Below are 461,373 nucleotides of genomic sequence, written 5' to 3'. Positions count from 1 at the left end.
ATGAATTAGCCGAACGTATTTTAGCATTGGAAGGTAAGCCACTAGCGACAATGAAAGAATATCTTGCTACTTCTAGTGTTAGTGAAGGGACAAGCAAGGAATCTGCAGAAGAAATGGTGCAAACATTAGTAAATGATTATTCTGCACTTATTCAAGAATTAAAAGAAGGTATGGAAGTTGCGGGTGAAGCTGGCGATGAAACATCAGCGGACATGTTGTTAGCAATTCATACAACATTAGAACAACACGTATGGATGTTAAGTGCGTTCTTAAAATAAATATTAGTTTATAAAGAATAAAGTCATTGAAAAATTCTTTCAATGACTTTTTTTGTAATTTTTCAGTTTTCTTTTATGCTATAATATAGTAAAAAGGAGGCGATGCGATGTTTCGCTTTTTCAGAACTGGAAAAGAAGAGCGTGAAATTACGAAAGATGAATTAGAACAATCGATGGCTAAGTTTCTAGAAACGAATGCTAATATCGTTTATACGGTATTAGTAAATGATGATTATACAGTAAATTATGATTTGTTAAAGCCGTATTTACCTGCATTTCCAACAAATAGTTTTCTTATTACGAAGGAAACGCTTGAGGTATTTGAACATACAGAAGAAAATCTAAACCTAGTTAAAGAAATTGATATCGTACAAAAAGCAGTAGATCAATACGTAACAGAAAAAGAAATGTTTCCAATTGTTGAAGGTAGTGAAGAGCGTCTTATATGCGGGATGAAATTAGGACCGTATTTAAATCGTATATTAAAAAGAGACTTATATATTTCAGAAAAACATTATTTAGTTTCAAGTAAACCAGACAGAAAAAAACAAAAGAGTGGGTAGATGTATTGAAAACAACAATAAATATATTGTTGTCTTTTTTTGTTTATTAAAATATTGATTTTTCAGTCTATTCAACTGTATACTAAGCTCATTGGACAAAGAGAAGTAATGGTTAAGTATCGTTTTAAGAATAAAGTATTGTTAGCGTGAGATGTATACAGTGATTACAGTATGGTATAAAGGTTTGAGAAATAAATATTATACAAGGTTATGGGGGAATGGGTGTATGAAAAATAGTATGACTTACATTCAATTATTAAATGAAACGTTACATTGTTATGCAAATAAAGGAAGTTTGGAAGCGTTCACTTATATAATGGAGCATGCTAATGGTGTAGTGGGGAATAAAGCACAAATATATAATTTTAAATATGCGCTAGCGAGTGCAGCGGGGCTTGAAGAAGAAGCGTTACAGTTAATGAAGGAAGCTATTATAGACAATGGATTTTGGTACGGAAATGAGTATTTAATTTCGGACGATGATTTAACACCACTACATAAATTTGAAGAGTTTCATAAAATGGTTCAATTATGTAAAGAAAGAGAAGAATTAGCAAAGAAAACAGAACGAGCAGACGTGAAATTTATAGATGGTAAGAAAAAAGAAAAACTATTTATTGCAATGCACGGAGATCAAGAAAATATAGCAATAGTAGAACCATATTGGAAATCTGTTTTGGATCAAGATTATACGTTAGCTTTACCACAGTCTTCGCAAATTCAGTTTTCAGATGGGTTTGTTTGGGATGATATACATAGAGGGAAAGAAGAATTAAAAGAGCATTACGTTACGTTTATAGAAAATCATACAGTAGAAAGGGTAATAATTGGTGGTTTTTCTGCTGGTGCCAGAGTAGCTTTGTATACAATTTTACAAAAAGATTTAGATGTAGATGGTTTTATTTTTATGGCGCCGTGGCTTCCAGGGATTGAAGAATGGAGTGAATTGTTGGAAGTGCTACAAGATAAAAAAATAAAGGGATATATAGTGTGCGGGGATCAAGATGAAGATTGTTTCGAAAGTACGCAGCAATTTGTACAATTATTAAGAGATAAAAATATAGAACATGAGTATAAAGTTGTGCCGAAATTAAATCACGATTATCCTGAGAATTTTGAAGTATTATTAGAAGAAGCTATTAAATATATAGACGGCAAAAGTAATAAGTAGTAAGAAAGGGAGATCCATCATAATTGATGGATCTCCCTTTTATCATTATAAATGAAAAGCATTTGCTAGTAAGCGATAAGAATTTAATTTATCTTCAAATCGATGAGTAATTGTGACAATCATAAATTCATCAGTATTGTACGCTTTGCTTAAGTTTACGATTTTTTCTTTCACAGAAGATGGATCACCGACGATCATACGTTGACGATTTTCTTTTATACGGAATAAATCATAAGCGCTGTATGAATAATTTTGTGCAGTTTCGATAGAAGGAGTACCAGTTGTGCGCTTTCCTTGCTCTAGTAATAAGATTGATAAATCTAAACTAGAAGCAATTTTTTCCGCCTCTTCATTTGTTTCTCCGCAAATAACAAAAATAGCGACGATTGATTTTGGTTTGTCTCCTAAATAGGAAGGCTGGAATTGTTCTTGATAAGCTTCCATTACTTCGGTACCGCCGTATCCGTTAATGAACTGTGCGAATGCAAAAGAAGTACCTTGTTTTGCGGCAATCATGGCACTCTCTCCACTAGAACCAAGCATCCACATCTCGGGAGATGTTGGAATTACAGGAGTAGCTTTTAAATTTGCATAATGATGATTTTCTGGTATTTGATCATGTAAGTACATTGCAACATCTGCAATTTGTTCTGGATATTGATCAAGGGAGACCATTTTGCCCTCCTGTAGTGCTCGAGTAGCTATTGGCATTCCACCAGGTGCTCTGCCGACACCAAGGTCAATACGATTTGGATAAAGTGCTTCTAAAACACGGAAATTCTCAGCAACTTTATACGGGCTATAGTGAGGTAACATAACACCACCCGAACCAACTCTCATACGCTCCGTTTTTGCTGCAATATGAGAAATAAGTATTTCTGGACTTGAACCAGCAAGGCTTACAGAATTGTGATGCTCTGATACCCAAAAGCGTGTATATCCGAGTTTTTCAACTTCTTGTGCAAGCGTAACTGTATGTGAAAAAGCTTGGGCTGCTGTACTACCATCTGAAATAGGGGATTGGTCTAATACACTTAATTTGATCATAGAATATACCTCTCAATCTTAATGTACATCCTATTATATATTTACTTACGAAAAATGCGTAATAAAATGCTCAAAATAAAAAGTGGATAAACCACCTATCCACTTTTAACGAGGAAAGCCTCGTTCATAATGATTCATTTCGACTAAATTTAATATATATTCGTAGTTATCAATCTCAAGTTTTAGTTGTTCACGCTCTTTTTTAGATAGTTGTTTACTACTAAGTTTGTTGCATAGTTGTTGTTTCTTTCCTTCTAAATACTTCTTTGTAGCGTTGTAGTCGTAAGTTTGTTTCATTTTCAACCACTCCTTCTTTACCGTTGCTATATTATACGTAGCGTGATGAGGTGTGAAAGCTAACTCTTATGTACTTTTAGTGAATATTCCACTTGCTATGTTGTTATGTTTATAGGAATTTATGAATAAAATGCACTAAACCACTAATGCCCATTTTATGAAGTAAGGGGTGGAATTGTGCAGAAAGATATAATGTATAACACTGAGATGGATGAAGTGTTGAAAGTTATAAATAAAGGGTTAAAGAAGACGACACGTTCGAAACAAATTATAGTAGTAGGGGCCGGTATGGCTGGGTTGGTTTCGGCATCTTTATTAAAAGATGCAGGACATGATGTGAAAATTTTTGAAGCAAACAACCGGGTAGGTGGCCGCATAGAGACGGTTAGAATGGAAGATACCGGATTATATTTAGATGTTGGGGCAATGAGAATTCCGTATTCGCACACATTAACGATGGCATATATAAGAAAATTTGGGCTACAGGTGAGCCCGTTTATTAATAGGAATGAGACTGATATTATTTACGTAAATGGCCGAAAAACGACATTAAAACAATACGAAAAAGATCCAAGTATATTAAAGTATCCTGTAGAAATGAATGAGGTCGGGAAAACGTCTGAAGAGCTATTATTGTTAGCGGTACAGCCCATTATAAATTTTATAAAAAAGAACCCAGAGAAAAATTGGGATGTTGTAGTAAAGGATTTTGGGAGATACTCTACAGGACAATTTTTAAAGTATCATCCTTATCAATATAATACGTATTTCTCGCCAGTAACAATTGAGATGATCGGTGTTCTATTAGATTTAGAAGGTTTTTTGGAAAGGTCATTTGTTGAGACACTACGCTTTTTATACATTATGCAGGAGGAGAGTGGATTTTGTGAAATAGTAGGCGGAAATGATAGATTACCAAAGTCTTTCTTACCACAATTAGAAGAAAATATTATATATAATCAAAAATTAATGAAGCTACATCAACATGATAACGGTGTGACAGCTTTTTATCGAAACGAGGAAACTTTTGAGTATAGTAGTATTACAGGGGATTTAATTATTATTACAATTCCATTTTCGACAATGCGTTTTGTGGAAGTAGATCCATTTGATTCTATATCTCATGAAAAATGGAAAGCAATTCGTGAATTGCATTATATGCCAGCAACGAAAATAGGAATTCAATTTAAAAGTCGATTTTGGGAAGAACAAGGACAGTTAGGTGGCAGGATTATAACGGATTTGCCAATTCGTTACGCCTATTATCCAAGTCACGGAATTGGAGAAAAAGGACCTGCTATGATGCTAGGCAGCTATACATGGTCTTATGATGCGTTGTTATGGGATGGGTTATCGAAGGGAGATCGTATTTATTACACATTACACAACTTGGCAACAATATTAGGTGGTCAAGTATATGATGAGTTCATGTCTGGAGTATCAAAAAGTTGGACATTGGATCCATATGCACTTGGAGGATTTGCGCTATTTCAGGCAGGTCAAGAATCCGAACTACAACCAGTAATTATAAAGCCAGAGGGGAGATTATACTTTGCAGGTGATCATACAACTTTATATCACGGATGGATACAAGGTGCAATTGAATCTGGAGTTCGTGTAGCGGTAGAGGTAAATGATTAAAATGTGTAAAATTCAGAAATTTCTTTACTGTATAGTTTGAGATGGATATTATTATATATAAAAGAATTAAAAGGGGTGTTGAAAGTGAATCCGTTATTATTCGATTTTCCTTCTGAATTTTATACTGAAAGGCTATTTATTCGAATGCCGAAACCAGGTGACGGTAAAGTTGTATACGATGCAATTCAAGCTTCTATGCAAGAATTAAGACCGTGGATGGTTTTTGCACAAAAAGAGCAAACAGAGGAAGAAGTAGAAGTGAGCATTAGAAAATCGCATATTCAATTTTTGCAGCGTGAGGATTTAAGATTACTAGTTTTTTCGAAAGAAACCGGTGAATTTATTGCATCAGCTGGATTGCATCGTATTAATTGGGATATACCTCAATTTGAAATTGGGTATTGGATTGATTCAAGGTTTAGTGGAAAGGGCTATATGGTAGAGGCTGCAAAGGGTATAACGGATTATGCTTTTTCTGAGCTGAAAGCAAACCGCGTAGAAATTCGATGTGATTCTTTAAATAAGAAGAGTAGAGCGATACCTGAGAAATTAGGCTTTAAGTTAGAAGGTACATTAGAAAGTGCGAGTGTAGCGGTAGATGGAAATGGATTAAGGGATATGTGTGTATTTGCCATGACTAGAAATACATATGAAAAAGAAGAGCTGTAAAGCAACAGCTCTTCTTTTTGTGTATTATGGTACAGGATGTCCATTAGAGCTTTCGAAAATTGTAAACCATTGTTGACGATCTAAATTAACTTTTGTAGCAAGAGCGGCTGTTTTAACACGATCTAATTTACCAGATCCAACGATTGGCATCATGTTAGCTGGATGAGCAAGCAGCCAAGCATACATAACTGTATCGATGCTAGTAACACCTAGTTCAGTAGCAACCTTCTGTAAAGTTTCACGTACACGTACGGCACGTTCTGATTGACCAGTAAAGATTTCTCCGCCAGCAAGAGGCGACCATATCATAGGATTGATTCGTTTTTCTTGGCATAAATCAATTGTCCCTTTTTCAAAATGCTCAAGCTGCATCGCAGATACTTCAATTTGATTTGTAATGAGCGGGAAATCCAAATAGGAATTTAGCATATTAAACTGTGACGGTAAAAAGTTAGATACACCGAAGTGACGGACTTTTCCTTCTTGCTTTAAGCGTGAGAACGCTTCTGCTACTTCATTTGGATCCATAAATGGATCAGGGCGATGAATGAGAAGTACATCAATATAATCTGTATGTAAGTTTTGTAATGAGTCTTCCGCGCTTTTTATTATATGTTCAGCACTTGTATTGTAGTGCGCAACATATCGCTCTGGAAATTTTGGTGATGGGGGAGCGATTCCACATTTTGTGATGATTTGCATGTTTTCACGTAAGGAAGGCTTTAATTGTAATGCCTCTCCGAACAGTCCTTCACACGTATAACCGCCATAAATATCAGCGTGATCGAAAGTAGTAATCCCCATATCCATGCATTCTTCAATAAAAGAAAGTAATTCTTGTTTCGTCATATTCCATTCTGCTAAACGCCAAAAACCTTGAATAATACGAGAAAATTCTAGCTTTTCGGCCATTTGAACTCGTTCCATTATAAGTGCCCCCTTGATGAATGAGTAATGTTTTGAAAAGGCTTTCTTGCTACATATTATTATATAGTTTCAGTGTCGTACATACAATAAATATGTTTTGCTACAAAAACGATTTTCTCTATATGCTATAATGTAGAAACATAATAGGTATAAGGAGATGTAGGAAATGATTCCAGTAACAATATTAACTGGTTTTCTTGGATCTGGGAAAACAACATTATTAAATCGTATTTTAACAGAGAATCACGGTAAGAAATTAGCGGTAATTGTAAATGAAATAGGGCAAATTGGTATCGATAATCAGTTGATTATGAATGTGGAAGAAGAAATTATGGAAATGACAAACGGTTGTCTATGCTGTACTGTACGGGAAGATTTACTTGTTGCTTTAAAACAATTACTAGACGTAAAAGCAGAAGGGGAAATGGATTTTGATGGATTAGTAATTGAAACGACTGGTCTTGCAAATCCAGGTCCGATTATTCAAACATTCTTTTTAGATCCTGTGATTCAATCTGCATACCAAATTAACGGTGTTGTAACAGTAGTAGATAGTTACCATATACATAAACATTTTGAAAAAGGACTAGAAGCAAAGGAACAAATTGCATTTGCTGATGTCGTTTTAGTAAATAAATTAGATTTAGTGGATGAAAGTGAAAAGGAAAATCTATTGCAGGAACTGCAAGGTATTAACCCAACTGCAAAGTTAATCGAGGCGACTAACTGTGATGTAGATATTCCATCGTTACTACAAATTCAAACGTTTAAAACGAAAGATACGTTACAAATTTATCCTCATAAAGAGCATAATCATCTAGAAGGCGTAAAGTCGTTTGTACTACGCGAAGAGCGACCGTTAGATTTACAAAAACTAAATGAGTGGATGTCAGCTGTCGTTCAAGAGCTAGGGGAGTATTTATATCGCTACAAAGGAATTTTATCGATTGATGGAGTAGATAAACGTATCGTTTTCCAAGGTGTACATACACTGTTTGCTGCATCATATGATAGAGAGTGGCAAGAGGGCGAAGAACGAGTAAGTGAAGTTGTGTTTATCGGAAAAGATATTAATAAAGAATGGTTCCAAGAACATTTTGAAGAGTGTGTGAAATAAGCCTGCGTATATTGCAGGCTTATTTGTTTACTAAAATTGGAATTTGTAGTAAAGTATTCTAAAAATACTAAACATTTAGTATTTTATTAGGGTAGGGGGATAAAAGGTGCGTTTAATGATTCTTGGATTGCTTACTAAAAGGGAGTCGCTATCTGGTTATGAAATACAGCAGGCTCTACATATGGTGCAAAGTAGTAAATGGGCAGAGGTGTTCCCGGCTTCTATTTATCACGCGTTAAAAAAAATGACAAATGAGGAATTAATTCAAGTAAAAGCAATTGAAATGACTGGTAGACGTTCAAAAACGATATATTGTATTACAGAAAAGGGAAGTCAAGAATTTAAAAGACTATTAAAGGAGTCGTTTCAAAAGTCATCAGTTGTGTTTCCGAAACATTTATATACAGCATTAACTTTTCTTTCAGAAGAAAAGGGTATGAGAGAAGAGATTTTAGAAGCTTTAGATGAACAAAAAAGAGAAATATTAGCTACTTATGAAGAAATGAGGGAAGGAGAAAGACTGAAAGATCATGCACCAGAGTATGTGAAACTTATTTTCGAAAATATGTATGAACAATGTGAGATGCAACTTCGATTTATTCATAAGTTAGAAAAGCTATTAAAAAAATAAAAATATGGTGGGAAGAATATGAAAATTGATCATCTTGTTGTAAATGTAAATAAAGAGATACAAGAAAATAAGGAAATGATAAAAAACGTACATTCTATCGGACTTCCATATGCTCCGAAATGGGGAAAGGGAACGAAAGGCTTTAAAGTATCTAACGTATGGATTGGAAAAGAATATTTAGAATTAGTAAGAGTAAAAACAAAAGATGGTGGTGGCTGGGTACAAGAGTGGGTTCAGAAATATTATGCTGGCCATCGAGGGTTAATCGGACTAGCGATTGATGTTGAAAATATAGATAAAGTGTATGAAAAAATGATAGAAGGTGGAATTGAAATTACAAAACCAGAACCATTACAATATAAGTGGTTTTTTAATTTGTTTAAGAAAACTATGCCGTGGAAAAATGCATACATACAGCCTATGAAGGGGATGCCGTTTCAATTCTTTCTACAACAAATGGATGATCAAAAGAGCAGAGAATATATGGAGAAATATATGTATCCCAATAGTGTGGAACAGGGCATTTTAGGAATAATTGCGGTAAAGCTATATGGAGAAATAACAAAAGAAGATAGAGAAATAATTAGTTGTCTATTTTCAGATGTTACAAATGAGGGAGGTGAAATAATAATCCATTTAAACAATCAAGTAATTCATTTAATTCAATCGAATGAGCATTTTACAGAGGTAATACTAGATTGTAAAAGCGAAGCAAATAGGGAGAAGAAATTAGATATAGAAAATGTGACATTGATAAATAAATAATAAAAAGCCTGTTTTCACAGGCTTGTATGTTCATCTAATAGTAACTCCATTACAACACCTACAACTGGGCCTTCGTCATCAATATCGCCATTTAAGCGGAAGCCAAATGACTCGTATAGTCCCATTGCGAGTTTGTTTTCTGGATGTAAACTTAAATAAATTATTTTACATTCAAATTTATCTTGTAAAAATTGAATGAGTATGCGAAGGAAACGTTTTGCGTATCCTTTTCCTTGATATTGTTGGTCAATCATAAATCGATCTAACCATACGCTTTTACGTTTTTCCCAATACCATCCATACATTGCATACCCTACAAGTGTTTCTCCATCATATAAACCTACTGACGTTCCGTTTCCTTCATATAATGATTCTGCTAAAGAAAACGCATTGCTTTCAATAAATTGCTGCTGGTCTTTCGCGACGTTTAAGGCAGCTACTGAACGCCAATTTTTTGCTGTTACTTCACAAATGTGAAGAGCCATAATTCCAACTCACCTTCTAAATTAATATAGCCTAAAAGCTAATATGGATAATTTTACTTGTTATTTCGGTCAAGTCAAGTAAGAACAAACAAAAAAGAAGCTGAATGGTCAGCTTCTTTTAAAAATTTGATTAGTTCGTAGCTTCTTTCAATGTGTTTACGTTTTCTTCCATTAAAGTGAAGTAATCTTTATTGCTCTTCGCATCATCTTCAGAAATAGTAGCAAGATGATTTAAGCGTAAAACTTTTGTACCCGTTTCTTTTTGAATAACGGATGCGACTTTTGGCGTAGAGAATGTTTCAAATAAAATATATTTTAGATTATGTTCTTTTACTGTTTTTGTAATGTCAGCAAGTTGTTTTTGAGATGGTTCATCAGAAGCTGAAATACCAGCGATAGGGATTTGTTTTAAGCCATAGCGCTGTTCCCAGTATCCATAAGCGGCGTGAGAAACTAAAATTTCTTTCGTTTTCGCATTTGCTACAGCTGCTTTAAATTGATCATCTAAATCAGTGAATTTCGTTTGAAGTGCTGCGAAGTTTTTTTCGAACTCTTGTTTATGGTCAGGTTGTAACTCTACAAGTGCATTTTTAATTTTTTCTGCCTGTTTCATTGCTAGAGTAGGGTCTAACCAAATGTGTGGGTCTTTATCGTGATGATGTTCGTCCTCTTTATGGCCGTCTCCGTGATCATGATGCTCTTCTTCAGTAGAAGTACGCAGTTCGATACCTTTTGATGCATTTACAATTTTAACATTTTCTTTTTGTAATGCTTTTTCCATTTTTTCAGCAAATGGTTCTAATTCAGCGCCGTTGTAAACGAATAAATCGGCTTTTGCAACTTGTACTGTTTGTTTTTGACTTGGTTCAAATGTATGAGAATCGGCACCAGGTGGGTAAATCGCTTCAACAGTTACATAGTCGCCACCAATTTTTTTTGCGAAATCTGCAAGAGGAAAAATAGTTGTATAAACAGTTAGCTTTCCGTCTTTCTTGGCATTACCTTCTTTTTTATTTGAGCAGCCAGTAAAAATTAAAGTGAAAATAAGTAAGAATGAAAATATAGTCAATCTTTTAGGCATGAAGTTCTCCTCTTTTCTTTTTTTACGGATATATTTTCCCCAATTATAGAAGAAAAATATCATTTTAATACAAAACGGAATAATTACGTTTTAGTTTGCGAACTTAGTATAATACATCTTTTATAAAGTTGCAATAAATAATAATCATTCCGATTTGATTTTGTAATAAAGTTGTCAAATATAGATGTGTTATTTTTGCGAATACATGCATATGTGACAACGCCGTGTTCATATATATGAAAGGAGGGTGTAGGGGGGGATGAGTGTTTGGGTTACTTAATGGAATCTATATTCTTGATATTAGCGGTAGTATTGCCATTATCATTTGTTTTAATTTTTTTAAGAAGATTAATAAGTAATTTAGGAGACGCATCAACAGTAACAAAATTACGTGAGAAAGATGAGAAAAAAGAGTGAGTAAAGCACTATGCGTACGCATAGTGCTTTACTTGTGGTAAAATGAGAGAAGGAAACTCCTAAAAGTTGTATTTTACTGAAGGAGAGAAAAGTAAAATAAGAGGTATATGCATATATGAATAAGCGAACAGCGTTAGTACTTGGTGCAAGTGGTTTAGTTGGACAAGAGATAACGCGTCTATTACTTGAATCAGATTACTACGATTCGGTTACTATTTTTGTAAGAGAACCAATGCAATGGCAACATGAAAAGTTACAGCAAAAGCAAATAGATTTTTCGATGCTAGAGGAATATAAAGAGTTTTTTGCTGTAGATGACGTATTTAGTTGTCTAGGAACAACAATCAAAAAAGCAAAAACAAAGGTGAATTTCAAAAAAGTAGATTATGAATATACGTTACGAGCTGCTTGTTTAGCTGAGAAACAAGGGGTGCAAAACTTCCTTGTTGTGTCCTCAATGGGAGCAAATCCTAAATCTTTTTTCTTTTATTCACAAGTCAAAGGGAAAATGGAAGAGGAATTACAAAAGTTAGTCATTGGTGGTATTCACATCTTTAGGCCATCTTTATTAGTAGGGAATCGACAAGAATTTCGTTTCGGTGAACGAATGGCTGAAAAGTTATCTCGTATTATTCCTTTTATATTTAAAGGGGCTTTCAAAAAGTATAAACCTATTTCAGCTAAAGATGTGGCGAAAGGAATGTATATAACTGCATTGCGAGAAGAATCGGGTATCCATATTTATAATTCAAATGAAATTACAACGATAGAATAAATAAAACCGAGAAGAATGACTTCTCGGTTTTATTTATTTGTAATGATTTTCCCCGGTGCTCTCTTGTATTGATACGGTTCTTGTAACTCAAAGCCAAGTTCATTGGCGGCTATTCTTGGAAAGTATGGATTGCGAAGTAACTCACGTCCGATAAAAATTAAATCTGCTTCATTATTATTTAAAATTTGTTCTGCTTGAGACCCAGTCGTAATCAATCCAACTGCACCAGTTGCAATGTTAGCATGCTCTTTAATACGTTTAGCGTATTGTACTTGATACCCGGGATATACATCGATGTGTGCCGGTACAACAGCTCCAGAACTACAATCGATTAAATCTACCCCTTGTTCTTTCATCCATTTTGTATACTGAACGTAATCTTGAACTGTTAACCCATTAGGATGATAATCATTTGCTGAAATTCGAACAAATAACGGTCCGTTCCAAACTTCATTTATCGAGTCAATGATTTCACGTAAGAAACGATAGCGATTTTCAGATGAGCCCCCATATTCATCAGTTCGTTTATTAGAAAGTGGAGAAAGAAATTCATTTATAAGATAACCGTGGGCACCATGTATTTCAATAACATCAAATCCAGCTTGTTTAGATCGTATTGCAGCCTTCTGAAAAGCTAATATGGCATTTTTTATTTGCTGAATACTCATTTCTAATGGTATTTTCATAGTTTCATTAAACGGAATTGCTGATGGAGCAAAAGCACTTGTTTCTAATTCAGCTTTTCTTCCGGCGTGAGCGAGTTGAATGGCTGCTTTTGCACCGTTATCATGTATAAAACTTGTCGTTTTATGTAAGCCTTCAATTAGACAGTCATCCCAAATACCTAAGTCTTTATTAGAAATTCGCCCTTCAGGTAACACGGCTGTTGCTTCAATCATTACTAAACCAACTTGACCGGCAGCTCTTGTTCCATAATGAATGAGATGGAAATTCGTTACTTGGCCATCCTCATTCTCTGATGAATACATGCACATAGGTGACATAACGATACGGTTTTTTAGCGTAACGTCCTTAATTGTATAAGGTGAAAAAAGTTTGGAATTCATCAAAAAGCCTCCTTGATTGAATTTTCTTACATTGTAGCATTCTCTTTTTTATTTCTCTAATAAAACGCTTATACGAAAAATTTTGTCTATTCGTGTTACAATAACTAATATGAATTGAATTGGAGGATGACATATGTACCAGGCTTATTATGAAAGTGAATTAGGCTTGCTGGAAATTACAGCGAATGATAATGGAATTACGTCTGTTATATTTGTTGATGAGAGAAAAGAAGAACATAAAAATGAAATGATAGATCAATGTATAAATGAGCTAGATGAATATTTTAAGGGGAAAAGAAAAGAGTTCACGGTCCCGCTGTCTGCTGAGGGAACATCATTTCAAAAGAATGTATGGGATGCGCTCTATACTATTCCTTATGGCGTAAGTGCTTCATATTTAGATATTGCAGAGAAGGTCGGAAATACGAAAGCTGTACGTGCGATAGGAGGAGCAAATAGTCGTAATCCGATTTCAATTATCGTTCCGTGTCATCGTGTAATAGGGAAAAGCGGGAAGCTTGTTGGATATGCGGGTGGTTTATGGAGGAAAGAGTGGTTATTAAAACACGAAGGTATTTTGAAATGACGTATGGATGGGAAGAGGGATTGTTTTGAACTGTATAAATTGTGGGCAACTTTGCGATGGAAATCAGTTGAATTGTGAAAGTTGCCAGCGGACTTTGCATAATGAACAAGGCGATGGAAGCTCGTTAATCGACAAAGAGTTAGAAGTATATGTAGGGAGACAATATCCGTATTACAAAAGGAAATGGGAGCTTGAGGATAAACGGATTGCTAGGTGGAGCTGGAATGGTTGGGCTGCTATTTTCAATGTGGGTTGGCTTGGATATCGTAAGTACTATTTACCTGCAGCTTTATTTTTACTGTTATTAGTAGCGTGTGATGCATTTTCTTATTATATGGGCTTCAACGTAGCATTACCAATCATTAATATGGTGCCTCTTACGTTTCTGTTACTCATTTTTATTCTGTTTGGGATGGGGATTTTTGCAAATGGATTATATTATCAATTTGCAGAAAGACGTATATATCGAATAAAAGCACGGGGAATTCAAGATGCATCGGTTGAAAACTATCTCATTCGTGATAGTGGTGGAACGAGTAAAGTAGGAGCGACAATCGTTACGATTTTAGCGATTGCTAGTATTTTTTTCAGCCATTTCTTTTTCCCGACTGATCGAGATATTATTCAAAAAGTTCGTACAAGCTCGCTTTATGAATATCCGTTCTTTTCCATTGGTGAATCGTTTGAAAGTTACTTTAGAAATCCAGGTTGGGTATATTATCGTGGAACGGAAGGATTAGAATTGGTAGAATTCGAAGGATATAGTCCTGATATGCCAAGGGAAAAGGTGACAATCCAATTTGTTGTTGATTATAAATTAGGTGAGATTGAGCCGTACTCACTTATGATTAATGGAGAATCTAAAAATGAGGAAGAATTTTTGAAGATAATGGACGAAATATTTAAAGTTCAAAACCCATTTGATATAGAGGATGGATTACAAGTAAAAGAAAAAGAAGTGGATAGAAGGGCTCTCTATCCACTTCTTTTTTTAGTGTACAAAAATAGTATTTGAAATAATCTGAATCTTTTGTATAATAATATATATTATACTGGCTTTCATTTATACATATAGATTGGGGGAAGGAAGAATGAAGAGAAAGGTAACAACGATTGCTGCAGTTGCATTATCGACTAGTGTATTAGTTGCAGGTTGCGGAAATGGGGAGAAGGCATCTACAACGAAGAAAGAAGCAGGTAAGGGAGCAGCAGATAAGCAAGTATTAAACTTACTAGAAACAGCAGAAATCCCTTCAATGGATACATCAAAATCAACAGACTCTGTATCATTCCGTGCCTTTGTAAATGCAATGGAAGGGTTATATCGTTTAGATAAGGATAATAAACCAACACCAGGCATGGCAAAAGATGTGAAGATTAGTGAAGATAAAAAGACATATACATTTGAATTACGTGATGCGAAATGGTCAAATGGTGATCCAGTTCGAGCACAAGATTTTGTATATGCATGGCAACGTACATTAGATAAAGCAATAGCGGCAGAATATGCATTTATTTTATTTGATGTGAAAAATGCACAGAAAGTAAATAAAGGAGAATTACCATCAGATCAATTGGGTGTTAAAGCGAAGGATGATAAAACGTTGGTAGTAGAATTAGAGCAACCAGCACCTTATTTTCTTGAACTTACGTCATTCCCTACATTTTTCCCATTAAATGAAAAATATGTGAAAGAGCAAGGGGATAAATATGCATTAGAAGCAGATAAACTATTATATAATGGACCATTTACGATGAGTGAATGGAAACATGAACGAAGTTATCAGTTAAAGAAAAACCCTAATTATTGGGATAAAGATACTGTGAAGTTAGAAGAAATTAATGTAAATATTGTGAAGGAAACGAGCACGGGAGTAAACTTATATGATAGTGATCAAGCGGACCGTGTTATTTTAAGTTCTGAATTTGTTGATAAGTATAAAAAGAATAAGCCGGATGAATTTAAAACGAAGTTAGATCCACGTATGTATTTCTTACGTTTTAACCAGAAAAATGCAACGTTTAAAAATCAAAAAGTTCGTGAAGCGATTGATCTGGCATACGATAAAAAAGGAATTGCAAATGTTATTTTAAATGACGGATCATTACCAGCATATTTCTTAGTACCTGAGAAATTTACGACAGGACCAGATGGGAAAGATTTCCGTACTGTAAATAAAAATTTCCGTGACAGCAAAGATAATGCTGAAAAAGCAAAAAAATTATGGGAAGAAGCGAAGAAAGAGCTTGGCCAAGATACAATTACAGTAGAATTTCTAAATGATGATAACGGTAGCCGTAAAAAAGTGGGTGACTTTATTAAAGAAGAGTTAGAGAAAAATTTACCTGGTATTAAAGTGAATTTGAAACAACAACCATATAAGCAAAAGCTAGAGTTAGAAAAGAAATTTGAATATGAATTCTCATTATCTGCATGGAGTCCGGACTATCCAGATCCAATGACTTATATTGATATGTTTGTTACTGGAAGCTCATTTAATGAAATGGATTATTCTAATCCGAAGTATGATGATTTAGTAGCGAAATCAAAAGGAGAGCTATTAAAAGATGATAAAGCACGCTGGAATGCCCTTGCAGAAGCTGAAAAAATCTTAATTGGTCAAGATGCTGCCATTTCTCCTACGTACCAACAAAGTACGGCTTACTTAGAGAAGCCATACGTAAAAGGTATTGCGAATCATACGTTTGGTGGGGACTTCAGTTATAAATGGGCATATATTACAAAGAAATAGTATAATAAAAGATGAGTGAATTTTCGCTCATCTTTTATTTGTATAGGAGGAATTAGAGTTGTTAAAGGGAATCAATCATCTTTGTTTTTCAGTGTCTAATTTAGAAAAATCTATTATATTTTACGAAAAAGTACTAGAAGGAGAATTATTAGTTAAAGGGAGAAAACTTGCGTATTTTCATATATGTGGGGTATGGGTAGCACTTAATGAAGAAACACATATTCCGAGAAATGAGATTCATCAATCTTATACGCATATTGCGTTTTCAGTTGAACAGAAAGACTTTGAACGCCTACTGCAACGATTAGAAGAAAACGATGTTCATATTTTACAAGGAAGAGAACGCGATGTAAGGGATTGTAAGTCCATATATTTTGTTGATCCTGACGGCCACAAATTTGAGTTTCATTCAGGGACATTGCAAGACCGACTTAATTATTATAGGGAAGATAAACCTCATATGACATTTTACTAAGGAGGGGGAAGAAGTTGCATGCGCTAGTAATTGGTGGAACAGGGATGCTAAAGAGAGTTTCTATGTGGCTTTGTGAGCAAGGATTTCATGTTTCTATTATTGGACGAGATGAAGTGAAATTAGAAAATGTTAAGCGAGAGAGTGCTGCGCCAGAAAGTATCACATGTCTTCCGTTAGATTATCATAATGATGACGATGTAAAGCTAGCTATTAAAAGCACAATTATGCAGAATGGCCCAATAACATTAGTTGTCGCATGGGTACACGCAAGTGCGAAGGATACGTTGTCATTCATTTGTAGAGAATTGGATTTGTCGTCTGAAACATACAACGTTTTTCATATTTTAGGTAGTAAAGCGTCGCGTATACCCGCACAAAAAATAGGTGGTACGCGATGTAGCTACCATAGAATAATATTAGGTTTTATATTAGAAGATACATACGGGAGATGGCTTACCCATGAAGAAATATCGGATGGGGTAATAAAAGGAATTGAGAGTAAATGTGATGAATGGATTGTAGGACGAGTAGAACCGTGGGAATTGCGGCCAACATGGTAAGGGGGGAATGAGAAATGAAGACAACTGTATATGTAACAAGGCACGGTGAGACGGAATGGAATGTAGCGAAACGAATGCAAGGACGGAAAAATTCTGCTTTAACTGAAAATGGTATGTTACAAGCAAAGCAATTAGGAGACCGAATGAAAGATTTATCTATCCATGCGATCTATAGTAGTCCGAGTGAAAGAACCCTTCATACTGCAGAGTTAATAAAGGGCGATCGTGATATACCGATAATAGCGGATGAGCATTTTTATGAAATTAACATGGGTGAATGGGAAGGACAGACAATCGATGATATAGAAAGGCAATATCCAGAGGAAATACAATTGTTTTGGTATGAGCCACATCTTTTTCAGTCAACATCAGGAGAAGATTTTGAGGCCGTTCATAAAAGGGTAATTGAGGGGATACAGCTTCTTTTAGAAAAGCATAAAGGAGAAAGTATATTAATTGTTTCTCATGCGGCAGCGGCAAAATTACTTGTAGGACATTTTGCGGGTATTGAAATAGAAAATGTGTGGGATGATCCATTTATGCATAGTGCTAGTCTAAGTATAATAGAATTTGAAGAAGATAAAGGTGAAGTGAAGCAATTTGCAGATATAAGTCATTTTCAATGAACGTAAAAAAGGCCGCAAAACGGCCTTTTTTTGTAGGCATAAAAACTAGCAATTACGTTTTTTATACCAGAAGTGATCGAATTTCTTGTTTTTGCAAGATGGGAATTTATGTCCGCCTTTGCAATCATTCCATTTGTGTCCATTATCGTGACAGTCTCTGCCATGATCACATGAATCATCGCATGAGTGACCGTCTCTATGCGGGAAGAATTCGCACTTTTTACAGAAGCTTCGTTTTGTCCAGAAAAATTTCTTTTCAAAGCGTATGCATTTTGTAACGAACGTACAATGTTTCCTACGCGTCACTTTCGTAACTAAAACGCATTCTTTTCTACGCGTTACTTTCGTAACAAACGTCCATTTTTGAACGCGTACACGAGTGCATTTCGTAACAAATGTCCATTTTTTTACATGCGTACATTTTGTAACGAACGTACAATGTTTCACACGAGTACATCTTGTTCTTGGACATTTACCCCCAGTTGTACATTTACATCCTGTTGTACATCGATGATGAGAGAATTTATCATCATCGCACTCAAAAGCACTTGGATCTTGATGTAAAAAATCCTCCATCCCAGCACTTTTGATTTCTTCAACCGCTTTTCTAATATCACGTTTCATAGAAATCCTCCTTATCATGTATTAAGTTGAAAAGGTATTCTTTTTCCTTAACATGATATGAGATATGAAGTCTTTCTGAACAGGACAAGAGTGTAATTTTATATAAATAGATGATAGCGGATGTATGGACAAGGCAAGGTGCATACATTGAATGAAGAGAACTGAGAAGGGATGAGAAAATATGCTACCTTCATATGATTTTTTTATTCATCCAATGAACCTAGTGGAATTGAAAAAAGAAATTTGGTCAGACAGTCCAGTGCCAGCAAAATTAACTTATGGAAAAAAGAAGTATGACATTGATATCGTATACCGGGGGGCTCATATTCGTGAGTTTGAGAAAAAGTCTTATCATGTTATGTTTTATAAACCGAAAAAATTTCAAGGTGCGAAAGAAATTCATTTAAATTCTGAGTTTATGGATCCGTCTCTCATACGAAACAAATTATCTTTAGACTTTTTTCATGATATTGGTGTACTTTCACCAAAATCACAACATGTGTTTATAAAAATTAATGGTCAAATTCAAGGTGTATATTTACAGTTAGAATCAGTTGATGAAAACTTTTTGAAAAATAGAGGATTACCGAGTGGTTCTATTTATTATGCGATAGATGATGATGCGAATTTTTCTTTAATGAGTGAGAGAGATAAAGATGTTAAGACCGAGCTATTTGCGGGTTATGAATTTAAATATTCGAATGAAAATAGTGAAGAACAATTGAGTGAATTTGTATTCCAAGCGAATACTTTGTCGAGGGAATCTTATGAAAAAGAAATTGGGAAGTTTTTGCATGTTGATAAATATTTACGATGGTTAGCTGGCGTTATTTTCACACAAAACTTTGATGGTTTCGTTCATAACTATGCACTATATCATAACGATGAAACGAATTTATTTGAAGTGATACCGTGGGATTATGATGCGACTTGGGGGCGAGATGTCCAAGGGAGACCACTTAATCATGAATATATTCGTATTCAAGGTTATAACACGTTAAGTGCAAGATTGTTAGATATACCTGTATTTAGAAAACAATACCGAAGTATTTTGGAAGAAATATTAGAAGAACAATTTACCGTTTCATTTATGATGCCGAAAGTAGAAGGTTTGTGTGAGTCGATTCGTCCTTATTTACTACAAGATCCATATATGAAAGAAAAATTAGAAACATTTGATCAAGAAGCTAATATGATTGAGGAATATATAAATAAAAGAAGAAAGTATATACAAGATCATTTACATGAATTGGATTAATTTTGAAGGAGATTGGAACATTATCAATCTCTTTTTTTGTATAATAAAGAGGTATCAATGGAATTGACGTAATATTTACTTAATAATGAATGGGGATGTGGAAACATGAAGGTAAAATGGATTGATTGGGTAAAACAAATACAATCTATAGCTCAAGCGGGTTTAACGTATTCTAAGGATGTGTATGATATAGAGCGTTTCCAACAATTACGGGATATTTCCATTTCGATGATGTCACATTACACAAAGACAGATTGGGAAGTTGTAGAGAAGTTATTTGCAAGTGAGACAGGCTATCAAACACCAAAAATTGATATAAGAGCAGTTGTTTTTCAAAATGAAAAGTTATTATTTGTGAAAGAAAAAAGCGATGGGAAATGGGCATTGCCAGGTGGATGGGCTGACATCGGTTATACGCCGACAGAAGTAGCAGCAAAAGAAGTTTTAGAAGAGACAGGTTATGAAGTTGATCATTTTAAGCTACTCGCTATATTTGATAAAGAAAAACATCAACCTTCGCCTTCAGCAACACACGTATATAAAATTTTTATTGGCTGTAAGATTATTGGTGGTGAAAAGAAAATTAGTATTGAAACAGAAGATGTGGAGTTTTTTGGTGAGAATGAATTGCCTAATTTATCGATTGCTAGAAATACAGAAGAGCAAATTAAAGAAATGTTTGCCTACATGAAAGAACCACTGAAAGAAATAGTAATAGATTAATAATGTTTATGCCGATGATATTGTTGGAATGAAGATATTGGCAGAATGCAACCTTTATGTAATAATGGGATGGTATGTGAAGAAAAAAGGAGATAGAAAATAAAATGTTAGCAAGCATAATAGATCAGTTATTGCAATTTTTTGCAAGCTTAGGTTACTTTGGAGTAGCGCTAGCTTTAATGATTGAAATTATCCCGAGTGAAATTGTACTTTCGTATGCTGGCTTTTTAGTCGCAGATGGTAAAATTAGCTTTGTCGGTGCAGTTATTGCTGGAACAATCGGTGGTACTTTAGCTCAAATCTTTTTATATTGGCTTGGATACTATGGAGGACGTCCAGTTGTAGAGAAATATGGAAAATATCTACTTATTAATAAACACCATTTAGACATAGCAGAAAATTGGTTTAAGCGTTACGGAGCAGGAGTAATCTTTTCTGCACGCTTTATCCCAGTCGTACGTCATGCAATCTCTATTCCAGCAGGACTAGCTAAAATGCCATTAAAACTATTTACACTGTATACAGTAGTTGCGATTATTCCATGGTCAATACTATTTATATACTTAGGTGAAAAGCTTGGTGGAAATTGGCGACATATTAAAGAGTATGCATCTGATTACACACATTACATAATTATAGGAGCTGTTCTCTTTGTTGCCTTATATTTTGGTTTAAAGTATTTCAAAAAGAAAAAAGCAGCGCGTTAAAGTCAATGATTTTTCATTGGCTTTTTTTATTTGTTTCGGTTCTAAAGAAAAGGAGTTGTCCATAATGTGTAATAATAAAGCGTAGCGGAGGAATGTGATGAAAGGGTCACCGTTTATACGTGGAACGATATTTTTAACGATGGCAACGATGATATCAAAAATGTTAGGGTTTATATATGTTATACCATTTACAGCAATGGTCGGTACGAGTGGATATGTTTTATACACGTATGCATATCGTCCATATACGATTATGCTCAGCATTGCGACGATGGGACTACCACTTGCAGTTTCAAAAATGGTATCAAAATATGATCAACTGAATGATTATCATACGGTTAAGAGAGTGTTGAAAAGTGGAATCGTGTTTATGTTTATAATGGGAATTATTTCGTGTTTTGCTTTATATATGCTAGCTCCACATTTGGCTAAACTTGTAATCGATGGAAATGATCAAACGGGGAATAGTGTAGGGGCAGTCACTACTAATATTCGAATTGTGAGTTTTGCGTTAATACTTGTGCCAGTAATGAGTTTATTAAGGGGTTTCTTTCAAGGATTCCAATCGATGGGGCCTTCTGCTTTAAGTGTAGTTGTAGAACAATTTTTTCGGGTCTTAACTATTTTAATAGGAAGTTTTGTCGTTTTATATATTTTAAAAGCTTCTGTCTCGTTGGCTGTTGGTATTTCAACGTTTGGTGCCTTTATGGGAGCGATAGGTGGATTAACAGTTTTAAGTGCGTATTACATAAGAAGGAGAAAGCACTTAAAGAAAAAAGAGATGGCAAGTATACCGCAAACAACGAAATCTTTTTTCTCACTGTATAAGGAGCTCTTTACATATTCAATACCGTTTGTTGTGGTAGGTTTAGCAATTCCGTTGTATCAGACGATTGATACATTTACAATTAATAAACTACTTATACAAATAGGGTATATGCAAGGAGAAGCGGAGAAGATTAATGCAATAATTGGTCTTGTCCAGATGGTTGTACTTATCCCGGTTTCCGTTGCGACCGCTTTTAGTATGTCTCTCGTACCTGAGATGACAAAAGCATATACAGCAGGGAATGTGAAGTTACTGTACAAACATTTTACGAGGACGAATGCATTAGTAGTAGGTATTACGGTGCCAGCGGCAATTGGAATGATGGTGTTAGCAAAACCAGTATATACGCTTTTATTTGGTGCCGGAAATGATCCAGAGATGGGGAGAGTTATATTACAGTATTATGCTCCTGCCTGTATACTATTTTCGCTTTTTACAGTAACAGCTGCGATGTTACAAGGAATTAATCAACAACAGAAAACAGTGCTAGGATTAGGTATTGGCATTATTGTGAAGATATTTTTAAATATTGTGCTGCTTCCGTATTTCGATTATGTAAGTTTTATTATTTCAACATACGCTGGTTATACGATTTCAGTTGGCTTTAACTTGTGGATGCTTTCTAAATATGTTATAAAGGCAACATAAGCTTTTAAGGCAGAGAGCACTCTGTCTTTTTCTTTGTTTAGAATATTTTTCTTATAAAAACGTTTTCAAAATAATTTTTCTATTGAAATTTAAACGTATGTTTCATATGCTGAGAATGGCGGTTCAAAAACTGTTATGTAAGAGAGGTAGATTCCTACATGTAAAAAGAATCGGGGTGATAGTATGTTAAATATTTATTTAACAGACCGAAACGGAAAACTACAAGAGGTTGAGGAAATGCAAAAGGGTTGCTGGATTAATGTACTTCATCCAACGGAAGAAGAAATTCAATATCTAGTACAAACTTTAAATGTAGACTTAGATTTCATTAAAGACCCTTTGGATGATGAAGAACGCTCTCGTATTGAAAAGGAAGATAATAATACTTTAATTATCGTGGATATTCCAACAGTTAGACATGATGAAGAAGGAAATTCGATTTATGACACGATTCCAATAGGTATGATTGTAATGCCAGATTGTTTTGTTACAATTTGCTTAGAAGAAAACCCAATTTTTGAACGTTTTATTAATCAACGTATTAAAGAATTTTATACGTTTAAAAAGACACGCTTTGCACTTCAGCTCTTATATACGATTTCTACTTATTATTTAAGATACTTAAAGCAAATTAACAGAAAAACAATCGATTTAGAGCATCAATTAAATAAGTCGATGAAAAATAAAGAGATTTTCACATTGCTAGGCCTTGAAAAAAGTTTAGTTTACTTTACAACATCATTAAAGGCGAATAAAATTGTAATTCAAAAATTAATGCGTAACAGTACATTTTTAAAAATGTATGAAGACGATCAAGATTTATTAGAAGATGTATTAATTGAAAATAAACAGGCTATTGAAATGGCGGAAATATATAGTCACATTTTAAGTGGAATGATGAATACTTTTAGCTCCGTTATATCAAATAATTTAAATAGTGTTATGAAACTGTTAACGTCTATTACAATCATTTTATCGTTACCAACGATGGTTTCTAGTTTCTTTGGAATGAACGTAAAGGTTCCGTTTGAAGGGGAAGCACATGGTTTTGTAATTGTACTCATCATATGTGTAACACTATCTTTCACATTAGCATTTGTTTTTTGGAAGAAACGTTACTTTTAACGAGAAGAAAGCTGCTCTAGCATAGTTGTGTAACTGCGCTAGAGCAGCTTTTTTGCTATGAAATCCCAAATTTTGAATAGAATATAACTTATAAAATGTAATGTATATGAAAGGGTTGAATTCCGTATAAGTCTTGTCCAATTCATAAAATGAGGTTAAAATTACATATTGTTAATGAAAAGTTGGAGGAAATACATCATGGAATTGTTTCAATTACCGAAAGCATTCCTGCAAATGAATACAATTTTTATCTCCATATTGATCGAAGCACTTCCTTTTGTGCTCATTGGTGTATTTATTTCAGGATTCATTCAAATGTTTGTAACAGAAGATATGGTAGCAAAATGGATGCCGAAAAACCGTTTCCTGTCTGTTTTAATGGCTACTTTTTTAGGTATGATGTTTCCGGGCTGTGAATGTGGAATCGTTCCGATTGTAAGGCGATTAATCGGAAAAGGGGTTCCGCCATATGCCGGGATTGCATTTATGTTAACTGGACCAATTATTAATCCAGTCGTATTATTTGCAACATACGTTGCCTTTGGAAGTAGTATGCACATGGTATGGTATCGTTCTATCGTAGCGATTATCGTAGCAATTATCGTTGGAATTATATTATCATTTATGTTTAAAGAACATCAATTACGAGATGATCACTTCCCAGAAGTGAATCATAAGCGTCCATTACGTAAAAAAATGTGGGATGTATGTACGCATGCTGTTGAGGAATTTTTCTCGATGGGAAAATATTTAGTATTAGGTGCGTTAATTGCAGCGGCAGTTCAAACGTTCGTACAAACTTCAACACTTCTTGCTATAGGACAAGGGCCGTTCTCTTCACCAGCTGTTATGATGGGACTTGCTTACATTTTATCACTGTGTTCAGAAGCGGATGCGTTTATTGCTTCGTCATTCCAAAGTACTTTTTCAACAGCATCACTTGTCGCGTTCCTCGTATATGGACCGATGGTGGATATTAAAAATATGTTTATGATGCTTGCGACGTTTAAAACGAAATTTGTAATTGTCGTTACTGTTACAGTTACACTTGTTGTTTATGCAAGCTCACTACTCATTTATGCGATGGGGTGGTAGGTTATGTTTCGAGCATATATATTATTAGGTTTTACAATCTTAATCGCGCAGCTTCATATTTCCGGTAATATTACGAAGTATATCAATATGAAGTATGCCTATTTATCAACAACAGCAGCTATTATTTTAGGTTTTTTAACGATCGTTCAAATTATTATCGTATTCCAAAAAGAACACCAAAAAGAAAAAGAACAGCACAATTGTGGGTGTGATCATAGTCATTGTGGGCACGACCATTCAAAAGATGAAAATACATGGTGGAAACGAACATTTTCTTATACTTTGTTCTGTTTCCCAATTATTTCTGGATTATTTTTCCCGATTGCGACACTAGATTCGGATATTGTAAAAGCAAAGGGATTTCATTTTCCAGTAGCACAGGCGGAAAGTAAAGATCCATTTATGACAAGGCAATTCCTAAGACCAGACACGAGTATTTATTATGGGAAAGAAGGATACCGCGGTGTAATGGAAAAAGGGAAGAAAGAGTTTGTTACGAAAGACAATATTGCTTTAAAAGATGAGGATTTCTTAAAAGGAATGGAAACAATTTATAATTATCCTGGCGAGTTTACTGGGAAAAAGTTATCTTTTAAAGGGTTTGTTTTCAAAGATGATTCTTCTAAAAAAGAACAATATTTCTTATTCCGTTTTGGTATTATACATTGTGTAGCGGATTCTGGTGTATATGGTATGTTAGTGAAAAAGCCAGAAGGTGTAGAATGGAAAAATGATGATTGGATTCAAATAGAGGGAGAAATTTCTACTGAATTTTATCAACCGTTCCATGCAAATATCCCTGTTTTAGAAGTAACGAAATGGAATAAAGTTGAACAGCCGAAAGAACAATATGTATTTAGAGGAGCCGATTGATAACATCGGTTCTTTTTTTATAGACTAAAAGTTCGGAATGTTGTTAATATTAAACGTGTAGTTCATTTAGTATAGTGATGGTTGAAATATCAGGGATAAATAATTAAAAGGGTGATAACAATGACTGAAGTAAAGGGAAAAACAGCAAATGAATCCAGAGTGTTTAAAACGAGCCGAGTATTTCCAACAGATTTAAATGATCACAATACGCTATTTGGTGGAAAGATATTAGCCGAGATGGATATGGTTGCTTCTATTTCAGCAACAAGGCATGCAAGAAAAGAATGTGTCACAGCATCTATGGATTGGGTAGATTTCTTACATCCTGTTCGCTCTTCAGATTGTGTTAGTTATGAATCCTTTGTAATTTGGACGGGTAGAACTTCTATGGAAGTGTTTGTGAAGGTAGTAGCGGAAGATTTAATTTCAGGTGAGAAGCGTATCGCAGCAACGTCTTTTGTTACTTTTGTTGCACTTAGTAAGGAAAATAATCCAGTTCCTGTGCCGCGAGTAATCCCTGAAACAGAAGAAGAGAAAGAATTACATCGTATTGCAGTGTTACGTGCAGAACAACGTCATATACGTAAGGCAGAGAGTAAGAAAGTAGCCACATTATTAACTTTTTGAGTTGAATATGTAGTCGTTAAAGGTATTATAACAGACCGAAGTGTTTTTTATATGAAAAGCGGACACCTAAAAATAGGTGTCCGCTTTTATAGTTTTTTCATCCACATATCATATGACGATAACTACTTAGCAGAAGCAAGCAGCACCGACGATGATTAAGAGGATAAATAATACGACTAATAGCGCGAATCCATTACCATGTGCGAAGCCCATTGTTATTTCCTCCTTTTATTTTAAGATACAACATACTATATGCAAATGAGCTATTGTTTGATATGGACATATATCATGTAATGACATATTTTCTTGAATGATAATGTATTAAAAAAGGGAAGATATAGAAATAACAGTAAGTGGAGAGAAAGGAAAATATCCATGAAGCACTTTTTCGCTGTAATCCTTTGTTTAATAGGTGTATTCATATGGATGAACATCGATGTGGAAATGGGGAAAAAAATGGTTAGTGAATATGAATTAGGACAATTTCGATTAGGTGAATTTCAACTATATACGAACGGTGAAGAGTTATATAAGAAATTATTTGAGGATATACATAATGCAGAAAAGTACATATATGTCCATTTTTACATTGTAGGTAAAGATGAAATAAGCCAAGAGTTTTTGCAGTTACTCAAGAAAAAGGCATCGAGCGGAGTAGAAGTGAAATTGTCAGTCGATCGAATAGGTGGATATAAGCTGAAGAAAAAAATAATTCGTCAACTAAAAAGAAATGGTGTTCAGTTTACGTTTAGTAAAAAGCTTAAACTGAAAAATATATTCTATTCGTTGCATCAACGGAATCATAGACGCATCGTTACGATAGATGGAAAAGTATCATATATCGGCGGCTTTAACATCGGAAAGGAGTATCTTGGACAAGATCCGAAATTTGGGCCGTGGCGTGATTATCATGTACGAGTCAATGGGAATGGTGCCACGGATATGGAAAGAAAATTTGCTGATGATTGGAAAGAAGATACAGGAGAAAAAATGCCTGTACATGAAAGCTTACCTGCGATAGGGAATGTAAAATATCAATATTTATTTTCAGATGGAAAAGGGTTATGGGAAAAATATGGAGCGCTTTTAAAGCAGGCTAAAAAGTATTTAATAATTGCTACACCATATTTTGTACCAAGTAAAGAAATGATGAAAGAGTTAAAAGATGCATTAAACCGCGGTGTCAATGTGAAAATTCTCGTACCATTTAAAAGTGATGCGGTATTGTTGAAACAAGCTGCCTATCCGCATTTGAAAGAGATGAAACATGCTGGAGCAGAAATTTATCAATATCGGAATGGTTTTTTTCACGGGAAAGTAACAATCATTGATGGAGAGATTGTTGATATAGGTACAGCGAATTTTGATAATAGAAGTTTTTATTTAAATTGTGAATCTAACTGTGTCATATATGATAAAACAGTTGTTGCTGATGTATGGAACCGATTAAAAGAAGACTTTCATAAATCAAAAAGATTTTCAGAAGAAGATTTTGAGAAAATTAGTAAATGGGATTGGTTTTTAGCAAGAATAGCAAATGTTATAGCATCATATTTATAGTATATAGACAAAAGAGATGGGAGGCACTTTCATGGATTGTATGAAAGAATTAATGAGGTATAGTTATATGCTTATATATAAGGTTGGGGAGTATACAGGAGAGGTAAGAGACGAAGAATTAAAGGAGCTATTACAGCATCATTTACCATATATGTTGCAAGCATATAATGAACAAGTTAATTTTCAAGAAGGAGAGAATGTACAGCAAATAACTTGTGAACCAATTTCATTTCATTTTCATGAAATGGAAAAGGAAACTAATAGTAAGTATACAGGGGATATTTATATTGCAACTTGCTATATTTCGCATTTAAAACGGCTAGCATTAAAGTTTGCTCAAGTGGCAGTTGAAGTTGCAAATCCAGAATTCCGTTCATTTTTAGAAAATTGCTTCTTGAAAATGAACCGTTATGCCTATAGTGTATGGCAATATGTTGTGAAGAAAGAGTATAAGATTGAACATGTATATGAAAATGAGAAGTTTGCATAAGAAACTAAGGTGGAAAGATAGGCGCCTTAGTTTTTTTTCATGGAGAAAAAAGACTAAGTGTCTATGTTTATTATCAGAAAATTTACAAATATTTACCGTTTATTTACTATTTTTCAATCTTTCCTTTAAAAATAGAGAGTAATATGGGGTTGTACATATTCTATCACAAGGAGGAAACGCAAATGAACAAATGGGTTAAATCAATAACTGCTATGGCACTTGCAAGTTCTTTATTAATGGTAGGTTGTAGTAAAGATGAGGACAAGAAGAAAGAAGACGGTACAACAACACAACAAGAGGACAAAAAGGATAAAGAAACAAGCAAAACTGAGAAGTCTACAGATTCTAAAGAAAAGAAATAAAGTAATAATAGAGCTTCCTCTTATACATGAGGAAGCTTTTTTGTTGTAAATTGATTAAGATTATTGAAAAATAGAGAAAGAGGGAAAGAGAGAAAGAGGGGATAACAAATGAAAGTATGTATATTGGGAGCAACAGGTCGAGTAGGTTCAAAAATTATAAAATTGGCATTAAAAGATTCAGCTGAAGTGACTGCGTTAGCGCGTGATTTAAATAGAGTAGAAATAAATCATGAAAGGTTACGAGTAATAGAAGGTAATGTACTGAATGAAAATGATATAAAGAACGCGATAGAAGGAAGCGATATAGTAATTAGTGCACTTGGAACTGATCAAAATGGAACGTTAGCGAAGAGTATGCCACAAATTATAAAGCAAATGGAAGAAGAAGGGGTTCATAAGATTATTACAATAGGAACAGCAGGTATTTTACAAGCAAGGACAAATCTAAATTTATATCGTTTTCAATCAACGGAATCAAAAAGGAAAACGACAACAGCAGCAGAAGATCATTTAGCTGCATACAAGATACTTAGTAGTAGTAATTTATGTTGGACAGTCGTTTGTCCGACGCATTTAATAGACGGTGATGTGACAGGGGTATATCGAGCTGAAAAAGATGTATTACCAGAAGGTGGAGCAAAAATAACAGTTGGTGATACAGCGCAATTTACGTGGAATCTGTGCAGTAAAAACAAATATGAGAATAGTCGAGTAGGTATTTCATATTAAAAAACCATCCCGAAAATGGGATGGTTAAAAGATAATATAACATACAAATATGATAATCATAATGATTTGGAGAATGGCTTTCGCTACTGTACTGCTTAAAAAACCAACTACAGTAGCAACTCCTACTAGAAAAGCGTCTTTTGGCGCTTTTTTATGCATTAGTTCTGTTATAAATACCGATAAGAACGGGATGATAATAAGACCAAATGGTGGGAAGAAGAACGATCCGACAATGATTGAAATCATCCCGACACGCTCGCCCCATTTAGAACTCCCGTATTTCTTTAAGAAATATCCATTTGCAATAAAATCAGCAACGAAAATGAATAGTGTGAAAATGACTTGAATAATCCAAAAGGAAGTTGTTAGTTCTCCGCCATTTATGCCAAAATGATAAATTAAATATCCAGCCCAGACAGCAAGGATTCCTGGGATTATAGGATAAATAAAGGCGAGAAATGAAACAATGAAACAGGCAATGATACAGATTGTTAATAATACTGTCACTTTATAACTCCTTCTTCGTGTCTAATTTATGTACCGCAATTTTTTTCACTTGATGTCCATCAAGTTCTAGTGCTTTAAATTGAAAACCAGCAAATTCAATAGAATAACCAGCCTCAATATTTAAGTCAACTGCTTGAGAGAGTAGCCAGCCGCCAATTGTATCTAAATCACTATCATCAATATGTAGGCCAAACATATCATTTACTTCAGAAATGAGCACCTTCCCATCTAAAACAGTAAGCTTCGGCGTGCGTTTTTCAATCATAGGTGATTCATCCGCATCGAACTCATCTTGAATTTCTCCAATAATCTCTTCAAGAATATCTTCCATTGTTAAGAGTCCAGCAGTACCACCGTATTCATCCATAACGATTGCCATCTGAACACGATTTTTTTGTAGATGTACTAACGTTTTGCGAATTGGAACGGTTTCAAATACAGTTAGTACTGGATGTATGTATGATTCAAGCGGCTTATGAATGCCCTTCGTTTGATCGTGAAATACTTCTTTCGTATTGATCATACCGATAATATCATCTTTATCTTTTTCGATAATAGGATAGCGTGTATACTTTTCAGTTGCGACGATATCCATATTTTCTTCTAACGTATTTTCAGTAGATAAGCAAATCATTTCTGTACGAGGGACCATAATTTCTTTCGCGACCCGGTCGTCAAATTCAAAAATATTATTTACATATTTATATTCGGTTTGGTTTATTTCGCCGCTTTTGAAACTTTCACCTAAAATGAGTCTTAGTTCCTCTTCAGAATGGGCAAGTTCATTTTCTTTCGCAGGCTCTAAACCGAGTAGTTTTGTGAAAAAGATAGCTGTACTATTAAGTAGCCAAATAAATGGATACATAATTTTATCAAATAAAATAAGTGGTCGTGCAAACTTAAGTGTGATTGCTTCTGCCCTTTGAATTGCGAAAGACTTTGGAACTAATTCACCTAATACAACATGGAAAAATGTAATAACACTAAAAGCGATAATAAAGGATAAAGTATTCGCCATTGTTCCAGTAATATTAATCTTTTCAAAGAGCGGTCGTAGTAAATGTTCCACAGTCGGTTCACCAAGCCAACCAAGCCCTAAAGAAGTAATCGTAATCCCGAGCTGACAAGCTGATAAATAAACATCTAAATTAGATATGACACTTCTTGCAGCTAAAGCTTGTTTATTGCCTTCATTTGCAAGCTGGTCAATTCGACTTTTTCGTACTTTTACAACAGCGAATTCTGATGCAACGAAAAAGCCGGAAATAAGGATAAGTACAAAGATGAGAAAAATATTTAATATGTCCAAGTGTGTTCTCTATTCCGTAGTTTGGAATAAAGATGTCACCTCCTGCAATTATGTTATACTTTTATAATAAATCCAAACGAAAAGAATAGTCAAAGAAAAAGGGTAAATATTGGTATGTTTCTGCAATAGTTTTTGAATTTGCTATTATTTTGTCCGCTATACAAAAGGAATAACCCCCTACTTTCAGATTCTAGAGGGCTATTTCAAATTAAGGTTTTGGAATACTTCTCGTTAAAGCGTATGATTGTTGTTTAAAGTGGTTTGTTGTCCATAGTGTTTGAAGGAATGAGAGTATGCAATACGGGATATACAAAAGCAATAAGCTAATTGTAACAATAATAGGTGCATTTCCGCCGAATTGAACGATAAATTGCAATAGTCCGCTTGCGTGAAAAACGCATTCCATAAAAATGAATGAAAGAATAATGGAACCTAGAATAGATTTATGATTCGAAGTAAGCGCCAAAAACAATGTGTCTACAAGGAAAGAAGATTGTTTTATTTCATATTCATTTGTGTTACTTAAGAAAGGAATCCATTTTTTTATTGCTTGCATAACGATAATCATGGAAGTGCTACAAACGATGATAAAAGATGAGTAGTAAGGAAGCTTTATAAATTTTGTGATGTATAGGAGTAGTAGTAGGACTGAGCATTGTAATAATACAGTACAAAAAGAGTAAGGAATCCATTTTAATAAAGAAGTGAACTTTTTAACCGAATGAGGTGCTTTAAAAAATAAATGGCCGATTCCTAAACTGATGAAGAATCCGATCGCAAGAGTAAAGGTAAAACGAACAATCGATAAAAAATATATTTCCCATATGTAAGGGAATAACGGTGTAGAATGATTAGAAGTATGTACCGACTGATTTGCTGAGAAAAAGATAGATTCGTGCATCCAATCAATTTTTGGAATTGTCATAGAAGAAAGTTGTGCGAAGTTATGAAAAATGCTTATAAAGCCAGTTAAGTATGTGTATTTATGTGTAATGAATAATGCTGGAATAGGACTAATAATAAATATAATGAGAACACCAACTATAAATTTACATATATGTGAGCGCAATAAAGACATGTAATCACCTACTCTTAGAATATTCAGAAAATTCTTATTCTTATTTTAGCTTTTTTCAGTGTAAGTTACAATATATTTTTCTTAAAGAAATTTAGAGAGAATGTTTGAGGTTGTATGAGATAAGTGAATGAATCATGAATAAATTATGACAAGAAAATGAATAATTTTCAGAAAAATAAAATAAATCATTTATTTTTTTCTGAAAATATAATATAGTTATGGCACAGAAAGTATTTTAACATAAGGAGGCTGTTTATGAGGATTAAAGGGAATTATGTGCCGAAAAGGGAAGTTTTCTTTTGCTCAAGTTCAATTACAATAGGGGAAGCACTGGAGCATTTAAATAAAACTGGCTATCGTTGTGTACCAGTTTTAGATGGAAAAAAAGAGAAATATTTAGGTAATATATATAAAGTAGATATTTTAGAATATAAAGGTTCGCTGGAAGAGAGTGTGTTACAATTATTAAACGATAAAGAAGGATATGTCAGAGAAGATTCTTCGTTCTTTAAAGTATTTTTTACAATAAAAAAATTACCTTATTTATCAGTAGTGGATGAAAAAGGAATCTTTCTTGGAATTTTAACGCATAAAAAAGTTTTTGAGTTATTAGAAGATGCTTGGGGCGTTCATTCTAGTAAATATTCTGTCATGATTGGGACACAAGATTATAATGGGGCCATTCAAAAATTATCGACAGTGTTAAAAAAATATACAGGTATCCAAAGTTTAATGACTTTTGATAATGACGCCTTATTAGTTCGTAGAATTATGTTTACATTAGGAGAAGAGTTTAACGACGGTGAATTAGAGATGTTATTGAAAGATTTAGAAGATCACGGATTTAGAGTTGTGTATGTGGAAGAGATGAATAATCCACGTGAAGTTGAAACGATAGACTAACATGCAAAAGCCATCTAATTATGTTGGATGGCTTTTGTTATGTTACGTGCATAAAGTTATTTGAAAATAATGATAGAGTAAAAGGTGAGGTTGTAACAATATTTGTGTAAAAGAATAAAAAAATGTAGATAATTTTGATTTTCAAAAAAATCAATTTGAAAATATGTTTTTATTTTTTAAATAAATATGTTACTATATGTGTGATAAAAACAAAGAGGTCTGACAACTACACTCCACGCAATACCACTCTAATGAGTTAAATATTCAAAAAAATCAAAAATCAGTAATTAGAGTAAAAATAGGGGGAATGGAGAAATTATGGAGAAAGACACTGCTTTGTAAGGGGCATATTTTATCAGCTTGAGCAGAGAGGAGGATGCATAGCATATTGTGAAAATACAGATAAACAATGAAAAAGTGCTATGCAAATGAAAAGTATGAAGGGACGTTTAAGGCCAGGTGATACGGTAGCAATAGGTTTAATGTTATTTGCACTATTTTTAGGAGCAGGAAATTTAATTTTCCCACCAGTTTTAGGGCAACAAGCTGGAGAGAATGTTTGGGTTGCTACAATTGGATTCCTTGTAACGGGAGTCGGATTACCCCTATTAGCTGTAACAGCTGTCGCGTTTGTAGAGGGGGACTTGAAAGCGCTATCTTATAGAGTTCACCCTATATTTGCGTTTATTTTCCCATTGATTAGTTATTTAGCGATTGGACCATTTTTCGCGATTCCGCGTACGGGAGCCGTTTCATTTGAAATGGGTATGAAGCCATTTCTATCAGAGGCATTGGTTTCAGAATGGTACATGCTATTTCTATTCACAATAGTTTTCTTCGGAATAACGTGGTATCTATCATTAAATCCATCTAAATTAGTGGATTGGTTCGGAAAATTTCTTACACCATTGTTAGTATTGATTGTTGCTGTTATTGTCGGAAAGGCAATTATTGATCCAATTGGAGAACCAGCTGCGCCGCTAGCGGCATATCAAGAAAATGCTTTCTTTGGTGGATTTATACAAGGATATTTAACGATGGATGCAATTAGTGCTCTCGTATTTGGAATTGTCGTTGTACAAGTTATCCGCTCTAAAGGGATAAAAGAGAGTAGTCAAATTGCAAAAATAACAGTTGTATCAGGTATTATTGCTGTACTTGGTTTAACGTTAATCTATTTATCACTTGCTTATCTTGGTTCAACAAGTACATCACTTGGTGTCTCAGAGAATGGTGGACTTATTTTAACGAATGTTGTAAATGAGTTATATGGAACAAGTGGTAAAATTTTATTAGGGCTTGTTATTATACTAGCTTGTTTAACAACTTCTGTTGGATTAACATCAGCTTGTGCTGGCTTCTTTACAAACTTATTCCCAAAACTTTCGCATAAAACGATTGTAACAATGGTATGTGTGTTTAGTTTAATTGTATCTAACTTAGGTTTAACACAATTAATTGCAGTCACATTACCAGTGTTAATGATCATTTATCCAGTTGCAATTGTATTAATCGTACTTTCTTACTTCCATAAATGGATTGGAAAGCGTAATACCATTTATATTGGAGCTATTTTAGGAGCATTGTTAATTAGTTTCTTTAACGGTTTAGAAAGTGCGAAGATTAAAATTGACGCGATTTCTAACGTACTACAAATGCTACCTTTATATAAAGAAGGAATAGGATGGTTAATCCCATCATGTATCGGCGGGATTCTCGGTTTCTTCTTCTATAAATCAAATGAATCAAGTGAACTACAAAAGAAAGGTGCTTAGGCGCCTTTCTTTTTTTTGAAGGGAATTTTTGTATTATGTCTAAGTAATAATTGGGAGGAATGATAAAATGGCTAATTTTGAAGATTTTTTAACTTTGGATTTACGTATTGGGACTGTAAGAAAGGCAGAGGAATTTAAAGAAGCGAGAGTTCCAGCGATTAAATTAGAAATTGATTTTGGAGAGCTTGGAATCAAGCAGTCAAGTGCTCAAATTACGAGAAGATATAGTCCGGAAGGGTTAATTGGTCAGCAAATCGTTGCTGTTGTGAATTTCCCGCCAAAACGTATAGCTGGATTCAAATCAGAAGTGCTTGTTTTAGGAGGAGTACCTGAAGCTGACGATGTTGTTTTACTTCAGCCTAATATGGAACTACCGAATGGAACGAAAATTAGTTAGTGTGAAGGAAGGTGTTAATTTGGATATTGGACGAGAATATTTAAAATGTGCAATTTCGAATTTTAAAGCAACACAAAACCAAGGAGAACGAGTACTCTCTCAATTATCTTATGAACAGATAATGTGGTCTTCTCATGAGGAGACGAATAGTATTGCAATTATTATTAAGCATTTACATGGTAATATGCGTTCTAGATGGACGGATTTTTTAACATCTGATGGTGAAAAAATAGATCGTAACCGAGATGCTGAATTTGAAGGCGGTTATCATTCTAAGGAAGAGGTTCTCGCAGCATGGAGTGGAGGATGGGAATATGTTTTTAAAACGATGAATGTGCTAACGCCCGAACATTTATTAAAGACGGTATATATTCGCGGTGAAGCACATACTGTCATGCAAGCAATTGAAAGACAAATTTCTCATTATGCTTTGCATATTGGACAGATTATTTACATCGGTAAAATGTTAAAAGAAAATGAGTGGGAATGTTTAAGTATTCCTAGAGGACATTCTGCACGTTATGTAGAGAAAAAACGTTCAACATAATAATAGGAAAGAAACCGATATAAAATGGGGAATAAAAAAATAAACCAAATGATAGATGGTTCTGTAATCATAAGAATGCCGCCAAAAATAAGTCCATATATAATAAGAAAGAAATTAAAAAGTGTATTCACAGGGATAAATCGTGAGATGAACACTTGCTGCCTTTTAAAACAATCACTGTGAAATAAATAAAAGCGGAAGTACCATGTGGCAGTAATAAGATCTTTCTTTCGTGCAATTCTTTTTTTACATGTATGACAGATAAATGGTGGTTGCATTTCATTACACTCCATTTTTCATTTTTGTAATAATGTAAGACATGATTAGGTACAAAGTGTATATTCCTATATACGCTCCTGATATAAGAAAAAATGGATTTAGTAAAATTCCATGAATGCTTGTCATAAAAACTAAATCTTGTATTAAAACATCATATATATTAATAGAAATAATTGTACCGAGTACATAAAGTGCTAAGTACGCTGAAATATGTAACGCAACACGGATTGTAGGATGCTTAGCAAGCCAATAAAAAATAAATGATAGTACAATGGGTAATGTTCCTATTAGTAGCTTCAATTCATTTCACCTCAGCAACAATATAGCCGAAATTTAGACGGTCTATTCTCTAGAGCTTGTACATAACTTGAAATAGAGAGGGTGATAGTATGAATCGAGGCTTTTTTTATGTGAAGTTCACAAGTGTACGTAAGTTAGTTTTATTTATTATTGCTACAGTACTTGCGACTTTTTTTCTTATTAGTATGATGGTAACTTCTATGAAAGAGACAAAGTCCACGTATTTATATAATTGGTTAAATGAGTTATCAATGAATGGTTACATGTATGTTCTTGGGAAAGAGAATCATTATTTTACACAAGAGTATCGAAATTTAAATCAGGATTTTTCGATTTCTTCGTTTCTCTTTTCGATGGCTACGAATATTCGTTTTAATGATGTACGCAGTTTTGTCGGCAAAGAGCTACCTGGTTTTGGTAAGTACGATACAGAAATTGTTATTGCGGGTGAAGGGACCAATTATTCTAACTTACCGATTGAGTCGAGCGTTCCGCTTGAAGAAGTAGTAAAAGAACGGACTGGAGAAGGTGGACAGGCTCCAAAGCCGGATACGAACAAAGAGAAAAAGCAACCAGATCAAACGACAGGAAAACGACAAGTTGCGTTTATTTATCATTCGCATAGCTGGGAATCTTATTTGCCGTTACTCAATTTAACAAACGATCCAAATCCGAATAAAGCGACAAGTTCCGTCACGAATATTTCAATAGTCGGCGACCGATTTCGTGAACAATTAGCAAGTGAAGGGATCGGAGCTACTAACGACAAGACTGATGTCGGTCAAAAGTTGATTAGTAAAGGGTTAAATAGTAATAGTTCTTACAAAATGTCACGGGAAATTGTACAAGAAGCAATGGCCGGCAATAAAGAACTACAATACTTTTTTGATTTACATCGTGATAGTGCTCGGAAAAATGTCACGACAAAAGCAATTGGTGATAAATCATATGCGAAGCTTGCGTTTGTAGTAGGGAAAGGCAATAAAAATTACGAAAAGAACTTACAATTAGCAACGGCTTTACATGAGACGATTAGTAAGAAGTACCCAGGAGTGAGTCGTGGTGTCATTCAAAAAGGATTCCAAACAGGAAATGGTGTCTACAATCAAGACTTATCAGGACAAGCGATATTAATTGAAGTTGGTGGCGTAGATAATACAGAGGAAGAACTAAATCGATCGATTGATGCACTTGCTAAAGCGTTTGGTGAATATTTCTGGCAGGCGGAAAAGGTGAATGGATAAAGTGAAACTTAAATGAGTGGGGAGTCTGCTGATGAGTATGAGTTCACATTCATTTTGAAAAAGCGTGAGTGTAATGCTTGCGTTTTTTTTTGTAATGATGAGACTTCACAGAATAGACATATTTTGTCGTTGTTATAGTAATATCGAAATTTGTCAAATTGTACTGCGAGATTTACAAAGGGATTTTCGAGAAAGTAGAGAAAATCTTTTTATAAGGAAAGCTTTTTATTATGAAATTGGTAGGGTGATTGAAGTGATTAGGGAGATCAAAATAGAAGATGCAGCACCATTTTTGCAATTAAGTAAGCAACTAGACGAAGAAACGAAATTTATGTTATACGAACCAGGAGAAAGAAAATTTACAGCCGAGCAACAAGAACAAATGATTCATCGCTTTATAGAAAATGAATATGCAACAATATTTGTAGCAGTTGAAGAAGAGAGAATAGTAGGGTTTATTTTAGTGAATGGAAATCATATTCAAAGAAAGAGACATGTAGCAGGTATTGTAATTGGTATTTTGCAAGAGTATAGCGGGCGAGGTATTGGGACGAGATTGTTTAAAGAGGTTGAGAAGTGGGCAAGATTACATGATGTATGGCGTTTAGAATTAACGGTAATGGCCCACAATACAAGAGCTCAGGCACTATATAAAAAAGCTGGATTTGAGAAAGAAGGTGTCAAAAGAGCTGCTCTTATTATCGATGGAGAGAACATCGATGAGTATGAAATGGCCAAATTATTAAAATAAGAGGTCGTTATATGAAAAAAAGATGGATACTACTTGGTATCGTAGCGATGATACTCATTGTTGGAGTAGCAGGAATCAATTATAAAATGTATAAGGATAAGCAGGCGCGCGAGGTAAATGTAAATAACATATTTCCGAAAGCGAAAGAAACGATTGCGAATATGGATGGTGATATTGCGGTCATTAGTAATCCGAATTCGATGCTTGTGCTTGTGAATAAAAGTAGGCGTTTGCCAGATGGGTATAGACCGCCAGATTTAGTTATTCCGAAAGTACGTTACTCAAGTGAAGGTGATCAAGAAAAGAAAAAAATGAGGAAAGAGGCAGCAGGGGCACTTGAGGAAATGTTTCAGCAAGCTGATAAGGAGCGTATTTTCCTTTTTGCAGTCTCTGGATTTAGATCTTTTGATCGACAAAAAGCATTAAATACGATGTATAAAAAACAAGATGGAGAAGCAAAAACAGCAATGTCGAGTGCAGTTCCTGGAACGAGTGAACATCAAACTGGACTAGCTATGGATATTACATCGCAATCTGCTAAGTTTCAGTTAGAGACAATTTTTGGTGAAACGAAAGAAGGGCAGTGGCTTTCTGAAAATGCCCATAAATTTGGTTTTGTCATTCGATATACAAAAGAGAAAGAATCGCTTACGGGCTATCGATTTGAACCATGGCACGTGAGGTATGTGGGAAATCCACAAGCTACATATTTATATGAAAATCAACTGACACTTGAAGAAGTAACAGAGTGAACAATTGAGGGGAGAGAAGGATTATGACGGTGTTATATAAGAAAAAGGTCCACGTGTATGTAACAAGAGAAAAAGAGGGAGTTATGCAACTGCTTGTTTTTAAACATCGTGATATACCTGAAGCTGGTATACAAGTACCAGGGGGAACAGTTGACGAAGGGGAAACGTTAGAAACAGCAGTGTTACGTGAAGTACAAGAAGAGTCTGGATTACGTCATTTATGCATAGAACGATTCCTAGCCGACTACATCATACATGTAAAGGAGAAAAAGGAATATCAAAAACGTCATTTTTTCCACGTAACGTTACCAACAGATGTAAAGGATAATTGGGAACATACTGTAAGTGCCGGTGAGGAAGATGAAGGTTTAGTATTTTGCTACGAATGGATTGATATTGCAAAATGCCCTGAATTAGCGGGGAAACAAGGTGAGTTTTTACATTTGTTAGATGAAGTATATGTAAAGTAATAAAAGGGTCTGAAGCGGAAGTTCATTCGTTTCAGACTTTTTTTATTTTTCAGGAAATAAAAGGTTTTTATATTGGTAAGTTGAATTCTTTTAAAGGATTGTAGTTGTATATGCGAGGAGCGGAGAAAATGAAAAACTAATAGGTAAATGTAATCAATAAAAGGCTTTATAGAAGGAGAATGATGATGGAGGTTCAGTTCAATACACTGTTACAAAAAGAATTAACAATTCATGATATACAAAAAGCAATGGCAGCTGGGCAATTAACTTCAAAAGAATTAGTTATGTATTACCTTCATAGAATCGCAAAGTATGATCAAGACGGACCAAAAATCAATTCTATTTTAGAAATCAACCCGGACGCTATCTTTATTGCAGAAGCGCTAGATCATGAAAGAAAAACAAAAGGTGTAAGAGGTCCATTACACGGTATACCTGTTTTACTTAAAGACAATATTGAAACGAACGACTCTATGCATACAAGTGCAGGTACGATTGCTCTAGAACAAAATATAAGTATTGAAGATGCATTTCTCGTAACAAAGCTGCGAGAAGCAGGAGTAGTGATAATAGGAAAAACAAATATGACAGAATTAGCAAATGGAATGTCTTTTGATATGTGGGCTGGATATAGTGCAAGAGGTGGACAAACAATAAACCCTTATGGTACAGGTGAGGATGATATGTTTGTTGGAGGCTCAAGTACAGGATCTGCCATAGCAGTTGCTGCTAATTTTACAGTAGTATCTGTTGGAACGGAAACAGATGGTTCTATATTGAGTCCAGCTGTTCAAAACTCTGTAGTCGGTATTAAACCGACTGTTGGTCTAATTAGTCGTAGGGGAATTATTCCGCTTACTTATTCACAGGATACAGCGGGACCATTTGCTAGAACGGTAACAGATGCTTCTATTTTGCTAGGGAGTTTAACTGGGGTAGATGAGAAAGATATAGCTACTCATAAAAGTGAAGGTATGGCAGAGCAGGATTATACAAAATATCTTGATGTTAATGGCTTACATGGAGCGAAGATTGGTGTATTTAGAAATGCACCAAAAGATTATTATGAAACTGGTGAGTATGATGAAAAGTTGTTTAAGGAGACGATTGAAGTGTTGCGTAGTGGGGGTGCGACAGTAGTAGAGGATATTAATATTCCGTCTTTTCATAGAGAATGGAGCTGGGGTGTATCGCTTTATGAATTAAAGCATAGTTTAGATAACTATCTTTCAAAATTACCTTCTGCTATTCCAGTGCATTCTATTTCAGAGTTAATGGCGTTTAATGAAAATATAGCAGAAAGAGCTTTGAAATATGGACAAACTAAGTTGGAGAGAAGAAAAGATGTTCCTAATACGTTAAGAAATCCAGAATATTTAAATGCCAGATTAGAAGATATATATTTTTCTCAAGAACAAGGCATTGATTTTGCACTGGAAAAATATAATCTTGATGCGATTCTGTTCCCTTCTTATATAGGCTCCACTATATGTGCGAAAGCAGGTTATCCGTCTATAGCAATGCCTGCGGGATATATGGATAACGGGAGACCGTTTGGAATTACGCTTGCAAGCACTGCTTTTTCTGAGGGGACCTTGATTAAACTAGCATACGCTTTTGAACAAGCGACAAAGCATCGAAAAATCCCTAACTTATCATGAATAAAATAAATAGGACAGGAATTCCTGTCCTATTTATTTTGTTCATTAAAGTGAAATATCTTTTTTCTCTGTTTTATCATATTTTAATAAGTTAAATGATAAACAAGCAGAGCACAATATAAGGAAAGAAGCGAGAATATAAATCGTACGAACACCGAACAGGTCGGTAATAATTCCAACGCTAAGCATAGAAAGACCAGAAGCTGCGGAAAGGAGTGCGCCATGAGCTGTATACATTTTTGATAATAAAGTAGGGGCTACACTAGATTGTAGTACTGTCGTTTGAGAAATATCTCTAATTTGATAACATGGCCCCATTAGAACGCATAGAAAAAGCGCAATAAACCCGCTACTTGTCATACCATATAAAAATGTAAGAATACTAAACATAAGAGAGCCTATCGCCATGGAGCGTATTAAATTGTTTTGAATGTATGTACTCATTTTCCATGCTAATATCCCGCCAATTAACGTCCCTACATAATAACTTGTATTAATATATCCCCACCATTCTTCTCCTTTATGAAGAACAGTCGTTACATAAGCCATTGTAATAGCACCGATCCATATTGTCCCTGCGAAAGTTTCAATTAAGTCCATGCATGTAACGATACGGAGAGAAGGGTTTTGAAATAAGAGTCTCCAACCTTCCAATAAAGCAGCGCCTTTTGAAGAAGAAGGCTCTATTACTCGTTCAGTATGTATGGAACGTAATGAAAGGTGTAGTGCAAAACATCCAAAAATCATCAAAATGTTATTCATCATGAGTGTAGAAGTAGCACCGATAAGAAGAACTATAACACTTGTAAATGAATAAGCAGCGGCTTGAGCAATTTGTGTGGAAAAGGAAAAAATACTATTTACTTTTACTAATTGTTCTTTTCGTGTAAGGCGAGGAAGGATACCGTATAATAACGGTGCGCTCCAGCCGCTACATAAAGAAATGAAAAAAATGAAAATGAATAGTGTTACAACGTTTGAGGAAAGGGCCGGGAATACTATCATTAATAAAAATAAGAGAGCAGTTTTTGTCCATTGTAGTGTGAAAAGTAATGAATAAGATGAAAAACGATTCATTATAAGTGGTGCAGATGTATTTGCTATAAGATTAGTTATGACCTGGAGTAATGGAAACAGAGCAGTTAATGTAGCTGATTTCGTTGTGATATACATATGGGTTGTAATAATCATGATGTATACGATATCAGCAAGAGTAATGCATATTTTAGAGCCTAAATAGTAAATTAGTGAACGATTTTGCAATAAGCACACCACCTTCCTAAAAAATAATATTTCAGTAGTTAGAATAATTATAATTTGAAAATTAAATTTTCGAAAGAATTTAATTTTTTGTCACTTTTTGAAAGGGATTTTCATGTATAATGAAGAATATATTAATATAGTATTTTAATAATACTCATTATAACAGTGAATATGTACAATAGCTTGTAGTAAGCGCCCACGTACAAGAAAGGGCGGATAAACCATTCTTTTCTTCATATACATATAGAAAATGAGAAAGAAAGTGAGGGTTGTATATGGCTGCTTGGGTAATTTGGTTTATAATAGCTGGTATTTTATTTATTGCGGAAATGTTGTCGATTACGTTTTACATGCTGTGGCTTGGAATTGGAGCTGTTGTCGGAGGTCTTATTGCTTTGTTTGTTCCTGAAGCATTACTGTTACAAGTCATTGCTGGTGCGATTGTCAGTTTAACATTGACTTTCTTCACGAAAAGAATTTCAAAAAACTTTCGAGAAGCAAAAGGTTTTACTGATACAGTAGATATGCTTGTTGGTAAAAAAGGTATCATTATGCAAGCGATTACAAATGAGACAAATGGTATTGTGAAGGTGGATGGAGATACTTGGACAGCTATTGCAGATGATCCAATTGATGCTGGAGAAAAGGTTATTGTTATAAAGAGGAATAGTACTATATTACAAGTGAAAAAGGAGAGTGAATAAATATGGCAGTAGCATTGACATTAACGATTATTTTCGCACTAATTGTTGTTACATTTATCGCATTAACAATTAAAATTATTCCACAGCAAAAAGTTGGGGTTGTTGAAAGATTTGGTAAGTTTCAACGTATTATGCAGCCGGGATTAAATTTATTAATACCAATTGTGGATCGCGTTCGTGTATATCATGACTTGCGTATTCAGCAAACGAATGTACCGCCGCAGAAGGTAATTACGAAAGATAATGTACAAGTAGAAATTGATACAATTATTTTCTATCAAATTGTGGAACCAGAACTTGCGACATATGGTATTTCGAACTATGAATATGGTGTTCGTAACATTACTTCTGCAACGATGCGCCAAATTATTGGTAAAATGGAACTGGATGAAACGTTATCTGGTCGTGAAAAAATTTCAACAGAAATTCGCTTAGCACTTGATGAAGCAACAGAAAAATGGGGCGTACGTATTGAACGTGTTGAAGTTGTCGATATTAATCCGCCAAAAGATGTGCAAGCATCGATGGAAAAACAAATGAAAGCAGAACGTAATAAACGTGCGATTATTTTAGAAGCTGAAGCTGCAAAACAAGATAAAGTTCTTCGTGCTGAAGGTGAAAAGCAAAGTAAAATCTTAATGGCTGAAGGTGATAAAGAAGCACGTATTCGAGAAGCTGAAGGTATAAAGGAAGCAAAAGAACTAGAAGCGCAAGGGGAAGCAAGAGCGATTGAGGAAATTGCAAAAGCAGAACAAAATCGAATTGAATTACTTCGTGCAGCAGATTTAGATGAACGCGTACTTGCTTACAAATCATTTGAATCATTGATTGAGGTTGCGAAAGGACCAGCAAATAAAGTCTTTATTCCGTCTAATGCAATTGAAACACTTGGTACTCTTGGGGCAATTGGAGAAATCTTTAAAGAAAAACAAGCGAAGAAATTGCCTTCTTCAGATACACCAAAAGAACAATAAGAATGAAAAAGAGAAATGGGATGCCATTTCTCTTTTTATTTTTTATCATTGTTTTAATTTATAAATTAAATGAGTAAGGGACGGGAAACCCTTCCTTTTTCATATGCACTAAAAAATTTTTAAGATTTCATAATATGAAATAAAGGAGAATCTGTAAAAAATAAAATTGGTATAATAATTGAAAATTCAGTCATCTAGTGAAGTTTCTAAACTTTTTAGTATATTATTATTGGAAATCGGAGGGGAAAGAATGGCAATTAAAACAGGGGAACAGTATATTGAAGGATTGAGAAAAAGAAATCCTGAAATTTGGATTGGAGGAAGAAAAGTAACGGATGTAGTAAATGAAGATGTTTTTCGTGAACCAATTTTACAAATTGCGAACTTATATGATATGCAGCACAATCCAGAATATCAAGATAAGATTACTCATATATGCGAAGAGACAGGAGAAAGGGTATCAAATGCATTTTTAGTACCGAAAAATTATGAGGATTTAAAAGTACGCCGTGAATTATTTGAAGTGTGGGCAAAAGCTACTTATGGTTTAATGGGTAGAACACCTGATTTTTTAAATGTAACGGTTACTTCGATGGCAAGTAATTCGTGGTTTTTTGAGAAGTTTAATCCAGAATGGGGAGCGAATATAAAAAATTATTATAAACATATAAGGGATAATGATTTGTTTTTAACACACGCAATTATTAATCCACAAAATGATCGGAGTAAGGCTTCCCATCAACAAGAAGATGAAACAATGCATTTAGGGGTAGTAAGTGAAACAGCGGAAGGGATGTATGTTAGTGGTGCTAAAATGTTAGCGACACTGGCGCCGATTACGGATGAGGTAATAATATATTCCTATCCAAGCTTTAAGCCAGGTGATGAACGTCATGCAATTTCTTTTGCAGTTCCAATTGACGCACCAGGTCTAAGAATTCTATGTCGTGAGCCAATGCAAGATGGAAAACGATCTTTATTTGATCACCCACTTGCATCAAGATTTGAGGAAATGGATGCATTACTAGTATTTCATAATGTGTTTATCCCGTGGGATAAAGTATTTATTTATCAAAGTGTGGAAGCTGGGAATCAATTGTATCCTAAAACCGGAATTGGTCATCAACCAGCCCATCAATCTGGGGTAAGAGGGTTAGTAAAACTATCTTTTGCAGCTGAAGTAGCTATGAAATTAGCAGATTCGATTGGAGTAGATGGATTTTTAAATGTACAAAACCAGTTAGCAGAGCTTATGCAAGATGTTGAAACGATACGCGCTCTCCTGCAAGTAGCTGAATATGAGTATGAAACGAATTCATATGGAGAAGTTATTCCTGCGAGGTTGCCGCTTGATACAATACGCAGTTTATTACCTAAGATGTATCCGCGTGCTATTGAGATTATTCAAACAATAGGTGCTGGTGGATTATTAATGTCACCGACAGGTGCTGATTTTATGAACCCCGAGATTCAAGATGATATGCAAAAATATTATATTGGGCGTGAAGGAGTATCTTCTGAGGAACGGGTTCGTTTATTTAAATTAGCATGGGACTTATGTGGTGAGGCTTTTGGACAACGGTTATTACAATATGAGCGTTATTATTCTGGAGATCCGGTGCGTAAAATGGGAATGTTTTATAATGCGTACAAAAAACAACAAACTTTTTCACTTGTGAACAATGCATTGCAATCGAGTTCATCTGAAGGAGCCTTAAGTTAAACAAAAATGTTCGCGCTTACATTTTTGATTAAAAAGGAAGGAGCAATAGAGGAAACCAAGAATTTTACTGTTAGGATGTAAATCTTCTTATATTTTTAACAATATCTAAAACTTGAGAACTGTAACTGGAATAGGGGAGGTAAATGATTTGATCGCTTCTATCGGTAAAATTTGCAAAATTCTAAATTGTTTTACGAGTGATGAACCAGTTCTAGGTAATTCGGAAATAGCGGAAAAGCTAAATATGAATGCAAGTACGGTTCACCATCTTGTTCGTACGTTGTGTGCAGAAGGAATGCTCATACAAGATGAGCAAAGAAAATATAGATTAGGTTGGAAATTGTTAGAGTGGGGAAATCAAGTCATGTTTCAGCAAGAGATTTATAGTGGAGCCATTCCACTTGTTGAAGAGCTTGTAAGAAATTTTAGTGGTACTGTGCATATCGGTATGTTTGATCGTGGTGATGTTGTATTTATATTGAAAGTTTCGTCAAAGGAGTCCGTTCAAATTTCAACACATGTTGGATCAAGAGAACCTGCATATTGTACAAGCACAGGGAAAGTACTGCTTTCATTTAATTCATCTTCCTTAGAATATACTTCAGAGAAAGGACTTTTACCAAGAGCGCCTAATACAATTACTTGTGTCAAACAATTCCAGACAGAGTTACAGAAGATTCGTAAACAAGGTTATTCAATTAGTGATAACGAAAATGAGCATGGACTGTATGGGATTGCAGCGCCTATTCGATCTTATACTGGGAGAACCATTGCGGCGCTTAATATTGTTGGACCTATATCGTATATGCAAGGAAGTAACCGTGAAATCATAATTCAAAGTGTGATGAATACGGCAAATTTGATTTCCAAGGAATTTGGTTATTTGGAAATTTAACTTTAGAAGAAAAGAGATGAGTATCATTTATATACATGAGCAGTGTATACCTGAATTTACGAAATCTATTGTTTCAATTGGAGCATTTGATGGTGTGCATAAAGGTCATCAAGCTGTAATTAAAAATGCGGTTGAGAAGGCAACGGCATTAAAGATAACAAATGTTGTGTATACATTTGATCCACCACCACGCTCATATTTTCAAGGAGCGCAAGTATTAACGCCTATTGATGAGAAGGTGAAACGTATTCAAAACCTTGGTGTTGAACATGTGATTGTAATTCGGTTTGATGAGTCTTATATAACAAAAAGCGCGAGTTGCTTTATTCAAGATATAAAAAGGTTAAGCCCCGTAGAAATTTTTATTGGTCAAGATTTTAAGTTTGGAAAAAATCGTGAGGGAGATATTGAGTTGCTAAGAGAACACTTCAACATTTCTCTAGTGAAAGATGTTTGCTGTGATGAAGGTGAGCGAATATCTTCAACGAGAATTAGAGATTATGTCTATCGTGGGGATTTGCAAAAGTCTAGCTCTTTACTCGGTTGGTCTTTTAAAACGATATAAATAAAAAGGAATCATGAGGAGGAAATAATATGTCTAAAACATTGCAATCTTTTAATTTACTAAAATGGATTGATGAGAATAAGGAGTTATTGAAGCCACCAGTAAATAACAAAGTGATTTGGCAAGATTCAGAATTTATTGCCATGATATTAGGTGGTCCAAATAGAAGACGTGATTTCCACGTAGATCCTTCAGATGAATTTTTCTATCAAATTAAAGGTGAATGTTATGTGGAATGTATTACAGAGGAAGGTAAGCGGGAAGTTGTCACAGTAAAAGAAGGGGATGTATTTATGCTGCCAGCTATGGTACCACATTCACCACACCGCGTTGCTAACACATTTGGGCTAGTAATTGAAAGAAAACGTAGCCAAGGAGAACTTGAAGATTTCGTTTGGTTCTGTGACGAGTGTAATCATGAAATGCATCGTGTACGTGTTCAATTAAATGATATTGAAAAACAAGTAAAAGAAGCAATTCATAGTTTTAATTCAAATAAGGAAATTCGAGCATGTAAAAACTGTGGTTACATTATGCCAGAAGAAGTGGAGGAATGGAAGTGCGAATAGATTTTCATACACATATTATTCCTGAAACTTTTCCGGATTTTGAAGAGAAGTTTGGTGGCGGTCGCTGGCCAATATTAAATCGGACTTGTACATGTGGTGCAAGTATTATGGTTGGAGGGAAAAATTTTCGTGATGTGACAGACCAAGTATGGTGCCCTAAGAAAAGAATTGAAGATATGGACCGGGAAGGTGTAGATATTCAAGTTTTATCGCCAATCCCTGTTACATTTTCGTATTGGGCAAAACCAGAGGAAGCCGAAAGTATGGCACGTATTCAAAATGATTTTATTGCAGAAACAGTTTCAGCACATACAGATCGTTTTGTAGGATTAGGAACGGTTCCGATGCAAGATGGAGAAACTGCAATTCGTGAAATGGAACGTTGCATAACGGAATTAAATTTACATGGTATTGAAATTGGTACAAACGTAAATGGTAAAAATTTAGATGATCCATCGTTTATTGAATTCTTTCGAATGGCTGAAAAGTGGCAAGTTCCAATTTTTATCCATCCGTGGGAAACGTTAGGACGCGATAGAATGCCACACCATAATTTTATGTATACAGTCGGTATGCCAAGTGAAACGGCGCTTGCAGCAGCTACACTTATATGTAGTGGAATAATGGAAAAGTTTCCACGGTTAAAAGTTTGTTTTGCGCATGGCGGCGGATCTTTTCCATATATTTTGCCAAGATTAGATCAAGGCTGGAAAGTATGGCCTCATTTACGTTTGACTACACATCCTCCTAGTTATTACGCAAAGAAATTTTATTTTGACTCTTTAAATTATGATCCTATGAATTTGAAATATATGATTGAAAGATTTGGGCATGAAAAGATTTTCATGGGTTCGGATTATCCATTTTTATTGCGAGAAATTGATCCGGGTAGAGTGATTGATGAAACATCTGGTTTATCCGAGGAACAAAAAGCAGCAATGCTTGGGGGAAATGCAGCAGAATTTTTAAATATTGATATAAAAAAACGAGGTGTAGCATATGCAGAGAGTACAAACACCTGAGGATAAATTAGGAGAGTTGGGAATTATACTACCAGCTATTCGCCCAGTAGTTGGAAATTATGTTAGTTGTGTAAGGGTAGGTAACTTATTATTTACTGCTGGACAAGGTGTAGATGAGTATCACGGGAAATTAGGAAAGGATATATCGATTGATGATGGATATAAAGCAGCGAGACAATCCATGTTGAATTTATTAAGTGTTGTAAGAAATGAACTAGGTGATTTAAATAAGGTGAAACGAGTTGTAAAGTTGCTTGGCTTTGTAAATAGTACGGAGGATTTTATCAATCAGCCAAAAGTAATGAACGGGGCATCGGATGTATTAGTAGAGATTTTTGGAGAAAAGGGAAAACACGCCCGCTCTGCAGTCGGTATGGCTCAATTACCTAATAACACAACAATTGAAATTGAGATGGTTTTAGAAATTGAGGAGTAGGGGGGAAAGACGGTGAACAAAGAATTATTAGCTGACAAAATGAAAGTAAAAGATGCGAAATTGTTTATTGATGGACAATATGTGGATTCTGTATGTGGTGAAACGTTTGATACGTTCAATCCAGCGACGAATAGAAAGTTAGCTTCTGTAGTGAAGGCAAATGAAGAGGATACAAAAAGAGCAATTGATGTAGCAGAACGAACATTTAAAAGTGGCATTTGGAGTAAAATGCCTGTTGAAGAACGATCGGATATTTTATGCAAAATGTCGGATTTAATTATGGAACGTGTGGATGAACTAGCGTATATAGAAACTCTGGATGTTGGAAAACCAATTAAGGAAAGTAAAGGATTCGATATACCACGCGCGGCTCATAACTTTCGCTTCTTTGCTGAAATGGCTAAATATATGGTGCACGAGCACTATGACAAACATAATTTTATGTCATATGCAAAGTACGCTCCAGCGGGAGTGACAAGTTTAATCATTCCTTGGAATTTGCCATTTATGCAAATGACGTGGAAAGCATCAGCCGCGCTTGCTTCTGGTAATACAGTTGTTGTCAAACCGGCCTCTTATACTCCATTAAGTGCAGTTATGCTTGGTGAAATTGCTAATGATGCAGGATTACCACCAGGTGTACTTAATATTATTACAGGTCCAGGGAGTACTGTTGGGACAACAATGACTACACATCCAGCTGTAAGAAGAATTTCATTTGTTGGAGAAAGTAATACAGGAAAAACAATTATGCGTAATGCAGCAGAGAATTTAATCCCTGTTTCATTAGAATTAGGAGGAAAATCAGCAAATATCGTATTTGAAGATGCGGATTTAGATGAAGCGGTACAAGGATCGATTGAAGCTATATATCGGAACCAAGGAGAAATTTGTTTAGCTGGTTCGAGATTACTTGTGCAAGAAAGTGTATATGAACAGTTTTTAGAAAAATTTGTAGCAGCTGTACAAAGAATAAAAGTTGGAAACCCTCTTTCTGAAGATACAGATATGGGAGCACTAGTATCAAAATCTCATTTAGAAACGGTTGATCGCTATGTAGAAATAGGAATTTCGGAAGGTGCAAAATTAGCCTATGGTGGAAAAAGAGTTAAGAGTTTAGTAGAAGGGAATTTTTATGAACCTACTATTCTATATGATGTTGATAATAGTATGCGTGTAGCGCAAGAAGAGATATTTGGTCCAGTTCTAGTTGTTATTCCGTTTAAAACGGAAGAGGATGCAATTCGCATTGCGAATGATTCCATTTATGGACTAGCTGGAGTTGTTTGGACCAATGATCTTAGAAGAGCGCAACGAGTGGTTTCACAAATTGATTCAGGCTTACTATGGATTAATTGTTGGTATGTTCGGGATTTACGTACTCCATTTGGAGGTTCGAAGGCAAGCGGGATTGGTAGAGAAGGTGGACGTCATAGTTTTGAATTTTATACGGAAGCTAAGACAGTAACGATGAAATTATAAAGGTGATGTTTAAACTTAAAGTACAAAGAGCTCCCATCTAATATTTATGGAAATAAAGTAGATAGATGGGGGTTAGTTACAATGGGAATACTTAGGGATATATAAATTTAAAAATGAGGTGAGAGCAATTGTTAATTAGAGAATTAGCCGATGAACTAGTACAAGCTGAAAATTCACGTGTAGGGATACTTCCTTTTACTGAGAGATATGATAATTTATCTGTTGAGGATGCTTATAATATTCAACTTGAAGTTGTAGGGAGAAAGTTAGAGAGTGGACGTAGCATAATTGGCAAGAAAGTTGGTCTTACAAGTGTTGCAATGCAACAAATGCTTGGAGTAAATGAGCCGGATTATGGACATTTACTAGATGATATGAAGATAGAAAGTGGTAGTGAAGTTTCAATGAGGTCCTTTGTATCCCCAAAAATAGAGGCAGAAATAGGGTTTGTGTTAGAGCAAGATTTAAATGGGCCTAATATTACATACATTGATGTACTGATGGCAACAAAGTATGTTGTACCTACACTTGAAATAATTGATAGTCGCATTGTTGATTGGAAAATTAAACTGGCTGATACAGTAGCGGATAATGGCTCATCAGCGAAGGTTGTAATTGGTCATACATTCTCTAGCATCGATAAAGTAGATTTACGTACAACTGGAATGACACTTTATAAAAATAATAGTTTAATTGCAACGGGTGCTGGCGCGGCTGCATTAGGCCATCCAGCACAAGCTATTGCTTGGTTAGCTAATAAGCTTTATGAATTTAATATTGGATTGAAAGCAGGGGAACTAATTTTACCTGGCGCATTATCTGGTGCTGTTTCAGTTCAAAGTGAAGACAACATTCGAGCTGATTTCGGTTTACTTGGATCGGTTTCTGTAACATTCATATAGTTTAAAGCGTTGAAAAAAGGGGGGATAAATGTGGAGAAAGTAAAGGCGGCTATTATCGGATCGGGTAATATTGGTACGGATTTAATGTATAAATTAAGAAAAAGTGAAGTCATAGAGCTAAATGCCATAATTGGAATAGATTCAAAATCGGATGGTTTAAAGCGAGCAAAAGAAGCAGGATACGAGGTTTTTGATAATGGAATACAAGCAATGATTGATAATCCAAGTTTAGCTGATATTGTATTTGATGCAACTTCAGCTAAAGCGCATAGTTATCATGCAAAAGTATTAGGAGAGCTTGGGAAAATAGTAATTGACTTAACTCCGGCTGCATGCGGACCGTTCGTTTGTCCTGCTATCCGAAATAATCATTTTGTAGATAAGCAAAACGTTAATATGATTACGTGCGGAGGACAAGCAACGATTCCAATTGTTCATGCGATTAATGAAGTGGCAAATGTTACATATGCAGAGATAGTTGCAACTATTTCAAGTTTAAGTGCAGGTCCAGGTACAAGGGCAAATATTGATGAATTTACAATTACGACGAGGCGTGGAATTGAAGAAATTGGCGGAGCAGATTATGGGAAAGCACTTATTATATTAAATCCTGCGGAGCCTCCTATTTTAATGAGAGATACAGTATATTGTGAAGTTAAGTATATGGATAAGGATTCTATTCGTGAAGCAATTCATAAGATGGTTGAAGTAGTTAGGGCATACGTTCCAGGTTATTCTCTAAAACAAGAGCCGATGTTTGATGGGAATCGTGTGACTGTATTTTTAGAGGTTGAAGGAGCTGGAGACTACTTTCCTCCTTATGCTGGTAATTTAGATATTATGACGGCAGCGGCATTAAAAGTAGGTGAAGAATTTGCAATGCGGATCATTTCAGAGAAGAAAAGAGGTGTAATGAATGAGGCGAAATAGTGAAAGGCCAGTGAAAATAACGGAAGTTTGTTTACGTGATGGAAGTCATGTAATGAAACATCAATTTACAGAAGAACAAGTTCGATCTGTAACTAGAGCATTAGATGAGGCTGGTATGCATTATATTGAAGTGAGTCATGGAGATGGTTTAGGAGGCTCCACATTACAATATGGAAAGTCATTAGTTAATGAAATGAAGTTGATTGAAGCAGCGGTAGATGAGTGTAAGCAAGCTAAAGTAGCTGTTTTGTTAATTCCTGGTATTGGAACGATTCATGAGTTAAAGCAAGCTGCAAATATTGGCGCGAAACTTGTTCGTGTAGCGACGCATGTAACAGAAGCAGATGTTTCAGCACAACATATCCAATTTGCGCGTGAGTTAGGTATGGAAGCGTGTGGCTTTTTAATGATGGCACACTCTGCACCGGTTGAAAAGTTAGTAGAACAAGCAAAGCTTATGGAGGACTATGGTGCTGAGGCGATTTATGTAACGGATTCAGCGGGTGCTTTATTGCCTCACGAAGTACGTGAACGTATTCGAGCATTACGTCAATCTTTAAATGTCGAAATTGGTTTCCATGGTCATAATAATCTGTCTGTTGCAGTAGCGAATACAGTGGTGGCAATTGAAGAAGGTGCGACACGTATTGATGGAAGCGCGCGGTGCCTTGGCGCAGGAGCTGGAAATGCCCAAACAGAGGTATTACTCGCTGTTTTAGATCGTATGGGATATAAGCTAGATATAGATTTATATAAGATGATGGACTTAGCTGAGGATGTTGTTGCACCTTTATTGCCAGCACCGCAAGAAATTCAAAAAGGAAGTCTTGTAATGGGATATGCTGGTGTATATTCTAGCTTTTTATTACATGCTGAAAGAGCGGCAAAGCGTTTTGGTGTAGACGCCCGTGATATTTTAATAGAACTTGGGAAAAGAAAAGTAGTTGGTGGACAAGAGGATATGATTTTAGATGTCGCGGCAGAATTAGCAAAGATAAAAATGGGGGTGTAAAAGATGGCTTTAGTAAAAGGAGCAGATCTAGAAATTGTTGACTATTTACTTCAGGCTGAAAAAGATAGAAAAGAAGTAGTGAAAGTAACAGATAAGCATCCGGATTTAACGGTGGATGACGCATATAGATTGCAAAAATGTTTAATTGAACAAAAAATGAACGAAGGTTCTAAAAGAGTTGGGGTAAAACTTGGATTAACAAGTAAGGCAAAACAACAAATGATGGGTATTGATGAAGCGATATACGGATATTTGTTGGAAGATATGTTAGCGTTTGAATGGGAGCCATTACAATACGAAACATTCATTCATCCAAAAGTAGAACCAGAGATTGCCTTTTTAATGGATGAGGATTTACAAGGGACGAATGTGACAGCTGAGGATGTATTAAAGGCAACAAAATATGTTGCGCCAGCTTTAGAGATTATTGATAGTAGGTATTTAAATTTCAAATTTACATTACCTGACGTAATAGCAGATAATTGCTCATCTTCAAAATTTTTGTTAGGAAGTAAGTGGATTGATGTTAAAGATATAGATTTAGCTAATGTAGGGATGGTTATGTCGAAGAATGGTAAGATTGCTACAACTGGAACGGGGGCAGCTGTACTGGGACATCCAGCAGAGGCGATTGCTTGGGCGGTAAACAAACTTGGTTTACAAAATGAAGGGTTAAAGAAAGGTGATATTGTATTAAGTGGAGCATTATCAGAAGCGATTGCTTTCAAAGCAGGAGATTCTATTATTGCACAATTTGATGATTTAGGAAGTATAGCGATGTTTTGTGAATAAAAGGTAAAGCGAGAGATAAAAATGCCCATTATACAAATTCAAATAATAGAAGGTAGAAAGAAGGAGCAAATTCAAAATCTAATATTTGATGTTACAGAGGCGGTTGCGAAAAACTTAGATGTAGATGTTGAAAGAGTGCGTGTTCTGGTGAATGAAATCCCGAGTTCGCATTGGGGAGTAGGAGGAAAGTCTAAAGCTAGTTTAAAAGAAAGTTAGTTAGTAATAAAAGCAATTTTCATTCTTATATGAATGAAAATTGCTTTTATTGTTTTGAAAAGTTTTAATAATATGTTAAAATTTAGTCTTGGTTTTAAGGAGATAAGGGGGAATAAACATGCAAATACTACTAATACGCCACGGAGAATCAGAAGCTGATATCTTAAACGTACATGAAGGACGAGCTGACTTTGAATTAACAGAAAAGGGAAGGCAGCAAGTGCAAAGACTTGTACAGAAAGTGAAAGCAGATTTTCCGCCAGATTTCATTTGGGCAAGTACATTAAAACGTGCTCGCGAAACTGGTGAAACGTTAGCAGAAGGAATTGGATGCCCAATTCAATTAGAAGAGGAACTAATGGAGTTTAATAATGGGGTACAAGCTGGCTTATCATTTGAAGAGGCAAAAAAATATCCAGAGCCAAAGTTTCTTCATGATCGATTTGAAAACGGGGAATCATTTATTGAATTTAGAATGAGAATAGAAGGCATCTTTTCTAAAATCGTGACAGACAATACATATGACCGAATTGCAATCGTTGCACATGGTGGTGTAATAAATAGTCTATTACGTGCGTTTTTCAAAATGCCAATTTCAATGGATTATTATTTTAAAATGGGAGATACGGGAATAAGTTTAATTGAAATTGATGGTGAACAAAAAACGATACATTTCATTAATGATACGAATCATTTGGACGGGATGTAAAAACCTATGTATAAAGTAGTGCTTTTTGATGTTGACGGTACGCTTTTAAGTGAGATTGACAGAAGTATGCACGATAGTACAAAAGAAGCGATACAAAGATTAATAGATAAAGGGATTCATGTAGTTGTTACTACAGGGAGACCATATAGCTTATGCTCGCAATTTAAGGAACTAGGTATAAATACGTTTATTTCTGCAAATGGTGCACATATCAAGCGTGGAGAAACAGTTATACATAAATCAGTACTTTCAAGTGAAATCATTCATGATATATCGGGGTTTGCTGAATTACATGGTCACGGTATTTCTTATTTCACAGAGGAATTTGTAATGAATGGAATAGCCAGGGATAATGAGCGCGTAATGCAAGCGCTTAGCGAGACGTTACATTTAGGGAAGTATCCTGAAAAAAGCAGGGATTTGTCAGAAGACGTCTATTGTTTATGTCTGTATGCGGATGAAATAGAATCGCAAAAGTTTATTGAAAAATACCCAATGCTTACATTTGACCGTTTTCATGGTTATGTCATAAATGTATTGGAAGATAATAAAGTATCGAAGCTAACTGCAATTCAAAAAGTATTGGAGCATTTAAACATTAGTAAATCAGAAGCAATTGCTTTTGGCGATGGTGGAAACGATATTGAGATGTTGCAATATGTAGGATTAGGAATTGCGATGGGGAATGGCGGAGAAGTACTAAAAACAAAAGCTGATTTCGTTACAAAGAAGGCGAGTGAAGGTGGTATTTCCTTTGCCTTAAAGGAGTTTCGTATTATTTAAAGATAATAGCTAGTCAGTTTGAAAAATCCTGTTTTAATGACAGGATTTTTTGTTTAACAATATTCTTGCAATAAAAGGAAAAATGCGAGTATAATGAAAAGTAATTAGGTAAGCTAATTAACTAAAAGGAAAGGAGAGTGAAGATGAATGAATTCGAAAAATGATTCTCTTCCTTTAGGGATTGGGCCGTATGCAGAGCTAATAAAAAAGACAGCATCAGCGGATACGGATCCAATCGCGGCAAAACTTGGTTTGTTAATGTTATGGACGTCTGATAATGTTCTTGATGCTGTTGACGTAGATTTAGCTCCGCTTGGTATTTCGGAAAGTAAACTAGATTTTTTACTGTTGTTTATTTTGCGTGAAATGGAATCAAATGGGGAAGAAGTGAATATGAGTCCTTCGGATATTGCGAGTCGATTAGGGATAACACGTGCTTCTGTCACTGGTTTATTAGATTGGATGGAGAAACGAGAGTTAATTGTAAGATTCCATCATTCTGAAGATCGAAGAAGATTAAAAGTGAAAATTACCCCGAAAGGAAAAGAACTAGTTACGCAATCTTTACCAACTTTTTGGTTATCTTGCGCTTCGTTAGTTGAAGACTTTAATCAAGAAGAGCGTCAAGTTTTAGAGAAGCTATTAAATAAAATGCAAGTAACTATGCAGGTGAAATTAGGAGAAGGTAGGTAAATAAGTTGATTATGAGGATCAACTTATTTATTTGAGAATATAATTAGCTTGCCTTATTATATGTTTAACTAACTTTAGAGGTTTTAAGTGGATAAAAAAATTATAATAAGGGAGAGATATTATGATGGAAATAGGAAAGGAAATAAATAGTGAAAAGAATTACACAATAATGACCGTTGTATTATGTTGGTCGGGTATGGTAGTTATGTCTAGCTTATATGTAACAATCCCTTTAATTGCTCTATTTTCAGACCTTTTTAATGCTTCACTAGCACAATCTGCAGCTACAGGCAGTATATTTTCTGTTGGCTTTGCTATAGGTTGTTTGTTATTTGGGGCAATCTCTGATAAATATGGGCGAAAAAAAGTGATCTTCATTGGATTACTTGCTCTGTCGATTATTTCTTTTTCCTTAGGGTTTGTAGGGAGTTTATTTTGGCTTGTTATTCTTAGAGGATTACAGGGTATCGCAGCAGCTACATTTTCTCCGGTAGCGTTAGCCTACGTTGTAGAAATGTTTCCAGTAGAAAAAAAGGTTACAACAATAGGATTTGTTAGTACCGGTTTTTTAGTAGCTGGAATTGTAGGGCAGGTAATCAGTACGGTTGTTAGTCAGCATTTTGGATGGCATATGGTGTTCTTTCTTCTTAGCATTGTCTATATGATTACTGCTGTATGGGTTCATTATTCTCTTCCGAAAGGAGAGACATCTCAATCCTATACTGATATTTTGGGACCAATTAAACAAATGGGTAAAGTTTTTACACATAAAAGCTTAGTAATGAGCTATATGATTGCATTTGTTTTATTAATGGCTTTTGTTAATATGTATACTGTTTTAGGGAATTATTTGAGCTCTCCTATTTACACTTTAACTGCAGAACAAATCCTTTATTTTCGCTTAGCGGGGCTGTTTGGTATGTTGCTGTCACCGATTGCGGGTCGTTTAACAAAGAGGTTCGAAGTAAGGAAAGTTCTTCAGGGGGGATTGTTGGTCGCTATTATTAGTCTAAGTGCAATGGGTTTTGTTTCATACCTGCCTCTACTTGTCATAATGAGTGTCTGTTTTGTAATAGGTATTGCTATATCAGTTCCGTCTTTAGTTTCTCTTGTAGGTCAATTAGGAGGAAAAGCAAGGGGAATAGCAGTTTCCATTTATACTTTTATTTTATTTTTAGGTACTAGTATAGGACCCATCATTTCTATTTATCTTATGAAAATAGGAAGTTATGCTCAAACGTTTATTTTATTAGGAATGATACTTTTTATTGGTTTTATAGCTTCTCTATTTATAAATAATGAACACGTATTTGATGATATGTAGATTGGATAATGAATGAGTGGAAAATCACTCAAATAAAGGAATGCGAGGATCTTTCGTATGCTCACATAATAAAATATGAATTTGCCCACGATGATGATAAAAATGCGAAAGAATTTCAAGTAACCATTCAAATCGAGAATAAGAAACACCCCAATAGGCAGTCATAACTTCTGCTAATTCTTCTTGGGAATAGGAAAGAAATGTTTTAGAGAGAAGATTGTATCCTTCAATCATTATTTGTTGCATGTACGCAATTGTTTCCGGTGTATGTTCGAAATAAAAGGTATGTAACTCTTTTTCCGTAATACCATTTAAAATGAGTAAATCTGCATGGCAAATAAGAGAAAGATGTGCACACATTTCAAATACTGATCGCTTCGAGTGAATGGGGTATATTTTTAAATCTTCTTCATTGTATTGGTTAAGCATTTGAATAGAAGTATCAACAGCAATTTGTAGTTGATGCAAGGCAGAGTGAACAAACATTGTAATTCTCCTCATCTCCGTATATAATAATTTCTTAAGAGTATTATATCATACTCAAAATTCCGAAAATTCTAGTAGTTTGACTAGCATATTGAAAAGTATTATATTGTAAAAGGTCATATGAAACGTGAAATAGAATGGAATGCAATTATTGAGTTAGGAGTTAGACCAATGAGTTTGAAATATGGAAGAGATACAATTGTTGAAGTGGACTTAAATGCAGTAAAACATAATGTAAAAGAATTTAAAAAACGTGTGAATGATGAAAATATTGCAATGATGGCTGCTGTAAAAGCGAATGGGTATGGTCACGGGGCAGTTGAAGTTGCGAAAGCTGCTATTGAAGCAGGAATAAATCAGCTTGCAGTTGCATTTGTAGATGAAGCGATAGAGTTAAGAGAAGCAGGAATAAACGTGCCGATTTTAATTTTAGGCTATACATCAGTAGCGGCTGCTGAAGAGGCAATTCAATATGACGTTATGATGACCGTTTATAGAAGTGAAGATTTAAAAGGTATAAATGAAATCGCAAACCGTCTTCAAAAGAAAGCGCACATTCAGGTGAAAATTGACACAGGAATGAGTCGTATCGGTTTACAAGAAGAAGAGGTTAAACCATTTTTAGAAGAATTAAACCGTATGGAGTATGTAGAGGTAGTAGGAATGTTTACACATTACTCTACGGCAGATGAAATTGATAAATCATATACGAATATGCAAACAAGTTTATTTGAGAAAGCTGTCAATGCAGCAAAAAAATTAGGAATTCATATTCCATATATTCATAGTTCAAATAGTGCAGGTTCAATGGAACTTAGCAATACATTTCAAAATATGGTCCGTGTAGGTATTGGAATATATGGAATGTATCCTTCAAAAGAGGTAGATCATGCAGTTGTTTCTTTACAGCCTGCGTTGTCGTTAAAATCAAAAGTAGCTCATATTAAACATGCGAAGAAGAATCGCGGTGTAAGTTATGGGAATACGTATGTAACGACTGGTGAAGAATGGATTGCAACTGTACCGATTGGTTATGCTGATGGCTATAATCGCCAGTTATCTAATAAAGGGCATGCATTAATAAATGGAGTTCGAGTACCTGTTATTGGCCGTGTTTGTATGGATCAGCTCATGTTAGACGTTTCAAAAGCAATGCCAGTACAAGTTGGCGACGAAGTAGTATTCTACGGTAAACAAGGCGAAGAAGAAATTGCGGTAGAAGAAGTAGCGGATATGTTAGGTACAATTAACTATGAAGTTACATGTATGTTAGACAGAAGAATCCCGCGAGTTTATAAAGAAAATAATGAAACGACTGCTGTTGTAAATATATTAAGAAAAAACTGAATCGTTATGATTCAGTTTTTTTATTTTTGACAAATGAAAAATGCTCTATTTGTACCGTGTAATTGAATGTTTTTAAAACCTACGGATTCTAGCGAAGAAATTATTTCTTCATTGGAATAACAAGCTTCTTCAAAAGAAAAGTTACTTCTTGTCCAATTATTATCTATGTCATGTTGAAATAGTATAAAGTTCATGTCTGCTTTTTTATTTTCATTATCATATGTTGAATCAATCGTACAAACATATTCATTCGCTGAAATATGAAATGAAGCACTCCAATTTTCAAGAAAGCCTTTTTCCATATTCATATCAAATACGAATGTACCTTTGCTATGTAATACGGAGTAAACATTATGAAAAACAATTTTTAATTCATCTAATTTCAAAATATGGTTTAAGCTATCGCCAGTAGAGATAACATATTGAAATTGCTCATTTATATTGAAATAGCGAGCATCATCAACGATAAAGGCTGCGTCTGGCGCGTTTTGACGTGCGTATTCAATCATTTGAGCAGAACCATCTATACCAGTTACTACAAAATTATTATCAATTAATTTCTTAGTAAGGTGACCAGTCCCGCAGCAAAGATCTAAAATATGAGAATGTGGTGGTGCATATTGTAAAACGAGTTTTTCCAAAAGTAGATAGGCGTGTTCAGCATAATGCCCCCAATGCTTATTATAAATGGATGCAAAAATATCATAATTAGAATAAATTAGTTTTTTAGACATATGTATTCACCTCAAAATTCATTACATTATAATAGTCATGCTTCGTTTTAATTTCAAAACCACATTGTGTATATAGTTTTAAAGCATTATTATTTTTCGTTTCGACGTCTAATTCAATTGTTGATACTCCTTCTGTAATAAGGGTATGTACCATATAACTAAGAATATCTTTTCCGTATCCTTTACCTTGATAAGAAGGGTGAACGGCGAATCCTGATAGTGTAGTAGATTGCTCTTGCTCAGAAACTGTAATCGTTCCTATCACTTTTTCATCGATAAGTGCACTGTAAACTTGATGGAAAGGCGAATTCATCATCTTTTGTAACCATGTAGCGGTATTTTCTGCTGAATCTCCAAAGGCTTTACTGGAAATTTCAATAAGATCAAGAAGTGACTCTGAAGATGCAAAAGTAAGCTGTATAGTATTCTCTTTTGTTTTTTGCACTTCTTTTGCTTTGAACACCATACTATATTCACTATATAAATAGGGTAACTTCATATGTTTTGCAAATTCTTTCCCAGAAGCAGAATCCCCATTCATAATAAGAAGAGATTCATCGGCCTCTCTTATTCGTATTTCTTTCATTGCGGTTTGTAAAAGAGTAGTGCCTATATGTTGTTTCCTATAGTTCGGATGAACAAACCCTATTAACTCCAGTTTTGTCGGTCTTTCAAAGTCATACATACTTAATGCACCGATTAATTGAGTATCGTCATAAAGTAGAAAATCATTTATCTCTTCTTTATTACGGGTAGTTAAAAAGTTTATATGTAAATCTGACGAGTATTCAATTTGATCGTGTTGCCCGCAATTATGAGCTAAATCTTTCATTTGCTGAATTTCGTTTGCTGTTAAAGATTTCTTTTGTTCAATATACATTTCATAATCCCTCACATTCATATTTAAAAATAGGATGGATGACTTAGCCACTTTTCTAACTCAACACTGCCCTGAACAGATAATAATCGATACAAATATCGATAGGGAGGTCTACATTCTTCAAGACGAGGAATGGGCATAATGGTTTCGTAACCTTGTTTAAAAGCATGAGCTTCCTTTTCTGTAAATACATATTCTAAGCCGATAAAATCAAATTCTCGAGGAGCAACTGCATAGGCTTCTGTATCTACTAAACCCGTAATAGTTGTACCATCTGATAAAAACTGAGTAGGGTCCATATCAATTAAAACGAGCGTCGCTTCCTTTGGTGCTGGTAAGGAAGAAAGTTGTTGTTCAAAAGTAGGAAATGCATTTTGTATGCTTTCATTATCAGAATAAAACATATTCACAAGCTCTTTACTCACATTTAAAATGTGTGATTGGAATTCCTCAAGTGTAATTTGGAATGAGCCTGACACATTTCCTATGTAATCGGCTTTAAATTTATGTATTTCTGCAAGCCCTTTTCCTAGACTGAATAAAGTAGTATCTGGTTGCCTGATAAAAGATTGAACTGTGTTACCTACTAACTTTTCGACCACAACGAATTCGCGGCCATTTAAAATATGTTTTTCCAATATTGTTGGGATGGGAAGAGTAGTATGTTCTTGCAGCAATGTATGTACAGTTTCTAGATGATATACGTTCCGTGGATCAATTCCAAAAAGGTTTTTGCATCCCCACCAAAAATCATTATTTGGTTCTTCATTCATTTTAGAAGAACGAACGATGACTTCTGCATCTTCTGTTCGGACGAGAAACACATCGCTTGCATGGTCTTTATAACCTGGGTGTAAAGCCTGAATAGATAAAATAGGTGAAGTGAATAGTTGTTGTAGCATGAAGTTGCTCCTTTTTCTGTAAATTCTATAAATTCATTATATAACAGAATTTGTTCCAAGTGGATAATGATGAGGACAACATAGAACTTAAATAAATTTATAGTGAGAAATCAGTGTGAAAATTATATTTTTCTACTTTTGTATGAATTATCAAAATAATATTTCTGATGATAAATCTGTAAAAACACCCGAATGTAAATCTCTTATTTTCAGTAAATGAAGAGTTAAGCGTTCTTTTATAAGTATCATAAAGTTGGTTATGAAAAATATTTCTCAATAATAAAATGAAGAGAAAAATATAAAGAAGTAGAATAGATTCCTTTATAATAGTTTTAAATTAATTAATATAATTAATTATTAATAATATTAGATAGGAGAGAATATGATGGCAAATGTACTCGTAATAAATTTCCCTGGAGAAGGTCATATAAATCCGACTTTAGCTATTGTAAGTGAGTTAATTCAGCGAGGGGAGACAGTTGTTTCGTATTGTATTGAAGATTATAGAAAGAAGATTGAAGCAACAGGTGCAGAACTCCGAGTGTTTGAGAATTTCCTCTCTCAAATCAATATTATGGAACGAGTAAATGAAGGTGGGAGTCCTTTGACGATGCTATCTCATATGATTGAAGCATCAGAGCGTATTGTGACTCAAATTGTAGAAGAAACAAAAGGGGAAAAGTACGATTACTTGATATACGATAATCATTTTCCCGTAGGACGTATTATAGCCAATGTTTTAAAATTACCTAGCGTTTCTTCTTGTACAACATTTGCTTTTAATCAGTACATTACTTTTAATGATGAACAAGAATCAAGACAAGTAGACGAAACGAATCCATTATATCAATCTTGTTTAGCGGGAATGGAAAAATGGAATAGGCAGTATGGAATGAAATGTAATAGTATGTATGATATTATGAATCATCCTGGTGATATTACTATCGTATATACTTCAAAAGAATACCAGCCCCGTTCAGATGTATTCGATGAATCGTATAAGTTCGTCGGCCCATCAATTGCTACGCGTAAAGAAGTAGGTAGCTTTCCTATGGTAGATTTAAAAGATAAAAAATTGATTTTCATTTCTATGGGAACAGTTTTTAATGAACAACCTGAACTATATGGAAAATGTTTTGAAGCGTTTAAAGATGTAGAAGCGACAGTCGTATTAGTTGTTGGTAAGAAGATAAATATAAATCAATTTGAAAACATTCCGAATAACTTTAAGTTGTATAATTACGTGCCGCAATTAGAAATATTACAGCATGCTGATGTATTCGTGACACACGGTGGTATGAATAGTTCGAGCGAAGCACTATATTACGGTGTCCCGTTAGTTGTAATTCCAGTAACAGGAGATCAGCCTTTAGTTGCGAAACGAGTGAGTGAAGTAGGAGCTGGAATAAGGCTTAATCGTAAAGAATTAACTTCTGAATCGTTACGTGAAGCTGTAGAGAAAGTAACGTATGATGTAACGTTTAAGGAAAATAGTCGTAAAGTTGGAGAGTCACTTCGAAATGCTGGTGGGTATAATAGGGCAGTTGATGAAATATTAAAAATGAAAATGAATTCATACTCAAAACTTAAATAAATGTTTGGAGCACACTTACTGTAATATGTAAGTGTGTTTCTATAAATAAATTACATAAAAAATCACTGTAAAGGTGAAACTTTTGTGTATATAAACTCATATCTTTGAATTAGTAGTAAAATTACGTTAAAATAATACTAAGAAAATACATAAGTTTTGGGGGTAATGAATGAAAAGAGTATTTGAATACGTATTATTAACAATTGGATCAATTATTGTAGCGGGTTCATTAGAACTTATTTTAGCACCTAATGGATTAGTAGATGGCGGTGTAACGGCCATTGCTATTATGGCAAATAAAGTTGCTGGATTACCGCTTTACGGAGTGTTTTTAGGACTTAATATTCCTATCCTGCTTTTTACTGCAAAAGTAATGGGGAAGAAGTTCTTCATCCGTACATCTTATGCAAATGTTGTTACAACACTCGGCTTAATCTATTTAAAACCATTTCCGGCGATTACAACTTCTGAACTATTAATTGTACTTTATGGCGGAGTACTGTTTGGAATAGGCGTTGGGATTGTTGTTAAAATGGGCGGAGCAATAGACGGATCAGAAATGTTAGCAGTTTGGATGAACAAACATTTTAAAGTACCGATTAGTACATTTTTACTTGCTGTAAATGCAGTTATTTTCACATTTGTAGCGATTTTATTTTCAATCGAACAAGCGATGTTCTCATTAGCAATCTTCTATATTGTTACGAAGATGATTGATTTCATATTAGATGGTATTAATCAAGGAAAGAGCGTTATGATTATTTCTGGTAAAAATAAAGAAATAGGCGATCTACTTATGAAAGAATTGCAATTATCCGTTACGTATCTACATGGAGAAGGTGGTTTTTTAGGAGAACATAAGAGAATCATTTATTGTATTACAAACCGTTTCATTTATCCGAAAATGAAAGATCTCGTTCTCTCTGTAGATCCAACTGCTATAATTGAAGCTTCCTATTCAACAGAAACAACTGGTGTCAAACGTCCGGGAAGGGCAGCGAGATCAGAAAAATAGTGAATAAAAATAGCTCCACGTAAGTATAACTTGCGTGGAGCTATTCTTATTTAGCGAACCAGGCCTGTTTCAGTAATTTGACAACAATTTCGATACGATCCTCTGGAATACTGCCAAAACCGAACAATACATACGACTCCTCCCTTACATTATGAACAGAATCGTATGTGGAGAGAGGGTATAACTTAATACGTTCTTTTGCAGCTGCATGAATAAGTTCTTGTTCGTTCATCCCATTATGAACGTGAAGTACAATATGAAGTCCGGATTGTTCACCGAGTATATGGACGTTATTCCCCATTTCGTTTGTAATAGATTTAATTAAAGAAATATGTTTTCTTTTATATAACGTACGACTTCGGTTAATATGACGTTCCCAATCACCATTTTGAATAAAGGTGGCAAAGGTAAGTTGTTGCAGCGTAGAAACAGTTTGTTTAAACATACCACCAAGTTCTTCATAGACGCTTAAAAGGTGAGGGGGTAAAACGATATATCCCATTCGTAAAGAAGGTAAAAAAGACTTCGAGAAAGTTCCCATATAAATAACACGTTCATTTGTATCTAGTCCTTGTAAAGAAGGAATAGGTTTTCCTATATAACGGAATTCCCCGTCGTAATCATCTTCAATAATATAGCCCTTACAATCATTCGCCCATTTTAATAACTCGAGTCTTCTAGATAACGGCATAATGATTCCAAGTGGAAATTGGTGAGATGGAGTGACATACGCTACATTGCAACCCGATTCACGTAAAGCGGAAATATGAATCCCTTTATCATCTAAAGGGATGGGGTGGACGGTAAGACCAGAACTTTGAATCATAGCAGGGATACGGTGAAATCCAGGATTTTCGATTCCGTATTCTTTTTTTTGACCAAGTAGTTGAAGGAGTAACCAAAGAAGAGGCTGCGTACCTGCTCCGATAATAATTTGATCAGGTGAAGAATGTACCCCGCGAGCATGATATAAATACTTTGAAATATGTTCTCGTAGAACGAGCTCACCTTGTGGATCTTCTTTAGCAAATAATTCATTTTCATACTGAAATAAAGTTTCGTGTATTGCTCTTTTCCAGTTTGTTATCGGAAAAGCTTTTTGATCAATAAGCCCTTGACTACAATCATAATCATATTGTTCGTTTTCTTTATTGTTAGCACTGTTTGACGCAATTTGCTGTTTCTTTTGAATGACATCAATATCAACTTCTGCAACAAAAATCCCGCGTTTCGGTTTGCTTTCTACATACCCTTCAGCTAGTAATTGTTGATAAGCAGATTCAACTGTAATACGGCTCACATTAAGTTGCATAGCTAAATTTCTGTGAGAAGGAAGGCGTGTACCGGCACATAGTGATCCATGAGAGATTTCTCGTTTCACATATTCGCAAATCTGTATGTAAATGGGTGTTTTACTTTGTAATACTAATGGGATAGTAAGATTCATTCGTAGACGCTCCTCTTTACACTGGCCTTATAAAAAAGAATAGAACTGTCACTTAAGCTAAGGGCAGTCGCTTTCTATAATGATGATATAACATTTAGAAAATTTTATAAATAGTAAGGGGAGAATCATAATGAATATTAAAGTAGTAGTAACAGAAGAGGATTTACATGATGTATTTCCCGTATTACAGCAATTACGAACGAAACTTTCAAGAGAAGAAGCGAGTTCTTTATTTCAAAAAATGAAAGAAGAAAATTATAAACTACTCTCGTTACGGGATGAAGATGAAGAAGTTGTGAGTCTAGCCGGTGTAGCGATTTGTACGAACTTTTATAATGAGAAACATGTTTTCGTGTATGACCTTGTAACGGCAGAAGCTCACAGATCAAAAGGATATGGTAAAGTTCTGCTGTCATATGTAGAAAAATGGGGGAAAGAAAAAGGGTGCAGCTCTATCGTTCTTACATCTGCGTTTCCGAGAATGGATGCACATCGTTTTTATGAAAGAGAGGGCTATGATAAAGTAAGCTATTCTTTTTATAAAGAGTTATAATACTAAGTAGGTTCCGTGTGTGAAAATATATGGAACCTACTTTCTTTTCCAGATTTGAGCTAGGAACAGGCCTAGTAATATAATTTGTCGAATATTAGAATTTAACAAGGAAATGTTGAATTTGGAGAATGTTAGGGGCGTTTATATTTGGAAAAAATAAAGAAATTATCGATACCAAATGATGTAAGAGTCATCATTATTTCTGATATTCATGGGGAATTAGATCTTTTTAAAGAACTACTACATAAAGTTAATTTTAAAGATGAGGATTATTTAATTATTAATGGTGATCTTTGTGAGAAAGGAAGAAATAGTATTGGCGTCGTAAACTATGTGATGGATCTAGTAGTTAGTAAGCCAAATGTTTATGTAATAGAAGGGAATTGTGAAGTTGTAGTTGAAGCACTTGTAAATGAAAACCCTGCGCTAATACATTATTTGTGTACGCGAAAGAATACAATTTTTAATGAGTGGCTAGGGCAATTGAACGTTACCGTTAATGAAGAAAGTGATATTCGTGAAGTGAAAAACATATTGATGGGCCATTTTTCAAAAGAAATAAAGTGGCTAACAGAATTGCCAACAGCGATTGAAACAGAAGATTATATCTTTGTACATGCTGGCCTTGAAGATAGAGAGGATTGGAAAGAAACAGAACGAAAAAATGCGATAGCAATGCCGGAGTTTTTCAATAAATTACATAGATCAAATAAGTATGTAGTTGTCGGTCATTGGCCTGTTGTGAACTATTCTGATGAAGCCCCATCTAACAATCCAGTTATTGATCAGGAGAAAAAGATTATTGCAATTGATGGGGGAAATGCGATTAAAGAGGCAGGGCAATTAAACGCATTTATCATTCAGAGGAAGCTAACAGGTGATACGTTTTCTTATACATATGTAGACTATTTTCCAGAGTATGAAGTAATAGCAGATTTTCATGCTGATGCAACAATGCAGGGCGGGGTAACATATCCGTACTATTACATAGAGCCGCTGGAGAAGATGCAAGATTACACAATGTGTAAGCAAAAGGAAACGAATACATTACTCTCTGTGAAAAATGAATATATTAGGCAACTTGATTCAGGTGAATACACAGTGAAAACTGATATTTCTTGTGCACAAATAAGCGTAAGCATAGGGGACATTGTTTCTCTCATTGATAACAGCTGCTCGGGATATGATTTAGTTAAAAGAGATGGAGTAGAAGGCTGGATAGAGAAAGGTATTTTAGTTGAGATAGAAAAGATGAAATAGGAGGTATGGAGCCTCCTATTTTTTTATTATCTTTTTATATGAGTAGATTGCTTGCTGTCTTTCATAAGTAAGTAAATCGTACTCGGTAAAATGACAAGCGTCATTCCTAAAAAAATTGTGAGTATAGCATAACCTCTATACGGAGCAGGAACGATAAATGGAAGCCCGGCTAGAAAAATACCTGCTATCATCATTGAAATACTACAAATATTCGAAGCTCTTTTTTCGAGGTGCTTATCATTCCATTCCAATGAAACTGTTGATTTAGTCGTATCAATTTTGGAACTGAAATAGCCTATTAATATAAATAAAAGCCCTAATGCTAAAAATATTAAATGATCAAGAGGAAGTGAGAAGCCAAGAGCGAGGAGGGCAATGACCATATCGACAAAAAATAAAAATAGTAAAATTGTGTTGCTGATCCAATGGAGGAATTTCTGGTTACTCACTGCTTTAGATAAAGCTAAAAATAAAAAGAATAAGAAGGAACATATAATTATATTTACGATAACAAAGGTGCTTTTATCCATTGTTGATGTAGGCGTTCCATTGAAGTCCCATTTCGTAACAATACTTAATGGTAAGAAGAAATAGAGAATAATATTTGTCGTAATAATAGTGAGAAATAAAGCAATACTAAATCGATTATTCATTGAATCACCAGCTTTCTACATGAATAATTGGTATCTTATAACAAAATTATACAATACAATAAACGATATTTGTTTTGATTTTTCTGAAAAAACATTATAATTATATATGAAATAAAGAGGATTGTAGGAGGAAATTATGCAAAACGTAATAGTAAAAGGGGATAAAGTTACAATTCGTACAATTGAAGAATCAGATATAAAACCATTATGGAATCTCGTATTTAAAGAAGAAAATCCAGAATGGAAGAAATGGGATGCACCATATTTCCCGTTCTCAATGCAAGAATACCCGTCTTATAAAGAGAAGATGGAAACTCGTTTAAAAGAAGAACCACTATCAAATTTAATTATAGAACATAACGGTCAAATCATTGGGACAGTCGGGTTTTATTGGGAGTATAAGCCGACGCGTTGGTTAGAGATGGGGCTTGTAATTTATAATCCAAATTATTGGAATGGTGGCTACGGTACAGATGCGTTAACGTTATATCGAGATTTACTATTTGAAAAGATGGAGATTGGTAGAGTAGGAATCACGACTTGGTCTGGTAATGAACGAATGATGAAAGTAGCTGAGAAAATAGGAATGAGTTTAGAAGGTAGAATGCGCAAATGCCGATACTATAACGGAACGTACTATGATTCTATTCGAATGGGAATGATTCGTGAAGAATGGGAAGCGCTATGTGTAACGAAGGGGTGAGGAAGTATATACGTTATTATTGCTACATTTGATTGCGAATTTACTAATAAAATTACAGAATTGCAAAATGAAATAACAAATATCATTGGCACAAATCAATTAGCCGGAGTAGAACCTCATATTACATTAGCTGATTACAATGAATTAGATGTTCATTTATATACGGAGAAATTAGAGGAGTTTGTAGCTGTTCAAGAGAATATGGCTGCAATAACTTTTCCTTCTGTTGGAATTTTTCCTACTAACGGAACGATCTTTCTGGCACCGACCATTACCGATGAATTGTTAAGACTTCATCATTCTTATCATGATTATTTTAAAACTTTTCATGATAATTTAAATTCATATTACGTACCAGAAAAATGGGTTCCGCATTGTACGATTGCAAATAGGTTACATGCAAATCAGTTTTTAAGTGTAATGGAATATATATATGAAAAATTTGATGTTACAACAGCTTCAATTGAGAAATTAAAATTAATTAAAGTGAATTATGAAAATGGTTCTGCCATTTCTTCTAGTATATTAGCAGAATATAATTTAAAGAGAATGGAGACAACGAGATGACATATGTAATTAGAGAAATGAAGCAAGAAGATATTCATGCTGTACAATCAGTAGCGAAAATAGCTTGGCATGATACATACGAAGGCATTATTCCGAGAGAGATTCAAGACAGTTTTTTAGACGAGGCTTATTCTGATGAAAAAATGCAATATCGTCTTGAAAATACACATTTATTCGTTGCGGAAGAAGAGGGAGAAGTAATTGGCTTTGTGAATTTCTCACCTGTTAGACTGCAAAATGAAGCAGAATTAGGTGCGATTTATTTGTTACCAGATCAGCAAGGGAAAGGAATAGGAAGTGCTTTATTACAAAAAGGGCTAACGGCATTAAAAGGAATTCGGAAATTATACATTCATGTAGAAGCAGCGAATGAAAAAGGAAAACGTTTTTATGAAGCGAAAGGTTTTGCACAATTAGAGGAATTTGAAGAAGATTTTGAAGGACATATGATGAAGACAGTAAGGATGGTTTTATACGTATAAGGAGGTCTAGTAATGAAAATTTTTGATTTTAGTGAAAAAGTGGGAAAACAAATCTCAGCATTTCAATCTAATTTCATAATGTCGAAAATATTAAACCATAAAGGAAATGTACATATCGGTGCTATGCATTTACAAGAGAATGGAGTAATCGGATATCATGAAGCAGTTGTATCGCAACTGCTTCTTATTGTGGACGGAGAAGGGTATGTATGCGGAGTAGATAAAGAAAAAGTGAAGGTGGAAGCGGGACAAGCGGTATTTTGGGAGAAGGGCGAATTTCATGAGACGAGTACGGAAAATGGATTGATGGGAATTGTTATAGAGGCGGAGAGTCTTGAACTAGCTATATTAATGCCTATTAATAAGGAGAGTTGTGAAAAATGATAGAGAAGGCGAATCGGGAAGAAACGGACGAAATAATACAATATGCAGCTCAATCGCTTTTTGAAGGAACGAGGGGTAATTGTCAGTTAAGTACAGAGAAAGCAATTGAGATTACAAGGCCGATTGTAGAAAAGGGATCATATTATTTAGTCGTTAAAGAAGAAAACAATGTAATGGGGTGGATATTAATAGGGGAAAATACGGACTATTTTTCTCATGAAAAACTAGGGTTTATATACGAATTGTATGTTTTTCCAGAGTACCGCGGGAAAGGGTTGTCAAGAAAGTTAATGGGGGCTGGTATTAAGGAATTACAAAAGAATTATTCAGAAATTCGCTTAAATGTATTTGCAGGAAACTTTGCGAAAGAGATGTACGAAGAATTTGGTTTTGTTGAAAGACAGGTAATTATGACTTTGAAGTGAGCAAAATATTGTGAGTGGGAGAAGGGAAAAATGAAAAGAGAAAGAGAATATGTTGCGTATTTGCAAATGGTGTATCCGGCATTACAAATAGAATCAACTTACATAAATGAGATAGGACAAAATAATGATGTATTAATTGTAAATGATGAAATAGTATTTCGTTTTCCTAAATATGAAAAAGGCATTGAAAAACTTCGACTAGAAACAAAGTTGTTAGAGCGATTACAATCCTTTATTACACTTCCGATTCCTTATCCGTTTTGGGGTGACTAATAATGACAAGAAAGCTTTTAGAGCTGGAATAGCCCAATATGTTTAAAAATTAGATTGGTGAAAATGAAAAGTCAGTGGAGAAGGGGAAAGATTGATTTAGTGAACACTTTATTGCTGGGATTTAAAATGGATAAGTCCTTAAAGACATATGGAATAAAAGGTTTTCTTTAAATTTATAGTAGATTTATAGAGTATGCCTAAAAAACACTAAATTAGTATTATATAATATAATGTTATTATAGTAAAAGAGAAATTTTGGAAAAATATCATTTTTTTGTTTAGAAATTTTTAAATTATTGATATAATCAATTTGTAGAATTGATTTTTGGTTAATTTTACTATTTTTAAATTTTAAGGGGGATTTATTTATGGCAGGACAAATTCGCATGTCACCAGAGGAGCTTAAATCGAAAGCGACTCGATATGGACAAGGTGCAAATCAAATTGAGGACATTTTACGTCAACTACAAAACTTACAAAATGAATTAAGAGGAGAATGGGAAGGTCGTGCTTTCGAAGGTTTTGATCAACAGTTCAATCAATTAAAGCCAAAAGTACAAAACTTCGCACAGCTATTACAAGAAATTAATATGCAGCTTAATAAAACTGCAGAAGCTGTTGCAAGACATGACGAAGATCTTTCTCGTAATTTCGGTCTACAATAAGACAGATAAAAAGAACTATATAATTTAGCCATGCAACCATACGTTGTATGGCTAAATTACTTTAAAACTAGAGTAAGATACGAAGTCTTTAACTTAATAGACTCGCAGTCGCAGGAGTGATAAGTAGTGAAAAAGTTCAAGTGGAGCATCTTGTTGTTTATTATTTTAGCTCTTGTGTTATCAACAGGGGTCTCCTATTTAGCGTTAAATCAAAATGTTAAGAAAGCAAATGAGAATACCACGCAAAAAATGACAGTTGCATTGGTAAATGAAGATCAAGGTACTGTATTTGAAGGTAATAAAATAGCGTTTGGAGATCAATTTGTTAAAAATGTAAATAAAAATACGAAACAAGAATGGTACGTAGTAAGTCGTGGTGTAGCAGAAAGTGGTTTAAAAAATAATAATTACAATATGATGATTGTAATACCTAACGATTTTTCTAGAAAAGCTGTTGCGATTGATTCAGAACTTCCAGAAAAATTAACATTAAATTACAAAGTAAATGCAACTGGGAATAAAGATTTGAAAGCTGAGGCAGAAAATACAGCTTCTGCTATTTTAGAAGATTTTAATAAGCAAATCATCGACGTTTATTTTGCAAGTGTTATCGGTAAGTTGCAAGGTGCACAAGATAATATAGGTAAAATAATTGAAAAAGGGACCAATCAAACGACTATGTATAAAAAAGATGTACATAGCCCGTTGGCAAATTACACAAACCAATTTAAAACGGTACAAGATTACACTGGTATTTCTGTTAATAGTTTTAAAGGATTCCAAGATGTTTTAAAAGGCTTTGGTCAAGCTTTAGATGAAGGGAATAAATCTAATAATACGTATTTAGAAGGATTTAATAACTTTCAAAAAATACAAACGGATAATAATCTGTTAGCGAATAATTTTACAAATCAATTTAATCAGTATATGAGTGATATGAATTCAGGCGATGTTTTAAAGCAGTTAAGCGCATTAGAATCTGCGAATAAAATTATCGCAAATCAATTTACGCTTTCAGAGAAAGATCCTAATATTTTAGCTGATGCTTCAACAATTCAAAAGTATTTAACAGATGTAAAAAAACAAGTGTCAGAATATGATACAGAACTTGCAGGGAAGTTAGAAAGTGACATGCAAGCGACGATCCTTAAACGATTACAAAAGTCTATTTCAAATGATGGACAACATGAAGTAGTTATCAATTCGTTAATGAAACAACCAGATATTCGAATCAAGCAACAAATTGAAAATTTAATTACGAAGTTGCCTAGTTTGAACATGGAAGAAATCGTTCAAAGTGATTTGCCTGATGTAACGAAGTTACAACTGAAAAACGTAATCCAATTTACGAATAAATATAATAAAGAAAATAATTTTAATTATGACCCAGTCAATAAAATATCTTTAGGAAATTCAATTAAAGAAGTAAAAGAAAGTTTGGCTAAAGATGGAATTACATTCAGTGATACAGCGAAAGTAATTGGAATGGATTCTTCGCAAACTATGAATATAACTATTCCTAGTGGCTTTGAGTTATATGGTAGTACAGATTCACTATTAATTGATGGTGTGGACCGTACAAGTGAATTTAAACAAAACGGATCAATTGTAATATCAGCACGTAATGAAGGAGATTTGAAAATTAGCCTTCATGTGAAGTTAATAGATCCAAGTATCAATATAGATGTTTTCTCTCCAGTAACGTGGGAATGGAAATTGAATGGTAATTATGAGAAAGAAACTAGTACTGGAAAAGAAGAACCTAAAAAAGAAGAACCAAATAAAGAGAATGAAGGAACAAAAACAGAAAATAGCAAGGTAGAAAATGTAGTTAATCAAACGCAGTATGGAATAATGCCACTAGTAAACACTGTTAAAAAGCCTATCATTCAAAAGACAGAACAGAGTAATAACAACCCAGAAGGCGGAACGGGAACAGATAACGGAGGAAACCCAGGAGGCGGAACAGGGACAGATAACGGAGGAAACCCAGGAGGCGGAACGGGAACAGATAACGGAGGAAACCCAGGAGGCGGAACGGGAACAGATAACGGAGGAAACCCAGGAGGCGGAACAGGGACAGATAACGGAGGAAACCCAGGAGGCGGAACGGGAACAGATAACGGAGGAAACCCAGGAGGCGGAACAGGGACAGATAACGGAGGAAACCCAGGAGGCGGAACGGGAACAGATAACGGAGGAAACCCAGGAGGCGGAACAGGGACAGATAACGGAGGAAACCCAGGAGGCGGAACAGGGACAGATAACGGAGGAAACCCAGGAGGCGGAACGGGAACAGATAACGGGGGAAACCAAAATCAAGGTGGTGGCTCAACAGTTATTGAACGTACAAATAATTATATTGTACATCAAAAAACTGAGAAGTTAACAGATAATACCTCTAATGTATTAATTAAAGAAGCAGTCGAGACCGTTCAAAGTTATCAAGGATTATTGAGTCTTTATCAAATGTATTATGGGATTGATTTAAGAACAAATGATGTAGGCCCTAAGCTTGAAGAGGGAAGTTTAGATACGATTGCGACTGATCATTCATTGTATTATATGTTAAATAAACAAAGTGTAATTGATTTAATTTCAAATCTTGTTTCAGCTAGTATTACGAGTGAAGTAAAGCAAGATATGATGGGTTTAAAGCAAAAAATAGACTCTTACCAACAACTCATTACTAGTGCAGATCAAAATTCAATGCTATTAGCGGAGAAATTAAATGAAACGATGCAGCAAGCAACTAGTATGAATCAAAATTTAGGGGAATATGTAAAAGGTTTAGCAAAATGGCGTGAGAGTAGTTTAAAGCTAGTAGAAGAGCAACAAGTATTAACGACTAATAATGCAGGTGAACAAACAGCTGTACTATCGTTAGACTCTGGTATTAAATCTTTAACGATGCAAACTCAGTCATTAGTAGAAAGTTCGAAGCATAGTTTAGCGACATCAGATGATGTGTATAAAACATTTGATCAAATTAATGGACAAGCAAAAGAAATTCAAGAAAGCGGAACGACAATTGTTTCGAAAGCAGATTCTTTATTAAATGATTTTACGAAGAAAATGGAAGATGATAAAGCATTCTCGAAAAACTTTACGAAGATTTTGGCGAATAGTCGTATTGGAGATCGTCAAAATGAGATGCTATATGAGTTTTTATCTAGTCCAGTTCAGAAACAAAATGATGGGGTAATTGTAGCTGGAAATGCTTTTACACCATACTTAATCGTATTAACTTGCTTCATTGTTGCGTTATTTACGGCATATGCAATTGCGAATCAAGAAAAGAAACGAACACAATCAGATCATTTTGAAGAGAGATTCTCTTTAATTGATATGAATGTACCAACTACAGTAGTAGCATTTGGAATATCGATTGTGGAAGGGATCAGTATAGGAGTCATCTCAGGCCGTCTTTTAAAATTCGGTCAGGATCAAAGTTTACTATGGATTGCGTTTATCACAATCATAATGATGGCGTTCGTATTAGTTTCAACATACTTACTACGACAAATAAAAATGGTAGGGATGTTTATCTTATTAGTATTTTTAAGTATGTATCTATTTTTAACTGAAGCAGTTGGAAGTAAAGTAGACCAAATGTCTTCTGTAGGTAAATTGCGTCAATTTTCACCGCTTCAATATATAGAAGGTTTTCTAAATGATTTTATTAGCGGTAAAGATACAGGGAAAGTTATTTTTATCGTATTGTTTGTAATTGCCATTATAGGATTAGTTAGTAATCTATTTGTATGGCACAAGAAATGGGAGGAAAAAGAAGTAAATGATCAAACAATGGAGCATAGTGGTTAGGTTATCATTTATTTGTTTCCTTTTACTGTTTGTCGCGCTACCGATTAGGAGCGCGGCGGACAGTTATCTTGGTGATGATGGGAAAATTCAGTTTAAAGTAGACCGCTTTGAAGATAAAGACCAAGAAAAAAATAAAAAGGAACATAAGGAAACAGAATTAGATAAAGCATCGATTGAGTTGTTTAACGAAGAAGTAGAAGAAGAAATTCAGAAAAAGAAAAAGAAAGAACAAAAAGAGATGGAATCCTTAAGAGATTCTCTTTTTATAAAACAAAAAGAAAATAATCGTGTTAAAGATACGAAAAATAGTTTGTTTAGCAGTGAATACGTTGTAAGAAAAAGCGCTGATGAAGTAGCAAGTAATCAAACAATGAATGAAAAGCCAATCAGTACAACAATAATCATATTGTTAGGCGGCAGTGTTTTACTTATTTGCATCGGTATTTATACGGTTCTTCGGAAAAGTTGGAGGTAAAGTGATGGCAATACAAACGCATATTAATGTAACGGTAGATTTTAGTAAATGGAATGGAAATACATATGATTTGCGTATTCCGAATCATCAATCTATTAAATATTTATTGAAAAACTTATTAGATACGCTAAAGATTGATAATCATGAAGGTTCACATTTTGTAATGAAAGTGAGAAATAAGTCAATTGTTTTAACAGATAATGATCGTTTAATTGATCATCAAATAACAGACGGAGATATTTTACAAGTTTTATAAAGAATATTTCTTACTTTTAGTTTTTTGAAAATAAGTTATTACTGGTTATAAAGAAAAGGAGAAGAGGATAAACATGACGGAAAAAACAATTCAAATTGATGCAATGAACTATCAATTTCAAATAGAAAAAGAAAATTGGAAATTGGAGATGACAAAATCTCAAACACGTATAAAAGATTTCCGTCAATTCGATATAATTACGGGCGCATCATCTGACTTTGTACCATTAACGATAGAAGAAATGGATGATATGTTTACGTTTCTATTTCAAGTGGACAAAAATTTATATAAGTGGGACGATCTTAGCCGTTTTGGAAGAAATGAGAAATTAAGACTGCTTCGAAATGTTGCGCAATTTCGTAAATATTTAAATAAACGAATTACGTTCTTTTTACATCCAGACAATATAGTTTTTAATGCGAATTTAATGCCAAGTATTATACATAGAGGAATTCGAGATATTGTTCCACCAACCCCGTTGTTAGAAGAGCAATTTTTAACGCAATACAAGTGTCTAATTATTGCTTTATTCTCCGAAAAGCACAATTTTGATGATTTATATGCTGGGTTACTAAAAGATGCAAAAGAAACAACATTTGAACAGACAGTTGCTCAAATGGAAAGTTTAGATGCATTACTGCAGTTTCTTGATGACAGCTTTGAGAAGGAACAAACAAAAACAGAAAAAAATATGCAGTTAGTATCTAAAAAGAGCTATAAATCATTTAAATACTTAGCTTTTTCCTTCATAGCGGCGACAGTTATTTTAGCTGCTCCTTTAATATATTTCACTTTTATAAAATTTCCTTATCAAAATAAGTTAATAGAAGCAAATGCGAGTTTCATAGCAACTGATTATGACAAAGTAATTACGCAATTAAATGAAGAGGAATTTGAATCATTACCGATTGCATCTAAATATGAGTTAGCATTTGCATACATTACGGCTGAAAAACTAGGTGAAGATCAAAAGAAAATGATTATGAAAAATATTAGTTTGAAAAGTGATGAAAAGTATTTGCTGTATTGGATGTATAACGGAAAAGGTAATTTTGATAAATCATTAGATTTAGCTAAGACACTTGATGATCCTCAGCTTATTATATACGGCCTTGTTAAACAAATTGAATCGCTGAAAAATAATCCGGATTTATCAGGAGAAGAGCGTGATCAAAAATTAAAAACATATGAGCAACAATTAGATGAATATGAAAAGAAATATGGCAAATCATCAAACGATAAAGACTCGTCAAGCACAGAGAAGAAAGAGTAAGCAAGGACTTGATGAGACAGTTGAAAAGGAGCAGTGAACACGGATGGAGCAACTATTAGTATTGACTTATGGAGACAAAATATATAAGTGCACATTACATCCAAATGAGCAATCAATAGTGTCGATTGGAAAAGAGTGGACAAATGATATTACGAATCCAAGTTTAGAACAAGAAGTAGAGTTAAAGTGGAATAATGAAGTAAATGCTTGGATGGTACAAAATCAATTAATAGAGTTCAATAAGGAATTTGAGATTGGAAAAACTAAAGATGTGAGCTTGAAAATCTTTATCTCTATTATTGGTACAACTAAAGTGTTTGATATCGGAACGAAACATTCTCTTACATTAAGTCAAAACAGTTATGATGATATTTCTATTACCGGGACAAATGTAGATTTAATGCTATCTCGTGAAACGTTGTACGATTCTTTTAAAGTAAACGTATATGAAGGGGATGTATTTCATAATTATACGAAGCTAAAAGATAGCGCTATGTTAGAAGCAGGAGACGTATTATATTTTGATGGTGCTTTAGTAGAGATAGGCAGTGAAGATATTCAAGTATTGTCTTCAGAAGAGAACGTTAAATCTACGTTACCTATTTTAGTAGAATCCGAAACGAATTATCAAAGTGGTTATCCAGACTATCATCGTTCACCACGTATTATTTACCGTGAACCAGAAGAGAAAATGACAATTGCAAAACCTTCAAGTATGCCGTCAAAACCGACTGAGCATTTGGCGAGAATTATTGCACCTTCTCTTGTCATGATTGTCGTAACAGTATTACTTGCAATCTTTATGAAATATGGGATGTTTATTATTGCATCGATTGCGATGACATTAGTAACGATTATTGTATCTGTCACATCTTATATAAAAAATTTAAAGCAATATAAAATCGACATTGTTGAACGTGATAAAAGTTATAGAGCGTATATCAAACAAAAAACGAAAGATTTACATGCAGAAAGTGAAAAGCAGCGTCATGCATTACAATATCATAATCCAAATGTTGAAGTTATACGTAATATGGCTATGCAAGTAAATCCACGTATATATGAAAAAACAATGCTACATCATGATTTCTTAACATTTAGCGTTGGAACAGGACAAGCTAATACAAGTTTTGAAATCCAATTTAATGAAGAAGAATTTAGTCAAACGAAAGATGAATTAATTGATATAGCACGTGAACTAAGACAGCGTTATCTATCATTGGAAGATGTACCTGTTGTAACAGATTTGATAAATGGACCGGTTGGCTATATTGGACAACGCTCTTTAGTGTTAGAGCAATTACAATTATTAGTTGTACAAACCGCATTATTCCATAGTTATTATGACTTGCAGTTTATTACTATTTTTCCTGAAGAAGAAAAAGAAAAATGGGATTGGATGCGCTGGTTACCTCATGGAAGTGTTCGCGATATAAATGTACGCGGATTTGTATATCATGATCGTAGCCGTGATCAAGTGTTAAATAGTTTGTATCAAATATTAAAAGAACGAAAATTAAAACTAGATGAAAAAAGTTCAACGAATGAAAAAATGTACTTTGCACCGCACTATGTCGTTCTCATTACAGATGAAAAACTAATACTAGACCATGTTGTTATGGAATTCTTTAATGATGATCCGAGTCAATTAGGTGTATCACTTGTATTTGTACAAGATGTTATGCAAAGTTTACCGGAGCATGTGAAAACGGTAATAGACATAAGAGATGCAAAACAAGGGAACATCATCTTAGAACAGGGAGAGCTTGTAAACCGTCAATTTAAATTAAATCACGTACCGAAAGGGTTCAATTTAGAAGATGTTTCACGAGCATTAGCACCGTTAAATCATTTGCAAAACTTAAAAAATAGTATCCCAGAAAGTGTAACATTTTTAGAAATGTACGGTGTTGAGAAAGTAAAAGAACTGAATATCACAAGTCGCTGGGAGAAAAATGCTGCACATAAATCTTTAGCTGTACCACTTGGATTACGTGGTAAAGAAGATATCGTAAACTTAAACTTACACGAAAAAGCACACGGACCACACGGGTTAATAGCAGGTACAACAGGTTCAGGTAAGTCGGAAATTATACAATCGTATATATTATCTCTAGCGGTCAATTTCCATCCTTACGAAGTAGCCTTTCTACTAATTGACTATAAAGGCGGCGGTATGGCGAATTTATTCAAAAACTTACCGCATTTATTAGGAACAATTACGAACTTAGATGGAGCACAAAGTATGAGAGCGCTCGCATCAATTAAAGCTGAATTACAAAAAAGACAACGATTATTTGGAGAAAATGATGTAAACCATATTAATCAGTATCAAAAACTGTATAAAGAAGGCTTAGTAAGTGAACCGATGCCGCATCTATTTTTAATTAGTGATGAATTCGCGGAATTGAAGTCAGAACAGCCAGAATTTATGAAAGAGTTAGTTTCAACAGCGCGTATCGGACGTTCACTCGGAATTCATTTAATATTAGCTACGCAAAAACCGAGCGGTGTTGTAGATGATCAAATTTGGAGTAACTCGAAATTCAAACTAGCATTGAAAGTTCAAAATACGTCAGATAGTAATGAAATTTTAAAAACACCAGATGCTGCTGAAATTACATTGCCAGGACGTGCCTATTTACAAGTTGGGAATAATGAAATTTATGAACTATTCCAATCAGCTTGGAGCGGAGCAGACTATGTAGAAAACAAAGAGGATAAAGAACATTTAGACGCAACAATCTATGCAATAAATGATCTAGGACAATATGAAATATTAAGTGAAGACTTAAGTGGACTTGGTAGTAGTAAAGAAGTAATAAGCGTACCATCTGAACTGGATGCTGTTATTGACTACATTCACGATTACGCAGAAATAAATGAAATTGAAGCGTTAGCTAGACCGTGGTTACCACCACTTCCAGAAAGCGTATATTTACAAGACTTACACGCTATTCAGTTCAAAGAAGCATGGACGAAAGAAAAGAAACCATTAAAAGCAACAGTTGGTCTACTAGATCAGCCTGAATTACAATCACAAACACCATTAACACTAGATATTAGTAAAGATGGACACGTAGCAGTCTTCTCAAGTCCAGGCTACGGAAAATCAACATTCTTACAATCAGTCATTATGGATGTAGCTCGTCAGCATAGTCCGGAGCATTTGCATGTGTATTTATTAGACTTCGGAACGAACGGTTTAATGCCATTAAAATCTTTACCGCATGTGGCAGACATCATTACATTAGACCAAGTTGAAAAATGCGAGAAATTTCTTCGTCGCATAGAAGACTTATTAAAAGATAGAAAGCAATTGCTAAGTAAATATGGAGTTGCGAGTCTTGAAATGTATGAGAGAGCTAGTAAAGAAGTATTACCAACAGTATTAATTACGTTAGATAACTATGATTCTGTTAGAGAAGCTGGATTTGTCGAAGACTTTGAACGCATTATTGCACAAATTGTACGTGAAGGGGCAGCAGTAGGAATTCATTTAATGCTTACGGCTACACGTCAAAATGCATTGAGAGTACAAGTAAATACAAATATTAAACTACAAATTGCTCTATATATGATAGATGAGGCAGAATCTAGAGCTATTGTAGGAAGAACAGAGTTAAAAATTGAAGAATTAGCAGGACGTGGTTTAGTTAAAATTGAAGAACCAACAATCTTCCAAACAGCTTTACCAACTGATGGAGAAGATGTACTTACTCGAATTGAAAACATACAAGCAGAAGGAAAAGAGATGGATTCCTTCTGGGATGGAGAAAGACCGAAAGCGATTCCTATGGTACCTGAAGTTCTGGAATACAAGGAATTCATTGCATGGCCAGAAACAAGAAAAATTATTGAAGCAGGCAAACTAACATTTGGTGTAGAAACAGAAAGCGTTACACCTCTCGAATTAGATTTAACGGAAGCGTCTAATATTGTTGTAGGGGGAATCAAGAAAGATGAAGTTGAAAATGTAGTTCATCAATTCCTTCAACAGTTAGCTGAAAGTGGACACTTTGACTTAGGCTTAATCGATACAAGAACACGTAATTTCTCAAACTATAGAGAGAGCGCTGCTTTATATGTAGCTGAAAAAACAGGAATTGAGAAAACGATTAAACAAGTTACAAATGCTTATAAATCGAGAGAAGCGGCGTTTAAAGAGGAGCAGGAAGCATCAAGTGAAACAGTGAACCCTGCAGAATTTATTAAGAAATTTAAGCCGATTGTAATCGTAATTGCAGATGTAAATGATATTTTAAGTAATTTAGAAGATAGCGATATATATAGTTTAGCGGAATTAATAACAAATGGTGCATTTATGGGCATCCACTTCATAATTGGCTGTGATGTCGATTCAATTGACAGCCGATACGACTTAGTTTCAAAAACAATAAAAACGCAATCTCATGTTATTTTACTTAGAAAATCATCAGGCCAAATGGTCTTCGATGTATCTAATAAAGATTTAAGTAGTACAAAATTAAATCCATTTGAAGGGTATTTTGTTGAAAATCGTTTTGCTACTAGAATTAAAGTGCCAACTATTTAAGGGGGGATTTGCATGGGGATAGAGGAATTAAATAGTCAAAAATCTGGTTTATTAAGTAGTATAAGTCATCAACAAGGGCAATTGGCTGAATTACAAATGAAACTACGAAGGCTAATAACTGCTAAGGGGAAATTTGTAAATAATCTTGAAGCAATTAAACAAAATCAAGAGCAGTTTAAGTCTTTAGAAATAAACGAGAGTAGTTGGAAAGGGCAAAGAGCAACTACTTTTAAAGAAACGTATGAACAACAAGTCATTTCGAATTTAGGGAAGTTTATCGGAGAACTAGGGAGAGTGCAAGAAGACATCGATCAAGCCATACGGCGGCTTGAAAGAGAAATCGCTGCATGTGAGTCTAGTATTCTTTCTTTAAGTAGAAGTGTTTCAATAGTTGACGCTAGTATTCAAGTAGAAGTACAGAAGGCGGGGAAATGATAAATGGGGGAAATTAAATTAAATAAAGGGGTATTTGACGCGAAAGTAAGTGAATTGAAAAGTGGTGCTAGTGATTTAGGTAAGACTAAATTTAATGGTATGCAGTTGAGTCGTACGAATTTGACTAGGCTGATTCAGTATTGTGAAGCAATTGAAAAGTTATCTCAAAAGGTGCAGCAATACGAACAGATATTAGAAAATGACTTAAATAAAATACAACAAACTGGGGAGAAAATAGTCGAAAAAGACGAACAACTTGAGAAGCAATTAAGGATCGGTTCAATTCATCATGCTATGAAAAATTAAAATAGGGTGGGAGAAGCGTGGATAAAAATATAGAGTTACAAGAAGTAAAAGAACTTCAAAATAGATTTCAAGCAAGTGCCACTGAGTTGAATCAACAGTTTGAATCATTATTAGGAAAGATAGCGGATTTTAGTGAGATTAATTCATTTCAAGGTGCTGCTGCTGATGGAATTAAAGGCCATTTATCTAGAGTTCATGGAAGTGTTATTTCAGGGTTTATGGTCGCAGTAGAAAGCTTAAGTATGCAATTTGAAAAAGCAATAGAAGATTTTAATAGTTCTGTTGATAGTGATGCAGGTACGAAAATTTATGGGAGTTATTTAGATAATGTAAAGCAAAAAATTAATGGGTATAGTAACAGTTTTAATCAATCAAATGAATTAGCCCAACAGACTATCAGTTCAATTAGTGATATTGTTCCGATCCATTATCCCTCATCATCAGGAATTTCTGAAGGGGTAGAAAAAAGCCAAAAGGAAATCAGCGATACGTTAGAAAAACTAGAGGCTTACAATAGTCAACAAAATGAACTTCAAAATTTTGATGACATGTTGCGCGGATTAGATGGTGCTATGAGACAAATACAAGAGACTAAAGGGAACTTTTCTAGTGATACAACCGAAAAACTTCTGTCTGAAGGAACCTTTGCATCTATAGTTGGAGTAGCTAAAATGATTGCGGGATATACGGGTAAAGCGAAAAAAGGAGTAGTCGGATTATTTTCTGGTTATTTACGCCTTGTTTACATGAAAAAAAATTTGGGATTTGGTGTTGATTTTGATGTTAATGCTCGAAAAGGAAAAGGAGCATATATATTTAAAACTTTAAACGATGCCGATATCGTAGCGGCTTCCAAACTTTTTGCTACAGATGCAAATGAAGATGCTATTTTTAAATTTATTTTTCAAGATAAATTTAAAGTCAAGTACAACAACGCAACAAAAAATGTAATAAAACAAGCAAAAAAAGATATTTATAAATTGCCTGAATTTAAAGCGGTTGAAGATTTTATGATGACTCGGAATGAAGAAGGGTTTTTAAAAGCATTTAAAAATAGATGGACAGATTCATTTGGGACCGAATTTCAAAAGAGCATTGACGAATTCAATTTTAAGAAATGGCCAGAGACATTTAAAAAACTCAAAGGTACTGGGACGCTCTTCAAAAGTGTGGCAATTATTGGAACGGGGCTGACAGTTGTAGATAATACTATAAAGTCACTAGATGATGGATTTCAGCTACAGGATGTAAGAGATGTTGCATTAGATACAGGTGTGGACTTAGCATATGCAGCGGGAGCAGCAGCAACTGGAGCAGCGATTGGGACTGCTTTGGGGCCACTTGGAACCTTGGCAGGAGGAGCGGTAGGAGCAGTGGCTGGTGTTCTAATCTCAGTAGGCTTAAACACAAAATCTGATAGATTGGGAGGCGAAAGTGTAGTTGGTGGAACGAAGAAATTGGTAAAATGGGCGGTAAATACGAACGATAATTTAAAGTCTGGAAATTATAAAGAATTTATGAAAGAAAATGCAACAGTTATAAAAAAATTGAAGTCAATATTTTGGTGATGAATATAAAATTTGAAAGTAGGATAAGTGAATGTGGAACATAAAAGAAGAAGATTTAGACTTTTTCAAAGTTACAAATAAAAACCGATTAAGTCCTGATGGTGTAATGGCATTTTTAGTTGGAGTCTTTGTATATGCTTCATTACCGATGTTTTTTATTATTTTGGGTTTTTTACAACTTGGTTGGGAGGCTTATCCAAAATCTTTTGAACGAATAATTGTTTCTGTAGAATTAGTATTATATATTCTGCAAATCCTTTTTTTGATTATCTATTCATTTCCGAAATTAAGATTTAAATTACAAAAGTTACAAGCCGTTGTAATTGTTTTTAACTCGTTTCAGGTTGCAACGGTAGGTTATGCGTATGTATTAATTGAAGCAATATTTGGATATTCTTGTGAAAATCTAACGGTATTTTATGTAGGTCTATTATTATTAGGAGCGATAATTACTCATATTGTAATAACAATCCATACTTTTAAAAAAGCAAAATATGGAGGCTATAAGTTGGAAGGGGGGACGGCTTCATTTTTTAATAATACAAAACTATGGATGTTCATTGGGATAGTTATTTATGTAGTTGTCCTTTTGATATTAATCTTTGCAAGTATTCATTTTGCGCTAGGGCCAATGGTGTTCTATTTTTTACAAACAATAATATTATATGTATTCGCAGTTGCATCAGCAGAATTCGTCCTATTGGTGTATTGTCGCTTTAAATTTCCATCATTTAATATTACATGGGAACAACATGAAAAGGAACGTCAAGAATTTATAGCAAATAGAAAAAGAATAAGAGAAAAAGAACAAAAGCGAAACAAAAATTGAAATGAGATTTGTAAATGATAGTCATAAACTGGTTTTTTATGTGTGTGGAAGGATCTATTTGTGAAGAATTAAAACACTGTATAAGGGGTAGAGGTTATGAAAGTTCAGTATAAAGCATTATCGCTTTTAAATTTAATAAGCATCACTCAAATAGTAAAAAAGGATGATTGGTTGTTACCAGCTATCGCACTTAGAAATCAAGTAGTTCATAACGATATATACCCAATAGGACCTGTTCTTTTTACGTATTCACCATTAGAGAATGAACCGGAATATGGTGAATATATGTATTGTGTTCCAGTGAATGGACGGGTAAATATGGAAGAGGGTTCATCGTATGAGTATATTGATGCAATTCTTATTGAAGAAGCACTTTGTGTTAGATTCTCAGATGAAGATGGTGATATTGAAGACGCTTATCGTGTTTTAAATGAATTTGCTGAAAAAAATCATATGAAATTAGATAGTAGCTTTTATCACGTATGCTTAGATGTATATGGTGATATGTGGTTGGATATTTATGCTCCTATTATTGAAGTAGGTGAATTAGTACGATGATAGTTGAGGAACAAAGCATTGCTTTTCAAAATGTTGTATCGAGAGAATATTTTTTTCACTATACTGATATGGAAAAAGTAATAGAAGATTTGTTGGCAGAAATTGCGCAAGCGAATTTAACGGTCAAAGGCCCAATGTTTTATGCATTGAAAAATGTACCATCAGATGGAGATATGTTTATTGAATTATTTATGCCAGTACATGAGAGTAGTATTCCTATATCAGAAACAATGAAGTTTCGAAGTTATTATTATGTTGATAACATGCTAATGAAAAGATACGCAGGAGATTTTGAAAGATTAACAGAGTATGCGTATGCTGAGATGCTTCAGTATATGGAAGATAATGAGCTTGATATGATTTCGCCTATTTATCATATATTTAGCGGTGATGAAGAGCTACAGTATGTTGAAGTGAAAATTGCGGTGGATACACAATAATAATTTAACGTATTTTTAGTTCTGGAAAATGAAAAGTAAAAGCCTAATTGTTGTTTTTAGTGGGAAGAGGGCTACATATGTGGTTATTTTCAAAAGAAAAAACTTTGTACTTTCAACAAGAGTGTGAGGATAAAACTGGGGAATTAATTAATCTGCAAATCTTGGAGAAAGTACCAGTAGATGATTGCATAATAGCTGCTGAAATGATTGATGTATTGTTTATATACTCTGAACTTGCAAGGATTTTATATATGAGCAATAAAGAATTATTCCGAATGGTTGCTATTTTTATTGGTGCATTTGAAATTTTCGTACAAATTTCAAATACAACGAAAGTGATTATTTAATGTATTCCAGTAGATGAAGAAATGGAAGAAAAAGTGTTTTCGGATATGAAAGTAATTGGTTTTAAATATAAGAAAAAATCCACTGATGAAGATATAGAAGAAATAGCAGAGTGGATGCTGGAATATAAAAAGATGTGTAAAAAAATAGCAGAGCACTATGAAACAGCTCAAAAAGAATCATTATTATAATTTAAGAATATCTGAGATTAATAAAACCTTCTCTTTTCATCAAAATGAGAAGGTTTTTATTTTTAATCTACATGATTTAAGTGAATGTGGTTAAAGGTGGGCACTTGGATGTGGAAAATAAAAGAAGAAAATTTAGAAAAGTTTAGGATGATATGTAGAAGGCGTTTAAGTCCAGAAGGTGCTTTAGGTTTTATGATAGGAACAATAGTGTATGTTTCAGTTATGATGTTTTTTCTTATTGGTACTTTAGTAACCTTTGGTTGGGACTACTATACTACTTTATTCGAAAAAACAATTGTTACAATTGAACTTGTGCTATATAGCTTGCAAATAATTTTTTTAATTCTATATTCATTTCCAAAAGCTCGATTTAAATTTCAAAAGTTTCAAACGATTGGCGTGTTATTATATGCATTTCAATTAGGTACGATATTATTCACGGCTTTAATTCTTCCTGGAATGTCTGATTATACAATCGACGGAATTACATTGGTATATGTAGGTTTCTTATTTATAGGAGCAGTGATTGTTCATATTGTGACAACGATTGATACGTTTAAACAGGCAAGTGAAGGTGCATTTAGTATGGATGAAAGATCTGCTTCCTTTTTTAGTAAAACAAAAGAAACTATGATGAAAGTGGCTTCAATATACGCATTAATCCTACTTATTTTGATTTATTTTCATAATGATTATGCGATTGATACTTTGATTGGATATGTAATAGGTACTGTTTTACTGTACACTGTAGCCGTTGGTGCAGCAGAATTCCAGCTATTGGTGTACTGTAGATTCAAATTTAAATCATTTAATATGACTTGGGAAGAAAATGAGAGAATGCGTGGGAGAACTCGAAAACAAAATGAAAAATTCAAAACGAAAAGTAAATAATGGTGAAATAGAATTTAAGTGTATGAGAATTATTTAAACTATATAGAAGGTGAAAAAGCTGAATGTGGAATATAACAGAAGAAGATATGGGTCTTTTTGAAATTGAAAATAGAAATCGATTAAGTCCGGATTATATAAGAATCTTTTATGGGGGAGTTTTTGCATATACTTCTATACCAATGCTCATCATGTTTTTAGGTATTTTGCTGAACGGTGATAAGATTTCTTTAACACCATTTGAAACATTTTTGGTACGATCTGAGGTAAAGTTATACATTTTGGAGTTGATTTTTTTAATAATTTACATGTCTTCAAAGGTTGCTTTTAAATTACAGAAACTCCAAGCCATCGTGACTTTATTTTATTCTTTTCAGTTAGCAACATTACCATTTATCGTTATGATGGTTGAAGGAATGTTTGATTTTCCTAGTAATAATAAAACGTTAGTTTATATTGGTTTAATAATGTTAGGAGCGCTTTGTACTCACATTGTAACTACAATTGATGTTTTTAAAAAGGCAAAACATGGAGGATATAAATCGGAAGGACCAACTGTCTCATTTTTTACTAACGCAAAATTATATTTATCGATTGGAATGACAATTGGTGTAATGGTTCTACTTATATTAATTTTTCTAAATCTTAATTATACATTTAGCCAAATGGCAATTTATGTTGTACAAACAATAATATTATATATATTCGCTGTAGTATCAGCAGAATTCGTCCTATTGGTGTATTGTCGCTTTAAATTTCCATCATTTAATATTACGTGGGAACAACATGAAAAGGAACGCCAAGAATTTATAGCAAATAGAAAAAGAATAAGAGAGAAAGAACAAAAGCGAAACAAAAACTGAAAAGAAAGTTATAAATGATACTCGTAAACTTATATTGAAGATAGAATGAATACATTATTCATAAATTAACTAGTAAAGGGAGGAATGTAATATCTTGAATAAAGATTCTAAAGCTGTAAAAAAAGAAAAAGGTTTATTTGAAAGTGTAATAGCACCTATTATTGTCGGGATTATGTTTATTTTTTTAATTCTATATAAAATAGCAGAGTTTCTGGGGAAGTGGCTCATTATTTTGTCAATACCGGGCTATATTGTTACTATGTTTATTTTTTTATACCAGAAAGAATATGGAGGTGTATTGGTTTGTGGAATAGGCTTAATACTAATGCTATCGTTGTATTTTGTGTTTGTTAAAAAAAGTAAAAAAGGCTAGTTTAATATGAAATACTAAAAACATTTATTTACTTTCAGTTTGTCTACAAAAATAGAGTTATTACATGATTTTAGAAAAGATGGTGTAATTATATGTGGAATATAAAAGAAGAAGATTTAAATGAATTTAAAAGTACTTGCAAGAATCGCTTAAGTCCCGATGGGGCTACAGGATTTATGTTTGGAACGATGTTTTTTATTTCTTTAATAATGTTTTTTCTTATTGGAGGGTTAATAAAGTTTGGTTGGAGTTATTACCCGACTCTCTTTGATAAAATAATTGTTAGCCTTGAGTTAGTGCTTTATAGTCTTCAAGTAATTTTTTTAATTATTTATTTGTTTCCTAAGATGCCATTTAAATTTCAGAAACTACAAACACTCGTGGTACTATTATATGCGTTTCAGCTAGGCACTATAACATTTACAATGTTGATAATTCCAGGAGCGTCAAATTATTCAATTGATCAAGTTACATTAATGTATGTCGGGTTATTATTTTTAGGTGCAGTCATTTTACATATTTTAGCGACTATTGATACTTTTAGACAGGCAAGTAAAGGGGCATTTAATACGGGAGAAGAATCCTCTTCATTTTTTAGTAAAACAAAGAGGACTGCAATTAAGTGTGCTCTAATTTATGTGTTAACTCTGCTCATTTTAATTTATGTGCATAATGATTATACACATAATATTTTAGGATTGTATGCGGGAGGAACTCTAATCATGTACGCGGTAGCCATAGGTGCAGCAGAGTTCCAATTATTAGCCTATTGTAGATTTAAATTCCCTTCATTTTATATTTCGTGGGAGGAACATGAAAGAGAACGTCAGGAATTCTTAAAACGTTATAAAGAGAGGGAGGAAAAGAAAGCGAAAGAAATAAAATAAGTTTTGAATTCTGAAAATTCGAATAGAATATATAAGCAATTAAGGATTGTATATAAATCAATGCTATTAAAAATTAAAGTATCTTCAATATAATCTGTATGAGTAAATAAACACCGGTAAGTAAAGGTGAACTATATTACTATCAAAATGGGAATGTAATGAACCTAAAAATGCCTAGAGAAATCAACGGGGTGTCAGTATGAAGTTAAAGAAGAAATCTAAGATGATGATAGTTCTGTCAATAGTAGCAAGTTTATTAAGTGGATGTAGTTTTGGAGAGACAAAGATAGAGTATGAGAGATTAGTAAAGGCATTGGATGAAGGTGATATGAAGACAGTTATGTCTGCGAGTGACGATGGTTATGCTTATGTGACCCAAAGAGGTATTTATAGTACGTTTGAGCAAAAAGAAGATGGGGAGCACAGTAAAACAATTCGTCAAACTACGGAAGGTGTATATAATACAAAAGATAAAAGTTTATACGGAGAGGCGATACAAACAGTTGCGACTGATATAGAAAAAGACAAGGGAAAAAGGACAAATGAAAATTATAAAAAAGAAACTATTTATAGTACTCATGTTAAGTACGAAAATGGACAGGTGAAAAGTCCGGATTCAAATCTAGATGTTTCATACGTGAACTTAATTGTAGATTGTTTAAATGGGATAGGGAAACTAAAGATGAAGCCCGAAGATGATATAAAAAAGTTTGATCAGCCTAATTCAGTGGGATATCGACTAACTGAATCTGAATTTAAAGATATTATTAATAATAAATTAAAGATACAATACGATGAATTTGATGGAGCAACAATCGTATTGCACCTAGATGCCCCAAAAAATCCAAAACAAATTTTGCAAATGAGGATAGATCTAGACTTTAAAGAAAAGAATGAGGATGGAAGATTAGTAGAAAATATGTTCCAAATAATAACGTATTTTAATAGAAAACAGGATAATAACCAAGATGCGAGGCAGGAATATTTAAAATATAAGGCGCAGTACAACAAAAGAGATGGTTAAGAGTGGCGATGAAAATAAAAAGGTGTGAAATTAGTGACTAATAAAATTGCATCTTTATTTTGGTAATATACTATAGTTCGGGGAAAGGTGGAGTTAACAAATGTGGAACATAAAAGAAGAAGATTTAGATGAATTTAGAATTACATGTAGAAATCGTTTAAGCCCTGAAGGAGCTATGTTGTTTATGTTTGGTGGAATGCTTTATAGTTCGTTATTGATGCTTTTTATTTTTGGAGCATTAATTAGATTTGGCTGGGATTACTATCCGACTCTTTTTGACACAGTAATAGTCAGAATGGAATTGTTGTTATATAGCCTACAAGTAATCTTTTTTATTATATATCTGATCCCTAAGGTACGTTTTAAATTTCAAAAGCTCCAGACATTGGTGATATTATTATATGCGTTTCAGTTAGGTACTATAGGTCTTACGGCATTTGTTCTTCCAGGGATGAGTAATTATTCTATTAATTTTATTACGCTTATTTATGTAGGTTTACTAGTATTAGGAGCAATACTTGTTCATGGTGTAACAACAGTTGATACTTTTAAACAAGCAAGTAAAGGTGCATTTAGTATGGGAGAAAGATCTACTTCATTTTTTAATAAGGCAAAGAAAAATGTAATGTTTGGTGTGGCAATTTATGTACTAATTCTTCTTGTTTTAATTTATATACAAAATAATTACTCATTGAGCATAATGTTTGGTTACTTTATATTTACGTTCATCATGTACGCGGTAGCCATAGGCGCAGCAGAGTTCCAATTATTAGCCTATTGTAGATTTAAATTTCCATCATTTTATATTTCATGGGAGGAACACGAAAGGGAACGTCAGAAAAGACTAAAGCTTTATGAAGAAAAGGAAAAAAAGCAAGCCAAAGAAATAAAATAAAATAAAATAAGTTTTGGTTTCTGAAAATTCGAATAGAATATATAAGCAATAAAGGATTGTATATAAATCGATGCTATTAAAAATTAAAGTATCTTCAATATAATCTGTATGAGTAAATAAATACCAATAAGTAAAGGTGAAATATATTACTATCCAAAAAGGAACATAATGAACTTAAAAATGCCTAGAGAAATCAACGGGGTGTCAGTATGAAGTTAAAGAAGAAAGCTAAGATGATGATAGTTCTGTCAGAAGTAGCAAGTTTATTAAGTGGGATATACCTAAAAGATTATCTGAATTTAGTTGTACAAAGATCTATGTACTTAAAAATATTAAGAATGTAATAGAATTTTAGTGCACGAAAATTATTTAAACTGTATAGAAGGGGAAATGTCAGGGTGTGGAATATAAAAGAAGAAGATTTAGATAAATTTCGAATAACATGTCAAGGACGTTTAAGTCCTGAAGGTGCTACGGGTTTTATGCTTGGAACAATATTTTATATTTCAATATTTATGTTTATTATTTTTGTAGGTGATTTGAATTACTACAACAATTTTTTTGATAGAACAATTGTTAAAACTGAAATTGTGTTATTTAGTATTCAAATTATATTTTTAATTATATATCTATTTCCGAAAGCATGTTTTACATTTCAAAAGTTACAAACGCTAATCGTATTACTATATGCGTTTCAACTTGGAACGATATTATTTGTAGTTTCGATTGTTTCTGAAATGGCTGATAATTCAATTGGTAGGATGTATACCGGGCTACTAGTTGTAGGAGCAGTTATTATCCATATTGCAGCAACGCTAGATACATTTAAACAAGCAAGTGAAGGTGCATTTAGTAGTGATGAAAGATCCACCTCGTTTTTTAGTAAGACAAAAGGAGCTGTGATAAAGGGGGCTATAATATATATATTAATACTACTTCTTCTGATGTATTTTCAAAATGATTATTCAATTGATTTTTTTGTTATGTATGGAGTAGGAACTGTTTTAATGTATGCGGTTGCAATCGGAGCGGCAGAATTCCAATTATTGGCGTACTGTAGATTTAAATTCAAGTCATTTAATATGTCATGGGAAGAGAATGAGAGAATGCGTGGGAGAATTCGAAAGCGAAATACAAAATCCAAATCGAAAAGTAAATAAGAGGGAAATAGAATTGAAGTGAATGAAAATTATTTAAACTGTATAGAAGGTGAAGAGCCAGGATGTGGGATATAAAAGAAGAAGATTTATATAAGTTTAGGATGACATGTAATGATCGTTTAAGTCCTGAGGGTGCTATGGTTTTCTTTATTGGAGGGATAGTTTATACTTCAGTATTTATGTTTTTTATTTTTATGGGGGGATTGGATTATTATCATACTTATTTTGATAAAACAATTGTTAAAGCTGAAATTGTTTTATATAGCTTACAATTCATCTTTTTAATTCTATATTCATTTCCAAAAGCACGTTATACATTTCAAAAGTTACAAACGCTCGTTGTATTATTATATGCATTTCAATTAGGTACAATAACATTTACAGCGTTAGTTCTTCCTGGAATATCTGATTATTCAATTGATCGAATGACTTTAATTTGTGTAGGGTTATTATTTATAGGAGCAGTTATCGTTCATATTGTGACAACAATTGATACATTTAAACAAGCGAGTGAAGGTGCGTTTAGTAAGGATGAAAGATCCATCTCATTTTTTAGTAAAAGAAAAGGAGATGTGATGAAGTGGGCTACAATATATGCGCTAATCCTGTTTATTTTGATATATTTTCATAATGGTTATGGAATTGATGTTTTAGTTCTTTATGCGGTAGGTATTGTTTTACTGTATACAGTAGCCATTGGAGCGGCAGAATTTCAACTATTGGTGTACTGTAGATTTAAATTCAAGTCATTTAATATGTCATGGGAAGAGAATGAGAGAATGCGTGGGAGAATTCGAAAGCGAAATACAAAATCCAAATCGAAAAGTAAATAATATATTAATATAATTTTAGTGTTCGAAAAATAATTGAAACGTATAGAAGGTGAAGAGCCAAGATGTGGAATATAGAAGAGGAAGATTTAGATAAGTTTAGGATGACATGTAATGATCGTTTAAGTCCTGAGGGTGCTACAGGATTTATGTTTGGAGGAATACTTTATAGTTCAATAGCCGTTTTTTCTATTATTGTATCAGGTGATTGGGATTACTGTATGGTTCTCCTTAATATAGGAATTGTTAAGCTGGAAGTGTTGTTATATGCTCTGCAAGTAATTTTTTTCATTCTATATTTATTTCCAAAAGCTCAATTTAAATTTCAAAAGCTACAAACAATTGTTGTATTATTAAATGCATTTCAAATGGCAATAATATTACTCGTAGTTTTGATTGGTACTAAAATGGCTAATAATTCAATTGATCAGATTACATTACTGTATGCAGGATTATTATTTTTAGGAGCAGTAATTTTTCATATTTTGACAACAATTGATACGTTTAAACAGGCAAGTGAAGGTGCATTTAGTATGGATGAAAGATCCGCTTCCTTTTTTAGTAAAGCAAAAGGAAAGATGATGAAGTGGGCTACATTATACGCAGTAACTATTCTTATTTTGCTATATTTTCATAACGATTATGGATTTGATACTTTAGGTATGTATGTAGTAGGGACCTTTTTAATGTATACGATAGCCATAGGTGCAGCTGAATTTCAGTTATTAGCGTATTGCAGATTTAAATTTCCGTCATTTAATAAAACGTGGGAGCAACATAAAAGAGAAACTCCAAGATATCAAAAGAAAAATAAAAAAAGTAAATCGAAACGTAAGGCATAAAGGGAAATGGCAGAATAAATTTAAATGTCCGCCATTTAATATAACGTGGGAAGAGAATGAGAGAATGCGTGGGAGATTTTGAAGGCAAAATACAAAATCCCAATCGAAAAGTAAATAAGAGTGAAATAGAATTGAAGTGAATGAAAATTATTTAAACTGTATAGAGGGTGAAGAGTCAGGATGTGGAATATAAAAGAAAAAGATTTAGATAAGTTTCGGATGATATGTAATGATCGTTTAAGTCCAGAAGGTGCTACAGGATTTATGTTTGGAGGAATACTATTTAGTTCAATAACTATTTTTTCTATTGTTTTATCAGCTGGGTGGGATTACTGTATGCTTCTCTTTAATATAGGAATTGTTAAGTTAGAAGTGTTATTGTACAGCCTACAAATAATTCTTTTCATTATTTATTCATTTCCGAAAGCTCAATTTAAATTACAAAAACTACAAACCCTTGTCGTATTATTATATGCATTCCAAATAGCAACAATAGCTCCTACTGCGTTGACTGTTACTAAAATGGCTAATAATTCAATTGATTGGATTACAATAATGTATGCGGGTTTATTGCTTTTAGGAGCAGTGATTTTTCATATCGTGACAACAATTGATACGTTTAAACAAGCGAGTGAAGGTGCGTTTAGTATGGATGAGAGGTCTGCTTCTTTCTTTAGTAAAACAAAAGGAAAGATGATGAAGTGGGCTACACTATACGCAGTAACTATTCTTATTTTGATATATTTTCATAACGATTATGGATTTGATGATTTATTTATGTATGTAGTAGGGACCTTTTTAATGTATACGATAGCAATCGGAGCAGCTGAATTTCAGCTATTAGCATATTGCAGGTTTAAATTTCCGTCATTTAATATTTCATGGGAGCAACATAAAAGAGAGACTCCAAGATATCGAAAGAAAAATAAAAAAGGTAAATCGAAACGTAAGGCATAAAGAAAGTGTGTATTGTAAGTTTTGATGGTGAAAAAGTGATAATTTATAGGAGAGTATTTGAACTACAAAAAGAAAATTTACTTATGTAAGGTGATTAAAGTGATTAGAAGATAATCTGATCGAAAATATAGAGAGTGTAGTGTGATGATGAAATGAACACAAAAAAGGTTTCTAAAATGATTACTATCATAATAACAATCAGCCTACTACAAGCATGTAGTTTTTTTGAAGAAAAGATAGAGTATGAGCCATTTGTTAAGGCATTGGATGAAGGTGACATGAAAAAGGTTATGTCTGCGAGTGATGATGGGTATGCTTTTGTGGAACAAAGAGGTATATATAGTACATATGAACAAAAGGAAGATGGAGAACACAGTAAAACAATCTATCAAACTTCGGAAGGCATATATAATACGAAAGATAAAAGTTTATATGGAAATACAACACAAGAAATTACCTCGGAAGTAGATAATAAAAATTATAAAGAAGAAGTTAATTATAGTACCAATATTATGTATCAAAATGGACAGGTACAAAGTCCGGATTCAAACCTGGATGTTTCATACGTGAACTTAATTGTAGATCGTTTAAAAGGGATAGGGAAACTAAAGATGAAGCCCGGGGATGATATAAAAAAGTTTGATCAGCCTAGTACTGTTGGATACAAACTAACTGAATTAGAGTTTCAGAGTATCATAAATGATAAGTTGAAAATACAATTTGATGAATATGGTGGTGGATCAATCGCATTGCATATTGATTCTAAAAATGGTTCAAAGCAGATATTGGAAGTAAGTATTGTAGTGAATTATAAGAAGAGAAATGATGAGGGCAAGTTAGTAAAATATATATCACAAATACATACATCTTTTGATAGTCACCAAGGTAATAATCAGGATGCGAGACAGGAATATATTGATTTTAAAGCACAGTATAATAAGAAGCAGTAATATTAAGAAGGGCATTTGCACGTAAAGATAATAGCGACATAAGTGTGATAAATGTTTCATAAATATTTCTATTTGTAGTGGAAAGAATTTGAGGATAAACGCCCCAATTGTTGGAGGAAATGCAACAATTGGGGCGTTTATCTGTCTAAATTTAGTTTGAATGCATAACATTTTTTAGTTAGAGTCCTCACTCCTCAAGTAGTTTCTTCATAATAACGGTGTGAAGTTTTTGTGTAATCGGCTTTTATTGCAAAGTTACAACTATTTCCGCTTATAGAGTACCTCTTATTATCGATACATCGTCCACATCCCAATGTCTTTAAACCCTAGACGTTTATAAATTCGTCCAGCAGCTGGATTGTTATAAAATAAACAAAGTGTTCGGCTTTCTTTCGTAAAGTCTTGAATCATTTTTTGTAATATGAGTGAAGCATATCCATTTCCGCGGTAGTTCGGATGCGTACATACGCCAACCACCATTGCGGATAATGAATTTTCAGCGGAAGTTGAGGCGGATGCGATGATTGCACCGTCTTTTTCAATATAATATGTACGTCCTGTATTGGTTTCGATAGCTTGCCTTAAAATTTTTTCTGATTCATGAGCAGTCGGGAATTCATCGATGCTACTTCTTAATTGCATAATTCGCTCTACATCATCTAGTGTGGCAAGTTTAATTGTTTCTTGGGCAGGCGTACTAGGTAAGTGGTCGGCATCTAGACATTCGCAAAAATACATTTCATTTTTGGAGCCTAATTGTAGACTTGGAGCAGTTTCAAACCTTTCTACAATAGTTGACTTACCAGAGAGTTTAAGCGGCTTATATGCGGAAAGAAGTGTCTCATAATCAGTGGTAACAAGTTCTTCTTTACTATAGGGTATAAATGAATCGTGGAATCGGAGTAGAATTGATTTTAATGTTCCATTCTCTTTAAATACGCCCCATAATTCTTGAAAATCTGTGTCATAACCGAAAGCTTCAATATCTCCAATAATAAACAAGTTAAGGGCTGCTTCTTCTTTTAGGTAAGCGAATACTTGTTCATGATCTTTCTTTGTTAATTTTCGCATCATAACGAATCGACCTCTTTTTTTATTTTTCTAAATATTACAACTTAAGTTTTTTGAAATCAATATAAAATTTTATGTTTAGTTCACCAACTTTCGGAAAAACTAGGAAAGATATGACAAAGGAGGTTATGAACGGTGGATCATCCAATTCAAGGGTTAATGAAAGCGGCAATGGAAAATTTAAAAGAAATGGTCGATGTAAATACGATTGTTGGAGAGCCTGTTCAAACGGCTGACGGTGGTGTGGTGTTAACGGTTTCTAAAGTAGCGTTCGGGTTTGGAGCAGGAGGTTCTGATTTCCAAACGAATGATGGACAAAGAACGAACGGTAACCCTGCATTTGGTGGCGGTAGCGCGGGTGGTGTTTCTATTACACCAGTAGCATTTCTTGTGGTGAATAAAGATGGAGTAAATATTCTGCATCTACAAAATGCGACACATTTAGCGGAAAAAATGATTGAATTAGCTCCACAAACAATTGATAAAATTCAATCGATGTTCCAAAAAGATGATAAGAAAGAGGGAGATCATCATCCTCAAAACCCAGATGATATCCTTTAAAAACGCCTGCTTACGAGCAGGCGTTTTTTCTTGTAATCACTATGTAATAAAACACATGAAATTGTAAATAGTTTTTGAATTTTTTTCTATGTTTCTAAAATTTTTCATGTTAAAATATGCTATAGAATTGAAACATATAAAACGAAGGTGGCTAGGTGCTTTGTCTGGAGGATCTGACCAAGTAAAGAATATGATATATATTAATGGTAATCGTCGGGGTCATTGTTTTATTACATCAGGAATTACATTTAAAGAGTTTGCAAGTAACATCCCTTCACCGCTTCATCAAGTGTTGCTTTTGAAGCATAACTTTGAATGGACAGATTTTCATTATCATACTTTATTTGAATATGTTGAGGAAGAAAATATACATAAGCTAATTCAAGCAGAGATTGATGAATTTGATGAATTTTGTTGGGTAGATTTTGATGATGCAAGCGATTTAGATGAATTAGAGCCAAAAGAAATTGCAGAGCTTTTATATTTGGCTCACAAAAAAGAACCACTTGCAAGAACATTCTTTCCGTTGTTGAAAAATAGATTTGTTTATTTTTCACATGATGACGGGTGGTACAACAAAGTGTATTATCGTAGAATTGCTGACTTTGTAGGAATGTTAAGTAAAGTCATTCCTTATAAACTCGGTGCTTTCGGTAAGAAACGTTTTTCTTTCTTCCAAAAATCGAAAATTTTCCCAGCAATTTCGAAAGAAGTGATCATGGGACTTCTTCCATTAATGGAAGATGGTCTTTATATTGATCTAGCAGGGAAAATTGAGTCAAGAAGAGGTCTTGAAATTCCGGTATATGTAGTTGGTTCGTATGAAAGTACGGATGAGGTGCTAGATAATATCGATGAATTAAAAGAAGAAGCAACAGAGACTGGTTGGCTCATTTTTGATAAGAAAGAACAAGAATGGCAATGGGTTGTGGACTAAGAAAACTTGGCGCATGAAGTCAAGTTTTCTTGTCATTTGAAAGGAGTACAAATGAAGAAATATTATACAATTGTGGGTGTTATAAGTATTATTCTCGTGGCGATTTTACTTATTACTTGTCCGAAAGAATCAGATTTTAAAGTGTATGTAGAGGATAAGTATGCATTGAAATGTAATGAGAGTAGTTTTGAATGCACACAAAATGTAGACGATAAAAAAGAAAAACTACAATTTGAAAGTACAGATGCACGAAATGGTGTGTTTTTTATGACTGTAAAGCAAACATATAAAACAGAAGCTGGTGTTACGAAAGAATATAGCGGAGTAGGAATGTTTGGTACATTTCTTTTTGTTTCAGAAAAGACTTTCTAGTAATAGAAGGTCTTTTTTTTATGCTTATGTTCATATAGATGAAGTAAGACAAGCATAGGAGGGGTAGTGATGAAAAATACATGTATCGTTTGCGGTGGTGAGGAGTTCTTTTCCTCAACTTTATATGCACGTACGAAACAAGATTGGGCATATGCACCAAATATGTATCGATTTGAAAAGGTGTTTATTGAGCATCGGGATGAAGAGAATTATCCGGTGTTTCAAGAAATTACAGCGAAACATTGTTGTGGATGCGGTCATATCATGTTGTATCACGAATGAACACACCAAGTATAACTTGGTGTGTTTTTTTAAAACGCTGACAAAGCAAGCGGATAAAGTAAAGTAAATAAAACAGAAAAACTACCAAAACCAATTGCTGTATATCCAAGTGTTCTTGCTCCGAAATTGACAGCTAATAAGCCGACTAAAATCGCAAGAGAGCCGAGTGTAACCGGATAAAATGCAATTGAGAAAAGCGAAAGAAATAAAGCGACATAGCCTACCATTGCACCGGTATTTGTACCTTCTATTTCATTTGCAATTTCTTTACGCTTATGTCTAATTGGTATGCCAGCTGGTGATATTTCAGCTGCATACTCTTCGTTTTTTTCACCACTTTTAAAATGATGATTTCTCTTTCTTCGCATGTACATCCCTCTCTTTCAATTGGGTGTACCTATAGTATCTTTCATAAAGAGAAGAACATGTGTATGAGTTAAACCCAAGTAAAGCAAAAATTGGAGAATAAAGATTCCATCATTAGCATGTACATCTCCTAATGAAGATAAACAGGAATTTTGGAAAATGATGTAGAATGAAATGAATGATAATAACTGAAGGTAGGGGAATGTATGACGAAGTTTAATTGGCATGAATCGGCAGAGAAAAAATGGGATAATAATGCAGATTTTTGGAATCAAAATAGTCAAGAAATGTGGGATAGTGGGAGCAGGAGTACAATCATTCCATTTTTTGAGCAGTACGTGGAAAAGGAAGTACAAGTGTTAGATGTTGGCTGTGGTGATGGGTATGGTACATATAAATTAAGTCTTACTGGGTACAAAGCGGTTGGGGTGGACTTATCGGAAGTTATGATTCAAAAGGGTAAAGAACGCGGAGAAGGCCCAAACTTATCTTTTATAAAAGGTGATCTTTCTTCATTACCATTTGAAAATGAGAAATTTGAAGCAATTATGGCAATTAATTCTTTAGAATGGACCGAGGAGCCATTGCGAGCATTAAATGAAATAAAGCGTGTTTTAAAGAAAGATGGATACGCATGTATTGCAATTTTAGGACCGACAGCAAAGCCTCGAGAGAACAGTTATCCTCGTTTATATGGCAAAGACGTTGTTTGTAATACGATGATGCCTTGGGAATTTGAGCAGCTAGCGAAAGAACAAGGTTTTGAAGTTGTGGATGGTATCGGTGTATATAAGCGTGGAGTAAATGAGAAGATGTTAGGTCAACTACCTACAGAGTTACAACAATCGTTAACATTCTTATGGGTATTTATGTTAAAAAACGTATAAAGAAATGAAAGAATTTTTAGGAGGTAAATAAGTGCAGAAAATACAAAAAACTGATACAATATCATCAGAACCAATTAAAGGGGGACTAGGGTATATGACAACTACTACAACAGTTAAATCCGATATTGAAATCGCACAAGAAGCGAGTATGAAGAAGATTCAAGAAATTGCAGCTGATTTAAATATTTTAGAAGATGAATTAGAGCCATACGGGCATTATAAAGGTAAGTTATCTCTTGATATTTTTAAGCGCTTACAGAATGAGAAAGACGGTAAAGTTGTTTTAGTAACAGCGATTAACCCAACTCCAGCTGGAGAAGGTAAATCAACAGTAACAGTTGGTTTAGGTCAAGCTTTTAATAAAATTGGTAAGAAAACAGTAATCGCACTTCGAGAACCATCTCTTGGACCAACGATGGGACTAAAAGGCGGAGCAGCAGGCGGTGGTTTTTCACAGGTTGTACCTATGGAAGACATTAACCTTCACTTTACTGGAGATATCCATGCGATTACAACTGCTAATAACGCGTTAGCAGCGTTTATTGATAATCATATCCAACAAGGAAACACACTTGGGATTGATACGCGTAAAATCGTTTGGAAACGCTGTGTTGACTTAAATGATCGTGCCCTACGTAACGTAGTAATTGGTCTTGGTGGACCAGTTCAAGGTGTACCACGTGAAGATGGTTTCGATATTACAGTGGCATCTGAAATTATGGCTGTATTCTGCCTTGCAACAGATATTCAAGACTTAAAAGCGCGTCTATCTCGCATCGTGGTTGCATATAACTTTGCAAATCAACCTGTAACGGTTAAAGATTTAGGTGTAGAAGGTGCGTTAACATTATTATTAAAAGACGCATTAAAACCGAACTTAGTACAAACGTTAGAAAATACACCAGCTATCATTCACGGTGGACCATTTGCAAATATCGCTCACGGTTGTAACAGTGTTATCGCTACAACAATGGCAGCAAAATTAGGTGACTATGTTATTACAGAAGCTGGATTTGGTGCTGATTTAGGTGCAGAGAAGTTTTTAGATATTAAAGCTCGAGCAGCTGGTATTAAACCAGAAGCAGTTGTTATTGTTGCGACTATTCGTGCGCTTAAAATGCATGGTGGCGTAGCAAAAGATCAATTAAAAGAAGAAAATGTAGATGCATTAGCAAAAGGTATGGAAAACTTACAGAAGCATGTTGAAACAATTCAAAGCTTCGGTGTGCCTTTCGTAATTGCAATTAATAAATTCATTACAGATACAGATGCAGAAGTTACATACTTACAAGAGTGGTGTAATGAGCGTGGCTATGCAGTATCCTTAACAGAAGTTTGGGAGAAAGGTGGCCAAGGCGGAGTTGACCTTGCTGAAAAAGTACTAAAAGAAATCGAAAAAGGTGAGAATAACTACGCACCACTTTATGAATTAGAATTACCATTAGAAGAAAAAATTCGTACAATTGCCCAAAAAGTGTATGGCGCAAAAGATATTGAATTTGCTCCAAAAGCACGTAAGCAATTAGCTCAATATGAAGGAGAAGGTTGGAGTAACCTACCAGTTTGTATGGCGAAAACACAATACTCTCTTTCTGACGATGCAACGAAATTAGGTCGTCCATCTGACTTTATCGTTACAATTCGTGAGCTAAAACCATCTATCGGTGCAGGTTTTATCGTTGCGTTAACGGGAACAATGTTAACAATGCCAGGCCTTCCAAAACAGCCAGCAGCACTACAAATGGATGTAAATGAAGATGGAAAAGCAGTAGGTTTATTCTAAAAGGTTGTAATTCATCTCGTTTATCTGTAAACTATATATACATCAAGTGGCGCCTTTCCATCGAAAGGCGCCTGTTTTTTGGAGGAAATTATGTTTGATCCAACTGCTTTTGATAATTTAAAAGTAATCGTAGAAGGTGCTGTTTATGATTTTGATTTACATGGAGATATTCTTGTAACAAATCGAAAAGATATGATGGACCTTGCTTCATTAAGTCGTATATATCGTATTTCATTTCAATTAACAGAACCGTTCGAACCACTAGTAGAAGCAACATTTTCATTATCTGTGGATGCAAAGAACTTGTCTGGTGAAATATTGGAAGTACCACAATTTACACCAGGTTGTGAAATGAAGTTAGCATTTTCATTCCCGATAGAAAAGCCAGAGGTAGTGTGCGAAGAAATTGAAACTTTCATGCATTCTATATGGGGAAAAGAAAGAATGATTACGCAAAAACTTTCATACGAATATAATAAGCAAGCGATTTCATATCATAATAAGGTAGAGGTTCTATTTCAAAAAGCGATTACAGAAGACCATGTTGATGATTTAATAGCTGTTATTTCACACATGATAGAAACGGTGCGAACAATACAACATTTTCTTCAAAAATAGAGATAAAGGAGAAAAACAAATGATAAAAGATATGCAACCATTTTTACAACAAGCTTGGGAAAAGGCTGGTTTTAAAGAATTAACCGAAATTCAAAAACAAGCGATTCCAACTATTTTAGAAGGACAAGACGTTATAGCTGAATCTCCAACTGGAACAGGAAAAACATTAGCGTACTTATTACCCCTTTTACATAAAATTAATCCTGAAGTAAAACAACCACAAGTTGTTGTTTTAGCACCAACACGTGAGCTTGTCATGCAAATTCACGAAGAGGTTCAAAAGTTTACAGCAGGGACTGAAATTTCAGGTGCATCTTTAATTGGTGGTGCAGATATTAAGCGCCAAGTTGAAAAATTAAAGAAACACCCGAGAGTAATTGTCGGTTCACCAGGACGTATTTTAGAATTAATTCGTATGAAAAAACTAAAGATGCATGAAGTGAAAACAATTGTATTTGATGAGTTTGATCAAATTGTAAAACAAAAGATGATGGGCGCTGTACAAGATGTAATTAAATCTACAATGCGCGATCGTCAATTAGTATTCTTCTCTGCGACAATGACAAAAGCGGCAGAAGATGCTGCACGTGATTTGACAGTTGAACCACAATTAGTACGTGTAACTCGTGCTGAGTCAAAAAGCTTAGTTGAGCATACGTATATCATTTGTGAGCGACGCGAAAAAAATGATTACGTAAGAAGAATTATGCATATGGGCGATGTAAAAGCAGTTGCTTTCTTAAATGACCCATTCCGTTTAGATGAAATTACTCAGAAATTGAAATTCCGTAAAATGAAAGCAGCAGCTCTTCATGCAGAAGCAAGTAAGCAAGAACGTGAAGCAACGATGCGAGCTTTCCGCGGCGGGAAATTAGAAATTCTACTTGCTACTGATATTGCAGCACGCGGTATTGATATTGATGATTTAACACATGTAATCCACTTGGAGTTACCAGACACAGTAGACCAATATATTCACCGCTCAGGACGTACAGGACGTATGGGTAAAGAAGGAACAGTCGTTTCTCTTGTAACACAACAAGAAGAGCGTAAATTACTTCAATTTGCAAAAAAACTAGGTATCGTATTTACGAAGCAAGAAATGTTCAACGGATCATTTGTAGAAACGAAACCGAAAGCACCAAAGAAAAAGAAACCAGCGTTTACTGGGAAGAAGAAGCCTAGATAAAGTGAAAAAATAATCAGTGGGGATTCCCCCACTGATTATTATCCCTCATCAATCGGACGTTTACGGGATAAATAATAGGGAAGACGTAACTATTTATAGTTGCGTCTTTTTTATTTGAGTCAATATGCTCATTTTAGGTAACTAATTATTTCCTCTTAAAAATATATAGAAAGATTATTCACTAATTTAAATTTTTTCTAAGTCAATGTAAGGATGTATTAGTATAATTAAAGATGTGTTCCATTTTATGGATTACCTTATTGGTATAGGGTCTATGTTTTGGGGTATATGAAAATACTACATATTCCCTGTTAAATATCATTAATATAAAAACTACATAGGCTCTTCTTTTGTAATTTAAAAAATATATTAAAGTAAGGAGTTAAATTATAATGGCAATCTTTCAAAGTAATGTTCAGAAAGCTGAAAAAATTGCTACGCAAATGAGTTCTGATTCTGACACAGTTCAAAAACAATACCACATGCAATACGTACGACAGTAACTGTTAATTCCAAAGCGTGAGAAGCAAATAATAATAAGATTGAAGTCGATACAGTTAGATATGTAAGACAAACCTCTCTCAGATTTAAAATAGAAAAAATATACAGAATAATGAGATGATAAATGTATAATCTATTTATATTAGGAGGTGAAAAATGGAATACATATACGAATTTTACCGTGATGGACTCGGCGGATTAAGAATACGTTTGCCCAAAGAGATTTCTATAATTTCTCATTTTTTAGAAGATATTTTAGATGATGAAGCAGATGAGTATATACAGATTTTAGATACTGTAGTGAAGCAAGAAGTTCCGCAATATGAAATAGAAGGGAACGTAGCAGCAGTCTACATTGAACCTAATTATACTAGTGCTATTAACTTATTTATGAGTGCCCCAAATAACCAATGTAAAATTGAGACCTCTGAATTTAGAAAACTACTTGTGTTGTGGCGAGATACAGTGGTAGCAGAAGGGAAAGATATTGAAGCGTAAAAAACACTAGAAAGTGTGGTCTTTTTTCACTTAAATTTAATTACTCCATATTTTATAGTTGTTTTCCATAGAGAACTATCAGTAGAATAAAGTGGACATATCCGAAGTAATACAAATATATTTAAAGGGATTTATCTCTCCCCCATAAAACGTGGTGTTTTAGAATCGAAGTTTTAAATATTACACAGATTTTGCGAACCCCTGGCGAACGAAAATGCCGAAAACCTTCCCTGACCTTAAGATAGAATTGGATTATTATGAAAAAATATTATTGAGCGTGGAATACATAGTGGGTCTACAACAGCTCGTGAAAGGAAGATACCATCCATAATTGTCTTGAAAAAAGACAGGATTTTTATGAAGAAAAGATATTTGAACATTTCAGGCTTAATAACGATCATCATACTTATTATAATAAATGAGAGGCGTATAGATTATGATATATCAAAATGATAGGATTTGTAGGAAGAAGGCGTTAATTAGTGCTGAAAAAATCATTAGCCTATTTTCAAATTTAAAATTTATTGAATTTGAAAATCCTGATTCTGCATGGATAGAACTATTCGATATAGCATTGAAAAAATTTCGTAAGATTGATTCTAAGCCAAAGTTTTGTATTCCAATTGGTAATGTTAAAAGTAAGTATATTTTATGGATTGAAAATTCTTTAGCTTCTTTAAATTTTTCAAATCATAAAACAGAATATTTTATATTAGTTCCTAATTGTTTAGAACCGATGTGGGCAAATGTTAGGATATTGAACTTTACAAAATTTATTGAGGAACTTTGGGACATTTCTGAAACTAACGAATTTACAATTGCTGATAAGGACACGGGACAAATTGTACAAGTATTCTCTGAGGAAGAATATTATGAAATTCATTTTGAGTGTTGCAACATTAATCCCATTGACTCTTCGAAAAATGGATACTAAATGATAAAAAACAGCCTATTATGACTCAGGAATTCACATATGAAGTCGATGAACAAAAAATTATAATTCTAGATCACTTAGCCGGTCATATCTTCGGGAAACGTGGCATTGGAGATCAACCAACTCATTAAAATGAAAGACCTGAGTACAATACAGGAATGGGACAAGTCGATGGAATGGAGGATCATTATTATTTTGAAAAGAGAAATAAAAAATAGAAGGTATAAAAATGATTGATCAATTAAAAATTTTAAATCCCCAGGCGTTAATTAGCATTTTTGGAAAAGTACCAAAATTTGAAGACGCAGAGTTATTAGAAGTGTGTCTTAAAAGGGATGGCCCTACCCTAGTTATCCAATTGATGACAAATGAAAACGTTGAACATAAACCTAAACGCTGGAATAAGTTGGATGTAATCTATGTAGAAATCTCTTTTTTTACTATTCGAAATTTAATAATAGAAAATTTAGGAACAGAAAATATCATTGAGCATTTTGAAATAAGTACGACGTCAGAAGGAAGTTTATTAAAAATTAAATGTAAGAATCAAATGATAGTTGAATCTTTATTTGACTGGGCGAGAATAGAAGGAGTTAATCCAGGTTTAATAGGATTACCTTAAGTGAACTAACGGGTGTTTTAGTTGAACAACATTTAAACAACTTTATTATTACTTTACATTCTGATGGATATTCTTGAAAAGGAGTAGTGTTGTATGAAATCTATAAATGTAAATGGAGCTATATATCATATTGAATCAGTTCCTTTTGAAGATAAGAGTGAACAGGATGAAGAGGGATACTATGAATATTTTTACAAAGGAGTCAATGTATCGTTTCACTCTGACAAAGAAGTAATTAAAGCCCGAATTTATGACGAGGAAGAAATAATATATTTCTCAAAAAATCCAATTCTTGCTTTTGGGAAAGATTTTGAAGCGATAAAGAAATATATAATTAAAGAATATGATGTAAATAAATTTAAGATTCCAGGTGGGGAAAAAGCTTATATAGAGTTATAGCCATAATCTACCTTTAACTTTACCATGATTTATTAAATGCAAAAGGTAGATAGTTATATGATTCGTGAAGCTGAACCGAAGGATGGCAATACAATTGAAAATCTATATTAAAAAATTATTTGTTCTCCAAAACGACAAAAATGAGCTGAATGATTATAAATAATTGTAAAGAGATAAAAAATTTGTTTAGGGGGTACTTCATAACCGTAGCTTGATATCGATGAGATACAACCACATTATTGCTACTAAGCAAAAGCTATTAAGTTCCCCTAAGCAAAAAGACAACTTTTTATGACTAGCGATTTATAAGTATTCAACTGAATGAAAAAGGATTAACAATAGTACCTGTAGAAACCTACATAGAATATTAAAACCATTAGGGGGAAAAACAATGATTCATAAAGTCGGACAAATTATGTTATATGTAAACAATCAAGATGAGGCGGTCAATTTTTGGACAGAAAAAGTAGGGTTTCATGTAGTAGCAGAAGAAGATAACAAGCAAGGAATGAGATGGATTGAAATCGCTCCGAAAAGCGGTGCAGAAACGAGCATTATATTACATAATAAAGAAGTGATTTCTAAAATGAGCCCAGAATTGAATCTTGGTACACCGTCTTTAATGTTCTTCTCAGAAAATCTGGATCAATTATATACAGATTTAAAAAATAAAAATGTTACTGTTGGCGAAATGGTAACTATGCCTTCTGGTAAAGTGTTTAACTTTGCTGATAGTGAAGGGAATTATTTTGCGGTTATGGAAAAGAACCGATAATAATATTGAGATGTGAAAATCCCCCTCAAACATATTGAGGGGGATTAAATCTTTGAAATGAATTTTTCATGAGAGAGTTGTTTAATAAAAAATGCACCTTTTTCAATAGCAGTTTCCATATAACCGACAATTTGATTAAACGTAAATACCTGTAAGTCTTCATGCAAATGTTGCTCGGGATACAACATATCTTCAAAAAGATACTTTCGAAATTCTAAAACATTTTCTTTAGAAACTTCTTCAATATCCACAATGTGAGCCTCTTGGTTGAGAAGAGAGAAGAGCTGCTGTTCTGTATCGTAATGATGAAGCAACTTTGCATTTAACAATTTAAAATCGTTATAGTACATAGGTGCGATCGTTTCGTCATTTTCTATTCTATTTTTTAGCCAAGGTAGAAAGAAGCCGCTTAGCCAATTATCATCGGCAATGAGGTGAGTGTAATAGCCAAGGAGAAAAGGGGAATCCATATGAGCTTTATATTTTTGAAAAAAAGAATTGAAATCTATCCTTCTCGTATAGTTTTTCGTTGTGCCAGCGTAAAAGTGTGAAGCTCCTTTTTCTTCTGCTGAATGAACCGCATCAGGGGCTACACCTCCAAGTATGAAAGAAGTTTTATCTTGGATATATAGTTTTTCGGCAATCTTGTTGGCGATAATAGCATGCATAATTCGTGATCCCATGAATGACACCTCGGTTTCAAGTATTCATTTCAGGAAGAGGACTGAACAGTTAGCATTACTTTCCCTGTACTTTTTCTACTTTCGACCCATTCATGTGCTTTCCCTGCATCTTGAAGTGGAAAAGATTTCGTAGCCTTAATTTGCAAACGTCCGTCACGCAAATAACGGAAAACTTCATTTGCAGTTTCTTGGAGCAGTTCAGGACGTTTTTTTCGTGTGGTTCCAAAGCTGAATCCGAGTATAGAGCGGCAACTTGCATGTAAATCTTTCGTTTCAAAATTACCAATTTCACCGCTAGCATTACCGAAATGAACGAGGCGACCATAATAAGCAAGACAGTTTAAACTTCTTTCCGAAACCGTTCCAGAAATAGAGTCTAAAATGATATTAACGCCTTCTCCGTTTGTCAGTTCATTGACTTTCTCTACAAAATCTTCATCTTGATGGCAAATAACATAATCAGCTCCAACATCTAAAGCAATTTCTTTTTTTGCTTCACTTCCGACAGTGCCGATAACTTTTCCAGCCCCTAATAGTTTAGCAAGTTGAATCGCTGTAGTACCAATTCCACCAGCAGCCGCATGAATGAGTACAGATTCACCTTGTTGAAGCCTTGCAACATTTGCGAGTAAATTATAACTTGTAAAAGATACGATCGGGCAAGCAGCTGCCGTTTGAAAATCGACTTTATCAGGTAAAACGAAAGTAAGGTTTTCGTTTGCGACAACGTATTCTGCGTAAGATCCATTTTGAGGAAAAGCAATGACACGCTGTCCAGGATGAATATTTTTCACATGAGAACCGACACGTTCTACAATACCAGCGACATCTATACCTGGAATAAAAGGGAGTGCTTTATTTCCTTTTTTTCCATACCGTGATTTAATATCGGCGAAATTTACACTGGTAGCAACAACACGAATTAAAACTTGATCTTCTGAAATAACCGGTATATCCACATCTGTATATTGCATCACTTCAGGACCACCGAACGACGTTACAACGATAGCTTTCATCATATATCCTCCTAAATTTGACTATACAAATCATTTTAAAGCGTCATTAGCAATTGGGAAATTATATAATAGTTATGCGGCTTTATAAGTGAAGCTTATGAACTCATTGGATCATTATATTAATGTATATAAAAAACTGTTTGAAAAAATCGAACGAAACATCAATTACTTGCCAATATAAAGTGTAAGACAAAGGAGGGATGGAATATGAAGGATGAAACGGTGTATATAGATTTAATCCAATTAACTTTATCAGGCAATAAAGAAGCATATAGCGAATTGTATGATAAAACGATTCAAGAAGTATATAAGACAGCACATTTTTTAATAGAAGATAAAACGGATGTAGATGATGTCGTTCAAGAAATATACATACAGCTATATGAATCGCTTCGTAAGTATGATAGCGAGAAGCCATTTCGCCCTTGGCTAATTGGACTTACGATTAAACAAATTCACTCCTATAGAAGAAAGAGGTGGATGCGACTACGAATTATAAAAAAAGCAGAAGAGCAAAGAAAACCAGTACAAATTGATTTTTCTAACGATGTTATAAGTAAAATATCAAATCAAAAATTAATCGAACTCATTCATAAGTTACCGTATAAATTGAAACAAGTTATTATCTTAAGATACTTACACGATTATTCACAAGAAGAAGTAGCACAAATATTACATATTCCAATCGGTACAGTTAAGTCTAGAATTCATGCGGCATTAAAGAAACTACGCCAAAAAGAACAAATAGAAGAAATCTTTTTAGGAGAGGTAGGGAATGTGAAATGAGCTTAGATTGTAGAGTTAGAGAATCTATACAAGAAGAAGCGAAGGGGATTGTTGCCCCGCCGGAGTTAAAAGAAAAAGTAATTGTTCAGATTAAAATGAATCGCGGCGGTAACAAAAGGAAGAAGCGACTTATTGCAGGATTGCTTGCAGCAGTATTTTTAATCCCAACGACTGGTTTTGCTTACCAATCTATTATGGCGGATGGTATATACGGATCTTTTGAGAACTTAAAAAAACATGCTGGAGCTATGACATTAGAAGCGTATATGCGTTTTAATGCAAAATTATCAGAAGCGAAAGATGAAATGGGTGCGAAGGAATATGAAGAGTTTACAACAGAACTAAAGAAATTAACAAATGCAAAACTTGAGTACGGGGATTCGAACGGTAATATTGATTATGATCAATTATCACCAGCTAAAAAAGAGGAAATGAAAAAGGTAGAAATGGAACTTCAGCCATATTTTGATAAATTAAATGGCCATAAATCTAGTAAAGAAGTATTAACTTCGGAAGAGTATGAACAATATATGGAAGCGTTAATGTCATATCAAACTGTATTAGTAAAAGCGAAATCGAGTGGTGGGATAACAGTAGAAGAAGTACCTGAAGCGTATAAAGAAAGGTTTATTAAAGCAGAACAGTTTATGGAGTATGTAGATGAAAAGGTGAGATAAGTAAAAAAGCTCATAGATTAAGCTGTGAGCTTTTCTTATTGAAACGTAAATATATTAACCACCTATTCCTTTTGCTAGCAATAAGAAATATACAAATACTAATATTACGCCATTTAATGCAGTACCAACTATTCCGAATAACCAATTTTTTGATGCTATCGCAGAAATAATACCGAGTAATGAAAGTATTCCTAGAATCGCAATAATCAAAGTTAAATTTGCATTAGGTCCTCTTAAAACAAAGAAAGAACATATACTTGCGAGAAACATTAGACACGAAAATCCGAAAAATCTATACATAATAATTCTCCCTTGATTGAAATGTATTTTGACTTAGTGCAAGATTTTCTATAGTTTAACATAAATGTCCTAGTACATATTGAATATATAAACAATAAAAAACGAGTATAAAATCTATGCGATTTCACACTCGTTTTGTTATTACTTAAAATTCCTTACCGCATGTATAGCAAATCTTACAAGGAGTATTGCGCTTATAAATAAACCACCATAACCAACGACACTTGAAAATTGAACATTAGGTTCTTTTGCATACAAGTCAGGGGCAGAATTATCTTGATTTGCTTAATAAAGTGAAAGTGGGAAATTACTTAGTTATATTCCTTACTATTCTCCTTGTCTTTTTGTATCAAACAATCTAAAAGTGAGTAACCAGCTATTAAACTAATAATGGTAACGAAAGTCGTATTCACAAGAATAATATTAGTTAAATAAGGTAGGTATTCACCAACTGGTGAAAAGAGTAGGGCTGGAGAAAAGGAAATGAATAGCGTAGGCACAGTAATAGCGATAAATTTATCCGGTTGAAAGCGCCAGTTTTGTTTATTTGTTTCGCGATTAATGGACTGAAGGAATCGTAATAAAATGCCAACTATAAGAGGGAAGAGTGTATAGTAGAATAACCTTGGATAAAATTTAAAGTTCACCTGCGCGTCTGTATCTAAATAAAATTGAATTTTCACTCCGACAAATAATAATAAGACGATAAATAAGGTGAAGCAGAGATATAGCATCACTTTTTGCATTACATTCCACCATCCTTTACTCAAAATATATTCAAAAAAAGAAGAGATATACAATAACTACTGTTGTATATCTCTTCTTTTACGGTTATTTAATAGTGGAGTTTGCTTTTTCTTGCTTCGTGAAATAATCAATAATGCCCATAGCGCTAATTTCTATATCTAGATGTAAAATGTTATAAACGGAATGATCTGATGGAACGTTTACCTTTGTAAGGTGAGAAGAGATCTTATCCATTAATATAGTTTGTAAAGCTTTAGTCGCTTCATCGAAATCATTATACTGTTCAAAGACCTCTTTACCAGTATGGACGAAAATAGGTAACCAATGTTCCAGTTGGTTATATACTTCTGTAACATTGGATGATGCACCGTAATGGCCGAAATAAATAGTATCTACATTCATACTTTGAATGTGATTTTTAGAAGCAATCATCGCATCTGGTTGGAATTGTGAAGGGGACGTTGATGGTAGATATAGTTCTACACCAAGGTCTGTGAGTTCTCTATAGTAAATTCCTATTGTATCGCCAGTAAAAATGCCATTTGTTAATGAATCGTGAATGCTAATATGGTGCTTAGCATGTCCCGGTGTATCATAAAATGTCAGGATACGGTCTTCTGAAATTTTTAAAGTATCACCATTTTGTACAATATGAACACGTTCTTCTTCTATAGGAAGAATTGGATCAAATAGTTTATCGAAATCTTCTTTGTATACAGCTTTTGCGCCTAAAATGAGTTTTGTTGGATCAATCATATGACGAGCGCCGCGAGAATGCACATATAAAGTAGCATTTGGGCATTTTTCCATCATTAAACCAGCAGCCCCGGCGTGATCTAAATGAACATGTGTAACGATAATGTTTTTAACATCGTTTAAATCAATATGTAATTGTTGTAAGCCATCTAAAATATATGGAAGAGAAGGGGCTGCACAAGTTTCAACTAAAGTAATATCGTCACCTAATAAAACATACGTACCTGTACGTTCAGTATGTTGTAAATCAAAATCATCAATAAGATATAGGTGCGAAGATAATTGCTCTACTTTTTTCATCTTTACCACTCCTTATATACGGTATGTAACTATTATACGCTAAAAATACAAAAAGGCAGAAAACGAAAGTTTCGTCTTCTGCCTTTTTGTAATGTATTTATTTCGTTTGTTCTTTATTGATAGACATAACGAACAACCCAACAATGCCACCAACTAATGGAAGCATAATCTCTCCTGCTAAATTAAAGTAGGAGCTTAAAAATAAACCATTTACATCGATTACCCAGCCAATCACATACAATAACATCATATATAGTACGAAATAAAACTCGCGATTTGAAATCGTTTCATGTTGTGCAGTTTTCATAATGAACACCATCCTTTTCTTTTATAATGGAATATAAACTGTCACATTTTGTTCACAATTCAATTGTAAAACTTTCCAACATAAAAGTCTAGTAGTTTGTGTCGAATTTTCGAACGAAAATAAAGCGCTATCATTTCAGCCTGTAAGTACGTAATAAGAGCTGTATATTCATGAATGTAGTATAGTATAAACATAGAATGATAGTGAAGAGAGGGGTAAGGACAATGACAGTTTATGATTTTTCAGCTAAAACGATAACAGGAGAAGATAAATCGTTAAAAGATTACGAAGGAAAAGCACTTCTTATTGTAAATGTAGCTAGCAAGTGTGGTTTTACACCGCAATATAAAGGGTTACAAGAAGTATATGATAAATATAAAGACCAAGGACTAGAAATACTCGGTTTTCCTTGTCACCAATTCGGAGGACAAGAACCAGGTACAGAAGCAGATATTACTAGTTTTTGTGAGTTAAACTACGGTGTAAATTTCCCGATGTTTGCAAAGATTGATGTGAAAGGTGACAAGGCTCATCCACTATATACATACATGACAGAACAAGCACCAGGTTTACTCGGTATGAAAGCAGTGAAATGGAATTTTACTAAGTTTTTAATTGGAAAAGATGGGAAAGTAGTAGGGCGTTTTGCGCCGCAGACGAAGCCGGTGGATTTAGAGGTTGAGATTGAGAAGGTACTTGGGGAATAACTAGAAGTTTCACTTTATTAAAAAAGCCTCAAAGAATGAAGTGACCCCTAAAAGTTAGGCACGGTTAGTTCATTAGGCAGCTTGATAAAAGTGAGTCCGGTATTGTACCGGACTCATTTTTAATTTTGCCTTTATCCGTTTGGTATTATAATAATCTATATATTTTTCTAATTCTATTTCGAAATGCTCTACACTTTCAAACTCTTTTATGTAGAGAAATTCAGACTTCATGATTCCAAAGAAATTCTCCATTACTGCGTTGTCGTAACAGTTGCCTTTACGAGACATACTTTGTACGATATCTCTTTCTTGTAATGCGTGACGGTACTGTTTCATTTGATAATGCCAACCTTGATCTGAATGCATCAATAGTTGGTGACTTTCAGGTAAACATTCTAATGCTGTCTCTAACATTTCTGAAACAAGTGAGTATGTTGGTCTAGAGCCAATTGTATAAGTAATGATTTCACCATTATACAAGTCCAATACAGGGGATACATAAAGTTTCTCACCGAATAATTTAAATTCCGTAATATCGGTTACCCATTTTTCATTTGGCGCATCTGCCGTAAAATTACGCTCTAAAATATGGGGTGCAATTTTACCAACCGTTCCTTTATAAGATTTATATTTTTTCATACGTACAAGGCATTTTAAACCTAACTCTTTCATAATTCGTTGCACCTTTTTATGATTCACTATTTGATTACGGTTGGCTAATTCATCACGAATACGACGATATCCATAACGACCTTCGTGTTCATCATAAATCGCTTTAATTTCTACTTTTAAATCCGCATCTGGATCGATTCTATCCATTTGTTTTACATAAAAGTAATATGTGCTTCGAGGGATACCCGCTAACTTTACTAATTCTTTCACTTGAAACTCATGCCTTAATTCATAGACTACTTGTGCCTTATCTTGTTTGGTGATTTTTCCTTGTTTTGAACTAAGGCATTCAACTTTTTTAAATACGCGTTTTCCATACGTAAGCGTTCTAATTCAGCTTGTAACGCTTCAACTGAACCTTCTGCCGGAATTTTTTTCGTATCCTGTTTTGTGTTTTTATTTTTCATGGATGGACGCCCCTTTTTCTTTGGTTCAAGGGCATCTAAGCCACCTAATTCAAATTGCTTCTTCCATTGATAAACCGTTGTAAAAGAAGGAATCATGAATATAGCCGCTGTATCCATTAACGATATACCCGATTGAGCCATAAAATTTAGTACGTTTAGTTTAAACTCTACGGTGTAATTTGTATAGACCTCGTGTAAACCTTCTTCTCCATGGAGTTCGTATAAGCGCAACCAGTATTGAAATTGCGCCTTTGTAATATGCATCTGTTTTGCATATTCTGCTTGAGAAATTGTTTTTGGATTAAATCCTTGAACGAGCTTTAACCTTGAATCCTTCGTAAATTTTGTCATAAAAAAACTGCACCTCCAATTGTTAGACTGTGTCTAACAATTGGGGTGCAGTTCAGAACAAGGTAGTTCTTTGAGGCTTTTTCCTTTAACGCACATTATCAAGATTAAATCGCTGAATGGAAGTCATTTGATTTGGGCGGAGAAGCTGCTTTTTTCATAAGCACTTCCCATAAGTGTGCGGATTTTTTCCATTCTACTGCAGCCTGTCCCTTTTGATACATAGCGTTCTCATAACTGAAAGTAAGTTGTTGCATATCGGCTGAGTTGTAAAGCGTATCGATGTGGAGTGCATATTCGCGGAATGTTTGACTTTCACCTCGTGGTATACCGATTCGCGCAAATTGTTTTAAAAGTGCACCGTAAGCTTTGCTATAAACAGCATCATCTTTTCGGTATTTATAGAAAAGAATGATAAAAAATGTAATCCATTTCATTCTAGTAGCGAAGAGAATGTATCCTATAATACTAATTAGCATCGAAGAGAGGAATACGTACCACCAAGAAAATCTATTTTTAGCATTTGTAATCTTTTTAGTAGAAGCTTCCTCTGTATCTTCTATTAAACTTTTGAGCTTTGCTTCATTATTTCTTTGGTGCATTTGCGCATTTTGAGAATTAGTTTCTTCGCTATTTTGTAAAGTAGGAGCAGGAGTATTATTTGTAAAATTATAGGGATTGGTAAATCCTTTTGTTGGTTCGAACGGAATCCATCCATATCCTGGGAAATATACTTCGACCCAAGAGTGTGCGTTATCGTTCGCGATTTTATAAACATCTTCACCTTCTGCAGAGGCAAGTGTATTATCAAGAGTTCCTTCTGTATAACCTTTTACCCAGCGAGCGGGAATCCCGGCAGAACGAAGTAATACAATCATAGACGTCGAAAAATTATTACAGTAGCCGCTTTTTGTATCGAAAAGGAATTGATCTACATAATCTTGGTTTTTAGCAGGGAATGAAACATTCGTTGTTTCATATACAAAAGAATGGTCGGTGAAGTAATTTTCAATAGCTAATACTTTATCATATCGGTTGTCTTTATCATTTGTTAGATTAACAGCTAAGTCTTTTATTCGTTGCGGTAATGATTTGGGAAGTTGGGTGTACTTTGTCATAAAATAAGGACTTGTTTCATGACCTTCATTTGCTTTTACAGCTTTCAAATTTTCTATGGAAAACTCCGGGACCTCATATGTTACTTTATATGAATTTAAAGTAGTAGAAGAGTCTCCGTGCATCGTATAGATTTTTTCTGAAAATGGGTCAACGCTGTATGATACATCAGAAGAAGCCTCAACTGATACTAATCCTGCTGGATAGGTAAGGTGAGGATAACTTTTTTGCATGGTGATTGTTGCCTCGGTTGCCTCCGTTTTTGTATCTTGTTCGTACCAGCTCACGACGTCGTTTTTATTTTTAAAAGAAACCTTTTTTTGATTTTCAGAAACTTCCCAGCCTTTTCCGGTATAAAAATCTTTCGTTTCGACTCTCCAATATTGTTTGTTTTGCGTTTGTGCTGTGAAAACAATTGTAGGATCCGCCTTAAAAGGACCGCCTAATCGCGAGTCATCTAAACCATACCCAATTTTAGAAACTTCTTGTTTTTTACTTGCTTCGGATGTGTTGAGTTTTAAAAAATCCATTGGGTTTGGCCATTGAGGTCCAAATTTTGGAGCAAAGTATGCGATGGTTACTGAAAATACAATAAATAGTGTAAGTGGTCTAAGTAATTTTGAGATTTCTCTAGCATAATTTTGTAAGTGTTCCATCTCTTTTATTCGTTCTATGTGGAGATGACTAAGCATAAAAAAACCGATGACAACAGTACGAATAATAGCGTAGTTTGCATTGTATAAATGTAAGTCGTGAAAAATTGTGATATAAATAATAGTCAATATAAGAAATAACAACCCACGTTTTTTATGAATCATCCAAAAAGAGATAAAAGCACTCAAAAACCAAAATGATAAAAAAAATAAAAGTGTTGGAAAAACTGGAGAAATATCTAGTAAATTCCCTTGAAATAACAGGGAGGAATTTCGAGAAATATCAGTAAAAAATTTTGTTAGCCAAGATGGATTGATAAAAGCATTTTTATAATATAGGAAATGAATGATGAATAAAATCGTGACGATCTTTATTGGAATCTGCCAACTTGTTTGAAAAAAAGAGAGTGTGAAGCAAATTCCTATAAATATTATAAAAATATCTAATCTACCTACGTTTGTAATACCTATAAGGGGTCTTAGCCATTCTAGTAAAAGTAGAAATGCACATACATGTATGAAGAATCTGCTCATATCCCATTGTTTTTTTGTCTGTAATGTTATCATTTGCTCACCTCAAAAAACACGTTTGTATACCGGTTTTCATAAACTGCATTTACAAATATTTTTCGTTTTTGTAGATTTTCTAGAATACTTAGTTCTCGATGTGAGAGTTGATTCGCTTTTTCTTTCACGACAAACACCATTAATTTCCTATTTTTTATAGCAGCATAGTCAGCTGCCTTTTGAATATCGGGAGAAAGATCGCTTGTCACGAGTATAATCGTTACGGGCTCAAAAATTTTTCTTAATTCGATTTCTACACTCTGGGAGAGCGGGAATACACTGTCAGCTTGTACTTTCGCTAAATGACAAAAGATTTGCTGCAACTGGCTATCTCCATTGTCTAAAGGAAAAAAAGTACGTTCTTTTCCGACAGACACGAATGAGGCTGATGAATTTTGCTTCAAGACAGCCCTCACAATAGAGGCAGTAAACGTTACGACTGATTCGAATAGAGGAGACTCGGTTCTGTCCATAAATATCATGATATTGTGGCTACGTTGTTGTTCAAACTCTTTCGTCATAATATTGTTTGTTCGTGCAGTTGCTTTCCAATCAATCCATGAAAAGCGGTCGCCAGGTTTATATTCTCTGACACCGACAGAAATTGTAGAGTCTTTTGCTAAATTTATATTTGCTGAAAGCGCTCCTTGTTCGAAATGATTTTCCAATTGTCGATACGTTATATCTACATACTGGGGATAGACTAAAAATGTATCTGGAACTGAAAAAGTTACATCTTTCTTTATCATACCGAATAGATCGCCAGTTTTGACACGTACGCTTGAAAATGTGTGTTCTCCTCGAGGGATTGTGTCAATAGCATATTGAAACGAAATATTTCGTTTGAATCCTGGAAAGAGTATGACCTTATTCGCCTTCGTTTGTCTACAATTTGTAAATTGTGATGGCAGTTCATCTTCTATAATTAAATAGAGTAAGGGAAAAGGAAATTTTCTTTTTATTGTAATGGTGCTTACAAATGGTACTCCTGCTACATATTCGCCTTGGTTTGTTATTCGTTTTACTTCGGCGTTCCGTAAAGCATAGAAAGGGAGTAATAGTGAATAAAGGCCAATAGGAATCGTACTGTAAAACAAAAACCAACTAACAAATCCTCCTTGAAGCATAGCGTATACAAAGGTTAAGACTAGGCATAAAGGAATGAGTGATAACTTAGTAACATGATATAGTGCTCGTAGCATGCGTTTCATCAAAGGTTCATCGTCCTTTGAGTCGGCACGGCAGTTCGTGCAACGATTTTTGAAATAACTTGTTCCCCTGTTACTCCTTCAAATTTTGCTTCCATTTTTAGAATGAGTCTGTGAGCTAACACGTAAGGAGCTAAAAATTTAACATCGTCTGGAATAACATAATTTCTACCATGGATGAATGCATAAGCTTGTGAAGCTTTCATTAAAGCAATTGAGCCACGTGGACTTGCACCTAGCTGTATAGAACTATAAGAACGAGTCTGACTAACAAGCTTTACAATGTAATGCTTGATTGCTTTGTCCATGCTTACTTCTCGTACGCTTTGTTGTAAATAAAGTAACTCTTTTATTGTAGTAATAGCTTGTAGATGGGAGAGTGGATTTGTTTTTTTCATCCGGTTTAAAATTTCAAATTCTTCTTCTGGTGTAGGATATCCCATTTTTAGTTTCAATAAGAATCGATCGAGCTGGGCTTCTGGTAAAGGGTATGTTCCCTCATATTCGACCGGATTTTGTGTAGCCATTACAAAGAACGGTTTTGGTAACGGTCTTGTCATGCCATCTATTGTAATATTGCCTTCTTCCATACTTTCAAGTAAGGCAGATTGTGTTTTGGGAGATGTACGATTAATTTCATCAGCAAGTATAAAATTCCCCATGATTGGTCCAGGCTTGAACTCAAATTGGAGCTCTTTTGGATTGTAAATAGAAACACCTGTTACATCTGACGGCAGTAAATCAGGTGTGAATTGAATTCGCTTGTAATCAGCATCAATGGATTTAGAAAGAGCACGTACTAACATTGTTTTCCCGACACCAGGAACATCTTCTAATAGTACATGACCTTCAGCTAAGAGAGCTGTCAAGGATAAGATCGTTTCTTTTCGTTTTCCGACCATTAATTTTTCAATATTGTTTATTATTTTTTCTACAATAGGATGTAATGAATCAAGCTGGGGCATCGTAACCCTCCTCATTTTATTAACGTTTTCTAGTCTATTTAGTGGAAAATAGAATTTACGCCTCTATTTGCGGGAAGTAAAAATCTTATCTTTAATTCTGAGAATATTCAGATTATTTATCTCGATTATATCTAGTATAATTGTTTCCGTAACTTAGGGCAATATGGTAAATAATGATTTGTAGTTTTATGTGCAATATGTCTTGATATAAACTAGTATTATCGGTAAAACATAGAGGAGGGGAAGGAAAGAGTGACTTCGATGAGCAAAATAAATAGCATAGGGAACCCTACGCGTAAAGTTGGAAGCCTATATCATACGCCTTGTGATTAAAATTTATATGAGTAATAAATAAAGCCGACTTCATTAAGAGGCCAGCTATGTAAATTATTACAATCCTTTATTTTTATCTTTCTTATATTCTTTTTGTTTATCTAACCAAATATGAATTAATTCTACCAAGTCCATGGTTTCAATTTCACAATATTCGCCTTTACCATCTTCGGCTAAATTGTCTAACACAGTAGTTGTATCGTTCCGAATTTCTAAACCGCAAATGTTGCCATTTACTACTACATAATTTTTTTCTCCGTTTAAAACACTTTGTATTTCTTCTAGAATCCAATCTCCAAAAGCTGAAACTTCAATTCCTAAAAAAGTTTCAACAAGTTTAATTTCTTGAGGAAGTCTCATAACTAAATTTCTACTGTTAAGTACTTCAAAACTATATGGATATTTCATGACTATTTTACTCCTTTATTTCTGGATTTAGGGACTCTATTTACTTCTCCATTAATCTCATAAGCTCTATTAAGGTAAGAAGTTCTTATACTATCATCACTCTTGTCCTACTTTATAGTAAAAGTAGATTATTATTAAACTTATCTATCCAATATTTCTCTGATGTAGGTATGAATTCAGTGAAATCTTCATATGTACCAATCCAATCTTTTGGTACATAGTTTTCGTATGATGCCGGTTCTGGAAACATTGAATATAGTATTTTATTATCAAAGTTAATTAATAAGACTGGACTAAAATCTAATAGATCTTCTCCTGCATTTTTCCTTTTAATATTTTCAAGTAGTAAATAATTTATTTCCTCTTTAGTTGTTTTATATTGATTAATCCTTAGTAAAAATACTTCTACATTTTCATTATTTAATACTTGTATTCCATTTCTTTCTTCCGTTTCCTCATTATCTTCAATGCTTACACCTAAATTTTTATATGCATGATCTAATTTATCATAATCTAAAAACCATAGTTCTTTATCTGTTACATACCATCTAAACTCATTTTTATATATAACGGCTACTATAATGTTTTCTGCATAAAGCGGTTCTAATATCATAATATCCTCCTTTTATTATTATCTTATAATCCTGCCATTCTGGGTGTATTTTTCTATTCATTCAATTCAACTTGCTGACAATTCATATGGATTCCCTGGCGTTTTTTGTTCAACTATTTTCAGGATAGTTGCCCTTGGTAGGGTGGAATTAAAGTATTGTATTTTTATTTATAAACCCATCTAACGATTTAGGCATATCAAATTTAACTACTCCCAAATTACTTCCTCTATTATATAAGAAATTTTTTGCACGCTCATTATTATCAGTACTTCATCTTAAACTATTCTAGAAGCAAGGAAGTAATTTAACAGTCAGTGAAGGATGTGATCCCTCCACAATGATTAGATATTCACTTTTTTATATTTTTTTCGGAATTTTTGACAATCTCTTGAACTGTGCGAAATGTCACATCTGTATTTTACAACCTCTCTTATAGTAAGGGTATGTAAGAGAGACGTATTAAAGGAGTGAACAGTATGAAGAAGAAACCTTCAGCACTAATGAGACGTTTAAAATATTTTTCACCAATAGATCGTTATAACGATAATCATACACAAGAAACATATGAAGATCGAGAATGGGAGAATGTGTACAGAAAGCGTTGGCAGCATGATAAAGTAATTCGTTCTACACATGGCGTGAACTGTACTGGTTCATGTAGTTGGAACATTTATGTGAAAGATGGAATTGTAACTTGGGAAGGGCAGGAGCTTAATTATCCAACAACAGGTCCAGATATGCCTGACTTTGAACCACGAGGATGTCCACGTGGAGCGAGTTTTTCTTGGTACATTTATAGTCCACTTCGTGTGAAATATCCGTATGTACGTGGTGTTCTTTGGAGTATGTGGCAAGAGGAATTACAAAATAATGAGTCACCATTAGATGCTTGGAAAAGCATTGTGGAAAACCCTGAAAAAGCACGCAAGTATAAGCAGGCACGTGGTAAAGGGGGATTCGTTCGTGCGAATTGGGATGAAGTATTACAACTCGTTTCAGCTTCTTTACTTTATACAGTAATAAAATACGGTCCAGACCGAAATGTTGGTTTCTCACCAATTCCAGCTATGTCGATGTTAAGTCATGCTGCAGGTAGCCGCTTTATGCAACTTATGGGCGGGCCGATGCTTAGCTTCTATGATTGGTATGCTGATTTACCACCAGCTTCTCCGCAAATTTGGGGTGATCAAACAGATGTACCAGAAAGTAGTGACTGGTATAACTCTGGCTACATTATGACATGGGGTTCAAATGTACCGATGACAAGAACACCAGATGCACACTTTTTAGCGGAGGTTCGATATAAAGGAACGAAAGTAGTTTCAGTAAGTCCTGATTTCGCTGAGTCAACAAAGTTTGCGGATGATTGGATTAGTGTGAAACAAGGTACAGACGGTGCACTTGCGATGGCAATGGGGCATGTGATCTTACAAGAATTTTACGTAGATAATCAAGTGGAATACTTCACAAAGTATGCGAAGCAATATACTGATTTTCCTTTCTTTGTCACATTGAAACAAAAAGGAGATCAATTCGTTGCTGATCGTTTCTTAAATGCTTCTGATATTGGACGCGAAACAAAGTTAGGAGAATGGAAACCTGTTCTTTGGAACGAAAATACGAATGATTTTGCAACACCTCATGGCACAATGGGGTCACGTTGGGATAATGAAAAGAAATGGAACTTACGTTTAGAAGATGAAGAAACAGGTGAAAAGATTGATCCACGTCTTTCTTTATTTGGAATGGAAGATGCTGTTGAAACGGTGCAAATTCCGTACTTTTCTGATGATGGAAATGCAATATTAGAACGTACAATTCCAGTGAAAAAGGTTATGACAGAAGAAGGCGAAGTGTTCGTTACAACTGTATATGACTTAACATTAGCAAATTACGGCGTGAATCGAGGGCTTGGCGGACAAGAGCCGAAAGATTTCAATGATGATGTACCGTTTACGCCTGCATGGCAAGAGAAAATGACAGGAGTGAAACGAGAGCTTATTATTCAAATCGCTCGTGAGTTCGCACAAAATGCTGTTGATACGAATGGCCGCTCGATGATTATTATGGGAGCTGGTATTAACCATTGGTTTAATTCTGATACGATTTATCGCGCAGTTTTAAATCTTGTTCTTCTCGTCGGAGCGCAAGGTGTAAACGGCGGTGGTTGGGCGCACTATGTTGGGCAAGAAAAATTGCGACCAGCAGAAGGATGGCAAACAATTGCAATGGCAAAAGATTGGCAAGGGCCACCGAAATTACAAAACGGTACATCTTTCTTCTATTTCGTAACAGACCAATGGCGTTATGAAGATACACCTGTTGGCCATTTAGCATCACCAATTGAAGGTAACTCACGTTATCAACATCACGGTGATTACAACGTATTAGCAGCACGACTGGGCTGGTTACCTTCGTATCCGACATTCGAGAAAAATGGAATTGAATTATATAAAGAAGCTGTTGCTGCTGGTGCAACAACGCAAGAAGAAATCGGTAAATACGTTGCACAAAAATTAAAAGAAAAAGAACTAAAATTTGCGATTGAAGATCCAGATAACAAAAACAACTTCCCGCGTAATTTATTCGTATGGCGTGCAAACTTAATTTCAAGTTCTGGTAAAGGACACGAATATTTCTTAAAACATTTATTAGGTACAACAAACGGATTGATGAATGACGATAGTGATTCGTTACGACCAGAAGAAATTAAGTGGCATGAGGACGCACCAGAAGGGAAGCTTGATTTACTCATTAATTTAGATTTCCGCATGGCTGGAACAGCACTTTATTCTGATATCGTCTTACCAGCTTCAACTTGGTATGAAAAACACGATTTAAGCAGTACAGATATGCATCCATTTGTACATCCGTTTAATCCGGCAATCGGTTCACCATGGGAAGCACGTTCTGACTGGGATATTTTCACTTCTCTTTCTAAAGCTGTGTCTGATTTAGCGAAGAAAATCGATCTTGAACCAATGAAAGAAGTTGTTGCAACACCACTTCTTCACGATACACCGCAAGAACTAGCGCAACCACTCGGCAAGATTAAAGACTGGAGCAAAGGTGAGTGTGAACCAATACCAGGTAAAACAATGCCACAAATTCATGTTGTCGAAAGGGATTATAAAACGATTTATGACAAAATGACTGCGCTAGGACCGAATGCAGGGAAACAACCGATTGGTACAAAAGGGATTTCTTGGTCTGCAGAAAAAGAATATGAGCAACTAAAGAGTCGATTAGGAGTTGTTCGAACAGATTCTATTGCGCAAGGTTGCCCAGACATAAAAGAAGCAATCAATGCTGCTGAAGCGGTATTAACGCTTTCTTCTACAACAAACGGTCATATGGCAGTAAAAGCATGGGAAGCACTTGAAAAACAAACCGATTTAAAACTACGTGATTTAGCAGAAGAACGTGAAGAAGAATGCTTCACTTTTGAACAAATTACAGCACAACCGAAAACAGTAATCACTTCTCCAGCCTTCACAGGTTCTGAAAAAGGTGGACGACGTTATTCACCATTTACAACAAATGTGGAACGTCTTATTCCTTGGAGAACGATAACTGGTCGACAATCTTTCTACTTAGATCATGACATGATGAAAGAATTTGGTGAAACGATGGCAACATTTAAACCAATTCTGCAACATAAACCGTTCCGTAAATCACGACCTGAAGTAGAAGGGAAAGAAATTACATTAAACTATTTAACGCCGCATAATAAGTGGTCGATTCATAGTATGTACTTCGATTCATTACCGATGTTAACGCTGTTTAGAGGTGGTCCAACTGTTTGGATGAATAAAGAGGACGCTGCAGAAGCTGGCGTAGCAGATAATGATTGGATTGAGTGCTTTAACCGTAACGGTGTTGTTGTAGCGCGTGCTGTTGTAACGCACCGTATACCGAGAGGAATGGCATTTATGCATCATGCACAAGATCGCCACATTAACGTACCTGGTACGAAATTAACAAGTAACCGCGGGGGAACGCATAATAGTCCAACTCGAATTCACGTGAAACCGACACATATGATTGGTGGATATGGTCAATTAAGTTATGGATTTAACTATTATGGTCCGACTGGGAATCAGCGTGACTTAAACGTTGTAATTCGCAAATTGAAGGAGGTAGATTGGCTTGAAGATTAAAGCACAAGTCGGAATGGTAATGAACCTAGATAAATGCATCGGCTGCCATACTTGTAGCGTAACATGCAAAAACACCTGGACGAACCGTCCAGGTGCTGAATATATGTACTTCAATAACGTAGAAACGAAACCTGGTATTGGTTATCCGAAGCAATGGGAAGATCAAGAGAAATATAAAGGCGGCTGGGAATTAAAAAATGGTGAAATTCAGCTGAAATCCGGTTCGAAAATGAAACGCCTTATGAATATTTTCCACAATCCAGATCAACCAACAATCGAATATTTTCCACAATCCAGATCAACCAACAATCGATGATTACTTTGAACCTTGGAACTATGATTATGAAACGTTAACAAATAGTCCGCAGCGTAAGCATCAGCCAGTTGCACGTCCGAAATCAGCAATTACAGGCGAATTTATCGACAAAATTGAATGGGGTCCAAACTGGGAAGATGATTTAGCTGGTGGACATATAACAGGATTGCAAGATCCGAACGTAAAGAAAATGGAAGAAGAAATTAAAACAGATTTTGAAAATGTCTTTATGATGTATTTACCACGCATATGCGAACACTGTATGAATCCATCTTGCGTATCATCTTGTCCATCTGGTGCGATGTATAAACGTGAAGAAGATGGGATTGTTCTTGTAGATCAAAACGCATGTCGTGCATGGAGATTCTGCGTATCATCTTGTCCATATAAAAAAGTGTACTTTAACTGGCAAACGAATAAAGCTGAAAAATGTACAATGTGTTTCCCACGTATTGAAGCTGGTATGCCAACAATTTGTTCAGAAACATGTGTAGGACGTATTCGATATATTGGGGTAATGCTATATGACGCTGACAAAGTAAAAGAAGCGGCTTCTGTTGAAAATGAAAAAGATTTATATGAATCTCAGCTTACTGTTTTCCTAGATCCAAATGATCCAGAAGTAGCAGCTGAAGCGAAAAAACAAGGCATTCCTGAAGAATGGATTAAAGCAGCACAACAGTCGCCAATTTATAAAATGATTATCGATTGGAAAATTGCTCTACCTCTTCATCCAGAGTATCGTACAATGCCAATGGTTTGGTATATACCACCGCTTAGCCCAATTATGAATATGGTGGAGGGGAAAGGTAGTAACTGGCAAGCAGAAGAGATTTTCCCTGCTATCGATAATATGCGTATTCCAATTCAATATTTAGCGAACTTACTCACTGCAGGAGATGAATCACACATTCGTCTTACATTAAAAAAAATGGCTGTCATGCGAACGCATATGAGAGCACTGCAAATTAATAAAGAACCAAATGAAGCTGTATTAAAAGAACTTGGTTTAACGAAACAGGATGTAGAAGATATGTATCGTCTTCTTGCTATCGCAAAATATAAAGATCGCTTCGTCATCCCAACGTCTCACCGCGAACAAGTTGCAGATTTATATAACGAACAAGGAAGCTGTGGTTTATCATTCGCAGGTGGCCCAGGCTCTTGTATGACAATTTCTTAAATAAAGGAGGCGGAAAAATATGAAACAAAGTTTACAAACTGCTTTTTCCTGTTCTTCATTCCTTCTCTCCTACCCGGAACTAGGGTGGAGAGAAGATGTAACTGAATTACAAGAAGAGATTGCAGCAATTGAACAGGAAGACGTTAAAGCATCACTTACAGCATTTGTAAAACAGGTGCTAGATAAAACGAATGATCAACTCATTGATAGTTACGTATATACATTCGATTTTGGTAAGAAAACAAATATGTATCTTACTTATATGAACACTGGTGAACAAAGAGAAAGAGGTATTGAATTACTAGAGTTAAAACAACATTATAAAAAATCTGGTTTTGAAGTAACAGATAAAGAACTCCCTGATTATTTACCGCTATTACTCGAGTTTTTTGCAAATGCAAATGAGCAAGACAGTGAACCAATTATGAGTAAATACAAGGGGAACATACAAGCATTACACGTTCAGTTAAAAGAAGCAGATAGTATGTATGAACCAATTCTTGCGGCTGTTCTACTCGCTATCGATACATGGGGTGTACAGACAAATTAGAAAGGAGAGTTGTCAAAATGATGGATCAATTTCTATGGGTATTGTTTCCCTATATCATTTTTGCAATCTTTATCGGTGGACATATTTTCAGATACAACTATGATCAATTTGGATGGACATCAAAATCTAGTGAACTATTAGAAAAGAAAATGCTCCGAATCGGAAGTATATTATTCCACTTTGGGATCATGTTCGTAATTGGCGGTCATGTTATGGGGATTTTAATTCCAGAAGCTGTATATCGTTCAATAGGTATTTCTGAGCATATGTATCATGTAGTAGCAATTAGTTTCGGGCTTCCGGCAGGTGTTGCTTCTATCATCGGTTTAATTATATTAACATACCGCCGTGTAACGGTAAAACGCATCATTGCAACGAGTACAAAGGGAGATTATATTGCGCTTATTTTATTACTTATCGTTATGATGGCAGGGCTTTCTTCAACATTTTTAAACATCGACTCAAAAGGATTTGATTATCGTACAACGATAGGTCCTTGGTTCCGAAGTCTCTTTATTTTCCAACCGAAAGTTGAATATATGACGGAAGTACCTGTATGGTTTAAAATTCATATTCTGGCAGGCTTAGGACTTTTCGCAGTATGGCCATTTACAAGACTGGTACATGTATTTAGTGCCCCAATTAAATACTTAAGCCGTAGTTATGTAATTTACAGAAGACGTATCCCTAATGAATTGAAAAAATAATACTGCTGTAAACGGATAGGAGCTAATTGCTATAACGAAACGAGGTCTAATATGGAAGGCCTCGTTTTTTATATAGGGGAGATAAACCATGCCCATAAACTTAAGAATTTAATAAAATACCACTAGTCAGAAAAAAATGTGTATTACAAAGAAGGAGGTATGACTGTAAATCAAGTTTATTTAGTACCTTATTATATAAAAAGCTTTCGGAGGGGAAAATATATTTGTTCCTTATTCCGTTAAAGGACCAGAACAAATCGGATGCGAAGTATACACTACATTATGAAGTGGAATGTGATGAAAAATGAAAAAAATTCTTAGTATATGTGTCTTGTTTGTAGTCAGTATGGTATTAACTAAGCAAAGAGAGACAATGGCTCAATCAGAAATCTCCAAAAATGAAAAGAAGTTTAAGGAAACAAACGATGCTATCATGTTCAAAGACAGCTTTCAATCTGGACTACAAAAATGGAAAATAGCTATTAACCCGGAAGACCGCGTCAACCTAGATAATAATACGATCACACAACGTGTACGTGTAGTAGATGCGCCCCACATGATGAGTAATCACAAAGCAGTTCAGTTCGTTGTTGCGCATTCACAAGGACAGTTCCGTTCAGAAATTGCACAGCCATACGAAGAAGGGTTTCACGAACGTTGGTATACGGCACAGATTTATATCCCGCAGGATTGGATGTTTGACACTGACAGTGGGGCCGATATCGTCATGCAATGGCACGCTGTACTCGGCAGTGAGCGAGTGAATAGGGATTTTCCGGAATTGGCTATCGCAGTGAAAGGCGATAGATGGAGTATACAACGCGCATTTGGTCCTACTACGAATATACAACGCGATTTTAAGACATTGGATGAAGTTGTGCAAAAAGGAATCTGGTCTTCTTGGATAATCCATGCAAAGTGGTCATCAGGGAATAACGGATTGTTACAAATATGGAAAGATGGAAAAATTGTATGGGAAGTGCAAGGTCCTAATGCCTATGCTACACGAGCGCGTACACCTTACTTAAAGACAGGGATTTACCACCCACAGTGGAAACCGAAGTACGGCCAAACGAAACCTGGTCCTGTAAAAGAACGAAAGATTTTTATTACTGATGTCAAAATCGGAAACGAACAGGCAACCTATCAGGACATGGTAACTAAATTCATGCCTTCAAGAAAGGAAAAAACACATCTGGAATAAGTGAGTGATGCAGAAAATTTACGATTTTAACAATATTTTATATTCATATAAAGTTGTTTAAATGAGATCTATATAACGAAGAAATTAGGCTTTTTAATACTGGAAATTCCTTAACGTTGTAAATCTGCATTTTTCTGACGCTATGCTATACCCATCAACTTAAGAAGTTTATAACACCCCCAGGCTGAAAATTCGTGTGTTTTTGACAGGAAACGGTTTGTTTTTCGTTTTGGGGCATTTCCTTTACTTAGCTTGATGGTGATAGGGAGAGAAACGTATACGTGAAAATTAACAAGTAGCGTAATATGAAAAAAGATTAGCATCTAAATAAGATGCTAATCAATACTACAAACAGAAGCGGAGCAATCTTCACAAGCAATTTCACATTTTAAAAATTGTAAATCATGAATTGTAATCTTTCCTTTATGAATAGAAATTGTACCCTTTTTTTTCAAATCATTTAACATTCGATTTACACTTTCACGCGAAGTTGCACAGAAATTAGCAAGTTCTTGATTCGTTAATGGTAAATCGATGAGAATTCCATTTTCTTTTAAAACACCATAACTATTTGTCATTCGTATGAGAGTAGAATATAGGGCACCTTTTTTGCCGTGTAATACTAAATCTCGAAACTTCGTTTGCATTCTTCTTAAATGTTCACTAATCCATTTCATAAATTCAAATACAAGTGCGGGCTTTTGGAGTAATGCTTTTTCTAACGCTTCACGCTTTATAACGCCTACTTCAACATCTTCAAGGCATTTTGAATTTAATAAATACTTCGCATTGTCCGTGAACAATGTTAATTCTCCGATAATGTCATATTCCGAACAAATCCGAAGTGTTAATTCTTGCCCGTCAGCACTTAGTTTACTAATTTGTACTTTTCCTGAGTGGACGATATAGAGTTCTGTCGCGTCCATACCTTCTTGAAAAATAAAACTTCCTTTTTTAATCTGCATTTTATATTCAACAGATGCAAGTAATTCCTTTAAATCTTGAGATAATGTCATACTGTTTGTCACAGCAATCACCTTTCTTCTTATAAGCAATACATTTCCTATTTTGAGTGTAAATATGCTGAAAATGCAAGAGCTATTTTAAAAATAATGTAAAATTTCAATGACCGTAAGGAGTAAGGGGATGGAGATGTGAACAAAATTCGAACAGATTTGTGAAGAATTTTTGAATGGGGAAAGTAATGTGAGAAAAGTCACATTGAATATGTCGCTTCTTTTTTATAATGAAGGCAAATAAAAAAATCGAAAGCTTACTAAGGATTTGAGCAGAAAAGAAGGGATATAGATGCACGAGAAAATGAAAGATTCTTTAGAACGGCCACTTCAAGATTTACGTATTTCAGTTATTGATCGTTGTAATTTTAGGTGCACATATTGTATGCCTGCTAAAGTGTTCGGACCTGATTACGCTTTTTTACAGGAAGAGTTTTTATTAACGTTCGATGAAATAGAAAGATTAGTAAGATTGTTTATAAGTATGGGAGCCCACAAAATAAGGCTTACTGGCGGTGAACCTTTATTGCGTAAAGACTTACCGAAGTTAATTGCAAGGCTTGCAAAGCTAGAAGGCCTAAAAGAAATTGGACTCACAACAAACGGAATTCATTTAGCAAAACAAGCTAAGGCGCTAAAAGACGCGGGATTAAAACGTGTAAATATTAGTTTAGATGCGATAGAGGACCACTTCTTCAAAAAAATTAACGGAAGAAACGTAAGTACAAAACCTGTACTGAAAGGAATTGAAGCAGCAAAGGCTGCTGGATTAGAAGTAAAAGTAAATATGGTCGTAAAAAAAGGAATGAATGATAGTCAAATTCTTCCTATGGCTCAGTATTTTAAAGAACAAGAAATACAGTTACGTTTCATTGAGTTTATGGATGTAGGCAGTACGAACGGATGGAACTTTGAACAAGTCATTACGAAGGAACAATTAATAGAGACGATTAATCGTGTATATCCGATAGAGCCCGTTAAGCCTAATTATTTTGGAGAAGTTGCGAAATTGTATCGATATATAGGGAGTGATGCCGAAGTTGGATTTATTACTTCAGTATCTGAGTCATTTTGTTCTTCTTGTACGCGAGCTCGTATTTCGGCAGATGGTAAGTTTTTTACGTGCCTATTTGGAACGGAAGGAACGGATTTGCGAACGCTTCTTCGAGAAAACATTTCTGATGCCTCACTACTAAAAATTCTCCAACATACATGGGAGTTTAGAACAGATCGATATTCAGATGAAAGAACTGCTGAAAGTACAAATAAACGTCCAAAAGTTGAAATGTCTTACATTGGTGGATAACGAAAGGAGGATTCCCTATGCAAGAGCGATATTCAAGGCAAGTATTGTTTTCTGGAATTGGTGAAAAGGGACAAAGAAAAATAAGAGAAAAACATGTGCTCTTAATCGGTGCGGGTGCACTAGGGGCTGCGAATGCAGAAGCGCTCGTTAGGATGGGAATTGGGAAATTGACAATTGTCGATCGTGACTATGTGGAATGGAGTAATTTACAGCGGCAACAGTTATATAGAGAAGAAGATGCACAGCAGTCTAAACCAAAAGCAATTGCAGCAGCAGAACATGTAAGAAAGATTAATTCTGAAGTGAAAATTATACCAGTTGTAACGGATGTCACAATGCAAGAAATAGAAGAGTTAACAAAAGGAGTGGATCTTATAATAGATGCGACTGACAATTTCGATACGCGCCTACTTATAAATGACATTTCACAAAAAGAAAATATAACTTGGATATATGGTGGCTGCATTGGAAGTTACGGTGTAACGTATACAATTTTTCCTGGGAAAACACCATGTTTTCGCTGTCTGATGGATCATCCTATGGGCGGTGCAACATGCGATACAGCCGGAATTATTCAGCCAGCTGTACAGATGGTTGTTGCTCACCAAGTAACAGAGGCGATAAAAATATTGGTGGATGATTTTGAGGCGCTGCGAGGAACAATGTTATCATTTGATATTTGGAACAATCAATATCTCTCATTAAAAGTAAATAGACAGAGAAAAAGTACATGTCCATCTTGCGGGGAATCACGAACGTATCCAAGTTTAACATTTGAAGCACAGATGAAAACGGAAGTGTTATGCGGACGGAATACCGTTCAAATACGTCCAGGAATAGAGGGAACTCTTAATTTAGAAGAAATACAAAAGCGCTTACAAAAAAATTTGGATGTCAAAAAAACACCATATTTATTATCGTTTCTTGTTGATGAATATCGTTTTGTTTTATTTACAGACGGTAGGGCATTTATTCATGGGACAAATGATGTGAAAATAGCAAAACGATTATATGCAAAATATATAGGATGAACAGAAAGAGAGTTGCTCCTTATTAAAACGAGGTGAAAAAGAATGTTAGAAAAACGTATACCAATTCCAGTGGCAGAAGCAGTTGCACGTGTAATGGAATATGCTCATCAAGGTGAAATAGAAAAGGTTTCTCTTATAGAAAGCTACGGTAGAACGCTTGGAGAAGATATTATTGCAGATCATGATGTTCCCCATTTTGATCGCTCTCCGTACGATGGATTTGCGATTCGAGCAGAAGATACAAAAGAAGCAAGTAGCAGTAACCCTGTTCAGTTTGAAGTGATTGGTGAAATTGGAGCCGGCTTTGTTTTTACAGAAGAAGTGAAACCATTTCAAGCTGTCCGTATTATGACAGGAGCGGCAATTCCAGCTGGGTGTAATGCTGTTGTTATGTTAGAGCTTACGGAAGGATTTGAAGAAAACGAAAAGACTTATATGGTATTAAAACGCTCTTTCTCTTCTGGTGATAACATTTCTTTTAAAGGAGAAGATGTAAAGGAAAATGCCATCCTTGTGAAAAAAGGGACTGTTATTAATCCTGGAGTAGTAGCTCTTCTTGCTACATTTGGTTATAGTACCGTACACGTTGTAAAACAGCCGGTTATTGGAATTGTAACGACAGGAAGCGAACTGCTTGAAGTACATGAACAATTAAAGCTAGGGAAGATTCGAAATAGTAACTCCTATATGATAGCTGCACAAATTGAACGAGCGGGCGGAGTTGTACAGTATTATGGACAATTCGCTGACGATTTTGAGACGTGTTATAACACTGTAAAAAAAGCGATAAAAGAAGTCGATATTTTAATTACAACTGGTGGTGTTTCAGTAGGAGACTATGACTATTTACCTGCTATTTATGAGAGATTACAAGCTAATGTACTTTTCAATAAAATAGCAATGCGACCAGGAAGTGTGACAACTGTAGCTGAGTTAGAAGGAAAACTATTATTTGGTCTATCTGGTAATCCTTCAGCTTGTTATGTCGGATGTGAATTATATGTTCGACCAGTCATTGGAACATACTTGCATAGGAAAAATCCGCACGTATATCGTGCAGAAGCAATTTTACAGAAAGACTTTCCGAAAGCAAATCCATTTACTCGTTTTGTAAGAGGGAGAGTAGAGATTGTAGATGGTCAATTACAAGTTACACCAGTTGGTTTAGATAAATCTAGCGCAATTTCTTCACTTGCAGAAGCGAATACATTTATCGTTCTGCCGGGAGGGACGAGAGGATTTGAAGCAGGAATAACTGTTTCGGTACTTTTATTAGAATCAAACGTCGGAAGTGAGTGGCCGTGGGAAGAACCACTTCGATCATACAAATAATAGAAAAATAGATTGCTAACTTATACGAAGATAAGAGGTGCAAGATGACACATACGTATTATGAAGTAATTGATACACCTATTTCAATTGAAGAAGTTACAAACAAAGTAATTCGTCGTGAGTGTGGTGCGGTTACTACTTTTATTGGTACTGTCAGAGAATTTACGAAAGGGCGTCGTACGCTGTATTTAGAGTATGTAGCTTATAAGACAATGGCGGAGAAACAGCTTGAGAGAATTGGTACCGAAGTAGGGGAGAAATGGCCTGGGACATATGTGACGATTACACATCGCATTGGTACATTACAAATTTCTGATTTGGCTGTTGTCGTCGCTGTTTCTACACCACACCGGAAAGCAGCCTATGAGGCGAATGAATATATTATGGAACGTATAAAACAAATTGTTCCAATTTGGAAGAAAGAGTTTTGGGAAGATGGTGAGTCTTGGATAGGTGATCAGTTAGAGAAGGTAGCATATGCAAATAGTGAGCCTGGAAAGGAGATGAGAATATGATTGAAGTACTATTATTTGCACATTTGCAAGAAGAAGTAAGTAAGCCAGCATTACACATAGATTGTGAAAATATTACGGTTGCTGAACTAAAGGAAGTCCTCATTAAGAAATACAACGTAGCGATTTCAGGTGAGATAATGGTCGCTATAAATGAAGAGTATGCAAATGAGGATGACATCATTCAAACTGGCGATATTGTAGCGATGATTCCGCCAGTAAGTGGTGGTTGATTCTTTTCAGCCTAATCATGTTAGGACGTGATTAGGCTGGAGGGAATGAATATAACTATGCATACATAGGAGGGAACAGGATGAAAAGTCCTAATTTTCAATTAAGCTTACAAACTTCTAATCTAGTTATCGGTTTTATGGTATGGGTCATTTTATCATCATTAATGCCTTATATTAAAACGGATATTCCATTAACTGCGGGACAAATTTCTATGGTAACAGCAGTACCAGTTATTTTAGGGTCTGTTCTTCGCATTCCAATTGGTTATTGGACAAATCGTTTCGGAGCAAGGAAATTATTCTTTATTAGTTTTATTCTATTATTATTTCCTGTCTTTTATATTAGTGTTGCCAATTCAATGATGGATTTAATTATTGGTGGCTTATTTGTAGGAATTGGTGGAGCTGTATTCTCTGTAGGGGTAACTTCTTTACCGAAATACTTTCCGAAAGAGAGTCACGGTTTTGTAAATGGTATTTACGGTGTCGGTAACGCTGGAACAGCAATTACTTCGTTCTTAGCACCAGTTATCGCAACTTCAGTTGGCTGGAGAACGACAGTACAGTGTTATTTAGTTTTACTTGCAGCGTTTGCACTTATGAACTTTTTATTAGGCGATCGTAAAGAGAAAAAGGTGAATACACCATTAATGGAACAAATAAAAGGTGTATATAAAAATGAAAAACTTTGGTTTTTATGTATCTTTTACTTTTTAACTTTCGGATCATTTGTCGCATTTACAGTATATTTACCAAACTTTTTAGTATCCCACTTCGGATTAGAGAAAGTAGATGCAGGTATGCGGACAGCCGGATTCATTGTATTAGCAACAATTATGCGTCCGATTGGCGGTTGGCTTGGGGATAAGTTTAATCCATTTAAAATATTAATCTTCGTGTTTATCGGTTTAACACTTTCAGGTATTATCTTATCATTTATGCCAAGTATGAATGTGTATACATTTGGCTGCCTACTAGTCGCATTTTGTGCAGGGATTGGTAATGGTACAATCTTCAAACTCGTTCCAATGTACTTCTCTGAACAAGCTGGTATTGTAAATGGACTCGTTTCAGCTTTAGGCGGACTAGGAGGATTCTTCCCACCATTAATTTTAACTTTACTATTCCAACTAACAGGCCATTATGCAATTGGATTTATGGCATTATCAGAAGTAGCACTTGCTTGTTTAATCATTACAGTATGGATGTATAGCCAAGAGAAACTGTTAGTGATGTTAAAGAATCATTAATCAGGAAAAAGAACCGTCCCAAAGTATTTTGGGATGGTTCTTTTAGTAATAGGCTTCAACATGTTTTTTATTGATATCTCAACAAACGCTTGTTTTCTAAAATAATGTGGTTTTAAAATGAAAAAAAGAAGGCTTATGGGATTTTATGTTAAAATATAGATGTCAGGTGTTATTCAATTAAAGGGCAGGTTAGTTAAAGAAAGTTTAAATTTCTTCCAAAGATCGAACTAATTTTTAACATACAAATATTTAATTGAATCGGGGTGTTTAGATGAAAAAATTATATAAGTCCACTCAAGATAAACAAGTATCAGGTGTATTAGGTGGTTTAAGTGATAAGTATGGAATTGATGTTAGTATCCTTCGTATAGTAACTGTATTATCAGCCTTTTTTTCTAGCGGATTTACAGTGTTACTTTATATAATAGCTGCAATTGTTTTGCCTACAGATAAAGATATTAAGAGATAAATGTATGAACTTAAATTTAATTCCACTATTGGGAACTTTGAAGGTACTAGTAGATAAAGGCACTCCGCCTCTTACACGTCTAGGGTTTTAGAAAAGGACTTCCACTGACGTGGTTCATAGAAGTAGGAGTGTCAATTATTTGTTTAATAATAAAAAGAACAAACGCCTCTAAAAAACATTTGTCCAAAGTAAATTTATAGTTAGATAATAGGTAGATTACGATTTATGTGTACGAGAAAGCTTTTTTATAAGTTTAGGAAATATAGATGTTAGTTCCTGCTTCATACGCTTCGTAAACGATGGATCTTTACCTGAAGTTGAAATCGTTACAACATATTCATCATATTGAATGACACCCGGTGTGTGAAACGATGATTTTGTACCATCACTTACAACGTTAACCCATTGAAAATCGTGGGCGGCCTGTTTGACCATCATATTTACAGCATGTTGATTTGTAGCTGCATAAATAAGGTGCGCATCTTTAATATCATCATTACTAAAAGTTTTTTGCTTCCAAGTAATATAAGGAAGTTCTTTCATTTCCTCGCAAATTTCTGGGCTGATAATGGTGACAAAAGCTCCTGTATCTTTTAAACCAGACGCTTTTCGATATGCAATTTTACCTCCACCAATGATAACGACCACTTTATTATGTAGATTAAACATAAGAGGGTACATGTTATACATACACACATTCCTCCATTCGTTCTAGTAATGTTAATTTCATATATGTATCAAACTGAAGGCAATTGCAAGTTGTAACGTGATCGTATTTTTTTGTATGCAACTTAATTTTTTGAAGCAATAATCCAGTAAAGAGAAGGTACGGCATGACATATACATGGGACGCAGTCGATGTTATAGTCTTGAGCTCAGCAGTAAAAGAGGGAGTTCCTTTCCTTAAAAATGAGCACGATACTGGCATACTGAGTTTTCGTTCGACAGCTGCTCCGATTTGTTGTAACTCATGTATCGGCTGTGAATCACTACTGCCTCGTCCTACGAGTAAAATACTACTACCTTGTATTGGCATGGCTTCACGTATTCTTTTCACTACAAGTGCCACCATATGTGGATGCGTACTAAAAGGTGGTACAACTGAAAATGTTATTTGTGGATAATTCTTTTGTAGTTGCTCTATCTCAAAAGGAATATCACGTTTATAATGAGCTGCTGCAAATAATAAAACAGGTACAACCATTATTTCAGTTGCTCCCTCCAGTATCGCTTCTGTAACTGCATCTTCAATGGTAGGTGTTGTTAGCTCTAGAAAAGCTATTTTTTGAATTCTTTCTTTACGTTCTTTCATAACAGATTGAATAAAGCGAATAAATTGTTCATTGCCTTCTTGCAGGCGACTGCCGTGTCCAACATATACAATTCCTTTCATTGTAGCACCAAATCTTTCATCATAATGATGTTTTGTAATTGCTCATCTACATGATGAAATCCGACTTTATTCGCATAGTGTAAAGTTGGAACGTCGGTATACGAGAAGGGAAGAGTAAGAATATCAATAAAGCCAAGTCGTTTTATTTCTGATAAAAATGTATCAATTGAGGCACGCCCTTCAAACACAATGCTATCCCATGAGAATTCAGAAAGTATACGAGAATGAACTTCATCGAAGCGATAATCAATAGTATACGCATGAGTCATCATATAGGATCCAGCACCAGTTTTCTCTTGAATAAAAGCAATTCGGTTAATATTTCGTCCTAAATAAACAGTTGGATCGGAAGAGAACTCTGCTTGTGTACTTAGTAGCCCATATTGCATCAGTTTTTCTTGAGTGGCACCGTTCATATACTGCAGTTTCGCCTGTAAGGAACGAATATCTTTATCGTGCTTACTACATGATCTCATCAATATTTCTACACTTTCAGTTGAACAAAATACAAGGCGGTCAACGCTAAAAATCTCATTGATTTGTTCAGGGGTTAATGTGTATTCTTTCTTTTTGAAAGTTGGAATTTGATATATTTCTGCACCGGACTCTTGTAACATTTGCTTTATTGCGCTTTCTTTATTTGTTGCAGATGCAAATAAAACTTTTTTACCATGTAATGGTTTACGTTCTTTCCAAGCGATTTGGTTACGCAAGGAAACGACATCACCAACAATCGTCATGGAAGGGTTAGAAATATTTTCGGTTTTGACGTTATGAACAATGGTTGCTAGAGTACCTGTGACAACGCGCTGCTTTCCAGTTGTACCCCATTCAATGACTGCTACTGGCGTATCGTCTTTTTTTCCTGCTTGTAGTAAGTTTTCGCAAATTGTAGGTAAGTTTTTTATACCCATGTAGTAGGCGATTGTGTCGCTATTGTGGGATGCATTATATGTTCCATGATCGGTTAAAGGACCTTTTGCATGCCCAGTTAGTAAAGTGACGCTATTACTGTAGTTACGGTGGGTGAGGGGGATGCCTGCATAGCTACTAGCGGCGATGCTAGATGTAATACCTGGTACAATTTCATATGGAATGTTCGCTGCTGCTAAAGTTTCTGCTTCTTCACCAACACGACCAAAAATAGATGGATCTCCGCCCTTTAATCGGACAACGATTTTTCCTTCTTTCGCAAATTGAAGAAGGTGGGCGTTAATCATTTCTTGTCGCATAGTATGATTCTTTGGCATTTTTCCGCAATAAATAAGGTCACAAGTTTCTTTTGTATAACTAAGAAAGAAAGGGTTTAATAAGCGATCATATAAGACGATATCTGCACGCTTTAAGCAATCTATCGCTTTCTTTGTAATAAGCCCTTCATCACCTGGCCCTGCACCAACTAAATATACATATCCGTTCTTCATATTCGCACCTCTTCTATTTTTATTTAAAAGGAAGCCAGAGGAGGCTTCCTTTCGTAAATTACATGTATATATAAATATCTCCGTCATTAACTTCTACTTCGTAAGTTTGAATACAGCCGTCATCAGGCTTTTGAACTTCACCTGTTAGTAATGAGATTTTCCAATCATGCAGTGGACAAAAGACGAATTCTCCAGATACAATTCCTTCTGCTAACGGTCCGTTTTTATGAGGACAACGATTTTCTACAGCTCGAATATCGCCAGTTGAAAGGCGGAATAGGGCAATAGACATATCTTTCATTTGCACCTCTTTACCGATTTGAATAGGAAGGTCTTCTGCACGCATAACTTTTATTTTTTCTTTCGTTTGTATCATATAGATCACAGCTCCTTATTTCACAGTTTCTACTTCATACATCGCTTTTAATGACTTCGTTTCTAGTGCTTGTCCCCATGCTTCCGTATATGTGCTACGAGCTGTTTGGAAGCGTTCATTTAGCGTAGTAACCATACTTGCATCTTGTAGTATTTCTTTTATGTGATCGAGACCTAAACGTTCTGTCCAGTAGGCAGTACGCTCTCCGTAAATACCAGTTTCACGATAATATTGCATATAAGCTGTTGCGATACGAAGGACATCATCTTCAGTAGGGACAATCATTACAAAATCAGCTTCGCGTACTTCCGTACCACCATTTCCGCCAATATAAAGTTGGTATCCATTTTCGACACATACAACGCCAAAATCTTTCGTCAGTACTTCCGCACAGTTACGCGGACAACCCGTTACACCCATCTTCATTTTATGAGGTGTATCTACCATTTCTAATGATTGTTCAAGGAGCATACCAAGTCCTAATGAATCTTTAGTACCGAAACGGCAGAAGCGAGAACCAACACATGATTTTACATTACGAAGCGATTTTGAATATGCATATCCCGAAGTCATATGTAAGTCAGCCCATACGTTAGGTAAATCTTGTTTCTTAACACCATATAAGCCAATGCGGCTCGCACCTGTAATTTTCACAAGAGGAACATCGTACTTTTTCGCAACTTCAGCAATTTTCATTAAATTATCTGCTGTTGTAACGCCACCGTACATACGTGGAATAACAGAGAAAGTACCATCGTGCTGGATGTTACCGTTCATTCTTTCATTAACGAAACGAGATGATTTATCGTCTGTATATTCTTCTGGAATCGCCATACGTAAATAATAGTTCAAAGCAGGACGACATTTCGAACAACCGTCTTCATGTACAAAACCAAGCACATTTCGTACTTCTTTTGGAGATTTTAAACCTTTCTCGTGAATGGCCGCTACGACTTCATCACGTGATAAAGTTGTACATCCGCACATACCAGCAGACTGCGCAGAAGCATCAAAAGCATCTCCGAGTGTATGAGATAAAACTTGTTCCACAAGCGGACGACATTTACCACAAGATCCTGCGGCTTTCGTGCAGCCTTTAACTTCTTCAAAAGTAGTTAACTCTTGCTCTAAAATGGCATGAACGATTGTACCTTTCGTAACACCATTACATCCACAAATCGTGTCATCCGCACTCATTGTAGCAACGTCAAGTTCACTTTCTTCACCAGCTTTGTGAAGAAGGGAAGCGGTTGTATATTCTTGTATATCTTCTTCTTTCTTTAACATGCTAAAGAGGCGTGTACCATCAGCTGTGTCACCATATAAAACGATACCGACGACTTTATTGTCGCGAATTAATACTTTCTTATAGGAACGTTTACATTCATCAAAGATTGATATTGCTTTTGTTTGATCATCTTCATAAATTTGTCCAGCAGAGAATAAATCACAACCTGCAACTTTTAATTGCGTACCGACGATACTGCCCGTATATCCATCAGTTTGTATTTTCGTTATATGTTTCGCTAATATTGCGCCTTGTTCATAAAGAGGAGCAACAAGTCCATATGCGATACCATCATGTTCCGCACATTCGCCAACTGCATAAATGGAGTCATCATTTGTTAGCATATAGTCATTGACTACAATGCCGCGATTTACAAGTAAACCAGCATCTTTTGCTATTTGCGTATTCGGGCGTATTCCGACAGCCATTACGATTAAATCACAATCTACAACTTCACCATCTTCAAATTGAATGCCCTCAACACGATCTGTACCAAGAATTTTTACAGTTTTCTTTTCCATTAGAAACTTCATGCCTTGTGCTTCTAAATCTTCACGCAATAGAGAAGCTGCTTTCGTATCTAGTTGTTGCTCCATTAGGCTAGGCATTAAATGAACAACATGTACGTCCATTCCTAAGTCAATTAGACCTCTTGCGGCTTCTAAACCGAGTAACCCGCCACCAATGACAACGGCCTTTTTCTTTTCTTTAGCGGTATCTATCATAAATTGTGTATCTTCAATAGTTCGAAATCCTGTTACACCAGGAAGTGTGGAACCTTCAACAGGTAAAATAAAAGCACTAGAACCTGTTGCGATAATGAGCTTGTCGTATGTAAGAGTATGATTTTTTTCTGTAGTAATAATTTTTTCTTCTCGGTTAATACTTTGAACTCTTTCGTTTATATACAAAGTTATTTCGTTTTCATCGTACCAACTATATTCATTCATAATGATATCTTGCATATTTGTTTTGCCTTGTAAAACATGAGAGAGCATAATACGGTTGTAGTTTGGATGTGGTTCATCTCCAAAAATAGTAATCTCATATGAATCACTATCATGTTTTAATATTTCTTCCATACAGCGTATGCCAGCCATACCATTTCCGACCATAACTAAACGTTTTTTCATTTTCATTTCCCCTTTTATGTGAAATGTTGAACAAAGGATTATATTTCTATTATAGAAAATCAAAAAAGGGGGAGATGTGATATTTATCACATTTTTATAATGATTCACAAATTGTTAAAATTCGGGTTAATGTGAAGGGGAGAAGTGTGGATGTTATTCACGTAATGAAAAAGCAGGACATGAGTAGAAATGCTCATGTCCTGCTTTTATTTATGCTTTTGTAATGGCACGTGGAAATAAAATATTATTTTCTAAATGAATATGCTCAAATAAATCGGACTCTAGAGCTTCAAGACGCTGGTAAACAAGTCGATAAGTGCCGCAAGCGCCCTCTGGAGGAGTAAAGTCATTTGTCACTTTACGAAGTTCTTTTATAATATTTCCGGCATGATTGTGCTCATTTTCTAGTTCATCTACTACTTTACGTAACTTTGCATAGTTTTCATCAGTTGGATTGTGTTCAAATTCTAAAATTAATGGAAAATCTTCTGTTTCTTCTTTAATTAAATGCTGTTCTAATTCCATTTTAAGTTCATGAAACAGCTTATGAATTTGAGCTAAATGAGGATGATTTGCTCCATGAACGCGTAATACTTTCGTCACATATGGACTTAACTGTGGTAACTCTTCATTTAAATAACGATGATGCTTATTAATTACATAATCAATCAATTCACGATAAGAAGCACTTTTCCAATCAATTTCAGATTCATTTAATTGTTTCGTATTATGATAAAGCGTATTTAACTCTGTAATTACTTCGGAAGCCGATAAATTTCTTTCATGAATTGCATCAATAAGTGGCTTATCACCACCACAACAAAAATCTATTCTATATGACTTGAAAAAATCACTAGCTTTCGGAAATTGTGTAACAATCTCACCAACAATTGAAGTTTCAGTAAATGTATGTTTCATATGAATGCCTCCATAAAGTTTAAATTTAATATCTAAGTTAAGAATAGAGATAGATGAAAAACAATGTGGTGATTGAAATCACTTATAATGTGTCAGTTTTGAGAATAATAGTAGTGTTATTTATCAGAGGACATTATAGAACTGATGGCGAAGGATTTTTTGAGTCGAAAATTATCCACAATGCATTATTATGATATAGATGGTTTATAAATATATTTTCTATTAATCTAAGATTTTTTTGTATGAATTTTATATTTTATAGGAGGTTTTTATGGAATATGTTTATCATATGGTACCAAAAGAATTAAAAGGAGAATATTTAATCCCATTAAATGAATTGAAAAGGTTATATCCAAATTTATATGGTGAGTATATACAAAAATATAAAGATCATCCTCAAAGAGAGAACTTATTAACACGTAAAATACCAAAACTTGAATGTTTATGGAATGATGTCGTGCATTTTTTACCAATGCATCCTTATGAGATTTATAAAGTACTACTGGAAATAGGAGTAAACATTCATACAAATAAACTGTTTTATAAAATTCCTATTAGCGCACTGAATGGTGAGTGTATGGCAATATACAAGTACTCAAAGCAGAATTGGGGTGGACCAATTAGAGAATTAAAAGAATGTGAAATAGAACTCATCAACTTTAATGAATATAGAGAATTAAAGCATTTAAATATCTGTACAAAAGAATATTACAGAGAGGAATATGAAAAGGGTAGAAAATTCGGGATGTTTCACCTAATTCCACATCTTCTTGTCAAAGGAAAAGTGGAGGTGAAACATATTGAAATCATTAATTGGAGTATTGACCCAGTTAATGATTAATGTTACAAGTATAAAAAAATAAGATACCAATTTGAATTGATATAGGGCTTCCGAGAATGGAAGAGTAATAAGATTCTATACGTAATAGTAAAAAGAAGCTTACTAGAAGCTTCTTTTTTATTGCTATTTTTCACATGCGACTCCATCGCCATCTTTGTCTAGTTTACGGCTATACCCTGGTTGATCTTTATATAACGGAGCTTTCCCAGCAGCTCTAACTGCATCACAGTTTTTGTAATATGCATTACTAGTATTTCCTGCAGCAGGTTGTGTTTGAGCTTGCTGTGCTTTTTTCTGTTCCTCTTGTTGTTTACGAGCCTGTTCATCAGCTAGACGTTTTTGTTCTTCTTGTTGTTTACGAGCTTGTTCATCAGCTAGACGTTTTTGCTCTTCGGCTTGGCGTTTTTCATCCTCTTGCTTACGAGCTTGTTCATCGGCTAGACGCTTCTCATCCTCTTGCTTTTGAGTTTTCTCGTCCGCTTCTTTCTTTTTATCATCTTTTTTCTCTGCATTATTAGAAGCGACTTGTTTATTTGTTGCTGTCGTCTTTTCAGAAGAAGGAGCTGAAATACTTGATAATGCAACAAAAATGACAAATAAAATAGCAGTGATAATAAATTGTTTTTTTGCTACACCTGTCTTTTTAATTACGGATAAGATTGCTAGAACAAGGAAAAAAATAAATAAAATTAAACTTAAAGTAGCAAAAAAATCGATGACTGGGTGTTCAGATTTTGTAGTGCCCATTCCTATTAAGAGAATTGAAATCATAAAAAGAATAACAGTAGGACGACCATATTGTTTTGCTTTTCCATTTTTCTTAAAGAATGAAATGATACATAGTATTAAAAGAATAAAAGCAATAAAAAATAAAGCTGCACCAATATTACTCAAAATCGCCATTTTTATACCTCCATTTGTAAGATTTTCACTATTGATTATATAGGAACTTATTGGATATTACACGATTTATATAAATTTAGAAAATTAGTATTTTTAATAGACTTATAAACATTTATTTCGTATATAAGGAAAAATAGATATATTCCCTATTACATTTTTAAAGAAAATTCATAAAGTATAATATATCGATTGAAAGGAGGGGGGTTTAAATGGAATTTCAATTATTGGTAACTTGTATATTACAAGAAGGTAATGCTTTCTTTTTAGTAACGAAAGTAGACGATGTTATTACGTTAAAAGTACCGATTACTGCGGGAGTAGCAGGTTTATTCTTAGCTTTAGGTGTACCAAGATGTTCTTAATTTAAGTTTCTAGAGTAGAAGGGAAGGGATATACCTTTCTCTTCTACTCTTACATAATATGATTATGTAAACTAAAATATGTTTTGTAATAGCACGTTTAAAATGGACATGCATATACTATAATGTTTCATTGGATGTTAGTGATGAAAGGTAGTTTTCACACGTGCATGTAGTGATGTTCATTAAGTTATGAAATTAAAGAGGTGCTTTTATATATGAAAAGAAGAACATTTGATATTCCAGTTACATTACGAAGAGAGTGGTTTTTAATAGAGTTGGCTCATTTAACGAAAAAATATGGAATTGAAATTGCAACTAGCAAAATGGATGCTGCACCGTTTTTAAGAGATCAAGTTACGGAATCAAAAATAGGGTCAGGGCTCCAATACGATAAATATGATGATGAGTATATTATTGATTTATAATAAAGAAGCTGCGTATAAAAGGTTAGGATAAAGACCTTTTATACGCAGCTTTTTTAGCTAGAAATATATTGAGAAATTTTTAATGAGCTGAATAGGAAAAGGAATGAATAAGTGTTGAGAGAATAACGTTTCATAAGAAAGGACAGTTATTATTTGTTTCACTTGCAAAATAAGTCAGAAATAAATAACTAGAGTGAAAATAGTGCTTCCTTTCAAAAAAAAGGGGGAATGTTAATGAGGATTTTGCAAAGGTGTATGGTATTACTTCTTGCATTTTTTATTATGGCTCCAATGACTGTTAGTACGAAGATAGAAGCGGAAGAAGTAAAAGAGATTAAAACGGGATTTCCAGATAAAGAAGTATTTACACCTGGAGAATGGTTTTTAGGTCAAAAACCTGCTAATTACGATGGGAATAAGCCTCCAATTCTCTTTGTGCAAGGACGGAATGGGAATGCTGATAGTTGGTATGGAAAGACAGTGTATCACGATATAAATGATATGTATGACTATGCTTTGAAAGCAGGCTATCAAACAGTATTTATACAATTATATGATGCTGCTGGGAAAGGGTCGGCTAGTCAGTGGGATAACGGAAAATTGTTAGCACAAAAATTAGAAGAGATATATAATCATTTCGGTAAAAAAGTTAATATTGTAGCACATAGTAAAGGCGGTATAGATACACAGGCTGCATTAGTAGGATATGGTGCAAATCGATTTGTCGGAAATGTTATTACGCTTGCGACGCCACATCATGGATCAAATTTAGCGGACTTATCATATAGTTGGTGGGCAGGATGGCTGGCTTCTATATTAGGTCAAAAAGATGATGGTACGTACTCATTACAAATGGGCGAAATGGCAAAATTTCGTTCAACGATTGATAATAATCCAGCAGCTAAATTAAACCGTTATTATACAGTTACTGGGACTAGCTGGGGCCCTGTATTTTCCGCGTTATCAATGGGCGGATTATATTTGTCATCATACGGTTCAAATGATGGACTAGTAAATGAGTGGAGTGCTAAGCTGCCGTATGGAACTCATTTATTTACAGATTCCAGATTTGATCATGATAATATACGAAAGGGATCAGCTGTTTTCTCACGAATTGAACCATATTTACGTACAGCAAATGTACCAGTTCCAGCTTTAGTAGCATCTAGCACTAGTTCAAATGAAAATATAGAACAATTAAATACAACTTCAAACCAAAACATTTTAGGAGGGGAATTGCCACAAAATCAGTGGATAGAGCAAACTGTTGCGGTTGATAAAAAGGCAGTAGGAATCGTTTCTATATTAACTGCTTCTTCGGATGTAGAAGTACAAATGATATCCCCAAAAGGAAAAATATATACAAATAAGGATAGCGTTATAACTACTGGTGAAGGTCAATCTTTCTTTGGTGGTGCGACAATTAGAACCTTTAAACTTGATAAAATGGAAATAGGAGAATGGAAAGTTAAAATGATGGCGAAGCAGTCGAAAGATGCATATTTAGTTGTAAGCGATTACAATAGTGGCGCGCCATTTGTTCTCCAAATGCCTACAAAAGTTAAAGCGAATAAATCTGAGTATAAACTGAAAAAATCACCTGTGGCACCTGAAATGAAAGGAGATCTTTCTATAACAGTAAGAATCGTGAATAAAGAAGGAAAACTAGTCTCTGAATTTAATGAATTACAAAATGCTAATAACAATACATTTACTGGTGCTTTGAAGGACATAAAGCAACCGGGAGTATATAACGTTACGATGGATATAAAAGGAATGAATAAAGAAGGGCAGCCTTATAATCGTACAATTGTTAAGTCTGTTTATGTGGAGAAGTAAGAAAGAATGAGAAGTTTGTAATATAATAAGTACCGAACTTTTGTAGTAGAAGAGTTCGGTACTTTTTTCATGTTTATTAGATTAACAGAAAGGTACACTAGAATTTATGTTTGATGATGGGAATCTAAAGAACATTATAAAAAAAGATGCTGAAATAGCATCTGAACGTGAAGATGATTATTAACTTAGTTTTATAACTGTTAATTCAACTGAATTGATACCATTATCACAAGTTATAATACTTTGGCGATTAAAACCACTATTATTTTTCAGTTGAAGAGTTGAATTAGCTGGTACTGTAACAATCGTTTCGCCTGCTAGTTGAAGACATTCGTTATTTGATGAAGTATTCATTTGAAAAGCAAAGTCACCTTGACTATTAGCAAGTGGATTATTATTTAAAAATATAGTCATGACTGGAATATGTGGAAATACAGGGTTTAAAGTAGTGTTAATACTTGAAATGAAAGAAACTCTATAATCACCAGCTTGACTAAATTGTATCGTAGTCGGATTCAGTAGGGAAACTCCTCCTGCTATAGGGCCAACGTGATTAAATGGAAAAGGATCGCCAAAAGGAACAGTTATAAACTCAGTTTGCCAAAAAGTGCCGTATGCTGGACAGCTTTTTTTACAGGAACTAGAAGAGGAATTGCATGAGCATTTTTTATATGAGCTAGAAGAAGATTTACATGAACATTTTTTAATTGAGTTTGAAGAATGATGGTATGAACCCAATATATTACCCCCTATTATGAATGAAGTGTATACTCGTAGTATTTTATGCCTGTCTTATATAAAAGGTGATAGATTTGGAGTATAAAGTGCTAATACGATGAAATATAGTAATAGAATAGTAGCTGTAACAATTTTTGAAGAAAAAAGGTTAATGATTTGATAAGAATATAAGTGGAATATATTGGAATGTTGTAGTGGAGCGGGAACGCATATTTTACTTTCACATGTAAAAATAAAACCAGTAGTCTCAGTTGCAATGATGTGATCGTTTAAGTGAATGTCTGTCTTTTAAAACGTTTGTATATTAGAGTTTATGGTTGTTACTCTTTATTTACGTAGTGGAGCAGGAAGAAGACGAAAAGTATCGAATGAATGTACATATGTAGTATTGTTTGCTTTTGGTGTGAATAGTAGTTAAAGATACGTTGAAATATTTTAAACCGTAACAAAAGAGAGATTAAATAATAGAGGGAGCAACTTACATGGAAAATATATTAAAGGTATCTTCAAAATCAAAACCGAATTCAGTTGCAGGTGCAATTGCAGGTGTACTAAGAACAAGTGGTAATGTGGAAATTCAAGCAATTGGAGCGGGTTCTTTAAATCAAGCAATTAAAGCAATTGCGATTGCAAGAGGATTTGTCGCTCCAAGTGGTATTGACTTGGCCTTTGTTCCGGCATTTCAAGAGGTTACTATTAATGATCAAGAAAGAACGGCGATTAAATTAATTATAGGTCCTAGGAAGAGAAGGTCTTAAAAGAAAGTGTTGATATGAATAATTTGGAAAGGTTGATAGATAAAGTAATAAAAAGACCACTCTCATTTTTGAAGTGGTCTTTTGTATTTTCGTATTTCATATTGTGGATACGCCCCACATACTGAATTCGTAGTGGTATTCAGTGCGCTCAATAACAATCCCGAATTCTAAATCGTCCCCAACTAATACAAAATCTGCATATCCAGTTAGAAATCTTGATATGGTTGATAACGCTTCTAAATTCTCAAATACTTCAGCAATGTTCAGTTTAACTGCTTCAAATTTACCACCCTTAGAGAAAAAGAGTCTCCCTTGATTAACTGGAAATTTAATAGTTTTAGCTATTTCTTTTAACAATGCTATTGATAGTATTCTGTTTTCTTCATAATTAGTGCTACCAAAATTTTTTATGTTTGAAGTTTGTGCTAGCGTATTAAATAAGTCTTTACAAAATAAATCATTAGATTCTGGATCCATAAATGAGTCCATAGAAACTGTAACAATATTAGAAAGTTCGTCTATCAGTTCTTTTCTACTACCATTTCTTTTTGCTTTCATTTTTAGAATTTCAATTCGGCTTTTATTCATATTACTCAAAATTTTTCACACCTTTACTCGCGTGGTGGGTGAATAAAACCCCACTGACTAAAGTTTTACTTGTTTTTCTAAAAAGGGGATACATGCAAGTTTCCTTTAAGATTCTATCAGTTTGTTCCTCTACATATCTGAGGCGTTTTTCGAAGTCGGTTTACTATTATTTATTTTCATTTAGCATAGCCTCTAATTTATCTAATTCAATAAGTAGAGGATCGTCAAATCTTTTTACGAGACCAGTTTTAGTATAGGCTCTCATTGCGCCTTTAATTCCACGAGATTTACTTTGCAGATATGTGGCTAAACGGTTTAATCGTTTTAATAAATCTTTAATGAAAATTTATCAAATACAGTTAAGTTAAAAGTCGATTATTTGCTCGTATTTTCCACTCAATTAATATAAAACGAACAACCCTAAAACTGCTCATTCTTCTCCCGAGATTCAACGATATTGTATGGAAAACCTTATTATATCAAGGTTTATAAGTGCTGATTTTTCTTGATGCACACATTTTGCTCACATTAAATCTTTGCATTTGTTATCAGGTGTTTTCATTAGATTTTATTATGCTCTCGAAGTTTTCTGCTGCTTGTTGCTGCAAGTTTTGTGTGATGTGACTATACTTGTCTAAAGTCATTTGAATAGATGAATGCCCTAAGCGATCTTGTACGATTTTAGGGTGTTCCCCAGCCTGAAGCATGAGTGTAGCGTGAGTATGTCGTAAGTCGTGTATACGAATCCGAGGAACATCAGCTTTTTTATAGTGATCATTCAAAAAGCGATGAGGAGCATCTATATGTAAGGGCGAATGTATCGTATTGCCGGTGAAAATAAAGGCTTCTTCATTCAAGTGTATACCCCAGCGGAAAAATTCTTTCTTTTTATAGGAGTAGTAGGATTTAAACAGTGTATTTAATAATATGTTCTCATTTAAATGTTCAATTTATTTAATAATTTTTCTATTTTCTTTAATTCATTATTACTCTGTTCTACAAGATATTCATCAGGACATTCTTTCAATATATCAAAAAAGTTTTCTGCTCCTTTTAATAAAGTTAATAATAATTCATCTTTATTAAAATAAGTTTTTTCTCCTGCAATAGATAATAAAATTTGCTCTTGCGAAATAACCTGCATTTTTACCTCTAAAGGTTGGTCTGGAAAATCAAAACTTACATCGTTTTGATTTTCAAACAATTCTTCAATTGCATTTATGAAATATGACCATAACTGATCAATCATATCCCACTCTTTAAATCCTAAAATAGTATTTCCGTAATAGTTTATTATTATTGCACCTTCCATACAATCAAAATCAACAACTAGTTCTAAACATTTTGCATTATTAAAATGTATGAAATATTCAAGAAAGTTACTTTCGATATTATCTAATGAAGTTATTATTTTATCATTTTTTATATATGATTTTACACTAATCATATTAACGTCTCCTCGGATTTCTATTTAGGATATAATTGTCCTATTCTGCCATTTTTAAATCCAACAATATATGTTATTCCATCTACTTTTCCCTCAATTTGATACACACCTTTTGTTCTTATTTCTATGAACGTATTAAGGAAGGGGAGTGCCTAGTATTTATGTCCATTATCTTACTGTTCTTCATAGGGACCATCCTAGGGAGATATTACATATATATAATTATAATAATAAATGGTTAAAGTTTCCTCAAAAAAAATGTATTTTACAACATATGTGTTTGTTATAGTTCTCAATAGGTAATCCACGGTAATACCTATTTATCAAGGGGATTGTAATACAAAATTTATTGTGGGAATTTATGTTGAATGAATGGTTTTTAAAATGAAAATCGCCCTAGTACAGTTTAATTAAAAGGATATTATTTGCTCACATTTTGCTCACAAATAATATAAAAAAACGCGAAAAAATATGAAATACCTCTTTGGAATAGAATATAATATAACAAATAAAAAGTGTCACAAATGCTTGTATAACAGGCATTTGTGGCACTTTTATAGTTTTATATAATATAAAACGAACAACCCTAAAACTGCTCATTCTTCTCCCAAGATTCTACAATATAATGTGCAATCGTCGGGTTGAATCCTTTCCCAACTAAAAACATAATTGCAGCAACTTCTGTTAAAGCGTGTTTGTGTGATGTGTGTTTTGCCTCATTTAAACCGTAATCTACCCAAGGTTTTACGAAATCTAGTACAGGTTTCTTTAAAGGTAAAAACTGTGTACCGACAACTTGTTGAATTTGTTGTTGTGTCGGTTCTGTAATTGGTCCAGGTGGTAAGATTTGTGGTTGTGTAATATCGAATGTTGGTCCAGGAGGTAAAATTTGAGGTTGCGTTGGATCAATTGTTGGTGGTTTAGGTGGTGAGACACGTGCGTCGTAGTTTGGTTGATACATTTGTTGTTGATATTGCGGTTGTTGTGGCTGAGTTGGGTATGGGTTTTGTTGGTATTGTTGTTCTTGATTTTGTGGTGCTACATATGGATTATGTTGATATTGTTGTCCCTGATTTTGCGGCGCTGCATATGGATTTTGTGGATAATCACCTTCTTGGTATTGCGGTGTTGCGTATGGATTTTGTTCATATTGTTGCTCTTGTTCTTCATATTGTTCTGTATACCTTTGTTCTTGTTCCTGAGGGTAAAATGGTTGTTGTGGGTAGGGCGGTTGATTATTATAGAACATACTTATTCCTCCTTCATGATGATGCCTACCACCTAGTGTATGGGCGGACAAGAAAATATGTGATGAAAAAATGCGGGCGTGTTACAATAAGTAACTGGGTGAAGATAAAATGACAAAACAAGAAAAGATTCAAAAAACAATTACTTTTGTAAAACATATTTTAGAAAAAGATGCGAGTGGGCATGATTGGTATCATATTGAGCGCGTACATAAACTGGCGATTTCTTTATCCGAGCAAGAAGGGGGAAATCGTTTTATAATTGAAATGGCAGCATTACTTCACGATGTGGCAGATGAGAAGCTAAATGAGAGTGAAGAAGCAGGAATGAAAAAAGTTTCTGATTGGTTAGAAGAGTTACATGTGGAAGAAGAGGAAAGCAAACATGTTCTTCATATCATCGCCAACATGTCTTATAAGGGTGGTCATGGTGGCAAAGTGAAGTCACTTGAAGGGGAGATTGTTCAAGATGCGGATCGCTTAGATGCTCTTGGAGCAATTGGAATAGCTCGCACATTTGCGTATGGTGGAGCAAAAGGGAGATTAATGTATGATCCAACTATTCCTCCGCGTGAAGTGATGACGAAAGATGAATATAGAAAAAATAACGATCCATCTTTAAATCATTTTTATGAAAAACTTTTGAAACTAAAAGACTTAATGAACACGAACGCAGCAAAACAAGAGGCTGAAGTTCGTCATCGTTATATGGAACAGTTTATTGAACAATTTATGAAAGAGTGGAATGCACAAATATGAAAATGTTAACTGTGGAAAACTTATCGAAATCATACGGAGAAAAACCGTTATTTGATGGATTATCATGTAGTATTACAGAAGGACAACGTGTCGGAATTATTGGTGTAAACGGTACTGGTAAATCGACATTATTAAAAATTATTGCAGGGTTAGAAATTCCTGATACAGGTGATATGACGCATTCACGTGGGTATACAATTAGTTATTTATCACAGCAACCAGAGTTTGATGAAAAGCTTACTGTATTAGAGCAAGTGTTCCATGGTGATACACCTTTAATTCGTCTTCTTCGTGATTATGAACAATCGTTATTAAATATCGAAAAAGATCCAAGTAATGAAAAAGTACAGGAACAATTATTTGCAGTGCAGCAACGTATGGATGCGATGAGTGCATGGGAAGCAAATGCGAATGCAAAATCGTTATTAACGAAATTAGGAATTACAGATTTCACTGCAATTGTTGGGAATTTATCTGGTGGACAGAAAAAACGTATCGCAATGGCACAATGTTTTATTGAAACACCTGATCTATTAATTTTAGACGAGCCTACGAACCATCTGGACCATGAGACAGTGGAATGGTTAGAAGAATATTTAGCAAGATATACAGGTGCTGTATTACTTGTAACCCATGATCGTTATTTCTTAGATCGTGTAACGAATCGTATTTTCGAATTAGATAATGGAAAGCTATATAGTTATGAAGGAAACTATAGCACGTTTTTAGAAGCGAAAGCTTTGCGTGAGGAGCAAGAAATTGCGCAAGAATCAAAACGTCAAAACTTATATCGTCGTGAACTAGCGTGGATCCGCCGTGGTGCAAAAGCCCGTTCTACGAAACAAAAGGCGCGTATTCAGCGTTTTGATGAGCTTAAGGGACAAGAAGGCCCAGCTGCAAAACAGTCAGTTGATATTGCACTAAGTGGAAGTCGTCTAGGAAAGAAAGTACTTGAGTTAAAAGATGTAACGAAAAAATTTGGCGATAAGACGGTACTACATAATTTTAATCATATTGTGAAACCAGGCGATCGTATCGGAATTATTGGGGCAAATGGAAGCGGGAAATCTTCTCTATTAAATATGCTTGCAGGCAAGTTAGCTCCTGATAGTGGTGAAGTTGAAGTAGGACAAACTGTAAAAGTTGCTTATTATACGCAAGAAAATGAAGAGATGAATTTAAATCAGCGTATGATTGAATACATTAAAGAGATTGCAGAAGTTATTCATACGACAGACGGAAAAGTAATTGGTGCATCTCAAATGCTAGAACGTTTCTTATTCCCGACGCATTCACATGGCACACCGCTTGGTAAACTATCTGGTGGCGAGAGAAGACGTTTATACTTATTACGTATATTAATGGGAGAACCGAACGTACTATTACTGGATGAGCCTACGAATGATTTAGATACACAAACATTAACAGTGTTAGAAGATTATTTAGAAGATTTTCCAGGTGTCGTTTTAACTGTATCGCATGATCGTTACTTCTTAGATAAAGTAGTAGATGAGTTGTTCATCTTTGCAGGAGAAGGAGAAGTGCGCGAATTTCTAGGTAGTTATACGGATTATTTAGAAATGGAAAAAACGAGAGAACTTATTGAGAAAGCGGAAGTGCAGAAAGAGAAAAAAGTGGTAGAAGAAGCTCCGAAACAACAACGTAAACGTAAACTTTCATACAATGAGCAGCGTGAATGGGAAACAATTGAAGATACAATTGCCGAACTAGAAGAGAAAATTGAGTCAATTGGAGAAGAACTTGCGAAAGTTGGATCTGACTTCACAAAGGCACAAGAATTATCTGAAGCACAGCAGAAAACAGAAGAAGAGCTAGAAAAAACGATGGAAAGATGGAGTGAACTATCAGACATCGTTGAAGGATTAAAATAAAAACAAGCTGCATATATTGAAAAGTAAAGAGAAAAACTTTACACTATTGGTAGAACCTATTTTAGGAGGGAAAAAATGAGAACATCTAATCCAATGTTGAAAAAAGAGGCATTCCGTAAAGAGGGAGCAAGCGCTTCTACGATGACGATTGGCGGAACAGTAGGCAAAACGTTTATTATGCTTATCTTGCTACTTGCAACGTCTGTCTATTCATACATACAAATGATGCAGGGGACGATGAAGATGCCTGTATTAATTGGTGCTTTAATCGTTGCGGCAATCATCGCATTTGCGTCTATGTTCTTCCCGCGTATTTCACCTTTTGGTGCACCAATCTATGCAGCGGTAGAAGGGGTTGTATTAGGTAGTATTTCAGCGGTTTATACAATGAAATTTGGCGATTCTATCGTTTTAAATGCTGTATTACTAACAATCTCAATTCTATTTGCAATGTTAGTGTTATATGCAACACGCGTAGTAAAGGTAACGGATAAATTCCGTACAGGCGTGATGGCAGCAACACTTGGAATTATGGTTATGTATTTAGTCGTATTTCTATTAAACATGTTTGGTGTGACTGTTCCATACATTCACCAAGGCGGTACAATCGGTATTATTATTAGTGCAGTTGTTATTGTAGTTGCTGCATTAAACTTATTACTAGATTTCGATTTAATCGAAAATGGTGTACGTAGTCAAGCTCCGAAATATATGGAGTGGTACACTGCGATGGGACTAATGCTTACATTAGTTTGGTTATACTTAGAAATTCTTCGTTTTGTTTCTTACTTTACGAAAAATGACTAATAAAAAAATCCTGCATGAAAAATGCAGGATTTTTTTATTTTCAAAGATTTTGATCAGTGGGGCTCTTACTGCCCGTTAATGCGGGATAAATTGAGGGTATGGTATAATATGGATGGTGATAGTTTGAATTGAAGGGGATGGCATATGATGAAAGAGAAGAAAGGGATTATGAAAAAACTATTTTCTAAAAGTTTTTTCATAGAACTAGATGAAGCTTTAACATATCCGTCAGCAGAAGTTATTACTTCAGCAATAGAAGGATATGCGGCTGAATGTAATGAAAAACTAAAATTTGAGAGTAAAGTTAAACCGATTACTTTTTACTTAGAAAATGTAATGTACCGCGTTGAAATAAAGATGGCTCGCGGTGGATATTACATATCATGTAGTGAAGTATAAATTTTGAAACCTTACATGTTTAAAATATGTAAGGTTTCTTTTTTGTTTTTATAAGATATAAAATAATATTTTTCACTTTAAAATATATTATTTTACGTTTTTTACCCTTCAAACCTTTTTCTTTACAATGAAGAAAAATATGTGAGGTGGTATAACTTATGATGAATCGAGTTGTATTAATCGGTAGATTGACAAAGGAGCCAGAATTATACTACACAAAGCAAGGCGTCGCTTATGCACGAGTATGTGTTGCGGTGAATAGAGGTTTTCGAAATAGTTTAGGTGAGCAACAAGTAGATTTTATTAATTGTGTCGTTTGGCGAAGAGCGGCTGAGAATGTAACTGAATATTGTACGAAGGGGTCTCTTGTTGGAATTACCGGGCGTATTCATACGAGTAATTACGAGGATGAACAAGGTAAGAGAATATATAAAACGGAAGTTGTAATTGAGAGCATTACATTTTTGGAGAGAAGGCGGGAGGGCGCATCGTAATAAGAGGGGACTTTAAACAATGGGTTTTGGGCAATTAGGTTGAAAGATAAAGTGTGAGGATGGAAAGAAATCAGCAAAATAAAGCATCCGAGTAGGTTTAGAAAGGTGGAACATGTTACAATACACCTAAGAACATGCAATAAAGGAGAGTTTTTTACGTGAAGATTAAAGCAATTGAACCGACGCCAAGTCCAAATACAATGAAAGTTATTTTGAATGAAGTATTACCATCAGGAGCGCGTAATAATTATACAAATGAAAATAAAGAGCAAGCACCAATGCAAGTGCAAGAAATTTTGAAAATTGAAGGCATAAAAGGTGTATATCATGTAGCCGACTTTTTAGCGGTGGAGCGAAATGCAAAGTATGACTGGAAAGTTTTATTACAACAAGTTCGTGCTGTTTTCGGCGAAGAAGTAGTGGAAGAAAGTGAAGAACAACAACTTGCTCATTTTGGAGAAGTGAAAGTGTTTGTTCAAATGTTCTTTACAATTCCAATGCAAGTGAAGTTAACAGATGGAACATCGGAAGAACGTGTTGGTTTACCAGATCGTTTTAAAGAATCAATTATGAAAGTACAAATGTCTGCACCAAACGTTGTAAAAGAACGTAAATGGGTGGAACAAAGTACACGTTACGGTAATTTTGAAGAAATCGGGAAAGAAGTAGTAGAAGAGATTGTTGCTGCTTATTCAGAAGAACGTGTAAATGAAACAGTTAAAGAATTATTAAACCAGGCAGGTGCTGTTGAAGTAACGATTCAAAAGCGTGAGCCATATAAAGTAACAGAAGAGATGATGAAAGATGCTGACTGGAAAAACCGTTTTGCGGCATTAGAACAAATGGATCCTACTGAAGAAGATATGCCAGTGTTGAAGATGGCGTTAGATGATGAAAAAGTTTCGATCCGCCGTTTAGCAACAGCGTATTTAGGTATGGTAAAAGGTGATGGAGTATTGCCGTTATTATATAAAGCGTTATTAGATCGTTCAGTAAGTGTTCGCCGTACAGCGGGCGATTGCTTATCAGACGTAGGTGATCCAGCAGCGATGTTCGTTATGATTAAATCTCTGAAAGATTCAAGTAAATTAGTACGCTGGCGTGCAGCGATGTTCTTATTTGAACTTGGAGATGAAAGTGCGATTCCGGCATTAAAAGCAGCGCAAGATGATCCAGAGTTTGAAGTAGCAATGCAAGCTCGTCTAGCATTAGAGCGTATTGAGGGCGGAGAAGAAGCAAAAGGTTCTGTATGGAAACAAATGACGGAGTCTCGTAAAGGGGAATAATGTATGATTGTTTTCTATGATAGTTGGTGTCCGATGTGTACGGCGGTTGCAGAACGTACGAAAAAATTAGATAAAAAGGGTAAGATGAACTTTGTTTCATTTCGAGATGAAGATGTAGTTGAGAAGTATGAACTTTCTCAAGAACTACAAAGGAAGATGGAACAAAGGTTGTATATTTTAAAAAATAATAAATGGTATGACGGAATTCATAGCATACATGTATTAGCAAAGACCGTTCCATCTTATTGGTTTGCCGTTCCTTTTATAAAGCTATCTATTGTACTTGGATTTGGAAGTAAAGTATACGATTATATCGCTAACAATAGAAAACTTGTTCCAGTTGGACATTGCCGTGAAGGGGTATGTGAAATCCCTACAAAAAAATGAAATCATCGTTATCTTTCTTTTGCACCTATTAATAGAGCGTGATATGATGAATTTGGAATGAAAGTTGAAGGAGAGATTACAAGATGTCAAATGCTTATGAAGAATACATGCGTCAAATGGTAATCCCAATGCGTCAAGAATTAGTGCGTTCTGGGTTTGAAGAGTTAACTACAGAAGAAGCTGTAACAGAATTTATGGAAAACGCATCAGGTACAACTTTAGTAGTTGTAAACTCGGTTTGTGGTTGTGCAGCTGGTTTAGCACGTCCTTCAGCAGGTCAAGCAGTTGTTCGTGCTGAAAAACAACCTGATCATCTTGTAACTGTATTCGCAGGTCAAGATAAAGATGCGACTGCAAAAATGCGTGAATACTTCGGAGAAATTCCTCCATCTTCACCATCTATGGCATTATTAAAAGGAAAAGAAGTTGTTCACTTCATTCACCGTCATGAAATTGAAGGTGCAACTATGGACGAAATTATTACGAACTTAGAACAAGCTTTCGAAAAGAATTGCTAAAGAAGGGGGAGAGTATATCTCCCTCTTTTCTTTATATAGAGGTGAAACAATGATCGTAACAACAGCAGGAAGAACCAGCAAAGAAATGACAGATTATGCAAATAAGGTAGCAGCAGAATTAAATCGTTCTTTCGTTAAACGTAATGAAATTCCAGTACAAAAACTGCATGAGCAGTATGAACAAGATGTACTTGTCGTAGGCAAAAACCGATTAGCCATTTATCCAAAAGGAACGGAAGAGTCGTTTTTCTTTCATCCAAACTCAGCGATGTTTCGTGTGAAAAGGTTAATGCGAGGAGAACACGATCCATTTGTACAAGCTGCTAAATTAGAGAGCGGAATGACAGTGCTAGATTGTACGCTCGGTATGGCATCAGATAGTATTGTAGCTAGTTATATTGTTGGTGAAAGTGGAAAAGTAACAGGACTTGAAGGCAATGAATATATGGCTTACATCATGGGAAATGGTTTGAAAACATGGTCTTCATCCGTTTCTGAAATTGATGAAGCAATGCAACGAATCAATGTAAAGCAAACGGAGCATTACTCATTTTTAAAACAATGTGAAGATAATAGTTATGATGTCGTGTACCTTGATCCAATGTTTGAAGAAACTGTTATAGAATCAGATGGAATAAAAGGATTAAAACACTTCGCTTTGTATCATGATATTACTGACGAAACAATTGCGGAAGCGAAGCGTGTGGCGAGAAAGCGTGTCGTTTTGAAAGATCATTTCCGTAGTTCTAGATTTGAAAAACACAATTTTCACGTATACAAAAGAAAAAGTGCGAAGTTTCACTTTGGTGTAATTGACCCTTGCTAATTGTTTGAAAAGATGTATAATAAGCAATAATTAATTAAATATACTATCTGTGATGAAGAGAGTAGTCTTTTTTAGAAGGAAAGCGAGCTAGGGATGGTGTGAGCCTAGTGCGGAAGAAAAAGATGAAGCGCACTTCGGAGATGCTTCTTGAATGAATAGTAGAGTAAGCCGAGGCCCCCTGTCCTCGTTATAAACGGGAAAGTGGTTCGTAATGAACAACAAGGGTGGTACCACGGGTTAAAACTCGTCTCTTTTTTAGAGACGAGTTTTTTGTGTTTTAAAAAATAAGGAGGTTGTAATATGGATTACAAAACGCAGTTTGCGGAAAGTTTATTCAATATTTTCACGAATGGATTAACGCAAAAACAAATTTTAGATTTAATTGAAACACCGAAACAAGATGAATTCGGAGATGCAGCGTTTCCATGTTTTTCACTTGCGAAGCAATATAAAAAATCACCAGCTATTATCGCAAAGGAAGTTGCGGAGAAATTAAGTGATCCATTTTTTACGAAAGTAGAGGCTGTTGGTCCTTACGTAAATGTATTTTTTAATCGTGAAACTGTAAGTGATGCAGTATTAAAAACGATTTTAGCGGAGAAAGAAGAGTACGGTCAAAATCACTTAGGATGTGAAAAGACTGTAGTTATCGATTATTCCTCTCCTAATATCGCGAAGCCTTTTTCAATGGGGCATTTACGTTCTACAATGATTGGAAATTCACTGAAACATATCGCTGAAAAATGCGGCTATGAAGTTGTAGGAATTAATTATATTGGGGATTGGGGAACACAGTTTGGAAAGTTAATTACTGCTTATAAAAAATGGGGAAATGAAGCAGTAGTTAAAGAGGATCCAATCCGTGAATTATTTAAGTTATATGTTCAATTCCATGAAGAGGTAAAAGACGACGAAGAACTAGAATCAGAAGGGCGCGCTTGGTTTAAGAAATTAGAAGAAGGTGATGAAGAGGCAGTTGAGCTTTGGAATTGGTTCCGTCACGAATCCTTAAAAGAATTTTCTCGTATTTATGAACTTCTTGGTGTTGAATTTACTAATTTTCAAGGAGAAGCTTTTTATAATAATTTAATGGAAGATTTTATTGAAATTTTAGAAGAACATGATTTGCTTGAAGAGTCAGAAGGCGCGTTAGTCGTTAATTTAGAAGAAGAGGGAATGCCGCCTTGCTTAATTAGAAAATCAGATGGTGCGACGATTTACGCAACGCGTGACTTAACGGCAGCGTTATATCGTCAAAATACATTTGGGTTTGATAAAGCGTTATATGTAGTTGGCCCAGAACAAAGTTTACACTTCAATCAATTTTTCACTGTATTAAAAAAGCTTGGCTACACTTGGGTTGACGGCATGGAACATGTACCGTTTGGGTTCATTTTAAAAGATGGTAAGAAAATGTCGACCCGTAAAGGAAAAGTTATTTTACTCGAAGAAGTACTTGAGGAAGCAATCGAACTTGCAAAACAAAATATTGAAGAGAAAAATCCAAACTTAAAACAAAAAGAAGATGTAGCAAAGCAAGTTGGTGTAGGGGCAGTTATCTTCCACGATTTAAAAAATGAGCGTATGCATAATATTGAATTCTCATTAGAAAACATGCTGAAATTTGAAGGTGAAACAGGGCCGTATGTACAGTACACACATGCACGTGCTTGCTCTATTTTAAGAAAAGAAAGTGTAGAATTTGAAACGTGTACGTTTGCATTGAAAGATGATTATAGCTGGAGCGTTGTAAAATTACTTAATAAATTCCCACAAGTAATTGAAGCGGCCTTCAACAAAAATGAGCCATCTATTATTTCAAAATACGTATTAGATGTAGCACAATCGTTCAATAAATATTACAGAAATGTACGTATATTGGAAGAGAGTGAAGAGAAAGACAGCAGACTTGCATTAGTGTATGCTGTGACAGTTGTATTAAAAGAGGGGTTACGTTTACTTGGGGTGGATGCTCCTGAGGAGATGTAAAATAGTAGTAAACTGGCAAACCGGTTTTGGTATGAACCTGGTTTGTTTTTTTATTTGGATATATAATTCTTTTGCAAAATCAATTAAAATCTTTTTAGAGAGGGTGATTCATATTGATCCGAACTTTTATTTTACAAATTCCTTGTCATAGAAGATTAGAAAGAAGTTTCCTTAAACTACAAAAGTACATACCTTTATGTGCGCGTTGTACAGGCATGCTTATCGGTATTTTACTGTTTCCAATTTATTTTTATATGACACCTTCATTTCTTATAGCAATCATACTATCCTTTTCTGCTCAAATTCCGTTACTTATTGATGGATTCACCCAAAAGTGGAAATGGAGAAGCAGCACAAATTTGCTAAGAGTAACTACCGGTGTATTAAGCGGTATGGGATTACTCATTTCATCTAGCATTATATGGATTCTTTCTTAAAGCATATATTAATGGAGGTATTTACATAAATGTTCTGGGTTTACTTAATCCTAATTTTTATTTCAGGCGGAAGTGGAATAGGTTTTATAATTCAAAACAAGTATACAGAAGCAATAATAGCTTTTGTTATTTGCGCACTACTGATTGGGCTACTGTATTATTATCTTAAAAGAAACAAAAGAAAGAGAAAATCAGATTGTGGCGATGTAGACTGTACGGATTGTTTAGATTGTGATTGTACTAATTAAACTTCTAATCATCTACCTTTCTTCTAAATCAAAAGCTAGCGTATCTTTAAAAATACACTAGCTTTTTTGCTTTGAAATTTTAAGAATGGTGTAGGAATACGGCTATTGTATAGAGAACTTTAGTTTTGTATATAAAAGGAGGCGTTAAACTTGGAAACGTACGATTGGAATAGTAAATTAACATATTTAAAAAACACGAGAGATCTATATTACAATGATGATTATGTAAGCTTTTTAATAAATACTGTGTGGAAGGTTACTAAGCCAGTACATATCGTTGATTATGGTTGTGGATATGGTTATTTAGGCTTAATATTAATGCCTTTACTTCCAGAAGGGTCAAAGTATACAGGCATTGATAGTGGAGAAACATTACTAACTGAAGCGAGAGAGTTGTTTCGTTTCCTTCCGTATGATTCAGAATTTCTTGAAGGAGATGCTACAGAAATTGAATTGAACGATAAATACGATATAGCAATCTGTCATGCTTTTTTGTTACATATGAGTTCACCAAAAATGATGCTAGAAAAGATGATACAGTCAATTAAGGATGGTGGTAAAATAATCTGTTTTGAACCACATTGGATATCAAATATGTCTTCATACTCTTTAGATGGAGAGAACCAATCGGAAATTATTAGGTTAGGCGTTTTGCAGAAGTTATTTGAAAGTGACACGCAGAGAAGTGGACAAGATGGAAATATTGGTATGAAAATACCGATGTATTTAAGTGAATTAGGTGTGAAAAATATTGAGTGTAGAGTGAGCGATAAAGTGAACTTTTTAGACTCTAATATACATCACAATGATAAAAACGATTTGTATCATTCATTAAAAGAAGAGGGGATAGCGGGCAATCCAGGAGATAAACAGCAATTTATAGAACGTTTAATGGTTAGAGGGTTAACATATGAGGATGCGTTAGCTCAATATGAAGCTGAACTACGATTTTTTAAAGCATTTCATTTACATTCCTCTTTAGTATACGCTCCGAATATGAAAATTACATTTGGTGACAAAGTATGTTAAAAGGTAGCGATATTTCGAGGGATATCGTTTATTTTGGAAATCGCTGATATATTTGAATTATCGCCGATATAATTTCATGTACTGATTTTAACTTTCGAAAGATAAGATCCACATGTTACGTTATTCCATATAATTAAATAAAATATGGAGAAAAACAATCATTTTTACTATATTTTGTTATAAATTCGAATAATATTAAATAATACTATCCATTATAGGAGATTTTAGTTGAATACATACTATATGATGTGTAGAATCTAAGCAAGTAGCAGTACAAATAAATATTCGAGGTGAATACATGCTAGATTTTAAGCAGTTAGATGCTTGTTTGAAAGACAAGAGATTTGTAGATGGATTACAGGAAATAAATAAAGAAATTTCATATATAAAAGAAACGAATACTTTATCTTATGTGAAAAAGTGGCTTGCTAATATTTCTTCACATGAGGAGTTTGATATATTAATTCGCCTTACTGATGAAGGGCTTATGCACCAATACAGTTCATTCCTCATTCGCTACGCCTACAAAAAATTCCCAAATATGAGAACGCTCTCTTTATATTGTGATGAGTTAATTGATGAGCGGAAAATACTTGAAGTAGAACAGTTGTTAAAAGAATCATTAGAAGAGGTAAATAAAGAAGAAATAGAAGCTGATCTTTTAGCGAAAACGTATTTTACGTTAGTACGATGTCTGTTGGAAATGAAACGAAATGAAGAAGCACTAATCTATATGCAAAAGGCAGAGGAGTACAGTGCACGTGCCGTATTTGATAAATGGGGCTACGTCTATATGCATACAGGTGAATGGGAGAAAGCAGAAGAACAATTTATAGCTGGCATGCAGCATAAAGATTGTGAAGAGTTATCGACCTATTTATTATCACAGTTATATGCGAATCAAGGAGAACAAAAACGTGCATTACAGCTAATCGATGATGCAATTGTAAAGTTCCCGCAAGTACCATATTTTCATTTTGAAAAGGTAAAATATTTATTAGATTTAGAGAAGTATGAGGAGATGTTAGCGGTAATAGATAACATAAACAATCAGCTTCCTTATCATGCGTATAAAACTTATTTTGTACATTTACATGCAGAAGCACTTTACAAAATGAATAAACTTATAGATTTACAACAGTTATTAAAAGAAGAAAAAAGTTTAAAAGAGTCTTTATATCATAATTTAGAAAAAAATCCAGATGGAAAAAAGGTTCATTTACCGATAGTTCCAATTGTACAAAAGGATAATTACTGTGTTCCGACAAGTTTAGAAATGATGTTGCAGTTATGGGGAGAAAAACGTACGCAAGATGAAATAGCAGAGTTTATTTTTGATATGACAGGATCGAAGTTTTCAGATACTGTTTCTTATTTAGAAGAATTAGGTTATGAATATCGTTATTTTAAAGGGAATGAGGAAAATTATAAGAGACTACTGGATGAAGGGATTCCTGTTTTATTAAGTATAGACATTGAGCATGCTTCACATGTGCAAGTATTATCTGGATATGATGATACGTTACAAGCTTTTTATGTTCAAGACCCGAACTTTATAGAACCAGTTATTGTGGAATATAGTAAGCTACAAGAAAAATATCGTTATACAGGCTGTTTAGCGATTACGTTTGTTCCGAAAGAAAAGAAGGAAAAACTATCATTTTTAAATGAAGAAGAGAATCATTATTTTAAATCTGTTTTTTCTCTTACGGATCATTTAGATGAACATGATAAAGAGGGGATTCATAACTTAATACAATTTTTAAAAGAGACGAGTGATAATCCGAATACGTGGCTATATACGGTTAAGCATTTAGATGTGGAAGTAGATAACGAGTTTATTTTATCTTGTATTGAAAAGTTAACGGAGAGGTTTCCGAACTCAGATTTTGTTAAATTGCATGGTGCGCAGTGTTTTATTCGCCTTCAAGAATTAGAAAAAGCTGGGCAAATGCTCGCGAGTGTTGAGAAGAAAAATAATCGTGCTTTATATCATTTAATAAACGGAAGATATGCTTTTGAACAGGAAAGTTATATAGAGGCGATTTCCAGTTTTCGTTACTCCTTACAATTAGACGCAGATCAGCCGATTGCTTGGAGTTTTCTCGCTTTATCATATATGTATATCGATCAATTGGAAAAGGCGTTGCAGTTTTCTCAAGTAGCTTTAGAGCGTAGTCCTGAAAGATTCACTTTAACGAATCACGGGTTAATATTGATAGATTTAGAAAGATATGAAGAAGCGTATGAAATCTTTAATGATTTGTTAAGAGAGTATAAAAATGAGGCACATGTATGGTATGAGCGAGCGAGATGTGCGCATCATTTAGGGAAATTATATTTAGCGGTAAAAGGGCTTAAAATAGCGATTCATTTGGATAGTAATGCATCTTACATTTATACGAAACTTTCGGAAATATACGAATCTGATTTGGAGGATGAGGAAAGTACGAAAGAAATTTTATTAAAGGGTATTGAGAATTGTGACGATAAAGCACCTCTATACGTAAAATTGGGTGACTATCATTTTCAAAATGATAGTCTGGAAGAAGCAGAAACATTGTATAAGCGTGCTTTAGAAGAAAATCATGATGACGTTTATTCTCACTTCGGACTTACGCAAGTTTATATGGCGAAAGAACAATACAAGGAAGCAAAAGAATATATTCTCGGTATTGAAAAACAAATTGAAAAGAGCCAAGATTTTCTTATGAATGCGGGAATGGTTTTATGGGATGCTGAGGTTGAACTTGGTGGAAATGAAGAAGGGTTTAAAGTAGCATTGTCTAAGTTAGAGAGTGGTATAAAGCAGAGTGAATACAATGTAGCAAGTGCGTTAGATGAATATGTGAACCGAATTAAAGGAACGGTATTTGTACAAAGAGGTATAGCATTCTTAAGAACTTTACACAAAGAAAGAAATGAAGTAAGTGAATACGGTTGTTATACAGGTATTTTATATGAATCTATTGGACAGTACGGACAAGCAATGAAAAGATATAATAAGGCAATAGAACAAAAGGAAACGGCATTACCTTATTACCGAATTGGTGAAACACTTATGGCATTAGGGCAATTGACAGAAGCAAAGCAAGCGTATGAAACTTGTTTAGAGCTTGATGGGAATTTCGTCGGTGTACATTTACAGCTTGCGGAAATATACGAAAAAGAAGAAAACCGTTCTAAAGAACAAAGTCATATGGTTCAGGCGATGAAAGAAGAGCCGTTGCATATTAATATGGAATATTTGGCACAGATTTCAGTAGAAATGAATCTTCAGGAAGAATTGTTGACTGAACTAGAACAATTAGCGGACGAAGTACCTGAAATATGGCGATTAGATGCGATCGCATATGTGTATGGAGCAATGGATGAAATAGATAAAGAACAGGCATGGATTGAAGAGGCGCTACAATTAGATGGTGAGCATACAGAAGTTCTAAATCATTATGCAAAAGTGTTAGTGAAAAAAAGAAATGCAAAAGCAATTGAAATTGCAATGAAAGTGATACAAAAAGATGTAAATAATGAACGTATATTTGATGTATATGTAAAAGCGATAGAGCAACATAAGAAATTGTCTAACATACGAGATTTTCTTCATACATTAAAAGTGAAAAAGGCAGAAAGAAGTATGGCATTTATGTATGCTGCATCTGCAGTTACGGAAAGATGGATTGAACGTCAACAAAAGGAACAGCCGAAGAAATCCATAATTACGAGAGCTTTTTATCATATGAAAAACCGTGCAAAAGAAATTTCGATTATTACTACAATCATTGATTTATATGAACTTTCGTTAAAGTTAAATCCGAAAAATAGTATGGCAGCGCAGCGATTTGCACTATTTTACGAGAATGTGACGATGTATAAAGAGGCGATAGACGTATTGCAAACATCGTTAGAAAGTAAATGGGATTATGATGTAGCGAAGCAACTTGTAAATCTTTTCATAGCGTGTGAGGAAGAAGATATGTTACGGGATGCTTCGGAATTAACGAAGCAGATGGTTCGAGAGTTACCAGATGATTATGATACACTTCTTTTACAAGCACAAGTATTCTTTAAAATAGGTGAAGAAAGAAAAGCAGAGAAGATTACCTTACAATTAACGGAGCAAACACCGTTTGTAAGTAGAGCGTTCCTTGCTTTAGGAGAAATATATCAAAGTCAAGAAAGGTTTGAAGAGGCAATTCATGTGTTAGAAAATGCTTCTATACATCATCCAAATGAAACAGCAATTCTTCTTTCTTTAGCATCTTCATATCATGGTTCCGGCCAAACACTAAAGGCAGAAAAAATAACAAATGAAGTATTAATAATTGATGCGAGTGATTTGTTAGCAAGATATGATCGTGCTTGTTATTTAGCGCGGTTAAACAGAAATGAAGAGGCGAAGGAAGAACTTGAAATTGTCCTTCGTGAGGATGAGTCGGGATTTTTTGCTGAACTTATCGAGGATAAAGAAAATTTAGCAGCATTGCGAGAATTTGAAAAGTAATTGTATAAGAAAAGCGAAAAAGGGTATAAATAAAAATATATTTCGAATTAGTTGACAATTCATTGCCCAATGGCATAGAATAGCTTTTAACAAAGTATACAAATCTGAAGACGAGAAAGAGTAAAATAATGAACTGTTCCCCAGAGAGCCGGTATGTTGCTGAAAACCGGTGTGCAGACGTTATTTGAAAATCATCTCCGAGGAGCCGAGGCTGAAATAAGTAAGCCCGGACGGGTGTCTACCGTTACAAAGAACACGTATGATAGTACGTTGCTAAGTGCTATTAGTGAAGAGCTAATAGAATTAGGGTGGTATCGCGGGTAAGCCCGTCCCTACTTTATAGGGACGGGTTTTTTGTGTGCTTTTTTAAAAAATTCAAAGGAGTGATTGTACATGAAAAAAGTAGATGTAAAAGAGTCAGCTGTAGGGAGAGAAACACGTATTCGTAAGCAGTGGAACGAGCAAAGTATTTTCGAGCAATCAATTCAGAATCGAGAAGGCGCACAGTCTTTCGTATTTTATGAAGGACCACCAACGGCGAACGGTTTACCACACGTCGGGCATGCACTTGGACGGACAATTAAAGATGTAGTAGCAAGATATAAAACGATGGCTGGTTATAAAGTTTTAAGAAAAGCGGGATGGGATACACACGGTTTACCTGTAGAATTAGGTGTTGAGAAACAACTCGGTATTTCAGGTAAACATGAAATCGAAGAGTATGGCATTGAACCGTTTATTCAAAAGTGTAAAGAGAGTATATTCACATATGAGAAGCAGTGGCGTGAATTCACTGAAAGCATCGGTTATTGGGTAGATATGGATGATCCATACGTTACGTTAGAGAATCCATATATCGAAAGTGTATGGCATATTTTAGGGACGATTCATGAAAAAGGACTATTGTATAAAGGGCACAGAGTTTCTCCATATTGCCCAAGCTGTCAAACATCTCTTAGTTCACACGAAGTTGCACAAGGGTATAAAACAGTAAAAGATTTAAGTGCAACAGTTAAATTTAAAGTGAAAGATAGTGAAAATGAATATTTCCTAGGTTGGACAACAACACCTTGGACACTTCCGGCAAATGTTGCGCTCGCTGTACATCCAAATTTGGAATACGTGAAAGCGAAACAAGAAGGTCATGTATACATTGTTGCGAAAGAACGTGTACAAGATGTATTAAAAGAAAACTATGAAGTACTATCTGTTCATAAAGGAGAAGAATTAGTAAATACATCTTATACAGCACCATTTCCAATGAAAGAAGTTACAAATGGCTACCACGTTATCGCGGCAGATTTCGTAACGGCAGATAGTGGTACAGGACTCGTTCATATTGCTCCAGCATATGGGGAGGACGATTATAGAGTCGTTCAAAGTGAAGGATTGTCATTCTTACATGTTGTAGATGAAAAAGGTGAGTATACAGAAGCAGTACCATTTTTAAAAGGGAAATTTGTAAAAGATTGTGATGTGGATATCGTTCGTTATTTAGCGAAGGAAGGTTTACTATATCATAAAGAAAAGTATGAGCATAGCTACCCACATTGCTGGCGCTGTGATTCACCACTCCTTTATTATGCAGGAGAGAGTTGGTTAATCCGAACAACTGCAATTAAGGATACATTTTTACAAAATAACGATTCTGTTACTTGGTATCCAGATCATATGAAACATGGACGCTTTGGTAAGTTTTTAGAAAACATGGTGGACTGGAACATTAGCCGAAATAGATATTGGGGAACACCATTAAATGTATGGGAATGTGAAAGTTGTGATCATCAATTCGCACCGAAAAGCATTGCTGATTTAAGAAAGCATAGTACGAAAGAAACACCTGAAGATTTAGAATTGCATAAGCCGTATGTAGATGAAGTGCAAGTTTGTTGCGAAAAATGCGGAAGTACAATGAATCGTACACCAGAAGTGATTGATGTTTGGTTTGATAGTGGTTCCATGCCGTTTGCGCAATATCATTATCCATTTGAAAATAAAGAGTTATTTGAAGAACAGTTTCCAGCGGATGTTATTGCAGAAGGAATTGATCAAACACGCGGATGGTTTTATAGTTTATTAGCAGTATCAGCACTATACACAGGAAAAGTGCCTTATAAACGAGTGTTATCACTAGGGCATGTTCTAGATGAAGAAGGACAGAAGATGTCTAAAAGTAAAGGGAATGCACTAGATCCAGTTGATTTAGTAAATCAGTTTGGTGCAGATGCTTTAAGATGGGCGCTACTCGTTGACAGTGCTCCGTGGAATGCGAAGCGTTTTTCTGAAAGAACAGTACTGGAAGCAAAATCTAAATTTATAGATACATTAGTCAATGTGTATAGTTTCTACGTTTTATATGCAAATTTAGATGAGTATAAACCGAATGAAACATATGATGTAAAGCGGACGAAATTGGATGAATGGGTATTATCAAGGCTGCATAGCACAACGAAAAAAGTAAGAACAGCACTTGATGATTATCAATTTACGAATGCAGCTCGTGAAATCGCGGCGCTTGTAGATGAAGTAAGTAACTGGTACGTAAGGCGATCACGTAATCGTTTCTGGGAATCTGGTATGAATGCTGAAAAAGCAGCTGCGTATGAGACACTTCATGAAGTGCTTGTGACAATTAGTAAATTGATTGCACCATTTACACCGTTTGTCGCTGAAGATATTCATTTAAATTTAACTGGAAGTAGCGTTCATTTAGAGGATTATCCAGTTGTAAATGAATCACTACTTCAGCCGAAATTAGAAGCAGAAATGGATGCAGTTTTACAAGTTGTTGAACTTGGAAGAAGTAACCGTAATCAGCATTCTTTAAAAGTAAAACAGCCGTTAGCGGAACTTGTATTACTTGAGCATAATGAAAATGATATGGATTGGGAATCTTATCGTGATATCGTTATGGATGAGTTAAATGTGAAGGCGTTCCATGTTGAACTCGATGAAACGAAATACACGTCATATCAATTGAAGTTGAATTTTAAAACAGCTGGGCCGAAGTTTGGAAAAAATGTGAATGCAGTAAATGGCTGGCTAAAACAATTATCACAAGAAGAAGTGCAAAACTTTGTATCTACGGAAAGAGCAGTTTACGAAGTAGCACCAGGAGAAGAAGTAGTTGTAACAGCTGAAGATGTATTAGTAGAGAAATTTGCGAAATCAGGATTCTCTAATACAACTAACGGAAAATATACAGTTATGTTAGATACGAATGTAACGGAAGGATTGTTACAAGAAGGAGTAGCGCGTGAATTCATTCGCGCTGTTCAAGAATATCGCAAGCAGTTGAATTTACCAGTTAATTTACGAGTTGATGTTATTCTTGATACTGAGGAAGAACTACAGCGAACGTTAACGAATCATAAAGATTTATTGGAAGAAAACTTACTCGTTAAACAATTTACATTTGATCATTTAACGAATGCAGATGATGAACTTTCTTTAGGCGAGACAAAAGTCCGAATTAAATTAAGCGCAGCTCATTAAAGAAAAAGGAAGTTGGATTGATTCCAACTTCCTTTTTGTATGATGTGAATTTATCCGGCTAATTTCCTCATAATCCATTCGATAGGACCTCTAGAAAATTTCTTTCTCCATAAAACACTAATTAAAATGCTGAAACTGAAAAATGCAATAGCAAATAATAAAACGAATAGTAATGATTGATGTTCCATTCTATTTAATAGAATTAATGTCCCGATACCGATAAATACATGACTTACATAATGAGTTAATGTTAATTGGCCTGTTTGTATAATAGAAGTAACAAACCAATTCATTTCATATTTTTCAGCAATATAGAGGCAAATGATTAATGTAGCAATAGCGGATCCTGTAGCAGATAAAATATATAATACATTTGGTAAGATGGGTCCTGTATTAAACAAAAATGTGGCTGCCTCTTTGCCGATGTATGGAATAAAGAAGTATGTAAGCCCTTTTGATAAAATTTCTGTCAGTATTGTGGTTGTAATACCGAGTAAGAGTAATCCTTTTCTAATTTTTTTATTATGAAGATCTAGCCTGCCAATTATCATACCGATTAAGAAGAACGAAAACCAAGGGAAAATAGGGTGATAACCATTAAAGAATAAATTGCGAAGAAAACCTTGTATTGTCCAGAAGTCTACATAGTTTATAAATGGAGTTGGACCTTCCCAGCCTTCGAAGGGATTGAAAGTAAGCTGAAGATATTGTGCGATTAATAAAATAATGATAGAAAGAAAAAGTAATAGTTTTTTACGTACTGTAATGAGGAATGCAGCGACGAAAAGATAAACACCGTAGTAGTGTAATATATCCCCAGTCCACTCCATTATATAGAGTAGTAATCCTAAAATAAATAAGAATAGTGACCGTTTCCATATGATCTTTCGGCTATTAGAAATTTTTATTTTTTCATTGCTAGCAACAGCTGACCTAGTCATTAAAGTTATACCGATGCCTGCAAGTATAACAAACAAGGCAGAAGCTCTACCTTCAAAAAGTGACATGAAGGTTATTAAAAATGGAGGACCATTTCCTTCTGCACCCGTTATCACCATGAAATTAACAAGTAACATACCAAACATCGCCCAAGCTCTAGCAAAATCTAAGCCGATAATGCGCTTTTTTGTATTCACTTCAATCCCTTCTTTCAAAAATGCTATTTATAGCTTCAATCCAAATTTGTTTATAATCTATATTTACATCAATCATCATAAAATTCCCGATATTATCAAGCACTAGTGCTAACATATGAGCTTTTGAAATTAGATTTTCTTTTTCAATTAATTGAAGTTCATTTGCTTTTATTAGGAGTACTTCAAAGCCGTTTAAATATTCTGTTTGCACAGTAAGTAATCGATCTTTGTACATATTGTTTCTTGAAGATAGTAATACATATTCTTGCAACACACGATTAAAATAAGGGTCGTTTCGCTGTTCATCAATTATTTTAAGGCCAATTGCAATACATTTTTCAATAAAATTTGTTTTCGTAAACTCTTCCGTATGAAAATACAAAGAGAACTGCATAGCTTTACATAATTCAGTAAACATACATTCAATTAAGGCATCTTTAGATTTAAAGTAGTAATATATAGAGGGTTTTGCGATACCAACTTCCTCAGCAATCATCGTATAAGTTGTTTTAGCAATACCATACTTTGCAAAAAGGCGATAACTTGCTTCCATTATTGAAGAGAGTGTTTCTTCACTTTTACTCATAATCGATCCTCCTAAAAAAAGGTTATTTAAATTGTATCATTCATAATCGGTTTTTTCAACCTACCGTTAGGTAAAAAACAACCTATTTTTTTCACAGTCATATGAAAAATTTCATGGGTAAGGAATGAATTAAGAAATTTATTTCTAAAGTATTGTTTTTACTTTACACATAAATATTGAGAAAATTTCACTCACCCTAAATGGAAAGGTAATAGAATTGTTTAGAGAGAATTACTCGTAGATTCAATTTTTATCCCCCCATTTTGTGGGGAATGATTGCCTAGTGGTAATGGGATAAGGTTGAGCTACTTTATTAGGGGGAGTGGTTCTATGTTTAATAAAAAAATGGTGGCAATGGCAATGACAGTACCGTTAGTAATGGGGACAATTTCTACGGTTTCGGCATTGGAAAAACAGCAGCAAGTAAAGCTAGAGGCTTATTCGCCACAGAAAAAAGCAACTGAATATTTAAAAGAAAATGCTGCGCAGTATGGATTGAAAACAGACCTTTCAGACTTGCAATATATTTCTACAACAGAAACGTCAGTAGCTTCATATGTTAGGTTCCAACAAGTTGTGAATGGTGCACCTGTATTTTCAAAACAAATTACAGTTACTCTTAACGGAGAGGGAAAGGGAGTACTTGCTGTTTCTGATTATCAATCGGTCAAAGGTGTGAAGGAAGTAACGACAAAAATTAGTGAAAAAGATGCAATACAAAAATCAATGGCGTATGTTGGAGAAGCAAGTGAGCAAAACTTATGGGCTCCTACAGAGAAAGAATTCGGATATATTGTTGAAGAGGGAATTGCTCGTCCAGTATATAAAGTGGTAGTCCATTCTAATAATCCATTTGGTGCATGGGAAACATTTATTGACGCAGAAAATGGAAAATTAATTAAAAAGGTTGATATAAACCGAAAAGCTGAAGGGTCAGGAAAAGTATTTTTACCTAATCCGGTCGTATCTAGTGGTAGTAAAACAGGAGTAAAAGATAATAATGATGCGGATTCAACAGCACTAACGAATCAATTGAAAACTGTTACGTTAAAAGGTTTAGATGGGACAGGGTTTTTAATTGGAGAGTATGTAACGATTTCTTCAAAAGCAAAAACGAAATCTACAAACTTACAATTTAACTATACACGTGCAAATGATAGCTTTGAAGATGTGATGTCGTATTATCATATCGACACATTGCAACGTTACATTCAAAGTCTAGGGTTTAAAAATATTAATAATCGTTCCATCAAAGTAAATGTGAATGGAACGACAGCTGATAACTCATTCTATTCACCGTCAACGAAAGCTTTAACTTTCGGTACTGGCGGAGTAGATGATGCAGAAGATGCTGGTATTATCGCACATGAATACGGGCATTCGATTCAAGATAACCAAGTTCCTGGCTTTGGTAGTTCAGCAGAAGGCGGAGCGATGGGAGAAGGATTTGGCGACTTCTTAGGTGCTACGTATGAAGATGCAGTATCGACTACAGGATATGGAAAAGCATGTGTTGGAGAATGGGATGCGACTGCTTATTCTAGTTCAGATCCAACGTGCTTACGCCGATTAGATACGAATAAAGTGTATCCAAGAGATATAACGAATGAAGTACACGATGATGGGGAAATTTGGGCACAAGGCCAATACGAAATGGCACAAGCTTTTGGCCGTGATGTAGCAACGAAAATTATTTTACAATCACATTGGTCATTAACACCTAACTCTAAATTCAGTGATGGTGCAAAAGCGATTAAGCAAGCGGATGCTCTTTTATATGGCGGACAACATGCTGCTGATATCGATCGTATTTGGACAGCGAGAGGAATTAGTACGAATTAATATAAAAAGTCGTGGCATTTTATAAGCCACGACTTTTTACATTTGCTTAAGTACTGGTACTAGTAAAATAAGCTATATGGATGATAATGTGAATTTATCCGCATCCGTTTATTTTTTCTCGTCTTTAAAAACAAAATGCTCTTTAAATTTTCTAGACTCAACTTTTTGACCGTTTCTCATGGAGCGGAAAGGGTGTTCTTGCCAAGTAATGATTACATCAACCTCATTTGCTTTTGTAGAAACAGGGAAATTAGCATGTTTAAATCCGGTTTTCCCGCTTGCGAGACGACTTTCTTTTCGTGAAAAGAGTTCGTGTTTTGTTTTCGTATTTGGTTCATTACGAAAGACTTCGACTTGTACGTTATATACTTCACTGTTTCCAACATTTTTTACTGAAAATTGATAGGTTTGAAATTCATCTTTTTTAGCTTGAAGCATATTTTTGCTTATTTTTTTGGGTTCATCAATATTCACTTGCCATTGATCAGAGTTTTGGGAGATTGGTAAAGATTTTGGTGAATAGGCGTACGTTTCATTTACTACAATTAGGCATAACAAAAGAAGAAAGAAACTAATCGCTTTTTTCATATAAACACCTCGCTGTAAAATTTTTATTAATATGCGTAATTAAAATAGATAATATGTAATTAAATGGAAATAAGGTGATACTTTGATTCAAATGAATTTGAAAAAACTTGAAGAAGTAGTAAATGGAGAAGGACTAAAAGAATCGTTTTATCATATAGAAATACATGGTGTCTGTATAGATTCCAAAAACATTAAAGAAGGAAATTTATTCGTTCCAATCATTAGGGTGAAAGATGGGCATGAGTATGTGAAAGAGGCAATGGATAATGGAGCTATCGCTTCCTTATGGAAAAAGTCTTACGGTACTCCGCCAAAAGGGATTCCAATTATATTTGTAGATGACACTTTGTTTGCTTTGCAACAATTGGCACAATTTTATCGAAGAGAGATAAATGTAAAAGTAATCGGTATTACAGGTAGTAATGGAAAGACAACAGTGAAAGATATAATAGGAGGCGTTTTAAGTTCAACTTATAGAGTGCATAAAACGAAGGGTAATTTAAACAGTCAAATTGGTTTACCACTAACGATTTTAGAAGTGAAACAAGATACAGAGTTTTTAATACTTGAAATGGGAATGAGTGAAAAAGGACAAATTCGAAATCTATCACGAATAGCACAGCCAGATGTAGCAATCATTACAATGATTGGACAGTCTCATTTAGAAACGCTTGGATCTGGAGAAGAGATTGCGAAGGCTAAATTGGAAATTGTAGAAGGATTAAAAGACGATGGACTGTTTTTATATAATGGTGATGAGCCATTGCTTTCCCGAAATAATAATATGCTAGATATAAAATGTAAATCGTTTGGTGAAAAAGACACAAACGATTTGTATCCCAATAATGTACAATTAGATGAATATGGTGTTCACTTTAAATTAAATGGTTCAACAAAAGTGCAGTATGATGTTCCTTTACATGGAAAGCATAATATTTTAAATGCGATCATTGGAATAGCTGTAGGACGATTTTATAATGTCTCTACGGAAAAAATACAAGAATCGATGCAGCAAATAAATATTACTAATATGCGTTTTCAGTTTCTAACTGCTAAAACAGGTTTCACCATTATTAACGATGCATGGAATGCTAGTCCTTCTTCCATGAAGGCTGCAATTGAGACGTTAGTGAAATTAAATGCCTATGAGAAAAAAATTATAGTGATTGGGGATATGTTGGAGTTAGGGAAGAAAGCTGAAACATATCATAGAGAAATTGGTAAAATGTTAAATGAAGAGAGCATTCAATATGTATTTACGTATGGGGAGTTAGCTGAAACTGTAGTGGAAGAAGCAAGAAAGAACTATCATACAGGAAAAGTACAGTCATTTGATAATAAAGCCAAAATAGCAGAGGAAGTCTTAAAAGTTATAACAAAAAAGGATGTCGTATTATTAAAAGGCTCACGTGGAATGGCTTTAGAGGAGATTGTACAAAACTGGATGTGAAAAATTTAAATATATTTAAAAATTACTTGCATTTTATAAAGTGAAGAGATAGAATACTCTGTAAATATAAAAAGTGATGATCAGGAAAAGTACATGATGCAAAGGTCTACAGAGAGCAATCGGTTGCTGGGAAGATTGCGATACCGCATAATGGAAAGACACCTGTGAGTGTTGCTTTGAACGTGATAATTAGTAAAAGCAAACGGTACCTACCGTTATCAGGGCTAAGATGGTCATTATGACAATTTGGGTGGTACCGCGGAAAAATCCGTCCCTATTTATAGGGGCGGATTTTTGTATTCTTTGAAAGGAGGTGAGTGACCGTGGATGATGACGATGACAACAATAACGTAAATAAATATAAAATTACTGGAGGGAAATGTAATGAATTCAATAATGAAGCGTTCACTCACAAAAGAATGTACGGAGCAAAGCGGAAAGGTTGTATTACTTCAAGGGTGGGTAAAAAAGATTCGTCATCTAGGTAATGTTAGTTTTTTATTATTACGGGATAGAACAGGAGTAATTCAATGTGTATTAGAAAACGAGTTAGCTGGATATAAAGTAGATGTCGAAAGTGTCGTGCAAGTAGTTGGTGAAATTGTGGAGACTTCGAAAACAGAATTAGGGGTTGAAGTGCTTGCTCAAGAAGTGAAAATATTAAATGGCGCAGAACAACTTCCATTTGAAATAAATAAAAAGAAGTTACAAGTTGGCTTAGATCAACTACTGAATGAGCGGGTATTATCATTAAGGCATGAGAGAACCGCGGCGATATTTAAAGTGAAATCTACGCTCGTTCAGAGTTTTAGTGAATTTCTTATAGGAAACGATTTCACACGTATATTTACTCCGAAAATTGTTTCGCAAGGGGCAGAAGGAGGAGCGAATGTTTTTAAGCTTCCATACTTCCAAAAAGAAGCTTATTTAGCGCAATCACCACAGTTTTATAAACAAATGATGGTAGCTGGAGGGTTAGAACGTGTTTTTGAAGTTGCACCTGTTTACAGAGCGGAACATCATAATTCTTCTCGTCATTTAAATGAATATATATCATTAGATGTAGAGCTTGGGTTTATTCGTGATTTTCATGAAGTGATGCAATTAGAAACGGATGTTTTACGATATATGTTTCAACAAGTAGCAAAAAACTGTGAAAAAGAACTACAACTATTACAAATAGAAGTACCTGACATTACTGAAATACCGAAAATCACATTGTTAGAGGCGCAAGAAATTTTGAAAAGTAAGTACCGGAAAGAGTCTCCAATTGGGGATTTAGATACAGAAGGTGAAAAGTTACTAGGGAAATATGTGAAGGAAACATATAATAGTGAATTTGTTTTCATTACACATTATCCGAAAGAAGCGAGACCGATGTATACGATGCCGAATAACGAGAATTCAGCAATTACTGATTCGTTCGACTTACTATATAAAGGATTAGAAATAACATCAGGGGCACAGCGAATTCATCATTATGATATGTTACTTGCCTCTTTTAAAGAAAAAGGATTACATCCACATACATTTCAATCTTATTTAAATACATTCCGATATGGTTGTCCTCCGCATGGCGGTTTTGGAATTGGATTAGAGAGAGTTGTATACAAACTATTAGAATTAACAAATGTACGAGAGGCGAGTGCTTTTCCAAGGGACTGTACAAGACTTATCCCTTAATAATAGGGGGAGGAAATGTATCCGTTGTACTATTTCATATTACAACGGATTTTTATTTCTTCGTTAATATAATTCCGCACTTTCTCATCAAATTTTAATATATCCCTTGACAGTTACAAATATAACAGATATACTTCATATTAATTTCAAAAGAAAATATATTCTAAATATTAAAATGTGTTGAATAGGAGTAGTAAGGTCGTATATTTGTACAGAGAGCTATGGGTTGGTGTGACATAGTCAAATGACATCCTGAACTCGCCTAGGAGCAGTAAGGTGGAACGGAATCACATTCTTAGTAAATCTTAACGGTTAACCTTCGATATTAGGTTTGTAATCAAACGATTACTACTAAGGTGGATTCATAATGGAATCAATAAGGGTGGTACCGCGTTAAGTAAATGGCTTAGCGTCTCTTTATATAAAGAGATGCTGAGCCATTTTTTATTTTATAGAAAAAGAAATGGAGGGTTTATTTGGATTGGTTTATAAAATTTAATTATTTATATAAAATGATTTAATTAGGAGGAAAATAAGATGAAACAGACGGAGCAATGGACTTCGAAATTAGGTTTTATAATGGCTGCAGCAGGATCAGCAATTGGACTAGGTGCAATATGGAAGTTTCCTTATATCGCCGGGAAGAGCGGGGGAGGAGCATTCTTTTTAATCTTTATATTATTTACTGTATTAATTGGACTACCACTACTTATAGCTGAATTTATGATTGGACGCAGTACACAGAAACAAGCAGTTGGAGCATTTAAAAGTATCGCACCAAATTCAGGATGGCATTGGATTGGACGTCTTGGGGTTGGGACTTGTTTTATATTACTTTCATTTTATAGTGTTGTAGGTGGATGGGTACTAATTTATTTATTCAGAGGAGTAACTGGACAACTTATAACTCCGGGACAAAATTACGGTTCGTTATTTACTGAAACAATTGGAAATCCCGCTTGGGCGATTATGGGGCATTTTGCTTTTATGTTCATTACGATTTGGGTTGTATCAAAGGGTGTACAAAATGGAATTGAAAAAGCAAGTAAATATATGCTACCAGCATTGTTCGTTTTATTTGTCGCTCTTATTATTCGCTCGTTAACACTTGATAATGCAATGCAAGGTGTGAAGTTTTTCTTACAACCAGATTTCTCAAAGATTACTTCAGAAAGTATTTTGTTCGCAATGGGCCAATCATTCTTTGCGATTAGCATAGGAATTTCGATTATGGTTACGTATAGTTCGTATTTAAATAAAAAAGAAAGTTTACCAAAATCAGCAATAACAATTGTTGGATTGAATTTATTTGTTTCACTATTTGCAGGTCTTGCTATTTTTCCGGCCGTATTTTCATTAGGAATGGAGCCAACAGAAGGGCCTGGATTACTATTTATCGTATTACCATCAGTATTTAGTCAAATTCCATTCGGTGGGTTTTTCTTAACAGTATTTCTCGCACTATTTACATTTGCGACATTAACATCAGCATTTTCTCTATTAGAGACAGTTGTTTCAGCATTAGCAAATGGTGAACAAGAAAGAAGAACGAAATTATCATGGATGATCGGTTTCAGCATTTTCTTAGTGGGTATACCATCCGCACTATCATTTGGAGTATGGAGTGATATTACGATTTTTGGAAAAAATATTTTTGATGCAGTAGACTTTTTATCTAGTAATATATTAATGCCACTCGGAGCGCTATTTATTAGTATTTTCGTTTCATTCAAAATGGAAAAAAAGGTGCAAGAAGCAGAGTTTTTTGTAGGTGGAAATTATGGAAAGAAAGTATTTACTTGTTGGGCGTTTTTACTTCGATTTGTAGCGCCACTTGCAATAATCATCGTCTTTTTAAATGTAATAGGAATTATTTAATGTCAAATGTTATAATATTCAGTAAAAAAATGAGGTGATGATTATAAAGGCGAATTTGATAGAAGCAGGGAAATACATGAATATTAGAGGGAAAAAGCTATACGTTGAAACGCATGGAAATCCTAAAGATAAACCAGTCTTATTCTTGCATGGTGGACCGGGAGAAAGTTGCTATGATTTTTCATTTCATCAAGCGGAACGTTTAAAAGATTCTTTATATGTAATTATGATTGATCAAAGAGGTGTTTGTCGCTCAGAAGAAATTACTGAGGACGAAGCTTTTGGATTAAATGATTTGATTGAAGACTGTGAGGAACTAAAAAAAGTATTACACATTGAGAAGTGGTCTGTAATTGGACATTCTTTCGGTGGATATGTAGCATTGTTATATGCGTCGATATATCCAAGTTCAATACAGAGAATAATATTTGAAGGGCCAACTTTTGATTTTGCATTAACAAGTAAAGCTTTGTTACAAAAGACAGGGCATTTATTAAAAAAATATGGAAAAGAAGAAGTAGCAGAAGAGTCCCTTGCTTATTCTTCTAGCAATGCTAGTTCAGAAGAGTTGCTAGAAGCTTATATAAGACTAAGTGATAAATTAGAAGAAAAAAGAATGGAGATTTACAATTATAAGGAAGATGTGACAGACGATCGTTTATATAGTGATGAAGAGTGGGAAGTATTTTCAAATCGCTCTCAAATTCATTTTGATAGATTAAAATTAGAAGGAGCATTTCATACTTCATTTTTACCAAAAATAAAAGATGTACAAAATCCAATGTTATTAATTGTAGGAAAACATGATGCAGTAACGTGTGAAAAACAAATTGAAACATTTAATAAAGATGCTCAAAATGGGAAGTGTATCACATTCGAAGAGAGTGGCCATACACCACATTATGAGGAAGCTGATCGATTTGCTGAAACAGTCATTCATTTTTTGAACTAAAAAAGAAGGAGCGCTTCGTATAATGCGAAGCGCTCTATTTTAAATTTCTGGATGAGTGATTGTAATATTAGGCCATTTATCTTGCCAATTTTTTTTATTAACTCTATTTTTGTACATATGTATTCGTTCTTTCGATTCAAGAAAATGAGCTGTCGGTTTCACTTGTAATGAGAGCACATCTTCAATCCCGCATGGGGCCGTTAATATGACGTTGTTTAGTTCGTCAAGCGTAACTCCTAAAGCAGTTGCTGTTTCAGGAAATTTAGAAATAGCATCAACAGAAGAAGAATACGGTGGCATATTATTTACTACATGCATACGAGCTTGATTTTTTACCGACCAAGGGATAGTAGCATCAATATTTATTAATTTCGTTTCTAATGATTGTTCGTATATCTCGTCTTTATGTAGACTATCATAATAAATCACATCAACATCAGGCATAGCCGTTCTAGCTTCGTAATTATGTAAAGTATCCCAAATTTTAGAACGAACAAATCCGGCACAAATCCACCAATCAGGTAGTTCTAGTGATTTGGCCATTTGTAATACATTCATCATCCATTCGTCGTTTTCTATTAAGCGAACGATATCTTGCTCTGTTTGTATCTTCATTGATAAATCCACCTTTCTAGTAAATTAATGCATCAGTTCAATAATCCATAAAATCCAGTAAGCACCTGGTACGAACAACAGTTGTGCGAGTAAAGTACCGAGAAGTCTAGATATCATTAGCCAGCCATACATTTTACTCATAGATTCAGCGCCATTTTCTGATTGTAAAGCGCGTTCTGTCAAAAGTGCTATACGTGGATCGAGTAACACTGTTAATAAAATTGTAGCAAAACCATTCACAAGGCCAGAAGCTGTACTTGCATTTGTTGCGTAATCTGGATTTAGAAAAGAGGCATAAAGGGCAGAAAGAACCCCTGCTGTATAAATTGCAGTAGCAAACATGTTAATAAGCATAATACGCTTTGGGATACCACCAATGCGTAGTCTATGAATCATTTCTAACTTTGGAAACCGTACATATCTTTTTGTGTACTTTAATTTTTGAATGTTATTCGTTTTCATCATTCGAATGAAAGAACCGTCTGTTTCAAAGTTTTGAATGACGTATCCAAATAGTTTGGTCAAAGTTGGATATAGTAAAATCGCAAGTAATGTACCGATAGAAGCAGATAATAGTACAAGTCGTATAATATGCTCTAAATTAATAGAAGAATCTAATTTTGCTTCATCGACAATTCCACCGATTAAAAAGGCTTGTAGTAAGTTTGATGTTCTTGAAATAAGTAATACCATCCCTACAACAGATAAAGCAACGGCAATCTTTTTCAAACGAACTCCTGCTAATCGAATACTATAAGAACTTGTTTCGACTGCGTGAATTATAATTGTAAAGGCCATTATAAGAATTAACGTAATTGACATTTGTTTCACCAGTTTCTATTAAAATAATTATAACTTTTTTACTTTACCATATGTATCTTTTTTTGTAACTGAAAGTATGTGACATAGGAAAAGTAATTTTTCAGAAAAAAAGATAATTATATGGCTATGGTAGTGAAACGGAATTGACTGAAGTTGGTGCGACTCATATAGTAAAGGATGTAAAAGAACTACATCATTTTTGTTTAGAAAATAGTTTGATAAAGCAGTAAACATAGAGACTAAAAATCCCTTTATAACGTATGACGATGAAATCGTTTCTGTTTAAAGGGATTTTTCTTATGTAATCGAATATGTATAATTAGACATTTTTAGCATGAAAAATTTGTATGAATAAGAGGAGGGATGTCAGAATCAAAAGATTAGTAGTAGAAGTTTATCTATAAAAATTTGAATTTTCTGTTTAAAGGAGGGGGTATAATTGGAGCTAGTTATTATATTATTAGCACTTAGTTTACTTATGTTTGTAGCATATAGAGGGTTTTCTGTTATTTTATTTGCACCGATTTTTGCATTATTTGCAGTATTTTTGACAGAGCCTAGTTTTGTGTTACCTTTCTTTTCGAATATTTTTATGGAGAAAATGGTAGGTTTTATTAAACTATATTTTCCTGTGTTTTTACTTGGAGCAATATTTGGGAAAGTAGTAGAAATGTCAGGGATTGCAGACTCTATTGCAAAGACAATTATAGAGTTAGTTGGTGAAAAACGTACGATATTAGCGATTGTGTTAATGGGAGCTATTTTAACGTATAGTGGTGTTAGTGTGTATGTAGTAGTATTTGCTGTATATCCGTTCGCAGCTAAGTTGTTTCGACAAGCGAATATTCCAAAGCGTTTAATCCCTGGAACAATCGTTCTTGGAGCAGTAACGTTTACAATGGATGCGCTACCTGGATCACCACAAATTCAAAACGTAATACCTACAACATTTTTCAAAACGGACATTTATGCTGCACCAATACTTGGTATTGTAGGAGCAATTTTTGTACTTACGTTAGGGTTACTATATTTAGAGAGTAGACGTAAGAAGGCAAAAGAAGCAGGTGAAGGATATTTTGGTTTTAACGATGGGAATACTGAAATGGCAGCTTCTTTACAAGTAGAACAAAAAGATATGCCGTTACTTAAAAGTATTGAAATTACAAGAGCACAGCAAGTGATTGCTTTTATACCACTTATTTTAGTTGGTGTAATGAATAAAGTTTTTACTATTATGATACCGAAGTGGTATCCGAACGGTTTTGATTTTTCGGCCATTGGTATGAAGGCTTTTGGAAAAGTAGAATTAAGTGCAGTAGTTGGTATTTGGTCAGTAGAATTGGCACTTATTATAGGTATAGTAACAACGTTATTATTATATTGGAAACGAGTAGTAACAGGATTTCAAGCTGGGTTGAATACAAGTATTGGTGGAGCGCTACTTGCAACGATGAATACAGGAGCTGAGTTTGGATTCGGTGGTGTCATCGCAGCACTTCCAGGATTTGCGATTATGAGAGATGGCATCTCTGCCACATTCACAAATCCTCTAGTGAATGGAGCAGTCACGACGAATATTTTAGCCGGTATTACAGGCTCTGCATCAGGAGGAATGGGAATCGTTTTAAGTGCAATGGGAGATAAGTTTATTGCAGCAGCCAATCAATTTGATATTCCATTAGAAGTTATGCACCGTATCGTATCAATGGCATCAGGAGGAATGGATACATTACCACATAACGGGGCTATTATTACTATTCTTACAGTAACAGGATTAACACATAAACAGTCATATAAAGATATATTTGCTATTACAATTTTGAAAACGGTTGCTGTATTTTTAGTTATCGCATTCTATACAGTAACAGGAATTTATTAAAAATAGGAACTATATGAATCGTAAAGATTTATATAGTTGATATTTTATAAACTAAAACGTTAAGTAGGGTAAGAAGGGGTGGAGTACTTGCAAGAAGTTGCTGAGTTTCGTATGCCGAAGTCTGTATTATATGGAAGAAATTCGCTTGAAAAGCTGGGGGAACAATCCAAGAAGTGTGGAAAAAGAGCGTTCATAGTTACTGATACAATTATGGAGGATTTAGGATATGTTGAGAGGTGTATACAACAACTAAATGAGAAAGGTATTACTGTTATTACATATAATAAAGTAAATGCTGAGCCTACAAATATACACGTGTTAGAAGCGTTATCTCTTTGTAAAGAAGAAAAGTGTGATTTTATTATCGGTATTGGTGGTGGAAGTTGTATTGACGCTGCGAAAGCAGTTGCGGTGTTATATACAAATGGTGGAGAAGTGGAAGATTATGTCCAAAAGGATATGGAAATAGACAATGATCCGCTACCACTTATTGCAATTCCGACAACTTCTGGAACTGGATCAGAAGTTACAAGTGTAGCAGTAATTACGAATAAGCGAACAGATGTAAAAATGATGATGAAGCATCCAAGTTTTACCCCGCAACTAGCAATTATTGACCCAATTTTAACACGTTCGGTACCACCACATATTACAGCAGCAACAGGGATAGATGCATTATGTCATGCAGTTGAAGCATATATTTCTAAAGCTTCACAATCACTTACAGATGTACTTGCTCTTTCAGCAATTGAAAGTATTATGAAATATTTACGTATTGCATATGAAGATGGAGATAATATGGAGGCAAGAGAAGCGATGATGATTGCTTCCTTACAAGCTGGAATCGCGTTTTCAAATGCATCTGTTACGTTAGTTCATGGAATGTCAAGGCCAGTAGGAGCGTTATTTCATGTACCACATGGTATATCGAATGCAATACTATTACCTACAGTTTTAGAATATACAAAAGGTAGTGCAGTAAAAAGACTAGCAGACATAGGACGTTGTTTGAATGAAGATTTGTATTCCTATTGTGATGAAGAAGTAGCCGACTACACACTGGGAGAAATAAAAAAACTTTGTTTTGATCTTCGGATTCCAAATTTAAAAGAATATGGAATTGGTGAGGTTGAATTTGAAAAAGCTATTTCTAAAATGGCATCAGATGCAATTGAAAGTGGAAGTCCAGCAAATAATCCACGTGTGCCATCATATGATGAAATTAAACAGTTGTATCGAGAATGTTTTCATTATCAATATGAAGATTTTACAAAAACATTCAAAAAATAATTTCAGAATATTCTTATAAAATTTCCTTGGAAATAGTTAAAGCAGGACTTTACATTTATAAACGTAAAGTCTTGCTTTATTATGTATAATGTACATAATAAAATGTTGTGATTGGCTTGAAAAAATAGTATAAGGTTGGTGTTATTTAATGAAAACAATAGGTTTAATTGGTGGTATGAGTTGGGAATCAACTTCTGAATATTATCGAATCATAAATGAAGAAATAAAAGAGAGATTAGGAGGATTACATTCAGCAAAATGTATGATTCATAGTGTGGACTTTGAAGAGATTGAACGATTCCAGTCTAATGGGGATTGGAATGGAGCAGGAGAAGTATTAGGGAATGCGGCATATTCGTTACAGAGGGGCGGAGCAGATTTTATAATTATTTGCACAAATACAATGCATAAAGTAGTTGAGAAAATAAAGGAGAATATTCATATTCCAGTCTTACATATTGCTGATGCAACTGCGAAAGAGATTAAAAGGAAAGATATTCAAACGGTTGGTTTACTTGGAACAAAATATACAATGGAGCAAGATTTCTATAAGTTACGCATAGAGGAAAATCATATAGAAGTAATGGTTCCATCAAAAAAGGATAGGGATAAGATAAACGAAGTAATATATACAGAATTGTGTTTAGGAAAGATAACACCTCAATCTAGAGAATATTATAAAAGAGTTATAGAAGAGCTAGTACAAGAAGGGGCACAAGGAATTATATTAGGTTGTACAGAAATAGGATTATTAATAAAGCAGGAAGACGTATCAGTTCCGATATTCGACACAACTCATATACATGCAGTTGAAGCAGTTCATTTTGCTTTACAAAATAGATTATAATTATATTATGTAACCTAGTTCGCGTGTGTGGAAAACATTCAGAAAATATTTTATAATGTAAGTGGTTACATTTAAGGGGGAATGCGTATGTTTTCAGTTCAACCAATCGCATTTGTACATAATGAAAGAAAGGAAATAAAAGATGATGAGTGGGGAGATGTAAGATCCTATATTACTTTAACGGAAATGTATACAGAGGAAAGTATACAAGGGATTGAAGAATTTTCTCATATTGAAGTAGTTTTTTATTTTCACAAAGTAATTGATGAACAAATTCAATATGTTGCTAGACATCCTAGAAATAATCATGATTATCCTAAAGTAGGGATTTTTGCACAGCGTGGGAAAAACCGTCCGAATCGCATAGGAGCAACAATTGTAAAGGTAATCAAAAGAGAAGGAAAATCAATTATTGTTGAAGGGTTAGATGCTATTGATGGCACCCCTATATTGGATATAAAGCCGATAATGAAAGAATTTATGCCGAAAGAAGAAATTCTACAGCCTAAATGGGCAACGGATATAATGAGACAGTATTGGAAGGGGAATGGAGTAAAATGAGAATATATGAGGCAACAATTGCAGATTTAGATGGACTAGCATCAGTTTTTAATAACTATCGTATGTTTTATAGACAAGATTCTGATATAGAAGGAGCAAAAGTATTTTTGCGAAATCGAATGGAGAGAAAAGAATCCGTTATTTTCGTGGCAGTTGAAGACGGGGAATATATTGGATTCACACAATTATATCCATCATTTTCTTCTATTTCGATGAAAGAATTATGGATATTAAATGATCTGTTTGTACAAGCCACTAAGCGCGGAGCAGGAACAGGTAAAAAATTATTAGAAGCTGCTAAAGAATTTGCATTAGAAAATGGTGCAAAAGGTGTAAAATTACAAACGGAGATTGATAATTTATCAGCACAGCGATTATACGCTGAAAATGGTTATTTGAGAGATAATCGTTATTTCCATTATGAATTAACGTTTTAAAAAAATATAAGATTAAAAAAGACGTTTTCATTGTGAAAACGTCTTTTTTAATTTGTATTATAGTTGATTTAAAACCCAATTTGTAGCATCTTCAAAGTTTTCTGCAATGTAGTTTGGTTCAATATGTGCCCATTTGTCTCGGTACGTATGTAAAGCATCATATCCAGCGCCTGTTCGTACTAAAATCGTTGTTGCATTCACTTTTGCTCCTGCAACGATATCGGTCCAGCGATCACCAATTACAGCGCACTTTGTTAAATCAATCCCGTGTTTTTCAGCTGCTTGGAGCAGCATACCTGTACTTGGTTTACGGCATTCACAACCATCACCGTGTTTGTGAGGACATACGTAAATATCATCAAAGCCGAAACCTTTTAATTCTTGTGCAAAATCAGCTACAGTTGCTATCCCATCCGCGATACCTGGCTGATTTGTGAAAGAGAAAATTTTTATATTTCGAGATTTTAGTTTTTGCAGGGCTGCTTTTGTAAAAGGAAATAATGTAAAAGATCCGGGGTAATGTATTGTAGTGTCACCGCCAATTGTACCGTCACGATCAATAAAAATTGCTTCGATGTTTGTCATAGTTATAGTCCTTTCCATTAAAAAGTAGTTTAAAAATGTTTTACAAATCGATATCCATTTACTTCATATCCTAATTTTTTGTAAAAAGGATGTGCTTCTAATCTTTTTGTTCCACTGACTAGCCATGTGCCAATGCAATCATGTGTCTTTGCTAATTGCTCCGCATAATCCATTAACACTTGTCCAATGCCTTTCCTCCGTATTGTAGAATCAACACTAATAATTGAAATTTCTCCATAACGAGTTACATCTTCTAAATTTTCACGTATACGAAACCCAAGTAATCCAAATATAGTCTTTTCTTCCTCATAAACATATAAGAAATCAAACGGACTCATTTGTACGAATTGCAATCGGTTGTTCATATCTTCATAGGAAATAGAGGAACCCTTTAATTCTGATGTTAAAGAACAAAGTGCATCTATATCGCCTATCGTAGCTTCACGAATTTGAACAGACATATTATTCACTCCAATAAAATATAATCAAACATTAAATATTCTGTTAAAAAGTATTTATTCCTGCAACGAAAATAAATATTTTATAATGATATATAGATAGTTATATGTTATTCTTTTCCTTGATTGTATTGGAAATGGAAAGAAGGGGAATGTATGTTAGAAGTGAATATCCGCTCTGCCGGATATGATATAGGGGAAAAGACAATTCATGATATTGCCTTTTCAATTGAAAAAGGTGAATTAGTTGCACTTATTGGTGCGAATGGAGCTGGGAAGAGTACGACGATTAAAACGATGCTCGGTTTACTTGTAAATATAAATGGTGAAATATCATTCGGTGAAAAGAAAAATCCTTATGCATACGTGCCGGAACATCCGACATATTATGATTATTTGACGCTCTGGGAACATATTGAATTATTAATGGCTACTCGCGACAACGAAGTAGGAAGCTGGGAAAGGAAAGCGGAAGAGTTATTACATATATTTCGAATGGATAAACATAAACATGAGTATTTATCAAAGTTTTCAAAAGGTATGAAACAAAAATCGATGCTCATTTTGGCATTTTTAACTGAACCGGATTTTTATATCATTGATGAACCTTTTATCGGTTTAGATCCAGTAGCTACGAAAGAGTTTTTAAGTTATTTATATAAAGAAAAAGAACGCGGGGCAGGGATCTTACTTTGTACGCACGTATTAGATACAGCTGAAAGAATTTGTGAGAGATTTTTACTCATTTCACAAGGTACATTAGTCGCAGATGGACATTTAGAAGCAATCCAAACGTTAGCGGAAATGCCAGGGAGTTCATTATTAGACTGCTTTGATGTAATTGTAAGGCGTGAACAACATGATTAAACAACAATTTTATAAAAGATTGCGCCATGAACTGGGGCGTAAATGGAAGTCCATACGTTCTATAACGGATTGGACAGTTGCGCTATATATTATTATTCCGGCACTTATATTTATGGGGATTTATTATCGTTCACTATGGATGGAGGAACTATCGATAGGAGAGACAGTTTATTTCGGGTTAGGCCTACTCGCATTTTATGTGATTACATATGCAAGAGGAGTTCGCTCATTTTTTGAACAAGCGGATAGTTTATTTTTAATTTCGTATCCCGCTAACATGCAAAAGTTAATCCAGTATGGTATGACATATACGTTTATTCGAATAGCGATAACGAATGTAGTGGTAGTAGTTGCTATGTTACCAGTGTTGCTGAAAAGTATTGGAGTAACGATGGTACAAGTCGTATTATTTTGGCTATTCTTTACTGTATTTCGATTTATGTTGTCGTTATTAACGAGATTTATTCATGTACGTGTGGGGAAACGATGGCTACTATGGATTATAAAAAATGTAATGTTTTCTATAAGTCTATCCTTTTTTGGAGTGAGTCTATTTTTTATTTATAAAAATCCATTTTATTCTATACTATGTATCGGTCTAGCAGTTTTTCTAATTATCGTATTGATAAATGAAAAATTAAATTATAAAAATTGCTTTTTTAAAGAAGTTGAGAAAGAGAAAGAAGAAAGTATGCGCTGGACGAGTGGAATTATGCAAGTTGGTGGTCATGCGGCTAAACCGAGTAGTTCGAATAAAAAACCGTGGATGTTTCCGCGGTCTAAAAAGTTTTTAGGGAAGAAAAAGGATTCTCGTATTGTCGAATCCTTTTTAAAAGAATTTTTCCGTACAAGTAGTGCACGAATATTTTATATTCAAATTGTATGTATAAGCACTGTAAGTATTATTATGAGTCCGAGGTGGATTGCAGCTATTATTCTAGTATTTGCTTTAGTTGCAATTTCTCGTTATGCGCGCGATTATTGGAATGAATTTACGAAAAAAATGTTTCTTCATTTATATTGTGATGAAGGGAAATTACTATTGTTAAGATGGAAAGCAGATCGCTATTTATTATTTCCGGTACTACTTTTATATGGAATAGTTATATTTTCTCATTTTTATTTATTACCAGCTGTAATTGCCGGGATTATTTTTATAGTATGGATTGGTTGGATTGTATTTTTACCATAGAAAAAGAGCCGAAAAACTGCTCTTTTTCTAATCTGTCACACATTGATAAATAAAATATACTAAAACGAGTATGCTTGCGGCGGAATACATGAAATCTAAAGTCATCTGGTTGCCTCCTCATTGTGGTTGTATTTATATTGTATGAAATCTTACAATTTCATATTCAAGTGAAAAATATGTGAACGTTAACAAAATTGTAAAGTGCAAAAATTACAATCATTTTGTATAATAGAAGAAACAACCGTTATATAAAATATAATGAGTGAAAGGGGAGGGAACATAAATGCCAAATTGGTTTAGAAAAACCTTAGTCGCATTAATTACCGTATTTACATTTGGTTTAGTGACGCCTCCTTCCATATTGCTTGATAATGCCAAAGCTGCGGACAAGCCTACGAGCACAGCTGGGCAACAAAATTTGGAGAGTACGTCCTATACATATGAAGAAACGAATGACAGGTTAACCACCGATACTTTTATTACTTATGCAATGCAGGAAGCAGAGAAGCAGTCAATGCAAAAGTTTGGTACTAAAATTGGTCCAGTAATTGAAGATGAGTTTAAAGATGTAATATTACCGAAAATCGAAGAGGCAATTGCTGAACTGGCAAATGATGTACCAGAGGAGTCGTTACAATCATTAGCGATTTCTCAAAGACCGGCTGGTGGAAATAATGAAAAGATTTTTCACGTTTATGATACGAAATCAGGAAATGATTTACTTCGATTTCATGTAAGAAGAGATCATCCACCGCAAGATGGTTATTATTTTAATTTCCATTATCATCGTTTTGATGATGGATACAATGGGCATCATGAATTAGGAAATATTTATTGGAATACGAATGTGCCGCCGAAATGGCTTTCTTAAAAAGAACAAGAGAAAATCTTGTTCTTTTTTTATGTTGATAGAAGGGTAAGACGAATATGTTGTTGAATAAAATAGGTTTAGGAAAAAGAAGCAAAGGGAGTATGGGAATGCAAAAATATATTGTTTTTGACTTTGATGGCACATTAGTAGATTCACAAAATATATTTGTACCAATTTATAATCAACTTGCTGAAAAGCACGGATATAAAATGGTAAGGGATGAAGAAATTGAGTATTTACGTAAATTAACGATGCCAGAGAGATGTAAACAACTCGATGTACCACTGTATAAATTACCGATATTAGCGCTGGAGTTTTATAAATTGTATCAACCCGCCATAAAAGATCTTATATTGTTCCATGGGATGAAGGAAGTATTAGATGAACTGCATAAAAAAGGCTATGGAATTGCAGTTATTTCATCAAACTCGGAAGAGCATATTCGGGCATTTTTACACAATAATGATATAGAAAATATACAAGAAGTGTATTGTTCTAAAAATTTGTTCGGTAAAGATAAAATGATAAAAAGGTTTTTAAAATCGAAAAAAATAACAGAGAAAGATATGTTATATGTCGGTGATGAACAGCGAGACGTAGCAGCGTGTAAAAAGGCAGGGGTGAACGTAATTTGGGTATCTTGGGGATATGATGTCATTGAAACAGTGAAAAAAGATGCACCTGATTTTATGGTTCATACGCCGATGGAAATTGTGCAAGTAGTACAAGGGGCGTATTCTTAATATGAAGACACTTCGAGCAGGTATTCATCATATTGAATTTTGGGTAGCAAATTTAGAGGCATCCATTTCTTTTTACGATATGTTGTTTTCCATAATTGGATGGAGAAAGTTGAATGAAGTATCATATAGTACAGGAGAAAGCGAAATATATTTTAAAGAAGTAGACGAGGAAATCGTAAGGACGTTAGGGCCTAGACATATTTGTTACCAAGCTATTAAAAGAGAAGTGGTGGATGAGGTAGCGGAGTTTCTTTCTAGTGCGAAAGTGAAAGTAATACGTGGTCCGATTGAAATGAATCATTATTCAGATGAGTACTATACGATTGATTTTTATGATCCGAATGGGTTTATTATAGAAGTAGCGTATACACCAAATGTAGAAATGTAAGGGGAATATACATGGAGACAATTACAGCAGGGCAAAACAATATACAAATAGTAAAAGATGCAGTGAATATTGAAGAAATTTCCAAAGGGTTCTCACCTGATAAGAAGTATGTAATTACGAATGCGAATAATGAAAAATATTTATTGCGGACAGGCGATATAAAAGAGTATGAAAGAAAGAAAATAGAGTTTCAAATTTTAAATGAAATGCAAAAACGTAGTGTGCAAGCACAAAAACCAATTGAAATGGGTTTGTTGGTAGAAGAAGGTTTATGCTATGGCATTTTTTCATATTTAGAAGGGGAAGATGCGAAGAAGCTATTGCCTACGTATTCACCAAAAGAACAATATGAAATTGGTATAGAGGCAGGAAAAGATTTAGCAAAAATGCATACATATGAAGCTCCTAATGTTATACTTCCATGGTATGAAAGAGCCATGAAAAAACATCAAAAATATGTAGAGGCATACAAAACATGCGGAATAAAAATAAAAATAAAAAATGATGATAAAATCATTAAGTTTATAGATGAAAATGAAATATATTTACAAAACCGCCCAAATCGATTTCAACACGATGATTTTCATTTAGAAAATATAATTGTACGGGATGGAAAATATGTAGGAGTGGTTGATTTTAATGGCTACGATTGGGGCGATCCACTTCATGATTTCGTAAAAATTGCGCTATTTGCAAGGGACATTAGTATTCCGTATTCAATCGGACAAATAGAAGGATACTTTAATGGGAGAATACCAGAGGAGTTTTGGAAACTATATGCAGTATACGTTGGAATGACAGTTTTCTCTTCAGTTGTTTGGTCTTTACGAGCAGCACCGCATATGTTAGATGATACGTTAGAGCGTCTTACTATAGTTTTAGAGGATCATAAAGATTTTGAGCTATTAAAGCCAATTTGGTTTCAACCAGAAAAGATTAATATGAAATAGAAAAGGTAGGTGTGGTTCGCACCTACCTTTATTTTTTACCATTCTTCTTTTTGAAGCAGTTGTAATGCTAAATTTAAATCTACATCTTCTTGTATATGTCTCGGAGTCCACGGGATATGTATATGCGGTTGTATACCAATTCCGGACATTCCTTCGCCTTTATCTATAATAGAAAGCCCTGTAGTAGGATCGTCCCATCCTTTCTTATCTATACAACCTGAATAATCGTGATGAGTAATTGAAACAACTTCTTTAAAAATTTCTGCGTACAAGGCTTTTCCTCCTAATAATTTAATTAGTTGAATAATAGAATTCTGTATCTTTTACGTATTATCCTTTATTTGGATGTGAATTTTAATGAAAAATAGAGGGAAGTGTTATCATCCCTCTATTAAAAATTTATTTCATTTTTTTAAATGCAAGTGGCTGAGTACTTAGCGTAGCTGGCACATGTAACTGAAGGAATGGAAATTCACCACTCACACTCATTTCATAAGCGAATAATAAACTCATTTTCATTTGAAATAAGTCAACTTTTGCAGAGAAGACATCGTAATGATGATGCGCTAATGGAATGTCCATCTCCATAAATTGTACAAATAATAAATCATCTCGCTTGTATACTTGTAATGTTCCGTATGCAGGATGTTCGAAAGTACCAGTATAATCCTCTAATTGGTGAGAAGGTGTGGTCCCCTTAATTTTTTCAGGAATGGATTGAGTTGCTTCTTTCATCATTTCTTTCATTTTTTCGGTATCTTCTACAGCACGTTTATGCCAATCAATAGATTCTAATTCAAGTAGTTCATCATAAATTTGATTAGCGAGATAAGTAGGCAGTAATGTGCCTCCAGCATTCGTTAAAATGACAAGGCCTATGTTTTCTGTTGGTATGAATGAAACAAGCGCTGAAAATCCATCAATATTACCGCCATGATGAATCACCTTATTACCACGATAAGCGCTAATAAACCAACCAAGACCGTAACTATTTAATGGAGATTCAGGAAGTGATAAAACTGGTTGATCTGGAATTGAATTGTGCGGTGTATACATTTGTTGTAATAATTCAGGAGAAATTAATTCATGATCTCCAAACTTTCCTTTGTTTAAGTGAAGAAGGACCCAATTGGCCATATCTTCAATTGTAGAATTAATACAACCAGCAGCGCCGACTGTATCGATGTTACGGAATGGAACTTCTTTTATTTCACCGTCATTTTCGATGTAAGGTAAAGCATAATCATCTGTATTTTGTGAATCTGTAACAGAGAAGTTTGTATGTCTCATATTTAAAGGTTCTAAAATATGTTCTGTAGCGTATTGCTCCCATGTTTGATTTGTAATGTTTTCTACAATATAGCTAATTGTTGCATACATTAAGTTGTTATATAGAAATGCTGTGCGGAACGGTGCATCAAGTGATAAATGTTTTATTTTTTCTACTATATCTTTTCGGGTTAAAGAAGAGCTGTACCAAAGAGCATCATGGCGACTGACCCCAGTACGGTGAGAAGCTAAATCTCGTCCTGTAGTTTGTGAAGAAGCAAGTAGTTCAGATAAAGCGAAGTTAGGTATATAAGACTGGACTGGAGTATCCCAATTAAACTTTTTTTGCTGTGCTAACAAACTTAATGAAAGTGTGCCAAAAGCTTTCGTTGAGGAACCGATTGCAAACCGAGTACTCGGTGTAACAGCCTCTTTCGTCTCTAGATTGCGATAGCCAAATCCTTCTGAAATAATAACTTCGCCGTCTTTTATAACAGCCACAGCAGCACCGGGAACATTTAAATCTTTCATCATTTTTTCAACCGTTGTTTGTAAAGAAGCCATAACAGGAGTTTCAATTTTAGACATACTTCTAACCTCCAAATATAATTTTTGTTCTACCGCACTATACTTTCGGTAATAGAAAATGAAACCCTTTTTAATTATGGAAAGTTAATAATTTTGTAAGGAAGAATGAAATTATTATTTATTTAGAATTTTATTTTCATTATAATTAATTTAAATTAAGATTTAGAAAAGATGGTGAAGCAGTGTGCTAACAATAAAGAAATTGCTTTGTGATAATAAAAATAATCCGATAGGTATAGATTCGAAAGTTGTTAAAATTAGTTGGCAACTCGAGTCGGGTAACCGAAATGTAAAACAACTTGCGTATCAATTGCAGGTTGCGAAGGATAGAGAGTTTAAAACTATAGTATTTGATTCGCAGAAAGTAGAAACAGATCAAAGTTTATATATACCAATCAATTCGTTTTCATATAGTAAGGAAACACGCTATTTTTACCGAGTGAAGGCATGGGATAATCATGAAGAAGAGTCGCCATGGTCAGAAGTAGCATTTTGGGAGACTGGATTACAAGGGAAAGACAATTGGTGTGGAAACTGGATTGCTGCGAAAAAAGAGCGAACGCAGGTTATGTCTTTTCATAAAAGCTTTTCTATTAAAAAATTAGTTAAAAAAGCACGTTTATATATCACAAGTTTAGGATTATACGAGGCTTCTATAAATGGAGAGCGTATTGGAGATTGTTATTTTACCCCGGGATGGACAAGTTATGATAAGAGGGTATTGTATCAAACGTATGATATAACGCATGTATTAAAGATTGGGCAAAATGATATTTCTGCAATGGTAGGAAATGGCTGGTATAAAGGGCCGATTACAATGCATCATGTACGTAATTATTACGGGAGAAGGCGAGCAATAATTGCTCAATTACATGTAACGTATGAAGATGGAACGAAAGAAAAAATTGTAACAGATGAAACATGGAAGGTAACCCCAAGCCCCATATTGTATTCGGAAATTTATGGAGGAGAAGTTTATGACGCTAGGCTAGAAAAAAGTGGTCAAGAGCTAGAAGATGTTGAAGTAATTGAGCACTCTAAACAAATAATTGTTGCGCAAGAAAACGAATCGATTCGTAAAATGAAAATTATAAAACCTATCTCTATTTCAAACCTACCTAATCACGAATGGCTCATTGATATGGGACAAAATATGGTAGGCTGGGTGCGTTTTACAGTCCGTCATGTTTATATTGGACAAAAAATAGAATTACATCATGCTGAAATATTAAATAAAGACGGTAGTTTTTATAATGGAAATCTCCGAAAGGCAAAACAAAAAATAGTGTATATAGCAAAAGGAGAAGAGGAGGAAACGTTTGAACCTCATTTTACCTATCAAGGTTTTAGATATGTGAAAATAAGTGGATTAACTCAGTCACCTCAAATAGCAGATTTTGAAGGGATTGTATTACATACGGATATGGAAAAAGTAACTGAATTTGAAACGTCCAATCCATTAATCAATCAACTTCACCATAATGTAGAATGGTCTCAAAGAGGGAACTTCTTTGATGTGCCAACAGATTGTCCGCAGCGAGATGATAGACTTGGTTGGACCGGAGATGCACAAATGTTTATTGGGACCGCTACACAAATTATGAATGTCCAATTGTTCTTTAAAAAATGGCTTCAAGATTTATCGCTAGACCAAAATAAAAACGGAGCTGTGCCTTTAGTTATACCAGATGCGTTTGGGAAAAGAGTGGATTTTGATCTGGATACTTCTGGAGGCTGGGGTGATGCAACAATTATTTGTCCATGGGTTCACTATCTGCATTATGGAGATGTATCGATTTTAAAAGAACAATATGAAAGCATGAAAAAATATATAGATTACATACGTTCACAAGGTGAGAATGAGTATATATGGGATACAGGTTACCATTTAGGAGATTGGCTTGCATTAGATACGAAACCAGATGTATTTGAAGGCGGAACAGACAAATATTTTATTGCGACGGCTTTTTATGCGTATTCTACATCGCTTTTACGAAGAATTGCTGAGATTTTAGGTGAAAATACAGATGCTAAGTTTTATGCAGAGTTACATGGAAATATTGTTCAAGCGTTTCAAAATGAATTCGTTACACCGAATGGAAGGTTAATTTCAAATACCCAAACAGCCCATATTTTAGTACTGCTTTTTGAACTAGTGAAAGATAATGTGAAGGAGAAAGTATTTAATCGGTTAATTGAGCTTTTAAAAGAAAGTAAAAATCATTTAACTACTGGTTTTATAGGAACACCGTATTTAAATTTAATATTAAGCAAGTTTAACCGCCATGACCTTGCTTGTAAGCTTCTATTTCATGAAGATTATCCATCATGGTTATACCAAGTGAAAAAAGGGGCCACAACGATTTGGGAACACTGGGATGGCGTGAAAGAGGATGGAACACTTTGGAATGATAGTATGAATTCTTACAATCATTACGCATATGGCTCTATCGTTGACTGGATATATCGTTATATTGTTGGATTAGAAGTGGATGAAACAAAGCCTGCATATAAACATTCTTATGTACAACCGCATTTTGATTCGAATTTAGAATGGATTAGAGTAAAACGTGAGACAGCTTATGGAGAAATTAAGATTGAGTGGTGTGTAGAAAATGAACAAGCCTTTCTACAGATTTCTGTACCACCAAATACAAGCGCTACATTGCGGATAGACGAAACGAATTGGAAAGCAGAACATAACATTGAAAAGGATTTAGGATCAGGCGATTATAAATTTACCTTTTGTAAAAATATAAAGGGGTAGAATTCTGTTAATATAGAAATATTTTTTATTGATTAGGATGATTAAATTTACTATTTTTCATGTTATGATAAATTTCATACACGATTGAAAGAAGGTTTTACTACATATGAAACATGCTGAAAATGAATACTTAAATTTATGCCGTCACGTAATGGAGCACGGTACGAAGAAAGAAGATCGTACAGGGACAGGCACTGTATCTGTATTTGGATATCAAATGCGTTTTGATCTAAGTAAAGGTTTTCCTTTATTAACGACAAAGAGAGTGCCGTTTCGTCTTGTAGCAAGTGAACTGCTTTGGTTTATGAAAGGTGATACAAATATTCGTTATTTATTGCAGCATAATAATAACATTTGGAATGAATGGGCATTTAAGAGCTGGGTAGAAAGTGACGAGTATACTGGTCCTGACATGACAGATTTCGGTCTTCGCTCACAACAAGATGAGGAATTTAAAGTACAGTACGATGAGCAAATGGAATTATTTAAAAAGAGCGTTCTAGAAGATGATGATTTCTCAAATAAATATGGTTATTTAGGAGACGTATACGGTAAGCAGTGGCGTGCTTGGAAAACGACAGCTGGTGAGACACTTGATCAATTAACAGATGTAATTGAAATGATTAAGAAAACGCCAGATTCACGTCGCCTAATTGTTTCTGCTTGGAACCCTGAAGATGTACCAAGTATGGCATTACCACCTTGTCATACGCTATTCCAATTTTATGTAGCGGATGGCAAACTTTCTTGTCAGCTATATCAAAGAAGTGGAGATATATTCCTTGGAATTCCATTTAACATTGCAAGTTACTCACTACTAACACATTTAATTGCACATGAATGCGGACTTGAAGTGGGAGAATTTGTTCATACAATTGGAGATGCACACATTTATACGAATCATTTTGAGCAAGTAGAAAAGCAATTGGCACGTGAACCACGTCCATTCCCGAAACTTACATTAAATCCAGATGTGAAATCTGTGTTTGATTTTGAAATGGAAGATTTAACGATTGAAGGATATGATCCACACCCAGCAATTAAAGCACCAGTTGCAGTGTAATTGTAGAGGAGATGAAAAGATGATAGTTTCATTTATGGTCGCAATGGACGAGAATAGAGTAATTGGTAAAGATAATAATTTACCTTGGCGTTTACCAAGTGAATTACAATACGTAAAGAAAACAACGATGGGTCATCCGCTTATTATGGGAAGAAAGAACTATGAAGCGATTGGTAGACCACTGCCTGGAAGACGTAATATTATTGTAACTCGCAATGAAGGGTATCAAGTTGAAGGTTGTGAAGTTGCTCATTCTGTAGAAGAAGTGTTTGAGCTATGCAAAAATGAAGAAGAGATCTTTATTTTTGGCGGGGCGCAAATTTATGATCTCTTTTTACCTTATGTAGACAAGTTATATATAACAAAAATCCATCATGCATTTGAAGGAGATACATTCTTCCCAGAAATGGATATGACAAATTGGAAAGAAGTTTTTGTTGAAAAAGGTTTAACGGATGAAAAGAATCCGTATACGTACTATTATCATGTATATGAGAAGCAACAATAATAATAAGGATTGATGTGGTATTCACATCAATCTTTTTATTTGTATTCATTAATATAAGTTTATAGATGATGTTCAATAGTGCTATAATGAAATCTAGCATGTAAAAATGCTAAAATTTTCAAAAGTATTCCTATAGAAAGAGGAGGAGAATCGATTGAGAAAGATATGGGGGATTCTTTTTCTTTGCTTAACGTTCATGTTAGTTGGATGCGGTAAAGAAGAAAAACCACAAGAAGCGTTTGATACATATACAAAAGCGTGGAATAAACAAAAATTTGCAGATATGTATGATCAATTATCAGAAAAGGCAAAAAAAGATATTTCAAAGAAAGAATTCACTGAGAAATATGAAAAGATTTATTCTGGTATTGAAGTGAAAGATTTAAAAGTAGAAACAGGGGAAGTAAAAGAAGATAAAAAAGATGAAGGTCCTGTTCCTTTTAAAGTAAGCATGGATACAGTTGGTGGTAAAATTACTTTTGGCCATGAAGCAAAAATGGTGAAAGAAAAAGATGGAGATAAAGAATCTTGGAAAATAGATTGGACTCCTGATTTTATATTCCCAGGTATGACGAAAGATAGTAAAGTGCGTATGCAAACGACGCAACCAAAACGTGGTGAAATATATGACCGTAACGGTAAATATCTTGCGGTAAATGGTAAAGCTTCTGAAATTGGATTGATTCCTGAAGAACTAGGGGATACAGCTCCGCAAACAAAAGAAACGGTTGCGAAGTTGCTAAATATGTCTGTTGAGGAAATTGATCAAAAACTAGCAGCTAAATGGGTAAAACCAAATTACCTTGTACCAATGGGAATATTGCCTGAAGGGGCAACGCAAAATACGTACATTGATTTACCGGGTGTTGCAACAAAACCAGTAAATGTTCGTTCATATCCATTAGGAGAAGCAGCAGCACATCTTACTGGTTATATCGGAAAAGTGAATGCTGAAGATTTAAAAACGCTACAAAAGAAAGGCTATCAAGCGGATGATCCAGTAGGTAAAGCAGGTTTGGAGCAAGTACTGGAAGAAAAGCTGCGCGGTAAAAAAGGTGGCCGTGTCTTTTTAGAAGATGCACAAGGAAAAGAAATTAAAAATTTAGCAAAAACAGATGCTGTTGATGGGGAAAATGTAACTTTAACAATTGATAGTGCTGTTCAAGACGAAATTTATAATGAAATGAAAAATGAGGTAGGCTCAAGTGCAGCAATCAATCCAAAGACAGGAGAAACACTTGCACTTGTAAGCACGCCAGCTTATAACCCAAATACTCTCACAAGAGGAGCGTCAAAAGCGCAACGTGATGCGGTAAATAATGATCCAAAAAAACCAATGACGAATCGTTTTACACAATTATCGGTTCCAGGTTCTGTATTTAAACCAATTACAGCTGCAATCGGTCTTGAAACGAAAACAATTGATCCGAAAGAAGAGTTGAAAATTGAAGGATTGAAATGGACGAAAGATTCTTCTTGGGGTAATTATTATGTAACGCGTGTAAAAGATGCAAACCCGATTGATTTTGATAAGGCAATGAAATACTCGGATAATATTTATTTCGCACAAGAAGCTTTGAAAATAGGGAAAGATAAATTTATGAGTGAAGCGAAAAAATTCGGATTCGATGAGAAACTGCCAATTGAATATGGATTCCCTGCTTCTAAAATCGCAAATGATGGTATTAAAAATGATATTCAAATGGCAGATACAGGATACGGACAAGGCCAAGTGTTAATGACACCTCTTCATTTAGCGTTAACGTATGCGCCGATTGTAAACGATGGAACGATTCCATCACCGTATATCATTAAAACAGATAAACAACCAAAAGCTTGGAAAGAGAATGTGATTTCTAAAGGAAATCAAGATATATTGAAAACTGCTATGACGAAAGTAATTAATGATCCAGATGGTACTGGGAAAATTGCTAAAATTGATGGCATGACACTTGCTGGAAAAACAGGTACAGCGGAATTAAAAGTATCCAAAGAGGCCGAAGGAAAAGAACTAGGCTGGTTCGCTGCATTTGATTTAAATTCACCAAATATGGTCATTACAATGATGATTGAAGATGTAAAAGGTAGAGGCGGAAGTAATATTCCAGCTGAAAAAGTAAAACATGTATTTCAAAAATAATATGTAATAAAAGGCTAGCTCTATAATTTGTAGAGCTAGCCTTTTTATACGAAAGAATTCTTAATATCTGTATACTAAATTTTAAGGAAACAAAATAAATCATTAACTTACGAAAAAAAAGTAGCTATTTTTTATTGACATCGAACACAACTTTTTGTATTATACTTACATAAGGTAAGTTATTTACTTTCAAATTATAAATCTCAAATTAAAGATAAAGTGTAGAAAAGGGAGAGAATACAATGACAAAAGTACTATTTATTACAGCAAATCCAAATTCAGCAGAAGGTTCTTTCGGAATGGCAGTAGGGGAAGCTTTCATCGAAGCTTATAAAAACGAACATCCACAAGACGAAGTTGTAACAATTGATTTATTCAACACTACAGTACCAGCAATCGATGCAGATGTATTCGCTGCTTGGGGTAAATTTGCAGCAGGTGAAGGCTTTGAAACTTTAACTGAAGCTCAACAACAAAAAGTTGCAGCAATGAACACAAACTTAGAAACATTTATGCATGCAGATCGTTATGTATTCGTAACTCCAATGTGGAATTTTAGCTACCCACCAGTAGTAAAAGCATACTTAGATAACGTAGCAATCGCAGGTAAAACATTCAAATACACTGAAAATGGTCCAGTTGGCTTATTAGAAGGTAAAAAAGCACTTCACATTCAAGCAACAGGTGGCGTATATTCTGAAGGAGCATACGCAGCTGTAGACTTCGGACGCAATCACTTAAAAACTGTATTAGGATTTGTCGGTGTAAATGATACTGAATATATTGCAGTTGAAGGTATGAATGCAAACCCTGAAAAAGCACAAGAAATTAAAGAAGCAGCAATTGCTAATGCTCGTGAATTAGCAAAACGTTTCTAATATAGAATACTTAAAAATGTCCAAACACTTGCTGTTTGGACATTTTTTCTTCTTTTTCCTTCGTTTGTCTAGTATAATGAAGGTCGGAATGATAATAGGTGGGGGTTCTGTATGATTCAAACGTTTTTTAAAATCTTTTATTTAATTTTAATCGTAATTGCGATTACACCGAGAATGTGGCGTCTGAAAAAACAAGTAAATACGATGTCGCCACAAGAGAAAGATAATGCTGTGTATAAAACGACAAATTGGTTTGGTAAGAAAATGGTACGTGTAGCTGGTTCCACAGTAGAGGTAAAGGGACTTGAAAATGTTCCGAAAGACAAGCCAGTACTAGTTGTAAGTAATCATCAAAGTAATATGGATATCCCTGTTTTACTAGGTTATTTAAATAAACCAATTGGATTCGTTTCAAAGGCAGAGATTAAAAAGTTCCCGGTTGTACCAACTTGGATGGAACTTATGAATTGTGTATTTATGGATCGTAGCGATCGTCGTCAATCACTTCAAGCGATTAAAGATGGTATTGAACTATTGAAGAATGGGCATTCTATCGTAATTTTCCCTGAAGGAACGAGAAGTAAGGGTGGCGAAATTGGAGAGTTTAAGGCTGGGAGTTTTCACCTTGCTGTAAAATCTGGTGTAGCAATCTTACCTGTAACATTAGATGGGACATATAAAATGTTTGAAGCGAATGGAAACCGTATGAAGCCAGCTCGTGCAACAGTAATAATTTCTAAACCGATTACACCTGAAGAGTATGCGAATATGGATATTAAAGAATTAACGAAGCATACACAGGATGTTATCGCATCGCAATTACATAAGTAATAAAAAAAGGTTTCAGCTTACATTAAGCTGAAACCTTTTTTATTATGCCGTAGGTAAGACGTAAAAGAGTACGCAGAAGAACATCATCGCACTACCACCTAATACGAAAAGATGCCAAATGGCATGATTGAAAGGTAACTTTTCCCAAAGGAAGAATATAGCCCCTACAGAATATAAAATTCCGCCTGCTAAAAGTAGTGAAAAACCATGTCCAGTTAGGTTTTCATAAAGTGGTTTAATAGCAACGATAATGAGCCATCCCATTATGATATAACATAACGTTGATGCCTTGATAAAACGACGTACAAAGAAAATTTTGAAGATGATCCCCCCGATTGCTAGTGTCCATATAATTGCGAGTAACGTCCAGCCTAATGGTCCACGAAGCGTAATAAGTAAAAAAGGAGTATATGTGCCAGCGATTAATAAATAAATAGCTGAGTGATCTAGTATAGTAAATAATTTTTCTACTTTTGGATGGTGAATGCTATGTAGCAATGTTGAAAACAAGTACAGTAAGAACATGCTTACACCATAAACCGTAAATGCAACTACAGCAGATGCGGTACCATGCTTAGAGGCGTGAATAATCAATATAATTAAGGCAGGGATGCTTAAAATGGCACCGATACCATGTGTAATTGCATTTGCAATTTCTTCTTTTACAAATTGCGTCATTCGTGTCATTTTTTTAGTCATAATGCAAATCCTTTCTACTATCATAAAGTGAAACTTTAATCAGTGGCGGGTTCATCCTCGACTGATTATTAGTTGAGCCCCCACGTAACTTCTTTGCTTGCACTGAATTTTGAGGTGGTGGTTCTTACTGCCCGTTAAAACGGGATAAAATAATATGTCGTTTCCCTTACCATATCATACACAAGGGCAATAGAAAATGAAATTTGTATAATTGATTATATTTTTTAATTTTTTTGACAAAAGGCAATGGATTTGTTGACGTTTTCAAACTTTTTTGACAAAATAAAATTATGTAATAGTAGGACAAGGAATCTACTAATAAAGGGGATGGAGAAATGTTTTCAAATATTGGCTTTCCAGGGTTAATTTTAATTTTAGTAGCTGTACTCATTTTATTTGGGCCTAAAAAATTACCGGAGATCGGAAAGGCTTTAGGGGAAACGTTAAAAGAGTTTAAAAAATCAACGAAAGAATTGACAGATGACGCATTTCAAGAGAAGGAAAAGAAGGAAAAAATGTAATGGATTTTCCTTGTAATGGATAAATAAAGTGTGGTGAACGAGATGGAAGACCAAGAAATGAGCGTAGTAGAACATATTGTTGAGCTTCGTAAACGAGTAATATATACAGTCTTATCATTTGTACTATTTTTAATTATTGGATTTACTTTTACGAAGGATATATATTTTTGGCTCGTAAAAGATTTGCCGATGAAGTTAACAGTTCTGGGACCTAGTGATGTATTGTGGATTTTTTTCTCGATTGCTACAGTATTTGCTATCGTTTGTACAATTCCTTTTGCTGCTATACAAATTTGGTTATTTGTAAAACCGGGCTTACATCCAAATGAACAAAAGATGACAGTGATGTATATACCGGTATTGTCCATATTATTTATTGCTGGTTTATGTTTTGGATATTTCGTTGTAATGCCGTTTTTATTTCATTTTTTAACTACGATAGGTAACGAAATGTTTAATACGATGTTTACGACAGAAAAGTATTTTCATTTTGTTCTTAATTTAACAGTTCCATTTGCTGTGATTTTTGAATTACCTGTAGTTGTAATGTTTTTAACAAGTATTGGATTGTTGACGGCGGGATTTCTAATAAAAATAAGAAGATATGCTTATGTAGCATTAATTATCATCGCATCGTGTATATCACCGCCTGATTTTTTATCACACAGTTTAGTAGCTGTACCACTTATTTGTATTTATGAAATTAGTATCGCTCTATCAAAGGTTGTTAGTAAGCGCAAAAAGAAAAGAGAAGAAATTCAGTCGAAAAGTGCCTCGTTATAAAGGCACTTTTTTTATTTATTTGTTATACTCTAGCTATAAACGTATACAATATATAGAAGAAAAAAATTATAGAATCTCCAAAATTTAGACAAACTTTGCGCTTTTATAAGTTTATACTGAATGTATTAAGTAATTTACGGATAACGAGATTCCTGTCTTAACGGATATTTAAGATGGGGGATGGATTAGGTGGAGATGAATTGAAGATACATCTTCTAACTATAAGGATTAAAGGGATTGTCTAAGGATACTACTGTTGTATTCATAGGAGTCTCCACTTTAAACACGTGTTACAGCGTAAAGTAGAGAAAGTTCAAAATCCAATGAAAAAGAGGATTGATATTGTGATTACGAAAAGTTTTTATTTCACTCATTCAACAGGGGATTGTATTAAAATATTTGAAATCCCTGTCCTACAGGCGCAGCATCCATTATCGTTTCTAATTCAGTCTCGTCTTCAATTATTTATTGCAAAAATTCAAAAACAAAAACACCCAAGATTTTCATATTCTTTCCGTGAATATTTACAAAATTGTTTGAAGTGGAATGATTATCTAAATGTATATAAAACAAATACTCTTGAAAAAAATGCATGATATAGAGTAGAGACAGGGTTAGGATCTCTGTCTTTTTCATTTTAGGTATAAAAATATAATTAATTTGGTGAAATTTGTTCGAAATTGTTGAAAGCACAGGGAATGCTAGTATAATAACAAGGAGAGCGTATTGGAAAGGGAAGAATATAATATGCAAAAAATTAAAATTGTAACAGATTCAACGGCAGATTTATCACAAGAGGTAATTGAGAAGTATGACATTCATGTTCTACCATTATCAATCTCTGTAAATGGACAAACATATTTAGATCGCGTTGATCTACAACCTGATGAATTTATTGAAGAAATGATTAAATCAGAGGAACTACCAAAAACATCACAACCAGCAATGGGTACATTTGTAGAAATGTATGACAAGTTAGGCGAAGATGGAAGTGAAGTGCTTTCTATTCATATGACAAGTGGAATGAGTGGTACTGTGGCAACCGCCAATAGTGCTGCATCGATGACCGATACAAAAGTAACAGTTGTTGATTCTCAATTTATTACACATGCTTTAGCTTATCAAGTAATTGAAGCTGCGAAAATGGCAAATGAAGGACGCTCACTAGAAGAAATTTTAAAACGTGTAGATGAAGTGAGAAAGAATACTCGTTTATATGTAGTCGTAGATACATTAGAAAACTTAGTGAAGGGTGGGCGTATTGGTAAAGGAAAAGCGTTTATCGGTTCGCTGCTTAATATAAAGCCAATTGCTAGCCTTGAAGATGGTGTTTATAACCCTGTAACGAAAGTGCGTAGCCAAGGCCAAATTGTAAAAACGTTAGCTAAGTTATTTGAGGAAGATACAGCTGGAAAAGTTGTAAAAGCTGTGGCAATTCCACATGCGAAAGCAATTCCTTTAGCTGAAAGTGTAAAAGCGGCGGTTGAAAAAGTGAGTGGGTTTGCTCAATCAGAAATTTTCTATACAACGCCTATTATTAGTACTCATACAGGTCCGGGTGCAATTGGATTTATGTATTTAGCAGAGTAATAAAAAAGCTACTTGGAATTTATTTCAAGTAGCTTTTTTATTACTCTATTTGTGGGCTAATAATCAGTGGAGGATGAAGCCACCACTGATTAAAGTTTCACTTTATGTGAAGAGAAAGTAAGAAATAAGAAGGGCTATACAGGCACTCCCGCTAATGATATAGCGAGTCTGTAAATATTCATTCATAGAAAACACCCACTGATTAAAGTTTCACTTTATGATTTTCTATATTATATGTTAGATATAGAAAATAAGTAGTTACGTTATACATGTAAACTTTCAATTTTTTTATTCAATTGCTTATCATTTGTTACGCTATTATAAGTGAAAGTTTGACCTAAAAAGAGTACATGCAGTTGTTCCCACGGTAACATACGTAAATTCCAATTATTTCGAAGCCTTGTTACTGCCTCGCGAGGTGTTTCATCGGCGAGTGCAAAAGCCCCATAATGCATTGGTATAAAATGCGTAGCGTTTAAATCTAAATATGCTTGCACTGCTTCTTCAGGTGAAACGTGAGATATTTTCATAAACCATTCTGGTTCATAAGCGCCAATTGGCATAAGAGCAATATCAATTGAAAAGCGTTTGCCAATTTCTTTGAAACCTTGGAAGTAGCCACTGTCACCACAAAAATAAGTAGTTTCCGAAGTCGTTTCATTATGAATAATCCATCCACCCCAGTGAGATGTATTCATATCAAATAAGGATCTTCTCGTCCAGTGCTGGGCAGGTACGAAGTGAAAGGAAACATCATTAATTGTTGTATTTCCCCACCAATTATACTCTTCTACGTGAGTAAATTTTTTGCGAGTAAATAATTTTTTTAGTCCAATAGGTACAAGGTATAGAACATCATCATGTAGCTGGCGAAGCGTTGAAAAATCTAAATGATCATAATGACCGTGTGAAATGAGGACAATATCAATTTTAGGTAATTCTTGTATAGAAAGACCTGGTTCAGTAAGTCTTGGAACTAATTTTAATTTAGTAGCCCATACTGGATCTGTTAATATATTTAGCCCATTCGTTTGGATAAGGAATGTGGAATGACCAATCCAAGTTACAGTCGTCTTTTCAAAGTTGTTTTGTAGGAATTTACTTTGTTTAACAGGTGATTGTTCTACTAAAAAAGAAAAATCCTTTTTATTTTGTTTTCGTTCTTTACGCCAACGTAAAAAGGAACGAATTGATTTTTTTGTGCTCACATTATCCATGTTTTCATAACGTTTTGTCATGAACATCACCTCATTTAAAATCGTTGTAATTGTATTGTACCGAAATGTTGTTAAGGAATACAGTGTATAACATGGATGAATGTTTAAGGAATTGTTAAAAAACAGGGGGATGTATTTACAAAAGTAACAATAAAATTAGTTTCGCAACTTCTATTTAGAGAAATAATAGTAAAAAAATATATTTTGTCTAGTAATTGGCTTGAAATAAAGAAGTTACATACGTAAATTCGTACGATTTCGTGAACAAATGTAGTAAACAATTTTCTCGTAGTGTTAACTTTTGTTATGATAAACGTAACCTATTTAAATTTAGGATAGAGAAAAGAGGTTTATAAATGAAGCGTTATCAAAAAATAATTGGTCTTATGGTTGTATTTTGTCTCTTTGTACTTGCTGGATGTAGTGAATCAGGTTCAAAGCTTCGTAAACCATTAAATTGGGATTTAGAAACTTTCCAATTTACAAATCAAGATGGAAAGCAATTTGGTACAAAAGATTTAAAAGGGAAAGTTTGGGTTGCAGATTTTATGTTCACAAATTGCCAAACCGTTTGTCCGCCAATGACTGCTAATATGGCAAAACTGCAAAAGATGGCAAAAGAAGAGAAATTAGATGTTCAGTTTGTTTCTTTTAGTGTAGATCCAGACCTTGATAAGCCAGAAAATCTGAAGGCTTTCATTCAAAAGTTCACAGAGGATACTAGTAACTGGAATTTATTAACGGGTTATTCGTTAGAAGATATTACAAAGTTTTCAAAAGATAATTTCCAATCACTTGTAGATAAACCTGAGAATGGTCAAGTTATGCATGGTACATCATTTTATTTAATTGATCAAAACGGAAAAGTAATGAAAAAGTATAGCGGCATTAGTAATACGCCATACGAAGATATTATACGTGATATGAAGCGATTAGTGGATTAAAAATAAGGGTGCATAGCACCCTTATTTTTTTTGCATTAGTCTATGGATAAAATGTCATGTTGTTGTGGAAGTTTTGGTGCGCGAATTTCTAATACACCGTTTTGATAAGAAGCTTTTGCTGCTTTTTTATTAATTGAATACGGTAACTTAATTAATCTTGATGCTTCTGAAATGGAACGTTCTCGGCGATAATAGTTATGGGATGTTTGTTCTTCTTCCTCTTCAAGTATCTCTTCTTTTACAGAGACTTTTAAGTATTCACTTTGTATTTCAATTTGGATTTGTTCTTTTTGTATACCTGGTAGTTCAGCTGTAACAACGAGTTCTTCACCAACTTCATATAAATCTACAGGGAATGTTAATAAACGGTTTCCTTTTTGGAAAAAATGATTTAAATCAGCGATTACATTGCGAAGTGGTGTTTGCTCGAAGAAATCATCAATTTGCTTTAAGTAATTACGAACCGGTGGGCGAGAAGAATCTTTTTTTTCTTCACTCATGGTATTCCCTCCTAGAAATCAATTTGCAATATCATATGACAAAAGCGGAGAAAGGTGAGTGCCTAGTTTTCATGTTTTCATAAAAAAATGTTAAAAATGTGAAATGGAGTGATTTTTTTATAGTTTTTGGTCGCCATATTCAGTTGATTATGCTAGTATAAATAGGGTTGATATAGTAGTATAGAGACAGAATGAAAACTGAAAGAGGGTAAGAAGTATGTGTGGTTTTGTAGGATGTTTATGTGAAAACCCTAGAGAGTTTTCAGAAACAGAAAAACATCAATTTGAAAATATGAACACGATGATTTTCCACAGAGGTCCAGATGACGAAGGATATTTTCGTGATGAACATGTACAATTTGGCTTCCGCCGTTTAAGTATCATTGACTTAGAGGCAGGACATCAGCCGCTAACTTATGAAAATGATCGATATGTAATTATTTTTAATGGTGAAATTTACAACTATGTAGAATTACGTGAAATGTTACTTGAAAAAGGTGCAACGTTTGCAACGCAATCTGATACAGAAGTTATCATTGCTTTATATGCACATATGAAAGAAAAATGTGTAGACTATCTTCGTGGTATGTTTGCATTTATGATTTGGGATCGTGAAGAGAAGAAACTTTTCGGTGCACGTGACCACTTCGGTATTAAACCTTTATACATCGCACAACAAGGTGATACTACATTCTTCGCATCTGAGAAGAAAAGTATTATGCATGTGATGGAAGATAAAGGCGTTAACCCAACGTCACTACAACATTACTTTACTTACCAATATGGTCCAGAGCCAGAAACATTAACAATTGATGTTAATAAAATCGAGCCAGGTCATTATTTCGTAAAAGAAATCGGTAAAGAGATGGAAATTCATCGCTACTGGAAACCTTATTTCAATGCTTCAAGCGCAACGAAAGAGGAGCATATCCAAGCAATTCGTGATGTGTTATATGATTCAGTAAAAGTGCATATGCGCAGTGATGTACCAGTAGGTTCATTCTTATCTGGTGGTATCGATTCATCTATCATCGCTTCTATCGCAAGAGAAATGAATCCAAATCTTTTAACATTCTCTGTTGGTTTTGAGCAACGTGGTTTCAGTGAAGTCGATGTTGCGAAAGAAACTGCTGAGAAATTAGGCGTTAAAAACCATAACGTATTCATTTCAGCGAAAGAGTTTATGGATGAGTTCCCAAAAATCATTTGGCATATGGATGATCCTTTAGCAGATCCAGCAGCTGTACCATTGTACTTCGTTGCAAAAGAAGCACGTAAGCATGTAACAGTTGTTCTTTCAGGTGAAGGTGCAGACGAGCTATTTGGTGGTTATAACATTTACCGTGAGCCAAACTCACTAAAAATGTTCTCTTACATTCCTAGCCCAGGTAAGAGCGTTCTAAAAGCATTAAGTGGTGCTCTTAAAGAAGGCTTTAAAGGAAAGAGCTTCCTAGAGCGTGGATGTACGCCAATTGAAGAGCGTTACTATGGAAACGCGAAAATCTTCCGTGAAGAAGAGAAAGCAGAATTAATGAAGTATTACAATGAAAGTGTTAACTATATGGATATCACGAAACCATTGTATAACGAAATTAAAGATTATGATGATGTAAGTAAAATGCAGTACATTGACATGTTCACATGGTTACGCGGTGACATTTTATTAAAAGCTGATAAAATGACAATGGCAAACTCATTAGAACTTCGTGTACCGTTCTTAGATAAAGAAGTATTCGATGTTGCATCTAAAATTCCAACTGAATTTAAGATTGCTAACGGAACTACGAAAGCTATTTTACGTGAAGCAGCACGCGGAATCGTTCCGGATCACGTATTAGATCGTAAAAAACTTGGATTCCCAGTACCAATTCGTCACTGGTTAAAAGACGAAATGCATGATTGGGCTATCAATATTATAAACGAGAGTAAAACAGAGCATTTAATCGACAAACAGTATGTATTAAACTTACTGGAAGCACATTGTGCAGATAAAGGCGATTATAGCCGTAAAATTTGGACTGTACTTGCGTTTATGGTATGGCATCAAATTTATGTTGAGCATAAATACGATACGAATAAGTTCCACGAAGAAACGAAACGTGCGTATAGCTTAGTTTAATAAGAAAAACCTTAAGATCGCATATGCTCTTAAGGTTTTTTTCATAAATGGAACGCATTATTGATACAATAATAGTAAAAGGATGGACAACATATGATTACGTTTGAGAAAGTTACTGTAGAAAATGAAAGCGTTGTTAAAGAAATGTTTCGCTCACATAGTTTAAGTGAGGAACAGGTACAGTATTGTGTGAAAGTCGATGATACATATATTGGTGTAATAGATTATCGTGTTCAAGAGGAGAGTGCGATTTTATCTCAGCTAATTATTCACTTTGATTATCAAAGTTATGGTTATGGAACAAATACGTATTTTACATTTGAAACGATGATGAAAGAAAGAAATGTGAAAGAAATAAAGGTATTACAAACGGAATTAACAGAACAAGCAAAATCTTTCATTGAGAGCTTTGGGTTTAATGAGGAAGACGGAATATATGTGAAGAAAATATAACGATGAGTAGTTATGCGAGATAAATATAAGGCAGGTGGATGTATGACAATGACTTCTGGTCTTGTATTAATTGGCGGATGTTTTATAGTAGCAGAGCTAATCCATATGTTCATTCGAAAAAGAATGAATAAGAAGAGAAAGCCGTATGAATTACAATATGCTCCTGTGTTTTTCCTATTGTTTTGTATGTTTATTACATTACAAAACATAACGAACTTTCCTCCGCTTTTAAATATTTTCTTAAAGTTTGGTTTGCTGTATAGTACCACTGGAATAGCCCTTTTATTTCTTTTATTTTGCATACGTTATATTCACTATCAATCGTATATATTTCTTTTAAATTGGTTAAAGCAAAATGATAAAAACCGCCTTACATAAGGCGGTTTTTTGTTTGTAATTGTAATGGCTTTGTATATAAAGCTCAAAATTTCATTGAAATTTATAAAAATGATTAGAGGATTTAACATATTATCTGTTTTTAGTATGTGGTACTATATATTCTTAATCTGTAACGTAAGTGGGTGTATAAATTTGAAATGTTAATCAACTAGTTTATATTAAGTGCTGACAAATAGCAGAAGGAAATTTTTTAGGAGGTATCGTTTTTGTATGTTTAATATTGATATGTTATTTCTTGAATGGATGACAAGTTTGGAGGGAAGTGTACTTACAACATTTTTTAAACTTGTATCTAGTATTGCAAATGAGACATTATATTTAATTATTATTTCGATTTTATATTGGTGCGTCTCTAAAAGAAAAGCATTTCATATGATTGTTATGCTTTGTTTCTCTGGCTATATGGGGTTAGTGGTAAAAGAGTTCATGAAAATCCCACGACCGTATACATACGACGGAATTCAAGCTTTATATGAAAAATCAGCCGCAGGTTATTCTTTTCCAAGTACTCACGTCCAGTTAGCGACAACATTTTGGGGCTCATTCATGATTTTATGTAAAAAGAGAATCATTTGGATCATTGGAATTATTTTTATTATATTGGTTACTACGTCTCGTCTGTATTTACGTGTACATTGGCTCAGTGATATAATAGGTGCCGTTTTAATTAGTGTCATAGTTGTTTATTTATATACGAAAGTAACGGTGAAATTAAGTGATAGGAAATTTATATTGTTACAACGAATAGTATTGGTATTTTCACTCATTATGTATTTTATGACAGACCAAATAGATAATTTTAAATTGCTAGGGGTTTTAACAGGTTCTACGATTGGTATAATGTTAGAAAATCATTTTATTAAAATTAATGAAAATAATAATTTAAAAATGCAAGTGATAAAAACAGTATTAGGCCTTAGTGTCATGCTAATAATGCAGTTTATACTAAAAAAAGTAATACCTGATATGCATTATTTACGTTATGTATTGACTGGAATTACAATTACTTTCTTATGTCCATTTTTTTTTCGAATATTACGATTAGAAAGATGAGGATGACAGATACGTACAGTGAAAATTTGAATGAAGATGAGATATAAATTATATATATTGAAAAAGTTTTCTGATATATATATTGACAATGTATGAGATATACATTAATCTTTATTTGTTAATGATAATCAATTTCATCTATGGAGGACATATGGGACATACTAAAAAACTATTTATGTTTTGCATTATGATACTTATGGTTGTAATTGCAGGGTGTAGTAAAGAAGAGAAAAAAGAAAATGATACATCGGCGAAGGCAAAAGATTCGTATACGATAAAACATGCAATGGGAGAAACGACAGTAAATGGTACGCCAAAAAGAGTTGTTGTTTTAACAAATGAGGGTGCTGAGGCACTTTTAAGTGTTGGAGTAACGCCAGTTGGAACTACAAAACCACGAGCTGGTGATGAATGGTATCCTCATTTAGCGAAAGAGTTAAAAAATACGAAAGTAGTAGGAACTGAGCGTGACATTAATTTAGAGGCAGTAATGAAGCTTAAGCCAGATTTAATTATCGGAAATAAAATGCGTCACGAAAAAATATACGAGCAATTAAAAGAAATCGCACCAACTGTATATGCTGAAACATTGCGTGGTGATTGGAAAGAAAACTTTACGCTGTATACAAAAGCTTTGAATAAAGAAAAAGAAGGGCAAAATGCTCTTAATGATTATAAAAAGCGTATTGCAGGAATAAGAGAACAATTAGGTGATAAAGTTAACTCGAAAGTTTCAATTATTCGCTTCGTTCCAGGTGATGTTCGGATTTATCAAAAAAATTCATTCTCAGGCGTTGTATTAAATGACATTGGATTTAAACGACCACCACTACAAGATAAAGATGAATTTGCGATAAAAGGAATTACAAAAGAGCAAATTCCAAATATGGACGGGGATTATTTATTCTATTTCACATCTGATAAAGATGCGGATAAGAATAATGAAGGAAATACATTAGCGAAAGAATGGACAGAAGATCCACTCTTTAAGCAGTTACAGGCTTCTAAAGATAATAAAGTATTCCAAGTAGATGAAGTGATTTGGAATACAGCAGGTGGTATTGTAGCTGCAAACCTTATGTTAGATGATATTGAAAAATATTTTCTGAAGTAAATAAATAACTGAGTGTATCACTTTAAATAGGTGGTGCACTTTTTTATTTGTTAAAATACAGAAAATTCCTTCTTTTGAGTGTGGATAAGTTGTACAATTAAATCAATCATGGAATAAAGGAGTGGGAATCAATGAAAGCTATTCATAAGGATTGGATATTGTTTAACGGAAGTATTGTAAATACGAAGGAAGAACAGCCGATGATTCCATTAGAGGAGAGAGGCTTTCAATTTGGTGATGGTATATACGAGGTATTTAGACTATATGATGGGAAACCACATTTATTAGATTTACATTTAGAACGATTCTTTAATTCTATGGAAGAAATAAAACTAATTCCACCGTTTACTAAGGAAGAGTTAGTGGAAGAGTTACATGAAATGATTGAAAAAAATCAATTTCAAGAAGACGGGAATGTATATTTGCAAATATCAAGAGGTGCGCAAGCGCGTAATCATGTATATGAGTCAAATATGCAACCAACATATTTTGCAAATATTGTTTCGTTTCCAAGACCAATTGCTGCTATGGAACAAGGAATCAAAGTTACTGTTGAAGAGGATATACGCTGGAAGTTCTGTCATATAAAATCTTTAAACCTGCTACCTAATATTATGATTAAAAATAAAATAAACGAACAAGGTTATCAAGAAGCGATATTAGTACGAGATGGAATTGTAACTGAGGGGTGTCATTCAAATTTCTTTATGGTGAAAAATAATAAATTGACTACACATCCGGCTGACAATTTCATTCTACACGGCATTACACGTCACTACGTTATTACATTAGCGAATGAATTACATATTGATGTAGAAGAACGAGAATTTTCACTACAAGAAGTATATGAGGCTGATGAGTGCTTCTTTACAGCGACACCACTTGAAATATTCCCAGTCGTTCAAATTGGTGACGAGCAATTTGGAAATGGCGAAAGAGGACCGATTACAAAGAAACTTCAAGTTGCATATGAAGAAAGTATTAGTTTGTTTAAAGTTACGAACTAATATTGAAGAAAAAAGCTGGTATTCCTCCAGCTTTTTTTCATGATATAATTCAAGCATAGGACAAGATTTGAAAACGCTGTAAAAAGGGGATTTAATGTATGAATTATGAAGATTTTAAAGAAGTAATTCACGGTAGACGAAGTGTTAGAAAGTTCACAGAACAAGAAGTATCCACTAGTGATATAAAAGAAATTATTGATTGTGCTCGTTATGCACCGAGTGATACGAACTCACAAACATGGGAGTTCTTAGTCATTATGAATCGAGAGAAAATTAAAGAAATTGAACAAATGACATGGGATGCATTACATAAATTTGCGGCAAAAGCGGCAGAAAATGGAGAAGAGAAAGCAGGGAAATTACTTACACGTTCTTTCGGACCATATGCAACAGCTTTCTCGGAGGCGCCAGTATTAATCGTATGTTTGGCAACACCATATGAATCAAAGTTTCGCGAAAAGATATTTGATCCAATTGCTTTTGTTCCAGATTCAGTTTGGGAAGAGGAAGGAATTAAGAGTAGCTGTTTAGCGGCACAAAACTTAATGTTGGCTGCACATGCGAAGGGGCTTGGTACTTGTCCGATGACAGGACCGGTATTGCTAGCTCAAGATGAACTACGACAATATTTACAAATTGAGCCTGAAAAACAAATAAATATGGTTATTTCACTCGGTTTTCCGAAAGATAAGCCGAAGAAACTTCCAAGAAAAGAAGTAGATGAGATTACAACATTTGTTTTTTAAAGCCCAAAATAAAAAGACATTGAATGAACAATGTCTTTTTATTTTGGACAGGTATGTAATTCATCTGTTGGGCTAAAATGATAGATAAGAGGGAATTACTATTTATTTCATAAAAAAAATTAATGTTCTATTAAGGAAAGTATGATACATTAATCGTGAGCAAGATTCTATTTGTTCATGAAAGTGTTAATAGTTGTCTTAAAATTTAAAAGTTATTTTTGTATAATAAATTATAATGAAATGACAGGGGGGATGAATTTTGAAAAAATTCATAATCACTGGATTGTCTGTATTGTTATTAGTTGGTTGCGGTGCTCCGCAGGAAAAAGAGGGTACACAACCAAAGCAGGAAGAAAAAGTTGTAAACGCAAGTAATGAGAATATAGTTGTATTTCCAGAAGGAGCAGTGCCAGTCGGAGAAGGAAAAGTAAAAGTCATTACACCAGATGGCACTTCTGAGAATGGTAATATACCGGCTGTATTCATCAAAAAAGATACTTTAATTCAGCAAGTTGAATTAGAGCTTTCTAATTTTCAGAACGATAAAGAAACATTTATATTTGTAGACCAAGTGTATGCAGATAAACATCAAGTCACTAGTACAACACAGACAACAGTACAATTAAAAGAAAAGACACTTGAGACAGGTAGTCATACGATTACTGCAGTTCAGTATGAAAATAATGACCCGAAAGGAAAGGTTATTAGTTTTAATCAAGCAACATTTGAAACAAAACCTGCGTCTTAAGAAGAATAAAAAGTACACTACTCAAAAAGTAGTGTGCTTTTTTGTTTAGACTAGAGGATGTAACAGTGAATAACTTGTTTCGTTTTCTAATACGATTAAGTAGGAAGAAATCATTTGTTTCTACTATGACAGAGAAAGAGGTTGAAGATTTGAATTGGTGTGTTCGTTTCTACATAATTAGTATAATACTGTAAAAAATTTGGTTTACGATCCAAGAAGTCATTCAAATTACGCTTAATTATCAAATTCATGAATTGTTAATAGGAGCTATTTGTTTTACCATTGTATATCTATTATATGATAAACTCGGATTAAGGTAAGTTTTACAAGAAAAATGTAGGTATTTTATTTGAAATGTCGAATAGTACATACGATGTCGTAATAACAAATTTTCTATTGTTTACTGTGAAACAGAAAAAGGGGAGATAGAAGTTATGAAACGAGCTCTTATTAATATTGATTATACATATGATTTTGTAGCTGAAAAAGGTGCTTTAACATGCGGGAAACCAGGACAAGAAATTGAGAAGGAAATTGTAGATATAACGAAGCAATATATTAAGAATGGAGATTACGTTGTCTTTGCGATCGATAAACATGAAGAAAACGATGTATATCATCCAGAATCAAAGTTATTCCCGCCTCATAACTTAGCTGGTACAAATGGAAGAGATTTGTTTGGTGAATTACAAGATGTGTACGAAACATATAAGAATGCTGAGAATGTATATTATATGGATAAAACACGATATAGTGCATTTGCAGGAACAGACTTAGAGATGAAGTTAAGAGAAAGAAGAATAGAAGAAGTTCATCTTGTAGGTGTTTGTACTGATATTTGTGTTCTTCACACAGCAGTAGACGCTTATAATAAAGGATTTAAAATTGTAGTTTATGAAAAGGCAGTTGCCTCTTTTAATGAGCAAGGACATGAATTTGCACTGGGACATTTTAAGTCATGCTTACATGCAGAAGTGAAGTGAAAAAAGAGACCTTTAAAAAGGTCTCTTTTTACGTTTAAATTGTGACGACGTTTTGCTCGATTAGTTTTTTTAGGAACGGACTAATTTTTTCTGGTAACCCATTTAAATTAAAAAATTGTACATGTAATGATTCAAATCCATCGGCTTTTAACGTACCGCCTGTAATGTTTTTACAAAGATATGCGATCGTTATGGGGTAAAATTCATCCCCGTTCGGTAATTTCACAAAAAATTCTTTTCCAGAAAATACGTTTATTAATTGTAAAGTTCCTATTTCAATCCCTGTTTCTTCAAGTACTTCTCGTCTTCCAGCTTCTTCTGTTGATTCGCCAAGTTCAACGAAACCACCAGGAACACCCCAAATCCCATTTCGTCTTTGTTGTAGTAATATTTGTCCTTGTTCATTGAAAACAGCTACAGCGACTCCTGCTAAATTGAGTGGTCTTGATCCAATTACTTCTCTTAGCTCTTCGATATAGCCCATTATTTGTAACCTCCGCGAGTCAAAATATTTTCAAATGAACTATTCGGTGTTGGGTTAATATTTCCCTTTTTGTTTAGGTGAGTATTGCGGTCTTAAAATAAATTTATTTAATAAATTTTCAATTGTCAGCTCCCTTTAAATAATGAAAAAGGGTATATTTATAGAAGAAAGTGTAACAAGTTTTAAGGAAATCAAAAAATAATACAATAAATCAGTTTTGCATGAAATTTTCATTAGTTAAGGAAGTGGTTAGATGAGTTTATTAACGTATACTGAAGAATTTTTTAATTATGTACGGGAGTTTTTGCTTTTAAGATTTTTACTATTTGCTTTAGTTCTGATCATTATTTCTTTTGTAATAAACCGCATTATTGATTGGTTTTTTAGGAAATCAAGCTTTTTTGATGAAGAGGTAGAGCAAACGATTCAAAGTGTGATTCGATCTATTTTTAGATATATCATTATCATCAGTCTAATCATATATTTAATTAGCCAGTTTGTAGATATAAAAAGTATCATTGCAGGTGCAGGGATAGCGGGGGTTGTTATCGGTTTTGCTGCACAACAAATGCTAAAAGATGTTATATTGGGATTTGCGCGATTAGCGGACAAAGAGTTTCGTGTTGGCGATTTTGTTACTTTTAACGGAACAAACTCAGGAACGATTGAGGAAATTAGTATTCGCTTTATGCAAATTCGTGAATGGTCAGGAAAACTTCTTACGATACCACATGGAGAGATTAGAACGATACAAAATTTTAATAAAGGATGGATGCGCGTAATTGAACGGATTACGGTAAGTTATCAAGAAGATCCTACAAGAGTTAAGGAATTGTTAGAAGAAGTTTGTGTGAATTGTAATGAAGAATTGGCTCAGTGTCTTTATAAAGTAGATGATGAAGCTGTTGAACCGTTTAAATATGTTGGTGTTACAGACTTAAACCCGAATCTAAAATATGTTGGATACGAATTTTGTATTACAGGTTTGATAAAGCCAGAAGATTATTTTGAAACTTCTAGACAAGTAAGGTTTGAATTAATGTCTATGTTCCATAAGAATCAAGTGCAAATGCCAGCAGCAAATATGGTCGTTACTACTGAAAGTTTACAGCATATCCATAGTGGACAATCTTTATCGGATAGCTAAAGTAGAACCGTTGGTTAACGAAAATTCTGCTTTCAACATAATAATAAAATGATTGATAGAAAAAAAGAGCTGAAGGAATTCAGTTCTTTTTAATTTGTAGAATTTAGAAATTTCTTAATGTTATAATGATAGTTGGTGATGAAAATGAACTTTGAAGAAAAAGAGATGCATCGTTTAGAAGCATTAAAAGCAATTGCTGAATTATTAAATGAAGCAACAGACTTACAAGACATGTTAGAAAAAGTGTTACATACATTGTTACAAGTTATGAATTTACAAACAGGGTGGATCTTTTTTATAGATGAAAGCGGAAAGCACCGTATGCTTGTAGACGAAAACTTACCACCAGCTCTTACGTGGCAAGAGAAGAAGCCGATGTGTGAAGGAGACTGCTGGTGTGTAGAGCGTTTTGTGAATGGGAGATTGGAAAAAGCGACGAATATTATTGAATGTAAGCGAATAGAGGATGCGATTGAATGTAATTGGGGGGAGACTGAAGATGTTACGCATCATGCGACAATTCCCCTTAGGTCTGGATCGGAGAAGTTTGGTCTCTTAAATGTGGCCTCGCCTCAAAAAACATATTTTTCGGAGGAAGAATTAGCATTATTAGAATCAATTGCATTTCAAATAGGAACGACAATCCAACGTATTCAGTTAGTGGAAAAAGAACGTAAATACGTAGTTGTAGCAGAACGAAATCGATTAGCTCGTGATTTACATGATTCAGTAAAACAATTGTTATTTTCTATTATGTTAACAGCAAAAGGTACTCTAAATATGACGAAAGATAAAGATTTGCAAGAAATGTTAAGTTATATTGGAGAATTATCACAGGAAGCATTACAAGAGATGACACTTTTGATTTGGCAATTAAGGCCGGAAGGATTAGAGAAAGGTTTAGCAGAAGCAATTAAAAATTACGGAAAGTTGTTAGGGATTCACGTGGAAGTTCGAATTGATGGAATGGTTTCAATTGGAGATGAAATAGAAGAAGTATTATGGCGTATTAGTCAAGAAGCAATACATAATTGTAAAAAACATGCTTCATGTGAAAAGGTAAATGTTCTTTTAAAAATAGAAAATAACCAATTGTATTTTTACATAGAGGATAACGGTATAGGATTTATACAAGAGCAAGTAAGAGAGTCCGCGCTTGGCTTAAAAAATATGAAGGAACGTATTCAGTTAATGGGTGGATCGTTTCAAATAAAAACAAAGCCGAAAAAGGGGACCAAAATAGAAATTCAATTGCCGGTTTGAAGGGGAGAAGAAGGGTGAAGGTTAAATTACTACTAGTTGAGGATCATCATATCGTTCGAAGAGGACTTGTATTCTTTTTGAAAACGAGAGAAGAATTTGAAATTGTTGGGGAAGCAGAAAATGGTGAAGAGGCATTAACGTTCGTCCGAACGGAAAGGCCAGATGTAGTATTAATGGATCTATCAATGCCGAAGATGGATGGTATTGAAGCAACAAAACGGATAAAACAATATGATGAAACAATAAAGATACTAATATTAAGCAGTTTTTCAGAGCAAGATTATGTTTTACCAGCACTGGAAGCTGGTGCAGATGGTTATCAATTAAAAGAAGTACAACCTGAGCAACTTGTAGCGTCTATCATTGCAGTACATCAAGGAAATGCGAATTTTCATCCGAAAGTAACACCAGCACTATTAGGACGGTCAGCAGTCAAGAAAGAAAAAGAAAACCCTTTTTCCATGTTAACGAAAAGAGAGCAAGAAGTACTTCGAGAAATTGCGAAAGGGCGAAGTAATAAGGAAATTGCAGCAGAGCTTCATATTACAGAACAAACTGTAAAAACACATGTTTCAAATGTTTTAGCTAAATTGGAAGTAGATGATCGTACGCAAGCTGCATTATATGCGGTGAAACATGGGGGGAAATAATAAGTATGAATAATTATGTACCATGTTACGACAAAATACATAGGAGTATTTAAAATGTATCCAGCTATTTGCGGGCTTATAATTAGTGGGAGATGTACAATACTTTCACTGATTAAAGTTTCAATTTATAGTAGTGCCAAATAAAGGTTTTTCTTCTTTCGATAATTAGGTACAATAAAACTACGATGGAAGGGGAAGATATGTTATGCCAGGTACAAGAAGTGGGATTGGAAAGATTCAAGCTTCGTTAAACGGTTTATCACCGAAATTGCGAAGTATTGCTGAACATATATTGAAACATCCACAAGATGTTGTACATAAATCGATTACAGAATTAGCTGAAGTTACGAATAGTTCTGAAGCTACGATATTCCGCTTATGTAAGCACCTTGGTTTTCAAGGGTTTCAAGATTTAAAGATTACATTAGCTCGTGAAATTGTACATACTCCTATGCAAAATATTCATGAAGAAGTATCTGCAGAAGATAGTATGGTAACTGTTGCTAAAAAAGTTTTTCATTCGCATATTACAGGACTGCAAGATACATTACATTTGTTAAATGATACAGCACTAGAGCAAGCTGTAAAAGCCTTGCAAGATGCAAGCCGTATTGAGTTTTATGGAAATGGTGGGTCTGGTATTATTGCGATGGATGCATATCATAAATTTATGAGAACGGGTATTTCTTGTATCGCTCATACAGATTCACATTTTCAAATTATGGGTGCGGGTTTACTTACGAAAGAAGCAGTGGTTATTGCAATTTCTCATTCTGGTAGCAATAAAGGATTACTGGAAGCGTTAGAAGTAGCAAAAGCAAGGGGAGTTCGCATTATTGCGATTACGAGCTATCAAAAATCAGCACTAAGTCAACTTGCTGATATTACATTATATACTTCAACACGTGAGACGGAATTCCGCACAGAAGCAAGTTCATCAAGATTAGCACAGTTAAGTTTGTTAGATACTTTGTATGTAGGATTGTCGTTGCAACGACAGGAGGAAACATTAAAAAATTTACAAAGTATACGTGAAACGATTTCGATGAAGCGAATATAAGAAAAGTTCTTCAAATGAAGGGCTTTTTTTATTGGTCAATAGTCTAATGATATATACTTTACATGGATGGAATTTCAGTTTTCCCTTCAAATATAGTAAGAGAATATTTGGTTAATAATTCAAATATTGTTCAATATTTAACAATAGACTTTTAAAATTACATGTTATGATGAACATGTAATGATGATTGAACACTTAAATTCGGTGCAATAATTGGCCGAAACAGTGCAGGTAGAAGTTGTGAGATGAACTCATTAAAATTCTAAAACACTAAAGGGGAGATCACATATGAAAGCAGTAGTAGTAAATAAAAATAGTAAAGCAAACATTGAAGTTATTGAAAAGGAATTACGTCCGTTACACTCAGGTGAAGCGATAGTAGATGTAGAGTATTGTGGGGTTTGTCATACTGATTTACACGTTGCAAATCATGATTTTGGGAACACAGATGGCCGTATTCTTGGTCATGAGGGTGTAGGTATTGTGACGAAAATTGCTGATGATGTTACTTCACTAAAGATAGGTGACCGTGTAAGTATTGCATGGATGTTTCAATCTTGTGGACGTTGTGAATATTGCGTAACTGGTAGAGAAACATTTTGCCGTGAAGTTAAGAATGCTGGTTATTCAGTAGATGGTGGTATGGCTGAACAATGTATTGTTACAGCTGACTATGCGGTGAAAGTACCCGAAGGATTAGATCCTGCTCAAGCATCATCAATCACATGTGCGGGCGTAACTACATATAAAGCAATAAAAGTATCAGATATTAAACCTGGTCAACCTATCGTCATATATGGTTGTGGTGGATTAGGTAACTTAGCTATCCAATATGCTAAAAACGTATTTGGTGCAAAGGTAATTGCAGTAGATATTAATGACGATAAATTAGCGTTAGCAAAAGAGGTTGGTGCGGATATGACTATCAATCCAATTTCTCAAGGTCCTGCTGATAAGATTGTTCAAGATGAGTTTGGTGGTGCGTATGCTGCTGTAGTAACAGCTGTTTCTAAAGTAGCATTCAACTCAGCAGTTGATGCAGTACGTGCTTGTGGTAAAGTCGTTGCAGTAGGTTTACCAGTAGAAACTATGGACTTAAACATACCGCGACTTGTACTAGACGGAATTGAAGTGGTTGGTTCTCTAGTCGGTACTCGTAAGGATCTAGAAGAGGCATTTATGTTCGGTGCAGAAGGGAAAGTAGTGCCGGTTGTTCAAACTTGTTCTTTAGATAAAGTACAAAATGTATTTGAAGAAATGGAACAAGGTAGAATTCAAGGACGTATGGTAATTGATTTTAAACAGCATAATTGTGATTGCAAATAATTCATTTTAAATATAAAAAGTATGAGTCTAACAAAGTACATGTAAAAAAGTTAGACCCCATAAAAAAGATGATCCCTGTATTCAATAGGGATCATCTTTTTTATATGCTACAAATATCAATGCCAATTCATACTTAATTAATGAGACCTGATTAAAGGTTCATTTTATTTGCAAACGAAAAAGAATCTTTATGTTTAACAAATTTCTTTTGATCTGGAACGGATTGAATTGCTACAGTTTGCAAATCTCTTGCTTTCAGTGCATCTTGAATCCCGATTGTCATAAGCTTAATAAATAGAATCGTAATAAAGAATGAAACGAGAGTATACAAAATAATCCACCATGAAAGATTCATTTCATAACGATTTAATCCAATAAGGCCTGCCCAATCATTCGATAGAGAAACAGGTTTGAGTACTCCGTCATAGAGTTCACGCATTTGTATCCCACCAATTACAATATCAAGCAACGCTAAATGGATAACGAGTATGAGAGTTTGGACGATATGTTCCATAAATAACACAAATAAGCGGTCAAGTAATAAGACTCGTAAGTGTTTTTTGATAATATGAAAACGGCTAGCACCCAGTAATTGTGAACTTAAAATATAATCTTGTTTCATAAATTCATCAACCTCTGAGGATATATATAAAGAAAGTGTAGGCAGAGCGACGAAAATAAGTACGAGTACTTGATAAAACGCAAATGAAATATTTGGATCTAATCTATCAGCATTTGATATGACTACAATATTAACGGGCGTGATGAGTATAAATGCGATAAATAAAGTAGGAATATAGTAAAAAACTTCTGAGCATGCCTGGAAAAATCTCTTGAATTTTGGAGCATATAAACTTAAGAGGATTCCTATACATGTTCCGAATAAAATTCGAAAGAAGCTAATTGCCACAGCTAATAAGATAGTGAATTTTGCTCCTTCTATAATTTGTAAGAAAACAGACTCTCCAAAACGATCAGATCCAAAAGGCGGTATTAACGATGGTGGAAAGGGGGCCTTTCCGAGTAATTCGTTATTGTCATTGTAAAGTAACTGAGGAGGTTTTGGGATGTTATCTTTAAAGAACCAACTATAAATAAAACTAGCTGAAACAAGTATGAATAAATAAGTAAAGCCGATTAAAAAGCGTTTTGATTTCCAAATAGATTTCATAAAGCTGCTCCTTTCAATTGTTTTTGCCATCTATTCATCATGAGAGAGAGCGTTTGAAAAATAGCATAAAACGGTAAAATAATCATGACAAGTATGATAAATGCAGCGGGAGGTGAAATAAACGCCTTCTTAAATAAAAATTGAATAATACCTTGCATATTAAAAACAAATTCTAAAATGAATAAGTTAGAAAGCAAGAAAACAAAAATCGTTTTTAAATGGTGGAAGAAGTGGATAGATATATTTTTGAATAAATGAATGCATAGTATATAACTTGATGAAAGGCCTTTTCCATATGCAACCTCTACGTAATGTTTTCCATGTTCTTCCTTTATGTATAACACCATCATCCGAAACATTTGTAATGTAGGTAAGACGGCTAAAGATAAAATAGGGAGTAAATAAGCGCGATTTTCATTAAAAGAAATAATGGTGAAAGGAGCTTCCCCGAATTTCTTAAGTACCCATATGAAAAATATTTGCAAACAAATCATCATCATCATATCAGGGACAGCTTCTAATATGAACACAATTCGGTTTATCCATTTTTTTATATAATCTTTTGCTAAAAAATAAAGAAATGCCATGCTAGATGAGATAAAGAGCGCAAGCAAAAAGGCTACAAATAATACAATAAACGAATATAGGTAAGGTTCTAAAACAGTTGGAAATAATGGTGTTGTTTTTAAGTGACCAAACTTTGGGTCTGATCCTATAACCAACAATGATTCAGGTGAGAAAACCTGTTTTAACATAGTAACGATCTGGTTAAAAAAATAAATTGGTTGAAAGGTGAATCCTTGTTGAGTGATAAATAAATAAGGTAAATTTAATAATAGTAATAGTGATAAAAGAATTGATGAAAGCTTAATTGTGAATTGAGATATTTTATGTAACATTAAATCCCTCCGACATCTTTTTACAACATTATACAATAAAGTCTAAAATATTGTTTTATTTTTCTGAAAAATATAAATGCTATTAGATTTTATAGTATGGAACATATATTTACAAGTTAATAAACTGATATTAGGAACCTGTGCTCTATGTCCATCAAGATAAAAGAACGAGTGAACCTAAAACAATAGAAAAAGAGCAAAATGTACAGATTCCCATTGTGGAGGTAGTTATTTTTCTTAGCTTGATAGTGATGTTAAGTGCTCTTTCATGCAAATGAGTAGAACGTATGGAAGGACTAGGTATGTATTGTTAATGGAAGAAAAAGAGTATGTTGCGTAACGAATATAACGCAACTTTACCACACGGAAAAGTTAAATGTAGTATGTAAGTGAAATGGAATGAGGGTATATATTTTTTGTTATGAAAAAAATTTTCTTTTTAAAACTTGATTAAAGAAAAAATATTTTATATACTAATTCATGTAAACGGTTTACTAGATCATATTTTGCTAGAAACGAAGGGAAGATTCGCATGGAAACAAGGGGGAGAGTAATCGGGATTGATATCGGTACCACAAGTACAAAAACGGTTGTGTTCACAGAAAAAGGAAAAGTCGTTGCGTCACATGCAGTTGATTATCCAATTATTCAACCGAATGTCGGATGGGCTGAGCAAGATCCTGATGTAATATGTGCTGCTGTATATAAAACTGTAAGCGTTGCCATGAAAAAGGGTAATGTGTCACCTGAAGATATTTCTTCAATCGGTATTAGTACTGCAATGCACGCATTAATTGCTGTAGATGAAAATGGTGCACCATTAACGCGTTCTATCATTTGGGCAGATAATCGAAGTACGAAACAATCAGAAAAATTATTACAACATATGAATGGGCATGAAATATATAGACGAACGGGTACACCAATTCATCCGATGTCGCCGCTTTCTAAATTATTGTGGATGAAAGAGGAAGAGCCAGAATTATATGCGAGCGCTTATAAATTTATTTCCATTAAAGAGTATGTTATTTATCAATTGTTTTCACGTTACGTAGTGGATTATTCGATAGCATCTGCAACTGGGTTATTTAATTTAGAAACATTAAACTGGGATGAAGATGTTTTAACGATGTTACATATGTCACCAGAACAATTATCAACACCTGTGCCAACTACATATATTTTATCGGGTATGAAGTCGGAATTAGCACAAAAGATGGGTATTTGTGAAGATACGCCAGTTGTTATTGGTGCAAGTGATGGTGTTCTTGCAAATGTAGGCGTTGGTGCAATATCGCCTGGCTCAGCTGCAATTACGATTGGAACAAGTGGTGCAGTTCGAACAATTTCATCAAGTGTTAATACGGATGAAAAAGGAAGAACATTTTGTTATGCATTAACAGAGGAGCACTGGGTGATCGGCGGACCAACGAATAACGGCGGAATTTTACTGAGATGGTTACGTGATGAATTTGGTAGTCCAGAGCAAGAAGTAGCAAGGAAGCTTGGAATTGATCCGTATGATTTATTAATTAAGTATGCGGAAAGTGTACCGGCTGGAGCGGGTGGATTGCTATTTTTACCGTTTCTATCTGGAGAACGCGCACCTTACTGGAATGCAAATGCTCGTGGTACATTCTTCGGAATAAACCTTCAGCATAAACGAGAACATTTTATACGTGCAGTCATGGAAGGTGTTTGTATGAGTGTATATTCAGTAGCGCTCGCAATCAGAGATTGTACAGGACCACTTACTGAAATACGTGTTTCAGGAGGGTTTGCGAAATCTGCATTTTGGAGACAAATGTTATCCGATATGATGGGTAAAGAATTGCTTGTTCCTGAAAGCCATGAAGCATCTGCGCTTGGGGCAGCGGCAGTTGCTTTATATGCTGTAGGAAAAATTGATTCTCTTGAAGAGGTAAAGGATTGGATTGATATTGTTCATCATCATGTACCGAATAAAGAAAATACGGCTATATATTTAGAAATGTTTTATATGTATGAACGACTTTACAATCGCTTGAAAGAAGAATTTGATTGTATAGCTGCTTTCCAACGTAAACAATAGGGGGATTGGGAGAAATGGTAGTTGGAATCGTACTAGCGGCAGTTGTCATACTACTTTTACTTATTACGGTAGTAAAATGGCATCCATTTGTCGCGTTAATTTTAACAGCAATTGGTGTAGGGTTAGCAATGGGAATGCCATTGATTGGAACTTCACCAAAAGATCCAGGGATTATCGATTCTATTAAATTAGGGCTTGGTAATACGTTGGGGTTTTTAGCGATAGTTTTAGCATTAGGAACGATGCTTGGAAAAATGATGGCCGAATCTGGCGGTGCTGAACGAATTGCTAACACATTAATTGGTCGTTTTGGGAAGAAACGTGTTCACTGGGCAATGATGTTCGTTGCATTTTTAGTAGGAATTCCGGTGTTTTTCCAAGTTGGATTTGTACTACTAATTCCATTAGTATTTACAATTGCGTTAGAAACTGGGGTATCACTTATTACAATCGGTATTCCGCTAGTAGCAGGACTATCCGTTGTACACGGACTCGTGCCACCGCATCCAGCAGCGATGGCAGCGGTAGGTATTTTTAAAGCAGATGTAGGGAAGACAATTTTATACGCATTAATTGTCGGACTTCCAACTGCAATCATTTCAGGTCCGCTTTATGGGAAATGGATCGGTGCTCGTATACATAAAGAAGTACCGTTAGATATAGCAGAACAATTTATTGAAAGAGATAAGAAGAAGGAACTGCCTAGTTTCGGAAATACATTGTTTACTATTTTACTTCCAGTATTTCTTATGCTAGGTGCATCGATTGCGGAAGTAGCGTTAAGCAAAACGAGTCAACTTGCACAAGTATTGCACTTTATTGGAGATCCAATAGTCGCATTATTAATTGCAACGATATATTCTTTCTTTAGTCTTGGTTATGCAAAAGGTTTTTCAAAAGATAAAGTATTACAATTTACAAATGATTGCTTAGGACCTATTGCGAACATACTGTTAGTTATTGGTGCAGGCGGCGCATTCAATAAAGTATTGTTAGATTCTGGAATTGGAACGACAATCGCAGAAATGGCGAAAGAATCTCATATTTCACCGATATTATTAGGTTGGGGAATTGCGGCACTTATCCGAGTCGCGACTGGATCTGCTACAGTTTCTATGATGACAGCAGCTGGTATTGTAGCACCGATTGCAGCAAGTACACCAGGTGTAAACGTTGAACTATTAGCACTTGCAACAGGTGCAGGGTCATTAATTTTATCACATGTAAACGATTCTGGATTTTGGATGATTAAAGAATATTTCGGAATGACTGTGAAAGAAACATTATTAACATGGACTGCAATGGAGACAATATTATCTGTTGTAGCACTTGGACTAATTTCGTTATTAAATATATTTGTATAGAATGGGAGATTGATTAATATGAAACTAGGTTTAATTGGATTAGGAAAAATGGGATTCCCGTTAGCAGAACATTTACATGAGGACAAGCATGAAGTAGTTGTATATGACGTAAATAAAGAACTTGTTGAAAAAGCAGGGGCTTTGGGGATTACTGCTCGTCACACATTAAAAGAAATGATTGCTGCACTAGAAGCTCCTCGTACAATTTGGGTAATGGTACCTGCGGGAGAAGTTGTTGAGTCAGTATTAAAAGATGTATATCCATTATTAGAGGAAGGCGATATCGTTATTGAAGGCGGAAATTCATTCTATAAAGATACGTTACGTCGTGCTGAAGAAGCGAAAAGCTTTGGTTTACATTACGTAGATATCGGTACATCAGGCGGTGTAGAAGGAGCTAGATACGGTGCTTGTTTAATGGTTGGTGGAGAAAAAGAAATTTATGATCAATTAGAACCTTTATTTAAAGATTTAGCAGTAGAGAATGGATATTCTTATGCAGGCCGCGTCGGAAGTGGTCATTTCTTAAAAATGGTTCATAACGGTATTGAATACGGTATGATGCAAGCAATCGCTGAAGGTTTTGAAGTGTTAGATAAAAGTGATTTTGACTTCAATTATGAAGATGTTGCAAAAGTATGGGCAAACGGATCGGTTATCCGCGGTTGGTTAATGGACTTAACTGAAAAGGCATTTGCAGATGATCCAAAACTAGATGGCATTAAAGGGGTAATGAACTCTTCAGGAGAAGGGAAATGGACTGTTGAAACGGCACTTGAACTTCAAGCGGCGGCACCAGTAATCGCGATGTCATTATTTATGCGTTACCGTTCTCAAGAAGATGATACATTCCACGGAAAAGTAGTTTCAGCTCTTCGTAATCAGTTCGGTGGACATGAAGTTGTGAAAAAATAGGAAATGATTTTTGAAAAGAAACTTGTGTATAAACGCAAGTTTCTTTTTTTTATAGTGTAAAAATAGCAATCAATCATTTTTTATTTGTGCTGATTGTATCAAATATAAAGGGAGGCATGAAAGATGTCCCAACATAAAAATAAGAATAAATAAAATGAAGTTTTCATAAATAGTAAAAGGATGATTATGTCATCAATGTAGCTAAGAAAAGATGTTACATATGAAAAGAGCGTGTTAATAAAATATGAGGTGGTTAAATGGGAAATGAGCAAGTGAAGAATGTAGGGAAAGAAAAAAAGTTATGTCTTTGTATGATTGTTAAAAACGAGTCCAGAATTATGGAAAGGTGTTTAAATGCTACAAAATCAATTGTAGATTTTGTTTCTATTTGTGATACTGGATCAACTGATAATACACCTGAAATTATTGAAAATTGGTGTAAAGAAAATGAAATCCCTGGAACAGTTCATCATGAACCATTTCAAAACTTTGGTTATAACAGAAGTTTAGCTGTTTCATTGGCACAAAAAACATATCCAGAAGCAGATTATTTATTAATATTAGATGCGGATATGATATTAGAAGTTGATCCTGATTTTGATAAGACTAGTTTAACGGAAGACCATTATCTTACATTGCAATATGATATTCATATTAAGTATTGGCTTACACGCCTTTTAAAAGCTTCTTTACCATGGAAATCAGTAGGTGTTACTCATGAGTATTGGGATATAGATCGTTCCAAAGTTGATGCGAACTACATTGCAAGAGTAGCAAGGCTAGAGACGCTTGTCGTTAACGATCCTGGGGATGGTGGTAGTAAAGCTGATAAGTTTGAGAGAGATGAGAGGCTGTTGTTACAAGGATTAAATGATCCAGAAACAACGCCAGATTTGCATATAAGATATTTATTTTATTTAGCCCAAACTTATTTTCATTTAAATCAATTTGAAGATTCTATTAAATGGTATAAAAAACGAGTGGAAGCAGGGGGATGGGTTGAAGAGGTGTTCTATTCGTTATTGCGAATAGGATTTTGTTATGAACAATTAGCAAACCGTTCAGCAAATAAACAATATGAAGTAACAGAAGCGGATGAAAAAGAAAATGCTAAGAAACAAGAAGAGGAATATACAGCATTAGCTGTTCTTTATTTTCAAAAAGCGTGGGAGTATAGACCAACTAGGGCTGAGCCATTATACCAACTTGCAAGAATGTATCGATTAAAATCCGAAAATAATATTGCTTTGATGTATGCCTTGCAGGGGAAGGAAGTTCCTTTTCCAAAAGATGATCTTCTATTTGTAGATTATCATGTGTATGATTACTTATTTGACTATGAGATTTCTATAAGTGCTTTTTATATACCGCATAAAAAACATTTAGGTGCAGTGTCACAAAAATATTTGGAATCGAAAAAAGAAGAGTTACCGTTTCATATAGCAAATATGGTAGAAAGTAATGCGAAATTTTATTAAATATAATTTCAGCTAAAGGAGTAGTGGAGTAATCATGGAATTAATACGATGGGCGCTTGAACTAGGTGAATCTGTGCATGGAAATACGTATGAAGAATTGATGCCACTACTAGATTACTATTATGATCGTGATCATTTAAAAGCGTATTGTATCGCAAATCTTCTTTTAGACATGGACGTAGCAGATGAGCATCGGCAAAAAATTGAATTAAGAAGGTGCATTGCTGCTTATTATGCTGGATTATATAAAGTAGCAAAAAAACATGCAAATGAGCTTTTACTTAAATATCCGGATGTGGATTTATATAAAAATAATTTAAGATTAATGGAAGCATATTTGAATAAAGAATATGATTATTGTCTGTTTATATGCCCAAAGACGTATGGGAGTTTCATAGATGTCGCGCGAGCTTTGAAATGGCGATTAGAGCAGGAGGGAAATACAGCAATCATATCAGAAACAGTACTAGAAAATGTAAAAAATACAATTGTTTTTGGAGCGCATACGTATGCACATAACCCGAATCTACTTCCGAAAAATGCAATTATTTATAACTTAGAACAGCTATATGAAGGAAGCCCTTATGCGCACCCACTTTATTTAATATTATTAAAAGATAAGGAAATTTGGGATTATAGTAAACAAAATATAGAATGGTTAAAACAAAAAGGAGTAGGAAAAGAAATAAAACATGTAGGAATGAACTATGCACCAACTTTAGAAATAAAAAAAGATGCATTTGAAGATGAGATTACTGAAGACATTGATATACTGTTTATAGGTGCTCTTAATCCGAGGCGGCAAGCTATTTTGGATCAATTAAAAGCAGTTGCACCCAATTTAAATATTGTTTTTAAAAATAATGCTTGGGGAATTGCTAGAAATGAGCTAATTGCTAGGTCTAAAATTATTTTAAATATTCATTTTTACTTATCAGGAATTCTTGAAACACCTCGTGTTTCTTATGCAGTGGCAAATAAGAAGTTTATTATTTCGGAAAATAGTAATCCCGAAGACGAGATAGAGTGGCCAGGAATTGTATTTACTTCGTACGAAAAAATAATAGACAATATAATGAAATATGTAGCCTTACCCGAAGAACGTATCAAATTAGCAGAAAAAGCGTATACCCATTTTGAAGCTAAAGGTAGTATAGGCATACTGAGTCCAAAAGGAGAGAAAAAGTAATTGTGAAGAACTCATACTTTCGTATGAGTTCTTTTTTTCGTCTATCATACTATTTTATCAAGCTAGTTCCCTCTTTATATCGTGTTTTGTATAGAAATTTCTGATAATATATAAATGTAACTTGAAAACAAAGGGGAGAAATAATAATGAAACTAGTTGTTATTAACGGTACACCAAGAAAATTCGGTAGAACTCGCGTAGTGGCAAAATATATTGCAGATCAATTTGAAGGGGAATTATATGATTTAGCGATAGAAGAGTTACCATTATATAACGGAGAAGAATCACAACGTGAATTAGAAGCGGTAAAAAAATTAAAGGCGTTAGTGAAAGCTGCTGATGGGGTAGTATTATGTACACCTGAATATCATAATGCAATGAGTGGGGCATTGAAAAATTCGTTAGATTACTTAAGTAGCAGTGAATTTGTTCATAAACCTGTCGCATTACTTGCGGTTGCTGGTGGCGGTAAAGGCGGAATTAACGCATTAAACAGTATGCGCACTGTTGCTAGAGGGGTATATGCAAATGCAATCCCAAAACAAGTTGTGCTTGATGGACTTCATGTACAAGACGGTGAACTGGGAGAAGATGCAAAACCATTAATTCATGATTTAGTTAAAGAATTAAAAGCATATATGAGCGTATATAAAGAGGTGAAAAAACAACTAGGAGTTGAGTGATATGCCATCTCTGTATAGAGATTCACGCTTGTATTTCATTCTGGGAGCCAATAGTCTATCAGCTATTGGTTCCGGAATTGTAATGATAACGATTCCATGGTTGTTAATTAAAGAAAGTGGAGGGGAGACAACGTTTGGCTATGTTTCCATCATCTCAACTCTAATTATGTTTTTATTAACGCCGTTTATCGGGCAAAGTATTGATCGCTTCTCAAGAAAATCTTTATTGTTATGTAACGAAGGAATTGGGATAGCCGTAATTGGAATAATGGTTATATGGGGATTTGCTGGGCAATCCTATCATTCTATTCACTATATTCTTATTTATATAGCAGGATCTTTTTACTATCTGTTATTTTATCCTACAATTTTTGCATTTAACCAAGAAATTTTTCAAGCTGAACATTATAAAAGTTTAAGTGGGACAATGGAAATACAAGGACAGTTAACACAAGTTATTTCAGGAGCAGCAGCGAGCTTCCTAATTGAAATTGTGTCTTTAAAGTGGATTTTGTTAGTAGATATGTTAACTTTTGTAGGAGCATTTTTCCTGTTCTTATGTATACCATACGTAAAGGAAAAGGAAGTAAAAAAGAAAGTAGCATTTAAGAAGCAATTGTTCGAAGGAATTCACTTTATGAAAAAACGTTCTAAGCTCTTTTGGTTCTTACTTGCTACTTATATGCCGTTTATCGGTGTCATGATGGCAAATTATTTAATACCAGTTTATATTTCGGATATACTCAAAGCCAATGCCTCTGTATATGCAATAGAGGGCATGATGTACGGTGTCGGAGCGGTTGTTGCAGGGATCTGTATTCCACTCATAATGAAATATGTGAAAACAGAAGTTTCAATTGTTATAACGATGTTCATTTATGTAATTTCAATTACCGTAATGATTATTGAACCTTCCGTAATGTTGTTATATGGAATTGCGATTTTTCATGCGATTGGAAATGCGGGTACAAGAGTGGCGAGAAATGTATTGATGATGGAGGAAATTCCAAACGAAGTAATGGGACGTGTAGACAGCTTATTTCGATTAATTGGTACAGGAATACGAATTGTATTATTAATGCTGTTTACAGCTGGTGTATCTAAAGCTGGGGTAATGCTTCCTTTTTACGTATTAAGCTGTATATTGATCTTTTCATTAGGAATTGCTATTTATTATGTACTTTCACAACGTAAAGTAGGGACGAACGTTTCTAATAAATCAATCGTTTAAAAAACACTTCTGTCTCCCTTTATTTTTCTATATAATAAAAAGAAAGGGAGTGCAAACGTATATATGAACAAATGGATATTACTTATAATCGTATTATTACCTCCACTATACATCCTTTATATGACGTTTCGAATGAAGAAAGTTGCTCGTGAAAAATTGAGTAATCACTCTCCATACGTTCTTATATTAGGCGCAAAGTTATTTGGAGATAGACCGTCGTTATCTCTTCAAAACCGTTTGGATGTAGCGTTGGAATATTTAGTTTCCCATCCTGAAGCGAAAGCAATTGTTTCAGGTGGCCAAGGAGAAGATGAAGATATACCGGAAGCTCATAGTATGAGAAACTATTTAATGGTACATGGTATAGATGAGAGTCGTATTTTAATAGAAGATCAATCTACAAATACGTATGAAAATTTAAAGTTTAGTAAGAATTTATATGATGTGAAACATGCGGTAATTGTAAGTAATACGTATCATTTATATAGAACGAAAATAATTGCAAAGCGTTTAGGAATAAAGATGGAGGCACTAGCTGCTGAAACACCAATGCGCTCTAAGAAAAAAATGTATGTACGTGAATATGCTGCAATAATGAAAACAATATTGTTCGACCGTTAGAGCTCAAATTTGAGCTCTTTTTTAATTATAAAGCGTATCATTTGAAATGAATGCCGTATTCCATCAAAATAAAGGAAACAACATTAAAGGAGTTGTATTTGTGATTCAATTTAATCATGTGTCAAAAGCGTATGAAGATGGCACGAAAGCAGTGGATTCATTGCATTTAGAAATTAAAAAGGGAGAATTTTTTGTTCTCATTGGTCCGAGTGGTTGCGGGAAAACAACGACAATGAAAATGATTAACCGTTTAATTGAAACGACTGAAGGATCTATTTTAATCGATGGAAAAGATATTCAACAATATAATATTAATGAATTGCGTTGGAATATAGGATACGTATTGCAGCAAATCGCTTTGTTTCCGCATATGACAATTGCAGAAAATATTGCAGTTGTTCCTGAAATGAGAAAATGGAGCAAAGAAAAAATAAAAGCTCGTGTCGATGAGTTGCTACAGATGGTCGGGCTAGATCCAGACGTATATCGCGATCGTATGCCTGATGAATTGTCAGGAGGGCAAAAGCAGCGCGTTGGTGTCGTACGGGCATTAGCCGCAAACCCGAAAATCGTTCTTATGGATGAACCGTTTAGTGCGTTAGATCCATTAAGTAGGGAACAGCTTCAGAAGGATATCGTACAATTGCAAAAAAAGATTCAAAAAACAATTGTGTTCGTAACGCACGATATGCAAGAAGCGTTATCGCTTGGAGATCGTATTTGTATTATGAAAGAAGGAAAAGTTGTTCAATTAGATACACCAGAAGGTATTATACATAATCCGAAAAATGAGTTTGTAGAGGAGTTCATTGGAAATCGTGGGCGACCTTGGTATGAGGGGAAAAGTATAGAAGATGTATTACCACTTGATAAAAGTATGCGGATAGAAGGGGATGCACTATCATTGCATTCTTCTTTACAAGAAGCATTAGTTCGTGTACGAGCTGACGAAGTCGTTCCAATTGAAGAAAATGGTCAATATGTTGGAGCTTTAACAAGTCGTCATATTGTTAATTACATTGTTGAACAAATGAAGGAAAGAGGCTAAACAGTGACTGATTTTATACAAACGTTCCAAGAGCGAAAAATAGAATTACTAACTGCATTAAGTGAGCATTTACAAATATCGCTTATTTCACTATTTTTTGCAGTAATTATTGCGGTGCCACTTGGCATTTTATTAACGAGAAAACAACGAATGGCTGAATTTATAATAGGAACTTCTGCAGTTATGCAGACTGTCCCATCACTGGCATTACTCGGACTTTTAATTCCGTTAGTAGGAATTGGAAAACTTCCGGCCATTATTGCATTAGTTGTGTATGCACTATTACCTATTTTACGAAACACATATACAGGAATAAGGGAGTTAGATGAATCTTTAATCGAAGCAGCGAGAGCTATGGGGATGAATAGTTGGAGAAGACTGTGGAAGGTAGAACTTCCTCTTGCTTTACCAATTATTATGGCCGGTATTCGTACGGCGATGGTATTAATTGTTGGAACAGCTACATTAGCAGCTCTTATAGGTGCTGGTGGGCTCGGAAAACTCATATTACTTGGTATCGATCGAAATGATCATGCGCTTATCATTTTAGGGGCCGTACCAGCCGCGTTACTCGCTTTATTCTTTGATGTAGTACTTCGCATACTTGAACAACCAAAACGCTCTTCTAAGCGTGTTATATTGACGATATGCATCGCTCTTGTAATGGTCGCCGCTCCATTTCTTTGGAATACACAAAAGAAAGATATTGTTATTGCCGGAAAACTTGGATCAGAACCTGAAATTTTAATTCAAATGTATAAGCAGCTTATTGAACAAGATACCGATTTACACGTAGAATTAAAACCAGGTCTTGGAAAAACAGCGTTTGTATTTGAAGCGTTGAAATCAGGAGAAGTAGATATATACCCTGAGTTTTCGGGAACAGCTTTATCTACTTTCGTGAAAGAAGAGCCAAAAAGCACAAATCGGGATGAAGTATATGAGCAGGCTCGCATTGGAATGGAAAAGAAATATAATATGGTTATGTTGAAGCCGATGGAGTATAACAATACATATGCACTAGCTATGCCGAAAAAAATAGCAGATCAAAATAATATAAATACAATTTCTGATTTAGGAAAAATTGCACAGGATGCGAAAGTAGGATTCACATTAGAATTTGCTGATCGTGAAGACGGTTATAAAGGAATGCAAAAATTATATAACTATAAGTTTTTAAATGTGAAAACGATGGAACCGAAACTACGTTATAGTGCCATTCAATCAGGGGATGTTAACGTAATCGATGCATATTCAACTGATAGTGAACTTGAGCAGTATGGGCTTAAAGTACTAAAAGATGATAAAGGACTATTCCCGCCTTATCAAGGAGCACCATTATTAAGAAAAGAGACGTTACAGAAATATCCTGAACTTGAAAAAGTATTAAATACATTATCTGGGAAGATTACAGATGAAGAAATGCGAAAAATGAATTATGAAGTAAATGTGAATGGAAAAAGTAGTGAAGAAGTTGCGAAACAATTTTTACAAAAAGAGAATTTACTTCGTTAATTTTACAAGAAATATACAAATTTATATGTATGAAATGACCGTTCATTACAAAATGAACGGTTTTTTTGTGCATACTTATACATTTTTTCAAAAAAGTATTCCATTTTTCTTCATTTTCTTTTAGAATAAGTAATGTTTTCCTGAAAAAATATAAGAGAAACGTCTATTAGAGAAAAAGGTGACTTTAATAGTTGAACGAACATAACACCTAGAATGACAGATGGGGTGGTACAAATAGAAAAGAAGTTAGGTTTTTTTCCATTAATTGCATTAGTAGTCGGAACGATGGTTGGTGGCGGTGTTTTTAGTTTACCGCATGATTTAGCAGTAGGAGCGAATAGCGGCTCTATAATAATTGGTTGGTGTATTACAGCGATGGGAATGATTCCACTCGCGCTCGTTTATCAAACGTTAGCAAGACAAAAACCGGAGCTTGAGGGCGGAATTTATAGTTATGCACGTGCTGGTTTCGGAGAATATATCGGATTTAACAGTGCTTGGGGATATTGGCTAGCAGGAATTTTAGGAAACGTTGCAACAATCATGTTACTGTTTAGTACATTAGGTTATTTCTTCCCCATTTTTAAAGGTGGAAATAATGTTGCGTCTATTGTTGGAGCGTCACTTTTATTATGGACACTTCATTTTCTAATTTTATTTGGAATTCGTGAAGCATCTATTATGAATGTGATTGCAACGATAGGGAAATTAGTTCCAATCGTATTATTTATTGTTGTAATGGTAACAGCGTTTCGCTGGGATACGTTTACACATGATTTTTGGGGAGAAGGAACTATATCAGTTTCCTCTATACTTGGTCAAGTGAAAAATACAATGCTTGTAACTCTTTGGGTTTTCATTGGGGTTGAAGGAGCGGTTGTATTATCTGGTAGAGCGAAAAATAGCCGAGATGTTGGTAAAGCGACAGTACTTGGACTTATTTTAGTAATGTCTATTTATATTTTAATTTCTGTCTTGTCTATGGGAGCGATGACAAGAGGAGAGCTTTCCGTGTTAGAAACCCCATCAATGGGACATGTATTAGAACATGTTGTTGGGACATGGGGCGCAGTTGCGATTAACATTGGGTTAGTTGCTTCACTTGTAGGTACATTAATAGGCTGGTTTTTACTTGTTTCTGAAATTTCCCACGTAGCAGGAAAAGATGGCGTGTTTCCGAAAGTCTTTACGAAAACAAATAAAAAACAAACGCCACATATGGCATTATGGATTTCAAATTGCGTTGCCCAAATTATATTTATAATCGTTCTGTTTTCAGAATCAACATATCAAATTATGTATTTCATAGCTTCAACATCAATTTTAGTACCATATTTATTATCAGCGTTATTCCAATTCAAATTAGTTATTACAAACGAACTAAAAGATGCAAAAGTAAAAAACGGCTCGTTAGCTTTAATTGCTTCTATTTATTCTGTATGGCTTCTATATGCAGCAGGTTTGAAAAATTTATTACTTGTTTCAATCGTGTATGGAATCGGGATTATTGTTTACATGTATGCAAGAAAAGAAAAAGGAAATCGTTGTTTTAAAGGTATTGAGAGATATGTAATGTGGGCAATTGTTATCGCAGCTATCACATCACTTTATATGCTATTAACTGGAAATATAAAAATGTAAAAGTCCTTTTAAATAAAGGGCTTTTTTCTTTGTCTAGAGAATATTTAATACATAAGATATTCAGGAGGGATGAAAATGGAAGAAAAAGAACAGTTAACCAGAATTGTTGATTTAGCGAGTGAAGTAAGGAAAGTATTAGTGCAAGAATCCTTTTTTAATCATCATCCTGAACTACGAGGAGTGATTGAAAATTTAGCGAGTGCTGTAGAGAATTTGGCGGAATTACAGCAAAATAAAGATGAAAACGCTGAAGATCGATTACGATATGTACTTGCTAAAATGAAAATTGCTCATAATGCCATTTTACAAGAGAAAAAAGCTTTTCCATCTCATTAATATACGTTTTCATTTTGAACCTGGCGGATAACGTCAGGTTTTTTGTTTCTAGTTTTTCGTTTCGTTCATACACTAAGAATAGTATGAAAAAAAGAAGGTGACGAAGGTGAAATTACATAAAGCTCTTCAGCCAAGTTTTATAAAACGAATGTACTATATGAGGTTTATCGGAAAGTTTACAAAAGGAGAGAGAGAGAAGAATGGGGAGAATTTCTTTGTACAATGCCTATCGCCAATACCATTCACGTTACAAGAGCAATTAAAAAATGAACCATACGTATTTGAAGGTTTATGTAGCAATAAAAAGAATGAAAAAATTTTTTCGGAATTAAAGAAAAGAAAATTAGAAAAGCAATTGGTTATGTTTCGTCTTTATTATGAAAGAGGACATATATACGCGGAGTTAATTTGTACAGAAGAACCGCGAGAAATGGCAAATGGCTATAAAATGATTCCAGTACCTAAAGTTTCCGATTACAGAAAAGGAGAGGCTTTAGAAAGAAAACTTAGTAATGGTTATTTGTCATTTCTAATGCCAAAATATCCGAAAGACTTTGAGCCTCCAGAATTATTGTGGCATGATGGAAGGTTATATGGAAATATTTCTTTAAAGTCATCATCAATTAGTTCAATCGCATATGTTGAACAGCAGCGGGAATGTAAGTATATAGACCTTAATGACTGGTTGAAGCATGTAGAAATAGCGGTAGAAGATCAATTGTATTTTGTAAGTAATCATGTGTATGAGCAATTAAAAAAACGAATGACTGAGGAAGGTAAGCTTGTAGAAGTAGAGGAAATAAAAGTGCAAAAGGATGAATGGGAGTGGGATGAACGTGAATCCGTATTTTTACAGTATGTAAAAAGTTTTGTGCGTAATAAAGGGCTATATTTGGATGAAACGGACATTTATAATTTTCACATAAGCACGAAAACAAATATGTTAACGATTCTTGGGGGTATACCGGGCGCTGGGAAATCCCGTTTTGTGCAAGCTTATGCGGAAGCACTTGGATTACAGTATGGGGAAGAATTGGTTTGGATCCCGATTTCACCATCGTACCAAGAACCACATGATTTACTTGGTTACCTTCACCCAAATGGTACTTTTATTGAAAGTGAAACAAAATTAGTTAGGGCGTTAATGAAGGCAAAAGAAAATCAAAATCAGCTGTATATAATCGTTTTTGATGAAATGAATATGTCATATATTGAGCATTGGTTTACTCCATTTCTATCTGTTCTTCAACTTGAAAAGCAAAATCGTATTTTAAATTTGTATGAAGGTGTACAAGAAAAAGAAAATCCAATTCCATCAACAATTGAAATTGGAGAAAATATTATATTTGTAGGTACTGTAAATTTTGATGAAACAACGAAAGAGCTCTCAGATCGATTATTAGATCGGACAAATTTAATTACTTTACAAAAGATTCCGTTTTGTGAGATGTATATGGAACAAGAGAAAGTTGTATTACAACCACCTCTGAAAGTAACTGCAGGAGAATTTCGCATAAATTGGGTCAGGAATAAAACGATGATTGAGGTGTTTTCTGAAGAAGAGTTAGAACTATTAGATAAGCTGCATGTTCTATTGTCATCACACGATATGTCAAAGGGAATTTCTTTTCGATGTGCAAACGCAATAGCTACTTACTTACAAAATATACCGTTCCAAAATAATCATTCCTATATGATCAGTAGAGAAGAAGGATTTGATTTACAAATAAAGCAACGTGTATTGACGAAAATAAGAGGGACTGAAATGATGATTGGCTCTTTACTTTCTGAAGAGGTAAAAAGGGGGGCGACATTAGTACCTCTTTTGCAATCTCCACTTGCAAACAGAGTATCTACATTTGAACATTCTTTAGCATGTATAAGAGAAAAGCGTAGAGAACTGGAGTTGTATGGATATGCAAAATGAATGGCGATGTGAAACAGAAATCGTTGATACGAAAGAAACGCTCCCTTTTGTATTAAAGTTAATCATTGGAACAGAGGCAAAAGGGGAATATATTTTGTTAAATCGTCTTTGTACATCTACTACAGCATTAGTTCAATGTATTTATAAAGTACAAGAATTAAAACCACTCAGATTACATTACCATTACGAAAGTCCTATGGATATTACTTTTATATGGAATAAAGTATATGAGGGACAGAAAAATATAAAAGAGTCAAAATATGAAATAAATGAAAAAAAACAAAAGGTATTAATATATGAACATGGAAAAACGGAATTCTTTTATCCATGGCGTTGTGGTCTATATCATTTTGAAGTGCGTATAGAAGATACAACGTATTATGGGGCTTTTCAAGTCGTGCCAAAAAATTTTTTTGATGATCAATTTGAAATGATTCAAAACTATGTGAAGTCAATTTTGAATGAGTTGATTTTAGATAGAGGGTATTATAAAAAGACTTTCTCTGCACTTAGTGATATTGAAGATTCTTCTTATTTAGTGTTACTTAGAAAATTGCCACAAAAAATGAAAAAGATAAAGCAAATTTTTAAGAAAATAGAATCAAGTTCAAAATTTATACATGAATATAAATGGGAAGAAAAGGAGCGAAAGGCAACGAGAAAAGGAACCATAGTGGCGGAAAGAAAATCGTATGCAAAATATTATAATCGTAAGTTTATAGAGCAAAAAAATAGTAAGGAAAATGCATTTCTTAAATTTAAAGCGATGCAATTTTATCACTATTTACTTGAAGCTGAAAGTTTTTTGCGTCAAACAATTGAAATATTAGAAAGAGCAAAAAAGAAGAAATCAGAAGAATTTCAAGCTGTAAAAACGATTATACAAACAATTGAGCGTAATGGATCAGTGACCGATAGAGAGAAACAAAAATATAAAAATATACATTTACTAAAAGAGGCGGATTTACGAAAGAGTTCTATGAAGATACAAGAATATAAAATATTATCACATTTTGTACATGGAAGTGTACAATACTTTCAAACTTTAATGCATTCGCCATTTTGGAGAGAAATTTCTGAAACGGGTAACATGAACTCACATAATTTACCGATACCACATCAACAATTACTACAGCATTTAGATTTACTTCCACAATCTATAGATCAATCTCCATCTTTACTATTTGTTTATAAACCAACATTTTTAGTGTATGAATATTACGCTTTTTTTATCGTTATTTCAATGTTAGAGCAAATTGGTTTCGAGGCTAGAAATTCCATTCGTGAACAAATACAAGAACATTTTTATGTAGATGGATTACAAGATGGAACGACAGTGGTGTTACATCGAGATGATATTAGAATACATGTCGCATTTAATGATTTAATTGAAACACATCCTCTTATTGCATTAAGTAAAGGGAGTAATTTTTATAATGGAGAAGATACGAAGAAGCCGGATATTCGCTTAGACTGTTATGTAAAGGAAGAAGGGAAATACGTATATCAATCTTCTATTATTATTGAAGTGAAGTATAGCCCAATGTACAATATCTTTCAGCACGTTGGAAATACGAAAGCAACTGAGCAAATGTATAAGTACTGGTCTATAAAATATGTAGAAGAACAAGATGGAAAGCGAGTCTATTATCGAAGGGCCATTTATGAAGTCATTTGTGTATATCCAGGAAGTCATATGCATAGTAAAAAGATTGAGTCTGGATGTGGTGTGTTCTTGCAATTATATCCTTATAAAACGAAACAAGGGGAAGAGAAATTAGCTGGAAAAAATGGAATGGTACAAATTTTTGGGAAGTGGTTAAAAAGCATGAAGAAGTAAAAGAAATCCTTTTCCTAAAGGATTTCTTTTAGATTAAGAAGAATTATATGCAGTATGGAAAGAAGCTTCATACGATTTGAATTTGAAAGTAATATAAATATGTTGTTAGAAGAACGGTACATGAGGGATAAAAGGCGATTAAGGTGGAATTTAATTCATTTTGCAGAATATAATAAGTCGTAAATATTTTTAGTTGCATACGAAGATTTGTTCTTATATGATAGATAGTGAAAGCGTTATCAAAAACAGAGCGGCGATGTGAAAGGCGGGTAAATATGTTCCAGCGTGTTCAAACAAAGGAAGAACATTTTTGGTTCGAGCAACTATGGGGAGATTTTTGTGAAGAAAGAAACTTAATGTTCGTAGAACGTAATTTAAATCCATCAAGATTTTTATTAATAGAAGATGAACATCATATTGGTACAGTAGAATGTATTAAGTATACGGTACCTGAACAATCAAATTCTGAGTTTTTCTATCCGTTTTCTAAAAATGATTTAGTGAAAGATTTGAAAAATGTGTATGAAATAGGCAAGTTAAGTATTGCGAAAACGTCTCGTGGGAGAGGACACTTCAAAAGACTAACCGCTATTTTATTTATGCATGCATTAGAAACGAAAGCAGAATGGTATATTGCAGCAGTTACAAAAAGAATGTATATGTATTTGTTAACACTCGGTTTCCCAATTGAACCGATAGATAATCCATTTCAGTTTCATGATACTTTACAAGGTGTACCAGTACGAATTCATGCTCGAAAAGGGGCTACGCATTTGTATTCTTTAAAAGAGTTTCGAGATGTAATTCAAGGGAATGCTCATGCACAGGCATTAATCGCAGAATACAGTAAAAATATTATGTTAACCAAATAAACCGAAATGAATATGTATAATAAAGACGATACTAATTTAAAATGAAATCATTCTTCATGAAAAAGACCCTTATTATTTTAATAAGGGTCTAAAAATTATAATCCAAATATACTAAAAATCATTTTGCGGCGCTTCGGTTTCTTTTCACGTTCATATGTTGGTTTTGTATCGGGAGTAATATATAGTGGTTCTTCTTTCTTGAGATCAGCTTCTAGCTTTTGAATTCGCTCTAACATTTCCTCCATTTCACGGCGATGTTGTAAAAGTTGGTACGTAACTACATCATTTGCCTTGTCTTGCATTTGTTCTTCCATTCGATCTAACCTTCTCGTAATTGTGTTTAATTGAGCGACTAATTGCTCAAAATCATGCGATGATATGTTTTGAACAATTGTATTTACTTGAGTTTTTAATTCTTCAACATCGTTTGATGATGTTTTTTGAGTAGGGTGAGAATTTTGAGACTGCTCTATTTGTGAAAGATGGTATTCTAACATTTGGTCTAAATTATCTTGTGTAAAAATAAAGTGACCATATTTATTTTTTTCTATCGTAAGATTTAATTGTTGTGCAATCCGGACAACAGCCTTTGGGCTAACACCTAATTTTTTTGCGATAAATGGTGTTTTATATTCCAAAATAATCCCTCCTATATATATCCTGTTGAATGATTTCGATCTATGAAGTAAGTTCCCTTCTAGTGTGACAAAAGAAGTGTGGAATCGGCAAAGAAAGTGTTTTTTCACGAAATGAAGCTATGAAGAATATATCGTGTATATAAAAATGTTTTATCTTAAGATTTAGAATTATTTGACTGAAGGAAATGAATTAGATTATCATAATGATAAATATCTTTTTTATGTATGCATATAATATATAAAAAGGTGGTTGCTAATGTAGAATTTTGTTAGAGTATTAGAATGCTTACTTCACTTGAATAAAATTAAGTAGGAGGTGGCTTCCTTGCTTACAATGTAAGTAAGGAAAAGTATTTGGACATATATAGTATAAGTATAGTGATTGTTTTAATTGCCTTGACGGCATTTTTCGTTGCAGCAGAATTTGCAATTGTTAAAGTGCGAAGTTCACGAATTGACTATTTAATTGCGGAAGGAAATAATCGCGCAACATCTGTCAAAACAGTCATTACAAACTTAGACGAATATTTATCTGCTTGTCAGCTAGGAATAACAGTTACAGCTCTGGGGATTGGGTGGTTTGGTAAACCTGCGTTAAAGCAAATGTTTGACACGCTTTTTGTAAATTTGAACATTTCTACTCGACTAGCAGATATTTTTGCTGTAATTTTAGTGTTTTTGTTTATTACATTTTTACATGTTGTAATAGGGGAATTGGCCCCAAAAACATTCGCGATTCAAAAAGCTGAACAAGTGAGTTTATTTGTTGCTAAACCGTTAATTTTCTTTTATCGTATGGCGTTTCCATTTATTTGGATCCTAAATGGATCAGCCCGAATTATTACGAAGTTGCTAGGGCTGAAACCACCGAAAGGGCACGATGAGGTTCATTCAGAAGAAGAATTACGGCTATTGGTTTCTGAAAGTTACAAAAATGGAGAGATTAATCAGTCTGAATATAAATATGTAAACAAAATCTTTGAATTTGATGATCGTATAGCAAAAGAAATAATGGTACCCCGAACTGAGATGCATATTATAAGTAAAGAAATGCCTGCTGAAGAGGCTTTGCAAAAAATGTCTCGAGAAAAATATACGAGATATCCAGTTGTTGATGGTGACAAAGATCACGTAATAGGGTTTGTAAACTTTAAGGATATTTTCACAGATTTTGTGCAGCATAAGGCGGTTAGCAACAAGAAAGTAGAGCAATATATTAGGCCGATCATTTTAGTTATCGACTCTATCCCAATACACGACTTATTTTTAAAAATGCAAAAAGAAAGAACACATATTGCTATATTGATTGATGAATATGGTGGTACGTCTGGACTTGTTACTGTTGAAGACATTTTAGAAGAAATAGTTGGAGATATTCAAGATGAGTTTGATACAGATGAACAACCAGAAATTCAACAAGTGAGTGAAACGAAAACAATACTAGAGGGAAAAGTGCTTGTTAGTGAAGTGAATACGTTATTAGGTTTAACGATTGATGATAATGGTGTGGATACAATCGGTGGTTGGATTTTAACGAAGAATATAGAAATTGCTGAAGAGGATTTCATTGAAATTGAAAATTATACGTTTTGTGTGAAAGAATTAGATGGACACTATATTAAGAGATTAGAAGTTACAAAAACTGTAGAATCAATTGTTATATTAGAAGACGAAAAACAAATTTCATTACAAGAACAAATTAGTTCATAGACTCTGCTAGATGGCAGAGTTTTTTTGAGCATAATGTTTTTGGCAGCATAAGGGCTATGATACAATGACATAAGTCGGACCTTTCACTAGGTTAAGTATTGTTGTATACATATATTTGGAAGGAGAAGAATTATGAAAAAGCATTTATATATAAATGGAGATTGGAAGTCTGTAAATACGTATAAACCATTATACGCACCATATTCTGAAGAAACGTTAGCGGAAATTGCACAAGGAACGGAAGCAGATGTACAAGAGGCTGTTACTGCTGCAAAAAATGCAATGAAAAAAATGAATACATTATCTGCATATGATCGTGCGACTATTTTAGAGAAGGTTGCACAAAAAATGGATGAAAGAAGAGAAGAATTTGCAGAGATTATTGCAAAAGAAGCTGCAAAACCAATTCGTGCTGCAAGGGGAGAAGTAGATCGTACCGTTCAGACATACAAATTTGCAGCGGAAGAAGCGAAGCGTATATACGGCGAGACACTACCGCTAGATGCAGCACCTGGTGCAGATGGGCGTATTGCATATACAATACGAAAACCGATTGGGGTTATAGGAGCAATTACACCATTTAATTTCCCATTAAATTTAGTGGCACATAAAGTCGGCCCTGCAATTGCTGCCGGAAATACAGTTGTGTTAAAACCAGCTGATCAAACGCCATTATCGTCTTATGCATTAGTTGAATTGTTTGAAGAGGCAGGATTACCAAAAGGAGCTCTAAATATTATTTCTGGTCCTGGTTCAACTGTAGGTGAGGCGATAGTTACAAATGATGATGTTGCTTCCATTACTTTTACGGGAAGTCCGAAAGTTGGAATTGGAATTAAGGCAAAGGCTGGGTTAAAGCGAGTTACGTTAGAACTAGGGTCAAATGCTGCTGTTATTATTGATGAAGATGTAGAATTAACAGATGAAATAATTGAGCGTGTAAAATGGGGAGCATTTGTTAATAATGGACAAGTTTGCATTTCGGTGCAGCGTGTTTTTGTACATGAAAAGAGAATGGATGAATTTCTTTCAAAGCTAAAGAAAGCGATGGAAACAGTTGTTGTTGGGGATCCACTGTTTGAAGAAACGGATGTATCGGCTTTAATTTCGAAAAAAGATGTAGAGCGAATTGAAATGTGGGTGCAAGAAGCTATTAAGGAAGGTGCAGCTGTTTTATACGGTGGTAAGAAACGTGATGCAAGGATTTTTGAACCAACTGTATTAACAAATGTTCCAGAGCATGTATCTGTTCAGTGCCAAGAAGTATTTGGTCCACTCATGACTGTAAATACATTTAAAGAATTTGATGAAGCAATAGAGAAAGTAAATCATTCGCGTTACGGTCTACAAGCAGGAGTATTTACAAATAATTTGTTCAAAGCAATGCGTGCGATTGATGAGTTAGAAGTTGGTGGTGTCATGATAAATGATATTCCAACGTTCAGGGTAGATCATATGCCTTATGGTGGTGTGAAAGAAAGTGGAACGGGACGTGAAGGTATTAAATATGCAATAGAAGAAATGACAGAAATGAAATTAGTATGTATTAAAAAATAAAGTATAAAGAACTTAAACATTGTAATAAAAAACGAGTAGGAAATGTTTACGATTCCATACTCGTTTTTTATTGATTGTTTTACGTTTCTCAGAACGATTTCATTTAATCAAGTGTACCTTTTACTTCATTTCTTGTTTGAAAATAGCATCTTCTACATAAATTTGTTCTTTGTCAACAGCAGTGCTATGAGATAATACTAAACCGATTGGTGTTTCTGTACCTTTATTTTGAACAATTGTGAAAGGAACATTTTTTTCATTCGCTAATTTAATGTATTTTGATAAATGTGGGTAAGCAATGCCACCATTTAGGAATATTTGTAATGATTGAGAAGAGCGCATGCTACTAGCTACTTCAGAATATACATTACTTTGCATTACTTGACCGATAGTTAAAGCGATTTCTACACGCTCACGTAATGTAGTTAAATACATATTACGTTCTTCTGGTTTGTTCTGCTTTTGGCCGTAAATGCCTTCTTGGAGATAATCTTCCACATTTTTATTTACCATATTTTTCACACCTTTCATTTTCTATTGTACGAAAGAATGAAGCAGGATGCAAAAAAAGTCTCATCAAATGTAAAAAACTTTGAATGAAAGGAAGGAAAATGGTAAGTATCAATCTAAACAAATAATAAAGTCATAAAAATTTTATCAACACATATTAACAAAATGTGACAATAATCTATTAACGAATCGCGTTTTTTGTGTTAATATTCAAAATATAAAGGGTGTTCGTCGCATGGAAATGGAGGGAATGGGGGTTTTTCCAATCGATAAGGATATTAAAGAAGTATTTTGCTCGCACTTGAAAAACAACAGGCACCAATTCGTTGAGAACTGGAAAAACAAAATGATAATTTCCGATAAAGATCCATTTAAACTAGAAGCAGTTCAAAATGGAGAGGATTTATTAGAGTTAATTATCGAACTTACTATGGAAGAAAAAGATATAGATTATCTTCAGCCATTATGCGAGAAAATTGCTATTGAACGTGCAGGAGCAGATGCGAATATTGGTGATTTTGTTTATAATGCAAATGTGGGAAGAAATGAGCTTTTCGAAGCGATGTGTGAATTAGATGTTAGCGCACGTGAATTGAAACCAATTATGGCTCAAATACATACTTGTTTTGACAAATTAATTTATTATACTGTTTTAAAATACTCGGAAATTATATCAAAAAATTTAGAGGAAAAACAGCAATATATTAACGAAACACATAAAGAAAGGCTGACGATTTTAGGGCAAATGTCAGCTAGTTTTGTACATGAATTTCGTAACCCACTTACTTCCATTATGGGATTTGTCAAATTATTAAAGGCAGATCATCCTAGTTTATCGTATTTAGATATTATTTCGCATGAATTAGACCAATTAAATTTTCGTATTTCGCAATTTTTACTCGTATCGAAAAAAGAAATGTGGAATGAATCAGAACGATTTTGGCTTAATGACTTGTTTCAAGATATTATACAGTTCTTATATCCGAGTTTGGTCAATGCAAATGTTTCGATTGAAAAGAATTTGCCGTATCCAATTCCGCTTGTTGGTTATCGGAGTGAAGTGAGACAAGTAGTTTTAAATATATTAATGAACTCAATTGACGCTCTTGAATCAATGAAAGAAGAACGAAAAATTGTCATTGATGTATTTGAAGAAGATCAATCGATCCGAATTGTGATAAAAAATAATGGGCCAATGATTCCAGCTGAAAATGTAGAAACAATTTTTGAACCATTTGTAACTACTAAAAAGTTAGGAACTGGTATTGGGTTATTTGTATGTAAACAAATTGTAGAAAAACATAATGGGTCCATCATGTGCCGTTCAGATAACGAGTGGACAGAATTTCAAATTGAATTTCAAAAATAAACAGTCTACACCAAATGAATGGTGTAGACTGTTTTAATTTGTAAGTATAACGGTTTCTAATTTAGGATCTTTAGTCGAATAACCTACTATGGTAATGGTATAAATAATGTTCGGTTCGACTTTGAAATTCGGTATAGTTAACAAAATGCTTGGATTATCTGCAAGTGAAACCTCAATATCTGCAGTACCAGGGCTAACTTCTAAAAAATCTGTTATTTGTTTAAAGAGTACATTTTCAAATAAATGATCTCCACCTTTTAAATCTACATTTACAACAGGGGTATCTGGAGAAAAATGTGCAAAGCGTATTTTTGCTTGACCAGCTGGTAAATGTGTATTATCAAGCATAGGTTGTAATTGTAGATGATTATCACTATTTATTGCGGCAAAAGTATAAGTGTGATTTCCCATTATCGGTACTAAAGCTGAAAAGATAGGAGTTTCCTTTCCGACAGGAACGATATCTATACGATATTTACCTTGTACTAATGTTAAATAGGGACTGAATTGTTTAAATGAAATATTTTTAATAACCTTTTGTCCGTTTACTAAAATGTCAACCGCAGGTGTATTTGAAGCAGAGTGAAAAAACCTTATGTGTGACGGTAAAGCAGCTTCTTGTGAATCTCTTTTTTCATATGCCTGTACTAGTTTCGTAAGCGCATCGTAATATTTCATATATAGGTCTACATATTTTTTTGGATTATTAAATTGATAGTAACGAGCGAGCTGTTCGTAACGTGCAGCTTCTTGTCCATATTTTTCAATTTCAGATTGAGACATGAACATTCCTCCTTTGTCATCATTAAAACTATATGCTTAGCAAGAAAGAGGTTATGCGCAAAAAATTGTTTTTCTAAAGGAGAAAAGTTGAAAATCAATAAAAAATATTGCTTATGGATAAGTATAGTTTAGGTGAATGAGAGTTATAAATTTCTAGAGGACACAGCAATATATCAACTATATTGGGTGATGATGTATCGGCAATGTGTATTTTGAAATAAAAAACCTTAAGAGCGCATCAATTGACATATCGAAAACATGTCCCAAAATCCTTAGGAAACTAGGGATTTTTTAAATTATGGGCAAATACACATACAAAGTGATAATTGTCCTACATAAATTATAAAGGAAAGGTAGTTTGAATATGAGGAAAGGAATGAAATCTTGGGATGGGGATATCCCGAAAGGAATTATGAATGCAGTTATGGACGATTTTGTGCTATAGGCTGTAGGATGAATTTTGCATTTGTAATATTATTTTTACTATTTACGTTAGCAAGTGACGGTATTTACCGATAAAAGAGCGTCGTGCCGAACTGATTAATGTGGTTAATCGGTTCTTTTTTTATTGCATGAAATGGAGGGAACTATATGTTAGATGTTTTTGTTTATAAAAATAATTGTTATCCATTTAGTAAAATCGCTTGTCGAAATTTGTTTGAAAATATGCAATGTAAAGTAAGATAATAGGAAGGAGTTTAAAGGGAGTTTCGTCGAAGTTTACACAATGTCGGCATTTGAGGGAAGCTGGCATTATGTTAGGAAAATATTTAGTGAAGCGTTTATTTTATATAAAGGAGGGTTATTTGAGCGTATAGATAAGGGTTGGACTTCGTTTTAAGTTCTGAATTTTCTGTTTTCAAAACTATATTTAGCACTCATTTGTATATTTTATAATAGTTTTTTGATAAATTCACTGCTTTCGCAGAGGGTTCTTTTTTATGAAAGAAACGTCAATTTTCTTCATATATATATACAAATTGGAGAAATGGGGGAGCGCTATGCGCGATTACTTAATTAAACCACTTGTTGGTCAGCCGTATCCAATGATTTCACATGGAAAAGGTGTGTATTTGTATGATCAAAACGGAAATAAATATTTTGATGGCTCGTCAGGAGCAATTACGGCAGGTATTGGGCATGGCGTAAAGGAGATTGCAGATGTTATAAGAAAGCAAGCAGAGGAGATTGCTTTCGTTTATAGATCACAGTTTACGAGTGAACCAGCTGAAAAATTAGCGAAGAAATTAAGTGATTTAAGTGTAGGAGATTTGAACTGGAGCTTTTTTGTGAATAGTGGTACGGAAGCAAATGAAACAGCTATGAAAATTGCAATTCAGCATTTTCAAGAGCGAGGTATTCAAGGGAAGCATAAAATTATGTCACGATGGATGAGTTATCACGGTATTACGATGGGAGCCTTATCAATGTCTGGGCATCCACTGCGCAGACAACGTTTCGTGTCAATTTTAGAAGATTATCCAACTATTCCAGCTCCATATTGTTTTAGATGTCCGGTGCAAAAGGTATATCCAACTTGTCAGCTTGCTTGTGCGACTGAACTAGAAAGATCAATTGAAAGAATTGGTGCAGAACATATTGCAGCTTTTATCGCTGAACCGATTATTGGAGCAGCTGGAGGCGCAGTCGTTCCGCCGAAAGAATATTATAAAGTCATTAAAGATATTTGTAGTCATTACGATATTTTATTTATTGCTGATGAAGTAATGACTGGGCTTGGTCGTACTGGCGCATGGTTTGCGATGGAGCATTGGGGTGTAGAACCGGATATTATGACCCTTGGTAAAGGTTTAGGGGCTGGGTATACACCGATGGCAGCGACGATTGTAAGTGACCGTGTTATGGAACCGATTTTACGCGGATCACGTTCTGTTATGAGTGGGCATACGTTAAGTGCAAATCCATTATCTGCAGCAACAGCTCTAGCTGTTATTGAATATATGGAGAAACATAATCTACCTGAAAAAACAGCAGAAAAGGGAGAGTATTTAATAAAAGGATTACAGAAAGTTCAGCAACAATCGACAATCATTGCTGATGTGCGCGGAAAAGGGTTGCTGATCGGAGTAGAGTTGCAACCGTTTACAAAGGCGTCAGAACTTATTTCGGTTGCAGCTAAAAATGGTCTTCTTTTATACCAAGCTGTTTCAGGGCAAGCAGGAAAAGAAGATAGTGCACTGCTTGTGGCACCGCCAATGACAACTACATATTCCGAGTTAGATGAATTACTTTCAATTTTTGCAAAAAGTGTAGAAGAAATGATGCAAAAAGGAGGGCATAGTATCGCATGACAACTATTACGAATACATTCGATAAATTAAAAGAGATAGAGGAAGTAATTTCTTTGTTCCACGATGATATGACATTAATGTTTGGAGGGTTTGGGGGGATTGGATCCCCTCCATCTTTAATACAGGCGATATTAGAAAAAGAAGTTACAAATTTAAATTTAATAGGAAATGACACTGGATTTCCTGATGTAGGAATCGGTCGTCTCGTTACGAATGAAAGAGTAAAATCATTAATTACTTCTCATATTGGTTCAAATCCAAATGCAGGAAGACAACTAAACGAAGGAAGGTTACAAATCGAGTTTTCTCCCCAAGGAACATTAGCAGAGCGTATTCGTGCTGGTGGTGTAGGACTTGGTGGCGTATTAGTTGATGTTGGTGTTGATACGATTGTAGAGGAGGGAAAACGTACAGTTGAAATGAATGGTAAGACATATTTAGTTGAAACAGCATTAACGGCTGAGGTTGCGATTGTATATGCGAAGAAAGCGGATCCGTTCGGTAACCTTGTGTTTGATAAGAGTGCTCGTAACATGAATCCTCACGTTGCTATGGCCGGGGATATAACGATTGTAGAAGCAGAAGAAATCGTTCCGCTTGGAAGTTTAGATCCAGAAGAAATTGTTGTCCCAGGAGTATTTGTAAATTATATCGTACCGTCGGAAGGAGTGAATTGGAAATGGGTATGGGCGTAGAAGTGAGAGATAAAATTGCTAGACGTGCGGCGAAAGAAATACAAAATGGCATGATTGTAAATTTAGGTATTGGTATACCATCGCTTGTACCAAATCATTTGCCTGACGATATAAACGTTATGTTTCATGCGGAAAATGGAATTGTAGGTATGGGACCAACGCCAAGTAAAGGGAATGAAGACGAAAACTTATGTAACGCAGCAGGTTTACCGACTTCTCTTATTACAGGAGCGAGTTATTTTGATAGTTGCATGGCGTTTGGGATGATTCGAAAAGGTTTACTAGATATAACGATTCTTGGTTCATTACAAGTAAGTGAGAATGGTGATTTAGCAAACTGGATTGTTCCAGGAAAACGCGTTCCAGGTATTGGGGGAGCGATGGATTTGGCACAAAAAGCGAAGCGGGTCGTTGTTGTGATGAATCATGTCGATAAATATGGAAATGCAAAAATTGTTTCGGAGTGTACATTACCATTAACTTCAAAGAGATGTGTAGATTTAATTATTACCGATATGGCAGTTATGGAAGTGACGCAGGGTGGACTCATTTTACAAGAGTTGATGAGTCCATACACAGTGGAAGATATAAAACAACATACAGAAGCTGATTTTAAAATTGGCTCTAACTTACTAGTAATTGAATGAGGGGAGATGTAATATATGGAGCAATTAAAAAAACAAGTTTGTGATTATATTGAGAGTCATGAAGAGGAAAGCGTAAAATTTTTAAAGCGATTAATTCAAGAAAAGAGCGTATCTGGTGATGAGAGTGGTGCGCAGGCAATTGTGATTGAAAAATTACGTGAGTTAGGTTTAGATCTTGATATTTGGGAACCTTCATTTTCTAAAATGAAAGATCATCCTTATTTTGTATCACCGCGTACAAGTTTTTCAGATAGCCCGAATATTGTGGCAACCCTTAAAGGAAGCGGCGATGGAAAATCTATGATATTAAATGGGCATATTGATGTTGTACCAGAAGGAGATGTGAATCAGTGGGACCATCATCCTTATAGTGGTGAGAAGATAGGGAATCGTATATATGGTCGTGGAACAACGGATATGAAAGGTGGCAATGTTGCACTTATGCTTGCGATGGAAGCCATTATTGAATCTGGTATTGAATTAAATGGAGATATCTATTTTCAAAGTGTAATTGAAGAAGAAAGCGGCGGGGCAGGAACATTAGCGACTATATTACGAGGATATAAAGCAGATGGTGTCATTATTCCAGAACCAACAAATATGAAGTTTTTCCCGAAACAACAAGGGTCCATGTGGTTTCGTCTACATGTGAAAGGGAAAGCAGCACACGGTGGAACACGTTATGAAGGAGTAAGTGCAATTGAAAAAAGCATGTTTGTTGTAGAGCATTTGAGAAAATTGGAAGAGAAGAGAAATGACCGAATTACAGACCCGTTATTTAAAGAAATCCCGATTCCGATTCCAATTAATATTGGGAAAATTGAAGGTGGGAGCTGGCCAAGTTCTGTTCCTGATTCATTAATTTTAGAAGGAAGATGTGGTATTGCGCCGAATGAGACTATAGAGGCAGCAAAAGAAGAGTTCGAGAATTGGATCGCTGAATTAAATGATGTGGACAATTGGTTTGTTGAAAATCCCGTAGAAGTAGAATGGTTTGGAGCGAGATGGGTTCCTGGAGAACTAGAAGAAAATCATGAGTTAATTACAACACTCGAGCATAACTTTGTTGAAATCGAAGGGAACAAACCAATTATTGAAGCATCTCCGTGGGGGACTGATGGAGGTTTATTTACACAAATCGCCAATGTACCAACGATAGTATTTGGTCCAGGAGAGACGAAAGTAGCACATTATCCAAATGAATATATAGAAGTTGATAAAATGATAGCTGCCGCAAAAATTATTGCATGTACATTACTAGATTGGTGTGAGGTGAAAAAATGAAATACTATGAATCTTTTAGAGAACAGACGAATGGTTATACAATAGAAGGCGTTTTGGACTATTTTAATAAACGTATTCGAGTAGACCACTACACAGGAAATATTGAGAGGATTATCCAAACAATTGACGAATTAGCAGAGAAACATTCTTTCACTAAATGTATTATTAAAGGAAAGGGAGAGCATGTTTCAACATGGCTCTCTTTCGGTTTTTTATTAGAAGCAACAATACCACATTATTTTCAAGGCCATGATGCATACTTCTTCGTAAAATTTAATAATGATGAAAGACGAAACAGTATTCATTGGGCTGAGGAAGATACCATTTTTAGCGGTGTAAGAGCAAAAGAAGTAAAGGAAAAAATAGTCCCAGAGAAATTTCTATTAAGAAAAGCGACAGAAGAGGATGCGGACGAATTAGCAGCTGTCTTTGGAAAAGTATTTGAAGTGTATCCGACTCCTTTAAATGAGGCGAGTTATGTATTACAAACGATGAAAGAAGACGATACCATTTACTACGTATATGAATTTGAAGGGAAAATAATTAGTACAGCGTCTGCAGAAATGAATATTAAGGAAGGAAATGCAGAATTAACGAATTGTGCTACTTTACCCGAATATCGTAAACATGGGTTTATGAAAAGTTTACTCATCAAGTTAGAAGAAGAACTTCAAGAAAAATCCATTTTTTGCTCCTATACAATTGCTCGATCGCTTTCTTTCGGAATGAATGCGGCCTTTCATCAGTTAGGTTATACGTATACAGGAAGGTTGGCGAACAATTGCTACATTTTTGATAAGTTGGAAGATATGAATATATGGGCAAAAGATTTGTCTAAATAGAACGGTATAAAAATAGAACAGAATCGTCATGCTTATAATCGCACATAGGTATGCTGAAAATCCGGCATGTTATTGCTGGATTTTCGGCAAGAGGGGGGATGACATTGCTAGCAGTTTCGACACAAGAAGTCATTGAAGCGATTTTGGGCAGTATTGATGAGGCTATACACGCAGTAGATGAAAATGGTATTACAATTTTCTATAATACTGTAGCTGCAAAACACGATGGATCAAAAATTGAAAAAGTGTTAGGTAAACATTTGTTAGAAGCGTTTCCTTCTTTATCTAGGGAAACAAGTACGTTAATGAAAGTGTTAGATACAAAAAAACCAATCGTTCATCAAGTTCAGCATTATCAAAATTTAAATGGGGAAGACATTTGTACAGTAAATACGACATTACCTATTATTATAGATGGGAATATTGCTGGTGCTGTTGAAATTGCAAAGGATTATTCCACAGTTCAAAAACTCACAGATACAATTGTAGATTTGCAGTCAAAAATAAAGCGATCATCTAGAAAAAAAGCAATCAAAAAACATGTTGCATTTGAGACGATAGTGACGAATGATGCTCGGTTTAAACAGACGAAAGAATTAGCACAAAAAGTAGCGCCAACGGATGCAAATGTTTTAATATATGGGGAAACTGGAACAGGGAAAGAGTTATTTGTACAAGCGATTCATGAAGCTTCTAAACGGAAGAATAAGCCATTTATTGCGCAAAACTGCGCAGCTTTACCAGAGTCGCTATTAGAAAGTTTATTGTTCGGAACGACGAAAGGTAGCTATACTGGGGCAATTGAACGAGCGGGATTATTTGAACTTGTAGATGGTGGGACATTGTTTTTAGATGAACTGAATTCAATGCCTCTCGATTTACAAGCGAAAATGCTACGTGTATTAGAGGATGGTGTTATTCGTCGAATTGGTGATAATAAGACGAGAAAAGTAGACGTTCGCGTTATTACCGCAATGAATCAGCCACCAGAAATATGTTTAAGAGAGAATAAAATTCGCACTGATTTATATTATCGATTAAATGTCTTTTCATTATATATTCCGCCGCTACGTGAAAGAACTGAAGATGTACTATTATTAGCGTCTTATTTTTTGAAAGAATATAATAAAAGTTATAAAAAAGGTGTACTTCAAATGGATCAGGAAGCGAAAGAAAGACTACAAGCTTACCAATGGCCTGGAAATGTTCGGGAGCTAAAACATACGATTGAACATGCTGTCATTATTGCAGAAGGGGATACATTAACAGCCAATTGTTTACCGCGTACATTTCGGAAAGAGAATCTTCCAAAGAAGAAGAGCATATTGCCACTTAGAGAAGCACTTCATCAAACGGAAAAGGAATTAATAGATCAAGCGTTAATTGAAACGGAAGGGAATATATTACAAGCTGCAAAAATGTTAGGTATCCCTCGTCAAACGCTTCAATATAAACTGAGTAAGTACGACAAAACCGCCGAATAATTGGCGGTTTTTGTGTGTTTGCACCAATAAAAGCGCGTTTACATATATAAAAAGTAATGAATATGATAGTATGTATGGATTTCATAAAGTGCTTAAAAATATTTTTTCGCTTATATAGTAGGGTTCTCCGTACATTTACTTATCAAAAAAGTAAAGTTGGCATAACTATTGCTTATATAAAGGATGAGCGTATAAAAAGGGGGAATAGCAATGTTACATGATGTATACAAACCAAATCGTCACTGGAAGGATATCGAGTTGTGGAAGGATGTTACTGAAGAGCAATGGAATGATTGGGTTTGGCAATTAACGAATACGATCAAAACGTTAGATGATTTAAAGAAAGTGATTAATTTAACACCTGAAGAAGAAGAAGGCGTTAAAATTTCAACAAAAACGATCCCGTTAAACATTACACCGTACTATGCTTGGCTAATGAATCCTGATGACCCACGCTGTCCGATTCGGATGCAATCTGTACCGATCTCGGAAGAGTTATATAAAACAAAATATGATTTAGAAGATCCGCTTCATGAAGATGAAGATTCACCAGTTCCAGGGCTAACACATCGTTATCCTGACCGCGTATTATTCTTAGTAACGAATCAATGTTCTATGTATTGTCGTTATTGTACACGCCGTCGTTTTAGTGGACAAATTGGAATGGGTGTGCCAAAGAAACAATTAGATGATGCAATTGGTTACATTCGTGATACACCGCAAGTACGAGATGTGTTAATTTCTGGTGGTGACGGTCTTCTAATTAACGATAAAATTTTAGAATATGTATTAAAAAATTTACGAGAGATTCCGCATGTTGAGATTATTCGTATCGGAACGAGAGCACCGGTAGTATTCCCGCAGCGTATTACAGAAAACTTATGTAACATTATTAAAAAATACCATCCAGTATGGTTGAATACACACTTTAACACTTCTATTGAGATTACAGAAGAATCGAAACTAGCATGTGAAATGCTAGCGAATGCTGGTGTTCCAATCGGAAACCAAGCAGTAATTTTAGCTGGTATTAATGACAGCGTTCCGATTATGAAAAAACTTATGCATGACTTAGTAAAAATCCGTGTACGTCCATACTACATTTATCAATGTGACTTATCTGAAGGTATTGGTCATTTCCGTGCACCAGTATCTAAAGGTCTTGAAATTATTGAAGGTTTACGCGGTCATACATCTGGTTATGCGGTTCCAACATTCGTTGTAGATGCACCAGGAGGAGGCGGCAAAATTGCGCTTCAGCCAAACTATTTAATCTCACAAAGTGCAGATAAAGTTGTGCTTCGTAACTTTGAAGGTGTTATTACAACGTATCCAGAGCCAGAGAGCTATATTCCAGGAAGAGCAGAAGGGTACTTTAAAGAAATCTATCCAAACTACGAAGAAAAACGTTCAGATGTTGGTATCGCAGGTCTTATGAGTGATAAGAAATTTAACCTTGTTCCAGACGATTTACAGCGTATGAGCCGTCGTAAAGACTATGAAGATAATGACACTCATGCATCACTAAAAGATAAACGTGATAAGCGCGACCAATTAAAAGATAAAAAATATCAAGCACAAATGGCTAAATTAGAAGAAAACGACAAAAAAACTGAGGGTGATGCAGTATGAATTGTATGTGGTGTGACAGTACAGAAGCGAAAGAAAGCTTGAATACTGTATATTGGGAATTACCAGATGGTACAAAAGCCATTGAAATCCAAGAGACACCATGCATTACTTGTTCCTCATGTGGTATGGATTATCAATCAGACCACACAGTAAAAGAAATAGAAGATCAATTGTTTCTAATTTATACGAAAGACTTGCCAAAACAACTAACATATGAAGAATTAATGGGAAGACCACGTCTATTAAAAAGAAATTATTTCGACTTTTAACCAGCTTTTATGCTGGTTTTTTTCTTTTGTGCCTTGTATAATGTACCCAAGTTAGAAAGGTAGGGAATATTTTTGAAAAAGACATTTTACCACTATATGATGAAGCATCGTGCAGCTTTATTTAGTAATGAAATATCGAATTTAGCAGAGGCAATGTATGATGATTTAAGCTTTCCGAAGCAATCTGAAGATTATGATGAAATTAGTTCATACTTAGAGTTAAGTGGAATGCTAGAAAGTATGTCTATATTTGATGAAGCTTGGGATTTATACATACAAGAGATATAAAAACTATATGAAATTTTTGACGTGAAGCTAGTCTATTTGCTAGCTTTTTTTACGTTGTAAATAAATTTTCATGTGGTGATATTTTTTATTGAAAAAATTTATGAATATACGCTTCTGTGATAAGCGTTTTTATGTAGGTTGCATATACTGTTATCAAAATCACGACGTCAAAAAAAGGAGAGATATAGATGGCAAGAAAAAAGCAACCTAAATACAACGTAGGGGACATAGTCGTGATTACGCTATATGGAACCGTTGGTAAAATCACAAATATGAAGGTTTTAGATGGAGTTTACGTATACGAAGTCAATAATCACGATGGATTTTACGTAGAGCAAACATTGCAGCACGTTTCAGAGCAAGATATGAAAAAAGGTGAAACTGAGTGGATTGAATTAAACTATAATTTCACATTTGGTGATCTCGTGCAAGTAACAGGTTATGATAAAGATGTTTTTCGAATTGTTGGTTTTCGTACAGAAGTATGGAGATATAAAAATGACGCATGGGAAGATACAATATATGAATTGTCACGAATTACGGATGGTGAATGGTTAGAAGCGGATGAATCAGATTTAACGTTACTTGCCAATGCTCAGACGGCAAATGCAATTTTGAAGAAAATGAAACAAGATAAAGCTGGCATGAATAAATTAGATTTAGGAAAATTAAAGTCAATTAATAACTCAAAAAAAGTGAGTGTTAAGACAAATCGTCAAGAAATCATTGATGGATTACTTGATATTTATAACGATTATCAATTGTTATTCGATACATTTAAAGATGAAGAGTACAAAATTGTTATGGATGTTGTTCATAATTATTTAGTTAAATTGACAGAGAAAAAATAGTTAACTAGAAAGAGAGAATGAATTGAACAACAACATATGCAGTATAAGGTATGCCTACAATTATTAAAAAAATAAAAAGCCATTTAATAAGAGAGTCTGCCCATTGATCTTCATGCATGAACTCTTCTTTTGTTTGCCCTACTTCTTGTTCTACCTCATATTGGTATTCCATAATTATTTCCCCCTTTTTGATAGCTTGTACTACCATCGTATGCATCTCGTCCAAATGATATGACCTATAAAAAATAAAAACTATTTTTCTAATCTCATATACATAATTTTGAGATTTTTTCATAAAACAGAAATAAAGGAGTGATGCTCATGAAGGAAATTGAAGTCGTAATTGATACGGAAGAGATTGCGGAGTTTTTTTATGAGCAACTAATTGAAAGAGGATACGTTCCAAAACGAGAGGAAATTGAAGATCTCGCAGATATTACATTCGAGTATTTATTAGAGAAATGTATGATTGATGAAGTTTTTGATGAAGAAGATGAGTGAAAGTAACGACGGGCTTAACTCGTCGTTTTTTACTCTTTACAAACTTGTCACAAATATAGGCAGAAATTATTGGTATAATTAAAAGAAAATTTTACTCAAGAGGTGAAGGGATGTTCAAAAAAATTATTGATTCTTTATTAGGAAAGAAAAAATATCGTTCGTATTCGAGTAGTGACTATCGCCATAGAGGGCGCTCTTATTCAAGTAGCGATTATAAACGACGTTCATCGGGTTATGGGCATCAACATTATAAAAGAAAACGTAAAAGCCGTAGCTTCTTTTCAAGTAGCTGATGAAATGGCGTCGTATACTAGCTTTATTTGATAGACCACTGCGAAAAAATACAATTGTTGCAGAACGTTATAAAATTGAATCAGTAATTGGAATGGGTAGTTATGGGGTTACATATGTCGTTAATGATTTACAAATAAATAGATATAAAGTCTTAAAACAATTAAGACAAAGTAAACAAAGATATGAGTCTGGTAGAAAATCATTTGAACAAGAGAAAATGATTTTACAAACATTAAATCATCATGCAATTCCTAGGTTATATGATCATTTTGTATGGGAGAAAAAAAGCTTTTTTGTGATGGAATATATGCCGGGTAAAAATTTCGAAGATTATATTTTCTTAGATGGGCATGTGTATACAGAACGTGAAGTTTTTTTGGTTTTATATAAAATATTACAAATTGTGTCGGTGTTTCATAGTGAAGGCATTATTCACCGAGATTTACGCATTCCAAACATATTAATGAAAGAAAACCAAATTAGTATTATTGATTTTGGATTGGCTAAATTGAAGGGTGAGGGTGATGAACGAGCTACAACTTATGAAGGTGAACAAGCTTTGATGCGAGAAGTTCACTTTCGTAGCGATTTTTATGCGCTTGGTCATTTCTCGTTATTTTTATTATATGCAGGCTATGAATCTAATGAAAAACATGAAAAACCATGGTATGACGAATTAACTTTGGAAAATTATAACCGTGAAATGCTTATGCGAATGTTACAAATAAAAACACCGTACTATGAGAATGTACAAGATTTAAAAAAAGATGTAGCTTTTGCTTTAGAAAGGATGGAGGCTCCATGTTTCAAAAGTTTTTAGCAAGCGTTGGTATTGGTAGTACAAAAGTAGATACAGTTCTTGAAAAAGATGAGTATATTGTTGGAGAAGAGATACAAGGGAAGGTTCATATAACTGGTGGTTCAGTTAACCAACAAATTGAAAGCATTTACTTAACGTTATCAACAGCGTATGTACGAGAAGTGGATGATAAAAAAGTAACAGCAACATATGATTTAGAGCGAGTTCGTTTAACAGAACCTTTTTCTGTTGAGCCGAATGAAAAAAAAGAAATTCCATTTTCATTTAAAATGCCAGTTGAAACACCGCTTACACTTGGAATGAAAACAGTTTGGGTGCATACAGGCCTTGATATTAAACGCAGTATAGATCCAAGTGATCGTGATTACATTCAAGTGTTGCCAAATGCACTATTAAATAGTGTGTTAGAGAGTGTAAATCAATTAGGTTTTAAAGCGCGTCATATAGAATGTGAAGAATTACCGTATCGATTACGTAAGCAAGTTCCATTCGCACAAGAATTTGAGTTTGTTCCTGTTTCGGGAGAGTATTATGGGAAATTAGACGAACTAGAATTATTAATCTTGCCAAGCGCATATGATCGCCTAGAGATTATTATGGAAGTTGACAGAAAATCTCGTGGATTAGCAGGTTTATTTGCAGAAGCGCTTGATCTTGACGAGAAAGTGATTCGCTTTACAGTAATGAATGAAGATATTCCAATGATGAAAGAAAAAATTAACAATTATATTTTTTAATAAACTATGCATAAAAAAGAAATTGAGAGGAAAACTAAAACAACCGCTCCATTTTTTTTGCATAGTGAGGTTATGTATGTGAAACGATATCGACATTTATACTTGTTAAGTTTTACGCTACTCATTTGTTTTGTCGTATTATCACTTTCGTATCATACCGCTTGTATTGAGAAATTTGACAATATAGTAGCGCATTTTATTCAAGGTTTTCGAAACGACTACTTGACAGCCTACTTTACTTGGGTGTCTTTTATCGGTTCCAAAAGAATATATTTTCCGTTACTCATTATTCTTGTAATGTATTTTCTCGTTAGAAAAAAGTTGCTTAGTGCATTACTTCTAACAATTAATTATTATGGATCTCGTTATTTAAACAGTATGCTTAAACTATGGTACGAACGAGCAAGACCTGATGTAACGCAGCTTGTTACTGCAACTGGATATAGTTTTCCGAGCGGCCATACGATGAATGCTACTGCTTTTTTAGGTTTTATTGCATACGTCACGATTACAGAAGAGCGTATTACATTGCATAAAAAATTGTTGATTATTTTTATAGCGAGCTTTGTTGTATTATCTATTTCAGTTAGCCGAATATATCTTGGCGTTCACTATCCATCTGACATATTAGCGGGATGGGCAGCGGGCGGTAGCTGGCTCGTTTTATGTGTTATATTTCATAAAACGTTCATTAAAAAAGAACCTATGTCATAATAGGTTCTTTTTCCATTGGTTCAACATGAATGTGTGCATGGTAAATGCCAAAATTTTTCCGAAGCATAGCCTCGATGTTGTCAGTAATACAATGACTTTCACCAACATCCATACGAGCATCAACCTCGATCGTAATATCAACGTACGTTTGATTCCCATACATACGAGCGCGAATATCTACGATGTTTTCCACGCCACCAATATGTTCAATAGCATCAGCATACTCTTCCATCTTATCTGGATCAATTCCATCCGTTAGCATATGAGAAGCTTCTACGAAAATCTCCCATGCAGTTTTACAAATAATAAGGCCGACAACTAAAGCGGCTATAGGATCTAAAATAGGCATTTGGAACTGTGAACCAACAATACCTACTACTGTACCAATACTTACGAGAGCATCTGATAAATTATCCTTTGCAGCGGCTTCTAATGATTTGCTTTTTGTCCGTGCTGCAATCTTTTTCGTATACAAATACACACAGTACATAACGACAGCAGAAAATAAGGCTACCCATGCTGCAAGAACATTAGGCGCTGCTTGTTTCGGATTAAAAAAAGATTGAATGGCACTAATAACAACTTCTAATCCGACCGTTGCCATAATAAAAGAAGCAACAAGTGATGCAATTTGTTCTGCACGTGAATGTCCATATGGATGATCTGGGTCACGAGGTTTACGAGAGATTTTTAGACCAATTAATATCGCTAAAGAAGCACCGATATCCGTTAAGTTATTTAAACCGTCAGCACGTAATGCGCTAGAGAGGGTAATATAACTGATGATGATTTTCATAGAGGATAAAAATATGTAGGCCATAATGCTGACAATAGCACCTTTATCAGCTTCTTTATGAGAAAGAGTATCCATTTTAATCACTCACCTTTCTACAAGGAATTTCTTTCTATAAATAGAGTACCAAACGAAACTCGTGTGGGTCTATACAAACATTGTTGACGTTTTATAGCTTTTTAAGAAGTGGATAACAAAGTTTCGCGAAGGAAAAATATGTTGTAAAGTGCAAAGTTAAGGTGTGAACTTAATTGGAGTTTATTTACAATGTAAGGGTAGGAGGTTAGATGGATGAAGAAGCGTTTACTTTTCTTACTATGTATTATTCTTATAATTACAGGATGCAATTCATCAAACAATGAAAATAGGCAGGAGTATCATATTTTAAAATTATCAATAGCTACTTTTAAAAAGGCTATGGTGGATTGAATGACAAATATTTTATGAATATAGATGACAAACAAATAATCTGTTAAATGAAATGAAAAAACAAAAGAGAAGAGGTGAAATACCACAATACGATATACTAATTACATATGGAAATAGTGATACGAAAGGTATACATTTATACCTCAGAGATGAAGGGAAAAGGAGTGTAATTATGTACATTGGTCATGAAGAAACTGTATACTACACTTCTGAAGAAATGACGAAACAACTACGAAAGATAATTGTGAAAAAAGATAAAAACCCTCTGAAAAATATTTTTCAGAGGGTTTTTATCTTAGTATGCTTCTAAAAACTCAGTAACTTGCTCTTCAGTTTTTGCGTTAGCACTATGTAAGTGGCCTAGCTTCTCGCCATTTTGATATACAAGCAGGCTTGGAATACCCATTACTTGATACTCTTCAGCGATACTTGGGAACTCATCTTTATTAATAGAATACCATTCAAACTTATTGAACTCTTCCATTACATCGCCGATAAAGTTGTCCATGCGCACGCAATCTGGGCACCATGTAGTAAAGAACTTAACAACTACTGGCTCCTCGCTTGCGATGATGTCTTTGAATTCCTGTTCAGATTTGATTTCTTTCATGTTTTTGACTCCTCTCAATGTCACACGGATATGCTAGTATTTTTATGCAAAATCCGTAATTGCAAACATTAGTTTTTTGAAATAAATTGTTTGCAAAATCTTCGACTGTTTTTTTGTAGGTTTGGTAGAACATGTGAGTAGGTATCAAATGTGACCCTACTCTTTTATGTCCTGATCATTCATTTGCGATTTTTGGATATACACCTTAAATCCTAGAAACGAATATTAGGAACCTCACTTTTCTTTATAAGCTTTTTCATGAGCTGTGTCAAACTTCTGAAATTGTAAGTTTACTATTATAAGTAGGGTAAATCAAATTGTATTCATGTTAGCCATTGCTATAACGTTCTTTTCCTCAGATATTTGTAGGAGATGTTTATGAAGCGCCAGTAATGTAATGTCGGATAAAACAAGCAATCTCTTTCCGGCACTTAGAGAAAGTAAACGGTGGATGATCATTACTCATAAATTTTATGAGTGAATTGAACAACAAGCAGGAAATTTAAAAAATGATGTAGGAGATGCAGGTATGAATTTAGAGGAATCGTTATAAGAACTTATTCGTGAAGTTGTGAGAGAAGAGATTAGGGCGGGGTTAGCTGAGTTCCAGCAACAATCACAATCAAATAAAGTAATGTGGGCGAAAGAAGTGCGAGTAACAAGATGCACTGTATAGAGTGAAAGAAAAACACGATGTGGAACGCGAAAGAGATTGTAAGAACATCTGAGGAATTATTCAGTGGTTAAGAAGTCAGGCGGTTAATGTAGATGTGGTAGAAAGAAATCATTATATTATTTTTTCAGAGAGGGGAATTAGGATGTTGAAATGGGTAAAGAAACTATTTTCAAAAAACGCCCACCCTGCATTGTTTCTGAGAAACAAGAAGGTGAGCTTCAATTAAACGAAACGAATTGGGTTTGTGAAAAATGTGCCCAAATTACGCATGAACAAGGTATTGAAAGAAATGAATATACCCTTTACATCTTATTCCATAAATAACAAAGCTGGTGAGCTTCTGATTCAAGAGCTATTAAATGATCATTATTAATAGAGTTATTCGTATACATTCTGTTCTTTTGGATGTTAAGGACTGTATAATTCACATCGTTATATTCATTTGAAAATGTTGATTCATTTAATAATGTCAGTGTTGAGTTGATATTATATTTATCAATTCGTTCTTTTTTTCCTTTGAAAAACAGTTTAATAAGATGCGGCTCATCATTAATGAGCAAACCAAGTTCAGGTGATGAGCGGACGATTAAATTATCTGATAACCAATGTGATTTACCTGGATCAAACCAAGAGACGTCTTTGTTTTTAATAAATTTTTTGTACTGCTTTATAACATCAATATAGTTTTGCTTTTTCTTCTGGTCAACAGTTTGTATTAATGTTTCAAAACATTCAAAAGGTAGTTCGTTTTTATGAAATTTAATAACAGTTTCTCGTAATTGTTTCCAGTAATCAAAAACTGGGTGATATTCAGGTTGAGATTTTAGATTCTTTACAAAATTTGTTTTTGCTGCACTACTTTTCAGTGTGAAGTCTAAAAATTGTGTAAGTCCCACCTTAATTTCCGCCATGTTACACCCCCTTTCCAAACATTACTAATTCGATATTGAAAAGGGAAATCCTGCATTTTTAAGGAGGTGCACTAGATGCTAGAAAAACCAATGTTCATGTACAAAGGCTACTGTAACGTTGATCCGGAAATACCAATTAATTTTATATATTTAGCCAAGGTGCGTGAGTGTCGTGGCTTTTGTGTTTCTTATTGCGTATTGCTAACACGAAAAAAGGTCCTGTTGTTTCCAACAGGACCTTTCCTAAAATGGCAAAGAGTAACTCTTACCTTACTCTTCTCGTATATAATACCTGAAAAAGATAGATGTGTATACAACAAGAAATCCCAATGTAATTATTCGGATATAGTGTTTAAAAATAAAAAGGTGGGATTTAAAATAAGGAATTAAATTACAAACGTTGATTTATCAATTGGTTAGAATGTTTTTTTATCAACTTGTAGTAAATAAAGTGATATTGAGATAATAAGATATGTAATTTTGTATACCGAATTGTAAAGTTGAATAAGGGTGTACATGATCTAAATGATACGGAAGTTGAGGAGAGTAATACTGAAATTTTACTGTGTGAAATAAATTCATTTGAATATAAGCAAAAATAGAGGTTTGCCTTAGACATTTATGAAGGTTAAGAATATTTATAAAGAAAGGAGTAAATGCACAGGTCCGATTTTTGTAATGATGGAGGGAATTGATGTGGACATAACTCAAAGTATAGCGCGAATAGTGGTTAATGGGAAAGATCTTCCGTTTCGTTCAGTTAGTACTTCTGTATGGAATCAAGGGCCTGTAAATGATTTAATTGTTTCAACAAACCAGAGAGTCGAGGAGTTTTATCAATTTATGTGGTCGCAAGTACCAGTAATGCTTGCGATGTATTTTCTTCAGGGTGCGGACTTAATGAGGTTTGCTAGAATTATTGGGATTAATCAAAGTGTAGCGGGAGAATATATTTATCATTTCTCTTGGGGATAAAATGAATGTAAAGTAGCTTAACAGCTGCTTTTTTATTTTGTGAAATTTTAGGGGGTGATGAATAGGAGGTTAGGAAAATAAGATTAGAGCGTGATATAGATAATTTGTGACTCTATTTAAGCTCGTAAAGATACTGGGTTACTTCTTTTAATACAATGGATTTTACAAACAAATGTATAGAAGTATACATAAGAAAAATGTAATGAGTCGAATAATATCCCCTCCATATGTATATTGCGATTAACACGAAGCACGTACAGGGGTCTGCTATGAATATGAAGTTTTTAAGGAGCACAAAAAATAGTTCCGGTTGCTATACCAGTTGGAGCAACACCTACTGGTACCGTATCTATAACCGTATTTGTAGCAGTATTGATAACAGAAACAGTATTACTAGCTTGGTTTGTAACATAGGCACGAGTGCCATCTGGTATGATGGTTACTTGATCCGGGGATAAAGCAACAGGAATTGTATCGATTACTGCATTTGTTGCTACGTTTATTACCGATACATTATCGCTAACTTTATTTACAACATAAATACGAGTGCCATCTGGTGTAATATCTATACCGACCGGTTCAGTACCTACGTTAATTGTATTAATAACGGAATTAGTAGCGGTGTCAATAACAGAAACCGTATTGCTATTTTGATTTGTGACATAGGCACGAGTGCCATCTAGTGTAAAGACGATTATCCTAGGGCGAATACCAACAGGAATCGTAGCGCTAACTGTATTTGTAGCAGTATTAATAACAGAAATTGTGTTGCTTAATTCGTTTGCAACATATGCAAAAGCTCCATTTGGAGAAATAGTGATTCCTTGCGGAGCGTTACCAACAGGAATTGTATCAATGACGGTGTTAGTAGCAGCATTAATAACAGAAACCGTATTATTACCGTGATTTCCAACATAAACAGTTGTGTTATTTGGAGAAACAGCTACACCAATCGGGTCGCTTCCAACAGGAATGGTAGCGATAACCGAATTTGTAGAAGTATCAATAACGGAGACGGTATCAGAAAAAATATTAGTAACATAAGCGCGAGTTCCATTTGGAGAAACGGTTACTTCGAGAGGTGCATTATCTACAGTAATTGTAGCTACAACTGTATTTGTTCCGGTGTTAATTACAGATACTGTATCATCGGTAGGATCATCTATAACTCCTGCGTTTGTAACATAAACAAGGAAATTACATGCAGGTCCGGTTGGCCGCGTCGGTCCCGTCGGCCCTTCGAGTCCTTCCGGTCCCGTCGGCCCTTCGAGTCCTTCCGGTCGGCCCTTCGAGTCCTTCCGGTCCCGTCGGCCCTTCGAGTCCTTCCGGTCCTGGTGGTCCCTCCGGCCTTTGAATTCCTTCCACGCCTTGAGGTCCAGTTGCACCTGCGAGCCCTTCTGGTCCTTGAATCCCTTGCACACCTTGAGATCCTTGAGCTCCTCTAGGTCCAGTCGGTCCCGGTGTTCCAATAATATTTAATAGCGAACTATTCAATATTCCTTGCAAAATTAAGTTGAACGTTTGCTGCAGAAGAGGGTCTGATATATTTGAACAACTAATAAGTGAAGATAAGTTTTGGAATAAAAATTGAAACAATGCAGAAATTTGAGTAAGTGATGCAGTAGGCAAGGAATTGATTAATTGAGTTATAGTTCGTATAACTAAACTTTTATTTGGAGTATTTGGTTGTACTGCAATTAATAAATCATTTAACGCCTGTAATGATGATTGGAGTATTTGTATCGTTGTTGGGTTTGGTGTAGTGAAAAAAGAAAAGATAGCTTGATTTAATTGGTTAATTAGGGACAATAATTCTTGTTGCTGAGAAAATGAGAAAAAAACAGGTGTACAACAATTAGTTTGATCACAAGGGGATATAGAAATAAAACAGAGGAATTGGAACTTTTCGCACGGATCGTTTGAGTTTTTATTATATTTTATAATTACCTCCTTTAAAAAAAGAAAATAGTAAGTATGTTTTGATAATTAATATTTGTTTCTAGATTTAAGTGTTTATGAGCATAAGTTATATGTGAAATATCCAGGAATGTTTTTTAAAAGTATATGTCAACAAAATGGATGTGTCCTTATGAGACTAGTATTATTGTAAAGGGTGGATAAGGTGATAATTTTAAGTTTAATTAAGTTAAGATCTAATGCAGCTCCATATAGAATTTTATTTAAGATTATTCATTTTGTAATTTTATATAATCTCCTTTAATAATTCATTTACGTTTAATAATTGAAGATATTAAAAGAAATAATTATAATGAAAAACTTACTAAAAGCTAATGTACTAGGTTTTAGCACTTCCTAAAATAAAGAATCATAATATATTTTGTAATAACTTATATGGAAGTGGGTTGAAAATAATGTTTTATTCATATTTTGCTTCTCAAGCAGATATTCGACCAGCATATGGTACATCAATAACGTTTAGCGGAGCACAAAGTACAGTTCAAGCTGTTCAACAAGCGTTACAAATGCAACAACAAATGCAAATGCAGCAACAAGGTATACAGCCGTATTATTCATCCATGGAGTATTTTTACCCAGTACATCAAATCACACCGTATGGAAGTTCTTTTCTTACTATCCCATATGGAACTGTATTTAATCTATAAAGAAAAATTTTTATTAGTTGGGAGCAGGTTCCAAACTGATTATTAGCTCTTACCAATCGGGCAACACGGCTCCCACCTAACTGTGCCGAATTTTGAGGTGTGAGTCTTATTGCTTACAAATGGCGGGTACAATTGAGGGGGATGAAATTGTGTTTATGTAAGCGTCAAATAGTCCCCACATATAATTTGTAAATAATCCATGAGATAATCCCCGTACATACTACAAGTTGAGTTTTTTGTGAGAAGAAACCGATTAAAGAAAGAATAGGAATTATCTTATCATAACAAATGATGGTTAGTTGTTTTGTATGAAAGGATACATAAACATTTACTTAGGCGAACCAGGCCTAGATGCAACAATGAAGTCCTATCTGCGGTTATATCGTACAGGACGAATGTCTTATAACTATTAACTTACTAAGAACATCCTAACCGATTTTTCCCATTTTGAAGGATATTTACAGCCATAACATCTTATATTTTGTTTATAATTGTAAATAGTTATTAAAATGTATAAATATTTTTAAAAATAAAAAGGGAAAATAATGCAACTTTTTAATTTGTTTATTCGTGTTATATATGAAAGGAGGAGGGGGATGGAGATTGAAGAAATATATAAAGTTTATATAAACGATGTGTACCGGTATTTATTTTCCCTTTCTCGCAGTCATCACGTAGCGGAGGACTTGATGCAGGAGACTTTTTATCGGGCGTATCTTTATCTAGAAGACTATGAAAACCAAAAGGTAAAATCATGGCTTTTTAAAGTGGCATATCATACGTTTATTGATTTTGTAAGGAAAGAGAAAAAAGTAACGTTTGTAGGAACGGAGGAATTAGAGACAATACAAGCAGGGGAATCTACAGAAGAGTATGTAGTCGCAAAAAATAGTTACGAAAAATTAATTCAGATTATTCATACTTTACCGGTGATAGAGGCACAAGCTATTTTATTATGTGACGTACATCAATTAACGTACGAAGAGGGTGCTTCTGTATTAGATTTAAAGTTAAACACTTATAAAAGTCATATATTTCGTGGGAGAAAGAGATTAAAAGAATTGTTAAAGGAGGAAAAGAGTCAAAATGACAAATGATAAACCTCATTCTGAACAAGATGATTATAAAGAATTGTTACAAGAAGCTCTTCATCAAAGGCCAGCCTCTCTTCCTGATGGAAAACAGGAGCAAGTGTTGAAAATAGGTAAAAAAAGAGCGCGTATTACGAATGTTTTGATTGTATTTACTTTGTTATTACTTATTCAACCTATTATATATATATCTACACTCTTTTATTATACATTGGCACCTACAAACGCGATGGAGATACGGAATGTAGTAAATCAAACGTTAAGTGTAACAGAACCAAATGTATTTATGAAAGAAAGGGACATGGAGCAAACGTTGTTACCGCTTAGTTTACAATTGCATTTTGATTTGTATAAAAGGGTAGGAAAGAAAGATATTCGAATAGGAGAAGAGAAAACAGATTATTTATTAAGTAGAGCAACGAAAGTAAGCCGTGAATATACAACAGATGAAAAAATTCCAGAAATCTCATACGTAGATAACGAGGTATTGTCTCACCCTAATAATTATAATGTGTCTTATAGTAGTAGCGAAGAAGCGCAGGTATTAAAAGGTCTTCCGCAAGAATCTGTTGTAGAAGCATTTGTATCTTTTAGAGAATTATTAAGTATACAAGAGGTAACGAACATGTTTCCAACTATTGATATTGTTTGGTATGCCGTGAATACAGGACTAGAGGAGAAGCAAAAGAATGATGAGGGTATGTATGTTGCACCGATTGGTTTTCCGGCAGATATAATTTCAAGTCTAGGTGGTCCTTTTTCAAGTGATTCACCTCATGAAGAACAATTTATTGATGTGTTAAAGTCATTACAGAAGCATGAAGATTTAGCGGTGAAGCTATCTAGAGCGAAAACTTTAGAGTTGTCAAAGCGTATTTCTTTCCTTGAAAAAAATGGGGTAAAAACATACGGAGCAGTTGTAACTGGACCTAAAGGAGAAGTTGAAAAATTAATGAGTCATGAAAAAGTTAGAAACTTGAAAGTAGGTGAAGCGAGATTATGGAATTGGCATTCTTAAAAAAAAGAAAGAATCATAGTTATAAAAAGGAAACGTGGATGGGGATTATTTCATTAATTATTGCATTTCTAGCGTTATTGTATTTAAACATTATATTGCTTATGCAAGAAACATTTATAGACGAAGGTTTTCGGCAAATAGTTGGAGTTGGATTGTTATGTTCAGTCGTAGGCATGATCACAAAAAGAAAAAGTCGAAAATATGCATTGTGGGCATGTAGTTTATTTGTTTTTATGCTACTATTTGCTGTATTTGGATTTATGCTAGGTTGGATGATAAGCTTTGCGCCGTAAATATGAGGGAAGGAGCGGATGTAGATTCGCTCTTTTTTTTGTATAGTAAGTAAAATAGATAAGAGAAGAACCTATCAAATTTGAATAGAGAGCAATATGCATCTAGGCTGTGGTGTTGTTGATAAGTTTTTCGCTCACGTGTATATAAATAGGGCGTAAGTATAGGGCTTAAGCAATAGCTCGTCCAAACATTACGAATACCTCTTACATAATATGTAGTAATAAGCATGAAAGGGGAACTAGTATGTCTTGTAAAGAGTATAAAAAGAAACTGCATGGCTGTTGTAAGAACACTAGTAAGTGTAATGACAACAAGGATAAGCTTATTAGGGCATCAGCATTTAGAGCTAGAAATACGGTGGATCAAACGGTTCCTGCCAATACTTTTGTAAAGGTATTGTTCCAAAATGAACAATTTGATTTAGCAAATGAGTATAATCCAGCAACGTCTATTTTTATTCCGAAGACTAGAGGGGTTTACTCTATTATTGGAACGATTGGTTTTTTTCCAAACAATTCTAGCTTAAATTATAGAGCTCGTGTAGAAATTCGTGTGAATGGAAACGCAGCAATAGCTATAGATAATGACTTTTTCGGTCCAATAAGCTTTGGAAATGTAGTAAGTGTTTCGACGATCATTCAATTGGATGAAGGAGACCAAGTTGAGGTGTATGCACAAAGTAGCATAGACGGAGTTTTAAGCACTTCGGAAGACGGCTCACATTTTGAAGCGGCAAGATTCCCTTCACCAATTAAATAAAGTCGAGTATACAGAAGATAAAGGATAATCCCTGCCGAAATGGTAGGGGTTTTTTTATTCTATTAAAAATAGTATCAGTTTTTCCAAACGATTCTAATCTATGTTACATATTATGTAATCATAAATTTAAGGGGGGATTTACTACGCCATACTATTACTGTAAGTATTGTCAAGGTTATAAAAAGAAAAGTCATGATTGTTTTAGAAAAAATAGTCAATGTGATAGAAAGTATGTAAAAGTGAATTGTTGTGATGATAAGAAAGAAAAGCTTGTAAGAGCGTCTGCATTTAGAGCTGTTAATACAATGAATCAACTTGTTCCGGAAAATACTTCTGTTAAAGTATTATTTCAAAATGAACAGTTTGATCTAGCGAACGAATATAATCCAGCAACATCTATTTTTATTCCGAAGACTAGAGGAGTATATAGTGTACTAGGAAATATAACATTCTCTCCAAATGATTTTAATGTAAATTACAGAGCTAGAGTTGAAATTCGTGTGAATGGAAATCCAGCAATAGCGATAGATAATGATTTCTTTGGGACAGGGGTATTTTTTAATAATGATGTTTCAGTAACTTCTATTCTTCAATTAGAAGCAGGGGATTCAGTTGAAGTTTTTACTGAGAGTAGTGTTGCTGGCGTAATTGTACAAAATGTTAATGGTTTGAATACTGTTCACTTTGAAGCGGCAAGATTCCCTTCTCCAACTGAATAATGAAGATAATAAAACATTTTTTGTAGTTTTAGTTAATCCCCTTCACCAAATGGTGGGGGATTATTATTGTTTTTCTAAAATATATGGGTAAATGGACCTCCTTAAGTATATAAAGAATTTTAATATATTGTTGGTCAATTTAGTAGCTAGATGATGATTGAATCAATATACAAATGTAACAGAGGTCAGTTTAAATGAAAAAGAGCATGACATGGCGATCAAGCGCTTTTCTCAATGGCGAAGAATAGATCTTTATGTTGCCTTGTTATACGTCAAAAACCACAGCGGACTTTAGGGGTAGGAGCGTCAAACTCTTTTAAACTAATTTATAATCTGAGTTCATACCCATTCATAGTTCTGAGTAGTTATTTTTTTATCAATTAATCCCCTTTGTCCAAAGCTGATAACTTCTAAATTTTCTCTTCCTATATAGTAATTCGTACATTGGGTGTTTTCTAGTGGAGTATGCCAAGAAATTAAAAGTGCTTCTACATCTGATAATTTTTGTTCAGAATATTTACCGCCATTAGGAAATTCTAAAATCCCTAACCTTACATGGATTCCTCTTGCTCCATGAATCCAATCTTTGTAATGTTCATTTAATCGCTTCGAAAAACTTCTTTTTGTTTTTCCAATGTATAGTAATTTTTCTTTTCCACGATACACTCTATAAATTGCATATATCCCCTTTGAAAAAGCTTCTTCATAATGATTGATTTCAGATAAATTATAAAGTTTAGACCACCTAATATGTACAACAGTCATACATTTCACCTTTTTATCAAGATATTAAAATAAAATAAATTAACTCATTTCAATTTCTCAAAAATCGAAAGAAAATGCAAGGATTATAGTGAACGTATAATAAATAAATAAATAAATAAGTATTGTTGAGTACACATTGATTAGATTGTTTATAAACAGTGGGTGGGTTTACCACTCATGAAATATAAAAGTGAACAGGTTTACATGTATAGAATGAGGGATAAATAAAAAAAGAGCATACATAAAAAGTACGCTCTAAAGAAAGATAGGTTTTATGAGTGGATAATCTCCATACATTAATATATGCTCGGTTCATAAAAACGTGTAAAAAATCAATAGATTATCAATGGAATATCATGAAATGAGTAATTTTAATCTATTATTGAAGTCGTTTAGCTAACCAAATTGTAAGGATTGTGAATAGGAACGGATTAACAATTGGATAATGATCGCACTTCAGTTTCGTATTTCTTATAGTTTGGATATTGCGTAATAGTTTGACATTTAGGTGTGGAAAGTTGATTAATTATAGACACATTTGTAATTACCTCGTTACAAGGACCGAAAAATGTAACTTTTAGTTTTGAATTTGGTGGAACTTTGAACAAGATAGGTTTTTTTTTCATGAAATCAGCTCCTAAGATGCAGTATTGTATACTGCGATTTTTCGTTTAGATTATAAAGGCGTATTAATATAATATGAAAATTTAGTTGAGTTGATAATGATATGGAGTTTTATAGTGTGATCAGAATGTGGAAAATTAGTAGAAACTTAATTAAAAGACTGTATATTTTGAAAAACAATATAGATTTTCTTTATTTATATTATAGATAGCTAGTATTAGGCATAAGGGGCTTTCAATAAAACAATCTTTGAATATGATAATAAAAAGGAGTGGAATTGTAATGGGGTATATTATAGATATTTCAAAATGGAATGGAACTATTAATTGGGATATTGCAGCATCTTGGCTAGATTTAGTTATTGCTAGAGTTCAAGATGGCTCGAATACGGTAGATTTTATGTATCAAAATTATGTGAATGAAATGAAGAAACGCAGTATTCCATTTGGTAATTATGCATTTTGCCGTTTTATATCTATTGCTGATGCCAGGAAAGAGGCACAAGATTTTTGGAGTCGTGGCGATAAATCTGCTAAATTTTGGGTGGTGGACGTAGAAGTTCAAACGATGATGGATATGCAAGGGGGGACACAAGCTTTTATAGATGAATTACGCCGTTTAGGTGCAAAAAAAGTAGGGCTATATGTGGGGCATCACACGTATGTATCATTTGGAGCACGTAATATTGAAGCTGATTTTGTATGGATACCTCGTTATGGAGGGAATAAGCCAGCATATCCGTGCGATATTTGGCAATATACTGATTCGGGAAATGTTCCTGGTATTGGGAAATGTGATTTGAATCAATTAATAGGAAATAAGTCGCTTTCTTGGTTTATAGATTCAGATCAAGTAAATCAATCTATTCAATCTAACAAAGAGAATACACAGCAATCAAATGGTATTGGTATTGCGATTTCAAAATATCCAGATGGATATGGCATAAACTTATATGAAAATCCTGCGAATCCGCAGTTTACAGGTACAATCACTCAAAAAACGCCATATTTAGTCTTACATGGTTATTGGGGAGGTGCCAATAAAGATATGATTTGCTTGGGGAACGATAAGCAGTGGGTATATGAAAAATATTTTGATGTGAAATGGTTTTATGCATCCTCAAAATATCCTGTTGGGTACGAAGTAAATTACTATGCAGAGCCTGAATGTATAAATTATAAAGGTAATATTGATGGATCAAAATCTTTTCGTGTGTGGGGAAGAGCCAAGAATGCGGTAGATATCGGAAAAAATAATTGGATACTGGAAGAACATGTAACGATTAAGTATGTATAAGTAGCTAAAATGTTTTTAGGAATACGCAAAGGGTCATATTACTGATACATAGTAAGATGACCTTTAATATTTGAACAAAAAGAGCATGATACATAGTTTTTTCAAATGAAATGAATTACATGTGGAAAACACATTGTTTACACAAGTGTATCGTATAGTTATTCTTGTATAATAATAAAAGTGAGGTATTTTGAATTGAAAAAGAAAAAACTATTTTTAGGAACAATTATTTCATGCGTAGTACTGGCATTATCTGCATGTGGTTCCTCAGACAACGTAGTAACATCAAAAGTAGGAAATGTTACAGAGAAAGAGTTAAGTAAAGAATTAAGACAAAAATATGGGGAAAGTACTTTATATCAAATGGTGTTAAGTAAGGCGTTGCTAGATAAATATAAAGTTTCAGATGAAGAAGCAAAAAAACAAGTAGAAGAAGCAAAAGATAAAATGGGTGACAACTTCAAATCGACTTTAGAGCGAGTTGGGTTAAAAAATGAAGATGAATTAAAAGAAAAAATGAAGCCAGAAATTGCATTTGAGAAAGCGATTAAAGCGACTGTCACAGAAAAAGATGTAAAAGATAACTATAAACCAGAAATGAAGGTAAGTCACATTTTAGTGAAAGATGAAAAGACTGCTAAAGAAGTGAAAGAGAAAGTAAATAATGGTGAAGATTTTGCGGCTTTAGTGAAGCAATACTCAGAGGATACTGGTTCAAAGGAACAAGGCGGAGAAATAACTGGTTTTGCTCCAGGGCAAACGGCGAAAGAATTTGAGGAAGCTGTGTATAAATTAGATGCAGGACAAGTAAGCGATCCGGTAAAAACAACTTATGGTTACCATATTATTAAAGTGACGGATAAAAAAGAATTGAAGCCATTTGATGAAGTGAAAGATAAAATTCGTAAAGATTTAGAACAGCAAAGACTACAAGATACGACAGGTAAATGGAAACAACAAATAGTCAATGATTTATTGAAAGATGCTAATATTAAGGTTAACGATAAAGAATTTAAAGATACATTTGAATTTCTAGAAAAGAAATAATGACTGTAATTATAATTAGAAAAGGGAACCTATATAGGTTCCCTTTTCTAATTAGTGTGTGAGTTATAAATAGATAGTAAGACAATACAATATTACATTTAAATATTAAGAATTACAATGGGAAATTATGGTTTTTTTAAGGCGGATAATAAGTACTTCATAGAATGTTGATATTATAATGTTTTAATTGATTAATTTGATTGAAGTGGATAAACATAGTTTGAAGAATGATACATGGTGTATAAGCAAAGAAGAGCCTGATATGGCTCTCAGGCTCTTCTCTCAATAGCAAAGAATAAGTCTTTTAATTATTCTTCTACTATAGAATACACTAAAAATGTCTATTTGTGTAGAAAAATGTCGAAAAAATTATGTATCACATTGCAAGAGCAATGGAAGTGAAAACACTATTTGAATAGGGAGGAAATAGGGTCTTCTTTAAAAATATATTTGCTTCATTATCGTTAGTAAATCCGGATTATGCTCAATTGTATGTAATTGATTTAAAAGAAGAAGGATTAGGGCGTAGCGAATATAAAAAATCAAAGAAACATCGGAGCCATGGCATGATACTGAGCGTCATGGAGAAAATAAAAGAGTATAGAAAGTACATGAAAGAATGTGCAACAAGAACATTGTTCATACAAATGAAAAGGGCTGGTATTTCATTCTGAAATAGCCATAAACAAATTGGAACAAACTAATCTAAAATACTCATAAAATCATCGGTGATACATACAATAGTATTGAGAATATATTGACGCTATAGGAAGTGAAAAGCAGAGCATTCTATTAAGATGGATGTTCTTTTTAGTATGGAATTTTCATGGGAAAGAATGAATACTTTTAAATGAATTATTGAATTGATAAATAATTCATATAGGGGGAGAAAATGTGAAAGTAATTTTTCAAAGAGAAGGTGGAGGGAAGATTTTTGAATCGTATGATGAAGATATAAGTAACCTATTAGTTATTTTAAAAGAAACGAAAGGGATTAAGATCGGGATGGTTGAGTATGAAGTATTAAAATATGAATTAGAGTATTTTCGTAACCCCAAAAAAACAGTGACAGAGAGGGAATTACATATAATAGTACAACCAAAATATATGTAATAATAAGAGGCAATTATGTATTTTTAAACAGTTTTATATAGTATGTACGAAAAGAGAGTGTTTAAATTGCTCTCTTTTCATAGAAATTTTGTGAGTTCGTTCTTCATAATGTATGCTTTCATTTATAGATGGGTTAATAAAATCAAAAATTTAAAACCTTTTAGTTTAGGCAGAAATTTTATATTTAAGTAGATAAATGTTTATATAAAGTATTTTTTATACGAATATGGAGGAGTAAAAATGAGTTTAGCAAGTTATATAGGATGCAATGTAGAAATTCCGTTAACGGATCCAGATTCTAATGATGTAATTGTTTTTGGACCGTGCTTTTCAGATGAAAGTATGCTTGAAATTGTACAAGAGTTTCAATTTCAAACAAATTACACGTATGAAGTTTCAACGAGTTGGGGCATTGAACTTGTTGAGTGGCAAAATGAAAGGGAGAAGAAAGAAGCTAAAAAAAAGCTATTAGCTTTATGCTCGATTATGGAAGGATATTTAAATGATGGGGATTATTTTGAATTATTCAGTTGTTGGGTTGGTGATGAACATAAAGAACGAGTGGGAGAATTAAAATTAAAAATAAATCATATTAATATAGATGAAATTTGTATTCCGGAAAGAACACTTGTCAGGATAGAAAAATAAATATAGAAATATACGATATTAGAAAAAGCGACTTTACTTTGTATGAAGTCGCTTTTTTAGTTGATAGGTGAACGTCCTATTAAATAAGAAGTGAAAAGCTTATTCGATGAAGAAAAAATAAATGATGGATAAATCATTTCAAAAGAACGTAGGTTCGTGTATAATTAGAACGAATGTTCCTGTGGGTATAGATAGTATAAGAGTTAGAAATAAAATGAAACTTTAATTAGCAGGGTGTTCATCCTCCGCTAATTATTAGTTTTCACCAATTAAGCGTTTACGGGCAATTGATTTTCGTCTTACCGTCCTCGCATATAGCGAATTTTGAGGTAAGGGCTTCACTACCTGTTAATGCGGGATAAAATATGAGCCTAGCAATTAATAATGAATAATTGAGGAACAATGTGTGTGAAATAGAGTGGATAAATGATCAAGGAGATACAGAAATGAATGATGTAAAGGTGCAAAAAGAAAAAAGAGAATGGGTTCCATTTACAGTAATGTCGGAACAGTTGTTAAGTATACAAAAGGTTATTGGAGAGAAATTTAAAGTACAAAAACCGCTCTTAACAAACGAAGCAAAAGAGGGAATTTCTGATAAATTATTAACGTCATTATTGTCTGAGAAAGAAATATTGGTGACATATTTTGAAGATGGCTACATCCTTACAAGTTATATGACAGTTGTGCATATAAACCCGCTAAAGCACAGTGTAATATGTACTGACGCATTTTATAAAACTTACGTATTTAATACTTCGGATATTATTGAAATAACATAAAGGAAGCTGAAATTTAAATTTTAGCTTCCTTTATGTTATGTTAGATGAGGAATAGAAAAATGAAACGAAAAAGCAGCTAGCTTCATACTAGCTGCTAAGCCCCAGGGAAAGGGAGAAAAAGATAGGGTACTATAGCTGTGTAACAGCCTGATTATAGTATGGACAAATTTAAAATTCTTAAACAGAACGATGAAAAAATAAGACTAGGCTGTACCCACTTGGTTTTGATCTGCAAGGTCAGAATCAAACGTATTAGTCGCGCTCACGCCATTAAAAGTGTTAACAACAAAACCAACGTTTGAAGCACCGGATCCATTATAAGCCTTCGTATTTTCTTTCGGAGAAACGTTGTAGAAATCACCTAAGTTAAATGAACCGTTACTATTTTGTACAACTAAATTCCCTACAATTGAGGGCATAGTTTTCACCCGCTTTACAATCATTTGTTAACACTACTATATGGCCTTATAGTCCAAAGGGTTCATGTAACAAAAATTGTGGAATAGTAAAACGTTTGAAGTGTAGCTTAATCCCACAATAAAAGTATGTTAAAATTTATGTAAGGCTGAGTAATTAAAAATAACAATTGTATAATTAATATATACGAAATCAGAGGAGGCAAAATGTAATGAATAATGTTATAAAAAAAGTAGATTTAACAGATGCAAAATCAAGTAATCTTGTTGCACTTATTTATAGCAATGAAGTTATATTGATTGAAGAAGCATTTTGTCCAAATGAAATAAAATTAAAGTTTAATGAAATTGCAATTATATCGGCTATTAAAACAGCACATATAATGAAAGTATCCATCAGAAAAGAACTGGAAGCAATTTTTCATGATACTGGTGTTTTATTTGTGAAGCATAGTGTTGATTATGGTAACAGTCAATCTATCACTATGCATTTTGAACAATTCCAAAAGTTGCAACATGAGATTGAGAATTTATATAAAAGTATGTAATAAGACTAGATGAAGATTCTTACATAGAGGTGAACTGTTCTATGTTGAAAAAATGGTATGAAATTTTTTCGAATGAATCCCACTGTAAACATAAATATAGTTTTATTAAAATGCAGAAAAGAGAAGCTAAAATTTAAAAGCAATAACGAAATAAATCATGATTTTTTTGATATATAAGAAAGAGTAACTGTTATGGTTACTCTTTTTGTTTATATAAAAACTATTACTAAAGTATGAAATGAGTTGATACTTTAGTAAATGGCTGAATGAAAAGGAAGAGTGTACAATGTTGTAAAGGAGGAGAGGTACGTGACGCGAAACGACATTAGAAAGATTGTAATTATTACAGGAGTGACACAAGGATTAGGCCGTGCAATGGTTGATCGATTTCATGAATTGGGATGGAATATATATGGCTGTGGACGTTCAAAAGATAAAATTGAAGAACTGAAAAAATATTACGGTAATACACATGATTTTCAAATAATTGATGTTTCAAATTCTCAACAAGTAAGTAGTTGGGCAAATTATATACTCAACAGACATAGAGCACCTGATTTGTTAATAAATAATGCATCGATTGTTAATAAAAATGCACAATTGTGGAAAATAACCGCTCGAGAATTCGAAAATATAATGAATGTAAACGTAAACGGTGTAGTAAATGTAATAAGAGCGTTTGTCCCAGCGATGGTAGCTAGGAAAGAAGGAATTATTATTAATATGAGTTCTAGTTGGGGGAGAGAGGGGGAAGCTGAGCTTGCGCCATATTGTGCCTCAAAGTTTGCAATTGAAGGTATCACGAAATCTATGGCACTTGAATTGCCCTATGGTATGGCTGTTGTGGCTTTAGATCCGGGCGGAAGTATTAGCACCCCAATGCTGTATTCATGTGCACCACAGTATGTAAAAGAATCACCCACACCTGAAATTTGGTCACATCATGCGATTCAATATATATTGAATATAACAATAGATAAAAATGGAGCTTCATTGACATGTCCAGATTGTATGTAAATATATATTGAATTGTATAAGTATCTTTTAATTAGCAAATTTTTAGTGCACACACCATATATAAAAAAGTACCTTAAAGGTGCTTTTTTATATGATTAATACATTATAGAATGCACAAAATTACATATAGAAAATAAATATGGGATAAAGGATACCATTTGTGTATTTTGAAAGCACTAGAAAATTTCTAAATAGGTGATCAGAATGAATCCAAGCGGTTTAAAGGTGACAGGAGCATGGTTTCAAGTAGGAGGAAATCTTACAGCGGCTATTGGGACGACAAGAGGGTTTATCGGAGAAGAGAAAGTTGAATCGGATCTTGTAATTGTAGGAAGCTCATTACAAGCCCTCGGGTATATATTACAAATTATAGCGAGTAATAATACCGAAGATGAAGGTGAAAAAGAAAATCAAAATATTTGTTTGGAGAATAAAAGTGAAATGCTTGATAAAATGGGCATTGAGTTATTAGCATTAGGGAATATATCAAATGTAATAGGAACATATTTTAATATAAATGAACAATTGAAAGAGAATGATTTTCTCATAATTGTCGGAAACAGTTTACAATCAATTGGAGCTTTTTTAGGAGTAGAAGCAGCTTTGCTGGAGATGAAAGCAATACAGAGAATTATAATACTAGGCAATTCTCTGCAAAGTTTAGGCGCTGGACTTCAAGCGTATCAAGGTATTGTTAATGTATCGAAGAATGGAATAGAAAATGAAGATCATATGATTAATAAAAAGAACGAGAGGATAATAGCTCTCATTGGTATTTGGATACAAGCAATAGGAACTATTATTTCTGCGATTGGATTAACTATAATAGAGAAAGAAGAAAGATTAGAAAAAATAAAAATATGAAAATGCTCGTTTAATAAAGGTAGGGAAATTTCAATTTTACATAAGTGGTAAGATTGAAGTAGTAGGTTTTTGGGTATATGAATAGAATATATATAAGAGTAGAAAAGTTTTTCATGCTTAATTGAAATTTATGAAAGACAAAAAATAATTGGTTTTGTTAGTGTATGAAAAGAAGAGAGATAAAAAATACAAAAAAGGAGTTTTCAAGAGATGATGTATGTATTGGCAATTCTTCTACCACCTGTAGCCGTATTATTTTGTGGAAAACCAGTTCAAGCAATAATTAATTTCATATTAACATTAATATTTTGGGTTCCAGGGGTTATACATGCGATATTAGTTGTACATGATAAAAAAGCAGATCGGCGTTTAAAAAAACAAATTCAAGCATATGATGAAATTAATAAGAGGAATAGAAGATAGCTGAGTCGTGAATTTATTTTAAAAAGAAAGGGGGGACTACCTCCTTTCTTTTTTATGCTGTTGAAGTTTAAATTTTAGTGTAGCGGAAAGAATTTTTAATATAAGTATTGTGATAATTAGTTTTAGAGTATGCGTTTAATAGACCGGTGTAAATGTTTTCAGGCACGTCAAAGAAATCATACATTCCATTCTTTAATTGGATGCGTAAAATCATAGAAAAAGGATTATAGCCAACAGCAACTATATTTTTTGAAATCACGGGAGATAGTTCCATCATTGCGCAACTCCTCACTTTTCATTTTTAATAATTTCTTGTAGATGTTGAGGTTGTGGTGTTGAAATCCTTATAATTAAAGAGGTATTATACTTATATGCAATATATTAAATGTTCGTTATACGTAATTATAAGGAAGTTCACACGAAGTACATATCGTTGTGCTATTTTTATTTCACCTTTGATTTATAAATAAGAAAATATTGACCATTTGAAAAAAAGGTATATTATTTATACGAGGTATTAAAAATTCACTTTTTACATTCTATGCTTAAAGGGGCAGCATTATTAGGGAAAATAAAAGTGAAAATACTTTGTATAAGAAGTATTCTAAAATTTATAATCTGTGAATTGGGAAAATATTGAATGCTCCAGGTCAATATACTTTCTGAATTAAATTTATTTTAGAAAGTGACCTCAATATTTTGAAGTAAATCAACGGGAGAATTGAAAGGCAGGAGAAAGTAACATGTCAGAAAATTATCGTTCTCGAGAGGAGCGACGACAAGTTAAAAAGAAAAAACAGCCAGCTTCTAAAACACAAAAACCAAAAGGTAAAACATCATTCTTTCGCAAGTTTTTAATTACTTGTTTATTACTTGGTATTATTGGTTTAGTGGGGGGGGTTGCTACCTTTTTCGTAATGATTAAGGATGCACCAAAACTTGAGAAAGCAAAACTTGTTAATCCGTTATCCTCAAAAATTTATGATAAAAATGGCGATTTGGTATATGAATACGGGAAAGAAAAACGGACGAATGTTACGTATGATCAAATTCCTAAATTAGTAGAAAATGCATTTTTAGCAACAGAAGATGCACGTTTTTACGAACATAGCGGAGTAGACTTTAAAGGTACTGCCCGTGCTGTTTTGGTAAGTCTTAAAGGAGATTACGGTTCACAAGGTGGAAGTACGATAACACAGCAGGTTATTAAAAACTACTTCTTATCGATGGAAAAAACATCAAAACGTAAGGTTCAGGAAATATATTTAGCTTATAAGCTAGAACAACAATATTCAAAACATGAAATTTTAGAAATGTATTTAAATAAAATTAATTTAGGAAATCGTTCATATGGAATTGCAACAGCAGCACAAAACTACTATGGTAAAGAATTGAAAGATTTAACATTACCAGAAGTTGCGATGCTTGCAGGTTTACCGAAAGCACCAAATAACTATGATCCATCGAAACCAGAAAATGTTCAAAGGGCAACAGAAAGAAGAGATGTTGTACTAAAATTAATGAACCGACATGGTTATATTACAAAGGCAGAAATGGAAGAAGCATCGAAAGTACCAGTGGATAAAAATATTAAGAGTGCAGCTGAGCTACAAGCGATGCCATATCCTGCATTTATGGATGCAGTAGTGAAAGAAGTAGAAAAGGAAATACCAGATGTAAATATTGGATCTGACGGTTTAGAAATTCATACAACATTGGATCCAAAAGCACAGAAGTTGGCTGATAATATTTTAAATACAAATATTATTGATTATCCAAATGAGAAATTCCAAGGTGCTTTCACATTTATGGATACGAAAACAGGTGAGGTTCGTGCTATAGGCAGTGGTCGTGGTGAAAATAAAGCAGTATTTAAAGGGCATAATATGGCGATTGAATTAGATCGTGCAGCCGGTTCAACTATGAAGCCAATCTTTGATTACGGTCCTGCAATTGAATACTTAAAATGGGCTACTTATCATCAAATTGATGATTCTCCATTTAAATATTCAACTGGACAAGAACTTCGAAATGCGGACAGAAGTCATTTAGGTCCAATTACTATGCGTGAAGCGTTAAAAATGTCACGTAACGTTCCAGCAGTTAAAACTGCAAAAGAAGTAGGACTTAATAAATCGAAGGAATTCTCTGAGAAATTAGGTATTACATTTAATAAAGCGCCGGCAGAATCTACAGCTATTGGTACAAACGAAGTATCACCAACTGAAATAGCGGGTGCTTATGCGACATTTGGTAATAGTGGAAAGTATACGAAACCGCATTTTGTTAAGAAAGTAGTTTATCCAGACGGCAAGTCACAAAGTTTTGGACAAAAACCAAAACAAGTTATAGCTGACTCTACAGCATATATGATTACTGATATGCTTCGCTCAGTGGTGACATCAGGTACTGGTACAGCGGCAAATATTAGTTCTTTAGATGTAGCTGGTAAAACGGGTACAACAAACTATGATTCAAAACAATTAGCGAAATTTAATATTCCAGAAAGTGCAACTCGTGATAGTTGGTTTGCAGGTTATACGCCACAATATACGATGGCAGTATGGACTGGGTATATGAAAGATGGTAAAGACGAGTATATTAGTAGTAAAAATACGAAAATTGCACAATTGATCTTTAAAGAAATGATGAGTGAAATGGCTACAGATAAATCACGCTTTAAAATGCCAAGTACTGTTATTCAAGAAGGTAGTGAGTTACGTATAAAAGGTGAAAAACGTGATTCTTCTCCAAATACGAGCGTACCGGATACAACGGAACAACCAAAACAAGATCAACAGCAAAAAACTGAAGAAGAGAAAAAGCAAGAAGAATTAAAGAAACAAGAAGAACTGAAAAAACAAGAAGAACAAAAGCAACAAGATGAACTTAAGAAGCAAGAAGAACAAAAGAAACTAGAAGAGCAAAAGAAACAAGAAGAACAAAAGAAACAAAATGAACAAAATAACGGAAATGGCCAAGGAACGACACCTCCAGCAAATAACGGAGGAGGCCAAGGAACGACACCTCCAGCAAATAATGGAGGAGGCCAAGGAACGACACCTCCAGCAAATAACGGAGGAGGTCAAGGAACGACACCTCCAGCAAATAACGGAGGAGGTCAAGGAAATACGACACCTCCAGCAAATAATGGAGGGGGGCAAGGTAATACAACTCCACCAGCGACGACACAACCAGATACTGGCGGGAATGCAGGAGAGGCCCCTGCTAATAATGGGCAATAAGAAAATTTTATAAAAAGTACAAAAAAGCACTTAAGATTTGTAAACATTACAATCTTAAGTGCTTTTTTATCGTTTAAATTTAAATGTTAAAAGTACCATAGAAATTTTGAAAATAAATTGATGGAAAATGATAAAAGACTTGAGTCGGAGGCAATGGAGTATAACTGGGGTTGTAAAAGGTAGTACTACTTGGATGTGCGCCATGATGCCAAAATGAGGGGGTAACTTGACCGGGAATTTGATATTGTTGCCAAGTTGCGGGAAGTTCAATACCGACATCGGAACTAGCTGTATGAGTGGCGGGAACGTGTATCCCAGGAGTCGAAGGAACTACGGCAGTTACTCTTGAAGATACCCACATAACATAATCACTCCTAAGTTGTGATAATAACAGTAGTATATTCTTTTCACACAGATAAAGGTACATATAGATAGGACTTTAGGCTAAGGTATACGTATAAAGTTGTAAGACCAATTTAAATTGATTGTAGACCATTTATTATAAAAAGATACGTCTATTTACGGAGGGAAAAGTGACCGGGAAAATGTAAAATGGAAGTGTTAATTGCAATAACTTACGTGTTTATGGAGGAATTTTAATGGAACGATTATGGACGAAATCATTTATTCAAATGACTTTCGCAATGTTATTTTTATTTACAGGATTTTATTTACTTGTTCCAACACTCCCGCTCTTTATTAAAGAGATAGGTGGCAATGAATCACAAGTTGGACTTATGATGGGGATGTTTACAATAGCAGCAGTTGTAATACGACCAATTATCGGAGGAATGTTAGATCAATATGGTAGAAGATCTTTTATTATTTTCGGACTCATCTTTTTTGGGCTAACGATGTATGCTTATAATTTAGCATCTACTATTATACTTTTAGCTGTTTTACGTGTTATTCACGGAGTAACATGGGCTGTTTCTACAACAGCTGTTGGAACAGCGATTACTGATATTATTCCAGATTCACGCCGCGGCGAAGGTATGGGATGGTATGGGATGGCTATGACAATTGCGATGGCAATCGGCCCGATGATTGGATTATCGGTGGTACAAAATTATTCATTTCATGGTCTATTCTTGTTAGCAACTCTTTTATCCTTTATGGCAGTCCTATTATCGTTCATGACGAAAATGTCATTCACACCACAAAAAGAAAAAGGGAAAATGCAACTGTTTGAAAAATCCGTATTATCCATTACAATTGTTGTTTTCTTTTTATCATTTGCATATGGAGGGATTACGACGTTTTTACCGCTATTTGCATCGTCAATTGATGTGAATCCGGGGACATTCTTTCTTGTATATGCGGTTGCTTTAACAATTGTAAGACCAATTTCAGGGAAATTATTAGATAAATTTGGAGAAGTATTCATCATACTCCCAGCATTATGCATTACTATTTTAGCTATCGTTGTATTAACTCTTTCAAATGGTTTGACGGGTGTAATGATTGCGGCGATATTATACGGTATTGGATTTGGCTCAGCACAACCAGCTTTGCAAGCAGCGATGCTTACAATTGTTGACCCGAGTAAAAGAGGAGTTGCTAACGCTTCATTCTTTACCGCATTTGATTTAGGGATTGGATTGGGTGCGATTTTACTTGGAGTTGTTTCGCAAATGTTCGGTTACCGTATTTTATTTGCAGGTAGTGCAATTTCAGGACTAATCGCTTTCATTATTTTTGTCATTTTTGTAAAACAGCGATTAGGTAAAAAAGAATTTGGGTAAACAAGAGGAACAAAGATGAAAATTTTAATTGAACATGACGATTTACAATGGTTTAAGGAAGAATTACGAATATAGCATGATAATAGTCCAATTCAGCCTGGATATTCTTTAGTGATAGTTTCTAGGAAACCAGATGGGGAAATTGTGTCAGTTGAGGAAGAAGACATTCTATTTTTTTGTGAATGTTGATGATCTTTAGCACTTTCAAAACTATCATTTAGTTGTAGGTTATCACGAGGAAACGTAAGAAATTTAATTATGTAAAATAATAACTTTTTTGAAAATAAATAAGTTTTATATAAGAATTATATTGATGAGATAGTGAAATAAATATTATGTAGAAACGAGTTGTGCATGTGTACAGCTCGTTTTTTTTATTTTTTTAATAGAATAGGGAGAATGATATATTCTGCGGGATTTGTTGGAGTATCCTTATATTTTGTTTTAATAAAAACGAAAAGAAGTCTGTCCTTTCTTTATAAAATATGAAAGTTATTTTTGAAAAATTGTATTGTTACATCGGTAAAAGTATAGGAAACTTATCATTATAAAATAAATTGAAATCTTCTAAAAACTCTGATACATTGAAATAGAAATGTAGTTTCACAATATTGTAAAGGCTTACAGTTATGTGCACGAAGATCTATTAGGATTGGAGGAAATAATGATGAAAGCTGAAGAAAAATTTTCCCCGGGATTAGATGGTATAGTGGCAGCGGAGACGAAGATCTCGTTTCTTGACACGGTGAAAGGTGAAATTGTAATTCAAGGGTATGATTTAATCGAACTCTCAAAAACAAAAGAGTATTTAGACATTGTGCACCTTTTATTGGAAGAACATCTACCGAATGAGGATGAAAAAGCAACACTTGAAAAGAAATTAAAAGAGGAATACGCGGTACCAGAAGGTGTATTCAACGTATTAAAGGCATTACCGAAAGAAACGCACCCGATGGATGGATTGCGTACAGGTGTGTCTGCATTAGCTGGTTACGATAATGATATCGAAAACCGCTCGTTAGAAGTAAACAAAAGCCGCGGGTACAAATTATTGAGTAAAGTACCAAATATTGTAGCGAATAGCTATCATATTTTAAATAATGAAGACCCAATCGAGCCTCTTAAGGAATTATCATATAGTGCGAATTTCTTCTATATGTTAACAGGTAAAAAACCGACTGAACTTGAGGAGAAGATCTTTGATCGTTCCCTTGTATTATATAGTGAGCATGAAATGCCAAACTCTACATTTACAGCGCGCGTTATTGCATCAACGCAATCCGACTTATATGGTGCTTTAACAGGTGCAGTTGCATCTTTAAAAGGTAGCTTACACGGCGGTGCAAACGAAGCGGTTATGTACATGCTTTTAGAAGCTGGTAATGTTGAGAAGTTTGAAGAGTTATTACAGAAGAAACTATTTAACAAAGAAAAAATTATGGGGTTTGGACATCGAGTGTATATGAAGAAGATGGATCCAAGAGCACTGATGATGAAGGAAGCTTTAAAGCAGTTATGTGATGTAAAAGGTGATTATACACTATATGAAATGTGTGAAGCTGGAGAAAAGATTATGGAGAAGGAAAAAGGAATTTATCCGAACCTTGATTATTATGCAGCTCCAGTATATTGGATGCTTGGTATCCCAATTCAACTTTACACACCAATCTTCTTTAGCTCTAGAACAGTGGGACTATGTGCGCACGTAATTGAGCAACATGCGAACAATCGATTGTTCCGTCCACGTGTAAATTATATTGGCGAGCGACATGTGCTTAGTAAATAAGAACAACTGGGGAGTTGTTAGCGCCGCCCGCCAGATGGGTGTTTGACCGACACCCATCATTAATAATAACGAATTTTCGACAGAAAGGGAAGAATAGCATGATTAAAACAAATGAAATTAAACAAAAAGATGCATTATTAGAAGAAATTACGGATTATGTATTAAATAAAGAGGTAACAAGTGCAGAAGCATTCAGTACTGCTCGTTACGTATTACTTGATACTCTTGGATGCGGTATTTTAGCACTTCAATATCCAGAGTGTACGAAATTACTAGGACCAGTTGTACCAGGAACAATCGTGCCAAATGGTACACGTGTACCAGGTACGTCATATGTACTTGATCCAGTGAAAGGTGCATTTAATATCGGATGTATGATCCGTTGGTTAGACTATAACGATACTTGGCTTGCAGCAGAGTGGGGACATCCATCTGATAACTTAGGCGGAATTTTAGCTGTTGCAGATTATATTAGCCGTGTTCGTATTTCAGAAGGAAAAGAACCATTAAAAGTACGTGAAGTATTAGAAATGATGATTAAAGCACACGAAATTCAAGGTGTACTTGCTTTAGAAAATAGTTTGAACCGTGTTGGTCTTGATCACGTATTATACGTAAAAGTAGCAACAACTGCTGTAGTTGCAAAAATGCTTGGCGGAACACGTGAAGAAATCTTTAATGCATTATCACATGCGTGGATTGATAATTCTAGTCTTCGTACATATCGTCATGCTCCAAATACTGGGTCACGTAAATCATGGGCAGCAGGTGATGCAACAAGCCGCGGTGTTCATCTTGCAATGACTGCTCTAAAAGGTGAAATGGGTTATCCAACAGCATTATCTGCACCAGGCTGGGGATTCCAAGATGTATTATTCAATAAACAAGAATTAAAGTTAGCAAGACCGTTAGAGTCTTATGTAATGGAAAATGTATTATTTAAAGTTTCATATCCAGCAGAATTCCATGCGCAAACAGCTGCAGAATGTGCTGTGAAATTACATCCGGAAATTAAAGAAAGATTAGATGAAATTGATCGTATTACAATTACAACTCATGAATCAGCAATTCGTATTATTGATAAAGAAGGTCCATTAAATAACCCAGCTGATCGTGATCATTGCTTACAATATATTACGGCAATTGGTTTATTAAAAGGAGATATCGTTGCGGATGATTATGAGGATACAGTAGCAAATGATCCACGTGTAGATGAATTACGTAATAAGATGGTTGTTGTTGAAAACAAACAGTACAGTTTAGATTACCTTGACCCGAACAAGCGCTCAATCGCCAACGCTGTTCAAGTTCATTTCAAAGATGGCACTGTAACAGAAAACGTGGAATGTGAATATCCACTTGGTCACCGTTTCCGTAGAGACGAAGCAATTCCAAAAGTTGTTCAAAAATTCACTGCAAATATGGCAGGTCATTATTCTAGTAAGCAACAAGAACAAATTCATGAAGTTTGTTTAAATGAAGAAAAACTAGAAAATATGAATGTAAACGAATTTGTAGATCTATTCTTAATTAACTAATAGGGGGAATTTAAAATGGCTTGGGTTGTGAATAAACAGTCAACACAAGAAGAGCTTGCGAATCGCTTCCGAGCTTTAGTAGAAGCAAATGAAATTTTGCAAATTCCAGGTGCTCATGATGCAATGGCAGCTTTAGTTGCGAGAAATACAGGGTTTTCAGCTCTTTATTTATCAGGAGCTGCTTATACTGCAAGTAAAGGTCTACCTGATTTAGGCATCGTGACGTCTACTGAAGTAGCAGAGAGAGCAAGGGATCTAGTAAGAGCTACAGATTTACCAGTTCTTGTTGATATTGATACGGGATTTGGCGGTGTACTAAACGTAGCGAGAACTGCAGTAGAAATGATGGAAGCGAAAGTAGCAGCTGTTCAAATTGAAGATCAGCAATTACCAAAGAAATGTGGACATTTGAATGGTAAGAAACTTGTTACTACAGAAGAATTAGTTCAAAAGATTAAAGCGATCAAAGAAGTTGCACCAAGCTTATATATTGTGGCACGTACAGATGCTCGCGGTGTAGAAGGCTTAGATGAAGCGATCGAAAGAGCAAACGCCTATGTAAAAGCAGGTGCAGATGCGATATTCCCTGAAGCGCTTCAATCAGAAGAAGAGTTCCGTCTATTTAATAGTAAAGTAAATGCGCCTTTACTTGCGAATATGACTGAGTTTGGGAAAACGCCGTATTATAGTGCAGAGGAATTTGCAAATATGGGCTTCCAAATGGTTATTTATCCTGTAACTTCACTTCGTGTTGCAGCGAAAGCATATGAGAATGTGTTTACTTTAATTAAGGAAACAGGTTCTCAAAAAGATGCACTTTCAAGTATGCAAACGAGAAGTGAGTTATATGAAACAATTTCATATCATGACTTCGAAGAATTAGATACTGGAATTGCAAAAACAATATTATCAGAGGATCAATAGATAAAACAACTAAGGCGATGAGAATACATCTTTGGCAAAACGAACTGCTTGATGTGAAAATTCATCGCCTTCTGTTTTCAAAAATAAGATATTCCACTCATCGTAGACGAGCATTTGTAGTAGGAAGTTAGGCCGAAATGATAGGGGGATTCAGATGGAGAAAACGAAGTTACCATGGGATGAATTTTTTTCACTTAATAAAGATGTGAATCATACTTTCTTTACGCCAGAAGATTTTTCAGGAGATGAAGATTTAATCGCAAAAACGACAGAACAATTCGTTAAACAAGAAATTGTTCCACAAATGGAGAATATTGAACAACATAACTATAAAGTTTCTCGTCAATTATTTGAGAAAGCTGGGGAACTTGGATTATTAAGTATCGAGGTCCCAGAAGAGTACGGTGGTTTTGAGTTAGGAAAGGCAGTTTCAGGGCTTGTAGCAGAAAAAATGGGATATGCTGGTGCATTTAGCGTTTCATTTAATATACACGCTGGTGTAGGTACATTGCCTTACATATATTACGGAACGAAAGAACAAAAAGAAAAATATTTGCCGAAAATTGCGTCTGGAGAATGGATTGGGGCTTATGCTTTAACTGAGCCAAATGCTGGTTCTGATGCTTTAAGTGCAAAAACGAGTGCAGTATTAAATGAAGATGGTACTGCTTGGAAGTTGAATGGTGAGAAGCAGTGGATTACAAATGCTCATATGGCAGATGTATACGTTGTTTTTGCGAAGACAAATAAAGGAATGACAGCGTTTATTGTCGAAAGAACATGTGAAGGTGTATCCATTGGACTAGAAGAAAAGAAAATGGGGATTAAAGGTTCTTCAACGGCTACCCTTATTTTAGAAGATGTTGTCATCCCTGCTGAAAATGTATTAGGGGAAGTTGGGAAAGGGCATCACGTAGCTCTTAATATTCTAAACTTCGCTAGACTAAAGCTTGCTTTTGGAAATATTGGAACAGCAAAACAAGCCATTGGTTTGTCGGTTCAATATGGAAAAGAACGAAAACAGTTCCAAACAGAATTAGTAGACTTTACGATGATTCAAGAGAAAATTGCAAATATGATTATTGCTACATATGGTGCAGAAAGTGCAGCCTATCGTACAGCAGGTGTCATCGATGAAGCAATTCATGAGAGTGATGAGGATCTTATGAAGAAAATGTCTCAATTTGCAATTGAATGTGCACTTAATAAAGTAAATGCTTCTGAAACACTTGGTTATATCGTAGATGAAGCTGTACAAATTCATGGTGGTTACGGTTATATGCAAGAGTACGAGGTAGAACGATTATATCGTGATGCAAGAATTAGTCGTATTTTTGAAGGTACGAATGAAATTAATAGATTAACAGTTGCTAAAATGTTAATGAAGCAAATGGAACAAATAGAAGATACTGAAGTTGAAGTTGATGTAGCAAATGTAGAAAGAAACCAACGTTACATTTTATTAGCGAAAAAATTGTTGAAACAATCTTTGAAAACGCTCTCTAAAACTCCAGAGTTAAAAATTGACCAAGAGCAAGAATATTCACGTGTATTATCAAATATGTTAACGGACGTGTACGTCATGGAATCAGCATTTTTACGTACGAGTAAAGCAATTAGTAAAAATGGTGAAGAGAAAGAGCGTACGAAACAAATGATAACTGACGTTATTTGTGAAGAAGGCTACCGTAAAGTAGAAGATGCAGCGATTTCTATACTTTCAGCGGCTGTTACAGAAGAACAAGATAGACACGTAATTTTAGCAGAAATTCGTCAATTATTAGTACCTTTATACACGAACGTATTTACAAAAAAGAGAGAAATTGCGAAAGCTATTATAAATCGCGGAAAGTATATTGTGTAAATAGGAGGAAAGCGATATGAAAAAGATTGGTTTTATCGGTTTAGGTAACATGGGTCTTCCGATGTCTAAAAATTTAGTTAAATCAAGTTACACAGTATATGGAGTGGACTTAAACAAAGAGGCTGAAGCTTCCTTTGAAAAAGAAGGAGGAATTATCGGCTTATCAATCTCAAAACTAGCAGAAACATGCGATGTGATTTTTACAAGTTTACCTTCACCTCGCGCTGTTGAAGCTGTATATTTTGGGGAAGACGGATTATTTGAAAATAGTCACTCGAATGTAGTGTTAATTGATACAAGTACTGTATCTCCTCAGTTAAACAAACAGTTAGAGGAAGCTGCAAAGGAAAAGAAAGTAGACTTTTTAGCAGCACCTGTTAGTGGTGGGGTAATTGGAGCCGAAAACCGTACATTAACGTTTATGGTTGGTGGATCAAAAGAGGTATATGATAAAACTGAATCTATCATGGAAGTGTTAGGCGCGAATATTTTCCACGTTAGTGAACAAATTGATAGTGGTACGACTGTTAAATTAATTAACAATCTATTAATTGGTTTCTATACAGCTGGTGTGAGTGAAGCTTTAACATTAGCGAAAAAGAACAATATGGATTTAGATAAAATGTTTGATATTTTAAATGTAAGTTACGGTCAAAGTAGAATTTATGAGCGCAATTACAAAAGTTTTATTGCATCTGAAAACTACGACCCAGGCTTTACGGTGAATTTATTAAAGAAAGATTTAGGATTTGCAGTTGATTTAGCTAAAGAAAGCGAACTTCACTTACCAGTAAGTGAAATGCTATTAAACGTATATGAAGAAGCAAGTGAAGCTGGATATGGTGAAAACGATATGGCTGCTTTATATAAGAAAGTTAGTGAACAATTAATTTCTAATCAAAAATAATAGACTTATATACACCATAAAAAAAGGAGAGAATATAATGATTACAACTGAAATTAAACGAGTGAAAAATCATATTAATGGTGAGTGGGTAGAATCTACTGGTACAGAAGTAGAAGCAGTTCCAAATCCGGCGACTGGAAAAATTATCGCTTACGTTCCATTATCTCCGAAAGAAGATGTTGAAAAAGCTGTTGAAGCGGCAAAAGCAGCATACGAAACATGGTCTAAAGTACCAGTTCCGAATCGTTCAAGACAATTGTATAAATATTTACAGCTCTTACAAGAAAACAAAGAAGAGCTTGCAAAAATCATTACGCTAGAAAATGGTAAAACATTAACGGATGCAACTGGTGAAGTGCAGCGTGGTATTGAAGCAGTAGAACTTGCAACATCAGCACCAAATTTAATGATGGGACAAGCTCTACCGAATATTGCTAGCGGCATCGATGGATCGATTTGGCGCTATCCAATTGGAGTTGTTGCTGGTATTACACCGTTTAACTTCCCAATGATGATTCCATTATGGATGTTCCCACTTGCAATTGCTTGTGGTAATACATTCGTATTAAAAACATCTGAAAGAACGCCACTTTTAGCAGAGCGACTTGTAGAGTTATTCTATGAAGCTGGTTTTCCAAAAGGGGTATTAAATTTAGTACAAGGCGGAAAAGATGTTGTAAATAGCATTTTAGAAAGTAAAGATATTCAAGCTGTTTCGTTCGTTGGATCTGAGCCAGTAGCTCGTTATGTATATGAAACAGGTACGAAACATGGGAAACGTGTACAAGCGTTAGCTGGTGCGAAAAACCATGCGATTGTTATGCCAGATTGCAACCTTGAGAAAACGGTGCAAGGTGTAATTGGATCTGCATTTGCGAGTAGTGGAGAGCGCTGCATGGCATGTTCAGTAGTAGCAGTAGTTGATGAAATTGCTGATGAATTCATCGACGTACTAGTAGCAGAGACGAAGAAGCTAAAAGTAGGTGACGGTTTCCACGAAGATAATTATGTTGGACCATTAATTCGTGAATCTCATAAAGAGCGTGTATTAGGCTATATTAATAGCGGTGTAGCCGATGGAGCAACTTTATTAGTAGATGGCCGCAAAATTAAGGAAGAAGTTGGAGAAGGTTACTTTGTAGGGGCAACAATCTTTGATGGTGTAAATCAGGAGATGAAAATTTGGCAAGATGAAATTTTTGCTCCAGTATTAAGCATTGTAAGAGTTAAAGATCTAGAAGAAGGTATTAAACTAACAAATCAATCTAAATTTGCAAATGGTGCGGTTATTTATACGTCAAATGGTAAACATGCACAAACATTCCGTGATAACATCGATGCTGGTATGATCGGTGTAAACGTAAACGTTCCAGCACCAATGGCATTCTTCGCATTTGCAGGAAACAAAGCTTCATTCTTTGGTGATTTAGGTACAAATGGTACAGATGGCGTTCAATTCTATACACGTAAAAAAGTTGTAACTGAGCGCTGGTTTTAATAAAGAGTAGATAGACAAATCAGTTGTTAAATGAAAAACACCACTCTAAAGATGTGGTGTTTTTCTTCTTGTTAATTACTTTTTTCAAAAGCTAGTTTAATGCCAAAACCAATTAAGACGATTCCTGTTAACCCTTGAATATAACGTTGCGTCTTCGGTTTTTTCATAAAAGCACTAATTTTATCAATTAAAAATATATAAAAAGCGAACCAAATAACTGTTAAAACGAGGTAAGTAAGGCCCATTACGAGAAGTTGGATAAACGTATTATGGTTTGGGTTTAAAAATTGCGGTAAAAAAGTTAAAAAGAACACTGCAATCTTAGGGTTTAATAAATTCGTAAGAAACCCTTGGCGAAAACAAGAAGTATGCTCGTTTTCATGATTCAAAGATATATCGTTCGTATCAACGCCTTCTTTATTTCTCACCGCTAAAAGGGCTTTAATACCAATATAAATTAAATATAGGGCTCCAACGTACTTGAAAATAGAAAATAAAAGAGCTGACTTTACAATAAGTGCGGAAAGGCCGATCACTGCTGCTAAAGTATGAATTAAAAGTGCAACACATGTACCGAATACTGTTTTCACTCCACCCATCTTACCAGCAACTAATGTGTTTTTCGTGGCCATTGCAGTATCAGGACCGGGTAAAATAATAAGACAAATAGACATAATGATGAAAAGAAAAAAATTTTCAATCATAGTCGCTCCTCCTTTTTAATTTTTAGAATATTTTATTAAAAATAGTGTAGCACATATTTCGATTTAATAAAATTAAATTTTATTAAAAATTATTAAATAGGAAAGAGGCTATATAGTCGTGTAATTACACGACTATATAGCCTAGATTTTATCCCGTATGAACGGGCGATTGGTGAGGGATAAAAATAAGCGTGCGATGAACCCCCACTTATTAAAGTTTCACTTTATGCGTTAAGTAAGTTAAAGAACCGATTTACATCTTCTTCTGAAACATCACTTAACTGCTTATATTTATAATTCGGATTTTGATCTTTATCAACGACAACGGATCGTACGCCTTCAAAGAAATCCTCATGTCTCATGAAATTCTTAGCAAGTACAAGGTCGGTAGCGAAACATTCTTCAACGGACTTATCGTGTCCATCAATAAACTGTTTTAGTGTTACTTTTAGTGAAATAGGGGATTTTGATAATAGTGTTTCTTTCGTTTTTAAAGCAAAGGAGCTTTGATCTTTCTCCAATGAATGGATGATTTCTTCAATTGAATCGTAAGCAAAATGTGAATTGATTTCTTCTAATGAAGGAGCAAGCTCGCTTTCTAATTTTGAAGTAGTTGCAAATGTACCAATGACTTCTTTTAAATTAGTATGTACATCATCTTCTTTATGCCAATTTATACTTTCCAGTTCAGTAAGGAAATTTGGTAATGAATCAGATGTCATAAAGTAATCAGCAGCGTTTATAAATAATACGTCAGAAGCTTTTAAAATAGCTGCTGTTAAAGCAACATATCGGCCAGCAAACCCTGGAGCTTTATTTAAGAAATAAGCAGCACCGACGTCTGGGAAAAAGCCGATATTCATCTCTGGCATTGCCCATTTCGTACGCTCAGTTACAATTCGATATTTCGCACCATTTGTAAGACCGACACCACCACCCATTACAATTCCATCTAAACAAGCGATAATCGGTTTTTTATATTGATAAATATATGTATCAATTTCATACTCTTCTTCAAAAAAACGTTCCGCATGCTGCAATGCAACTTCATTTGAACGTGCTTCATAAAGTGTTTTAATATCACCGCCTGCACAAAAACCTTTTGTACCAGCTCCTTTTAATACGATAAGCGCAATACGTTCATCATGTTCCCACTCTTTCAGTTTTTGCCCAATTGGTTGTAACATGTCATAAGATAAAGAATTAAGTGCTTTTGGACGGTTTAAAGTAATTGATGCAACGCCGTTTTCACTAACAGAAAATAAAACGTGTTCAGTCATGATTCATCCTCCCTTACATATCTTCTTATTCTTAATTCTTGATACGTACTGAAATGTCCTTTATAAACTTTGTCTAAAGTTGGCGATACATGTTAATTTACCCAATGCATATTTTGACGAGTTATATTTGCAGGATTTCTGAGGTTGAAAATGAATATTACAACATTACTGTAATTGTAATTATTTGAATTTTTCATGATAAACACGCTATTATATATGTGTAAATTGTATATACTCACTTCGAAAAGAGTATTTGAAGTGAGTATAATGAAAGAAAAATTGCTTTTCATTAGAAATAGAGAAAGGAGAAATCGGAATGACAGGACCTTTACTATTGGCGGTGATTATTTTGTCTTCTTTAATGATAGGGATAACTCAGTATTTTCATCATACAGATACGACAGAGGAAGTGAAGGATAAAGTACGGCTTGTATTTCCGATTTTTATCATATCTATTTCTTTTTGCATTCTATTAAATAAGGATGGGTACATTGTCGCAGTATTTTCCTTTTTTGTAGCAATCGTTTTCATTACAGTTTTATATTATGTAATGAAAGACTTTATACAAAAATAAAGATGTCGCAGTAGGCATTTTTATTTTTGTAACGAATAAAATTTCACATACCGTATTATATGTAAAAATAAAAACATTTAGAAATAGAAAAGTGTGTACTTTGCCGTGTATTTACTTGTCAATCTTGCATAGCCAATATACTATTAATAATGTAGAGAGAGACTAGAAAAAGGGGTTGTATCTATCATGAAATTTGAGATGCACACAAAAATTATTTCAAATGAAAAAGAAGTAAGATTACATATAGAAGAAAACATATTTCAATTAAAATTGGATGGTTATCACTTATTTACAGTTCAAGAAATATTACCTTTATATAAATCAAATGAAGAAAGAATTGGTAGTGCAATGATACAAAAGTTAGAGTGGGAAAACGGAAAAACTACAATAAACTATCAACTCGTATCACTAAAATCAGTAAATTAAAAGGAGCAGGAAACCATGAAGTTATTTCATACAGCGGATTGGCATTTAGGAAAGCTTGTTCATGGCGTGTATATGACTGAAGATCAAAAGATTGTATTAGATCAGTTTGTACAAGCTGTTGAAGAAGAAAAACCAGATGCCGTAATTATTGCAGGGGATTTATACGACCGAGCAATTCCACCTACGGAAGCAGTAGACTTATTAAATGAAGTGCTGCAAAAAATAGTGATTGATTTACAAACACCAGTTATTGCGGTTGCAGGTAACCATGATAGTCCTGATCGTATTCATTTTGGTAGTAGTTTAATGAAGAAACAAGGATTATTTATTGTGGGACAGTTTCAATTTCCATATGAGCCCATTATATTAAATGATGAATATGGCGAGGTTCACTTCCATCTCGTTCCATATGCGGATCCAAGCATAGTTAGACATGTATTGAAAAACGAAGACGTACGTTCTCATGATGATGCGATGCGTATTTTTATGAATGAGCTTTCTGAAACGATGGATAAAGAAGCTAGACATGTATTTGTTGGTCATGCATTTGTAACTTCTGCGGGAGAAGCGGAGGAGAATACAAGTGATGCAGAACGACCACTTTCAATTGGTGGTGCTGAATATGTAAATAGTCATTATTTTGATAAGTTTCATTACACAGCGCTTGGACATTTACATCAAGCGCATTTCGTACGTAATGAGACAATTCGATATTCAGGTTCACCACTTGCCTATTCTATTTCTGAAGAAAAACATAAAAAAGGATATTATATTGTAGAACTGGACGAGCAAGGAGAAGTAACAATTGAAAAAAGGTTACTTACACCACGCCGTAAAATGCGAACAGTAGAAGCGAAAATAGATGAATTATTACACCATCCAGTAAGTGAAGATTACGTGTTTGTAAAATTATTAGATGAAAATCCTGTCTTGCAGCCAATGGAAAAAATACGCTCTGTATATCCAAATGCAATGCATGTTGAAAGATCCATTCAAAGACGAGAGTTCACGGAGTCAAATGAAGTAACTGTTTCAAGACATAAAACGGATGATTTATCACTATTAAAAGCTTTTTATAAAGAGATGAAAGGCTTAGATTTATCAGAAGAGAAAGAACGTCTATTTGTAGAAGTATTACAAGCAGTGCAAGAACGGGAAGGTGAACGAGGATGAGACCGATTCAGCTAATAATGACAGCATTTGGGCCGTATAAACAGAAAGAAGTAATCGATTTTGATGATCTTGGAGAGCATCGTATTTTCGCCATTTCTGGAAATACTGGAGCTGGAAAGACAACGATTTTTGATGCGATTTGTTATGTGTTATATGGTGAGGCAAGCGGAGAAGAACGTAGTGACACGAGCATGCTTCGCAGTCAATTTGCTGATGATAATACGTATACAAGTGTAGAACTAACCTTTCAGTTAAAAGGGAAACGTTATGAAATAAAACGACAACTTGGGCATAAAAAACAAGGGAATAAGACGATTACGGGACATGCTGTAGAATTATATGAAGTGAATGATGAAGAGAAGGTTCCAGCTGTTGATCGTTTCCATGTAACGGATGTAAATAAAAAAGTAGAAGATTTAATTGGTTTAAGTAAACATCAATTTAGCCAAATTGTTATGTTACCACAAGGGGAATTCCGAAAACTATTAACATCTGAGACAGAAAACAAAGAAGAAATTTTGCGTCGTATTTTTAAAACAGATCGTTATAAGTTAATGCGTGAGTTACTTGATCAAAAACGAAAACAATGGAAAGACGTCTTACAAGAAAAACAGAAAGAGCGAGAGCTATATTTTCGTAATGTTTTTAAATTACCAATCCGAGATGGAGCATTATTAGAGACATTAGTGGAACAAGAGCATGTAAATACGCATCAAGTAGTAGAAGCATTAGAACAAGAAACAGCTGTGTATAAGGCAGAGGTTGAGCAATTACAAGTAGAACAAGATGTTCAAACGAAGCAATTAAAGGATGCTGAAACACGTTTTCACGCAGCGAAGTCTGTAAATGAGAAATTTATAGATTTACAACAAAAGAATGAGAAATATAATACTTTACAAGAAAATCGTACAGTTATTGAAATGAAAGAAACATCTTTTAAACGAGCGGAACAAGCGAAGCGCTTATTACCATTTGAACAATGGTACGAAGAAGCAATGCAAAATGAGCAAAAAGCTGAAAGTTTGTTAAAACAAATTATCGCCAAAAAAGAAAATATAACGAATAACTTTGAACTTGCTCAGGAGAAATATGAAGCAGTAAAGAATAAAGAACCTGAGAGAGAAAATGCAAAAAAACTTGTTCAAAGATTAGAAGAGTTACAACCGATTATTGCATCATTAGCTGAGAAACAGTTGAATTTACAAAATGCAGAAATTCAAATAGGAAAATTAAAAGAAAGTATGCAAAACTTAGATCGACAATTAGATGAGCATACAAACCAAAAACAGTTAATGTCAGGTGAATTACAGCAATTAGAGCGAGCACTTGAGCAATATGTAGATAAAGTAGAAGAACTAACGAATATGCGAGAAGATGCAAAAGTTTTAAAGCAAGCATATGATGTATGGCAAGAAAAACAAAAATTCGAGCAAGAAAAAGAAGCAGCATATAATAAGATGCAATTGGCAGTTAATGCATATGAAAGTATGGAACGTCGCTGGTTAAGTGAACAAGCTGGTATATTAGCTCTTCATCTACATGATGGTGAATCTTGTCCAGTATGTGGCAGCACGAACCATCCGAAAAAAGCTACAGAGCAAAGTGATGCGATTGATGAAAAAGAGTTAAATGATTTAAGAGACAAGAAGAATATTGCTGAAAAATTACATGTTCAATTAGAGGAGAAATGGAATTTCTATCATCTTCAATATGAACAGGTAATAGAAGAAGTTAAGAAGCGAGGCTATCACTCTGAAGAATTAGTTGAAACATACAGTGCGCTTGTTCAAAAGGGAAAACAATTAGCAACTGAAGTGAATACGTTAAAAGCAAGTGAAGAAACGCGTAAGCAAACAGCTGTGAAAATAAAAAGCATAGAAGAAAAAGTAGATGCACTGCAGAAAAAGAAGCGTGAGGTAGAAACAGAGCAGCACCGTACAGAAATGGAGTGTATGCAGCTTCGTACGTCATATGAACATGATAAGAAAAACATTCCTGAAAACTTACAAACAGTCCAAGCTTGGAAAGTTCAATTTGACCAAGCTATGCATGAACTTAGATTAATGGAGGACGAATGGAAGAAAGTGCAGGAAGCGTATCAACATTGGCAAAACGAAAATATACGTATTCAAGCAGAACAGGAAGGTGCTTTTAATCAATTTGAAAGTGCAAAATTGAAGAAAGAAGATACTTTTGCGCGCTTTATGAAAGAACTTGAACAAAGCGGATTTACAGATCAAATCACGTATAAAGAAGCAAAATTAAATGATGCTGAGATGGAGATGTTACAAAAAGAAATTCAAAGTTATTATTCATCTCTTGAAGTACTTGCAAAACAAATTGAAGAGTTACATGCTGAATTAAAAGATAAAGAGTATATGGATATTACAGCGTTAGGTGAACACATAACAGAATTACAAATTAATCTCGATATCATTAAAGAAAAACGTCAACGTGCGCAAAACGCTGTAACATATATTTCTGATTTACATGAAAATATTAGACGTATTGATGAGCAAATTCATGAGGAAGAAAAAGCTTTCCAAGAACTTGTTGACTTATATGAAGTAATGAAAGGTGATAACGAAAGCCGTATATCATTTGAACGTTACATCCTAATTGAGTATTTAGAACAAATTGTTCAAATTGCAAACGAACGATTACGTAAATTATCAAATGGACAATTTTATTTAAAACGAAGTGAACGAGTAGAAAAGAGAAATCGTCAAAGTGGATTAGGATTAGATGTATACGACGCATATACTGGCCAAACACGCGATGTAAAAACATTATCTGGCGGTGAGAAATTTAATGCCTCACTTTGCTTAGCGCTTGGAATGGCAGACGTCATTCAAGCATATGAAGGCGGTATTTCGATTGAAACGATGTTTATCGATGAAGGATTCGGTTCATTAGATGAAGAATCATTAACGAAAGCCGTAGATGCCTTAATAGACTTACAAAAATCAGGCCGCTTTATCGGTGTCATTTCACACGTTCAAGAGCTGAAAAACGCAATGCCAGCTGTATTAGAAGTAACGAAGCAGAAGGATGGGTGTAGTCAGACGCGGTTTGTGGTGAAGTAAGTTCCATTGTCATTCATACTTAAAGCATTGTTTGCGATTTTTTAGTATAGAACCTAAGGTAAAATAAATGCCACCTCTTTATAGAGGCGGCATTTATTTGTTATTCGCAATTAGATAATTCACCTATGAGTTATCTGTAGAAGGCGGTGTATTTTCCAAGCGATTATAAGTTTTAAAGGCTGAAATGGCCGATATAACACCACCTACTAAAAATAAAGCTGATCCACCGACCAATATGATACGACTGACATATGTTTCGCGCGCTTCTTCAACTTCTTCTTGTAACATTGTTGGCATTTGAAATCCCCCTAAACAACATTTATTTTGTAGATAGTATATACAAACGCCTAAAATATGTTAAAATCACTGGATAGTGTTATGAGGAAGTATATAGTTAGATGTGAATTGTTTGAAAAATCTTCATTATAAATATATGCTAACTTCACATAGAGCACATATTAACATTGTATTATGTATATGTACCAAATAAATAAAGTGAATTGTATTTCGTTCTGTTTTTAAAAATTTAAAATTCTATTATTTTTATATAAAGGTTTCACATCGGAGTTTTAAATATTTTGGAAATAGATCTAAATAAGAGGAATTCATATAAAAGGGGAATGTCTTATGACAACATATACGAGTGAAATGAGAAAAAGTTTAGTTTCAGAAGAAGATGTAGATATTTTAAAAATTATGGCGCACCCAATTCGATTACAAATTGTAAATGAATTAAGTACGAGAAAAACTTGTAATGTAACACAATTAACAGAATTACTAAACATTCCACAATCGACTGTTTCGCAACATTTATCAAAAATGAAAGGTAAAGTGTTACGAGCTGAGAGAAGAGGTTTAGAAATTTATTATCATATTAATAATTTAAAAGCGAGTAAGATTGTAAGTGTTTTAGGATATATAAACTAATGAAGTATTTTCATATAAAATAGCCGCTGCTGGTGAGCAGGGGCTATTTTTGTTGTGTTATTCCGCATGAGCATTCCGTAAACGCCCGGTTGGTGCGACTGATTAAAACTTAACTTTATGTATTCGTATTCATAATTTTATAGTTTTTATGATTTACAATTGTTCGATCAAATTCAAAAGTACCACCGCTTACATTTGTAATTTCAACTAAGACCGATTCAGTATAAAGTTTTAGTACAGATCCCGTAATCTTTAAATTATTTCGTTGAAAAAGTATAGTATCCCCTACGTTTGCTTTCATAGTACCTCCTCATTAAAGATAGAAATGTTTTTTTATTATATATATTAAACCACGTATAGGTATATTAGTGAATATTTAGTTTTATTTATCAAAAAATTTTTCTGTTTGTATCTAAAAAATTAAAATATCTCAATTTATAAATTCTATAGAATGAGACATAATTTTTATAAAAGAAGATGATAAAACAGTTGTAAGTCCTATTGATGCAAAACATTATAATAGCTACTTATGTATTTAATAAGTAGCTTTTTGTATTTCGTCCTTCGTTTTCTGTAACTGATTCCATGTTTTTGACGCTCTGCCTTGTAAGTGCTTACATAAGCGGGAACATCTTATACAATGAAGGTGTTAAATCAAAAGAGGTGGTCAATATGAACATAAAAAAAGAAAATTTAGCGAATAGCATTGAAATAGAAAGAGGAGGCGGAAAGGTATGAAAAAATCAAATGTTAATCCATGGCTTGTTGTCCTTGGCACAGTTATAGTACAAATGGGGCTTGGAACGATATATACATGGAGTTTATTCAATCAGCCTTTAGTTAGTAAATACGGTTGGAGTCTTAATGCAGTTGCTATAACTTTCTCAATTACTAGTCTTTCCTTAGCATTTTCAACTTTATTTGCGAGTAAATTACAAGAAAAATGGGGACTTCGTAAACTTATTATGATAGCTGGACTAGCATTAGGACTAGGATTAATTCTTAGTTCACAAGCTTCCTCATTACTATTGCTTTATGTACTAGCAGGAGTTGTTGTAGGGTATGCAGATGGTACAGCATATATCACTTCACTATCAAATTTAATCAAGTGGTTTCCAGAGCGTAAAGGTTTAATTGCTGGTATTTCTGTCTCTGCATATGGTTCGGGTAGCTTAATCTTCAAATACGTAAACGCACAGTTGATTGAATCAGTTGGTGTATCGCAAGCATTTATATACTGGGGTTTAATTGTTACAGCTATGATTGTAATTGGCGCTTGTTTAATCCATCAAGCTGCAGATCAAGGAGCAGTTCATGAAACAAAAACTCAAGAATATACAACGAAAGAAATGTTAGGCACAAAACAAGTATATTTATTATTTATTATGTTATTTACATCATGTATGAGTGGCTTATACTTAATTGGTATGGTAAAAGACATTGGTGTTCAACTTGTAGGGCTTAGCGCAGCGACAGCAGCTAATGCGGTGGCTATGGTTGCAATCTTCAATACATTAGGTCGTATTATTCTAGGACCGTTATCAGATAAAATCGGCCGTTTAAAAATCGTTACTGGTACTTTTGTTGTTATGGCGACTTCAGTCTTGGTTTTAAGTTTCGTAGATTTAAATTATGGTATCTACTTCGTATGTGTAGCAAGTGTAGCGTTTTGCTTTGGTGGAAATATCACTATTTTCCCAGCTATTGTTGGTGATTTCTTCGGTATGAAAAACCATAGTAAGAACTACGGAATTGTGTATCAAGGATTTGGATTTGGAGCACTTGCAGGTTCCTTTATCGGTGCACTTCTAGGTGGATTCAAACCAACCTTTATGGTGATCGGCGTATTATGTGTCGTGTCATTTATTATCGCAATTTTAATTCAAGCACCTAAGCAGAAAATAGAACAAGAAGAAGAGTATCACAGCGTAGCATAAGTATATAAATCTTCTATAACACTATGATTATGAAAAAGCATCCTGTTAAATAGGGTGCTTTTTTGAATTATGTTAACGAGACTATTTAACCTTTGGCAGCTTCTTGAGAAAAAAAAGAGTAGAATATCCGTTTGGATTATATTGGAATATAATGAATTGATACATCATATTCGAAACATTTATTAAATCTTAAATTATAAGGAAGACATTCATTTGTATTTGCAAGATATATTTTCAGAAAAATATTGAGAAAATATATACTCGAATTTTTGAAAAAGCATTGTAAATAAAGATATCTACAGTTTATCGTCTGCAATATTAAAAAGAGGGTTTTGAATTCTATTTATAAAGTAAGTACTTTTAATGCGTTTAAATGTGATTTTATTAAGAAGTATTAAAATATTTTATCTGAAAAATAAAAATAGGTTGACAAGTTTATTGAGAAAGATTATCATTTCGGTGTAAGAATATTAAATGAAAAACATTATCAATGAATAATATTTTGATGAAAAGTACACTTGACCAATTAGTTTAGTAAGTGTATTATTTTTTACATCAATAATGATAATCATTATCATTATTTGTTTAATTAGATTAATTTTCAAATGAAAGGATAGAGGAAATGAACTTAGGGGAATTTGATGGGAAAACGGTTTTAGTAACAGGTGCAGCCCAAGGTATAGGTAGTGTTGTAGCAAAAATGTTTTTAGAAAGAGGAGCTACAGTTATTGCGGTTGATCAAAATGAAGAAGGGTTAAAAGTACTCTTAAAACAAAATGAAATAAATAAAACACGTATGAAAACATTTCGTTTAGATGTAAGTGATAGTGCTGCTGTTGAAGATATAGTAAAGCGCATTGAAAATGATATAGCACCAATAGATATATTAGTAAATGTTGCAGGGGTTTTACGTATGGGAGCGATTCACTCTTTAAGTGATGAAGATTGGAATAAAACATTCTCGGTAAACTCTACAGGAGTTTTCTATATGTCCCGAGCAGTAAGTAAACAGATGATGCAAAGAAAGTCAGGGGCAATTGTTACAGTTGGGTCAAATGCAGCAAATACCCCGAGAATGGAGATGGCTGCGTATGCTGCATCAAAAGCTGCAACGACGATGTTTATGAAGTGTTTAGGATTAGAACTTGCAGCGTACAACATTCGCTGTAACTTAGTTTCTCCAGGTTCTACTGAAACTGAAATGCAAAGGTTACTATGGGCTGATGAGAATGGGGCAAAAAATATAATTGCTGGTTCTCAAAGCACATATAGACTCGGTATACCGTTACAAAAAATTGCACAGCCTTCAGAAGTTGCCGAAGCGGTATTGTTTTTAGCTTCAGATAAAGCAAGCCACATTACCATGCACAATTTATGTGTCGATGGCGGAGCTACATTAGGAATTTAATAAAAAATTTAGGGGGCTACTATACTATGAATGAATTTACGGCTGTAAAGGAACTGTCAGAAAAATTATTAGAAGATTATAAGACTGAATCTTCTTTCTTTTTCGCTTCACCAACTCGAACGATATTGACAGAAGGAGGGTTTGCTACAGTAAAGCATCGTGAAATTGAAAGTTTTCCAGAGCTTGTGCAAGCCGTATTACGTAATGCAAAACAAGCAGGAAATCCGAATCCTATCGTTGTAGGTGCCTTGCCATTTGATCGTAGAAAAGAAGTTCAACTTATCGTCCCAGAATATAGTAGAATTTCTGAGCATTTACAATTGGATACAACAAATCAGCTTGAAACAAATGAGAACTTAACATTCGAAATGACGCCAGTCCCAGAGCCTGAAGTGTATATGAACGGTGTGAAGCAAGGAATTGAAAAAATCCAGGACGGCGATTTAAAGAAAATCGTTCTATCCAGATTGTTAGATGTTGAATCTTCTGAACAGATTAATAAGCAAAAACTTCTTCGAGAATTAGCAGAACATAATAAGCATGGTTATACATTTGCTGTGAATTTACCGAAAGATGAAAATGAGAATAATAAGACATTAATTGGAGCAAGCCCTGAATTACTCGTTTCACGTAATGGTATGCAAGTTACTTCTAATCCGTTAGCTGGTTCAAGACCTCGTAGTGATGATCCAGTGGAAGATAAAAGAAGAGCAGAGGAATTACTTTCTTCTCCAAAAGATTTACACGAACATGCGGTAGTAGTGGAAGCGGTTGCTGCTGCGCTTCGTCCGTATTGTCATACATTACATGTTCCGGAAAAACCATCCGTTATTCATAGTGAAGCGATGTGGCATTTGTCTACTGAAGTGAAAGGTGAACTAAAGGATCCAAATACTACTTCTTTGGAATTAGCAATTGCTCTTCATCCTACGCCAGCAGTTTGCGGAACGCCGATGGAAGAAGCGAGAGAAGCTATTCAAAAAATTGAGCCATTTGACCGTGAATTCTTTACAGGAATGTTAGGATGGAGCGATTTAAATGGAGATGGTGAATGGATTGTTACAATTCGTTGTGCTGAAGTACAAGAACATACACTTCGTTTATATGCAGGCGCTGGAGTTGTTGCTGAGTCTAATCCTGAAGATGAGTTAGCAGAAACCTCTGCTAAATTTCAAACAATGTTGAAAGCTTTAGGGTTAAAGGATAGTTCACTTAATGAAAAGTAGGGGGAAGAAAGAATGTTAGAAGGTTATACGGAATGGCCAAAAGAATTTGCAAATCGTTACCGAGAAGAAGGATGTTGGCTTGGAGAAACATTTGGTTCGATGTTAAAAGAGCGTGCTGAAAAATATAGAGATCAAATCGCGGTTGTAAGCGGTAATTCGCAAATAACGTATAGTGAGCTTGATAAAAAGGTAGATCGTTTAGCTGCAGGTTTACTGAATTTAGGAATAAAGCAAGAAGATCGAGTTGTAATCCAGTTACCTAACATTATCGAGTTTTTCGAAATATGTTTTGCGCTATTTCGAATTGGAGCACTTCCTATTTTTGCGCTACCTTCACATCGAAGCAGTGAAATTAGTTATTTTTGTGAGTTTGGTGAGGCGAGTGCTTACGTTATTTCAGATAAGGCTCTCGGCTTTGATTATCGAAAACTAGCAAGAGAAGTGAAAGAGCAAGTGCCAACTTTACAACATGTAATTGTAGTGGGAGAAGAAGAAGAGTTTGTGAACATAAATGATCTGTATATAGATCCCGTTCCATTACCAGAAGTCCAGCCAAGTGATGTTGCGTTTCTCCAATTATCAGGAGGGACAACAGGACTTTCTAAATTAATTCCTAGAACGCATGATGACTATATTTATAGTTTACGTGTTAGCGCTGAAATTTGTCATTTGAATACAGATAGCGTCTATATGGCCGTTCTTCCAGTAGCGCATAATTACCCGATGAGTTCTCCTGGGACATTTGGAACTTTCTATGCGGGTGGAAAAGTAGTGTTAGCAACTGGCGGTAGTCCAGATGAGGCATTTGCACTTATAGAAAAAGAAAAAGTTACGATTACTGCCCTCGTTCCGCCATTAGCAATGATATGGCTTGATGCTGCCTCTTCACGTAATAACGATTTATCGAGCCTAGAAGTGATTCAAGTAGGTGGTGCGAAGTTTAGTGCTGAAGTTGCAAAACGTATACGACCTACATTTGGATGTACGTTACAACAAGTGTTTGGTATGGCAGAAGGATTAGTAAATTACACAAGATTAAATGATCCTGAAGAAATTATTATTCATACACAAGGGAGACCGATGTCTACATTTGATGAAGTAAGGGTCGTTGATGAAAATGATAACGATGTAAAACCTGGAGAAGTAGGTAGTTTATTAACAAGAGGGCCATATACAATTCGTGGTTATTATAAAGCAGAAGAGCATAATGCAAGATCCTTTACAAAGGATGGATTTTATCGCACAGGTGATCTTGTAAAAGTAAATGAACAAGGTTACATCATTGTAGAAGGAAGAGATAAAGATCAAATTAACCGTGGTGGTGAGAAAGTTGCTGCGGAAGAGGTTGAAAATCATCTATTAGCACATGATGCAGTACATGATGTAGCAATTGTATCAATGCCTGATGATTATTTAGGAGAACGTACTTGTGCATTTGTAATAGCTCGCGGACAAGCTCCAACTGTAAGTGAATTGAAAATGTTTTTAAGAGAACGTGGTATAGCAGCTTATAAGATTCCAGATCGAATTGAATTTATTGAATCATTCCCACAAACAGGTGTTGGAAAGGTAAGCAAAAAAGAATTACGTAAAGCTATTGCTGAAAAACTTATTACGGTAAAACGATAAATAATATAAAAATTGGAAGGAAGTGATTAGATGGCTATTCCATCTATTTCAGTATACAAAATGCCAGTTGAATCAGAACTACCAAAAAATAAAGTGAACTGGACGCCAGATCCGAAACGTGCGGTTCTTCTAATCCATGACATGCAAGAATATTTTCTTGATGCATACAGCGATACAGAATCACCGAAAGTAGAACTCATTTCAAATATTAAGGTGATAAGAGAAAAATGTAAGGAACTTGGTATTCCAGTTGTTTATACAGCACAACCTGGTGGACAAACGTTAGAACAGCGAGGGTTATTGCAAGACTTCTGGGGTGACGGTATTCCTGCTGGACCAGATAAAAAGAAAATTGTTGATGAACTTACTCCAGATGAGGATGATATATTCTTAACAAAATGGAGATATAGTGCATTTAAAAAGACAAATTTACTAGAAATATTAAATGAACAAGGACGAGATCAACTCATCATTTGCGGTATTTATGCACATATTGGCTGCCTATTAACAGCTTGTGAAGCGTTTATGGATGGTATAGAGCCGTTCTTTGTAGCAGATGCAGTTGCTGATTTTTCACTAGAACATCATAAACAAGCGTTGGAGTATGCATCTAATAGATGTGCAGTAACGACATCAACTAACATTTTGTTAACAGAGTTACAAAGTTTAAAAGATAATGATGAAATCACTTTACAGCAAATACATGAACTAGTTGCACAATTACTTCGTGAACCAGTAGAGAGTGTTGAGACTGATGAAGATTTATTAAATAGAGGACTTGATTCGGTCAGAATTATGAGTTTAGTAGAGAAATGGCGCCGCGAAGGAAAAGAAATCACTTTTGCGGATTTAGCAGAGAGCCCAACGGTTGTTGATTGGTACCGCTTATTATCTCCGCAAACAGAGCATGTACTTTAATATAGACTACATAATAAAGGGGTAGTAAAGAATGCCTAATAGTCAAAAGGTTCGCCATTCGTTATCATCTGCGCAAACTGGTATGTGGTTTGCACAGCAATTAGATCCGCTGAATCCGATTTATAATACTGGGGAATATGTTGAAATAAGCGGAAATATTAATCAAGAAATTTTCGAATTAGCAGTACGAAATGTTGTAACAGAAGCAGAAGCACTACATGTTCGTTTTGAAGAGGATGAAATTGGCCCATGGCAAGTTATTGAGGAATCGTCAAAGTTTCATATGCATTTTATTGACGTTCGTAAAGAAGAAAATCCTGAAGAAGCTGCTAAGGTATGGATGAAAAATGATTTATCTATACCAATCGATTTGAAAAAAGATACATTATTTACTGAAGCACTTATTCAAATTGAAAATAATCGTTTCTTTTGGTATCAGCGCATCCATCACATTGTGATGGATGGCTATGGATTTTCACTTCTTAGCCAAAAGGTAGCCAATGAGTATACATCACTTATAGAAGAGACAAAAAAGAATGAAAAGCCATTTGGTTCTCTTGCGAAAATTGTACAAGAAGATATGGAGTATCGTGAGTCTAAACAATTTCAGGAAGATTGTACTTTTTGGTTAGAGAAGTTTGCAGATGAACCGGAAGTTGTAAGTTTAGCAGAACGAGCGCCGAGAACATCAAATGGATTTTTACGAGAAACGGCTTATTTATCAAATTCTAGTACGAAAAATTTACTAGAAGATATCAATATTTCGTTAACAAGTTGGCCGGAATTTATTATAGCTGTAACAAGTATTTATATGCATAAGTTAACAGGTGCAAATGATATTGTTTTAGGTTTACCGATGATGGGGCGTCTAGGTTCTGTATCTATTCATACACCGAGTATGGTAATGAATTTAGTACCACTTCGTCTCACTATAACTCCAAATATAACTCTTGCAGAATTAATACAGCAAGTTTCTAAAGAAATCCAAGATGTACGTCGTCATCATAAATACCGTCATGAGGAATTAAGAAGAGACTTAAAGTTATTAGGTGAAAACCAAAGATTATTTGGACCGTTAGTGAATGTTATGCCTTTTGATTATGGGCTTAACTTTGCTGGAAATCGTGGTATTACACATAATTTATCAGCAGGACCTGTCGATGATTTATCAATAAATATATATAAACGTTTTGATCAAAATGAGCTAATGATTCATTTTGATGCGAATCCAGAAGTATATAATGGCGCGGAACTAGCGTTGCATAAAGAGAGATTTATGAATTTATTAGAATTAATGATAAATGTTTATCAAAAAGACGCGTCGATTGGAAGCATAAACATTACTCTTCCTGAAGAAAATCATAAAGTTTTATTGGAATGGAATGAAACGAAGGAAGCTGATAAATTCATCTCTCTACCTATATTATTTGAAAAACAAGTACAAAAGACTCCAAATAAAATAGCGGTTACTTGTAACGGTGAAGATCTTACGTATAAAGAGCTAAATGAACGAGCGAATGAACTGGCGCACTATTTAGTAGAAGAAGGAATAGGATCAAATCAGTTTGTAGCTTTAGTATTTCCAAGGTCAATAGAAATGGTAGTCAGTATGCTAGCAGTCTTAAAGGCAGGTGCAGCGTATTTACCAATAGATCCAGAATATCCAGCGGAGCGAATAAATTATATAGTAAATGATGCAAAACCAGTTTGTATCATCACACATTCATCTGTTTCATCAACCTTAGTTATAGAAAATGATATGAAAAAAATCGAATTAGATAGTGAAGAAACAGAACTAGCGTTAAAAGCATATTCTCATATGAATCTACCATTTAGAAATGATGAATCACTTTTAAAGCCTGCGTATACAATTTATACTTCAGGATCAACCGGAAATCCAAAAGGTGTAATTGTTCCTATGAAAGCTTTAAGTAACTTTTTATTGGCCATGGAAGATATGTTTTCATTACATGAAAATGATCATTTATTAGCAGTTACAACGTTTGCGTTTGATATTTCTGCTCTAGAAATTTATTTACCTCTTATTAGTGGTTCAAGTTTAACAATTGCACAAAAAGAGGTAATTCAAGAACCTTCTGCTTTAACGGCATTGTTACAAGAAGAAAGAGTGACAATCATGCAAGCTACACCGACGCTTTGGCAGGCGTTAGTAACTGAATATCCAGAGCGGCTACAAGGGCTAAATGTGCTCGTTGGTGGTGAAGCTCTTCCGGCCCATTTAGCAAATACATTAAAAGAATTAGGTTGCTCTATTACAAACTTATATGGACCAACCGAGACGACTATTTGGTCTACTTTCATGAACATTGATGAAAGTGGTATACCTCCTATTGGAAAACCAATTTGGAATACAGACGTGTATGTATTAGATGCAGGTTTACAACCAGTTCCACCTGGAGTGATTGGGGAACTATATATTGCGGGGGAGGGGCTTGCGAACGGATATTTAGGAAAACCAGAGTTAACGGCTGAACGGTTTGTTGCAAATCCATATGGAGAACCAGGGAAGCGTATGTACCGCACAGGTGATCTGGTGAAATGGCGTAACGATGGTGTGCTAGAATACGTGAGCCGCGCAGATCATCAAATTAAAATTCGCGGTTTCCGAATTGAATTAGCTGAAATTGAAATGGTATTACAACGACATGAAAATGTTAAGCAAGCAGTAGTGATGGTACGAGAAGATCGCCCAAATGATAAACGAATCATTGCGTATATCGTTGCCGAAGGAAAGGAACAAATTGATCTTGCAGAAATTCGTTCTTATGTTTCAGAAAGTTTAGCGAATTATATGGTGCCATCAGCATTTGTTGTGCTAGAAGAATTACAATTAACGCCAAATGGTAAGGTTGATAGAAAGAAATTGCCTGCTCCTGATTTTAATGAAATGAACAAGGATAGAGTTGCTAGAAATCCGAAAGAAGAAATATTATGTGATTTATTTGCAGAAATACTTGGTGTTTCTCGCATTAGCATCGATGATAATTTCTTTGAAATGGGTGGTCATTCGCTTCTTGCATCTCGTTTAATGGCAAGAATTCGTGAAACGTTAAGTGTGGAATTAGGGATTGGAAAACTATTCGAATTGCCAACTGTTGCTGAACTAGCGAAACAATTGGATCAAGCAAAAAGTGTAAGACCAGCTATTAAGAAAGTAAGTAGACCAAATGAGATTCCACTTTCATTTGCACAGCGTAGGTTATGGTTCTTAAATTGCTTAGAAGGTCCGAGCCCTACTTATAATATTCCGCTAGTTATTCGTATGAATGGAATTTTGAACGAGGAAGCATTGCAAGGTGCCTTTTATGATGTAGTTGAGAAACATGAAACACTTAGAACAATTTTCCCTAACGTATTAGGTAGTTCCTATCAGAAAATTTTAGATATGGAAAATTTAAATTTAGAAATGATTATAACAAATACAAGTAAAGCGCAATTAGAAACTGTACTTGTAGAGGCGGTAAGATATAACTTTAACCTCGATGTTGAACCAGCAGTTCGTTTGCAACTTTTTACAGTGAGTGAAAACGAACATGTAATACTAATTCTATTACACCATATTGTAGGGGATGGCTGGTCGTTACAACCGTTAACGAGAGATTTTGCAGCGGCGTATAAAGCACGATGTCAAGGTAACAGAGTTCAGCTGGAGACACTTCCAGTTCAATACGCAGATTATGCCCTTTGGCAACAACAATTGCTTGGTGATGAAACTACACAAGAGAGCCTCATTTCAACACAATTAGATTTTTGGAAGAAAGAGCTAGAAGGTTTACCAGATCAGCTGGAGTTACCTACAGATTACCAGCGTCCAATTGAAACGAGTTACCGCGGAGAAACAATTCATTTTCATATAGATGCAGGTATGCATAGTAGGTTAGTAGAGCTTGCACGGAAAAACGGAGTTAGTTTGTTTATGGTGTTGCAAGCAGGACTTAGTGCGCTATTTACAAGATTAGGTGCCGGTACTGATATACCAATCGGGAGCCCGATTGCTGGAAGAAACGATGATGCACTATCAAATATAGTTGGCTTATTTGTAAATACATTAGTGTTACGTACAAATACATCAGGAGATCCAAGTTTTAAAGAATTACTAAATAGAGTGAAGCAGTTAAATCTGGCAGCTTACGAAAATCAAGATGTTCCATTTGAACGACTCGTTGAAGTGTTAAATCCAGTACGTACCCGAAATAGTCATCCGCTGTTTCAAGTTATGTTAGCTTTCCAAAATACGCCTGAAGCGACATTTGATGTTCCAGACCTAGAAGCGAATCTTGAAATTCAAAGCGTTGGCTCTGCGAAATTTGATTTAACATTTGAAATTAGCGAGAGTAACGGAGTTGATGGTACTCCAGACGGCTTACACGGATTGTTAGAGTTTAGTACTGATTTATATAAACGGGAAACGGTGCAAAAATTAATAGAACGATACATTCTGTTATTAGATGATGCAGCGGAAAATCCTGATCAATCAATTGGTAGATTAGAAATATTAACTTTAGCAGAGAGAAATACAGTGTTAGAGAAGTGGAATGGTGGTTTTCAAATTGCACCAGAAATGACATTATCACAATTATTTGAAAAGCAGGCTCATATAAATTCAAATGCTATTGCTGTCGTCTTTGAAGATGAAAAGTTAACATATGAAGAGTTGAATAAAAAAGCGAATAAAATAGCTCGATTGCTAATAGCAAAAGGAATCGGTCCTGATCAACTCGTTGCTTTAGCGATGCCGAGATCTTTAAATATGGTTGTAAGCTTACTAGCTGTTCTAAAAGCTGGTGCGGGATACCTTCCGTTAGATCCAGATTACCCGTCAGAGCGTATTTCATTTATGCTCCACGATGCGAAACCATCATGTGTTTTAACAAATTCAGATGTGGAAATTGAATGTAATGAGGAACTGAAAATTTTAGTTGATGATGTGAAAGTAATAAAAGAAATAGAGAAATATAGTGAAGATAATATTGATGAAATGGAGCGCATGAGGCAATTATCGCCTTCACACATTGCGTATGTTATTTATACGTCAGGCTCAACAGGTAGACCGAAAGGCGTTATGATACCTCATCAAAACGTAGTAAGACTTTTAGGTGCAACTGATCATTGGTTCCAATTTGACGCAGACGATGTTTGGACGATGTTCCATTCATACGCATTTGATTTCTCGGTTTGGGAAATTTGGGGGCCTTTATTATATGGAGGTCGTCTAGTCGTAGTACCACATACTGTAAGTCGCTCGCCGAAAGAATTTTTACAACTTCTTGTTACAGAAAAGGTAACTGTTTTAAACCAAACTCCATCAGCGTTCTATCAATTGATGCAAGCAGATCGTGAAAATGAAGAGATTGGCCAAAAATTATCTTTACGATATGTTGTTTTTGGAGGAGAAGCACTTGAGCTAAGTCGATTAGAAGATTGGTATAGTCGACATCCTCATAACGCACCGAAGCTTATTAATATGTATGGTATTACTGAGACGACAGTACATGTTAGTTATATTGAGTTAGACGAGAATATAGTTTCTTTACGGGCAAATAGTTTAATTGGGTGCAGTATACCTGACCTTAAAGTGTATGTGTTAGACAATTATTTACAACCGGTGCCACCTGGAGTAGTTGGAGAAATGTATGTTGCAGGTGCAGGGCTTGCTCGTGGATATTTAGGAAGAGCAGGTTTAACTGCTGAACGATTTATCGCAGATCCATTTGGCAAGCCAGGTACAAGAATGTATCGTACAGGAGACTTAGCTCGCTGGCGTAAAGATGGGACGCTAGATTATATAGGACGTGCAGATCACCAAATAAAAATTCGTGGATTCCGAATTGAATTAGGGGAAATAGAAGCGGTAATAATGAAACACCCTAAAGTTGAACAAGTAGCTGTTATTGTACGGGAAGATCAACCAGGGGATAAACGGTTAGTTTCTTATATCGTCGCATCAAATAATGAAATGATTGATACGAATGAAATGCGTAGGTATGCTGGGGGGAGTTTACCAGATTACATGGTTCCATATGCTTTTGTAGTAGTAAATGAGTTACCTTTAACTCCAAACGGTAAATTAGATAGAAAGGCATTGCCAGCTCCAGAATTTATCGCATCATCATCTAGTCGTGGACCAAGAACACCGCAAGAAGAAATGTTATGTGACTTGTTTACAGAAGTTTTAAGTGTGCCGCAAATTGGAATTGATGATGGATTCTTTGATTTAGGTGGCCATTCACTTCTTGCAGTGCAGCTTATGAGCCGCATGAAAGAAGCACTTGGGGTGGAACTAAATATCGGAACTTTATTTGCAGCACCTACTGTTGCAGGTCTTGCTGAAAGACTTGAAGTGGGAAATGGACAAAGTGCACTTGATGTGTTGCTTCCATTACGAACAAGCGGAGACCAATTACCACTATTTTGTGTACACCCAGCAGGTGGGTTAAGTTGGTGCTATGCAGGACTTATGAAATCTTTAGGAACAGATTATCCAATCTACGGTATACAAGCACGTGGTATCGCTAAAAATGAAGAACTTCCAAAAAGTTTAGAGGAGATGGCGGCGGATTATTTAAAACACGTTCGTGAAGTACAGCCTCACGGACCATATCGTTTACTCGGTTGGTCGCTTGGAGGAAATGTTGTGCATGCAATGGCAGCGCAACTACAAAATGAAGGGGAAGAAGTAGAATTACTCGTTATGCTAGATTCTTATCCAGGGCACTTTTTACCGAATACGGAAGCACCTACTGAAGAAGAAGCGTTAATTGCATTACTTGCTTTAGGTGGATACGATCCAGATAACATGGATGGTAAACCACTTACGATGGAAAGTGCAGTAGAAATACTTCGTAAAGATGGAAGTGCATTAGCAAGTCTTGAAGAAGAGACTATTTTGAACTTAAAAGAAACATATGTAAATTCGGTAGGGTTGTTAGGGAAATATGTGCCGAAAGTTTATAACGGAGATATTTTATTCTTTAGATCTACTGTTATACCAGACTGGTTTGATCCTATCTCTCCAAATACATGGCTAAATTATTTAGACGGGGAAATTGTGCAACACGATATTGATTGTAGACATAAAGATTTATGTCAACCAGGACCACTTACAGAAATTGGACAAGTATTAGCGAAATATTTGCAGAATAAGAAAGGGGTAAGAACAGTATGACAAATCCGTTTGAAAATGATAATTGCACATATAAAGTATTAAAAAATGAGGAGGGCCAGTATTCTCTCTGGCCTGTCTTTCTTGATGTACCTATTGGTTGGAAAGTCGTACATGGAGAAGCTAGCAGGCACGATTGTTTACAATATGTTGAGAATAACTGGAAAGATTTGAATCCAAAAAGTAATCAAGCTGGCGAAAAAATATTAGTAGGAAAACGATAATGAAGGCAAAGATAAATCCAAAAGTAGTTGTAAGTATCGTATATATAACAGCGATGTTTATGGCTGCGATGGATGCAACAATTGTGAATGTAGCACTACAAACGATAAGTAAAGAATTACAAGTGCCTCCATCTGCAATGGGGACGGTTAATGTTGGCTATTTAGTTAGCTTAGCTGTTTTCCTTCCGATTTCTGGTTGGTTAGGAGATCGCTTCGGTACGAAAAGAGTATTTCTAACCGCTCTTTTCGTATTTACAACTGCGTCTGCATTATGTGGAATAGCGAACGATATTACTTCATTGAATATTTTTCGTATCATTCAAGGTGCTGGCGGGGGACTTTTAACACCAGTCGGGATGGCGATGTTATTCCGAACATTTTCACCAGAGGAAAGGCCGAAAATTTCACGGTTTATTGTGTTGCCAATTGCTGTCGCACCGGCAGTAGGACCGATTATTGGAGGTTTCTTTGTAGATCAAATGTCTTGGCGCTGGGCATTTTATATTAATTTACCGTTTGGAATTGTAGCGTTACTATTCGGTCTTCTATTTTTAAAAGAACATATTGAAAAATCGGCTGGTCGCTTTGATTCTCTCGGTTTTGTTCTTTCAGCACCAGGATTTGCGATGCTGATCTATGCACTTAGCCAAGGTCCATCAAAAGGTTGGATTTCTCCAGAGATTATAAGTACTGGGATAGCTGGGATTGTATTCATTACATTGTTCATCATTGTAGAACTTAAAGTAAAGCAACCGATGTTAGATTTACGCTTATTAAAAGAACCAGTCTTTAGAAAAATGAGTCTTATTTCATTGTTTTCATCAGCTGGTTTACTAGGAATGTTATTTGTTTTTCCACTTATGTATCAAAATGTAATAGGAGTATCCGCACTGGAATCAGGTCTTACGACATTCCCGGAGGCAATTGGATTAATGATATCGTCACAGATTGTGCCATGGTCATATAAGAAATTAGGAGCTCGCAAGGTAATTTCTATAGGGTTAATTTGTACGGCGATTATCTTTGTTTTATTAAGTTTTGTAAATCACGATACGAACCCTTGGCAAATACGGGCATTATTGTTTGGCATCGGTATTTTCTTAGGTCAGTCGGTCGGTGCAGTTCAATTTTCTGCATTTAACAATATTGCACCACCTTCTATGGGGAGAGCAACTACTATATTTAATGTGCAAAATCGATTAGGCTCAGCGATAGGAGTTGCTGTTTTAGCTAGCATATTATCAGGGGTTGGAAGTAATGAAATACAGTATCATGCACAGTCAGATTTCTTACCATATCAAGCGGCATTAATTGGATCAGCAATGTTTTTACTCGTAGCATTATTATTTTCTTTACGTATTTCTGATAAAGAGGTAATGTCAAAAAAGAAAGAAAAAATGTTTTCCGTATCAAAAAAACAGAAAGCAATTGTCAATGAATAACAACTGATATTCGTTGAATAAAGGAGAATATACATGATTGAAAGGAAAGTTGTAGATTCTATACCAACTTTGAATGAGAATGATTGTCAAATATGGTGGGGAAGAATTTCGGATTTACAATCATGGCATTACAATTTACTAAATGATGTTGAACGAGAGAAAGCAAATTCATACCACCACTCGGCAGATCGTGCCCGTTTTATAATAGGCTGCGTAATTAGTAGATTAGTTCTTGGAAAGATACTTTCTATGTCACCAGTTCAAGTACCGATTAATCGAATGTGCCCAGTATGTAAGTTGCAACATGGCAGACCACAACTACCAGAAGGAATGCCGCAGTTATCTGTTTCACATTCTGGGGATTGGGTAGTTGTTGCATTTACAAAGTCAGCACTTGTTGGTGTTGATGTGGAACAAATGAATCCAAATGTAGATGTTCTGAAAATGGCAGAAGGCGTATTAAAAGAGATTGAAATAGCACAAGTTATGAAATTATCTAATGAAAAGCGAATAGAAGGTTTTTTAACATATTGGACTCGAAAAGAAGCAGTACTAAAAGCGACAGGTGAAGGATTAATGATTCCGCCAGTGCATATTACTGTATCAGCTCCAAATGATCCTCCAAATTTGTTGGTTTTTAAGGATAGACATGAATTAGTAGAAAATACAATGATGGAAGATATAAGGCCAAGTGTAGATTATATGGCTTCAATTGCAATATTTAGTAAAGAAGTAACTGAAATCACACAGTTAGACGCAGTAGCGCTTTTAAATTATAAATAAGTTTAATAAAATATCTTATAGAAGAGGTGTTCCTCATGTTAGTGGCGGAAAATAGAACAAATGAATTCACTTATAATGTACAAGCAATTAAAAATATTTTATTTTCTGGAGATACATCATCTATTCATGCTTTAGAAAAGCTTTTAAATGATACAGTTCAGTTTGATGTTCTCGAACAAGAGGTACTTGATAGACAGTACATCCCGAAAGAAGCAAAGAATTTCTTTGATAAAAACGGAACATTTCTTTACCGTGTATCGCATGTTAGTTATAAAGGAAAAGTGTTATCTGAAAATCTAATTTTTGCGGACACTTCGTTTTTACCCAATACAATTAAGAGTGAATTAGAGAATGGAAACATTCCAGTTGAAACACTTATAGAAAAGATGGAAGTAAGAAGAAACGTATTATACGAAGGGTATCAGCCTTCTGGAAATATTATTGAATTATTTGATGGATGCTCTGTTTCGGCGAATGTGTATCCAACAAGAAAATATCAAATTGTAAGTAACTGCAAATGTATATTTTATATTTGTGAAGTGTATCATGCAGAGAATATAAAGGAATTACTAAATTAAAACAAGAAACCAGCCTTTAAAATGGCTGGTTTCTTGTTTATTTCACAGCTTCTTTTAACTCTTTACCTGCTTTAAATGCAGGAACTTTACCAGCAGCGATTTGGATTTCTTCGCCAGTTTGGGGATTACGCCCTGTACGAGCAGATCTTTCGCGCACTTCAAAAGTTCCAAATCCGATTAATTGAACTTTATCGCCAGATTGTAATGCAGTAGCAATTGTGTCAAAAACGGATTGTACAGCCGCAGAAGCATCTTTTTGAGAAATATCAGCTGATTGTGCGACATTTTTAATTAATTCTGTTTTGTTCATGTTTTCACCTCATAAAAAATTTTTTTGGAATGAATGATTTAGTATAATGGATAGTAAAGATAAAACTATTTATATTGTTAGAAAGAATGCTATATAGTTATGTTAATTTCGTTGCAGGAAACTGAATCCCTGCTAATAATTAGGGATTAATTAAGAATTGATGCATAGAAAACGCTGTAATATGAGGATGAGGGGGAGTATACGGATGATTTTTCGTGAAAAGGATGAGAAAGAAAGTATATTAATTCGTCAACATGATCATGGTTTTTTAGCTGGAGAGATTTCGAAGCATATAAAAGAAGATTTTTTTGAAGATAACACATACTTAAAAGAGACAATTGATGCAATATATGAGCATGATAGAGGCTGGATAGAACTTGATAAAGTACCAATTTTGAATGATGCTAAAAATGTCCCATATACATTTATGGATTGTCCAAGTTCATTACGCTTTGTCTTTTATACGATTGGTTTGAATGAAATTGAAGATTCAAATCCATACGGAGCATTACTTTGTAGTAAGCATTTTTTATCATTTCCATTAAATGAGGAAGATGAAGAGATGATGTCATTTTATACAGGGGAATTGGAAAGACAAAAAAGAATATTGACAACGCTAACAAAAGAACAATTTACGATGTTCGATAAACATTATAGATTATTAAAGTTTTGCGATGAACTTTCTTTATATGTCTGTATGAATAAACCAGGTGTAGAAAAGAAAGATGAAATTGATTTGTTTAAAGATGGTTTTGAGGGAACAGAAATGTTTAATAGTAAGGAGGAGAAACCTATTCAAGCTGAATGGGTGGACGAGGAAACAATTCGGATTACACCGTTTCCATTTAGAAAAGAATTCTTTACTTATGTAAAGTATAAAACTATAAATAAACGTGAAATTGAAGAAAAAGGAATTGCAAAAGCTGATAGAGAATCGGAAATGAAGAAACAAGCCATACGTTTCATACAATAAGGAGGCGATTTCGATTGAAAGAGTACATGTTAAAACAGGTGGATTATCATGCTTGGGCTAATATACGTTTATTCAATCGACTAAAAGAATTACCAAACTATGAGACTATTTTTAATGAACAGATACAGAGTGTATTTCCATCAATTAAGGATACTTTTGCGCATATTTATATTACAGATCAAGTGTGGCTACACATATTACATGGTAAAAGTATGAATGAAGCAATACAAGACCGAGAAAATTTACGAAAACAAATCGAAACTAAATCGTTACATGAATTAGAAAAAATGTTTGAAAACATGGCAAATCAATATAGAGACTTTTTAATTACAATACAAGACGTGAATGCTGTATTTGTTATCAAGAATCCATATGCAGGGACACTAGATACTTCAATTTTAGAATTAGTGCAACACGTCGTAAATCATGGTACATATCATAGAGGAAATATAACAGCAATGATTCGTCAACTTGGTCATTCGTCGACTATGATGGATTTTGTACTGTATTTACATATGGTTCAGAAGGGAAAGGAATTGAAATAGAGAAAAAAAAGAATGGCTTATTTTAAATGAGCCATTCCTTTTTAAAGTGATTAACTTGCCTGTTTTTTATGACTTTCTTTCAATTTCTCTGCTTGTAAAAAGCGATTCGTTTCAGCAACAACAATACCGCTTAATCCAATTAGACCAATTAAGTTTGGAATCGCCATAAGTCCATTTGCAATATCAGCGAATGTCCATACGATGCCTAATTTTAAATTCGCACCAATAGCAATCATGACGATAAAGATTGCTTTATAATATTTAACAGCACTTTCTCCAAATAAATAAGCCACGCATTTCTCTCCGTAATACGACCACCCTAAAATAGTAGAGTAGGCGAATAATATAATCGCGATACCGAGAATCATACTACCTGCAGTACCGAATACAGATTGGAACGCAAGTGTGGTAGCTTCAACGCCAGTTTTACCAGATTTCCATGCACCTGTAGTAATTAATACTAGTCCTGTAATGGTACATACAATAAACGTATCTAGAAAAGTACCAGTCATTGAAACTAAAGCTTGCTTTGCAGGTGAATCTGTTTTTGCAGCCGCCGCGGCAATTGGTGCACTCCCTAAACCAGCTTCGTTCGCAAATACACCGCGCGCCATTCCAATTTGAATAGCTGATGCAACTGTTGCACCGATAAAACCACCAGCAGCTGCAGTACCATTAAATGCACCAGAAAAAATAAGTGAAAATGCTTCTGGAATTTGATCGTAGTGATAGAAAATAATAATAAGACCAGCAATGATATAAAAGAAAGCTTTAATAGGAACGATATATCCTGTCACTTTCCCGATTTTTTTAACACCGCCTAAAATAACAATGGCGATTAAAAACGACATTACTATACCAGTTAAAGCAGGGGGGAAAGAGAAATTAATTCGCATTGCCTCTGCAACTGAGTTAGATTGCACCATATTACCGATACCGAAAGAAGCGGTTGTACCGAATATAGCAAACAAAACAGCAAGCCATTTCTTACCTAAACCACGTTCTAAATAGTACATTGGTCCACCTGAATATTCACCATTTTCATTGCTAACACGGTATTTCACTGCAAGAATTGCTTCGGCATACTTTGTTGCCATCCCGAACAACGCAGTAATCCACATCCAAAAGATCGCACCGGGTCCACCGATTGTCACAGCAGTTGCAACACCAGCTATATTTCCCATACCAATCGTTGCCGCCATAGCTGTCATAAGTGCTTGGAAGTGGCTAATATCTCCAGAGGAAGATGTATCTTCTGATTTTTTAAAAGCTAGTTTGTGAGCGTATAATAGTTTACTAAACTGTAAACCTTTTAAACGCACTGTGAGAATGATACCAGTACCAACGAGTAACAACAACGTTGGTAATCCCCACACATAGTGATTGATTTGTTCTAATACTTTACTTACTGTCTCCATCTGTATTCTCCTTTATTTAGAAAAAATAAAAACCACTTCAAGTAAATGAAATGGTCTCTGGAGAAACAAGGGATAGAAAAATAAACCGATACAAATCGGCATTTTCTTTCGCTTGTCTCTGTCCTTTTTACCTGAGAGATTATCCGCTAAAATAGCGGATTTGCTCCTTCGGCGCTCGTTTTCCTCCGCGCTATATGAAAGCGAGAGGGAGTCTCTCCAGAGATTCGTCCCCATGCAGTTCTACTTGTAACCAAGACCTGAGAGTTTCAAAGTTGATTCAGCAACTTTTTGCCCCGTCGGTAGATCAATAGATCTTCTCCTGAATGGTTCATCCGAATTATAAAATTAATAACTTATACGCATTGATTGCGTATAGAATCAATAAAAACATTATAGATATACATTTAGTGAAATGCAATCATTTTTTATTTTAAAATAGTAAAGAATTCTATTTTTTCGAAAGTCCTAATTTATCTTCAACTTCATTTAAAGTAGATAAAGCGAGAACAATGTGTTGATCTGCAAGTCCTAAAACATGTTTAGTATTTTCAATTGTTTCATTGGATGGAGTTGAGTTATTTGCGCTGTCTATAATTAAATCTGCTGCGTTTTTCATAAATGTAGAAGCAGTCTTAAATTCTGTTGTGAAATAAACTAGTTGTTCTTGTATTTGTACTTCCGATATATTTTCATTAATTTTCAAAGTATCTATTTCATGTATAATTTTTTCATATTGCTTGGAAACAGCAGTCATTGTAACTAATAGTTTATCTCTGTCTACTGAATCTCCGTTCGTGTTAATCTCTTCCCAGGCAGGCAACCAATTTTTTTCGATGATTTCATTATAATTTGTAGTTAATTCATCAATTTTTGGTTGTAATTTAGATTTAAAAGTTTTTGTATCAATTGTTTCTGCGATAGTTTTTTCGTTATTATTTTTATCTTTAGTTGTGTAGAAAATCGTACTGGTAATAATAAAAATAGAAATAACTATTGTCCATTTATTAAAAAATAATTTTTTCAATGGGTAATACCTCCAAAAATAAATATCTTTTAATTATAATATACAATAATAATATTATTGTTGGTAGAGAATATAGTATGTAATTAATTTTAATTATATTTTTTATATACATAAATAACTAAGATTAGTAAAATGATGAAAGTAATATGTGAGAAAAGAGGGTTTTTAGTAAAAATGAATAGAAGAAAGCTAGTTTCAAATATTTCAATGACTATGTTATTAGTTGGCTTATTTGTACTCATATATCTGGACAAAGAATCTAAAATTGAAGATTTTCCAGTACCAATGTCAGCAATCCATATTAACGATAATAAGGAAGAGGATTATAAATATATAAGTGTAATGCCTATTAAAAAGGTAAGTGGATGGGAAGACTTAGGGGAAAACGGGCATACTGTTACTTTTAAAAAAGGGGAGCGTAAGGTAACTGTATTACATTATCCGGGAGAAATTACGTATTATTTATTTGAGCAAAAGATGAATAAGGGAGATTAGCTAAAGTTGTAATTCGGTAAGGATTACAACTTTTTGTATTCTGAATTATTTGAAATAAAATCAGATAAATGGTTTGATGGATTTAGGGATAAATATGATTAATTCTATATGTGTATAAAGAGTATTTAGGTGATTATAAAAATATTATGTAAACAAAAGGGTGTAAGAGTAAGATAAATTATATCATAAGGGGGAATTAGAAATGCTACTAAAAACAATCTACTGTAAGGTGGAAGAAGAGAAAAAGGAATTGTTTTCAAGTGCGCAAGAAAAATGGCGTGATATACAGCACCTAGATGGTTTTCATGGACAATTCGGTGGATGGAATGAAAATGAGGCGTGTGTATTTACTTTATGGAATGATAGGGGTGCGTATCAATCATTTATGAATGGTGCTCACGATACCATTTATGTAAATAGTAATCAAGAGGATACGTTTCTTTCATGTGAAATTGAACTATTTCAAACGTTGTATGATATTACTGATACGCCTTTGAAAGACGTTGTTACAGAAGGATCATTCGTTAGAGTTGCTATATGTGATGTAAAGGTGGAAAAAGAAAAGTATTTTTTACATAAACAAGAAACAATTTGGAATAAAGGAATGGAAAATGCAAAAGGGATGTTAGGTGGCGTTATTGGGAAGTCTTTAAAAACTGAAAATCGTTATATCGTTTTAACTTATTGGAAAGATGAAATGGCGCATCAAAATTATGTAGATGAGATTTTCCCTAAGTTGTATAAACTAGCGAATATTCATGAAGATTTAGCAGATATAAGAGGTAAACAAGCTGTATGTAAGGAAGAGTGGCTTGTATATTAAGTGTACAAAACGTGCATAAATGAATGTATAATAAAGATATTTTCTTATAAACGAGTAATTAATAGAAGACGTTATATACCCTTTCATGTTAATATATTTAAGTTATAATAGAAGGCTTACCCTTTTGTATTGTACGGTAGAAGCAGTGTGAGCTTGAATTTTTTTGAAAAGGATGTGCCTAATTTGCGTATCAATAAATTTATTAGTGAAGCTGGAAAAGCGTCTCGACGTGGAGCAGATAAATTAATTAATGAGAGAAGAGTAATTATTAATGGTAAGGTTGCAAAAATTGGTGACCAAGTAAATCCAGGTGATGATGTACGCGTAAATGGAGAGCAACTTCGTATTGCTCGAGATCACGTATATATCGCTTTAAATAAACCAGTAGGTATTACATGTACAAGTGAAAAAGCTGTAAAAGGTAACATTATCGATTTAGTGAATCATCCTTTACGAATTAGTCACATTGGGCGTCTTGATAAAGACTCAGACGGTTTAATTTTGTTAACGAATGATGGTGATATCGTTAATGAAATTTTACGTGCTGAAAACAAACATGAGAAAGAATATATCGTTTCTGTAGATAAGCCAATTACACCTGATTTTCTAGAGAAAATGGCAGCTGGTGTGAAAATTTTAGGAACGAAAACGCTTCCTTGTGAGATCACACAGTTATCAAAATATGAGTTCAAAATTATTTTAACACAAGGGCTAAATCGCCAAATTCGTCGTATGTGTGAAGCTTTAGGTTATCAAGTATACACGTTAAAACGTACTAGAATTATGAATATTGAGTTGAATAATTTACCAGTCGGACAGTGGAGAGATTTATCGAAAAAAGAGAAACGACGTCTATTTTCAGACTTAAATTACGAACCACAAGATTGGTAAAATTGTGAAGAGGAAACCAAAAATCTATTTTTGGTTTCTTTTTTAAAAATAAAAAACTTTTTTAAACACTTGCAATAATAAAATGAATAAGATATAGTAAATAACAATTAATGGATGTACTTTTAAAAGCAAAGAAAAGGACACGAGTTATTTTACCCGGTTATACAGAGAAGGAAGGAAAGCTGAGAACTTCCTAACGCAGAAAAATAACTTACCACCTTAGAGCTGCACTAGGGAAATGAAGTATCTAGTGCCGTGTAAGCGACGTTATCGCAAAAGAAGCCATTGCATTTTGTGATGGGAATCTGGGTGGAACCACGGATATAAGCATATTCGTCCCTATTTTAGGGATGAATATGCTTTTTTGCATTCAATTTCATAATAAGCGAAGAAAAGGACACGAGTTATTTTACCCGGTTATACAGAGAAGGAAGGAAAGCTGAGAACTTCCTAACGCAGAAAAATAACTTACCACCTTAGAGCTGCACTAGGGAAATGAAGTATCTAGTGCCGTGTAAACGACGTTACCGTAAAAGAAGCCATTGTATGTTTACGATGGGAATCTGGGTGGAACCACGGGTATAAGCACACTCGTCCCTATTTTAGGGATGAGTGTGCTTTTTATTATGAAATGGAGAGATGAAAAATGAAAGAACAGATGATTGAAATGAAATTTCCGGATGGAAGCGTTAAAGAATTTACAAAAGGAATTACTTTAGAAGAAATTGCAGGTTCGATTAGCAATAGTTTGAAAAAGAAAGCAGTCGCAGGAAAGGTAAATGATCAGTTATATGATTTACGCCGAAATATTGAAGAAAATGCGAAAGTGGAAATCATTACTATAGATTCAAATGAAGGTGTAGAAATTGCAAGACACTCTGCGGCACATATTTTAGCGCAAGCTGTAAAGAGAATGTATGGTAATGTAAACCTCGGTGTAGGGCCTGTTATTGAAAATGGATTTTATTATGATATGGATCTTCCGAGTAGTGTAAACGTAGAAGATTTACCGAAAATCGAAAAAGAAATGAAAAAGATTATAAATGAAAATGTAAAAATAGAACGAGTTGAGGTTTCAAGAGAAGAAGCAAAAAAATTGTTTCAAGAAATGAACGATCACTTGAAATTAGAACTTTTAGAAGCGATTCCTAATGAGGAAAGTGTAACACTTTATAAACAAAGTGAATTTGTAGATTTATGTAGAGGACCACATTTACCGTCAACAGGCTATTTGAAAGCATTCCAATTAACTCACGTTTCAGGTGCATATTGGCGAGGGGATAGTAACAATCAAGTGCTTCAGCGTATATATGGTGTTGCATTCTCTTCTCAAAAAGAATTAGAGGAGTATTTACATTTTGTTGAGGAAGCAGCAAAAAGAAATCATCGTAAGCTAGGTAGTGAATTAGAGTTATTTATGTTTTCTGAAGAGGCACCAGGAATGCCGTTTTACTTGCCGAAAGGACAGATTATCCGCAATGAATTAGAAGCATTTTTAAGAGGAATTCAAAAAGAGTACAATTATCAAGAAGTGCGTACTCCATTTATGATGAATCAAGAATTATGGGAAAAGTCAGGGCACTGGGGGCATTACAAAGACAATATGTATTTCTCTGAAGTAGACAAAAAGAGTTTTGCATTAAAACCGATGAACTGCCCAGGACATATGCTTATGTTTAAAAATAAATTGCATTCTTATCGCGAATTACCGATTCGCATGTGTGAATTCGGTCAAGTACATCGACATGAATTTAGTGGGGCTTTAAATGGATTATTAAGAGTTCGTACTTTCTGCCAAGATGATGCTCATTTATTTGTAACACCAGAACAAATTGAAGATGAAATTAAATCCGTAATGGCGCAAATTGATTACGTTTATAAAACTTTTGGGTTCGAATATGAAGTAGAGCTTTCTACTCGTCCAGAAGATTCAATGGGTGATGATCAGTTATGGGAGCAAGCAGAGGCGGCACTAGAAAATGTATTACATTCATTGAATTATAAATATAGACTAAATGAAGGTGATGGTGCATTTTACGGACCGAAAATCGACTTCCATATAAAAGACGCTTTAAATAGAAGTCACCAGTGCGGAACAATCCAGCTAGATTTCCAAATGCCAGAGAAGTTTGATTTAAATTATATAGATGAGAAGAATGAAAAGAGAAGACCAGTTGTCATTCACCGAGCAGTATTAGGATCTTTAGACCGCTTCTTAGCTATATTAATTGAACACTTTGGAGGCGCGTTCCCAGCCTGGGTGGCACCAGTTCAAGTGAAAGTCATTCCAGTTTCGAATGCAGTTCATGTACAATACGTAGATGATGTTGCAGATAAGTTAGCACAAGCTGGCGTTCGTGTGGAACGAGATGTTCGAGATGAAAAGTTAGGATATAAAATAAGAGAAGCGCAAATGCAAAAAGTTCCTTATGTTCTTGTTATTGGGGATAAGGAAATGGAGAACGAATCTGTAAATGTACGTAAATACGGTGAAGATAAGTCAGAAGTGATTGGACTAGATGAGTTTGTGCAAAATATGAAAGAGGAAATAAAAAATAAGAAATAGAGATGAATAATAAAACACACCTTTAACATGTATTACTGAATTTAAAGTAATGAAAGAACCATAATAAATGATGAAAGGATAGCTTAATCGCTATCCTTTCATCATTTATTCCCATATATTTCACTTCAGACTGTTAAAGCATTTTCTAATTTTATACGAATGGCTTCTTGTAAGAGTTTTTGGAGAACTGCAGCAAAAACAGCAATCACGATAGAGGAGAAAATAATGATCAATCCAATTGGTATAAAACTTGGAGGGTCAATTTTTTTTGCCATGAGATAGTAAAGTGGCATACCTAGCAAATATAAGGTACCGATCGTGAGGGCACAGTATTTTATATTTTTTAAAGCCTTTACTGATAATTCCGAGAAAGCTTTGTTCTTATCGATATAGCTTAAAAGTTTAAAAGCTTGATACAGAGCAAAGTAAAAAGGTATTGTTGCTACATACATATCGATTAAAACGAGAGATTTCATAAAAGCAATATCTGGATATAATTCTCCAGCAAAATTCCCGATTTTAGGCACTAAAAATATGCACAATGCAAGAACTACTATACCTATAAAAACAATAGCTAACTTTAAAAAGAGTGTTGTAACTAGTTTCATAAAAAGCACCTCATTTATTTAATGACAACATGATTTTATCATACAATTTATCGTTTTAAAATAAAATTATATTGTTTTTTATTTTATTATTATTGTTATTTATATATCCTATTCATTTTGATAAAAATAAAAATTTTTTCTCATTATATAGAAAGTCCCCTTATGAATTGGTCTGTAATATTATTTACCTTACAAAAATGTAAGGTAAATGTAAGCGAAATCGAAGGAACGAGTTGTAGAAAAATGAGAATATGAAGTAGGAAAAAGGTTCATGGTCCCCGTGTAACTCTTTTTGTTTGAAAAATTTAAAAACTCTTAAGGATTTACATGAGAAAAAAATAAGAAATATGTGAGAAATTAACTTTATACAAAAGGGATGGAGTGAAAGAGATGTCAACAAATGTAGTTACTGTAGAAAGTGTAGAAAAAACGTATGGGAAAAGAAATGAGAATCAGTCAAAAGCATTAAGGGGTGTGTCATTAAGTATTAAAGAAGGGGAATTCGTCGGGATTATGGGGCCTTCTGGATCTGGAAAAACGACTTTATTGAATGTGATTAGTACATTGGATCAAGCAACAGGTGGCAGTGTGACAATAGCTGGTACAAATATTACTTCTATGAAGGGGAATGCTTTATCTGATTTTCGATCTCAAAAATTAGGATTCATTTTTCAAGATTTTAACTTACTTGAAAACTTATCAATTTATGAAAATATTGCTTTACCACTTTCTCTGCAAGGCGTACCTTCAAGTGAGATTACGGGAAAGGTAAATGAGGTCGCGAAGAAATTAGGGATTACTGAAATTTTAACAAAATATCCAACTGCTGTTTCTGGTGGGCAAAAACAAAGAACAGCGGCAGCACGAGCTTTAGTACATAATCCAGCAATCGTATTAGCAGATGAACCGACAGGAGCGCTGGATAGTAAAAATGCAAAAAGCTTATTAGAAGCGATGCAAGATTTACATGAAAATCACAATGTAAGTATTTTGATGGTTACACATGATGCATTTAGTGCGAGTTACTGTGAGCGTATTTTATTCATTCAAGATGGTCTTCTATATAAAGAATTAAAGCGTCAAGGAACGCGAGAAAGTTTCTATCAAGACATTTTAGGTGTGCTCGCTCATATGGGCTCAGCTGCTGAGTCTAAGTAGGGGGCGAGACTATGTTATTTAAATTATCACGTCATAGTATGAAAAAGATGTTAAAAGATTATATGGTTTTACTTATTGGTCTCGTTATTAGTATTAGTATCTTCTACATGTTCCAAACGATGGCAATGAATAGTGAATTTACAAAGGATAATAGTCTTATTAGTAGTATTAGACTCGTATTCTGGGTAGGTGCCATACTATTATCTTTCATTACTGTATTTTATATTATATATGCTAATTCTTTCTTACTCACATTAAGAAGAAAAGAACTCGGTATGTACATGATGCTCGGAGCGAAAAAGAAAAAAGTAGCACAGTTATTATTTATTGAAACATTCGGTATGGGTATTGTCAGTATTATTATCGGGATTTTAGTAGGGATGTTACTAGCAAGTGTAGCAGGAAACTTTTTAATGAATGGAATGGAGATTTCAGCGAAAGGTAGTTACTCATCTGTATATACACCAGCAATCTTAGTTACAGCTATTTTCTTTTTAATACTATTTTTTATTACCGGATTAATGAATAGTGTTCGGTTATTACGTAAAACAGAACTAGAGTTAATTCGTGAAGATGAAACACTAGATGAAGTGAAGAAAAGTAAAACTCGTATTATTATAATGACTGTACTTGGTGTATTACTAGTAAGTACAGGATACTATTTTATGGTAAATATAAAAATGTTTGCTGAAATCGGTTTTATAATAGCGACAATCGTTACAACACTTGGAACATATTTTATCTTTAGTTCGTTGCTCCCATTTTTTGTGATGAAAATTAAAGGGAATAAAAAACGAAATGAAACGGGCTTAAATAGTTTTACATATGCACAGTTACGCTTTCGAGTAAATAGTTTATCGAGAGTATTAGGTACTGTAGCAATGTTAATTGCATTAGGAGCAGGTGCCATGACTGCAGGGATGGCGTTCCAAAAAAATGTAGGTATTATGACAGACTTCTCACGAGTATATGATGTCGTAATTCATGATCCAAATGAACAAGACAAAGCGGCCTTAAAAGAAATGGAAATTGTTGAAGAAAGCAAGTACAAGTATAAAGTAGACGGAGAAGCGGTGTATTACTTACGTAATGACTTAACTGCGAAACCACCACTTGTTTCCGATCACTTTGATACAAAAACTTTAAAAGAGCCTGTTCGTAAACGTGTGGCTGAACCTTTAACTGAACCTGTCTATTCTGCTTTGGAAGCTCCCGAAGCAGCGAATAAGCTTCCTCGCATGCCAAAAGATTGGGAAGATGCAGTTGTAAGAGAAATACAAATTACACATAATCAATTTAACGGAAAACCTGTAAGAATTGCAGACGAAGAGCATTATAAAGGAATTCAAGGAACAGAGCATAGTGTAACATTAGCAAAAGTAGACGATATGAAAAAATATAAACCATTGTTGCTCGATATAGATAAGAGACAAAAAGAATTAATTGAAAAAACAACAGGTACAAAAGTAGACTTATTTACGAAAATGACAATTTATCAGTTTATGAACAGTTTCATGAGTGGAACAATGTTTATGGGATTCTTCCTCGGAATTGCCTTTTTAGCAATGATGGCAAGTTCGCTTATGTTCAAAATATTAACGGGTGCTTCTCGTGATGTACGCCGTTATGAAATGTTACGAAAAATCGGTGTGAGACGTAGTATGTTAACCAAAAGTATATATAAAGAAATTTCATATTTATTTATCTTCCCAGCGATTATTGGAATTTCCCACGTGTTAGTAGGGCTAAACTTATTCAGCTTTATATTAGTTGACCCGTTTGTAAAAGTGTGGGTGCCGATTGGGATTTTCTTAGTCATTTATTTCATCTATTACTGGATAACAGTCCAACTTTATAAAGGTATGGTAATGCCGAAAGAAGAAGTAGCGAAATAGTTTAAGAGAAGAGTCCTTGTTTAGAAAACAAGGACTCTTTTTATTTGTAATACATTGTGACCAAACCTTCCTATTATTAATGTATTGAAAATTAAGGGAATATTAAGGGGTTATGTAGTGGAAAGTTAAGAAGTGTATGGGATATTAAGAATGTACAAAAGGTTAAGATGAAATTAGAGAGAGCAATTGTTATATATTCATATTATTTTCAGGTAGTTTTACAGAACTAAATTGATATTTTTATAAATTTAAAAGAAAGGAAACGACTTATGAAGAAGGTGAAAAAATTAATAAAATTTATTGGAGCCATCACTACACTATTATTAATTGTAGCACTAGTATTTCCTACATGGACCTCGCAAATAAAAGGGAAAAACAGTATAAGTACGTTAGAACAGGTAGAGGTTAATGGAAGTAGTCATGAAATAATGATACGCGGCCAAGATAAGAACAATCCGGTCATTATTTTTGTACATGGTGGACCAGGTACTTCAGAAATACCATATGCTCAAAAATACCAAGTCGTATTGGAGGAGAAATTCACAGTTGTTAATTACGATCAAAGAGCAAGTGGGAAATCGTATCATTTCTTTGAAGATTATTCGAACCTTTCATCAGACCTACTAGTAGAGGATTTATTAGCAATGACAGATTATGTTTCAAAACGTCTCGGCAAAGAAAAGGTAATATTAATTGGTCATTCTTACGGTACATATATCGGAATGCAAGCTGCCAATAAAGCCCCTGAAAAATACGAAGCATATGTTGGCATAGGGCAGATGAGTGATACAGTAGAAAGTGAAATGGATAGTTTACATTTTGTAATTGACCAAGCAAAAAATGCAGGGAATGAAGATGAAGTTGCATATTTAAAAGGGTTGACTGAAAAAATTAAAAATGGCGATACATACACTCCGCGAAATTATGTTGCGAAATACGGTGGAACATCAAGGCTCATTGAAAATCCAGATGGTGATAATATCGGGATGTTATTCAGTAATGAATATAACTTGTTAGACGTAATTCGTTATAACGTTGGATTATCACATTCTCAAACTGTATTATTGGAAAAAGATTTGAAAAATCCATTGCCTACTAAAGTAACTAAGCTGAAGCTACCGTTTTATTTTCTCATGGGGAAATATGACTATAACACTTCATTTCATGCAGCAAAAACATATTTTGATACGATTGAAGCAGATCAAAAAGGATTTATTACTTTTGAGAAATCAGCCCATTATCCACAATTTGAAGAGAAAGAAAAATTTTATGAGTGGATGTCCGATACATTCGTAAAATAAATAAAGTGTATCCGAACTATAGAGAATTAAAAAAGTTAGCGAGATATATCATTATATGAAGCGAAGTTAAATAAAAAAGACTCTTGTATAAAAACAAGAGTCTTTTTTTGAATGTTCTCTATACAGAAGGAAAAGATTGAATAATGGTCGAAAAAGATAATATAACTTCCAATAAATGACTGAAATAATAAAATCTTGTCGATAGAAAGGGTATGAAGTATGAAAGAAATGCTACAGTTATTTCGCAACAAAGTGTATGCGCGTTTTTTTCTAGCAAATATTTTAGAGCGACTTGGTTCTATGATTGCTGGAATTTCTTTAATGTTTTACTTGTTAGATCAATACGGAAAACAACCAGTTTACGCAACGATGACACAAATTATGATGGCATTGCCTGCATTAATCTTTTTTCTATTAGTAGGGACAGTAGTGGATCGTTTTGATAGACAACGTATTTGTACGGTAAGTAACATATGTTGTTCGCTATGTAATATCGGCATCCTAATTTCGCTTTATTACGGAATGATTATACTCGTCTTTATATTTTTATTTTTGGAAAATGCATGTATACAATTTTTCTCCCCATCAGAACAGTCGATGATACAGGGAGTAGTTGAATCCGACCAATACGGTGCAGCAGCAGGTGTGAATCAAATGGTAAATAGTTTGTATGCTTTGTTTGGTGTAGGAATTGCAACGATGGTGTACTGGACTTTTGGAATATACGGGAGTATTTTAGTAAATACGCTCACTTTTATTATGAGTGGTGTTTTGATTCAAACGATCTCTATTCCAGAAAAAGTGCGTTTGCCAAATGGTAGAATAAAATGGAAGGAAGTTAATTTGAAGATGTTAATAACAGAGTTTCAAGGAGGGATCAAGTATATATACCAAAATGAAACTTTAAAAAAATTACTTTTAGGATTTATCGTATTTGGTTTATTAAATGGTATTTTAAGTGTATCTACTACTTACATATTAAAATACAAATTAGCACCAGCAACGTATGAAAGTCTAGCGATGGTGGGTGGTGTAGTTGGAGGGATTTCATTACTAATTGGAAGTATAGTAGCAACAAGTATAGGTAAGAAATATGCACCCAAGCCTATTATTGTCTTTGGTATGGCAGGCTCAGGGGTCTTTTTCGGTATGTGTTACTTTGTAAACCACGTATGGTCTTTTTATGTATGTATCGCTTTTGCGACTTTCTTTTTACCGTTTATTAATGTTGCAATTATGGGCTGGATGTATGAAATTGTAGAAGAATCATTCATGGGACGTGTTCAAAGTTTACTTAGTCCATTAACGACAGGATTCCAGCTGTTATCTCTCGGTGCGATAGCGATGTTGTTCCCGAAATGGATTAGTGCAGATACGTTGTTTATTATTTTATTTGGTTTATTATTTTTTGTTACGTGTTTATATCAAGCCATTTTACCTAGTGGGAAGAAACGCGTGCAAGGTATAGCTGAAGAGATGTAATATATGTGGTTTTTGGTTTCTGAATATTCTATCGTATGGTAAGGGGAAATCGTTATGTTGATGCGAATTGCTAAATGGTGTGGGGTTACTTGTTTACAACTAGTAGCTGCAATTCTATGTATAATCTGTCTAGGTGCGCTGCCACGTTTATTTAAGGGATTGCAAATAGATTTAATTGGTTTTTGGAACACGTTTGTATTACTTGGAGAAAAGTTACTGCAACCGGGTGAAATTACATATGGATTTCGAGACTCAAGAAAACTATTTCCGCAAATATGGATTCATTATTTTGAAACAATGATTGTATTTCTATCAGCATTTTTACTTTCTTTGCTTATAGCGTATATACTTGTCGTTTGGGTATTGCAGCGTTCTCATATGAAACAGAAAATGTGGAACGGGATTTTTCTTACGCTTGAGAGTATACCGGATATATTACTTATTTTATTATCACAGCTTCTTGTCGTAATTATGTTTCAAAAAACAGGATTTATGCCAGTCAAACTGGCTGGATTAGGGGAAGAAAGGATACGTTTGTTACCAATTATATGTCTTACAATACCAACTACATTATTGTTTATTAAACTTTTGTTGTTACGGTTTAAAGAAGAATTAGAGAAAGATTATAGTTTGTTTGCCAAGAGTAAAGGACTAAGCTTACGGCATATTTTGACACATCATATTTCAAGAAATGTTTTATTGACGACAATTTATTATGCGAAAACAAATATTTTATTTATGCTTTCAAATTTATATATTATCGAATGGATTTTCAATACATATGGAATGTTTGTTTTTGTAAAAGAAAATTCGAAATTAGAAATATTTACGGTGAGTTTAATTATATTATACGTACCGCTTTTTATACTATTTCGTATATTACATACGCTTTTAAAAAATGTTATAAAGGAGCGTGCGTGATATGTGGGGAATTGCAAAAAGAGATGTAAGATTTTGGATCGGTGTTACTTTTTTAAGTGTACTTATGGTTATTAGTATTGGGAATACGTTGTTTTTCGACGGGAATATTCGCGAACTAACGATGATGTATAACGAAAAAGGAGAACTAGAGGCTGCTCCGTTTTCACCGTCGAGTAAATTTTGGTTCGGAAGTGATGAGAAAGGACGCGACCTTTTCCAGTTAATAATAGAAGGAGCGAAATGGACAGTTGGAGCGAGTATAATTATAGCGATTTTACGAGTTATAGTTGGAGGGGGAATTGGTTTACTTCTTGGTATGTATGGTAAACGTTCTTTTCCAGTTATTTCATCCTTTTTTGATCCTTTTAGTATTGTACCGATGGTTATGATTTCTTATTTTATGTTAAATGAAGTTTTAACGTTTGATAGTGGAGCAGAAGTTGTGCCGTTATATTTGCGTGTGGCATTTCAAATTATAGTTCTTGTATGTCTTGCTGTACCGACGGTTATGTTGTATGTAGCGCAAGAAGTAAAGCGTATTAAGAAAGAAGAATTTATGTTGGCAGCTACTGTGCTCGGCGGAAGTAAGTGGCATAGGTTGAAGCGCCATATATGGCCGCATATGTTACCATCATTTCTTTTATTAGTAGCTCAACAATTTGTAAGTGTACTATTACTTCTTTTGCATCTTGGATTACTTAAGTTGTTTTTTGGAGGAACAATATTATTTGGATTAGATGCAGATAGTGTAACAAAGGAATGGACTGGCCTAATTGGTCAAAACTTCCGCCATTTAACTACACATACATGGATTGTACTTATACCAATTACTTTTTATAGCATGACAATTTTAGCGGGAAATCTAGTTAGTAATAGTATGCAAGATGCGATCAAACTAGGAAATGTAAGAATGCCTAGGAGCAAAGATAAAGAAATGAAGGAAGAGAAACAATTACAACATACTTTGAATGATTTTTCATTCTATAAAGAGATACAAAAATAAAGAAAGATAGCTGAAGACAAATTGTTTTCAGCTATCTTTTTTTGTTTATAGTGGTGGTAAATCAATCTTACCTTCTTCAAATAATTCTTTTATCATATGTTTCGTATAACCAGCTGCTTGACCAAATGTGATTTTTGCTGGCATTGGTGCTTCGTTTGCATCTACAACTACATCGATAATACATGGTTTATTTTGTTTTACCGCACTTTCGAAAGCAGGAAGTAGTTCATCTAAATTTTCAACGCGGTATCCAATACCTCCGCACGCCTCTGCGTATTTTGCGAAATCAGGGTTTGTTAAGTCTGTACCAAATTCGATATTACCCATAACTTCTTGTTCAAATTTAATCATGGCGATTTTATTATTATTTAAAACGACAACAACGATTGGTAGTTTATATTTAACAGCTGTTACGAAGTCGTTCATTGTCATTCCAAAACCACCGTCACCACAAACTGCAAACACTTGTTTATCCGGGAAAGCAATTTTTCCAGCAAGTGCTCCAGGTAAACCGCAGCCAAGAGTTGCGAGCCAACTAGAAATAATAAATTGCTGGTTTGTCATACGGAAGTGCCTTGCTGTCCATACTGTTACATTTCCGACATCGACTGATAATATTGCATCATCATGAGCTACTTGTTGCAGTGCATGCATAACACGTTGTGGCTTAATTGGAGTAGAAGTATCGTCTTCTTGATCGTGTAATTTTTCCTCCCACTTTTTCATCATTTCTTGATGATGCTCTAAGAAGGAATGGTCCTCGTGTTTTTCTACATTTTCAATTAACCATTTTAATGTTTTATCAGCATCACCGGCTAAGCCGATATCTGTGGCATAACGTTTTCCGATTTGGGCAGGATCTGTATCGATATGGATTGTTTTTGCTTTTTCAGGTAAGAAACCAGTGAACGGATAAGAAGTACCAACCATAATTAAAGTATCCGCATGTTTCATTGCCTCATAAGAAGGTTTCGTTCCAATTAATCCTAATCCACCAATACAAAGTGGATGTTCATCAGGGATAATTCCTTTAGCTGGTAATGTAAGTACGATTGGAGCACCAATATGTTCTGCAAATGAAAGTAAGGATTCTCTCGCATGTTTCGCACCTTTTCCAGCTAAAATAACAGGCTTTTTCGCTTCATTTATTGCGAGTTTGGCAGCATGTAAATCTTCCTCTTGCGGAAATAACTCAGGTAATGTAAAAGAAGTATTTGTAACACGAGCACCACTTTTTACTTCGAATTTCGGAACATCATCTGGAATTGTAAGAACAGATACGCCTTTTTTCGTATAAGCCATTCGAATCGCTTGATTTACGACAGCAGGTAGCTGTTCTGCTGACATAATGCGCTGGTTATAAACCGCGACATCATCGAACAATCTTTCTAAGTTTACTTCTTGGAAAAAATCCGTACCGAGTAAATCTGTTTCTACTTGGCCTGAAATTGCTAGAACAGGGGCTTTATCGAGTTTGGCATCATATAAACCATTTAATAAATGAATAGCACCGGGCCCTGCGATTGCCATACAAACGCCGAGTTTTCCAGTTAACTTAGCATAGGCAGCTGCTGCTAATGCACCAGCTTCTTCATGGCGAACTTGAATGAATTTGATTTTATCTTGTTTTTTTCTTAAAGCTTCAATAATAGAATTGATGGAATCTCCAGGCATTCCGTATATGTGTTCTACTCCCCAGTCAATTAATAGGTCAACTAGTGCTTCACCGGCTGTTTTTCCAAACATAATTTTTCCTCCTTATAAGTAGGTAGATACTATTATGTTTTGAAGAAAAAGGAAAAATATACAAATGATAAAATATATTAGTTTTAATGATGACCAGTAAATAGTGTAAATACTGTTATTAGTAAAAATCCACTAGTTGCCCATGTTAAAAATGAAAGGGAAGAGAGCTGTTTCTTAGCTTTCCAAAGCATTTCATGAATTGTTACATAGCCAAGTGAACCGATAGCACTCCCCATAATCAGCCCTTGTAAATGTAGGGCTTTTCCTTCCATCAAAATACCAAAAACAGTACCAGTACCGAGAATAAGAGAAAGTAATAGAGTTGTTAATAAAAATGAAATATATTTATGCTTTGTAAAGAGAAAGGGGATAATTAAAGCTAATCCTTCTGGAATATGATGAACTACAATTGCTATTAAAAAAGGAATGGCAGAGTCAGCATGATTAATAAAAGCTGTACCTAAAGCAAAGCCACTCGGCAAATTATGAATAAATATAGCAAAAGAAAGAAAAAGGAAAGTTTGCCATGCTTGTTGATCTTTTTTATGTATCGTTGGATGATGACAATAGTTATCTAATAAGCTCATAACTAAAATACCAATAGCTATACCAAGTATAGGCCCAATTATTTCATAGCTTGTAAAGGTTTCAGGAATAATTTCAAGGGATAATAGACCGAGCAAAATTCCGCCACATAAGGCGTATAAACGATGCATTTTTTCTTCAATTAGCTGGCGAGTAGCAATGCCAACAGCACCGCCTAATAGTAATCCACCGAATGAAAAAAACGTAACAATCATTGGAATCCATAATCGTTCCATAGTATCACACTCCGATTCTTCCACTTATTTTTAGCTTACGAAAAGGAAAGTTAGATTAGTCCAAGTAATTGTGTTTGATTATAGAGAAAAAACTAATAATTCGTTATAATTTATATATAAAATTAAGTGGAAATATGAAATGGGGAATAAGTTTGCAAACAAAATGGAGTCTATCTGAATATGAAAATCCAAAACGATATGATGTAGAAAATAAAAGTTTGTCAGATTTTCCGTTTTTACTATCATGGGCACAAAGACTAAATATACAAAATGAATGGATTCTAGATATTGCTTGTGGAACAGGAAGAGTTACAATTCCCTTTATAGAAAACGGGTATCAAATGATTGGTGTAGATATACATGAAGGGATGCTTGCTGAAGCAAAGAAAAAAGCTAAGAATTGTAATAAGGTTAAATGGTTACAACAAGACTGTTTACAATTAAGCATTGATGAAATGATTCCGTTAGCATTTATGGTTGGCCATGGATTTCAGCATTTTCTTACGAATACAGATCAAAATAAGTTATTAACATCTATACATCATGTGTTAGCTGACAATGGTATATTTATATTTGATACACGTTTTCCTTCTAAAGAAGAATTAATACAACCATTTACAGAAGAATACTGGACAACTATTAGTGATGAAAAGGGAAGAAAATGTGATTTATATACTGAAATGACATACGATTCAATTCAGCAAATACAGCACTATATAACAACAAGAAGGTTTTATGAGGATGATGTGATAGTAGAGGAAATGAAAACAACAATTGATCTTCGCTATACGTATCCGCAGGAGTTAGAAAGATTATTAGTAGCGAATGGTTTTGAATTATTACATATATATAATGATTGGGAAGGAAATGAGTTAGGGGAAGACTGCTATTCTATGGTAGTAGTTTGCCGGAAGAAAAAATAGTGTTATTTTAAAAATATGAGTGTAAAAAGCTTTTAAGGAGAGAAAAAGATGTCTTGGTACTTAGATAATGTTTATGAATTAAATAAAGGAGCACCATATACTTTCTATCTACCTAGCTCAGAAGTGTTGGAGAAATTAAAGGTTGGAGATTTGGTGAAGCTAATTTTTGTATCTAAAAATGAGGAAGAAGATGGGTTTCATGGCGAAAGAATGTGGGTAGTAATCACTGAAAGAAATGAGAAGAAGTTTGTAGGGGAACTGGACAATGATCCGTATCGTTTAGATTTAAAAATAGGTGATAAAATTTCATTTGGAATCGAAAATATATGTGATACGGAATATGATGATCCAGCTTCAAGTGATTGGGATTTTTATTTTGATACGAAGGTAATTGTTAGTGATGATGTACTTGAAAAAAGAGAATTTAACTTTATGCTTAGAGATAATCCAACAGCAGAGGGCGATCCAGGTTGGTCAATTTTAAGTGGCTATGAAAGTGATGACTATGTCAATAATCCTAAAAACTTTCAAATTATTTCAATTGGAGTCATTTTGAATATAGATGATTCTATTTTAAACTTTCTTGAGGAACCACCTTTATGTGCATATGAAAGAAATGATGAAGGTAGATTCTATAAAATTAAAGACTATGATTGGAATGCATATTTAGATGGATAGGAGAATGTACTATGTTGTAAAGAAAAGTACATTTTGTTTCGGAATCATATTAACGTTATTTTTAAGTGGATGTATCAGTTTTGGTAAAGAAACTACAGATACAATTTACGTAATTCCTGAAGAATATGAAGGGGATTTAATTGTTTTATATAACGTACCTGGTGCTGAATTGTTACCAAAAGAAGAAGAGTTTAGTGTTGTCACTTTCGCAGCTGACGGTACTGCTGTTACATCTACAAAAGATATGAAATATGGTACAGTGAACGATTTATATTATACAGTAAATAAAGAAGGGGGGCGTACGAAGCTTGATTCTAGCTGTATACGCCTTGCTTCAACTGGAAGTAGAACCGAAAATTCGTGGGAATTTCCACTTGCAAACTTAGAAGTAACTCGTACAGCATGTTCTAAAGAATTTTCGGCAAATGGTAGAGAGGTACCAGAGAACCAAGAGCATCCTGCTGAAAAGAAGATGAGAGATTTAATGCAGCATGTACAAGAACAGTATATGAATAAAGGGAAATAGTTAGTATGTTAGATGGAAGAAATTCATAAGTAGTATAAATTGCAGAGAATAGTAGTAAATGGAGGAACTAATTATGCAACAAATTAAAAAAATAGGAAACTCATTTTGGTATATGACACCTGTTTCTGAAACAGATAGACCTATATTAGGAATGGTCGTTGGACAAGAAAAAACTTTAATGATTGATGCGGGGAATTCAGAAGCACATGCACAATTATTTTTAGAAATGCTAAAAGAACAAAACGTATCAAATCCTGATCTCGTAGCACTAACACATTGGCATTGGGATCATATTTTTGGATTGCCTGTACTACAAAATGCATTAACTATTGCGCATACTGAAACGAAAAAAGAGATGCAGAAACTAGTATCTTATGAATGGACAGATGAAGCATTGGACGCACGCGTAAAAGAGGGTACTGAAATAGAATTTTGTGCAGATTGTATCAAAAAAGAGTTCAGTGAAGAACAAAGAAATATTAAAATTATTCCTCCGACCTTAACGTTCCAGGATCAACTTGAATTAGATCTTGGTGAAGTGACATGCGTGTTAAAACATATAGGCGGAGATCATGCACATGACTCTGTTGTTATGTATATAAAAGAAGAGAAGATATTGTTTTTAGGAGACTGTATATATGCAGATATTTTTTCTTCGAAGTGGAACTATACGACGAAACGAACGTCTAAATTAATAGATGAATTAGAGAAATTTGATGCTGAGACATATATTCTTTCTCATGGGACAGCTATAAATCGGGATGAGTTTTTACAAGAAATGCATTTGCTGAAAACAGTAGGAACATATACAGAAGCTCATAAAGGCGATGAAGAGAACATAAAGGCAGCGTATAAACGAGACGTAGATAGAGAATTAAATGAAGATGAACTAGAAACAATAACGTTTTTTGTAAATGGTTATGAAATGGTGAATCTATAAAACGCAACTTTAATCAGATAACATTAAACTGCACAAAAAGAGTATTGAATTAACTTTCAATACTCTTTTTAATATTAAGTTCCAACCAATTTCTAATTATTTTTACTGTACCATCTGAAGCTACATCATTTTTGGGTTTTCCATATAGATAAGTTTTTAATTAGAGACTTTCTTTGCTAACCCAGTTATATAGTCGAAAAACTCATTGTGGTTTACATCATATACTACATTTACCGGCCGTCCATCAGCAGTTTCCTCTGTACGTCCTTGGCTTGGTCCATATGTATGAACGATACTATTAATCGTTTGAGATTTTGCAAGGCTAGTTTTTCCGACAAGTGCAGCAGTTAATACATCCCATAAATAGTAAGTAGAGTTCGTTGAGAAATGAACGAGGGGAGGAACCATCGCATAGCATTGACCAAGGAAATCAATACCAATATATTTTCGCTCTTTTGCCCAACGTTCACGTATGTCTATAGTTAATGGAACTTGGTTAGTACTTTCTAGTGTCACTAAGTCGATTTCAATTTTTGATTCCCATACACGAGCTACTGCTTCAGGATCCCAGAACGAATTCCACTCAGCTGTTCCATCATGTTCTGGCTCATGTACATTGCCGGCAGTACGAAATGTCCCTCCCATCCAAATAAGACGCTCAATTCTTTTTTCGATTACAGGTGCTTCATATAGTGCACGCGCTAAATCGGTAAGAGGACCTGTAAATAATAAAGTTGTTTTCGCTTCAGTTTGTAGTAGGGTTTCAATTAAATGATGATGGGCAGGTTTTGCTGCTACGGGTGTTACAACTTTTCCAGACTCATTTAAAATTGGTAAAGCATCTACATAAAATGCATGCATCCGCCAGTCTTTTGGAAATGGATTTTTTGCACGGGAGTTGGATGCGGATACTTCAATATTTCCTTTGCTGAAGCGATCAATAATTTTGCGACTTGCAGACATTGCTGGTTCCAAATAGCAATCTGCAGGGATAACTGAAACACCGGTAAGTTTAACATTATCCATCTGAAGTAATAAAAATAGTGAAATTAAATCATCTACACCACCATCATGATTGAAGTACACTTTTTTCATCATTGTAATCTCCATCCTATATGATTTAGTTAGAAATTAAACATGAATTGAGGAAAAGTCATCAATAATTTCCACCACTTCAATTTCGCCATTAATGAGTAACTCAGAGAGTTCGTTATTCACATTTCCTTTCCAATATTCTCTAGCTTGTTCAATTTTTTGAGAAAAAGGAATACCATCTTCTTTCGGTAAAAGAGCTCCGTCACCTTCAAAAGAATTACCGATCACTCGTAGTTTAACAATCTGCAAAACTTCTCGATTGTAAGAATCAAATAATGCTTTCCATTTTAAAGCATTTTCATAGCTCCTTGCAGCATATAAACAAGATAATCTTGAAGGGTATTCAGGGAATTCTTGTAGTCTTACCATTTCTACAATCGTTTCTCTAACCGCTCTAATTGTTTGATCCATATAATTCATAACTATTTTAGCATTTTCATTTTTTATATGTAATTCTTCATTTGTATAGTGTTCTTTTAAAATTTGCATAGAATCTTCACCGCTAGAATTTAAATGTTTTCTTTCAAAAAAGAAATGAAATAGAGTATTAGTTTGATTTTTATCGAAATGAATGATTTGTCCGATATTCATTTTTTTATTTGTCACGATATGATATGCGTAAAATTCTTGTGCATTCATGGGTATCCTCCTAGTAGTAATTATCATGTATTGCAAAGTTAAATTTAATAATTCAACATTGTTATATATTAAACCTCTAAAAGTAAAAAAGAGAATATATGATAACGCTTTAAATTTGTTCACAAAATGTTCACTTACGAAGAGGTTTACACAATCGATATAATGACAAAGACTTAAACAGAAAGGATGATAGAAATTGCCAACAACAAGAAAGGAAAGCCTCCAATTCGGTATGATGATGTGCCTCGGGATGGTTATTGTAATGACGTTTTATAATGTATTACTGAATGGAGCAGGAGGACCAATTCATATTAAGGAGATCGCATTAGAACTAGTAATTGGATTCATTATTGCATTATTAATTGAAATATGTATCGTTGGACCTTGTGCGAAAAAAATTGTATTTGCATTACCGTTTGATAAATCGAAAAAAGTAAATGTTATTATTGCAATGGCGACAGCTATGGTAATCGGAATGGTTTTCTTTATGTCTTTTTACGGAATGGCTATGATGTATTTGCATAATGGATTACATGGTGAATCATTCGTTTCCATTTATTTTTCGATTTTCATTAAAAATTTCATTATGGCGTATCCATTGCAATTAATTATTATGGGGCCGCTTGTGCGTTTTTTATTTGGAAAGTTTGTTATGAAGAATAAAACTGTTAATGTAGCGTAGCTTTTATTTGTAAATATTTATATATGGATGGAACAGCTAAATGCACCTCAGATTTATTGAGGTGTGTTTTTCATGTCCAGTTTTAATTATTTTCATATTGATGTGACATTTGTTTTTTTGTTGTTTTAGTAATTTTTCAATCAGAATATTAAAGGGATAATAGGCTGGAAAATTCAAAAGGGAAAAGTATTAATGATTAGATTATATACATACGAAGAAATTGAAGTTATGATAAAATTGAATTATTTGGAAAATTATCTGGGGGGTGAAAATACCGTATGCAAAAGTTAACTAACAAAGAAGTTGATTACATTTTAAAACAATTAATGATAAATGATTTGAAAGAATTCATACATATTGGAGAAGGTGCATGGCATGAAGTTTATAGAATAAAAACATTTTCAAATCAAGATTTTGTCATAAGGATTAAAAAAGAGAAAGCATATAACCAGCTTCAAACTTACACTAGACAACACCTTCTTACAGAATATGAATCATCTAAAACATATTATAATCAAGCCAACAAATGTATTTGGAGAATATGCCCCACCGAATTTAATTATTTTATTGATGAAGAAATAGTATTTAATGTAGAAAGCTTTATGGGAAGTAGTTTACCGTTACATAGCTTAGGCTATAATAAATCATTATACTTAGGGCAGTTGTTAGGCGAATTTTACAAAGGGATGCACGATAGGGATACTATGCTGAAGGGGTATGGAAATTTAGTATGGAACGAAAATACTATAGAGGGTAAGGAAGCATTAGATATTCAAGAAAAATGGGAGCAAGACAATGACTATTATCTTAAAGCATTAGAAAAGCTAAGTAACTCAGAGTTAACATTCAATCGAAAAAAGGTTGAATTAAAAATACAGAATATCATTTCTATCCGAAGAAAAAGGATACAAAAGATATCTTTGGTTAATCAAGATGTTACCCCTGAGAATATAGTATTTCACCAGGATAATGTTTCCGTTATTGATCCATATCCTAGATTAGATTTTGATATAAAGTATGCTGGTTATTTTTACTTTTGTTATAAACTTCTTCTTCCTTCTTATTCCAACGCTCCAAGATACATAGATAGGGGTTATGAAAGCAGTGTAGACGTATTAAACAGCATAGCAGAGGGCTTTATTAAAGCATATGTAGGTGATGACCACTCTCTATATAAAAGACTAATGGATGAATATTTGTTGTGGATCTTATTAGAAATTCATGAACATTATTTGCTGTTAAAACAAGAGGATTTAAGTTATAAGGTTGAACAGCAAATGGGAAATAAGGATATTCTAAAACAGAGAATGGAAACGTATTTAAAAGAATTGGAGAAATTGATTGAAAATAGCGCTAGAACTTTATAAATTCGCAGAAACATTGACTTCCGGCAACGAGAATTATGTAAATAAGCTGTCCACTGAATTCTCATAGGAAACTGTGATGAGATGAAATTTTTGATTTTGAAGTACTTCAAAATCTTAGCTAGATGACTATGTACCGGTAGCCCATAGTAAAAAGACAGGAACATATTGTACATATCAAATATGTTCCTGTCTTTGATTTTATTAAGTTTAACAACTATGACCTAAATATAAATGTATTGAGATCTTCTTTATTTATTATTTTTTGAACTGTAAATGAACAAACTTCAACATCTTTATTAAGTTTACAATACATATCATAATACGCGTACTTCCATCCCAATCTTTATTTATAGATATATTTTTAAAGAAAGGGGAGCAGCTTAATACTTTTATGTTTGAAGACCATTTTTCTAGTGTCTTTGGATTATTTATATAAAAATACATTAGAGCGCCATTATTACCAGATTTTTTTACTGTAGCATTTGAAAGATTCAGTGCAAATTTTGATTCAGCATCAAAGTATAACTCGCCTCCAGGGAAACGTTTTGACATGGCGACTACGATCTTTTTTAAATCTTCTTCTTTAAAGTAATAGAATACACCTGCTGAAATAAATAGAATACCGTCGTTTGGATTATATTTTATATCGTCAAACCAAGAGATATCAAAAAATGATTTAGCTATACTAGTATTCCTCGGTGTATCTTCAATTAAAGTTTTGCGAAAAGAGATTGCATCAGGCAAATCAAGGTTATACCAATGTATCGTACCGTTATCAATTCTAGAAAAAGTAGTATCTAGTCCGGAACCGATATTTACAATAGTAGCATTTGGATGTTTTATAATAAATTTTTTTATAGTATCATCAATTTTTCGTGCGCGAGTAATGTATGTGATGCATCCGTATTCACCAAATGTATTTGCAATTGAGGAGAAGTTAAAATCACATTCTTTAATAATACGAATAGCCTCAGTATCATCTAAAATATCTTTATTTTTCTCACTGCCAAACGCACGTCCCCATAGCGGAATAAGCATTGTACCTTGTACTGAATGTATATCTATTTCTTTGACCATGAAACTTCCTCCGTTTAATAAAAGTTACTTTTATTCTTAATCGTTACTTAACATTTTTGAGAGCATTTTATTTGTTTTATACAATCCGTAAGTTAAATCACGTTGATCGTCTTCACTTAGTTTTTCAAGATTATGAGTGAAAGTATTATATATTTGTTTCCATCTCTCATAATGTACCTTTTCAGCTTTTTCTGTCAGAGAAATGAGTACAGCTCTTTTGTCTACCGTATCTTGTTTTTTTATAATATATCCGTTTAGTTCTAAATTACGAACTGTTACACTTAATTGTTGTTTAGGTATGTTTAAATAACTAGCAATCATTTTTAAATTTACAGGAACCTTTTGTTGTGCGATATACTCAACTACGTGTTGCTCTAAATGTGTAAATTCAGAGGATTTCTCTGATAATAATTTGAAAGTACCTGACATATTTAATAACAAATTCATGTATTCGTTTAATAATTCGTTTTGGGTCATAGTTTTCGCTTCCTTTATGTATTTAGTAAATATTTTATTACTATTTTAATGGTTAATCAAATCATTTAATTTATTATAGTAAATTAATATTTACTATAATAATGTTTTTGGTACTATACGAACTGAAATAGAAGGGTAAAAGAGGTGCTTTTAGGGGAGAAGAATATGAACGGAAATAAAATATTACTAAATACAAATAACTGATGCATGCAATGTCTTTTTCAGTTATTATGTTGTAAAAAATTTTATGATAAAATCTTTTACATAATTAAATAAAGGGGTAGTATTCTATGGGTTATTTCTCAAATGGTTTATTAGTTTTGTTTGTTCTTATCGTCTGTAGCTGTATGATTTTTGGTTGATAATATAATGATAGTTTTTATAAAAGAAGTTAACTAAGATGAGGTTAACTTCTTTTTATTTTATGTTGAGAAGGAATTATATTGTTCTTATGGAAGTTTGTTTAAGTTAATTTCATATTAAGGGTAATTTTATGAAATACACACAAACGAGAGAATAAGGAGTATTCATATGAATAATAGTATAAATTACAAAATGGAACATCCAACAGATTTCAATGGATTATTAGCCTTATACGAATCTTTAGGATGGAATTCTCTTAAATTAACGGTTAATGAATTGGAGCAAATGTGTAAACAAAGTTGGTATGCAATTTATGCTTTTGATGATAAGAAGTTAGTAGGGATGGGGCGTGTTTTATCAGATGGAGTAATTACAGGCATAATTTGTGGAGTAGGCGTATTGCCAAAGTATCAGTCAAGTGGCATCGGGAAAGAAATAATGAAACGATTAATCCAGCATTGTGAACACAACAAGGTTATTCCCCAACTTATGTGCGCAGAAAATTTGCAATCTTACTATGAATCTATAGGATTTGAGGCATTTTCAATTGGAATGACAAAACATATTAAAAGATAGTGTGGCTTTATATTATCGGTGTACTTGTGCATATTTTCAAACTTCATCATAAAAGAGACTTGCTATATGGAGATAGCTAAAGGGGTAGAAATGTTACAACTTGAATTTCAAGAATTTATTATTCATCCAATTCTTTTATGGGATGATAAAATGGCAGTTTTAATAGATACTGGTTTCCCTGGACAATTTGAAGATATACAAGTAGAGATGGAGAGAGTTGGCGTATCATCTGGTAAGCTAAAAGTTGAAGACAATAATTTTTTATTAATGGGCGCCACAGTGTAATCTAATTGTTGATATATAAATAAAACACTTAAATTATAAAAGAGCATGTTTGAAAAAAAATTAAACATGCTCTTTTATTAAAGGTAATCTATTTAATATGAATGATCTAACCCGTTCCAATAAAAAGAAACGATTTCTTGTGCTAATTCATCTATATTTGCAAGAATAGGATTGTGATTTTCATCTTTAAAATTCCCAATTGATAATAAAGATACGAATGCATGAGCAGCAAATTTAGCGTTTCCTTTCGGGATTTCTCCGATTTGCATCGCATTATCGAGTGCTTTTTCTAGCACTTCATACATATTATCTTCAGCCTCTTTTAATTCTTTCAATTGCTCTTCAGATAACGACAGTTTTGCATCTTTCATAAAATTTTTCATATCAATATCCATCGTTGCGTGTAAGTAAACTTTAGCGAAGTCTAATAACCTTTCTTTTAAAGTCTTATTTGCAGAGAGAATTTGAGACATATTCTCTCGTATACGCACCATCATTTGGATCATAGTAGCGGTAAATAAATCCGCTTTTGTTGAGTAGTAATAGTAGACGGTTGCTTTCGTAACACCACAAACTTTTGCGACTTCATCCATGGAAACGACTTGATAATTTTGAGTAAGAAATAACCGAGTTGCAACTTCCAAAATGGTTTCTTTTGTAGATTTTGTATTTTTATTTTGACGAGGCCTTCCGAGAGGACGTTGTTTTTGTGCCAAATCTATTCGCTCCTGACATGTATTCTTAAAATAATTATAACATAATTTTTAATCATTCTTGATTAATTAACCGACCAGTATATATAATTAATAGTGGAGGAAAAAAGGAAGGTGGGTTTTTTATGAAAAAGCACCCGTTACATATGCTAGGGAGGCTTGTAGCAGGGAAGAATACGCAATGGATAACTTTATCGGTTTGGATTCTTATTACATTAGTACTTTCATTTACGTTGCCACAAGTAAATAGCACGAAAGAACCGAATCCGAAAAATTTACCTGAAACAGCTATGTCGCAGCAAGCGGAAGCAATGATGAAAAAAGAATTCCCTAATAATGCAGGGAATCCGTTGCTTGTAGTATGGCATAGAGATGGTGGATTACAGTCACAGGATTATAAACTCATACAAGACGTTTATAAAGAATTAAAGGCTAGTCCTTTAAAGGAACAATCAACGTTACCACCATTTGATACAATACCGGAACAAGTATTATCAAAAAGTGCATCAAAAGATGGTACATCATTTGTCACACCAGTATTTTTTAATAAATCAGCTGGTACAGATATATTAAAAGGAAATCTTGAAGATTTAAGAAAGATAGTAAATAGTAAAGTGGATGAAGATCCATTCAAACAAAAAATAAGTGACTCTGGTTTACATGTCCGATTGTCTGGACCTGTAGGTATTCAAACGGATGCAGTTAGTTTATTTAGTCAAGCAGATGTGAAATTATTAGTGGCTACGGTATTACTAGTATTGGTTTTATTAATTTTACTGTACCGTTCACCAATTTTAGCAATTTTACCTATACTTGTTGTGGGATTTGCATACGGTATTATTAGTCCTACACTTGGTTTTTTAGCTGATCATGGATGGATTAAAGTAGATGCCCAAGCGATTTCAATCATGACAGTATTATTGTTTGGTGCTGGAACGGACTATTGTCTATTTTTAATTTCGAGATATAGAGAGTACTTACTAGAGGAAGAAAGTAAATATAAAGCATTGCAACTTGCGATTAAAGCATCTGGCGGGGCAATTATAATGAGTGCATTAACGGTAGTACTTGGATTAGGAACATTATTACTTGCTCATTATGGTGCCTTTCATCGATTTGCAGTACCATTTAGTGTTGCTGTATTCATAATGGGAATCGCTGCTTTAACAATTCTTCCTGCATTTTTATTAATTTTCGGTAGAGCTGCATTCTTCCCGTTTATACCGAGAACAACTTCAATGAATGAAGAATTTGCAAAAAAGAAAAAGAAAGTAGTAAAAGTTAAAAGATCAAAAGGCGCCTTTAGTAAAAAACTTGGAGATATTGTAGTAAGAAGACCGTGGACAATAATTATGCTAACTGTGTTTGTATTAGGCGGATTGGCTTCATTCGTACCACGTATACAATACACATATGACCTATTAGAATCGTTTCCAAAAGATATGCCTTCCCGTGAAGGGTTTACGTTAATTAGTGATCATTTTTCAGCTGGTGAACTAGCACCAGTAAAAGTTGTTGTTGATACGAAAGGAAAAGAGCTTCCTATTAAACAAGAACTAGAGAAATTTTCTTTTGTAAATACAGTGAAAGAGCCAAAAGAGGGAAAAGAAAATAAGCAAATACAAATGTATGAAGTTTCTTTAGCGGAAAATCCATACTCAATTGAAGCGTTAGATCAAATCCCTAAATTGAAAAGTAGTGTAGAAAAAGTATTAAAGGGTGCTGGGATTAGTAATGTTGAAGATCAATTGTGGATTGGTGGAGAAACGGCGTCATTATATGATACAAAGCAAATTACGGAACGTGATGAAGCAGTTATTATTCCAGTAATGATTAGTATTATAGCTTTATTATTACTTGTTTACTTACGATCTATTGTCGCGATGATTTATTTAATTGTAACTGTTGTTTTATCATTCTTCTCGGCACTAGGAGCAGGATGGATATTACTTCATTTCGGTATGGGGGCTCCAGCGATACAAGGGGCGATACCGTTATACGCATTCGTATTTTTAGTAGCATTAGGTGAAGATTATAATATCTTTATGGTTTCTGAAATATGGAAAAACAGAAAGACGCAAAATCACCTGGATGCTGTAAAAAATGGCGTTATACAAACAGGTAGTGTCATTACATCAGCAGGTTTAATTTTAGCAGGAACATTTGCGGTGTTAGGTACACTTCCAATTCAAGTTCTTGTTCAATTTGGTATTGTAACAGCAATTGGTGTATTACTAGATACCTTTATTGTTAGACCATTACTTGTACCAGCAATCACAGTTGTTTTAGGAAGGTTTGCTTTTTGGCCAGGGAAACTTTCGAGAAAGAGTGAAGAGATACAAAAAGTGGATGCATAGTTAAGAAAGCCAAGGATATTTCCCTTGGCTTTTTCCATGTAATTAATCTTTTGAAGTCAAATCATCAGTTACAGCATGATCAGCATCTTCAATAGCTGTTTCTGGCATTCCATATAATCCGTTCATTGCTTGTTCTTCGATATTAAGGTTTGCAGTATTATTATTTTGAATAAGTGTAGCGTTTTCAGTAACATTTTCTTTTTTATTTTCATTTTTGTTATTCATGTATGCATCCTCCAAACATCAGTTGATTTATTAATAGTATGTGGTTGGATTCCAAGAAATATGTGAATGGATTTTTGCAGATGTTATATAATTAAATAAAACTTGAAGATAGATTTAAACTGTAAGGAGTGAACAGGTATGGTGAAAACAAGAAAGTTAGCCTTCTAAAATAAAATAAAATTTTAGGAGGCTATTAAAATGAGATTTCATATAATTGACAGAGAAAATTGGAATAGAGAGCAGTATTTTGAACATTATTTAAAGTTGAAATGTACGTTTAGTATGACTGTGAATGTTGATATCACGATGTTATTAGAGGAATTACATCAAAAGGGAATAAAATTTTATCCCGTTTTTATTTATTTAATTTCTAAAGTAGTAAATAATCATAAAGAATTTCGAACATGTTTTAACGATGAAGGAGTTTTAGGCTATTGGGAGGAAATGACACCAAGTTATACAATCTTCCATAAAGATGATAAGTCTTTTTCAAGTATATGGACGGATTATTCAAGTGATTTCCACATTTTCTATAAAAATTATGAAGAAGATATGAGATGCTATGCTAATGTTCATGGTCTCTTCACGAAAGAGAATATTCCACCAAATGCTTTTCCAATCTCTAGCATACCTTGGACTAGTTTTACTGGATTTAATCTTAATATTAATAATGATGCTAATTTTCTATTACCAATTATAACTTGCGGGAAATATTTTAATGAAGAAAATAAGGTTATGCTACCAGTTTCATTGCAAGTACACCATTCGGTTTGTGATGGATATCATGCGAGTCGATTTATAGAAGATTTACAGGAGTTAAGTAATAGTTGCAACCTTAAGTAATATCTAATTTTTAATTATACACAATTGAAAATGAATAAAAGAAGAGAACATGTTTATATTGCATGGTCTCTTTTTTTTCATTACTACTAAGTAACAGTGGAAAATATAGATTGATTTGTAGTTTAATAGTAAAGAGAGTTGTTGATTTAATTTTCTTTATTTTGTGATTTATTAAAGCTATAAATGTTTTAATAGGGGGGAAGTAAAGTGAAATTCGTAAGTATTGAAAAAGATGAGATCCTAATTGAGAATATGGCAAAATTGTATTGTAAAGCATTTGAGAAAACAAATTTCAATGAAATAATCGAAAGAATGAAAAGACATATAGAATATACAGATTTTAAAGGTATAGTAGCAATAAATGATGAAAATGAAGTAGTTGGTTTTACTTATGGTTATCGCTCAATGGAGGGACAGTACTATAATCAATTAATGAGAGCAGTGTTAAATCTAGAGCAAGTAGACGAGTGGTTACAAGATTGTTTTGAATTTGTAGAGTTAGCAGTTCATCCACAATATCAAAATGAAGGTCTTGGAACGAGCTTACATAATGAATTACTAGAAGGGATTTCAAATAGAACGAGTGTTTTAACAACACAAATCAACAATGAAAAAGCACGTTCGTTATATGAAAGGTTGGATTGGATAGATGTATTGGAGCCATTTCTTCCAAGTAAAAATGATGTTCCATATGTAATAATGGGGAAAGCATTAAAAGCAAAAGTGAATTGATAATTATGTTATTTAAAAAAGTTGTCGGTTTGTAACAATGGAGGGGAAAACAAAAATGACGATAATATCTATAGAAAAATCTACAATTTTGGATGCTGAGAAATTAACAGAAATAATGAAAAAAACATTTGATGCAGAAGCAAAACAATGGTTATACGGCCAAGATGATGTTATTGACTATAACATCCAACCACCAGGATATTCTTCAGTTGAAATGATGAAATATTCCATCGAAGAATTGGATTCTTTCAAAATTGTAATGGATAAAGAAATAGTCGGAGGAATAATAGTTACGATTTCTGGTAAGTCGTACGGTCGAATTGATCGTATTTTTGTAGATCCTGTGTATCAAGGAAAAGGAATTGGATCACATGTTATTAAATTAATAGAAAAAGAATATCCGAACATAAAGATTTGGGATCTCGAAACATCTAGTAGACAAATTAATAATCACCATTTTTATAAAAAAATGGGCTATGAAATAATTTTTAAATCGGAAGATGAGTATTGTTACGCAAAAAGAATAAATTCAGCCTCAACCGAAGATATATTAGTTGAAAATGAAGATTTGAAAAATTATCAATACGAAAACTGTAATTTAGCAAATACAGAGTATTATCAAGTAAATTTTAAAAAAAGTTTATTTGTTAATAGCAATATAATGAATATTAATATAAGCAATTGTAATGTAAGTCAATCAAAGTTTAGAAATATAAATTTTAGAAGTTCTTCTTATTCAGATTTAAATCTTTCTGGCAGTAAATTTAATTTGGTGACTTTAGGTGGAGTTCAATTTAAAGGTACAAGTCTTGGAGATGAGAAGGAACCTATTTTATTCGATAACTGTGATTTGGAAGGTAGTACAGTACGTAATAGTAATTTGAAAAATATTGAAATAGAAAATTGTGATGTAACCGGTATGAAAATAAATGGTATTCCAATTGAAAATATGCTTGAGTTATATAATAAGGTGAAAAGTTAACTTGCAATAATTAAGTGAGGTTTAGTAGGTTAGTTGTTTATAAAATAAACATTATACCGAAATAATTGTGTAAAAATAACATAAAGAAATACGGATAAAAGGGATTTAATGAAGGGATCTAGAATATTCAATGTACTGTTATGAATATGGAGGGGCGAAAGATGGGGATCACAGTTAGAGCAGTAGAAATACAAGATGCTAGAGCAATTCACCGCATTTGTATACAGGAGGATGTTTTACCTTATATGATTTTTTTACCTAGCATGCGTGTAGACGCTATGGAAAATAGAATTCGAAACTTAGCACCAAATCAATTTGAATTTGTTGCAGAGTATGATGGAGAAGTAGTAGGTTTTGTTGGCTTAACACAAAGTCCAGGAAGAAGATCACATTCAGGTGATTTATTTATCGGCGTAGACAGTGAATATCATAATAAAGGTATTGGTAAAGCGCTTCTTACAAAAATGCTTGATTTGGCAGATAATTGGTTAATGCTAGAAAGAGTGGAACTTGGTGTATTAGAAACGAATCCGAAAGCGAAAGCTCTATATGAAAAATTTGGATTTATAGAAGAAGGAATAAAGATAGGGAATTTAAAAGCTCATGGAAAGTTTATAAATGAAATTATGATGAGTCGTTTTAGACCTGATGGTTTAATCTTATACGATAAATAAATATATTGGATTAATATAAAAAAGCATGGTGAATTGTCGCCATGCTTTTTATGTTATAAGAAGTACGAGCAACTATTAATAGTACAAACGTTAGGCATTATCTTAGAATGAAATGCATATTACTTAATAGAATTTATTTCAGGAAGAAAAATTAAAATGAGTTGGATTTTTATACTTTGTACTGAATTAGTCAAAAGTAGCTTCAGATGATATTATGCATTGATTTAAATTTATTACACCTTGAAAAACTCACTATATCATATAAGTAAATTTGAATTATATATATTTCTATACGTAGCATATGAATGCATTCAAGGAATAAGGAGTGATTGGATTGTCGACAGAGCAACCTATTCCTGGACATTTTGTAATGGATGAACAGCGTGCTATGTTGTTGCCACCAGAATTAAAGGGGGCTCCATCTGAATCCTTAACTGAGCAATTATTTATTGAACGATCTTTAACAGAAAATAGATTTTGGTTACGTATAATGAAAGAGCATGCTTTATTTCTTGGCGAAGGATTTAATCGTAACGATAAAAATTTAATTCAGCAGGTAGATCAATTTTATAATTTGTTTGATAGACATTTGCAAAAAGCGTTTACGATTCCGCAAACGGTTCAAGCGGTTAGGCAATTAAATGAAGAAAGTATTCAGCTTGTATACGCTTTTCGTAATTATAAAAGAAATTTACTTATTTTAATTATTAATTGTAAGGTGAAAGGTTTTAATTTTCCTCTTTTAGTAGATCATGTTGCTCGTGAAGCGGAATATTTTATGCGCACACTTCAAAAGTTTAATGAGGGGAAAATGGATCCTATCCAAGATGCGATTATAAGTGAGAATGTGTTTTGGTTACGGATTATGATGGAGCATTCCCGTTTTATTGCCTCGTTATTGGATCAATCGGAGAGAAACCTAGTTCATACAGCATTGAAGTTCGGGGATGATTTTGAAGTGTTATTAAATCAAGCTAGAGATGTTGAATCTATGCTATACAAAAAAGAACCGACCTATCCGATTATTGGGAAAATGAATAAAGATAGTGAAAACGCCACAGTGGAGTTAAGGAATTTCAAAAAAGCAGGATTAGAACTAATTCAAACGTGCCAAATTCGAAATGTCATTAATCCTCTTTTGGCTGATCACGTTACAAGAGAAGCGGAACATTTCCTTTTTATGATTCATGTTTTAGAACAAAGATTGAAACTAAAACAGATGGAGCAATCAACACAGCAATAAAAAGCATGACAAATCAATGTCATGCTTTTTTATTTGTTAGTTGTGATTCGGTAGTTTTGGTTGTAATAAAAATAATGCTAAACCAATAAAAATAACTGTAATACCTAGTCCTTGTTGTAAAGAAATGGTCTCATTTAAAATAAAGTACGCTAGTATACAAGTTCCAATCGTTTCTCCTAAAATGCTCATAGAGATTACAGTAGCACTCATCCATTTTAATAACCAATTAAAAATTGTTTGTCCTAAAATCGTTGCAATAAACGCTAATCCAATAAAGCACACCCAAGTTTGTGTAGAGTAGTGAATGAAAGATTCGTGTTGCATGTAAGCAAACATACCAAGAAAACAGGCACTACTTCCATAACTAATTACCGAATACGATATAAGTGATAAATCTTTACGAACATGTTGACTAATGAAAAAGTAACCGGTAATAATTCCTGCCGCAATAAGCGCTAAAATATCCCCGTATAAAGCTTCTCCGCTAATTTGCAAGTCTTGCCATCCAATGACGATACTTCCTGAAATAGCGATGAGGCAACCGATAACCGCTCCTTTCGTAAACCGCTCCTTGAATAAAAAATGACCACCAATCATTGAGAATAAAGGTTGTAATGTTACGATAACTGTGGAGCTTGCTACAGAAGTATATTGTAACGATTCAAACCATAGTACATAATGTGCAGCTAATAATAGCCCGGATATGAATCCGAATCCCCATTGTCTTCTTGTTACTGTTTTTAGCTCGTTTCGATTATTTTTATTAAATAGTAATAACGGTAACAGAATCAGTGTAGCAAAGAATAAACGGTAAAAAGCAATGATAGCCGCAGGAGCATCTGCCAATTTTACAAAAATTGCTGAAGTTGATAGGGCGAATACGCCGAAAAATAAGATGCAATATGAAAGAATAGGTGATTTCACAGTTTGTCCCTCCGATATAATGTTAATTATAATGAACTAAGTACGATATAATGTACAAAGGTAAGTATATAAGTCCCAGAGACGATAGGAAAGGATTATTTGCCTTTGTTTAGTATGTCAGCACAAAGACAATGAAACATGCAATATGATGGACGAAAGGAAGTTTTTACTATGATACATGATAGACTCGGACAAACTGTATTAAGTTATCGTAAGAAAAATAATATGACAATTCGTGAATTTGCTGATTATGCAGGGATTAGTACTTCACTAATTAGTCAAATTGAACGAGGATATGCGAATCCTTCTTTAAGCGTATTGGAATTAATTGCGAAAGCATTAAATGTACCGCTATTTACACTTTTTATTAATGAGATTGATACAGATTCACTCATTTCTAAGAAAAAAGATCGAAAAAAAGTATATCGGGAAAACAATGATCACATTGTATATGATGTATTAACACCCGATTTCATGAAAGCACGTATTGAGATGCTAATGATGGATTTAAATAAACAGGCAAACACAACGGAAAGTCACTATTCACATGAAGATAAAGAAGAGATTGCTGTTGTCATGAAAGGAGAAGTGTATGTGGAGTTAGAAGGAAAAGAATATTTTTTAGAAGAAGGTGATGTTGTACGTATTCCGCCAAATGTGAAACATCGTTTTTTGAATAAAAGTGATGAATCCAATCATATTTTATTTGTATTGACGCCATCTTTAGGATGAGTATAAAGTGATTTTTATTACGGGGGATAAAAACATGGAAAATAAAACTGTTTTAAAAGGTGGCCTTTCAATTATTTCTCAATGTAAAAAAGAAACAAATGATATTTGGCATGCACATTTCGGAGCAGCTGCAATTGCTAGTTATTTTTTCATGAAAGATTACAATGTGGGAGAAGAAATAATTCGTAGTATGTATTCTCAAATAAAAATGATGTTGAACAAGAAAAACTTAGGTGAAATCATCGATAATAAAAAAGAAATTGATTTTCAAAGTGCTGAAAAAATGATTCTAAAATCATTGGAACATACAATTGATGAACTTCATTGGGTCGGACATAATGTCATTTATGCTGCATTAAGTTTATTAGCTATGAAAGAGTTACAAAAATGGGGCGATAATCAAGCAATTGAAGGGATTACTAACCTTATATTATCGTTTCAAAAAATAATTCCTGGCAGATCGTGGATTGGTTTTACGACGAAGGAAGTAAAAAAATTAAGTATAAAAGATGAGATAGAAAGTGAATTAAGAAATCCGAAGCAATTATCTAAATTTATTTTAAACGAGCTCTCGCAATTTAATATTATTTATAGAGCGGAATCGCACCATGATTTAATAGGTCATTTACTTACTTTTTCTCATGCAATTAATATTATGTATGACTTAGGGCATAGAGATATATTCCATCGAGGGGTACGTCCACTGTTAAAACTAGTATACGTGTTACGTGCTAGTCAAAATCTTACGCCGAATGCTGAAATAACTTTACACTCACCAATAGATTGTTTACCTTTAATCGAAACTAATCGTGCTCATGTATTACCAACAGAAAAACAATTTTGGCTAAAAGACTATAGTGCATTTGATTGGGATTTCGGACATGTCTTTAAATTCTCATATAGTTATTTTGATCATATAAAGAGAGCTCCAGAATATAAAGATATAACACTAGAGAAATTTCGATTTGTTATTAATACGTAATGAAGTCTAACGATCGGTATAAAGGAGCTAAATTTAAAATTTCTTTGTTGATAGGATATTATTTTTAAAAATATGTAAGATTTTACATACGCATTTCACTTTTACTAATTATGTAAATAGGCAATACTAAAATACATACATTTTAGTATTGGAGAGAGAAGTAAAACGACATGGAATTAGTGAAATTGGAAAAAGCAATTGAAATAAAGAAAGAAGAACTTTTATTTTTAGTATCGGATTATGGAATTCAACATGAAAAAGTATTGGCTTTAAGTCAAGAAATAGACAAATTGATTAATTACTTTATGTTTTTAAAATAGGAAGAACTATGACATGATGTGAAAGTGTTATAGTTCTTTTTTATTTGGAAATTCAGATGTAAATTCTATATACTAATAATTGATAGAATATTCCGTTTTGAAGGAGGGGGAAATATGAAATTATATACGCACATTTCAGGCGAAGGGGAACCAATCGTACTTTTACATTCTGGTGGTATGACAGGTTTAGTAGAATATGAAGAGCAGGTAGCATTTTTTCGAGAACTAAATTATCAAGTCATTCGCCCTGATTTAAGAGGGCATGGAAGATCAGGAGGGACATTGGAGAAATATTTCCTACGTTCTGTAAGGGATTTACATGATACGTTAGAGCATTTACAAATTGATAGATGTCATATAGCTGGTGTTTCGCTAGGAGGATTAGTTGCTTTATTATTTGCAAAAAAATATCCAGATAAAGTGAGAACATTAACTTTTTCAGGTATCTTTCCGCTTAAGAGAGAAAATTGGGAGGAGTCTCAGGAGTATGAAGCAAATTGTCATCAACAATTAATGGGGAATGAAGAAGTTGTAACTTATATGAATCAAATTCATGAAAAAAGTGATTGGAAAGCATTGCTTGAATCGTGGCAAGTTAAAGAATGGTACCCATTTGATGAAACTGGTGACGTAGCGAATCTTCAAATACCTACACTTTGTATTGCTGGGGGAGATTCAGAAGATGAAGTTATAGCTGCTACAACGTTCAAACAATTAAACGACAATATCCATATCGCCGTTATTCCGTTTGCCGGTCATTTAGTGCATAATGATCAACCGGGAATATATTCGAATATATTGTCTAAATTCTTACAGAATGCGCAAGCTGCTAGTCGAATATAAGGACTTTTGGGTATAATAATAAAGGAATTATTAATTGTACCGGTTAGGAGCGCAGCATATATGAAAACAGTTGTTGTTATTGGTGGAGGTATAACGGGACTTTCTACTATGTTTTATTTAGAAAAATTAACAAAGGATAATAATATTGATTTAAATTTAATTCTTGTAGAAAAAGAAGAGTACTTAGGTGGTAAAATCCGTAGTGTAGAAGAAAAGGATTTTATTATGGAATCAGGAGCGGATTCTATCGTTGCTCGTAATGAGCATGTTATGCCGCTCATAAAAGATTTAAATCTAGAAGAAGAAATGGTATATAACGAAACGGGTATTTCTTATATATATTCTGATAATACTTTACATCCAATTCCTTCTGATACTATATTTGGGATACCGATGAGTGTTGAATCGTTATTTAGCAGTACGCTAGTATCAACGAAAGGGAAAATTGTTGCTTTAAAAGATTACATAACGAAAAATAAAGAGTTTACGAAAGATACATCACTTGCTGTATTTTTAGAAAGCTTCTTAGGGAAAGAGTTAGTGGAACGACAAATTGCACCTGTACTCTCAGGTGTATATTCTGGTAAATTGAATGAGCTTACGATGGCATCTACATTACCATATTTACTGGAGTATAAAAATAAATATGGAAGTATTATTAAAGGTTTTGAAGAGAATAAAAAACAATTTCAATCAGCAGGAAACAAAAAATTCGTATCATTTAAAGGTGGACTATCTACAGTTATTGATCGCTTAGAAGAAATGCTGAATGAAACCGTCATAAAAAAAGGGGTTGTAACGACAGGTGTAAGTAGACAAGTCGACCGATATGAGGTTACTTTTGCAAATCATGAAACAATACAAGCTGATTATGTTGTATTAGCAGCTCCGCATGATATCGCACAAACTTTATTACAGTCCAATGAGTTAAACGAGCAGTTTCATACATTTAAAAATTCATCACTTATAAGTATTTACTTAGGTTTTGATATACTAGACGAACAACTACCAGCTGACGGTACAGGGTTTATCGTAACGGAAAATAGTGATTTACATTGTGACGCTTGTACATGGACAAGTCGAAAGTGGAAACATACATCTGGTAAACAAAAGCTTTTAGTAAGAATGTTTTATAAAAGTACAAACTCTATATATGAAACGATTAAAAATTATAGTGAAGAAGAATTAGTACGAGTAGCTTTATATGATATTGAAAAGAGTCTCGGAATTAAAGGGAAACCAGAAGTAGTTGAAGTTACAAATTGGAAAGATTTAATGCCGAAATATCATTTAGAACATAACCAAGCGGTTCAAACATTACAAGAAAAAATGACGAATCTTTATCCTAATGTATATTTAGCGGGTGCTTCCTATTACGGTGTCGGAATTGGTGCGTGTATTGGAAATGGAAAGAACACTGCAAATGAAATCATTGCAACATTAAATGAATCGTCAAACTAATATAGAATACATATATAAATAAAATGTCCCTCCAGTATAATGAAGGGACATTTTATTTATATTTATCCCGCTATTTGCGGGCAGTAAGACCCCCATCTCAAAATACAGCAGAAGCAAAGAAGTTAGGTAGGGGATCAACTGTTCGTAAAAGCCTGATTAGTTGAACTTTATCTCACTTGAATTGAGACCTTTTTATTTGTTGTATTATTCTCGGTAATCGTTAATGTTATGTTTCCGGATTCTTTAAATGAATATGATGAGAGTTGATAAAGCTCTTTTATATTATGTTTCTCTTTTAATTTATTGGTAGGAATTAATGTTATGTTCGGTTTCCATGTTTCTTGTTTACCTGAAGGATAGATTACTAGTATTTCTGGATTATTTAATTGCATTGCTTCCCAAGAGGCAAAATGTAGTTCAACTTCTGTATCTTTTTTTAGTAATTCTTCTGAGAAATATCCAAGCTGTCCAACATTACCGAAAACAGTAAAGTTTTGATTTTGCAATGTGATATCTAAATGTTTAGGTTGATATGTTGCTGCGTGATAGATTCCATATGAAAGAGAAAGAGTGGCAGAAATTAACATGCCGATTGAAAATGTCTTAAAGCTATTGCCTGTAAAACTAGTCATCATGAATGAGTTTGGAGCGAATTTTTTTGCAAATAAAAAAATGAGTAATATGAGTAAGAGGGATAAGCCGATGAATATATACATAGAAAATATACACCTCCACAATAAAATAATTAATTATCTATATTTTACCATAAATGTATGGAGTAGGGTGTTATTTTAGAAGGGAAAAGTGAGCATGGAATCGAAATGATAAGACATATTATTTTGAGTGGTGCGGTGAAAATGAAAATAATCCAATTAATTTTTAAAAATGAAGGTGAAAACCGGACAATAGGAGGGAATGTTATTGTTACGTACTGTTGAAGCAACGCAAAAAGTATTTGACGAATGGGCAAAAACTTACGATGAAAATTTCAAGAAGCAACAGGTACGTTATATGGATATAACAATAGTTTAATTGAAGCGAAAGAAATGATTCAATTATATAAGAGGGGAAAAATTATTGATATTGGAATTGGAACAGGTGCATTTGCTTCATTAGTGAGTGAAAATAATGGGAGGGTAATAGGGGTGGATGTATCGGAAAAGATGTTAGAAACATGTAAAGAAAAATATCCAACGTATCATTTAGAGGTAGGATCATTTACGAATACGAATCAAGAAGATGAAGCTTTTGATATAGTTATTTCAAGTTTTTGTTTTCATGAGGTGTTACCTTCAGAGAGAAAGAAAGCTTGTGAAGAGGTGTATAGAATAGTACGGAAAGAGGGGGAATTTCTTCTCTTGGATATTATGTTCGTATCTCATTTTGCATGAAATGAAGCGAGAGAACGAATTGGGAGGAAATGCGATAGTGCAGAAGTATATCCTTTTGTGAATGAGTTAGATACACTACTTAGAGAAACTGGTTTTTCAAGTGTAAACTGGAGACAAACAGCCCCATGTCATTGGGCATTAGTTGCATATAAATAGAAAATAAAGAGATGATCAAACTACTATGATCATCTCTTTATTTTTCTAATCATGTAAAAGTAAGAAGGGTTACTCTTAGTTCGTATTGAATTAAGAGGATAGGCTTCTCTAGAAATATTTGATTAATGGGACATTGAGGACTTTCCTAATTATAAATATTTTTTCTGCTATAATGAATGAGTAGAAAGAAAGGAGTGATCCTGTGGCATTTCCTATATTAGAAACAGAACGTTTGCGTTTAGTTGAAATAGAACAATCTTATTGTCAAAAAATATATGAAATTTTTTCATTGGATGAGGTAACATGTTATTACGGCATGAATTCTTTTACGGAGTTTGGACAAGCTTCACGTATGATTGAATCTTTTTCAAAAAATTATTTCGAGAAAAAGGCAATACGATGGGGGATAGTATTAAAAGAAACTAACACTTTAATAGGTACAATTGGATTAAATAATTTACAATTATGGAGTAAACGATCTGAAATTGGATATGACTTACATCCTCGTTATTGGGGAAATGGCTATGCTTCAGAAGCGGCTCAAGAAATTATTCATTATGGATTTCAAGATTTAGGCTTATTTAGAATTGGAGCTATTACATACCCTGAAAATATTACTTCTTGTAAAATGTTATCTAAAATAGGCTTTCATAAGGAAGGATTATTACGTGGATATATTCATCAAGGAAATAAGCAACATGATGCACTACTGTATTCTATCATTCGAACGGATGTAGAGGATACAAATTTATAATAAAAAACCCCTCTTTTATAAGAGGGGTTAAGTAAAAATTAACCTAATTTAGGTAATAAACGTTCTCCGCTTTTCATGCTACTTTTACATAAAGGGCATTTAGGCTCTTCTTCAAATGAAAAGTTCTTTCTCATCCATCCTAAACAATCCTCTGCTTCACATTCCCAGACAGGGGTTTGTTCTGGTGGTACTTCTGCTACATCGTTCTTTCGATTGCGATACATATAACCACTCCTTTTATGTAAAAAATTTTAGTTATATATTAAAAAGGTTGTTAACCAAGCTGGTAACAACCTTTTTATTGTTTAAATTATAGCTTTACAACGTTTTTAGCTTGAGGTCCACGGTTACCGTCTTCAACTTCGAAGCTAACTTCTTGACCTTCGTCAAGAGATTTGAAGCCGTCGCCAGTGATAGCTGAGAAGTGAACGAATACGTCGTTACCGTCTGCAACTTCGATGAAACCGAAACCTTTTTCGCTGTTAAACCATTTTACTTTACCTGTTAATGTCATGGTAATGCCTCCTAAAATTTAAAAAGATTACAATATGATCGGCCTTATTTGAATGAAAAATAAAAGTTCACATATTATCAAAAACCAATAAGGCATACAAAATGTTCCTGATTGATACTTGATAATATGCAAAGTAAATATAGTGTTAAATTGACCTTAATTACTATCTTACAACAAATGGTGGGAAATAGCAAGTGCTGGTAATACCAGTGTGCAATAAGATGGGAAAAATGGTAAAAGTCACAAAGACATCTCTTTTATTTATATATTATTCCTAATTTTGGTTTATGCTAAACTGAGAACATTTTTATTGGAGATTTGTATTAGGAAAACGATTTATAGTATAAGAATAGTGTTGAAGTATTTGTTAAGGAGGCGAGAATATTGCAAAATAAACAATTTAAAATAATTGAAGCAACCAAAGAGGGAAGAAGAAAAGTTCATCCAGTATTGGCTGTTATACTTACAATTGTATTTTTATCTTTAGGTGAATTGTTTATGTTATTTATGCTGTTTTTACCGAAAGCAGAAACACTTTTATTGAAGGCAATTTATAGTGATATTGAGATGATATTGACATTTGGCGGAGCTATATTTTTTGTTTTTTTATGGATTAGATTTGTAGAGAAAAGATCAATTTCATCCATTGGATTTTGGAGAAATCAGTGGATAAGAAAATATTTGAGAGGTGCATTAATAGGTTTTGTTTTCATTTCAATACCAGTCATGCTACTTTTAGTAACAGGAATTGTACAACTACAAATGCAACAAATTACACCAACCGTTATACTTGGAATTGTGGGGTCTTTAGTTGCTTTTTTAATACAAGGTGCAACAGAAGAAATTGTTGTTCGAGGTTGGTTATTTCCAGTCCTTTCTGTTAGAAGCCGTATATGGATCGGGATTGTTGTTACTTCTTTTTTATTTGGTTTTCTTCATTTGTTAAATCCAGGTATTACAATTCTTTCGATATCGAATATAATATTAGTTGGTGTATTTGCAGCTTTTTACGTTTTGAAAGACAGTAGTCTTTGGGGGATATGCGCATGGCATTCCATTTGGAATTGGGCACAATATAATGTATTCGGTTTTGCGGTTAGTGGAATGGAAATGTATTCTACACCAATTTTTAGACCTGTAACAAACGGATCGGAACTCTTTCATGGAGGCTCATTCGGAATTGAGGGTAGTATCATTACAACAATCATGCTTTCTATCGCTTCAATTGTTTTATGGAGACAGTTATGGGGGAGAAAAGCGAAACAACGAGATTTTAGTTAATGAAAGTGGGAGAAACTATGGGGATTATAGCGTTTGAGGGAGCGAGCGCGGTTGGTAAGAGCACAACGTGTCGTGAGTTAGAAAAGAATTATGGTGCTTATATTATACCAGAAGTGAATTTTTTATTTGAAAGACCAAAAAATGAACATAGAACATGGTATTTTGAAAAACAAGTAGAGCGCTGGAAAATAGCAATGCAGAAGTCAGAGCAATATGAAATAGTAATACTTGATGGCGACATTTATCAACCACTTAGTTATAATTGGTGTTTCCATTTTGAAATATTTGATCAGCCATTATCTTCAATAGAAAACTTTTATAAAGAAAAGCTGATACATAGAGAAATTGGTTTTCCTGATCAATATTTTTATTTATATACGAATGATGAAGAACTTAGAGAACGGAAAGAATCTGATGAGACGAGAAGAAGAAGAAACTTTGAAAAGCATTTACATATATCAAAACAACTTCAGCGTTATTATGAAAATTTAAATACCGTTACAGACGGGTACTGTAAATTAATTGAGGCAAAAAGTGTAAAGTCGAATGAATTAGAAATTGTGAAAAGTTTAAACAGTTTACATGTGTGTGAAGACAGACGTTTTGATGTTTCGAGATTAGATACGATTACGAAGTGGTTAAAAGAAAATCGCGCATAAAAAGAACGAGTACCTGTAAGGTACTCGTTCTTTTTATGCATATTGAATATGTAAGTTCGTTTTATAAATTGTTTTTAAAATTTGTAAGTTTGCTTGTTCATTTTTCTGAATAGCATTTTTATATTTAGGTAAGAAGAGTTGAGAAGGATAAACTGGGAGTTCACCGCAAATATCAATACCATAGATAGATTTATTCATAATAAGAGAATGAATAAATTGTAAAAGTATAGATAGCTTCATATGCCCTTGATCCCAATTTGTAATAGTGACTTTTGGATCTAAAACATCTTTATCAATGCTTACATATATTGTTTCTGTATGAATATGTGAAAGTATTGTATGTATCGATACTTCATGTGAGATATCAATTGGAAAAACTTCTACGTATGAACAATCATTAGAATGAATTGTTAGAGAAGAAGGTCCGATAATAATTACTTTCTTTAAATTACCATTATTTCGAAGAGAAAATGATACCCAAGATCCGCAGGAAATAAGAGTCTGTTCATTTGCTTCCTTTAAGTTCATATCAGTATGATGATCAAATAGTATAAGGGTAAAAGGTTTGTCTATTTCTTCTAGTAATAAATAAGATACATAATGATAATTTCCAGAACCTATAAAAGTAACTCCCTTTTTCTTTCTACGATTTAATGCCCTTTTTATATGCATTAAAGAGGGATTTTCGCAATATAGATTTGAGTGTTCTAAATGAGTAAAATCAATATCTTCATGTGAATAAGAATGTAGTTTATTTTGTAATAAATATGTATCATCAAAGTTTAAAAAAGTTAAACCGTTATGTAATAAACTCATATTTATTCATCTCCTTTAAATATAAGGCTATCATTTATTTTTATAAAATTAAAATGAAATGCTTTGAGGTGAAGTTGCATTTGAAAAAGACGGTGTTTTTTAACAGAATAATCTTTCAATTTATAAAAGAAAGAAATATAATATGAGGAAATACATATGTGGTTTAGGGAATAGAAAATATGAAATGAGATATGCGGGAGGAAACAAGCAAGATGAAAACATTCTTTAAAATAATTGGAATTATAGCTGGTATGGCGGTAATCGGTGTAGGTATAACGTATGGTATGCTGTATTATTTGAATAATAGTAAACCAGTTGCGAAAAAGGCATCACCAGCCGCTCCGGCAGTAGAAGTATTAGCTGATAGTAATGTAAAAGCTGAAGATGCAAAGGTTTTGGAAAATGGCAATCATTCATTGCCGAATAGCGGCTTTAATAAAAATTTTAAATGGACAGATGAGAACATACAAACAGCATTACATGAAATGGCACATCAAAAAACGAAAGCTGATCAAAAGTGGGGCTATATTTTTATTACACAAGAACGTATTGAAAGTTTACTTGATATTGTAAAGAGCAATGATCTTGTGCAAGGAAATACATATGCAGATATTTTAGAGAGATGGAAACAAGGAAAATATGAAAAAATTGATGCGGATCACAATAAGATTTGGAAATTACAAAGCGGGAATTTAGGCGAAGGAAAAGGGGTAATGTCAGAAGTGGAACAAAAAGAGTTAATTAATCAAGTGTTTATGCAAAAAGGTACATATTCGGGTAGTCAATTAATTGCAGGTGGGGGACAGACTAATAAATAAGGTAATAGTAGAAGAGAGTAAGTGCTTATTAGGCAGTTACTCTTTTTTTGTGCACTTTTTAGTCGTCCTCTAGTAAGGAAAGAAACGATTGTAAAACGGGTGAAATCCATCTAGATCTATGATAGATTACATGACTTTGGATAACATCTGGAGTTTCGATAGGGTGAAATCGTATTTGTTCCTTTTGGCAATTTTCTTGTACGACGATATAAGGAAGAATTGAAATTCCTAACTCACATATAACGGATTGTTTAATGACTTCAACGTTGGAAGTTTCAAATGTTTTCTCTGGAATATTCCCGCTTTGACGTAAAAAACGATCTACCATCGGTCTATAGCCGCAGCTTTGTTCAGTAAAAATAAACTGGGTGTCCTGTAATAAATGAAATGGATTAGTATGTATGGGGGAATGAATAGGTAAAATCCATCCAAATGCTTCATTACTAAAAGTACGCGTAATAAAATCATTATGTTCTACACTTTCTCCAATTATGAAGACAACATCTGTTTCTCCTTCACGTAATTTTTGTAATGCTTGTTCATTTGTGCTTGTTTCAAGTACGATATTTACTTTCGGATTTTTCTGTTTGTAAGTACGTAATAATTGTGGTAAACGATATACTGCTAATGATTCGTTAGATGTAATACTCAATGTACCTTCTAAATGATCGGTATTTTGAGGGATTTCTTGCGCTTTTTCATAAATAGCAAGTAATTCTAAAGCATAAGGATGAAATTGATTATAGCTTCCTAGTTTTTGTTTTATAATTGCTTGCTTTATTTCAGCCATATCTGATTTGAAAGACAGTAAAAAACATCAAGAATGAATAAAGTTTATTTGGTACGATATGGATAAATTAAATAAGGGGGAATTAGATGTATCAAGTAAAGGGGTATTTTTCATCGTTAAAAGGAAGTCCTTATGAAATCGGTAAGCAACAAGGGGAATTTGTGAAACAACATCCTTATCTCATTCCGCAATTTATACAGAAAGAAAACTTAATATCGCACCACCATTGGACAGAATCTAGGAATATATTACATAAATATTGTCCAGGAATTAATGAAGAGATTGAAGGGTTTTGTGAAGTTTTAAAAATTCCATCTGAAAATATGATGTATTACTATCAAACATTATTAAAAGCAGGTTGTAGCCATTGTGCCGTTTTACCTAAAAAGACAGATTTAAAGCATACTTATGTATTAAGAAACTATGATTTGTCACCAGTAATAGATGATATGCGCTTTTGTTCGACTCATGTTGAAGGTGCATATGCACATAGTGGCTTTTCTACTCAATATTTTGGCCGAACGGAAGGAGTTAACGAGCATGGATTATCTGTTACATTTTCAGCATGTGGCCAACCGGTAGGAAATATTGCGGGTTTAAGAAAGCCAGCGGTAAGTGGTTTACAATGTTTTGCGGTCATTAGAGTATTATTGGAGAAATGCAAAAATGTGCAGGAGGCTAAGTCACTAATAGAAGACATACCAATTGCTAGTAATATTAATCTAATAGTAGCGGATCCTTTAGATGCAGCACGTATTGAAATATTTGACGGATATAAATCAATAATCACAATTGATGAGGAAAGCCAAGATTTTATAATATCAACAAACCATGCGGTCAGTTTACCTATTCAAAAATTGAATAATAGGAGATTAGAACAATCTACAAACAGATATCACACATTGTATGAACATTTAAATCGAAATGAACAAGTGAGTATGGAGTCTTTAAAAGGATTAGTAGAAAAAGAATATCCAGCCGGGCTGTCTGTGCATAATTATGAAGAATGGTTTGGAACTTTACATTCTGTATTATTTGATTTACATGAATGCACAATGAACATTTGTTTCGGATCACCGCTGTTAAATGACTGGTACTCGTTGGAGGTTGGAGGGAGTCTTCCTTTTTCAGAGGTGAATGTAAACTTCGAAAATAAAACGTATACTGATTTTTGGAGAGAAGAGAATAATAAATTGATTCCAAAAGGATAAATGGGATAAGATGGTAGTAACGAAGGGGTTATTTATACTGGAGGGATTACCGATGCTAAAAATTTTGTTAACGATTGTTCTTATCATTTTTCTAGCCGTTTCCATGTATATTGCGTATCAAAAAAGAAAAAAAGCAGAAATAAAAGGATTGAAGAGTGCATTAACTTCAATTTGTTTCTTTTCACTTACAATTTTTAATTTGTTTGCATACTGGTTTCATTTTGGCGGTATTTTGACAGTGTTATTTTCAATTGTATTATTGTTAGTCGGGGCTTATTTTACAAAGTATATTCCAATTTCCAAAAAGGTACACTAAAATTTATAGGTAATACTTTATTTCATTATGAAAAGAGATTATTCTACTAGGTCGTTATGAAACGACTTCATAGGATAATCTCTTTTGTTCGTTTAATTTTGTAAAGAATGCACGGTTAGTTTCAATTGCTTAATGAATTCTCGAGTTGCAGCGCACATATATTTATCTTTGCGATAAATAAGTCCTATATCTATAGTTGGAGTAGGATTTTCTATTTTAATAGCTTGAATATTTTCATTTTGTAAAAAGTCTATATACGGTTTGGGTAATACTGTAATTCCCATTCCTTTTGAGACCATTTGGATTAAAGATTCCATCGTACTAATTTCTAAAATTGGTTTTGGTTTAAAGTTGAATTTTTGACAATGAGATGTAATTAATTCAGTTAAATAGAAATTTTTAGGTAAAAGAATTAAAGGGTAGTTCTGTAATTCAGCGATAGATACATGGTCATGTTCAGTTAATTGATGACCGGTTGGTACGACTAATGTAAGTTCACTTTTGTATAGGGGGATAGAAATAATCTCTTTATCGTGCACCGGGAGAAAAGTAATGCCGATATCTAGTTCGTTTTGTAATAATTTTTCACGAATATCTCCTGTACGAAGCCCTAATACAGAAAGTTCTATATTGGGATATAAACTATTGAAATTTAAAATAGCTGGTGGTAATAAATAATTCACGACGGTTAACAATGATCCTATTGTTAACGAACCTTGCTGTAATCCGTTTAAGTCTTGAATAGCAGAACGTGCTTGTTCGACTTCATGAAAAATGGTTGTACTATGTAATAATAAAATCCTTCCTGCGTCAGTTAAAGATATTTTTTTACCAATGCGATCGAAAAGAGGCATTCCTACTTCATGTTCTAATGCACGTATTTGTTGACTTAGTGAAGGCTGTGAAATATTTAATCTCTCAGCTGCTTTTGTGAAATGTAATTCTTTTGAAACAGCTAAAAAATATTCAAGTTGTCGTAATTCGATTGGGATCACCTCAAGTTTAATGATAGGTTATACCTATCATTATTATATAAATAATTGGATTGAACAATGGTTTTGTGGAGCTTATAATCATTTTATTAGAGAGGAATTGAAGAGCATTTGAAGTAAGGATAGATAAGTATTGGAGCAAGGATATTTGACAGCTATTACATTTTCTGACCTTTTGTCATTTTTAAAAAATAGACAGAGAGTTTGAAAGGATAGATTAATTTTTTGCAAAATTGTGGGTAAGTAAGAGGAGCGATTAAGGTGAATAAAGTATATGAGGTACTATCTTTAAATATAGGATTGCCTAAAGAAGTTATGTACGGAGGTAAGTTAATTCAAACAGGTATTAACAAAGTGGAAACAAAGGAGCCTATATTTTTATCTTTTTTAAAATTTAAAGGTGATGGTCAGGCGGATTTGGTTCATCATGGTGGAGTAGACAAAGCGGTTTGTGTGTATTCGGGAGAACATTATGGATATTGGGAAAAAGAGTTGAATCAAGACCTTGTATATGGAGCATTCGGAGAAAATATAACAATTAGTGATATGTGCGAAGAGGATGTTTGTATTGGTGATACATTTCAAATTGGAGAAGCAATTGTACAAGTAACGCAGCCGAGACAACCTTGTTTTAAATTAGCTAAGAAATACAATATTCCAAAGTTACCACTATATTTTCAAGAAACAGGATATACAGGGTTTTATTTTCGCGTATTAAAAGAAGGATGGGTATCACCTGCTGATACGTTAAAATTACTGAAGTCTGATCCAAAAGGTGTTACGGTAGCATTTGCTAATCGTATCATGCATAAGGAAAAACAAAATTTGGAAGGGCTAAAAAGGATCTTAGAAGTACATGCACTTTCTACTAGTTGGAGAAATACGTTTGAAAAACGAATGAGAGGAGAAGAAATTAATACAAAGGAGAGACTAGAAGGAAAAAAATAATAAAAAATATTTTTTTATAAATGGTGCATTTCTATTAGTAAAAAAGAAGTAGAACGCACTATTTTTATATAATAAACTTATTAATATTCAAAAATCTTAATATCGCTTTATTCGACTTACTTCCGAATAGTCAAAACATAAAATAAATTAGACATTTTTTTTAAGTTTTATGATAGTATATTGATTTGTAAGGCCTATTATGAGTAGGTCATATAACTATACCTAATTTAATGGAATTGACGTATGGAGGTACAACATGGGGAATGTTGAAAAATTTGCAACTCTTCTAATAGAAGAACCGAAAAGAGAGCAGTTATTTCCTTTATTTGAAGAAGTGTTTGGAATTACAAGTCAAACATTGAATGATTTTTCGGAGAAAGGGTATTGGGATGATACATATAAAGCTTTATCATTTTTACAAGAAGATAAAGTGATTGCAAATGTTGCGGTATTTTCGCTACCATTGCTAATCAATGGTGAAAGAATAAACGCAAAGGGTATTCAATCGGTAATGACGCATCCAGATTTTCGTAGACAAGGGCTAATGACACATTTATTGGAAAAGGTGATAGTGGAAATCGATAAACAATGTGATTGTACAATGTTGTTTACTGAAAACCCTGAATTATATGCATCATTTGGATTTAAAGTTGTACAGGAATATCTGATGAGTATACCATACGATAAAAATAATAATAACGATTCTCTGCTTAGAAAATTAGATTACTCTGATGAAGAGAATAGACAGTTAATACATGAAACGATCGATAGTAGCCAAAGGCTTTCAAATAAATTTGCAACTATAAACTTCCAGTCCTCATTTTACTTAAATATGTATGACGCGAAATGGAATGAGAAACTGTATTATTCAGAGAAACTAGATGCTCTAATTGTGTATGAAGTAGATAATGAAAAGTTGAAATTATATGGAGTGTTTGCACCAGTAATTCCAGTTTTAGATGAAATATGCGGGGAAATCTCTGAAAGATTTACAGAAATTGAATTTTACTTCTCTCCAGATCAATTAGGGATTGAGGATGTACAGTTTACTGAATTACAGTCTAGTAAGTATTTAATGGTTCGAAGTAATAAAGAATTAGATTTTAAAGGGTATAAATTCCCAGTATTAACGGAGTTTTAAATGTTTATATAGATGTTTTTGATGGAGACATAAGTATAAACACTATTAAAATAGGTTTGTACATGTGAAGTTCACCTGATAATAATGAATTTAAGATTAAATTTTGTAGTTTAACACATATAGATAAAAAAACCGTATTCTTTCTATTTAAGAATACGGTTTTTCTATTTGTGTAATACAAAGCACATTTATTGACCGAGAAGTCATTAATGCTTATCATTTAATAATGTTAAATATTAATTTGCATAATATAATAGAAGTAATAAAAAAATCATAAATAATATGGCTTAAGTAAGGAGGGTAAGAATTATTAATTGGTAATTTCATAGGAAAAGGAGATTATGTATGAAATCATTTCGTAAGTTATTACAGTATTTAAAACCATACATGTTCTTCGCTATTATTGGACCGCTTTTTATGGTACTTGAGGTTGCGATGGACTTAATTCAACCGACTATTATGCAACATATTATTGATGTTGGGATAGCGAATCGAGATATGAATTATGTAATAAAAATGGGGCTTCTAATGATAGGAGCAGCAGCACTTGGTTTAGTTGGAGGACTTGGGTGTATGATGTATTCTACAAAAGCAGCTGTGAATTTCGCTACAGACATACGAAAAAATGTATTTGCGAAAATAGAAACATTTTCTAGTGAAAATCGTGATTCATTTGGAACTGGGAAATTATTAACGATTGTGACAAATGATGTTACTTCTATTCAATCGGCGATGACGATGACATTACGTGTTCTTGTTCGTGGTCCTTTGTTATTTATCGGAAGTATAATCATTGTTTTTGTAACAGCGCGTGAGTTATTTCCTATATTACTCGTAGTCGTTCCAATTTTATTACTTGCCATTATATTTATTGCAAGTAAAGCCAGTGGGACGTTCAAAAGGGTGCAAGAAGCATTAGATAAAGTGAATACAAAGTTACAAGAAAATTTATCTGGTGTACGTGTTATTAAAGCGTATGTAAGACAAAAATATGAGATCACTCAGTTTGGAAATGTTAATACAAATTTAACGAAGATAAATATTCGAGCGGTGCAGCTTATTTCCTTAATGATGCCAATCATTATGTTAGTTGTAAGTGGAGGAATCGTCGCAACATTATGGATTGGTGGAGAAAAAGTATTCAATGGAACTCTTCAAGTAGGAGCTATATTAGCGTTTATAAACTATTTGAACATTATATTAATGTCACTTATGTCTATAAGTATGGTATTTATGCAAATCGCGCGAGCATTTCCGTCTGCGGATCGTGTACAGCAAGTTTTAAATACTGAGGTTGATATTATGAACGAAACAAATGCGCTTGTACCTAAGCAAATTGAGGGGCATATTGACTTTAAAAATGTTAGTTATAGTTACACGAAAAATAATGAATATGTTTTAAAAGATATTTCATTTCGCATATGTAAAGGTGAAAAAGTAGGGATTATCGGTTCTACAGGAAGTGGTAAATCTACTTTAGCAAAACTGTTACCGCGTTTATACGATGTTGATCAAGGTGAAATATGCATTGATGGAATAAATGTTAAGGCATACGATTTACAAAAACTTCGTGGTTCAATAGGTTTTGTACCTCAAAAGGCATTGTTGTTTTCAGGTAGTATAGAAGAGAACCTGCGTTATGGTAAAGAAGATGCAACAAGTGACGAACTGGAAGTAGCGGCTTCATCAGCTTGTGCAACGGAGTTTATTAACAAGCTGGAAGATTCTTATCAATATCATTTAACACAAGGTGCAACGAATTTATCAGGTGGACAAAAACAACGTGTATCAATTGCAAGAGCACTTGTGAGAAAGCCATCTATTCTTGTATTAGATGATTCTACATCAGCAGTTGATGCTAAATCAGAATCTAACATTCAATCGGCATTAAGAAAAGAATATAAAGGAACAACGACATTATTAATTGCCTCTAAAATCTCATCAATAATAGATGCTGATAAAATTCTCGTTTTAGATAACGGTGAATTAGTTGGTGATGGTACACATGAAGAACTGTTAGAACAATGTGAGGTATATCAAGAAATCTATCTTTCCCAAGGTGGTAATTTACATAAAGAAGGTGGGAAAGAACATGCGTAATTTTCAAGGACAATTTGCTAATAAAGGTGGACGTAACGCGCCTAAGATGGGTAAAGCTAAAAATACGAAAGGAACTGTAATGCGAGTATGGAACTATATGGGGTATCAAAAGGCTGCTCTTACGTTCGTTATATTTTTAGTATTTGTTACGACGTTACTTGGGCTATTAGGTCCGTATTTAATGGGAGTAATTATAGATCAATATATTGTACCGAAAGATTTAAGCGGTACGGCGAGAATGTGCTTGTTACTTATTGCGATTTACGGTGTAACGGTATTGTTAACATGGTTACAAACATTTGTCATGGTTAACGTTGCATTAAAAACGATACAAAAAATACGACAAGATATCTTTGAGAAAATCCAAACGCTTTCTTTACGGTTCTTTGATGTACGTTCTCAAGGGGATTTAATGAGTCGTGTGACAAATGATATAGATAATTTGAATCAAGCATTGACACAAAGTGTTGTACAAATTATTTCATCAGCATTAACCTTTATAGGTGTAACGATTGCGATGTTCGCATTAGATTGGGTTTTAGCGATTGTTACTTTAATTACAGTACCTATTATGTTTTTTGTTACAAAAAAACTAGTTGCTTATAGTGGTAAAAACTTTGCAAAGCGTCAAAAAGATTTAGGAGAATTAAATGGATTTATTGAGGAAGCTATAACAGGAGCGGATGTTACAACGTTATACGGGAAAGAAAAAGAAACCGTACAAAATTTCAATAAAATTAATGAACAACTAAGAGTTTCAGCAACGAAGGCGGATACATTTTCAGCTTTTATTTTTCCGAGTATGAATTTTATTAACAACTTAGGTATGGGACTTGTAATTGGGACTGGATCAGTAATGGTTTTAAATGGAATGACAACAGTAGGTGTCATTGCAGCTTTTATTAATTATTCTCGTCAATTCTCAAGACCACTCAGTCAATTCGCAACTTTAATGAATACGATTCAAGCGGCAGTTGCTGGTGGAGAACGTGTCTTTGAAATTATGGATGAAGTACCGGAAATCCAAAATAAAAAAGATGCATTCATTGTACAAAATTTACAAGGGCATGTTGCACTCGAGAATGTTTCATTTGGATATGAGGAAAATAAAACGATTTTAAAAGAAGTGAGTCTTAAGGCACAGCCAGGGGAGACAGTTGCTTTAGTTGGTCCAACCGGATCGGGCAAAACCACAATCATTAACTTGCTAACGCGCTTTTACGATATACAGCAAGGGCAAATTCATATCGATGGAAAAAATATTAAAGATTATGATATTAATTCGTTGCGAAGTAAAATAGGAGTAGTTTTACAAGATACGTATTTATTTGCTGGGACGATTATGGATAATATCCGTTATGGTCGATTAGATGCTAGTGATGAAGAAGTAATTAATGCAGCTAAGGCAGCATCTGCACATTCTTTCATAAAGCATTTACCGAATCAATATGAAACAAAAATTGCTTCAGAAGGATCGAATTTAAGTCAAGGACAGAAACAACTTCTTGCGATTGCAAGGGCAATTTTAGCGGATGCAGATATATTAATTCTCGACGAAGCGACATCTAATATTGATACGAGAACAGAATTACAAATTCAAGAAGGACTGAACAATTTAATGAGAGGTCGAACAAGTTTTGTAATCGCTCATCGACTGAAAACGATTGAAAAAGCAGATCAAATTCTTGTTATTAAAGATGGAAGTATTATGGAAAGAGGGAATCATGAATCTCTTATGGAAGATAGAGGATTTTACTTTGATCTGTATACGAGTCAGTTTAAAATATAATAAGAACTTTGATATGGTGCGGTTTCTCTAGGAAGGAGAAACCGCATTTTTATATTTGCAAACATTACTATCCAAATAGTCATTCACTAAATGTTTTAACTGCGTCTTCTTGTGTCTTAGGTAAAACTTGCGACTAGTGATGTAAGATTATGAAAACGTCTTTATGACCCAACTGTTCACTTACAATCTTTGGATGTACACTTTGTTTCAAAAGTAGTGTTGCATGAGTATGACGTAAACCATGAAATCGACTTTTTAAAAATTTATATTTTATTAAATAAGCCATAAAAATATCTTGAAATCCACCGCGACAAACGCATTTACCTTTTTTGGTACTAACAACTAAATCACAATCCGTATACGTTTGACCAAGTCTTAATTTATCAGTGTTTATTATAATTTTATGTTTTTATAATGTTTCAATTATTTTTCATCAATTGAGACTAATCGTTTGGAACTTGAAGTTTTTGTATCTAGTACAATTATCCAGGTTTACAGTTTGACTAATAACGTGTAAAAAAGCGCTCGTTATAAGTGCTTTTTATTTGTATATAATAGTGAAATAATTGCACTTTGATTATATAACGGCAGTGGAACAAATAGAACGAATAACGGCAATCTTAACGACAATTTTACTATACATTTTAAAAAATCAATAGATAATGCAATTTGAGTTTTATAAAAAAAAGACACTGCTTTCAGTGTCCCAACTTACTACGAGAGTTTTATGAGGAAACTTAAATAGGTGAATTTAAGTTTCTCTATAATATAGGAAACTGTAATTAGAAAATCACTTATTTTTTAAAGGAGTTAATGGATATTTGTAAGTGCTGAAATCTTTATTAAAAATATCTTGTACTAATTGGATAGTTTCATGATCATAAAAACTATCGTATGTTGGGAGGCGTGGGAATAAAGGATCGGTAATATCAGCGTCTGCAAAATTACCTCTAAAAATCGCCCTGTCCTTCTGATGATGCCATGATTTGGTTAGTATGTGTAAAGGAGAAGTTTTGAATTGATATGTTTGTTCTAGATGTACAATTTCGGTAGAGAAATTTTCAAGGTAGATATAATTTGTAACAAACGCTTCTTCGCCGGGTACATACTGTGGTGTCAAATGTGGATCTACTTGTTCTAAATCAGTCATTTGTGATTTTAAGTAATAGAGATAGATTTTAAATGAAATAGGCTTACTACAAATGCTGTTACCATAATAAAAACCCCGAACGGGCTCCCATGCTGGGTTTTCTATGTATGGAGGAGCGATTAATGAGAAGAATGAACTTACAGCTCTTGTATACGGGTTTCTTACTAACTTATAGGTATCCTTTTCTTTTGAATATAAAGCTGCAGCTAATTCAATAAAGTAATCTGAGGAGTTTTTGTATATTTCATTTTCGTAATTATGGATGAAAGAATCGTATTTTATGGCTTGCTTAAATAAATTAATTTGATAAAAAAACCAATGTGCAAGAGAAGTACAACCACTTTTCTGGCTCCAAAATAAAATTAAAGGGAAGTTAGAATTGAAGTGGGGAACGCGCCTGTATTTAATAATATTTGCAAAAGACATTGTTAGCCTCCATTCAGTTATGTCAATTATTTTTAGTTTATGAATAAAGTACTTGGCATATGAACAAGAGAAGAGAAGTAGAATAGATAATTTAAAACAATATAATTTTGAAATGAAGGCGTTATTTTATAGAAATGTGAAAAGAGCACACAGAAAATGTGTACTCATAACAATCTAAATTATTATAGGGACCATGATATATCATCAAGGGCTTTATAAATATAACTATACATACGGTAAAAGAGATACTTTGGATTGTATTTTTGTTTCCAGTTCATAATAATCACCTCTCATACAAATAGTTTAATTATATTATACAGTTTCTAATTTGAATATTAAGAAAAAATGGTATGAATTGAGGTGAATTTAAACAAAATAGTTATATTAATTACAAAGCAGTTGGCTTTTGCTAACTGCTTCACTAACTGGGAGTTCTCTTTATGTAATTTAGATAAAGAAACTAGCCATTAAAAATATAGTTCCTATCAAAATTAGAGAATCAACTAAAATCAAGAACTGTTTTTTCTGTGGTTTTCGAAATTCCTTTATTAATCTAAAAACTGCACTAATTCCGAAACAGATGTATAACAAAATCATTATTGTTTTTAGCATTATTAGCACTCCTGATATATTGATAATTTAATTATATAACGAAAAAAATATTCATGTAAGTTTTTAACAAAATCCTTATTTGAGAGAAAAGGGATTAGTTTAGTTTTGATTCTGCTATTCCCCAACCAATTATAAAAAATAGGCCAAATATGCAATTATCAAACTAGCTACAGCGACTTTTTTCGATGTACCTTTTGGAGCAAAAATAGCCAAAACAATTGAGATAGGTATTAAAAAAGTATATAAATGTTTGAATGCATAGATAATAGATCAAAAAATACGATCAAAGTTAATAAAAATTTCATGTTGTCATAAACAAAGCACTTTTTCAGAAATAAAATATGGATGATTTCTGAAAAGGTTATAGGGTTTAATCCTATTTTTATTACTCAAGTGATGAGCTTAATTTTTAAGAAAGGAATGACTACATTATATGAAAGCTTGTCTAACAGGGTTGCAAATAAAAGAACAGCAACTTTTCGGCTGGTTCTCTAAAAGGGGGAAAGGAGAAAGATTAGGGACATCACTAAATGAGTTATGGCCATCGCCTATCTATATTATTGAAGGGATATTAAATTTTATTCAAAACAACCTAAAAAGAGCGCCTGTAAAAAGTGCTCTTTAAGGGAAAAGTGAGGTATGAAAAAGAAAATTAGGTTTTTTACTTCGAGATAATATATGACCATTGCATCATAATGTGACGATGAATAACAAAAGAACAGCTAGCAAAAGCTAACTGCTCTCCAAATGGAATGAAGTGTGTATTTATATTAGGGTTTAGCTGCCCATATTTCTATTTCAATTTTAATTTCTGGTAATCCTAATTCTGAAATATATCCAATTGTCATTGCTGGGTATTCAGTATTAAATAATTGTTCCCATTCCAAATCCATGTGTTCCCAATCAATTTTTTCTGTTGCCCATATATTCACTTTTATAATGTTCGCAGCAGTTAATTTTTCAGAATCTAAGACTTTACTTACATTTTTAAAAGTGTTACTGATTTGTTCATTCATACTTTCTGGGAATTGACCGTCCTGATTCATCCCGATCTGTCCTGATGACACAAATAACTCTGCGTTTCTAGGGACTTTAGTAATATGTGTATAGTTTCCTACTGGTTCTAGCATATTTGTTGGATTTTTTCTGGTGATTATTCCGTTTCTCATATATTTCACCTCATCATAAAAAATAACTGCGGTTTCTTCTATATCATTTTTAGACACACTTCATCCTATAAAAATGATTTTAGAAAAAAACAGCAGTCGAGTACCCATATCCATTTGATAAAAAATTCATTGATTTTTTCTTCATGATTTTGGTACTCTCCTTTCTTTAAAACGATAAAGTGAAATGCTTATCTTAAATCATACGCGAATAATATCTCAATAGCAACCGGGGGTTAAAGGAAGGAGGATGAATAGTTTAAAATTGGAATAAAATAATCTTTATACGAAAACAAGGTCCTATCTTTATTATAAATAAAAAAGCTAGCTACTCGGTTCTCCAAGGAGGAACAAGGAGAAAATCTAATGTTACTTACATTATTGACAAAATATTGATTTTCATTTAAGGGGGTGTACTAATTATGTAGGTTACATGAGAAGTCCTATTAACATCCAGGCTGCCCCAATGAGAATTAAAGTTTCGAAGGTAATCCAAAACTTTCTTTTTTCTGGTTTTTGCAATTCTTTAATTACAGAAAATATGGCACTTATTCCTACAAGTGTGAAAAGAGCGATTCGGATTGTTTCAGTCATTTGTATCACCACCTAAGATTTGAATAGTTTAATTATATATTAATTACTATTTTATGGAAACTCAATAAAGTAATCCATTTATAAGTAAGTAGATCGAACGGGGCCGTATCGCATGAATCAATTTTCATTTTTTGAAGACATCGATGAAAAGGAGATGCGTAGACTTGTGGTGAAGGAGCTGAAAAACTACAAAACATGGTGCGTCCGGATGAAAAATCAAGAAGATCAGGAAAAACAGCGAAAAGAGAGTGTTTATAAGCTAGTACGTTTATACCTTGAAAAACTAGTTAAGCAAGGAGAAATAAAGGAGGCAGAAGAAGCGTAGAAAGAGATAAGGTGTTTGGAGTTTATTAGGAATATAATAGTGAAATAACTAATCGTAAATGTGAGGATACAACTTTGATTTGTATACGAGTCAGTTTAAAATATAATATAGTGCGGTTTCTCTAGAAAGGAGAAACCGCATTTTTATATTTATAAAGATAATTAGAAATATAGACTTGCAATTTTTTAGATACACGAATTGTTAACAAATACTAGCAACTTCAGTGACAGATGGAAGAATTAATTTACGTGGTATTGTAATAATCTCAAGAGCAATCTGTGCCGAATAGAGCAGTATTGGAGTTAACTCTAAAGCGTGAGTTAATAATAATATAAAGCTTGTTAAGATTGCAAAGCTTCCCCAAAAGAAACTTTTTGAAGTGTTGCGGAAATCTTTTATTAAGGAAAAGAAAGAAAAAAATGCTGTAACAATGAGAATCAAAAATTTATACTTATCAGCCATTAAACCCCTCCTAAAGAACAATAACTTATATTATAGCGTATTTTTTGTATTATAATAAAAAGATTTTGAAATAAATAGGTTAATGCCGCAACTTAAAATATTAGCTGTGGTTTTATTTATGAGTTCTTTGTTTTAGAAAATATATTATTTAGAATTAAAAATTAAACTAGTGCCCTAATTTTTGTTTGCTGGAGATGTACTGGATATTTGACCGGACAATAAGACGAGCTTTGAATATAGTAATAAAAAAAGGGGATGTTGAACAATGGCTAGATATAGTTTACATGGAGGGCACAATAGTATTGTGCAGGGTGCGAATTATGGAAATCGGAAAGAACACATTATGGATCGCCAAGTTAAGGATGCGGTTGTCGCTAAATTAAGAGCATTAGGGCATACAGTTTATGATGATACTGATGAGGTAGGGACAACGCAGGCACAAAATTTAAATAACATAGTATCGAAAACAAACTCACATGATGTAGACTTAGTAGTTTCATTTCACTTAAACTCATATGATACGAAAGCGAATGGTGTTGAAGTACTTTACTATGATCAACAAGCTTTATCAGCAAAGATAGCAGCGCAACTTTCAAAAGATATTGGCTGGTCAAATCGTGGCGCGAAGGAGCGAAAAGACCTTTATGTATTAGCGAATACGAAAGCACCTGCAATTTTAATTGAACTTGGATTTATCGATAATGAAGCAGATATGTCAAAATGGAATCCAGATAAGATTGCAAATTCAATTGTTTATGCATTAACTGGGCAATCTGCTGGGACAACTCCGCCATCCCAAAAAAATATCATTCAATCAGGAGCTTTTTCACCATATGAAACACCTGATGTAATGGGAGCATTAACGTCCCTAAAAATGACAGCTAACTTCATCTTACAATCTGACGGTCTAACATATTTTATCTCTGAACCAACTTCAGATGCGCAACTTAAAGGTATGACGGATTACCTTGATCGTAAAGGCTGGTGGTATGAAGTTAAGTAAAGATTTGAGTTTAGTGGAACAGAATGTTTAAAAATCAATAGTCAAAAAAAGAGGATTACTTACAATGAGTAATCCTCTTTTTTATTTTATCTCGTATAAATAAGATTGGATATATAAGATTACCGCCTTAAAACTTAATAAGTAATGCATGTATGCGGGAGGTTCATTGAGTATATCAGCTATATTTGTAAAACATACTTTTAAACAGAAATGGAATACAGAGTTTGAATTTAATTGATTACAATTGAAAAAGCACTGAAAACTAATAAAACGGCCATAATGATGTTAAAAGATTTAGTATGTTTTAATAAAAGTTTTTGGAACATGGAACCAAATAAGCTCCAACTAAATGTACTCATTAACCCGACTACACCTAGAAATAATGAGAAGAGTAGAAAACTTGAATATGAATTATAGTAAGGGAGAATAAAAGTAGACACTACAGTCAGGCCGAATAGTATCCCTTTAGGGTTAACAAACTGAAGAAAAATCCCCACTGTAAATAAGTTTTTATTATGTTTTTCATCGGGATCTGTACTAGTTTTACTAGTAAGTATTTTAAAAGCTAAATATAGCATATATGCTACACCTAAAATTTTTAAAGGAAATTCGATTATGGGTAGGATATTAATTAGTACAATATTAAAGAAACTACATAAGGAAGTGAGGATGAAAAACCCGAAAGCTACTCCGAAGCAAAATTGCATACTCCTTTTTAAACCATGTTGATTAGCATATGTCATAGCTAAAAAATTGTTAGGACCGGGTGTGAAGCTACTAATAAAAACAAATAACAAAAAAGAAAATATCGGCATTTCAAAACCCCCTAATTATTTGTGTATGTTATAATGACCGAAAAGAACAATATAACGTGTGCTCTTTATTATACATAACGGTCGTTATATTGTATATAGTGTAGGGGTGTTTCTTATGGAAGAAATTCAACTTATTTTGGCGAAAAATTTAAAAACAATACGAGAGAAAGAAAAAATGAGTTTGGAAAAGGTCTCGCAATTAACGGGTGTGAGTAAAACGATGATTGGACAAATTGAACGAGGGGAGTCAAGTCCAACATTAACAACGATATGGAAAATTGCTAATGGTTTGAAAGTGTCTTTTACTTCTTTAATCAATAATCCGCAACCAGATACGAAAGTTGTTTTACGAAATGATGTTCAAGTATTATCAGAAGACAATGGGAGATATAAAGTGTATCCTTCTTTTCCTTTTCAAGATGATAGGAACTTTGAAATCTATACGGTTGAAATTGAAACAGAAGGAAAATTAAGTTCGGAAGGCCATAAAGAAGGGACCGAAGAATTTATAACGGTGTTTGAAGGGGAATTGATAATTGAAATAAATGATTGTCAATATACATTAAATAGCGGAGATGCAATTTGCTTTAAGGCGGATAGACCGCACTCTTATCATAATTCCGGAAGTACGCTAACTCGGTTAAGTATGACCATTTATTATCCAGCTGCATAAACTTACAATTGCATCAAGAATATAAAGAAATGTGTGTTGATAAACCATCTATAAGAGATGGTTTTATTTTTTAAAATTCATAAAAAAAGACACTCGTTTGAGTGTCGACATAGTATTGCTTTCGCGTATAGGATTGGAGTATGTTTCTCAAATACGTTTTGAGATGGTTCGCATTTTGGGAAACTGTCTTCTTATTCAATGTAACATTGGCAGGGAGAAGTGTAAATTGATAATGTATATACGGAAAATTTAGTATAGATGGTTATTACTATGAGTATAGTACAAATTGTTTTTATTGCTTAATCACTGTCGTGAAATTATTGAAATATTATTAGCTTTAGGAATGACGTAATAGTTACTACTTTAGCAGCTAAGAATGTTTATTATAAAAAAGAATGAATCATTTATTAATCGATTCGTATAATTGTTAAAGAGGCACCTGTTGAACCACCTCCAACTAAATTAACTATGGATAATACGCCGAATATTTGAAGGGAAATTGTATTACCAGCAATTAAATTGGTTATTAAATTATTATTATAGTTTGAAGTTGATATTGCGGGTGAAAAAATAGATCCGGGAAGTGGAGTCGAAGAGTTTAATAGTAGCCTTGTACCAGCAAGTAGAGAAGTTGTTGTATTAATTTGATAGGTTAAATAATATCTTCCAGTAACAGGAATTGTATATATATCATTTGTAGCGTTCACTGTAAAATTACCGAGACTTTGGTTATTAGAAAGTGGAATATTAGTTCCACCTAATATGACTGAGATGGGACCACCTAATGTATTATTAGCGAACATAGAGTCTATTGTAATAATGGGTCCAGTAATGCCTGTAGGACCGGTATTACCTGTGGGCCCAGTAGGACCTGTCAGTCTGTATGGAAGAATAATTTCAAGAGCCAGTGATAATAGTTCTTTTTTCATTTTTTCATTCTTATCTTGAATATAAATCACCTCATTTTTAAATTAGAATGTAACCGATTTAGTATTTTGAAATGGAACTATCATTTTATTATATTAATACTACTAGTTATAGCAACGGTAAAAAGTTTACTATATGTAAAAATCATTTGAGAATGAAAAAAGTAGTTATGAAATTCTTCTAAAATGATAGATGTATTATTTTGTTAAGTAGTAAACAAAAATGTGGAACGAGGTATTAAAGTGAAGCGAGAAAATAAATTATCAATAAATAAAGCTATGATAGAACCTGAAAACATTGGACCTACGTTTCCAGTTCTTCCCCCAATTTATATTCCAACGGGCCCAACGGGAATGACCGGTCCGACGGGTCCAACTGGTTTAACGGGAGTAACAGGCCCGACCGGTTTAACGGGATCACCGGGAGTAACAGGCCCGACCGGTTTAACGGGATCACCGGGAGTAACAGGTCCAACTGGTTTAACGGGATCACCGGGAGTAACAGGCCCGACCGGTTTAACGGGATCACCGGGAGTAACAGGTCCAACTGGTTTAACAGGATCACCGGGAGTAACAGGAGTAACAGGTCCAACTGGTTTAACAGGATCACCGGGAGTAACAGGCCCGACCGGTTTAACAGGTGCGACTGGTTTAACAGGGGCAACGGGTCCAACTGGAGTTATTGGACCAATAACAACAACTAATTTATTATTTTACACTTTTTCAGATGGAGAAAAACTTATATATACAGATTCAGATGGGATAGCTCAATATGGTACAACACACATATTACCTCCTGATGAGGTTTCCTATATTAATTTGTTTATTAATGGAATACTTCAACCACAACCATTATATCAGGTTAGTAATGGTCAGCTAACTTTATTGGATAATCAACCACCAACGCAAGGTTCTTCAATTATTTTGCAATTCATCATTATTAATTAAAAAAGACAGATTCTTAAATAAAAAGAATCTGTCTTTTTGTTCTACATTAAAGTAGATAAACTAAGTGACGATAAATTCGATTGTAATTGGAATTCCGCCGTCTAATGCATCTCCGCCAGGAATTGTAATAGCACCAGTAGGTCCAGTAGTAATACTGGAGTTCACACTAGGTTGAAGAATGCCGTTTACATAAAAGTTGTAATACGTAAAAGTCGGAAAAGCAGTTGCAGTAGTACCAGCATCGTTTAAACAAGTTGTAGCAGCAATTGCAAAAGCTGCACCTGTTCCTGTTCCAGCTCCTAGTGTAGATGTAAATCTTCTAGATGCCATAAATGGTTGGATGATTGGCAATTAATTCTCACTCCTTACAATATTTTATTAGAACGAAGTATAAAATAACTTGTCCACTATATTGTATGAGAGTTTTTTATAATAGAAACGGCTTCCCTTTTATAAGGTGAGCCCAATTTTAGTAAAGAAATGTTCTTTACTTATATGAAAAAATGATGTTGTTACTTGCGGAATGTATATTAATCGTAAATTCGAGTTTTGTATTCAACTTAAAATGTGTCTTTGGCTCTAAGAGATAAACGTGGAAAAATAAAATAAACTCTTAAGTTTAGGTGTTTAATCTAAGCAGTCAATTATTAAAAACATATAATTAATATGTGAGTCATGAACATAATTAAATAACGTTTTCAAGTTTGATTATCATTCATGTTTCCTATTTTAAGAGAAACATATAACTCAACTACTTTTTTCAATCGCATCTTTTATAGTACTTAGAATAGGAAAACACTCAACTATAAGAAAAGTAAGGAGGAAATAAATGAAACATAATGATTGTTTTGATCATAATAACTGCAATCCGATTGTTTTTTCAGCAGATTGTTGTAAAAATCCACAGTCAGTTCCTATTACTAGGGAACAATTAAGTCAATTAATTACTTTACTAAACTCATTAGTATCAGCTATTTCAGCATTTTTTGCAAATCCAAGTAATGCAAACAGATTAGTGTTACTCGATTTATTTAATCAATTTTTAATTTTCTTAAATTCCTTATTACCTTCTCCAGAAGTTAATTTTTTGAAACAATTAACTCAAAGTATTATAGTTTTATTACAATCTCCAGCACCTAATTTAGGACAATTGTCAACATTATTGCAACAATTTTATAGCGCCCTTGCACAATTCTTCTTCGCTTTAGATCTTATCCCTATATCCTGCAACTCAAATGTTGATTCTGCAACTTTACAACTTCTTTTTAATTTATTAATTCAATTAATCAATGCTACTCCAGGGGCGACAGGTCCAACAGGTCCAACAGGTCCAACAGGTCCAACAGGTCCAACAGGTCCAGCAGGAACCGGAGCAGGTCCAACGGGAGCAACAGGAGCAACAGGTCCAACAGGCCCAACAGGAGCGACAGGTCCAGCAGGTACTGGTGGAGCAACAGGAGTAACAGGAGCAACAGGCCCAACGGGAGCAACAGGAGTAACAGGAGCAACAGGCTTAACAGGAGCGACAGGTCCAACAGGAGCAACAGGAGCAACAGGTCCAACAGGTCCAACAGGAGCAACAGGAGTAACAGGAGCAACAGGCTTAACAGGAGCAACTGGTGGCGGAGCTATTATTCCATTTGCTTCAGGTACAACACCATCTGCGTTAGTTAACGCGTTAATAGCTAATACAGGAACTCTTCTTGGATTTGGATTTAGTCAGCCTGGTGTAGCTTTAACTGGTGGAACAAGTATCACATTAGCATTAGGTATAGGTGATTATGCATTTGTAGCACCACGCGCAGGAACTATTACGTCATTAGCAGGTTTCTTTAGTGCAACAGCTGCATTAGCTCCATTATCACCTGTTCAAGTGCAGATACAAATATTAACTGCACCTCCAGCAAGTAATACGTTTACAGTACAAGGCGCACCTCTATTATTAACACCAGCATTTGCCGCAATAGCGATTGGTTCTACAGCATCAGGGATCATAGCTGAAGCTATTCCAGTAGCAGCTGGGGATAAAATACTGTTATATGTTTCGTTAACAGCAGCAAGTCCAATAGCTGCAGTAGCTGGATTTGTAAGTGCAGGTATTAATATCGTCTAGTTTGTCATAATGTCTGTTTGAAATTTGAACTGGCATTTGTATATAGCCCTTCCTAATTATATTAGGAAGGGCTATATTTTATGGGAAGATAGGTGATAAATCAATTGAGAAATCATTCTTTGTTAAGTTGGTATGAAAGAAAAAACAAAATTTATACTCTATTGTTTATGCATTAAGTTAAATGCTTTGAAAAATGACCTATAAACAAAAAAGATGAATTCTATTAAAAATAGAATTCATCCATAAAATAAACTTGTATACAAGGGAAGTAAGTTATTTATCGTGAGCGTTGAAATATTATTGTTTACATTCGAAATAAACTATTTGTTTTTATTACAGTTACATCCTTTTTTCTTTACATAGCCTTGTTCTGCTAAATCTCTTTGAGATTGGGAATTGGAAGATTGAGAATTCGAAGACTGAGAGGATGCTGATGAACTACTATTTTTATTATGAGAGTAGTTTTTTCGATAGTTATAATTACTCATAGTACTATCACCTCCAATTAAATATATAAATATTATATGTATGTACTCTATTAATTGTTACGATAAAAATAGGAATGGAGGATATACAATAAAAAAATCTCCCACGTATTTTTCGAGGAGATAAATAATTGTCTTTTAATGATATAAATTAATACCCCCAATAAAGAGGGTAATAATAAGAATCATGGTAGTATAGATTTTGTTGTTGAATAGGGAGCTGAGTTGGCTGATTTATCATTTCGCGGTTTTGATTACAGTTTGCTGGGGGACCAATTACTGTAGTGGATTGAATAGGGGATACCGCTTGTTTCCATTGTTGCTCATCGAGACAATAAGTATGAGCCATCATATTAGCGGGAGTTAATCTTAAAATATCAGAACCAAAAATAACTTCTGGGGTTGGGGCATCGAAAATAGCTAATAAATGAGTACCATCTGCTGTAGCAATTTCATAATGCCACCACGCTTGTGGAATGTTGGCAACTTGCCCTGGTTTTATCGGTAAGTTTAATATTTGGTTTGTAAAAGGATTAAGTAAAGAAACAACAGCAGATCCTGAAATACAGTAAACAAGTTCAGCTGCATTTTGATGAATATGTGGCTCTACAACATTTCCTGTACTTAAATAGATATCTAATAAAGAAGTGTTTTCTAAAGTATTTAATTGTTTTATGCCAAGTACGTTTATATAATTTTGGGCATCTTTCTTAAAAAAATTACTTTTACTTACATCATAAGTGAAATTAGTTGAGGGGGAAGTGTAGTCGATATTAGAAGTCATTTGTATTACCTGCCTTTCTTATATTTTCACACAATCTGAAATTAGGATATGAGTCTAGTTGTTGAAATGTGAAAACGCTGCTGCTTTTGGTTTGTACAAGGATAAAACTGTTCGTTTGTATGCAATATGATTAAATTAATGTCATTGCGAAAAAAGGCGCTGTTAATTACAATTAATGTAAGTGATAGCGCTTTTTTATTATGGAATACAAGGGGAGTGCAGAAAATGAATCATACTATTTTAAAAGAGTTGGAAGTTGAATTGAAAAATTACTTTCAACCGTTTTTGAATGCACCTGCAACAATAGAAGAAATTCAAGATGCTGAAAATGAAATGGGAATTGCGTTTCCAGATGAATTACGTAATCTTTATCTTGTACATAACGGTGAGGATAAATCAGGACCAGGGTTGTTTTTTGGTTTGCCATTTCTTTCATTAAATCAAGTTTTGGATGAGTGGAGAATATGGAAAAGAATTGAAGAGGATGATTTTTTGAATTTTGATGCATTTTCAATACCAGCAGAATGTATTAAGGAAAGATATGTGAATCACAATTGGATACCTATTAGTAAAGATTATGGCGGTAACAATATAGCAATAGATGTTGACCCGGATCAAAAGGGGAAAGTGGGACAAGTTATTAATTTTGGACGAGATGAAGAAGTAAAATATGTAATTGCGAATAGAATTTCAGACTTGTTACTATTTATTGTACAAACGCTAAAAAATAAAAATTTCACCATTCACGAAGAAGAAGACTATTTATATTGGAGTTATGGTGTTAACGATAATATACACTTTTTAGACGCTTTATTTAATATTGAATTACCTGTTTTACATCCTCAATTTATATTTCAATCTGAAAATAACGTGAAAGATTGGTACGATAGTTTAGATGAGAATTGGAGAAATATAGTGGGACCATCTGAACGTGCAGACAAGTTCATTAGAGAGAAGAGATTATATATAGGTGGAAATGGAATAGAAGATATTAGTCCATTACAGATGTGTACGGAAGTGAAAGAACTAATTTTATCTGGAAATGAAATTAAAGATTTAACAGGATTAGAACGAATGAATTCTTTAAAGAAGTTATATTTAGTTAAAAATCCGGTTCAAGATTTAACGCCAATATTACATTTACAGCACTTACATGAAATGAATATAAAGAATACAAGGATAAATAATCTATCGGCACTTGTAGAAATAGCATCATTAAAAAAATTAGATATTTCACATACTAGTATTCAAGATTTTTCGTTACTACCGCAGTTTAAAAAGTTAGAATCGCTTACTGTACATATTTCAAATCGCGAGCAGCTCTATGCAATTTCAAAAGTAGACACTTTAAAGCATTTGTATATTTTAGGTTTAGAAAATGTTAGTGAATTGGATTTGCTTGTTTTGCAAAAATTAAATAAGTTAATAACAATTGAATTTGAAAATAGCATCATTGTTAATTTTAATTGGTTAAAACACAATTCGTCAATTCAAAATATAAAGTTGACAGGTACAAAGGTAAAGGATGGAACCGCATTAGGTAAAATGAAAGGACTAAAGGAATTAGAATTAGATGGCGCAACAATTGATAACCTTAAAACGATTTGTTGTTCTCGTTCATTAGAAATATTTACAGGTTCGTTTGAACAATTTTATATGTTAAAAGACTCATTTGAAAGAAAAATAGATTTTTCAAAAATAATTGGAGGAATGAGTGATGAAGAAAGAGAAGTTTGGCATCAGCATGTAATGGATTAGAAAATAAATTATTTATCACTGAATGTCACATCCCTCGTTAATCGTTCGTCTTGTATGTAGAACGGATAAGGAGGGATTTTATTATGAATACATTTGATGTAGCAATTGTTGGCGGTGGGCTTGCTGGATTAACAGCATCTATATATTTAGCGAAAGCTGGAAGGAAAGTTATTGTATTGGAAAAATCCAGTCGCTTCGGTGGTCGAGGGATGACTGTAAATAAAAATGGCATTTGCATGAATCTTGGTGCACATGCTTTATACAGAGGAGGCGCAGCATTTTTAACTTTTAATGAGTTAGGTTTGAATCTTCCAGGGGGAATGCCATCTACAAAAGCACATGGAATATGGAAAGGGGATGTATTTACCATCCCCACAGATTTTCGCTCTATTTTAGCAACTCCACTACTTTCATGGTCTGCAAAAGTACAATTTTCGCGTCTTATGATTCATTTAGGGAATTTAGATGTAGGGGAAGTTCCGAAAATGAGTCTAACTACATGGGCAGAAAAAGAAATAAAAGATCCAATGGTTCGAAATATATTTTATGCGTTATGCCGAACGACAACATATACGTTTGCTCCTACAATGCAATTAGCATCATCTGTACTAAAGCAAATACAGCTGTCTATGAAAGAAGGAGTATTTTATGTAGATGGTGGTTGGGAGACGATAATAACAAAATTAAGAGATATAGCGAATAATCACGGGGTGCAATTTTCGGCTAATAAACATGTTTTGGAAATAGAGCATGACGAAGATAAACAAAGAATACATTGTTTTGACGATGAGTTATTTGAAGTAGGTACAGTCATCGTGACAACTCCACCAAAAGAGGCTTGTAAAATAATAAAAGGTGCAGAAGGAACAAGTTTGTATAGATGGAGTGAACAATCGGTACCGGTTACCGTTGCTGCATTAGATATTGGTTTAAGACGCTTAACCAACCCTACACATCAATTTGCATTAGGGTTAGATCAACCTATATTTTTCACGAATCAATCAAGAGCAGCCAAATTAAGTGAAGATGGAGCAATTGTAGTGAGTTTAATTAAGTACCATAATCCTATGCTAGAGATAAATCATTTTCATGATGATCAAGCACAGTTAGAAAATACGATGGAGTTGCTACATCCTAATTGGAAAAGAGAAGTTGTTGCAAAGCAATATTTACCGAAAATAATGGTAGTACATGATTTTCCTCATATTGACCGTGTTGAAAAACCGGGCCCTATTATACCTGAAATGCCAGGTGTTTACGTTGCAGGAGATTGGGCTGGGCATGATGAAATATTAGCTGATGCTGCGGTAGCAAGCGGGAAACGAGCAGCGTTACACATTTTAAAGCAATTAGAAAGTGAGGCAATTCATCATGGAAACGGAGCAATTATATGAAGCGTATCAACCATTATTATTTTCATTAGCATATAGAATCCTTGGGAGTGTTATGGACGCTGAAGATATTGTTCATGACGTATTTATCGCGATAAACAATATAGAGAATGTTCAATCTATAGAAAATATGAAAGCATATTTGTGTAAAATGGCGACAAATCGTTCAATTGATAAATTACGTTCGGTAGCGCATAAACGTAATGTATATGTAGGGATGTGGTTACCAGAGCCATTTGTGGAAGAGTCTGATGAGCCAGCAGAGTCATTTGTAATGAAAGAATCAATTTCTACGGCATATTTATTACTTTTACAACAACTGTCTGAGGTAGAAAGGGTTGTTTTCATATTAAGAGAGGTTTTCAGTTATGACTACGAGGAAATAGCTTCAATTGTTGATAAGAGTAGTGTGAATTGCCGGAAGATCTTTCAACGCGCACGAAAAAGTATTTTAGATAAGCCGAAGCAATCAACACTAAGTACGAAGAAAATGGCTGTCTATGTGGAAAAGTTTGTATCATCATTACAATGTGGGGATGCAGAAGGCATGTTAGAAGTATTAAAAACAGATGCGATATTTAAAGCAGATGGTGGTGGTAAAGTTACAACTGCTATTAATCCGATTTATTCTGCAGATAAAATTATACGTTTGTTCTTTGGAATTGCAAAAAGATTGCCAGAAAAGTATAGTATTGATTTCAAAATAGTAAATGGTGCACCGGGCGTTATAGTTACAATAAATAATAAAGTGATGTATGTACTTTCATTCGCATTTGAGGATGAGAAAATCTCAAACATTTATATGATGGTTAATCCTGAAAAACTTATGCATTTAAATGTAATAGTATAAAAAAAGACGCATTTCTTTTGAATTGCGTCTTTTTTATTATTTCTCTAACATTTCAAGAGGTACATCTTTTTCGCCGGCTACCTCAAATTTAATTTCCCCGTCTTCTTCATAAATACGTGAAATAATCGGTATAGTAATCATTAATTTTTTATGCTGTTTTCGTTTTCTAGCAGCATCTAAGCTAATCACGTTCATTGTAAGCATCCTTTCTTCTAGAAATATATAAACAAAAGAAAATGCGTCCGGAAAGGGCGCTTAATTGAATTTGAAATACCGATTCATTTAATTGGGGGTTATATGATTTAATAACTGCAATTGAATTAAAAATAGTATGAATGGAATAATTGCACGTAGAAATTAACTTTACCAAAAAACGAAACAATATGCTATAAAAAAATTTAAATCTTTGTCATATAACGAGAAAAAGGTTTTCGTTTCGCATATAATGAAAGTAGACGGGCAGCAAGAGCTTTTTCATCATATTGCTTTAGAAAGGCGATGAAAAAATGGATACGTTAGATTCATTATTATTTCAACTTGAACAATATGGAGAAGAGCATGATCGAAATAAAAAAACGCGGGAAGAAAAATTACGGAATATTTCTCGTGAAATGGGGCAATTTTTATCAATTTTAGTAAAAGGGTGTAATGCAAAAAACATTTTAGAAATTGGAACTTCTAATGGCTATTCTACATTGTGGTTAGCTAACGCGGTAGAAGAAACAAATGGAAATGTAACAACTGTAGAGCTTTCTTCGGAACGAGTTGGAGAGGCACTTGTCAATTTTGAAAAGGCCAACCTTTTACAAAGGATTGATGTTCATAATCAAGAAGCAGGGGCATTTTTAGATGCGCAACTAGATCATTCATTTGATTTTATTTTCCTAGATTCAGAGCGTACGCAATACATGTGGTGGCTTGAGCATATAAAACGCATTTTACAACCAAAGGGTTTTCTTGTTGTTGATAATGCTACTTCTCACGCGAGTGAGTTAGCCGAGTTTAGAAAAATGATTGAAGAAGATGAAATATTTGAAACGGTGTTATTGGCATTTCAAAATGGAGCATTCGTAGCGCGCAAGAAGAAATAGGAGTGAGCGCAATTTAATTATCACATTGAAAAAGGGTATATGTCAAAAGATTGAGTACAGTAGGATAAGAAGAACATAATTTATATACGTAATATACGAAGAATCCGCCTTCAGCATGTTGTACTCTAGGTCTTAAGTCTGAGGAAAATAATGTTGAGAACAGGTATACTTATACTAAGAAACAGGGAATGACTGCATATGCAGGTATTTCTTGAAAATCGGTTTCAAACAAGTGGAATTCGATGAATGAGATGAAATATATAGTGCAAATAAATTCGCACATATAAATAAAGGAGCGATTTTGTTGACTGAACTCGAGAAAAAAGAACCTGTATCCATTGTGAAAGATAATAATGTAGAAGTAGTGGTTGATACAGTTATAAAAGATGCAGAATTAGAGGAACTGAATAAAGAAGCTGATCTTTATGTACAAAAGTTAAATAGCGAGCAAAATACAGATTTATCAAAAGTATTGTCCCAGCTAGGAGATTTAGGGGATAAAGAGCAACAAGCAGCAGGACAAACGTTGTCAGCATTAAAACGTCCTGTAACAGCGATGATGAATGGAAAGAACGAAGAAATACCAAATACATTGTTAGAATTACGAAAAGTGGTATCAGAGCTTGATCCGAATTCATTAAAAGCAAGTGGAATGAAGAAAATTATGTTTAAAGTATTCAAGAAAAACCCACTTGAAACATACGTGCATAAATATCAATCTATAGATAAGCAAATTGAGGAGATTATAAGATCCCTTCTAATTGGTCGGGACAACTTACAAGAAGATACAGTTGGTCTTGAAATGCTTAAAGAGCAATCGCACGATAAAATTCACGCTCTTGATAAACAAGTATACTTAGGAAGAAAACTCGCTGGCATGCTGGAAGCTGAGAAACAAAATCCAGAACGTCAAAGAGATATTCCATTAATTAACGATGCGTTAGAGAAGATTCTAGTGCGTACACGTAATATGCAGCAAGCGAAAAGTGTGCTATTACAATCTATCGCATCTGTAGACATTATTAAGAAAAATAATGAAAAGTTAACAGAGGCAATTCGTAATGCAATTACGATGACGCAAAACGTTGTAACAGTTTCAGCTGCTATCCAGCTAGCGTTAACAAATCAGCGTAAAACAATTGATGCAGTGAATGCGACAAATGAAGCAATTGAATCAATGGTATTAAGTAACTCACAAGCATTAAAACAAAATACAGAAGAAACAACAAAACTTCTTGAAAATCCTGCAATTAGCATGGATAAATTACGCGAATCATTCCAAAACGTATTTGCTGCGATTGAAGCTTCTGAGAAATCATCAGAACGTATTATAGAGTCAAGTAAGAAGTTTGTAATTGAATTAGACACATTTAATGATGAAATGAAACAAAAACTCATTCAGCGTCCAAGGAAATAACAGACTTTTAGAGGAGGTGAAAAAATGAGTTTCATTCAAACCGTATTAGTACTATTGGGTACATTACTTTTAATCGCATTTACTGTCGTTGTTTTAGTTGTATATTTCGGACGCAAACTGTTTTTTTCATGGACGAAACCATATAAAAGGGCACACGATTCTTTAGATAAGTTATCGAATAAATCTTTGCCGTTTCTACAAGAATTTACACAACATCCACTCTTTTATCGCTGGATTCGTACGGAAGGAAAGAAAGAACAATATACATTAAACACGCTTTTCTGTGCATCGGGTCAACGTACGAGAGAGCAAGTATTTTCAATGTTACCGAAAGAAAAACAGAAAAAAGTACATGTAATGGCAAAAACAACGAAAAAACTTACAAATGAAGATATTGATGTAGCGGCGATGAAAGTAAAAGATTTTTTAAGACAAGAAACGCAGCAAACAGTAAAACCGACAGACTTATCGTTTTACAAATTGTATTTTTATGATCGATATCCAGATGCATTAAATACAATTCAAGCGTATAAACGCTCAATAAATCCTGCATTACAACGAACGGTTGATGATATTACAATTTCAGTATTAAATGCCTTACCGTATTATCAAGAGCAGCGTATGTTTGAACAACAACATAAACTTGAAACGTTTTTAATGAAAGATTTAACAGCGATGCTATCTTTAGTCGTACAATTACCACCTTCACAACGACCAGAAAAAGAAGAAGAATTAAAAATCTACTTGCAAAATTTCCAAAAAGAAATGGAAGTAGTCGAGCGAGATATTCGTGATTCGATTGATCACGATTTGAATGTGAAGATGAGGGCAGCGACTGAAAAGTTTAAGAATAAATAAAAAAAGTGCCTTAAAGCTATAGTTCTTAGCTTTTAAGGCGCTTTTTTTATTAGATGTTATTTTGCTTTAACTGTAGTTTTACTAGATGCAACACTTTCATTATGCAATCGATCAACTGCAGTTACTACATACGTATACGTTTCTCCAGAAATAGCTGTTTTATCTACATAAATTTCTCCGAGTTTTGTTTTTCTTACAGTAGTAAGTAGATTTTTTGGGTTTTGTATATCTACTTCATTTTTTCCATTGACACGGTAAATTGCGTAATAAGCAGAGTCATTCTCTCTATCATCAATGATACCTATAGCAATACCTTCATCTCTTGGAATGGCACCTTTTAAAGTCGGTTGTTTTGGGGGATCATGATCAAGCCAAGGCATAGGCGGGATTAATGCGGGATGTTTATATATGTCTTTGGAGAGTCTATCTTTAACTCCTAGTGGATTGTTATTCATATCTTTTAAGCTAAAATGCATACTACCTTTTATCTCAGGATATAACCGGTTTAATGCAATTTGTCTTGGATATTCTTCCGGATCAGACCAAGCGGGGACAGAATTATTATTAATTTTATAGGCCGCCTGACCGATGTATAGGTGAATCGGTTTATTATTTGTTTCTTTTACCCACCAATCTACTAATATGTCATATGCAGCTGGTGTGAAACCAATATTCCAATAAATTTGCGGTGTAATGTAGTCAATATATCCTTTTTGTATCCATTCACGTGTATCGGCATAAAGGTCATCATAGTTTCTTTGACCTGCAGTTGTGTTAGAGCCAGTTGGATCGTCAGCTATATTTCGCCATACGCCGAACGGACTTATACCAAACTTTACGTATGATTTTTCTTGTTTTATAGCTGTATTTAAACCTTTTACAAGTTCATTTACATTGTCACGTCGCCAATCTTCTATATTAGTAAATCTACTGTTATTATATGCTTCGTACGTTTTTTGATCGGGGAATTGTTCACCCGCTACTTTATATGGATAAAAATAATCATCCATATGCAGCCCGTCAATGTCATAATTTTGAACAATTTCTAAAGCACCTTCTGTTATAAACTTTTTCACTTCTGGAATACCAGGGTTGTAATATAATTTCCCGCCATAAGGTACAACCCAATCCGGATGCTGTTTTGCAGGGTGATTATCCGATAATCGATTTATATCAGTGTGATTCATCGTTATTCGATATGGATTAATCCATGCGTGGAATTCTATATTTCTTTTATGTGCTTCTTCAATCATAAATGCGAGTGGATCATATCCAGGGGCTTTTCCTTGTGTCCCCGTAATGTATTCAGACCAAGGACCGTAATTGGAAGGATAAAAAGCATCAGCGGTTGGTTTAATTTGTACAACCACTGCATTCATACCTGTGCTTTTTACATCGTCTAGCAATCTTATAAATTCTTGTTTCTGCTTTTCGATAGGCAAGCCAGTTTTTGAGGGCCAATCAATATTATGAACTGATGCAATCCATACAGCGCGTAATTCATGCTTTTTGTACGTAGTATTTACTTCAGCATAAGTAGAGTAAGGGGAAATGAAAGAGAAAGGAATAAAAAAGATGACGATACAACATATCATTAATAAACGTTTAACGATCATTTATACGCCTCCCTATTATATCGTTAACTAATATGATATCCGAGGTGAGGTTGTTCTTACAATTGAGAAAAATACATATTGAAACATTAATTTAATAGGGGAAATATTTTTAGTGAAATTTACTTTCATCATAACTAAATTCTTTCACAACTTCATATGCTTGTTAGTAAAGTGAAACTTCCTTTCATTCGAAGGGGATAAATTATAAGTATAGGAGGATTAATAAATGAAGGTTTTATTCGTTTGTTCTGGAGGGATGTCCAGCGCAATTGTTGTAAACGCTTTAAAAAAAGAGGCGGAGAAAAAAGGTATGAACATGGAAGTCCATGCAATTGGAACAAGTGAGGTAGAGGAAGAAGTAAAGAATGGTTGGGATGTTGTAATGGTTGCACCTCAAGTAAGACATCGATTTGACTCTGTAAAAAAATTTGCAGAAGAGGAATCTATTCCATGCGGTATCATACCGCCGCAAGCATATACGCCGCTTGGTGGATCGACTTTATTAAAAACTGTAAATGATTTAATTAGTTAGGGGGAAGTGTTATGAATAAGTTTGTCACGTTTCTTGATAAAAACTTATCTGGACCGATGGCAAGGCTTTCTGAGCAAAGGCATTTACAAGCAATCCGTGATGGAGTTATTTCAGCTTTGCCATTTATTATTGTAGGAAGTTTCTTTTTAATCGTAGCATTTCCACCTTTACCGAAAGATAGTTTCATATCCGTTTGGGCATTAAAGAATCAAACCAGTATATTAATACCATATCGTTTAACGATGTTTATTATGTCTTTATATATAGCATTTGGAATAGGGTATAATTTAGCGAAAAGTTATAAGCTAGATGCTTTATCAGGAGCACAGCTTGCAGTATGTTCATTACTATTAACATTAACGCCTGAATTAATTGATAAAAAAGGATTTATGCTTCCGATGACAAATCTCGGTGGTCATGGATTATTCGTGACGATGATTGTTTCTATTTTATCAGTTGAGATTTTAAGATTTTGTAAGACGAAAAATGTAATGATTAAAATGCCAGAACAAGTACCGCCGTCTGTTTCACGTTCGTTTGAAGCACTTATACCTGCTGCATTCGTTATTATTTTAATGAGTTTAGTAACTGTCGTTTTTAGTATTGATTTACATCATGTAGTTGATAAATTAGCGGCACCGTTAGTAAAAGCTGGTGATAGTTACTTCGGTGTAATCATTCCAGTATTTTTAATTACATTTTTTTGGTCATTCGGAATTCATGGTGTGTCAGTTGTTGGAACTGTTGCCCGGCCATTATGGGAAGTATATTTAGGGAAAAATGGTGAAGCAGTTGCTAGTGGCGCAAATCAGTTACCATTCATTTCACCAGAACCATTATACCAATGGTTTATATGGATTGGTGGTTCTGGTGCGACGTTAGGGCTTGTATTAGCTATGATTGTATTTGGTCGATCAAAATATTCGAAGGCATTATCAAGAACTTGTATTGTGCCTGGTATTTTTAATATTAATGAACCTGTTATTTTTGGATTGCCAATTGTACTAAACCCAATATTAATTATCCCATTTATCATTACACCACTAGTAACAGCAACTATTGCATACTCAGCAACTGCGATGGGGTTTGTTACACCAACACATATAATGCCTCCATGGACATTACCAGCTCCAATTGGTGCATATTTAGCAACAGGTGGGGATTGGAGAGCGATTGTACTCGTATTTATAAACATAACAATATCATTCCTTATTTATTTACCATTCTTTAAAATGTACGACAAAAACATGCTTGAAATTGAGAAAAATGGTGATGGAGAATCTGTTAATCCGTAAGTTTTATATTTTATTTTGAGTGATAGGCATGTTGTCTATCACTTCTTTCACATGAAGTTCAGAGAGGGTGAAATGGAATGAATATAAAATTTAGTTATAAAGGTGTATCTTTATTATTATTTGGAGTGATATGTGCAAATTTACTTTTTGTACCTTTATTAAGAATGCTACATTTATCACAAATGCATAGTATATGGCTCGTTACAAGCATTGCGGCAAGTATTTTGCTTACAGTAGTTGTTTCTTTCATTGATGGATCGTTCACATCGAAAGTTCAGTTGTTTTTTAGATTCATATTATTTTCGATCGGTTGTACGTTTGTAACTTACATGATTGTTTTTTAGTAAATAGGAGGTCATGCATGTTATGTATATTGTAGGCATAATGTCAGGTACATCGTTAGACGGTATAGATCTAGCACTCGTTCATATAGAAGGGAGTGGTGTAGAGTCTAAGGTCAAACTTATCCATTTTACTACTGTTCCATTTTGTAATGATACAAAAAATGAAATACAACAATCGTTATCAATAGAAAATTCAAATGTCCAACTCATATGTAGTTTAAATTTCAAGCTCGGTTTATGTTTTGCCAATGCTGTAAAGGAAGTTTGTAAAGAGGCCAATTTTTCTTTGAAACAATTAGATTTAATAGGTTCTCACGGACAAACGATTTATCATCAGCCAAAGCAATATGGTAATTTGATTCCTTCCACATTGCAAATTGGAGAACCAGCAGTTATAGCATATGAAACGAACACTACGGTTATCTCTAATTTTCGAACGATGGATATGGCAGCAGGGGGACAAGGTGCACCACTTGTACCATATTCAGAGATTATTTTGTATCGTCATCCAACTAAAAATAGACTACTACAAAATATTGGCGGGATCGGTAATGTAACAGTAATACCAAATCACCGAAGTGATAAGAGCGTAATAGCTTTTGATACTGGTCCAGGCAATATGATAATTGATGAAGTATGTCAAAGGTTATTTCAGTTGCCATATGATCAAAATGGTAAGATTGCAAAACAGGGAGTAGTTGTAGATGAAATTTTGACATATTGTATGAACCATTCATTTTTGACAATGAATCCACCAAAATCAACTGGTAGAGAACAGTTTGGAGAAGAATTTGTAAGTGAGTTATTGAAGCGGTTTGAAAAGCATAGTAAAGAAAATATATTGACGACTGTCACAATGTTTACAGCAAGATCGATTGTTCATCATTATCATGAGTTTATTCTGCCATATTATGAAATCGATGAGGTGATTTTAGGTGGTGGTGGCAGTTATAATTGTACACTTGTTGAAATGATACGGTATGGATTGAAGGAAGAAAAGTGCACAATATTCATTCAAGAAGATATAGGCTATTCTTCAGAGGCGAAAGAAGCAATCGCCTTTGCAATTTTAGCAAACGAAACACATCATCGTAATCCGAGTAATGTGCCAAGTGCAACAGGTGCAAAGCAATCTGTAGTTTTAGGGAATATCACATTCCCTCCAATAAGATGATGAAAATGAGGCGAACATATGAAGTATATGATTGGAGTAGACGGCGGGGGAACAAAGACAGAAGCAATTGCATTTGATAAAGATGGAAACGAACTTGTAAGAGCTACAAGTGGATTTGGAAACATATTAATAGATTTTGAAGAAGCACTTTTTCATATTATGGAAGCGATTGATCAATGCCAGAAAGGTTTATTAAATGGGAATTGCGTTTGTGTTTGTTTAGGATTAGCGGGTGCAAGTGGAGCAAATACAAATGAATTAACATTTCGTCTAAAAAAGAAGTACGGAACACAAATTGAAGTTTATAATGACGCAATGATCGCACATGCAGCGGCTTTAAAAGGGAAGGAGGGAATTTTAACGATTGGTGGTACAGGTGCGATTTGTCTAGGAAAGAAGGGAGAAGTGTACGGGTATAGCGGTGGATGGGGACATATTTTAGGAGATGAAGGAAGCGGATATTGGATTGCATTACAAGGTTTAAAGAGAATGGCAAATCAATTTGATCAAGGAGTTCCACTTTGCCCATTAAGCTTAAGTATTCAAGACGAGTTTCAACTTTTGACACCGTCTCATATAAAAAGTCTAGTATATATTTCTTCGAAAGATAAAGTGGCAGCAATTGCACCATTCATTATTGAGAAAGCGAGAAATGGGAATGATGATGCACATGAAATTATGATGCAAACTGGAAAGGAATTAGCTAGGATTACAGTAAATGTTTATAACAAGCTGAAATTTAAGCACCCAACTTCAATTGCAGTAAGTGGCAGCATATTGTGTTTCGTTCCTGAAATATATGCTGAATTTAAGAAATGCTGTGAGAAGAGTATAGGAGAAGTTACATTTTTATCACAATCAGAACCAGCTGCGAAAGGAGCATATTATTTAATGAAGAATATATATTTTAAAAAATAGTTGTATGTGAATTTTTGTATGATTTGTAAAAAAATGATGTTAAAATATACGAAGGGATCTAAAGCAAGAAAAGTACAATATACATAGTCATTGAATATTGTATAAGTACTCCCATGTAGAAAGTGAATGATTACATGATTAATAGTATGCAGTTTTTGTATTTGGTGGCTTCTTATTTATTTGGAAACATATTGACCGCTTATATAGTAACAAAATGGAGACATAACGTTGATATTCGGGATGAAGGAAGTGGGAATCCTGGCGCAAGAAATATGGGGCGCGTATATGGAAAAGGGTATTTCGTCGCTACATTTTTAGGTGATGCAATTAAAGGGGCAATCGTAGTTTCTATTGCAAAATATCTTTTTGAAGATTCTACTTTTGTAATGTTAGCTTTACTAGCTGTTTTACTTGGACATATTTACCCAATTGTATTTAAAGGCAAGGGCGGAAAAGGCATTTCAACATTTATTGGAGGATTAATCGCATTTGATTATTTGATAGCGCTTACACTTGTTGCTGTTTTCATTATATTTTATTTAATCTTTAAAGGATTTACTAAGCCAGGGTTAATTACAATTGCTTGTTTACCAATTTGCATAATTTTGTATTCTTACTCTATTGTTACGACTATTTTAAGTGCTCTTATAATTGTACTTATTTTATATGTAAATCGAGAATGAAATGAACTTTTAATAAGTGGAGTTAATCTCCACTTATAATTTTTATTAAATGCATAAAGGAGATAGAACATGGGGTTAATTTATAAGGTTGCTGATCAAGATTGGGAATTTGAAAGTATACATAAATTGAATTATAAAACATTTGTAGAAGAAATTCCGCAACATGAAGAAACGAAAGAGCGTGTTCGTATAGATCGTTTTCATGAAGAAAATACATATTTAATTTGTTTAGATGACGATAAGTTAGTCGGTATGGTCGCATTGCGGGGAAAACGACCATTCTCGTTAGATTATAAAATTTCAAATCTAGATTTTTATTTGCAAGAACATGGAGAAAACGTATATGAAATTCGTTTGCTTTCAGTAGAACGTGAATATCGAAATGGAAGAGCGTTGTTAGGTTTAATTCGCTTTTTACATCGTTATTTGCTTCTAAATGGATATGAATTGGCACTCATTTCTGCTACAACACGTGAGCTACCTTTATATGAGCAAATGGGATTCAAAACTTTCCATAAGTTAGTTGGTACAGAAGAAGCAGCCTTCCAGCCAATGTATGTTACCCCCGCTATGTTTGAAGAGTCGAGTGTTGGAGGGATTATGACGAAAGAATATACGTTTTTACCTGGTCCAGTAGATATTGAAGAGAATGTTCGAAAGGCATTTTCTACTAAGCCTATTTCGCATCGTTCTAAGTCATTTCAAGTAACAATTGAAAATGTGAAAAAACGTTTACTGCAAATGACAAAAGCAAAACGTGTGCAAATCATGTTAGGAACAGGGACGTTATCAAATGATGCCATTGCTTTACAGTTGCGTTCTTTAAAAGGGAAAGGACTCGTATTAACAAATGGGGAATTTGGAAATAGATTAGTTGGACACGCAGCACGCGCGCAATTACATTTTGATACGTATAAAAAAGAAATGGGAGAACCGTTTATTTATACAGAATTAGAAAAAATAATGAAAACTGGAAATTATGAATGGCTTTGGTTTGTTCACCATGAAACATCAACCGGAATGTTAAATGATTTAGACGAACTAAATGTTTTCTGTGAAAAGTATAAAGTGAAACTATGTGTAGATTGTATCAGTTCAATTGGAGCGATACCGATAGATTTAAAGGGTGTATATTTTGCAAGTGGTGTTAGTGGAAAAGCAATTAAATCGTTTACTGGATTATCTTTCGTTTTTCATAATCATAATGTGAAAGTAAACGAGACATTACCAGCCTATATGGACATAGGCATGTACGGAGAAAATGAAAGTATTCCATATTCTCATTCATGGAATTTAATTTATGCATTGCAGGAAGCGTTGAAGAAATTTGAAGATGAAAAAGCATTTGTAAAAATAAATGAGACATATGATTATATGGAAGAAGTTATTACCACTATGGGTTTAAACCTTGTTTCACCTAAAGAACATGCTGCGCCAATTATACTTACTATTCAATTAAACGAAGGTCTTTCTTCTAAAGTAGTAGGTGATGCGTTAGCGTTACAAGGATATATTGTCCATTATGAATCAGCGTATTTACAAAAGAATAATTGGATCCAAATTGCATGCCTGAATCATTATAAAGAACGTGATATGAAGAGGATGTTGAATTGTTTGCATTTGTGTACTTTAAAGAATAGCGTATATATATGAGGAATGATTTTTTAACAGGGTTGGTTGCGTATAAAGGAGTAATTGCCTACGAAAACTTAGGAATGAGACAATCAGTAAATTATAAATCATTAGAAGGGGTGTTAGTATGATAACTAAAAAACTACCATTACATATAGCAGACATTAAAAAAGCTCAAAACATTCTAGACAGAAATGCTCGTAAAACTCCATTAGTGAAATCTTTTTATTTGACTAGTAAAACAGGCGGAGAAATTCATTTGAAATTAGAAAATATGCAATTAACGGGTTCTTTTAAATTCCGTGGCGCATTTAATAAAATGTCACAGCTTACAGACGAAGAAAAAGAAAGAGGAGTTATTGCATGTTCAGCAGGTAATCATGCGCAAGGAATTGCTTTATCTGCTCATTTACTCGGTATTAAGAGTAAAATTGTTATGCCGATTTCTGCACCTCAGGCGAAAGTTGATGCAACTAAAGGATATGGATCAGAAGTGGTTTTACATGGTGAAACCTTTGATGATGCGAAGACAAAATGTGAAGAGATTATTAGGGAAACAGGTGAAACATACTTACATCCATATGATGATGTAGAAGTAATGGCTGGTCAAGGTACAATAGGATTAGATATTCTTGATGATATGTGGGATGTTGATACTGTCATTGTACCAATTGGTGGAGGTGGAATTATTTCTGGTATTGCTGTTGCATTAAAATCTTTTAATCCATCCATTCATATAATTGGTGTCCAAGCAGATAATGTTCATGGAATGAAGGCATCTTATGACAAAGGTACAATTGTAGAACATTATGAGGCACCTACTATAGCAGATGGTTGTGCGGTTAAAATACCGGGCAATTTAACTTTTGAAGTTGTAAAAGAATTAGTAGATGATATTGTCACAGTATCAGAAGGTGAATTAGAAGTAGCGATGAAAGACTTATTACAGCGAGGTAAAGCTGTTGTAGAAGGTGCAGGCGCATTAGCTACTGCTGCTCTACTTGCAGGGAAAGTGGATCCATATATCAAAGGGAAAAAAGTAGTAGCGGTTATATCTGGTGGAAACGTAGACTTACAGCGTATTTCGAGTGTTTGTGAACAGTTTTTTGTAGCGAATGAAGTGAAATAGTATCTTAAAAATATTAATTTTATGAAGTAAGAGCTAAGAGAAATTATCTTAGCTCTTACTTTTTGTCTACTGTGTAGTACAAGTTGTAATACACTTGCATTATTTGTTGTTTCGTGAATTATTTTATTTAATCGTCTATTTTCATAGATAACTCAAATAATTATATCAATATTGTCGAAACGGGAACAGAAATTTAATATAATGGTTTTAATGTATGAATGAGCGGTTAGGAGGATAGGCCATGAATAAGGAAGAACAGGTCATGAACGGTTTCAGGGACTTATATAATAAGATGGTTTGGCTTAATAAGGATAAAATGGAAGAAGGTCTTAAAGGGTTTAAGTCTTCTGAGGTACATTGTATTGAACATATTGAAAACAATGCAGATTCTAACGTGACACAACTTGCAGAGGCTTTTTATGTAACTCGCGGTGCTATAAGTAGGATGACTAAGAAGCTCATAAAAAAAGGCCTTATTGAAAGCTACCAAAAGTCAGAGAATAAAAAAGAGATCTATTTTAGGCTTACTGAACAGGGGAAAGAAATTTATAAAATCCATGAAGACTTGCACAAAGAGTTTCAAGAGCGGGATAAAGTTGTATTTGAGCAAGTAACCGAGGCAGAATTCGACAGTATAATTAGCTTCGTGGAAAAATATAGTAGGCATTTGGATGCAGAAATAAAGAAACAAGGTATACATATTAAGTCGTAATAAATTTAAATAATAAAAAGGTAGCCTTACTCGTATGAGAAGAGGCTACCTTTTTATTATTGTTTTTTTGTTGACTAATCAACAAAATGGAGTTATTATTTTGTTGACACAGCAACAAAAAGTTTTGAGGAGAGAAGTTAAATGTCTATATTTAGATCACAAAATGAAAAGGAAACTGAAAAAAACATAGATAAACATGCTTTAATATTCGGGCTTATTTCTGTATTTCTTTGTGGTATAGGGTTCAGTATCATTATGCCTGTAGTGCCATTCTTAGTGCAGCCTTATATAAGTAGTCCGGAAGAACAGGCTCTAGTTGTTACGCTACTGACCTCTGTTTATGCGGTTTGCGTGTTTTTTGCTGCTCCTGCACTCGGGGCTTTAAGCGATAAATATGGTCGTCGTCCATTACTTTTAATATGCCTTTTCGGTTCTGCACTCGGGTACTTAGTTTTTGGTATAGGAGGGGCCTTATGGGTACTATTTGCTGGACGCATAATAGAAGGTATAACAGGCGGGAGTATCAGTACAATTTTCGCATATTTTGCAGATATCATTCCGCCAGAACAGAGAACGAAATACTTTGGATGGGTAAGTGCGGTGGTAGGTGTAGGAACCATCATTGGCCCAACTCTTGGGGGATTACTTGCAAAGTTTGGTCATTCTGTACCTTTATATTTTGGAGCGCTCATAACTTTATTCAATGTATTATATGGGATGAAATATATGCCTGAGAGTCTTGACAAAAATAATAGGTTAAAAGAGATTACTTTTGTAAGGTTAAATCCTTTTGTACAACTTGCAAACATACTTTCTATGAAACACTTAAAATGGTTACTCGTCTCAGCGTTTTTACTTTGGATACCTAACGGATCTTTACAAGCAATTTTCACACAATTTACGATGGATACTTTTAGCTGGAAGCCTGCACTAATCGGACTTATGTTTTCAATTATGGGCTTTCAAGACATCATTTCACAAGCTTTTATAATGCCAAAGCTTGTGGGCAAGCTTAGTGATAAACAAATAGCAATACTTGGGATGGTTTCGGAGATTATTGGCTACAGTTTTATTGCAGCATCTGCTTTGTTTTCCCTATATCCTCTTTTAATCGTTGGGATGTTACTGTTTGGTTTTGGTGACTCGATTTTCGGGCCTTCATTCAATGGGATGCTCTCAAAGTCTGTCGATTCTAGTGAACAAGGAAGGATTCAGGGTGGAAGCCAATCTATTCAAGCTTTGGCAAGAATGATTGGTCCAATTATTGGAGGGCAAATTTATGTATCACTTGGTCATGCCGCACCTGCTTTTATGGGGATGATTCTTATAGTAGTTGCAATAGCAGTTTTGTATAGGGGCACGCATGCAACTGTATAAACTATCTGCACTATTATGGTCTTTCTTTATTTAAGAATGTCTCTATTGGAATCTTTCCTGAATGAATTGTATAACAGATAAATATAAGAACAAATAATAGGGTGTCAGAACTTAGGAACAAGTACTGGCACCCTATTTGTTTACGGCTCGAGAGTTAAGAGAAATTAAGAATGTATTCTGTAATGATCTCATGGTGAAGGTTAAATAGAACTATCAATAATTAAAGTTAGCTTTTTTGAAAGTAAAAAGCTAGGTAAATGACTAAATAGTTTAATTATGCTTGTGCTGAAGTAAATAATGACTCCATTTTTACTTTGCTCTTCTCTCGAATTTCAGCATCCGCATGGCGCATCACATATTTATGCGCTATAGCAATTGCTAAAACATCATCTAATAAGCCGATCCCAATAATAGCAGCTATATCTGGAATGAAATCAATTGTTAATACGTAATAAGATAAAGCGGCTAATATTATGAATTTCGCTTTAGTAGGTAATTCTTTCTTTTTCATTGTGTAGAATAAAATAATACTTTCATATACGCTGGATTTACCGAGGTTTACAGAGCTTTTTTTGAACTTTTTCCAAAGTGTCTGTTTCTCCATATAAACACTCCTTTTACAAAAACATCGATTTTTTAAAAGGATAGACAAAGAAGTAGGGAAATAATCAATTTTATTGTTTTTCTTATTGTATATTCCATAAAAATAGGGAATTACCTGTTCAAAATAATAGAATGTTGGTTATGTAACGACTCACAGTGTTTTGTTACATAGTATATATATTGTAAAATGTATGTGGATGATTTAGTTATTATTATGCATTTTAAAAGCGGTATGGAGGAAGAAAAATGAAAATAATAGAACTACCAATTGAATTCGAATTTAACGGGCAAAAGCAATGTATTTATCCAAGTTTAATTATAGTACATAATGAATTAACATTAGTCGATACAGGATATACGAGTTTTTTACCTTTAATTGAAAATGTAATATTAAAACATGGGTATGAGATGAAAAACTTAAAAAATATAATTATTACTCATTATGATGACGATCATATAGGGGCTTTATATGATTTCAAAGTGAAATATCCTCACATTAATATTATTGCTAGTGAAATTGAATCCAACTATATTAATGGCGATTTAAAATCAGAGAGATTAGTTCAAGCTGAAGAAATGTTAGAACGTATGCCAAATGAAGAAAAAGAATTTGGAAAATGGTTTATCCAACAGTTAAAAAATATAAGACATATTTCCGTCGATGAAAAAGTACATGATGGCCAAATGATTTTGAATGATGAATGTCAAATAGTAGCGACCCCAGGACATACTTCGGGGCATATTTCATTATATTTTCCAAATTTAAATTGTGTAATTACAGGGGATGCGGCCGTTCAAGATAATAATGAATTAGTAATAGCTAATCCGAATTTTTGCTTAGATATAGAAAAAGCGGAAGAATCTTTAAAGAGAATTAAAAACCTTAAAGCAGCAAGCTATTATTGCTATCATGGAGGAAAACTTACTATAAAATAATTAAAAAACTAGCTTTCCATTAGAGGGAAGCTAGTTTTTTAATTCATAGTTTCTGCAATTTGAATCAAATCAGTAACATTGTATTTTCTTTTTATGTATAGTTTGTTACCAATTGCAATTGTATATTGAAAACCATTCTTCTGAAAGATAAGTTCATATGCTGAATCAAAATGAGGATTATATAATGCTATTATATTATTTTTTAAGCTGTAGAACTTAGCTCCCCTATGTACATAGAAGCCTAATTTGTTTTGAACTGGTGAAACAGTGATTTTTAAAATCCCATTCATATCTTCATTGTAGTATTGGAGATCTAAGTAATCGTTATAGATGTACCCTTGAAATTCGTGAATTTCGAACGGGAATTTTGTAGGAGTAAGTATATGTTCCTTACACTTCATTTCATATTCTTTTACAATAGTAGCTTCTTTCAAAAATGGATTGGTTCCATTATAAATTTGATGAATTCGAGATATTTTATTATTTTTTGTTACTATTTCTAAAATGAAACCGATAGTAAATACATCATCAGTGCCTTTGAAATAAGAAAGAAGAATTGTAGTATCTTCTTTGGGAGAGGGTACGATTTTAATTTCATGAATTTTTTTATTTGTTTGGAAAGTAGGTAGTTCAACTCCTTCTGTTACATATGACTTCATTAATTTTTTATCATTTTTGAGTAAAGCATGTTTGAATTCACTGATTACATCTGTTTGAGATTTCGCCATAATAATTGTGGTGGATTGAAAATATAGTAAGAAAATTATGCAAAAAGTCTTTATGAATGTAGTAGTCAATTTTATCACCCTGTAACTATATTTCCGTAACATTGAAATATATATGTATAGGAGGGGAGAAGATGAGTTTATTGTTTGATGTAATTGCAGATATTATTTTATTTTTTCCTCGAAATGATATGAAATTAAAGCATCATATTGCCAAATTAAGCGAATTTGAGTGGTTTCGAAGGTTGCACGAAGATACAAAGTATACAAGACTAATTTGGAGTAATAGAAAAATTAAAAGGTTCATTTTGTCTTCTACTAACATGGAAGCATTAATAAATTCCGAGAAAAAACAAAAAGAATTTGTCCACCTAGTACACGATGAATATAAAAAAAGAAGATAAGAATTTTTTTTATTTTTCATATTTGGCGAAACAAATGGTACAATGGAAGCTAATGTGAAAAATAAGGAAAAGAAGTGGTCTATTTGAAAAAATTTTTAGAATTAGGAATTAGTGAAACTTTTAATCATACATTACGTGAAAATGGAATTACAGAAGCAACACCGATTCAGGAGAAGGCAATTCCTGTTATTATGTCAGGTAAAGATGTTATTGGGCAAGCGAAAACAGGAACGGGTAAAACATTAGCATTCGTGTTACCGATTTTAGAAAAAATCGATCCAGAGTGTAGTGATGTTCAGGCTTTAATTGTTGCACCAACAAGGGAACTAGCCCTGCAAATTACAACTGAAATTAAAAAAATGCTTGTTCAAAGAGAAGATATTAATGTACTAGCGATTTATGGTGGGCAAGATGTAGCACAACAATTGAGAAAGTTAAAAGGTAATACACATATTGTTGTAGCAACACCAGGACGATTATTAGATCACATACGACGTGAAACAATTGATTTAAGTAATATTTCAACGATTGTACTAGATGAAGCAGATCAAATGCTTTATTTCGGTTTCTTATATGATATTGAAGATATTTTAGATGAGACACCTGGTAGTAAACAAACGATGTTATTCTCAGCAACGATGCCAAAAGATATTAAAAAATTGGCGAAGCGTTATATGGATGAGCCGCAAATGATTCAAGTACAAAGTGAAGAAGTAACGGTAGATACAATTGAGCAGCGTGTCATTGAGACGACAGATCGTGCAAAGCCAGATGCACTTCGTTTTGTTATGGATCGTGATCAGCCATTTTTAGCAGTTATTTTCTGTCGTACAAAGGTTAGAGCAAGTAAGCTTTATGATAATTTAAAAGGACTAGGTTATAATTGTGCTGAACTTCATGGTGATATACCTCAAGCGAAACGTGAAAGAGTTATGAAGAGTTTCCGCGAAGCTAAAATTCAGTACTTAATCGCAACGGATGTAGCAGCTCGTGGACTTGATGTAGATGGTGTAACGCACGTATTTAACTTTGATATCCCTGAAGATGTAGAAAGTTATATTCACCGCATTGGCCGAACAGGACGTGCAGGTGGATCAGGTCTTGCAATTACATTCGTTGCAGCGAAAGATGAAAAACATTTAGAAGAAATTGAAAAAACGCTTGGTGCACCACTGAAAAGAGAAATAATTGAACAACCGAAGATAAAACGTGTAGATGAAAATGGAAAACCGGTACCAAAGCCAGCTCCAAAGAAATCAGGTCAATATCGTCAAAGAGATAGCCGTGAAGGTTCAAGAAGTGAATCAAGACGTGATTCGAGAAATAGCTCAAGAAGTGATTCAAGAAATAGCTCAAGAAGTGATTCAAGAAATAGTTCGAGAAATGATAACAATCGATCATTTAATAAGCCAAGTAATAAAAAAGGTAGTACAAAACAAGGTCAGCAAAGACGTGGCCGTTAAATAGTTATTATTCTAAAAGAGCCGCAAAGCGTTGCGGCTCTTTTTTGTTTTTATAAAACAATATAGGAATAAGCGATACTAAGAAGTAATTTCGAAAATTTCATTCACCGTATTGAAAAATGATTTTCAAAATACATAAAGGAAATATAATGTAGTTTGTTGTATATGTACGATAGTAGGAAACTTTTTACTCACTAAACATATAATTAAATTAGACCGACAGTCGGTCTAGTGGGAAGGAGAACGTGAATGCGCATTGTAAAGGAGTATGAGGAGCGTAGAAAGGAAATTTTAGAAACTGCTGAACGTTTGTTTATTACGAAAGGTTATACGAAAACAACAGTAAATGACATTTTAAAAGAGATAGGGATAGCAAAGGGGACGTTTTATCATTACTTTAAGTCGAAAGAGGAAGTAATGGATGAAATTATTATGAGGATTATTAAAGAAGATGTTGCAAAAGCGAAAGTAATCGTCTCTAATCCAAATACCCCAGTATTAGAAAAGTTATTTCGAGTTTTGATGGAGCAATCGCCAAAATCAGGAGATATAAAAGATAAAATAATTGAGCAATTTCATCAACCAAATAATGCAGAAATGCATCAAAAAAGTTTAGTACAATCCATTATTCATTTATCTCCTGTATTAGCAGAAGTTTTAGAGCAAGGAATTGAAGAAGGTATATTTTCTACTCTATACCCGCAGGAAACGATTGAATTATTAATTTCCTCAGCGCAAGTCATATTTGATGATGGGTTATTTCAATGGAAACCGGAAGAAATGATGAGAAGAGCCAAAGCTTATATCAAAATGATGGAAGTATCTGTTGGGGCGAAAGAAGGATCCTTTAATTATATGATGGAGGTTTTAATGAAACAGAAATAATATTTTTCTGTTTGTTTATTATAGACCGACAGTCGGTCTAAATTAAAGGAAGGATGTGATTATGATGTCTATTAGTATACAACCTTCGATGAAAGATTTTTATTTAATGGTTAGTGGGCAAATTATTACTATTTTGGGTTCAACACTTTTACGTTTTGCCCTATCTTTATATGTATTAGATATAACAGGGCGTGCTGATATATTCGCAGGATTATATGCGGTAACGAGTATTCCGTTTTTGCTAGCCCCTCTCGGCGGAGCGATAGCAGATCGTTTCAATCGTCGTAATGTAATGGTTATTTTTGATTTTATAAACGCTGCGATTGTAATAAGCTTTATAGTTTTGTTATTTACTGGATCTGTATCTATTTTATTGATTGGAACAATTATGTTTTTACTAGCAGTCATTGGTGCAATGTACTCACCAGTTGTAATGGCAAGTATTCCGCAATTAGTTCCAGAAAAAAAGTTAGAACAAGCGAACGGTATCGTAAATGGTGTGCAAGCATTATCTAATATAGTTGCTCCTGTATTAGGAGGAATATGGTACGGCATAATTGGTTTGAAAATGCTCGTAATAATAAGCTGTCTTGCTTTCTTTTTATCTGCGATTTTAGAAATGTTTATTAAAATACCTTTTATAAAAAGAGCGCAAGAAAGTCATATCATACCGACAATTGTAAAGGATATGAAAGATGGCTTTGTATACGTTTTAAAACAACCATTTATTTTGAAATCTATGCTTTTAGCCGCATTACTAAATTTAATACTAACACCGCTATTTGTTGTTGGTGCTCCAATTATTCTACGAGTAACAATGGAAAGTAGCCACACGTTATATGGAATCGGAATGGGATTGATCGATTTTGCAACTATTTTAGGTGCGTTATCAATAAGTTTTTTTGCGAAAAAGCTACAGATGAAAACATTGTATTACTGGATGATTTTAATAGCTTTATTAGTAATACCAATGTCACTATCAGTTACGCCATTTATTCTTAATTTAGGAAACTACCCACCATTTATCCTCTTTATACTTTCTTCTATTCTAATTGCAATGATCATGACGATTGTATCCATCTATGTGATTACTGTAGTTCAAAAGAAAACACCAAATGAAAACTTAGGAAAAGTAATGGCAATTATAACAGCTGTATCTCAATGTATGGCACCGATTGGGCAAGTTGTTTATGGTTTTATGTTTGAAGAATTTAGTATGAAAATTTATTTACCTATATTAGCTATTAGTTTCATAATGATATTAATAGCGGTTGTGACGAAGAAAATATTATCGAATGAAGGGAACTAGCTTCATATGATTAGGAGAATATTAAAAAGCGATTTCTCTCAAAAAAAAATGATAATTACCATTTTATTTATGTTTATCATGCTATCGAGTCTTTTAATGGCTAGTGCCTCAAGTAGCGTTTTACATCTATTGAACTCAATGGATCAATTGTTTAAAGTATCAAGCGCACCTCACTTCGTACAAATGCATGCCGGAGAAATAAACCAAAAGTCAATTGATTCATTTGTAGCAAAAACTCCTTTTGTAAAAGAACAGCAAACGGCTGAGATGGTTCAAATAAATGGATCTAACATTTTTATTAAAAAGAAAAATCACGCAGAACATAATAGTGTAATGGACATTAGTTTCGTTAAGCAAAATAGTAAGTTTGATTTTTTATTAGATTTAAATAATAAAGTGGTCGATGTTAGGAAAGGGGAAATAGGTATACCCATTTATTATATGCAAAAATATAATTTGCGTATGGGAGATAAAATATGGGTTGTTAAAAATAATAATGAACTAGAATTTACTATTTCAGCATTTGTTCGTGATGTTCAAATGAATCCATCAATTGTTAGTTCAAAACGGTTTGTAATAAGCAATGAAGATTTCGAAAGAATAAAAAGAAATTTTGGAGAAAGCGAATATCTTATTGAATTCCAGCTAACAGACGTAGATAAAATAAATGAATTTGAAAATTTATACCAGTCATCGAACTTACCCCAAAAAGGTCCCTCTATTACGTATGCACTCTTTAAAACACTCAATTCATTAACAGATGGAATAATAGCCGCCGTACTTATCATAATAAGTGCATTATTAATGTTAATCGCAATGTTATGTATTAGATTTACGATCATTACTTCGATGGAAGAAGATTATCGGGAAATTGGTGTTATGAAAGCTATCGGCATTACAAGTAAAGATATTCAAAAACTATATGTAACAAAATATGTTGTTATTTCAGCTGGTGGATGTATATGTGGATATATACTTTCACTATTTGTTACAAAGATATTCACTTCTAATATCACTCTTTATATGGGGGCGGCAGATAAAAGTATTTTACACAATGTTGTGCCATTAATAATCACAACATTGTTATTTTTAGTCGTTATCCTGTTCTGTCGTATCATTTTGCGGAGTTTTAGGGAGATTACAGCAATAGATGCTTTACGATCAAGAGATAAACTAGGGAAAAGAAAGATTAGAAACTCCTTTTCACTCAATCGATCTAAATTTAAAAATGTAAATATATTTATTGGTATACAAGATGTTATAAAAAGATTTAAGTTATATCGCGTATTAAGTATCGTTTTCATAATAGCCGTACTCATGATTGTTGTACCAGTTAACTTTTTATATACGATTCAGTCACCGAAGTTTGTAAATTATATGGGAACAGGAAAAAGTGATATTCGAATAGATTTACAGCAATCTGAAAATATAGAGAAACGATTTAAGGATGTTATTTCATATTTGCGAAATGATGCAGAAGTAGAAAAATATGCAGCATTTGTAACGAGTACATTTAAAATGGTAAACGCTGATGGTACACATGAAAACTTAAATGTAGAAGTGGGAGATTTCACTAAATTTCCATTAGACTATATTCAAGGTATGGCACCAAAAAACGAAAATGAAATTGCTCTTTCTTATATGAACGCAAATGAATTAAAAAAGAATGTAGGGGATAGAATCATTTTATTTGTAGATGGGAAAGAGAAAAAGCTAACTATTAGTGGTATGTATCAAGATGTAACCAATGGTGGGAAAACAGCTAAAGCGAGTTTTTCTTATAATAATGAAAATATATTATGGTATGTAGTAAATGTAGATTTGAAGCCTACTGTGGATTTGCAAGAAAAAGTGAAGGAGTATAAACACAATTTTCATTCAGCAAAAATAACAGATACGGATGATTATTTAACGCAAACTTTAGGAGAGACAATTAAACAATTAAGACTTGTAACTCAAGTGGCAATTTTGATTGCGATATTGATATCAGTTTTAATTACTGCAATGTTTTTTAAAATGTTATTGGCAAAAGACTCCTCCCAAATATTAATAATGAAAAGTATTGGTTTTTCTAGCAAAGATATTCGTATACAGTATATAACACGCTCTATTGTCATTGTATTATTAGGCATTGTGACAGGGACATTTATAGCTGCTACGTTTGGTGAGATGTTAGTAAGTTGGTTGGGCTCATTTATGGGAGCAGCTCATATAAAGTTTGTCGTGAATCCTATCGTTTCTTATGTAATATGTCCAGCTATATTATTTATATCTGTGACAGCAACAACACTTTTCAGTAGTTTTACTATGAAACAGACAAACGATGTAAAGCCAAATGGAGAGTAGGGGGTGTGTAACTTGAACAAAATTTTAGAAGTTAAACAATTAAACAAAAAATATTCCATAGATGGAAATGCAACTTATCATGTGCTAAAAAATATAGATTTAGAGATTTATGAGGGAGAGTTTGTATCGGTCATGGGGCCTTCGGGTTCTGGGAAATCGACGTTACTATATACGATTAGTGGAATGGATCAAATATCATCAGGAAGTGTGAAAGTTGATAGGAAAGAAATATCATGTATGAAAGAAGAAGCGTTAGCCGCATTGCGCCTTACTGAAATAGGATTTATTTTTCAGCAGAGCAATCTTCTTAGAAATTTGAATTTATTTGATAATATTATTTTGTCCGCTTATTTAGCGAAACGTGAGAGTAAGAAAATAGTAAATAAGCGTGCTCTGGAGCTAATGGAGAAAATGGAGATAAGTGATATAGCGTCTCATTATATAACCGAAGCATCTGGAGGCCAATTACAAAGGGTCTCTATATGTAGAGCACTCATCAATAATCCGAATATTATTTTTGCAGATGAGCCAACTGGTGCTCTAAATTTAAAATCAACAGAAGAAGTAATGCAAATATTATTAAATATTAACCGTGATGGGACTACAGTTATGTTAGTGACTCATGATGTAAAGGTAGCAGCGAAAACAGAAAGAGTTCTTTTTATGGTGGACGGAGAAATTGTTAGTGAAATACAGTTAGGTAAGCTTAGGAACGATGATTTAAAAGCACGAGAAGAGAAGTTGTTAAAATGGTTAACTGTACTTGGATTTTAAAGATAAAAACTCCTATTGAATGTAGGGGTTTTTCTTTGTCTGAAAGTTCAAAAAGATATATAATAATTTTCTGACTATTAAGTTTTGGAGGGATACAAATGAAAAATGAAACGTTGCACACACAAGAAGATATTATTAAAATGCTTGATTCATTATTAAGACCGGCAGAACCATTTTGGAATGAATTTTATGCGAATAGAGAAAAAGATGTTCCGTTTTTTGAAAATGTTCCAGATGAAAACTTAGTTTCATATATACAAAAAAAGTGGGTTTCAAAAGGAAAAGTACTAGAACTTGGATGTGGTCCGGGTAGAAACGCAATTTATCTAGCAAATGAAGGATTTGATGTAACAGCAGTGGATTTATCTATAGAAGGGATTAATTGGGCGAAAGAAAGGGCATTAGCAAAAGGGGTAAAAATTGAATTTATTTGTGATTCAATTTTTAATTTAGAGGGTCAAAATGAATTTGATTTTGTATACGATTCGGGCTGTTTACATCATATTCCACCGCATAGAAGAATAAATTATGTGAATTTAATTAAAAACTCATTAAAATCGGGTGGTTATTTTGGATTAACATGTTTTGCAGCAGGCGATTTAGATGAGCGAAATGGATCAGAAATAACGGATTGGGACGTATATAGAGGATGGAGTCTACAAGGTGGTCTTGCTTATTCGGAAGAAAAATTAAGAGAGATATTTAAGGGATTTGAAGTGATTGAAATTAGAAAGATGAAGCGAATTGAACAACCAAATACAATGTTTGGAGAATCATTTCTTTGGACAGCATTATGTAAGAAGAAATAAGAAAGTAGATAATTGACAAACTCATCGTTTTTATAGAAAATATACTTGATAGAATGTATGTTCGGTTTTGTTGGCCGATGTATATTTTTCATAAATACATAACAAGGAGCTGTCTCTATATGAGTAACACAAATCAAAAAATTACTACGTTTTTAATGTTTGAGGGAAAAGCTGAAGAAGCGATGAATTTTTACACATCACTATTTGATCAATCAGAAATTGTAAGTATCTCTCGCTACGATGAAAATGGACCTGGTAAAGAGGGAACTGTAATTCATGCAACTTTTACGCTAAATGGCCAAGAGTTTATGTGTATTGATAGTTATGTAAAGCATGAGTTTACATTCACTCCAGCTATGTCACTTTATGTAACTTGTGAAACGGAAGAAGAAATTGAAACTGTTTTTAATAAGTTAGCACAAGATGGAGCAATTCTTATGCCTTTAGGTGCCTATCCATTTAGTAAAAAATTTGGTTGGTTAAATGATAAGTATGGTGTGTCTTGGCAGTTAACGCTTGCTGAGTAAAGATTTGAAAAGAAAAGCGTAACCTATTTATAGTTACGCTTTTCATTTTAAGAATTTTGCTGGCCGAATCTTTTCCCCAGTTTAGCTAACAATTCAGGTTGATCCCCTTGGCTCATTATAACTTCAATAAAGATAAGTTGATTCTTATTAAAACTTATTTTAGTTAAGACTTCTACTAACTCTATTTCATTTTCTACTTTAAATGTTTGGCTTTTTTCTTCTGTTCCGAATATGTTTGCTAGTTTAGTGTAATCCCACATTTGTATGTCATTATACGGTTGATTTTGACCGTGAATCGCACGTTCAACAGTATATCCATTGTTATTGATTAAAAATATTATCGGTTTTAAATTTTGACGTAGTATAGTCGATAACTCTTGAACAGTTAATTGGAAAGAACCATCACCAATAATTAAAATGTTACGCCGCGATAAATTAGCGAGCTGTGTACCAAGTAGAGCAGGTAATGTATGACCGATCGATCCCCATAATGGTTGTGCTACATATGTAGTGTTGTTTGGTAAAGGGATAGCGGAACTACCAAAGAAAGGTGTTCCTTGTTCTGCAATTAAGACATCGTTTTCTTTTAAAAAATGATACATTTGTTGCCAAAATCGTTTTTGCGTAACGATTTGTTCTTTTGGAATGAACTCTTCGGTAAATAAAGATGATTCAGAAATAAAAGGCTTAATTTCAAGAACTTCCTCGCTGCGATGTTCTATTGAATCACTCAAATGCTGCAAAACATCCTGCATTATAACTGGTCCGTATTTTTTATCAATAATTTTCACAGTAAAGGGATGGATTTCTATCACTTGCTCTTTCATAAAACCTTGTGTAAAGCCGCCGGTAATAGTATCAGTTAATTTCACACCAACACTAATAATACAGTCAGATTCATCAATTCTTTTTCGTAAGTATGGAGAACTAACATCACCAGTATAAATCCCTATAAATTGTGGGTGTTTTTCAGGAAATATTCCTTTACCCATACTTAACGTTGCGATAGGAAACCCAGTTTTTTCTACGAATTGAAGTAAATATTCTTCCGCATGAAAACGATTCACTTCAAAATCAGCTAAAATAACAGGTTTTTTGGCACTGTTTATTTTTGAAGTTGCATGTAGAAGCATTTTATCCAGCACTTCTTTATTACTTAAAATCGGTTTATGTAAAATTGGTTCTGTAGGTTTATTAATTGGCTTATTATACACATCAATTGGCAAATTAATATGAACAGGACGTTTTTCATTCCAACATGCACGTAATACACGATCAATTTCCTCAGCAGCATGCTCAGCTGTTACATTTGTTTGTGCCACAGTAATTTCTCGATACATATTGGAAAAATGATCGAACTTTCCATCACCTAAGGTATGATGAACGAGTGCTCCATTTTCCATTACTTTTGTTGTTGGTGTACCTGTGATTTTTATAACTGGTACGTTTTCTGCATAGGAGCCAGCAACTCCGTTTAGGGCGCTTAATTCTCCAACGCCGAAAGTGGTAATAAGAGCTGCGATTCCGTTTATGCGAGCGTATCCATCTGCTGCATATGCAGCATTTAATTCATTACAATTGCCAATCCACTTTAGCTTTTCATGTGCTAGTACATCATCTAAAAAAGCCAAATTATAATCACCAGGGACACCGAAAATATGTTCAATTCCTAATTCGCTTAGTCGGTCTAGCAAATATGTACTTACAGTATATTGCATTTTCAAGTGAATCATCTCCTAATTGTGCAATGAATATTTCAATAGACTAAAGAAGTTCCAATGCGTTCATTAAAATATTGATTACTGGATTGTGGTATAATTTACATACAGGGGGAAAGTAGATGACACAACATAAAGAAGAACAGATGAATGAAGCATTAGCACTATTTTACTTTGCATATAAAACATTTACTGAAAAGCCAGATGAAATTATAAAAGAGTATGGCATACAAAGAGTACATCACCGAATTTTATTTTTTATCGCACGTTTTCCAGGAATAAGTGTAAATGAATTATTATCACTATTAGAGATAAGTAAACAAGCTCTTCACGGACCACTACGTCAACTTGTGGAAAAGGGTTTAATTGAGAGTAATGAAGCTACACATGACCGTCGTGTGAAACAGTTATCTTTAACAGAAAAAGGTGCCGAGTTAGAGAAAAAACTGAGCGATGTACAAAGACAACAAATGGGTGCCATTTTTTCAAAATTTGGTGAATCGTGTGAAGAAAATTGGCATCAAGTTATGAATGAGATGGCAAATAGCCGATCAGGTTTTGATGCTTGGATATCAAAACGGGAAGTTGCAATCGATCAAAAATAATACGAAATATATCTGTTTTATAGTTTGAAAAAGAACAAATTTTATCCATACATTTGGCAACTATGGATTGGTCATAGAGTGGATGGATAAAAAGATGCATTACTAGATACTTTATACGTGTACGCAATGGAACAATAAAATTCACATTTCCGAGAGGGGAATTATTATGATAAAACTTGTACTTATTCGTCACGGACAAAGTTTATGGAATCTTGAAAATCGCTTTACTGGATGGACAGATGTAGATTTATCAGAGAATGGATTAAGTGAAGCGAGAGAAGCAGGAGCAATATTAAAGAAAAACGGATATACTTTTGATGTTGCTTATACATCTGTATTAAAACGAGCAATTCGGACGTTATGGATTGTACTTCATGAGATGGATCTTGCCTGGGTCCCAGTACATAAATCTTGGAAGCTAAACGAAAGACATTATGGTGCATTGCAAGGGTTGAATAAAGATGAAACTGCTAAAAAATATGGTGAGGAGCAAGTTCATATTTGGAGAAGAAGTATTGATGTAAGACCACCTGCTCTTACTGAGGATGATCCTAGATATGAAATGAATGATCCAAGATATAAAGCACTTAAAAAAGGTGAGTTTCCATTGACAGAATGTTTAGTGGATACGGAGAAAAGAGTACTTGATTATTGGCATTCAGAAATTGCGCCATCATTAAAAAATGGTGAAAAGGTAATTATTTCATCGCATGGTAATACGATTCGTTCGCTAGTGAAATACTTAGATAACCTTTCAAGCGATGGTGTTGTTTCATTAAATATTCCAACGAGCATACCACTTGTTTATGAATTAGACGATGATTTACATCCGATTCGTCATTATTATTTAAGTATGGATGGAGAAGTACCTGAAGGGGAAATTCCAAAACATATTTCTTTTTAACATGAAAATTTGAAACGCACGCTTGTCTACATATACAATGTAGATTCATGATAAAAGACGTGGCACCTTCTAATGTATATGCGGTATAGCTAAATTTAGAAGCTTGTCCACGTCTTTTGTCATAAAAAGAGCTGCTTGTGCATGTAATGATATCGTGAGTAGTTTTTGAATGGAGGGTGATATGATTGGTGAGCTCTAACATTCGATTCGGCTTATTTATTTTAGCAATCGTTTTTCTAGTTCTTGTTTTCTTTTACTGGAGAAATGAAGAGTTGTACGAGGAGAAAAAGCAACGTATTAGAAAGACTTGGTATGGATTGTTTATCATATCTGTCACCGTGTATTTCATGATAAAAGGAATCGATTTAACCCTCTGGAAAAATCTTTTAATGTTCACTGCAATGGTTATTTTCGTTGATATCGCATTTATTTTAACACCTAATATTTCAGAAATATGGGGAGCGAAATTTAGTGATATCGGCAAGACTGTTCAATCGATAAAACGGTCATTAATTGCTTCTAAAGCAAGAGGAGAAATATACACAACAATTATTCAAAATGTCAATCCAGCAGTATTCGGTACAATGGAATGGCATTCGGAAGAAGAATATACAAAAAGTTTAAACGCATTTTTAGATTCGTATGGGGAAAAGATTGGAGCGAAAATTGTTGTATTTGAAGCTGCAAAGGAATTAAATACAAATTTTCGTGGTATTCGATCTCAATTTAGTACTATCGTTCCGTTAGAGTACATTGAGCAATTAAATGAGCAGAAAGCGGTGCAAGTAGAAAATGTCGGAATTATACCAGCAAAAATAGTGAGTGATGTTTTCATTGTTATTGATGGGAAGAAAAATAATCTGCAAGATCGGGATTTTGAAAATGTATATAATTTAACAATACATCATAGTTATTTTATTAAATAAGGACAGGATTTTCTTCTGTCCTTTTTACTTATACATAAAGGGAAAGCAAATTAAGACAAACTTGTATAAATTCGGACAATCATTCCTACACTAGTAGGTAGAGGTGATTGTAGTGATAAAAGATTATGACAATGATTTTTTTAAAGAAGATAGTGAAGATACAACAGATTTCTCTTTAATAAAAGGAGATACTTTGCAGCAAGTAGAAGAATTAGAAGAAGAATTAAAAAGAAAATGATACGTGTACACCCTGTCTGCATTTGCTATATAATATAAATAAAAGGTTGTATCTTTTTGAAAAGGGGGAGAAGAGATGGCTGAAGTAAATGTACAAAAGTCTTCATTTTTTAAAGAAAAAAAAGAAGAACCAAATACAGATTTCTCTCTTGTGAAAGGTGCATTAACGGAAAATATAAATCGTTTAGAGAAATTAATGAATAATAGTACTTCAAAATATATGAAAGCAAAAAAAACGAAAGAAAATGCATAGTGCATTTTCTTTCGTTTTTTTATAGGATTAAATATTTAACGCGAGGATTTTAAAGTATGAAATAGAAAGGGAAACTAACGAATCATGGTATAATGATAAAAGACTTACATATTATTTTGTCATTTTGAGAGGAGCTTAAAAATGTATTCTACTTTAGAACAATTAACAAAGCACCCTGTATTTTATCATTTTGCAGAAATTTCAAAGATTCCTAGAGGATCTGGTAATGAAAAGGAAATTAGTGATTATTTAGTGGGCTTTGCAAAAGAGCGTAATTTAGAAGTGATTCAAGATGAAGCGATGAATGTCATTATTAAAAAAGAAGCAACTGCTGGTTATGAAAATGTACCAGCTATTATTATTCAAGGTCATATGGATATGGTATGTGAAAAAAATCAAGCGACTGTACATGATTTTGAAAAAGATCCAATTGAATTACGAATTATTGGGGACATGTTATATGCAAATCAAACAACTTTAGGTGCTGATAATGGTATTGCAGTTGCGTATGCAATGGCTTTATTAGATTCAAAAGACATTCCACATCCAGCACTTGAAGTAGTTATAACCACTGAAGAAGAAACAACAATGGGCGGGGCTTTCGCTGTTGATTCAAATCATTTTGAAGGAAAGATCTTTATTAATATTGATTCTGAAGAAGATCATAAATTACTTGTAAGTAGCGCAGGTGGTGCGAAAGCTGTTGAAACAATTCCAGTAATTTGGGATGAAGCGCCAGCGAATATGGATGCATACCGTCTATATGTTGGTGGTCTAAAAGGCGGACATTCTGGTATGGAAATTGATAAACAACGTGGTAATGCGAACAAAGTATTAGGACGAGTATTACATGATTTATCAGTAAATATTCAATTTGGTTTAAGTGAAGTTCATGGCGGATTAAAAACGAATGCAATTCCGCGTGAAAGTGTAGCTACAATTGTATTACGTACAGAAGATGTAGAGAAAGTAGAAGAAAAACTATTATCATGGACAAGAGTATTACAAGAAGAAATGCGTGCTGTTGATCCAGATGTTCATGTTACACTTACAAAATTGGATGAGAAAGTAGAAAAAGTATTTGCTAAAGAAACACAAAAGCAGCTTATTTCATCATTATTCTTAATTCCGAACGGCATTCAAAGCATGAGCATGGATATTAAAGGTCTAGTAGAAAGCTCAACAAATTTAGGCGTTATTGAAACGTTGCAAGATGAAATTAAATTACGTAACGAAGTGAGAAGTTCTGTAAGTAGTTTAAAACAACATGTTGCAGATGAAATTAAATGTATTGCCGAATTAGTTGGTGCAACATTTGAAATAGAGTCAGAGTATCCAGAATGGCCATACAATCCGAATTCACAAATTCGTAATTTGTTTGAAAAAGTGCATCAAGAAAAATACAATAAAGATGTTGAAATCTTTGCTGTACATGCAGGAATTGAATGTAGTGTATTCGTTCAAAAGATGCCTGAATTAGATGCAATTTCATTCGGGCCAGATATATTCAATGTTCACACTCCAGATGAACATATTAGTATTTCTTCTGTTGTGAATAACTGGGGATTCTTTGTTGATGTAATGAAGGGGACAAAAGAATTAGCTAAATAATTTTGATGAAAGAACAGTAGCCTATAAAACTTTATAGGCTACTTTTTTGTATAGAGTTTTATTAGAAATTCATTTTTACGTTAGCATTTAATTTTTGCTTTTATTTCTAGAGGAGATTGTACCAAAGATTGCTCCAGATATTGCTCCGATTAAAGTCATAAAAATAGCACTCCATGCTGCAAATGACATTATTACACCTCCACATAATAAATTATTGTTTCTTAGCCTTTTGAATAGAAATGATAATTGCAACAACTATTAAGAAAATAAGAGGAGACCAAGAATAGAAAGACATGTAATATTCTCCTTTCAATATTAATTTTATAAATTAGTATAAATAAATTATCCCATTTTTAAAGAGTAAACATATAAAATATGCAATATTGCATATTGAATTGTAAAACTTATAGAAGTGGAAACAGTTATTGAATAAAAATGCTAATTTATAAAGAAAGTAAGAATTTTTTTAAACCTTAAAAAGGGCAAACAATCAAAAAGCTCCTCTATCTTATATAAGGTAGAGAAGCTTTTAAAATGATTTTTGTCTAATAAAAATGTATCCAATATTTTTTTACTGATGAGATAAATGTAAATTATTTTGAGATTTTAAAGCTGCCTCCATAATAATAATTTTCTCCAAGTTTCATAACGGCTACATATGTTCCTGGATTATAAACCTTAGTAATAGGTGTTACAAATCTACCATAATTATGTTTTAAACCTGAGTCATAAATGGTTTTATATCTATGCAAGTTTATTTCATTATTTTCATTTTCACTCAATTGATATATTTTTACAATACCAGTATCCTTACCACCAGTATATATAGTAACATCGAATGTATCTCCATGCTTTAACTCACCAACTGCTAACTCTTCTATAAAATCTGCATTATGATGTAATAAAAAATAGCTTTGCCACCGCCAATTATCTAAAATTCGTGATTCTTTTTGTGTAAGTTGCGATTCAGCAGACACAGGTGTGATTGTACTAATTGTATTTGAAAATAAAAATCCTCCAACAGTCAATGCACCAATAATTGTTGATTGCCTTAAAAGTTTCATGTTCTAAACCTCCTATTTACTTAAGGATTCAGAAATCGTTTTTGTGAAAAACTAGCTGTGAAATCTAATGGATGATAATATCTTCTATAATCATATTAACATTTATTGATTTATCAGACAAATTAATAAATAATAAAACTATATCGAGGGAGTGAAGGCTAATATAAGAAAGAAGTTAGATGTATAGCTAAGAAATCTTTATTATATGTAATTGGGATTTGTTATTTGAAAACTCGATTGTTTTAATGCTGAAATTTCAATTCATAATTCAAGTTTCAGTACATAATTTTACAATTTGACTTATATAATTTATCACGATATGATTCCTTTATAATAAAAGAAAGGCTTGAAGATAATGATTCGTCGTTTGAGAAAGCTAAAAAATGTAGCAGTCGTAGTAAGCTTCTAAGTAAATAGCAAAATATATAATACTTAGAAGCGAGGAATAAAGTTATGAAGCATCCATTATTTAATCATTGGTCAGAAACAAAGTATTTAAAAGATATAGTAACAAATCCACTCATTGAGGTAGGAGAGTACTCCTATTATTCAGGTTATTATGGTCATCAAAATTTTGAAGATGGCTGTGTAAGGTATTTGTGGGGGGATGCTAAGTCCCGAGCGCTGTTCAATCCAATTGAACAGATGGGATGGCATCTTGATAAACTCATTATTGGGAACTATGTTTGTATTGCGAGTGGAGTAGTCATTTTAATGGGTGGTAATCATAATCATCACTCAGAATGGATTACAGTATATCCATTCGCTGAGCAAATTGAGCATTCATATGAACCGAAGGGCGATACAGTCATTAAAAGTGATGCTTGGATTGGAATGAATGCTATTATTCTGCCTGGCGTTATAATCGGTGAAGGTGCAATCGTTGCAGCGGGATCTGTCGTAAGTAAAGATGTTCCGCCGTATACAATAGTTGGTGGAAATCCTGCTAAGGAAATAAAGAAACGATTCACTGATACAGAAATGAAAATGCTAATGGATATGCGTTGGTTTGATTGGGATAGAGAATTAGTTGAGAAGGCAATGCCGCTTTTATCTAGTTCATCTATTGAATTATTATATGATTTTTATAACAAGGAAGTAAAAAATAGATAGATCTGTGAGGGAAACTACATTCTATATAGGATGTAGTTTTTTATTATAAAAAATTAATAGTCTAGACTAAGGAAAATTCATCTCTGGTATGAGTATAGTAAATAGCTGAATTCAATAATTAAAATCCTTGATAGCTAATAAAACCAGTGTGTCTCGATATTTAATCGGGATACACTGGTTTTATTTTTTGTAAATGTGGAACAAACGCATTATTTAGATTGTCTATTCATTGTAATCCTAAAAAATATGAAAGTACGGATCATTTTGAAAAATACAAAGGTATGAAAAATAGGGATGCGTGTAGGAATACAAAGTATCAGTGCGCCTAAAAGTATGAGATGGTCTATATGAAAGCGATCCTAACGTCTTATATGTATATAGAATTTGATAAAACTATCTATTTTTATAGGAATTATGCTAGAATAACGGTTTTTTTGAGTACAAAGATATTGGAGGTAAGAGAATTGAAAGGTATGTTTTACAAAAAATTCATTGTAATAGTAACAGTGCTTACACTATTTTGTAGCATAGTTGTTACATCTGGGAGCGCATCAGCGGAAACAGTTCCTGTTTTAGACGTAGAAGCTGGATCAGCAATTTTAGTAGAAGTAAATTCCGGAAAAATTTTATATGAAAAAAATGCGGATGAATCACTAGCAATTGCTAGTATGACAAAAATGATGAGTGAATACTTAGTTCATGAAGCGGTGGATAAAGGAAAACTTAAATGGGATCAAAAAGTTAAAATCTCTGAATATGCATATAAGATTTCACAAGATCGCTCATTATCAAACGTTCCATTAGAAAATGGTGGCTCTTATACAGTAAAAGAGTTATATGAGGCAATGGCAATTTACTCTGCAAATGGTGCAACAATTGCTTTAGTTGAAGAAATTGCTGGAAAAGAAGCCGATTTCGTGAAAATGATGAATGATAAGTCAAAAGAGTTTGGAATGAAAAATTATAAATTTGTAAACTCTACTGGCTTAACAAACTATGATTTAAAAGGGCATCATCCAGAAGGGACAACTCCAGACGAGAAAAATAAAATGTCCGCAAGAGATTGTGCGATTTTAGCACAACGTCTCGTTCGAGATTTTCCAAAAATGTTAGATACAGCAAAAATCCCCCAAAAAACATTCCAAAAGGGTGGCAAGTATCCAATTGATATGGTGAATTTTAACATGATGTTAAAAGGTTTAATTAAGCAATACGAAGGTGTAGATGGGTTGAAAACAGGAACTACTCCAGAAGCCGGTGATTGCTTCACTGGTACAGTAGAAAGAAACGGTATGCGTCTAATCTCTGTAGTAATAAAAGCAAACTCTCATACAGCACGTTTTGATGAAACAAAGAAATTATATGATTATGGATTTGCGAATTTTGAAGTGAAGAATATCTACGGAAAAGATTCAGTAGTAAAAGGGCATGAAACTTTGCGAGTTGCAAATGCGAAAGACAAAGATGTAGTAGTTCAAACGAAGCAAGCTGTTTCACTTCCAATGCCAAAGGGCAATAAAGATGTTTATAAAAAAGAATTTAAAGTATCGAATAAAGAACAAGAAGCTCCTATTAAAAAAGGTGTAACAATAAGTAAAATGATTATCTCGCCTAAAGATAATACAGATCCTGGGTTCTTATCAGGTAAATCATTACAAATAGACCTTGTAACAAAATCTGATGTAGAACAAGCAAATTGGTTTACACGATTTATGCGTAAAATCGGATCTTTCTTTAATGGTATGTGGGATAGTGCGGTTGATATAGTAAAAAGCTAACATACATTTGTTTCCATAAATTAAAAAACGCTATTCTTTTTGTAGAAATATACAGAAAGGATGGCGTTTTTTATGAATCTTTCGATTTAAAGGGTTCAGGTGCAAGGTTAGTTTCATAAAGTTACATGATGAAAAACCACCCACTATTCCATCAAATGACAAAAAAAATTAATATCCGGTACGTATTTCTGTAATTAGATTTTATAAAAATTTAATAAAATCTTTTCTTTGTATTAAATATTTTGTTTTAAATTATGTATATAAAGAAATGGAGGTCAAATTAACTTTGTACTGCTTATATTAGGAATTTAAAGAAACAATATGTACAATTCTCCCACTACATTTGTATAGTGGCCTTTATGAACAGCAAAATCTACAATTTACAAGGAGAACATTTTATGAGTAAGAGAATAAAAGAATTAGATTCCATACGAGGGTTAGCAGCACTTACCGTGGTATTTGGACATTTTTGTTTAATGCTACCATCGTTGCCTAATTCTATTAAATTTTCCCCGCTTAGGATTTTATGGGCGGGTGGAGAAGCTGTAATCGTTTTTTATGTACTCAGTGGTTTTGTGTTATCTATGGCACTTTACCATTCAAAAACAAATTATTGGGGATATTTAATTAAGAGATTTGTAAGAATCTATATCCCTTATTATTTTTGGATAATCATTACCTTTGCTTTATTTATTTTATTTTCACCGTATGAAGTGGTAGGACTACGGGATTGGTTCTATGATAGGTGGCAAGGTTCTATAACAAAATTAGATATTATAAACCATTTTGTGCTTCTTAATAACTTTTTTACGGAAAATTATAATCCAGTTATCTGGTCATTGGCTCAAGAAATGCGTATATCTATTGTGTTTCCTTTCTTATTCCTCCTTTTTTATAAACAGAGTTGGAAGAAAACGATACTATTTGCTTTGAGCTTTTCTTTCATTAGTGTTTTTCTTAATATGTTGCATATTGGGAAAGCTGAGGGGTTTTATAATGGTTATGCTGATACACTGCATTTTACATCTATGTTTATGGTTGGGATGTTACTTTTTAAACATCAGGAAAAACTTATCTACTCATATAGGAATATGAAAAAAATTAATAAAGGATTTCTTATTGCACTAGGGGTTATTTTATATTTATATTCCATTTTAATTTATGGTATTTCCCGTAATGATACTACTTTCTTATTAAAAGATTGGGGTGTCGTAATGGGTGTTAGTATATTTATTATAATGGCCATGAGTAACCTAAAAGTAAAAGCATTTTTAAATAAGAGTGTGTTTGTATATTTAGGAGAAATTTCATACAGTATCTATTTGTGTCATTTTCCAATCATGATGGTACTATTTAAACTTTTGTATACAAAGATATCTATCTTATTCCTTCTTACTTTGTGCATTACAATGACACTCCTTTTTTCTATAGTTTCGTATCATTTAATCGAAAAGAAATGTATCAACTGGGCAAAACAAAGAACAACAAATTTTTTGAAAAAAGTATAATACCTAGAGGGATTTTATTTCGTTTACTAAATGTAAACATACTAAAATGGAATGTAATTGAAATCGAAAAACACTTAGAAATAACAAATACGTTGTAAGCTATTGTATAGTATAGATATGGATAATAATAAAGGGGGACTACATATGTGGAAGCGATTTGTATCGATTGGTGATAGTTTTACAGAGGGGATAGGGGATGAAGTTGAGGGAATAGCATTAAAAAGCTGGGTAGATCATTTTGTTCAACTCTGTGTAAACGATATAGAATATGTTAATTTTGCAAAGCGTGGGTTAGTAACTAAAGAAATTCGCTCACAGCAATTGGAAAAGGCATTAACGTTTAATCCAGATTTGGTTAGTCTAATTGCAGGTGCAAACGATGTATTAAAAGGACGTTGGGATCATCAAGCATATAAGAACGAAATGGAATTTATGATAGATACATTAAGTAAAACAGATGCTGATATTATTATAGCAAACCTTCCCGATTTTACAGTTAGGCTTCCTTTTGCTTCTGAAAAAAAACAAGTAATAAAAGAACAATTATTAGAGGCAAATGAAGTTATACATTCACTGAGCAGAGAGTATAAGCTTCATCATGTTGATTTTTGGAATCATCATTTAGTTAATGACAATACGCTTTGGTCTAAGGATTTAATTCATCCAAACTCAAAAGGATATGTAAAAGTTGCTGAATTGATTTTTAGTAGTTTGCCTGTACATGACTCTTTTAAATAAGCTTTAGAATGAACAAGCCCCCTGTCGCATACAGTGCAGGGGTTTTGATGCGAAATAGAAGGATATAAGCGCCTATAAATTATACTTTCTGTTTATACTTATTTGTTTTCTGTTGTAGGCCCCTTAGTATAAGGGGTCTTTTTTGTTTCAAATATCTACAAAAAAGATAAGAGCGGAGAACTCAAACTAAAAGGTATTTTAAATAAAATTGTTAAAACAGCACTAATAATGACACCGATTGCTAAATAGATTTGCTTTTTTATTTGTAAGAATTTTAAAATCTTCCCCTTCGAATGCAACTGAACCATAAATTAATTTCTTTTGTAAATATGGAACAATCTCATTACTTACACTGTCAATTAAGCGTTACAACATTTTTTATTTAATATAGCAAGAAAGGAATAAATATTTTTAACTAAGGGAGAAGATTGAATTGAAAAAATTATGGATGTTGGTTTTCTTTTGTTTTGCAGTTATGTTGGTAGGATGTAATAAAAACGAACCGCCAAAACAAACATTTGAAGAATATATCAATTTATGGAATGATAAAAAATTTGCAAATATGTATGATTATTTATCAGATCATGCAAAAAAAACGATTTCTAAAAAAGAATTTACAGAAAAATATCAAAAAATCTATGAAGGTATTGGCGTTAAGAATTTAAAAGTTAAAACGAAAGGAGAGAATGCTAAAGATAAAGAACTTTTTCTTTTTGAAGTTAAGATGGATACGGATGGAGGAACAGCTTCATTTATCCATGAAGCAAAACTTGTGAAAGAAAAAGAATCTTGGAAAATAGATTGGACACCAGATTTCATTTTTCCAGGTATGAAAAAAGATTACAAGGTACGTATGCAAACAGAACAAGGAAAACGTGGAGAAATATACGATCGAAATGGGAAAGGTCTAGCAACGAATGGTAAAGCGACTGAGGTTGGAATTATTCCGGAGAAACTAGGCGAAACGGCAGCACAAACAAAAGAAATAGTAGCACAGTTACTGGATATGTCTACAGAAGAGGTCGATCAGAAGCTTTCAGCGAAATGGATAAAACCAGACTCCTTTGTACCAATTGGTATATTAAAAGAGGGAACTAGACAGAATGATTATATTGAATTAGAAGGAGTTTCATCTCGTCCAGTAAATATTCGTACGTATCCATTAGGAGAAGCAGCGGCACACTTAACAGGATATATAGGAAAGGTGAATGCAGAGGAGTTAAAATCGCTTCAAAAAAAAGGTTATCATGCAGATGATTTAGTGGGTAAGACCGGTTTAGAGAAAGTATTAGAGAATAAATTACGTGGTGAAAAGGGTGGACGCGTATTTATGGAAGATGAGAACGGGAAAGAGATTAAAAACATAGCAAAAAAAGAAGCAAAAGCTGGGGAAAATGTTACGTTAACAATTGATGCTGCAATTCAAGAAAAAATCTTTAATGAGATGAAAAATGAAGCAGGATCTAGTGCAGCGGTCAATCCGAAAACGGGTGAAACAATTGCACTTGTAAGTAGCCCTGCTTATAATCCAAATATAATAGTTAGAGGAGCATCAAAAGCCCAACGAGAAGCATGGAATAACGACTCGAAACTACCAATGATGAATCGTTTCACACAAGCATTTGTACCAGGTTCCGTATTTAAAACGATTACAGGTGCAATTGGTTTGGAAACAAACACAATAAATCCAAAGGAAGAATTTAAAATTCAAGGATTAAAGTGGACAAAAGATTCATCTTGGGGAAATTATTATGTAACACGTGTGAAGGATGCAAGTCCAATTGATTTTGACAAGGCAATGAAGTACTCTGATAATATTTATTTTGCTCAACAAGCTTTGAAAATGGGAAAAGATCAGTATGTAAACGAATTTAAGAAATACGGATTTCATGAAAAATTACCAATTGAATATGAATTTCCTATTTCAATCATTGCAAGAGACGGGATAAAAAATGATATTCAACTAGCAGACACGGGATACGGACAAGGACAAGTATTAATGACACCACTTCATTTAGCATTAACATATGTACCGATTGTGAATGAAGGGAATATTCCGTCGCCTCATCTTTTAAAAGAAGCAAAAGTAGCGGGGAATTGGAAAGAAAATGTGGTTTCTAAAAAGAATCAAGAGATATTAAAGAGTGCCTTAATAAAAGTCATTAATGACCCTGATGGTGCGGGTAGAATTGCTAAGGTTGATGGTGTAACTCTTGCTGGTAAAACAGGTACAGCAGAATTGAAAGAATCGAAAGAGGCAGACGGAAAAGAACTTGGATGGTTTGCGGCTTTTGATGCAAATGAGCCAGACATGATTGTAACCATGATGATTGAAGATGTAAAAGGAAGAGGGGGGAGTAACGTTCCAGGCGAAAAAGTAAAACACGTTTTTCAGAAATAATACGTAACTATAAGGTGAAATCTTTTACTACATTCATTGTTTGCTTAACACGAAGGTATAAATTGAGCAAAACAAAGAGCAATTAAGTTTTAAAAAAGCATTCTCCTTAATCGAGAATGCTTTTTTGTTGTGGCTGAATAAAGTTGATACCTCATCTTTATTTTCATTTTTGAAAAGTTGGTATTGCTAATAGTAAATAGAAGAGTAAAACATATTGAAAGGGACAAGTTTAAAAACTGTAACAAAACAGTTATGTAGTAAAACATAAATAGAGCACACAAATAAGTATGCTCTAAGAAAAAAGGTGGTACAAGTGAAGTGTTGCGTGAAATGCACAAATAATAATCAGATTTTTTATGAGTGTATTTTTAATATTGTATGCTTTACTTGTTTTTTAGGAGCCTGTCATGTAAGAGAATGTGTAGGTGATTATTTTATGAAAGTAATTGCACACCTTTACATTTTTAGGAGGATGTTTCTATCAAAAAAGATAAACAATGGAACAAATGAAACTTGTATCTTGTCTATATATTGAAACCATAATAAAAGTGAGGGCAGTTTTATGTTTATTCAAATAAGTTTGAGGTGTGGAAATGGAACAGACGTTTATTGAAAAGTGTAATCATGATGAGCTGGACGATATTATAAAAGACTATTGGCAAGATGTATGGAATTATTCATTTATTATTACGAAAGATCCACACTTATCAGATGATATCACGCAAGATGTATTTATAAAGGTATTTAAAAATTGGAATTCATTTCGAAAGGAGTCATCTATTAAAACGTGGATATTAAAAATTACAAGAAATACGGCAATAAACTATTTGAAATCCTCTTATTTTAAAAGGATATCTTTAATAGGATTTTTTAATGACGATAAGCAATCGCAGTCGGCAGAACAAGAATTTTTTAAGCAAGAAGAAATGAATGATGTGTGGAAGGTTGTATTAAAACTACCTAAAAAGCATCGTGAAATAATAATATTGGATGCAAAATATGAATTATCTTATGAAGAAATGGCTGAAACGTTAGGAGTTTCCATTGGAACTGTGAAATCTAGATTAAGTAGAGCAAGAAGTAAGGTTTCAAAATTAATAGGGGAGGGTAGTAGTGATGAAAAATAAAAAAAATCCTGACTGGTATAGTAAATTAAAAAACGGCCCAATGGAACAACGTAAAGATGAAAAAGAATATATTTATAAAATAAAGCAATCTATATACGAAAGTAATGAGGTAGATTCTTCAAAACAGACAAGACCATTTCGTAAAAAAGCATTGCCAATTGTAGTGGTTTTAGCTTGTACATTTTTATTTTTTATTGTTCAACAACCTTGGATTGATGATAATAAATCACCGGTACAAAGTAGTACTCAAATTAAGCCTAAAACAAAAGATGAGTCTGCTCAAGATCCATCATTAAAACAATTTATGAATGAACTATATCAAAGTACAAGTTCAAAAAATGAAAATGAGCTGTACAAAGCGCTAAATGATGAAGTTCTATTTAAAGGGAAGAGTTATAAGAAGGATGAAATGAAGTTTGATGAAGATATTTTTCATGAGTTGCAAGTCGCTCTTACAATGGGAGGAGAGTTTGCAAATGATACAAAGCAAGTATACAAAGTACCAAGTGGATTGACAGAAAGTAACCAACCAAAGCAAGCGCATTTTATATATGCAACTGTTATTGGAAATAAAACGAAAATTTTAGGTGAACCAAAGCGAGAATCGCAAGTTTTATATGAAGTATCTAATGAAATGGTCAAAGCTTGGATTCCAGAAAAAGTGCAGAATGATGGATATATAAAAATATCGACAATTAACGGTAATACTGGATATGTACAAAAAGAGTATGTATTAACTGATATTAAATATTCATTTATGTTCGAAAAGAATAATGAAGGTATATGGAAAATTATTAATATAGATTCTATATGGTAAAAGAGGAAGGTTCACTTTAATGAACCTTCCTCTTTGTTTTTATTCTCTTTTTGAAGAGTATTCCAAGACTCTAAAATTTCTGATGTAACGAGAGCAGCAATGTTTTTTTCTGAATTACTACCAGGAATAACGACAGAAACGGCAATCTGTGGATCTTTGGTAGGAGCATATGCAATGAAAAGAGAATGATTGATTACTCTTTCTTGTTCATTTGGAGAACCGGTTATACCCGTTTTACCTGCGACATCAAAGGGCAATTTTTTAATCTCCTCTATATTTTGACTCATTCCACCTTGCACGACACTCCAAAAGTTCATTGGATAACGATTTGAACTTTCTAAAATTGGTTTAAACTTTTTTGTTTCCTGACCATCTTGAGCAATAACAGCACTTACGATTTGAGGTTTATATTTATCACCTTTACTTGCCAAAGTTGCTGCATATTGAGCAAGTTGAAGAGGAGTATGCACTTCATTTCCTCCCCAAGAGGCATTTAATAAAGCGGAGATTCCATTTTCAAACTTATTAGAAGGATGGAATTCATATTGTCCGTCTTCTTCAAAGGGTAAATCAATCCCAGTTTTAGAACGAAGGCCAAATTGCTTTAAATACTCTGTCCATATATGTGCCACTTTTTCTATATTCCCATTATTTTGGTTGAATAAGGGCAAAGCTACTTTTGCTGTCATAAATGTGTTAGATGAATTAATGATAGCCTGCCTCGGTGTAATCTCACCTGTTGGCGTTCCAGGTGCATTCGTAATGTTATTTTGATTATCATACTGAAAAGTACCCTTATCTAAATAAGTATCTTCAGGTTGAAAAAGCTTTTCGTTTAATCCAATTAAAATAGTAAGTGGCTTTATAGTAGAAGCCATATTTACATAAGATTCACCATACTTTAATTTTTGAATTGCTTTATTTTGCGAAAGTGATTTTATGTTTTCTATTTTAGGTGATACATGTGTATGTAATATATTTGGATCAAAAACTGCCGAGTTGGCCATAGTTAAAATTGCGCCAGTTTTTACATCGCTCACTACAGCATAACCAGCTTTAGCATCAGGTGTTTTCTTAATTTGAGATCTTAATGCTTCCTCTGTTTTTTGCTGCAACTTAGAATCTAAAGCTAGCCGGACATCTTTTCCATTTTGTACTTTTCGGATGTTCCAAAAGAACTTTTTATTATTCATTTTAAAAATTAGAGTTTTTCCTGGTTTTCCTTTTAAATCATTTTCATATTGCAACTCGATCCCGCTTTTTCCAGCGGGCATATGCTTTGAATTAAGCTCATTTTCCACATACCCAATTACTTGTGAACCAGTTTCATGTTTAGGATAATATCGAATCAATTCATCTTTGATTATTACATTATTGGGTTTGTTTTTGTTTATGAATGCAAGTTCATTCTCAGTTATGTCAGAGTATAACGGTATATCATTCATAGTCTTATTTTTACAAGATTGTTGTAATTGCGATTTTATAGTCTCTGTAGAAATGTCATGTTGAAACTCGTTTGAAAATTGATTGAAAAAAGCTAATGTGTTTGATGTATCTTGATTCGATAAATTTTCATAATTAGAAGTGCAATAAAGAGACTTAACTTTCTTATTTGTAGCTAGTATTACACCATTTTGATCAAAAATTTTTCCTCTTTCAGCTGAAGAAGTTGCGATAGTAATTGAAATGAAGTTGATTTTTAATAAAATTAGTAAAATCAAACCTAAAATAGAAAGAACCGCAAAAAATCTCCATCTTTTTGTATGTAACATATAACCCTCCCTTATGTAGCCTATTTCATCTTATAGTTAATTATTTTTTTTGTAAATGTGGAACAACTTTATTGTTTAGGTTGTCTATTAAGTATTACAGCATGAAGAAAGGAACCATCAGTATGAAAATTTACTAGCAAGTCTATATGTAAGTTTAATAAGAGTCATTATACAGTGTAGCATTTCTAATGCAAGAGACAAAAAAATAGAGAGAAAACAGAAAGGGAGAGTTATGAGTTACGTAGCTAAACGAAAAGGAATGGATGCTTACAAGGAGTAGGCAAAAAATTGAGACGATATTTATAACCGGTCATCGGTATCTAATATAAAAGGAATGCTTTTAGTATTTGCAGTAATTCCTGAAAGGATTAAATGGAGGATTTATGAAAGAACAAAAAGGAAAGAAGCAGAAGACATATATATCTATTCGATTAAATATAATGTTCCTTTGCATATTTTTACTATTCGCAGTTATTATTATGCAGCTAGGAAAAGTGCAAATCGTAGAGGGAGAGGCTTATAAGAATCAAGTGGAAAGCAGTCAAAATGCAATAACTAGTATTCCAGTTCCGCGTGGACAAATACTAGATCGAGAAGGGAAAACAGTTGTTAATAATAAGTCTCTTCGCACAATTACGTATACAAGGGTGAAGGGGGTTACGAGTGACGATATTTTAAAAACAGCAAAAGATTTAGCGAAAGTACTTGAAATGCCCGAACAAGATATAAATAAATTAACAGATATCGATAAAAAAGATTTTTGGATGCAGTTGAATACGAAACGTGCTGATACAAAGATTACTAAAAAAGATATAGAAAAGTTAAAAGATAAGGGAATAGAGGGAAAAGAGTTAGATAAAAAAATTGAAGACTTAAGACGAAGTCGCGTTACAGAAGCTGAATTGGCAGAATTAACAACACAAGATTTAAAGGTGTTAGCTATTAAAAGTAAAATGAGTTCAGGTTATCAACTAACACCACAAATTATAAAAAAAGATGTAACAGATCAAGAGTATGCGCGAATAAGTGAAAATCTTGCGGAGTTTCCAGGGGTAGATGCAACAGTTGATTGGGAACGTAATTATGTAAACGGTAATTTATTTCGTTCCGTATTAGGAAATATTACGAGTAGCGAAGAAGGTTTACCAAAAGAAAATTTAGATTCTTATTTGGTACGTGGATATAACCGTAATGATCGTGTCGGAAAAAGTTATATTGAACAACGATATGAAGATGTATTACACGGTACAAAAGAAGAAGTGAAAAACATTACTGATAAATCAGGAAACATTATAAACACAGAAGTAATTTCTAAAGGGAAAAGTGGAAATAGTTTAACATTAACGATTGATATGGAATTACAAAAGAAAGTGGAAGAAAGTATAGAGAAAAACTTGAGAGCTTTTAAGAGTTCAGAGCCACTGTTGGACCGAGCTTTTGTCGTCATGACGAATCCAAATAATGGACAGATTTTGTCCATGGCAGGCAAAAAGATTGTAGAAAAAGAAGGGAAAATAGAGATTGAGGATTTGGCATTAGGCAACATGACAACTTCGTATGAGCTAGGGTCAGCTGTAAAAGGTGCTACTTTATTAACTGGATATGAGACAGGGGCAATACATCCAGGAGATCAATTTTATGATGCACCTATGAAGTTTAAAGGTACACAAGCTAAGAAATCATGGAATGTATCCGGATTTGGTAATATTAATGATTTACGAGCTCTACAAGTATCTTCGAATGTATACATGTTCCAGACAGCTTTAAAAATTGCGGGAGTTAATTACGTACCAAATGGCTCATTGGATATTAAACAAGGAGCATTTGATACGATGCGTTATTATTTCAAGCAATTTGGTTTAGGTGTCCCAACAGGTATTGATTTACCGAATGAAATAATTGGACAAACTAGAAAAGTAGATAGTCAACCTGGTTTTTTACTAGACTTTTCTATTGGTCAGTATGATACGTATACGCCGTTGCAATTGGCGCAATATATTTCAACGATTGCTAATGGCGGTTATAGAATGCAACCACAAATTGTACAAGAAATACGAGAACAATCAATAAAAGAAGAGGTTGGCAAAGTTATACGCTCCATAGAGCCTGTCGTATTAAATCGAATTGATATGAAGACAGAACATATTGATCGGATAAAAGAAGGGTTTAGATGGGTATTCCAAGAAGGTGATGGAACTGGCGTGAAGCATTTCAAAAATGCTTCATACAAACCAGCAGGAAAGACAGGGACAGCTCAAACTGTATATGGTGGAGATGATCCAATTGGTAGAAATGCAAAAGGAGAACGTATGGAATGTTACAACTTAACATTAGTTGGATATGCTCCATATGATAATCCAGAAGTGGCATTTTCTATTGTAGTCCCATGGCTTCATGATGATAAAAGTGGAATTAATTCTATAATTGGAAAGGAAGTTTTAGATGTATACTTTGATTTAAAACAGCAACGTATACATGGTGAAGCTGCTAGTACAGATAGTTCTAATCAAAATTAGTAAAATGTGAGTACTTTTCTTAGGGGAAGTGACCCTGTTTATATAAAAGCCTTTATAAGTTAAAGGAAGATTTGAAATGAAAGATAGCAGCTATCATAGTTGCTATCTCTTATTTTGTTTATAACACCGATATTAGTTATAAAGTTTTTTTAGTTTATGGAACAAACTTGTTTCGGTGATTGTCTATTATGTGTAAGTAAAAAAAGTGTTAAGAACTTGAAAGGAATGATGATTTTGAAAAACAATAGGATGCTAAAAATAGGTATATGCGTTGGTATATTAGGTTTAAGCCTTACAACCCTAGAAGCTTTTACAGGAGGGGCACTGCAAGTTGAAGCGAAAGAAAAGAAAGGACAAGTGAAACATAAACATCAGGCGACGCATAAAGAATTCTCTCAACTTGAGAAAAAATTTGATGCTCGATTAGGTGTATATGCGATTGATACTGGTACAAATCAAACAATCTCTTATCGACCTAACGAAAGGTTTGCCTTTGCTTCAACCTACAAGGCTTTAGCGGCAGGGGTATTACTACAGCAAAACTCAATTGATACATTAAATGAAGTTATCAAATTTACGAAAGAGGACTTAGTGGATTATTCACCTGTTACAGAGAAACATGTAGATACTGGAATGACACTAGGAGAAATCGCTGAGGCTGCTGTTCGTTACAGTGATAATACTGCAGGGAACATTTTATTCCATAAAATAGGCGGACCGAAAGGCTATGAAAAAGCGCTTAGACAGATGGGGGATCGGGTTACTATGTCTGATCGCTTTGAAACAGAGTTAAACGAAGCTATTCCAGGCGACATTCGTGACACTAGTACAGCGAAAGCAATTGCTACGAATCTTAAAGCTTTTACGGTCGGAAATGCGCTTCCAGATCATAAACGTCAAGTTCTTACAGAGTGGATGAAAGGAAATGCTACAGGAGACAAACTTATTCGTGCAGGCATGCCAACTGACTGGATAGTTGGGGATAAATCAGGAGCTGGAAGTTACGGGACACGAAATGATATTGCTATCGTTTGGCCGCCAAATAGAGCACCTATTATCATCGCAGTTTTATCCAGTAAAGAAGAGAAAGAGGCTACCTATGATAATCAACTAATTGCAGAAGCAGCTGAAATGATAGTTAAGGCTCTTAAATGATAATTTCTCAATTCTTTATGTAACGTAATTGAAAATATGAACCTAGAAAGCGATTCTTTTCATGTGAAAAGAATCGCTTTTTCGTATTTCTATAATGAATAGTAAGTATATAAGTAAAAAATTTTATTACATAGACATTCTATCCCCTAGAGTGCATTAGGGGAGTTTTCTCCTGTGGTGTTCGTAGTAACAATATTATTATTTATACGATAATAATATTGTTGGCGTATGTATGCTAGTTACTCCTAGATGGATATGTAATTTTACATATCCATCTAAAAGACACATATGCGTCAATTACTATTAAATTATATTAAAATTATTTTTGGATGAGGGATTGATATAGGTTTTGGTGAATAAAAGGATTTTTATGTTTAATTATCATAGTATAATTATTTCACTTTATGAAATGAAATTTGGATTTAACTTTTTTAAATATAATATTTTATAATTTGAATAATAAATATCTGAAAAATCAAATTTAATAAAAGCGATTTTCTGGTTTACTTATGAAAAACATAGTGTTTAAAATGAGGGGGAAGTAAGGCCCTTATATTCTTTCAAAAATAAATAAAAAACGAGATGGAATTACTTTTTTGAAAAAATCTCTATCCTCAAGTATGTGTGAAGAAATCCTAACGTTAGGTTGTACAACATTTACGATTAAAACTGTAAAAAACAATAGTGAAGAGGTGTACGGAATGAAGAATAAAATTATGACAGGATTTTTAATAACATCAATCGTTACTGGAGCGACTATTCCTATCAATACTCTCGCAACGCCAACCGTTCAGGCAGAAACGAAACAAGAAAATATAGATATTTCCTCAGCATTACGAAAAATAGGTGCACACTCCAAATTAACACAAACCTTTATAGATGGAGCCTTAGCAAGTCCGAATGTGCAACTTGAAGAAGTTCCATCTTTAAATACAACTCAATTTCTAATTAAACAAGATATGAAAGAGTGGTCCTCAGAACTATATCCAAAATTAATTCTACTAAATTCAAAAAGTAAAGGATTTGCAACCAAATTTAATAGCTATTATCCAACATTAAAAGGATTTGTAGATAATAAGGAAGATAAAGAAGGGTTTTTAGATAGACTGGAAGTTCTTCAAGATATGACTATAACAAACCAAGAAAACGTGCAACGTCAGATTAATGAGTTAACAGATCTTAAACTACAGGTAGATAAGAAACTGAAAAATCTTGATACAGATGTGATAAAAGCACAGAGTGTACTTAGTTCAGAGGGAACAGGAAAAATAGACAAGTTAAAAAATGAAATGCTAAATACAAAAAAATCAATTCAAAATGATTTACAGCAAATAGCATTATTACCAGGAGCTTTAAATGAACAAGGGCTAAAGGTATTCCAAGAAATTTATAGTCTATCAAAAGATATCATTGAACCGGCTGCTCAAACCGCAGTAGTGGCGTATAACAAAGGAAAAGAAATAAACAATGCTATTGTAGAAGCAGAGAAGAAAGCAGAGCAAGAAGCAACAGAAAAGGGAAAATCAGTTATAGAAATTGAAGCTGCCAAAAAAGAAGCACGTGAAGCAATAGAGAAAAGTAAAAAAGGTGAAATTGCTGCAGCTGCAGTTACAAAAACGAAAGAGTATGATCTTATGAAAGTGATTGATCCTGAAAAAATTAAAAAAACATATAGTACCTTTGCCGAAATTAATAAACTAACAGCAGAGCAAAGAGCATATTTAAATGATTTAGAGAAACAAAATCAAAAATTATATGACTTAACAACTAAATTAACAGTAGCAGATTTACAAAAATCAATGATTCTTTTCATGCAAAATGATTTGCATACATTTGCTAATCAAGTCGATGGAGAGATTGAGCTAATGAAACGTTATAAAGAGGATTTGAATCTAATAAATAATAGTATTACAAAATTATCGAATGAAGTTGATACGAATAACACTCAGTCTCAAAAAGATACATTAAGACGACTAAAGAATGTAACAAATCAACTCGAAGAACAATTTAATAAATTTTGATATTAAGAAATTAGGTTTAACAAAAAATTATAATGCAACTGAAAATAAGGAGGAGAATCAAATAATGAAATTTCCATTTAAGGTCATAACTTTGGCCACTTTAGCAACGGTTATAACTGCTACGAATGGTAGTACTATTCATGCACTTGCACAAGAACAGACAGCACAAGAACAGCAAATAGAAAATTATGCGTTAGGACCTGAAGGGTTAAAGAAAGTGTTGGCTGAAACAGGCTCTCATATTCTTGTAATGGATTTGTACGCAAAAACAATGATTAAGCAACCGAATGTAAATTTATCCAACATTGAATTAGGTTCAGGAGGGGGAGAATTAATCAAAAACATTCACCTGAATCAGGAACTGTCACGAATCAATGCAAATTACTGGTTAGATACAGCGAAGCCAAACATTCAAAAGACAGCACGTAATATTGTGAATTATGATGAACAATTTCAAAATTATTACGACACACTAGTAGATACTGTAAAAAAGAAAGATAAGGCAGGCCTCAAAGAAGGAATAGGGGATTTAATCGGTACAATTCATACAAATTCAAATGAAGTTACGGAAGTTATTAAGATGTTAGAAGCTTTCAAAACAAAGTTGTATACGAATACTGTAGATTTTAAAAATAATGTTGGAAGTCCAGATGGACAAGGGGGATTAACGGCTATATTAGCGGGAAAACAAGCACTAGTCCCACAACTTCAGGCCGAAATTGAGAATTTACGTTCTACGCAGAAAGCACATTTTGATAATGTATTAGCCTGGTCAATTGGTGGTGGATTAGGAGCAGCTATTTTAGTTATTGGAACGATTGCAGGAGCGGTAGTAATTGTTGTGACCGGTGGCACAGCGACACCAGCTGTTGTTGGTGGTCTAACAGCTCTAGGGGCAGCTGGTATCGGTTTAGGAACAGCAGCTGGTGTTGCGGCATCTAATCATATGAACTCTTATAATGAAATTTCTAATAAAATCGGAGAATTAAGTATGAAAGCCGATCTTGCTAACCAAGCAGTTATTTCACTTACTAATACAAAAGACACGTTGACATATTTGTATCAAACAGTGGATCAAGCAATCATGTCTCTAACGAATATTCAGCAACAATGGAATACGATGGGAGCGAATTATAAAGATCTATATGATAATATCGACCAAATGCAAGAACATAAACTTTCTTTAATACCTGATGATTTAAAGGCTGCAAAACAAAGTTGGAATGATATTCATAAGGATGCAGAATTCATTTCAAAAGACATTGCTTTTAAACAAGAAAAAACAAATTAAAAATCAATATATATGTATAGGAGGAATTAAAATGAACATAAACTTTCCTTATAAACTACTTGCTGTATCGACGTTTTTAACTGTGACAACAACTACTGTAGTTTCTCCAGTGGCAGCCTTCGCAAGTGAAAGTAAAATGGAACAAACTAGTACCGAAGATATATCTCTTTCTGTAAACAGCGAAAAGATGAAAAAAGCTTTGCAAGATGCTGGGGTATTTGCAAAATCTATGAATGATTACTCTTATTTGTTAATTAAAAACCCAGATGTTAACTTTGAAGGAATTGACATTAAAGGATATACAAATCTACCTAGTCAAATTCTACAAGATCAAAAGAATGCAAGAGAGCATGCTACGAAATGGGATTCACACATAAAAAAACAACTTTTAGATACACTGACGGGGATTGTAGAGTATGATACTAAATTCGACAATTATTATGACACATTAGTAGAAGCGATTAATGAAGGGGATGCAGACACATTAAAAGAAGGCATTACAGATTTACAAGGTGAGATTAAACAAAATCAAGCGTATACACAGAATTTAATACAAGAACTAGCTAAGTTAAGAGATAGTATTGGAGAAGATGTCCGGGCATTTGGAGGTCATAAAGATATTTTGCATTCGATTCTGAAAAACCAAGCATCTGGAATTGATGAAGATGAAAAGCGCTTAAATGAAGTTTTAGAGCAAGTTAGACATTTTAAACAAGTAGAATCAGATGGAATAATAACTGTATCAATTCCCTCAATTCCTACGTGGATTGCTGGTGGTGTAATGATAGGGGTAGCAAGAAATAATTTAGGTACGTTAGAGCCGTTGTTAGCACAATTACGTCAGACTATAGATTATAAAGTAACATTAAATCGTGTAGTTGGTGTTGCGTATAATAATATTAATGAAATGCACAATGCGATTGGATCGGCTATTAATGCACTTACCTATATGTCTGCACAATGGCATGATTTAGATTCTCAATATTCGGGAGTGCTTAGTCATATTGATAAAGCATCCCAAAAAGCGGATCAAAATAAATTCAAATTCCTAAAACCTAATTTGAATGCAGCGAAAGATAGTTGGAAAACATTGAGAGCGGATGCGTTTACATTAAAAGAAGGGATAAAAACATTAAAAATGGATCCTGTTTCTTCAAAAAAATAGCGGAATACGGTATTTGTTGCAAGGGCATTTATACAGTTATAAAATGATTTTTTGTTCTTTATAAATTGAAAAGACGGAGGTATAATCAGGCCTCTGTCTTTTGTTTTATTGAAATATTTTTATAATTCCATCCTATATGTAGAAAGTAGTTATACAAGTTTGAATTTTTAAGGTGAATGATTTTTATGAATTTTTCCGTAAAACCTAATCTATGATTAGTGAGCTTTATATTCTTATTTTCCTAATTGAATACTTTTATACAATTAGATGGAAGTTAAGAATACTAAATCAAAACATAATAGGTTGTTATTGATGAGTTTATCGTAAAGTTGTTATTTTATGTGTCATCAAATAACATTTATAAACAATTAGAAATAAAGAAAAGGAGACTATTATGAGAAAAAATAGAGTATTAGATACAACATAAATAGCGTAAATAGTTTTTGATGTAAAAACATGATAAATAAAATAATAGTCCTTACATGTACTAAGGGAAAATGAGGGAGATAATATGGGGAATAACTCAAAATATAAAACTAGAAAAATACTTGCAGCTACTGCTACAGTAACTATGCTTACGACTGGAATGGTTTCTTCATCAGATGTCTTTGCAGAGGAAACAAAGCAGCAAAAAAAAATATCGACATCATTGCAAGAGGAAAAGTCAGTTAAATCAGAAAACAGAATATATACAGTCCCAGGAAAAGGGGATGTTGAGATACTGAAACAACAGGAAAGAAAAAGTATGGCATTTAGTCCATATGAACCCACTGGTTTATATGCAAAGCCAAATGAACAAATAACGATTAATGTAGAAGGAAATCAAAATATTCAAGCATACATTGGAACGTATTCGTATGATGCTTCTTGGAGAGAAGATTCTAAAATAAAATCATTTACATTAAAACCTGGTATAAACACAATCCAATCTCCAAATGGGGGGATGATTTATTTTTATAATAAACAACAAGGTGGCACTATTCGAACAACAGTCACAATGGGTGGAGCGACTACTCCTTTCTTTGAACTAGGCAAACATACGAAACAAGATTTAATAAACATGCTGGACCAATATCCAAATGCACATGCAGTGGAGTTAAAAGGAGAACGTGTATTAATTACGGCCAGCCCGGCACGTGTTAAGAAATATTTGTTAGGTTCTAATACAGATCCTGTACAACTCTTAAAAAAGATGGATGAAGCTACTCGAATTCAAGACAAAGTAGCTGGATTATCTGAAGAACAAGCAGATAAACATTATATTCATTACGTAGAAGAAAATCATTCTCCTGATTATTATATGTATGCAACTTCTTATCGAACCGCATATGTGGGAGACGCAATCCAATACGTGTTAGATATTAATAAATTTATAAAAGATGGTTGGGGTCCATGGCATGAGGCAGGGCATTTGAGACAGCAATCACCTTGGAAGTTTTATAATATGACAGAAGTACAAAATAATATTTACAGCCTTTCTGTAGAAAAAGCATTTACATCTAATCAACCTTTTAGATTGCAACAAGAGGGTGCTTATACTAAGGCATTTCAATACTTAGAACAATCTAATAAAAATTATGATGAAATTAGTGATGCTTTTGTTAAGCTTGTTATGCTTTGGCAACTACAATTAGCATATGGAGAAGACTTCTATCCTAAACTGCATCAATTGTATAGAGATATGCCTTCTGATGAACTTCCACAAACAGATGAAAATAAAAAACAATTATTTATGATCTCAGCATCAAAAGTAGCCAAACAAAATTTGATGCCTTTCTTTGAGAAGTGGGGATTACGTCCAAATAATGATACCATTCAAAATGTGGCTGCATTAGGATATCCAATTTTAACAGCAGAGATTTGGAAGGGGACGGATTCTAATCCGATTAAACCAGATGTGCCTAATGCAAATAATATTTTAGAAGGAAAACAGTTTGCATGGTCAATGAAAGGGATTAGTGATTTCGAGTTTGCTAAAATCAATTTCAATAAGTCAGCAGAAGAAATGCAAGTGGACTTAAAAGCAGGAATACCGCATCACTATTTTAATGAAACATATGCGAGTATTAAAGTACAAAATGCATCAGGCAAAGTAGTATACAATAAAGACATTTATGGAAACAAACAACAAAATGCTGAATCGCAAAAAGTTCCAGTTAAAGTAGGGGATTATATTGAGTTAACACATCTAGAAGGTGTGCATAGAGCTACTTTAACAAATGTAGATAACATTAAACAAGAAAGCTTTGGAAAAAAAGCAATATACGAAGTTACAAAAGAAGGCTTGAAAAAAGTAGAAAAAATGCCAGAAGTAACAATTTTAGATGGAAATCAATTTGCATGGTCACTAAAAGGAATTAGTGATTTCGAGTTTGCTAAAATCAATTTCAATAAGTCAGCAGAAGAAATGCAAGTGGACTTAAAAGCAGGCGTACCGCATCATTATTTTAATGAAACATATGCGAATATTAAAGTACAAAATGCATCAGGCAAAGTAGTATACAAGAAAGACATTTATGGAAACAAACAACAAAATGCTGAATCGCAAAAAGTCCCAGTTAAAGTAGGAGATTATATTGAGTTAACACATCTAGAAGGTGTGCATAGAGCTACTTTAACAAATGTAGATAATAGTAAACAAGAAAGCTTTGGAAAAACAGCAATGTACAAAGTTACAAAAGAAGGTCTGAAGAAAGTAGAAAAAATGCCAGAAACAACGGTTTTAGACGGAAATCAATTTAGTTGGTCTTTAAAAGGATATAGTGATAGAGAAATTACAAAAGTAAATTATAATAGGGTAACAGAAAAAATGCAGGTGGATTTAGAAGCAGGCGTACCACATTCTTATTTTAATAATACGTATGCGAGTATCAAAGTACAGAATTCATCCGGTAGTGTTGTGTACAATAAGGAAATAGTAGGAAATAGACAGCAAACTGTTGAAAGCCAAACTGTGCCAGTCAAAGTGGGAGATTATATCGAGTTTACCCATATAGAAGGGGAAGCAGTAAATGAAAAGACACGGGCTACACTTACTAACCTTGAGAATAATAAACAAGAATATATAGGCAAAAAAAGAATCTATCAAGTTACTTCAACGGGATTAAACAAAATAGATTAACATGAAAAACATTCAAATTATTAGTTAGATGCTTGATAGTCGTTCATTATGAACGGCTATTTAGCATTTATTTAATATAATGTGAAATTAATTTTAAAAATATGTTTGAGGACTGAATGATGTTTAGGTGCTATAGATTTGAGAAAAAAGAAACAGAATAATAAGGTATTTGTTGATAAAGACCCTCTCTTGTTACAATATTTTACATATTTAGTATGATGTATATGAGTGCTATATATTAAGGTAGGAATGGGAATGAAGAGGTTCATAACTCATGCAAATGGTAATAAGATCTTTAAAAAGTTAGTTTTAATGGTGTTACCAATGGTTCTAATGATAATGACATGTTTAGTTAATAATAATGCATAATAAAATAAAGGATTAAGTACTTAAGACAAGTGTATATTTAGGTACAAAAAGGACTACAAGTAATTGTCAGTCCTTTTTGTATGTTAAATAAGTAACTGCTGTAGATGTAATAAGAAGAAAAAGAACCCTATAGGGTTCTTTTTCAAGGCATATTAACTGTAAGGAAAATCATGAAATGTTACTTCAAATCTTTATTAGGGGAAAGATTTTGAAAAAGCTTAACATACATCTATTTTTACATAAATGTAAGATATAGTAAATCGATAATGTTTATACTTACTATTATTAATATTCAATTAAAATGGTTAACACTATGTGTATAGTGTTAATAGGTGTTTAGTGCAGTATACATTTAGAAATCTAATAATAGCCCCAAGTTGGTTATATATGTCCAATCTTAGATTTAAAAGAACCTAAATTAATGATAGATGCAATCTGGGAACGTCTCGGAAGAAGTGCAATCTATAACGAAATTTATGGAGGCTCTTCGAAAGAAGCTTATAAAGAAGTTAGCTGTGTTATCAGTCGTTTAGAAGAAAATAAAATGAAAGAACTTATTCATGAAATTGATGAAAATGCCTTTGTAACTGTATATGATGTTGCGGAAGTAAAAGGTGGAAACTTTAAAAAGCATGATATCCATTAAGAGTAATAACCAAGTTAAATATTCTATATAAAGTTGATTATTGAAAAAGATGAAAACCCTCATCACATATAGATAGAAATCTGATACGTAATAAAGGGGACAACAGTAAGGCATAAGGGCAGTATTTTTTTGCTTTTTAATAATAAATCATTATTTCTTGTAGCTTTTTATGGATATGATATCTGATAATAATTAGTTATTGATATAGAAAAGAAAGAGATTTGAAATAATCTAAAGGGATAAGTAATAAAATTCCATTGTTATTAGTATAGGATATTTAAACTAAAAATGATTTATTAAAGCCACATTAAACGAAAACATTATGCACAAATATGCTGATATGTATCTATTCTATCAAGGTATATAAAACCAAAACCAAGATATTCGTACGACCTCAAAAAGCCGAAATTCCTTCACTTAGGAATTTCGGCTTTGATGCTATGTCATGGAGTTGCAATTGGAATGGAATCTGGCATATATACTGCACCAGAATTATAAGTTCTTCAGTTCCTTAAATTAGAAACTTGTACTTGATTACCGTAGTTGAATTGTTGCCCTTTTAAAAGAACCGAAAAATTTTTCTTTGAGTTAGCGTCTTTTACATAATAATTATTGAGGAAAGGAAATTCGACTGAGAAAAGCTGTCAAATAAAAGAATAGGCTAATCTAATTTCTAATGGTCCCAGTATCTTTTATTTTGACGTGTGTCTTTACATTTATTTTAGCCTCTGCTAACGCTTGCAACCAATCTCCTTTTACTTTTTTCCACTCATTATATTGAAAGGCTCTAGCATATAGGGATAATCCGATTGGATCAATTTTGTTCTGCTGTATTTCATTTATTATATTTTGTAAATTATTATTAATTTCTTTTTGAATAGTCCTTTTTAAACTATTTATATTTTTTTTATTATCATAGTGACCCTTAATTAAATTCGCATTGGTTTTTTCTATTAAAGCTACATTAGCATATATATCGAGATCAAATACAAATTTTCCGTTTTGAAAATTAACATCTACCTTTCTTGTCGCGTTCTGTACGAAGATAGAAGTGTTTATTTTTTTGTTGGACTTTTTAGGGGGAAGCGCAAGGTGTAGTATCATTCGCCCGCTACTTTTTTGCTTATTTATAAGATTGAAAAATTTAACATCTTTTTTAGGAATTTGAGTTAAATATTTCCCTTTTCGATTTAAAAATGCAATTCCTACTGTGTCGATTTCATTCTTTGTTTTTTTGATAATTGGAACAGTTTGCGTCATTCCTTCTTCATTTTGTTCTCTCATTAATTGTTGAATTGTAGAAGAGACGGATTGGTTATTTTGAATTGACGATTCGATTACACCATTTATATAAGATGAAAGTGATGGTTTACTAGGCTTCTGAATTTTAAAAACTTCTTCTGCAGGTCCATCTACAAGTACTACTTTAGCATTAATGGTAGCGTAAGGATCACGGTAAGAAGAATCAAGCTCCTGCAACCAATTTGCTTCTTGCGCTAATTTTTTCCCAATTAAAATGATTTCAGCCTTGGAAGCTGTCATAAAGCCCGTTAACTTCGTATCTATCTTACTGAATCCAGTATATACAGTTGATGCTTGTGTCCAATGTTCTATAGTACTTTTGGGCTGTTTATGATGAAAGAGTGGTATACTTGTTCCAACTTTTATGTCTCCATTAGGGGTTCTATCCAAGCCAATTAACAGTATTAATGAAACCTTCTCAAGAGGAATTCTTTGACTGCAACCAATTATATATATACAACAAATCACAATCCATATCCATTTTCGAATCAAAGTTGTTTCCTCCTAGTAATCCAAGTGAAAAGAATACTGTAAGCGAAAAATAAAATTGGTAATAGAATAAAGAAAACGACATTTAAGATGTCCATAAGAGAATATATAAACAAATATTGATCCACATCGGGATTTAGGAAAATAAATAGGCCAACTATAAATAACATAAAAGCAAGCAGCGCCCAATTGCGGGCGTTTTTTTGAAGTGAAATGGTCACAGATTCAAAACTGAAAAATAAATACGGATATATCGTAGTAGAGAATACAATTAAATAGTAAGCGATATATATAATTTCTAATCGTTCTATGAAAGAAAAACGAACTCCTTTTAACAGATGAAATACTGGCCAGATTACGTCTTTTATCCCCTCTGGACTAAAGTATATATAAGAAAGAATAGTCACATATAGATAGAAAAACATGGTTCCGGTATTCGCAATTAGTAGTCCTTTTATGGCTTTTTGTTTTTTTTGTAAAAACGGGTATATATAATATGCAAGTTCTAAGCCAGCATAAGGAGTGATGGTTTCTTTTGTTGCCTTTACAATAGGGTATAATCCATCTTTAACAATAGGTAGTAGGTGTAAAGGGTTGTAGTTAGTCTGTAGTGAAAAAAGAAGAAATAGTGGCATCCAAGTAGTGAAGAAGAAAACAAGCATAGAATAACTAGTAAGAGCCCTTAACCCACTCAGGGCTAAAATAATAAAAGGCAATAGTAATAATATGGTGATTTGATAAGCAGGAGTGGAAGGGAATATCCACACTTTTACAATATCGGTTGCCTTTAATAAAGTATTAAAGCCAGCAAAGAATAGATAAAAGGCATATAAAAGAAAAAGAATTGTCCCTATCCATTTACCAAAGTATGTTTTTAAGATTTGTGAGAAATTTTTGTTAGGGTTTTTTTGTAACATTAATATAATAAATACGCCGATTATAGAAGTAGTTATCCATCCAAGTATGATAGAAATCCAGCCATCTGTGCCAGCCGTAGTAGCAAGTGGGCTTGGCATAATTAACATACCTGATGCAAGTTGCAGTGAATGAATGAAAATAATAAATTCGAATAAAGTTATGTTTTGGAATTTAAGATTCCCCATGCGAACCACCTTCTTTTTTCTTTTTTTGTTTCGGCTGTCCTGTACTCGAGCGGGTGGTAATCATAGAAATAGGAAATCTTACAAAAGAATCTTTTAATTCATTGAGTCGAAAGGGCGCGATTGGCAATCCGTATGGTGAGCCATAGGAAGTTAATGAAACAAAATGAGCAAATAAGAGCATTAATCCACTAACAATCCCTACAATCCCATAAAAGTATGCCAATAACATCATTGGAAAACGAATAAGGCGTATAGAACTTGATAAATCATAATTAGAAACAATAAATGATGCAATGGCTGTAATAGATACGATAATAACCATAACGTTACTTACAAGACCAGCTTGAACAGCCGCCTGTCCAATTACAATCCCTCCAACAATTCCTATGGTTTGTCCAATGGGTTGTGGTAAGCGAATGCCAGCTTCACGTAGCATTTCTAGTGTAATTTCCATTATAAAAGCTTCCAATAAGGGGGAGAAAGGGACTTTGACTCTTGATGTTGCAATAGAAGTGTATAAGTCTATAGGAATGATTTCAAAGTGAAAAGAGACTATAGCAATATAAAATGCCGGTAAAAAAATAGCTAT

459 protein-coding genes, 12 pseudogenes, 1 riboswitch and 6 other annotated features (2 of these 478 only partly in view) are annotated in these 461,373 nt (G+C 33.9%); of the genes and pseudogenes, 353 read left to right on the top strand and 118 right to left on the bottom strand.

From position 1 onward, the window contains the following. From QCI44_RS18290 to QCI44_RS18280, 3 genes are all read left to right on the top strand, one after another. Positions 1 to 278, top strand: the 3' portion of a protein-coding gene (locus tag QCI44_RS18290; RefSeq protein ID WP_000105195.1) for a Dps family protein. 166 nt of this gene lie to the left of the window's left edge; 278 of the gene's 444 nt are visible here — the last part of the coding sequence; the start codon falls outside the window, past its left edge; its stop codon occupies positions 276 to 278. A gap of 107 nt (positions 279 to 385) precedes the next feature. Beyond that, entirely contained in the window at positions 386 to 841 is a 456-nt protein-coding gene (locus QCI44_RS18285) for a DUF3939 domain-containing protein (RefSeq protein ID WP_016088251.1), read from the top strand. A gap of 226 nt (positions 842 to 1,067) precedes the next feature. Next, a complete protein-coding gene (locus tag QCI44_RS18280; RefSeq protein WP_088083621.1) occupies positions 1,068 to 2,012 on the top strand; it encodes an alpha/beta hydrolase in 945 nt (314 codons plus the stop codon). 45 nt (positions 2,013 to 2,057) lie between these two features. On the opposite strand, the gene QCI44_RS18275 is transcribed toward QCI44_RS18280, so the two are convergent. After that, positions 2,058 to 3,059, bottom strand: coding sequence for an LLM class flavin-dependent oxidoreductase (locus tag QCI44_RS18275; RefSeq protein ID WP_016088249.1), 1,002 nt, complete (start codon positions 3,057 to 3,059; stop codon positions 2,058 to 2,060). A 105-nt stretch (positions 3,060 to 3,164) separates the two neighbouring features. Continuing rightward, positions 3,165 to 3,356, bottom strand: a complete 192-nt coding sequence (locus tag QCI44_RS18270; RefSeq protein WP_000815502.1) for a DUF3896 family protein — start codon at positions 3,354 to 3,356, stop codon at positions 3,165 to 3,167. Between the two features lie 177 nt (positions 3,357 to 3,533). Here QCI44_RS18270 and QCI44_RS18265 point away from each other — a divergent pair, with 177 nt between their 5' ends. Both QCI44_RS18265 and QCI44_RS18260 read left to right on the top strand, forming a co-directional pair. Beyond that, positions 3,534 to 4,997: a flavin monoamine oxidase family protein gene (locus QCI44_RS18265; protein ID WP_016134220.1), complete on the top strand. Its 1,464-nt coding sequence runs from the start codon at positions 3,534 to 3,536 to the stop codon at positions 4,995 to 4,997. 84 nt (positions 4,998 to 5,081) lie between these two features. Then, positions 5,082 to 5,666, top strand: coding sequence for a GNAT family N-acetyltransferase (locus QCI44_RS18260; RefSeq protein ID WP_016088247.1), 585 nt, complete (start codon positions 5,082 to 5,084; stop codon positions 5,664 to 5,666). A 24-nt stretch (positions 5,667 to 5,690) separates the two neighbouring features. On the opposite strand, the gene QCI44_RS18255 is transcribed toward QCI44_RS18260, so the two are convergent. Next, positions 5,691 to 6,593 carry an aldo/keto reductase gene (locus tag QCI44_RS18255; RefSeq protein WP_016088246.1) on the bottom strand — a complete coding sequence of 301 codons (903 nt, stop codon included), beginning with the start codon at positions 6,591 to 6,593 and terminating at the stop codon, positions 5,691 to 5,693. Between the two features lie 166 nt (positions 6,594 to 6,759). On the opposite strand from QCI44_RS18255, the gene QCI44_RS18250 reads away from it, so the two are divergent. From QCI44_RS18250 to QCI44_RS18240, 3 genes are all read left to right on the top strand, one after another. Then, positions 6,760 to 7,710, top strand: coding sequence for a CobW family GTP-binding protein (locus tag QCI44_RS18250; RefSeq protein WP_088083624.1), 951 nt, complete (start codon positions 6,760 to 6,762; stop codon positions 7,708 to 7,710). Positions 7,711 to 7,816: 106 nt separating this feature from the next. Beyond that, positions 7,817 to 8,341, top strand: a complete 525-nt coding sequence (locus QCI44_RS18245) for a PadR family transcriptional regulator (protein WP_016088244.1) — start codon at positions 7,817 to 7,819, stop codon at positions 8,339 to 8,341. Positions 8,342 to 8,359: 18 nt separating this feature from the next. Then, on the top strand, positions 8,360 to 9,106 hold the full coding sequence (locus tag QCI44_RS18240; RefSeq protein ID WP_016088243.1) for a VOC family protein: 747 nt from the start codon (positions 8,360 to 8,362) through the stop codon (positions 9,104 to 9,106). Positions 9,107 to 9,120: 14 nt separating this feature from the next. Here QCI44_RS18240 and QCI44_RS18235 read toward each other — a convergent pair whose 3' ends face one another. After that, positions 9,121 to 9,591: a GNAT family N-acetyltransferase gene (locus QCI44_RS18235; protein WP_016088242.1), complete on the bottom strand. Its 471-nt coding sequence runs from the start codon at positions 9,589 to 9,591 to the stop codon at positions 9,121 to 9,123. 130 nt (positions 9,592 to 9,721) lie between these two features. Then, complete coding sequence (locus QCI44_RS18230; protein WP_016088241.1) at positions 9,722 to 10,672, bottom strand: metal ABC transporter substrate-binding protein; 951 nt, start codon at positions 10,670 to 10,672, stop codon at positions 9,722 to 9,724. A gap of 267 nt (positions 10,673 to 10,939) precedes the next feature. Here QCI44_RS18230 and QCI44_RS18225 point away from each other — a divergent pair, with 267 nt between their 5' ends. Both QCI44_RS18225 and QCI44_RS18220 read left to right on the top strand, forming a co-directional pair. Next, positions 10,940 to 11,089 (top strand): hypothetical protein, encoded by a 150-nt coding sequence (locus QCI44_RS18225; protein ID WP_016088240.1) that lies wholly within the window; start codon positions 10,940 to 10,942, stop codon positions 11,087 to 11,089. 115 nt (positions 11,090 to 11,204) lie between these two features. Then, complete coding sequence (locus tag QCI44_RS18220) at positions 11,205 to 11,864, top strand: oxidoreductase (protein ID WP_016088239.1); 660 nt, start codon at positions 11,205 to 11,207, stop codon at positions 11,862 to 11,864. Positions 11,865 to 11,893: 29 nt separating this feature from the next. Here QCI44_RS18220 and namA read toward each other — a convergent pair whose 3' ends face one another. Then, the gene (gene namA, locus QCI44_RS18215) at positions 11,894 to 12,931 is read right to left on the bottom strand and encodes an NADPH dehydrogenase NamA (RefSeq protein ID WP_353811379.1); all 1,038 of its coding nucleotides are present in this window, start codon (positions 12,929 to 12,931) and stop codon (positions 11,894 to 11,896) included. Between the two features lie 133 nt (positions 12,932 to 13,064). On the opposite strand from namA, the gene QCI44_RS18210 reads away from it, so the two are divergent. The 6 genes from QCI44_RS18210 (at position 13,065) to QCI44_RS18185 (ending at position 17,931) form a co-directional block, all read left to right on the top strand. Beyond that, positions 13,065 to 13,517 (top strand): methylated-DNA--[protein]-cysteine S-methyltransferase, encoded by a 453-nt coding sequence (locus QCI44_RS18210; RefSeq protein WP_016088237.1) that lies wholly within the window; start codon positions 13,065 to 13,067, stop codon positions 13,515 to 13,517. Positions 13,518 to 13,524: 7 nt separating this feature from the next. Beyond that, positions 13,525 to 14,532 (top strand): DUF2628 domain-containing protein, encoded by a 1,008-nt coding sequence (locus tag QCI44_RS18205; protein WP_353811378.1) that lies wholly within the window; start codon positions 13,525 to 13,527, stop codon positions 14,530 to 14,532. Between the two features lie 76 nt (positions 14,533 to 14,608). Further along, positions 14,609 to 16,270, top strand: a complete 1,662-nt coding sequence (locus QCI44_RS18200; RefSeq protein WP_016088235.1) for a peptide ABC transporter substrate-binding protein — start codon at positions 14,609 to 14,611, stop codon at positions 16,268 to 16,270. A 58-nt stretch (positions 16,271 to 16,328) separates the two neighbouring features. Then, the gene (gene fosB / locus QCI44_RS18195; protein ID WP_016088234.1) at positions 16,329 to 16,745 is read left to right on the top strand and encodes a FosBx1 family fosfomycin resistance bacillithiol transferase; all 417 of its coding nucleotides are present in this window, start codon (positions 16,329 to 16,331) and stop codon (positions 16,743 to 16,745) included. A 14-nt stretch (positions 16,746 to 16,759) separates the two neighbouring features. Next, a complete protein-coding gene (locus QCI44_RS18190; RefSeq protein WP_353811377.1) occupies positions 16,760 to 17,305 on the top strand; it encodes a short-chain dehydrogenase in 546 nt (181 codons plus the stop codon). Positions 17,306 to 17,319: 14 nt separating this feature from the next. Beyond that, positions 17,320 to 17,931 carry a phosphoserine phosphatase 1 gene (locus tag QCI44_RS18185; RefSeq protein ID WP_353811376.1) on the top strand — a complete coding sequence of 204 codons (612 nt, stop codon included), beginning with the start codon at positions 17,320 to 17,322 and terminating at the stop codon, positions 17,929 to 17,931. Positions 17,932 to 17,976: 45 nt separating this feature from the next. On the opposite strand, the gene exsB is transcribed toward QCI44_RS18185, so the two are convergent. Then, on the bottom strand, positions 17,977 to 18,555 hold the full coding sequence (gene exsB / locus QCI44_RS18180; protein ID WP_016088231.1) for an exosporium protein ExsB: 579 nt from the start codon (positions 18,553 to 18,555) through the stop codon (positions 17,977 to 17,979). Between the two features lie 181 nt (positions 18,556 to 18,736). Between exsB and cotH the strand changes: the two genes are divergently transcribed. The 8 genes from cotH to QCI44_RS18140 all read left to right on the top strand — a co-directional run bounded on the left by cotH (position 18,737) and on the right by QCI44_RS18140 (position 26,440). Beyond that, a complete protein-coding gene (cotH, locus tag QCI44_RS18175; protein ID WP_088083625.1) occupies positions 18,737 to 19,813 on the top strand; it encodes a spore coat protein CotH in 1,077 nt (358 codons plus the stop codon). A 105-nt stretch (positions 19,814 to 19,918) separates the two neighbouring features. Continuing rightward, positions 19,919 to 20,536 (top strand): NUDIX hydrolase N-terminal domain-containing protein, encoded by a 618-nt coding sequence (locus QCI44_RS18170; protein ID WP_016088229.1) that lies wholly within the window; start codon positions 19,919 to 19,921, stop codon positions 20,534 to 20,536. Between the two features lie 104 nt (positions 20,537 to 20,640). Continuing rightward, positions 20,641 to 21,243, top strand: coding sequence for an undecaprenyl phosphate transporter UptA (uptA, locus tag QCI44_RS18165; protein ID WP_000881208.1), 603 nt, complete (start codon positions 20,641 to 20,643; stop codon positions 21,241 to 21,243). A gap of 97 nt (positions 21,244 to 21,340) precedes the next feature. After that, entirely contained in the window at positions 21,341 to 22,720 is a 1,380-nt protein-coding gene (locus tag QCI44_RS18160) for a putative polysaccharide biosynthesis protein (protein ID WP_088083626.1), read from the top strand. 183 nt (positions 22,721 to 22,903) lie between these two features. Next, positions 22,904 to 23,845 carry a magnesium transporter CorA family protein gene (locus tag QCI44_RS18155; protein WP_000932392.1) on the top strand — a complete coding sequence of 314 codons (942 nt, stop codon included), beginning with the start codon at positions 22,904 to 22,906 and terminating at the stop codon, positions 23,843 to 23,845. 198 nt (positions 23,846 to 24,043) lie between these two features. After that, the gene (locus QCI44_RS18150) at positions 24,044 to 24,940 is read left to right on the top strand and encodes a permease (RefSeq protein WP_000418724.1); all 897 of its coding nucleotides are present in this window, start codon (positions 24,044 to 24,046) and stop codon (positions 24,938 to 24,940) included. Positions 24,941 to 24,943: 3 nt separating this feature from the next. Continuing rightward, positions 24,944 to 25,813 (top strand): TIGR03943 family putative permease subunit, encoded by an 870-nt coding sequence (locus QCI44_RS18145; protein WP_016088225.1) that lies wholly within the window; start codon positions 24,944 to 24,946, stop codon positions 25,811 to 25,813. A gap of 120 nt (positions 25,814 to 25,933) precedes the next feature. Beyond that, positions 25,934 to 26,440, top strand: a complete 507-nt coding sequence (locus QCI44_RS18140) for an acyl-CoA thioesterase (protein WP_000141167.1) — start codon at positions 25,934 to 25,936, stop codon at positions 26,438 to 26,440. Positions 26,441 to 26,566: 126 nt separating this feature from the next. Here the strand turns inward: QCI44_RS18140 and QCI44_RS18135 are convergent, their stop codons facing one another. Continuing rightward, positions 26,567 to 26,653: a YjcZ family sporulation protein gene (locus tag QCI44_RS18135; protein WP_000505094.1), complete on the bottom strand. Its 87-nt coding sequence runs from the start codon at positions 26,651 to 26,653 to the stop codon at positions 26,567 to 26,569. 162 nt (positions 26,654 to 26,815) lie between these two features. Here QCI44_RS18135 and cls point away from each other — a divergent pair, with 162 nt between their 5' ends. From cls to QCI44_RS18115, 4 genes are all read left to right on the top strand, one after another. Continuing rightward, positions 26,816 to 28,000 carry a cardiolipin synthase gene (gene cls / locus QCI44_RS18130; protein ID WP_016134233.1) on the top strand — a complete coding sequence of 395 codons (1,185 nt, stop codon included), beginning with the start codon at positions 26,816 to 26,818 and terminating at the stop codon, positions 27,998 to 28,000. Between the two features lie 31 nt (positions 28,001 to 28,031). Continuing rightward, positions 28,032 to 28,490 carry a spore coat protein gene (locus QCI44_RS18125; RefSeq protein WP_016088223.1) on the top strand — a complete coding sequence of 153 codons (459 nt, stop codon included), beginning with the start codon at positions 28,032 to 28,034 and terminating at the stop codon, positions 28,488 to 28,490. 182 nt (positions 28,491 to 28,672) lie between these two features. Next, complete coding sequence (locus QCI44_RS18120; protein WP_016088222.1) at positions 28,673 to 28,852, top strand: hypothetical protein; 180 nt, start codon at positions 28,673 to 28,675, stop codon at positions 28,850 to 28,852. A gap of 108 nt (positions 28,853 to 28,960) precedes the next feature. Further along, complete coding sequence (locus QCI44_RS18115) at positions 28,961 to 29,581, top strand: NAD(P)-dependent oxidoreductase (RefSeq protein WP_098486417.1); 621 nt, start codon at positions 28,961 to 28,963, stop codon at positions 29,579 to 29,581. A gap of 24 nt (positions 29,582 to 29,605) precedes the next feature. Here the strand turns inward: QCI44_RS18115 and QCI44_RS18110 are convergent, their stop codons facing one another. The 3 genes from QCI44_RS18110 to QCI44_RS18100 form a co-directional block, all read right to left on the bottom strand. Beyond that, on the bottom strand, positions 29,606 to 30,088 hold the full coding sequence (locus QCI44_RS18110) for a DUF456 domain-containing protein (protein ID WP_016088220.1): 483 nt from the start codon (positions 30,086 to 30,088) through the stop codon (positions 29,606 to 29,608). 1 nt (position 30,089) lies between these two features. Beyond that, the gene (locus QCI44_RS18105) at positions 30,090 to 31,397 is read right to left on the bottom strand and encodes a hemolysin family protein (protein ID WP_016088219.1); all 1,308 of its coding nucleotides are present in this window, start codon (positions 31,395 to 31,397) and stop codon (positions 30,090 to 30,092) included. Between the two features lie 208 nt (positions 31,398 to 31,605). Next, positions 31,606 to 32,475: a hypothetical protein gene (locus QCI44_RS18100; protein WP_016088218.1), complete on the bottom strand. Its 870-nt coding sequence runs from the start codon at positions 32,473 to 32,475 to the stop codon at positions 31,606 to 31,608. Positions 32,476 to 32,730: 255 nt separating this feature from the next. Here QCI44_RS18100 and cbpA point away from each other — a divergent pair, with 255 nt between their 5' ends. The 4 genes from cbpA to QCI44_RS18080 all read left to right on the top strand — a co-directional run bounded on the left by cbpA (position 32,731) and on the right by QCI44_RS18080 (position 36,097). Next, a complete protein-coding gene (gene cbpA / locus QCI44_RS18095; RefSeq protein WP_016088217.1) occupies positions 32,731 to 33,378 on the top strand; it encodes a cyclic di-AMP binding protein CbpA in 648 nt (215 codons plus the stop codon). Between the two features lie 437 nt (positions 33,379 to 33,815). Continuing rightward, positions 33,816 to 35,153, top strand: coding sequence for a branched-chain amino acid transport system II carrier protein BrnQ4 (brnQ4, locus tag QCI44_RS18090; protein WP_483299561.1), 1,338 nt, complete (start codon positions 33,816 to 33,818; stop codon positions 35,151 to 35,153). A gap of 67 nt (positions 35,154 to 35,220) precedes the next feature. Continuing rightward, complete coding sequence (gene csaA, locus QCI44_RS18085; RefSeq protein WP_016088215.1) at positions 35,221 to 35,550, top strand: chaperone CsaA; 330 nt, start codon at positions 35,221 to 35,223, stop codon at positions 35,548 to 35,550. Next, positions 35,531 to 36,097 carry a DUF1572 domain-containing protein gene (locus QCI44_RS18080; protein ID WP_016134237.1) on the top strand — a complete coding sequence of 189 codons (567 nt, stop codon included), beginning with the start codon at positions 35,531 to 35,533 and terminating at the stop codon, positions 36,095 to 36,097. Before csaA ends, QCI44_RS18080 begins: the two co-directional genes overlap by 20 nt. Here the strand turns inward: QCI44_RS18080 and QCI44_RS18075 are convergent. Together QCI44_RS18075 and QCI44_RS18070 are read right to left on the bottom strand one after the other, a co-directional pair. Continuing rightward, positions 36,070 to 36,375, bottom strand: coding sequence for a hypothetical protein (locus tag QCI44_RS18075; protein WP_016088213.1), 306 nt, complete (start codon positions 36,373 to 36,375; stop codon positions 36,070 to 36,072). The two genes, QCI44_RS18080 and QCI44_RS18075, sit on opposite strands and share 28 nt — an antisense overlap. Positions 36,376 to 36,379: 4 nt before the next feature. Next, positions 36,380 to 36,676 (bottom strand): hypothetical protein, encoded by a 297-nt coding sequence (locus tag QCI44_RS18070; protein ID WP_016088212.1) that lies wholly within the window; start codon positions 36,674 to 36,676, stop codon positions 36,380 to 36,382. Positions 36,677 to 36,765: 89 nt separating this feature from the next. Here QCI44_RS18070 and spoIIP point away from each other — a divergent pair, with 89 nt between their 5' ends. The 5 genes from spoIIP (at position 36,766) to QCI44_RS18045 (ending at position 41,554) form a co-directional block, all read left to right on the top strand. Beyond that, complete coding sequence (gene spoIIP / locus QCI44_RS18065; RefSeq protein ID WP_016134238.1) at positions 36,766 to 37,920, top strand: stage II sporulation protein SpoIIP; 1,155 nt, start codon at positions 36,766 to 36,768, stop codon at positions 37,918 to 37,920. 253 nt (positions 37,921 to 38,173) lie between these two features. Next, entirely contained in the window at positions 38,174 to 38,671 is a 498-nt protein-coding gene (locus tag QCI44_RS18060; RefSeq protein WP_033658874.1) for a GNAT family N-acetyltransferase, read from the top strand. 11 nt (positions 38,672 to 38,682) lie between these two features. Beyond that, positions 38,683 to 39,423 carry a M15 family metallopeptidase gene (locus QCI44_RS18055; protein ID WP_000747667.1) on the top strand — a complete coding sequence of 247 codons (741 nt, stop codon included), beginning with the start codon at positions 38,683 to 38,685 and terminating at the stop codon, positions 39,421 to 39,423. A 23-nt stretch (positions 39,424 to 39,446) separates the two neighbouring features. Further along, positions 39,447 to 39,893, top strand: a complete 447-nt coding sequence (locus QCI44_RS18050) for an NUDIX hydrolase (protein WP_016088209.1) — start codon at positions 39,447 to 39,449, stop codon at positions 39,891 to 39,893. A 185-nt stretch (positions 39,894 to 40,078) separates the two neighbouring features. Then, positions 40,079 to 41,554 (top strand): amidase family protein, encoded by a 1,476-nt coding sequence (locus QCI44_RS18045; RefSeq protein WP_098561066.1) that lies wholly within the window; start codon positions 40,079 to 40,081, stop codon positions 41,552 to 41,554. Positions 41,555 to 41,599: 45 nt separating this feature from the next. Here QCI44_RS18045 and QCI44_RS18040 read toward each other — a convergent pair whose 3' ends face one another. Continuing rightward, positions 41,600 to 42,817, bottom strand: coding sequence for an MFS transporter (locus tag QCI44_RS18040; RefSeq protein WP_141537634.1), 1,218 nt, complete (start codon positions 42,815 to 42,817; stop codon positions 41,600 to 41,602). A gap of 275 nt (positions 42,818 to 43,092) precedes the next feature. Between QCI44_RS18040 and QCI44_RS18035 the strand changes: the two genes are divergently transcribed. From QCI44_RS18035 to QCI44_RS17950, 18 genes are all read left to right on the top strand, one after another. Continuing rightward, entirely contained in the window at positions 43,093 to 43,521 is a 429-nt protein-coding gene (locus QCI44_RS18035) for an NfeD family protein (protein ID WP_016134240.1), read from the top strand. 2 nt (positions 43,522 to 43,523) lie between these two features. Then, entirely contained in the window at positions 43,524 to 44,495 is a 972-nt protein-coding gene (locus QCI44_RS18030) for an SPFH domain-containing protein (protein WP_000257392.1), read from the top strand. A 250-nt stretch (positions 44,496 to 44,745) separates the two neighbouring features. Next, positions 44,746 to 46,218: a 4-hydroxyphenylacetate 3-hydroxylase family protein gene (locus QCI44_RS18025; RefSeq protein WP_353811373.1), complete on the top strand. Its 1,473-nt coding sequence runs from the start codon at positions 44,746 to 44,748 to the stop codon at positions 46,216 to 46,218. Between the two features lie 148 nt (positions 46,219 to 46,366). Beyond that, entirely contained in the window at positions 46,367 to 47,113 is a 747-nt protein-coding gene (locus QCI44_RS18020) for an IclR family transcriptional regulator (RefSeq protein ID WP_353811372.1), read from the top strand. Positions 47,114 to 47,129: 16 nt separating this feature from the next. Beyond that, positions 47,130 to 47,678 (top strand): FAD synthetase family protein, encoded by a 549-nt coding sequence (locus QCI44_RS18015; protein WP_098561064.1) that lies wholly within the window; start codon positions 47,130 to 47,132, stop codon positions 47,676 to 47,678. A 29-nt stretch (positions 47,679 to 47,707) separates the two neighbouring features. Next, a complete protein-coding gene (gene nbaC / locus QCI44_RS18010; protein WP_016088202.1) occupies positions 47,708 to 48,247 on the top strand; it encodes a 3-hydroxyanthranilate 3,4-dioxygenase in 540 nt (179 codons plus the stop codon). Beyond that, entirely contained in the window at positions 48,232 to 49,269 is a 1,038-nt protein-coding gene (locus QCI44_RS18005) for an amidohydrolase family protein (protein ID WP_098561063.1), read from the top strand. The genes nbaC and QCI44_RS18005 overlap by 16 nt, the downstream gene beginning before the upstream one ends. Further along, positions 49,247 to 49,705 carry a RidA family protein gene (locus tag QCI44_RS18000; RefSeq protein WP_098561062.1) on the top strand — a complete coding sequence of 153 codons (459 nt, stop codon included), beginning with the start codon at positions 49,247 to 49,249 and terminating at the stop codon, positions 49,703 to 49,705. The genes QCI44_RS18005 and QCI44_RS18000 overlap by 23 nt, the downstream gene beginning before the upstream one ends. A 12-nt stretch (positions 49,706 to 49,717) precedes the next feature. Beyond that, complete coding sequence (locus QCI44_RS17995) at positions 49,718 to 51,187, top strand: aldehyde dehydrogenase (RefSeq protein WP_098561061.1); 1,470 nt, start codon at positions 49,718 to 49,720, stop codon at positions 51,185 to 51,187. Between the two features lie 128 nt (positions 51,188 to 51,315). Beyond that, complete coding sequence (locus tag QCI44_RS17990; protein WP_016088198.1) at positions 51,316 to 52,089, top strand: 2-keto-4-pentenoate hydratase; 774 nt, start codon at positions 51,316 to 51,318, stop codon at positions 52,087 to 52,089. 30 nt (positions 52,090 to 52,119) lie between these two features. Then, entirely contained in the window at positions 52,120 to 53,019 is a 900-nt protein-coding gene (locus QCI44_RS17985; protein ID WP_098561060.1) for an acetaldehyde dehydrogenase (acetylating), read from the top strand. Beyond that, on the top strand, positions 53,006 to 54,031 hold the full coding sequence (dmpG, locus tag QCI44_RS17980; RefSeq protein WP_098561059.1) for a 4-hydroxy-2-oxovalerate aldolase: 1,026 nt from the start codon (positions 53,006 to 53,008) through the stop codon (positions 54,029 to 54,031). The genes QCI44_RS17985 and dmpG overlap by 14 nt, the downstream gene beginning before the upstream one ends. A gap of 3 nt (positions 54,032 to 54,034) precedes the next feature. Continuing rightward, positions 54,035 to 54,823, top strand: a complete 789-nt coding sequence (locus QCI44_RS17975; RefSeq protein WP_098486409.1) for a 2-keto-4-pentenoate hydratase — start codon at positions 54,035 to 54,037, stop codon at positions 54,821 to 54,823. A 15-nt stretch (positions 54,824 to 54,838) separates the two neighbouring features. Continuing rightward, positions 54,839 to 55,039 (top strand): 4-oxalocrotonate tautomerase, encoded by a 201-nt coding sequence (locus tag QCI44_RS17970; RefSeq protein ID WP_255287971.1) that lies wholly within the window; start codon positions 54,839 to 54,841, stop codon positions 55,037 to 55,039. Between the two features lie 118 nt (positions 55,040 to 55,157). Beyond that, positions 55,158 to 55,748, top strand: a complete 591-nt coding sequence (locus QCI44_RS17965) for a histidine phosphatase family protein (RefSeq protein WP_098486408.1) — start codon at positions 55,158 to 55,160, stop codon at positions 55,746 to 55,748. A 6-nt stretch (positions 55,749 to 55,754) separates the two neighbouring features. Beyond that, entirely contained in the window at positions 55,755 to 56,531 is a 777-nt protein-coding gene (locus QCI44_RS17960; protein ID WP_098486407.1) for a Cof-type HAD-IIB family hydrolase, read from the top strand. A 147-nt stretch (positions 56,532 to 56,678) separates the two neighbouring features. After that, positions 56,679 to 57,224 (top strand): MarR family winged helix-turn-helix transcriptional regulator, encoded by a 546-nt coding sequence (locus QCI44_RS17955; protein ID WP_098486406.1) that lies wholly within the window; start codon positions 56,679 to 56,681, stop codon positions 57,222 to 57,224. 124 nt (positions 57,225 to 57,348) lie between these two features. After that, positions 57,349 to 58,548, top strand: a complete 1,200-nt coding sequence (locus tag QCI44_RS17950) for an MFS transporter (protein ID WP_098486465.1) — start codon at positions 57,349 to 57,351, stop codon at positions 58,546 to 58,548. A gap of 24 nt (positions 58,549 to 58,572) precedes the next feature. On the opposite strand, the gene QCI44_RS17945 is transcribed toward QCI44_RS17950, so the two are convergent. Continuing rightward, positions 58,573 to 59,034, bottom strand: coding sequence for a DinB family protein (locus QCI44_RS17945; RefSeq protein ID WP_098561058.1), 462 nt, complete (start codon positions 59,032 to 59,034; stop codon positions 58,573 to 58,575). A gap of 171 nt (positions 59,035 to 59,205) precedes the next feature. On the opposite strand from QCI44_RS17945, the gene alr reads away from it, so the two are divergent. Next, positions 59,206 to 60,381 (top strand): alanine racemase, encoded by a 1,176-nt coding sequence (alr, locus tag QCI44_RS17940; RefSeq protein WP_353811371.1) that lies wholly within the window; start codon positions 59,206 to 59,208, stop codon positions 60,379 to 60,381. 20 nt (positions 60,382 to 60,401) lie between these two features. Here the strand turns inward: alr and QCI44_RS17935 are convergent, their stop codons facing one another. The 3 genes from QCI44_RS17935 to QCI44_RS17925 are packed head-to-tail and all read right to left on the bottom strand — an operon-like array spanning position 60,402 to position 62,897. Further along, on the bottom strand, positions 60,402 to 61,115 hold the full coding sequence (locus QCI44_RS17935; RefSeq protein WP_098486404.1) for a class I SAM-dependent methyltransferase: 714 nt from the start codon (positions 61,113 to 61,115) through the stop codon (positions 60,402 to 60,404). Then, complete coding sequence (locus QCI44_RS17930; RefSeq protein ID WP_353811370.1) at positions 61,108 to 61,995, bottom strand: GNAT family N-acetyltransferase; 888 nt, start codon at positions 61,993 to 61,995, stop codon at positions 61,108 to 61,110. Before QCI44_RS17930 ends, QCI44_RS17935 begins: the two co-directional genes overlap by 8 nt. A 23-nt stretch (positions 61,996 to 62,018) precedes the next feature. Beyond that, entirely contained in the window at positions 62,019 to 62,897 is an 879-nt protein-coding gene (locus QCI44_RS17925; protein ID WP_098646171.1) for a nitrate reductase, read from the bottom strand. Positions 62,898 to 63,282: 385 nt separating this feature from the next. Here QCI44_RS17925 and QCI44_RS17920 point away from each other — a divergent pair, with 385 nt between their 5' ends. Together QCI44_RS17920 and QCI44_RS17915 are read left to right on the top strand one after the other, a co-directional pair. Next, a complete protein-coding gene (locus tag QCI44_RS17920) occupies positions 63,283 to 64,491 on the top strand; it encodes a macrolide family glycosyltransferase (RefSeq protein WP_033659673.1) in 1,209 nt (402 codons plus the stop codon). 169 nt (positions 64,492 to 64,660) lie between these two features. Next, positions 64,661 to 65,506 carry a YitT family protein gene (locus QCI44_RS17915; RefSeq protein ID WP_000831975.1) on the top strand — a complete coding sequence of 282 codons (846 nt, stop codon included), beginning with the start codon at positions 64,661 to 64,663 and terminating at the stop codon, positions 65,504 to 65,506. Positions 65,507 to 65,552: 46 nt separating this feature from the next. Here the strand turns inward: QCI44_RS17915 and pdxR are convergent, their stop codons facing one another. Beyond that, a complete protein-coding gene (gene pdxR, locus QCI44_RS17910; RefSeq protein ID WP_098646173.1) occupies positions 65,553 to 66,953 on the bottom strand; it encodes a MocR-like pyridoxine biosynthesis transcription factor PdxR in 1,401 nt (466 codons plus the stop codon). Between the two features lie 130 nt (positions 66,954 to 67,083). Between pdxR and QCI44_RS17905 the strand changes: the two genes are divergently transcribed. Beyond that, positions 67,084 to 67,506 carry a GNAT family N-acetyltransferase gene (locus tag QCI44_RS17905; RefSeq protein WP_016088182.1) on the top strand — a complete coding sequence of 141 codons (423 nt, stop codon included), beginning with the start codon at positions 67,084 to 67,086 and terminating at the stop codon, positions 67,504 to 67,506. A gap of 147 nt (positions 67,507 to 67,653) precedes the next feature. Next, complete coding sequence (locus QCI44_RS17900) at positions 67,654 to 68,766, top strand: metallophosphoesterase (RefSeq protein ID WP_098561055.1); 1,113 nt, start codon at positions 67,654 to 67,656, stop codon at positions 68,764 to 68,766. Between the two features lie 26 nt (positions 68,767 to 68,792). Here the strand turns inward: QCI44_RS17900 and QCI44_RS17895 are convergent, their stop codons facing one another. Then, entirely contained in the window at positions 68,793 to 69,419 is a 627-nt protein-coding gene (locus QCI44_RS17895) for a DUF1648 domain-containing protein (protein WP_016088180.1), read from the bottom strand. A gap of 136 nt (positions 69,420 to 69,555) precedes the next feature. On the opposite strand from QCI44_RS17895, the gene QCI44_RS17890 reads away from it, so the two are divergent. From QCI44_RS17890 to QCI44_RS17740, 31 genes are all read left to right on the top strand, one after another. After that, the gene (locus QCI44_RS17890; RefSeq protein WP_016088179.1) at positions 69,556 to 70,122 is read left to right on the top strand and encodes a GNAT family N-acetyltransferase; all 567 of its coding nucleotides are present in this window, start codon (positions 69,556 to 69,558) and stop codon (positions 70,120 to 70,122) included. A 6-nt stretch (positions 70,123 to 70,128) separates the two neighbouring features. Next, positions 70,129 to 70,689: a 2'-5' RNA ligase family protein gene (locus QCI44_RS17885; protein ID WP_098646175.1), complete on the top strand. Its 561-nt coding sequence runs from the start codon at positions 70,129 to 70,131 to the stop codon at positions 70,687 to 70,689. Further along, positions 70,686 to 71,171, top strand: coding sequence for a GNAT family N-acetyltransferase (locus QCI44_RS17880; RefSeq protein ID WP_016088177.1), 486 nt, complete (start codon positions 70,686 to 70,688; stop codon positions 71,169 to 71,171). Before QCI44_RS17885 ends, QCI44_RS17880 begins: the two co-directional genes overlap by 4 nt. 12 nt (positions 71,172 to 71,183) lie before the next feature. Beyond that, on the top strand, positions 71,184 to 71,555 hold the full coding sequence (locus QCI44_RS17875) for a cupin domain-containing protein (protein ID WP_016088176.1): 372 nt from the start codon (positions 71,184 to 71,186) through the stop codon (positions 71,553 to 71,555). Continuing rightward, complete coding sequence (locus tag QCI44_RS17870; RefSeq protein ID WP_016088175.1) at positions 71,552 to 71,980, top strand: GNAT family N-acetyltransferase; 429 nt, start codon at positions 71,552 to 71,554, stop codon at positions 71,978 to 71,980. Before QCI44_RS17875 ends, QCI44_RS17870 begins: the two co-directional genes overlap by 4 nt. A 30-nt stretch (positions 71,981 to 72,010) precedes the next feature. Next, positions 72,011 to 72,253, top strand: coding sequence for a hypothetical protein (locus tag QCI44_RS17865; protein ID WP_016088174.1), 243 nt, complete (start codon positions 72,011 to 72,013; stop codon positions 72,251 to 72,253). A gap of 368 nt (positions 72,254 to 72,621) precedes the next feature. Next, positions 72,622 to 72,918, top strand: a complete 297-nt coding sequence (locus tag QCI44_RS17860) for a WXG100 family type VII secretion target (RefSeq protein WP_000918601.1) — start codon at positions 72,622 to 72,624, stop codon at positions 72,916 to 72,918. 126 nt (positions 72,919 to 73,044) lie between these two features. Further along, positions 73,045 to 76,743, top strand: a complete 3,699-nt coding sequence (gene esaA, locus QCI44_RS17855; RefSeq protein WP_353811368.1) for a type VII secretion protein EsaA — start codon at positions 73,045 to 73,047, stop codon at positions 76,741 to 76,743. Then, positions 76,715 to 77,218, top strand: a complete 504-nt coding sequence (essA, locus tag QCI44_RS17850) for a type VII secretion protein EssA (protein ID WP_016088171.1) — start codon at positions 76,715 to 76,717, stop codon at positions 77,216 to 77,218. The genes esaA and essA overlap by 29 nt, the downstream gene beginning before the upstream one ends. A gap of 4 nt (positions 77,219 to 77,222) precedes the next feature. Then, positions 77,223 to 77,474 carry an EsaB/YukD family protein gene (locus tag QCI44_RS17845; protein WP_001007573.1) on the top strand — a complete coding sequence of 84 codons (252 nt, stop codon included), beginning with the start codon at positions 77,223 to 77,225 and terminating at the stop codon, positions 77,472 to 77,474. Between the two features lie 73 nt (positions 77,475 to 77,547). After that, complete coding sequence (essB, locus tag QCI44_RS17840) at positions 77,548 to 78,747, top strand: type VII secretion protein EssB (RefSeq protein WP_098646179.1); 1,200 nt, start codon at positions 77,548 to 77,550, stop codon at positions 78,745 to 78,747. 43 nt (positions 78,748 to 78,790) lie between these two features. Further along, positions 78,791 to 83,302, top strand: coding sequence for a type VII secretion protein EssC (gene essC, locus QCI44_RS17835; protein ID WP_353811367.1), 4,512 nt, complete (start codon positions 78,791 to 78,793; stop codon positions 83,300 to 83,302). A gap of 12 nt (positions 83,303 to 83,314) precedes the next feature. Beyond that, complete coding sequence (locus tag QCI44_RS17830; RefSeq protein ID WP_098486390.1) at positions 83,315 to 83,737, top strand: YwqH-like family protein; 423 nt, start codon at positions 83,315 to 83,317, stop codon at positions 83,735 to 83,737. Positions 83,738 to 83,740: 3 nt separating this feature from the next. Next, complete coding sequence (locus tag QCI44_RS17825; RefSeq protein WP_098131849.1) at positions 83,741 to 84,043, top strand: TIGR04197 family type VII secretion effector; 303 nt, start codon at positions 83,741 to 83,743, stop codon at positions 84,041 to 84,043. A 17-nt stretch (positions 84,044 to 84,060) separates the two neighbouring features. Beyond that, a complete protein-coding gene (locus tag QCI44_RS17820) occupies positions 84,061 to 85,611 on the top strand; it encodes a T7SS effector LXG polymorphic toxin (protein WP_098486389.1) in 1,551 nt (516 codons plus the stop codon). Between the two features lie 31 nt (positions 85,612 to 85,642). Continuing rightward, positions 85,643 to 86,440 carry a hypothetical protein gene (locus QCI44_RS17815; protein WP_098486388.1) on the top strand — a complete coding sequence of 266 codons (798 nt, stop codon included), beginning with the start codon at positions 85,643 to 85,645 and terminating at the stop codon, positions 86,438 to 86,440. A 96-nt stretch (positions 86,441 to 86,536) separates the two neighbouring features. Then, a complete protein-coding gene (locus QCI44_RS17810) occupies positions 86,537 to 86,998 on the top strand; it encodes a DUF5085 family protein (protein ID WP_098646181.1) in 462 nt (153 codons plus the stop codon). Then, positions 86,995 to 87,438, top strand: a complete 444-nt coding sequence (locus QCI44_RS17805) for a DUF5085 family protein (protein WP_002200722.1) — start codon at positions 86,995 to 86,997, stop codon at positions 87,436 to 87,438. The genes QCI44_RS17810 and QCI44_RS17805 overlap by 4 nt, the downstream gene beginning before the upstream one ends. Before the next feature lie 77 nt (positions 87,439 to 87,515). Next, positions 87,516 to 87,785 carry a hypothetical protein gene (locus QCI44_RS17800; RefSeq protein ID WP_002200721.1) on the top strand — a complete coding sequence of 90 codons (270 nt, stop codon included), beginning with the start codon at positions 87,516 to 87,518 and terminating at the stop codon, positions 87,783 to 87,785. Between the two features lie 21 nt (positions 87,786 to 87,806). After that, positions 87,807 to 87,974, top strand: a complete 168-nt coding sequence (locus tag QCI44_RS17795; protein WP_154214434.1) for a hypothetical protein — start codon at positions 87,807 to 87,809, stop codon at positions 87,972 to 87,974. A 108-nt stretch (positions 87,975 to 88,082) separates the two neighbouring features. After that, positions 88,083 to 88,865, top strand: a complete 783-nt coding sequence (locus tag QCI44_RS17790; RefSeq protein ID WP_353811366.1) for a polysaccharide biosynthesis protein — start codon at positions 88,083 to 88,085, stop codon at positions 88,863 to 88,865. A gap of 62 nt (positions 88,866 to 88,927) precedes the next feature. Beyond that, on the top strand, positions 88,928 to 89,725 hold the full coding sequence (locus QCI44_RS17785) for a hypothetical protein (protein WP_353811365.1): 798 nt from the start codon (positions 88,928 to 88,930) through the stop codon (positions 89,723 to 89,725). A 94-nt stretch (positions 89,726 to 89,819) separates the two neighbouring features. Continuing rightward, the gene (locus QCI44_RS17780; protein WP_048566521.1) at positions 89,820 to 90,098 is read left to right on the top strand and encodes a hypothetical protein; all 279 of its coding nucleotides are present in this window, start codon (positions 89,820 to 89,822) and stop codon (positions 90,096 to 90,098) included. Positions 90,099 to 90,190: 92 nt separating this feature from the next. Next, positions 90,191 to 90,985, top strand: coding sequence for a hypothetical protein (locus tag QCI44_RS17775; RefSeq protein WP_353811364.1), 795 nt, complete (start codon positions 90,191 to 90,193; stop codon positions 90,983 to 90,985). Between the two features lie 199 nt (positions 90,986 to 91,184). Beyond that, positions 91,185 to 92,009 carry a DUF3952 domain-containing protein gene (locus QCI44_RS17770; protein ID WP_353811363.1) on the top strand — a complete coding sequence of 275 codons (825 nt, stop codon included), beginning with the start codon at positions 91,185 to 91,187 and terminating at the stop codon, positions 92,007 to 92,009. A gap of 100 nt (positions 92,010 to 92,109) precedes the next feature. Then, a complete protein-coding gene (locus QCI44_RS17765; RefSeq protein ID WP_353811362.1) occupies positions 92,110 to 92,904 on the top strand; it encodes a hypothetical protein in 795 nt (264 codons plus the stop codon). A gap of 398 nt (positions 92,905 to 93,302) precedes the next feature. After that, positions 93,303 to 94,064: a hypothetical protein gene (locus tag QCI44_RS17760; RefSeq protein WP_003193378.1), complete on the top strand. Its 762-nt coding sequence runs from the start codon at positions 93,303 to 93,305 to the stop codon at positions 94,062 to 94,064. A gap of 62 nt (positions 94,065 to 94,126) precedes the next feature. Continuing rightward, positions 94,127 to 94,897: a hypothetical protein gene (locus QCI44_RS17755; RefSeq protein WP_353811361.1), complete on the top strand. Its 771-nt coding sequence runs from the start codon at positions 94,127 to 94,129 to the stop codon at positions 94,895 to 94,897. A gap of 62 nt (positions 94,898 to 94,959) precedes the next feature. Beyond that, the gene (locus QCI44_RS17750) at positions 94,960 to 95,736 is read left to right on the top strand and encodes a hypothetical protein (RefSeq protein WP_016088153.1); all 777 of its coding nucleotides are present in this window, start codon (positions 94,960 to 94,962) and stop codon (positions 95,734 to 95,736) included. A gap of 180 nt (positions 95,737 to 95,916) precedes the next feature. After that, entirely contained in the window at positions 95,917 to 96,693 is a 777-nt protein-coding gene (locus QCI44_RS17745) for a hypothetical protein (RefSeq protein ID WP_098986467.1), read from the top strand. Positions 96,694 to 96,869: 176 nt separating this feature from the next. After that, entirely contained in the window at positions 96,870 to 97,643 is a 774-nt protein-coding gene (locus tag QCI44_RS17740) for a DUF3952 domain-containing protein (RefSeq protein WP_016088151.1), read from the top strand. A 288-nt stretch (positions 97,644 to 97,931) separates the two neighbouring features. Here the strand turns inward: QCI44_RS17740 and QCI44_RS17735 are convergent, their stop codons facing one another. Continuing rightward, positions 97,932 to 98,717, bottom strand: a complete 786-nt coding sequence (locus QCI44_RS17735; protein WP_353811359.1) for a GNAT family N-acetyltransferase — start codon at positions 98,715 to 98,717, stop codon at positions 97,932 to 97,934. Between the two features lie 132 nt (positions 98,718 to 98,849). Between QCI44_RS17735 and ytfJ the strand changes: the two genes are divergently transcribed. The 4 genes from ytfJ (at position 98,850) to QCI44_RS17715 (ending at position 100,866) form a co-directional block, all read left to right on the top strand. Beyond that, positions 98,850 to 99,275, top strand: a complete 426-nt coding sequence (gene ytfJ / locus QCI44_RS17730; RefSeq protein WP_016088149.1) for a GerW family sporulation protein — start codon at positions 98,850 to 98,852, stop codon at positions 99,273 to 99,275. Positions 99,276 to 99,435: 160 nt separating this feature from the next. Further along, positions 99,436 to 100,212 carry an oxalate:formate antiporter gene (locus QCI44_RS17725; protein ID WP_000014091.1) on the top strand — a complete coding sequence of 259 codons (777 nt, stop codon included), beginning with the start codon at positions 99,436 to 99,438 and terminating at the stop codon, positions 100,210 to 100,212. A gap of 51 nt (positions 100,213 to 100,263) precedes the next feature. Beyond that, positions 100,264 to 100,584, top strand: coding sequence for a hypothetical protein (locus QCI44_RS17720; protein ID WP_016088148.1), 321 nt, complete (start codon positions 100,264 to 100,266; stop codon positions 100,582 to 100,584). Between the two features lie 69 nt (positions 100,585 to 100,653). Further along, on the top strand, positions 100,654 to 100,866 hold the full coding sequence (locus QCI44_RS17715; protein ID WP_000798747.1) for a hypothetical protein: 213 nt from the start codon (positions 100,654 to 100,656) through the stop codon (positions 100,864 to 100,866). 29 nt (positions 100,867 to 100,895) lie between these two features. Here the strand turns inward: QCI44_RS17715 and QCI44_RS17710 are convergent, their stop codons facing one another. Further along, complete coding sequence (locus QCI44_RS17710; protein ID WP_001253201.1) at positions 100,896 to 101,234, bottom strand: hypothetical protein; 339 nt, start codon at positions 101,232 to 101,234, stop codon at positions 100,896 to 100,898. A 204-nt stretch (positions 101,235 to 101,438) separates the two neighbouring features. Here QCI44_RS17710 and QCI44_RS17705 point away from each other — a divergent pair, with 204 nt between their 5' ends. From QCI44_RS17705 to QCI44_RS17660, 10 genes are all read left to right on the top strand, one after another. Then, positions 101,439 to 102,119, top strand: a complete 681-nt coding sequence (locus QCI44_RS17705) for a class I SAM-dependent methyltransferase (RefSeq protein ID WP_016088147.1) — start codon at positions 101,439 to 101,441, stop codon at positions 102,117 to 102,119. A 94-nt stretch (positions 102,120 to 102,213) separates the two neighbouring features. Continuing rightward, positions 102,214 to 103,902 carry a formate--tetrahydrofolate ligase gene (locus tag QCI44_RS17700; RefSeq protein WP_033660141.1) on the top strand — a complete coding sequence of 563 codons (1,689 nt, stop codon included), beginning with the start codon at positions 102,214 to 102,216 and terminating at the stop codon, positions 103,900 to 103,902. 90 nt (positions 103,903 to 103,992) lie between these two features. After that, positions 103,993 to 104,520: a hypothetical protein gene (locus tag QCI44_RS17695; RefSeq protein WP_016088145.1), complete on the top strand. Its 528-nt coding sequence runs from the start codon at positions 103,993 to 103,995 to the stop codon at positions 104,518 to 104,520. Between the two features lie 19 nt (positions 104,521 to 104,539). Beyond that, positions 104,540 to 105,709, top strand: a complete 1,170-nt coding sequence (locus QCI44_RS17690) for a DEAD/DEAH box helicase (protein ID WP_016088144.1) — start codon at positions 104,540 to 104,542, stop codon at positions 105,707 to 105,709. 657 nt (positions 105,710 to 106,366) lie between these two features. Beyond that, on the top strand, positions 106,367 to 106,708 hold the full coding sequence (locus QCI44_RS17685) for a hypothetical protein (protein ID WP_000455778.1): 342 nt from the start codon (positions 106,367 to 106,369) through the stop codon (positions 106,706 to 106,708). 436 nt (positions 106,709 to 107,144) lie between these two features. Beyond that, a complete protein-coding gene (locus QCI44_RS17680) occupies positions 107,145 to 107,642 on the top strand; it encodes a hypothetical protein (protein WP_016088142.1) in 498 nt (165 codons plus the stop codon). 20 nt (positions 107,643 to 107,662) lie between these two features. Beyond that, entirely contained in the window at positions 107,663 to 107,773 is a 111-nt protein-coding gene (locus QCI44_RS17675) for an HNH/endonuclease VII fold putative polymorphic toxin (RefSeq protein WP_229195288.1), read from the top strand. 98 nt (positions 107,774 to 107,871) lie between these two features. Next, the gene (locus QCI44_RS17670) at positions 107,872 to 108,264 is read left to right on the top strand and encodes an immunity 50 family protein (RefSeq protein WP_016136652.1); all 393 of its coding nucleotides are present in this window, start codon (positions 107,872 to 107,874) and stop codon (positions 108,262 to 108,264) included. Positions 108,265 to 108,357: 93 nt separating this feature from the next. Further along, on the top strand, positions 108,358 to 108,663 hold the full coding sequence (locus QCI44_RS17665; RefSeq protein ID WP_016136653.1) for a hypothetical protein: 306 nt from the start codon (positions 108,358 to 108,360) through the stop codon (positions 108,661 to 108,663). 391 nt (positions 108,664 to 109,054) lie between these two features. Further along, the gene (locus tag QCI44_RS17660; protein ID WP_016134272.1) at positions 109,055 to 109,438 is read left to right on the top strand and encodes a VOC family protein; all 384 of its coding nucleotides are present in this window, start codon (positions 109,055 to 109,057) and stop codon (positions 109,436 to 109,438) included. 44 nt (positions 109,439 to 109,482) lie between these two features. On the opposite strand, the gene QCI44_RS17655 is transcribed toward QCI44_RS17660, so the two are convergent. Together QCI44_RS17655 and QCI44_RS17650 are read right to left on the bottom strand one after the other, a co-directional pair. Beyond that, positions 109,483 to 110,121 (bottom strand): zinc dependent phospholipase C family protein, encoded by a 639-nt coding sequence (locus QCI44_RS17655; RefSeq protein ID WP_016088138.1) that lies wholly within the window; start codon positions 110,119 to 110,121, stop codon positions 109,483 to 109,485. Between the two features lie 29 nt (positions 110,122 to 110,150). Next, on the bottom strand, positions 110,151 to 111,137 hold the full coding sequence (locus QCI44_RS17650; RefSeq protein ID WP_088084279.1) for a quinone oxidoreductase family protein: 987 nt from the start codon (positions 111,135 to 111,137) through the stop codon (positions 110,151 to 110,153). 207 nt (positions 111,138 to 111,344) lie between these two features. Between QCI44_RS17650 and QCI44_RS17645 the strand changes: the two genes are divergently transcribed. Together QCI44_RS17645 and QCI44_RS17640 are read left to right on the top strand one after the other, a co-directional pair. Beyond that, the gene (locus tag QCI44_RS17645) at positions 111,345 to 111,923 is read left to right on the top strand and encodes a sigma-70 family RNA polymerase sigma factor (protein WP_016088136.1); all 579 of its coding nucleotides are present in this window, start codon (positions 111,345 to 111,347) and stop codon (positions 111,921 to 111,923) included. Next, positions 111,920 to 112,600 (top strand): DUF3600 domain-containing protein, encoded by a 681-nt coding sequence (locus tag QCI44_RS17640; RefSeq protein WP_088084278.1) that lies wholly within the window; start codon positions 111,920 to 111,922, stop codon positions 112,598 to 112,600. The genes QCI44_RS17645 and QCI44_RS17640 overlap by 4 nt, the downstream gene beginning before the upstream one ends. A gap of 54 nt (positions 112,601 to 112,654) precedes the next feature. Here QCI44_RS17640 and QCI44_RS17635 read toward each other — a convergent pair whose 3' ends face one another. The 4 genes from QCI44_RS17635 to QCI44_RS17620 all read right to left on the bottom strand — a co-directional run bounded on the left by QCI44_RS17635 (position 112,655) and on the right by QCI44_RS17620 (position 115,010). Continuing rightward, positions 112,655 to 112,900 carry a hypothetical protein gene (locus QCI44_RS17635; RefSeq protein ID WP_016088134.1) on the bottom strand — a complete coding sequence of 82 codons (246 nt, stop codon included), beginning with the start codon at positions 112,898 to 112,900 and terminating at the stop codon, positions 112,655 to 112,657. Between the two features lie 311 nt (positions 112,901 to 113,211). Further along, positions 113,212 to 113,646, bottom strand: a complete 435-nt coding sequence (locus QCI44_RS17630; protein WP_016136659.1) for a hypothetical protein — start codon at positions 113,644 to 113,646, stop codon at positions 113,212 to 113,214. An 85-nt stretch (positions 113,647 to 113,731) separates the two neighbouring features. Beyond that, entirely contained in the window at positions 113,732 to 114,703 is a 972-nt protein-coding gene (locus QCI44_RS17625) for an MBL fold metallo-hydrolase (RefSeq protein ID WP_098486820.1), read from the bottom strand. 97 nt (positions 114,704 to 114,800) lie between these two features. Beyond that, positions 114,801 to 115,010 carry a DUF3925 family protein gene (locus QCI44_RS17620; protein WP_002085972.1) on the bottom strand — a complete coding sequence of 70 codons (210 nt, stop codon included), beginning with the start codon at positions 115,008 to 115,010 and terminating at the stop codon, positions 114,801 to 114,803. A gap of 224 nt (positions 115,011 to 115,234) precedes the next feature. Here QCI44_RS17620 and bsaA point away from each other — a divergent pair, with 224 nt between their 5' ends. After that, complete coding sequence (bsaA, locus tag QCI44_RS17615; protein WP_353811358.1) at positions 115,235 to 115,717, top strand: glutathione peroxidase; 483 nt, start codon at positions 115,235 to 115,237, stop codon at positions 115,715 to 115,717. A gap of 72 nt (positions 115,718 to 115,789) precedes the next feature. Here bsaA and QCI44_RS17610 read toward each other — a convergent pair. From QCI44_RS17610 to QCI44_RS17585, 6 genes are all read right to left on the bottom strand, one after another. Further along, positions 115,790 to 117,147 (bottom strand): IS3 family transposase gene (locus QCI44_RS17610; protein WP_154214472.1). Its coding sequence is split into 2 segments (ribosomal slippage): positions 115,790 to 116,691 and positions 116,691 to 117,147, totalling 1,359 coding nucleotides; the frame shifts between segments, so codons are not numbered across the junction. A 104-nt stretch (positions 117,148 to 117,251) separates the two neighbouring features. Continuing rightward, the gene (locus QCI44_RS17605) at positions 117,252 to 119,480 is read right to left on the bottom strand and encodes a transglutaminase TgpA family protein (protein WP_353811357.1); all 2,229 of its coding nucleotides are present in this window, start codon (positions 119,478 to 119,480) and stop codon (positions 117,252 to 117,254) included. Next, complete coding sequence (locus tag QCI44_RS17600) at positions 119,477 to 120,691, bottom strand: DUF58 domain-containing protein (protein ID WP_016088130.1); 1,215 nt, start codon at positions 120,689 to 120,691, stop codon at positions 119,477 to 119,479. Before QCI44_RS17600 ends, QCI44_RS17605 begins: the two co-directional genes overlap by 4 nt. Continuing rightward, positions 120,691 to 121,653, bottom strand: a complete 963-nt coding sequence (locus tag QCI44_RS17595; protein WP_353811356.1) for an AAA family ATPase — start codon at positions 121,651 to 121,653, stop codon at positions 120,691 to 120,693. Before QCI44_RS17595 ends, QCI44_RS17600 begins: the two co-directional genes overlap by 1 nt. Before the next feature lie 390 nt (positions 121,654 to 122,043). Continuing rightward, positions 122,044 to 122,394: a hypothetical protein gene (locus QCI44_RS17590; protein WP_016134276.1), complete on the bottom strand. Its 351-nt coding sequence runs from the start codon at positions 122,392 to 122,394 to the stop codon at positions 122,044 to 122,046. 112 nt (positions 122,395 to 122,506) lie between these two features. Next, positions 122,507 to 123,007: a hypothetical protein gene (locus QCI44_RS17585; RefSeq protein ID WP_088084275.1), complete on the bottom strand. Its 501-nt coding sequence runs from the start codon at positions 123,005 to 123,007 to the stop codon at positions 122,507 to 122,509. A gap of 477 nt (positions 123,008 to 123,484) precedes the next feature. Here QCI44_RS17585 and QCI44_RS17580 point away from each other — a divergent pair, with 477 nt between their 5' ends. The 5 genes and pseudogenes from QCI44_RS17580 to QCI44_RS17560 all read left to right on the top strand — a co-directional run bounded on the left by QCI44_RS17580 (position 123,485) and on the right by QCI44_RS17560 (position 131,128). After that, a complete protein-coding gene (locus tag QCI44_RS17580) occupies positions 123,485 to 127,168 on the top strand; it encodes a nitrate reductase subunit alpha (protein WP_098885174.1) in 3,684 nt (1,227 codons plus the stop codon). Next, positions 127,158 to 128,667: pseudogene (gene narH, locus QCI44_RS17575) on the top strand (nitrate reductase subunit beta). The gene QCI44_RS17580 and the pseudogene narH overlap by 11 nt, the downstream one beginning before the upstream one ends. Positions 128,668 to 128,686: 19 nt before the next feature. Continuing rightward, positions 128,687 to 129,217 carry a nitrate reductase molybdenum cofactor assembly chaperone gene (gene narJ, locus QCI44_RS17570; protein WP_016088125.1) on the top strand — a complete coding sequence of 177 codons (531 nt, stop codon included), beginning with the start codon at positions 128,687 to 128,689 and terminating at the stop codon, positions 129,215 to 129,217. Positions 129,218 to 129,234: 17 nt separating this feature from the next. Beyond that, positions 129,235 to 129,924, top strand: a complete 690-nt coding sequence (gene narI / locus QCI44_RS17565) for a respiratory nitrate reductase subunit gamma (protein WP_016088124.1) — start codon at positions 129,235 to 129,237, stop codon at positions 129,922 to 129,924. 304 nt (positions 129,925 to 130,228) lie between these two features. Beyond that, a complete protein-coding gene (locus QCI44_RS17560; protein WP_088084271.1) occupies positions 130,229 to 131,128 on the top strand; it encodes a polysaccharide lyase family 20 protein in 900 nt (299 codons plus the stop codon). 335 nt (positions 131,129 to 131,463) lie between these two features. Here QCI44_RS17560 and QCI44_RS17555 read toward each other — a convergent pair whose 3' ends face one another. After that, a complete protein-coding gene (locus tag QCI44_RS17555; protein ID WP_000185192.1) occupies positions 131,464 to 132,156 on the bottom strand; it encodes a Crp/Fnr family transcriptional regulator in 693 nt (230 codons plus the stop codon). A 280-nt stretch (positions 132,157 to 132,436) separates the two neighbouring features. Between QCI44_RS17555 and moaA the strand changes: the two genes are divergently transcribed. The 7 genes from moaA (at position 132,437) to QCI44_RS17520 (ending at position 138,277) form a co-directional block, all read left to right on the top strand. Beyond that, on the top strand, positions 132,437 to 133,450 hold the full coding sequence (gene moaA / locus QCI44_RS17550) for a GTP 3',8-cyclase MoaA (RefSeq protein WP_116363098.1): 1,014 nt from the start codon (positions 132,437 to 132,439) through the stop codon (positions 133,448 to 133,450). A 17-nt stretch (positions 133,451 to 133,467) separates the two neighbouring features. Then, positions 133,468 to 134,481, top strand: a complete 1,014-nt coding sequence (locus QCI44_RS17545) for a molybdopterin-synthase adenylyltransferase MoeB (protein WP_116363097.1) — start codon at positions 133,468 to 133,470, stop codon at positions 134,479 to 134,481. Between the two features lie 42 nt (positions 134,482 to 134,523). After that, complete coding sequence (locus QCI44_RS17540; RefSeq protein WP_016134285.1) at positions 134,524 to 135,813, top strand: molybdopterin molybdotransferase MoeA; 1,290 nt, start codon at positions 134,524 to 134,526, stop codon at positions 135,811 to 135,813. 44 nt (positions 135,814 to 135,857) lie between these two features. Next, entirely contained in the window at positions 135,858 to 136,328 is a 471-nt protein-coding gene (gene moaE / locus QCI44_RS17535) for a molybdopterin synthase catalytic subunit MoaE (RefSeq protein WP_016088120.1), read from the top strand. After that, the gene (gene moaD, locus QCI44_RS17530; RefSeq protein ID WP_016088119.1) at positions 136,325 to 136,558 is read left to right on the top strand and encodes a molybdopterin converting factor subunit 1; all 234 of its coding nucleotides are present in this window, start codon (positions 136,325 to 136,327) and stop codon (positions 136,556 to 136,558) included. The genes moaE and moaD overlap by 4 nt, the downstream gene beginning before the upstream one ends. Before the next feature lie 80 nt (positions 136,559 to 136,638). Beyond that, positions 136,639 to 137,808: a nitrate transporter NarK gene (narK, locus tag QCI44_RS17525; protein ID WP_088084268.1), complete on the top strand. Its 1,170-nt coding sequence runs from the start codon at positions 136,639 to 136,641 to the stop codon at positions 137,806 to 137,808. Positions 137,809 to 138,079: 271 nt separating this feature from the next. Continuing rightward, the gene (locus tag QCI44_RS17520) at positions 138,080 to 138,277 is read left to right on the top strand and encodes a PspC domain-containing protein (RefSeq protein WP_116363096.1); all 198 of its coding nucleotides are present in this window, start codon (positions 138,080 to 138,082) and stop codon (positions 138,275 to 138,277) included. Between the two features lie 216 nt (positions 138,278 to 138,493). On the opposite strand, the gene QCI44_RS17515 is transcribed toward QCI44_RS17520, so the two are convergent. The 6 genes from QCI44_RS17515 to ric form a co-directional block, all read right to left on the bottom strand. Beyond that, the gene (locus QCI44_RS17515; protein ID WP_016088117.1) at positions 138,494 to 138,967 is read right to left on the bottom strand and encodes a precorrin-2 dehydrogenase; all 474 of its coding nucleotides are present in this window, start codon (positions 138,965 to 138,967) and stop codon (positions 138,494 to 138,496) included. Further along, positions 138,960 to 139,670 (bottom strand): sirohydrochlorin chelatase, encoded by a 711-nt coding sequence (locus QCI44_RS17510; RefSeq protein WP_353811355.1) that lies wholly within the window; start codon positions 139,668 to 139,670, stop codon positions 138,960 to 138,962. Before QCI44_RS17510 ends, QCI44_RS17515 begins: the two co-directional genes overlap by 8 nt. After that, on the bottom strand, positions 139,667 to 141,094 hold the full coding sequence (locus QCI44_RS17505) for a uroporphyrin-III C-methyltransferase (protein ID WP_088084267.1): 1,428 nt from the start codon (positions 141,092 to 141,094) through the stop codon (positions 139,667 to 139,669). Before QCI44_RS17505 ends, QCI44_RS17510 begins: the two co-directional genes overlap by 4 nt. Positions 141,095 to 141,152: 58 nt before the next feature. Further along, a complete protein-coding gene (gene nirD / locus QCI44_RS17500; RefSeq protein ID WP_016134290.1) occupies positions 141,153 to 141,470 on the bottom strand; it encodes a nitrite reductase small subunit NirD in 318 nt (105 codons plus the stop codon). Positions 141,471 to 141,485: 15 nt separating this feature from the next. Beyond that, positions 141,486 to 143,891: an NADPH-nitrite reductase large subunit gene (gene nirB, locus QCI44_RS17495; RefSeq protein WP_016134291.1), complete on the bottom strand. Its 2,406-nt coding sequence runs from the start codon at positions 143,889 to 143,891 to the stop codon at positions 141,486 to 141,488. A 210-nt stretch (positions 143,892 to 144,101) separates the two neighbouring features. Continuing rightward, on the bottom strand, positions 144,102 to 144,809 hold the full coding sequence (gene ric / locus QCI44_RS17490; RefSeq protein WP_016088112.1) for an iron-sulfur cluster repair di-iron protein: 708 nt from the start codon (positions 144,807 to 144,809) through the stop codon (positions 144,102 to 144,104). A 271-nt stretch (positions 144,810 to 145,080) separates the two neighbouring features. Here ric and QCI44_RS17485 point away from each other — a divergent pair, with 271 nt between their 5' ends. Beyond that, positions 145,081 to 145,650, top strand: a complete 570-nt coding sequence (locus QCI44_RS17485) for a group-specific protein (RefSeq protein WP_353811354.1) — start codon at positions 145,081 to 145,083, stop codon at positions 145,648 to 145,650. A gap of 123 nt (positions 145,651 to 145,773) precedes the next feature. Here the strand turns inward: QCI44_RS17485 and QCI44_RS17480 are convergent, their stop codons facing one another. Next, complete coding sequence (locus tag QCI44_RS17480; protein ID WP_353811353.1) at positions 145,774 to 146,553, bottom strand: excalibur calcium-binding domain-containing protein; 780 nt, start codon at positions 146,551 to 146,553, stop codon at positions 145,774 to 145,776. Positions 146,554 to 146,762: 209 nt separating this feature from the next. On the opposite strand from QCI44_RS17480, the gene exsG reads away from it, so the two are divergent. The 3 genes from exsG (at position 146,763) to QCI44_RS17465 (ending at position 149,179) form a co-directional block, all read left to right on the top strand. Next, the gene (gene exsG, locus QCI44_RS17475; RefSeq protein ID WP_000395678.1) at positions 146,763 to 146,915 is read left to right on the top strand and encodes an exosporium protein ExsG; all 153 of its coding nucleotides are present in this window, start codon (positions 146,763 to 146,765) and stop codon (positions 146,913 to 146,915) included. Between the two features lie 215 nt (positions 146,916 to 147,130). Then, entirely contained in the window at positions 147,131 to 147,340 is a 210-nt protein-coding gene (locus tag QCI44_RS17470; RefSeq protein ID WP_016088109.1) for a hypothetical protein, read from the top strand. Positions 147,341 to 147,622: 282 nt separating this feature from the next. Further along, positions 147,623 to 149,179 carry an esterase/lipase family protein gene (locus QCI44_RS17465; RefSeq protein ID WP_431154523.1) on the top strand — a complete coding sequence of 519 codons (1,557 nt, stop codon included), beginning with the start codon at positions 147,623 to 147,625 and terminating at the stop codon, positions 149,177 to 149,179. 180 nt (positions 149,180 to 149,359) lie between these two features. Here QCI44_RS17465 and QCI44_RS17460 read toward each other — a convergent pair whose 3' ends face one another. Next, positions 149,360 to 149,917 carry a hypothetical protein gene (locus tag QCI44_RS17460; protein WP_016134296.1) on the bottom strand — a complete coding sequence of 186 codons (558 nt, stop codon included), beginning with the start codon at positions 149,915 to 149,917 and terminating at the stop codon, positions 149,360 to 149,362. 482 nt (positions 149,918 to 150,399) lie between these two features. Between QCI44_RS17460 and spoVS the strand changes: the two genes are divergently transcribed. After that, complete coding sequence (gene spoVS, locus QCI44_RS17455) at positions 150,400 to 150,675, top strand: stage V sporulation protein SpoVS (RefSeq protein WP_016088106.1); 276 nt, start codon at positions 150,400 to 150,402, stop codon at positions 150,673 to 150,675. 96 nt (positions 150,676 to 150,771) lie between these two features. Here the strand turns inward: spoVS and QCI44_RS17450 are convergent, their stop codons facing one another. The 4 genes and pseudogenes from QCI44_RS17450 to QCI44_RS17435 all read right to left on the bottom strand — a co-directional run bounded on the left by QCI44_RS17450 (position 150,772) and on the right by QCI44_RS17435 (position 153,959). Beyond that, positions 150,772 to 151,272: a YxiF family protein gene (locus tag QCI44_RS17450; RefSeq protein WP_000069070.1), complete on the bottom strand. Its 501-nt coding sequence runs from the start codon at positions 151,270 to 151,272 to the stop codon at positions 150,772 to 150,774. A 539-nt stretch (positions 151,273 to 151,811) separates the two neighbouring features. Next, positions 151,812 to 152,171: pseudogene (locus tag QCI44_RS17445) on the bottom strand (site-specific integrase); the annotation flags it as partial. Positions 152,172 to 152,200: 29 nt separating this feature from the next. After that, positions 152,201 to 152,710 carry a hypothetical protein gene (locus QCI44_RS17440; RefSeq protein WP_353811352.1) on the bottom strand — a complete coding sequence of 170 codons (510 nt, stop codon included), beginning with the start codon at positions 152,708 to 152,710 and terminating at the stop codon, positions 152,201 to 152,203. A 586-nt stretch (positions 152,711 to 153,296) separates the two neighbouring features. Beyond that, positions 153,297 to 153,959 carry a hypothetical protein gene (locus tag QCI44_RS17435; protein ID WP_016088105.1) on the bottom strand — a complete coding sequence of 221 codons (663 nt, stop codon included), beginning with the start codon at positions 153,957 to 153,959 and terminating at the stop codon, positions 153,297 to 153,299. A gap of 109 nt (positions 153,960 to 154,068) precedes the next feature. On the opposite strand from QCI44_RS17435, the gene QCI44_RS17430 reads away from it, so the two are divergent. From QCI44_RS17430 to ileS, 15 genes are all read left to right on the top strand, one after another. After that, positions 154,069 to 154,716: an HD domain-containing protein gene (locus QCI44_RS17430; RefSeq protein WP_000165959.1), complete on the top strand. Its 648-nt coding sequence runs from the start codon at positions 154,069 to 154,071 to the stop codon at positions 154,714 to 154,716. After that, the gene (locus QCI44_RS17425; protein ID WP_116363094.1) at positions 154,713 to 156,608 is read left to right on the top strand and encodes an ABC-F family ATP-binding cassette domain-containing protein; all 1,896 of its coding nucleotides are present in this window, start codon (positions 154,713 to 154,715) and stop codon (positions 156,606 to 156,608) included. The genes QCI44_RS17430 and QCI44_RS17425 overlap by 4 nt, the downstream gene beginning before the upstream one ends. Positions 156,609 to 156,683: 75 nt before the next feature. After that, positions 156,684 to 157,415 (top strand): Bax inhibitor-1/YccA family protein, encoded by a 732-nt coding sequence (locus QCI44_RS17420; protein ID WP_116363093.1) that lies wholly within the window; start codon positions 156,684 to 156,686, stop codon positions 157,413 to 157,415. A gap of 144 nt (positions 157,416 to 157,559) precedes the next feature. Further along, positions 157,560 to 157,814: a DUF4318 domain-containing protein gene (locus QCI44_RS17415; protein WP_016134349.1), complete on the top strand. Its 255-nt coding sequence runs from the start codon at positions 157,560 to 157,562 to the stop codon at positions 157,812 to 157,814. 158 nt (positions 157,815 to 157,972) lie between these two features. Then, on the top strand, positions 157,973 to 158,308 hold the full coding sequence (locus tag QCI44_RS17410) for a single-stranded DNA-binding protein (RefSeq protein ID WP_016088102.1): 336 nt from the start codon (positions 157,973 to 157,975) through the stop codon (positions 158,306 to 158,308). A 158-nt stretch (positions 158,309 to 158,466) separates the two neighbouring features. After that, positions 158,467 to 159,594 (top strand): conserved virulence factor C family protein, encoded by a 1,128-nt coding sequence (locus QCI44_RS17405; RefSeq protein ID WP_016134350.1) that lies wholly within the window; start codon positions 158,467 to 158,469, stop codon positions 159,592 to 159,594. A 3-nt stretch (positions 159,595 to 159,597) separates the two neighbouring features. Then, a complete protein-coding gene (locus tag QCI44_RS17400; RefSeq protein ID WP_016088100.1) occupies positions 159,598 to 159,981 on the top strand; it encodes a thiol-disulfide oxidoreductase DCC family protein in 384 nt (127 codons plus the stop codon). 83 nt (positions 159,982 to 160,064) lie between these two features. Next, on the top strand, positions 160,065 to 160,499 hold the full coding sequence (locus tag QCI44_RS17395) for a BrxA/BrxB family bacilliredoxin (RefSeq protein WP_000063703.1): 435 nt from the start codon (positions 160,065 to 160,067) through the stop codon (positions 160,497 to 160,499). A gap of 49 nt (positions 160,500 to 160,548) precedes the next feature. After that, positions 160,549 to 161,325 carry a class I SAM-dependent methyltransferase gene (locus QCI44_RS17390; RefSeq protein WP_016134351.1) on the top strand — a complete coding sequence of 259 codons (777 nt, stop codon included), beginning with the start codon at positions 160,549 to 160,551 and terminating at the stop codon, positions 161,323 to 161,325. 40 nt (positions 161,326 to 161,365) lie between these two features. Next, positions 161,366 to 161,580 (top strand) — a binding site (T-box leader). A 45-nt stretch (positions 161,581 to 161,625) separates the two neighbouring features. Next, complete coding sequence (gene argS / locus QCI44_RS17385) at positions 161,626 to 163,314, top strand: arginine--tRNA ligase (RefSeq protein ID WP_016134352.1); 1,689 nt, start codon at positions 161,626 to 161,628, stop codon at positions 163,312 to 163,314. Between the two features lie 113 nt (positions 163,315 to 163,427). Then, positions 163,428 to 163,751 (top strand): DUF2085 domain-containing protein, encoded by a 324-nt coding sequence (locus QCI44_RS17380; RefSeq protein ID WP_353811351.1) that lies wholly within the window; start codon positions 163,428 to 163,430, stop codon positions 163,749 to 163,751. Positions 163,752 to 163,780: 29 nt separating this feature from the next. Further along, the gene (locus tag QCI44_RS17375; protein ID WP_016088096.1) at positions 163,781 to 163,999 is read left to right on the top strand and encodes a hypothetical protein; all 219 of its coding nucleotides are present in this window, start codon (positions 163,781 to 163,783) and stop codon (positions 163,997 to 163,999) included. 150 nt (positions 164,000 to 164,149) lie between these two features. Further along, positions 164,150 to 165,028 (top strand): class I SAM-dependent methyltransferase, encoded by an 879-nt coding sequence (locus tag QCI44_RS17370; protein ID WP_016134354.1) that lies wholly within the window; start codon positions 164,150 to 164,152, stop codon positions 165,026 to 165,028. Positions 165,029 to 165,326: 298 nt separating this feature from the next. After that, the gene (locus QCI44_RS17365) at positions 165,327 to 169,529 is read left to right on the top strand and encodes a bacteriocin-processing peptidase family protein (protein WP_016134355.1); all 4,203 of its coding nucleotides are present in this window, start codon (positions 165,327 to 165,329) and stop codon (positions 169,527 to 169,529) included. 98 nt (positions 169,530 to 169,627) lie between these two features. Then, positions 169,628 to 169,866: a binding site (T-box leader), on the top strand. Positions 169,867 to 169,922: 56 nt separating this feature from the next. Then, a complete protein-coding gene (gene ileS / locus QCI44_RS17360) occupies positions 169,923 to 173,024 on the top strand; it encodes an isoleucine--tRNA ligase (RefSeq protein WP_353811350.1) in 3,102 nt (1,033 codons plus the stop codon). Positions 173,025 to 173,074: 50 nt separating this feature from the next. On the opposite strand, the gene QCI44_RS17355 is transcribed toward ileS, so the two are convergent. Continuing rightward, on the bottom strand, positions 173,075 to 174,160 hold the full coding sequence (locus tag QCI44_RS17355; protein ID WP_016134357.1) for a DUF418 domain-containing protein: 1,086 nt from the start codon (positions 174,158 to 174,160) through the stop codon (positions 173,075 to 173,077). A 1-nt stretch (position 174,161) separates the two neighbouring features. Then, positions 174,162 to 174,746 (bottom strand): TetR/AcrR family transcriptional regulator, encoded by a 585-nt coding sequence (locus tag QCI44_RS17350; protein ID WP_016134358.1) that lies wholly within the window; start codon positions 174,744 to 174,746, stop codon positions 174,162 to 174,164. Positions 174,747 to 175,076: 330 nt separating this feature from the next. Between QCI44_RS17350 and QCI44_RS17345 the strand changes: the two genes are divergently transcribed. Continuing rightward, the gene (locus QCI44_RS17345) at positions 175,077 to 176,588 is read left to right on the top strand and encodes a M36 family metallopeptidase (protein WP_353811349.1); all 1,512 of its coding nucleotides are present in this window, start codon (positions 175,077 to 175,079) and stop codon (positions 176,586 to 176,588) included. Positions 176,589 to 176,696: 108 nt separating this feature from the next. Here the strand turns inward: QCI44_RS17345 and QCI44_RS17340 are convergent, their stop codons facing one another. Continuing rightward, positions 176,697 to 177,176 (bottom strand): hypothetical protein, encoded by a 480-nt coding sequence (locus QCI44_RS17340; RefSeq protein ID WP_016134360.1) that lies wholly within the window; start codon positions 177,174 to 177,176, stop codon positions 176,697 to 176,699. A gap of 82 nt (positions 177,177 to 177,258) precedes the next feature. Between QCI44_RS17340 and QCI44_RS17335 the strand changes: the two genes are divergently transcribed. The 4 genes from QCI44_RS17335 (at position 177,259) to QCI44_RS17320 (ending at position 183,139) form a co-directional block, all read left to right on the top strand. Then, positions 177,259 to 178,626: a UDP-N-acetylmuramoyl-tripeptide--D-alanyl-D-alanine ligase gene (locus QCI44_RS17335; protein ID WP_016134361.1), complete on the top strand. Its 1,368-nt coding sequence runs from the start codon at positions 177,259 to 177,261 to the stop codon at positions 178,624 to 178,626. A 67-nt stretch (positions 178,627 to 178,693) separates the two neighbouring features. Then, positions 178,694 to 178,905 (top strand) — a binding site (T-box leader). Between the two features lie 105 nt (positions 178,906 to 179,010). Beyond that, positions 179,011 to 180,309, top strand: coding sequence for an aspartate--tRNA(Asn) ligase (aspS, locus tag QCI44_RS17330; RefSeq protein ID WP_016134362.1), 1,299 nt, complete (start codon positions 179,011 to 179,013; stop codon positions 180,307 to 180,309). Positions 180,310 to 180,480: 171 nt separating this feature from the next. Beyond that, positions 180,481 to 180,729: a binding site (T-box leader), on the top strand. Positions 180,730 to 180,846: 117 nt separating this feature from the next. Continuing rightward, a complete protein-coding gene (locus QCI44_RS17325) occupies positions 180,847 to 182,187 on the top strand; it encodes a sodium-dependent transporter (RefSeq protein ID WP_016134363.1) in 1,341 nt (446 codons plus the stop codon). Between the two features lie 37 nt (positions 182,188 to 182,224). Continuing rightward, positions 182,225 to 183,139, top strand: a complete 915-nt coding sequence (locus QCI44_RS17320) for an alpha/beta fold hydrolase (protein ID WP_080118001.1) — start codon at positions 182,225 to 182,227, stop codon at positions 183,137 to 183,139. A 39-nt stretch (positions 183,140 to 183,178) separates the two neighbouring features. Here the strand turns inward: QCI44_RS17320 and QCI44_RS17315 are convergent, their stop codons facing one another. Together QCI44_RS17315 and QCI44_RS17310 are read right to left on the bottom strand one after the other, a co-directional pair. Further along, on the bottom strand, positions 183,179 to 183,754 hold the full coding sequence (locus tag QCI44_RS17315) for a nucleotidyltransferase family protein (protein ID WP_016088083.1): 576 nt from the start codon (positions 183,752 to 183,754) through the stop codon (positions 183,179 to 183,181). Between the two features lie 24 nt (positions 183,755 to 183,778). Then, positions 183,779 to 184,576, bottom strand: coding sequence for a lipid II flippase Amj family protein (locus QCI44_RS17310; protein ID WP_016088082.1), 798 nt, complete (start codon positions 184,574 to 184,576; stop codon positions 183,779 to 183,781). A gap of 116 nt (positions 184,577 to 184,692) precedes the next feature. Here QCI44_RS17310 and QCI44_RS17305 point away from each other — a divergent pair. From QCI44_RS17305 to QCI44_RS17280, 6 genes and pseudogenes are all read left to right on the top strand, one after another. Next, positions 184,693 to 184,806 (top strand): annotated as a pseudogene (locus tag QCI44_RS17305) (HAD family hydrolase); the annotation flags it as partial. A 209-nt stretch (positions 184,807 to 185,015) separates the two neighbouring features. Further along, entirely contained in the window at positions 185,016 to 186,455 is a 1,440-nt protein-coding gene (locus QCI44_RS17300) for a GntP family permease (RefSeq protein WP_016088081.1), read from the top strand. 87 nt (positions 186,456 to 186,542) lie between these two features. Continuing rightward, positions 186,543 to 187,745: an alcohol dehydrogenase EutG gene (gene eutG, locus QCI44_RS17295; protein ID WP_033659680.1), complete on the top strand. Its 1,203-nt coding sequence runs from the start codon at positions 186,543 to 186,545 to the stop codon at positions 187,743 to 187,745. 148 nt (positions 187,746 to 187,893) lie between these two features. Continuing rightward, positions 187,894 to 188,592: an aspartate/glutamate racemase family protein gene (locus tag QCI44_RS17290; protein ID WP_016088079.1), complete on the top strand. Its 699-nt coding sequence runs from the start codon at positions 187,894 to 187,896 to the stop codon at positions 188,590 to 188,592. Between the two features lie 87 nt (positions 188,593 to 188,679). Further along, entirely contained in the window at positions 188,680 to 189,153 is a 474-nt protein-coding gene (locus QCI44_RS17285) for an SAM-dependent methyltransferase (RefSeq protein WP_016088078.1), read from the top strand. Next, positions 189,150 to 189,590 carry a GNAT family N-acetyltransferase gene (locus QCI44_RS17280; protein WP_033659681.1) on the top strand — a complete coding sequence of 147 codons (441 nt, stop codon included), beginning with the start codon at positions 189,150 to 189,152 and terminating at the stop codon, positions 189,588 to 189,590. The genes QCI44_RS17285 and QCI44_RS17280 overlap by 4 nt, the downstream gene beginning before the upstream one ends. 57 nt (positions 189,591 to 189,647) lie before the next feature. Here the strand turns inward: QCI44_RS17280 and QCI44_RS17275 are convergent, their stop codons facing one another. After that, positions 189,648 to 190,175, bottom strand: a complete 528-nt coding sequence (locus QCI44_RS17275) for an HAD-IIIA family hydrolase (protein ID WP_016088076.1) — start codon at positions 190,173 to 190,175, stop codon at positions 189,648 to 189,650. A gap of 29 nt (positions 190,176 to 190,204) precedes the next feature. Continuing rightward, positions 190,205 to 190,636 carry a GNAT family N-acetyltransferase gene (locus QCI44_RS17270; protein WP_016088075.1) on the bottom strand — a complete coding sequence of 144 codons (432 nt, stop codon included), beginning with the start codon at positions 190,634 to 190,636 and terminating at the stop codon, positions 190,205 to 190,207. Positions 190,637 to 190,789: 153 nt separating this feature from the next. Between QCI44_RS17270 and QCI44_RS17265 the strand changes: the two genes are divergently transcribed. From QCI44_RS17265 to QCI44_RS17240, 6 genes are all read left to right on the top strand, one after another. After that, the gene (locus QCI44_RS17265) at positions 190,790 to 191,500 is read left to right on the top strand and encodes an ABC transporter ATP-binding protein (protein ID WP_016088074.1); all 711 of its coding nucleotides are present in this window, start codon (positions 190,790 to 190,792) and stop codon (positions 191,498 to 191,500) included. Continuing rightward, entirely contained in the window at positions 191,493 to 192,692 is a 1,200-nt protein-coding gene (locus tag QCI44_RS17260; RefSeq protein WP_016088073.1) for an ABC transporter permease, read from the top strand. Before QCI44_RS17265 ends, QCI44_RS17260 begins: the two co-directional genes overlap by 8 nt. A gap of 283 nt (positions 192,693 to 192,975) precedes the next feature. Next, complete coding sequence (locus QCI44_RS17255; protein ID WP_016088072.1) at positions 192,976 to 193,563, top strand: YpjP family protein; 588 nt, start codon at positions 192,976 to 192,978, stop codon at positions 193,561 to 193,563. A 107-nt stretch (positions 193,564 to 193,670) separates the two neighbouring features. Further along, positions 193,671 to 194,306, top strand: a complete 636-nt coding sequence (locus QCI44_RS17250; RefSeq protein ID WP_033659829.1) for an HAD family hydrolase — start codon at positions 193,671 to 193,673, stop codon at positions 194,304 to 194,306. A gap of 1 nt (position 194,307) precedes the next feature. Continuing rightward, positions 194,308 to 194,694 (top strand): VOC family protein, encoded by a 387-nt coding sequence (locus QCI44_RS17245; protein ID WP_016088070.1) that lies wholly within the window; start codon positions 194,308 to 194,310, stop codon positions 194,692 to 194,694. 11 nt (positions 194,695 to 194,705) lie between these two features. Further along, positions 194,706 to 195,644, top strand: coding sequence for an aminoglycoside phosphotransferase family protein (locus QCI44_RS17240; protein ID WP_016088069.1), 939 nt, complete (start codon positions 194,706 to 194,708; stop codon positions 195,642 to 195,644). Between the two features lie 35 nt (positions 195,645 to 195,679). Here QCI44_RS17240 and QCI44_RS17235 read toward each other — a convergent pair whose 3' ends face one another. After that, positions 195,680 to 195,916: a hypothetical protein gene (locus QCI44_RS17235; protein WP_016088068.1), complete on the bottom strand. Its 237-nt coding sequence runs from the start codon at positions 195,914 to 195,916 to the stop codon at positions 195,680 to 195,682. A gap of 127 nt (positions 195,917 to 196,043) precedes the next feature. Further along, positions 196,044 to 197,501: a serine hydrolase gene (locus tag QCI44_RS17230; RefSeq protein ID WP_016088067.1), complete on the bottom strand. Its 1,458-nt coding sequence runs from the start codon at positions 197,499 to 197,501 to the stop codon at positions 196,044 to 196,046. 184 nt (positions 197,502 to 197,685) lie between these two features. On the opposite strand from QCI44_RS17230, the gene QCI44_RS17225 reads away from it, so the two are divergent. From QCI44_RS17225 to QCI44_RS17200, 6 genes are all read left to right on the top strand, one after another. Further along, positions 197,686 to 200,268 carry an alpha-L-rhamnosidase gene (locus QCI44_RS17225; protein ID WP_016088066.1) on the top strand — a complete coding sequence of 861 codons (2,583 nt, stop codon included), beginning with the start codon at positions 197,686 to 197,688 and terminating at the stop codon, positions 200,266 to 200,268. Between the two features lie 106 nt (positions 200,269 to 200,374). Further along, complete coding sequence (locus QCI44_RS17220; protein ID WP_016088065.1) at positions 200,375 to 201,331, top strand: thymidylate synthase; 957 nt, start codon at positions 200,375 to 200,377, stop codon at positions 201,329 to 201,331. 19 nt (positions 201,332 to 201,350) lie between these two features. Further along, positions 201,351 to 201,839 carry a dihydrofolate reductase gene (locus QCI44_RS17215; RefSeq protein ID WP_016088064.1) on the top strand — a complete coding sequence of 163 codons (489 nt, stop codon included), beginning with the start codon at positions 201,351 to 201,353 and terminating at the stop codon, positions 201,837 to 201,839. 154 nt (positions 201,840 to 201,993) lie between these two features. Next, positions 201,994 to 203,979 carry a penicillin-binding protein 3 gene (gene pbpC, locus QCI44_RS17210; RefSeq protein ID WP_016088063.1) on the top strand — a complete coding sequence of 662 codons (1,986 nt, stop codon included), beginning with the start codon at positions 201,994 to 201,996 and terminating at the stop codon, positions 203,977 to 203,979. 242 nt (positions 203,980 to 204,221) lie between these two features. Continuing rightward, the gene (locus tag QCI44_RS17205; protein ID WP_001991934.1) at positions 204,222 to 204,857 is read left to right on the top strand and encodes an FMN-dependent NADH-azoreductase; all 636 of its coding nucleotides are present in this window, start codon (positions 204,222 to 204,224) and stop codon (positions 204,855 to 204,857) included. Positions 204,858 to 204,968: 111 nt separating this feature from the next. Next, a complete protein-coding gene (locus QCI44_RS17200) occupies positions 204,969 to 205,688 on the top strand; it encodes a lysophospholipid acyltransferase family protein (protein WP_016088062.1) in 720 nt (239 codons plus the stop codon). 42 nt (positions 205,689 to 205,730) lie between these two features. Here QCI44_RS17200 and trhA read toward each other — a convergent pair whose 3' ends face one another. Beyond that, positions 205,731 to 206,387, bottom strand: a complete 657-nt coding sequence (gene trhA, locus QCI44_RS17195) for a PAQR family membrane homeostasis protein TrhA (protein ID WP_016088061.1) — start codon at positions 206,385 to 206,387, stop codon at positions 205,731 to 205,733. Between the two features lie 335 nt (positions 206,388 to 206,722). Between trhA and QCI44_RS17190 the strand changes: the two genes are divergently transcribed. The 4 genes from QCI44_RS17190 (at position 206,723) to QCI44_RS17175 (ending at position 209,281) form a co-directional block, all read left to right on the top strand. Beyond that, on the top strand, positions 206,723 to 206,908 hold the full coding sequence (locus tag QCI44_RS17190; protein WP_000492443.1) for a twin-arginine translocase TatA/TatE family subunit: 186 nt from the start codon (positions 206,723 to 206,725) through the stop codon (positions 206,906 to 206,908). 42 nt (positions 206,909 to 206,950) lie between these two features. Continuing rightward, positions 206,951 to 207,691, top strand: a complete 741-nt coding sequence (gene tatC, locus QCI44_RS17185) for a twin-arginine translocase subunit TatC (protein ID WP_033659683.1) — start codon at positions 206,951 to 206,953, stop codon at positions 207,689 to 207,691. 344 nt (positions 207,692 to 208,035) lie between these two features. Beyond that, positions 208,036 to 208,287 carry a DUF2535 family protein gene (locus tag QCI44_RS17180; RefSeq protein WP_000629012.1) on the top strand — a complete coding sequence of 84 codons (252 nt, stop codon included), beginning with the start codon at positions 208,036 to 208,038 and terminating at the stop codon, positions 208,285 to 208,287. 151 nt (positions 208,288 to 208,438) lie between these two features. Further along, on the top strand, positions 208,439 to 209,281 hold the full coding sequence (locus tag QCI44_RS17175) for a DegV family protein (RefSeq protein ID WP_033659830.1): 843 nt from the start codon (positions 208,439 to 208,441) through the stop codon (positions 209,279 to 209,281). Positions 209,282 to 209,544: 263 nt separating this feature from the next. Here the strand turns inward: QCI44_RS17175 and QCI44_RS17170 are convergent, their stop codons facing one another. Continuing rightward, positions 209,545 to 210,519 (bottom strand): MBL fold metallo-hydrolase, encoded by a 975-nt coding sequence (locus tag QCI44_RS17170; RefSeq protein WP_016088058.1) that lies wholly within the window; start codon positions 210,517 to 210,519, stop codon positions 209,545 to 209,547. A gap of 335 nt (positions 210,520 to 210,854) precedes the next feature. Between QCI44_RS17170 and QCI44_RS17165 the strand changes: the two genes are divergently transcribed. Further along, entirely contained in the window at positions 210,855 to 211,442 is a 588-nt protein-coding gene (locus QCI44_RS17165; RefSeq protein ID WP_016088057.1) for an SCO family protein, read from the top strand. A gap of 35 nt (positions 211,443 to 211,477) precedes the next feature. Here QCI44_RS17165 and QCI44_RS17160 read toward each other — a convergent pair whose 3' ends face one another. Beyond that, positions 211,478 to 211,942 carry an Hsp20/alpha crystallin family protein gene (locus QCI44_RS17160; protein ID WP_001288085.1) on the bottom strand — a complete coding sequence of 155 codons (465 nt, stop codon included), beginning with the start codon at positions 211,940 to 211,942 and terminating at the stop codon, positions 211,478 to 211,480. Positions 211,943 to 212,159: 217 nt separating this feature from the next. Here QCI44_RS17160 and asnB point away from each other — a divergent pair, with 217 nt between their 5' ends. From asnB to QCI44_RS17110, 10 genes and pseudogenes are all read left to right on the top strand, one after another. Beyond that, positions 212,160 to 214,061: an asparagine synthase (glutamine-hydrolyzing) gene (gene asnB, locus QCI44_RS17155; RefSeq protein WP_000333816.1), complete on the top strand. Its 1,902-nt coding sequence runs from the start codon at positions 212,160 to 212,162 to the stop codon at positions 214,059 to 214,061. Between the two features lie 93 nt (positions 214,062 to 214,154). Beyond that, positions 214,155 to 214,514, top strand: a complete 360-nt coding sequence (locus tag QCI44_RS17150; RefSeq protein WP_016088056.1) for a GNAT family N-acetyltransferase — start codon at positions 214,155 to 214,157, stop codon at positions 214,512 to 214,514. Positions 214,515 to 214,562: 48 nt separating this feature from the next. Continuing rightward, entirely contained in the window at positions 214,563 to 214,892 is a 330-nt protein-coding gene (locus QCI44_RS17145) for a hypothetical protein (RefSeq protein ID WP_033659684.1), read from the top strand. Positions 214,893 to 215,123: 231 nt separating this feature from the next. Beyond that, positions 215,124 to 215,966: a phosphatase PAP2 family protein gene (locus tag QCI44_RS17140; RefSeq protein WP_353811348.1), complete on the top strand. Its 843-nt coding sequence runs from the start codon at positions 215,124 to 215,126 to the stop codon at positions 215,964 to 215,966. Between the two features lie 151 nt (positions 215,967 to 216,117). Next, positions 216,118 to 217,080, top strand: coding sequence for an ABC transporter substrate-binding protein (locus QCI44_RS17135; RefSeq protein ID WP_016088053.1), 963 nt, complete (start codon positions 216,118 to 216,120; stop codon positions 217,078 to 217,080). Positions 217,081 to 217,211: 131 nt separating this feature from the next. Next, on the top strand, positions 217,212 to 218,087 hold the full coding sequence (gene dat / locus QCI44_RS17130; protein WP_016088052.1) for a D-amino-acid transaminase: 876 nt from the start codon (positions 217,212 to 217,214) through the stop codon (positions 218,085 to 218,087). A gap of 98 nt (positions 218,088 to 218,185) precedes the next feature. After that, positions 218,186 to 218,833: a nitroreductase family protein gene (locus QCI44_RS17125; RefSeq protein ID WP_016088051.1), complete on the top strand. Its 648-nt coding sequence runs from the start codon at positions 218,186 to 218,188 to the stop codon at positions 218,831 to 218,833. A 259-nt stretch (positions 218,834 to 219,092) separates the two neighbouring features. Beyond that, positions 219,093 to 219,581 (top strand): hypothetical protein, encoded by a 489-nt coding sequence (locus tag QCI44_RS17120; RefSeq protein ID WP_016088050.1) that lies wholly within the window; start codon positions 219,093 to 219,095, stop codon positions 219,579 to 219,581. A 65-nt stretch (positions 219,582 to 219,646) separates the two neighbouring features. Next, positions 219,647 to 219,901, top strand: a pseudogene (locus tag QCI44_RS17115) (hypothetical protein). Between the two features lie 114 nt (positions 219,902 to 220,015). Continuing rightward, on the top strand, positions 220,016 to 220,564 hold the full coding sequence (locus QCI44_RS17110; protein WP_016088049.1) for a cysteine hydrolase family protein: 549 nt from the start codon (positions 220,016 to 220,018) through the stop codon (positions 220,562 to 220,564). Between the two features lie 34 nt (positions 220,565 to 220,598). On the opposite strand, the gene QCI44_RS17105 is transcribed toward QCI44_RS17110, so the two are convergent. After that, entirely contained in the window at positions 220,599 to 221,048 is a 450-nt protein-coding gene (locus QCI44_RS17105) for an NUDIX hydrolase (RefSeq protein ID WP_016088048.1), read from the bottom strand. A gap of 253 nt (positions 221,049 to 221,301) precedes the next feature. Here QCI44_RS17105 and QCI44_RS17100 point away from each other — a divergent pair, with 253 nt between their 5' ends. The 5 genes from QCI44_RS17100 to adhP all read left to right on the top strand — a co-directional run bounded on the left by QCI44_RS17100 (position 221,302) and on the right by adhP (position 226,494). Continuing rightward, complete coding sequence (locus tag QCI44_RS17100) at positions 221,302 to 222,195, top strand: mechanosensitive ion channel family protein (protein WP_016088047.1); 894 nt, start codon at positions 221,302 to 221,304, stop codon at positions 222,193 to 222,195. A 144-nt stretch (positions 222,196 to 222,339) separates the two neighbouring features. Next, positions 222,340 to 223,458 (top strand): GAF domain-containing sensor histidine kinase, encoded by a 1,119-nt coding sequence (locus QCI44_RS17095; RefSeq protein ID WP_016088046.1) that lies wholly within the window; start codon positions 222,340 to 222,342, stop codon positions 223,456 to 223,458. 14 nt (positions 223,459 to 223,472) lie between these two features. After that, on the top strand, positions 223,473 to 224,108 hold the full coding sequence (gene casR, locus QCI44_RS17090) for a two-component system response regulator CasR (protein WP_016134379.1): 636 nt from the start codon (positions 223,473 to 223,475) through the stop codon (positions 224,106 to 224,108). 205 nt (positions 224,109 to 224,313) lie between these two features. Beyond that, a complete protein-coding gene (locus QCI44_RS17085) occupies positions 224,314 to 225,168 on the top strand; it encodes a MurR/RpiR family transcriptional regulator (RefSeq protein ID WP_016088044.1) in 855 nt (284 codons plus the stop codon). A gap of 288 nt (positions 225,169 to 225,456) precedes the next feature. After that, entirely contained in the window at positions 225,457 to 226,494 is a 1,038-nt protein-coding gene (adhP, locus tag QCI44_RS17080) for an alcohol dehydrogenase AdhP (protein WP_016088043.1), read from the top strand. A 151-nt stretch (positions 226,495 to 226,645) separates the two neighbouring features. Here adhP and QCI44_RS17075 read toward each other — a convergent pair whose 3' ends face one another. Next, positions 226,646 to 227,665 carry an ABC transporter permease gene (locus QCI44_RS17075; RefSeq protein ID WP_016134381.1) on the bottom strand — a complete coding sequence of 340 codons (1,020 nt, stop codon included), beginning with the start codon at positions 227,663 to 227,665 and terminating at the stop codon, positions 226,646 to 226,648. Further along, entirely contained in the window at positions 227,662 to 228,564 is a 903-nt protein-coding gene (locus QCI44_RS17070; protein WP_016134382.1) for an ABC transporter permease subunit, read from the bottom strand. Before QCI44_RS17070 ends, QCI44_RS17075 begins: the two co-directional genes overlap by 4 nt. Positions 228,565 to 229,096: 532 nt before the next feature. Between QCI44_RS17070 and gntK the strand changes: the two genes are divergently transcribed. The 15 genes from gntK to QCI44_RS16995 all read left to right on the top strand — a co-directional run bounded on the left by gntK (position 229,097) and on the right by QCI44_RS16995 (position 247,295). Further along, complete coding sequence (gene gntK, locus QCI44_RS17065; RefSeq protein ID WP_016134383.1) at positions 229,097 to 230,635, top strand: gluconokinase; 1,539 nt, start codon at positions 229,097 to 229,099, stop codon at positions 230,633 to 230,635. Positions 230,636 to 230,649: 14 nt separating this feature from the next. Continuing rightward, a complete protein-coding gene (locus tag QCI44_RS17060) occupies positions 230,650 to 231,999 on the top strand; it encodes a GntP family permease (RefSeq protein WP_016088039.1) in 1,350 nt (449 codons plus the stop codon). An 18-nt stretch (positions 232,000 to 232,017) separates the two neighbouring features. Next, positions 232,018 to 232,914 (top strand): phosphogluconate dehydrogenase (NAD(+)-dependent, decarboxylating), encoded by an 897-nt coding sequence (gene gnd, locus QCI44_RS17055; protein ID WP_016088038.1) that lies wholly within the window; start codon positions 232,018 to 232,020, stop codon positions 232,912 to 232,914. 257 nt (positions 232,915 to 233,171) lie between these two features. Then, on the top strand, positions 233,172 to 234,392 hold the full coding sequence (locus tag QCI44_RS17050) for a tetratricopeptide repeat-containing glycosyltransferase (protein WP_016134384.1): 1,221 nt from the start codon (positions 233,172 to 233,174) through the stop codon (positions 234,390 to 234,392). Positions 234,393 to 234,426: 34 nt separating this feature from the next. Next, complete coding sequence (locus QCI44_RS17045; protein ID WP_016134385.1) at positions 234,427 to 235,581, top strand: CgeB family protein; 1,155 nt, start codon at positions 234,427 to 234,429, stop codon at positions 235,579 to 235,581. Between the two features lie 146 nt (positions 235,582 to 235,727). Beyond that, positions 235,728 to 236,264 (top strand): NADPH-dependent FMN reductase, encoded by a 537-nt coding sequence (locus QCI44_RS17040; protein WP_016088035.1) that lies wholly within the window; start codon positions 235,728 to 235,730, stop codon positions 236,262 to 236,264. A 1-nt stretch (position 236,265) separates the two neighbouring features. Continuing rightward, positions 236,266 to 237,495 carry an MFS transporter gene (locus QCI44_RS17035; protein ID WP_098986486.1) on the top strand — a complete coding sequence of 410 codons (1,230 nt, stop codon included), beginning with the start codon at positions 236,266 to 236,268 and terminating at the stop codon, positions 237,493 to 237,495. 63 nt (positions 237,496 to 237,558) lie between these two features. Next, positions 237,559 to 238,116, top strand: a complete 558-nt coding sequence (locus tag QCI44_RS17030) for a YdcF family protein (protein WP_016134387.1) — start codon at positions 237,559 to 237,561, stop codon at positions 238,114 to 238,116. A gap of 100 nt (positions 238,117 to 238,216) precedes the next feature. Beyond that, complete coding sequence (locus QCI44_RS17025; protein ID WP_016134388.1) at positions 238,217 to 239,164, top strand: ABC transporter ATP-binding protein; 948 nt, start codon at positions 238,217 to 238,219, stop codon at positions 239,162 to 239,164. Positions 239,165 to 239,167: 3 nt separating this feature from the next. Next, complete coding sequence (locus QCI44_RS17020; protein ID WP_016134389.1) at positions 239,168 to 240,679, top strand: ABC transporter permease/substrate-binding protein; 1,512 nt, start codon at positions 239,168 to 239,170, stop codon at positions 240,677 to 240,679. A 213-nt stretch (positions 240,680 to 240,892) separates the two neighbouring features. Next, positions 240,893 to 242,320: a basic amino acid/polyamine antiporter gene (locus QCI44_RS17015; protein WP_000129472.1), complete on the top strand. Its 1,428-nt coding sequence runs from the start codon at positions 240,893 to 240,895 to the stop codon at positions 242,318 to 242,320. Between the two features lie 75 nt (positions 242,321 to 242,395). Then, positions 242,396 to 242,656: a hypothetical protein gene (locus tag QCI44_RS17010; protein ID WP_016088030.1), complete on the top strand. Its 261-nt coding sequence runs from the start codon at positions 242,396 to 242,398 to the stop codon at positions 242,654 to 242,656. A 106-nt stretch (positions 242,657 to 242,762) separates the two neighbouring features. Further along, positions 242,763 to 244,583 (top strand): AAA family ATPase, encoded by a 1,821-nt coding sequence (locus tag QCI44_RS17005; RefSeq protein ID WP_116349077.1) that lies wholly within the window; start codon positions 242,763 to 242,765, stop codon positions 244,581 to 244,583. Next, complete coding sequence (locus QCI44_RS17000) at positions 244,573 to 246,423, top strand: hypothetical protein (RefSeq protein ID WP_016134391.1); 1,851 nt, start codon at positions 244,573 to 244,575, stop codon at positions 246,421 to 246,423. The genes QCI44_RS17005 and QCI44_RS17000 overlap by 11 nt, the downstream gene beginning before the upstream one ends. A gap of 275 nt (positions 246,424 to 246,698) precedes the next feature. Next, on the top strand, positions 246,699 to 247,295 hold the full coding sequence (locus QCI44_RS16995) for a hypothetical protein (protein ID WP_016088027.1): 597 nt from the start codon (positions 246,699 to 246,701) through the stop codon (positions 247,293 to 247,295). 95 nt (positions 247,296 to 247,390) lie between these two features. On the opposite strand, the gene racA is transcribed toward QCI44_RS16995, so the two are convergent. Next, entirely contained in the window at positions 247,391 to 247,933 is a 543-nt protein-coding gene (gene racA, locus QCI44_RS16990; RefSeq protein WP_016088026.1) for a chromosome-anchoring protein RacA, read from the bottom strand. A gap of 354 nt (positions 247,934 to 248,287) precedes the next feature. On the opposite strand from racA, the gene QCI44_RS16985 reads away from it, so the two are divergent. Both QCI44_RS16985 and QCI44_RS16980 read left to right on the top strand, forming a co-directional pair. After that, positions 248,288 to 249,643 (top strand): hemolysin family protein, encoded by a 1,356-nt coding sequence (locus QCI44_RS16985; protein ID WP_016134392.1) that lies wholly within the window; start codon positions 248,288 to 248,290, stop codon positions 249,641 to 249,643. Positions 249,644 to 249,775: 132 nt separating this feature from the next. Then, the gene (locus QCI44_RS16980; protein ID WP_016134393.1) at positions 249,776 to 251,200 is read left to right on the top strand and encodes an aldehyde dehydrogenase family protein; all 1,425 of its coding nucleotides are present in this window, start codon (positions 249,776 to 249,778) and stop codon (positions 251,198 to 251,200) included. Between the two features lie 120 nt (positions 251,201 to 251,320). Here QCI44_RS16980 and QCI44_RS16975 read toward each other — a convergent pair whose 3' ends face one another. Next, positions 251,321 to 251,713 (bottom strand): YueI family protein, encoded by a 393-nt coding sequence (locus QCI44_RS16975; RefSeq protein ID WP_000247572.1) that lies wholly within the window; start codon positions 251,711 to 251,713, stop codon positions 251,321 to 251,323. Positions 251,714 to 251,945: 232 nt separating this feature from the next. On the opposite strand from QCI44_RS16975, the gene QCI44_RS16970 reads away from it, so the two are divergent. Beyond that, positions 251,946 to 253,079: a BA2291 family sporulation histidine kinase gene (locus QCI44_RS16970; protein ID WP_080117997.1), complete on the top strand. Its 1,134-nt coding sequence runs from the start codon at positions 251,946 to 251,948 to the stop codon at positions 253,077 to 253,079. A gap of 33 nt (positions 253,080 to 253,112) precedes the next feature. On the opposite strand, the gene QCI44_RS16965 is transcribed toward QCI44_RS16970, so the two are convergent. Further along, positions 253,113 to 253,862 carry a DUF4397 domain-containing protein gene (locus QCI44_RS16965; protein ID WP_016134394.1) on the bottom strand — a complete coding sequence of 250 codons (750 nt, stop codon included), beginning with the start codon at positions 253,860 to 253,862 and terminating at the stop codon, positions 253,113 to 253,115. Between the two features lie 1,001 nt (positions 253,863 to 254,863). Between QCI44_RS16965 and QCI44_RS16960 the strand changes: the two genes are divergently transcribed. The 10 genes from QCI44_RS16960 (at position 254,864) to QCI44_RS16915 (ending at position 264,166) form a co-directional block, all read left to right on the top strand. Continuing rightward, a complete protein-coding gene (locus tag QCI44_RS16960; RefSeq protein WP_016088020.1) occupies positions 254,864 to 256,174 on the top strand; it encodes an aspartate aminotransferase family protein in 1,311 nt (436 codons plus the stop codon). Continuing rightward, positions 256,171 to 256,869, top strand: a complete 699-nt coding sequence (gene atoD, locus QCI44_RS16955) for an acetate CoA-transferase subunit alpha (protein WP_016134395.1) — start codon at positions 256,171 to 256,173, stop codon at positions 256,867 to 256,869. The genes QCI44_RS16960 and atoD overlap by 4 nt, the downstream gene beginning before the upstream one ends. Further along, on the top strand, positions 256,854 to 257,516 hold the full coding sequence (locus tag QCI44_RS16950) for a CoA transferase subunit B (RefSeq protein WP_016088018.1): 663 nt from the start codon (positions 256,854 to 256,856) through the stop codon (positions 257,514 to 257,516). The genes atoD and QCI44_RS16950 overlap by 16 nt, the downstream gene beginning before the upstream one ends. Positions 257,517 to 257,531: 15 nt before the next feature. Continuing rightward, positions 257,532 to 258,800, top strand: a complete 1,269-nt coding sequence (locus QCI44_RS16945; RefSeq protein WP_016134396.1) for a peptidase — start codon at positions 257,532 to 257,534, stop codon at positions 258,798 to 258,800. Next, positions 258,797 to 259,642 carry a putative beta-lysine N-acetyltransferase gene (gene ablB / locus QCI44_RS16940; protein ID WP_016134397.1) on the top strand — a complete coding sequence of 282 codons (846 nt, stop codon included), beginning with the start codon at positions 258,797 to 258,799 and terminating at the stop codon, positions 259,640 to 259,642. The genes QCI44_RS16945 and ablB overlap by 4 nt, the downstream gene beginning before the upstream one ends. A 98-nt stretch (positions 259,643 to 259,740) precedes the next feature. Next, on the top strand, positions 259,741 to 261,126 hold the full coding sequence (gene rocR, locus QCI44_RS16935) for an arginine utilization transcriptional regulator RocR (RefSeq protein ID WP_080117995.1): 1,386 nt from the start codon (positions 259,741 to 259,743) through the stop codon (positions 261,124 to 261,126). Positions 261,127 to 261,336: 210 nt separating this feature from the next. Beyond that, on the top strand, positions 261,337 to 262,758 hold the full coding sequence (gene kamA / locus QCI44_RS16930) for a lysine 2,3-aminomutase (protein ID WP_016088014.1): 1,422 nt from the start codon (positions 261,337 to 261,339) through the stop codon (positions 262,756 to 262,758). Continuing rightward, the gene (locus QCI44_RS16925) at positions 262,755 to 263,027 is read left to right on the top strand and encodes a YokU family protein (protein WP_002119088.1); all 273 of its coding nucleotides are present in this window, start codon (positions 262,755 to 262,757) and stop codon (positions 263,025 to 263,027) included. Before kamA ends, QCI44_RS16925 begins: the two co-directional genes overlap by 4 nt. A 72-nt stretch (positions 263,028 to 263,099) precedes the next feature. Further along, complete coding sequence (locus QCI44_RS16920) at positions 263,100 to 263,315, top strand: YozE family protein (protein WP_016134399.1); 216 nt, start codon at positions 263,100 to 263,102, stop codon at positions 263,313 to 263,315. A gap of 188 nt (positions 263,316 to 263,503) precedes the next feature. Continuing rightward, complete coding sequence (locus QCI44_RS16915; protein WP_000101496.1) at positions 263,504 to 264,166, top strand: hypothetical protein; 663 nt, start codon at positions 263,504 to 263,506, stop codon at positions 264,164 to 264,166. A gap of 4 nt (positions 264,167 to 264,170) precedes the next feature. Here the strand turns inward: QCI44_RS16915 and QCI44_RS16910 are convergent, their stop codons facing one another. Beyond that, the gene (locus QCI44_RS16910; protein ID WP_000456535.1) at positions 264,171 to 264,338 is read right to left on the bottom strand and encodes a DUF3930 family protein; all 168 of its coding nucleotides are present in this window, start codon (positions 264,336 to 264,338) and stop codon (positions 264,171 to 264,173) included. A 149-nt stretch (positions 264,339 to 264,487) separates the two neighbouring features. On the opposite strand from QCI44_RS16910, the gene QCI44_RS16905 reads away from it, so the two are divergent. From QCI44_RS16905 to QCI44_RS16885, 5 genes are all read left to right on the top strand, one after another. Beyond that, a complete protein-coding gene (locus QCI44_RS16905; RefSeq protein ID WP_000658451.1) occupies positions 264,488 to 264,667 on the top strand; it encodes a YozD family protein in 180 nt (59 codons plus the stop codon). A 110-nt stretch (positions 264,668 to 264,777) separates the two neighbouring features. Next, complete coding sequence (locus QCI44_RS16900; protein ID WP_016088012.1) at positions 264,778 to 264,960, top strand: hypothetical protein; 183 nt, start codon at positions 264,778 to 264,780, stop codon at positions 264,958 to 264,960. Further along, positions 264,960 to 265,781: a serine/threonine protein kinase gene (locus tag QCI44_RS16895; RefSeq protein WP_016134400.1), complete on the top strand. Its 822-nt coding sequence runs from the start codon at positions 264,960 to 264,962 to the stop codon at positions 265,779 to 265,781. Before QCI44_RS16900 ends, QCI44_RS16895 begins: the two co-directional genes overlap by 1 nt. Further along, positions 265,763 to 266,518 (top strand): sporulation protein, encoded by a 756-nt coding sequence (locus QCI44_RS16890; RefSeq protein WP_016088010.1) that lies wholly within the window; start codon positions 265,763 to 265,765, stop codon positions 266,516 to 266,518. The genes QCI44_RS16895 and QCI44_RS16890 overlap by 19 nt, the downstream gene beginning before the upstream one ends. 78 nt (positions 266,519 to 266,596) lie before the next feature. Then, positions 266,597 to 267,232, top strand: coding sequence for a phosphatase PAP2 family protein (locus QCI44_RS16885; RefSeq protein WP_016088009.1), 636 nt, complete (start codon positions 266,597 to 266,599; stop codon positions 267,230 to 267,232). Here QCI44_RS16885 and QCI44_RS16880 read toward each other — a convergent pair. After that, positions 267,222 to 268,103: a cation diffusion facilitator family transporter gene (locus tag QCI44_RS16880; protein ID WP_016134401.1), complete on the bottom strand. Its 882-nt coding sequence runs from the start codon at positions 268,101 to 268,103 to the stop codon at positions 267,222 to 267,224. The two genes, QCI44_RS16885 and QCI44_RS16880, sit on opposite strands and share 11 nt — an antisense overlap. A gap of 213 nt (positions 268,104 to 268,316) precedes the next feature. Between QCI44_RS16880 and QCI44_RS16875 the strand changes: the two genes are divergently transcribed. Further along, the gene (locus tag QCI44_RS16875; protein WP_016134402.1) at positions 268,317 to 268,454 is read left to right on the top strand and encodes a hypothetical protein; all 138 of its coding nucleotides are present in this window, start codon (positions 268,317 to 268,319) and stop codon (positions 268,452 to 268,454) included. A 295-nt stretch (positions 268,455 to 268,749) separates the two neighbouring features. Here QCI44_RS16875 and QCI44_RS16870 read toward each other — a convergent pair whose 3' ends face one another. Further along, positions 268,750 to 269,064 (bottom strand): thioredoxin family protein, encoded by a 315-nt coding sequence (locus tag QCI44_RS16870; protein WP_000658777.1) that lies wholly within the window; start codon positions 269,062 to 269,064, stop codon positions 268,750 to 268,752. Positions 269,065 to 269,128: 64 nt separating this feature from the next. Continuing rightward, a pseudogene (locus QCI44_RS30650) lies at positions 269,129 to 269,481 on the bottom strand (site-specific integrase); the annotation flags it as partial. A gap of 142 nt (positions 269,482 to 269,623) precedes the next feature. On the opposite strand from QCI44_RS30650, the pseudogene QCI44_RS16865 reads away from it, so the two are divergent. Both QCI44_RS16865 and QCI44_RS16860 read left to right on the top strand, forming a co-directional pair. After that, positions 269,624 to 269,713, top strand: a pseudogene (locus QCI44_RS16865) (helix-turn-helix domain-containing protein); the annotation flags it as partial. Positions 269,714 to 269,890: 177 nt separating this feature from the next. Then, positions 269,891 to 270,064, top strand: a complete 174-nt coding sequence (locus QCI44_RS16860; RefSeq protein ID WP_176539379.1) for a hypothetical protein — start codon at positions 269,891 to 269,893, stop codon at positions 270,062 to 270,064. Here the strand turns inward: QCI44_RS16860 and QCI44_RS16855 are convergent. Then, a complete protein-coding gene (locus tag QCI44_RS16855) occupies positions 270,043 to 270,651 on the bottom strand; it encodes a hypothetical protein (protein ID WP_016134405.1) in 609 nt (202 codons plus the stop codon). The genes QCI44_RS16860 and QCI44_RS16855 overlap by 22 nt on opposite strands. A 75-nt stretch (positions 270,652 to 270,726) precedes the next feature. Between QCI44_RS16855 and QCI44_RS16850 the strand changes: the two genes are divergently transcribed. After that, positions 270,727 to 271,041, top strand: a complete 315-nt coding sequence (locus tag QCI44_RS16850; RefSeq protein WP_098561037.1) for a hypothetical protein — start codon at positions 270,727 to 270,729, stop codon at positions 271,039 to 271,041. Positions 271,042 to 271,272: 231 nt separating this feature from the next. After that, entirely contained in the window at positions 271,273 to 271,626 is a 354-nt protein-coding gene (locus QCI44_RS16845; protein ID WP_033659685.1) for a hypothetical protein, read from the top strand. 284 nt (positions 271,627 to 271,910) lie between these two features. On the opposite strand, the pseudogene QCI44_RS16840 reads toward QCI44_RS16845, so the two are convergent. After that, positions 271,911 to 273,567: pseudogene (locus QCI44_RS16840) on the bottom strand (YVTN family beta-propeller repeat protein). A gap of 431 nt (positions 273,568 to 273,998) precedes the next feature. Between QCI44_RS16840 and QCI44_RS16835 the strand changes: the two are divergent. From QCI44_RS16835 to QCI44_RS16810, 6 genes are all read left to right on the top strand, one after another. After that, the gene (locus QCI44_RS16835) at positions 273,999 to 274,250 is read left to right on the top strand and encodes a DUF3947 family protein (RefSeq protein WP_016088001.1); all 252 of its coding nucleotides are present in this window, start codon (positions 273,999 to 274,001) and stop codon (positions 274,248 to 274,250) included. Positions 274,251 to 274,846: 596 nt separating this feature from the next. Beyond that, a complete protein-coding gene (locus QCI44_RS16830; RefSeq protein WP_088084230.1) occupies positions 274,847 to 275,347 on the top strand; it encodes a sigma-70 family RNA polymerase sigma factor in 501 nt (166 codons plus the stop codon). Next, complete coding sequence (locus QCI44_RS16825; RefSeq protein WP_016134409.1) at positions 275,337 to 276,359, top strand: anti-sigma factor; 1,023 nt, start codon at positions 275,337 to 275,339, stop codon at positions 276,357 to 276,359. The genes QCI44_RS16830 and QCI44_RS16825 overlap by 11 nt, the downstream gene beginning before the upstream one ends. Then, entirely contained in the window at positions 276,341 to 276,652 is a 312-nt protein-coding gene (locus QCI44_RS16820; RefSeq protein WP_016134410.1) for a hypothetical protein, read from the top strand. The genes QCI44_RS16825 and QCI44_RS16820 overlap by 19 nt, the downstream gene beginning before the upstream one ends. Positions 276,653 to 276,896: 244 nt before the next feature. Further along, a complete protein-coding gene (locus tag QCI44_RS16815) occupies positions 276,897 to 277,412 on the top strand; it encodes a C1q-like domain-containing protein (protein WP_016134411.1) in 516 nt (171 codons plus the stop codon). A gap of 107 nt (positions 277,413 to 277,519) precedes the next feature. After that, on the top strand, positions 277,520 to 278,131 hold the full coding sequence (locus tag QCI44_RS16810) for a hypothetical protein (protein WP_050582714.1): 612 nt from the start codon (positions 277,520 to 277,522) through the stop codon (positions 278,129 to 278,131). A 339-nt stretch (positions 278,132 to 278,470) separates the two neighbouring features. Here QCI44_RS16810 and QCI44_RS16805 read toward each other — a convergent pair whose 3' ends face one another. Further along, positions 278,471 to 278,896 carry a GIY-YIG nuclease family protein gene (locus QCI44_RS16805; RefSeq protein ID WP_016134413.1) on the bottom strand — a complete coding sequence of 142 codons (426 nt, stop codon included), beginning with the start codon at positions 278,894 to 278,896 and terminating at the stop codon, positions 278,471 to 278,473. A gap of 431 nt (positions 278,897 to 279,327) precedes the next feature. Continuing rightward, on the bottom strand, positions 279,328 to 279,522 hold the full coding sequence (locus tag QCI44_RS16800) for a hypothetical protein (protein WP_016087994.1): 195 nt from the start codon (positions 279,520 to 279,522) through the stop codon (positions 279,328 to 279,330). Positions 279,523 to 279,802: 280 nt separating this feature from the next. On the opposite strand from QCI44_RS16800, the gene QCI44_RS16795 reads away from it, so the two are divergent. The 5 genes from QCI44_RS16795 to QCI44_RS16775 all read left to right on the top strand — a co-directional run bounded on the left by QCI44_RS16795 (position 279,803) and on the right by QCI44_RS16775 (position 284,406). Then, positions 279,803 to 280,816, top strand: a complete 1,014-nt coding sequence (locus QCI44_RS16795) for a glycoside hydrolase family 25 protein (protein ID WP_016134415.1) — start codon at positions 279,803 to 279,805, stop codon at positions 280,814 to 280,816. A gap of 195 nt (positions 280,817 to 281,011) precedes the next feature. Beyond that, positions 281,012 to 281,863, top strand: coding sequence for a peptidylprolyl isomerase PrsA (locus tag QCI44_RS16790; RefSeq protein ID WP_016087992.1), 852 nt, complete (start codon positions 281,012 to 281,014; stop codon positions 281,861 to 281,863). A gap of 894 nt (positions 281,864 to 282,757) precedes the next feature. Then, entirely contained in the window at positions 282,758 to 282,976 is a 219-nt protein-coding gene (locus tag QCI44_RS16785; RefSeq protein ID WP_016087991.1) for a hypothetical protein, read from the top strand. Positions 282,977 to 283,216: 240 nt separating this feature from the next. Further along, positions 283,217 to 283,624: a KH domain-containing protein gene (locus QCI44_RS16780; protein ID WP_016134416.1), complete on the top strand. Its 408-nt coding sequence runs from the start codon at positions 283,217 to 283,219 to the stop codon at positions 283,622 to 283,624. A 446-nt stretch (positions 283,625 to 284,070) separates the two neighbouring features. After that, complete coding sequence (locus tag QCI44_RS16775; protein WP_033659687.1) at positions 284,071 to 284,406, top strand: YolD-like family protein; 336 nt, start codon at positions 284,071 to 284,073, stop codon at positions 284,404 to 284,406. A gap of 203 nt (positions 284,407 to 284,609) precedes the next feature. Here the strand turns inward: QCI44_RS16775 and gerPF are convergent, their stop codons facing one another. After that, positions 284,610 to 284,825 (bottom strand): spore germination protein GerPF, encoded by a 216-nt coding sequence (gerPF, locus tag QCI44_RS16770; RefSeq protein WP_033659688.1) that lies wholly within the window; start codon positions 284,823 to 284,825, stop codon positions 284,610 to 284,612. Between the two features lie 209 nt (positions 284,826 to 285,034). Here gerPF and QCI44_RS16765 point away from each other — a divergent pair, with 209 nt between their 5' ends. The 4 genes from QCI44_RS16765 (at position 285,035) to QCI44_RS16750 (ending at position 287,674) form a co-directional block, all read left to right on the top strand. Continuing rightward, the gene (locus tag QCI44_RS16765; RefSeq protein ID WP_016087987.1) at positions 285,035 to 285,370 is read left to right on the top strand and encodes a hypothetical protein; all 336 of its coding nucleotides are present in this window, start codon (positions 285,035 to 285,037) and stop codon (positions 285,368 to 285,370) included. A gap of 309 nt (positions 285,371 to 285,679) precedes the next feature. Next, entirely contained in the window at positions 285,680 to 286,387 is a 708-nt protein-coding gene (locus QCI44_RS16760; protein ID WP_088084226.1) for an SDR family oxidoreductase, read from the top strand. A gap of 204 nt (positions 286,388 to 286,591) precedes the next feature. Continuing rightward, a complete protein-coding gene (locus QCI44_RS16755; protein WP_016134419.1) occupies positions 286,592 to 287,251 on the top strand; it encodes a DUF6944 family repetitive protein in 660 nt (219 codons plus the stop codon). A gap of 210 nt (positions 287,252 to 287,461) precedes the next feature. Continuing rightward, positions 287,462 to 287,674: a YqaE/Pmp3 family membrane protein gene (locus tag QCI44_RS16750; protein ID WP_016087984.1), complete on the top strand. Its 213-nt coding sequence runs from the start codon at positions 287,462 to 287,464 to the stop codon at positions 287,672 to 287,674. A 67-nt stretch (positions 287,675 to 287,741) separates the two neighbouring features. Here QCI44_RS16750 and QCI44_RS16745 read toward each other — a convergent pair whose 3' ends face one another. Next, positions 287,742 to 287,951, bottom strand: coding sequence for a KTSC domain-containing protein (locus QCI44_RS16745; protein ID WP_016134420.1), 210 nt, complete (start codon positions 287,949 to 287,951; stop codon positions 287,742 to 287,744). Between the two features lie 466 nt (positions 287,952 to 288,417). On the opposite strand from QCI44_RS16745, the gene QCI44_RS16740 reads away from it, so the two are divergent. Further along, positions 288,418 to 290,919, top strand: coding sequence for a transglycosylase domain-containing protein (locus QCI44_RS16740; protein ID WP_016136678.1), 2,502 nt, complete (start codon positions 288,418 to 288,420; stop codon positions 290,917 to 290,919). A gap of 79 nt (positions 290,920 to 290,998) precedes the next feature. On the opposite strand, the gene QCI44_RS16735 is transcribed toward QCI44_RS16740, so the two are convergent. Next, positions 290,999 to 291,280, bottom strand: a complete 282-nt coding sequence (locus QCI44_RS16735; protein WP_016087981.1) for a hypothetical protein — start codon at positions 291,278 to 291,280, stop codon at positions 290,999 to 291,001. A 238-nt stretch (positions 291,281 to 291,518) separates the two neighbouring features. On the opposite strand from QCI44_RS16735, the gene QCI44_RS16730 reads away from it, so the two are divergent. From QCI44_RS16730 to QCI44_RS16695, 8 genes and pseudogenes are all read left to right on the top strand, one after another. After that, a complete protein-coding gene (locus QCI44_RS16730; RefSeq protein WP_016087980.1) occupies positions 291,519 to 292,664 on the top strand; it encodes an MFS transporter in 1,146 nt (381 codons plus the stop codon). Between the two features lie 15 nt (positions 292,665 to 292,679). Then, positions 292,680 to 292,863: pseudogene (locus QCI44_RS16725) on the top strand (HesB/YadR/YfhF family protein). Between the two features lie 465 nt (positions 292,864 to 293,328). Beyond that, on the top strand, positions 293,329 to 294,450 hold the full coding sequence (gene mmgD, locus QCI44_RS16720) for a citrate synthase (protein ID WP_016134423.1): 1,122 nt from the start codon (positions 293,329 to 293,331) through the stop codon (positions 294,448 to 294,450). A 98-nt stretch (positions 294,451 to 294,548) separates the two neighbouring features. After that, positions 294,549 to 295,988: a 2-methylcitrate dehydratase gene (gene prpD, locus QCI44_RS16715; protein ID WP_016087978.1), complete on the top strand. Its 1,440-nt coding sequence runs from the start codon at positions 294,549 to 294,551 to the stop codon at positions 295,986 to 295,988. 15 nt (positions 295,989 to 296,003) lie between these two features. Then, positions 296,004 to 296,912 carry a methylisocitrate lyase gene (gene prpB / locus QCI44_RS16710; protein WP_088084224.1) on the top strand — a complete coding sequence of 303 codons (909 nt, stop codon included), beginning with the start codon at positions 296,004 to 296,006 and terminating at the stop codon, positions 296,910 to 296,912. Between the two features lie 154 nt (positions 296,913 to 297,066). Beyond that, complete coding sequence (locus tag QCI44_RS16705; protein ID WP_353811347.1) at positions 297,067 to 298,776, top strand: acyl-CoA dehydrogenase family protein; 1,710 nt, start codon at positions 297,067 to 297,069, stop codon at positions 298,774 to 298,776. 16 nt (positions 298,777 to 298,792) lie between these two features. Continuing rightward, positions 298,793 to 299,683, top strand: coding sequence for an NAD(P)-dependent oxidoreductase (locus QCI44_RS16700; protein ID WP_088084222.1), 891 nt, complete (start codon positions 298,793 to 298,795; stop codon positions 299,681 to 299,683). A gap of 37 nt (positions 299,684 to 299,720) precedes the next feature. Further along, positions 299,721 to 301,181 carry a CoA-acylating methylmalonate-semialdehyde dehydrogenase gene (locus tag QCI44_RS16695; protein ID WP_016134425.1) on the top strand — a complete coding sequence of 487 codons (1,461 nt, stop codon included), beginning with the start codon at positions 299,721 to 299,723 and terminating at the stop codon, positions 301,179 to 301,181. A gap of 71 nt (positions 301,182 to 301,252) precedes the next feature. Here the strand turns inward: QCI44_RS16695 and QCI44_RS16690 are convergent, their stop codons facing one another. Together QCI44_RS16690 and QCI44_RS16685 are read right to left on the bottom strand one after the other, a co-directional pair. Further along, on the bottom strand, positions 301,253 to 301,885 hold the full coding sequence (locus QCI44_RS16690; RefSeq protein WP_016087973.1) for a LysE family translocator: 633 nt from the start codon (positions 301,883 to 301,885) through the stop codon (positions 301,253 to 301,255). Between the two features lie 224 nt (positions 301,886 to 302,109). Beyond that, a complete protein-coding gene (locus QCI44_RS16685) occupies positions 302,110 to 303,165 on the bottom strand; it encodes an enoyl-CoA hydratase/isomerase family protein (protein WP_016134426.1) in 1,056 nt (351 codons plus the stop codon). Between the two features lie 316 nt (positions 303,166 to 303,481). Here QCI44_RS16685 and QCI44_RS16680 point away from each other — a divergent pair, with 316 nt between their 5' ends. The 4 genes from QCI44_RS16680 to QCI44_RS16665 all read left to right on the top strand — a co-directional run bounded on the left by QCI44_RS16680 (position 303,482) and on the right by QCI44_RS16665 (position 308,424). Then, complete coding sequence (locus QCI44_RS16680; RefSeq protein ID WP_016134427.1) at positions 303,482 to 303,739, top strand: hypothetical protein; 258 nt, start codon at positions 303,482 to 303,484, stop codon at positions 303,737 to 303,739. A 186-nt stretch (positions 303,740 to 303,925) separates the two neighbouring features. Continuing rightward, entirely contained in the window at positions 303,926 to 304,165 is a 240-nt protein-coding gene (locus QCI44_RS16675; protein ID WP_000667347.1) for a DUF2584 family protein, read from the top strand. 15 nt (positions 304,166 to 304,180) lie between these two features. Then, on the top strand, positions 304,181 to 305,338 hold the full coding sequence (locus QCI44_RS16670) for an exonuclease SbcCD subunit D (RefSeq protein WP_016134428.1): 1,158 nt from the start codon (positions 304,181 to 304,183) through the stop codon (positions 305,336 to 305,338). Beyond that, complete coding sequence (locus tag QCI44_RS16665) at positions 305,335 to 308,424, top strand: AAA family ATPase (protein ID WP_088084221.1); 3,090 nt, start codon at positions 305,335 to 305,337, stop codon at positions 308,422 to 308,424. Before QCI44_RS16670 ends, QCI44_RS16665 begins: the two co-directional genes overlap by 4 nt. 123 nt (positions 308,425 to 308,547) lie before the next feature. Here the strand turns inward: QCI44_RS16665 and QCI44_RS16660 are convergent, their stop codons facing one another. Then, positions 308,548 to 308,721, bottom strand: a complete 174-nt coding sequence (locus QCI44_RS16660) for a hypothetical protein (protein ID WP_001142748.1) — start codon at positions 308,719 to 308,721, stop codon at positions 308,548 to 308,550. Positions 308,722 to 309,051: 330 nt separating this feature from the next. Between QCI44_RS16660 and QCI44_RS16655 the strand changes: the two genes are divergently transcribed. Further along, on the top strand, positions 309,052 to 309,351 hold the full coding sequence (locus tag QCI44_RS16655; protein WP_000214798.1) for an ArsR/SmtB family transcription factor: 300 nt from the start codon (positions 309,052 to 309,054) through the stop codon (positions 309,349 to 309,351). A 115-nt stretch (positions 309,352 to 309,466) separates the two neighbouring features. Here QCI44_RS16655 and QCI44_RS16650 read toward each other — a convergent pair whose 3' ends face one another. Next, positions 309,467 to 309,652, bottom strand: a complete 186-nt coding sequence (locus QCI44_RS16650) for a YkvS family protein (protein ID WP_016087967.1) — start codon at positions 309,650 to 309,652, stop codon at positions 309,467 to 309,469. 433 nt (positions 309,653 to 310,085) lie between these two features. On the opposite strand from QCI44_RS16650, the gene QCI44_RS16645 reads away from it, so the two are divergent. The 10 genes from QCI44_RS16645 (at position 310,086) to QCI44_RS16600 (ending at position 326,679) form a co-directional block, all read left to right on the top strand. Beyond that, positions 310,086 to 311,288, top strand: a complete 1,203-nt coding sequence (locus tag QCI44_RS16645) for an L-lactate MFS transporter (RefSeq protein ID WP_016087966.1) — start codon at positions 310,086 to 310,088, stop codon at positions 311,286 to 311,288. A gap of 622 nt (positions 311,289 to 311,910) precedes the next feature. After that, positions 311,911 to 312,696, top strand: coding sequence for a 2,3-dihydro-2,3-dihydroxybenzoate dehydrogenase (gene dhbA, locus QCI44_RS16640; RefSeq protein WP_088084220.1), 786 nt, complete (start codon positions 311,911 to 311,913; stop codon positions 312,694 to 312,696). A gap of 26 nt (positions 312,697 to 312,722) precedes the next feature. After that, positions 312,723 to 313,922: an isochorismate synthase DhbC gene (dhbC, locus tag QCI44_RS16635; protein WP_088084219.1), complete on the top strand. Its 1,200-nt coding sequence runs from the start codon at positions 312,723 to 312,725 to the stop codon at positions 313,920 to 313,922. Between the two features lie 12 nt (positions 313,923 to 313,934). Beyond that, on the top strand, positions 313,935 to 315,551 hold the full coding sequence (locus QCI44_RS16630; protein WP_016134432.1) for a (2,3-dihydroxybenzoyl)adenylate synthase: 1,617 nt from the start codon (positions 313,935 to 313,937) through the stop codon (positions 315,549 to 315,551). Positions 315,552 to 315,581: 30 nt separating this feature from the next. After that, positions 315,582 to 316,469, top strand: coding sequence for an isochorismatase (gene dhbB, locus QCI44_RS16625; RefSeq protein ID WP_088084218.1), 888 nt, complete (start codon positions 315,582 to 315,584; stop codon positions 316,467 to 316,469). 31 nt (positions 316,470 to 316,500) lie between these two features. After that, positions 316,501 to 323,655, top strand: coding sequence for an amino acid adenylation domain-containing protein (locus QCI44_RS16620; RefSeq protein WP_088084217.1), 7,155 nt, complete (start codon positions 316,501 to 316,503; stop codon positions 323,653 to 323,655). After that, complete coding sequence (locus QCI44_RS16615) at positions 323,652 to 323,876, top strand: MbtH family protein (protein WP_016087960.1); 225 nt, start codon at positions 323,652 to 323,654, stop codon at positions 323,874 to 323,876. The genes QCI44_RS16620 and QCI44_RS16615 overlap by 4 nt, the downstream gene beginning before the upstream one ends. Further along, positions 323,876 to 325,318: an MDR family MFS transporter gene (locus QCI44_RS16610; protein ID WP_353811346.1), complete on the top strand. Its 1,443-nt coding sequence runs from the start codon at positions 323,876 to 323,878 to the stop codon at positions 325,316 to 325,318. Before QCI44_RS16615 ends, QCI44_RS16610 begins: the two co-directional genes overlap by 1 nt. Positions 325,319 to 325,351: 33 nt before the next feature. Then, complete coding sequence (gene sfp, locus QCI44_RS16605) at positions 325,352 to 326,101, top strand: 4'-phosphopantetheinyl transferase Sfp (RefSeq protein ID WP_016134436.1); 750 nt, start codon at positions 325,352 to 325,354, stop codon at positions 326,099 to 326,101. A gap of 35 nt (positions 326,102 to 326,136) precedes the next feature. Then, positions 326,137 to 326,679, top strand: a complete 543-nt coding sequence (locus tag QCI44_RS16600; protein WP_016134437.1) for a chorismate pyruvate-lyase family protein — start codon at positions 326,137 to 326,139, stop codon at positions 326,677 to 326,679. 37 nt (positions 326,680 to 326,716) lie between these two features. Here the strand turns inward: QCI44_RS16600 and QCI44_RS16595 are convergent, their stop codons facing one another. Then, complete coding sequence (locus QCI44_RS16595; protein WP_001043907.1) at positions 326,717 to 326,989, bottom strand: HU family DNA-binding protein; 273 nt, start codon at positions 326,987 to 326,989, stop codon at positions 326,717 to 326,719. A gap of 205 nt (positions 326,990 to 327,194) precedes the next feature. Here QCI44_RS16595 and QCI44_RS16590 point away from each other — a divergent pair, with 205 nt between their 5' ends. Together QCI44_RS16590 and QCI44_RS16585 are read left to right on the top strand one after the other, a co-directional pair. Continuing rightward, entirely contained in the window at positions 327,195 to 327,962 is a 768-nt protein-coding gene (locus QCI44_RS16590; protein ID WP_016134438.1) for a DUF3891 family protein, read from the top strand. A 14-nt stretch (positions 327,963 to 327,976) separates the two neighbouring features. Continuing rightward, positions 327,977 to 328,507 carry a DinB family protein gene (locus tag QCI44_RS16585; protein WP_016087955.1) on the top strand — a complete coding sequence of 177 codons (531 nt, stop codon included), beginning with the start codon at positions 327,977 to 327,979 and terminating at the stop codon, positions 328,505 to 328,507. Between the two features lie 50 nt (positions 328,508 to 328,557). On the opposite strand, the gene QCI44_RS16580 is transcribed toward QCI44_RS16585, so the two are convergent. Both QCI44_RS16580 and QCI44_RS16575 read right to left on the bottom strand, forming a co-directional pair. Then, complete coding sequence (locus tag QCI44_RS16580) at positions 328,558 to 329,925, bottom strand: alanine/glycine:cation symporter family protein (RefSeq protein WP_016087954.1); 1,368 nt, start codon at positions 329,923 to 329,925, stop codon at positions 328,558 to 328,560. A gap of 108 nt (positions 329,926 to 330,033) precedes the next feature. Continuing rightward, positions 330,034 to 330,155, bottom strand: a riboswitch (glycine riboswitch). 218 nt (positions 330,156 to 330,373) lie between these two features. Then, entirely contained in the window at positions 330,374 to 330,949 is a 576-nt protein-coding gene (locus tag QCI44_RS16575; protein ID WP_016134440.1) for a hypothetical protein, read from the bottom strand. A gap of 132 nt (positions 330,950 to 331,081) precedes the next feature. Here QCI44_RS16575 and QCI44_RS16570 point away from each other — a divergent pair, with 132 nt between their 5' ends. From QCI44_RS16570 to thrS, 4 genes are all read left to right on the top strand, one after another. Next, positions 331,082 to 331,444, top strand: a complete 363-nt coding sequence (locus tag QCI44_RS16570) for a hypothetical protein (protein WP_088084214.1) — start codon at positions 331,082 to 331,084, stop codon at positions 331,442 to 331,444. Positions 331,445 to 331,646: 202 nt separating this feature from the next. After that, on the top strand, positions 331,647 to 332,267 hold the full coding sequence (locus QCI44_RS16565; protein WP_016087951.1) for a YdbC family protein: 621 nt from the start codon (positions 331,647 to 331,649) through the stop codon (positions 332,265 to 332,267). 183 nt (positions 332,268 to 332,450) lie between these two features. Beyond that, a complete protein-coding gene (locus QCI44_RS16560) occupies positions 332,451 to 333,158 on the top strand; it encodes a pseudouridine synthase (protein WP_016087950.1) in 708 nt (235 codons plus the stop codon). Positions 333,159 to 333,280: 122 nt separating this feature from the next. Further along, positions 333,281 to 333,502, top strand: a binding site (T-box leader). Positions 333,503 to 333,537: 35 nt separating this feature from the next. Beyond that, positions 333,538 to 333,760: a binding site (T-box leader), on the top strand. Between the two features lie 44 nt (positions 333,761 to 333,804). Further along, positions 333,805 to 335,724 carry a threonine--tRNA ligase gene (thrS, locus tag QCI44_RS16555; RefSeq protein ID WP_353811345.1) on the top strand — a complete coding sequence of 640 codons (1,920 nt, stop codon included), beginning with the start codon at positions 333,805 to 333,807 and terminating at the stop codon, positions 335,722 to 335,724. A gap of 125 nt (positions 335,725 to 335,849) precedes the next feature. Here thrS and QCI44_RS16550 read toward each other — a convergent pair whose 3' ends face one another. Next, the gene (locus QCI44_RS16550; RefSeq protein WP_016087948.1) at positions 335,850 to 336,332 is read right to left on the bottom strand and encodes a DUF2975 domain-containing protein; all 483 of its coding nucleotides are present in this window, start codon (positions 336,330 to 336,332) and stop codon (positions 335,850 to 335,852) included. 390 nt (positions 336,333 to 336,722) lie between these two features. On the opposite strand from QCI44_RS16550, the gene QCI44_RS16545 reads away from it, so the two are divergent. From QCI44_RS16545 to QCI44_RS16520, 6 genes are all read left to right on the top strand, one after another. Continuing rightward, the gene (locus tag QCI44_RS16545; RefSeq protein WP_000106430.1) at positions 336,723 to 337,490 is read left to right on the top strand and encodes an ABC transporter ATP-binding protein; all 768 of its coding nucleotides are present in this window, start codon (positions 336,723 to 336,725) and stop codon (positions 337,488 to 337,490) included. Between the two features lie 11 nt (positions 337,491 to 337,501). Then, positions 337,502 to 339,385, top strand: a complete 1,884-nt coding sequence (locus QCI44_RS16540) for an FtsX-like permease family protein (RefSeq protein ID WP_016087947.1) — start codon at positions 337,502 to 337,504, stop codon at positions 339,383 to 339,385. Positions 339,386 to 339,654: 269 nt separating this feature from the next. Further along, on the top strand, positions 339,655 to 340,686 hold the full coding sequence (locus QCI44_RS16535; RefSeq protein ID WP_016134445.1) for an alpha/beta fold hydrolase: 1,032 nt from the start codon (positions 339,655 to 339,657) through the stop codon (positions 340,684 to 340,686). 219 nt (positions 340,687 to 340,905) lie between these two features. Continuing rightward, complete coding sequence (locus QCI44_RS16530; protein ID WP_016134446.1) at positions 340,906 to 342,168, top strand: MFS transporter; 1,263 nt, start codon at positions 340,906 to 340,908, stop codon at positions 342,166 to 342,168. A gap of 54 nt (positions 342,169 to 342,222) precedes the next feature. Continuing rightward, the gene (locus QCI44_RS16525) at positions 342,223 to 343,089 is read left to right on the top strand and encodes an ABC transporter permease subunit (RefSeq protein WP_016134447.1); all 867 of its coding nucleotides are present in this window, start codon (positions 342,223 to 342,225) and stop codon (positions 343,087 to 343,089) included. A gap of 1 nt (position 343,090) precedes the next feature. After that, the gene (locus QCI44_RS16520; RefSeq protein WP_016134448.1) at positions 343,091 to 344,092 is read left to right on the top strand and encodes an ABC transporter permease subunit; all 1,002 of its coding nucleotides are present in this window, start codon (positions 343,091 to 343,093) and stop codon (positions 344,090 to 344,092) included. Positions 344,093 to 344,137: 45 nt separating this feature from the next. Here the strand turns inward: QCI44_RS16520 and QCI44_RS16515 are convergent, their stop codons facing one another. Both QCI44_RS16515 and QCI44_RS16510 read right to left on the bottom strand, forming a co-directional pair. Continuing rightward, a complete protein-coding gene (locus QCI44_RS16515) occupies positions 344,138 to 345,838 on the bottom strand; it encodes a pyruvate oxidase (RefSeq protein WP_016087941.1) in 1,701 nt (566 codons plus the stop codon). 83 nt (positions 345,839 to 345,921) lie between these two features. After that, positions 345,922 to 346,659: a ZIP family metal transporter gene (locus QCI44_RS16510; RefSeq protein WP_016087940.1), complete on the bottom strand. Its 738-nt coding sequence runs from the start codon at positions 346,657 to 346,659 to the stop codon at positions 345,922 to 345,924. Between the two features lie 134 nt (positions 346,660 to 346,793). Here QCI44_RS16510 and QCI44_RS16505 point away from each other — a divergent pair, with 134 nt between their 5' ends. The 4 genes from QCI44_RS16505 (at position 346,794) to QCI44_RS16490 (ending at position 349,726) form a co-directional block, all read left to right on the top strand. Next, on the top strand, positions 346,794 to 347,582 hold the full coding sequence (locus QCI44_RS16505) for a class I SAM-dependent methyltransferase (protein WP_033659689.1): 789 nt from the start codon (positions 346,794 to 346,796) through the stop codon (positions 347,580 to 347,582). Positions 347,583 to 347,630: 48 nt separating this feature from the next. Next, entirely contained in the window at positions 347,631 to 348,260 is a 630-nt protein-coding gene (locus tag QCI44_RS16500) for an immunity protein Imm33 domain-containing protein (RefSeq protein WP_016134450.1), read from the top strand. Further along, positions 348,253 to 348,786, top strand: a complete 534-nt coding sequence (locus QCI44_RS16495; RefSeq protein ID WP_033659690.1) for a DUF6843 domain-containing protein — start codon at positions 348,253 to 348,255, stop codon at positions 348,784 to 348,786. Before QCI44_RS16500 ends, QCI44_RS16495 begins: the two co-directional genes overlap by 8 nt. A 73-nt stretch (positions 348,787 to 348,859) precedes the next feature. Continuing rightward, positions 348,860 to 349,726, top strand: a complete 867-nt coding sequence (locus QCI44_RS16490; protein WP_016087936.1) for an MBL fold metallo-hydrolase — start codon at positions 348,860 to 348,862, stop codon at positions 349,724 to 349,726. Between the two features lie 156 nt (positions 349,727 to 349,882). Here the strand turns inward: QCI44_RS16490 and QCI44_RS16485 are convergent, their stop codons facing one another. Together QCI44_RS16485 and QCI44_RS16480 are read right to left on the bottom strand one after the other, a co-directional pair. Further along, the gene (locus QCI44_RS16485) at positions 349,883 to 350,824 is read right to left on the bottom strand and encodes a nucleoside hydrolase (RefSeq protein WP_033659692.1); all 942 of its coding nucleotides are present in this window, start codon (positions 350,822 to 350,824) and stop codon (positions 349,883 to 349,885) included. Positions 350,825 to 350,857: 33 nt separating this feature from the next. Then, positions 350,858 to 351,460, bottom strand: coding sequence for a DUF2441 domain-containing protein (locus QCI44_RS16480; RefSeq protein WP_016134453.1), 603 nt, complete (start codon positions 351,458 to 351,460; stop codon positions 350,858 to 350,860). A 196-nt stretch (positions 351,461 to 351,656) separates the two neighbouring features. On the opposite strand from QCI44_RS16480, the gene QCI44_RS16475 reads away from it, so the two are divergent. Continuing rightward, entirely contained in the window at positions 351,657 to 352,142 is a 486-nt protein-coding gene (locus QCI44_RS16475; protein WP_016087933.1) for a DUF2798 domain-containing protein, read from the top strand. A 278-nt stretch (positions 352,143 to 352,420) separates the two neighbouring features. Then, a complete protein-coding gene (locus QCI44_RS16470) occupies positions 352,421 to 353,509 on the top strand; it encodes a hypothetical protein (RefSeq protein ID WP_088084210.1) in 1,089 nt (362 codons plus the stop codon). Between the two features lie 255 nt (positions 353,510 to 353,764). Here the strand turns inward: QCI44_RS16470 and QCI44_RS16465 are convergent, their stop codons facing one another. Next, entirely contained in the window at positions 353,765 to 354,586 is an 822-nt protein-coding gene (locus tag QCI44_RS16465; RefSeq protein ID WP_016134455.1) for a class I SAM-dependent methyltransferase, read from the bottom strand. 36 nt (positions 354,587 to 354,622) lie between these two features. Further along, positions 354,623 to 355,063, bottom strand: coding sequence for a MarR family winged helix-turn-helix transcriptional regulator (locus QCI44_RS16460; protein ID WP_016134456.1), 441 nt, complete (start codon positions 355,061 to 355,063; stop codon positions 354,623 to 354,625). A gap of 531 nt (positions 355,064 to 355,594) precedes the next feature. On the opposite strand from QCI44_RS16460, the gene QCI44_RS16455 reads away from it, so the two are divergent. Both QCI44_RS16455 and QCI44_RS16450 read left to right on the top strand, forming a co-directional pair. Continuing rightward, complete coding sequence (locus QCI44_RS16455) at positions 355,595 to 356,002, top strand: GNAT family N-acetyltransferase (RefSeq protein WP_016134457.1); 408 nt, start codon at positions 355,595 to 355,597, stop codon at positions 356,000 to 356,002. A gap of 66 nt (positions 356,003 to 356,068) precedes the next feature. Beyond that, positions 356,069 to 356,248: pseudogene (locus QCI44_RS16450) on the top strand (hypothetical protein); the annotation flags it as partial. A 131-nt stretch (positions 356,249 to 356,379) separates the two neighbouring features. Here the strand turns inward: QCI44_RS16450 and QCI44_RS16445 are convergent. Continuing rightward, on the bottom strand, positions 356,380 to 357,003 hold the full coding sequence (locus tag QCI44_RS16445; RefSeq protein ID WP_016087927.1) for a TetR/AcrR family transcriptional regulator: 624 nt from the start codon (positions 357,001 to 357,003) through the stop codon (positions 356,380 to 356,382). Between the two features lie 122 nt (positions 357,004 to 357,125). On the opposite strand from QCI44_RS16445, the gene QCI44_RS16440 reads away from it, so the two are divergent. Then, positions 357,126 to 359,357, top strand: coding sequence for an MMPL family transporter (locus QCI44_RS16440; RefSeq protein WP_088084208.1), 2,232 nt, complete (start codon positions 357,126 to 357,128; stop codon positions 359,355 to 359,357). A 42-nt stretch (positions 359,358 to 359,399) separates the two neighbouring features. Here the strand turns inward: QCI44_RS16440 and QCI44_RS16435 are convergent, their stop codons facing one another. Further along, positions 359,400 to 359,582, bottom strand: coding sequence for a DUF4021 family protein (locus QCI44_RS16435; RefSeq protein WP_016134460.1), 183 nt, complete (start codon positions 359,580 to 359,582; stop codon positions 359,400 to 359,402). 198 nt (positions 359,583 to 359,780) lie between these two features. Here QCI44_RS16435 and catA point away from each other — a divergent pair, with 198 nt between their 5' ends. From catA to QCI44_RS16410, 5 genes are all read left to right on the top strand, one after another. Beyond that, a complete protein-coding gene (catA, locus tag QCI44_RS16430) occupies positions 359,781 to 360,425 on the top strand; it encodes a type A chloramphenicol O-acetyltransferase (protein WP_353811343.1) in 645 nt (214 codons plus the stop codon). Positions 360,426 to 360,632: 207 nt separating this feature from the next. After that, positions 360,633 to 361,157 (top strand): GNAT family N-acetyltransferase, encoded by a 525-nt coding sequence (locus QCI44_RS16425; protein WP_088084207.1) that lies wholly within the window; start codon positions 360,633 to 360,635, stop codon positions 361,155 to 361,157. A gap of 55 nt (positions 361,158 to 361,212) precedes the next feature. Continuing rightward, positions 361,213 to 362,139 carry a GNAT family N-acetyltransferase gene (locus QCI44_RS16420; protein WP_016087921.1) on the top strand — a complete coding sequence of 309 codons (927 nt, stop codon included), beginning with the start codon at positions 361,213 to 361,215 and terminating at the stop codon, positions 362,137 to 362,139. A gap of 161 nt (positions 362,140 to 362,300) precedes the next feature. Next, positions 362,301 to 362,813 carry a GNAT family N-acetyltransferase gene (locus QCI44_RS16415; RefSeq protein ID WP_353811342.1) on the top strand — a complete coding sequence of 171 codons (513 nt, stop codon included), beginning with the start codon at positions 362,301 to 362,303 and terminating at the stop codon, positions 362,811 to 362,813. A gap of 334 nt (positions 362,814 to 363,147) precedes the next feature. Then, the gene (locus QCI44_RS16410; RefSeq protein ID WP_016087919.1) at positions 363,148 to 364,056 is read left to right on the top strand and encodes a DUF2935 domain-containing protein; all 909 of its coding nucleotides are present in this window, start codon (positions 363,148 to 363,150) and stop codon (positions 364,054 to 364,056) included. A gap of 36 nt (positions 364,057 to 364,092) precedes the next feature. Here the strand turns inward: QCI44_RS16410 and QCI44_RS16405 are convergent, their stop codons facing one another. Next, positions 364,093 to 364,980 carry a DMT family transporter gene (locus tag QCI44_RS16405; RefSeq protein WP_353811341.1) on the bottom strand — a complete coding sequence of 296 codons (888 nt, stop codon included), beginning with the start codon at positions 364,978 to 364,980 and terminating at the stop codon, positions 364,093 to 364,095. A gap of 138 nt (positions 364,981 to 365,118) precedes the next feature. Here QCI44_RS16405 and QCI44_RS16400 point away from each other — a divergent pair, with 138 nt between their 5' ends. The 5 genes from QCI44_RS16400 (at position 365,119) to QCI44_RS16380 (ending at position 369,318) form a co-directional block, all read left to right on the top strand. Beyond that, entirely contained in the window at positions 365,119 to 365,712 is a 594-nt protein-coding gene (locus QCI44_RS16400) for a helix-turn-helix domain-containing protein (protein WP_307845686.1), read from the top strand. A 34-nt stretch (positions 365,713 to 365,746) separates the two neighbouring features. Then, a complete protein-coding gene (locus QCI44_RS16395) occupies positions 365,747 to 366,694 on the top strand; it encodes a hypothetical protein (RefSeq protein WP_353811340.1) in 948 nt (315 codons plus the stop codon). 170 nt (positions 366,695 to 366,864) lie between these two features. Then, complete coding sequence (locus tag QCI44_RS16390; RefSeq protein WP_016087914.1) at positions 366,865 to 367,014, top strand: aspartyl-phosphate phosphatase Spo0E family protein; 150 nt, start codon at positions 366,865 to 366,867, stop codon at positions 367,012 to 367,014. Between the two features lie 114 nt (positions 367,015 to 367,128). After that, positions 367,129 to 367,857: an alpha/beta fold hydrolase gene (locus QCI44_RS16385; RefSeq protein WP_098485717.1), complete on the top strand. Its 729-nt coding sequence runs from the start codon at positions 367,129 to 367,131 to the stop codon at positions 367,855 to 367,857. Between the two features lie 60 nt (positions 367,858 to 367,917). Further along, positions 367,918 to 369,318, top strand: coding sequence for a protoporphyrinogen oxidase (locus QCI44_RS16380; protein ID WP_016087912.1), 1,401 nt, complete (start codon positions 367,918 to 367,920; stop codon positions 369,316 to 369,318). A 167-nt stretch (positions 369,319 to 369,485) separates the two neighbouring features. Here the strand turns inward: QCI44_RS16380 and QCI44_RS16375 are convergent, their stop codons facing one another. Continuing rightward, positions 369,486 to 370,034 (bottom strand): hypothetical protein, encoded by a 549-nt coding sequence (locus QCI44_RS16375; RefSeq protein ID WP_016087911.1) that lies wholly within the window; start codon positions 370,032 to 370,034, stop codon positions 369,486 to 369,488. A gap of 330 nt (positions 370,035 to 370,364) precedes the next feature. Between QCI44_RS16375 and QCI44_RS16370 the strand changes: the two genes are divergently transcribed. Then, positions 370,365 to 370,709 carry a class I SAM-dependent methyltransferase gene (locus QCI44_RS16370; protein ID WP_016087908.1) on the top strand — a complete coding sequence of 115 codons (345 nt, stop codon included), beginning with the start codon at positions 370,365 to 370,367 and terminating at the stop codon, positions 370,707 to 370,709. Positions 370,710 to 371,067: 358 nt separating this feature from the next. Beyond that, entirely contained in the window at positions 371,068 to 371,619 is a 552-nt protein-coding gene (locus QCI44_RS16365; protein ID WP_353811339.1) for a GNAT family N-acetyltransferase, read from the top strand. A gap of 38 nt (positions 371,620 to 371,657) precedes the next feature. On the opposite strand, the gene QCI44_RS16360 is transcribed toward QCI44_RS16365, so the two are convergent. Together QCI44_RS16360 and cspD are read right to left on the bottom strand one after the other, a co-directional pair. Continuing rightward, a complete protein-coding gene (locus tag QCI44_RS16360; RefSeq protein ID WP_000286198.1) occupies positions 371,658 to 371,843 on the bottom strand; it encodes a cold-shock protein in 186 nt (61 codons plus the stop codon). Positions 371,844 to 371,929: 86 nt separating this feature from the next. Continuing rightward, on the bottom strand, positions 371,930 to 372,133 hold the full coding sequence (cspD, locus tag QCI44_RS16355) for a cold-shock protein CspD (protein WP_000176365.1): 204 nt from the start codon (positions 372,131 to 372,133) through the stop codon (positions 371,930 to 371,932). 384 nt (positions 372,134 to 372,517) lie between these two features. Here cspD and QCI44_RS16350 point away from each other — a divergent pair, with 384 nt between their 5' ends. Both QCI44_RS16350 and QCI44_RS16345 read left to right on the top strand, forming a co-directional pair. Continuing rightward, a complete protein-coding gene (locus tag QCI44_RS16350; protein WP_353811338.1) occupies positions 372,518 to 373,414 on the top strand; it encodes a CPBP family intramembrane glutamic endopeptidase in 897 nt (298 codons plus the stop codon). Beyond that, positions 373,414 to 374,073, top strand: coding sequence for an AAA family ATPase (locus QCI44_RS16345; protein WP_353811337.1), 660 nt, complete (start codon positions 373,414 to 373,416; stop codon positions 374,071 to 374,073). The genes QCI44_RS16350 and QCI44_RS16345 overlap by 1 nt, the downstream gene beginning before the upstream one ends. A gap of 33 nt (positions 374,074 to 374,106) precedes the next feature. Here the strand turns inward: QCI44_RS16345 and QCI44_RS16340 are convergent, their stop codons facing one another. Further along, the gene (locus QCI44_RS16340) at positions 374,107 to 374,889 is read right to left on the bottom strand and encodes an arginase family protein (protein WP_001990410.1); all 783 of its coding nucleotides are present in this window, start codon (positions 374,887 to 374,889) and stop codon (positions 374,107 to 374,109) included. 212 nt (positions 374,890 to 375,101) lie between these two features. Between QCI44_RS16340 and QCI44_RS16335 the strand changes: the two genes are divergently transcribed. Further along, a complete protein-coding gene (locus tag QCI44_RS16335) occupies positions 375,102 to 375,707 on the top strand; it encodes a PRK06770 family protein (RefSeq protein ID WP_353811336.1) in 606 nt (201 codons plus the stop codon). A gap of 58 nt (positions 375,708 to 375,765) precedes the next feature. On the opposite strand, the pseudogene QCI44_RS16330 reads toward QCI44_RS16335, so the two are convergent. Next, a pseudogene (locus tag QCI44_RS16330) lies at positions 375,766 to 376,449 on the bottom strand (LysR family transcriptional regulator substrate-binding protein); the annotation flags it as partial. A gap of 134 nt (positions 376,450 to 376,583) precedes the next feature. Between QCI44_RS16330 and QCI44_RS16325 the strand changes: the two are divergent. Further along, a complete protein-coding gene (locus QCI44_RS16325; protein ID WP_353811335.1) occupies positions 376,584 to 377,708 on the top strand; it encodes a C45 family autoproteolytic acyltransferase/hydrolase in 1,125 nt (374 codons plus the stop codon). A 52-nt stretch (positions 377,709 to 377,760) separates the two neighbouring features. Continuing rightward, complete coding sequence (locus QCI44_RS16320; RefSeq protein ID WP_033660068.1) at positions 377,761 to 378,024, top strand: hypothetical protein; 264 nt, start codon at positions 377,761 to 377,763, stop codon at positions 378,022 to 378,024. 92 nt (positions 378,025 to 378,116) lie between these two features. Here QCI44_RS16320 and QCI44_RS16315 read toward each other — a convergent pair whose 3' ends face one another. Beyond that, positions 378,117 to 379,019: a LysR family transcriptional regulator gene (locus QCI44_RS16315; RefSeq protein WP_353811334.1), complete on the bottom strand. Its 903-nt coding sequence runs from the start codon at positions 379,017 to 379,019 to the stop codon at positions 378,117 to 378,119. A gap of 312 nt (positions 379,020 to 379,331) precedes the next feature. On the opposite strand from QCI44_RS16315, the gene QCI44_RS16310 reads away from it, so the two are divergent. The 4 genes from QCI44_RS16310 to QCI44_RS16295 all read left to right on the top strand — a co-directional run bounded on the left by QCI44_RS16310 (position 379,332) and on the right by QCI44_RS16295 (position 384,994). Continuing rightward, complete coding sequence (locus QCI44_RS16310) at positions 379,332 to 379,964, top strand: MOSC domain-containing protein (protein WP_048894659.1); 633 nt, start codon at positions 379,332 to 379,334, stop codon at positions 379,962 to 379,964. Positions 379,965 to 380,220: 256 nt separating this feature from the next. After that, positions 380,221 to 381,105, top strand: coding sequence for a GNAT family N-acetyltransferase (locus QCI44_RS16305; RefSeq protein WP_353811333.1), 885 nt, complete (start codon positions 380,221 to 380,223; stop codon positions 381,103 to 381,105). Positions 381,106 to 381,450: 345 nt separating this feature from the next. Beyond that, positions 381,451 to 383,205, top strand: coding sequence for an ABC transporter ATP-binding protein (locus QCI44_RS16300; RefSeq protein ID WP_353811332.1), 1,755 nt, complete (start codon positions 381,451 to 381,453; stop codon positions 383,203 to 383,205). Next, positions 383,198 to 384,994, top strand: a complete 1,797-nt coding sequence (locus tag QCI44_RS16295; protein ID WP_016134482.1) for an ABC transporter ATP-binding protein — start codon at positions 383,198 to 383,200, stop codon at positions 384,992 to 384,994. The genes QCI44_RS16300 and QCI44_RS16295 overlap by 8 nt, the downstream gene beginning before the upstream one ends. Positions 384,995 to 385,127: 133 nt before the next feature. On the opposite strand, the gene QCI44_RS16290 is transcribed toward QCI44_RS16295, so the two are convergent. The 4 genes from QCI44_RS16290 to QCI44_RS16275 form a co-directional block, all read right to left on the bottom strand. After that, the gene (locus tag QCI44_RS16290; protein WP_223261060.1) at positions 385,128 to 385,388 is read right to left on the bottom strand and encodes a tyrosine-type recombinase/integrase; all 261 of its coding nucleotides are present in this window, start codon (positions 385,386 to 385,388) and stop codon (positions 385,128 to 385,130) included. Positions 385,389 to 385,784: 396 nt separating this feature from the next. Further along, on the bottom strand, positions 385,785 to 386,570 hold the full coding sequence (locus QCI44_RS16285) for a sulfotransferase family 2 domain-containing protein (protein WP_016134483.1): 786 nt from the start codon (positions 386,568 to 386,570) through the stop codon (positions 385,785 to 385,787). A 1,382-nt stretch (positions 386,571 to 387,952) separates the two neighbouring features. Then, positions 387,953 to 388,351, bottom strand: coding sequence for a RidA family protein (locus tag QCI44_RS16280; RefSeq protein ID WP_353811533.1), 399 nt, complete (start codon positions 388,349 to 388,351; stop codon positions 387,953 to 387,955). A 426-nt stretch (positions 388,352 to 388,777) separates the two neighbouring features. Continuing rightward, positions 388,778 to 388,942 carry a hypothetical protein gene (locus QCI44_RS16275; protein WP_016134486.1) on the bottom strand — a complete coding sequence of 55 codons (165 nt, stop codon included), beginning with the start codon at positions 388,940 to 388,942 and terminating at the stop codon, positions 388,778 to 388,780. 112 nt (positions 388,943 to 389,054) lie between these two features. Here QCI44_RS16275 and QCI44_RS16270 point away from each other — a divergent pair, with 112 nt between their 5' ends. Beyond that, positions 389,055 to 389,267 carry a hypothetical protein gene (locus QCI44_RS16270; RefSeq protein WP_082181394.1) on the top strand — a complete coding sequence of 71 codons (213 nt, stop codon included), beginning with the start codon at positions 389,055 to 389,057 and terminating at the stop codon, positions 389,265 to 389,267. A 201-nt stretch (positions 389,268 to 389,468) separates the two neighbouring features. On the opposite strand, the gene QCI44_RS16265 is transcribed toward QCI44_RS16270, so the two are convergent. Further along, positions 389,469 to 389,729 (bottom strand): hypothetical protein, encoded by a 261-nt coding sequence (locus QCI44_RS16265; RefSeq protein WP_016087889.1) that lies wholly within the window; start codon positions 389,727 to 389,729, stop codon positions 389,469 to 389,471. Between the two features lie 265 nt (positions 389,730 to 389,994). Between QCI44_RS16265 and QCI44_RS16260 the strand changes: the two genes are divergently transcribed. Continuing rightward, on the top strand, positions 389,995 to 390,732 hold the full coding sequence (locus tag QCI44_RS16260; RefSeq protein ID WP_353811331.1) for an N-acetylmuramoyl-L-alanine amidase: 738 nt from the start codon (positions 389,995 to 389,997) through the stop codon (positions 390,730 to 390,732). 230 nt (positions 390,733 to 390,962) lie between these two features. Here the strand turns inward: QCI44_RS16260 and QCI44_RS16255 are convergent, their stop codons facing one another. Next, on the bottom strand, positions 390,963 to 391,547 hold the full coding sequence (locus tag QCI44_RS16255) for a LysE family transporter (RefSeq protein WP_087980419.1): 585 nt from the start codon (positions 391,545 to 391,547) through the stop codon (positions 390,963 to 390,965). 58 nt (positions 391,548 to 391,605) lie between these two features. Between QCI44_RS16255 and QCI44_RS16250 the strand changes: the two genes are divergently transcribed. Continuing rightward, positions 391,606 to 392,220, top strand: coding sequence for a helix-turn-helix domain-containing protein (locus QCI44_RS16250; protein WP_097908792.1), 615 nt, complete (start codon positions 391,606 to 391,608; stop codon positions 392,218 to 392,220). A gap of 407 nt (positions 392,221 to 392,627) precedes the next feature. On the opposite strand, the gene QCI44_RS16245 is transcribed toward QCI44_RS16250, so the two are convergent. Next, the gene (locus QCI44_RS16245; RefSeq protein ID WP_353811330.1) at positions 392,628 to 393,179 is read right to left on the bottom strand and encodes a BclA C-terminal domain-containing protein; all 552 of its coding nucleotides are present in this window, start codon (positions 393,177 to 393,179) and stop codon (positions 392,628 to 392,630) included. Positions 393,180 to 393,389: 210 nt separating this feature from the next. Between QCI44_RS16245 and QCI44_RS16240 the strand changes: the two genes are divergently transcribed. Next, a complete protein-coding gene (locus QCI44_RS16240) occupies positions 393,390 to 394,094 on the top strand; it encodes a DUF4183 domain-containing protein (RefSeq protein ID WP_353811329.1) in 705 nt (234 codons plus the stop codon). A gap of 60 nt (positions 394,095 to 394,154) precedes the next feature. Here the strand turns inward: QCI44_RS16240 and QCI44_RS16235 are convergent, their stop codons facing one another. Next, positions 394,155 to 394,445 carry a DUF4183 domain-containing protein gene (locus QCI44_RS16235; protein ID WP_353811328.1) on the bottom strand — a complete coding sequence of 97 codons (291 nt, stop codon included), beginning with the start codon at positions 394,443 to 394,445 and terminating at the stop codon, positions 394,155 to 394,157. 478 nt (positions 394,446 to 394,923) lie between these two features. Here QCI44_RS16235 and exsJ point away from each other — a divergent pair, with 478 nt between their 5' ends. Further along, entirely contained in the window at positions 394,924 to 396,207 is a 1,284-nt protein-coding gene (exsJ, locus tag QCI44_RS16230) for an exosporium protein ExsJ (protein WP_353811327.1), read from the top strand. Between the two features lie 636 nt (positions 396,208 to 396,843). Here the strand turns inward: exsJ and QCI44_RS16225 are convergent. Further along, positions 396,844 to 397,476 (bottom strand): cupin domain-containing protein, encoded by a 633-nt coding sequence (locus QCI44_RS16225; RefSeq protein WP_016087880.1) that lies wholly within the window; start codon positions 397,474 to 397,476, stop codon positions 396,844 to 396,846. Between the two features lie 225 nt (positions 397,477 to 397,701). Here QCI44_RS16225 and QCI44_RS16220 point away from each other — a divergent pair, with 225 nt between their 5' ends. The 3 genes from QCI44_RS16220 (at position 397,702) to QCI44_RS16210 (ending at position 401,475) form a co-directional block, all read left to right on the top strand. After that, positions 397,702 to 399,234, top strand: coding sequence for an SMI1/KNR4 family protein (locus QCI44_RS16220; protein ID WP_353811326.1), 1,533 nt, complete (start codon positions 397,702 to 397,704; stop codon positions 399,232 to 399,234). 83 nt (positions 399,235 to 399,317) lie between these two features. After that, complete coding sequence (locus QCI44_RS16215; protein WP_088084203.1) at positions 399,318 to 400,628, top strand: phytoene desaturase family protein; 1,311 nt, start codon at positions 399,318 to 399,320, stop codon at positions 400,626 to 400,628. Continuing rightward, on the top strand, positions 400,606 to 401,475 hold the full coding sequence (locus QCI44_RS16210) for a sigma-70 family RNA polymerase sigma factor (protein WP_016087877.1): 870 nt from the start codon (positions 400,606 to 400,608) through the stop codon (positions 401,473 to 401,475). The genes QCI44_RS16215 and QCI44_RS16210 overlap by 23 nt, the downstream gene beginning before the upstream one ends. 36 nt (positions 401,476 to 401,511) lie before the next feature. Here QCI44_RS16210 and QCI44_RS16205 read toward each other — a convergent pair whose 3' ends face one another. After that, positions 401,512 to 401,670: a hypothetical protein gene (locus QCI44_RS16205; protein ID WP_001100983.1), complete on the bottom strand. Its 159-nt coding sequence runs from the start codon at positions 401,668 to 401,670 to the stop codon at positions 401,512 to 401,514. 311 nt (positions 401,671 to 401,981) lie between these two features. On the opposite strand from QCI44_RS16205, the gene QCI44_RS16200 reads away from it, so the two are divergent. The 3 genes from QCI44_RS16200 to QCI44_RS16190 all read left to right on the top strand — a co-directional run bounded on the left by QCI44_RS16200 (position 401,982) and on the right by QCI44_RS16190 (position 404,841). Next, positions 401,982 to 402,566 (top strand): O-methyltransferase, encoded by a 585-nt coding sequence (locus QCI44_RS16200; RefSeq protein ID WP_016087876.1) that lies wholly within the window; start codon positions 401,982 to 401,984, stop codon positions 402,564 to 402,566. A 304-nt stretch (positions 402,567 to 402,870) separates the two neighbouring features. After that, entirely contained in the window at positions 402,871 to 403,983 is a 1,113-nt protein-coding gene (locus QCI44_RS16195; protein ID WP_000137398.1) for a toxic anion resistance protein, read from the top strand. Positions 403,984 to 404,007: 24 nt separating this feature from the next. Continuing rightward, complete coding sequence (locus QCI44_RS16190) at positions 404,008 to 404,841, top strand: DUF3974 domain-containing protein (protein WP_016087874.1); 834 nt, start codon at positions 404,008 to 404,010, stop codon at positions 404,839 to 404,841. A 56-nt stretch (positions 404,842 to 404,897) separates the two neighbouring features. On the opposite strand, the gene QCI44_RS16185 is transcribed toward QCI44_RS16190, so the two are convergent. After that, a complete protein-coding gene (locus QCI44_RS16185; protein WP_353811325.1) occupies positions 404,898 to 406,457 on the bottom strand; it encodes a glycoside hydrolase family 10-like protein in 1,560 nt (519 codons plus the stop codon). A 226-nt stretch (positions 406,458 to 406,683) separates the two neighbouring features. Here QCI44_RS16185 and QCI44_RS16180 point away from each other — a divergent pair, with 226 nt between their 5' ends. The 10 genes from QCI44_RS16180 (at position 406,684) to QCI44_RS16135 (ending at position 416,253) form a co-directional block, all read left to right on the top strand. After that, the gene (locus QCI44_RS16180; RefSeq protein ID WP_016087872.1) at positions 406,684 to 406,989 is read left to right on the top strand and encodes a PTS sugar transporter subunit IIB; all 306 of its coding nucleotides are present in this window, start codon (positions 406,684 to 406,686) and stop codon (positions 406,987 to 406,989) included. 11 nt (positions 406,990 to 407,000) lie between these two features. Beyond that, positions 407,001 to 408,284 (top strand): PTS sugar transporter subunit IIC, encoded by a 1,284-nt coding sequence (locus QCI44_RS16175; RefSeq protein WP_097845050.1) that lies wholly within the window; start codon positions 407,001 to 407,003, stop codon positions 408,282 to 408,284. Between the two features lie 77 nt (positions 408,285 to 408,361). Next, positions 408,362 to 408,628, top strand: a complete 267-nt coding sequence (locus QCI44_RS16170; RefSeq protein ID WP_016087870.1) for a hypothetical protein — start codon at positions 408,362 to 408,364, stop codon at positions 408,626 to 408,628. A 22-nt stretch (positions 408,629 to 408,650) separates the two neighbouring features. Further along, positions 408,651 to 409,802, top strand: coding sequence for an anhydro-N-acetylmuramic acid kinase AnmK (gene anmK, locus QCI44_RS16165; RefSeq protein WP_353811324.1), 1,152 nt, complete (start codon positions 408,651 to 408,653; stop codon positions 409,800 to 409,802). An 18-nt stretch (positions 409,803 to 409,820) separates the two neighbouring features. Further along, positions 409,821 to 410,720 carry a BadF/BadG/BcrA/BcrD ATPase family protein gene (locus QCI44_RS16160; RefSeq protein WP_098485730.1) on the top strand — a complete coding sequence of 300 codons (900 nt, stop codon included), beginning with the start codon at positions 409,821 to 409,823 and terminating at the stop codon, positions 410,718 to 410,720. A 134-nt stretch (positions 410,721 to 410,854) separates the two neighbouring features. After that, on the top strand, positions 410,855 to 411,403 hold the full coding sequence (gene plsY / locus QCI44_RS16155) for a glycerol-3-phosphate 1-O-acyltransferase PlsY (protein ID WP_016087867.1): 549 nt from the start codon (positions 410,855 to 410,857) through the stop codon (positions 411,401 to 411,403). A gap of 69 nt (positions 411,404 to 411,472) precedes the next feature. Continuing rightward, positions 411,473 to 413,056, top strand: a complete 1,584-nt coding sequence (locus QCI44_RS16150) for an aminotransferase class V-fold PLP-dependent enzyme (protein ID WP_016087866.1) — start codon at positions 411,473 to 411,475, stop codon at positions 413,054 to 413,056. 106 nt (positions 413,057 to 413,162) lie between these two features. Further along, on the top strand, positions 413,163 to 414,164 hold the full coding sequence (gene tdcB, locus QCI44_RS16145; RefSeq protein WP_088084200.1) for a bifunctional threonine ammonia-lyase/L-serine ammonia-lyase TdcB: 1,002 nt from the start codon (positions 413,163 to 413,165) through the stop codon (positions 414,162 to 414,164). Between the two features lie 241 nt (positions 414,165 to 414,405). Beyond that, the gene (locus tag QCI44_RS16140; RefSeq protein WP_001030891.1) at positions 414,406 to 414,876 is read left to right on the top strand and encodes a MarR family transcriptional regulator; all 471 of its coding nucleotides are present in this window, start codon (positions 414,406 to 414,408) and stop codon (positions 414,874 to 414,876) included. A 141-nt stretch (positions 414,877 to 415,017) separates the two neighbouring features. Continuing rightward, the gene (locus tag QCI44_RS16135) at positions 415,018 to 416,253 is read left to right on the top strand and encodes an MFS transporter (RefSeq protein WP_000021815.1); all 1,236 of its coding nucleotides are present in this window, start codon (positions 415,018 to 415,020) and stop codon (positions 416,251 to 416,253) included. A gap of 274 nt (positions 416,254 to 416,527) precedes the next feature. Here the strand turns inward: QCI44_RS16135 and QCI44_RS16130 are convergent, their stop codons facing one another. Next, entirely contained in the window at positions 416,528 to 416,857 is a 330-nt protein-coding gene (locus QCI44_RS16130) for a YkvA family protein (RefSeq protein WP_000415085.1), read from the bottom strand. Positions 416,858 to 417,102: 245 nt separating this feature from the next. On the opposite strand from QCI44_RS16130, the gene QCI44_RS16125 reads away from it, so the two are divergent. Next, positions 417,103 to 417,792, top strand: coding sequence for an MBL fold metallo-hydrolase (locus QCI44_RS16125; protein ID WP_353811323.1), 690 nt, complete (start codon positions 417,103 to 417,105; stop codon positions 417,790 to 417,792). Between the two features lie 38 nt (positions 417,793 to 417,830). Here QCI44_RS16125 and QCI44_RS16120 read toward each other — a convergent pair whose 3' ends face one another. Next, a complete protein-coding gene (locus tag QCI44_RS16120; RefSeq protein ID WP_353811322.1) occupies positions 417,831 to 418,622 on the bottom strand; it encodes a hypothetical protein in 792 nt (263 codons plus the stop codon). Positions 418,623 to 418,651: 29 nt separating this feature from the next. On the opposite strand from QCI44_RS16120, the gene QCI44_RS16115 reads away from it, so the two are divergent. From QCI44_RS16115 to QCI44_RS16080, 8 genes are all read left to right on the top strand, one after another. Next, a complete protein-coding gene (locus QCI44_RS16115; RefSeq protein WP_016087861.1) occupies positions 418,652 to 418,921 on the top strand; it encodes a hypothetical protein in 270 nt (89 codons plus the stop codon). 74 nt (positions 418,922 to 418,995) lie between these two features. Next, the gene (locus tag QCI44_RS16110; protein ID WP_353811321.1) at positions 418,996 to 420,384 is read left to right on the top strand and encodes a DEAD/DEAH box helicase; all 1,389 of its coding nucleotides are present in this window, start codon (positions 418,996 to 418,998) and stop codon (positions 420,382 to 420,384) included. A 249-nt stretch (positions 420,385 to 420,633) separates the two neighbouring features. Continuing rightward, complete coding sequence (locus tag QCI44_RS16105; protein WP_088084192.1) at positions 420,634 to 421,269, top strand: TetR/AcrR family transcriptional regulator; 636 nt, start codon at positions 420,634 to 420,636, stop codon at positions 421,267 to 421,269. A 61-nt stretch (positions 421,270 to 421,330) separates the two neighbouring features. Then, positions 421,331 to 422,578, top strand: coding sequence for an MFS transporter (locus tag QCI44_RS16100; RefSeq protein ID WP_016087858.1), 1,248 nt, complete (start codon positions 421,331 to 421,333; stop codon positions 422,576 to 422,578). 6 nt (positions 422,579 to 422,584) lie between these two features. Next, positions 422,585 to 424,924: an ABC transporter permease gene (locus QCI44_RS16095; RefSeq protein ID WP_353811320.1), complete on the top strand. Its 2,340-nt coding sequence runs from the start codon at positions 422,585 to 422,587 to the stop codon at positions 424,922 to 424,924. Between the two features lie 12 nt (positions 424,925 to 424,936). After that, on the top strand, positions 424,937 to 425,698 hold the full coding sequence (locus QCI44_RS16090; protein ID WP_001033650.1) for an ABC transporter ATP-binding protein: 762 nt from the start codon (positions 424,937 to 424,939) through the stop codon (positions 425,696 to 425,698). Positions 425,699 to 425,796: 98 nt separating this feature from the next. Further along, complete coding sequence (locus QCI44_RS16085) at positions 425,797 to 426,507, top strand: class I SAM-dependent methyltransferase (protein ID WP_016087856.1); 711 nt, start codon at positions 425,797 to 425,799, stop codon at positions 426,505 to 426,507. A 119-nt stretch (positions 426,508 to 426,626) separates the two neighbouring features. Beyond that, a complete protein-coding gene (locus QCI44_RS16080; protein WP_016087855.1) occupies positions 426,627 to 427,034 on the top strand; it encodes a VOC family protein in 408 nt (135 codons plus the stop codon). Positions 427,035 to 427,081: 47 nt separating this feature from the next. On the opposite strand, the gene QCI44_RS16075 is transcribed toward QCI44_RS16080, so the two are convergent. Next, on the bottom strand, positions 427,082 to 428,767 hold the full coding sequence (locus QCI44_RS16075) for an alpha-keto acid decarboxylase family protein (protein WP_082181396.1): 1,686 nt from the start codon (positions 428,765 to 428,767) through the stop codon (positions 427,082 to 427,084). Positions 428,768 to 428,874: 107 nt separating this feature from the next. On the opposite strand from QCI44_RS16075, the gene QCI44_RS16070 reads away from it, so the two are divergent. The 6 genes from QCI44_RS16070 to pepD all read left to right on the top strand — a co-directional run bounded on the left by QCI44_RS16070 (position 428,875) and on the right by pepD (position 433,288). Continuing rightward, the gene (locus QCI44_RS16070; protein WP_016134509.1) at positions 428,875 to 429,357 is read left to right on the top strand and encodes a MarR family winged helix-turn-helix transcriptional regulator; all 483 of its coding nucleotides are present in this window, start codon (positions 428,875 to 428,877) and stop codon (positions 429,355 to 429,357) included. A 166-nt stretch (positions 429,358 to 429,523) separates the two neighbouring features. Next, positions 429,524 to 430,261 (top strand): 2,3-diphosphoglycerate-dependent phosphoglycerate mutase, encoded by a 738-nt coding sequence (gene gpmA, locus QCI44_RS16065; RefSeq protein WP_016087852.1) that lies wholly within the window; start codon positions 429,524 to 429,526, stop codon positions 430,259 to 430,261. Positions 430,262 to 430,449: 188 nt separating this feature from the next. Beyond that, positions 430,450 to 431,187, top strand: coding sequence for a type II toxin-antitoxin system SpoIISA family toxin (locus tag QCI44_RS16060; RefSeq protein ID WP_033659836.1), 738 nt, complete (start codon positions 430,450 to 430,452; stop codon positions 431,185 to 431,187). Between the two features lie 112 nt (positions 431,188 to 431,299). Next, on the top strand, positions 431,300 to 431,425 hold the full coding sequence (locus QCI44_RS16055) for a hypothetical protein (RefSeq protein WP_033659699.1): 126 nt from the start codon (positions 431,300 to 431,302) through the stop codon (positions 431,423 to 431,425). A gap of 75 nt (positions 431,426 to 431,500) precedes the next feature. Continuing rightward, positions 431,501 to 431,677, top strand: a complete 177-nt coding sequence (gene spoIISB, locus QCI44_RS16050) for a stage II sporulation protein SB (protein ID WP_016087849.1) — start codon at positions 431,501 to 431,503, stop codon at positions 431,675 to 431,677. 141 nt (positions 431,678 to 431,818) lie between these two features. Beyond that, entirely contained in the window at positions 431,819 to 433,288 is a 1,470-nt protein-coding gene (gene pepD, locus QCI44_RS16045; protein WP_016087848.1) for a beta-Ala-His dipeptidase, read from the top strand. A gap of 593 nt (positions 433,289 to 433,881) precedes the next feature. On the opposite strand, the gene QCI44_RS16040 is transcribed toward pepD, so the two are convergent. Next, complete coding sequence (locus tag QCI44_RS16040) at positions 433,882 to 434,352, bottom strand: DUF5065 family protein (RefSeq protein WP_016087846.1); 471 nt, start codon at positions 434,350 to 434,352, stop codon at positions 433,882 to 433,884. 453 nt (positions 434,353 to 434,805) lie between these two features. Here QCI44_RS16040 and QCI44_RS16035 point away from each other — a divergent pair, with 453 nt between their 5' ends. The 7 genes from QCI44_RS16035 to QCI44_RS16005 all read left to right on the top strand — a co-directional run bounded on the left by QCI44_RS16035 (position 434,806) and on the right by QCI44_RS16005 (position 443,834). Beyond that, positions 434,806 to 435,465 carry a CatB-related O-acetyltransferase gene (locus QCI44_RS16035; protein ID WP_088084185.1) on the top strand — a complete coding sequence of 220 codons (660 nt, stop codon included), beginning with the start codon at positions 434,806 to 434,808 and terminating at the stop codon, positions 435,463 to 435,465. 464 nt (positions 435,466 to 435,929) lie between these two features. Further along, the gene (locus QCI44_RS16030; protein WP_353811319.1) at positions 435,930 to 437,243 is read left to right on the top strand and encodes a D-alanyl-D-alanine carboxypeptidase family protein; all 1,314 of its coding nucleotides are present in this window, start codon (positions 435,930 to 435,932) and stop codon (positions 437,241 to 437,243) included. Positions 437,244 to 437,602: 359 nt separating this feature from the next. After that, entirely contained in the window at positions 437,603 to 438,751 is a 1,149-nt protein-coding gene (locus QCI44_RS16025; protein WP_082181397.1) for an acyltransferase family protein, read from the top strand. A 144-nt stretch (positions 438,752 to 438,895) separates the two neighbouring features. Next, positions 438,896 to 439,489: an SGNH/GDSL hydrolase family protein gene (locus QCI44_RS16020; RefSeq protein WP_116349086.1), complete on the top strand. Its 594-nt coding sequence runs from the start codon at positions 438,896 to 438,898 to the stop codon at positions 439,487 to 439,489. A 433-nt stretch (positions 439,490 to 439,922) separates the two neighbouring features. Continuing rightward, positions 439,923 to 441,890: a penicillin-binding transpeptidase domain-containing protein gene (locus QCI44_RS16015; RefSeq protein ID WP_353811318.1), complete on the top strand. Its 1,968-nt coding sequence runs from the start codon at positions 439,923 to 439,925 to the stop codon at positions 441,888 to 441,890. A gap of 593 nt (positions 441,891 to 442,483) precedes the next feature. Then, positions 442,484 to 443,017, top strand: coding sequence for an RNA polymerase sigma factor (locus tag QCI44_RS16010; protein ID WP_016087832.1), 534 nt, complete (start codon positions 442,484 to 442,486; stop codon positions 443,015 to 443,017). After that, the gene (locus QCI44_RS16005; protein ID WP_016134515.1) at positions 443,007 to 443,834 is read left to right on the top strand and encodes a hypothetical protein; all 828 of its coding nucleotides are present in this window, start codon (positions 443,007 to 443,009) and stop codon (positions 443,832 to 443,834) included. Before QCI44_RS16010 ends, QCI44_RS16005 begins: the two co-directional genes overlap by 11 nt. Before the next feature lie 11 nt (positions 443,835 to 443,845). On the opposite strand, the gene QCI44_RS16000 is transcribed toward QCI44_RS16005, so the two are convergent. Next, positions 443,846 to 445,606, bottom strand: a complete 1,761-nt coding sequence (locus QCI44_RS16000; RefSeq protein ID WP_016134516.1) for a peptidoglycan D,D-transpeptidase FtsI family protein — start codon at positions 445,604 to 445,606, stop codon at positions 443,846 to 443,848. A gap of 383 nt (positions 445,607 to 445,989) precedes the next feature. On the opposite strand from QCI44_RS16000, the gene QCI44_RS15995 reads away from it, so the two are divergent. From QCI44_RS15995 to QCI44_RS15965, 8 genes and pseudogenes are all read left to right on the top strand, one after another. Next, positions 445,990 to 448,122: a peptidoglycan D,D-transpeptidase FtsI family protein gene (locus QCI44_RS15995; protein ID WP_016134517.1), complete on the top strand. Its 2,133-nt coding sequence runs from the start codon at positions 445,990 to 445,992 to the stop codon at positions 448,120 to 448,122. A 228-nt stretch (positions 448,123 to 448,350) separates the two neighbouring features. Then, positions 448,351 to 449,277, top strand: a complete 927-nt coding sequence (gene bla, locus QCI44_RS15990) for a class A beta-lactamase Bla1 (RefSeq protein ID WP_033659838.1) — start codon at positions 448,351 to 448,353, stop codon at positions 449,275 to 449,277. A gap of 701 nt (positions 449,278 to 449,978) precedes the next feature. Further along, complete coding sequence (gene hblC / locus QCI44_RS15985; RefSeq protein WP_033659840.1) at positions 449,979 to 451,298, top strand: hemolysin BL lytic component L2; 1,320 nt, start codon at positions 449,979 to 449,981, stop codon at positions 451,296 to 451,298. A gap of 61 nt (positions 451,299 to 451,359) precedes the next feature. Next, the gene (gene hblD / locus QCI44_RS15980) at positions 451,360 to 452,589 is read left to right on the top strand and encodes a hemolysin BL lytic component L1 (protein ID WP_080117974.1); all 1,230 of its coding nucleotides are present in this window, start codon (positions 451,360 to 451,362) and stop codon (positions 452,587 to 452,589) included. Positions 452,590 to 452,620: 31 nt separating this feature from the next. Continuing rightward, complete coding sequence (gene hblA, locus QCI44_RS15975) at positions 452,621 to 453,754, top strand: hemolysin BL binding component B (RefSeq protein WP_016087825.1); 1,134 nt, start codon at positions 452,621 to 452,623, stop codon at positions 453,752 to 453,754. Positions 453,755 to 454,265: 511 nt separating this feature from the next. Further along, positions 454,266 to 456,875, top strand: coding sequence for a putative mucin/carbohydrate-binding domain-containing protein (locus QCI44_RS15970; protein WP_353811317.1), 2,610 nt, complete (start codon positions 454,266 to 454,268; stop codon positions 456,873 to 456,875). Between the two features lie 255 nt (positions 456,876 to 457,130). Further along, a pseudogene (locus tag QCI44_RS30645) lies at positions 457,131 to 457,241 on the top strand (fascin domain-containing protein); the annotation flags it as partial. Positions 457,242 to 457,650: 409 nt separating this feature from the next. Further along, positions 457,651 to 457,890, top strand: a pseudogene (locus tag QCI44_RS15965) (DUF2179 domain-containing protein); the annotation flags it as partial. Between the two features lie 666 nt (positions 457,891 to 458,556). Here the strand turns inward: QCI44_RS15965 and QCI44_RS15960 are convergent. The 3 genes in view from QCI44_RS15960 to QCI44_RS15950 are tightly spaced (each overlapping or abutting the next) and all read right to left on the bottom strand, a layout consistent with a single transcriptional unit that may run on beyond the window. Then, entirely contained in the window at positions 458,557 to 459,684 is a 1,128-nt protein-coding gene (locus QCI44_RS15960; protein WP_016087819.1) for a Ger(x)C family spore germination protein, read from the bottom strand. Beyond that, positions 459,681 to 460,784, bottom strand: coding sequence for a GerAB/ArcD/ProY family transporter (locus QCI44_RS15955; RefSeq protein ID WP_016087818.1), 1,104 nt, complete (start codon positions 460,782 to 460,784; stop codon positions 459,681 to 459,683). Before QCI44_RS15955 ends, QCI44_RS15960 begins: the two co-directional genes overlap by 4 nt. Then, positions 460,771 to 461,373, bottom strand: partial view of a spore germination protein gene (locus tag QCI44_RS15950; RefSeq protein ID WP_016087817.1) — the end only. 906 nt of this gene lie beyond the right edge of the window; only the last 603 of its 1,509 coding nucleotides appear in the window; its start codon lies beyond the right edge, outside the window; its stop codon occupies positions 460,771 to 460,773. Before QCI44_RS15950 ends, QCI44_RS15955 begins: the two co-directional genes overlap by 14 nt.

It is taken from the genome of Bacillus cereus group sp. RP37 (assembly GCF_040459695.1).
Lineage (GTDB): Bacteria > Bacillota > Bacilli > Bacillales > Bacillaceae_G > Bacillus_A.
Note: the sequence above shows the minus strand (reverse complement) of the source record. Positions and strands in the feature narration are given on the sequence as shown.

Excerpts from the sequence above, each read along its gene's own strand:
- dhbA (WP_088084220.1), top strand. The coding sequence starts at position 311,911 with ATGAACTTAGGGGAATTTGATGGGAAAACGGTTTTAGTAACAGGTGCA.
- QCI44_RS16095 (WP_353811320.1), top strand. The coding sequence starts at position 422,585 with ATGATTAGGAGAATATTAAAAAGCGATTTCTCTCAAAAAAAAATGATA.
- QCI44_RS16815 (WP_016134411.1), top strand. The coding sequence starts at position 276,897 with ATGTCTTGTAAAGAGTATAAAAAGAAACTGCATGGCTGTTGTAAGAAC.
- dat (WP_016088052.1), top strand. The coding sequence starts at position 217,212 with ATGAAAGCTATTCATAAGGATTGGATATTGTTTAACGGAAGTATTGTA.
- narI (WP_016088124.1), top strand. The coding sequence starts at position 129,235 with ATGATGGATCAATTTCTATGGGTATTGTTTCCCTATATCATTTTTGCA.
- QCI44_RS17145 (WP_033659684.1), top strand. The coding sequence starts at position 214,563 with ATGACTTCTGGTCTTGTATTAATTGGCGGATGTTTTATAGTAGCAGAG.
- QCI44_RS16590 (WP_016134438.1), top strand. The coding sequence starts at position 327,195 with ATGATTTTTCGTGAAAAGGATGAGAAAGAAAGTATATTAATTCGTCAA.
- QCI44_RS16995 (WP_016088027.1), top strand. The coding sequence starts at position 246,699 with ATGTTCCAGCGTGTTCAAACAAAGGAAGAACATTTTTGGTTCGAGCAA.
- QCI44_RS17890 (WP_016088179.1), top strand. The coding sequence starts at position 69,556 with ATGCAAAACGTAATAGTAAAAGGGGATAAAGTTACAATTCGTACAATT.
- mmgD (WP_016134423.1), top strand. The coding sequence starts at position 293,329 with ATGATGAAAGCTGAAGAAAAATTTTCCCCGGGATTAGATGGTATAGTG.
- QCI44_RS16360 (WP_000286198.1), bottom strand. The coding sequence starts at position 371,843 with ATGTATCGCAATCGAAAGAACGATGTAGCAGAAGTACCACCAGAACAA.
- QCI44_RS17420 (WP_116363093.1), top strand. The coding sequence starts at position 156,684 with ATGAGAACATCTAATCCAATGTTGAAAAAAGAGGCATTCCGTAAAGAG.
- QCI44_RS17960 (WP_098486407.1), top strand. The coding sequence starts at position 55,755 with ATGTATAAAGTAGTGCTTTTTGATGTTGACGGTACGCTTTTAAGTGAG.
- ileS (WP_353811350.1), top strand. The coding sequence starts at position 169,923 with ATGAAAAAAGTAGATGTAAAAGAGTCAGCTGTAGGGAGAGAAACACGT.
- QCI44_RS16655 (WP_000214798.1), top strand. The coding sequence starts at position 309,052 with ATGACAACATATACGAGTGAAATGAGAAAAAGTTTAGTTTCAGAAGAA.
- QCI44_RS16540 (WP_016087947.1), top strand. The coding sequence starts at position 337,502 with ATGTTATTTAAATTATCACGTCATAGTATGAAAAAGATGTTAAAAGAT.
- QCI44_RS17815 (WP_098486388.1), top strand. The coding sequence starts at position 85,643 with ATGTGGAACATAAAAGAAGAAGATTTAGACTTTTTCAAAGTTACAAAT.
- QCI44_RS17905 (WP_016088182.1), top strand. The coding sequence starts at position 67,084 with ATGAATATTAAAGTAGTAGTAACAGAAGAGGATTTACATGATGTATTT.
- QCI44_RS18120 (WP_016088222.1), top strand. The coding sequence starts at position 28,673 with ATGAACAAATGGGTTAAATCAATAACTGCTATGGCACTTGCAAGTTCT.
- QCI44_RS17920 (WP_033659673.1), top strand. The coding sequence starts at position 63,283 with ATGGCAAATGTACTCGTAATAAATTTCCCTGGAGAAGGTCATATAAAT.
- QCI44_RS16120 (WP_353811322.1), bottom strand. The coding sequence starts at position 418,622 with ATGTTACGGAAATATAGTTACAGGGTGATAAAATTGACTACTACATTC.
- QCI44_RS18220 (WP_016088239.1), top strand. The coding sequence starts at position 11,205 with ATGAATAAGCGAACAGCGTTAGTACTTGGTGCAAGTGGTTTAGTTGGA.
- QCI44_RS16225 (WP_016087880.1), bottom strand. The coding sequence starts at position 397,476 with ATGACTTCTAATATCGACTACACTTCCCCCTCAACTAATTTCACTTAT.
- QCI44_RS17030 (WP_016134387.1), top strand. The coding sequence starts at position 237,559 with ATGAACAAATGGATATTACTTATAATCGTATTATTACCTCCACTATAC.
- QCI44_RS17690 (WP_016088144.1), top strand. The coding sequence starts at position 104,540 with ATGATAAAAGATATGCAACCATTTTTACAACAAGCTTGGGAAAAGGCT.
- nirD (WP_016134290.1), bottom strand. The coding sequence starts at position 141,470 with ATGATACAAACGAAAGAAAAAATAAAAGTTATGCGTGCAGAAGACCTT.
- QCI44_RS17735 (WP_353811359.1), bottom strand. The coding sequence starts at position 98,717 with ATGATGCGAAAATTAACAAAGAAAGATCATGAACAAGTATTCGCTTAC.
- QCI44_RS16600 (WP_016134437.1), top strand. The coding sequence starts at position 326,137 with ATGTTAGTGGCGGAAAATAGAACAAATGAATTCACTTATAATGTACAA.
- QCI44_RS17345 (WP_353811349.1), top strand. The coding sequence starts at position 175,077 with ATGTTTAATAAAAAAATGGTGGCAATGGCAATGACAGTACCGTTAGTA.
- QCI44_RS16470 (WP_088084210.1), top strand. The coding sequence starts at position 352,421 with ATGCAAAAGTTAACTAACAAAGAAGTTGATTACATTTTAAAACAATTA.
- essB (WP_098646179.1), top strand. The coding sequence starts at position 77,548 with ATGACGGAAAAAACAATTCAAATTGATGCAATGAACTATCAATTTCAA.
- QCI44_RS17215 (WP_016088064.1), top strand. The coding sequence starts at position 201,351 with ATGATAGTTTCATTTATGGTCGCAATGGACGAGAATAGAGTAATTGGT.
- QCI44_RS17955 (WP_098486406.1), top strand. The coding sequence starts at position 56,679 with ATGAATTCGAAAAATGATTCTCTTCCTTTAGGGATTGGGCCGTATGCA.
- QCI44_RS17925 (WP_098646171.1), bottom strand. The coding sequence starts at position 62,897 with ATGCTACAACAACTATTCACTTCACCTATTTTATCTATTCAGGCTTTA.
- QCI44_RS16185 (WP_353811325.1), bottom strand. The coding sequence starts at position 406,457 with ATGATCGTTAAACGTTTATTAATGATATGTTGTATCGTCATCTTTTTT.
- QCI44_RS17950 (WP_098486465.1), top strand. The coding sequence starts at position 57,349 with ATGGAAATAGGAAAGGAAATAAATAGTGAAAAGAATTACACAATAATG.
- QCI44_RS17660 (WP_016134272.1), top strand. The coding sequence starts at position 109,055 with ATGATTCATAAAGTCGGACAAATTATGTTATATGTAAACAATCAAGAT.
- QCI44_RS16670 (WP_016134428.1), top strand. The coding sequence starts at position 304,181 with ATGAAGTTATTTCATACAGCGGATTGGCATTTAGGAAAGCTTGTTCAT.
- QCI44_RS17070 (WP_016134382.1), bottom strand. The coding sequence starts at position 228,564 with ATGTTACATAAAATATCTCAATTCACAATTAAGCTTTCATCAATTCTT.
- QCI44_RS17125 (WP_016088051.1), top strand. The coding sequence starts at position 218,186 with ATGAATTATGAAGATTTTAAAGAAGTAATTCACGGTAGACGAAGTGTT.
- QCI44_RS17645 (WP_016088136.1), top strand. The coding sequence starts at position 111,345 with ATGAAGGATGAAACGGTGTATATAGATTTAATCCAATTAACTTTATCA.
- QCI44_RS17260 (WP_016088073.1), top strand. The coding sequence starts at position 191,493 with ATGATTAAACAACAATTTTATAAAAGATTGCGCCATGAACTGGGGCGT.
- cspD (WP_000176365.1), bottom strand. The coding sequence starts at position 372,133 with ATGACATTAACAGGTAAAGTAAAATGGTTTAACAGCGAAAAAGGTTTC.
- prpB (WP_088084224.1), top strand. The coding sequence starts at position 296,004 with ATGGCTTGGGTTGTGAATAAACAGTCAACACAAGAAGAGCTTGCGAAT.
- QCI44_RS17975 (WP_098486409.1), top strand. The coding sequence starts at position 54,035 with ATGGCTTTAGTAAAAGGAGCAGATCTAGAAATTGTTGACTATTTACTT.
- QCI44_RS18270 (WP_000815502.1), bottom strand. The coding sequence starts at position 3,356 with ATGAAACAAACTTACGACTACAACGCTACAAAGAAGTATTTAGAAGGA.
- QCI44_RS16335 (WP_353811336.1), top strand. The coding sequence starts at position 375,102 with ATGAAAACATTCTTTAAAATAATTGGAATTATAGCTGGTATGGCGGTA.
- QCI44_RS17560 (WP_088084271.1), top strand. The coding sequence starts at position 130,229 with ATGAAAAAAATTCTTAGTATATGTGTCTTGTTTGTAGTCAGTATGGTA.
- QCI44_RS17175 (WP_033659830.1), top strand. The coding sequence starts at position 208,439 with ATGCAAAAAATTAAAATTGTAACAGATTCAACGGCAGATTTATCACAA.
- QCI44_RS16325 (WP_353811335.1), top strand. The coding sequence starts at position 376,584 with ATGTATCAAGTAAAGGGGTATTTTTCATCGTTAAAAGGAAGTCCTTAT.
- QCI44_RS17585 (WP_088084275.1), bottom strand. The coding sequence starts at position 123,007 with ATGATATTAGAACCGCTTTATGCAGAAAACATTATAGTAGCCGTTATA.
- QCI44_RS17700 (WP_033660141.1), top strand. The coding sequence starts at position 102,214 with ATGACAACTACTACAACAGTTAAATCCGATATTGAAATCGCACAAGAA.
- trhA (WP_016088061.1), bottom strand. The coding sequence starts at position 206,387 with ATGACTAAAAAAATGACACGAATGACGCAATTTGTAAAAGAAGAAATT.
- QCI44_RS17870 (WP_016088175.1), top strand. The coding sequence starts at position 71,552 with ATGATAGAGAAGGCGAATCGGGAAGAAACGGACGAAATAATACAATAT.
- QCI44_RS16845 (WP_033659685.1), top strand. The coding sequence starts at position 271,273 with ATGAAGGTTAAGAATATTTATAAAGAAAGGAGTAAATGCACAGGTCCG.
- QCI44_RS16295 (WP_016134482.1), top strand. The coding sequence starts at position 383,198 with ATGCGTAATTTTCAAGGACAATTTGCTAATAAAGGTGGACGTAACGCG.
- QCI44_RS16750 (WP_016087984.1), top strand. The coding sequence starts at position 287,462 with ATGATGTATGTATTGGCAATTCTTCTACCACCTGTAGCCGTATTATTT.
- QCI44_RS16895 (WP_016134400.1), top strand. The coding sequence starts at position 264,960 with ATGAAATGGCGTCGTATACTAGCTTTATTTGATAGACCACTGCGAAAA.
- QCI44_RS17510 (WP_353811355.1), bottom strand. The coding sequence starts at position 139,670 with ATGAAAGGAATTGTATATGTTGGACACGGCAGTCGCCTGCAAGAAGGC.
- ablB (WP_016134397.1), top strand. The coding sequence starts at position 258,797 with ATGAAATACTATGAATCTTTTAGAGAACAGACGAATGGTTATACAATA.
- QCI44_RS17720 (WP_016088148.1), top strand. The coding sequence starts at position 100,264 with ATGAAGAAATATTATACAATTGTGGGTGTTATAAGTATTATTCTCGTG.
- QCI44_RS17430 (WP_000165959.1), top strand. The coding sequence starts at position 154,069 with ATGACAAAACAAGAAAAGATTCAAAAAACAATTACTTTTGTAAAACAT.
- QCI44_RS17640 (WP_088084278.1), top strand. The coding sequence starts at position 111,920 with ATGAGCTTAGATTGTAGAGTTAGAGAATCTATACAAGAAGAAGCGAAG.
- QCI44_RS16945 (WP_016134396.1), top strand. The coding sequence starts at position 257,532 with ATGGAGCAATTAAAAAAACAAGTTTGTGATTATATTGAGAGTCATGAA.
- QCI44_RS17665 (WP_016136653.1), top strand. The coding sequence starts at position 108,358 with ATGAAATCTATAAATGTAAATGGAGCTATATATCATATTGAATCAGTT.
- moaA (WP_116363098.1), top strand. The coding sequence starts at position 132,437 with ATGCACGAGAAAATGAAAGATTCTTTAGAACGGCCACTTCAAGATTTA.
- QCI44_RS16190 (WP_016087874.1), top strand. The coding sequence starts at position 404,008 with ATGAGTTTCATTCAAACCGTATTAGTACTATTGGGTACATTACTTTTA.
- QCI44_RS16460 (WP_016134456.1), bottom strand. The coding sequence starts at position 355,063 with ATGACCCAAAACGAATTATTAAACGAATACATGAATTTGTTATTAAAT.
- prpD (WP_016087978.1), top strand. The coding sequence starts at position 294,549 with ATGATTAAAACAAATGAAATTAAACAAAAAGATGCATTATTAGAAGAA.
- QCI44_RS17830 (WP_098486390.1), top strand. The coding sequence starts at position 83,315 with ATGGGGATAGAGGAATTAAATAGTCAAAAATCTGGTTTATTAAGTAGT.
- QCI44_RS16620 (WP_088084217.1), top strand. The coding sequence starts at position 316,501 with ATGCCTAATAGTCAAAAGGTTCGCCATTCGTTATCATCTGCGCAAACT.
- essC (WP_353811367.1), top strand. The coding sequence starts at position 78,791 with ATGGAGCAACTATTAGTATTGACTTATGGAGACAAAATATATAAGTGC.
- QCI44_RS18000 (WP_098561062.1), top strand. The coding sequence starts at position 49,247 with ATGCAGAGAGTACAAACACCTGAGGATAAATTAGGAGAGTTGGGAATT.
- QCI44_RS18155 (WP_000932392.1), top strand. The coding sequence starts at position 22,904 with ATGTTAAATATTTATTTAACAGACCGAAACGGAAAACTACAAGAGGTT.
- QCI44_RS18045 (WP_098561066.1), top strand. The coding sequence starts at position 40,079 with ATGGAGGTTCAGTTCAATACACTGTTACAAAAAGAATTAACAATTCAT.
- gnd (WP_016088038.1), top strand. The coding sequence starts at position 232,018 with ATGAAACTAGGTTTAATTGGATTAGGAAAAATGGGATTCCCGTTAGCA.
- QCI44_RS17365 (WP_016134355.1), top strand. The coding sequence starts at position 165,327 with ATGCTAGATTTTAAGCAGTTAGATGCTTGTTTGAAAGACAAGAGATTT.
- QCI44_RS15970 (WP_353811317.1), top strand. The coding sequence starts at position 454,266 with ATGGGGAATAACTCAAAATATAAAACTAGAAAAATACTTGCAGCTACT.
- QCI44_RS18075 (WP_016088213.1), bottom strand. The coding sequence starts at position 36,375 with ATGCAACCACCATTTATCTGTCATACATGTAAAAAAAGAATTGCACGA.
- QCI44_RS16370 (WP_016087908.1), top strand. The coding sequence starts at position 370,365 with ATGATTCAATTATATAAGAGGGGAAAAATTATTGATATTGGAATTGGA.
- QCI44_RS16340 (WP_001990410.1), bottom strand. The coding sequence starts at position 374,889 with ATGAGTTTATTACATAACGGTTTAACTTTTTTAAACTTTGATGATACA.
- QCI44_RS16580 (WP_016087954.1), bottom strand. The coding sequence starts at position 329,925 with ATGGAGACAGTAAGTAAAGTATTAGAACAAATCAATCACTATGTGTGG.
- hblA (WP_016087825.1), top strand. The coding sequence starts at position 452,621 with ATGAACATAAACTTTCCTTATAAACTACTTGCTGTATCGACGTTTTTA.
- QCI44_RS17775 (WP_353811364.1), top strand. The coding sequence starts at position 90,191 with ATGTGGAATATAAAAGAAGAAGATTTAAATGAATTTAAAAGTACTTGC.
- QCI44_RS18015 (WP_098561064.1), top strand. The coding sequence starts at position 47,130 with ATGAGTATCATTTATATACATGAGCAGTGTATACCTGAATTTACGAAA.
- QCI44_RS18035 (WP_016134240.1), top strand. The coding sequence starts at position 43,093 with ATGGCTGCTTGGGTAATTTGGTTTATAATAGCTGGTATTTTATTTATT.
- QCI44_RS16835 (WP_016088001.1), top strand. The coding sequence starts at position 273,999 with ATGTTTTATTCATATTTTGCTTCTCAAGCAGATATTCGACCAGCATAT.
- QCI44_RS16880 (WP_016134401.1), bottom strand. The coding sequence starts at position 268,103 with ATGGATACTCTTTCTCATAAAGAAGCTGATAAAGGTGCTATTGTCAGC.
- QCI44_RS16745 (WP_016134420.1), bottom strand. The coding sequence starts at position 287,951 with ATGATGGAACTATCTCCCGTGATTTCAAAAAATATAGTTGCTGTTGGC.
- QCI44_RS17695 (WP_016088145.1), top strand. The coding sequence starts at position 103,993 with ATGTTTGATCCAACTGCTTTTGATAATTTAAAAGTAATCGTAGAAGGT.
- QCI44_RS16300 (WP_353811332.1), top strand. The coding sequence starts at position 381,451 with ATGAAATCATTTCGTAAGTTATTACAGTATTTAAAACCATACATGTTC.
- QCI44_RS16755 (WP_016134419.1), top strand. The coding sequence starts at position 286,592 with ATGAATCCAAGCGGTTTAAAGGTGACAGGAGCATGGTTTCAAGTAGGA.
- QCI44_RS17410 (WP_016088102.1), top strand. The coding sequence starts at position 157,973 with ATGATGAATCGAGTTGTATTAATCGGTAGATTGACAAAGGAGCCAGAA.
- QCI44_RS16910 (WP_000456535.1), bottom strand. The coding sequence starts at position 264,338 with ATGGAATACCAATATGAGGTAGAACAAGAAGTAGGGCAAACAAAAGAA.
- tdcB (WP_088084200.1), top strand. The coding sequence starts at position 413,163 with ATGATAACTAAAAAACTACCATTACATATAGCAGACATTAAAAAAGCT.
- QCI44_RS16660 (WP_001142748.1), bottom strand. The coding sequence starts at position 308,721 with ATGCCAACAATGTTACAAGAAGAAGTTGAAGAAGCGCGCGAAACATAT.
- QCI44_RS16975 (WP_000247572.1), bottom strand. The coding sequence starts at position 251,713 with ATGGTAAATAAAAATGTGGAAGATTATCTCCAAGAAGGCATTTACGGC.
- QCI44_RS16255 (WP_087980419.1), bottom strand. The coding sequence starts at position 391,547 with ATGCCGATATTTTCTTTTTTGTTATTTGTTTTTATTAGTAGCTTCACA.
- QCI44_RS18125 (WP_016088223.1), top strand. The coding sequence starts at position 28,032 with ATGGATTGTATGAAAGAATTAATGAGGTATAGTTATATGCTTATATAT.
- QCI44_RS17600 (WP_016088130.1), bottom strand. The coding sequence starts at position 120,691 with ATGAAACGCATGCTACGAGCACTATATCATGTTACTAAGTTATCACTC.
- QCI44_RS17060 (WP_016088039.1), top strand. The coding sequence starts at position 230,650 with ATGGTAGTTGGAATCGTACTAGCGGCAGTTGTCATACTACTTTTACTT.
- QCI44_RS16420 (WP_016087921.1), top strand. The coding sequence starts at position 361,213 with ATGACGATAATATCTATAGAAAAATCTACAATTTTGGATGCTGAGAAA.
- QCI44_RS16205 (WP_001100983.1), bottom strand. The coding sequence starts at position 401,670 with ATGAACGTGATTAGCTTAGATGCTGCTAGAAAACGAAAACAGCATAAA.
- QCI44_RS17205 (WP_001991934.1), top strand. The coding sequence starts at position 204,222 with ATGACAAAAGTACTATTTATTACAGCAAATCCAAATTCAGCAGAAGGT.
- QCI44_RS17945 (WP_098561058.1), bottom strand. The coding sequence starts at position 59,034 with ATGTTTGTTCACTCTGCCTTGCATCAACTACAAATTGCTGTTGATACT.
- QCI44_RS17400 (WP_016088100.1), top strand. The coding sequence starts at position 159,598 with ATGATTGTTTTCTATGATAGTTGGTGTCCGATGTGTACGGCGGTTGCA.
- QCI44_RS17255 (WP_016088072.1), top strand. The coding sequence starts at position 192,976 with ATGCCAAATTGGTTTAGAAAAACCTTAGTCGCATTAATTACCGTATTT.
- QCI44_RS18145 (WP_016088225.1), top strand. The coding sequence starts at position 24,944 with ATGTTTCGAGCATATATATTATTAGGTTTTACAATCTTAATCGCGCAG.
- gerPF (WP_033659688.1), bottom strand. The coding sequence starts at position 284,825 with ATGCCCTCAATTGTAGGGAATTTAGTTGTACAAAATAGTAACGGTTCA.
- QCI44_RS17010 (WP_016088030.1), top strand. The coding sequence starts at position 242,396 with ATGGAAGAAAAAGAACAGTTAACCAGAATTGTTGATTTAGCGAGTGAA.
- QCI44_RS16085 (WP_016087856.1), top strand. The coding sequence starts at position 425,797 with ATGAAAAATGAAACGTTGCACACACAAGAAGATATTATTAAAATGCTT.
- QCI44_RS17000 (WP_016134391.1), top strand. The coding sequence starts at position 244,573 with ATGCAAAATGAATGGCGATGTGAAACAGAAATCGTTGATACGAAAGAA.
- QCI44_RS16260 (WP_353811331.1), top strand. The coding sequence starts at position 389,995 with ATGGCTAGATATAGTTTACATGGAGGGCACAATAGTATTGTGCAGGGT.
- QCI44_RS15995 (WP_016134517.1), top strand. The coding sequence starts at position 445,990 with ATGAAAGAACAAAAAGGAAAGAAGCAGAAGACATATATATCTATTCGA.
- QCI44_RS18200 (WP_016088235.1), top strand. The coding sequence starts at position 14,609 with ATGAAGAGAAAGGTAACAACGATTGCTGCAGTTGCATTATCGACTAGT.
- QCI44_RS16890 (WP_016088010.1), top strand. The coding sequence starts at position 265,763 with ATGTTTCAAAAGTTTTTAGCAAGCGTTGGTATTGGTAGTACAAAAGTA.
- QCI44_RS16115 (WP_016087861.1), top strand. The coding sequence starts at position 418,652 with ATGAGTTTATTGTTTGATGTAATTGCAGATATTATTTTATTTTTTCCT.
- QCI44_RS16695 (WP_016134425.1), top strand. The coding sequence starts at position 299,721 with ATGATTACAACTGAAATTAAACGAGTGAAAAATCATATTAATGGTGAG.
- QCI44_RS16775 (WP_033659687.1), top strand. The coding sequence starts at position 284,071 with ATGAATGATGTAAAGGTGCAAAAAGAAAAAAGAGAATGGGTTCCATTT.
- QCI44_RS17465 (WP_431154523.1), top strand. The coding sequence starts at position 147,623 with ATGGCTCCAATGACTGTTAGTACGAAGATAGAAGCGGAAGAAGTAAAA.
- QCI44_RS16825 (WP_016134409.1), top strand. The coding sequence starts at position 275,337 with ATGACAAATGATAAACCTCATTCTGAACAAGATGATTATAAAGAATTG.
- QCI44_RS16860 (WP_176539379.1), top strand. The coding sequence starts at position 269,891 with ATGGGTAAAGAAACTATTTTCAAAAAACGCCCACCCTGCATTGTTTCT.
- QCI44_RS17685 (WP_000455778.1), top strand. The coding sequence starts at position 106,367 with ATGGAATACATATACGAATTTTACCGTGATGGACTCGGCGGATTAAGA.
- QCI44_RS17340 (WP_016134360.1), bottom strand. The coding sequence starts at position 177,176 with ATGAAAAAAGCGATTAGTTTCTTTCTTCTTTTGTTATGCCTAATTGTA.
- QCI44_RS17800 (WP_002200721.1), top strand. The coding sequence starts at position 87,516 with ATGTGGTTATTTTCAAAAGAAAAAACTTTGTACTTTCAACAAGAGTGT.
- QCI44_RS16455 (WP_016134457.1), top strand. The coding sequence starts at position 355,595 with ATGAATAATAGTATAAATTACAAAATGGAACATCCAACAGATTTCAAT.
- QCI44_RS16100 (WP_016087858.1), top strand. The coding sequence starts at position 421,331 with ATGATGTCTATTAGTATACAACCTTCGATGAAAGATTTTTATTTAATG.
- QCI44_RS18285 (WP_016088251.1), top strand. The coding sequence starts at position 386 with ATGTTTCGCTTTTTCAGAACTGGAAAAGAAGAGCGTGAAATTACGAAA.
- QCI44_RS17635 (WP_016088134.1), bottom strand. The coding sequence starts at position 112,900 with ATGTATAGATTTTTCGGATTTTCGTGTCTAATGTTTCTCGCAAGTATA.
- anmK (WP_353811324.1), top strand. The coding sequence starts at position 408,651 with ATGTATATTGTAGGCATAATGTCAGGTACATCGTTAGACGGTATAGAT.
- QCI44_RS16020 (WP_116349086.1), top strand. The coding sequence starts at position 438,896 with ATGTGGAAGCGATTTGTATCGATTGGTGATAGTTTTACAGAGGGGATA.
- QCI44_RS16150 (WP_016087866.1), top strand. The coding sequence starts at position 411,473 with ATGGGGTTAATTTATAAGGTTGCTGATCAAGATTGGGAATTTGAAAGT.
- QCI44_RS16435 (WP_016134460.1), bottom strand. The coding sequence starts at position 359,582 with ATGAATAACAAAAATGAAAATAAAAAAGAAAATGTTACTGAAAACGCT.
- QCI44_RS17270 (WP_016088075.1), bottom strand. The coding sequence starts at position 190,636 with ATGTCTGTTCAAATTCGTGAAGCTACGATAGGCGATATAGATGCACTT.
- bla (WP_033659838.1), top strand. The coding sequence starts at position 448,351 with ATGATTTTGAAAAACAATAGGATGCTAAAAATAGGTATATGCGTTGGT.
- QCI44_RS17200 (WP_016088062.1), top strand. The coding sequence starts at position 204,969 with ATGATTCAAACGTTTTTTAAAATCTTTTATTTAATTTTAATCGTAATT.
- QCI44_RS16525 (WP_016134447.1), top strand. The coding sequence starts at position 342,223 with ATGTTGATGCGAATTGCTAAATGGTGTGGGGTTACTTGTTTACAACTA.
- QCI44_RS17395 (WP_000063703.1), top strand. The coding sequence starts at position 160,065 with ATGTCAAATGCTTATGAAGAATACATGCGTCAAATGGTAATCCCAATG.
- QCI44_RS17705 (WP_016088147.1), top strand. The coding sequence starts at position 101,439 with ATGACGAAGTTTAATTGGCATGAATCGGCAGAGAAAAAATGGGATAAT.
- QCI44_RS17825 (WP_098131849.1), top strand. The coding sequence starts at position 83,741 with ATGGGGGAAATTAAATTAAATAAAGGGGTATTTGACGCGAAAGTAAGT.
- QCI44_RS17045 (WP_016134385.1), top strand. The coding sequence starts at position 234,427 with ATGGAATTAATACGATGGGCGCTTGAACTAGGTGAATCTGTGCATGGA.
- narK (WP_088084268.1), top strand. The coding sequence starts at position 136,639 with ATGAAAAGTCCTAATTTTCAATTAAGCTTACAAACTTCTAATCTAGTT.
- QCI44_RS16140 (WP_001030891.1), top strand. The coding sequence starts at position 414,406 with ATGAATAAGGAAGAACAGGTCATGAACGGTTTCAGGGACTTATATAAT.
- QCI44_RS17580 (WP_098885174.1), top strand. The coding sequence starts at position 123,485 with ATGAAGAAGAAACCTTCAGCACTAATGAGACGTTTAAAATATTTTTCA.
- QCI44_RS16395 (WP_353811340.1), top strand. The coding sequence starts at position 365,747 with ATGGAAAATAAAACTGTTTTAAAAGGTGGCCTTTCAATTATTTCTCAA.
- QCI44_RS18230 (WP_016088241.1), bottom strand. The coding sequence starts at position 10,672 with ATGCCTAAAAGATTGACTATATTTTCATTCTTACTTATTTTCACTTTA.
- QCI44_RS16040 (WP_016087846.1), bottom strand. The coding sequence starts at position 434,352 with ATGAAACTTTTAAGGCAATCAACAATTATTGGTGCATTGACTGTTGGA.
- QCI44_RS18160 (WP_088083626.1), top strand. The coding sequence starts at position 21,341 with ATGAAAGGGTCACCGTTTATACGTGGAACGATATTTTTAACGATGGCA.
- QCI44_RS18255 (WP_016088246.1), bottom strand. The coding sequence starts at position 6,593 with ATGGAACGAGTTCAAATGGCCGAAAAGCTAGAATTTTCTCGTATTATT.
- QCI44_RS17220 (WP_016088065.1), top strand. The coding sequence starts at position 200,375 with ATGAAACATGCTGAAAATGAATACTTAAATTTATGCCGTCACGTAATG.
- QCI44_RS17595 (WP_353811356.1), bottom strand. The coding sequence starts at position 121,653 with ATGCCCCAGCTTGATTCATTACATCCTATTGTAGAAAAAATAATAAAC.
- QCI44_RS17150 (WP_016088056.1), top strand. The coding sequence starts at position 214,155 with ATGATTACGTTTGAGAAAGTTACTGTAGAAAATGAAAGCGTTGTTAAA.
- QCI44_RS16550 (WP_016087948.1), bottom strand. The coding sequence starts at position 336,332 with ATGAAACTAGTTACAACACTCTTTTTAAAGTTAGCTATTGTTTTTATA.
- QCI44_RS15955 (WP_016087818.1), bottom strand. The coding sequence starts at position 460,784 with ATGGGGAATCTTAAATTCCAAAACATAACTTTATTCGAATTTATTATT.
- QCI44_RS16950 (WP_016088018.1), top strand. The coding sequence starts at position 256,854 with ATGGGTATGGGCGTAGAAGTGAGAGATAAAATTGCTAGACGTGCGGCG.
- QCI44_RS17630 (WP_016136659.1), bottom strand. The coding sequence starts at position 113,646 with ATGCAAAAAGTGATGCTATATCTCTGCTTCACCTTATTTATCGTCTTA.
- QCI44_RS16175 (WP_097845050.1), top strand. The coding sequence starts at position 407,001 with ATGAATAAGTTTGTCACGTTTCTTGATAAAAACTTATCTGGACCGATG.
- catA (WP_353811343.1), top strand. The coding sequence starts at position 359,781 with ATGAGATTTCATATAATTGACAGAGAAAATTGGAATAGAGAGCAGTAT.
- narJ (WP_016088125.1), top strand. The coding sequence starts at position 128,687 with ATGAAACAAAGTTTACAAACTGCTTTTTCCTGTTCTTCATTCCTTCTC.
- QCI44_RS18080 (WP_016134237.1), top strand. The coding sequence starts at position 35,531 with ATGGAACGAAAATTAGTTAGTGTGAAGGAAGGTGTTAATTTGGATATT.
- essA (WP_016088171.1), top strand. The coding sequence starts at position 76,715 with ATGATCAAACAATGGAGCATAGTGGTTAGGTTATCATTTATTTGTTTC.
- QCI44_RS18170 (WP_016088229.1), top strand. The coding sequence starts at position 19,919 with ATGAAGGTAAAATGGATTGATTGGGTAAAACAAATACAATCTATAGCT.
- QCI44_RS16740 (WP_016136678.1), top strand. The coding sequence starts at position 288,418 with ATGTCAGAAAATTATCGTTCTCGAGAGGAGCGACGACAAGTTAAAAAG.
- QCI44_RS16495 (WP_033659690.1), top strand. The coding sequence starts at position 348,253 with ATGGATAGGAGAATGTACTATGTTGTAAAGAAAAGTACATTTTGTTTC.
- QCI44_RS16805 (WP_016134413.1), bottom strand. The coding sequence starts at position 278,896 with ATGACTGTTGTACATATTAGGTGGTCTAAACTTTATAATTTATCTGAA.
- QCI44_RS16980 (WP_016134393.1), top strand. The coding sequence starts at position 249,776 with ATGAAAAAGCATTTATATATAAATGGAGATTGGAAGTCTGTAAATACG.
- QCI44_RS17275 (WP_016088076.1), bottom strand. The coding sequence starts at position 190,175 with ATGACAAACATCGAAGCAATTTTTATTGATCGTGACGGTACAATTGGC.
- QCI44_RS18025 (WP_353811373.1), top strand. The coding sequence starts at position 44,746 with ATGGCAATTAAAACAGGGGAACAGTATATTGAAGGATTGAGAAAAAGA.
- QCI44_RS16125 (WP_353811323.1), top strand. The coding sequence starts at position 417,103 with ATGAAAATAATAGAACTACCAATTGAATTCGAATTTAACGGGCAAAAG.
- QCI44_RS16280 (WP_353811533.1), bottom strand. The coding sequence starts at position 388,351 with ATGAGAAACGGAATAATCACCAGAAAAAATCCAACAAATATGCTAGAA.
- QCI44_RS18150 (WP_000418724.1), top strand. The coding sequence starts at position 24,044 with ATGGAATTGTTTCAATTACCGAAAGCATTCCTGCAAATGAATACAATT.
- QCI44_RS16170 (WP_016087870.1), top strand. The coding sequence starts at position 408,362 with ATGAATATAAAATTTAGTTATAAAGGTGTATCTTTATTATTATTTGGA.
- QCI44_RS17100 (WP_016088047.1), top strand. The coding sequence starts at position 221,302 with ATGAGTTTATTAACGTATACTGAAGAATTTTTTAATTATGTACGGGAG.
- QCI44_RS17880 (WP_016088177.1), top strand. The coding sequence starts at position 70,686 with ATGACATATGTAATTAGAGAAATGAAGCAAGAAGATATTCATGCTGTA.
- QCI44_RS16270 (WP_082181394.1), top strand. The coding sequence starts at position 389,055 with ATGAATCAATTTTCATTTTTTGAAGACATCGATGAAAAGGAGATGCGT.
- nirB (WP_016134291.1), bottom strand. The coding sequence starts at position 143,891 with ATGAAAAAACGTTTAGTTATGGTCGGAAATGGTATGGCTGGCATACGC.
- QCI44_RS16545 (WP_000106430.1), top strand. The coding sequence starts at position 336,723 with ATGTCAACAAATGTAGTTACTGTAGAAAGTGTAGAAAAAACGTATGGG.
- QCI44_RS17325 (WP_016134363.1), top strand. The coding sequence starts at position 180,847 with ATGAAACAGACGGAGCAATGGACTTCGAAATTAGGTTTTATAATGGCT.
- QCI44_RS17650 (WP_088084279.1), bottom strand. The coding sequence starts at position 111,137 with ATGAAAGCTATCGTTGTAACGTCGTTCGGTGGTCCTGAAGTGATGCAA.
- QCI44_RS16275 (WP_016134486.1), bottom strand. The coding sequence starts at position 388,942 with ATGACTGAAACAATCCGAATCGCTCTTTTCACACTTGTAGGAATAAGT.
- ric (WP_016088112.1), bottom strand. The coding sequence starts at position 144,809 with ATGAAACATACATTTACTGAAACTTCAATTGTTGGTGAGATTGTTACA.
- QCI44_RS17935 (WP_098486404.1), bottom strand. The coding sequence starts at position 61,115 with ATGTCTAAAAAACTAATTTATTCTAATTATGATATTTTTGCATCCATT.
- cls (WP_016134233.1), top strand. The coding sequence starts at position 26,816 with ATGAAGCACTTTTTCGCTGTAATCCTTTGTTTAATAGGTGTATTCATA.
- spoVS (WP_016088106.1), top strand. The coding sequence starts at position 150,400 with ATGGAAAATATATTAAAGGTATCTTCAAAATCAAAACCGAATTCAGTT.
- QCI44_RS18205 (WP_353811378.1), top strand. The coding sequence starts at position 13,525 with ATGGGAAGAGGGATTGTTTTGAACTGTATAAATTGTGGGCAACTTTGC.
- dmpG (WP_098561059.1), top strand. The coding sequence starts at position 53,006 with ATGAGGCGAAATAGTGAAAGGCCAGTGAAAATAACGGAAGTTTGTTTA.
- QCI44_RS16220 (WP_353811326.1), top strand. The coding sequence starts at position 397,702 with ATGAATCATACTATTTTAAAAGAGTTGGAAGTTGAATTGAAAAATTAC.
- dhbC (WP_088084219.1), top strand. The coding sequence starts at position 312,723 with ATGAATGAATTTACGGCTGTAAAGGAACTGTCAGAAAAATTATTAGAA.
- QCI44_RS16135 (WP_000021815.1), top strand. The coding sequence starts at position 415,018 with ATGTCTATATTTAGATCACAAAATGAAAAGGAAACTGAAAAAAACATA.
- QCI44_RS16200 (WP_016087876.1), top strand. The coding sequence starts at position 401,982 with ATGGATACGTTAGATTCATTATTATTTCAACTTGAACAATATGGAGAA.
- QCI44_RS17230 (WP_016088067.1), bottom strand. The coding sequence starts at position 197,501 with ATGTCTAAAATTGAAACTCCTGTTATGGCTTCTTTACAAACAACGGTT.
- QCI44_RS16375 (WP_016087911.1), bottom strand. The coding sequence starts at position 370,034 with ATGTATATATTCATCGGCTTATCCCTCTTACTCATATTACTCATTTTT.
- moaD (WP_016088119.1), top strand. The coding sequence starts at position 136,325 with ATGATTGAAGTACTATTATTTGCACATTTGCAAGAAGAAGTAAGTAAG.
- QCI44_RS16380 (WP_016087912.1), top strand. The coding sequence starts at position 367,918 with ATGAAAACAGTTGTTGTTATTGGTGGAGGTATAACGGGACTTTCTACT.
- QCI44_RS16070 (WP_016134509.1), top strand. The coding sequence starts at position 428,875 with ATGACACAACATAAAGAAGAACAGATGAATGAAGCATTAGCACTATTT.
- QCI44_RS17285 (WP_016088078.1), top strand. The coding sequence starts at position 188,680 with ATGTTTTCAGTTCAACCAATCGCATTTGTACATAATGAAAGAAAGGAA.
- QCI44_RS18050 (WP_016088209.1), top strand. The coding sequence starts at position 39,447 with ATGACGGTGTTATATAAGAAAAAGGTCCACGTGTATGTAACAAGAGAA.
- QCI44_RS17625 (WP_098486820.1), bottom strand. The coding sequence starts at position 114,703 with ATGAAAAAAGTAGAGCAATTATCTTCGCACCTATATCTTATTGATGAT.
- sfp (WP_016134436.1), top strand. The coding sequence starts at position 325,352 with ATGATTGAAAGGAAAGTTGTAGATTCTATACCAACTTTGAATGAGAAT.
- QCI44_RS17845 (WP_001007573.1), top strand. The coding sequence starts at position 77,223 with ATGGCAATACAAACGCATATTAATGTAACGGTAGATTTTAGTAAATGG.
- QCI44_RS16510 (WP_016087940.1), bottom strand. The coding sequence starts at position 346,659 with ATGGAACGATTATGGATTCCAATGATTGTTACGTTTTTTTCATTCGGT.
- QCI44_RS16385 (WP_098485717.1), top strand. The coding sequence starts at position 367,129 with ATGAAATTATATACGCACATTTCAGGCGAAGGGGAACCAATCGTACTT.
- QCI44_RS17755 (WP_353811361.1), top strand. The coding sequence starts at position 94,127 with ATGTGGGATATAAAAGAAGAAGATTTATATAAGTTTAGGATGACATGT.
- QCI44_RS17075 (WP_016134381.1), bottom strand. The coding sequence starts at position 227,665 with ATGAAATCTATTTGGAAATCAAAACGCTTTTTAATCGGCTTTACTTAT.
- QCI44_RS17470 (WP_016088109.1), top strand. The coding sequence starts at position 147,131 with ATGAAAAGAAGAACATTTGATATTCCAGTTACATTACGAAGAGAGTGG.
- QCI44_RS17895 (WP_016088180.1), bottom strand. The coding sequence starts at position 69,419 with ATGAATAATCGATTTAGTATTGCTTTATTTCTCACTATTATTACGACA.
- QCI44_RS16645 (WP_016087966.1), top strand. The coding sequence starts at position 310,086 with ATGAAAAAATCAAATGTTAATCCATGGCTTGTTGTCCTTGGCACAGTT.
- QCI44_RS17620 (WP_002085972.1), bottom strand. The coding sequence starts at position 115,010 with ATGAAAACTGCACAACATGAAACGATTTCAAATCGCGAGTTTTATTTC.
- QCI44_RS16180 (WP_016087872.1), top strand. The coding sequence starts at position 406,684 with ATGAAGGTTTTATTCGTTTGTTCTGGAGGGATGTCCAGCGCAATTGTT.
- QCI44_RS16970 (WP_080117997.1), top strand. The coding sequence starts at position 251,946 with ATGGAAATGGAGGGAATGGGGGTTTTTCCAATCGATAAGGATATTAAA.
- QCI44_RS16490 (WP_016087936.1), top strand. The coding sequence starts at position 348,860 with ATGCAACAAATTAAAAAAATAGGAAACTCATTTTGGTATATGACACCT.
- QCI44_RS18135 (WP_000505094.1), bottom strand. The coding sequence starts at position 26,653 with ATGGGCTTCGCACATGGTAATGGATTCGCGCTATTAGTCGTATTATTT.
- QCI44_RS16615 (WP_016087960.1), top strand. The coding sequence starts at position 323,652 with ATGACAAATCCGTTTGAAAATGATAATTGCACATATAAAGTATTAAAA.
- QCI44_RS17505 (WP_088084267.1), bottom strand. The coding sequence starts at position 141,094 with ATGAAGAACGGATATGTATATTTAGTTGGTGCAGGGCCAGGTGATGAA.
- QCI44_RS16505 (WP_033659689.1), top strand. The coding sequence starts at position 346,794 with ATGAAATGGGGAATAAGTTTGCAAACAAAATGGAGTCTATCTGAATAT.
- QCI44_RS17930 (WP_353811370.1), bottom strand. The coding sequence starts at position 61,995 with ATGTATATTGAACAAAAGAAATCTTTAACAGCAAACGAAATTCAGCAA.
- brnQ4 (WP_483299561.1), top strand. The coding sequence starts at position 33,816 with ATGAAGGGACGTTTAAGGCCAGGTGATACGGTAGCAATAGGTTTAATG.
- QCI44_RS17785 (WP_353811365.1), top strand. The coding sequence starts at position 88,928 with ATGTGGAATATAACAGAAGAAGATATGGGTCTTTTTGAAATTGAAAAT.
- QCI44_RS17170 (WP_016088058.1), bottom strand. The coding sequence starts at position 210,519 with ATGACAAAACGTTATGAAAACATGGATAATGTGAGCACAAAAAAATCA.
- QCI44_RS17545 (WP_116363097.1), top strand. The coding sequence starts at position 133,468 with ATGCAAGAGCGATATTCAAGGCAAGTATTGTTTTCTGGAATTGGTGAA.
- namA (WP_353811379.1), bottom strand. The coding sequence starts at position 12,931 with ATGAATTCCAAACTTTTTTCACCTTATACAATTAAGGACGTTACGCTA.
- thrS (WP_353811345.1), top strand. The coding sequence starts at position 333,805 with ATGAAAGAACAGATGATTGAAATGAAATTTCCGGATGGAAGCGTTAAA.
- QCI44_RS16690 (WP_016087973.1), bottom strand. The coding sequence starts at position 301,885 with ATGATTGAAAATTTTTTTCTTTTCATCATTATGTCTATTTGTCTTATT.
- adhP (WP_016088043.1), top strand. The coding sequence starts at position 225,457 with ATGAAAGCAGTAGTAGTAAATAAAAATAGTAAAGCAAACATTGAAGTT.
- QCI44_RS17805 (WP_002200722.1), top strand. The coding sequence starts at position 86,995 with ATGATAGTTGAGGAACAAAGCATTGCTTTTCAAAATGTTGTATCGAGA.
- QCI44_RS16925 (WP_002119088.1), top strand. The coding sequence starts at position 262,755 with ATGAATTGTATGTGGTGTGACAGTACAGAAGCGAAAGAAAGCTTGAAT.
- QCI44_RS18280 (WP_088083621.1), top strand. The coding sequence starts at position 1,068 with ATGAAAAATAGTATGACTTACATTCAATTATTAAATGAAACGTTACAT.
- QCI44_RS17680 (WP_016088142.1), top strand. The coding sequence starts at position 107,145 with ATGATATATCAAAATGATAGGATTTGTAGGAAGAAGGCGTTAATTAGT.
- QCI44_RS17425 (WP_116363094.1), top strand. The coding sequence starts at position 154,713 with ATGAAAATGTTAACTGTGGAAAACTTATCGAAATCATACGGAGAAAAA.
- QCI44_RS17085 (WP_016088044.1), top strand. The coding sequence starts at position 224,314 with ATGCCAGGTACAAGAAGTGGGATTGGAAAGATTCAAGCTTCGTTAAAC.
- QCI44_RS16830 (WP_088084230.1), top strand. The coding sequence starts at position 274,847 with ATGGAGATTGAAGAAATATATAAAGTTTATATAAACGATGTGTACCGG.
- QCI44_RS17865 (WP_016088174.1), top strand. The coding sequence starts at position 72,011 with ATGAAAAGAGAAAGAGAATATGTTGCGTATTTGCAAATGGTGTATCCG.
- QCI44_RS16285 (WP_016134483.1), bottom strand. The coding sequence starts at position 386,570 with ATGTCTTTTGCAAATATTATTAAATACAGGCGCGTTCCCCACTTCAAT.
- kamA (WP_016088014.1), top strand. The coding sequence starts at position 261,337 with ATGTTACATGATGTATACAAACCAAATCGTCACTGGAAGGATATCGAG.
- QCI44_RS16965 (WP_016134394.1), bottom strand. The coding sequence starts at position 253,862 with ATGTCTCAATCTGAAATTGAAAAATATGGACAAGAAGCTGCACGTTAC.
- QCI44_RS16905 (WP_000658451.1), top strand. The coding sequence starts at position 264,488 with ATGAAGGAAATTGAAGTCGTAATTGATACGGAAGAGATTGCGGAGTTT.
- QCI44_RS17315 (WP_016088083.1), bottom strand. The coding sequence starts at position 183,754 with ATGAAGATACAAACAGAGCAAGATATCGTTCGCTTAATAGAAAACGAC.
- QCI44_RS17245 (WP_016088070.1), top strand. The coding sequence starts at position 194,308 with ATGAAGACACTTCGAGCAGGTATTCATCATATTGAATTTTGGGTAGCA.
- QCI44_RS17435 (WP_016088105.1), bottom strand. The coding sequence starts at position 153,959 with ATGTTCTATAATAATCAACCGCCCTACCCACAACAACCATTTTACCCT.
- pepD (WP_016087848.1), top strand. The coding sequence starts at position 431,819 with ATGTATTCTACTTTAGAACAATTAACAAAGCACCCTGTATTTTATCAT.
- dhbB (WP_088084218.1), top strand. The coding sequence starts at position 315,582 with ATGGCTATTCCATCTATTTCAGTATACAAAATGCCAGTTGAATCAGAA.
- QCI44_RS18030 (WP_000257392.1), top strand. The coding sequence starts at position 43,524 with ATGGCAGTAGCATTGACATTAACGATTATTTTCGCACTAATTGTTGTT.
- QCI44_RS17810 (WP_098646181.1), top strand. The coding sequence starts at position 86,537 with ATGAAAGTTCAGTATAAAGCATTATCGCTTTTAAATTTAATAAGCATC.
- QCI44_RS17745 (WP_098986467.1), top strand. The coding sequence starts at position 95,917 with ATGTGGAATATAAAAGAAAAAGATTTAGATAAGTTTCGGATGATATGT.
- QCI44_RS16820 (WP_016134410.1), top strand. The coding sequence starts at position 276,341 with ATGGAATTGGCATTCTTAAAAAAAAGAAAGAATCATAGTTATAAAAAG.
- tatC (WP_033659683.1), top strand. The coding sequence starts at position 206,951 with ATGGAAGACCAAGAAATGAGCGTAGTAGAACATATTGTTGAGCTTCGT.
- QCI44_RS16025 (WP_082181397.1), top strand. The coding sequence starts at position 437,603 with ATGAACAGCAAAATCTACAATTTACAAGGAGAACATTTTATGAGTAAG.
- QCI44_RS17375 (WP_016088096.1), top strand. The coding sequence starts at position 163,781 with ATGTTCTGGGTTTACTTAATCCTAATTTTTATTTCAGGCGGAAGTGGA.
- QCI44_RS17765 (WP_353811362.1), top strand. The coding sequence starts at position 92,110 with ATGTGGAACATAAAAGAAGAAGATTTAGATGAATTTAGAATTACATGT.
- QCI44_RS16875 (WP_016134402.1), top strand. The coding sequence starts at position 268,317 with ATGAAGAAGCGTTTACTTTTCTTACTATGTATTATTCTTATAATTACA.
- QCI44_RS16080 (WP_016087855.1), top strand. The coding sequence starts at position 426,627 with ATGAGTAACACAAATCAAAAAATTACTACGTTTTTAATGTTTGAGGGA.
- plsY (WP_016087867.1), top strand. The coding sequence starts at position 410,855 with ATGATTAATAGTATGCAGTTTTTGTATTTGGTGGCTTCTTATTTATTT.
- QCI44_RS17590 (WP_016134276.1), bottom strand. The coding sequence starts at position 122,394 with ATGAAATATCCATATAGTTTTGAAGTACTTAACAGTAGAAATTTAGTT.
- QCI44_RS17520 (WP_116363096.1), top strand. The coding sequence starts at position 138,080 with ATGAAAAAATTATATAAGTCCACTCAAGATAAACAAGTATCAGGTGTA.
- QCI44_RS18115 (WP_098486417.1), top strand. The coding sequence starts at position 28,961 with ATGAAAGTATGTATATTGGGAGCAACAGGTCGAGTAGGTTCAAAAATT.
- QCI44_RS18275 (WP_016088249.1), bottom strand. The coding sequence starts at position 3,059 with ATGATCAAATTAAGTGTATTAGACCAATCCCCTATTTCAGATGGTAGT.
- QCI44_RS17670 (WP_016136652.1), top strand. The coding sequence starts at position 107,872 with ATGATTGATCAATTAAAAATTTTAAATCCCCAGGCGTTAATTAGCATT.
- spoIIP (WP_016134238.1), top strand. The coding sequence starts at position 36,766 with ATGAATCGAGGCTTTTTTTATGTGAAGTTCACAAGTGTACGTAAGTTA.
- QCI44_RS16610 (WP_353811346.1), top strand. The coding sequence starts at position 323,876 with ATGAAGGCAAAGATAAATCCAAAAGTAGTTGTAAGTATCGTATATATA.
- QCI44_RS17790 (WP_353811366.1), top strand. The coding sequence starts at position 88,083 with ATGTGGAAAATAAAAGAAGAAAATTTAGAAAAGTTTAGGATGATATGT.
- hblC (WP_033659840.1), top strand. The coding sequence starts at position 449,979 with ATGAAGAATAAAATTATGACAGGATTTTTAATAACATCAATCGTTACT.
- QCI44_RS17515 (WP_016088117.1), bottom strand. The coding sequence starts at position 138,967 with ATGTATAACATGTACCCTCTTATGTTTAATCTACATAATAAAGTGGTC.
- QCI44_RS16075 (WP_082181396.1), bottom strand. The coding sequence starts at position 428,767 with ATGATTCACTTGAAAATGCAATATACTGTAAGTACATATTTGCTAGAC.
- argS (WP_016134352.1), top strand. The coding sequence starts at position 161,626 with ATGGATTACAAAACGCAGTTTGCGGAAAGTTTATTCAATATTTTCACG.
- cotH (WP_088083625.1), top strand. The coding sequence starts at position 18,737 with ATGCTACCTTCATATGATTTTTTTATTCATCCAATGAACCTAGTGGAA.
- QCI44_RS17860 (WP_000918601.1), top strand. The coding sequence starts at position 72,622 with ATGGCAGGACAAATTCGCATGTCACCAGAGGAGCTTAAATCGAAAGCG.
- spoIISB (WP_016087849.1), top strand. The coding sequence starts at position 431,501 with ATGGCTGAAGTAAATGTACAAAAGTCTTCATTTTTTAAAGAAAAAAAA.
- asnB (WP_000333816.1), top strand. The coding sequence starts at position 212,160 with ATGTGTGGTTTTGTAGGATGTTTATGTGAAAACCCTAGAGAGTTTTCA.
- QCI44_RS17250 (WP_033659829.1), top strand. The coding sequence starts at position 193,671 with ATGCAAAAATATATTGTTTTTGACTTTGATGGCACATTAGTAGATTCA.
- QCI44_RS17135 (WP_016088053.1), top strand. The coding sequence starts at position 216,118 with ATGGGACATACTAAAAAACTATTTATGTTTTGCATTATGATACTTATG.
- QCI44_RS16780 (WP_016134416.1), top strand. The coding sequence starts at position 283,217 with ATGAGTTTAGCAAGTTATATAGGATGCAATGTAGAAATTCCGTTAACG.
- QCI44_RS18250 (WP_088083624.1), top strand. The coding sequence starts at position 6,760 with ATGATTCCAGTAACAATATTAACTGGTTTTCTTGGATCTGGGAAAACA.
- QCI44_RS17795 (WP_154214434.1), top strand. The coding sequence starts at position 87,807 with ATGGAAGAAAAAGTGTTTTCGGATATGAAAGTAATTGGTTTTAAATAT.
- QCI44_RS16265 (WP_016087889.1), bottom strand. The coding sequence starts at position 389,729 with ATGGCTGATAAGTATAAATTTTTGATTCTCATTGTTACAGCATTTTTT.
- QCI44_RS17095 (WP_016088046.1), top strand. The coding sequence starts at position 222,340 with ATGAACTTTGAAGAAAAAGAGATGCATCGTTTAGAAGCATTAAAAGCA.
- QCI44_RS17915 (WP_000831975.1), top strand. The coding sequence starts at position 64,661 with ATGAAAAGAGTATTTGAATACGTATTATTAACAATTGGATCAATTATT.
- QCI44_RS16870 (WP_000658777.1), bottom strand. The coding sequence starts at position 269,064 with ATGAAAGAAATCAAATCTGAACAGGAATTCAAAGACATCATCGCAAGC.
- QCI44_RS16915 (WP_000101496.1), top strand. The coding sequence starts at position 263,504 with ATGGCAAGAAAAAAGCAACCTAAATACAACGTAGGGGACATAGTCGTG.
- QCI44_RS17310 (WP_016088082.1), bottom strand. The coding sequence starts at position 184,576 with ATGTCAATTACGTTAATTCTTATAATGGCCTTTACAATTATAATTCAC.
- bsaA (WP_353811358.1), top strand. The coding sequence starts at position 115,235 with ATGACAGTTTATGATTTTTCAGCTAAAACGATAACAGGAGAAGATAAA.
- QCI44_RS16415 (WP_353811342.1), top strand. The coding sequence starts at position 362,301 with ATGGGGATCACAGTTAGAGCAGTAGAAATACAAGATGCTAGAGCAATT.
- QCI44_RS18140 (WP_000141167.1), top strand. The coding sequence starts at position 25,934 with ATGACTGAAGTAAAGGGAAAAACAGCAAATGAATCCAGAGTGTTTAAA.
- QCI44_RS16105 (WP_088084192.1), top strand. The coding sequence starts at position 420,634 with ATGCGCATTGTAAAGGAGTATGAGGAGCGTAGAAAGGAAATTTTAGAA.
- QCI44_RS18055 (WP_000747667.1), top strand. The coding sequence starts at position 38,683 with ATGAAAAAAAGATGGATACTACTTGGTATCGTAGCGATGATACTCATT.
- QCI44_RS17710 (WP_001253201.1), bottom strand. The coding sequence starts at position 101,234 with ATGCGAAGAAAGAGAAATCATCATTTTAAAAGTGGTGAAAAAAACGAA.
- QCI44_RS17265 (WP_016088074.1), top strand. The coding sequence starts at position 190,790 with ATGTTAGAAGTGAATATCCGCTCTGCCGGATATGATATAGGGGAAAAG.
- QCI44_RS17675 (WP_229195288.1), top strand. The coding sequence starts at position 107,663 with ATGACTCAGGAATTCACATATGAAGTCGATGAACAAAAAATTATAATT.
- QCI44_RS16850 (WP_098561037.1), top strand. The coding sequence starts at position 270,727 with ATGCTAGAAAAACCAATGTTCATGTACAAAGGCTACTGTAACGTTGAT.
- alr (WP_353811371.1), top strand. The coding sequence starts at position 59,206 with ATGAGTTTGAAATATGGAAGAGATACAATTGTTGAAGTGGACTTAAAT.
- QCI44_RS17165 (WP_016088057.1), top strand. The coding sequence starts at position 210,855 with ATGAAGCGTTATCAAAAAATAATTGGTCTTATGGTTGTATTTTGTCTC.
- QCI44_RS16465 (WP_016134455.1), bottom strand. The coding sequence starts at position 354,586 with ATGGTCAAAGAAATAGATATACATTCAGTACAAGGTACAATGCTTATT.
- QCI44_RS16795 (WP_016134415.1), top strand. The coding sequence starts at position 279,803 with ATGGGGTATATTATAGATATTTCAAAATGGAATGGAACTATTAATTGG.
- QCI44_RS17750 (WP_016088153.1), top strand. The coding sequence starts at position 94,960 with ATGTGGAATATAGAAGAGGAAGATTTAGATAAGTTTAGGATGACATGT.
- QCI44_RS17740 (WP_016088151.1), top strand. The coding sequence starts at position 96,870 with ATGATTACTATCATAATAACAATCAGCCTACTACAAGCATGTAGTTTT.
- QCI44_RS16665 (WP_088084221.1), top strand. The coding sequence starts at position 305,335 with ATGAGACCGATTCAGCTAATAATGACAGCATTTGGGCCGTATAAACAG.
- nbaC (WP_016088202.1), top strand. The coding sequence starts at position 47,708 with ATGTCTAAAACATTGCAATCTTTTAATTTACTAAAATGGATTGATGAG.
- exsJ (WP_353811327.1), top strand. The coding sequence starts at position 394,924 with ATGAAACATAATGATTGTTTTGATCATAATAACTGCAATCCGATTGTT.
- QCI44_RS16500 (WP_016134450.1), top strand. The coding sequence starts at position 347,631 with ATGTCTTGGTACTTAGATAATGTTTATGAATTAAATAAAGGAGCACCA.
- QCI44_RS17035 (WP_098986486.1), top strand. The coding sequence starts at position 236,266 with ATGCCATCTCTGTATAGAGATTCACGCTTGTATTTCATTCTGGGAGCC.
- QCI44_RS16675 (WP_000667347.1), top strand. The coding sequence starts at position 303,926 with ATGAAATTTGAGATGCACACAAAAATTATTTCAAATGAAAAAGAAGTA.
- rocR (WP_080117995.1), top strand. The coding sequence starts at position 259,741 with ATGACATTGCTAGCAGTTTCGACACAAGAAGTCATTGAAGCGATTTTG.
- QCI44_RS16565 (WP_016087951.1), top strand. The coding sequence starts at position 331,647 with ATGCTACTAAAAACAATCTACTGTAAGGTGGAAGAAGAGAAAAAGGAA.
- QCI44_RS17415 (WP_016134349.1), top strand. The coding sequence starts at position 157,560 with ATGATGAAAGAGAAGAAAGGGATTATGAAAAAACTATTTTCTAAAAGT.
- QCI44_RS16000 (WP_016134516.1), bottom strand. The coding sequence starts at position 445,606 with ATGTTACATACAAAAAGATGGAGATTTTTTGCGGTTCTTTCTATTTTA.
- QCI44_RS16520 (WP_016134448.1), top strand. The coding sequence starts at position 343,091 with ATGTGGGGAATTGCAAAAAGAGATGTAAGATTTTGGATCGGTGTTACT.
- QCI44_RS17440 (WP_353811352.1), bottom strand. The coding sequence starts at position 152,710 with ATGATTAGTGTAAAATCATATATAAAAAATGATAAAATAATAACTTCA.
- QCI44_RS16700 (WP_088084222.1), top strand. The coding sequence starts at position 298,793 with ATGAAAAAGATTGGTTTTATCGGTTTAGGTAACATGGGTCTTCCGATG.
- exsB (WP_016088231.1), bottom strand. The coding sequence starts at position 18,555 with ATGAAACGTGATATTAGAAAAGCGGTTGAAGAAATCAAAAGTGCTGGG.
- QCI44_RS17290 (WP_016088079.1), top strand. The coding sequence starts at position 187,894 with ATGAAAACAATAGGTTTAATTGGTGGTATGAGTTGGGAATCAACTTCT.
- QCI44_RS17655 (WP_016088138.1), bottom strand. The coding sequence starts at position 110,121 with ATGGGATCACGAATTATGCATGCTATTATCGCCAACAAGATTGCCGAA.
- atoD (WP_016134395.1), top strand. The coding sequence starts at position 256,171 with ATGACAACTATTACGAATACATTCGATAAATTAAAAGAGATAGAGGAA.
- QCI44_RS17350 (WP_016134358.1), bottom strand. The coding sequence starts at position 174,746 with ATGAGTAAAAGTGAAGAAACACTCTCTTCAATAATGGAAGCAAGTTAT.
- QCI44_RS16800 (WP_016087994.1), bottom strand. The coding sequence starts at position 279,522 with ATGAAAAAAAAACCTATCTTGTTCAAAGTTCCACCAAATTCAAAACTA.
- QCI44_RS16685 (WP_016134426.1), bottom strand. The coding sequence starts at position 303,165 with ATGACTGAACACGTTTTATTTTCTGTTAGTGAAAACGGCGTTGCATCA.
- QCI44_RS16010 (WP_016087832.1), top strand. The coding sequence starts at position 442,484 with ATGGAACAGACGTTTATTGAAAAGTGTAATCATGATGAGCTGGACGAT.
- QCI44_RS16160 (WP_098485730.1), top strand. The coding sequence starts at position 409,821 with ATGAAGTATATGATTGGAGTAGACGGCGGGGGAACAAAGACAGAAGCA.
- QCI44_RS17040 (WP_016088035.1), top strand. The coding sequence starts at position 235,728 with ATGAAACTAGTTGTTATTAACGGTACACCAAGAAAATTCGGTAGAACT.
- QCI44_RS17110 (WP_016088049.1), top strand. The coding sequence starts at position 220,016 with ATGAAACGAGCTCTTATTAATATTGATTATACATATGATTTTGTAGCT.
- QCI44_RS16730 (WP_016087980.1), top strand. The coding sequence starts at position 291,519 with ATGGAACGATTATGGACGAAATCATTTATTCAAATGACTTTCGCAATG.
- QCI44_RS16390 (WP_016087914.1), top strand. The coding sequence starts at position 366,865 with ATGGAATTAGTGAAATTGGAAAAAGCAATTGAAATAAAGAAAGAAGAA.
- QCI44_RS16570 (WP_088084214.1), top strand. The coding sequence starts at position 331,082 with ATGATGAAAGTAATATGTGAGAAAAGAGGGTTTTTAGTAAAAATGAAT.
- QCI44_RS18240 (WP_016088243.1), top strand. The coding sequence starts at position 8,360 with ATGAAAATTGATCATCTTGTTGTAAATGTAAATAAAGAGATACAAGAA.
- QCI44_RS16530 (WP_016134446.1), top strand. The coding sequence starts at position 340,906 with ATGAAAGAAATGCTACAGTTATTTCGCAACAAAGTGTATGCGCGTTTT.
- QCI44_RS16735 (WP_016087981.1), bottom strand. The coding sequence starts at position 291,280 with ATGTGGGTATCTTCAAGAGTAACTGCCGTAGTTCCTTCGACTCCTGGG.
- QCI44_RS17770 (WP_353811363.1), top strand. The coding sequence starts at position 91,185 with ATGAAGTTAAAGAAGAAATCTAAGATGATGATAGTTCTGTCAATAGTA.
- QCI44_RS16310 (WP_048894659.1), top strand. The coding sequence starts at position 379,332 with ATGTACGGAGGTAAGTTAATTCAAACAGGTATTAACAAAGTGGAAACA.
- QCI44_RS17160 (WP_001288085.1), bottom strand. The coding sequence starts at position 211,942 with ATGAGTGAAGAAAAAAAAGATTCTTCTCGCCCACCGGTTCGTAATTAC.
- QCI44_RS17280 (WP_033659681.1), top strand. The coding sequence starts at position 189,150 with ATGAGAATATATGAGGCAACAATTGCAGATTTAGATGGACTAGCATCA.
- QCI44_RS17965 (WP_098486408.1), top strand. The coding sequence starts at position 55,158 with ATGCAAATACTACTAATACGCCACGGAGAATCAGAAGCTGATATCTTA.
- QCI44_RS16215 (WP_088084203.1), top strand. The coding sequence starts at position 399,318 with ATGAATACATTTGATGTAGCAATTGTTGGCGGTGGGCTTGCTGGATTA.
- QCI44_RS17540 (WP_016134285.1), top strand. The coding sequence starts at position 134,524 with ATGTTAGAAAAACGTATACCAATTCCAGTGGCAGAAGCAGTTGCACGT.
- QCI44_RS17240 (WP_016088069.1), top strand. The coding sequence starts at position 194,706 with ATGGAGACAATTACAGCAGGGCAAAACAATATACAAATAGTAAAAGAT.
- QCI44_RS16480 (WP_016134453.1), bottom strand. The coding sequence starts at position 351,460 with ATGAATGCACAAGAATTTTACGCATATCATATCGTGACAAATAAAAAA.
- gntK (WP_016134383.1), top strand. The coding sequence starts at position 229,097 with ATGGAAACAAGGGGGAGAGTAATCGGGATTGATATCGGTACCACAAGT.
- QCI44_RS17050 (WP_016134384.1), top strand. The coding sequence starts at position 233,172 with ATGGGAAATGAGCAAGTGAAGAATGTAGGGAAAGAAAAAAAGTTATGT.
- QCI44_RS16305 (WP_353811333.1), top strand. The coding sequence starts at position 380,221 with ATGGGGAATGTTGAAAAATTTGCAACTCTTCTAATAGAAGAACCGAAA.
- QCI44_RS17715 (WP_000798747.1), top strand. The coding sequence starts at position 100,654 with ATGAAAAATACATGTATCGTTTGCGGTGGTGAGGAGTTCTTTTCCTCA.
- QCI44_RS17875 (WP_016088176.1), top strand. The coding sequence starts at position 71,184 with ATGAAAATTTTTGATTTTAGTGAAAAAGTGGGAAAACAAATCTCAGCA.
- QCI44_RS16515 (WP_016087941.1), bottom strand. The coding sequence starts at position 345,838 with ATGTTTGGAAAAACAGCCGGTGAAGCACTAGTTGACCTATTAATTGAC.
- csaA (WP_016088215.1), top strand. The coding sequence starts at position 35,221 with ATGGCTAATTTTGAAGATTTTTTAACTTTGGATTTACGTATTGGGACT.
- gpmA (WP_016087852.1), top strand. The coding sequence starts at position 429,524 with ATGATAAAACTTGTACTTATTCGTCACGGACAAAGTTTATGGAATCTT.
- QCI44_RS16680 (WP_016134427.1), top strand. The coding sequence starts at position 303,482 with ATGACAGGACCTTTACTATTGGCGGTGATTATTTTGTCTTCTTTAATG.
- QCI44_RS17485 (WP_353811354.1), top strand. The coding sequence starts at position 145,081 with ATGGAATATGTTTATCATATGGTACCAAAAGAATTAAAAGGAGAATAT.
- QCI44_RS17320 (WP_080118001.1), top strand. The coding sequence starts at position 182,225 with ATGATTATAAAGGCGAATTTGATAGAAGCAGGGAAATACATGAATATT.
- QCI44_RS16765 (WP_016087987.1), top strand. The coding sequence starts at position 285,035 with ATGAATAATGTTATAAAAAAAGTAGATTTAACAGATGCAAAATCAAGT.
- QCI44_RS16630 (WP_016134432.1), top strand. The coding sequence starts at position 313,935 with ATGTTAGAAGGTTATACGGAATGGCCAAAAGAATTTGCAAATCGTTAC.
- QCI44_RS18005 (WP_098561063.1), top strand. The coding sequence starts at position 48,232 with ATGGAAGTGCGAATAGATTTTCATACACATATTATTCCTGAAACTTTT.
- QCI44_RS16320 (WP_033660068.1), top strand. The coding sequence starts at position 377,761 with ATGCTAAAAATTTTGTTAACGATTGTTCTTATCATTTTTCTAGCCGTT.
- QCI44_RS16130 (WP_000415085.1), bottom strand. The coding sequence starts at position 416,857 with ATGGAGAAACAGACACTTTGGAAAAAGTTCAAAAAAAGCTCTGTAAAC.
- moaE (WP_016088120.1), top strand. The coding sequence starts at position 135,858 with ATGACACATACGTATTATGAAGTAATTGATACACCTATTTCAATTGAA.
- QCI44_RS17105 (WP_016088048.1), bottom strand. The coding sequence starts at position 221,048 with ATGGGCTATATCGAAGAGCTAAGAGAAGTAATTGGATCAAGACCACTC.
- QCI44_RS16855 (WP_016134405.1), bottom strand. The coding sequence starts at position 270,651 with ATGGCGGAAATTAAGGTGGGACTTACACAATTTTTAGACTTCACACTG.
- QCI44_RS16960 (WP_016088020.1), top strand. The coding sequence starts at position 254,864 with ATGCGCGATTACTTAATTAAACCACTTGTTGGTCAGCCGTATCCAATG.
- QCI44_RS16035 (WP_088084185.1), top strand. The coding sequence starts at position 434,806 with ATGAAGCATCCATTATTTAATCATTGGTCAGAAACAAAGTATTTAAAA.
- QCI44_RS16650 (WP_016087967.1), bottom strand. The coding sequence starts at position 309,652 with ATGAAAGCAAACGTAGGGGATACTATACTTTTTCAACGAAATAATTTA.
- QCI44_RS18100 (WP_016088218.1), bottom strand. The coding sequence starts at position 32,475 with ATGTCTTTATTGCGCTCACATATATGTAAATTTATAGTTGGTGTTCTC.
- QCI44_RS16535 (WP_016134445.1), top strand. The coding sequence starts at position 339,655 with ATGAAGAAGGTGAAAAAATTAATAAAATTTATTGGAGCCATCACTACA.
- uptA (WP_000881208.1), top strand. The coding sequence starts at position 20,641 with ATGTTAGCAAGCATAATAGATCAGTTATTGCAATTTTTTGCAAGCTTA.
- QCI44_RS17390 (WP_016134351.1), top strand. The coding sequence starts at position 160,549 with ATGATCGTAACAACAGCAGGAAGAACCAGCAAAGAAATGACAGATTAT.
- aspS (WP_016134362.1), top strand. The coding sequence starts at position 179,011 with ATGAATTCAATAATGAAGCGTTCACTCACAAAAGAATGTACGGAGCAA.
- QCI44_RS16485 (WP_033659692.1), bottom strand. The coding sequence starts at position 350,824 with ATGATGAAAAAAGTGTACTTCAATCATGATGGTGGTGTAGATGATTTA.
- pdxR (WP_098646173.1), bottom strand. The coding sequence starts at position 66,953 with ATGAATCTTACTATCCCATTAGTATTACAAAGTAAAACACCCATTTAC.
- exsG (WP_000395678.1), top strand. The coding sequence starts at position 146,763 with ATGGAATTTCAATTATTGGTAACTTGTATATTACAAGAAGGTAATGCT.
- QCI44_RS18235 (WP_016088242.1), bottom strand. The coding sequence starts at position 9,591 with ATGGCTCTTCACATTTGTGAAGTAACAGCAAAAAATTGGCGTTCAGTA.
- QCI44_RS17140 (WP_353811348.1), top strand. The coding sequence starts at position 215,124 with ATGTTTAATATTGATATGTTATTTCTTGAATGGATGACAAGTTTGGAG.
- QCI44_RS16400 (WP_307845686.1), top strand. The coding sequence starts at position 365,119 with ATGCAATATGATGGACGAAAGGAAGTTTTTACTATGATACATGATAGA.
- QCI44_RS18210 (WP_016088237.1), top strand. The coding sequence starts at position 13,065 with ATGTACCAGGCTTATTATGAAAGTGAATTAGGCTTGCTGGAAATTACA.
- QCI44_RS16440 (WP_088084208.1), top strand. The coding sequence starts at position 357,126 with ATGAAAAAGCACCCGTTACATATGCTAGGGAGGCTTGTAGCAGGGAAG.
- QCI44_RS16595 (WP_001043907.1), bottom strand. The coding sequence starts at position 326,989 with ATGAACAAAACAGAATTAATTAAAAATGTCGCACAATCAGCTGATATT.
- QCI44_RS16900 (WP_016088012.1), top strand. The coding sequence starts at position 264,778 with ATGTTCAAAAAAATTATTGATTCTTTATTAGGAAAGAAAAAATATCGT.
- QCI44_RS16005 (WP_016134515.1), top strand. The coding sequence starts at position 443,007 with ATGAAAAATAAAAAAAATCCTGACTGGTATAGTAAATTAAAAAACGGC.
- QCI44_RS17190 (WP_000492443.1), top strand. The coding sequence starts at position 206,723 with ATGTTTTCAAATATTGGCTTTCCAGGGTTAATTTTAATTTTAGTAGCT.
- QCI44_RS16345 (WP_353811337.1), top strand. The coding sequence starts at position 373,414 with ATGAAAGTGGGAGAAACTATGGGGATTATAGCGTTTGAGGGAGCGAGC.
- QCI44_RS17605 (WP_353811357.1), bottom strand. The coding sequence starts at position 119,480 with ATGATAACATTACAGACAAAAAAACAATGGGATATGAGCAGATTCTTC.
- QCI44_RS17480 (WP_353811353.1), bottom strand. The coding sequence starts at position 146,553 with ATGGCGATTTTGAGTAATATTGGTGCAGCTTTATTTTTTATTGCTTTT.
- QCI44_RS16210 (WP_016087877.1), top strand. The coding sequence starts at position 400,606 with ATGGAAACGGAGCAATTATATGAAGCGTATCAACCATTATTATTTTCA.
- QCI44_RS16705 (WP_353811347.1), top strand. The coding sequence starts at position 297,067 with ATGGAGAAAACGAAGTTACCATGGGATGAATTTTTTTCACTTAATAAA.
- QCI44_RS18185 (WP_353811376.1), top strand. The coding sequence starts at position 17,320 with ATGAAGACAACTGTATATGTAACAAGGCACGGTGAGACGGAATGGAAT.
- QCI44_RS17015 (WP_000129472.1), top strand. The coding sequence starts at position 240,893 with ATGACAGATGGGGTGGTACAAATAGAAAAGAAGTTAGGTTTTTTTCCA.
- cbpA (WP_016088217.1), top strand. The coding sequence starts at position 32,731 with ATGAGGATTAAAGGGAATTATGTGCCGAAAAGGGAAGTTTTCTTTTGC.